The sequence below is a fragment of the Stenotrophomonas maltophilia genome, assembly GCF_002799245.1.
GTDB lineage: Bacteria > Pseudomonadota > Gammaproteobacteria > Xanthomonadales > Xanthomonadaceae > Stenotrophomonas > Stenotrophomonas maltophilia_S.
Map to the genome: position 1 here is coordinate 1 of NZ_NEQV01000004.1, position 450181 is coordinate 450181.

Here is a 450181-nt window from a genome sequence, read left to right on the forward strand (position 1 = left end):
TGGCAACGTATCGCTTGCTTTAAAACAATTAATAGTTGCTTGATCAAACGTCTGCAAGATGGACAATCATCCTTCCTGCAGGCGCCTTCACAAGATACCTGCGCATACTTTCAAAGATCAGGGGAAGTGGCCTCAGCGCCGTTCCCGTGTGCTGCGAAGCTTCCTTCGTAGCGAGCCGCCCATTATAGCCGGCTTTTCCGCTTCGTCAACACCTTTTTTCAAGGCCGTCTCACCGGAGTGGACGTTGTTGCCGATGCTGCTTCGTCGTTGGACCCGAAGGCCTTTCGTCGTTGCGAGCCGCCTATTATGCCGGACTTTTCGAGTCCGTCAACACCTTCGTTCGATCAACTCGTTCGTCGGTGGTGGCGTCGCTGTTCGCGTGTCGTTTCCGGAGAAGCGATGCGCTGCAGCAAGGGAGCGAATTCTAGAGATCCTGCAGATTTCGTCAAGGCTTTTTTTGCATGGTGATGACAGAAGCACCACGACATCACGCATGACGTACGCTCGAAGATCACTGCGGCGTTGCCCGCGCGTTGCGCGGTCAACGCCGCAACCCCTATCAATATAGGGATGCACAATGCATGGATGCACAGTGGAGACGGAGCAATGAGCATGCAGGTGCGGCGCGCGTGGTGGCGCGATCTTTCGATGCCGGCAATCGTCGCTGGCTTCATTACAGTACTGGTGGGCTTCGCCAGCTCGGCCGTGATCGTGTTCCAGGCTGCACAGGCCGTCGGTGCCGACCAGGCACAGATCGCCTCCTGGATGTGGGCGCTGGGGCTGGGCATGGGTGTGACCTGCATTGGCTTGTCGCTGCGCTATCGCGTGCCGGTAGTGACGGCGTGGTCGACCCCGGGTGCGGCGATGCTGGTGGTGGGCGCCGGCGGCGCCTCGCTCTCTGAAGCCACGGGAGCCTTCCTGCTGGCTGCCGTGCTGGGCCTGCTGGCGGGCTTCTCGGGCATCTTCGCCCGGCTGATGCAACGGGTGCCGATGGCACTGGCCGCCGGCATGCTGGCCGGCGTGCTGCTGCGCTTCGGGCTGGATGTGTTCGTGGCCATGAACACCCAGCTGGTGCTGGCACTGGCGATGTTCGCCACCTGGCTGGCCGGGCGCCGGCTGTTCCCGCGTTATGCGGTGATCGCCACCCTGCTGGTCGGCATCGCCGTCGCCGCGAGCCGTGGCCTGCTGCACGCCCAGCAGGTGCATCTGCAGCTGGCGATCCCCCAGTGGGTGACGCCCTCCCTGTCGTGGACCGCCGTGGCCGGCATTGCCCTGCCCCTGTTCGTGGTCACCATGGCCTCGCAGAACATTCCCGGTGTGGCGGTGATGCGTGCGTCCGGCTACAACGCCCCGGTGTCGCCGGTGATCGGCTGGATCGGCGTGGTCAACACCCTGCTGGCGCCCTTCGGTGCGTACGCGCTGAACCTGGCAGCGATCACCGCCGCCATCTGCATGGGCCGCGACGCGCACGAGGATCCGGCGCGCCGCTATACCGCGGCGATGGCGGCCGGCGCCTTCTACATTGTCGTCGGGCTGTTCGGCGCCACTGTGGCGGCACTGTTCGCAGCCTTTCCCAGGGAGCTGGTGGCCTGCGTGGCCGGTATCGCCCTGTTCGGCACCATCGGCAACAGCCTGGCCAGCGCCCTGGCGGTGGAGCGCGACCGCGAGGCGGCACTCGTCACCTTCCTGGTCACCGCCTCGGGGGTCTCCCTGGCCGGGATTGGTTCGGCGTTCTGGGGCCTGGTGGCCGGTGCGCTGTGCCTGCTGGTGTTGCGGGCACGGGCACCGGCCTGAGCAACCCTGTCAGACCGGCAGGATCAGGCCGCCAGGCGGGCGACGGTGTTGATCACCGCGCCGGCCGCCATGCCGATCACCACCGCCCACACGCTGGTGCCGCCACGACGCTGCAGTTCGGTACGGATGCGATGCTGCTGCCCGGCGTGGGCAGCCTTCACCTTGCCCAGCAACCGCGTGCAGTAGCGCAGGTACAGGTTGTTGGCGGTCACCGCGATGGCGAACCGTGGCACCGCCAGCAACGCCACCATAAGCAGCGGGCTGGCGCGGGCCGTCAGCACCGCGATGCCGAACAGGACCAGCTCGAAGAGGATGGCCGCCAGGTACATCTTCCGGTGCAGCAGCCAGTAGGTCGGCACCAGGAAAGCGGGCCAGTGCCACGGCCGCGGCGGCTTCGGCACCGGGCTGTCCAGGTGCCAGCGCTGGCGGTAGAGCGCCGCGTTGGGCCCCACCAGGAGGTTCAGGTAGTCCGCGTCGGCCGGAGCGGTCGTGCCGTCCACCTCTGCGGCAGGCGCGAGATAGGGATTGTCATCCGCAGGAGAAGCCGGCGGGGTATCCAGATGATTCATGTCGGCGATTCCTTGCCCGTAGTGAACCTGCGGTAGCGGCAGCCGCGGGTGAATCTGAAGCCGCCCCGGTCTCAGCCCGCCATCGCCTGTCCCACGAACATCACCGCAATGACGACGATGGCGACCATCGCCGCTGCCACGGCATTGGTATCCCCCCGCTCGGCCAGTTCACTGCGCAGGCGCGTCGCGTCGTCTCCCGCCAGCGCGCGGGCACGGGCAATCTCGCGCTGGCAGTGCGCCAGGTACCACCGGTTGGCATACACCGCGGCGGTGATGTTGATGACAAGGGTGATGACCATCGAAACAGCTTCCGGCACGTCCAGCAACGCCTCGGCGATGCTGAAGAACACCAGCATGCCGGCCCAGATCGCCGCCAGCCGGTACATCCTGCGGTACACCATCCAGATCACGCCGATCAGGAAGGCCGGCCAGTGCCAGGTGCCGTTGCCGTCGGCGACGCCCTGGTCCAGCCCCCAGCGCTGTCGATAGATCGGGAAGTTGCCGCCAACCACGGCGGCGTACAAGGCGATGTCGCCCTCCAGCTCCGGCGTGGTCGCGGCCACGGGCGAAGCCGCGGGCGCACGATAGGGGTCGGACGGATCCGCAGTCTGGGCGTCGCTGGCGATGGTGGCCGGCACGGGTTCAACCGGCGGCGGGGTCGGACCCATCGGCGTCACCGAAGGGTCCAGCTCGGCCAGCGGCCGCCACGATGCCATCCCTTCGCGCCACAGCAGCGTGCGTGCGGTTACGGTGCCGTCCTGCTGCAGGCGGCGCAACCCGGCCAGGTCCACCGGCCCTTCGCTCTGCTTGCTGTTGGCGTACCACCACTGTGCGTCCTGCATGCCATCCATTCCTGTCGATTCCATCGTTACTCTGAAGATCCCGTCACCGCCTGCAGCGGTTCACTGGCCAGCACCTGCACCAGCTGGTGGCGCGCGCCGGGTGCAAGGGTAATCTGCTCCGGCCCGGCATTGGCCACTTCCAGGCAAACGTAGTCGTGCCAGCCGTCGCCGACATCGGCCATCTTCGCCGCCGCCTCCCTGCCCGGATTCCAGGCCACCAGGGTGTGGCTGCCTTCGCTGCGGATCTCGATCCGCCGCTGCAGGACGGGATCGCGCAGTACGTAGTGGCCACCGGCACCGGTATAGATGCGGTCGCTACGCCCCGGATCACGCGGGTCACGCAACGACCAGGGCCCCTGCTGCTGGCGCAGCTGGGCGTCGTCCTCGTACTTGTCCAGATAGTGCAGGCCATCGAGACCATCGACCTCGACACGACGGGCATCGCCTACCTGGAAGTAGCTGTGCAGGGCCTGGGTGAAGGTCACCGGGGACGTGCTGGTGTTCTCGGTCGTCAGCTGCTGGTGCAGCTGGCGACCAATGCGCAGCTGCATCTGCAGGCGCAGGCCACATCCGGCCATCGACGGGGGTGCCAGCTGCAGTTCCACCTCGCCATCATCGTCCTGGCCGGCCTGCAGCAGCTGCCAGCGCGCGGTGCGCACCAGGCCGTGTGCCGGCACGTCATCACTCTGGCCCTGACGACCGAACCACGGCCAGCACACCGGAACCCCACCGCGGATCGGCGTGGGCAGCCCGGCGCGTTTCGGCGACAGCCACAGTACGTCCGGCTGCCCTTCCGGAATGAACGACAACAGTTGTCCACCGAACACGCTGACGACCGCGGTGGCGCTGGGGGTACGGATCTGCCAGGCCTCGAGCCCGTGGTACAGGCCGGTGCTGATGTCCGGGCTCGACTGCATGCGATGACGCTCCTTGAAGACCGCGACGATGATGTCGTGGCCAGCCTGCGAACGGCAAGGCCTAGCGGCTGGCGGGCGCCACTGCTGCGGCCTCCTGCTGCAGCGCGCGCAGGATGCGCTGGCCGGCGCGCCCATCGGCATTGGCCCAGCCCAGGCGCTGCTGCTCGGCCTGGATCGCGCGACGCGTGGCGGTGCCGATCATGCCGTCGGCGCTGCCGATGTCGTGGCCACGGGCCAGCAGCAGGGTCTGCAGCTGGCGGCGTTCATCACGGCCGATGCCGGGATCATCGGTCGGCCAGGCGGTGACCAGGCCGGTGCCGCCACGCAGCTGGTCGGCCAGCGTGGCAATCGCCAGTGCATAGCTTTCGGCCGCGTTGTAGCTGTAGATCGCATCGTAGTTGCGGAACACCAGCAGCGCCGGGCCCTTGATGCCGGCCGGCAGCAGCAGGGCGGCGCGTGCGTCGGCCGGCAGGCTGGCCGGGGCCAGCACGCTGCCATCGAGCGCGGTCACGCCTTGCGCGCGCCAATCGGCGAGCGCTCGACGCTGGGTGCGGCCCGCCTGGCTGGCGTTGAAGCCGGCCGGAACCCGTACCTCCATGCCCCACGGTTCGCCACTGCGCCAACCGGCTCGCTTGAGGTAGTTGGCGGTGGATGCCAGCGCATCGGGAATGCTACCGACCAGATCGCGGCGGCCATCGCCATCACCATCGACCGCGATACGTGCGTAGGTGCTGGGCATGAACTGGGTGTGCCCGAACGCGCCGGCCCAGGAACCGGTGAGCCCCTGGGCCTGCAGGTCACCGCGATCGATCAGCTTGAGCAGCGCCAGCAGTTCGCCACGGAAGAAGGCCTGGCGGCGGCCCGCACAGGACAGCGTGGCCAGCGACTGCAGCAGCGGGCGTTTGCCGAACACGCGGCCATAGTCGCTCTCCACCCCCCAGACCGCGACGATGGTGGCCGGATCGACGCCGTACTGCGCGGAGACGCGATCAAGCAGATCGCGATGCTGCTGCAGCATGGTGCGGCCATCATCGACGCGCTGGCGGTCGACCAGTGCAGCCAGGTAATCCCAGATCGGCGTGGTGAATTCCGGTTGTGCGTCGAGCAGCCCGAGCACGCTCGGGTCCGGCGTGAGTCCGGCGGTGATCTCGCTGAAACGATCGGCGCCGATGCCCTGGGTCGCGGCGGTGGCCTGCAGGCCCGCCAGGCAGCGGCTGAACGCCGGATCGATGCTGGCAGCGGGCGCTGCGGGCAGCGTCGGCGTCGACGCGAGGGCGGCCGCCAGGCCGAGTGTGGTCAGAATGGGCATGGCGTCCTCCGTGTTGCCGTTGCACGGCCATCTTAGGGGCAGCGGTGCGGCCGAACCTGAAGGGGCACCGGCTGGCCGCCCGCCCTAGACGTTGCGCAGCAGGCGCAGGCCATAGGCGGGGCTTTCGGCATCCCATCGCTGCGCGACCTGCAGGCCCGCCTGCTGCAACAGCGCGTCGAAGCTGTCATCGGTGTACTTGTGGCTGTACTCGACGCGGATGGGTTCACCGGCGGCGAAGTGGAAGGTGCGGCCATCCAGGTGGACGTCCTGCGCCCGCTGGCTGACCAGGTCGGTTTCGATGCGCAGCCGCGCGGTGCTGTAGCGGGCGCGGTGGCGGAATCCATCGAGGTCGAAATCGCTGCCGATCTCGCGATTGAGGCGGGCCAGCAGGTTGAGGGTGAATGCGGCGGTGACGCCCTGCGCATCGTTGTAGGCCGCCTCGATCAGCGCCGGGTCCTTGTGCAGGTCGATGCCAACCAGGGCCAGGCCGTCGCGGCCCATCGTCTGGCGCATCGCCCGCAGCAGGGCGACGGCATCGTCTTCGGCGAAATTACCCAAGGTGGAACCGGGGAAGAACAGCAGGCGGCGTGCCGGCGTGCGTTCGGGCGTGGGCACGGCGACGGCGCGGGTAAAGTCGGCGCAGACCGGCAGCATCTCGACCTCGGGCAGCGCCGGTGCCAGATGGTCGATGCTGGACAACAGGGCCGCCCGCGAGATCTCGATAGGGGTATAGGCCACCGGATCCTGCAGCGCGGCCAGCAGCAACGCAGTCTTGCGGCCACTGCCGCTACCCAGCTCCACCACATGCAGGCGCGGGCCGGCCACGCGCGCGATATCGGGCAGCACCCGGGCCAGCAGCGCCAGCTCGGTGCGCGTGGGGTAGTACTCGCGGGTCTGGGTGATCTGTTCGAACAGGCGCGAGCCGCGGGCATCGTAGAAGTACTTGGAGGGCAGCTGCCGTGGCGCGCGTGACAGGCCAGCCAGCGCATCGGCCAGGATCTGCTGGCGGCTGGGGGTCAGGTCGGTCAGCGCCTGCAGCGCGTCCTGCACCGTACTCATGCGGGATCCCGGGCCAGGCGCAGGCCTGAGAACTGCCACCGTGCCGGTGGCATGAAGAAGTTTCGGTAACTGGCGCGCACGTGGTCGCGTGGTGTGGCACAGCTGCCACCGCGCAGCACCCATTGGCCGCACATGAACTTGCCGTTGTATTCGCCGAGGTTGCCGTCAAAAGGACGGAAGCCCGGGTAGGCGCCATAGGCGCTGGCGGTCCATTCCCAGACATCGCCGAACAGCTGCCGCAGCCCGCTGCTCTGCCCCGCCCGCGGGTGCAGGTGATCGTCGTCGGCGAAATGGCCGCGAAGGGGCTGCGACGCGGCGGCGGCTTCCCACTCGAACTCGCTGGGCAGGCGCGCACCGGCCCAGCGGGCGCAGGCATCGGCCTCGTAGTAGCTGAGGTGGCAGACCGGCGCATGCGGATCCAGCTCGCGCCAGCCACCCAGGGTGTATTCGCGCTGCAGGGTATCGTCCCAGTACAGCGGGTGCTGCCAGCCCTCGGTTTCGCGCAGTGCCCAGCCTTCACTGAGCCACCAGCGCGGTTCGCGGTAACCACCGGCCTCGATGAAGGCGCGATATTCGGCATTGCTGACGGGACGCTCGGCCAGCGCATGCGCGGGCAGCAGCACGCGGTGCGGCGGCGATTCGTTGTCGTAGGCGAAGGCAGCGTGCCGTGGCCACGCCGCGGCACCGACGGTGACGATGCGCTCGGGCGATTCGATCCAGCCCTGTGCCGTGGCGGTGCTGACCGTGGGCTGCAGATCATCGCGGTAGGGCGGCTGCAGCGGATTGCACCAGAACGCATGCTTGATGTCGGTCAACAGCAGTTCCTGGTGCTGTTGTTCATGCTGCAGCCCCAGCTGCAGGTGGTGCAGCGCCTGCTCGTCGAGGTCACCCGCGGCCAGCCGTGACTGCACCTGTGCATCGATCTGCTGGCGGTAGTCACGCACCTGCTGCAGCGAGGGCCGCGACAGCAGCCCGCGCTGCGGCCGCGCATGTGCTGGGCCGACGCTCTTGTAGTAGCTGTTGAACAGATAGTCCCAGGCTGGATCATGCACCGAAGCAGTTGCGAAACCGGCCAGTACGAAGCGTTCGAAGAACCAGGTGGTATGGGCCAGGTGCCATTTGCTGGGGCTGGCGTCGGCCATGCTCTGCAGCATGGCGTCCTCGGCACTGAGCGGTGCAGCCAGCTGCATGCTGCGGGCACGCACCCGTGCGAAGCGGTGGGCGAGATCGTGCTGCGGGGCAGCGACGGCGGCGGATACGCTGTCCATGCGTGCAGCATCGGCGCTGTGTGGTGAGTGCGACGTCATGGCACCGCACTGCCCCGTTCACATGGTGGCGGGTGTACCTGTTCAAGAAGCGCGTGAGGACGCCGCTAACGGCAATGTTGCGGCCGCATCGTCACCGCACTGGACTTCCCGCGTGCCCCTGCATCCACTCCGCCAGCCTGCGCATTACCTGTTCGTGCTGCCCGCCGTGCTGGTCGTCCTGGTGCTGTGGATGGCACTGGGCACCGAGGATGTGGCCAGCCCGGCCCAGCGCATCCTGCCCTGGCTGCTGGCCTGCCTCGGCGCGGGCCTGGCCCTGCTCTACCACCAGATGCGCACGCTGTGCCTGCTGCTGCTGGTGGCGGTGGTGTTCGCCCTGCTGCATCGGGACGTTGGTGGCTACCTGCGCAATGGCCATGTCGAGGCCTTGACCCCGCTGCGCTTCCACGCGATCTCGGCGTGGGTGCCATTGCTGTTCGCCGGACTGGCACTGTGGCCGGAACGCGGGCGCCGGCACCAGGACCTGCTGCTGCGCGGCGTGGTCTGTGGCGTGGCGCTGGTGATCTTCCTGCTGCTGGCGGCTCAGCAGCCGCAGGGCATGCATGATCTGCTGTCGAACCGCCACTGGGCCTGGATTCCCGCCGACTGGAACGCGCTGGCGCAGCTGCCGGCACTGCTGTTCCTGCTGGCGACCGCAGCGCTGGGCTGGCAGGCGTGGCGGCAGCCGCGGCCCCTGCACACGGCGATGCTGCTGGCCCTGCTGTGCCTGTGGTGGATGCTGCCGCGGATCTTCCTGCAGCCGGTGATGCTGCCGGCACTGAGCAGCGCCGCCCTGCTGCTGATGCTGGGCGCGATGCTGCAGGAATCCTTCCACATGGCCTTCCGCGATGAACTGACCGGGCTGCCGGGGCGACGGGCGTTCAACGAGACCCTGCAGCGGGCCCGCGGCACCTACAGCATCGCGATGGTGGACGTGGACCACTTCAAATCGTTCAACGACACCCATGGCCACGACACCGGCGACGACGTGCTGCGCCTGGTGGCCTCGCGGCTGGCGCGGGTCGGCGACGGTGGCCGTGCGTTCCGCTATGGCGGCGAGGAGTTCGCGGTGGTGTTCCTGGACCGCCCGGCGGCAGCCTGTGCCGATGCCGTGGAAGCACTGCGGCAGAGCATCGAGGACACCCGCATGCAGCTGCGCGACCGCAGCACCCGCAGCCAGGACGACGAAGCCGGCCGCCAGCAGCGCGGACGTGGCGGCAACGGCCAGGTGGTACAGGTGACGGTGAGCATCGGGCTGGCCGACAGCCGCGTGGATCCGCGGCCGATGGCGGTGGTCAAGGCCGCCGACCAGGCCCTGTATGTGGCCAAGGACGGGGGCCGCAACCAGGTCCGCGCGCACGGCGGCCAGCGCGTGCTGGCCGCGTCCAGCGCGTAGGGCTCAGACCGCGTCGAGGTAGTACCAGCGGCCGTCGACGCGCAGGAAGCGGCTGTGCTCGGTCATCTTCACCGCGCTGCCGCCGCCCACCCGATAGCGCGCGGTGAACCTGACCTCGGCACTGTCGGTACCGGTGATCGCGTGGTCATGCACGGTCAGGCCCAGCCAATGCGTGCGCTGGCCGGGTGCATCGTCCAGCGACAGCTCGGCCGGACGCGTGTCCGGATGCCAGGTCTGGCGCAGGTAATCGGCCAGACCCCGCACATACGCGCTGTAGCGCGAACGCATCAGGTGCTCGGCATCAGGCGCGGCGTCACCGGCATGGAAACGGCCACAGCAGGCGGCATAGTCGGCGGGAAGGCCACACGGGCAGGGATCGGCGGGTTTTCGGCTCATACCGGCATTGTCGCCGGGTTGCACGGATTGATCCACGCGCGGCGGGAGTCACCTGCAGCAGGACAGGCGTATGCTGTCGCGCCCCCACATTGATTGATCGCCGTGCTGGAACTGGTTCCCCCTGAGTTGTGGTGGCTGGTGGTGATCGCCTTCATCGCCGGTCTTGTGGATGCCGCCGTTGGTGGCGGTGGTCTGGTGCAGCTGCCCGGCCTGTTCACGGTGCTGCCGCAGCAGACGCCGGCGATGCTGTTTGGTACCAACAAGTTCAGTTCGATGTTCGGTACCGGTGCGGCGGCCTGGCGCTATGCGCGCAATGTTCGCTTCCCGTGGAAGCCGGTGCTGTTCGCGGCCGGCACGGCCTTCATCTTCTCCTTCGCCGGGGCCACTGCGGTAAGCCTGCTGCCCAAGGACGCGGTGCGCCCGCTGGTGCTGGTGCTGCTGATCGCGATGCTGGCCTACACGCTGTGGAAGAAGGATTTCGGCGCGTTGCACCGGCCACAGGAGATCGGCCGCCGCGAACTCGCGATCGCGCTGGCGATCGGTGCGGCAATCGGCTTCTACGACGGCTTCTTCGGGCCGGGCACCGGCAGCTTCCTGATCTTCCTGTTCGTGCGCTTCTTCGGCCTGGATTTCCTGCGCGCCTCGGCGGCGTCGAAGGTGGTGAACCTGGCGACCAACGTGGCGGCGATCTCGTTCTTCGTGCCGACCGGCAACATCCTGTGGCTGTTCGCGCTGCCGATGGCGGCGGCCAACATCATCGGTTCGGTGGTGGGCACGCGGCTGGCACTGAAAGGCGGTACGCCGTTCATCCGCAAGCTGTTCGTGGGACTGGTGGTGGTGCTGATCGCGCGGATGGCGTGGGATACGTTCCGCGGCGCGTGAAAGCCATCATGACCCGGTAGGTGCCAACCTTGGTTGGCACATGGGTTCCGGCGCGAAGAGCAGCCGAGCATGGCTCGGCTCTACAGATGGCCTGGCGCATCATGACCCGGTAGGTGCCAACCTTGGTTGGCACATGGGTTCCGGCGCGAAGAGCAGCCGAGCATGGCTCGGCTCTACAGGTGGATTGCCCGAGGCCCTCAGGCCTCGGCTTCTTCCGGTTCGTTCGCCTGCTGGCGGCTGCGCTCGGGCAGCTTCAGGCGCTTGCCTTCTTCGTCGTACTCGATCAACAGCACACCAGAATCGTGGCGGCCGCTGATTTCGACGAAGCAGGCACCACCGATGAACGGTTCCAGCGTCATCACCGACTTCAGCGGGGTGGCGACCACCATCTGGAAGCCGAAGTTGTCGAAGATGTTCATCGCCAGTGCGGTGAACTCGTTGTCGGCCTTGTCGAAGGCTTCGTCGAGCACGACCGCGGCATAGCTGGGCAGCTGGCTGTCGGCACCGCCGAGCTGGTAGCGCAGCGCCGCGGCCAGGCAGGTGGTGGCCAGCTTCTGGCGCTGGCCGCCGGACTTGCCGGCGCCGCTGCGGTAGATCTCCACCTGCTGGCGCGTTTCGGCGTCCAGCTCGACGCCAATGAACTCCACGTGCATGCGCACGTCCAGCACCAGCTCACGCCAGCGCTTGTCCTCGCCTTCCTGCGAGCCGAGGCGGTTGACCAGCTGGCGCAGCACGGTGAACTGCGACTCGGCCAGCTCACGCTGCTCGGTCTGCTGCTGCGATAGCACTTCGCGCAGCTGCAGGTGGAACTCGCCGACTTCCGGCAGGCGGCGATCGCTCAGTTCGATGGTCAGCAACGTGCCACGGTTGAACGGCACCTGTTCCAGGCTGGCGTTCACTTCATCCAGGCGCTGGCCGATCGACTTGCGTGCCTCGGCGCTGTGGCGCTGCAGGGCCAGCAGGTTGTTCTTGCTCTGGTTCTGCAGCAGGTCGAAGAAGCGTTCCTCGTGCTGCGGCAGACCGTCGCGCTCCAGGCGTTCGAGGCGGGCAAGGAAATCCTCGGCCGAAGCCACCGACACGGTGAAGTCGCCCGATTCCTCCGGCCACTGCTGGACGAAGCGGCGGAAGCAGCCGATCAGCTGGTTCTCGATGCGGTTGAGGTCCTGCTGCGAGGACGACAGCTGCTCGTTCAGCGCGTTGCTGACCTGGCGCATGTGCGCTTCCAGCGTTTCCAGGCTGAGCGGGCCCTGCTCCTGCAGGCGCTCGGCCAGGCCGGCTTCCTGCTCCTGGGCCAGGCTCGGCAGCACCAGCGCACGACTCTGCTGACGTGCGCGGTCGAGGCGATCGCGCTCCTTGACCAGCTGGCCGCGCTCGACGCGGACATCTTCATAGGTGCGGCGGGACTGCTCGATGTCGGCGCGCACCGCGTCGATCTGCGTGGCCAGCTTGGCGAGGTCGGCATTGCCTTCGCGCAGGTCGCGCAGGGTGGCCTCGATATCGCTCAGGCGCTGCTGCGGGGCGGCGATGTCGATTTCATTCCAGCTGATGCTGACCAGCTCATGGCAGGCCAGGCGGCGCTCGTTGTCGCGGTCACGCTGGCCACGCAGGCGCGCGATGTCGGTCTCGCAGCTGGCGATGCGCTTGGCCAGTTCCTGTGCTTCGCGCTCGAAAGCGCCCACCTTGTCGTGGTTGTTGAAGCCGAGGATCCAGCGGCGACGGTCGCCCACCGCGCTACGGTCGTCCTTCTCGAAACGGTCGCCCGGATGCTTGACCTGGCCTTCGCGGGTGATGCCGCGGTCGACGTTGCGCAGCTGCTTGGCATCCACGCACTCGTAGTCGAAACGCTTGCCGAGCTCACGGCGCAGCCAGCTTTCGAACACGTGCTCGCGCAGTTCCAGCTTGTGCAGCAGCGACTTCGCCGACGGCTCACGGGCGAACGCATCGTCGTTGCGGCGCACGCGGTAGTAGGTGAAGCGCATGCCCAGGTGGGTACGGTTCACCCACTCGGCGACGTCGTTGTAGTGCTTGTCATCGACCAGCAACGACAGCGCGAAGCCACCCAGCACGCGCTCGATGGCGCCCTGCCAGCCCTGCTCTTCCGATCGGACCTGGATCAGCTCGCCGACGAACGGCAGTGCCGCTTCGGCGATGCCGGTTTCCTCGGCCAGGCGCGCGCGCAGCTTCTGCATCGGCGCCGGGATATTGGAGGGAGTGCGCTGCATCGCTTCCAGTTCGATGCGTACTTCGCCGAAACGGCGCTCGTCATCGCGCTTGCCGCCGAGGCGATCGCTGATCGCATCGTCCAGGGCCGAAGAGGCACGCTGGCGGTCCTGCAGCTCGTTCTGTGCGCGCTCGACCAGTTCGGCGAAGCCGTGTGCGTCGTCCGGCAGTTCGGCCTGCAGCTGCTGCGCGGCCTGGCTTGCCTGCTCGCGCTTGGCCTTGCGGCGGTCGCGCTCGGCTTCGGCGCGGCCCTGCTCGCGTTCCAGCTCCTCGATGCGCTCACCGCCCTGCTGACGGCGCTGCAGTTCCAGTTCGGCCAGGCGCTCGGTGTGGTTGTCGAGTGCGGCGCGACGCTGGGCTTCTTCGCCCAGCAGGCCACGGTCACGCACGTCCATCTCGCGCAGGCGCGCTTCGATCAGTGCCTGGCGGCGGCTTTCGCGGAAGCTGTCGACGCCGAGCTTCAGCGCTTCATCATCGCCGCGCTGGCGGTGCATTTCCTTCAGGTCGCCGTAGTAGGCGCGCGCCGGCAGCAGGGTTTCCACCTGGCGGCGGGCGGTGACCACCGCCTGGTGCGCGCCATCGAGCTCGGCAAAGTCGCTGACCAGGCGCTCGGCGGCGTCGAAGGTCTTCGGCGTGTCGAGCATGAAGTCGCGCAGGAAGACGTTGAGGTCGCCCAGGTTCTTCGCCGACTGCGTCTTGTGCAGCAGGCGCAGCGCCATCTCGTTGTCGATGCCGAGCAGGTCACGGAAGCGCTCGGCGTAGCCGGAGAAGGTGTCGAAGTGGTGCAGGTCGGGCAGCTTCTGCTTGAGCTTGCGCAGGTCCAGGTCGAAACCACCAAGATCCTTGGCGATGTCGAACGGGCGCTCGGCGATCATGTAGTGCTTGCGCACGTCGCCGGCCGACGTGCCGTTGCCGGAAATCCACAGCAGGCGCACCAGGCTGACCACGCGGCCATCACCGGCGCGGTACTCCAGCACCAGTGCGGTCCAGGTCGCGCCCTTGCGCAGGTACTGGGTGGCAATCTCACCGGTGCCGCTGTCCTGCTGGTCAGCCCATGCGCCACGCACATAGGACACCAGGTTGCGGTCGCGGCCACTGCGCTCGGCTTCACGCGCGGCGGCGTTGAAGTCGACGATGGCCGGCGGCGTCAGCAGCGCGGACATGGCATCGAGCAGGGTCGACTTGCCCGAGCCGGAGCGGCCGACGAACAGAAAGCCACGCTCGGCGATCGGTACTTCGGTCAGGCCGTTGAAGGTGCCCCAGTTGTGCACCTGCAGGCGGCGCATGCGGAACTGCTGCAGGCGCGGGTCCGGCAGGCCTTCGTTGAACAGGGCGGGAGTGTGCTTGGAGATAGCCATGCGATGTTCGGGTCTCTCAGGCCTCGGCGGCCGGGGTTTCACGCAGCTGGCGGTAGACCGCCGAGAGCTGGGACACGTCTTCGGCGGAGAACAGCAGCTTCAGCGCCGGCGAGACTTCGTGGCGGTCTTCCTGGCCGCTGAGGCGGGTCAGGATGTGGTTGTCCTTCATTTTCTGCACTGCCGAAGCGACGCGGCGGTTGAAGCCGGCGCGGTCGGTGGACAGGTTCTTCTCGTAGATGGCCAGCGCTTCGGCCATCTCGGCGTCGGCGACCACCGCGCGGTTGCCGCGCGCATCGGCCTCGGCCAGCTGCTGGCGCAGGAACAGCAGCAGCACCGAATCGATGAAGGTCAGCGGCGAGGTCCGCAGCAGCACCGGCGCATCAACGTCTTCGGTGTCGGCCTGGCGGGTGAAGGCGACGCCGCTGTCACGGTCGAGCACCAGTTCCAGGAACAGGTCGGCCAGCGCCGAACGGATCGCTGCTTCGCTGCGGATCAGCGCCGGCCACAGCTTGGCGTGGCGCAGCTGGTCGATGCTGGGGCCGATCAGCAGCTGGCACAGCGCGCGGCGCGCATCCAGCGGCAGCCGCCCGGTATCGCCGAGGTAGTACACGTCGTTGCCACGGCGGGGCTGCGCCACGGTCGCCACCGGTTCGGCCTCGTAGGCGTCTTCCGCCACGTCGGCCTGCGCTGCTTCGATGGGATCTTCATGCCAGCTCATGGCGTCTCTCCTGGGTGAACCAAACCAGCGGGATGCGGGCGCGACGGATCTGGCCGTCGCCACCACGCCATTCGGCAAGCTCCTGCTCGCCGGCGACCACATTGCCAAAGCGCGTGCCCAGCGACAGGTAGCCGATGACGCTGCCGAGACCCTGCGGCGCTTCGCGCTGCGACAGGGCCTGGGCGATGCTGAGCCGTGGCTGTGCATCGAGCAGGTCGTGCAGGTCGCGGCGCAGGGTACGGAAGTCGATTTCGGACGAGGCGACCAGATCGCCGACACTCTCCAGGCTGATCGCGGCCGCGTCGTTGTATTCGACATTGCCATCGACCTGGGCACTGCGCGGATCGTGCAGCTTCCACTGCGACCACGAGCGCAGGCGGCTGGTGGTCAGCTGCAGATCGCGGCCGATGCCGCGTTGTGCGGGGAACTCGTCGCGCAGGGCCAGCGCTTCGGACTGCGCCTGCTTGAGCAGCTGGTTGAGGCGACGCTGTTCCAGATAGCCACGGCTCTGCACGAACCCGCGCAGGCTGCGTGCGAAGTTCTGCAGCACGTCGTGCACCTGGCCACCGCGCTCAAGCATGGTGCTGGTGAAACCACGCAGGAAATTGCGCTCGTTGCGGTCCAGTCGGCGCGCAAAGCCACGCGCCAGCACGGCTTCCAGCGCGGCATCGAGCTGAGCGCTCTGCTCGGCGTCGTTGAGCAGGCGCCAGAACGCCTGGAAGCTGCGCCCGGCATCGCTCTCGCCGATCACGTCGACGCCTTCGAACAGCTGCGACAGCACATCGCCGCGCTCGCCCTCGTCATCGATGATGCGTTCGCGGAAATCGCGGTTGAGCTGCTCGAAGTCGTCGCGCACGCGGCGGAAGTCCTCGGTCAGCTCATCGGCCAGGCCGATGATCTGGCGTGCGCGCTCCAGCGCGCGCTTGCCATCCAGCGCGATCACGCGGCCGGCGCCGACACGGGCGATTTCCGCGTCGATGCGGTCACGCTCGTCGCGCAGCGCCGACAAGCGTGCATCCGGATCGGATTCGGTCTGCGCGGCCAGCTGCGAGAGCTGTTCGATGACCAGGGCCAGGCGGCTTTCGGTGGCCGCCACGCGAGCCTGCTCGAGGCCGTCGGCGAAGCGGATCGCCTGCAGCGCCGCGGTCGACAGCTCGTACTGCTCCTGGTCGGCGCCTTCGGGTAGACGACGCTCCAGCCAGCCCTGGGCCAGCCAGTGCGCGATGTAGGCCTGTGCGGTACGCGGCAGATCACGCGACAGTTCGTCGCCGTTGAGCTGGTCCAGCGCGCGTTGCAGGCGTTCGTTGAGCACCGACGAAGGCAGCGTGCGCTCGCCGTCCATCAGCAGCCCCTGCAGCAGGCCGATGATTTCCGGGGCGTGGTCGGCGGCAAGCAGCTTCCATTGGGGCTGTTCGCGCAGATGGCGGTAACGGGAGATGCGTTCGCGATGCTTCATGCAGCGAAAGGAGTCAGGAGGGCTGGCGGGGACGAGCAGCCACGCACGGCGGCCGCGCGGGCAGCCGTGGGCATGCCGGCCACGCGGGGCCGGCGGGGTGCGGGCAAGCGGCTCAGCGCTTGCCGCCCACTTCGATGAAGCGCAGGAACTCGGCGCGGGTACGCGCGTCGTCGCGGAAGCTGCCCAGCATCTTGGAGGTGACCATGCTGACGCCGCGCTTGTGGATGCCGCGGGTGGTCATGCATTCGTGGGCACCTTCGACGACCACGCCAACGCCGATCGGCTGCAGCACATCCTGGATGCACTGGGCGATCTGCGCGGTCATCTTTTCCTGCACCTGGAAGCGGCGGGCGTAGGCTTCGACGACACGGGCCAGCTTGCTGATGCCCACCACCTTGCCGGCCGGCAGGTAGCCGACGTGCACGCGGCCGATGATCGGCGCCATGTGGTGCTCGCAGTGGCTTTCGTACTCGATGTCACGCAGGACGATCAGTTCGTCATAGCCGGCCACTTCCTCGAAGGTCCGCTCCATGTAGGCGCGCGGATCGTCGCGGTAACCACTGAACCAGTCGCCATAGGCTTCGGCGACACGGCGGGGGGTATCCAGCAGGCCTTCACGGGACGGGTCCTCACCGGCCCAGCGCAGCAGGGTGCGCACGGCATCCTCGGCCTGGTCCTGGGTCACGTCGCCCTGCGGGGGGGCCTTTTCGTTGTTCTTGCTCATTGCGTACAGCGTCCCGAACGGGGGGCGAGCATCGTACCCGACCGGGGGGTGGGTCGTCCTGTGCGGACGGTTCATCGGGGGTGACGCGCGGCGCCGAACTGCTATCGATTTGGAGCGGGAGAGGCGCGCCGCTGCCCTGGTGGGTGCGGACCGTTGGTCCGCACTGCTTCTGCTCTTGCTTCCAAGAGCCAACCCTCTGCCACCCCAGCCGATAGCCAGCAGGCGCAACGCTTTCCTCAGCAGCCCCCCATTCAGCAAAAACCATTGATAGGAATGAAATTAGTAGTATCCTATCTATCTCTTATGGACCGACCCCTCGACGAGCGCACCGTGCTGCAGATGCAGCTCAGCTCCGGCCTGCTTTACGCAGGGCGGCAGTGGCAGCGCCTGGCCGACAGCCGGCTGGGCAGCTATGGCATCTCCACCGCCTGCACCATGCCCCTGTTGATGATCGGCCGCTCCGGCGGTGGCATCCGCCAGGTGGCGCTGGCCCAGCAGCTGGGCATGGAGGGCCCTTCCCTGGTACGCCTGCTGGACAAGCTGTGCGCCAGCGGCCTGGTCCGCCGCGAGAGCGACGCCAGCGACCGCCGCGCCAACCTGTTGTGGCTGACCGATGAGGGCCACGCGCTGGTCAGCGAGCTGGAAGACCAGTTGATCGGCCTGCGCCAGGACGTGTTCGGCGAGCTTTCCATGGACGAACTGCACGCCGTGCTGAAGGCATGGCGCCTGCTGGCCGAGGCCGCCGACCGCATCACGTAAGACCGTTGCCCCCGAACACCGCCGCTGCCGTGCATACGCCAGCGGCTTTTGCCCGTTGCCGTTGTTCTGTTGTCCCTCCCCCTCCCCCACATCGCCCCCGCCCCTACCGATGCCCGGTGAATTCAGTCTCCACGGAGTGTTCGTCCCGACCCTGCTCGGGTTGATGCTGCTGGCCTATCTGGTCAACAGCGGTCTGCACGCGCTGCTGCAGCGTGCCGGCGCCTATCGCCATGTATGGCACCCGGCGCTGTTCAACCTGGCTCTGTACGGGATCGTGCTTGGCCTGCTGTTCCACCTCCTGCGTTGGATGCAATCGTGAACAAGATCGTGAAGAAGACCCTGCCGGTGCTGCTCACCAGCGCAGCCGTGATCGTCGCCCTGCTGGTGCTGCGCCAGCTGTGGGTCTATTACATGGATGAGCCGTGGACCCGCGACGCGCACGTCGGTGCCGACGTGGTGCAGGTGGCGCCGGACGTGTCCGGGCTGGTGGAAACGGTGAACGTGGCCGACAACCAGGCGGTGAAGAAGGGCGAGCTGCTGTTCGTGGTCGACCGCGCTCGTTACCGCATCGCACTGGAGCAGGCCAGGGCCAGCCTGGCCGAGCGCCAGGCTTCGGTGGCACAGCTGCGCCGCGAGATCGGCCGTGACCGCAGCCTGCAGGACCTGGTCGCTGCCGAGGACGCCGAAGTGCGCCGCGCCAAGCTGCAGGCCGCTCAGGCCGCGCTGGCCACCGCACAGGCCGCGGTCGACCTGGCCGAGCTCAACCTGGGCCGCACCGAGGTGCGCGCACCGGCCGATGGCCGGGTCAACGACCGCACCATGCGCGTTGGCGATTACGTGGTGGCCGGCAAGCCGGTGCTGGCGCTGTTGGATACCGGCTCGTTCCGCATCGATGGCTACTTCGAGGAAACCCGCCTGCGCGGCGTGGCCCCGGGGCAGAGCGTGGACATCCGACTGATGGGCGAATCGGTGCCGCTGCGCGGCCACGTGGAGAGCATCGCCGCCGGCATCGAGGACCGCTACCGCAGCAACGGCAGCACCCTGCTGCCGAACGTGACCCCGGCCTTCGACTGGGTGCGGCTGGCCCAGCGCATCCCGGTGCGCATCGCCATCGATGAGGTGCCCAGGGGCGTGGAACTGATCGCCGGCCGCACCGCCACGGTCACCGTGGACACCGGCCGCCATCCGCACAACGACAAGGCCGGCACCGCGCCGACACAGGCGGGCCTGTGAACGCCGCCCTGCCCCGTCTCGGCCTGATCGTCGCGCTGGCCAGCCTGGCCGCGTGCAGGACCGTCGGCCCCGACTACGCACTGCCGGAAGGCTCGGCGTTCAAGCGCCCGCAGGCCAATGCGGCCTTCATCGATACGCAGAACCCGCAGGTGGCCGCCAACCAGGCGCTGCCCGACCGCTGGTGGTCGCTGTACAACGACCCGGTGCTGGACAGCCTGATTACCCAGGCGCTGCGTGACAACGTGGAATTGAAGGCCGCCGATGCGAACCTGCGCCGTGCTGCGGCGGTATACGAGCAGGCGCTGGACGCCGGTGGCTTCGAGTACGAGGCCGAGGCCGGCGTCAGCCGTGCGCAGCTGTCGGCCGAATCGTTCCTGCAGGAGCACGAACTGCCGGTGATCAACCTCGCCGATGGCAAGTTCGCGGTCAGCTACCAGTTCGACCTGTTCGGCAAGCTCAAGCGTGGCGCCGAAGCGGCGCGTGCCGACGAGCAGTCGGTCGCCGCGGCGCGCGATCTGGCCCAGGTCAGCGTGGTCGCGCAGGTGGCCGACAGCTACCTGGAAATCTGCCACGCCAACCACGAACTGCATGTGGCCGAGCATTCGCTGCAGCTGCAGCAGCGCAGCCGCACGGTCACCGAGCGCCTGATCGCGGCCGGCCGTGGCACCCCACCGGAACTGGCCCGCGCCAACGCCCAGGTGGCGCTGCTGGAAGCTGCACTGCCGCCGCTGCATGCGCAGCGGTCGGCGGCGGCCTATTCGCTCGCCGCCCTGCTCGGGCAGACCCCGGGGCAGCTGCCGGCCGGCGTGATCGACTGTGCACACGCCCCCAGCCTGGCGCAGCCGCTGCCGGTCGGTGATGGCCGCGCACTGCTGCAGCGCCGCCCGGACGTACGCCAGGCCGAGCGCAAGCTGGCCTCGGCCACTGCGCGGATTGGTGTCGCCACCGCAGAGCTGTATCCGGACATCCGCCTGGGTGCCTCACTCGGTGCCGCCGGCCTGCTGGAAGACTTCGGCACGCCGATGACCCAGCAATGGTCGATCGGCCCGCTGATCTCGTGGACGCTGCCGTCATCGGGTACCCACGCCCGCATCCACGCCGCCGAAGCCGGTGCCGACGCTGCCCTGGCCGAGTTCGACCACACCGTGCTGCAGGCACTGCGTGAGACCCAGACCGCGCTGGACCGCTATGCGCAGGACCTGCGCCGGCTGCAGTCGCTGCGCATCGCGCAGGAGCAGGCCACGCTGGCCGCCGAACAGAACCGCCGGCTGTACCAGGGCGGCCGCACGCCGTACCTGTCCAGCCTGGATGCCGACCGCAGCCTGGCCACCAGCGATGCCACCCTGGCCGCCGCCGAAGCGCAGGTCTCGCGTGACCAGATCCACCTGTTCCTGGTGCTGGGAGGTGGCTGGCAGGCCAGCGCCGCCGCGCCCAACACCACGACTGCCGCGAAGTAAGCCATGAACGCGCTGACCGACCGCCAGGCGTGGCTGTTCTCGATCAAGACCTACCTGGCTGCGGTGGCCGCGCTGTACATCGCCATGGCCGGCAACCTGTCGCGCCCGTACTGGGCGATGGGCACCGTGTACATCGTCAGCCAGCCGCTGCTGGGCCCGACCCGCGCCAAGGGGGTGTACCGCATCGTCGGCACCCTCGTGGCCGGCCTGGCCACCCTGCTGGTACTGCCGGCACTGGTGGAAACGCCGCTGGTGCTGAGCGCGGCGATGTCGATCTGGCTGGCCGGCTGCCTGTTCATGGCCCTGCTCAACCGCGGGCCGCGCGGCTATGCCTTCCTGCTGGCCGGCTACACCACCGCCTTCATCGGCTTCCCGGCGGTGACCTCGCCGGAAACCATCTTCGACACGGTGGTGGCACGCAGCGAGGAGATCATCCTCGGCACGGTGGTGGCGGTGCTGTTTGCTTCGCTGCTGTTCCCGGCCTCGGTACGCCCGATGCTGCGCGCACGTATCGGCAACTGGATGGAGGACGCCGCGCAGTGGTGCCGGCAGATCCTTGAACGTGGCCGCGCGCATGCGCCGCGCAACCGGCTCGCCGCCGACCTGGTGCAGTTCGAGGCACTGATCGAGTTCCTGCGCCGCGACGATCCCCGCCATGCCGGTTCGGCGGTGTCGATGGAACGGCTGCGCGAACGCATGCTGCTGTTGTTGCCGGTGCTGTCCTCGATCGCCGATCGCCTGAGCGCGCTGCGCAGCGACGGCCAGGCCCTGCCCGAAGGCCTGCCGGCACTCGTCGACGATATCCACGACTGGCTGGACGGGCCCACCAATGCGAGTGAATACGCCCGCCTGCGCGCGCGCATCAGCGCACTGAAGCCGCAGGTGGACCGCGACCTGCAGCACCTGCAGCTGGCCAGCCTGCTGCTGCGCCTGGAAGAGCTGGTGGACCTGTGGCAGGACTGCCGCACGCTGCAGCACGCGATCGACCACGGCACTGCGCCGCTGGACCGCGCGCACTACCGCATCCGCACCGAACGGGTAGCCGCCGACAAGCACGTCGACTACGGCATGGCACTGTTCTCCGCACTCAGTGCCGGCGTGGCATTGATGAGCTACTGCGTGCTGTGGATCGCGCTGGGTTGGGAAGGCGGTGGCAACGGCGCGATGATGGCCGCGGTGACCGCTGCGTTCTTCGCTGCACAGGACGATCCGGCACCGAGCATGGTGTCGTTCCTGGTGTGGGCGATGGTTGCCTCGGTGGTGGCCGGCGTGTACCTGTTCGGCGTGTTCCCGGCCGTGCACGACTTCGGTCTGCTGGCGCTGGTGCTGGCAGTGGTGTTCCTGCCGTTGGGGCTGATGCTGCACCACCCCAAGAGCGCCCTGTTCGCGTTGCCGCTGACGGTCAACCTGGCCGCACTGCTGAGCCTGCAGAACACCTACAGCGCCAACATCCAGACCTTCCTCAATTCGTCGATCGCAATGTTCATCGGGATTGGCTTCGCGGTGGTGATGACCCGCCTGTTCCGTTCGGTGGGTGCCGAGTGGACCGCGCGCCGGCTGGTGCGGCAGGGCTGGACCACGCTGGCCGAAGCCGCCGAAGGACGTGGCCAGCAGGACCGGCAGCGCTTCGCCGCACGCATGCTCGACCTGCTGGGCCTGCTCGCACCGCGCCTGGCGGCAACGCCGGAGGGCAGCGACATCGCCTCGGTGGACATGCTCAACGAGGCGCGCATCGGCCTGAACATCCTGCAGCTGCGCCGCGCCCGGCTGGAACTGCCCGAGCGCAGCCGCGAGGCGGTCGAGCACATCCTGGAAGAAGTCGCCGTGCACTATCGCCGGCAGATCGCCGCGCGCAAGCCGATCGCCGCCGATCAGGCGCTGCGCGAGCGGCTGGATACTTCGCTGGGACGGGTCGGCAGCGTGGGTGCGTGCAAGGCCCGCGACGAGGCGCTGATGGGCCTGATCGGGCTGCGCTTCGCGCTGTTCCCGGAGGCCAGGGCGCTGGCACCGGGCTGGGAAGGAGCCGCACAGGCCTAGCGCGCTACCCTGTGCAGCCACAGACCCCGCATGGGGTCAGAGCCCTCTCCTGCGGAGAGGGATCCGACCCCGGCGCTGCAACAGGACGGTTCAATGAGTTACGACATGATGGTGTTCGAGGCCAGCGCCGCCCCGCGCGAAGCAGCAGCCTTCATCGCCTGGTTCGAGAAGCAGACGCAGTGGAACGAACGTCACGAGTACGATGACCCGGCGGTCAGCAGCCCGGCGCTGCAGGCGTGGTTTGCGGAAATCGCGCAGGACTTCCCACCGATGAACGGGCCGCTGAGCAACGACGATGACGACCGTGCCGAAGTGACCGAATACAGCATCGGCCGCCAGGTGATCTACGGCGCGTTCGCCTACCCGGTGGCCGAGCGCGCGCATGGCCGCGTGCAGGACCTGGCCGAGAAGCACGGCGTGGGGTTCTTCGACGTGAGCGCTGATGAAGCGGCGATCGTGTTCCCGGATGGCCTGGTATTGATCGCAGAGTAGATCCACGCCATGCGTGGATGAACGCCGGAACGATCGAAGCGCGCTCTTGCAGAGTCGAGCCATGCTCGACTCCGTGGCCTGTCAGCCGCGCACGGCTCGGCTCTACAGGCAGGGCATCCCGCCCGCGTCAGAACAACGTGCCCTGCACCGTGGGTTGTTCGATGCGCGCCGGTGCCTGGGCCACGTCTTCCGCACCCAGTCTCCAGGCCAGGCCACCGAGGCGACTGGCGTGGCGCTTCAATGCGGCCTGCAGCACGTCGGCGCTGCCCGCCACATGCAGGACCTGGCGGGCACGGGTCAGGCCGGTGTAGACCAGTTCGCGCGACAGCACGCGGCTGTCCTGGCGCGGCAGCTGCAACCACACCTCATCGAACTCCGATCCCTGCGCCTTGTGCACGGTCATCGCGAATGCGCTTTCGTGGGCAGGCAACGCGGCCGGGTGGAAGGCGCGCGGCTGGTCGACGGTATCGCCCGGGAACCAGGCCACCATCGCGCCGCTGCCATCACGCAGGCAGATGCCGATATCGCCGTTGAACAGGCGGTGCCGATAGCTGTTCTCGGTGACCAGCAGCAGCCGGCCCTGGAAGTAGCCCGGTGTGTTGCCGGCCAGCAGCTGCTCGATGCGGCTGTTGAGCCCGCGCGCGCCCTGCGGGCCTTCGCGCAACGCGGTCAGCACGCGCAGGCGCCCGGCCTGCTGCAGGGCATGTACCGGATCGGCGGCGTCGGCCAGGGCCCGCCAGTGGCCCAGCAGGTGCTCGCGCTGGCCACGCAGCGGATCGGCTTCGCCTTCGTGGAAATGCACGCCAGCCAGTTCACCGTTGCGCAGCAGCTGCAATACGATGTTGCTGTCGCCCTCGCGCACCGCATGCGCCAGCGGTGCAAGGTCCAGCGCATCGCTCTGTCGATACCCGCGCTGAAGCTGCACACGGCGGCCGGCGAAGGTACGCGGTGTGGCCTGTGGCTGCAGCGTGGCCGGCGCCAGCAGGCCGTGCAGCGCCTGCGCGTCGTCGGCACGGGTGCCGATGCCATCGCCGCTGGCACGCAGGATCGCACTGAGCACGTCGCCGGCCTCCACCGACGGCAGCTGGTCGGGGTCGCCCAGCAGGATCAACCGGGTGCCGCTGGCGATCGCGTCGACCAGCTTGGCCATCATCGGCAGATCGATCATCGAGGCTTCGTCGACCACCACCACGTCCACCGGCAGCGGATTGTCGGCGTGGTGGCGGAAGCGCGGTGAATCGGGAATCACGCCAAGCAGGCGATGCAGGGTGGTGCCGGTACTGGGCAATGCCGCGCACAGCGCCGGATCCAGTCCTTGTTCCTGCAGGCGTTGCACCGCTACGCGCAGGCTCTCGGCCATGCGCTCGGCAGCGCGCCCGGTAGGCGCGGCCAACGCCACCTCGGGCAGCGGCTGGCCTGCGTGCCGGGCCTGCGCGGCCAGCAGCAGCAACAGGCGCGCGATGGTGGTGGTCTTGCCGGTGCCGGGGCCGCCGGTGACCAGCGCCAGTGGATGGCGCAGCGTCACGCCGGCCGCGCGCGCCTGGTGATCCTCGCTGCCCAGCGCCTGCGGGAACAGGCGCGCGAACAGGGGTGCCAACGCTGCCATGTCCGGCGCTGGCAACGGATGCCGGCCGATGCGTTGCAGGCCCGCCGCCAGCTGCCGCTCGTACTCGCGATAGCGGCGCAGGTACAGCAGCCCGTTCTCCAGCACCAGCGGTGCGTCCTCGGCGATGGCGTCGGCCCGCTCCGGTATCGCCACCCAGGGCGATGCGCGCAGCTGCGCGAGCCAGTCCTGCGCGGCAGGCCACTCGGGTACACCTTCCAGCAACCGCTGCGGCTGTGCCGGATCGAACGCGGCGTGGCCCTGAGACACCGCCAGCGAGGCCAGCGCGGCTGCCACCGCCACGCTGTCCGGGGTGTCATCGCGCAGCCGCTGCAGGCTGGTCGCCAACGCGTGATCGAGGGTCCGCAGCTGGCCATTGCGGTAAAGCTCCTGCAGCAGGCTCATGCGCTGGCTCCACGGGCACGCGCGGCCAGTTCGGCCTGGGCCTGTTCGCCACCGGCGAACAATGCATCCAGTGCATCCACCAGCGCCATCGGGAAGCGGTCCTCATGCACGCCGTTGCCGGCAGCATCCAGGCCGCGGCAGAACAGGTAGCGGATACCCCCCATGTCGCGCTCGTAGTCGTAGGCCGCGCCCAGGCGGAAGCGCAGCCAGCGATGCAGGGCCACGGTGTAGATCAGCGCCTGCAGGTCGTACTCGCTGTGGCGCATGGCAATGGCCAGCAAGTCCGGGCTGTAGCCGGGCAGGCGATTGGATTTGTAGTCAAGCACGTACCAGCACCCATCACGCACGTAGGTCAGGTCGATCATGCCGGTCATCAGCCCTTCCAGCCGGCGGCGCTGGCCGAAACCGCGGCGTGCGCTGGAAACGCCGTGCGCATGAAGGACCTGCAGCAGCGCTGGTACGGTGGTCGGTTCGATAGCGAAGTGGAAGTCGATTTCCGCGCGGCGCTCGCCTTCCCCCAGGCTGTGCAACGCACCGCCTTCGGGCAGCGGCACGGTTAGCGTCTGGCCCACCAGCGGCACCAGCACCGCCACGCCATCATCCAGATCGGCGTCGGCATAGCCCTCATCGTGCAGCGCCTTGCGCAGCACCTCGGCCTGGCCCTCGGGGGCTTCCAGGCCTGGCTGCCAGTCACCCCAGGCAGCGAAGTCGACGTTCTCCATTGCCTCGTGCAGCACATTGCCGAAGCGGCTGCCCATGAAGCGCGGATCGATCGGGGGACTGTCGCCGGCCGCTGCTGCGGGTTCCGGCAGCGCCGGTTCCAGCGGCAGCTCCGGGCCCGCCGGTTCGTCGGCGGCCGGTGCCGGCAGCTCGGTGGCCGCCGCTTCGATATCGCTGCCCGCGCCGGCATCGGCGTGGGCCAGCTGGGTGAAGCTGTACACCCACCAGTCGTGCGGCACGCGCCGGACCAGGGCACGCACCGCCGGAAGGTCACCTTCCACTTCGGCCGCCAGCTGCGGCAGCGCGGCCGGTGCTTCGCTGTCGTCGATATGCACATCGGTATGCGCACGCAGCGCCTGCAGGTCGCCCAGCAATGGCGCCAGGCGCGTCCTGCCGAGCCCGGCCAGATCACCCACGGCAATCCACAGCGCGTGCTCGGCACGGGTCAAGCCCACGTACAGCAGGCGCGCATCCTCGGCGCGCTGCTCGCGCTCGCGCTGGGTGCTGGCGGCTTCCCAGGCCTCGTCCCTGTCCAGCTTCCAGTGCAGCTGGCGCTGGCCACCAAGGTGCACGGTGCAGTGCGAGGCGGTGTTCGGTGCGCCGCCATCGATGCCGACGAAGGGCAGGAACACCAGCGGATACTCCAGGCCCTTGCTCTTGTGCAGGGTGATGATCTGTACGCGCCGCGCATCCGATTCCAGGCGCAGCAGCTGCTGCTCGTCATCCTGGTCGGCGCTGGCCATCTGGCCCTGCAGCCAGTCCAGCAGGCCGTGCATGCCCAGCGCCTGCGCCGAGGCCTCCTGCAACAGTTCGCCCAACTGCAGGTAGTTGGTCAGGCGGCGCTCGCCATCGATCAGCGCCAGCAGGCGTTCGCCCTGCGCGGCACAGACATCGGCGATCACCGCGAACGGGCCGCCGCGCTGCCAGCGCTCACGCCAGTGCAGCAGCTGCGCCTGGAATCCGCGTTGCAGGTCGCCCTCGCGTTCCATCGCAGCGATCGCACTGGCCCGCTGGCCGAGCAGCACGGTGGCCAGCACCGCACGCAGGCGGCCTTCATCGGCGGGCTGCAGCAGTGCCAACAGCAGCGCACGCAGATCGCGGGCTTCGCTGGTGGCAAACAGGCTCTGCTTGCCAGCCGCCACCGCGGGAATACCGACCGCGGCCAGCGACCGCTGCACCAGGGTGGCCTCACGATGCGAGCGCACCAGCACGGCGATGTCGCCCGGCTGTACCGGCCGCCCACGCAGCACGGCCTTGCCGGCGCGGGCGTCGACCAGGATCTGGTGGATCGCCGCCACACAGGCCTGGGTCGCCGCCTCACGTGAGGCATCGGCACTCATCGCCTTGTCGCCCCCACTGCGCAGCACGCGCAGGGTCAGCGCCACCGCAGCATCACCGTCGCGCAGGTAGTCCGCATCGATGCGCACACCGCCGGGACGCACCGGCTCGAACTGGATATCACGCTCGAGGAACGCGTCTTCGCCACCGTTGTCGTACAGCGCCTGCAGCGCTCGCAGCACGGCCGGCCGCGAGCGGAAGTTCTGGTCCAGCACTGGCGCCTGCTGCGCCACCTGCTTGGCCTTCAGATAGGTGTGGATGTCGCCGCCGCGGAACCCGTAGATCGCCTGCTTGGGGTCGCCGATCAGGAACAGCGCCGGTACCAGGCCCAGCTCGCGCACCTCCGGTGAATCGCCGAACACGCTGTGGAAGATGCCCCATTGGCGATCGTCGGTGTCCTGGAACTCATCAACCAGCGCGATCCGGTACTGCGCGCGCAGCTGCTTGACCAGCGCCAGCCGCTGCGGACCTTCCAGGGCCAGCGCCACGCCATCGATCAGGTCGTCATAGGTCTGCACCCGGCGCGTGCGCTTCAGCGCCTGCAGGCGCTGCCTGGCTTCATCGCGCAGGCGATGCAGGAAGTTCAGTGCAGTGCCACGCAGCCAGGCATCGCGTTCGGCCAGCAACGCAACGTAGCGCGCCAGCGGTGCCTGCAGCGGCGACGACGGCGTGCGATCAGGGAATTTCTTGTTGGTCTTGCCAGCCAGCACATCCGGCAACAGTGCCGGCAGGCGCTCGCTTGCCAGCAGCTCGCGCGGATCGCCACGCTCGGCCCAGGCCAGCAGCTGCCGGCCCAGCGGGTGCAGCCAGCCCAGCTTGTAGGACACGCCGTTGATCCACTTGTTGTCGACGGCATCGCAGAGGTCGATGAAGAACTGCTCGCCATGCTCGCGCACGCTTGCGGACAGTTCTTCGGCCGCGCTCTGCAGCGCCGGGTGTGGGTCGGCCAGCGTCATCGCCTGTGGCAACGGGTGCAGCGGCGGCGCACCCAGCAGCGCGCGCAGGTCAGCGGCCAGCGCGTCCGGGTTGGGCCACAGCCAGGTCAGCGGCTCCAGCGTGGCCGGGTCGTTGGCATGCACGCGCCACAGGTCGGCCGCGAGTTCCTCCAGCAACTCGCGGTCGCTGGCCAGCAGCTCCGGCGGATCGAAGGTATGGCCACTTTCCAGCGCATGCTCGCGCAGCACGCGGGTGCAGAAGCCATGGATGGTGAAGATCGCAGCCAGGTCGATCTCGTCGGCAGCCACCTGCAGGCGGCGCTTCAGTGCGGCGGCGCTCTCGGTGCCTCCCTGCAGGTGGCGCTGCAGCACCTCGCGGGTCAGGCACACGTCCGGCGCTTCGCCCTCGGCCGGTTCCAGATCGACCAGGCGCGCGGCCAGTGCCAGGCGCTCGCGGATGCGCTTGCGCAGTTCCTGGGTGGCGGCGTCGGTGAAGGTCACCGCCAGGATCTGGCCGATGCGCAGGCCCTGCTCCACCACCAGGCGGGTGAACAGCGTGGCCAGGGTGAAGGTCTTGCCGGTACCGGCGCTGGCTTCGATCAGGCGGATGCCGTCCAGCGGCAGGGCCAGATAGGGGTCGCGGCTGAGCGATGGGATGCGGTCTCCGGCGATGGCGGTGTTCATGCGCTGCCCTCCTGGCGCGCTTCGGCGCCCAGAGCGCGGCCTTCATGCACCGCGCTGAAGACCACCTGGCTGTTGCGCAGCAGGTCGGCATAGCCGGCATCGGTAGCGAACGGGTCGGCACCACGCAGCAGCAGCTGCCAGGCGTCGCTGCTGGATTCGCCCCAGCTGCGGTCGCTGCCATGCCACTGCTTCCAGCCTTCGCTGCGCTGTTTCTCGCCAGCCGTGGTGTAAAGCACCCAGCCGGTATATGGAGCAAAGCGCAGCGGTTCGCGCAGGCCACGCTGGCGCAGCTGCAGCAGCGCGCGCAGCGCCGCGCGTGCAGCCGGAGCGCTCAACGCCGGCAGCACATGCGGGCCAGGACCGGCATCGCCGCCATCGTGGAACTGCACCAGCGGCAGTGCATCGCCGGCAGCATTGGCCAGCAACCAGTCCAGGCCCTGGCGGATCACCGCATTGCCATTGAGGGTACCGGCGCGCAGGCGCACCAGTCCTTCAGGATGACGATCAGCCACGCGGCCATGCAGGCGCACGCCGTCGATCTCCACCTCGTAGCGACGGCTTTCCAGCGGCTCGCCCTGCATCCAGCCCAGCAATGCACTGGCATACGGGCGGGTCTTCAACTGCTCCACCTCGAACTGGCGCTCGCCCAATGGGCCGGACGGCAGCAGGCCGCGCGCGCGCAGCCGCGGGTACAAGGGCTCGGTATCGCCGCTGAGCGTGGCACGCACCACCGCCGCCTGCACGCTGCGCTTTTCCGGACCGCGCGAGGACAGCACCAGCGGTTCCAGGTCATCGACCTCCTCGACATCGTCGGCCAGGCGCAGGCCCAGCGACTGTGCCAGGAACTGCCCGGCCGGGTCGCACAGGAAACGACGCAGGGTATCGAGTGCGACGTCATCCTCCACCGCATCGTCGAGCGGCGGCGGCAGCGGCGCGTCGAACCACGGCTGCAGGCCCCCACGCTGGCCGGTGAGGCGACCCGCAGCCGGATGCCACTGCCGCCGATAGCTGAAGCGACGCGGATCGCCATCGCCGAATGCCGCCGGCGAGAACGGCTGCAGTGCGTGGCGCACGGTGAAGTCGCGGACCGCCGCAGGCGGATCGAGGTGATACGCGGCGGCGGCATCGATCAGTTCACTGACCAGCACCGACGGCTCACGCACGCTGCCATCGCGCGGATCAGCACCGAGGTAGCTGAGGTAGAACACCTCCTGCGCGGCGGCGAACAGCTGCAGGAACAGGAAACGGTCGTCTTCGCGGGTGGAGCGGTCGCCCGGCCGGCGACGTGGCGTGTCCAGCTCGGCGGTGAGCTGGTTGAGACCTGCAGCCGGGTCACGGCGCGGGAAATCGCCATCATTGAGGCCGAGCACGCAGATCACCCGGAATGGCAGCAGGCGCATCGGCACCATGCGGCCGAAACTGATGCCACCGGTCAGCAGCGGCGCGCGCGTATCGGCCTCGCCCAGCGCGCCGGCGAAGTGCGAACGCACCACCTCCGGCGGCACACCGTCTTCAAAGCCGGCCTTGGCGGCATCGTCGGCAAACTGGTTGAGCAGCTTGCGCAGGCGCTCCAGGGCACGCTGGCTGTTGGGCGAGCTGGGTGCGGTCGGCAGCAGCGCGTCCAGCAGCGACAGCAGGCGCTGCCGCCACTGCGCCGGGGTCAGCAGCTCGCCGAGGCGACGCTGATAGACCGCCAACACGCGCAGCAGGCGCAGCAGCCGGTCCAGCGCTTCCAGCGCGCCGCCCTCCAGCTCGATCCACGGTGCGACCCCGGCCAGGTCGGTCTCGCTGCCGGTGGCATGGCCCAGCACCAGGCGGTCCAGTGCGAACTGCCAGGTGTAGGCATCGTCGGCCGGTGCCTGGTGCTGGTTGCGGTGCTTCGCATCCAGGCCCCAGCGTGCGCCGGCCTGCTGCAGCCAGCCATGCAGGCGATCGAAGTCCACCGCTTCCAGCCCGGCCGCTTCGGCCAGTGGCGCGCTGGCCAGCAGGTCCAGCACTTCGTTCAGGCCAAAGCGCGAGACCGGCAGGCCCAGCAGGTGCACGAACACGTCGGCCAGCGGTTCGCCCGCCAGCGGACTGCTGTCGGCCAGCGCATAGGGGATGTGCTCGTCCTCACCGCCACGGCCGCCGAACACCGCTTCCAGATACGGCACATAGGGATCGATGTCCGGTGCAAGCACCGCGATCTCACGCGCCTGCAGCGGCGGGTCGAAGCGCGGGTCCTGCAGCAGGCTGCGCAGCTGATCGTGCAGCACCTGCAGCTCGCGCAGACGGGTATGGCAGGCATGCACCTGCAGGCTGGGGTCGTCGCTGCGCAGGCCCTCGCGCAGCTCGCCCGAGGGCAGGGCGCGGCGATGGAACAGATCGCGCTGCAGGCGATGCAGCAGGCTGTCGGACAGTCCACCTTCGGCCAGGGTCGGCCGGGTGTCTTCCTCCGGATCGGAATAGGCTGCGATCTCGCCGGCCGGATGCACCACCTCGTAGCTGCCCAGCACTGCCATGAAATCGCGCCCCGCCGCACCCCAGGCTTCCAGCAGCCGGTTCTCGCCCGCGGCTTCACCGAAGGGATCCGGTGCACCACTGCGCAGGCGCTCGGCCAGGGTCTGCAGGTCGCCCCAGTACGACTGCACGGGGGTGGGCATATAGAAATGCAGCTCGCCCACCCGCCCCTGGGTGGCCATCACCCGCAGCACGTCGGGCGAGATGTTGAGCGTCGCGAATGCGGAAATGCGCGGCGGCAGGCCCTGTGGCAACGGCTGGCCAGCCCCCTCGAAGCGGTCCAGGTAGGCCTGGATGCGGCGCGCACGGTAATCGTGGCCACCGGCGATGGTGCGCCAGAGGATGGCCTGCGGGTCGGCCGGGTCGGCGCCGGCCTCCCAGCGCAGCAGCCAGTCGCGGCGCCAGGCCTGGTACTTCTCGAACACCGAAGCCAGTTCACCGGCCAGTGCCCACGGCTTCAGCGCGTCGCCGCCGGCAAGATAGGACTGCAGCGCGCGCATCGGTGGCTGCGCCAGCAACGCCGGGTCGCGCAGTGCCTGGTACAGCTTCCAGTGCAGGCCGGCGGCGTCCAGATCGTCGCGTTCGCCCGGTACATTGGCGTTGAGCGCACGGGCAACGAACTCACCCGGGGTCAGGAACTCAAGGTTGGCGGCTACGCCATACTCAGCAGCGAGTGTCGCTTGCAGCCAACGCCGCATCGCCACCTGCGGAATCAACACCACCTCCGGCGCCAGCAACGGCTGGCCCGGAACCGGCGCACGCACGTTGCGCGCCAGCAGCGCAGCCAGCACGTCCAGGGAGTTGGAATGGTAGAGGCGGAAATCGCTGCCCGGGTCACTCATCATGCACAGTGTGCAGCACGGCAGGCAGTATTCAATGGTCAGCTCATCGCCGGTACGGATTGTTCCGGGTCGCCGGCCGATTGTCCCGGCCTGGCAAGGGTCCTGCCGTGCCACAATACTGGACCGTCCAGTCTGCTTATGTTCAGCCGACGGGCCCGATCCTTCGATGTCTAAAAAACGTTAATGGTGCCCATGTCGGCTTCCACCTCCAGTCTGGTGCAGTTATCCAACGTCCGCATCGACCGGAGCGGGCGCACGATCCTGCGTGACGTGTCGCTGCAGGTGCCCAAGGGCAGCATCACCGCCGTGCTGGGTCCGTCCGGCAGCGGCAAGTCGACCCTGTTGGCGGCACTGACCGGCGAACTGCGCCCGGTCGCTGGCGAGGTCACCCTGTTCGGCAAGCCGATCCCGCAGGACAGCAGCGCGCTGCTGGAAATGCGCAAGAGCGTGGGTGTGCTGCTGCAGGGCAACGGCCTGCTGACCGACCTCACCGTGGCCGAAAACGTCGCGCTGCCGCTGCGTACGCATACCCGCCTGCCGACCGCCGTGCTGCGCCGCCTGGTGGAGATGAAGCTGCATGCGGTGGGCCTGCTGGCCGCTGCCGATGCCTGGCCGCGCGAGCTGTCCGGTGGCATGGCGCGCCGCGTCGCGCTGGCCCGCGCGCTGGCGCTGGACCCGCCGCTGATGATCTACGACGAGCCCCTGACCGGGCTGGACCCGATCGCCTCGGGGGTGATCATGAGCCTGATCCAGCGCCTCAACCACAGCCTCGGCCTGACCAGCATCATCGTCAGCCATCACGTGCACGAGACCCTGCCGATCTGCGACCAGGTGATCGCCATTGCCAATGGCGGCATCGTGTTCCAGGGCACGCCCGAGGCGCTGCAGTCCAGCCAGGACCCGCTGCTGCGGCAGTTCCTGCACGGCCAGCCCGATGGCCCCATCCCGTTCGATGCCGCGCCGCGCGCGAGGGTCGCCTGATGCCGTTCGTTCAAGCCACCCGCTCGCTGGGCCGCGCCGGCCTGTTCTCGCTGACCGTGCTGCGCGGTTCGCTGCCGACCCGTGATTTCCTGGCCGAGCTGACCCGCGAGATCTACAAGATCGGCGCCCGCTCGCTGCCGATCATCGCCGTCGGTGGTGCCTTCGTCGGCCTGGTGCTGACCCTGCAGGGCTACCGCACACTGACCACCTTCGGTGCGGCCGACGCGCTGTCGACCCTGCTCGGCCTGTCGCTGTACCGCGAACTGGCGCCGGTGCTGACCGCGCTGCTGTTCATCGGCCGCGCCGGCAGCTCGATCGCCGCCGAACTGGGCCTGATGCGCGCCACCGACCAGATCAAGGCCCTGGAGCTGATGGCGATCGATCCAGTCGCCAAGGCCGTGGCGCCGCGCTTCTGGGCGGCGGTGCTGACCGTGCCCCTGCTGACCGGCATCTTCTGCTCGCTGGCGATCAGTGCCAGCTACTTCGAAGCAGTGCACGTGCTGGGCCTGGACAATGGCGTGTTCTGGTCGGCGCTGCGCAACAGCGTCGATTTCTGGGATGACTTCGGCGTGGCGATGCTGAAGTCGGCGATCTTCGGCGGCACCGCCGCGCTGGTCGCCGCCTACGTTGGTTTCCACGCCGAGCCGACCATCGAGGGCACCTCGGTGGCGACCACCCGTGCGGTGGTCAACGCCTCGCTGCTGGTGCTGATGTTCAACTTCGTGCTGTCGGCAATGTTGTTCACCTAACCCCTCCACCGGCGGTGCGCATGCGCGCGCGGCCACCACGACTCGATCAGGTAATCCACATGGCCATCCGCGGTCCCAGACTCGAATTCTCTGTCGGCGCATTCCTGCTGCTGGCCCTGGCCTCGCTGATGGTGCTGGCCGTGGCCTCGACCAACCAGCGCTGGAGCTGGGGCAGCCAGGGCTACGAGCTGAAGGCGCGCTTCTCCCAGGTCGGCCAGCTGCGCAAGCAGGCGCCGGTGAAGATCGGCGGCGTCACCGTCGGCCAGGTCGCCTCGATCGACCTGGATCCGGTGAAGTTCGAATCCATCGTGACCCTGCGCATGGACAGCAAGGTCAAGGACCTGCCGGCAGACACCTCGGCCGGTATCTTCACCAGTGGTTTGCTCGGCGAGAGCTATATCGGTCTGCAGCCGGGCGGTGACCCGGACGTGCTGAAGGCCGGCGACGAGATCGTCTTCACCCAGCCAGCGGTTGACCTGATCCAGCTGGTCGGCAAGTACATGTTCAGTGGCGGCGCCGGTGGTGGCGCAGGCCAGAAGCCCAACGATGGCGCGCAGGCGCCTGCAACGGAACCGCAACCATGAAGATGAAACTGATCCCGGCCCTGCTCGCCTCGACGCTGCTGCTGGCCACGCCGTTCCTCGCCCAGGCCCAGGCCGCCGCCCCCGCCGCAGCCGCGACGCAGGGCCAGGCCGGCAAGGTGGTGATCGATGCCAGCACGCGCATCCTCACCACCCTGCAGCAGCGCCGGAGCGAGTTCAGCAGCAACCCGGCCAGCCTGCGCAGCTACATCGACAGCGAACTGAACCGCACCTTCGACCGCGACTATGCCGCACGCCTGGTGCTGGGCCCGCACGCCCGTGGCGCCTCGGATGCCGACATCAAGCTGTTCGCCGATGCCATGGCCGACAGCCTGATGCAGCGCTACGGTTCGACCCTGCTCAACATCCAGGGCAAGCCGAGCTTCCGCCTGAAGGGTGAAAGCCCGCTGCCGGGCAACCGCGGCGTGCGCGTGAGCACCGAACTGGTGCGCGCCGGCAGCGAACCGACCCCGGTCGAATACTGGATGCGCAACGTGAACGGCCAGTGGAAGATCTTCGACGTCAACATCGAAGGCATTTCCTACGTGCAGACCTTCCGCAACCAGTTCGATACCCCGCTGCGCCAGAAGGGCATCAAGCAGGTGGCCAGCGAACTGCACAGCGGCAGCATGCAGGCCGGGCCCGCGGGCAATGGCAAGTAACGCACTGGCGCTGCTGGAAGGCGACACCCTGCGCCTGCGCGGGGTGCTCGACCGTGCCGCGGTGATTGCACTGTGGCCGCAACTGCAGGCGCTGCCGGCCAAGCTGGCGCGGCTGGAGCTGGGCGAGGTCGAACGCGTGGACAGCGCCGGCCTGGCCCTGCTGGCCGAACTGGCGGCCCGTGCACGCAAGGCAGGCCATGCGCTGGCCATTTCCGGCGCGCCGGCCGGGTACAACGAGCTGAGCGCAGCCTACCGGCTGTCGCCCGACCTGGACTTCAACGCTACTTCTGCTGCGAGCTGACATGAACGTCGTACGCACTTTCCCCCTGATCCTCCTGGCCACCGCCCTGACCGCCTGTGCCGGCAAGCCGGCGCGCAGCGATGTGCCGGTCGCCAGCACCGTGGTTGCCGCCAGCCCTGCTGCCGGGACCCCGGCGGCAACCGTCGATAGCGGCGGCGCCGATGCTGCTCCGGCCGCGTCAGTCGCCAATCCACCGGCGTCCTCCGCACCGACGCCGGCGGCTTCGGCACAGGCCGCGGAGGCCAGCGCACCGAAGACCGCAGCGTCCAACGCCGCCGGCGGCGACGATGATTTCGACGCCCTGTACGGCGGCACCGGCAACACCGGCAGTGCTGCGGCCTACGATCCGTGGGAACCGTTCAACCGCAAGGTGCACAAGTTCAACAATGCGGTCGACCGTGGTGTGGCCCGCCCGCTGGCCACCGCCTATACCCATGTGGTGCCACGCTTCGCGCGTACCGGCGTCAGCAACTTCTTCAGCAACCTGCGTGCGCCGGTGACCATCACCAACCAGCTGCTGCAGGGCCGCGGCGCCGATGCGTGGGACAGCCTCGGCCGCTTCCTGATGAACAGCACGCTGGGCATCGGTGGCCTGTTCGATCCGGCCAGCAAGGCGATGGTGCCGCGTCGCAATGAAGACTTCGGCCAGACCCTGGGGGCCTGGGGCTGGCGGCGTTCGCGCTACGTGGAACTGCCGTTCTTCGGCCCGCGCACCGTGCGCGATGTATTCGGCCTGGCCGGTGACATCCCCTTGTCGCCGATGCGCCGCATCGAGGAAGACAAGATCCGCATCGGCCTGCAGGGCCTGCAGCTGGTCGATACCCGCGCACAGCTGCTGGCGATCGACGATCTGCGCGACACCGCAGTGGACGAATACGCCCTGGTGCGCGATGCGTGGATGCAGCGCCGCAACTACCAGATCGAGAACGATCTGCGCAGCAAGCGCGACCGCGGTCACGACGATGCCAATTCGCCGATCCCGGTCGATGCGATGCCAATGCCGCAGTGGACCCATTGAGGTCACTCATCGGTGCATGAAAAACCCCGCCTCGGCGGGGTTTTTCTTTGGCGCTGTGTTGGGTCGGAGCCCTTTCCCGAGGAAAGGGATCCGACCCCCGGCCCGGTAGGTGCCAACCTTGGTTGGCACGCTGTGCTCAGGCTGCCAGCGCTGCCTCGATGGCCTCGCGCAGGCGTGCGTCGTCGGCGGCCACATCCGGGGCAAAGCGTGCGACAACCTTGCCGTCGCGGCCGACCAGGAACTTCTCGAAGTTCCACAGCACCGCCGGTGCCGGATGAATCGGGATGTCCTTGCTGGCCAGGCGCTCGCGCAGCGGGCCTTCACCGATCGACTGCGGCTGCGCGGCGGTCAGCTGCTGGTACAGCGGGTGGGTGTCCTCGCCAGCCACGCTGATCTTGGAGAACATCGGGAAACTGACATCGTAGGTGAGCTGGCAGAACTGCTGGATCTCGGCCTCGCTGCCCGGCTCCTGGCCAAGGAAGTTGTTGGCGGGGAAGCCCAGCACTTCCAGGCCCTGCGCATGCTTTTCCGCATACAGCGCCTGCAGGCCTTCGTACTGCGGGGTCAGGCCGCACTTGGAGGCGACGTTGACCAGCAGCAGCACCTTGCCCTGGTAGTCGGCAAGCGAGGACGGCTGGCCGTCGATGGTGGTGAGGGAGATATCCTGGATCGGGGTGCTCACGCGGGGGCTCCGGCTACGGTGGGGAATGGCCCACCAGCATAGCGCCGCGCGATGCCGGTGGTGCCGGCCGCTGGCCGGCACAACGATCAATCCACGCAGATCGTGCCCTGCGCCTTGCCATCGTCGATGCGTTGGCGGCAACCGAAGTTCTGGCTGGCATCACGCTGGCAGGTGCCGGACGCCACAACACCGGCCACCAGCTCGCCTTCGGCCAGGCACTGGCCCGTGCAGTCGCTCTTGCGGCTGCACGCCTTGCCGGCGTCGGCATAGGGAATCACGCACTGCTCGCGCTGCAGCCGGCCAAGCCGCTGCAGGGTGCCACCGGCGGCCTGGCAGTCGACGTCGCGTGCTTCGCGGTAGGCCTCGGTGGCTTCCGGTGTTGGAGTTGCCGTATCAGCAATCGGAGGCGCGCTGCTGCATGCACCCAGCAACGCGGCCAGCACAACAACGGCACAGGAGCGCAAGCGCATGTCGATACCCGCCACGGACACAGGGCGCCCAGCATAACCAGGCGCAGGTGCACGGCAAGTGTCAGCCCGCATTGCCGTCCTCGTCGTCCTCCGATGCGCCCAGCTGCTGCATCGGGTCGGGCGTCAACTCCGGCGGCAGCGCGCGCTTGGCCTTGCTGCCCAGCTCGGCAAGCCGGCGGGCGCGGCTGATGGCCGACTGCGGCGAGTCGATCAGGCGATTGCGCGCATCGGCGTAGGCCTTGGCGGCATCGTCCAGCTTGCTGCCCATGGCATTGAAGTCCTTCAGGAAACCGGTCAGCGCGTCCAGCACCAGACCGCCGGCCTCGCTGATCTTCAGCGCCTGCTTCTGCACCTTGTCGCGCGTCCACAGGCGCTCGGCCACGCGCAGCAGTGCCATCAAGGTATTGGGCGAGGCGAACACCACGCGGTTGTCGAAGGCGTACGCCTGCAGGCCGCCATCAGCGCCCAGTGCAGCCGACAACGCACCCTCGATGGGAACGAAGGCAATGGTGATGTCCAGAGTCTCGCTGCCCAGTGCCTTCGGATAGTTCTTCTCGCCCAGGTCCTTCACGTGCTGGCGCAGCGCAACCGCGTGCCGCCGCAGCGCATCTTCGGACTGCTCCGGGGTTGCGGCGTTCATTGCTTCCTGCCAGGCGATCAGGTTCACCTTGCTGTCGATCACCACGCTGCGTTCGTCGGGGAACCGCACCACCACGTCCGGTCGCAGGCGCGCACCTTCGTCATCCACGGCATGCTTCTGCCGCTGGTAGTGCACGCCCTCTTCCAGGCCGGACCCGCGCAGTACGTTGTCGAGCATCAGCTCGCCCCAATCGCCACGGACCTTGGCATTGCCCTTCAGCGCATTGGTCAGCGCCGATGCCTGCGCGGCCATGTCCTGGTTGAGCGTCTTCAGTTCGCCCACCGCTCCCAGCAGGCTGGCGCGCTGGCGTGCTTCCTCGCCATACAGGGTATCGACGCGGGTGCGGAAATCACCCAGCTTGTCGGCGAACGGCTTGAGCAACCCCTCGATATCCGCGCGCGACTGCACCGTGGCCTGCCGCACGTTCTTCTCGAACTGCTGTCCACGTTCGTCGAACACCTTGCCCGCCAGTTCGGCGAAGGCGCCGGACAGCTTTTCCTTGGCGGTATCGAGATAGCTGCGCAGTTCGGCACTGGCCCGTTCGGAATGCTGCAGATTGGCCACCGCGCGCGCATGTTCACCGTGCAACTGCTGGTAGCGCTGCTGCGCCTGCTGCAGTTCGCTGCGGGTATCGGCAACGGCAGCGCGCGCCTGCGCCAGGGCCGCTTCGCGTTCGGCCAGTTGTGCTTCGCGACTGGCCGACAGCGCCGCTTCGCGCTCCACCCGGGCGGTCAGCGTGGTGACCGCCTGTGCGTGCTGCTGGCTGCGGCCCCGTTCGTTCTCCAGTTCCGCGCCCAGCGCATCGAGGCGGCCACGCAGCTGGCCGGCATCGACCAGGGTGAGACGATGCTGTTCGCGTTCGCTGTCCAGCTGCCGCTGCACGTCGTCGGACGCTGCGTTACCGGGGCTCCGACGCCACAGCAGCAACAGCGCGACCAGGGTCGCCAGCAGCAGGACCACCGCCAGGATCATGAGGACTTCGATATTCATGCGATCAGTTTAGCCCCGCTGCGCTAGGCTGGGTCGGTCTGCCCCGGAAGCCCCCATGCTCGCTCTGTACGGAAAGCCCAGCTCCATCAACGTGCGCAAGGTGTTGTGGCTGTGTGCGGGGCTCGATCTGCCGCTGCAGCACGAGCCTGCGCCGCCAGCGGAGCTGCTGGGCACATTGAACCCGAACCGGCAGGTGCCGGTGCTGCGCGATGGCGACTTCGTGCTGTGGGAGTCCAACAGCATCTGCCGCTACCTGGCCATGCGCGCTGGCCGTGACGACCTGCTGCCCATCGCGGCGCAGGGCCGCGCCCGGGTCGAGCAGTGGATGGACTGGCAGGCCAGCGATCTCAACAGCGCCTGGCGGCATGTGTTCATGGCGCGCGTGCGCCAGCATCCGAACTACCCGGACGATGCCCGCGCCGAGGCCAGCCTGGCGCAGTGGAACCTCTTGATGGGCGTGCTCGACGCGCAGTTGGCCGGTGGTCATGCGCACGTGGCGGGCAACACCTTCACTCTCGCCGACATCGTGCTGGGGCTGTCGACCCAACGCTGGCGCAGCACGCCCGGCACCAAACCTGCACTGCCACACCTCGCGGCGTGGTTCGAACGCCTGCGCGGACAGCCCGGCTTCACCGAGTACGTCGACAACGGCGTCGCCTGAGGCAGGGGTCAGATCCCTTCCCCAAAGGGAAAGGGATCTGACCCCAGGAGCGGACCCCAACGGCGCAGGAAGGGCCTGGCCTTACCAGCCTTCCAGCACGATCTTGCCCCTGGCGCGGTGGCTCTCCAGCAGTGCGTGGGCGCGCCGCAGGTTGGCCGCGTCGATGCGGCCGAAGTGCTCGCCCAGCGTGGTCTGCAGCACGCCGGCGTCAATCAGCTCGGCCACCCGGTTCAGCAGGTCGTGCTGGCGCTGCATGTCGGCAGTGCGGTACAGCGGCCGGGTGAACATCGACTCCCAGTGCAGTGACAGCGCCTTGCGCTTGAGCGCCATCACATCCACCTGGCCCGGGTCGTCGATCAGGCCGAACTGGCCCTGCGGCGCCAGCAGTTCCACGATCTGCGCGTAGTACTGGTCGGAGTGGGTCAGGCTGGCCACGTGCTGCACTTCGCTGATGCCCAGCCGGGCCAGGCCCTCGGCCAGTGGCAGGTTGTGGTCGATCACATGATGGGCGCCCATCGCATACGCCCAGTCCTGGGTATCCGGGCGCGAAGCGGTGCCGATCACCGTCAGTTTCGTCAGCTTCCGCGCCAGCTGCACCAGGATCGAACCAACGCCGCCCGCAGCGCCGATCACCAGCAGGGTCTGGCCCTCACCACCGCCTTCGGGAATGCGCAGGCGGTCGAACAGCAGCTCCCAGGCGGTGATCGCGGTCAGTGGCAGTGCGGCGGCGGCGGCATCGTCAAGACTGGCAGGCTTGCGGCCGACGCTGCGCTCGTCCACCAGCTGGTACTCGGCGTTGCTGCCCGCGCGATCGATCACGCCGGCGTAGTAGACCGCGTCGCCGGGCTGGAACAGGGTCACCTCGCTGCCCACCGCATCGACGATGCCGACCGCATCCCAGCCCAGCACGCGCGGGCCATCGGTGGCCACGCCACGACGGACCTTGGTGTCGACCGGGTTCACCGCCACCGCGCGTACCGCCACCCGCAGGTCGCGCGGGCCGGGCTGCGGCAGGTCCAGTTCAATGTCGATCAGGGCCTGCGCATCATCGATCGGCAGGCCGGCTTGGGTATAGGCAATGGCGCGCATGGCAGCGGTCCAGTGGGGAAGGAGGTGACAGGTTGCGCCGCGCACGGTCGCTCGGAAAGGCGCAGAATCGGGCAGCACTTTCACTCCGGCAATGAAGATGATCCGCTTCGACGATCTGCAGCTGTTCGTCCGCACGGCCGCGCTGGGCAGCTTCTCGCAGGCGGCCCGCGAGGCCGATCTGCTGCCCGGACAGGTGGCCGCGGCGGTGGCGCGGCTGGAGCGCGAGCTGGACCTGCGCCTGTTCGTGCGTACCACCCGCAGCCTGCGCCTGACCGGCGAGGGCGCGCTGTACCTGCCGTACGCGCAGGAGGTACTGGCCACCCTGCGCGAAGGCCAGGCCCGCGTGCAGGGTGAGGACACCGAGCTGCACGGCACCCTGCAGCTGTCGGCACCGTCGGACTTCGGCCGCAACCTGCTGCTGCCATGGCTGACGGCCTTCCGCACCGCGCACCCTCGGTTGCGGCTGCACCTGCGCCTGTCAGACGAGGTCGCCGACGTGTTCCGCGACCCGGTCGACGTGGCCATCCGCATCGGTCACTTCGACGATGCCAACTACGTTGCCTTGCCCCTGCTGGAAGGCAACCGGCGTGTGCTGGCGGCCTCGCCCGACTATCTGCGCCGGCATGGCACGCCCACGCGCCTGGACGAGCTGCGCGAACATTCCTGCCTGGTCTACCAGCTCAGCGGCCGCGCCTACGATCGCTGGTCGTTCGAGGTCGACGGGCGCCGCAGCGTAGTTCCCGTGCGCGGCCCCCTGGTCTGCGACGACGCCGACGTGGTGCGGCGCTGGGCGGTGGCCGGCGAAGGCATCACCTACAAGTCCTGGCTGGATCTGCGCGAGGACGTGCTGGCCGGGCGCCTGCAGCTGCTGCTCGACGGGGTCGGCAGCCACATTCCGCTGCAGCTGGTGTGCCCGCACCGCAAGCAGTTCTCGCCAGCGGTACGGCAACTGCATGCGCAGCTGCGCCAGCACCTGCAACCGCTGCTGTCTGGCATGCCGGTGGGGCCCGCCAGCCCCCTGTCGCCCGCCGTGGCGCTGGCCGACAATGGCGGCCCCCCGTAACAAGAGAGCACCGCCATGCCGTGGATGGGCATCCAGGACCTGTGGACGTTTCTGGTCGCCGTGCTGGTGTTTCTCGCCCTGCCCGGCCCCGGCACCTTCACCCTGCTGACCGCCACCGGACGGGGAGGCGTGCGCGGCGGCTACACCGCGCTGGCCGGCCTGCTGGTCGGTGACCAGATCCTGATGTGGCTGGCGCTGGCCGGCGTGGCCGCACTGCTCAAGGCCAACCCGCTGGTGTTCCACGCCGTGCAGTATCTCGGTGCGGCCTACCTGGTATGGGTCGGCATCAGCCTGCTGCGCACGCCCAGGCATGAGGGCGGCGACGCTGGCCCGATCCGCATGCAGCCCGGCCGCTATTTCCAGCAGGCGATCCTGGTCAGCCTGCTCAACCCGAAGGCGATCCTGTTCTACATGGCCTTCCTGCCGTTGTTCATCGATCCCAAGGCGCACCAGGGCATCGCCACCTTCGCGGCGCTGGCCGGCATCATCCTGGTGGTCAGCATCGCCTACTGCTCGATGCTGATCGGCGTGGGCAACCTGGCCCGTCGCCGGTTGATCCAGCACCCGCGCATCAGCGACGCATTGCGCCGCGTGGCCGGCCTGTTCCTGGTGGGGTTCGGCATCCGCCTTGGGCTCAACGGCTGATACCGCCGTCGAGCAGGCTCTGGCGCTGCATCTGCCAACCAAGGTTGGCCTCTACCAGAGCGCGGGATCCGGTAGTCGCCAACCTTGGTTGGCGCTGGCCTGGTTGCTGCAGCGCCGCCGTGGCCGGGAGGGCGCGCTATGCTGGCCTTCCCTGCCGAATGGACGCGCGTGGATGGCCCGCTTGGCCCGCTGTACCCTGCCCTTGCTGCTGCTGGCCGGCACCGCCTCCGCCGGCACCGTGCAGGATCATCGCTGCCTGACCGGCGGCCGCAATGACAGCATCCATCTGGAGTGGCGCTGGCTGGAGGACGGCCAGTCCGACGTGCGCTACGCCGGCCAGCGCGAGCGCCTGCCGTTGCGCCGGGTTTCGCTGGAAACGACGGTGCTGGCGGAGGATCGCCCCTACCAGTTCGACAGCGTCTGGGAAGAGCACATCGACGGGCGCCTCAACGGCCGCTACCTGCTGAGCACGCAGGGCGCGCTGGTGCTGGATCTGCGCTACGAGCGTGCCCGTGACGGCCGCACCACCTCCTTCCACGACGACCCCGAAGCCTGGCAGGAAGACGGCTGCCACTGGCCCGGCACTCCCTGACGCGGGCGCGGTACCGGAGCCCCACCGCCTTTTATGCCGATTCCGGCGGCCTGCTCGCGGTGCAGCGCGCGACGTGGCGGGTATGACCCCCGTCAGTGGTAATGCTGCGCTGCGTTCGGTCACACTCGGGAACTTGTCGTTCTTAGTCACCCCTTCCGAGGCCTGCATGTCCCTGTTCCGGCGCAAGTCCCTAGATTCCGTCACCGTCCACGAAGCCGGCAGGCGCCTGATCCCGACGCTCAGCTGGCCGCACCTGATCGCGCTGGGCATCGGTGCCATCGTCGGTACCGGCATCTACACGCTGATCGGCGTGGGTGCCAACCTGGCCGGCCCGGCCGTGCTGATCTCCTTCGCCATCGCCGGCGCGGTCTGTGCCTGCGCGGCGCTGTCCTACGCCGAGCTGTCGACGATGATGCCGGCCGCCGGCAGTGCCTACACCTACAGCTACAGTGCGCTGGGCGAGGTGTTCGCCTGGGTGGTGGGCTGGAGCCTGATCCTGGAGTACTCGCTGGTGGTGAGTACGGTGGCGGTGGGCTGGTCCGGCTACTTCGTCGGCTTCCTCGAATGGGTGCACACCCAGTTCGGCTGGAACGTGCATCTGCCTGCCGCGCTGGCCGCCGGCCCGCACGTGGATGGCGGCGTGATCAACCTGCCGGCGATCATCATCACCTGGCTGGTGGCCGGCATGCTGATGGCCGGCACCAAGGAAAGCGCCACGCTCAATGCCATCCTGGTGGTGTTCAAGCTGATCGCGCTGGCGATCTTCGTGGCCGTGGCCCTGCCCGCGTTCGACAGCGCCAACCTGCAGCCGTTCATGCCCTACGGTTTCGCCAAGTCGATGGGCCCTGATGGCGTCGAGCACGGCGTGATGGCGGCCGCGGCGATCATCTTCTTTGCCTTCTACGGCTTCGATGCGATCTCCACCGCCGCGGAAGAAACCAAGAACCCGGGCCGCGACCTGTCGATCGGCATCATCGGTTCGATGATCGGCTGCACCATCGTCTACGTGCTGGTGGCGCTGGCCGCGGTGGGTGCGATGAGCTACGCGGTGTTCGGCCACAGTGCCGAACCGCTGGCCCTGATCATGCGCCAGCTGGGCCATCCGACCGCGGCGATGGTGATCGGCGTGATCGCGATCATCGCGCTGCCGACCGTACTGCTGGCATTCCTGTACGGCCAGAGCCGCATCTTCTTCGTCATGAGCCGCGACGGCCTGCTGCCGCGTGGCCTGTCCAAGGTCAATGCGCGTACCGGCACGCCGGTGGCGACCACGCTGTTCACGGCGGTGGTGGTGTCGGCCCTGGCCGGCGTGGCACGCCTGGACGAGATCGCCGCACTGGCCAACGCCGGTACCCTGGCCGCGTTCACTGCCGTGGGTGTCTGCCTGGTGGTGTTGCGCCTGCGCGAGCCGAACCGCGAGCGCAGCTTCCGCACCCCGGCCGCCTTCGTGGTGGGCCCGCTGGCTGCGCTGGGCTGCATCTACCTGTTCCTCAGCCTGCCGCACAGCACCCAGCTGTATTTCCTGCTGTGGAACGTGGCCGGCCTGGTGCTGTACTTCCTGTACAGCCGCCGCCATGCATTGATCGCGAAATAAACGGTTCACCGGTCGTGCCGGCCGCTGGCCGGCACGACCGCAGGGCGGTCAACCGCCCTGCTTTGCCGCGTAATCCTGCGCCTGGCGCATCACCCGCAGCAGGTTGCCGCCCCAGATGCCGGCAATCTGCTTCTCGGTATAGCCCTTGCGCAACAGCCAGGCGGTGATCTTCGGCAGCTGGCTCACGTCAGGCAGGTCACTCAGGCCACCGCCACCATCCCAGTCCAGGCCGATACCCACATGTTCGGGGCCGACCACCTTGAGGATGTGCTCGAAGTGGGCGAAGAAGTCGTCCAGGCTGGCGTGGCGCACCGGGTGCTCGTGATCGAGCGCCTGCTCGGCTTTCAGCAGCGCAACACCCTGCTCGATGCCCATGCCTTCCCAGCCGCCCAGCTGCTTGCTCAGCGCTTCTTCGGCCTGCTTGCGCTCGGGCGTCCTGGCGGTGTCGATCAGGTAACCACCATAGGCGTTCACCTGGATCACGCCACCGGCCTTGGCCAGCTTGCGCAGGCGCGCATCGTCGAGATTGCGCGGGTGGTCGTAGACCGCCTTGGCCGAGCTGTGTGACAGCACGAACGGCACCGGCATCATCGCCAGAAGGTCGTCGAACACCGCGTCCGAGGCATGCGACTGGTCAATCACGATGCCCAGCTTCACCGCTTGCCGCACCAGCTCCTTGCCCGCCGGGCTCAGGCCCTTCCACTCCGCGCCCTTGGGATCGGTGGCCGAATCGGCGAACTCGTTGTTGGCGAAGTGCACGGTGCTGAGCAGGCGCAGGCCGGCACGGTGGTAGAACGAAAGCAGGCTCGGGTCTTCCACCAGCGGGCTGGCGTTTTCCATGCTGATGTAGACCACGCGCTTGCCGGCAGCCTTGATCCGCGCCGCGTCATCGGCATTCAATGCCAGCGCGAAGCGCTCGGAATTGGCCGCCAGCATCTCGCGGATTTCCAGCAACCGCTGCAGGCCGTGGTCACGCTCGGCCAGATGGGCGGCGGCGGTGCGGTCGCCCTGATCGGTATAGATCGCCCAGAAGCCGCCATCGAGCGCGCCCTCGACCATGCGCGGGTAGTCCACCTGCGAAAGGGCGTTACGGTCGTGGCGTTGCTCGATGTCGAAGCCGCTGCGGCCGAAGTTGGCCGGCGTATCCAGATGGCTGTCGAGCGTGACCAGGCGCTGCTGCAGGGACTTGGCGCGGGCCAGTTCCTGCGCACTGAACTCGATGGCATGGGCGGACAACGGCGCACCCAGCGCCAGGGCAAGCACGAAAGACAGGTGGCGCAACGAAGGCATGGGCTCTCACCGCGAATGGGAAGAGCCCGACCATAGCGCTGCGGCCCGCCATTTAGTAGAGCCGCGCGCCCTCATCCATGGGCGCTATTCTCACCAACGCGTCGCAGTGCGCGCAAAGCTGGCCGCCGGGCAGTGGACATGGTCCGTGCCCGGCGAACGCAGAAGCCGACCGTCAGTCCACCACGCGGCAGAACACGGCCTTGAGGTAACGCGATTCCTGCACATGGGCCATGAACGGATGGTCCGGACCGGCGCCGGCCACCTTCAGGATCTGGATGGTGCGGCCGGAGAAATAGGCCGCGCGGCGCAGCATGTCGAGGAACTGATCCTCGGCCACCAGGCCGGTGCACGAGAAGGTGGCGAACAGGCCACCCGGCTTGACCACGCCCAGCGCCAGCTTGTTCATGTCCAGGTACTTCTTCAGCGCAGTGATGACCTGGTCGCGGTCGCGGGTCATCTTCGCCGGGTCCAGGATCACCACGTCGTACTGCTCACCGCGGTTGGCGGCATCACGCAGCCACGGGAAGATGTCGGACTGGATGAACTTCGGGCGCACATTGTTCAGGCGCGAATTGCCCTTGGCGATCTGGATGACGTCCTCATCGATGTCGATGCCGACCACCTCCGAGGCGCCACGCGCTGCTGCGTACACGGCGAAGCCGCCGGTATTGCAGCACAGGTCCAGTACGCTCTTGCCTTCCACCTGCTGGCTCAGCCACTCGCGGTTCTCGCGCTGATCGGCGAAGAAGCCGGTCTTGTGCGCACCGGCCGGGTCGGCGCGGAACTTGATGCCGTACTCGGTGATCACCGACGCTTCGGTGGTGGTGTTGCCGTGGAAGTCGAAGCTTTCCTGCTTCTGCACGTGCTCGTCGGCGAAGCTGTGGAAACGGCAGCCCGGGAACTGCTCGCGCAGCGCGTCGTAGATCCACTCGCGGTGGCGGAACATGCCGGCGGCGAAGAATTCGACCACCACCAGGTCGCCGTAGCGATCCACCACCAGGCCGGACAGGCCGTCGCCTTCGCTGTGCACCACGCGCCAGGCGTCGGACACCGCATCGAGCTTCAGCACCTCACGGCGCAGCGACACCGCCTGGGCGATCTTGCGCGAGAACCAGCCGGCATCCACCGGCACGTTCTGGTCGGTTTCAAGGATGCGCACGGCAATGCGCGAGTGCCCGTTGTAGAACCCGCGGCCAATGAACTCGCCATCGATGCCGACCACGTCGACGATGGAACCGGGCTTGGGCCGGACGGTCGGCTTCTCGACCAGTTTCTGGAAGATCCACGGGTGGCTGGAGCGCCACGCATTCTTGAGGCGGACAATCGGAAGGGGGGTATTCATCCACCTATTGTAAACCGGGCGCCGGGGTCGGATCCCTGCAGGGGCGCTGACCTCGGCCGGTATGCCAACCAGGGTTGGCATCTACCAGGGCGGGGTTGGCACGTACCGGAGCGGGATAGGCACGGGAACGGGGTCGGAGCCCCTGCGGGGATCCGACCCCTGCCCCGGGGTATTTGACGGCAGCCCGGCCAGGCCGCAGAATCGGCGCCAGAAGGGGAGTAGCTCCCAGACGTTGTCGCCGTCATTTCGAGCCCGCAGGCTCCGGTGCAACGGCAGTTCCAGCCGACTGGAACTGCGAGCGAGACCTTCGCCGTACTGGCGAAGCTCTGTCCCTGGATCCCCCTCCCGATCCTCCGTTGCAGATCCTCGCCGTCCGGCCTGGCATTCATCTTTCCAACGGACATTCCCAATGCAGACGATCGGTAACGTGTGGTTGTGGGGCGGCTTCGCAGCGGTGGTGGTCATCGCCCTGCTGGTCGACCTCGTGTTGATGCGCCATGGTGGACCGCACAAGGTCACCTTCAAGGAGGCCCTGTGGTGGTCCATCGGCTGGGTCGCGCTGGCCCTGCTGTTCAACGCCGGCCTCTGGTACTACCTGAATGAGACCGCCGGCCAGGTCGTGGCCAACAAGGTCGGCCTCGAATTCCTGACCGGCTACCTGGTCGAGAAGGCGCTGGCGGTCGACAACATCTTTGTCTTCCTGATGATCATGAGCTACTTCGCGGTGCCGGAGGAACAGCGCCAGAAGGTGCTGATCATCGGCATCCTGGGTGCGATCGTGCTGCGTACGATCATGATCTTCGCCGGTAGCGTGCTGATCAGCCAGTTCCATTGGCTGCTCTACGTGTTCGGCGCCTTCCTGCTGTTCACCGGCTGGAAGATGTGGTTCGCGGCCGGCCAGGAGCCGGACCTGGAGACCAACCCGGCGCTGCGCTGGATGCGCAAGCACCTGCGCCTGCTGCCGGACTACGCCGGCAACGCGTTGAGCGTGAAGCGCGACGGCGTGCGCTGGTTCACCCCGCTGTTCGCGGTGCTGATCCTGATCGCGGTCACCGACGTGATCTTTGCCGTGGACAGCATCCCGGCGATCTTCGCGATCACCACCGACCCGTTCATCGTGCTCACCTCCAACGTGTTCGCGGTGCTGGGCCTGCGCGCGATGTTCTTCCTGCTGGCCGGCATGGCCGACCGCTTCCACCTGCTGCCGTATGGCCTGGCGCTGGTGTTGGCCTTCATCGGCATCAAGATGATGATCATCGACCTGTTCAAGATTCCGACCCCGGTCTCGCTGGGCGTGGTGGCGGTGATCATCGCCGCCACCGTGGTGCTGAGCCTGAAGTACCCGCCGAAGGAAGGCGACGGCCAGGCCTGAGCCTGACCTGCCGGACGCTGCGGCCAGCGGGATTGTCCCGCCGGCCGCACCCCACTCTCCCGCAGCGGTGGCCTTGGTTTCGCGCCAGTCACCGCCATTGCTGAGGTATGGACAACAACGCGCCCCTGCCCGCCGGCGACGTGCCGGCCCCCCGCAATGACCGCTCGCGCATCCTGCGGGCGTTCAATGTCAGCCTGGCCGCCGTGCTGGTGCTGGTGGCCGTGTTCGCCCTGCAGGGCACGTTCGACTGGCGACCGTGGGCGGTCGCGCCGCTGGAACCCAAGGGCCTGCTCGGCCTGATCGGAGGCCCGATGCTGCATGCCTCGGTCGAGCACATCGCCGCCAACAGCATCGCCATCCTGATCCTCGGCACCCTCGCCGGCAGCGTCTATCCGAAAGCCACGGTACGCGCCCTGCCCCTGCTGTGGCTGGGTTCGGGCCTCGGCGCATGGATGCTGGGCAATCCGGGCAGCGTGCACCTGGGCGCCAGTGGCGTGACCCATGGCCTGATGTTCCTGCTGGCCAGCCTCGGCCTGCTGCGCCGCGACCGTGCTGCGATCGCCACCGGCCTGATCGGCATGCTGTTCTACGGCGGCATGCTGATGACCGTATTGCCGCACGCCGACGGCGTGTCCTGGCAATCGCACATGGGCGGCGCCTTCGCCGGCATCATCGCCGCGCTGCTGTTCCGCAATGCCGACCCCCTGCCGCCGCGCCAGCGCTACAGCTGGGAAGACGAAGAAGACGAAGCCGAGCCGCTGGCCGACGACGAACTGGAGCCGCCGTCACCGCAGCGCGTGCCGGTGCTGTGGCAGCCGCGCGAGGGGCAGGACTACGTGGTGATCCCGTTCCGCCGGCCGGACGAACCGCGCGGTTGATCGGAGGACGGGGTCGGATCCTCGAAGGGCTCCGACTCCATCCGCATGCCAACCACGGTTGGCATCTACCAGAGCACGCAACCCGGTAGCCGCCGACCCTGGTCGGCACTCATGCATCCGGCGCTCATGGCCCTGCGGATCCCCTGTGCCAACCAAGGTTGGCACCTACCAACAAGGTTGGCACCTACCACCGGCGCATCAGTTCGCCGCGTTCGCTGCCGCACCCATCCCATCCACCGCCTGCCGGCCCAACGCCGGATCGTCGGTGAAGAAGGCATCGATGCCGGTCGCCAGATAGGCGCGCATCTCGGCGATCGAGCCCTCGGCGTTGCGCGCGGTGTCGGCGCCCTTGCGCAGGTTGCTGGGCTGGAAGTGGTTTTCCGGGCGGAAGGTGTACGGAATCACCATCAGGCCGGCCGCATGCGCATCACGCACCAGCGACGTCGGCGTGCCCAGCGCGCCCTTGGCATCCAGTGGAATGATCGAACGCAGCTCGGGGCCGATGCCATCGGCATAGCCGGCGATGTCCTTCAGGCCGGCCGGGGTCATCATCTGTGCGTAGGTGAGCGTGCCGCCGGCCTTGGCGATGTCGGCCGGCTGGGTATCGCCCTTCCACAGCAGCTGCAGCAGGCGGATGTTGCTGCCGCGACCGATCTTGCCATGCAGGTAGCGCAGGTTGGCGGTCTCGAACGACTGGATGGTGACCGGGCCGACATTGGTGTACGCGTTGCCACGCAGCGCGGCCAGCAGCTTGTCCTCCATCGGCAGGCCGATGGACTGGAAGTAGGTCGGGTGCTTGATCTCCGGCACCAGGCCGATGCCGCGGTTGGCGCGCCCGGCCTGCTGCACCAGGAAGGCCAGGATCTCGTCCAGGCTGGCGATGCGGAACTGGCCGTCGTAGGCGGTGCTGCGCAGTTCCGGCAGGCGCTCACGGGCGTACAGGGTCTTCAGCTCGGCCAGGGTGAAGTCTTCGGTGAACCAGCCATCGACCTTCTGCCCGTCGATCACCTTGCTGGTACGGCGGCTGGCGAACTCCGGATGCGAGGCGACGTCGGTGGTGCCACCGATCTCGTTCTCGTGGCGGGCCACCATCACCCCGTCCTTGGTCATCACCAGGTCCGGTTCGATGTAGTCGGCGCCATCGGCAATCGCCTGCGCGTACGACGCCAGGGTGTGCTCGGGCAGCAGCGCGCTTGCCCCGCGATGGCCGTAGACCGACACCTTGGGTGCGGCCGGGGTGGAGGATTCAGCACTCATGGCCACCGATGGTGCCACGGCCAGCGACAACAGCAACGCACAACCCCACGACTTCACTGCGACTTCCCCAAGCGGTATGTGATGGGCGTCAGTATGCGGCGGCAATGTGACAGGTGGGGGAAGCACGGGGTCGGATCCCCGCAGGGGCTCCGACCCCGTGTATCCGGTAGTCGCCGACCTTGGTCGGCGCTCTGCCAGCGGGCGTCCGTGCCCCCGGACGCCCTGTGCCTGTGCCTGTGCCTGTGCCAACCAAGGTTGGCACCTACCAGAGCGTGAAAGGTTGGCACCTACCAGAGCGTGAAAGGTTTGCACCTACCAGAGCGTGAGCCGCGCGGTTGATCGGTGTCGGGGTCAGAGCTCCTTCGGGGATCTGACCCCGGCCTTATTTGCCGATGCAGAAGCTGGAGAAGATCCTTCCCAGCAGATCATCGGCACTCATCTGCCCGGTGATCTCGCCCAGCGCATCATGGGCCAGGCGCAGTTCCTCCGCCGCCAGCTCCAGGTGTTCGTGGACCAGCTCGCCATCGGCGCGCTGCGCATGTTCCTGCGCGCGTTCGATCGCATCCACATGGCGGGTACGCGCCGAGAATTCGCCATCCACCTGCTCGCCCGCCCCGGCGCTGGCGATGCTGCGCAGGCGCGCATGCAGGTCTTCCAGGCCGGCACCGGTGGCAGCCGAGACGAACACGCGGTCCGGATCGTCCAGCGCCGGCAACGCATCCAGCAGGTCCGACTTGTTGTGGATGTAGACCTTGTGCGGCACCGCCGCCACGGCCTCGCCCAGCGCCGCTTCACCGGCCGCCGGATCGCGTGCATCCAGCACGATCAGCGCCAGGTCGGTGCGCTCGATTTCCACATGGGCGCGGCGCATGCCTTCGCGTTCGATGGCGTCGCCACCATCGCGCAGGCCGGCGGTGTCGACCAGGGTCAGCTCCAGGCCATCCAGGCGGATGGTTTCGCGCAGCGTGTCGCGAGTGGTGCCAGCGATGTCGGTCACGATGGCGCGTTCGCTGCCGGCCAGGGCATTGAGCAACGAACTCTTGCCGGCGTTGGGCGGGCCGATCAGCACCGCATGCAGGCCGTCGCGCAGGCGGCGGCCGCGTTCGGCGTCGCGGCGCAGCAGGGCCAGATCACCGCGCGCCTGCTCCAGACCGCGCCGCACCTGCGCGCCACCGAGGGTATCCAGCGGTTCGTCGGCGAAATCGATGGCCGCTTCCACATGGATGCGCAGCAGTACCAGCTGCTCGACCACAGCGTCGATGCGGCGCGAGAACACGCCATCGAGCGAGCGGCGCGCAGCGCGTGCGGCGCGGTTGTCGCCGGCCGCGATCAGGTCGGCGATGGCCTCGGCCTGGGCCAGGTCCAGCTTGCCGTTGAGGAACGCGCGTTCGCTGAACTCACCCGGCCGCGCCTGGCGCGCACCGAGCGCGATGCAGCGCGCGACCAGGTGCTGCAGCAGCACCGGGCTGCCATGGCCCTGCAGCTCCACCACTTCTTCGCCGGTGAAGCTGTTCGGTGCCGGGAACCACAGCACGATGCCATCGTCGATGACCTCACCGTCGGCATCGCGCAAGCGCGCGTAGTGCGCGTGGCGCGGGCGCAGCGCAGGCGCACCCAGCGCATTGGCGATCGCCGCAGCGCGCGGGCCGGACAGGCGCAGCAGGCCGACACCACCGGCGCCTGGCGCGCTGGCGATGGCCACGATGGTGTCGGTACGGATCGCGTCGTTCATGGCTCAGAGCTTCTCCAGCTGCGCGCGCGCCTGCGCCGCACCGCTGCCCTGCGGCTGCAGCGCCAGGTAGGTGGTGTAGGCCTGCTTGGCCTTGGCCCTGTCGCCCGCGTTGAAGTAGGCGTCGCCCAGATTCAGATAGGCCACGGCACGCGAGGGGTCGATCTTCAGCGTGTTCTCCAGCCAGCGCGCCGCTTCTGCGTAGCGCTGCTGGCGGTAATAGACGAAGCCGAGGTTGTTGGCGGCCTGGGCGAAGTCCGGGCGCAGCTTCAGCGCCTCGGTGAACTGCGCTGCCGCCTCGTCGTACTGCTTTTCGCGGTACAGCTGCAGGCCACGGTCGTTGGCTTGCTGCGCGCGCTGGCGGTCAGAGGCCGGGCCGGCAGTGGGCACCACCAGCCTGGCCTTGCCGCCCTGCAGGTCGGCCACGGTCACCGGTGCCTGGCTGCCCTTGGCCTCGCTGGCAGCATCAACCTTGTTGTTCAACGCGATCGCATCGGCGGTCAGCTGGCGCGTATCGGCGTTGAGGAATTCCTGGCTGTCCGGCACCTGGAATACGAACTCGCCGCCCTGCGAACCGGGCAGGCTGCCGAAGGCTGGGGTCTGGTGCGAGACCGCCGACACCGCCGGCGCCACATAGGCGGCCAGCTCGGTACCGGTGATCAGGCCGTCGCCGTTGAGGTCGCCCTTGCCGGCCAGCGCCTGCAGCAGCACCCAGGTGAACACCGAGTGGCCGTTCGGGCCGGCATCGGCCACCTGCTGGTCGGCACCACCGGCGGTCAGCATCTGCCGCGCGCTGCGACGCGCGTTCTCGCGCAGGAACGACGACGACGATGGGCCACCACGGGTCAGGCCCAGGCCGCTGTAGCAGGCATCCATCACGAACATCACATGCTTGGCCTGCATGCTTTCGGCGATGTTCTGGATGTCGGTCATCGCAATCGCGTCGGTCGCGAATTCCTTCGGATCCGAATCGACCGGGATGATGTAGCCGAGGTCGCGCCCGGAGGCGAGCTGGCGGGTGGCGCCATGGCCGGCGAAGAACACGAACACGCGGTCGTTCTTTCCGGTGCGGTCATCGGCCAGGCGGTCGTGGAAGGCCGCGAGGATGTTGTTGCGGGTGGCCTGCTCGTTCTTCAGCACGATCACCTGCGAGGACGGGAAGCCGAACTGCCCGGTGAGGGTATCGGCCACTGCCTGTGCGTCATGGCTGGCGTACTCCAGCTTCGGCCACTTGGCGTAGTTGTCGATGCCGACCACGATCGCCCACGACTTCTCATAGCCGGTGGTCACCGTGGCAGCACCGGCATCGCCCTTGCGCGCACGGGCGACGGTGAAGTCGCGGCCGTTCCAGCCAGCGAACTGGTAACCATCGGCGATCAGCCGGTCGAGAATCTGCGGCAGCGCCTTCACCGCACGGTCGTGGATGTCGTGGAACAGGATGATGCCGCGCTGTTCCTTGTTCACCTGGTCGAGCACGCGCTGCACGATCGACTCCGGTACCGGGTCGGCCCAGTCCATCGAGTCGATGTTCCACATGATCGACTTCAGCCCGGCTTCGTTGAGCAGCTGCAGGCCTTCGGCATTGCGTGCGCCATACGGGAAGCGGAACAGTGGCGCGCGCTTGCTGTCGACATCCTTCAGCAGCGTGTCGGTGTCGAGCACCTGCTGGCGCAGCGCGTCGCCGGTGGTGCGCGACAGCTGGGCGTGGGTCAGGCTGTGGTTGCCGACCGCATAGCCCTCTTCCATCAGATTGCGGCTGATCTTCGCCATCGGGCCCAGGCTAACCTTGCCATCGGCCTCGACCTTGCCGAGGTTGCGGCCCACTTCGAAGAACACGCCGGGCACGTCGTAGCGCTTGAGGATGGCCACCACTTCATCGGTGTAGGCCTTGTGCGGGCCATCGTCGAAGGTGAGCACCACCGTCTTGGCCGGCAGGTCGCGGCCGAAGATCTCACGGTCGCTGTCCTTCATCGACATCGGGTATGGCTCGATCACGCCATAGTCGCGCAGGATCGCTTCGCGGCTGTAGTCCTTGTGCAGGTGGGCGATGTAGTCGTCCCACTTCTCGCGCTTCAGTTCGATGGCACGGGTGCGTTCGAAGCGGCTGAAGATGCGGGTCAGTTCCTGGTTGTAGTTGCGCTCGATCTCATCGAGCGCTTCCAGGTCCTCACCGATGCGCTGGTGCAGTTTCACCGCCGGCAGCGAGGAATCGGTGCCGACCCGCTCATGCAGGTCACGCAGCACTTCGCGGAAGGCCAGGCGGTCGGCATCGAACAGTTCCGGCGCGGACTCGATGTAGTCCAGCACGGTGCCCAGGGTGGCGAAGCGCTGTGGGCTGGAACCACGCAGCAGGGTGTCGAACTGCGCGGCAATGGCCGTGCGCTGTTCCAGGCCATCGTGGAACAGCTGCTGGCCGACGCGGGTGGAGGTGCCGCGGTCAGCGGCCGACTGCTGTTCCTCGTCGGCCAGCAGCACGATGATCCGGCGATAGCCGTCGAGCTGTTTCTGCAGCGCCGCCAGCAGCGGCGCTGCAGCGGGATCGGCGGCGGCCGCGGCCTGCGCGCTCGGCTGGGTGACGGTGGTCGCCGGTGCCTTCGCGTCCTTGTCGCCACAACCGGCAACAACCAGGGTCAACAACAGCGAGGGCAGGAACAGGCGGAACGACGACGCACGCGGCATGGCGGACTCGAAGGTGGGAGGAGCGGTGTGCAGGCGATTCTAACGCCGCATGCGAAAAGCCCGCCTTGCGGCGGGCTTCTCATCGGTCGGTTGACCGTGAAGAGCGGTCGACCAAGGTCGACCTCTACCTCTTACTTCTTCTTGACCGGGGCCGGAGCGGTGGTGGCCGGGACCGGGTCGCCGCCATGGCGCTTGGTCATCCACCACTGCTGCAGCAGGCCCAGGCCGCCGTTGACCACCCAGTACAGGACCAGGCCGGACGGCATGAAGGCCATCATGACGCCGAACACCAGCGGCATGAACTGCATCATCTTCTGCTGCATCGGGTCCATGCCCGGTGCCGGGGTCAGCTTCTGGGTGAACCACATCACCGCCACGTTGATCACCGGCAGGATGAAGTACGGGTCGCGCGCGGTCAGGTCCTGGATCCAGCCGAACCAGGGCGCCTGGCGCAGTTCGACCGATTCCACCAGCACCCAGTACAGGGCGAAGAAGATCGGCATCTGGATGAGGATCGGCAGGCAGCCGCCCATCGGATTGATCTTTTCCTTCTTGTACAGCTCCATCATCGCGGTCTGGAACTTCTGGCGGTCATCGCCATAGCGTTCCTTCAGCTGCGCGATGCGCGGCTGGAAGCGGCGCATCTTGGCACCGCTCTTGTACTGGGTCGCCGACAGCGGGTACAGCACCAGCTTCAGCAGCACCACCAGGCCGACGATCGCCCAGCCCCAGTTGCCGACCAGCTTGTGCACCTGGTTCAACACCCAGAACAGGCCCTGGCCGATCACCGCCATCATCGAGAAGCGGCTGTAGTCGACCACGCGGTCCAGGCCCGGCACGTCTTCCTTGGCAATCAGGTTGACCAGCTTCGGGCCGACCCACAGGCGGGCTTCGGTGCTGGTGGACTGGCCCGGGGCCACGGTGAAGGCCGGGCCACGCGCTTCGATCAGGTCACGACCGGCCACCTGCGACAGCACGTAGTGCGCGGTCTGGTCCTTCTGCGGGATCCAGGCGGTGAAGAAGTGGTGCTGCAGCATCGCCAGCCAGCCGCCGGTGATGTTCTGGTTCAGCGCGCCGTCGTCCAGGTAATCCTTGAACGCACGACGCTGGTACTTCTTGTCGTTGTCGTACCAGGTGGCGCCGTTGAAGCTGAACGAATCCGGGTTGGTCATGCTCCGCGACAGGATGGTCGGGGTGCGGTCCAGGGTGCGGTAGACGTAGCCGTTCCACGCTGCGGCGCCGGTATTGGTCACCTCGTCCTTGAAGCGCACGGCGTACTCGTTGCGCGAGACGGTCAGGGTGCGCTTGATGGTCACGCCGTTGTCGGCGGTCCACACGAACGGGATCTGCAGCTCGTTCTGGCCCTTGGCCAGCACGAAGTCCGTGGTGTCGCCGACCAGCTTGAAGCCGTCAGCGCCGGGGACCGGGGTGTTCTTGTCTTCGCTGGCCCAGCCACTGATCGCGCTGTACGGATGCGCGGGGTCTTCGGTCAGCAGGCGCACCGGCGGGCTGCCTTCGTCCTTGGTCTGCGGGAACTGCAGCAGCTCGGCGTCGAGCACACGGCCGCCGTCGAGAACCAGGCGCAGCACGTCAGTGGTGACGGTCACGCGCTGGCTGGCCGGGGTGGCACTGGCCTGGGCCTGCACAGCGGCCTGGCCCGGGGCGCCCGGGACCTGTGCGCTGGGAATGCTGCCCGGGGCGGCGCCCGGAACACTCTGTGCGGCAGCCTGGGCCGACGTGGTCGTCGGTGCCGGGGTCGGAGCAGCCTTTTCACGGCTCCACTCCATCCACAGCAGCACGGCCACCATCAGCCAGGCAAAAATGAGGAATACGCGGGTCTGGTTCATCAGCGGACAGGCTCGGCGGGGCCGGGACGCGATGCCGGCTCGGTCAAAGAAGGAGTTGCGATGCCATCAGGCGGCGGCATTGTGCCGTCCACGCCCGGCGCGGGCAATGCACGCAGGCGACGCAGCAGGCGCAGGAAGGCCTGGCGGATCTCGTCGTTGCTGGCGGAACGCGCGGCACTGCGAGCCACGACGACGAAGTCGCCTGGCTGGATTTCGGTACGTGTCTGACGCAGGATGTCGCGCAGGACGCGCTTGATCCGGTTACGCCCAACGGCGTTCGGATCAACCTTGCGGGAAACCGCCAGACCCAGCCTGGCCGGCCGGTCAGCCGGCAGCCAGTGCAGGGTCATCAGCGGATCGGACACACGGCGGGCGCCGTTGAAGACCGTTGAGTATTCGGCACGCGTGCGAACCCGCGCAGAGCGAGGGAATCGCTTGCGCGGGTCTGCAGTATTCACTGTCGAAGGGATTGCGTCTGCCGCGGGGTGCGGCATGGCAATCAGGCGCTCAGGACTTTGCGGCCCTTGGCGCGGCGACGCGACAGGATCTTGCGGCCGTCAGCGGTCTTCATACGGGCACGGAAGCCGTGGTCGCGCTTACGCTTGAGGTTGCTGGGCTGGTAGGTGCGCTTCGTGGCCATTGGGGGCCTCTCGTATGAATGGGACGGAAAGAACCGGAAATTCTAGAGAGGTACCCCGCCCCAAGTCAACCCCTGGCAGCTACGCGAATTCACTGGGCTGTGCAATAGCTGTGGATGTTTTTGTGAATAAGTAGGGGACAAGCATTCCGAAGGCGGACGCTCGGTGGTAGTCTGAGCCATCCATTTCCCCCCTTTCAGGCCTGTGTTTGGGCGCCTTGTCGCGTCCATGCCCCGGCCACCGGACAATTATTGCTGATGGATGCTTGGTCCCGTAGTCTCGAGCGCCTCGAAGCGGAGTTCCCGCCGGAAGACGTTCATACCTGGTTGAAGCCGTTGCAGGCCGATCTGCGCGCGGACAGCCTGGTGCTGTATGCACCGAATGCCTTCATCGTCGACCAGGTCCGCGAGCTGTATCTGGCCCGGATCCGCGAACTGCTGGCTCATTTCGCCGGTTTCAGCGACGTTTTTCTTGAAATCGGCTCGCGCCCGCGCCCTGTGGAGGCGCAGAACGCGCCGGTTTCCACGTCGTCGGCGCATGTGTCCAGCGAACCCCAGGTGCCTTTCGCCGGCAATCTGGACAATCACTACACGTTCGCCAACTTCGTCGAAGGCCGCAGCAACCAGCTGGGCCTGGCCGCCGCCTTCCAGGCAGCGCAGAAGCCGGGCGACCGGGCGCACAACCCGCTGCTGCTGTACGGAGGCACCGGCCTGGGCAAGACTCACCTGATGTTCGCCGCCGGCAACGCGATGCGCCAGGCCAATCCAGGTGCGAAGGTGCTGTACCTGCGTTCGGAACAGTTCTTCAGCGCGATGATCCGGGCCCTGCAGGAAAAGACCATGGATCAGTTCAAGCGCCAGTTCCAGCAGGTGGACGCGCTGCTGATCGATGACATCCAGTTCTTCGCCGGCAAGGACCGTACGCAGGAAGAGTTCTTCCACACCTTCAACGCGTTGTTCGATGGCAAGCAGCAGATCATCCTGACCTGCGACCGCTATCCGCGCGAAGTCGAAGGCCTGGAAGCGCGCCTGAAGTCGCGGCTTGCCTGGGGCCTGTCAGTCGCGATCGAACCGCCGGACTTCGAGACCCGCGCCGCGATCGTGCTGGCCAAGGCACGCGAACGCGGTGCCGAGATTCCCGATGATGTTGCGTTCCTGATCGCCAAGAAGATGCGCTCCAACGTGCGCGACCTCGAGGGCGCGCTGAATACCCTGACCGCCCGCGCCAACTTCACCGGCCGCGCGATCACCACCGAATTTGCCCAGGAAACCCTGCGCGACCTGCTGCGCGCCCAGCAGCAGGCGATCAGCATTCCCAACATCCAGAAAACCGTTGCCGACTACTACGGCCTGCAGATCAAGGATCTGCTGTCGAAGCGTCGGACCCGCTCGCTGGCCCGCCCCCGTCAGGTCGCCATGGCCCTGACCAAGGAACTGACCGAGCACAGCCTGCCCGAGATCGGCGACGCTTTTGCCGGTCGCGATCACACCACGGTGCTGCATGCCTGCCGCCAGATCCGGACCCTGATGGAAACCGACGGCAAGCTCCGCGAGGACTGGGACAAGTTGATCCGGAAGCTGAGCGAATGATGCACGGATGCCGATGAGGCGTCATCGCACAAAACGGTGCAGAATCCGGTAGCAAGCGCGGGACACGTTGTGGATAAAAATGGCGTCTGAAATCGCGCCGAATTTATCCACAGCTTTCCCCACCCCCTGGGGGTCGGTAATACAGAGGGTTTCGATGTCTGAAATCCCTTTATTTACAAAGACTTAGCGTTGTTTTCCAGCGATTCTGTCTCTACCAGCACCACCAAGCTTTTGATTTATTCCACATTTTTTAAAGCATAGGGGCACGGAACCACATGCGTTTCACACTGCAGCGCGAAGCCTTTCTCAAGCCGTTGGCACAGGTCGTCAACGTGGTCGAACGCCGCCAGACCCTTCCGGTTCTGGCCAATTTCCTGGTCCAGGTTCAGAACGGCCAGCTGTCGCTGACCGGAACCGACCTGGAAGTGGAGATGGTGTCGCGGATCGCGGTTGAAGATGCCCAGGACGGCGAAACCACCATTCCCGCCCGCAAGCTGTTCGAGATCATCCGCGCCCTGCCCGATGGCAGCCGGATCACCGTCTCGCAGACCGGTGACAAGATCACCGTGCAGGCCGGTCGCAGCCGCTTCACCCTGGCGACCCTGCCCTCCAATGACTTCCCTTCGGTTGACGAAGTGGAAGCCACCGAGCGCGTGGCCATCGGCGAAGCGACCCTGAAGGAGCTGATCGAGCGCACCGCGTTCGCGATGGCCCAGCAGGACGTGCGCTACTACCTCAATGGCCTGCTGTTCGACCTGCGCGGCGATGCCCTGCGTACCGTCGCCACCGACGGCCACCGCCTGGCGCTGTGTGAAACCGACCTGGCCAAGCCCAGCGGTTCCAAGCGCCAGATCATCGTGCCGCGCAAGGGCGTGACCGAGCTGCAGCGCCTGCTGGAAAGCGGCGATCGTGAGATCGAGCTGGAAGTCGGCCGCAGCCATGTCCGCGTCAAGCGCGACGATGTCACCTTCACCTCCAAGCTGATCGACGGTCGTTTCCCGGATTACGAAGCGGTGATTCCGATCGGTGCCGACCGCGAAGTGAAGGTCGATCGCGAAGCGCTGCGTGCCTCGCTGCAGCGTGCTGCGATTCTGTCCAACGAGAAGTACCGCGGCATCCGTGTGGAAGTCTCGCCGGGCAACCTGAAGATCAGCGCGCACAACCCGGAGCAGGAAGAAGCCCAGGAAGAGATCGAAGCCGATACCACGGTCAGCGATCTGGCCATTGGCTTCAACGTGAACTACCTGCTGGATGCCCTGTCCGCACTGCGCGATGAGGAAGTCATCATCCAGCTGCGCGATTCCAACTCCTCCGCGCTGGTGCGTGAATCCAGCAGCGAGAAGTCGCGTCATGTGGTGATGCCGCTGCGTCTCTGACAGCAGCGCTGTTCCACGTGGAACCGAACGACGCCCGGGAAAATCCCGGGCGTTTTTTTTTGGTTCCACGTGGAGCATCGTGAGGACGTTTTCACTTGGATGACATCACTCCATCGGCCGGTCCGTTGGACATCACTTGCCTTCCAGGAGCGTTCGTCTCGAGCGTTGACATCAGGATTGCTCGATCGGGGGCTGTCCTGCAGCGTCTGATCGAGAGCCTGGTTGCCGGATCTCCCACCGGTCCGCCTGCGGCCTGCTCTGGCCGGGCAGAGGCCGATGATCGCGAGTAGTTGCGCGATTGAGCCTGCCTCTGCAGACGCCTCTGTCCACAGGCCGGATCTGGGGCGAATAGGGGCAAGCCTAGCTTCTAAATCTGGGTATAAATCTAAAGCATGGTGGTGATGGTAGAGCCAGATTTGGTGGAAAAACACCTTATCTGCATGATTTAAAAGGAGTTTATGCACCTGAAACCCCCTGTATATGGGCCTCTCAGCCTGGGGGGGAACCTGTGGATAGTTTTGAGGACAGGGCAAAAGGGCTTTTTTATCCACAGATTGCCCATACCTTGTGTATAAGTCATACAGACCGGTTGTGGACTAACGTGAAACGATCGGTTTGAATTCTTTGAAATCTGTGGAACGGCGCAGGGCATGGGATCGCAGATTTCAAGGAATCTGCTGGATCATCCGCCGATCCTTGCCGGTGACGCGCAGGACGTTGCCCGTAGCACCCCCTGAAATCGGTGAAATCTGAAGGGCGACACCCAGCGACCCCGCGCAGAATTGAAGGATTTCCGGGTTCGGCCAGGCCTGCATCTACCGGGGCGAGGAAGCAGCACCACGTGGAACAGGCAGTCAGGGATCTGGCAGACCCGCAATACCCGATTCGACAGCTGAGCCGGCACGCCCGGCTTGACCGATGCAGTAAGCTGATGGATTCCCTGCCCTTCTACCGCCCCGTGCGGATGGTCTTTCGCGCCCCATGCTTATCCGCCGCCTCGCCTTGCATCAACTGCGTCGCTTCAGTGTGGTGGACCTGTCACCCCAGCCGGGCTTGAACCTGCTGACCGGCGACAACGGTGCCGGCAAGACCAGCGTGCTCGAAGCCCTGCATCTGATGGCTTACGGCCGCAGCTTCCGTGGCCGGGTCCGCGATGGCTTGGTGCGCCAGGGCCAGGAGGCGCTGGAAATCTTCGTGGAATGGGACGAACAGCGCGCCAATCACCCGCCGCACCGCCGAAAGGCCGGCCTGCGCCATAGTGGCCAGGACTGGAAGGGACGATTGGACGGCGAAGACGTGGCCCAGCTCGGCAATCTGTGCGCAGCGCTGGCGGTAGTAACGTTCGAGCCCGGCAGCCATGCATTGGTCAGCGGCGGCGGTGAACCTCGTCGCCGCTTCCTGGATTGGGGCTTGTTCCACGTGGAACCTGATTTCCTGTCCCTGTGGCGTCGCTACTCGAGGGCGCTGAAACAGCGAAATGCCCTGCTCAAGCAAGGCGGCCCATCGCGGATGCTGGATACCTGGGATCACGAGTTGGCCGAGGCAGGAGAGCCCCTCACCAGCCGTCGCCAGCACTACCTTGAGCGCCTGCAGCAGCGCACCGTGGCGCTGGCCGCCAGCCTGGCTCCGCAACTCGGCATCCAGGCACTGGAACTCAGCCCGGGGTGGCGCCGGCACGAGCTTCCGCTGGCCGATGCCCTGCTGCTGGCCCGGGAACGCGACCGCCAGGCCGGGTATACCTCGGTTGGCCCGCACCGGGCGGACTGGAGTGTGGATTTCCACAGCATTCCTGGTCGCGACGCGCTGTCACGTGGTCAGGCCAAGCTGACCGCATTGGCCTGCCTGCTGGCGCAGGCCGAGGACTATGCGGAACAGCGTGGCGAATGGCCGGTGATCGCGCTCGACGATCTGGCCTCCGAGCTGGATCGCACTCACCAGGCGCGGGTTCTGGAGCGCCTGCTCAGTGGGCCGGCGCAGATCTTCATCACCGCTACCGAAACCCCGGCGGCGCTGCTGGAGCTGACCCACATCGCCCGGTTCCACGTGGAACATGCACAGATCGTGGCTGTGCCATAGTGGGCACATCAGGGCCACTCGACCCCGGCTGGTATAATTCGGGTTGGAATCCTTTCATTCTCGGCACATCGCTCCAAGCGGTGGCCGACCTGCGGAGCCTACGGCAAGCGCAATGAGCGACGAACAGAACACCCCGGCAAACAACGGCAACTACGACGCCAACAGCATCACCGCCCTGGAAGGCCTCGAGGCTGTCCGCAAGCGTCCCGGCATGTACATCGGTGACGTGCATGACGGTACCGGTCTGCACCACATGGTGTTCGAGGTCGTCGACAACTCGATCGACGAAGCGCTGGCTGGCCACGCCGACCATGTTGCGGTGACGATCCACGCCGACGGCTCGGTCTCGGTGTCCGACAATGGTCGCGGCATCCCGACCGGCAAGCACGAGCAGATGAGCGCCAAGCTCGGTCGCGAGGTATCCGCTGCCGAAGTGGTGATGACCGTCCTGCATGCAGGCGGCAAGTTCGACGACAACAGCTACAAGGTTTCCGGCGGCCTGCACGGCGTCGGCGTCAGCGTGGTCAACGCGCTGTCGCAGAAGCTGCTGGTGGACGTGTTCCAGAACGGCTCCCACTACCAGCAGGAATTCAGCAACGGCGCAGCCGTGACCGCACTGGCCAAGCTGGAAGCCACCACCAAGCGTGGCACCACCGTGCGCTTCTGGCCGTCGACCGTCGCCTTCCACGACAACGTGGAATTCCACTACGACATCCTGGCCCGCCGCCTGCGCGAGCTGTCGTTCCTCAACTCCGGCGTCAAGATCGTCCTCGCCGACGAGCGTGGCGATGGCCGTCGCGACGACTTCCATTACGAAGGCGGCATCCGCAGCTTCGTGGAGCATCTGGCCCAGCTGAAGACCCCGCTGCACCCGAACGTCATCTCGGTCACCGGCGAGCACAACGGCATCGTCGTGGATGTGGCGTTGCAGTGGACCGACTCCTACCAGGAGACGATGTACTGCTTCACCAACAACATTCCGCAGAAGGACGGCGGCACCCACCTTGCTGGTTTCCGCGGTGCGCTGACCCGTGTGCTCAACAACTACATCGAGCAGAACGGCATCGCCAAGCAGGCCAAGATCAACCTGACCGGCGACGACATGCGCGAAGGCATGATCGCGGTGCTGTCGGTGAAGGTGCCGGACCCCAGCTTCTCCAGCCAGACCAAGGAAAAGCTGGTCAGCTCCGACGTGCGCCCGGCGGTGGAAAACGCCTTCGGTGCGCGCCTGGAGGAGTTCCTGCAGGAAAACCCGAACGAAGCCAAGGCCATCGCCGGCAAGATCGTCGATGCCGCGCGTGCACGTGAAGCCGCACGCAAGGCGCGCGACCTGACCCGCCGCAAGGGCGCGCTGGACATCGCCGGCCTGCCGGGCAAGCTGGCCGACTGCCAGGAAAAGGATCCGGCGCTGTCCGAACTGTTCATCGTCGAGGGTGACTCGGCAGGTGGCTCGGCCAAGCAGGGCCGCAACCGGAAGAACCAGGCCGTGCTGCCGCTGCGCGGCAAGATCCTCAACGTGGAACGCGCACGCTTCGACCGCATGCTGTCCTCCGACCAGGTCGGTACGCTGATCACCGCGCTGGGTACCGGCATCGGCCGTGACGAGTACAACCCGGACAAGCTGCGTTACCACAAGATCATCATCATGACCGACGCCGACGTCGACGGCGCCCACATCCGCACCCTGCTGCTGACGTTCTTCTACCGTCAGATGCCGGAGCTGATCGAGCGCGGTTACGTCTACATCGGCCTGCCGCCGCTGTACAAGATCAAGCAGGGCAAGCAGGAGCTGTACCTGAAGGACGACCCGGCGCTGGACAGCTACCTGGCCAGCAGTGCGGTGGAAAACGCCGCGCTGGTGCCGGCCACCGGCGAACCGGGCATCGAAGGCCTGGCGCTGGAGAAGCTGCTGCTGACCTACGCCGCCGCGCTGGATTCGATCGAGCGCAACGCGCACCGCTACGACCGCAACCTGCTCGAAGCGCTGGTTGATTTCGTGCCGATGGACATGGACAGCCTGCGCAGCGCCGGCGAGGGCGAAGGCCTGGACGCGCTGGCCAAGCGCCTCAACCAGGGCAGCCTGGGCAGTCCACGTTTCAGCCTGGAACTGCAGGAGGCCAACGATGAGCGCGCCGCAGCCGTGCTGGTGACGCGCCGGCACATGGGCGAGCAGCACATCCAGGTGCTGCCGCTATCGGCTTTCGAAAGCGGCGAGCTGCGCGCGATCCATCAGGCCTCCAAGCTGCTGCACGGCCTGGTGCGCGAAGGCGCGACGATTTCCCGCGGCGCCAAGTCGATCGAAGTCGACAGCTTTGCCAAGGCGCAGAACTGGCTGCTCGAGGAGGCCAAGCGCGGCCGCCAGATCCAGCGATTCAAGGGCCTGGGTGAAATGAATCCGGAGCAGTTGTGGGATACCACGGTGAACCCGGAGACCCGTCGCCTGCTGCAGGTACGTATCGAGGACGCGGTCGCTGCCGACCAGATCTTCAGCACCCTGATGGGCGATGTCGTTGAGCCGCGCCGTGACTTCATCGAAGACAATGCGCTGAAGGTCGCCAACCTGGATATCTGACACAATCGGGACCTGGCCGGTGCGCGGGGAGCTGCACCGGCCTTCGTCCCTTGAACGCAGGTACCTGATGTCCGCATCCGCCCCGGTCTCCGCCGCCCCGCCCCCGGTTCCGCCGGCGTCCACCCCGCCGCGCGCCGTGGCACCGTTGGCAGGTTTCTTCATCGACCTGGGCATCGCCGCGGTCACCCTGGTCGGCCTGAGCATGGTCACCGGTCTGTTCTGGGGCCTCTACCGTGCGATCGTGGTCAGCCGTGCCAACGCCGAGGCCAATGGCGGTGCACTGACACCGGACACCGTCGGCGCGGTGGTGGGGCAGCCCGGTGCCCTGGCGCAGATCCTGATGGCCTTGGTCGCCACTGGTGGCGCCGCGCTGCTGCTGTACTTCTGGCGACGCCCGGCAAGCGCCGGCGAACGCCTGGCTTCGCGACAGGCGCTGCAACGGCCTTCCACATGGGGCTGGACCCTGCTGGTGGCCACGCTGATCGTACTCGGCAGCAATGGCATCGCTTTCCTTTCCAAGCAGTTCGGCATCGAGCCGGTGCCCACCAACGTGGAACTGATGCAGAGCGCGATCGCGCGCTTCCCGCTTTTCCTGGTGCTGTTTGCGGTCGTCCTCGCTCCCGCCTACGAAGAGCTGCTGTTCCGCCGGGTCCTGTTCGGCCGCCTGTGGCAGGCCGGTCGCCCCTGGCTGGGTCTCATCCTCAGCAGCCTGGCATTCGCCCTCGTCCACGAAGTGCCCGGTGTGAGCAAGAATTCGCTGCTGGGCATGGCGCAGTTGTGGCTGGTCTACGGCGGCATGGGCGCCGCCTTCTGCTGGCTGTACCGCCGCACCGGCACGCTGTGGGCCGCAATCACCGCCCATGCCCTGAACAACGCTGTCGCCCTTGCCGCCATGGTGTTTCTTGGCGCAACGTAACGCCGTGTCCGCTTGACGAAAGATTAAGCAGCTACGTTACACACTGCACATATGAACACGGGGGTGGACCCATGAAACAACTGCTGCTGGCCCTTGTCATCACCACCCTGCTCAGCGCCTGCGCGACGACCACGTCGCCGACCGGGCGTCGGCAGATGGTCGGCGGCGTGTCGCAGGCACAGCTGGACCAACTGGGTGCGCAGGCGTTCGCCGAGACCAAGCAGAAGGAGAAGATCAGCACTGATGGCCGCCAGAACGGCTATGTGCAGTGCGTGGTCAACGCCCTGGTCGCACAGTTGCCACCTCAGTACCGTGGCGTACGGTGGGAGACCGCGGTATTTGTCGACAAGGAACCCAACGCCTTTGCCCTGCCAGGCGGCAAAGTGGGTGTGAACACCGGCATCTTCACCGTCGCCAAGAACCAGGACCAGTTGGCTGCCGTGATCGGCCATGAGATCGGTCATGTCATCGCGCGTCACCATGAAGAACGCATCACCCGGCAGATGGGCGCGCAGACCGGCCTGGCCGTGCTGGGCGCGCTGGCCGGTGCCGCCTATGGCGATGGTGCCGCCAGTACGGTCAACCAGCTGGGCGGCATGGGCGCGCAGACGGCCTTCCTGCTGCCGGGCTCGCGGACCCAGGAAAGCGAGGCCGACGTCATCGGCCAGCGACTGATGGCGCAGGCCGGATTCAATCCGGCCCAGGCCGTGGACCTGTGGCAGAACATGATGGCCGCCAGCGGCGGCCGCAGCCCGCAATGGCTGTCCACCCACCCCGATCCGGCCAACCGGATCCAGGAGCTGCGACGCGATGCACCGGGCCTGACGCCGGTCTATCAGCAGGCCCAGGCGGCCGGGCTGCGGCCAAAGTGCGGATGAGTGCGCAGTTCTATGCTGTATTGCAGCACATAAAACGATTTCTCACGCCATCTGTTTCTGATACGTTTGGCGGCTCAGATTTTTCTGACAGTCCGACTTTGCCGCTATCCGGCGGTTCGATCGAGGTGAACGATGATTTTCCGTAACCACAAAGCTGTGCTTTCCGTCCTCGTCGCGACCGCCCTGACCGGCGCCGTGGTCACCGATGCCTTCGCGCAGTCCTCGCGTTCCTCCGACCGTGGCAGCCGCGGTGGCAGCAGCAAGCAGGCCAAGGCCGAACCGCTGTACCCGAATGCGACCCGCCAGGAGCCGACCGCCAAGGCCTCGGCCAAGATGGGCAGCAAGCTGCAGAAAATGATTGACAGCTACAACAAGGAAAAGTTCCCGGAAACGCGCGAGCAGGCCGACGCGATCCTGGCCGACAGCGCTTCCAACGAGTACGACAAGTCGCTGGCCGCGCAGCTTGCCTCGCAGGCCGCCTACCAGACCGATGACGTGCCGGGCGCGATCGCGTACCTGAAGCAGGTGATCCAGTTCAACGGCCTGGACAACAACGGGCACTTCCAGTCGATGCTGATGCTGGGCCAGCTGCAGCTGCAGGAAGACAAGACCGCCGAAGGCCTGGCCACCCTGGACAAGTACTTCGCCGAGAGCAAGTCGACCAAGCCGGAAGAGCTGATCGCCAAGGGCCAGGCCCTGTACCAGCTGGAGCGCTACCAGGAAGCGATCCCGGTGCTGAAGCAGGCCATCGCCGGCGCCGCCGAGCCGAAGGACAACTGGAACCAGCTGCTGATGGCGGCCCTGTCCGAAGCCGGCCAGACCGGTGAGGCCGTGCAGGCCGCAGAAGCCCTGGCGGCCAAGAACCCGACGGACAAGAAGGCCCAGCTGAACCTGGCCAACATGTACATGCAGGCTGACCAGATGCCGAAGGCCGCCGCGGTGATGGACAAGCTGCGCAGCAGCGGCCAGCTCACCGAAGAGCGCGAGTACAAGCAGCTGTACTCGATCTATGCCAACACCGAGAACAAGGAAAAGGACGTCATCGCGGTCATCAACGAAGGGTTGCAGAAGGGCATCCTGAAGCCGGACTACCAGGTCTACCTGGCGCTGGCCCAGTCCTACTACTACTCCGACCAGGTGCCGCAGGCGATCGATGCGTGGCAGAAGGCCGCCCCGCTCTCCAAGGACGGTGAGACCTACCTGAACCTGGCACGCGTCCTGCATGCCGAAGGTCGCGTCCCCGAGGCCAAGCAGGCCGCCCAGCAGGCGCTGGCGAAGGGCGTGAAGAACCAGGCTGATGCCAAAAAAATCATCAACCTGAAGTAAGTAGGAATAACGCCTGAATGCCTGCTCAGTTGATGCGCAGGCGCTCAGGATTGGTATAAGCTTGGAGGTTCCTGCGGTGTCATGCACCGCTGATCAGGGATCCCGCCCCCGGGATTCCGGCCCCACTATTGAGCTCTTGGCGCATGACGGAACAACTAGTCGTTCACCGGTACGAACAACCCGATGACAAGGGGCTGAGCTGGCCTCGCATCGTCGGCATCGCGTTTGTAATCGCCCTGCATCTGGCCGCCTTCATGATGCTCCTGATCCCCGCCGTGGCCCCCAAGGCCGTGGCTGAGAAGGAGCGTAACGTCATGGTGACCATCGTCGACGCACCGCCGCCGCCGCCCCCGCCGCCGCCGCCGCCGCCGCCGACCGATACTCCGCCGCCGCCGGTGAAGAATCTGTCGCCGCCGAAGCCGTCGCCGGTCCCGCCGCCGCCGCAGGCGCCGGTCGTGGACGTGCCGGAACCGCGCCCGAACGATATCGTCACCCCGCCGTCGCCCCCGTCGCCGCCGGCTCCGCCGACCTCGATCGAGGCCAGCGTGGACATCTCGTCGAAGGCCATGAATCCGCCGCGCTACCCGCCGGCAGCCTTCCGCGCTGGTATCCAGGGCGAAGTGATCCTGATCATTGATGTCGATGCCAGCGGCAACGTCACCAATGTCACGGTGGAAAAGTCCAGCCGTAACCGCGACCTGGACCGTGCTGCGATGGAAGCGGCTCGCAAGTGGCGCTTCAACGCCGCTGAATCTGGCGGTAAGAAGGCGGCAGGTCGCGTTCGCGTCCCGGTCAACTTTGCGCTGAACTGATGCGCCCGGGTGGCCGCCTGGCCACCCCCGCTCCCAGTTCGATTGTTTAGCTTAGCTACACCCTTTATCACCACACACAACAAAGGTAAGCGTCATGCTGCAGGAAATTTTCATCGCCGCTGCTGCCGGGGGCAATCCGTCCAACGCCCTGTCGCAGATGGGCTTCGAGCACCTGATCCACGAAATGACCACCAAGCCGGGTGATTTCGCGGTTTCCTGGGTCGTGCTGCTGACCCTGATCGCCATGTCGGCCATGTCCTGGTACTGGACCGTCATCAACATCTTCCGTGCCACCCGCCTGAAGAGCGCCGCTGATCGCGTCGTCAGCCTGTTCTGGGACACCCCGAACGCGCAGGACGCCATCCGTGCGATGGAAGAACAGCCGGCTTCGGAGCCGTTCTCGAAGATCGCCCTGGACGCTGCCCAGGCAGCTGCCCACCACCAGCGCGCTGAAGGCGGTGCTACCGGCGGCGTCGGTGAGAACCTGAGCCGTTCGGAGTTCGTCGACCGCGCTCTGCGTCAGGCCGTCACCCGCGAAAGCAACAAGCTGCAGTCGGGCATGACCCTGCTGGCCACCGTCGGCGCGACCGCTCCGTTCGTCGGTCTGCTGGGTACCGTGTGGGGCATCTACGGCGCGCTGATCAAGATCGGTGCCACCGGCTCCGCTTCGATCGACGCCGTTGCCGGCCCGGTGGGTGAAGCGCTGATCATGACCGCGATCGGTCTGTTCGTCGCGATCCCGGCCGTGTTCGCCTTCAACTTCTTCAGCAAGATCAACAGCGCGACCATCAGCAAGTTCGATACCTTCGCGCACGACCTGCACGACTTCTTCGCCACCGGTTCGCGCGTCCGCTAATTGCGGCGCGCGTCACCCAGCGACGAAGTAAGTAGTCACCAAGATCTAGACGGAGCCCGTTATGGCTTTCAGTAGTGGTAACAGCGGCGGCCCCATGGCCGACATCAACGTTACGCCCCTCGTGGACGTGATGCTGGTGCTGCTGATCATCTTCATCATCACGGCGCCCCTGATGTCCCACAAGGTCAAGGTGGATCTGCCGGAAGCCAACCTGATCCAGAAGCCGGAAGATGCTGAAAAGCGTCCGAACCCGATCACGCTGGCAGTCAAGGAAGACGGCTCGATCTACTGGAACGACGAAGAAATCAACAAGCAGACTCTCGAGTCCCGCTTGGCGACCGCCGCACAGCAGACCCCGCAGCCGCCGCTGAACCTGCGTGGTGACCGCACCACCAAGATGCGCGTCATCAACGACCTGACCAAGGTCGCGCAGGAACAGGGCATGCTGGACGTCGGCTTCGTTGCGACCAAAGAAAAGGGGCAATAAGCCATGGCATTCAGTAGTGGTGGTGGCAAGGGCCCCATGGCAGACATCAACGTCACGCCCCTCGTGGACGTGATGCTGGTTCTGCTGATCATCTTCATCGTGACCGCGCCGATCATGACGTACCCGATCGCCGTGGACCTGCCGCAGCGCGTGCTCAACCCACCGCCGCAGCTGGTCGAACCGCCGCCGCCGATCGAACTGAAGATCGACGCCAGCAACCAGGTCTCGTGGAACAACAGCCCGATCAATACCAGCGAGCTGCAGCAGCGGATGGAGCAGGAGGTCCAGCGTGACCCGACCAACCAGCCGGAACTGCGCATCGACGCCAGCCCGGATTCCGAGTACGACGTGATGGCCAAGGTTCTGGCCGCCGCGAAGAATGCTCAGATGAAGAAGATCGGTTTTGTGCAGCAGTAAACGCGACACCGCAATACAACAGTCATGACGCGACTGCAGACGCCCCTGGAGACAGGGGCGTCTTTTTTTCGTCTGTGGAATGCAGTCGGGGTCAGATCCCTTTTCCTGCGGAAAAGGGATCTGACCCCAACAGGCAGCATGCGCCGCTATGATCGGCGGATGCTCGCCCTCTTCGACTCCCTGCGCCACTGGCTCGACGGCATCGCCCACCTCGGCACGATCCTGGCGGTGGCCTACCTGCTGTACCTGTTCGCGCTGGCGGGCTGGATCATGCTGCAGAAGCGCGAGCCGGTGGCCACGCTGAGCTGGATCCTTTCATTGGCGCTGCTCCCCTACCTCGGGCTCTTCATCTACTACCTGCTGGGCCCGCAGAAGGTGAAGCGGCAGCGTCTGCGCCGTGGCCGTGCACGCTCGGGCATGGAGCACTACAGCGATGTCTGCCCGCCGGATTCGGACTGCACCGAGCTGGCCAAGGTTGCCCAGGCCACCACCGGACTGGCGCCAAGCAGTGCCACCGAGGTGACCTGGCTGGTGGACGGCGCGGCCACCTATGCCGCGCTGCTCGACGCCATCGCGCAGGCGCGCGACCACGTGCACCTGGAGTACTACATCTTCAATCCCGACCATGCCGGTACCGCCCTGCGCGATGCGCTGGTCGAACGCGCGCAGGCCGGTGTGCAGGTGCGCCTGCTGCTGGATGCGGTCGGCTCTTCCGCCCTGCCCCGCCGCTTCCTGCAGCCGTTGCTGGACGCCGGCGGTGAGGCCATCTGGTTCCATCCGCGGCAGCTGCTGAAGCCGTTCAAGCGCCCGTGGTTGAACCTGCGCACCCACCGCAAGCTGGTGATCGTCGACGGTCGCCTCGCCTTTACCGGTGGCATCAACATCACCGACGAGGAAGACGAGAGCCGCCGGCCCGACGCCTACCGCGACCTGCACATGCGCATCCGCGGCCATGTGGTGCGCAGCCTGCAGCTGGTGTTCGCCGAGGACTGGCTCTACGCCAGTGGCCAGGACCACTCCCGTTTCGACATCGCCCGGCTGTGGCCGGCCGACATGCCGCTGCGCGCGGACGGACCGATCAGTGCGCAGGTGCTGGTGTCCGGCCCCGACTCGGGCTGGGAGACCATCCACCGGCTGCATGTGGCCGCGATCCAGGAAGCGCACGAGCGGGTATGGCTGGTCACGCCCTATTTCGTGCCGGGCGAAGCAGCGCGGATGGCGCTGACCTCGGCCGCACTGGGCGGCCTGGATGTGCGCCTGCTGGTACCGAAGATGAGCGATTCCTGGTTCGTCACCCAGGCCGCACGCTCCTACTTCGACGAGCTGCTGCATGCCGGCGTGAAGATCTACGAGTACGGCCCGCGCATGCTGCATACCAAGGCGTTCATCGCCGATGACGACGTCTGCATTGTCGGCAGTGCCAACTTCGACCACCGCAGCTTCCGCCTGAACTTCGAGCTGTCGATGATGATCAGCGACCGTGACCGCGTGGCGGCCCTGGCCGAGCTGCTGCAGGGCGAATTCGACCGCGCCACCCGGGTGCACGACCAGGCCGGGCGCTCGCTGTGGCTGCACCGCCTGCCCGAGGCCTTCGCCCGGCTGGCCTCGCCGCTGCTCTGAGGCAGCGCTACACTGCGGCGATCATCCGGGGAGCCCGACTATGTACTGGTTGTACCTGCTGCTGGCGCTGGGCTGCTTTGCCTTTGCGCTGAAGACCCCCAGCGCGGGGTTGATGACCCTGTGCCTGCTGGCTGCCCTCGCCTTCCTGCTGGCCTGGGTACGCGGCCGCTACGTGGCCCGTTTCGGTGACCTGCAGCGCGACCCGGCCACCCTGATCGATGCCGAGGAACTGCGCCGCCTGCGCGAACAGGCCCAGGCCCGCCGCGGTGACAACCATAACGACCACGACCCATCCCCTCTTTCCAAGTAGTTCCGTTCCATGACCCAGCTCAGCGTCAACGTCAACAAGATCGCCGTCCTGCGCAACTCGCGTGGCGGCGCCGAACCGGACGTGGTGCGTGCCGCCCAGGCCTGCCTGGATGCCGGTGCACATGGCATCACCGTGCATCCGCGGCCTGACCGCCGCCACATCACCGCCGAGGACGTGCTGGCCCTGTCCACGCTGACCCGCGCGCGTGGCGTTGAATTCAACATCGAAGGCAATCCGTTCGCGCCGCCGCGCGAGGGTTACCCGGGGCTGCTGCCGCTGTGCGAACAGACCCGTCCGGCGCAGGCCACCCTGGTGCCCGACGGCGACGGCCAGATCACCTCGGACCATGGATTCGACTTCGAGCGGGATGCCGAGCGCCTGCGTCCGCTGGTGGCAGCACTGAAGGCCATGGGGTGCCGGGTCAGCCTGTTCGTCGACGCGGGCAACCCGCTGCTGGAGCAGGCAGCCGAGGTCGGTGCCGACCGCATCGAGTTGTACACCGGCCCGTACGCGGAAGCGCATGCGGCTGGCGATGCCGAGGCGATGCTGGCGCTGTTCGCCACCGCCGCGCGGCGTGCGCAGGCGGTGGGCCTGGGCGTCAACGCGGGACACGACCTGTCGCAGGACAACCTGCGCGATTTCCTGGCCCACGTGCCGGAGGTGCTGGAGGTTTCGATCGGTCATGCGCTGATCGGCGAGGCGCTGTATGACGGGCTGGATGCCACGGTGCGGGGCTATCTGGCTCTGCTGTGACCGCTTGATACAGCCGAGCGTGGCCTCGGCTCCACAGTGGATACGGGGGCCTTGTAGAGCTGAGCCCATGCTCGGCTCAGCCTCGCCCTCAACCCTTCAGGTGGCCGTCGCAGCCATTGAGACGGCCGCGACGTACGCTGCCGCAATGGGTATTGCGATCAAGGGCCGAGGTTCCACGTCCCACCTTGCCGGGCGCTTTGAAAGCACCGTCAGCGAGGCGGTGGACGACGGCTGGGCGGTCGACGAGAGCGAAGAATTCCTCGCCCCGCGCCTGCGCACCGAGGTGCGCGCCGAAACCGCCCGCAGCATCATCACCCGCAACAATTCGCCGGACGTCGGCTTCAGCCAGTCGGTGAATCCGTATCGCGGTTGCGAGCATGGTATCAATACCCCCTGATTGTTCACCAGACAAATGGATATAGATCAATAGTTTAGCGGAGTATCAGTAAACACATCGGCTTGGCAGGAGCGCGCGCAGCAACGGCGAGCTCGCCCCTCTCGGACGAGCTGGCCCTCGCTTTTTAGCTGCGAAGAAAGTTAGAGACCTGCGGCGCGTAGCAAGGCTGACATCGACGTGCCCAGACCATCAGCCACGCGCTCCAAGGTAGCGAGAGTGACGTTCTTTTCGCCACGTTCGATCTTGCTGTAGTAGGCGCGGTGCATTTCGATGTGGTCAGCAAAGACTTCCTGGCTGACACCCAGAGCAATACGATGCGCGCGGATCACATCTGCAAGTTTCGCTTGATTCGTATGCTCGACCATACGAAGCAGCTTGTGGTCCCGGTACTTTAAAGACTACGCCTCTAAAGGTAGTCTACTTATAAGTACTAATTGCCCATCTCATGAACTTTTACCTCGTATGTCCGGAACTGGAGTTCACGCTTGAGGTTCCCTTCTCGCCCATGGGCAGGGAGCAAGTTGCAATGCAGGTGCGTCGGATGCAGGAGGAGGAAGGGCAAGCCAGGGGCTTCGAATGCCGCTTGGCAGAAGAGCTGTCAAAGCTCATCCCGCAACTCACAGATTGGGACATCAAGCCACCCACGGGTGCACAGATGGCGTACGCGACTTCGCTCTGCGCGCAGTTGGGTATTCAACTGCCTGCAGCAACACGTCGATCGCGTGCATTGATGCAAACCTTCTTGGCCGAAGCCAAAGCGCTCCACGGCCAACGTAGCTGACAAAGACTGCACAAGCCGAAGTTGTGGATAAGTTTGGGTAAAACTTTCTCGCCAGATTACCCAATGGCCTACAGCTAGCTGAATTCCAGGGTGTTGCGGTGGTTGTGGTTAGCAATAATACTAACAACCTAATCTTCCCAAGTTGTTGCCATGGAACAGGATGCTCGAAAGGCCCAAGTTCCCCTCAAAGGTAGAGGGGCAGCATCGCGTGTCGCGAGCCGTTTCGATACCACTGCAACAGTGGGAATCGACGATGGCTGGGAATCGGTCTACCAGGAGATGGAAGACGCGCCGCAGTTGAGAACTCAGGTACAGGAAGAGCGAGCGCGAACGGTGATCAGCCGCAACACATCCCCCGACGTTGGCTTCAGCGCGTCGGTAAATCCGTACCGCGGCTGCGAGCATGGGTGCGTTTACTGCTTTGCCCGCCCCTCCCATTCCTACTTGAGCCTTTCACCGGGCTTGGACTTCGAGACGCGCCTATTTGCAAAGACGAATGCCCCGGAGCGGCTCAGAGCGGAAATTAGCAAGTCGAACTACAAGTGCGCCCCAATTGCTCTGGGAATAAACACAGACGGCTATCAGCCGATTGAAAGGAACTACCAAATTACACGCCAATGCCTTGAGGTGCTTGCTGATGCCAAGCATCCGGTGAGCTTCGTCACCAAGAGCGCGCTGATCACCAAGGACATCGAACTGCTGGCGTCGATGGCCAAGGACAGGTTGGTTACGGTCTACTTCTCGGTCACTACGCTCGACAGGAAGCTATCGGCAAAGCTGGAACCGCGAGCTGCCGCTCCCCACGCCAGGCTGCGAGCAATGAATCAGCTGCACGATGCAGGGGTCCCGGTTGGGGTACTGATCGCGCCTGTCATACCCATGATCACGGACCATGACCTAGAAGCTATCCTTCAGGCCGCTCACGAACACGGTGCCCGGGCCGCTGGCTACGTGCTTCTCCGGTTACCTAACGAGATCAAAGAGATCTGGAGAGAATGGCTCGAGCTGCACTACCCTGATCGGGCCGCGCACGTGCTTAGCTTGATGCGACAGATGCATGGCGGGAAGGAGTACGACGCCAGCTTCGGCACCAGAATGTCCGGAACTGGACCGGTGGCGGACTTGATCCGTAAGCGATTTGAAAAAAAGTATCGTGAGCTCGGTTTCACAAGGCTGCCTGCACTAGCCACTCATCTGTTTCAACCTCCCCAGGAGAAGTCGCCACAAGGTCAACTTTTCTAACCAGACGGAAAGCGTGGTAGCAGCAGTTACGAGCGAAGGATCCAGTCGGAGCGGTGCTTACAGGGACAAGGAGTAACAGGCTCCCGAGTGCTGATACCATCTCCCCGAAACTGAACTAGCCCTTCCTGCGTAGTAAGCTCAGACGGCTCTCTAAACGTATTTGGTTATCCCGCTTCCTCATGACAAGGACTAGCGTATGCCCAAGCAAGTGAGAGGTTTATCAGTCTACCGAAGTACGATTGAGCGATTGCCACAATTTCGTCTCCTTAGCAGCCCACTCACAGAGGACCAGGCGGCGATGCTGGGATTTGACGGCGTTCCGCTAGCGGGTGCTTCCATTGTGCCAAGCGCCGAAGGACCCGCGACGTTCTTCAATGCCCGGGGCAAAGAGATCGTCAGAAAGGACCTTCCGATGATCACCAAGTCTCGATCGATCAACACGTCGTGGAAGGACTGGCACGGGCAAACCCACCACGGCACTCAGACGAGATCTTACGAAACCTATCCCCGGGAACACATTGCACCACCTGGTGAATTCCTCACCGCCGTGGAGACAGACGGTGGTATCGCAATGGCTACGAGGATCATTGATCGGACGGAGCCAGAAGAGAGCATTGCAAATCTCCTCAACCTCTACCTGGAATGCTTCCCACACTTTGAAATCGTTGACCCGAACCTTGCGGTGCCAGTCAGGGTCGAGAAGGTCACCTGGCGCATTCTTCCTCCTGGGAAGTTCCCGTTCGATCGAGCGATGCAGGTGCTGGATAACTATCTGGAGCAGCTTACCGAAAGCGATCGCGCAGCCGCTAGACAGCGCATCCGGACCATCACTCGTCACGAGCCAGACTTTATGGCAGTAGGACTAGGCGGTTTCAGTGAGTACATCGTCTTCGGGTTCACGCGAAAGAGTCGGTACGTGTTCGAGAGCCCGGAGACAGGCAACGCCACCTACATCTTCAGGAACGAATGGGAGGAGGTGTCTCAGCTCACCAAGCGCCAGATCCTCCAAGAGCAGCTACAGGAGGCCCGGATTATCCACACCTCTCGTTGGGCTATAGAAGTCTCAGAAGCAATCCAGCGGAAGTGAGTGGTCGCGGAATGCTCCAGGATGCGTAAACCGAACCAGCATAATTCGCTCTACGCAGTAGGCAGTCACCTAACGACACGATTACTCTGGGTCGAAAGATCCCAACAGGAACTCCTTATGAAGCCAACCATCCTGGCGTTGGACCTCGAAGGTACGCTCATCTCGAACGCAGTCAGTCAGATCCCTCGCCCAGGCCTATATAGGTTCCTTGAGGACGTCCGATCTCAGTTCGAGGAACTTGTGCTGTTCACCACGGTTCCCGAAGCACTCGCCCGAAGCATTGCGGGACTGCTGGCTACGGAAGGCAGTGTACCGGTATGGTTTTCCGGACTTCGCTACATCCATTGGTCTGGAAAGACAAAGGATCTCTCCTATGTCTCCCCCCACTTGGGCGACGCCCTTCTGCTGGATGACCACGGCCCATACGTGCATGACGGCCAAGAGAGCCTATGGGTTGAGATACCGTTGTTTGGCTCTCCGTACTCGGCGGACGACGACGGGTTGCAGATCGCAACTGCACGCCTGACTGATCGCATCATGCAACTGGAGAGTGCATTCAACCCGGCCCGCAGGACCGAAGGCTAGCTTCAATGACAGCGTCGTCTCGATGGCGCTTCGCAAGAGCACACATGTACGGATGGTTCTCTTCCAAAAATGGAACAGATACGGACCACCATGCGAACAAGCCTCAAGTAGGTCTTCCATAGGGTTCGTCTTGGAGACGCCGGAGACGGCAATCGAGAGGCCGCTCTCAGTGGAGGTGCTGCAGGCCTTCTACGGCACCCCTATCTGCGCCGTCAGAAACTAATGTGGAAGCGCCGCACGCACACGTCGTTCCAGCCGATACGATTCGCCGAAGGATGCGCAGTAGCAGGCGCGTCGTCTCCGATCTGCTCATGCCAACTCACTGCCAGCGCGCTTCGGTAGCCATAGACCGCGTGCTATCGACTGCAGGGTCAAGCGGACCCCCAAGTTGGTAGCGAAAGCGAAAATCTCGAGTACGCGATGACCGAATCCGCTGGGCTTTTGCGCACTTCGCCCCCGCTAAAGTTTGGGCTGTCCTTCACATCAAGCGTACCAGAAGGCTCACGATCAGGCGTAAACCACTGAATCAATGACAGTAAAAAACAGATCTGATTCTCATTCCATTTGTTAATGTACCGTAAGGCTCACGCGCCAGAAAATTTTTCGCGTACCTGATAGCTTTCGGCGCCATGGCCTACGACGTCGAAATCTGCACCGCGCATGCGATCACTTCACCAGCGACGGTGACAACGGGTGAGCAAGGCGTGCCCTTGCCCGAGGGCTTCTGCTTTCTAATCAGCAGGTCGGACGGATCACTCGTTCAGCCTGCTTTTGAGTTCTTTGCAGATTCTCATCTCACCATTGACCGGAATCCAAAGCTTGCATGCAGCAAGAATACGACGGCAGCAATAGCGGCTGACCTCACCGACTTCCATCACTTTTTGGACGCAAGGAAAAAGCGCGTCTCGGATGTAGACGAGCAGCTCCTCAAAGCCTACGCGGACACATTGACGGACCTGGACTCCGCGGTGACCCTCGAGAAATTTGCCGCCGCGACCATCCACCGAAGATGGTCGACCGTGACTAAGCTAGTCGCCTTCTGTGTGAAACGGGGCTATCTAAGGAAGCCGCCAGCGCTGCTGAGCAAGCAGACAAAGCGAGGAACTGTTCAAGTTCTCGATGTTGACGTGAATCTGCCCGGGCTGAACGACGCTGACGAGCTCATTACTGCGCTGCATCCCGAGACGGTCGTAGGCGTTCTCGACGAACTAGGCCCTAAACCCGTGGTCGAAAGAAACGGTCTCGTTGAACTGGCGCTCGCGACCACGGCGCAGCGATTGATGGCTGAGCTGTGCTACCACGCCGGGTTGAGGCGGTCTGAAGTGTGCGATCTGCATGCGATCACCGTCCTTAAGACGCGCACCGAAGGGCGCGATCCGCTTTCCGCAGTTGCCATCCCAGTGGTCGGAAAGGGCAACAAGAAGCGCAATGTTCCCGTACCAGTTTGGCTCCTAGAGGCGCTGAAATGCTATGCCAAGGGTACTCGGCAGGCCCTCATTGACCTCCGACTGCGGTACCGCAAGCTGGAGGATCACGGCGCACTATTCGTTCTCGACGTAAACGACCGCAGGCATGCGGGTAGTCCGATAACTCCCCAGACGTTCGATCGCCATTTCGCTCTCGCCAAAGACAGGTTGCTTAAGCGCCTTTCCAAAGAGCCCGACCTGGCGCGCTATGAATCAACGCAGCGAGAGCGGATAACCATCCACGCGCTTCGGCACACATTCGCCCTGTACACGTACATGGAGAAGCGCGCAAACGGCGACATGGATGCGATCAAGTATGTTCAGTCAGTACTAGGGCACAGCCTCAGGGAGACGACCGAGTCCATCTACCTGAGAAGCGCGAATGCCTTCGAGAGCGAAATCAGGGAGTCCATCAGGCTGCACATTGAAGGTCAATCGTTTATGCAACTAGGCGTAGCGGGCGGATCGGCTTGAGCGCAGAGTTCCCCCGTTAATGGACGAGCATGACCTCACACGCAAACGACCAACCCACGCAGAAAGAATCGAATACGGAGGAGAGCAAAACGTGGCAGGAAGAAGGACCGCTCAACTCCGGCACGCCTTGGGAGATGAGGACAAGGTCAGCGCAACGAAGAAATGGGATGTACGCGAGACCGCTGATCGCCTGGAAGCGGCGTTCAGACGCGCCGGCGACCAACGCGACAACATCGTCAACCTCAGCCGGTGGAAGAGCATAGGTGCAGCCGCACCGATCTTCGCCGAAGCGTTCTGCAGAGCCCACAAAAATAGCAGAGAGACAAGTAGATCCTCTTCAGCTAACAACATGGTGAGTGGCCTGGGGCAGTACCTAGCCGCAACAAGAGTGGAGATAAACGGTCCAGATGACGTTCCGATGGACCTGGGCGAATCGTTCCTAACCTATCTGAAAGGAAAGGATGCCACGCACCCGATCACGCTCGCGGTGCAGACACAGCGTCACTACTACGGGACCTTCAAGAAGGTCGTCCTTGCGCTGCACGAGATGGACCCATGCTGGCAGGTGATCCGTATTCCCACAAAGCCGTTCGCAGGCCTGCCACGTAAGAGCAATCCTAAAGAGCTTGACCGTGCGGCTTGGGCCAACGTCATGAAGGCCGCTGTTGAAGAATGCATCTCTACAATGGATGAAGTATGGCCGCTTCTGGACAGGGTACACAGTGCTATTGCTAAGAAGAGTAAGGGCGACGCTGTATCGCTAAGCGACCCGGCGGAGGCAATTGCGCAGATCCTGGCAAACTTTGACGGTCACTTTCCTCGCCAAGCGGAGGTTCGCCAGCTCCCTGGGGTAGGAAAGATCAGTGAAAGTGAGTACTTCCGCCTGAGGAGGCTTGCGCACCCCATCGGTGGTGATCTCATCCCATTCTTCCTGGTACTGGCCATGCACTCGGGGTTCAACGAGCAGCCACTTAGAACACTCACTCTGGATGGCATATCTGAGCACTACCCGCTTGGACGGAAACGTACGGTGATCAAGTCATCCAAGCACAGGGCTGGGGAGAGCGATCAGGGGGCACCACAGCGAGCGGCCTTCCCCGCCAGCGATCACCCGCTAGCCCCGGAAAGATTGATACGTTTCGTCATAGCTTGGACCAGACGAATCAGAGACTACGCTGATGGCGAGCTTGCCAATGACTTCTTCCTGCACGCAGTATCCGAAGGTGGGCGCCACAAGCGCCGAGGAATGCTCATCGATTCCTACTCATGCAGAACCGACGATGTAAACACGCGCGTGACCGGTTACATCACGCTGTTCTGCAAACGAAGGGGGCTCAAGTACTCCGGCTCACGCGCAAATAGGCTTGCGTTCTCTGAAGTGGTTGATGGACTGACCGACGGCGACGCCTTCGAGCTCCGAGCAATGCTGGGCCATCGGCTGCTGTCAACTGGTCAAGACAGCTATCAGACAACCACGATGCAGCGTCGGCAAAAGGAACAGATGGCAGGAGCCATGGCGGCCCAGGAGCGCTGGGTGACTTCAAATGGAAATATTGATACGCGCTCAACCCGGAGTGACCGTGAGCATACGGCAGCCACGCAGGGCTTCTGCTGCGCAGATCCATTCCAAAGTCCGCAACCGGGTCAGCGCCCGGGCAAACTCTGCACCAGCTATGGAGCTTGCCCTGCGTGCCCGCTCGCAGTAGCTGACTCAAACGAAGCCTACGCGCTCGCCCGCTTCCTTCAACTGCAGGAGCTATACGAAGAAGCTAGGGCAGAGCTTGGCAGCGAGATATGGCGGCGAAAGTTCGAGAACGCTTACCTAGCGATCCGCGACTCATGGATTCCCGCTGTGAGCACAAATGCGAATCGACAAGCAGCGGCGATGATCATGCTGACGTCGCTCCCCACACTTGAATAGTTCGGACCGCAGCGTTAGCAGAGCGTCCACTCTAGAGGTAAGGCTATGCCTGCAGTAAGAAAGATCAGATCAGCGCAGGCGGCAACCCTGCACCCTTCATTCCAGGTGGACTATGACAGTAATGTCTGGACGTTCGCTCAAACCACTGTCGGCCAACAGAGGGAGTTCGTCACCGTTGATTGGGCAATCCCGGTTGCGCGCGGGGAATTACTCACAGACTACAAACACAGGGGACTGCTGGATGAACTGAAGTGCTACCTCAAGACCTCCATCGTCGATGACACGGTACGCATGACGGTTGGATCTATTCCTTCTACCTACATGGGCGTGAGGGAGCTGGTGAAGTTCATGGGGGAGCGGGAAATCCGCACGCTTTTCGACATATCCACAGCTGTGAGTTGGGAGTATGTCGAAGGTCTCGAAGAGCAATACATCATGGCCGGAGGTGATGTCGGTCGAGATAGAGCGTGGACGCATTCCACTGCCTACAAGCTTATTCACCCACTTACACAGATCTACGAGCTCGCGGACAGCTTGCGCGCCAGAGGTGGACAAGCACCCTGCGAAGCACCGTTTGATGGAAGAAAAACCTATGACGTTGTGACCGGGCCGCTTGGGCTCGCTCGAACGGGTGGATTGCTGCCTATCCCGGACGAGATCTCGGTGCCAATCCTCACCTACGCATATGAATGGATCGAACACGGCTCGGAAGATGTGATCAGACTTCAGGCCGAGATCATCCCGATGCTCATCGACGCAAGGAGCGCGAAGGGACCAAGACGAATCATATGTCTTCGTGAGATCAAACGGCACATCGAGGAGTTCCAGATGAGTCCGATCCCTGGAACACTAACGCCTTGGCATGAGCCGCTGCTCGCAACGGATCGGATTGATGACGCTGGGGACGAGCGCGAAATTAGCGGAACTCAGGCCCTCAGACGCCTAATCCTGATGACTCAAAGCGCATGTAGTACGTTGCTGCAGGCATGCACTGGGATTCGAGCTCATGAGCTGATAGGCCTATCCTTGGACCACGATCCGACGCTGCAGCACGGTGTGATCAAGTCAGTGACTTCTCTAGACGGACTGATGGAGGTCTTCTCCATCTGCGGCATTTCAGCCAAAAGGGAAGCGACTCGCCATGAGTGGACAGCCGGACTGCGTCCGCTGGGTACAAAGCACATGCCGATTGTTCTGAAGTCCATCGAAGTGTTGGTTCGGCTAATGGAGCCTTGGAGAGCTCTTTCTGGCAGCAGCACGCTGATGCTCAGCTTCTCCCACGCCAAGTCCCTTCCATCCGGTGCTGATGGAGTTGGCCGAATGACAGCCAACCGAAACTCTCTCCTGCAGCGCGAGTTCGCCGTGGAGGCCCTCACTAAGAAGCGTGGAATCGAGATGACGCAAGCTATCTACGAGGTGAGATCCCTCCGCCCACAGCGATGGAGGATCACCTTTGCGCACTACGTCTTCCGATCCAAGCCGGAGCTTATGCCTGCACTTCGGACCCACTTCCGTCACATGAGCGAGCAGATCACGGATCAAGGGTACATCGGCAACGACGCAGCGCTGCTCGAGAATCTGGAAGGAGAGAGAGTCATGGAGACCTCCAGGTTCCTCGTTCAAATCACTCTTGGCAAGCCGATCGGGGGGGGACCGGCACAGCGGCTTCTCATGCAGCATGCCGAATCAATGGCCAAGGCACTGTCAGTGATGGACGGAGAAACACTGATTGATAAGGCCGTAGCATACGTGAAGCTCACCGACCTGCGGATATGGACAGGGACGTACGCGAGTTGTCTGATCGATATGGTGCCTGATCGCTCCAGCTGCAATCCACACGCAAGCCTGCTCACCGTCCGCGCCTCGCCAGACTTCGGCGTACGATCGCCCGGCCTGTGTGCGGGGTGCAAGTGCTGCATCATCCTCCCAGAGCATCGGGACTTCTGGGAGGATCGACTTCTGAAGAATCAGACCATTGTCCAAGCAGATCGGATCAACTCTAAAGACCAGCGATCAAAGATTGCCATGAGTCGTATCGTTCAGAGTCGAGCAGTTCTGAAGATGATATCTAAGGCTACCGGGGACGCCTCCGATCGTTCCGGCGGAAGTTGACGACATTGGCCGCTTCATCCCTGTTGGCACTTCTCTTCTGAAGCCGGGACACTGCGAGCTGAAGGGAAGCGTTGTGGATATTTGTCTTGTACACCAGAGCCTTCAACCTTGCATTCTCGGCTCTGAGCTTGGCGAGCTCTTCAGTCACTGAGCCGCGCTTCTCCTCCTCAGCTAGTTCTTGAATTTTGAGCCAGACATGCCCCAGTCGAGCGTGCCTTGATCCAAAGCTTCCTCTATTTACGCCCGCCTCCGCCGCGACCGAGGTTGGCGTGATGATCCGGTGACCTGCGGCCATCTTTGCTTTCAACAATTCATTGGTTGGGCGTCGCTTCACCAGACGGTCAAGAGCGGCCAACGCTTTGTCCTCTACTGAGTAGGGTCTGCTCATGCTGCTTTCCGATGATTCGTCGTAGCCAGTACATAGCCTACGCCACATGCGCCGCCGAATCAGCTGGGTGGAATCCGTCATCTCAGGGTCTGCTGAAAACAGCGACTACCAAACTCCAGAAGCTGATAAGGGTCGCGTTCGCTACTCTATCCTCGACGTTCTGTTTCGGCTTGTAGTAGGCATCCTCCAGGATCCTACGCAACTAGGTTCCCAATACACCATGTTCAGCACGTAGATGCTTTGATTGTCAGCTCTAACACAACAGGGAAGCGCTTACCGTGTCCATGAAGGTAAAGGTTGCATTAGTTACTGGCGGCCGCTCTGGCATTGGATTGACGATCGCACAAAGGTTCTCAGTAGACGGTGCTCGCGTCTTCACCGCCCTGCGTCGTGCAGACATCGTGTTTGAAGGCATTGAAGCGGATTTCTCGGATCCAGCCTCTGCGCAACGCGCCGTCTCAACCGTGACTGATTTGCTTCTCGCCCCTGAGGGCTATTGATTTTGGAGAGAGCAGGTGAGCAGGACAAGTATCTCCCATCCACTGCAGATTGCTACCTTGCCCGTCGGTACGAACGGCGGTGGGATCGGCGTCACCTTTGCACCAGGAAAGCATCAGGACGTTGCAATGACTGGGTCTTGGGCTCGGGACCTGGACGTCGATCTAGCTTCGATCGTCGCGTGGGGAGCACAGCATCTGATCACGTTGATTGAGCCGTGGGAGTTCGAGGAGCTGCAAATCACCTCTTTGGCGGAACGTGCCAGAGCGCACGGCTTGATGTGGCACGGCCTGCCAATTACGGATGGTGCGGTACCTGATGCGCGACTGCTTGAGCCATGGCGATCCCTAGGGCCACAGTTCGCGGCCAAGCTCTTGTCCGGAACCAGGATCGTGGTGCACTGCAAAGGCGGTTTGGGTCGGGCCGGCACAGTGGCGTCGATGCTCCTCATTGAAACAGGCTGCGCTTCAGACGGCATCGATGCAATTGCTAAAGTGCGCTCAGTGCGGCCCGGCGCGGTGGAGACAATGGAGCAGGAAGAATTCATCCTGAGCTGGTCTGGTCGCCCAGGCCAAAGCCTGAGCTAGCCGCAATGCACCGCGACCCGACACCAACTCCGCTTGGGAGGATATTCTGGCCAAGATGGCACCGTACCGATACATGATTGGCATGTGTCCCTGAAAGCATGCTTGCACCGAGCTGAGCCCAACCCGCGCTCTCAATACTGAGGAGCGGGAAGCCAGATAGGAACAAGATTGCTCGTCGCCAATCATCCAGCTTCGTCCCTAGAGTTTGCGAGACAGCCCGATCGCCCAATTTGATGTAACGCAGGGGATGCGCTATCCCTCGTGAAACCTGTGACGTTGCATAACGGCATTCAAGTCGTTGAACATCGCGTCGGTCACACCAAACTCACTGATATAGCGGCCGAGATGGCAGACATAGAAGGTATAGCTGCCCTTCTCGCTCAATGGTATGTACAGGATGCCCGCCCGCCTAATGTGCTTTGAGTACTCATCAAAGTGCGGATGTACGATCCTAAACTTTTTAGGATCACTGGGGTAATTCACCGGCACATAACCCTTGACCGGTGGGTCGACATGGACCTCCCTGTTTCTCTTGTACTCATTACAATCAGGGCAGCAGACGCACAGGTTGAGTGGCTCAAACATGTACCCTACGTACGTCGCCTTGGGAGCGATGTGCTCGACGGTAGAGCCCGCAGCCGACCTGACCGACAGGAGGTTCAGGCAATACGGACACACGAAGCGCTGTACGCGTCGGTAATGATCTCGCACATCGACACGAACCGGCTCAAGGCTGGCATCGGACCACTTCGTGTGATCGTACTGGGGGTGCGCACGTATGGCATCTATTCTATTGAGCGCATCCGCGCTAAAGACGACGGGTTCGTCAATCATGCCCGCTCCTCCTTGAGAAGCGCTGAGAGTGAGTCGATCAACGAGATAAGCTTGTCACTGGGGTCAAGCTTGTTGCGCACTTGGAAAAGCCATTCCATCTCCCCCTTCATTTCGCGGGTAAGCGGGCGACCAACGCGCACCTGGGCGATCAGGTTGAAGCACACCCTTGAGATGTACTCATTCATCATGCCAGGCGCGTCGAAGAGTTCCGCTAGCTGGAAGTCTGCAGAGCGGCGCTGGAACTGCGACGCAGGATAGAGCTTCCCCTTGCGCAGGTGATAGATGAAGGATCCGGGACCATTCAGCCTCGCGATGATTTGGGGGGAGTGCGTGGCGATCACAAACTGGCAGCCGCTATAAGGCGAAAAAGCAGACTGCAGGAGGGCCATGAAGCGCTCTTGCCATTCCGGATGGAGACTAATCTCGGGCTCGTCGATCAGAACCAGAGAGTTGTCTTGAATGTGCCCTGCGATACCTAGCATGAGTACAAGCAAGCACTGCTCGCCAGAACTTGCGCGCTTAAGGCTGAAAGGCGGGTGTCCAAGCTTCTCTACCTCAATATCCATCAATCGAAGCAAGTTATCGTCGAACAGCCGCAGATATGCCCCAAGGCGCTTACGCCCTAGCCGAGTGCCGCCAAGGGTCGCGACGTTGCTGCGAAAGTCCACCTCCAGACGCAATGCGCCAGGCGTATCCATCAAATCAGAAGCAATGTCGAGGTCTTTCAAGACTGCCGATAGACCATCGGTGGCCTCAATAATGGACGCGACGCGGCGATCGAAGCTGTACCTAAATTGCCCAGACCTGAAGGATGACTTTTCGACGCTATGACGGTTCGATGAACCGTCCACCCTTGAACGTTCAAACTGAGGCTTCAGTACAAAGGTGAACACTGGAGAGAAATTCAGCGATTTGATGGCGCCGAGGGGTTTGCATCACGAAACCGATAGATTCTGACCATCCCCGCCGATTGGTTGTGATCTGGTCAACGACGCGATGCAGTATCTTAAAAGGAGGAGCCTTTCGGCCTCCCTTTGACACGTATGCCGGCTAGCGGAGGAAGGAAGGCTTGCGGGTCAGCTTCCAGCGTCGCCAATCTGGATCGAACCTCCTCGATTGGGAACCGGCCAACCATGCCAGTCACATAAATCATGTTCCAGAAGATGCGCTGGAGACATCCGAACAACTCCTCCCATCGATAGCGAAGTGCAGGATTGCCATACAGCATGTAAGGAAAGATGTCGAACGCACACATGGCCGGCAGGTAGTGCTGAGGCGCGTTTTCAAGGTGCTCTCCCTTTCGGGCAAGAGCTAACAGCGCAATGAATGCATCGAGTGAGCGCAGGTTTCGTAACCCCAAAGCTCTCTGACGATCGGGAAGCTCATGGTGGTAACCGGATTCTGGGGCTTGCCGGTCCATGAAAAGTACGTGGCGGACGTTGGCAGAGTGCTCGATGATGCGATGGAGGCGTGGAATTGGTGGGCATTCAGCCGACAGCAACTCCCACAGCATCAGATCGCGCCAGTAATCGAGCCGCACAGCACCTGCGGACTTCCGAAAGACATGAGCCACTGTGCCGTCACTGGGTAGGGCCTGTCCCTGCCGCCAGCGCTTGTACTTGTTGGAGATTGCCTTCTCTCCGGCCTCATCGTAGGGCTGGCGCCCATCGACGCGCGCTTCCAGCAAGGCGGGTGATTTCGTTCCGAAGTGGGCAGCCAGAGCGCCATAGCAGGCAGCGCCACGCGCACGCTTGACCTCGCCCCTATGGACCTTTTCATCGAGTGGGGCACGGTGCGCCATAGACATGCGCGCATCGTCAGCTATGTGTCCACCCTTGTCACGTTCTGTCCGGGGGTACAACTTTATGCAAAGCCATACCCTTTGAGTGTCCGGTTGGCTAATGACATGCTGCACCCAACATGGGCTATCCGTGACGGCGCGCGACATGACTCAACAAACAATGGTGTTTTCGCCAGCAGGCGCCAGAACACCTCCGACATCCACGCAGTCCTTTGAGGGGTTTGAGCAATGCCTGATACGCGCATTGGGAGCGACGGTCGGCGGAGGCGAACTCACGCGCGCTCTCGGGTATCCATCTCAAGACGCGTTCAGAAAGGCGCATCAGCGTGGGCGCCTGCCGGTGAAAACCTTCGAGTTGGATGGCCGGCGCGGGCGTTTTGCGACGGCCACGGATATCGCAACTTGGCTTTGGCGCCAGAAGCATGCGAAGAGCGACAGGCAGCTGCAGGGAGACGCACTCTGACGAGCTGATCTGCAGCGGCCGTTTGGCTGTTTGTACCAGGCGCAGAAATGAAAACGCGCCGGGGGTCACGACCCCGGCGCGCTTCGGGCTATACGACAGATACCCTGATCGGAATCGTCCCTCAGCTACCCAGCTGCTGTCAAGCCTCTTGGGGCTCGCCTATTCCCAACCCACGATCCGCCGGAGTGGCAGCCGCTCCTGGGTGGCGAATCGTTGTGGGAGAGTTGCATGAAGCAAGACAAATTGGTGACGGCCGTGCGCCTGATCTTGACCACGTCCGCCAGTAATCGCCAGATCGGACGGGACGTGGATTTGGCCTACAACACGATCCGCCGCTATCGGATGCTTTTGATGGAGCATGCGTTAACGTTGGAGGACGTGGAGGGGTTGAGTGAGCCTGCACGTCAAACGCTGTTTAATCGGCGTGGAGCGGCCCTAGACGAAAAGCGCATCCCGGACTGGCCGCATATCCAGCGGGAGCTGCAACGCAAAGGCGTGACACGTACGCTGCTCTGGCTGGAGTATCGGGACGAAGATCCTGACACCGCCTACGAACTTAGTCGCTTCAACGACCTCTACCGTGCATGGGCAGGAACGCAGGCGTTGTCCATGCGGCAACAGTACGATCCCGGTGAACGTGGCTGGGTCGATTTCTCGGGCACGCTGATGGCCTGGGTGGACCCGGGCACCGGCGAACAGCACAAGGCCGAGATCTTCGTGGCGGCTGCCGGGGTTGCGGGGTTGCTGTTCGCCACGGCCGTGCCATCGCAACGTATCGAGCACTGGGTCGAGGCGCATTGCCGCTGGTATGCCTTCATCGGCGGCGTGCCACGGATCACCGTCCCCGACAATCTAAAGTCTGCTGTCACCAAAGCCGGATCCGAACCGGTTTTGAACGCATCGTACTTGGCAATGGCTGATCACTACGGGACGGTGATCCTGCCGGCCCGCAGTCGCCGCCCCAAAGACAAATCGCTTGCCGAAGGCGGTGTGTTGGTGTTCTTGCGTTGGGTCATCGCGCGCTTGCGCAACCGGGTCTTCCATTCACTGGATGAGCTCAATGTAGCGATCGCCGAGTGCCTTGAGCTGATCAACGATCGCACCATGCGCCGGTATCGCCAGAGCCGCCGAGAGCGCTTTGAGCAGATCGACCGTCCCGCACTTCTGCCGCTTCCGGCGCGCTACGAGTTTGGCGAGTGGATAGGGCCCGTTCGCGTTCCGCCGGATTATCACGTGCCTGTCCGAGGACACTATTACTCCGTGCCGTACCGCTTGGTCCAACAGCAGATTCATGCACGCTGCAGCCAAAGCGTTATCGAAATTTTCAACCAAAACAAAAGGGTCGCCTCGCATGCTCGGTCGGAGGTGACGGGAGGGAAGACGACGGATCGATCGCATCTGCCAGAGAACCACCTTGCTTGGGCCGACCACACTCCTGAGCGGTATCTCGGTTGGGCTAAAGGCGTAGGAGATGGCGCGTTGACCGTCGTGCAATCGCTGCTGGACGCGGCGCGCCAGCCCGCGGCAGCGCTCAATGCATGCGGGAACCTGCAAAAGGTTGCCTATAAGCACGGCGCAGAAAGGTTCGAGTTGGCGTGTAGTCGGGCGCTGGCGATCAAGTCGCCGACGGTCAAGAGTATCCGTTCCATCTTGCAGAACGGTCTGGAACGACATGAGGCGATCTCCGCCTTGGCGTCTCCGTTGCCCAGCCACGGCAACGTCCGCGGGCCGAACTACTACTCCACTTCGAAGGTGACCCGTGTTGACTAACCCCACGCGTGCTGCACTGGTCACGCTGCGACTGCCTGGCATGGCCCAAGCCTACGACGAGCAACTTGACAGTCCGTCATACCAGTCCATGTCCTTCGACGACCGGCTCGGCTTGATGGTAGATGCGGAGCTGGCTAGGCGCGAGAATAGCCGCGTTGCCCGCCTGTTGAAGTCCGCGAAACTCAAAGCAGCGAACGCGGTGCCGGAGGATATCGACTTCTCGGCAAAGCGCAGCATCGATAAGCGACAAGTCATGGATCTACTGACGTGCCAGTGGATCGAGCGCGGCCAGCATGTAGTCATCACCGGACCGACCGGTACCGGAAAGACTTGGTTGGGCTGTGCGCTGGGGCGTGAGGCCGCTCGTAAGGGCTTTTCTGTCAGCTACCAACGCATGCCGCGGCTGATGGAGGATATGGAGGTCGCCCATGCGGATGGGAGCTTGCCGGCGTTGCGTACCAAGCTTGCCAAAGCCAAGTTGTTGATTCTGGATGACTGGGGTGTTTCTCCCATCGACGCCCGCGGTCGACAGAACTTGCTGGAGGTGATCGACGACCGGGTTCCTGGCGGTTCGGTACTGGTCACGTCCCAGTTGCCGGTAGGGACGTGGCACGACTACCTGGGGGAGCCCACCGTGGCGGATGCCATCCTCGATCGTTTTTTGCACAACAAGCATGCCATTGAGTTGCGGGGTGACTCGATGCGCAAAAACGGGCCTCGTTGATCTGGTCATTTTCCCCGGCGAGCGCCGGGAACGATGATTCTGACCGGGCAACGACGGTCGCTTGGTGAACTGAATACCGGTCTATTGGGCCGCGGGCCAAGTGGTGTTTTAGACGCTCGGCCTTCGGTGTATGGCCCCGAAACCCTCTGCTCGTACGATGGTCAGGATCGGCAAACGATCCTGACCATCGACAGCACCACAGGTTGATCGAACATCGGCGCCAATTGGACTGGACAGCAGCACCAACGAATTGGACACCGTTCCTTCCATTGCGCCGGCTGCAATCGACCCAAAGCGGACATCGCTGGCTCCAAGTCTCCGTCGCGGTCGACTGATTCTCGTGATCAACGCTTCGACCGCATACCTAGAAGCGGTACAGGAGCCGACCCTGGAGCAGCTGGCCGGCGAGCCCCCCCTCAGTGACTGCCGACGAACTCCTATTGCGGAAGGCACCGAGATCGGTGTCCGGAGACCATCGCTGGGCACAGTCGATTCAGCCAGCGGCGTCTGCTGCTGGTTCACAGCGGAACCAGCGCATAGCCTTGCTGCTGCAGCGTGATGATGCTGGTCAACGCCGAAAGCGATATTGCGATGCTGGGTGCCAGCGAGTTGCTGTCCAGCTGCCGGGAGTGCAAGGCCTGGCCGCACACGAACATTTGCACTCCCGCCGCCGACAGTTGCGCGATCAGCCCGAGGTTCGGGTTAGCGACCCCATGGCGGACGCGGTACGCGGGATCAGCCAGCGCTGAATCCGTTGCTCCTTCGCTGAGCAGCACGACGAAGTCCAACTGCTTCTTCGTCACTCCGCTTGCCTTGAGGAGGTTGACGGCGCGCGCGACCCGCTCCAAGCCCGGATCCGTCGCAGCGGGTGAAGCCGGCGCCACGGTCAGGCTGAATACCGCCCGCCGGCGCATTTTCGGGTCGGGTTGGTGGGCGGCGTCCGGCAGGACGATCGCTTTGCCATGCATGGCGATAGTGTGGGCGGGAGACGTCGCCGGCGTCGCCGCCTGCGCGAAGTAGGTCATGCCCGCCAGCACCAGGCCCAATAGCAAGGATGTGCCCCGCATCAGCGCGGTCCGAGCACGGTGGCCAGGTCATCTGGTGCCGGCATGCCGGCTCGGCGCTGGACCGTGCCGTTGTCGTCGCGGAACAGGATGCCCGGCGTGCCTTGGAACCCTAGTTGGACCATCAGTCTTTGGTTCGCATCGAGGGTGGCGCGCACATTGGCGGGCACGGAGGCCGCCGGCTTGATGCCGCCTGAGCTGTAGCTGGTTTCATTGCGACGGAGCGCCTCCGACGGCGAGCTGGCGGTCATGATCGTGGCAACCTTGTTGGCGCTGTCCGGACGGATCACACCGACCATGATGTGCCGCAGTTGCACCTTGCCCGAATCCACCCACGGCCGCGCTGCACTCCAGAACTTGTTGCAGAACGGGCAGTTCGGGTCGCTGAACGTGTAGATCACGCGGGGCGCATCTGCCTTTCCGTCGGCGATCCATTCGCTCGCCTCCAGCAGTGCCCAGGTGCGGGCCGACATCGGACCGGCGACAAGTCGCTGCAGCGCCTCGGCGCCGATGTCCTCGCCCTTTGCATTGATCAGCGTCCCAACGACGGCATGTTCGCCTTCGTTGGTCGCGTATACCGCCACGGGCTGCTGGCCTGCGACGCCTGCAAAGCCGCGAAGACCCGATGGGGCGTCGAACTCGCCGAGCACTTCGAAACCCTGGGCTTCAATGGCTTCGATCACGGCGGGCCTTTCAGTCTCCGGGTTGCTGGTGGCGTTCGTTGGGACAGCCGGTGCGGTGGAAACCGACTTTTCCTCGGCGGCCTGACTGCAACCGGTGGCGAGCAGCAGGGCGGACGAAAGCAGTATTGCAGTGGGGTTCACTCGTGCCATCACGGCACCTCCTTGGTTGGAAGGGTTGGGGGACTCGATGAGGGCGCAGCACCGAAGCGCCGCAGCTTTACGGCAAGGCTCGCATTCGAGAGTTCGCCCATGTGGGTGTCCACAAGCCGGCCGTCGGCATCGAAGAACAGCGTCGTTGGCAGGCCGCGCGAGCCGGACTCCTGCATTACGGACGAGAATGGATCGAGCAGCACATTGCTCAGTTGCAGGTGACTCTCGCGCAGGTAGTCACGGATCTCCGATTCGGATTCCCCCTGATTGACGAAGACGAACGTCACGTCGCCGCGTTCTTCCTGCGCCTTGGCCAGGACCGGCATTTCGCGGCGACACGGCGGGCACCACGTCGCCCACAGGTTCACGACCATCGGCTCGCCGGTCATCGCCGAAAGCTTCGTGCTGCCGCCGTCGAGCGTGCTCAGTTCGGTCGCCGGCAGTTTCACCACCGACTGCTGCATCAACAGCAGCGCGCCACCGAGAACGGCCCAGGAAGCCAGCCCTGCGATCGCACCGAACAGCAGCGGACGTCGCAGCGCGGGAGCGTTTCGCGCTCGCCATGCGCCGAATGCGAGGCCCGCGAGCACGCCCGCCCAGATCGAGAAGCCGCCGTCGCCGATGCGGACAATTGACCACGGATCCGCGAGGTACTGCGGCCACCATGCGAGCACGAAGGCTAGCCGCGCCGCGAGCACGCCGACCATCAGCATGTCGAGGAACGTCGAAAGCGGCTTGATCGCGGGTTGCCCGGGCAAGGGCACAACGAACTGCCGGGCGACCAGTGCGGCAATCGCGAGTGCGACCAGCAGCACCACCAGGGACATGGGAAACGGGCCAAGACTGACCATCATTGCGCTCCTTGCTGGACGCGCTGCAGGCGGGCCAGGAATGCTTCGGGGGTGATCTCGCCCACCGTGCGCTCGGCGCGGTGTTCTTGGCCGTCGGGTCCGATGAGCAGCAACGTCGGCGGACCGGCCACCTGCCATGCCTTCATCAATGCCCGATCGGCCACATCGTTGGCGGTGACGTCGGGCCTCACGACCTGCATGCCGGCGAGCATCGATGCCACCTGCGGATCACCGAACACTTCCCGTTCGATGACATGGCAGGAAACGCACCAGTCGGCGTAGAAATCGACCAGCGTCCATTGGCCTCGCGCACCGGCTTCGGCGATGCGACGTGAAAGGTCGTCGGCCGTCTTGGCTTGGACGAAGGCGACCGTCGGCGCGGCTGTCTGCGCACTCGCATCGCCGGCACCGAGTCGTTCCAGGGGGCGCCACGGATCGCCGGAGCCGCTGGCACCGCCAATCATGAGTGCCAGTGCCCAGACCGCCGACGCGGCTGCAAAATAGCGCGGCAGCCACAGGCGCAGCGGGCCGCTTGCAGGCGGTGCGACCAGGGCCAGGAAACCCGCCGCCACGCCGAGCAGCCAGGCGCCCCATAGCACCAGCGCCGTCGCCGGTGCCAGCACCCGCGCCAGCACCGATATCGCCAACGCCAGCAGGACGTAGCCGAAGACCGCCTTGACGCGATCCATCCACGCGCCGGGGCGCGGCAGGATGCGTGCGCCGAACACCGCAATCGCGAGCAGGGGCAATCCCATGCCCAGCCCAAGCGCGAACAGCGCCAGGCCGCCGGTCAGCGCGCTGCCGGACTGGCTGATGTAGAGCAGCGCGCCGGCAAGTGGCGCAGTCATGCACGGTCCCACCAGCAGCGCGGACAGGAACCCGAGCGCGGCGGCGCCAGCGAGCGTGCCGCCGCGCTGCTGGCGACCGGCGCGATCCAGGCGGTTGCCGAGCCACGCCGGCAACTGCAGCTCGAACGCACCGAACATCGACAGCGCAAGCACCACGAACACCGCCGCGAAGGCGCCCAACAGCCACGGGTTCTGCAAGGCCGCCTGCAGGTTGGCACCGGCGATCCCGGCGGCCACGCCGAGCGCGGCGTAGGTCAACGCCATCGGCAGAACGTAGGCCACCGACAAGGCGAGCGCACGCCGCGTGGTCGGCTGTCCGCCAACGATCAGGCTGGAAACGATCGGGATCATCGGCAGCGTGCACGGCGTGAACGCGAGCAGCAGCCCCATGCCGAAGAACACCGCGACCGACGCGAACAGGCTGGCATCGGCGAGGCGGCTGGCGAAGCGCTGGTCCTCGCCGGCAACGGAAGGCGCCGGGGCGGCCTCCCTGATCGAGCCCGTGACGGATGATGCGCCGACGCCTGCCGAGTTTTGTGCGACGGAGGCCGCAGAGGGGGAGGTGGGCGGCTGCGGGGCGCTGTCGCTTGTCGCCTTTTCCGAGGGCGGCGTCGTCGCTGCGGTGTCCACAGCGGCATTGGTTGCCGGTGGCGTCTCGACCGATGGCAGATCGACCGGCATGGTCTGCGGCGGATAGCAGATGCCGGCATCTGCGCAGCCCTGCCAATGCAGCGTCGCCGAGCGTGCGTCGCCACCATTGACTATGATTTCGACAGTGTCGTAATAGACCTCGGTGCGGCCGAAGAACTCGTCGGTTTTCGCCCTGCCGTTCGACAACTGCAGCGGCAACGCCTTGCCGCCGTCGAGAACAACGCTCAGGCGGTGTCGATAGAGGTAGTAGCCCGGCGCGATAGTGCCGCTCAGCCGGGTCGCGCCATCCTTCACGGCCGTTGCCTCGACCCTGAACACCTCGCTGACCTCGAGGAACTCGGGCTGCTGCTGCCCGCTCGGTGGTGCGAGCCAGCCTTGCGCCATCGCGGGCACGGGAACCGCCAACATCGGCAACATCAACAGGCTTAGCAACAACCGGCGCAGCAACAGCATCATTCAGTACTCCGGAGATCCAGGCCGGCCACGATGAAGGCGCGCGATTAAGTCACGATTAAAGGCCCCCCAGGCTGGAGCCATGACCCGGCGGTGGCGACGCCGGGTACCCTGCGCTAGGATGCAGCGCGCATCTGGTTTCCGGAGTTGGCATCAATGAGGATCCTGGTCGTTGAGGACGACGAATTGATCGCCCGGGGCATAGTCTCCGGTCTTCGGGCTTTTGGAATGACAGCCGATCGCGTGGAGAGCGTCGCGCACGCCGAACTCGCGCGACAGACGACCCATTGCGACGCGATGGTGCTGGACCTTGGGCTGCCCGACGAGGACGGTATGCAGCTGCTGGTGCGCATGCGCCAGAGCGGTGATGAATTGCCGGTGCTGCTGCTGACCGCGCGCGATGCGGTGGAAGATCGCATCGCCGGCCTGCAAGGCGGCGCCGACGACTATCTGGTCAAACCGTTCGATCTCGGCGAGCTCGTGGCACGGCTGCACGCCTTGTCGAGGCGTGCCGCTGGCCGCAGCGTGAACCTAATCGAAGCCGGTTCACTGGCGCTGGATCCCGCCAGTGGGCAGGCTTGGCTCGACGGCATACCCGTCGACCTGTCGCGTCGCGAGACCGCACTGCTCGCCAGCCTGATGCAGGCAGGCGGGCGCTGCCTGTCCGGCGAACAGCTCAAGGACAGCCTGTACGGTTTCGAACAGGAGGTCGGCAGCAACGCAATCAACGTGCACATCCATCACCTGCGCCGGAAACTCGGTGCCGATGTCATTCAAACCGTGCGCGGACTCGGATATCGGTTCGGCAGGGCCGAGCCATGAGCCTGCGATTCCGCCTGGTGCTGACAATCGGCATCGCCTTGGCGGTGCTGTGGAGCGTGGCGGCGGCGTGGATGCTGCGTGACCTCGATCGCAACCTGCAGCATACCCTCGACGACCGGCTGGCGATGTCGGCACGCATGGTGTCCGGACTGCTGGCGCAGGGCGCGTTGGTGGGCGCCTCGCCGGTAGCGGCGGCTGATGCGGTGACCGTTGCCGGCAGTCGCGGGATGGCGTGCCAGATACGCTCGCTGCGTGGGGAGGTGATCGCCACCACCCAGGGCGCATCCAGCGCACTGATGGCGACCGACGCGCCGGGCTATCGCACGCGTGAGATCGAGGGTACGGCGTGGCGTACCTACACGCTGGAGGCGAACGGTTACAGCATTACCACTGCCGACAGTCTCGGTGAGCGTGCCGAACTGAGCCGCCAGATCGCGCTGGCGGCCGGGCTGCCGTTCCTGATTGCCGCGGTGGGTGGCTTGCTTGCGTTGTGGCTGGGCGCGGGCCGTGCGCTCGCGCCGCTCGATCGGCTGCGTCGCACGCTTGCGCAACGCCAGCCCGATGCCGACGAGCCCCTCGACGCGCAACCAATGCCGGGCGAACTCCGGCCATTGGTCGAATCCCTCAACCACCTGCTGCAGCGCGTTTCCGACGCGGTGTCACGAGAGCGCAGCTTCACCAACCATGCTGCGCACGAACTGCGCACACCCTTGACTGCGATCGACACTCACCTGCAGGTTGCGCGGCTGACTGGTGGCGAGGACTCACGACGTGCGCTGGCCGATGCCGGTGAAGGCGTGCAGCGTATGCGTGCGACGCTGGACCAGTTGCTGATGCTGGCGCGGGTCGAAGGACGGCTGCCGTTCGACGACGGACAGTGGATCACCGCCGCGCAGGTGGTGGAGCAGGCGGTGGCGGCCAGCAGTCCGGCGGCCAATGGCCGGGTCGTTGTCGTGGCTGGAAGCGGTAGTCAGGCGGTGCCGGCGGTGCCTCCCGCGCTGTCCGTGGCGGCGTTGCGCAACCTCGTCGACAACGCGTTGCGCTATTCGCCTCCGGGAAGTGCCGTAGACCTTGTTGCTGATGCCGATGCCACCACGGTACGGTTCCGTCTGACCGATCGTGGCGCTGGTCTCGAACCTGACGAGTACCGGCAGGCGACGCAACGGTTCTGGCGAGGACGCGCGACCGGCAGCGCAGGAGGCAGCGGGTTGGGGTTGACGATCGTCGAGGCAATCGCCGAGCGTCATGGCGGGTACGTGGTCTTGCGTCCCAGGGAGGGAGGTGGGACGGTCGCGGAGCTCGTCCTGCCGAGGCAGGACGGTTAGATTCGGCGGCCGTGGAATGCCTCCAACCCCCGACCCTCGCTAACCTTGGGGGCTTTCCGCCATTTCCTGACAGTACTGGCGAAGGTGCTCCGGCAGGTCCGGAGGACACTGCCCGCACGCCTTGTTACCCGGCACGGCATAGTCGATGAACTTCGGGTATGGCAGGTTCAGGTTTTCCATCAGCTCGATGAAATCCTCGAGCGTGCGTTCGGCGCCGAGCCGCGGGTTGCGCTGCTTCTCCTGCGCGATGCTCGATACCCACCGCCCCTGGTAGTCATGCGCCGGGTACACGAGCGTCTCGCCCGGGAGGCCGAACAGCCGACCGCGTACGCTCTCGTACAGTTCACGCGCGTCGCCGCTCTGGAAGTCCGTACGGCCGCAGCCGTCGATCAGCAGCGCGTCGCCGGTGAACACGCGGTCATTCATCACCAACGCGAAGTGGTTGTCGGTGTGGCCGGGCGTATGCATCGGGTCTATGCGCACGCCGCCGACCTGCAGGGGGACGCCGTCTTCCATCGGCACGTCGGTACAGGACAATGCATCGAGCGCGGGGGTAGCGATGCGGCTGCCTACCTCCCGCCGGAGCATCGACGCCGACGTGATGTGGTCCGCATGAATGTGCGTGTCGATCGTCATAACGAGATTCAGACCGAGCTCGTTGACTACCTGCAGGTCGCGCTGCCAGGCGGGCATCACCGGATCCACGAGGGCGGCTTCGCGCGTTTCGGGGCAGGCGATCAGATAGGTGTAGGTCGAAGACACCGGCTCGAAGAGCTGGCGGAAGATGGTGGCGGGACCGATCATGACCGGGCTCCTTCGTTTTCCGCGAGCGCGACCACCGCCGGCTCCAGCGTCGCCAGACCGGCCTCACGGCCGCGCTTGAGCGCCGCTTCCAGCGAGCAGCCGCGGTTGAGTGTCGCGTCAAGCGCGATCATTGCGCCCACGCGGTTGGAACTCGCGCAATGGATCAGGACCCCGCCTTCGCGGCGCGCATCGTCCAGCGTCTGGCCGAACTCGCGCACCCGGGCTCGGTCGAGATCGGCGGCGCCGGCGATCGGCAGCGATACGTAGTGCACGCCGAGCCGGGCGGCCTCGGCGGCTTCGTCGTACTCCGCCGGCTCTTCTGGGGCACGCAGATTGATAACCGTACGCACGCCCTCGCGCACGAGTTCGGCCAGATGCGCAGGCGTGGGCTGCCCACCGGCGTAGTGATCTTCAGCGAAGCGCCAGGGTGTGTTCATGGGAGCCTCCGGAACGTTTGCGGGGAAGAACGAAATTCAGATCCAGCCGAGTTCACTCGCGGTGCGGTACAGCATGTACACCGCGACGACGACGATCAGGCCGGCAAGCACCGTGTTGAGCACGCCCTTGCGGTCGCCCAGGCGTGTGGCGAGGCGGGCGCCAAACAGACTGCCGACCGCGCCGCCGCCGATGAACGCCACCGCAAGCGACCAGGCGACCAGTCCGGAGCTCGCGTAGCTCAATGCGGTGGTCAGTCCGAAGGCGGTAACGGCGAGCAGCGATGAACCGACCGCGAACAGGATCGGCATGCCGGTCGAGGCGATCAGGCCCGGTACTACCAGAAAGCCCCCTCCAATACCGAAGAAACCCGACAGGAGCCCGGTGACCGCGCCCGAACCCAGCAGCTTCGGCGCGTTGCCCCGATTGAGCACCACCGCCGGATCCCCTTCACTTCCGCGCGGGCGGAACATCATGCCGGCGACCACGAGCATCAGGAGCGCGAACAATGCAAGCAGCTGCTGCCCGTCCATGGCCTTGCCGAGCATCGCCCCGAACCACGCGCCCAGCACGCCGGCGATAGCGAACGCCGCGGCGCAACGCCACTTCACGTTGCGCTTGCGGGCATGGTTGGTCAGGCCGATAAGTGCGTTGGCCGCAACCGCAAGCGCGCTGGTGCCGATCGCCACATGCGGGTCGCGCACCCCGACGAGGTAGACCATGAGCGGGACCGCGAGAATGGAGCCGCCGCCACCGACCAGCCCGAGCGTGAAGCCGACGACGCCGCCGGAAATGACCCCCATCACTAACTGGAACGTGGTCATTGGACAGCCTCCTGGCTGCCACAGTAGGCGGCGTATAGCGTATCGAGCACGCTTGCAGCAGGGCCCTCGGCTAGCGCGTAGTAGATGGTCTGCGCCTCGCGACGCGTCGTGACGAGCTGCATCTCGCGCAGTACGGCCAGGTGCTGCGACAGGGCGGACATGCTGAGCCCGGTAATCGGCTGCAACTCTCCTACCGAAGCCTCGCCCTCGACCAGCTGGCACAGCACGAGCAGGCGTGCCGGATGGGCCAGTGCCTTCAACAGTGCGGCCGCTTCATTGGCATGCTGCGCCATCTGCTCGGTCGAGGGCATCGGACGTATCTTCTTTGATGAACGGGCCATGGCGGATGTAGTTTAGTAAGTTCTTGACAAGGACAGGTGACGAATGTAATGTAGCAGTACCTAAAGTACAGAGCAAGAAGCTGTCAAATGAATCCGCAGGTGCAGAGCTTTTACGACCCGGCCACGTTCACCTTCACCTACGTGGTCTACGATCGTGACGGTGGCCATGCCGCCATCGTCGACCCGGTGCTCGACTACGATCCCGCCTGTGCCCGAACCTCGACCGCCTCGGCCGACCGCGTGCTCGCGTTCGTGCGCGATCATTCGCTGATCGTGGACTGGATCCTTGAAACCCATGCGCATGCCGACCACCTGACGTCGGCGGCATACCTCAAACGCGAAACCGGCGCGAAGGTCGCGATCGGTCGCGGTATCACCCAGGTGCAGGAGCGCTTCAAGGCGCTGTTCGGGATGGAGCCGGAGTTCGCCACCGACGGCCGCCAGTTCGATCGGCTGTTCGCCGATGGAGACACGTTCGCCATCGGCGAGCTCGAAGCGCGTGCGATCGCGACGCCCGGTCACACCGACGATAGTCTGACCTATCTCGTTGGTGACGCCGCGTTCGTGGGCGATACGGTGTTTGCCCCTGAAACGGGCACCGCGAGAGTGGACTTCCCAGGGGGCGACGCGCGCAAGCTCTACCGATCGATCCGCACCTTGTTCGATCTGCCCGCCGACACCCGCCTGTTCCTGTGCCACGACTACCCGCCGGCCGAGCGCGAGGCGCATCCGCAGAGCTCGCTCGACGAGCAGAAGCAGCGCAATGTGCATGTGGGCGGCGAGGCAGATGAGGAGACGTTCGTGAAGTTGAGGACCGAACGGGATGCAAGACTGGCGGCGCCCAAGCTGATTCTGCCGGCGTTGCAGGTGAACATTCGCGCTGGCGAGCTGCCGCCGACGGACGCGAACGGCATCCGCTACCTGCGGCTGCCCCTGAACCAATTGGGAGGTGAGGCATGACCACGTGGATGATCGCCCTGGCAGGCGGGGTGCTGATTGGACTGTCCGCGACGTTGTTGCTGTGGCTCAACGGACGGGTCGCGGGCGTCAGCGGCATCCTCAACGGCGTTCTGTTCCCGAAGGCAGGTGATGTGTCGTGGCGCGCCATGTTTTTGCTGGGCTTGATCGTCGCCGCGGGCCTATACATGGCACTGGTGCCCGGTGCACCACTGCCGCGGACGGACTATTCGCGAGTCGGGCTGGTGGTCGCCGGGCTGCTGGTGGGCTTCGGCACGCGCATGGGCAACGGCTGCACGAGCGGCCACGGCGTGTGTGGGCTCGGCCGACTGTCCATGCGCTCGCTGGCGGCCGTCCTGACCTTCATGGCCACGGCCATTGCAACCACCTTCCTTGTGCGCCACGTCTGGAGTTGATGATGAAGTTCTCGATTGCCGCGCTGCTGTCGGGTGCGCTGTTTGGTCTGGGGCTGGCAATGTCGGGCATGACCGACCCCCGCATCGTGCTCGGCTTCCTCGACGTGTTCGGAGATTTCGATCCGACGCTGGCGTTCGTCCTCGGCGGCGCCGTCACCACCACCGGGCTGCTGTTCCGCTTGGTGCTGCGCCGTGGCAGCCCGGTGCTCGCCGATACGTTCCAGCTGTCGAACCTGAAGCAGGTCGACCGCAAGCTGCTCGGCGGTGCGGCACTGTTCGGAATCGGCTGGGGTATCGCCGGCTACTGTCCAGGTCCTGCACTCGCGGGCCTGGGGATCGGCTCGGTCGAAGCGCTGTGGTTCATCCCGGCCATGCTGGCTGGCATCCTGTTGCACCGTGTCGTCAACCGCGCCTGAGGTTATGCCATGAAGCCTATTCCATTGCTCTTCCTTGTCGTTGCGCTCGCAGGCCCCGGCTGCGCCTCCGCCACGTACCCGACTGCACTGCCGACCGTTGCGGATGCGGTGTCACCTGCGCCGGGCATCGTGTCGGCGGGGCGGCTGGATGCCGACGACATCTCACGCGTGCGTGATGCTGGCATCCGCCACGTCATCGACCTCACCTTGGATGCGGAGACGCCAGATTTCGACGAGGCGGCAGCCGTCCGCGCGGCCGGCCTTCTGTACTCCAACCTGCCATTACGCGGTGCAGTGGATCTCACCCGTGAGAACGTGATGGCGTTTGATGCCATTGTTCGAGACGCGAAACGTCCGGTGCTCGTGCACTGTGCCAGCGGCAACCGTGTCGGTGCGATGGCAGCGCTCCGGGCCGCATGGGTGGACGGAAAGGAGGCCGATGAAGCGATCGCGATCGGAAGAACCTGGGGGCTCAAGGGTCTTGAGGAAGAGGTGCGCCGCAGGATCGAGGCCGACGCTTCCCAGGCCAGGAGCAAGGTCCCGGGCTAACGACCGCTGCGTGCCGGGTCCGGTCAGTGCCGGACTGCGTCCATGATCCGGTAAGCGTTCGCGCCGGCGACCTGCCGTTCTTCGTACCCGGCACCGAGGGCGTGCTGATACATCCGAAGGTAGCCCCCCAAGACGACGAGCACGTCATCACAAAGAACTATCCGAACTCGTTCCACAAGACGGACCTCAAGGAGACACTCGATTCCGACGGCATCGAATAAGTCACGGTTATTGGCCGATGAGCCACATGTGCATCGACGCGACAACTTGCGCCGCGGCTATTTTGGTTACAAGACAACGGTCGTGCACGACGCCTGCGCAACCCGCGAGCTCGAGTTCGATGGGAAGAGCGTGCCCGCCGAGCAAGTGCATACGGCCCTGATGTCAACGCTCGCATTCGGGTATGCGGAAGTCATTTCAGCCGACACCTATCTGGCCAAATGACATCTGTTGGGGCGTGCAGCGCGATTTGCTTGGCGGTAAGTCATCGGCCGCTCTCTCATCCCGGGCGTTGCTACGTGATGTCCGCTCTTGGCCGAAAGGGGGCATCGGTGCCATGTCAGGTGTCCAACTGACTGGCGGCGGTGTCGAGTTCGTTTGGCGGCGCTGTCAGGGGTCGTTGATCTGATCAAAGTTATCGGCGACCTGTGGGAACGATGGTTCTGACCGAGCAACGATGCTGGTCACCAGGCTCGGTCGCGTGATCATCTTCTGCTGGTCCAGGTGATCAATCTCATCGGTACCCGCAGATTCCAGGACACCTAGTAGGTTCAAGCTAGGCGGGGTCTCAGCCAGCTTCGATAGCAATCCCCGAGCTGCGGAGGACAGCAGCGACACGGCTGATGATGAGCCGTACATGCCCTCTCCACGCATCCCAACGTAGCGGTAGTTCTTCTGCGCCTTTGCACTCCGCCTTGGCGGCGCTGGAAACTTGTCGAAGGGACTCGTTGAAGCCGCAACGACCACAGGATGTGGGGGATGACTAAATTGCCCAGTGCCGATTGGGCCGTAATACTCGCTAATCCGAAGCCGCGCAATATCCGACAACAGCCGGCTTTTTCCAACTCCGTTCTCTCCCACAACAACTGTATATGTGTTATCCCTTGGGCTGACTTTAGCCTCGTCTACCAGACGCACCAGCTGACCATCATGGTAGATATTGATCACTCGTTCCATTGGAGGCTCTCCCTGTCTATAGGAAGAATGTTGGCAGATACTGGTTAGCTATCCAAGGTCATGGTCCCTGCGGCCTAGGACGCTCCCATTCCGGCGATGGGAGATCTCGGCAGAGAAGTGCAGGGCCTTCCTGGCCCAGAGCTAGCGCCACCCATCGCCGCTCCTTGACCGATCTCCCCACGGAAGGCTGACAGGTAAGATCCGGGCTGACACCGAACGCTTGGGCCGTGCCCTTAGGCCCAAAAGCTCGTGCGCCCTACCTAAATGTGCCTTCGGGAAGGCATAATCTGGCGGGAGAGGTAAATATCAACCGCCTGCCAATCTAGTTGACCGGGGAGAAGGAAGTGTCTGCAAAAGGAGGACTGCTGAGATGGCTCGGAGCCTTCATAGCTTTCGATATGGCGCTGCTAACCTACGTCTTGATTCCCGATTGGCGTTGGGGTGCTGCCGACCCGAAGATGATCATAGGTGGGCTAACGACAGTACTTTCCCCTCCAATGCTCTACATGATGACCTCAATTCTCTCGCCAGACATGAAGGCTGCACTCGTCTTCTGGAGAACCAAGCATCACTTGCCTGGCTATTCGGCATTCTCCAGGCACCTAAGAGAAGACTCGAGAATAGACGGTGAAGCAGTTGCGGCGCGGCGGGGTCCTCTTCCGTCAGACCCGGATGAACAGCAGCGCCTGTGGTACAAAATTTACCGCGACCATCGCAATGACGAGGCAGTTCTTGATGCCAATCGTCGCTTTCTCACTTTTCGGGATCTGGCAGTAGTGTCACTCCCGGTTACCGTGGTGGCCCCCATCGCGCTCACGTTCTTCGATCTCGGCTTCGCACGAGGCCCCGTGGCCGCAATCTTCTGCCTGCAATACCTTGGCGCAAGTGTCGTCGCGCGCGTAGCGGGCGTACGTCTGGTTCGAACTGTTCTGGCGATAGAGGGCGCGCAGCCAGGTTCCGCTGCTCCCGGTTCGGCATGACTGGCCCTTTACTAGAAATCCGGCCGCACAATTGAGGGAAGGTAGGCAGCTAGTTCGGTGCGGTTTGCAAGGACAATCTGCTGCGATCTTGCCGCTTCGTTCTCTTGTTCTTTAAGACCCAAGCGTGCCAACAAGTAATAGCCCATTGCTTGTCTGCACTTCAGCTTCAATTTGCCTTCTGACATGCCGTAGTCAAGTTCAATCACTCGCCGCGCGCCCTCCGAGAGAGCAGGGTTTGGTGCTATCTCAATATCGATCACGCGGTTCCATTGTACGTCGCCACTGATCGTGGCTTGAGCGTCTCCAGATGGCTTCGCCAGCAAGATTCGCGCAAAGAGGAAGTCACGGTAGTCGTTGCGCAAGTGACAGTAGGCTCGGATGTGCCATCGGAATCCGTCGTAGGCCAATGCCAAGGGTGAGACGCACCTTACATCTGGCTCAGCACGTGCCATGGTCTGGTAGGTGATCTCCAGAGCTCTGCCGGACTGAATTGCAGACAAGGTCTCCCGTAGTAGCGAGACATCGACCCGGCGGCTAGGGAAGCTCACGATCTCTGAAGGCGGCGGGTTACCCAAGAAGCTCAAATCGGGACTCAGCAAGCCGGTAGTGATCGCATGCAGTTCCGCCAGATAGCGGGCGCTCGATCCTTCGGTGAAGATCGGCGCATATGTCGGCATCGCCACATAGGCACGCTCCTTGGCGTCGTACTTCGCATTCAGCGGGGCGCGTGCGGCGTATTCAGCAAAGTCCAGAGTCGCCTGAGGGGGTGAGATCTTGAAGAACTCCACTAGGTCAGAACGATTGACCTTACCTGCCCACAAGAGCCGAGAGTCAATGAATTCTAGCCGGCGTGCCTGACCCCAGCGCTCTTTGCGGGCGGACACATCCTTTAAGTCATTGAATTTGTTAGGCATGTGAGAATCTTCCAAAAATATCCACTACTTTTTATGACCTCATAGTTTTTCGTAGTATAGTGCGTCTGAAGGCCACGGGGTGGTCAACACGATGAGGCGCAACTCGAATGAGCAACATCACGTTCTTCCCGGTCGACTGCGGTGACATGACCCTGATCCGCCTCGCGGATGCTGCGGTCAGTTCTATCCTTATTGACGTTAACATCCGCGCGGCGGCGGACGATGCTGACGACACTTCTGTACGTGATGTGGCTTCGGACCTGCGGGGCAGGCTGCAGCGGGATGGATTTGGCCGGCCCTATGTCGACGTCTTCATGTTGAGTCACCCTGATCAAGACCATTGTCTCGGTCTGGCCCGTCACTTCTACCTGGGCCCAATCGAGAACTATCCTGATGACAACAAGGCGGACAACGACAAGCGGATAGTCATCCGGGAAATCTGGTCGTCTCCGTTGGTTTTCCGCCGTCGTTCAAAGGACCATGTTCTCTGCGACGACGCATTGGCTTTTAATCGCGAGGCTAAGCGGCGGGTAACGCAGTTCCGCCATGGTCTAGGGAACAAGGACGGCGAGCGCGTACTTCTGATGGGTGAGGACGTTGACGGCAAGACGGATGATCTCGCCCCGATCGTCATCCAGCCTGGTACTACCTTCAACCGTATCAATGGGGCTAGTAGCTCCTACTTTGAGGCAACGCTGCTCGCGCCAATCCTCTGCGATGACCCGGACATTGTTGAGGAGCTGAAGAAGAACAATTCCAGCATCGTCATCAACTTCGCCTTGGACTCTGTCGAGGCCGGACGGCCGCGCTGCAAATTCTTGTCTGGCGGTGATGCGGAAGTTTACGTATGGGAGCTTCTCTGGGCTGAGTATGGCAAGAGTGGAGAGCTGCAGTACGACCTTCTTCAGGCACCGCACCATTGCTCGTGGCATTCGCTGTCATGGGATAGCTGGTCCGAAAAGGGCGAAAAGGCCCAAGTGTCACCTGAAGCGCGAGCTGCCCTAGGTCAGGCGAAGACAGGTGCGGTGATTGTGGCTAGCTCAAAGCGGATCCTGGATGACAAGAATGATCCGCCGTGTATTCGCGCTAAGACGGAGTACGAGAGCATCCTGGCTACTGTGGGCGGAAAATTCATGTGCACCGGAGAGTATCCGCACCATTGGGAGCAGGCTCCGCTGGATCTCCAGGTTTCATTCGGAGGTGTCCGAGTCAGGAAGGCAGGCGCAGGCTCTTCTACGGTAGCGGCACTGGCTGCCGCGCCGCGCGCGGGCAGCCCTCAGTGACTTCAGATTTTCTCGACTGGGGGGTCAGCATCCCCAAAGATGAGCCTGATCCATTCCGCGATGGCCGCATGCGGGCCCTCCTCAGGGCCTGCAATGCACACGCGGATATCAATGTTGTGGAGCTGAGACGGCTTGAACACCCATTCGTTGCAGAGATCATAGTGGCCGATGTTGGTGATGGCGCCGTGTCCCCTGGGAACGACGCAGGGATTCACCGCATCGAACGAATTGCACTTCTCTACCGAACTGGTGCCCGATTCCCATTCGAAGCTCGACCTCTCAGGAAGAGCTTCCCGAGAGCGCTGCATCAGTACTCTACGGGTGACCAAGGACCGCCGTCGCTCTGCATTATGGAGGGAGACTGGGAGCTTGCGGAACATAGGTTCACGCCAGAAGCGCTACTCGAGACCCTTCTAGCTTGGCTGGAAAAGACGGCAGATGGGACGATTCATGGGGCCGACCGCGGCTTGGAACCCGTCTTCTACAGCCTTGGGCAGTGCCTAATGCTTCCGCCGGACTTTGCGGAGGCTTTGAGCGATCCGTCCAAGGAGCTCGCTTTTGTGGACGCGTGGGAGTGGGAACGCGGAGTGACATATCGCACGCGCATTGTCGCGTCTGCTTCTCCGGCACGGGCGCCGCATCGCATACTCATCATGGATGCCGCCCCAATCGCGCACCTGCCACTCTCCTCGCCGCCGTCATCGCTTGGCAGCCTTGAAGAGCTGCTTGTAGCTAAGGGAAGCTCGCTGATGCCGGGACTGGCCAAATCAGTTCAAGAGGCTTTCCGGCGATGCTGCAACGCCAACATCCAGCCGGGTCAGGGGCGAATCATCTTGATCGTTCGTCTTCCGCGGCTACGAGACGGTGAAGTGGTGAGCATCGACTCGATGGGCTTCAGAATCGACTGTGACCTGGTCGCGCTAGGATTAAAAATACAGGCACTTGGCCGGTACGGAGAGAACGATACAGTCCAGCCAGTCCTTATACTTGGAGAAGGACCGAGGTGGCCAGAGAAGGGTTGGCAAGATATCGAAGTGCTGCACATCGACGTCAGCCGCAGTCTGGATCGAGACGAGGCGAAGCGATGGTCGGGAATTGAAGACGGTGAGTTCCGCGGCGTAATTGCAGGAGTGGGCGCCCTGGGAAGTGCCCTTATCGATATATGGTCACGCTCCGCATGGGGTCACTGGGACTACATCGATCCCGACGTTCTAGCTCAGCACAACGTCGTCCGGCATGTCGGCACCCAAGATCAGGTTGGGTTGCCAAAAGTCGAAGTAGCCAAACGCCATGCGCGGCGGACGCTCGGGTTTGCCGACCCAGATGTGAAAGCGTTGCAGAACCGGGCCTCGGACCTTGATACAGAGGCGGTACATGCGTGCCTGAAGCGTGGCGATCTCCTCATCGATGCATCAACAACCATCCAGGTAACTAGGTCGTGGTCTGGAGCGGACCTACCTCGAGGTATGGCAACCTTCTTGACGCCGTCGGGAGATGGCTGCGTGCTTCTTGCTGAGGACAGCTCGCGGGAAATCAGAGGCGCATCGCTTGAGGCCCAGTACTACAGGGCGATCATCCAGCAAGATTGGGGAGCAGTGCACCTCGAAGCAAAGGGTCGCCCACTTCGAAGTGGGGCGGGCTGTCGCGATGTCTCTGTAGTCCTAGGCTACGACCAGGTGTTGCGAAGTGCATCATTACTTGCAGGGCAGATCAGGAATAGGTCAATGCTTTCCGGTGCAAGTATCGATGTATGGGAGTCTTCGAGCGACGGCAGCATTCGTCACATTGAGGTGGCAGCCAGACGAACCTTTTCGAAAAAGGTAGGAGACTGGGAGATTATCTGGGACGAAGGTCTCTGCGAACAACTCCTAGGGGAACGAGCCAACTCGCTTCCACTCGAAACCGGAGGAATCCTTCTGGGCGTCGTCGATTTCAAGCTCAACACAATCCATCTCGTGGACGGCCGTTCCGCACCAAAGGACAGTGTGTCAACTGAGGCGGACTTCCAGTGCGGTAGCTGCGGCGTGCAGGAAGACATTACTGAGGCCCAGCGTCGAACAGCCGGTATGGTGCTTTGGATAGGTGCTTGGCACTCGCATCCCCAGGGTGTGAAGGCAGTTCCAAGCATCCAGGATCAGGAACTTCTGTCACATCTCTGCACAAGGCTGGGTGCGCACGGACTACCAGCGGTGATGCTCATAGCGGGCGAGAACGGCATCGACGTTTTCCTGCAAGCGAAAGGGAGTTAGCTCGCTTAACACGCAGACGAGTTGCCGAGCGGTTTGATGGCGCAGGCGGGACTTGCTGGCTTCGCCTCTGCGCACATGGGGTGGCCGCTTGGCGTGAGCGGATACATCTCCAGTTCCGATATGACCTGGTGCTGGCGGCCTTCCGTCAGCGCCCCATCAGTGATCAGGGGAGCAGTTGGAGTCTGCACTGGGCATCTGAACTGGAGAGCCCGCTCTTCGTCTAAGGCCATCACCCCGGGGTGGTAATGATTGATCAAGCAGCTCTGGACGGCTGATATGCTCGGGTCCTGATAGATGTCGAATGGCAGCTTCTGGCCGGAAGCGGACATCAGGATCGCTGCTCCACTGGCTGTGCATAGCTCAGCCTTGAGGCGCTGCCGCGCTCTGGTCCTGCTCCACGCGCCGGCCAAGCTCGCCTTTGCCTTGCTGCCGCTTCTGGCCGAAAAGACTGTCGATTGATGCGCCCAGCCGCTAGGCGGCCTCCGCTACCAGGCGGCCGTACTCAACGATCTGCTGGATCGCCTCGATCTTGAACTCATGGTGCACCGATTCATGCCCACGACCACCTCTGCCTAAGCCATAGTTTATGGCTTCGATATTTCCGCAGAATCCGGCGGGATTGCAAATCGCTCAGAGGGATGCAGAAATCAGAATACTCCAGCGGGAGGTGCTTGACCTCGGCGTTAAGTGGAGGCGTTGCAGGACGATGGAAATGCTGTCGGTCGCCAGGCTGAATAATGGGACTTAGCGAGACGCAAGGCTCTCGCTAGAGTGGCCGGGATCGTTCTGTATTACCCGACCCCGGCCCAAAGGGGCGCTATTTCCGCAGGCGATCGAAATGCTCGTCACCTATCACAGGTGCGAACTGAGACTCCTGCTTCAATAGCATAACCGAGTGCTCGCAGTCAGAAAGGTTAATGTAGCTCTCCGAGCTCACCGCAATGATTCTTCCATTCTTTGCCGTGAACCGCCATCGCCACTGTCCCGCAACGTCCTTGTATACATAGAAGTAAGAAACCTCTGCCATTGCGTATTTATCCCCCTTCGTTCGCCAATGTATGGCCGACCGGCGTTAGGCTGGTCGGCCTCCCTGGAGGCAGACTGCGATCCTCGTGTCGGAAGACAGTGAGTCTGCGTCTCCTGTCTTCGATCTTAGGTTTGCCGAGTCTACTGAACAAGTGGTTAGGGGCTGGGATGCGGGCAAGCGATTGTCAAATTGGCCGGATCAGCTCGGAGTCGTGTGCCGCCTCTAGCCGGAGACGCTCGGCCACGCGCATAGGGCCCTTTTCTGGATCCTCGCATACGCGATCGATCTCGGGTTTGGTGGGAGCATGAGCGTGTGGTATCACGGAGAGGGTTAGGGCGTGCCGTAACGTCGGTGTGATACGACACAAAAGCACCAAAAGTAGCATCGACGCCGGATTGGGCCGCCAGAACTTGCCCAGCACGGCTGCTTTTCCGGGGACCAGCCTGTTGAATGGGTGTAGGATTTTTCCTATTCCAAGTTGAAACCGGATTGGCGACACTTCGCGCAATGCCGCTCTAAGCGGTCCATTCCTGGTTGGCCCATTCAGGGGAAAAACATGCCAGCTTTTGCGGTCGGAGATCGGGTATACGTTCCGTGCCTTCTTGTGCCCGACCTTGAGGATCAGGACACCGCGCTTTACAGGACAAAGATTTCATCCATCAACGCTAGGTCTGCAACTGTAGAGGTACCACGTGGTGCTGTTTCAGGGCCCATTGGAGTAGGCCGGCTCCACTCGGATGTGGGCATTCTCATCATCAATATCGGCGACTTCGTTAGCGAGGCCGCGTTACTTGACCCACTCGCGAAGTCAGTGCTTCAGTTTTGCCGCCTGCTCGTTCCAGACGACCAGGTTATCGCGGTGAAAGTCCGAAGCGTTGCTGAGTTGAAAGCGTTCTGGATCAAGAACCATAGAGCTTACACGCACGTTATCCTCATCGGGCATGGAAACAGGGACTGTATTGGCTTTGGCGTGGATGGTGACGTCAATCTTCCAACATAAGATGATGCCCTAAAGGATCGTGGTGCCAAGCCAAAATCATTTATCTCTCTCTGTTGCAAAACAGGTTATGCAGATTTCGGAAAGACCTTTTCGCGGTTCACCATCTGTAAAACCTTTGCAGCGCCGTTCCACTCGGTTCATGGCGCGACAGCCTCTCAGTTTTGCCAAACCATGCTCACTTGGATGCTAGTTGACGGGAGGACCACCAAAGCTGCCTTCAGGAGCGCGCGCAACTCGGTTCCGGGCGGCGTCAGCTTTCGCCTATGGCAGAATGGTGAGTTGTCGGCGGGCAGGTGATTCGCCCCAATGGCTGTAGACAGCAACTTCCAATCTGAATGTCCGCTTTTGGCCGATAGCGGACACAGGCCCCGCGGCGAATGTCCACCTCTTCTTTGGCGATTCGGTCAGAGCTCAATTCAATCTGATCAACTGCCTACCAGCTTGTCGACTTCGCCTGCGAAATGATCTTGGGATCTGGGAAGCTACCCTTGAGAGTGCACCGAGGCGACCGCGATGCCGGCCGGATTTCCCCTCAGGCGCTATGCCAGTCTACAATATACCGTCAAATACCCAACGGATCGGCTAGCGATGACTCCACCCTGACGCTTGATTGAAGAAGCGACCCAGACACTTAGGTCTGGAAGGGTGCCTGTTTCTTTCGTTTGGCGCGCACTGCTGTGCGCGGAGATCATTTTCTATGCCTGCAATTTATCCCCTGCGCCAGCAATGGCTCGGTAACATCCGTGGTGACCTGCTGTCGGGCATTGTCGTTGCGCTAGCCCTGATTCCTGAGGCAATCGCGTTTTCCATCATCGCCGGCGTCGACCCAAAGGTAGGTTTGTATGCCTCGTTCTGCATCGCCGTCATCACCGCCATCGCCGGTGGCCGCCCTGGCATGATCTCGGCTGCGACCGGCGCCATGGCGTTGGTGATGGTCACGCTGGTGCGCGAGCACGGCATTCAGTATCTGTTTGCCGCCACCATCCTGGCCGGCGTCCTGCAGATGCTGGCCGGCGCCCTGCGGTTGGGCTCGCTGATGCGCTTTGTGTCGCGCTCGGTGGTGACCGGATTTGTGAATGCACTGGCGATTCTCATTTTCATGGCGCAGCTTCCCGAGCTCATCGGCATGCCGTGGATGGTGTATGCGATCTGTGCTGTGGGTCTGGCAATCATCTACCTGCTGCCGCTGCTGACCAAAGCCGTTCCTTCGGCATTGGTGGCGATCGTGGTTCTCACGGCCGCTTCCATGTATTTCGGCTTCCAGGTACGGACCGTAGGCGACATGGGGGCGCTGCCTGACAGCCTGCCGTCGTTCCTGATTCCGGATGTGCCATTCACCTGGGAAACACTCCAGATCCTGCTGCCGGTTTCGGCGACTTTGGCGGTCGTTGGCTTGTTGGAATCGCTGATGACCGCGCAGATCGTCGAAGACATGACCGATACCCCGAGCCAGAAGAATCGCGAATGTGCTGGCCAAGGCTTGGCTAACACCGTAACGGGCTTCTTTGGGGGCATGGCAGGCTGTGCAATGATCGGCCAGTCGGTGATCAACATCACTTCCGGTGGCCGGGGCCGTCTCTCGTGCCTTGTGGCCGGCGTGGTTTTGCTCCTTCTGGTTGTTTATGGGTCAAACCTGGTGAGTCAGATTCCAATGGCCGCACTGGTCGCGGTGATGATCATGGTCAGCATCGGCACCTTCAGCTGGCGCTCGCTGCGCGAGCTGGCCATTCATCCCAAGAGCTCTTCGGTCGTGATGATTGGCACGGTCATCGTGACCGTGGCTACCCACGACCTCGCCAAAGGCGTGTTGACAGGCGTGATCCTGTCGGCGGTGTTCTTCACCCGCAAGGTCGGCAAGATGCTGATCATCGACGACACCCAGGTCGAGACCGACTCGCGCGTCTACGTTGTGAAGGGGCAGGTGTTCTTTGCGTCTGCCGGACAGTTCGTGAGTAGCTTCAACTATCTGGATGTCCCCAAGGAGGTCATCATCGATCTGAAGGACGCCCACTTCTGGGACCTGACCGCCGTTGATGCGCTCGACCGGGTAGTGATGAAGCTGCGCGAGCACGGCGCGACCGTTGAGGTGTTCGGTCTCAACGATGCAAGTGAGACCTTGGTAGACCGCTTGGGAAAGCATCGTACGCCAGGCGCCACACGGTCGTCGGGTCATTGAACAGATGAGCGAAGCGGGCACCGAGGGGTGCCCGCTTCCTTTTCGGCAGTCATCGAGTTGACATATGGCAAGGCAATACTTCGATTATTCTAGATAAATGGTTGCGATGACATGCGTCCCCTGAATGTTCTGTTCCTTTGCACAGGCAACTCGGCGCGCAGCATTCTTGCCGAAGCACTGGCCAGCCATTTAGGGCGTGAACGTATCCGCGCTTACAGTGCGGGCAGTCATCCCAAGGGCGTAGTTCATCCGGTGGCCCTGCAGGTGCTCTCGGAGATTGGCTTCGACGTTGCCGGGCTGTCGAGCAAGCCGTGGGATGCATTCGCAGGTCCGGAAGCACCGCAGATGGATCTCATCGTAACGGTGTGCGATCGTGCCGCGGGTGAAGCGTGTCCCGTGTGGCCAGGCCACCCGGCTACCGCCCACTGGGGCATCCCCGACCCGGCCGCAGTGCAGGGCAGTGCTGATCAGGTCCATAAGGCGTTCCTGAGCACGCTTCACCAGCTCCAGCACCGTCTCGGATTGCTGTTGGCGCTTAAGCCTGAAGCGCTGGACCGCATGGCCCTGCAATCGCAGGTGCGGGCGCTGGGCAATGGCGCCGAGGCTCACGCGCCAGATAACACCGGAGAAGCCTCCCCGATGTAGTCGCTGATCTGCCTAACTGCCTCGCGCGCGTATCGGGTCACCCCGATCAGCGTGGCCGATGCTGCGCCATTCCAGTCGCCATAGCCAAGCAGCCAAATCGATGGCGCTGCGACCGACCGAACCTGGGTGTCATCCACGTCGATCCGACCACGAGCGTTGACAATGCCCAGTCCTTCCAGGTGCGACAATACCGGCCGGAAGCCGGTGCACCATATCACCGCGTCGAAGTTGCGTTCGCTGCCATCTGCCCACTGCATGCCGGTGGCGGTGAAACGGACGGGTGGCGGCATGGAGACCAGTACGCCGCGGCGCCGTGCGTCCACCACCGGCGGCACCATCACGATGTCGCCAAAACCATCCCGCTGAATATCCGGCTCGCGTCCTTCCTGCTGAGCCCTCCACTTCTCGGTTGCGCGTGCGAACAGAATGCGCCCGTCGACATCGTCGGCCAGGAAGGCTGGCACCCGCTGGGTGATCCACGTGGTCTTGGCCACCTTGGAGACCTCGGCCAGAATCTGTGCGCCTGAGTTGCCGCTGCCGATGATGGCCACGCGCATTCCGGCGAAGGGTTCGGGATGGCTGTAGTGGGCCGAGTGCAGCTGCACGCCGCCGAAAGCGTTCAGACCTTCATATCCGGGCGTGCAGGGATGCCGCCACGTACCCGTGGCGCTGATCACTGCATGTGTCTGCCACTGCCGGCCGTCATCTGCTTCCACCCGCAGCCGGCTCCCCGAGCGGCTGATGCGTTTTACCTGCACGGGACGGATGACAGGCAGCGCATACTTATGCTCGTAGCGCGCGAGGTAGTCGAGCACTTCCGCCTGCGACGGGCACGGTTCCCGGGTAGCAGGCATCGGCCAACCGGGAATCGAGCTCCAGCCCGCCGGCGAGAACAGATGCAGGGATTTCCACGCATGCTGCCACGCCCCGCCAGGTGACGTTTCGGCATCAAGAATCACATAGGACAGCCCGCTGCGACGCAGGAAGTAGCCAGCCGAAAGACCCGCCTGGCCACCTCCGATCACCACGACATCGACGCTGTCCATCGGGACTTCCTCATGCTGCAGCACCTAGGCGGTTCAGCGGCTCCGTGCATCGGCAGGAAAGTAGCTTTTGCCCAGGCGCAGGGCGACGTGGACCAGCAGAATCAGCACGGGCACTTCCACCAGCGGGCCGATAACAGCCGCGAAGGCTACCGGGGAAGCCAGCCCGAACGCCGCGATCGCCACGGCGATGGCCAGTTCGAAGTTGTTGCCTGCTGCGGTGAACGCGATCGCGGTGGTGCGGGGGTAGTCTTTGGCGATCAGGTTGCCCATGAAGAAACTGATGACGAACTGGATGATGAAGTACAACGTCAGCGGGATCGCGATGCGTACCGCGTCCATCGGAATCCTCAGCACATCGCCTCCCTTCAGGCTGAACATCGCCACGATGGTAAACAGCAGTGCGGCGAGGGTTACCGGGCTGATGGCGGGCAGGAACGTCTCTTCATACCATTGCACGCCCTTGCGCGCCTTCAACCATCGGCGGGTGAGGAAGCCCGCCAGGAACGGGATACCAAGGTAGATCAGAACAGCCTCGGCGATGGTCCAGAAACTGACATCGATGACGCTGCCCTGCAGACCGAACACCGGCGGCAACCAGGACAGGAAGAACCACGCGTAGACGCTGAACAGCGCAATCTGGAAGATCGAGTTGAATGCCACCAGCCCAGCGACGTACTGGCCGTCACCGCGGGCAAGCTGATTCCAGACCAGCACCATGGCGATGCAGCGTGCCAGCCCGATCAGGATCAGGCCGGTCATGTACTCGGGGTAATCCCGCAGGAACAGCACGGCCAGGCCGAACATCAGGAACGGACCGACGATCCAGTTCTGCAGCAGCGAGAGCATCAGTACCCGTTTGTCGGCGAAGACCCGCGGCAGTTCCTCGTACTTCACCTTGGCCAGCGGCGGATACATCATCAGGATCAGACCAATCGCGATCGGGATGTTGGTCGACCCTATGGAGAGGCTGTTCAACGCGCTGGGCACACCCTCGAACAACGCCCCCATGCCGACGCCGAGCGCCATGGCGGCGAAGATCCAGAGCGTGAGATACCGGTCCAGGAAGGACAGGCGGGAGGTATCAGTGGTCATGGGGATTTCCGGAAGGACGGTCAGTTGATCTGTGCGATCGGGTCGAGCCGGGCCTTGAGGGCCTCGCTGTCATCCCAGACGCTGTCGGAGATCTCCAGGAAGGCCCTCAGGCGCGCCTTGATGATCTGGTGCGCGCGATCGAAGGCTTCGGCTTTCTCTCCGTCCGAGCCTTCAACGCCGGCCGGATCGAACAGGCCCCAGTGCACCCGTACAAAGTCGCCGAACACTACCGGGCATGCCTCGACCGCCGCGCTGTCGCAGACGGTGACGATCAGATCCATCGGCGCGGCATCCGCTTCGGCGAACTCGTCCCACGACTTGCTGCGAAGGCCGTCCACCGGGAAACCCTCGCGCTTCAACTGAGCAATGGCAAACGGGTTGACACGGCCGGCCGGCTGGCTGCCGGCGCTGAAGGACTCGTAGCGGCCTTGGCCCCACTTCTTCAGGGTCGATTCGGCCAACACGCTGCGAGCGGAATTACCGGTACACAAGAACAGGACGCGACGGGTCATCTGAGCGATCTCTAAGGTGGGTTGGTCAGCAGCCAACGGGTCGTTCGCAGGCCTGTTCGTCGGCACAACAGTTCTCCGTGAGATAGGCCACCAATGCGGTCATCGCCTCGAACTCGGCCCGGTAGCAGATCGTCCGACCACGTTGCTCGGCGCTGATCAGGCCCGCAGCCAACAGTTCCTTCAGGTGGAAGGAGAGCGTGGCGCCAGGCAAGCAGAGCGTCTGGGCAATGTCACCGGCCAGCTTGCCGCCGCTGCCGGCCTGTACAAGCAGGCGGAAGATCGACAGGCGGGTGGCGTGGCCCAAGGCAGCAAGAGCGTGGGTTGCAGTTTTATGTTCCATGATTCTAGAATAATAGAATCGATTCCGTAGGACAACCCCGTGCAGCAGATCCCCAACTTGGTCCCAGGTGCCTTGGACATTCCGACGGCCACCAAGCTCAACGACCCGGCCGCGCAGCCGCACCGCCCGCGCATCCTGATCCTGTACGGCTCGCTGCGGCCTCAGTCGTTCAGCCGCAAGCTGGCGCTGGAGGCGCAGCGGCTGCTGGAACAGCTCGGGGCGGAAACCCGCCTGTTCGATCCACACGAGCTGCCGATGCTTGACTCGGTGCCAGCCACCCACCCAAAGGTGCAGGAGCTGCGCCAGGCCTCGCTGTGGTCGGAGGGCCACGTGTGGGTCAGCCCGGAACGCCATGGCACCCTTACCGCGGTATTCAAGAACCAGATCGACTGGCTGCCACTGGAAGAGGGCAGCGTGCGCCCCACCCAAGGCCGCACGCTGGCCGTGATGCAGGTCTGCGGCGGTTCGCAGTCGTTCAACGTCGTCAACGCGCTGCGTGTGCTCGGCCGGTGGATGCGGATGGTGACGATCCCCAACCAGTCCTCGGTCGCCAAGGCCTGGCAGGAGTTCGACGACGAAGGTCGAATGAAGCCTTCGGCGTACTACGATCGCGTGGTGGACGTCATGGAGGAACTGGTCAAGTTCACCCTGCTGGTGCGTGGGCGCAGCGACTACCTGGTGGACCGTTACAGCGAGCGCAAGGGGGCCATCGAGGCGGCGGCGCTGGCGGCCGCTGCAGGGGTGGTGGAAACTGTTTTTAACGAGGAGGAAAGTGCGTGAACGCGGTCATCTACCACAACCCCAAGTGCGGCACCTCGCGCAACACTCTGGCGATGATCCGCTTCGCCGGGATCGAGCCGGAAGTGATCGACTACCTGGCCCACCCGCCCAGCCGCGCGCGCCTGGTCGACCTCATTAGGGCCGCGGGCTTGAGCGTGCGCGACGCCATCCGGCAGAAGGGCACTCCTTATGACGAGCTAGCACTGGGCGATGCGGCACTGAGCGACGACGCGTTGCTTGATGCCATGCTGGCGCACCCAATACTCATCAATCGTCCTTTCGTGCAAACCGATAATGGCACGCGCCTGTGCCGGCCTTCCGAACTGGTGCTGGATATCCTGCCGAAGCTTCCCGGACCATTCCGGAAGGAAGATGGAGAGTTGGTGGCCGAGCACAGGGGAGGCCCGGCGACCTAATCTGGGTGCTGGGCCGGGCTGGCCGCCTTTGAGAACAACAGGAGATCCTGCCCCATGCCGACGCTCCATCCCGCAAAAAGCGAAAGTGCGTGGCGTGACTTTCTGGTGTTCCTATGACTGGGACTGACCTCGTTCGGTGGCCCGATTGCCCATCTGAGCTACTTCCGCCTCGAGTTTGTCGAGCGCCGCCGGTGGCTGACGGACCGTAGCTACTCGGATCTGGTGGCCTTGTGCCAGTTGCTTCCAGGCCCAGCCAGCAGCCAGGTTGGGGTGTTGCTGGGCTTGGCCCGCGCCGGCTGGCTTGGCCTGCTGGCCGCCTGGGCAGGTAAATCGCATGGGTCAGGTCGCGTTGGCGCTGCACCAGTTCGGCTACGCGCGCCGCCATGCGGTTGGAATGTTCGATGATGACCCGGATCTGCGAGCGCGGCGAGACCGGGCAGCGTCGAATCCCCGCTAGGAAGCGGATCCTGCCAGATCGGAGGGCAGCTGTCGGCCAGAAGTGGATACTGCAATCATTGCTGCCTGAGCCCACTCTCCAAAGGCAAGGGGGAGCGCCTGCTGTTCGCCCGCTGTCACATCAACTGCGACTAGCTGAAATCTTTGATCGCCTACCTGGAAGGGCATTCCGCGCACCAGCATCCTGTTCGATCTGATGACTAATGATTCTCAGGACTTGCTGCGGTACCGGTGTGCGGCTACCTCCTGATGACTAATGATTCTCAGGACTTGCTGCGGTACCGGTGTGCGGCTACCTCGCTATCACTACTTGATCAGGAAGTCATTCAGTGATTTTCCACTTGCTACCAGCTCGGCTATCCATCGCGGTTGCCGCCCTCGACCGGACCACGTCTGGCCGCGCACTGCAGGATTGCGGTACTTGGGAGCGATCTTGGACCCTGTCGATTTGGCAGGCCTCCGATCACCTCGCTTCTTGGCGGTTTCGGAGGGCACGATCACTGAAGCGCCGTAGAGTTCCTCTATCGTGTATCCATGATCCTTGACGTACTTGTTGATCTTGGCGCGCATCGCTGTGGCCTTAGGGCGTGACAGCACCTTGGACTGCTGCTTCTCCGCCTGAGCAATCAGTGAGCGAAGTTCCTTGGCAGAAAGGCCGCTGATATCAATAGTCATGAATTCTTCCCCGATGTCGAGGCCCTAGCCTATTCTCAAATGACATTGCGTGTCACTCCATGTCCACTATGAGTCGCTCAATCTCAGGATCGACTACTAAAAAGTGGATCGTGTTAGCTACTCTCTCACTACACATGATTTTCACGTGGCATATGGACCTGAGGACTAAAGACGCGCCGTGAGTGATTGCTGTGGCGTCGCCAAGAGTTCTTTGAGATCGCCAGTTTGAGGCATTGGATGAATCGACGTTAGACTCAAGCGCTTTCCGTAGCAGATCAGGGAGGCAAGGCGCATAACCGTGAGATCAATTCCCTTCATTGTCGCTGCCGCGTTGGCGGGAACTTCGCTGGCTGCAGATGCTTCTGAGGATAACCTACATAGAGATCCTTACTTTGATCCAGGAGGCGCCGTCAGGTTCAACTATGGCTGGCTCGACTACGGGCCGTCCAGCCGCCTGCAGCTTGAACTGCTGCGTGCAGACCTTGACGCTGGAACCGGACCGTTTTCCTTCTCTGCCCAATACCGCTGGTACGATGGCTTCGACGCCGTGCATCACGCCTACGCGGGCTGGCAGTTCTCCGATGCTACCCAGCTCAAGGCAGGTATCCAGCAAGTCCCGTTCGGGCTGCTCCCCACCGTTTCGCAGAGTTTCTGGTTCGGCTCCGGCTACTACCTGGGCATCGAGGATGATTACGATCCGGGCCTTGTGGTGATTCACCGCAGCGGCAGCACAACTTGGCATCTTGGCTGGTTCTCCGGAGACGAATACGGGTCCGGGGCTCGCTACGATCGCTACTCCTTTGATGTCGCGCAGACCGAGGCATTGCCGTATCGCGAGCGGCAACGACTGCATGCACGCGTGGAGAGCGCGCACGACTGGGGCGGCGGCGAACTGTTGCTGGGCGCATCAGCGTTTGCTGGCAAAGTGCAGAACACTCAGACACGGCGTCAATACGGTCATCAGGGCGCGGCCCTCCACGCACAGTGGCAGCGCGATGGTTGGACCGCGCAGTTGCAGTGGGCGCGGTACCGGTATGACGTGCCCGGAGATCGCATCGCAATGTCGGCGTTCCAATCCCCCTTCCAGGTTGCAGCGCAGGCGGATGTGCCAAGCGCCAACATCGCCTATTCGTTCGGCCAGAAGGGCTGGCTGGATGACATCACCTGCTATAACAACCTCAGCATGACCCGCCCGGTCGGGCACCGCGCGGGCCTTCGTGATTCGTGGCAGAACGTGACCGGTTGCAGCCTGCAGAAAGGCATCATGCTCACCTATGTCGACTGGATCGCTGGCCGCAACATGTGGTTTGCCGGTGGTGATGGTATCGGCATCGACGAAGGAGGCCTTTCCAGCTGGCATTCGCGGCTGAACCTCAATATCGGCTTCTACTTCTGATCGGCCTCGCGCAAGCCGCAGATTTTTCCACCCAATAACACGGAGGTATCCATGCAGAGCACGGCTCCGCAACATCCCCCCGTTCGCCAGCGGATCCTTTCGCAGGTGTTCATTCCCACGGCAGCCATCGTCATCGCGCTGCTGGCGCTTGCCGCCTTCGCGCCCGAAATGGCCACGCGGTGGTTCACCGCGGCCAAGTCATGGGCCGCCAATGATGCAGGTTGGTTCACCATCCTTGCAGTAGCCGGCTTCCTGGTCTTCGTCGTCGGCGTCGCCATCAGCAGTTACGGCCGCATCAAGCTCGGCCCTGACCACAGTACGCCGGACTACAGCTACGGCTCCTGGTTCGCAATGTTGTTCGCTGCGGGCATGGGCATCGGTCTGATGTTCTTCGGCGTTGCCGAGCCCATCATGCACTACGCCACGCCGCCGGTTGGTTCGCCTGAGTCCGCCGCCGCTGCCCGCCAGGCAATGCGCATCACCTTCTTCCACTGGGGCATCCACGCATGGGCGATCTACGCGGTGGTAGCGCTGTCGCTGGCGTACTTTGCGTACCGACACAATCTCCCGCTGCGTGTCCGCTCCGCGCTGTATCCGCTCATCGGCGACCGTATCCACGGCCCGTTGGGACATGCCGTAGACACGTTTGCCGCACTGGGTACCATCTTCGGCCTGGCCACCTCGCTGGGACTGGGCGTCATGCAGATCAACGCCGGCCTGAACTACCTGTTCGGCCTGGAGGTCAGTACGCTCGCCCAGGTTGGCTTGATCACCGTCATCACACTGGTGGCCACCGGATCGGTCGTGGCTGGCCTGGACAGCGGCGTACGCAGGTTGTCCGAGCTCAACATGATCCTGGCGGCGGCGCTGCTGGCCTTCGTGCTGGTCTGTGGACCCACCGTTCACCTGATGCAGGCGCTGGTGCAGAACACCGGCATGTACGTTTCCCAACTGTTCTCGATGACCTTCAACCTTTATGCCTACGAACCCACGGGTTGGCTGGGTGGCTGGACGCTGTTCTACTGGGGCTGGTGGATTGCGTGGTCGCCCTTCGTTGGCATGTTCATCGCGCGCATCTCACGTGGACGCACCGTCCGTGAGTTCGTGGTAGGGGTGCTGCTCGTACCGCTTGGCTTCACATTCCTGTGGATGACCATCTACGGCAACACCGCGTTGCACATGGTGCGGACGGAGGGCATCCAGCAGTTGGTGCAGGCGGTCTCAACCGACAGCTCGATGGCGCTCTTCGAGTTCCTGGAGCACCTGCCGCTGACCATGCTGACCTCTTCGCTGGCGGTCATCCTGGTTGCGCTGTTCTTCGTAACCTCAGCGGACTCCGGTGCCCTGGTAATCGACATGCTTACCTCGAAGGGTGAGGAGGAATCGCCGGTCTGGCAGCGGATCTTCTGGGCGCTGCTGGTCGGCGGCCTTGCGATTGCCCTGCTGGTGGCCGGCGGCTTGGAATCATTGCAGGCGGCCACCATTGCCAGTGCGTTGCCATTTACGATCGTCATGATCCTGATGTGCTGGGGACTGCTGAAGGCCATGCATCTGGATGCAACCAAGCGCTCGATCCTGCGCGAGGCACGTATCTTGCCGGGTACCAGCGAGGATTGGCGGGCGCGCCTGCGCCTGCTGGCGCACAATCCGTTGAAGATCGAGGTGACCGGCTTCATCGAGCAGCGTGTCATCCCGGCATTGGAAGAGGTTGCGGCTGAGCTGCGCAAGCAGGATCTGCCGGTCCAAGTCTCCAAGGGGGAGGATGGTCGTGCGTGGCTGCAGGTTGGCCATGGCGAGGAGATGGACTTCTTCTACTCGGTACGGCCCCAGCCCTATGAGCCGCCGACGTTCGCCCTGCAGGATCCTCGTCGGCCGGTCAGCGAGGGTACCCGTCATTACCGTGCGGAGGTCTATCTGCGGGAGGGCGGGCAGGACTACGACGTCATGGGATGGACCAAGGTTCAACTCATCCACGATGTGCTCGATCAATACGAGCGCCACCGTCAGTTCCTGGACAAGGTGCGCTCGTAGAATCTGCACACAGATGCCGCCCGGAGTAGCGGCATCTGCCTTGGGTCGGGCATGACCCTGCGTTGACGTGGCCTCGGCGCCCGGCCGTGCTATTGATGGTCGAACTTCCCAGGAAGTAGCCCATGCTCACCAGATTGAGGCTTGCAGCCAGCAAAGTTACAAAGCGGATGTGGTTCCGCTCGACCCTGTATGGCGCCCTAGGCATCATCACGGCGTTGGCGGGCGCGTTCCTGAAGTTCCTCATTCCCGTCGGCCTTGCCGCACGGATCGGCGCAGATTCCGTCGGCAACATTCTTGGCATTCTTGCCGCGTCGATGCTGACGGTAACCACCTTCTCGCTGTCCACCATGGTCTCGGCATACGGGTCCGCGTCCAACAGCGCCACCCCGCGCGCGGCCCGCCTGCTGATCGAAGACACCCGGGCCCAAGGTGCGCTGGCCACCTTCATTGGTGCCTTCCTGTTCTCGATCGTGGGCCTCATCGCGCTCAGCACTGGCATCTACGGAGATAGCGGCCGGCTTGTACTGTTCGGGGCAACCATCGCGGTCATCATCGTCATCACAGTGACGTTGCTCCGGGCTATCGAGCAGTTCTCACGCTTTGGCCGCGTCGGCGAAACCATCGATCTGGTGGAGCGGGCGACCCAAGTGGCAATGAAGCGCCGCGCCGAGGAGCCTTCGCTCGGCGGAGCCAGTGCGGTTCGGGTAGGAGAGGGGGCGGTGCAGCTGGTCGGCGATCAGGTGGCCTACGTTGAACACGTGGATGTCGGGCGGATCAACGCCATTGCGCAGGAACATGATCTACGCGTTCATCTGCTCTGCCAGCCGGGTACGTTCGCAACCCCAACCCGTCCGTTGATAGCCATCGAGGGAAATCTACTTCCTGAAGTACAGAGTGAAGTGATCTCAGCCATTTCCTTTAGCGACGCGCGCTCCATCGAAAATGACCCACGGTTCGGGCTGGTCGTGCTTGCGGAAATTGCGCAGCGAGCCATGTCACCTGCGGTGAACGACCCTGGGACCTGCATCGACGTCATCGGGACATGTGTCAGGCTGCTCTGTGCATGGTCCAGCCACGCAGGGGACGCTGCGACAGGCGAGGTGCTGTATCCGCGCGTGCACGTGCAGTGTCTCGACGTACGCGACATGTTTGAGGACGCGTTCACTCCGATTGCCAGGGATGCCGCCGCGTCCCTGGAGGTCAGTATCCGGCTGCAGAAGGCCTTCGCAGCGTTGGCAGGGTCCTCGAATGAAGCGACAAGAGTCGCATCACAGGCGCATGCCCGCATCGCGTTGGAGCGCGGCCTATTGGCCATGGATTTCGAAGCTGATCGCGAGGCGCTTCGAGCCGTCGCATCTTATTTGACTCTGGAAGATGTGGACCACCGTTCGTAGTATCTTCCTATCAAAGCCTTTGAAGCGCTGCGCTGGCTATCAGTGCTCGGCTGTGGTCTGGAGCACATCCGGTCAGCTCACCTTCCACAGCATGTATGCGGCAGTAATGAAGATCAGTACTGCAAATACCGTGTTCAGAGCTCCACGATAGTTGGCCAGCTTCGTCGAAGTTGCTGCACCTGCAATACCGCCAGCCACGCCGGCAACGACGAAAACTGCCGCGAGCTTCCAGTTGACCAGACCTGTACGCGCGTAGTTCAGTGCGGTGGTCATGCCAAATGCGGCGACGGCGACGAGCGAGCTTCCGACTGCGGCGATCATCGGCATGCCCGTCGCGGCCACCAGTGCGGGCACGATGAGAAAGCCTCCGCCAATGCCAAAGAAGCCAGAAAGCCCGCCGGCGGTGGCGCCCAGCCCAATCAGCGCGGGCGCGTTGCCTCTGCCGAGCCGAGCGTCCGTGAGTCCAGGCGTGTTGCGCCTGCGAAGCATGGCGATGCCGACAACGATCATAGCCACAGCAAACAGCGCCAACAGGCTCCTGCCGTCGAACGCCTTGCCCAAGCTGGAACCCAGGTATGCGCCCGCGATCCCCGCCAGAGCGAAGACCGAGGCACAAGGCCAGCGAACGTTCCCTCTACGGGCATGTATCACCAGATTCGACACCGCATTGACCGCTACTGCCAGGGCGCTGGTGCCGATAGCCACATGCGGATCTCCCACTCCGACCACGTAGAGCATCAGTGGCACCGCCAGGATGGATCCGCCCCCACCGACCACGCCCAGGACGAAGCCGACCAGGACGCCAGACAGGCCGCCCAGAACCAACTGCAGCAGAGATAGCGCTTCCATATGTCAGTCGCCGGACGCCGGGCCTTGCTGCAGCCGTGTTGCGATGGAAGAAAGGTCATAGCCTGCATCCGAAGCAACAGACAGGACGTGGTCAAACGCCGCTCCATTGTGAACGACTTCCGACAGCGCCCAAAGCATCGCAGCACGGGTGCCGGTTCTGCAGTACGCGGCAACAGGGCTTGGCAGCGCTTCGATCAACTTGGCAAAGGTATGCACCTGATCATCGGTAATAACGCCAGGCAGCGCAGGAAGATAGGCAAACTGCATGCCCGCCTGGTGGCAGGCGGCCTGCAGCGCATGGTGACTGGGCTGCTCCGGCTGTTCATCGTCGGGGCGGTTGCAGATCACGCTCGCAAAGCCCTGCTCCTTCAGGGCTTCAATGTCCTTTGGCAGGAGCTGGCCGGACACCTTGAGGCTGGCGGAGAGTGGCTTGAGGTTCATGGTTCTCCCGTAGTTGCAGTGGGGCGGTGAATGAGGCCATGCAGGAGCACGCCAGCGATCATTGCCGTGGCGAAGATGATCGCGAAGGGCTGGCCGGTTCCCAGCAACGCGATGGCTGGGCCGGGACATAGTCCGGCCAGACCCCAACCCAGGCCGAATATCGCCGCACCGATCACCAGGCGCCGATCGATGATGCGATGGGTGGGAATGTGCAGCGATACGGCAAGCAGCGGCGTTCTGCGGGCGCGTATCCACAGGTAGGCTGCGCCGGAAGGGATCAGTGCGCCCAGCATGACCAGCGCCAGGGAGGGGTCCCAGGCGTCGCTCACATCAAGGAAAGCAAGCACGCGGGCTGGGTTGGCCATACCGGATACGACCAGTCCCAGTCCGAAGAGTGCGCCGCACAGGAACGCGGCGAGACGGATCATGCCGTGCCCCCCGCCACAATCCGTACCAGGGTCGCCGTGGCCATGCCCATGAGCATGAACACGCAGGTAGCCACCACCGACCGCGACGATCCCCTGCCCAGGCCGCAGACACCGTGCCCACTGGTACAGCCAGCGCCAAGGCGAGTTCCGTAACCCACCAGCAGTCCGGCAATCACCAATACCACTGCTCCGTTTGCGGAGAGCGCCGGCAATAGTATGGGCCTGGCCGCCAATGCCAAGCCTGACGCCAGGGCAAGTCCCGCCAGGAATAGGGCTGCACTCCCGCGTCCGCCGTCACCCGGCATGCCCAGTGTCTTGGCAAGTAGACCCGAGATGCCGGCAACGCGGCCGAGAAGGACCAGATAGGCACCGGCGGCTGTTCCAATCATGGCACCGCCAGCGAGTGGCCAGTACCAAGCCAAATGAGAGAGCGTCATAGCAGGTCCACCGGCAGCTTGAGGTAGCGCACGCCGTTGTCCTCGGGTTCGGGCAGATGGCCGGCGCACATGTTGACCTGCACTGAAGGCAGGATCAGTCGCGGCATCGGGAGCGTCGCGTCACGGGCTTCCCGCATTTCCACGAACATGGCTTCGGTCACGCCCTCGTGCACATGCAGGTTGGTTGTCCTTTCGGCACGGATGGTTGTCTCCCATACGAAATGGTTTCGACCGGTGGCCTTGTAGTCATGGCACAAGAAGACGCGGGTGGCGTCGGGCAGGGACATAAGGCGCTGGATCGAGCGATACAACTGGCGAGCGGAACCACCTGGAAAATCGCAGCGGGCGGTGCCGTAGTCCGGCATGAACAGCGTGTCTCCAGGAAATACGGCGTCGCCGATCACGTACGCCATACAAGCGGGGGTGTGGCCCGGCACGTGCAGCGACATCGCCTGGAGATTACCGATGCGGAAGGAGGCACCATCGGCGAACAGCCGATCAAACTGGCTGCCATCCCGCTTGAATGCAGTGCCGGCATTGAAGACTTTGCCGAAGGTTTCCTGGACAGTGGTGATGCGCTCGCCGATGGCCAGCGTACCTCCCACCTGGCCCTGCAGCCATGGTGCTGCTGAGAGGTGGTCGGCATGCGCGTGGGTTTCCAGCAACCATTGCACCTGTAGGCGCTCGGTCCGCACGTAGTCCACCAACGCCGATGCGGAGGCAGTGGAGGTGCGGGCTGCGGCCATGTCGAAGTCAAGGACGCTGTCGATGATGGCGCACGCTGAAGAAGATGGATCGCGTACGACGTGACTGGCAGTGAAAGTGGCAGGATCGAAGAAGGTCTTTACATGAGGCGAGGGGAGCAGGCCGGCACGGGCATCGTTGACGACGCGGACAGCCTGCTCCAAGGGGGCGTCTACCGCTACGGATTGGTTCACGACTGGCTCCGGGGGGATTGGTTGCTTAATACTTACATAGTTACATAAAGTGTGCAACTATAGAAGCATGCTAGACTGGGCGCCTTCCCCATGGTGTTTGCATCACATCACCCGGCCAAGTTGCCCTTACCCGTGACCAGCCCCCCATTCAGCCCGTCAGACCTAGCCACGATGAAGGAGCGCGTGCCCGAAGTGGCCGAGTTGCTGCGCTTCATGGCCACTCCCTCCCGCCTGTTGCTGCTGTGCCAGCTCGCCCAAGGTGAAATGACGGTGAGCGGACTGGAGGACGCCACCGGCATCCGACAGCCGGCGCTCTCCCAGCAACTGGCCGAACTCCGCCAACGAAAGCTTGTAGCGACCCGACGGGAATCGCGGTCGATCGTCTACCGCATGGCAGACCCGCGCGTTGCAGCACTGCTGGGCGCGATGCATGGGATCTTCTGTGCGGACGATACATCAACTTGAAGTGGCCTAAGGCGTCTAGAAGGGACGGGCTAGACTCACTGACCTAGGGGAATTTAGGCCATCGGCGTAGTCTGCCCCAAAACCAATTGACCGCAGCAGGCTCGAGGTCTGCTGCGGCCTAGGGATGTTTATCAGGGATGGGGTGGATGTCTGCTTATGGCCGAAAGCGGACATCGCCAAGGCAGTGGATTAAGGTTGTTTATCGTGGCATGGGCATGGCACCTTTCGATCCAGAGCGGACATCAGCGTGAGCGCACGCTCTGCACCCTGGTAGCTCTCACTACACATCGGACTGTTAAGTGAACCACAGCCGTCCTAAAATGAGGCCGTATCAAGGGTCTAGTCCTCAAATCACGGGCTGCGGGTACTTCGTATAGCCCGACTCGAGGAGCCGACCATTGTTCATTTAGCACGGCGCAATCATTCTGGGCAGCGGACGGGGACGTGATGAAGCAAGACATGAAGGAAAAGCTCAAAGAAGCCGTGTTTGATGTCGAGCACGCTTTAGGAATGTACGCTTCTGGCTACTGCACCATTCCAGCAGAAGCAATCTATGACAAAGATGCGTTGGCTTCAGTCATGAGCGTAGTCAAAGATTGCCATATCTACCTTATTGGGCTCGTACCCAGGATTGTCCTTGAGAATGCAAAACTAGAGAACGACAAGCTGAGCATTTTTATGAGTGCTCTAGGACAGACTTACGAGGTCAAGTACCCGTGCCCAGAAGGGTGTCGGTTGCAGCTGGTCGATGACATATATCACGTTGTTGATGCATCGGGACGCTTGGGATGGCCAAGTCCTCAGGACCTACAGGCACGACTAAGCTCCATATCGCAGGCGATAGATTTCGACGTGAAGTACATCGGGCAGGCCTACGGAAAAGATGGATCACGCAATGCCTTAGACAGACTGCTGAAGCACGAGACGCTTCAGAAAATTGCCTTGAAAGGCATTCCTGAGACGCACAAGCTAACCCTGCTGCTGTTGACAGTTGTTCCCAACAGTCAGCTCTTCACGTTCTTCAATCCATTCGCCAAGAACAAAGATAATGATGGGACGCGCATTCGCGCGGGGCTGGAGAAGCTATACGAGACTAGTGAGCAAGAACGAATCACTCTCTATGAGGCATCACTTATCCGGTACTTCTCTCCCGAGTACAACATTGAGTTCAAAAACAGCTTCCCGTCCACCAACCTGAAGGTCCTTCAAGCCTGCTACGAGAAGGATTTCAGTGCGCTTGTGGCAGAGATATGCATCGACGAGCTTCCGTTCAGATTAAGATCTGACTGTGTAGCACCGGCGCACTATCACATAGCTAAGCACAACTTGCATAAAGAGAGTGACCGGCGAATATTCTTTGGACTGTAGTTCGGTGAATTCTCTGTCTGCTGCTGGCGGGAAGCTGTCGTGGGCTCGACATGGCAGCAACTGACCCAAAGCGGACATCCATCAGTGCTTGTCCACTGCTCTTGAAATGCGGCCTGGTCTGCTTGCTGGGTCCGGCTATGCCTCGGCTTGTCAGCCGGACCCAGCAGCCCTAAGATCGAGCCGCTGTCAGCGGGGATAGCCCACCATATGGTGGTATGTGGATAAGTCGTGTAACCGGACCCAGGGATCCGGCTACAAGGTAGTTAGGCAGCAGGGGGAGATGGTGGACAGCCGAAGTATCTTTGAAAGACTGACACGATCCGTGCCAATCAATCTCGCAGACCTCCCAGAAGAGTTCGGTATCTACGCTCTTTGGGACCATGAACGACAAATCCGGTACATCGGTAGCACACCAAAAGCCACCGAGGGATTCCGCACCAGGATTTACAGCAAGCACGCCACTGGCAGCGAAGGTCGCAGCCACAAGTTCACGCAAGCGTATTGCACCGGCCGTATGTGGCGTTACTGCAAGAAGCTTGATCACCCAGCTGCCGCTCGCGAGCAGTCCGCCACAGATGCGGACGCAGCAAAGAAGCTGAGAAACGCCTTTATTCGTAAGCACTGTGGGGCGAGCTACGTATCCATACCTCGTAGCTATCTGCCAGAGCCATACTTCGCAAACCTCACTTCATTGGAGTTCCAGCTTCAGGCTATGGCACCTTCAAGCATGCGGGCGTGGGAGGGTATTGGGTTTCGGCCTCTACCAGAACCGGCACCTCTCGTGGATCGCTTGTTGGCTGAACTACCTCACTTTGCAGCAGGCGCTGAAAGGCAGCATGCCATCTATAAGGCGCATGTGCTTTGCACTGATGTCTAACAATTCATTGATACTCGCCTTCTCAACAAGCTGCGCAATCAATGCGCGCATGAGTGGGGAGATTTCCGCATTGCCCAACAGATAGTTGATACCTACATTGAGCCAATGACAATGAAACATGCGCTCAATGCTGAAAATGAGGTCCAACCGATCCTGTTCCCACCAAGCTGCGCGCCGAAGCAAGTGCTCGTCAGTACCCTTGCGGCGTTGATCACCTTTGCGAACCTGCTCAAGCCCCTTCTCAAAGCGGCCGTCACGGAGGGAACGGGTGACGGCATCTAACGATTCCAAGCCGAAGCCGCCTGATGGCTCGGCTTAGTTCAGGCGTTTGGCGGTGTCCGCTTTTGGCCGGAAGCGTACGCTGACCAAACGATGTTTTAGCCCGGCCACTCACGGGCCGTCGGGCGCTCAACGGGGCCAATACAGTGCCCCTGAGTCCTCGCCGCATTAGTCGGAACGCTAACCTCCCCTTCATTGCCATGGGCTAGGGGGGAATTTCTATCCTGAGCCGCGTTAGCCTTGACAGAGCACCAGTTCGATAGGGGTTGCGCTGAACACTTCCCCTCAAACACATATAGTGTTGGTGTTCCTACTGCTTCGCGCGCCCCTCGCACGCCTATCTGAACCTGTCGCCGGGGCTGGACTTCGAGACCAAGCTGTTCGCCAAGACCAATGCGCCGCATCTGCTGCGCAAGGAACTGTCGAAACCGGGTTACGTGCCGCAGCCGATTGCACTGGGCATCAACACCGATGCGTACCAGCCGATCGAACGCAAGTTCAAGCTGACCCGCCAGCTGATCGAGGTCATGCTGGAGACCAGGCATCCGTTCTCGCTGATCACCAAGAACGCACTGGTCGAGCGCGACATCGATCTGCTCGCGCCGCTGGCCGCGGAGAACCTGGTCAGCGTGCACTTCTCGGTGACCTCACTGGACCCGCATCTCTCCGCGAAGCTGGAACCGCGCGCATCAGCGCCACATGCACGGCTGCGTGCGATGAAGCGCCTGCATGAAGCCGGCATTCCGGTGGGTGTGATGGTGGCGCCGGTGATTCCGTGGATCAACGACAGCGAGCTGGAAGCCGTGCTGGAGGCCGCACACGATGCCGGCGCCAGCACCGCAGGCTACGTGCTGCTGCGCCTGCCGCTGGAAGTGGCGCCGCTGTTCCGCGACTGGCTGGATACGCATCATCCCGAGCGCGCCGCGCATGTGATGAGCACCATCCAGCAGCTGCGCGGCGGCAAGGACTACGACAGCCAGTTCGGCACGCGCATGCGCGGCCAGGGCGTGTATGCCGATCTGTTGAACAACCGCTTCAAGCTGGCGCGCAAGCGCCTCGGGTTCAATGCGCAGAACAGCCATTGGCCGAAGCTGGATTGCAGCCGGTTCCTGAAGCCGCTGCCGCCGAAGCAGGATTCGCCGCAGGGTAGTCTGTTCTGAGTCCGTCAGTCGAGCGTGGCTCGACGCTACATCCGAGGCCGTCGAGCAGCTCGGCGTCACCCCCCGAACAACTTCTGCGCACTCTGGAACAGGATCCAGCTGGTTGCGATGAACTTGTCGCCACCCTGCGGCCGGTTGCCACGATGGGTGTGGGTGAACGCCGTCGGGGCGATCAGCAGGCTGCCGGTGCGCGGTGCGATCTTGCGGCCCTGGAACAGGAACTCGGTTTCGCCTTCGTCGAAGTCGTCGTTGAGGTACAGCGTCCACAGCACGTGCCGGTGCAGCGTCTCGGCCTGGGCATCCTTCGGGTACAGCTCGCAGTGCCAGTACGGGTAGCCGCCCTCGCCCGCCGCATACCACTGCAGGTTGATCGCGCCCGGACGCAGGCAGGTGCGGGCCAGATCGGCCAGCTGCTGCTGAGGCATGTCAGGAAAGTCCTCGGCAGACAAGCGTCGCGGTTGGCCGTTGCTGTCCTGGATCTGCAACATCAGCGGGGCGATCAACGCCTGTGGATAACGGCGTAGATAAGTCAGCAGGCCATTGAACACTGCAATCTGCAGCTGCTGGTCGACATCCTGCCAGCCATCCAGGCCGCTGATGCGAAGATCCTTGCTGTGCTTGAGTTCCGGGAACACGCCACTGCCCACTGCACCGGGCAGCAGGCCACGCGTCGCACGCATGCGCTCGACGATCGCCGCGCAGACCTCGCTGGGGACGGCGTTGTGGATGACTTCGATGAAATCGACCGGGCCCTGCTCGTGCATGCGTGCATTCCTTAGGCGGCAACGGCTTGATGGTGCCGTTTGCCGCCCTCGGTGTCACCCCACGGTCATGTCATCGCTCTGCCATGACCGCTGTCAGGCAACGGGCCGTCAGCCCTGCGCGTCGTCGTGCGCGTGGTGGTAGCGCACCGCCTCGGCCACTTCCTCGCGCGAGCCGAGGAACACCGGCACGCGCTGGTGCAGCTGGTCGGGCTGGATGTTGAGGATGCGCTCGCGGCCGGTCCAGGCGGCGCCGCCGGCCTGTTCGACCAGCAAACCCATCGGGTTGGCTTCGTACATCAGGCGCAGCTTGCCGGCCTTGGACGGATCCTTCTTGTCCCACGGGTAGATGAAGATGCCGCCGCGGGTCAGGATGCGGTGCACGTCGGCCACCATGCTGGCGATCCAGCGCATGTTGAAGTTCTTGCCGCGCGCGCCTTCCTTGCCCGCCAGCAGGTCGCCGACGTAGGCCTGCATCGGCGCTTCCCAGTGACGCTGGTTGGACATGTTGATGGCGAATTCCTGGGTGGCCGCCGGAATCTGCATGTTCTCGGTGGTCAGCACGAACTCGCCCTTCTCGCGGTCCAGGGTGAAGGCGTGGGTGCCGTGGCCGACGGTCAGCACCAGCTGGGTGCTGGGCCCATAGATGCAGTAGCCGGCGGCGATCTGCTTGCTGCCCGGCTGCAGGAAGGCGTCATCGCCCGGCAGTTCGACGTTGGTCGGGCAGCGCAGCACCGAGAAGATGGTGCCGACGGAGACGTTGACGTCGATGTTGGAGCTGCCATCGAGGGGATCGAACAGCAGCAGGAAATCACCGCGCGGATAGATGTCCGGCACCGGCTGGCTGTGGTCCATTTCCTCCGAGGCGCAGGCGGCGAGGTGGCCACCCCAGGCATTGGCTTCGAGCAGGATCTCGTTGCTGATGACGTCCAGCTTCTTCTGCGCTTCACCTTGCACGTTGCCGGTACCGGCGTCGCCGAGCACGCCACCGAGGGCGCCCTTGCTGACGGCGATGGAGATGCTGGTGCAGGCGCGGGCGACGACCGCGATCAGCTGGCGCAGGTCGGCATTGATGCGGCCGGCGTGCTGTTCCTGGATCAGGAAGCGGGTCAACGAAGTACGGGACATGAGCGGGCAGGTCTCGGCAGCGGGAAAACGCCTATTGTCGCCCGTCTGGCGAGGGCGTGCGTGAGCGCGGGAAGGCGAAATCGTTTCCAGGTGCGCTGCGCTGGAGCAGCAGACCAACAGGCATTTGTAGAGCCGAGCCATGCTCGGCTCACGCGCGAAGCGCGGCCGGTCGTTGGCGGCGGAAAAGCAGCCGAGCGCGGGCTCGGCTCTACAGGGGGCGATCAGCCCTTGGCGACGTGTTCCAGACGCGTTGCGCTGGAGCAGCAGACCAACGGGCGTTTGTAGAGCCGAGCCATGCTCGGCTCACGCGCGACGCGCGGCCGGCCGTTGGCGGCGGAAAAGCAGCCGAGCGCGGGCTTGGCGACGTATTCCAGAGGCGTTGCGCTGAAGCAGCAGACCAACAGGCATTTGTAGAGCCGAGCCATGCTCGGCTCACGCGCGAAGCGCGGCCGGTCGTTGGCGGCGGAAAAGCAGCCGAGCGCGGGCTCGGCTCTACAGGGATCGATCAGCCCTTGGCGACGGTGGCCACGGCCTTGGCGACGTATTCCAGGTTGTTCTGGTTCAGCGCGGCCACGCAGATGCGGCCGGTGCCGACGGCGTAGATGCCGAACTCGTCGCGCAGGCGCTCGACCTGCTCACGGCTCAGGCCGGAGTAGGAGAACATGCCGGCCTGCTCGTTGATGAAGCCGAACTGCGGTGCACCCGCAGCGGCCAGCTTCTCGACCAGGCCCTGGCGCAGTGCATGGATGCGCTCGCGCATCTCGGTCAGCTCCTGCTCCCACATCGCGCGCAGTTCCGGGTTGGTCAGCACGCCGGCCACCAGTGCCGCACCGTGGGTGGACGGGCTGGAGTAGATGGTGCGGATCACGCGCTTGACCTGCGACTGCACGGCCTTGGCGTCAGCGGCGGTCGGCGCCACCATCGACAGCGCACCCACGCGCTCGCCGTACAGCGAGAACGACTTGGAGTACGAGTTGGCGACGATGAAGCTGTCGATACCGGCTTCGGCGATGATGCGCACGGCGGCGCCGTCCTGCTCGATGCCCTTGTCGAAGCCCTGGTAGGCCATGTCGATGAAGGGGAACAGCTGGCGGTCCTTCAGCAGCTGGGCGACCTGCTTCCACTGGGTGACCGTGAGGTCGGCACCGGTGGGGTTGTGGCAGCAGGCGTGCAGCAGCACCACGGTGCCGGCTTCCAGCTTGCCCAGGTCGGCCAGCAGGGCGTCGAAGTTGACGCCATGGGTGGTCGGGTCGAAGTAGGAATACTCCACCACCTCGAAGCCGGCCGCGCTGAACACGGCGCGGTGGTTTTCCCAGCTCGGGTTGCTCAGCGCAACGGTGGCGTGCGGCAGCAGCTTCTTCAGCACGTCGGCGCCGACGCGCAGCGCACCGCTGCCACCGACGGTCTGTGCCGTGGTGACGCGGCCGGCGGCCAGCAGCGGCGAGTCCTTGCCGAACACCAGCTCACGCGTGGCCTGCGTATAGGCCGGCAGGCCGTCGATCGGCAGGTAGCCGCGCGGTTTGGCTTCAGCGGCAAGCTGCTGCTCGATCTGCTTGACGGCGCGCAGCAGCGGAATGCGGCCGCTCTCGTCGTAGTAGATGCCCACACCCAGGTTGACCTTGGTCGGGCGGCTGTCGGCGTTGTACGCCTCGGTCAGGCCCAGGATCGGGTCGCCTGGGACCAGTTCCACGTTTGCAAAGAAGGACACGGCGGTACTCGTTCGGTAGACGGAAAGGGGGAGGAAGTGCGCTGCGCGGTCTGCGGCCTTTCAGCCGGAAACAGCCCATCGTAACAAAGCCTGCCGGGGCTGGCCGCCGCCATCGTCATCCGTGGCCCCGTACCATGGCGTGCGTTGCCGCCCGATCCATCAACCTGAATCATGAATCCTGCCGCACGCCACCGTTGCCTGCCGTTGTCCGTCCTGCTGCTGTCGCCCTGGGCGGCCGTGGCCGAGCCCGCACCGACCGCCCTGCCCAGCGTGCAGGTGCAGGCTGCGCGGGTGCCGGGTATCGACCCGTTCGCGCTGCCGGCCAGCCAGGACACGGTCTGGATCGACGCCAGTCGTGCAGGCACCGGCGTGCAGCTGTCCGAAGCGCTGGCCGGGGTGCCGGGCCTGGTCGCGCGCGACCGCCAGAACTTCGCCCAGGACACCCAGCTGTCGATCCGTGGCTTCGGTGCGCGCTCGACCTTTGGTGTGCGTGGCGTGCGGGTGTTGATCGACGGCGTGCCGGCGACCATGCCCGATGGCCAGGGCCAGCTGTCGCACGCCAGCCTGCTGGGCGCTGAGCGTATCGACGTGCTGCGCGGACCGTTCTCGGCGCTGTACGGCAATTCCTCCGGCGGCGTGCTGCAGGTGTGGAGCGCACAGGGCCAGGCCGGTGACCCGTGGCGGCTGCGGCTCAATGCCGGTGCTGACAACACGCTCAGCGTCGGCGCGCAATTGAAGGGTGCCGGCCACGGGCTGGACTACAACATCGCCGCCAATCACTTCCGCACCGATGGCTGGCGCGATCACAGCCGTGCGCGCCGCGAATCGCTCAATGCGCGTATCGGTGGCGATCTGGGGGGCGGGCGGCTGGAGCTGCTGCTCAATGCGCTGGATGCCCCTGACGCGCAGGACCCGCTGGGCCTGAGCCGTGCCCAGGTGGCGGCTGATCCGCGCCAGGCCACCGCAGTGGCGCACCAGTACAACACCCGCAAATCGGTGCGCCAGCAGCAGGCCGGCCTGCGCTGGACGCGGGAGACCGGGGCGCAGCGCTGGCAGCTGATGGGCTATGCCGGGCAGCGTGCGGTAACCCAGTACCTGCCGATCCCGCCGGCTGCGCAGGCCAACAGCCCGCTGCATGCCGGCGGGGTGATCGATCTGGAGGGCGGCTATGGCGGCCTCGACGCGCGCTGGGGCTGGCACGGTGAACTTGCCGGGCGGCCGCTGGACCTGGTGGCCGGGCTCAGTGCCGACCGCCAGCGCCAGCACCGCACCGGCTACGAGAACTTCGTCGGCAGCACGTTGGGCGTGCGCGGGCGCCTGCGCCGCGACCAGATCGACACCGTGCAGAACGTGGACCAGTTCGCCCAGGCCTGGTGGCAGTGGAGCCCGCGCTGGTCGTTGCTGGCCGGCGTGCGCCACAGCGCGGTGCGTTTCGAGTCCGATGACCGCTACATCGTCGGTGCCAACCCCGATGACAGTGGCCGCCGCCGTTACCAGGCCACCACGCCGGTGGCCGGGATCAGCTTCGAGGCCAGCCCGCAGTGGCGACTGCATGCCGCCGTGGGCCGCGGCTTCGAGACGCCCACCTTCAACGAGCTGGGGTATCGCGCCGATGGACAGGCGGGATTGGCGCTGGATCTGGCGGCGGCGCGCAGCCGCAGCCTGGAGGTAGGCAGCAAATGGCACGCACAGGACGGAACCCAGCTCGATATCAGCCTGTTCCGCGCAGATACCGACGATGAGCTGGCCGTTGCCAGCAACATCGGAGGGCGCAGCACCTATCGCAATATCGGCCGCACCCGCCGCCAGGGTGTGGAACTGCAGTATCGGCAGCCGTTGGCCGAGCAGCTGGAGCTGCAGCTGGCCTGGACCTGGCTGCAGGCGCAGGTGCGTACGCCGTACCTGACCTCGAACACCCCGGTTGCCGCCGGCAGCCGCCTGCCCGGGGTGCCGCGCCAGCAGGCCTTCGCCCGGCTGCAGTGGACCCCCGCCGACTGGCAGTGGGCGCTGGAGGCCGCCGCCAGCAGCGATACCGTGGTCAACGACCTGGCCACCGAGCGCGCGCCGGGCTACGCGCTACTGAACCTGGAAGCCGGCCGTCGCTGGACGCTGCCGGGGGGCGAGCTGCGCGCCTTCGCGCGCCTGGAGAACGTGCTGGACCAGGCCTATATCGGCTCGGTGATCGTCAACGACGGCAATGGGCGATTCTACGAGCCGGGACCGGGACGGCGGGCCAACGTCGGCCTGCAGTGGTCGTGGCGCTAGGACGGTAGTGCCGGCCGCTGGCCGGCATCGCGCCGTGCAGGACGTCAGGAGCCTGCCGGCCAGCGGCCGGCACTACCGGTCAATCGGGTGCCTTGGCTGGCACGAAGGGCGAGGTCGGGTCGCTGGCCGGGAAGGTTTCCTCCAGCGCCTCGTCCTGGTTGTCGCTGGCGCGCTGCTTGCGTTCGCGGCGCTTGAGCGGGCTTTCCTGCCCGCCGCGATGGCGGTCGCCGCCATCCTTGCGGTCCTGGGCCGCCTGTTCAGCCTCGTGCTTCACCGGCAGATGGTCGCCTCCGTGCTCCGCGTCGAAGAACGGCGCACCGGTGCCACGGTAGTCGGCATTGTCAGCATCGTGCTTGCCACGCTGTTCGCCGGGAATGGGCGGATGGTTCGCGCGCAGCGGGTCGCGGGAGGTCTCTCGGCTCATGGTCTGGCTACCTGCGCTCGGGGCCTCCACTACACCGCCCTGCAGGTAAAGCCGCCGCGAACCTGGCGTCATGAACATCTCGCTCACCCCCCGGTAACGGCCCCGCGCGTATTCCTGCCCACCCGCCCCCGCTGCAGGAGCCGGCCATGCCCCGTCTTGAGCGACCCGCACCGTCCGTGTTCAACGCCCTGCTCGATCCGCTCGGCCAGCGCACCGCGCAACGCCGAACGCGCCGCCATGAAGATCCGCAGGCGGTGGCGCAGGACTACCTGCAGTACATGCTCAGCGACTACGAGGAGCGTCGTGGCCAGAACCACCGCAACTGGCGCGATCTCTGCCCGGTGTACGCCTTCGCACTGACCACCCATGCCGCCGATTGGCCGCGCGGTGACGCCGCCGATACCTGCGAGGAACTGGCCGAGCACTGGGAACAGATGCGCGGGCAGTCGCGGCTGAGCTGGTCGCAGGCACGGCCGGTGGTGGAAGACGCCTGGCGCGCGCTGGACCATATTCCGACGGCGGCGGTGAGGCCTTTGCTGCAGTAGCCTCGGGCCCTGCCGGGGCACCTGAAGCAGCCGAGCATGGGCTCGGCTCTACAACGCCGGCCAGGATTCCGTAGCGCCCGAGCCGATGCTCGGGCGGCGGCGCGCAGCGCCGGGAAGAGCAGCCGAGCATGGGCTCGGCTCTACAACGTCGGCCACGATTCCGTAGCGCCCGAGCCGATGCTCGGGCGGCGGCGCGCAGCGCCGGGAAGAGCAGCCGAGCGTGGGCTCGGCTCTACAACGTCGGCCAGGATTCCGTAGCGCCCGAGCCGATGCTCGGGCGGCGGCGCGCAGCGCCGGGAAGAGCAGCCGCGCGTGGGCTCGGCTCTACAACGCCGGCCACGATTCCGTAGCGCCCGAGCCGATGCTCGGGCGGCGGCGCGCAGCGCCGGGAAGAGCAGCCGCGCGTGGGCTCGGCTCTACAACGCCGGCCAGGATTCCGTAGCGCCCGAGCCGATGCTCGGGCGGCGGCGCGCAGCGTCGGGAAGAGCAGCCGAGCATGGGCTCGGCTCTACAGGAAAAGGCGGCGCCTGCAGGCGCCGCCCCTGCATCAATCAGAAATCCGCGCGGATGCCGAAGGTGACGCGGCGCCCGGAGAACTCGTACTGGGTCGGGAACGCCTTGTCGATCGTGTAACCGCTGGTCTTTTCATCCAGCAGGTTGATCGCCTCCAGGTTCAGCTTCCAGGTGTCGTCCAGGCGGAAGCCGATCGAGGCATCCAGCTGGCCATACGCATCGCGGTAGACCGGGTACATGTTGAGGTGGATGTACTCGACGTACTTGTCCTTGTAGTTGTACGAGGCGCGCGCGCTGAAGCGGTCGTTCTCGTAGTACAGGGTGAAGTTGTACGCCTTCTCGGCCAGCCCCTCCGGCGGTGTCGGGATCGAGAGATCCGATGCGCCGGTCAGCGAGTTGTCCAGCTGCGTGTAGTTGGCATTGATGCCCCACCCTTCCAGCGCCGGGTGCAGCATCGACAGCGGCAGCTGGGCGACCAGCTCCACGCCGCTGACCTTGTACGAACCATCGGCATTCACCGGCTGGTACACCTCGAAGTCGTAGTAGCCATCCAGCGAACCGTTGGCGTTGAGCTTCTCGACGTTGGGCACGATGCCGGTCAGCGACTGCCGCACCACGCCGTCGATCTTCTTGGAGAAATATGACGCGGCCAGCAGGCCGCCGTTCTGCAGGTATTTCTCCAGGCCGATTTCCCACTGCCTGGCGGTGGTCGGCTTCAGCGCCGGGTTGCCATCCATGAAGCGGAAGCTGCTCCAGCTGACCGTACGACGGTAGGCGATGTCGGTCAGCGACGGACGCATCAGGGTCTCCGACGCCGCGCCGCGCAGCACCAGTCCGTCGGCGATCTCGGCGGTCATGTTGAAGCTGGGCAGCAGCTTGCTGTAGTCGCCGCTGCTGGAAATGGGGGTGGCGGTGAAGCCGCTGCTGCCATCAGGCTTCTGTACGGGATGGAAACCGGAGGAATCGACGTCGGTATCGATCGAACGCAGGCCGAGGTTCGCATATACCGGCACGTGACCGATGTCGAAGTAGAAATCGGCCATGGCATACAGCGCCAGCGTCTTCTCCTTCACCTCGTAGTACTGGCCGGGGTCCAGCGGCGTCGCATAGCCGGGATAGCGGAAGGTGGCACGCGCGTAGGCGTTGGAGATCTGCTGCCAGTCCAGGTCGCTCGGGCGATAGGCACCGCCCGGTGCCAGCTGGCTGATCCACACCGGGTTGCTGTCGGCCAGCGTACGCTTGTTCACCCACGCCGCACTACCGGCCGAGGGGCCCTGGATCTTGCCGCTGCCGAACTCGCGCTGCTTGGTCTTGTCGGTATAGCGCGCACCGAACTGCACCGCGCTCAGTGCCGGGAAGAACGCCAGGTTCATCTGCCGGCGCAGGTCGAGCTGCGCGGCGTACTTGTCGTCCTTCACGTTCTCCACTTCGGTTTCGTAGGCTTCGAACAGGTACTTGTCCGCCGCGTTGTACATGTCGAAACCGCCGGCGCTGCTGGGCACGGTTTCACCGCCGTTGCCGGTCCAGCGCGTACGCGACGGCGCATAGGCGACGTGCTTGAGGTTGGCGTAGTCCGAACGCCTGCGCGCACCGGAGTAGCCGACCAGCGCATCGATATCCCAGCCGCCCAGCTTCCAGTCCAGCTTGCTGCTGAACTGGCGATAGTCGGTGTTGGCATTGCGGTCCTTGCTCAGGATCTCGTGCTGGGTGGCGGTGTAGGCCACGTCCTTGAGCACAGTGATGCCGTAGTCACCCAGCGTGGTGCGGTCGTAGTCGTAGATGCGGTCCAGCGTGCTGCGGCTGGAGGCTGAGTAGGCCGCAGCATCGTACTCGTCTTCGTGCGTATCGTAGCCGCCGAGCATCGCATCGAAACTCAGCGAGAACGTTTCGCTGGGCTTGAACTGCAGCGACGCGGTGGCACCCCACTGGTCCTGCTCGTTGAGGTAGACGCGGTCACCGACCTTGTCCTGGAAGATGATGCGGCTGGTCTCGTCCTTGTCCATGCGGTTCTTCACCGCGATGCCGGCATCGCGCGCCAGCACCGCTGCGGCCTGCGCCGAACGCGTACCGGAGGCCTCCAGGAAGCGCCCCATCGGGCGGAAATTGATGCCGGAATTGGAATCGGTGCGGTTGCTGCGCCTGGCCTTGGAGAACGACACCAGGCCGCCCCAGTCGCCCCAGGTATCGCTGGCCAGGAACGAGATCTTCGGGTCGACCTTGCCGTTGATCGAGTTGTGCGAGGCCTCGGCCGAGGCGCTGAATTTCGGCTCGGCGTAGTCGAACGGCCTGGCGGTTTCGATGTAGACCGAACCGGCGATGCCGCCTTCTTCGTCCGCAGCGGTGGGCGACTTCTGTACGGTGACGGTCTGCACCACATCGGCGGCGAAGATGTCGAACTGGACGTCGCGACCGCCGCTGCCGGAGGCCGTGGCCAGGTTGTTGATCGAGACCAGGGTGAACTCGCTGGGCAGGCCACGCACGCTGACCTTGCTGCCCAGCCCCTTGTTGCGCTCGATGGTGACACCGGGCATGCGCTGCAGTGCTTCTGCCAGGTTCTGCTCGGGGAAATCGGCGACGTCGGTGGCGACGATCGAATCGGAGAAGCCGATGTTGGCGCGCTTGAGATCGACCGCGCGTTCCAGGCTCTTCGCATAGCTGCCATTGACGGTGACGGTGTCCAGCTGCTGCAGCTGTTCACGGGTATCGCCGTCGGCCTCTTCGACTTCGGCCATGGCATCGACGGGCAGCACGGCCAGGCCGCCGATCAGCACGGCGTGCACGGCACGGGACAAACGCTTCGCATGGGGGGCTGCGGTGGCAGCCTCCCGGATCTGGTGACGCATCGGATGGATTCCCCGGTTCCCTGTGGTGACGTGCGTCGCGCCTGCCCGATATCCATGGGACAGACCCCTGCGCCGCGTTGCCGACGTTCGGCCGGCACCGAGCCTAGGGAGAAATTATTAAGCCTGTGTTGCGCTGCGCGAGGCGCGGCGGCCAAACCACCAGCCGACCAGCAGCTGCAACGGCAGTGACGCCAGCAGCGAAATGACGAACCAGAACGGGAAATCCGCACCCACCGTCCACATTGCGTAGCCACAACCCAGTGCGATCAGCGACCAGATCGAGAAGCCATGCGAACGCGGCCAGCACGGCGCGTAATAGGTAGCAAAGGAAATGCCCGCGATGCCACCAAGCACGCTGAAGCTGAGATCCCAGCCCAGCTGCACGCTGTTGTTGTCCGGCGACATGCCCAGCAACGGGGGCAGCCAGCTGGCCACGCTGCTGACCAGCGCCAGCGACAGCACGCCGCCGATCAGGGCGACGATGGACAGGAACAGGGTTTTGAGCAGGCCGGGCATGCGCGCATTGTACGGCTGCTGCGGACAAGCTGGGGTTGCCGGCCCGATGGATCGGCATGGCCGCCGCGTCCGTGGGAGAGGGGGACGGAGCGACGGCGGCCATGCACAGGGGGTCAGGCGGCGAAGTCGAGCACCACGCGGCCTTCGATGGTGCCCGCACGCATGCGCGCGAACACGTCGTTGATGTTCTCCAGGCGGTCGGTGCTGACCGTGGCCGCAACCCTGCCCTCGGCGGCGAACTGCAGCGATTCCTGCAGGTCCAGCCGGGTGCCGACGATCGAACCGCGCACGGTGATGCCGTTGAGCACCATGCCGAAGATGTCCAGCGGGAAATTGCCGGGTGGCAGGCCGTTGAGCGAGACGGTGCCGCCACGGCGGACCATGCCCAGAGCCTGCTCGAACGCCTTCGGCGACACTGCGGTGACCAGGGCACCGTGGGCGCCACCGATCTCCTTCCTGAGGAAGGCGGCCGGGTCGGTGGTACGCGCGTTGACGGTGACCTGCGCGCCCAGCTGCCGCGCAAGCGCAAGCTTGGTGTCGTCCACGTCCACTGCGGCCACGTTCAGGCCCATCGCCCGTGCGTACTGCACCGCCATGTGGCCCAGGCCCCCGATACCGGAAATCGCCACCCAGTCCCCCGGTTTGGTGTCGGTAACCTTCAGGCCCTTGTAGACGGTCACGCCGGCGCACAGCACCGGCGCGATCTCGACGAAGCCCACTTCCTTTGGAAGCAGGCCGACATAGTTGGCATCGGCCAATGCGTACTCGGCGAAGCCGCCGTTGACCGAGTAGCCGGTGTTGCGCTGCGTTTCGCACAGCGTTTCCCAGCCCCCCAGGCAGTGTTCGCAATGGCCACACGCCGAGTACAACCAGGGGATGCCGACCCTGTCGCCTTCCTTGACGTGCCCTACCCCGCCTCCCACGGCCACGACGTGCCCCACGCCCTCGTGACCGGGGATGAACGGCGGGTTCGGTTTCACCGGCCAGTCGCCCTCGGCGGCGTGCAGGTCGGTGTGGCAGACGCCACAGGCCTCGATCCTGACCAGTACCTCGCCCGCCCCCGGGCGCGGTACCGAGACTTCCTCGATCACCAGTGGCTTGCCGAACTCGCGTACGACGGCGGCCTTCATGGTGGAATTCATGTTCGGATCTCCGTAGTGCGCTTGCCCACAGAATGACGCCGGCTCGAGGCCGGCGCTTTGATCACGATCAAACTATCCAGATTCCGTTGCGGCTGCAGGTCAGTTCTTGGCCGGGTTCAGGTCGAAGTTGTTGGCCTGGTACTGGAACAGCAGACAATCCTCGCCGGCCTTGCAACCACTTTCATGTACCAGGTTGGCCGGCAGGTTGTAGAACGATCCGGCCGGATACAGGGTTTCCACCCCATTGATGCGCGCGTAGAACGTTCCAGACAGGACCACCGTCGGCAGTGTCTGGGTATGTGTGTGCAGGCCATTGTCGATACCTGCCTTGAAGCGCACGAACGCCGAGTAGAACCCTTCGCCGTTGCTGAGGATGTCGCCCTGGGTGTTGGCGTAGCTGACCGCGCCCTGGGTACCGGGCATCTCCTTCCATTGCAGCTTGTCGGCCGACAGGGATACAGGGGCATTGTCCAGAACGACCTTCGCGGACGCACAGGCGGCGCAGGAAAGGGCCAGCAGGGAGGCCAGAAACACGCTGATGTTCTTCATGGGGAGTCTCCTCGGTTGATGAGGTGGCCAGCGTACGGCTGACTACGCGCACCGATAACCCTTTCAAGCCCACAGCATCTGTGTGCAAATCGAACAGATCTATCGCTCTGCGCCTACCCCGCCAGTACAGCGGCTTCACGGGCCAGGCGCTCGATGGCGTCCCAGTCACGGGTCTGCAGCAGCGCCGGGGTGGTCAGCCACGAACCGCCCACGCACAGCACGTTGGGCAGGTGCAGGAACTGCGGCGCGGTCTGCGTGCTGATGCCGCCGGTCGGGCAGAAACGCACATCGGCGAACGGGCCGTGCCACGCGGCCAGCAGCGCGGCACCGCCGGCCTGCACCGCGGGGAAGAACTTGAAGGTGTCCGCGCCGTGCTCCAGGCCCAGGATCAGGTCCGAGGCGGTGGCGGCACCGGGCAGGTACGGCAGGTCGGCATCGCGCGCGGCCGCGTACAGCGCCGGCGTGGCTCCGGGGGAAACGGCAAAACGTGCACCGGCCTGCTTCGCCGCCTGCATCTGCGCGGCATTGAGCACGGTGCCGGCACCGATCACCGCATCGGGCACGGCCTCGACCATGGCCTTGATCGCATCCAGTGCCTGCGCCGTACGCAGCGTCACTTCGATCACCGGCAGGCCGCCGCGGAACAGCGCCTGGGCCACTTCGACCGCTTCATTCACATCTTCGGGGGTATACACCGGGATCACCGGTGCCAGTTTCAACAGCGCGCGCAGGCGCGGATCAGCGCTGGACATCGTCTTGCTCCTTGCCCGCCAGGGCATCGCGGATGCTGCCGGGCCCGGCAGCGCAGCGGCGCATGATGCCATGCGGACCGCGGCGCTGCCCTGCCCCGCGCCGGATTCAGGCCGGGTCGGCCTGCAGGGCCTGGATGCGGCGCTGGTACCAGTCGCCGCCGAGCGGATCGAACACCGCCGAGCGCTCCATCTGCGCCTCGTACACATGGACCGAGATCGCCAGTGCGTCATCGCTGGCGTTGCGCAGGGTGTGGTACTCGTGCGGCGGGATCAGGCTGCCGGCACTGCCGCAGCCCCCGCGCAGCGCGGCGTGGCGGCGGAAGCGCCAGCGTTCGCCGGCGCACTCCAGCAGCTCGTAACGGGTGATCTCCAGTTCGCCCAACCACACTCCCTCCACACACCACATGGCATCGTGGTCGTGCAGCGGCGTGCCCTGCCCTGGGCCCCAGCTCATGGCAATCACGCTGTAGCCGTGTTCGCGGCTGTGGTACAGCGGGCGTCGCGCGTAATGATCACTGACCGGCCGATGCACGCATTCGGGCAATTCGATGCGGCTGTCGGCGATCGCTTCCTGCAGCGCCAGCTGCAGGTCGGCAGTGATGCGCTCGGCATCACCGGAGGTCATCGCCGCATCGACTGCGGCGATCAACCGGTCGCGGCCACGGAACGGCGGGAACGGAGAAGTCTGCAGGTCCATGCCCCGAATGTAGCGGAGCATGGTTAAGGGAATGTTGGCGTTCGCGCGCGTCGCGTCCGCATTCAGGGTGAACACGCGCGGAAGAACGGTTCAGATGCAGAGGAAGTAGAGCGATCACAATGGAACCTCACGCAGCAGAACGTGTCGAACACGACACGATTCAGATCCGCTGCGACATTCCGCAACTTCGCGCCCGACGGGCGCAAGGCTAGAATTCTCCGACTTACCTGGTTCTATACATGTCAGTGCGAAATATTAGCGATGCCGCGTTGCCGGCATCGAAGGGCAAGGCTGCCACGATCAACGACATCGCACGACTGTCGGGAGTTTCCAAGAAAACGGTTTCAAGAATCATCAACAACTCGCCGCTGGTGCGCAAAGACACCCGCGACAAGGTCGAGGCGTTGATGCGCGAGGTCGGTTACGTGCCCGACCCTCTGGCGCGCGGACTCGCGTTCCGCCGCTCCTTCCTGATCGGCCTGGTGTACGACGACCCCGGTGCCCAATGCATTGTCGACCTGCAGCACGGCGCGCTGGAAGCGCTGCGCGGCACCGGCTATGAGCTGGTGGTGCACCCGTGCAACAGCCAGGATCCGGACTGTGCGGACGGCGTGCGCCGCTTCGTGCAGCAGCAGAAACTGCATGGCGTGATCCTGGGCCCGCGCGCATCCGAATCGATGGCGCTGGCGCAGATGCTCGATGCGATCGACTGCCGCTACATCCGCATCAACGCGCATGCGTCGGAGGAGGACGTGCAGGCGGTGGTCACCCACGATCGCGATGGTGCCGCCGCGGCTGCGGGCTACCTGCTCTCGCTGGGCCACCGCGACATCGCGGTGATTGCCGGCCCTGGCGACCGTCGCGCCGCACGCGAACGTGCGCATGGTTTCCTTGATCGGCTGGCGCAGGTCGGCCTGACCCTGCCGGACGGGCGCGTGCTGGAAGCGGGCGACACCTTCGAGTCCGGCGTGCATGCCGCCGAACGGCTGCTGATGGGCGGGCAACGCCCCAGTGCGATCTTCGCCGGCAACGACGAAATGGCCGCTGGCGTGTACCAGGTGGCATTGCGTGCAGGCATCGCGGTGCCGCAGCAGTTGTCGATCGTCAGCTACGACGACAGCCCGCTGGCATCGCGGCTGTGGCCGCCGCTGACGTCGGTACGCCGCCATGTGAGCGACATCGGCCGCACCGCCGCCGCCATGCTGGTGCAGACCGACGTTCCGGACGCGCCCACCGCCGCCAGCGTGCATCCGCAGCTGATGGTGCGCGGTTCCTGCCGGGCCGTGGACGGCTGACTGCGCGGCCCTGGCCTGCATCGTTGCAACGAGGCAGGCCGTTGGAAGCGGAAACGGCGCACCCTGGTGCGCCGTTCCCGTGCGAAGCGGTGTGCGTTGCGCGCTTACACGTCGCCGCCGTCGGCCCAGCCTTCGCCGGTGCCGGCCTGGAACACGCGGTCATCGCCCTGTACTTCACCGGCCGGCAGGTGTGCCTGGTCGGCCAGCGCCGCATAGATCGGGGTGAAGTCCGGTGAGGTCGCCTGCATCAGCTGTTCGAAGCTGTCGATGACGAAGTAGGTCTTCTGGAAGGTGTCGATGCGGTACTTCGTGCGCATGATGCGCTGCAGGTCGAAGCCGATGCGGTTGGGTGCGGCCGATTCCAGCGAGTACAGCGATTCGCCCTTCGACGACACGATGCCGGCACCGTAGATGCGCAGGCCCTCGGGCGTATCGATCAGGCCGAACTCCACCGTGTACCAGTACAGGCGGGTCAGGTTCTGCAGCGCATCCGGACCGATCGCGTGGGCCTTGACGCCACCACGGCCGTACGCCTCCATGTAATCGGCGAACACCGGGTTCATCAGCAGCGGCACGTGGCCGAACAGATCGTGGAACAGGTCCGGTTCGGCGATGTAGTCGATCTGGTCCGGGCGGCGGATCCACCAGGTCACCGGGAAGCGCCGATTGGCCAGGTGGTCGAAGAAATCCAGTTCCGGCAGCAGGCCTTCAACGCCAACCAGGGTCCAGCCGGTGGCGGCGCCGAGCACTTCGTTGAGCTGGTCGAAGCGCGGAATCATGTGCGCGCTCATGCCCATTTCGTCCTGCGCATCCAGGAACTCCTGGCAGGCGCGGCCGACCAGCAGCTCGCGCTGGCGCTGGTACAGCGTGCTCCAGGTGGCGTGGTCGTCGGCGCTATAGGTGTCCCACGGCTGCTCGACGAGCGCGGTGGTATACACCGGCACGTAGCCCTTGTCGGTCTGCTGGTGTTCGACGCGGCGGGGCTGGGCGAGGTCCATGGGGCACTCCTGGATGGGATACCCACGATGCTAGGGCAGGGCGCGCGCAACAGGGTTGCAAAAGTTGCGTCGATTGGCCTTGTTGGCGCAATATCCTTGCGTACTCACCATGTTGCGGGGCAACAATGGCCGGAGAAGTCCAGTTCGATCGCACGGATATACGCTTGCTGGCTGAAATCCAGCGGGATGGGCGCGCCACCAACGCCGAGCTGGCGACGCGGGTGAACCTCTCACCGTCGGCCTGCCTGCGCCGCCTGCAGCGGCTGGAAAGCGAGGGCGTGATCGTCGGCTATGGCGCGCGGCTGGAGCCACGGCAGCTGCGGTTGGGCCTGCAGGCCTTCGTGCGCGTGCAGCTGGAGAAGCACGACCAGGCCGCCATCGGCCACTTCGTGGACAGCGTGCAGGGCTGGGATGAAGTGGTGGCCTGCCATGCGCTGACCGGCGACATGGACTACCTGCTGCACGTCTACGTGCGCGACCTGGAGCACTTCTCGCACTTCCTGCTGGACCGCCTGCTCAACGCCGGTGGCGTGGCCGATGCCAATTCCAGCTTCGTGCTGCGCACGGTGAAGGGCTTCCAGGCGTTGCCGTTGTCGCAGCTGGAAGCCTGAGCGACCACCGGGCCTGCCCGGTGGCCACGCATCAAGGGATCAGCACTTGTCCTTGCGGCCCATCAGCTTGCCCAGGCGCGAGGTTTCCTCGCACTTCGGGACGGCCACCGGTGCTGGTGCCGCAGCGGCGGCACGTGCGCGCTGCAGCTGCTGGATCTTCGCGCGGATCTGCGGCATCGCCGCCATCGCGGCCTTTTCGCCTTCCAGGATCGCGGTGCCACGCTGGCTGAAATCGGCGGCGCCGATGTCCAGTACCTTGGGGCGGATGACGATGTCGGCGCGCGCCAGTTCCTGCTCGCCCAGGCGCTGGCCCATGATCGAGATGGACTGGTTGACGATGCCCAGCATGTCCGTCGGCGCCTTGCCGCTGGCCTTGCTGGAGATGTCCACGGCAATCACGAAGTCGGCGCCGAGCTGGCGCGCCGCGTCCACCGGTACCGGACTGACCACGCCACCGTCGATGTAGTTGCGGCCACCGATCTTCACCGGTTCGAACACGCCCGGGATGCTGCTCGACGCACGCACGGCCTGGCCGACGTTGCCGCGCACGAAGATCGAGCGCTCGCCGGTTTCCAGCTGGGTGGCAACGGCGGCGAACGGTTTCTTCAGGCGCTCGGCAGGACGGTTGGCGACCTGCTCGTTGACGTAGTCCTGCAGCTTCTGGCCCTGCACCAGGCCACCGGAGAACAGGCGAACGTCGCGGATGCTGGCTTCGTCCAGCGCGACCGCCTTGCTCTGCATCTGGAAGGCGTCCATGCCGCTGGCATACAGCGCGCCGACCACGCTGCCGGCGCTGGTGCCGGAGACCACGGCCGGCTCGAAGCCGTTGGCCTCCAGCATCTTGATCACGCCGATGTGGGCAAAGCCCTTGGCCGCGCCACCGCCAAGGGCGATGCCGATCCTGATCGGCTTGGCCTGCGGCACCACGGTCGGCGCAGGCGGCGGCGTGGGACGGACCGGATCGCCACCGCATCCGGCCAGCAGGCCGATCAGGGCGACGGACAGCAGCATGCGGGGGCGGAACAGGCTCATCGGCAGTGCGCTCGCGGCGCCGGACTCGGGAAAGGGCGCCAGCATACCGAAGCGATGGCGGGGCGGGCAGGGTGGGGGAATTCCCTATTCAGGAAAAGCAACCCGGTAGCTGCCGACCTTGGTCGGCACACGCAGATTCCTGTGCCGACCAAGGTCGGCACCTACCGGGCGAGTGGCTCAGAACCGGTTGTCGCCGTCCAGCATCCGGCCCAGGCCACCCAGCACCGAGCCTTCGCCACGGCTCTGGCCGCCGCCCTGCGGCGCGGCCATCCACATGCGCCCGGCCAGGCGCGAGAACGGCAGCGACTGCAGCCAGACCTTGCCCGGGCCGGTCAGCGTGGCCAGGAACACGCCTTCGCCGCCGAACAGCATGCTCTTGATGCCGGCCACCCGGCGCACGTCCATGTCCACGCTGGAGTGGTAGGCCACCACGCAGCCGGTATCCACGTCCAGGCGTTCGCCCGCCGCCAGTTCGCGCTCGATCACGCAGCCGCCGGCATGGATGAACACCCAGCCGTCGCCTTCCAGCTTCTGCATGATGAAGCCCTCGCCGCCGAACAGGCCGGTCATGATCTTGCGCTGGAACTGCACGCCGATCTGCACGCCACGCGCACCGGCCAGGAAGCTGTCCTTCTGGCAGATCAGGCGGCCGCCATGCTGGTCCAGACGCATCGCCAGCACGGTGCCGGGGTAGGGCGCGGCGAAGGCGACCTTGCCCTTGCCGTGGCCGGTCTGGGTGTAGACGGTGGCGAACAGGCTCTCGCCGGTCAGCACACGCCTGCCTGCGGCCATCACCTTGCCCATGAGGCCGCCGCCCTGATCGCCGTTGGCGGCGCCGAACACCGTATCCATCTGCACGGTCGCGTCCTTGAACATCAAGGCGCCGGCCTCGGCAATGGCGCTCTCGCCGGGGTCGAGCTCGATTTCCACGAACTGCATTTCATGGCCAACGATGCGGAACTCGATGTCGTCGGCACGACCACTGGCGGTCGCCGGAACCGGCGGCGGGGTGTTCGGCATGCCCGGGGCCGGCGCCTGCAGTTCGGGCACCTCGGCAATCGACGTCCACCCGCTCATGCCCTGGCACCAGGCCAGGGCACGCGGGTTGGCCTGTGCATAGCGGCGCGCGGGCTCGTCATCGAGCGGTCCGACGCGGTCGGCCTGGGCGGAGGCATGGAAGTACCACTGGGTCATCGTGGCGGGTCCGCTGTGGTGTGAAGCCCCGAGTCTAGCGAGCCCCTCTGCCGGCTGCCGATCGGGATCATTGAGGGACATAAACGACGGATGTTTGCGGGATTGGTGCTGTATTGCAACAATTATCTGGTAGCGCCGTTTTACCACCCCTCCAAACACAGCCTACCGCCATGTCCCCGACCCGCACTTCCCGTGGCCGATTTCCGGTCGCGCGTCCCCTCGTTGCCGCTCTTTCCGCCCTGCTGCCGCTGGTAGCAGCTGCCCAGGAAACCCCCGCTGCCAAGGATCCGGTTGCCCTCGACACCCTGCAGGTGACCGCGCAGCGCCGCGTCGAGAACGCCAAGGACGTGCCGGTCGCGGTCACCGCGATCCAGGGCGAGAAGCTGGATGTGCTCGGCTCGGCCGGCGATGACATCCGCTTCCTGGCCGCACGCGTGCCCAGCCTCAACATCGAGTCGTCCTACGGTCGTGCCTTCCCGCGCTTCTACATCCGTGGCCTGGGCAACACCGACTTCGATCTCAATGCGTCGCAGCCGGTGTCGCTGGTGTACGACGACGTGGTGCAGGAAAGCCCGCTGCTGAAGGGCTTCCCGCTGTTCGACCTGGCCAACGTGGAAGTGCTGCGTGGCCCGCAGGGCACCCTGTTCGGCCGCAACACGCCGGCCGGCGTGGTCAAGTTCGATTCGGCGCGCCCGTCGCAGGATGCCGACGGCTACATCCGCGTCGGCTACGGCAGCTACAACAGCTGGAACGTGCAGGGCGCCTACGGCGGCCCGCTGACCGACCGCTGGTCGGCACGCGTCTCGGCGATCTACCAGCGTCGCGACGATTGGGTCGACAACACCCGTGTCGGCGCGCCCAACAGCGGCTTCGAAGGCTATGACGAAGCCGCCGGCCGCGTGCAGTTCCTGTACGAAGGTGATGATTTCGAAGCGCTGTTCAACCTGCACAAGCGCAAGCTCAACGGCACCGCCCGCCTGTTCCGCGCCAACATCATCCAGAAGGGTGGCAATTCGCTGGTCGAGAACTTCGATCGCGACAAGGTGGCCAACGATGGCGTCAACTTCTCCGACCTGACGACCTGGGGCGGCAGCGCGCGCCTGCAGTGGAACCTCGGCTCGGTGACGCTGCACTCGATCACCGGTTACGAAACCGCCGAATCGCTCAACCGCGGTGATATCGACGGCGGCTACGGTGCGGCCTTCCTCGGCGCCGGCAACTACGGCCCGGGCTTCATCCCGTTCTCGTCGGAGTCGGCTGACGGCCTGCCGCATCACCGCCAGTGGACGCAGGAATTCCGCATCGAGTCCAACGAGTGGGGCCGCTTCGACTGGCAGGCCGGCGTCTTCTACTTTGATGAAGACGTGACCATCAACAACTTCAACTACGACTCGCTGGCCCCGGGCAATCCGCAGACCGGCCACGTGGTGCAGAACCAGCGCAACAAGGCCTGGGCGGTGTTCGCCTCGGGCGACTTCGATGTCACCGACCGCTTCAAGCTGCGTGCCGGCGTGCGCTATACCCAGGACAAGAAGGACTTCAGCGCCAGCGTGCTGCAGGCCGTTCCGTTCGGCACCCCGGTCAGTGGCCCGTACCTGGCCAACACCGACGTCAACGACGTCAGCTGGGATCTCAGCGGCGTCTACAAGCTGACCGACGACATCAACGCCTACGCCCGCGTGGCCAAGGGCTTCCGCGCGCCGTCGATCCAGGGCCGCCTGGCCTTCGCACCGGGCCTGTCGCAGGCCGATTCGGAGAAGGTCATCTCGTACGAAGCCGGCATCAAGGCCGACCTGTTCGAGCGCCGCGCGCGCCTGGGCCTGAGCGTGTTCCGCTACAACGTCGATGGCCAGCAGCTGATCGCGGTGGGCGGCACCAACAACACCGCCACCCTGCTCAACGCTGACAAGACCATCGGACAGGGTGTCGAGCTGGACCTGGAGGCCTACCTGGCCGACAACGTCCTGCTGACCTTCGGCAGCAGCTACAACGACACCGAGATCAAGGACAAGAACCTGGCGGTGGCGATCTGCGGCGGCGGCTGCACCATCACCGACCCGACCACGGTGATCAACGGCCAGACCTATGCGCTGGTGAACGGCAACCCGCTGCCGCAGGCGCCGAAGTGGATCCACAATGCGACCCTGCGCGTGGGCTTCCCGCTCAGCGATGGCAGCGAGCTGTACGCCTACACCGACTGGGCCTACCGCAGTGCGGTGAACTTCTTCATCTACGAGTCGCCGGAATTCCGCGGCCGTAGTTCGCTGGAAGGCGGCCTGCGCCTGGGCTACAACTGGGATTACGGCCAGTACGACGTGGCCGTGTTCGGCCGCAACCTGACCAACCAGACCCGCGTGGTCGGCGCGATCGACTTCAACAACCTGACCGGCTTCCTCAACGAGCCGCGGACCTGGGGCGTGGAGTTCACCGCGAAGTTCTGATGCGGTTGCTGCGATGATGCAATGAAGAAGGGCCGGCGCAATGCCGGCCCTTCTGCTTGCTGCTTCCTGTAGAGCCGAGCCTGCGCTCGGCTGCCCTGAGCCGAGCATGGCTCGGCTCTACAGAGGCGTACTGCAGGACGGGGGTTCTTACAGCGCGCTCTGCGGGCGGATCTTCAGCACCGCGTTCTCGGTGGCGCAGTCGCGGCTGGAGTGCAGGCCGGCCTTGCGCGCCGCAGCGATTTCCTTGCGCGCAGCCAACAGATCCTTGTTGAACGCGGCGTTGTCGTGCAGGCGGGCCACGGCGGCGGCGCCCATGAAGCGGCCTTCGAGGATGTCGCTCTGCCAGTGCACGTTGCAGACCAGGCGGCTCTCGCCGTAGTTGCGGCCGCGGGCCTGGATGGCATCGGCGCGGTCCGGCGCGATCTCGGACAGGATCAGTGCCCAGGCCCAGCCGATCGAGGTGTGGCCGGACGGGTAGGAGCCGTTCCTGCGCAGGCCTTCCTCGTCCTTCGGCGCACAGGTCGGCTCACCGTTGACCATGAACGGGCGCGGGCGCTGGTAGTGGTTCTTGGCCGCCTTGGTGGCGGCGCTGGCGTCGATCCGGCTGCGCTCCAGCAGGCGATACAGCGCCGGGGTCTTCACCGCATCGACGTCGATGTCGGCGGCGCAGGAGAAGTGGTTGGCGCCTTCGGGGAAGCCGAGTTCCGCATCGACGCCGGCCTGGGCGAAGCGCGGGCTGCCACGCAGCGCGCGGGCTTCACGGCTGACCTGTTCGTCCAGGGCGAGGGCAGCCGACCCGGCGACCGGTGGTGCCGGCACCAGGTCCAGGCTGGCCGGTACCGCACTCTTGTCCAGATAGCCCACCGCCTTGGTGGTGATGTTGGCTTCGACGGCGGTCGGTTTGCTGGCGGTGGCAGCACAGCCGGCCAGGGCCACGGCTGCGGCGAGGCCGAGCAGCGGGCGGGCAGGGTGGGAAATCAGCGACATGGACGGGCTCCGGAAGAAAAACATCGCCTCATGATCGCAGCCCGCATGCGACACCGCAGTGGCCATCGGTCATACGGCCAGACCCGGCATGGTCATCGGAACAGATGAAAAGCGTCATCGAGTGTCGTCAATCTCCTGAATTCGGGCGCAGCGCACGGACTTTCACCTGCCTGCACCGCGAGCATCGGCACAACGGCGAGCGCCAGGGGCCGTCCAGTTCCAGCCGGGTCGGGGGGATCCGCTGACAGAGGGAGAGAAGCGATGCGCAGCACCGCAACAGGAAGTACCATCCTGGCCCTGCTCCTCGGGCTGGCAACCGCCCCGGCTCAGGCCGCCGACGTGATCGGCGTGGCCTTCGTGCATGGCACCGGCGCGCAGACCAATGCCACCCAGGACTACTGGCAACCGGCGATCATCGACACCGTGCGCCAGGGCCTGCCGAACAGCAGCAACTACGTGGTCATCAACTGTGATTTCACCCAGTACATGTGGAAGCCGGAAGCCGCCGGTTGCCTGGCCAACCAGCTGACCAGCTTCATCGACAGCCGCGGCATCACCCAGCTGGTGGTGATCACCCACTCCAACGGCGGCAACGTGGTGCGCTGGATCCTGTCCAACCCGACCTACGACAGCCGCTATCCGAAGATCATCCGTACGGTGCGCAAGGTCACCGCACTGGCGCCGTCCTCGGCGGGTACGCCGCTGGCCGATGCGGTGCTCAACGGCAACACCTTCGAAACGTCGCTGGGCTGGCTGCTGGGCTACAAGAACGACGCGGTACGCCAGCAGCAGGTGGCGAGCATGGCCACCTACAACGCACAGAACCTGTACGGCACCGCCGGTCGCCCGGCGCTGCCCAAGCCGTTCCGTGCGGTGGTCGGCAGCGACGTGGAATCGGCGGTGTGGGACAGCAACAGCTACTGCGGTGGCTACGCCGCCAATGTCGGCCTTGAGTTCACCCAGAACTGGCTGTCGTCCTGCTCCGATGGCTTCCTGGAGTGCAGCAGCCAGAAGGCTGCCGGCACCACCTGGTTCACCGACAAGCAGCGCACCAAGGATGCCGAGCCGCTCAGCCACAACCAGAGCCGCCGCGAGTGCTTCGGCCTCGGCACCCTGCTGCGCAACGACCTGACCCAGTGAGGGAGACGACCATGACCATCCATTCCACTCTGCTGGCCAGTGCCGTGCTGGCAGTGCTGTCCCTTTCCGCTGCGCAGGCCGCGCAGCCTCTGCAGGCCGCCCGCGCGGGCGATCAGGTGCCTGCCGCACTGGTAGCCGCACCGCTGCCCGCCGATGAAAGCGAGCACGCGCCGCTGTCCTTTGCCTGGGTGCTGGATCCGGCACAACCGCTGCAGGCCGCCACGCCGTATGCCTCGGTCAGCCGCAGCTACTGGCAGCAGGTCGATGGCACGCAGCTGCAACGCGGCCTGGATCTGCCCCTGACGGCGGCCGATGCGGTGATCCAGCTGAGCCCGGCCGAAGGTGCCCGCGTGCTGCCGGCCAGCACCCTGCAGGTGCGCGACCCGGCCGGCCGCAGCAGTGTCGCCCGCAGTGTCGATGCACGCGCGCTGCAGGATGCCGGCATGCCGGTGGGTGACGGCAGCAGCATGCTGCGCACCGGCGCGACCAGTGCGGCTGGTGCCTACACGCTGCAGAGCGCACAGGCGCAGGGCCGTTACGTGGTGCAGGTGCTGGAGCCGAACAGCCCGTTGCGGCTTGAGGTGCAGGCCAACCAGGCGCAGGTGCTGGCCGGCGGCAACGTGCAGCTGCAGGCACGCCTGCTGGAAGACGGCGCCACCACCGCGCAGCTGGCATCGCGTCGTGGCGGCCTGGGCGGTGAAGCCCTGCTGGTCGCACCGGATGGCCGCAGCTGGCCGCAGCGCCTGCTGCGCACCACCGATGGCAGCCTGCGCGCGCAGGTGCGCATCCCGGCCGATGTCGGCACTGTGCAGGGGCTGTGGGAACTGCAGGTGTTCGCCCAGGCCGATGGCGTGCTGCGCGATGGCAAGGTGGCCTTCGCGGTGGCACGGCCGACCGCGCGCTTCAGTGGCCAGGCGGCACCGGATCCGGCCAGCCGCCAGGTGGCGCTGCCGCTGCAGGTAGCCGCCGCTGGCCGCTACGAGGCACGGGGCACGCTGTATGCCACTGCCCGCGACGGCCAGCTGAAGCCGGTCGCGCAGGCACATGCAGCAGCGTGGTTCGATGGGCCGGGCGCGGGCCAGCTGGTGCTGCCGTTCGACCAGGCTGCGTTGCCAGCCGGTTTCGGTGCGCCGTACGAACTGCGCGACCTGCAGCTGCAGGACCAGAGCCGGATGGCACCGATCGAGTCGCGCGCGCTGGCGTTGAGGTTCTGAGCAAGGGTGTGGCGGGCCGGAACATCCGGCCTGCTGCACCGTTTTCTGTAGAGCCGAGCCTGTGCTCGGCTGCCGTTGCCCGCGGCCAGGAGCAGCCGAGTACAGGCTCGGCTCTACAGTGGCATGTCGATTACCCCGCGTATGCGGTCAGCCGGCCTTCCTGCTCGCAGACGGTGATCGCGCCGCCGAACACCGCCGACAACGGTTCGTTGCGCAGCAGTTCGGCGCGTGTGCCGTCGGCCAGTACGCGGCCGTCGCGCAGCAGCACCACCCGCTCGATCTCGGGAATGATCTCTTCGATGTGGTGGGTCACCAGCACCAGGGTGATGCCCTGCTGCGCCAGCACCCGCATGGTCGCCACCAGCTGTTCGCGGGCGACCAGGTCCAGCCCGGTGGAGGGTTCGTCCAGCAGCAGTGCCTGCGGCCGATTGACCAGCGCGCGGGCGATCAGCACGCGGCGGGTCTCGCCGGCGGACAGCTCCGCGTAGGCGCGGTCGCGCAGGGACAGGGCGCCGGTCATCGCCAGCGTTTCGCCGACCCGCGCACGCATGTCGGCGGTCACCTCGCGGAAGGCCGGCACCACGTAGCTGGCAAAGAAGCCGGACAGCACCGCCTGCTCCACGGTCAGCCCGGGCATGTCGGCCAGGTTGCTGCTGAGGTCGCCGGTGACGATGCCCAGCTGCGAGCGCAGCCGGTCCACCTGCCAGCGGTTCTGGCCCAGTACCTTCACCGCCACCGAGCCGTCGCCCTGGGCCAGCGGGTAAAGCTCGCGGGTGATCAGCTTGATGAAGGTCGATTTGCCGCAGCCGTTGGGGCCGAGCAGGGCGGTGTGCTGGCCCTGTGCGATGCGCAGGCTGAGCCCGTGCAGCACCTTCACCTGGCCGCGCACCACGGTGGCGCGGTCCAGTTCGATCAACGGGGGCTGCTCCGCAACGGGCGGGGCGGCGGTCATGGTGCTGGCGCGTGGATCAAGGCTCGACAACTCAGGTCCCCAACTGTGAACGGTGCCACGGATGGCGATGCGATACACCGCCGCAGGGATGCAGTTTGCAACGCAAGCGCCCATCATGTCTGCCATCGCCGCGTCGATCCGGAGAGCTGTCATGCCTGATGCCCTGATGTCCCTGTTGACCGGTGGTGTGCTCGGCCTGGGGTGGTGGGCCATGCTGGCGGTCTTGCTGGTCTTCACCCAGATCACCATCTTCTCGGTGACCCTGTACCTGCACCGCAGCCAGGCCCATCGCGGGGTCGATTTCCACCCGGCGCTGGCCCACGTGTTCCGCTTCTGGCTGTGGCTGACCACCTCGATGATCACCCGCGAGTGGGTGGCCATCCACCGCAAGCACCACGCCAAGGTGGAGACCAAGGACGACCCGCACAGCCCGGTCACCCGCGGCATCGGCAAGGTGTTCTGGCACGGCGTGGAGCTGTACCGGGAGGCACGCGGCATGCGCGCGGACATCGAGCAGTACGGGCGCGGTACCCCGGACGATGCGATCGAGCGCCACCTGTATACCCCGCACGCCACGCTGGGCCCGGTGCTGCTGCTGGCGATCAACAGCGTGCTGTTCGGCCTGCCCGGCGTGGCCCTGTGGGCGATCCAGATGGCCTGGATCCCGTTCTGGGCTGCGGGCGTGGTCAATGGCCTGGGCCACTGGTGGGGGTACCGCAACTACGAGTCGGCCGATACCTCCACCAACCTCACGCCCTGGGGGTTCTGGATCGGCGGCGAGGAGCTGCACAACAACCATCATGCCTTCCCCAGTTCGGCGCGCTTTGCGATGCGGCGCTGGGAGTTCGACATCGGCTGGAGTGCGATCCGCCTGCTGCAGGCGCTGCGCCTGGCCAGGGTACTGCGGGTGGCGCCGGCCATGGACGTGCGCCCGAACATCGCCGTGCCCGATGCCGAAACCCTGAAGGCGCTGCTGTCGCACCGCTTCCAGGCGATGACCGACTACCAGCGCAACGTGTTCATGCCGGCCCTGCGCGAGGAAGCCGCGCAGGCCGGGGCCAAACTGCGCCGCCTGCTGCCGCGCCGGTTGCGCCGTGGCCTGGTCAATGATGGTCGCTGGCTGAAACCGGACAGCCGCGCCCAGCTGAGCGCGTGGGTGGCACAGCGACCGCGCATCCGCACCCTGGTCGAATACCGGACGCGCTTGTCAGCGCTGCTGGAGGCCCGTGGCCACGATGCTGCCGAGCGCCTGCACCAGCTGCAGGCATGGTGCCGCGAGGCTGAGGAAAGCGGTATCGCGGCGCTGCAGGCCTACGCCGCGCGGTTGAAGGGCTACAGCCTGGTGGGCGCGTGAGGGCAGGGTACGCACTTGTGCTGGCGACGCTGCTGCCGAGTGCGGCGCTGGCCCAGGTCACCGATACCGCCAGCTACCTGCAGCGGATGGACAGCGATGGCGACGGCAAGGTCAGCGAGGCCGAGTATGTGCAATGGATGCTGTACGCCTTCGACCGCATGGACCGGAATGGTGATGGCGTGCTGACGGCCGATGAGCTGCCCGGTGGCAAGGGCAGGGCGATCGGCCGCGAGCAGCAGCGGCAGATGATCGTGCAGCGCTTCCACAAGCAGGATGCCAATGCTGATGGCTTCCTGGATGCGCGTGAGCTGGCGGCACCGCCGCGTTGAATCGGCAGGGTCGCCGGGCCATGCCCGGCGACCGTCGTGTGGTGGGGCGTAGAATCGCCCCATGCCTGAACTGCCCGAAGTCGAAACCACCCGCCGCGGCCTGGCGCCGCACCTGCAGGGCCGCCGCGTGCATGGGGTGATCCTGCGCCGCGCCGATCTGCGCTGGCCGATTCCACCGGAAGTGGCCGAGCTGCTGCCGGGGCAGCGCATCGAGGACATCCGCCGGCGCGCCAAGTACCTGCTGCTGGATACCGCCATCGGCAGCGCGGTGCTGCACCTGGGAATGTCCGGCAGCCTGCGCGTGCTGCCCGGTGATACCCCGCTGCGCACGCACGACCACGTCGACATCAGCCTGGACAACGGCCGCCTGCTGCGCTTCAACGACCCGCGCCGTTTCGGCAGCCTGCTCTGGCAGCCGGCCGGTGAGATCCACCCGCTGCTGCAGGGGCTGGGCCCGGAACCGCTGGACGAGACATTCGACGGCGACTACCTGTTCGCCCGCAGCCGGGGCCGCAGTGCGCCGGTGAAGACCTTCCTGATGGATCAGGCGGTGGTGGTGGGTGTGGGCAACATCTACGCGGCCGAGAGCCTGTTCAAGGCCGGCATCAGCCCGCTGCGCGAGGCCGGAAAGATCTCGCGCGAACGCTACCAGCGGCTGGCCGACGCGGTGAAGGAGATCCTGGGCTACGCCATCACCCGCGGCGGCACCACCCTGCGCGATTTCATCAGCCCCGATGGCGCGCCGGGCTACTTCGAACAGGAACTGCTGGTGTACGGCCGCGACGGGCTGCCCTGCCCGAACTGTGGCCGCGCGCTGAAGCACGCCACCATCGGCCAGCGCGCCAGCGTCTGGTGCAGCCACTGCCAACGCTGAGCCGGCAGCCAGCGGCAGCTGAACGGGCAGGGCGCGTCTCCGCTGCCCGTTAACGTTTGTCTGCCTATGATGGCCGACCTTCCTCCCTGTGCCTGACGCGCCTGCATGCAACGACGCGACTTCATCCGCAATGCCTCCCTCGCCCTGGCTGCATTCGGCCTGCCGTCCCTGCCCGCGTGTGCGGCCAGCAAGAGCGGCCAGATGGGCCTGCGCCGCCTGGGCCAGCCGCAGCCGTTCGACTTCGCCACCCTGAAGGGCCAGGCGCGCGCGCTGGCACAGGCGCCCTACAAGAGCCACAAGCGGGTGCTGCCGGGCCGCCTGGAAGGGCTGGACTGGGACCAGTACCAGTCGATCGGCTACCGCCAGGACCATGCCCTGTGGGCCGACCAGCCGGGCAAGTTCCAGGCCAAGTTCTTCCACCTGGGCCTGTACTTCCATTCCCCGGTGCGCATGTTCGACGTGGTCGACGGCAAGGCGCAGGAGCTGGCCTATGACGGCGCGGCGTTCAACTACGGCAAGAGCGGCATCAAGGATGGCGAGCTGCCGGCTGACCTGGGTTTCGCCGGTTTCCGCCTGAACACCCGCAAGGACACCGACCGCGACTTCGCCGCCTTCCTCGGCGCCAGCTACTTCCGCGCAGTCGGCAAGGAAGGCCAGTATGGCCAGTCGGCGCGTGGCCTTGCGATCGACACCGGCATGGGCAAGCCGGAGGAGTTCCCGGACTTCATCGCCTATTACCTGGAACAGCCGTCGGCCGATTCGGAGACGATCGTGGTCTACGGCCTGCTGGATTCGCCCAGCGTGGCCGGTGCCTATCGCTTCGCGATCACCAATGGCGACGTGCTGCTGATGGACATCGACAGTGCACTGTACCCGCGCAAGGCGATCGAGCGGTTGGGCATCGCCCCCTGCACCAGCATGTACCAGGTGGGCGAGAACGACCGCCGCATGGCATGGGACTGGCGCCCGGAGATCCACGACACCGATGGCCTGTCGCTGTGGACCGGTGCCGGCGAGTGGATCTGGCGCCCGCTGCTGAACCCGCGCAACCTGCGGTTCAACATGTTCGTGGATCGCAACCCGCGTGGCTTCGGCCTGCTGCAGCGTGACCGCAATTTCGACCATTACCAGGACGACGGCGTGTTCTACGAGAAGCGCCCGTGCCTGTGGGTGGAGCCGAAGGGCGAATGGGGCGAAGGTTCGGTGCAGCTGGTGGAGATTCCCACCGTGGACGAGACGTTCGACAACATCGTGGCGTTCTGGAACCCGAAGGAAAAGCCGCAGCCGGGCCAGGAGCTGCTGGTCGGCTACCGCCTGTACTGGGGCGCCGAGCCGCCGGCACGGCCGCCGCTGGCGCACTGCGTGGCCAGCCGTACCGGCCTGGGCGGCGTGGTTGGCAAGAAGCGCGAATACTTCAGCTGGCGCTTCGCGGTGGACTTCGAAGGTGGCGAGCTGGCCGGGCTGATCGACAAGGGCGAGGTCGAGGCGGTGGTGCAAGCCAGCCGTGGCCGGGTCGAGATCGTGTCGGCGCGCCCGCTGCGCGAGATCAACGGCTATCGCGCGATGTTCGACCTGGTGCCGCCGGAAGGCAGTACCGAGCAGATCGACATCCGCCTGTTCCTGCGCAGTGGTGGCAAGACCCTCACTGAGACCTGGCTGTACCAGTACACCCCGCCGCCGGCGGGGGCGCCGGAGCGCACGCTTTACTAAGAGGGGGTGTGGGTTCGCAGGGCTGCGCCCTGCACCTGCAGAGGTCAACGTCAACGTCAACGTCAAAAGCCGGCATTCCGTCTGTTGGAACAGCTCGTGGGGTCAGATCCGTTTTCCGAAGGAAAACGGATCTGACCCCGGAACTTCATTCGATATCTGACAGATGTGTCGACCAAGGTCGACACCTACCAACAGCTGCGGAAATCTGTCAGAGGTGGGGCGGTGTGGGCTTGCAGGACCGTTGGCGCCATGGATGGCGCCATCGAGCCCCCAGGGACGGGTTTACGGCGTGTCCTGCAAGCCCACACCGCCCCGCCATCCCACGGAATGCCAGCTTTCGCCGTTGCTGTTGCGTTGAGCAGGTGCAGGGCTGCAAGCCCTGCAAAAGAATACCCATTACAACGGCAGGGGCGCCTGCGCCGGATCGATGCGCCCTTCGCCGCGGGTGATCTTCTTGAACTCGGCACGGCTGACCGACACGTAGCGCTCGTTGCCACCGATCTCCACCTGCGGGCCGTCCTGCACGGCGTGGCCATGCTCGTCCACGCGCACGGTCATCGTCGCCTTCTTGCCGCTGTGGCAGATGGTCTTGATCTCCTGCATCTCGTCGGCCCAGGCCAGCAGGTACTGGCTGCCCTCGAACAGCTCGCCGCGGAAGTCGGTGCGCAGGCCGTAGCACAGCACCGGAATGCGCAGCTGGTCGACTACCTCGCTGAGCTGCCAGACCTGGGCGCGGGTCAGGAACTGCGCCTCGTCCACCAGCACGCAGCCCATCGGGCCGTTGGCTGCCAGGTCCTGCTCCACCCAGCGCTGCAGGTCGGTATCGCGGTCGAAGGCCATGCCATCGGCGCGCAGGCCGATCCGCGAGGCGACCACGCCGGCGCCGGCACGGTCGTCCAGGCGCGGGGTCAGGATCGCCACCCGCATGCCGCGCTCGCGGTAGTTGTGCGCGCTCTGCAGCAGGGTGGTGGTCTTGCCGGCGTTCATCGCCGAATAGTAGAAATAGAGCTTGGCCATCGGCCAATTCTAGTCGCCGCCCGGCCCGCCGTCGCGGATCTGCCGGGGAGCGCCGATCTCGATGCTGGGCCGCAGCCGGGTGTTCTGCCAGATCTGCTCCTGCAGGCACCAGTAGGCCGCCGGTTCCCAGAAGGCGTCGCGGTAATAGTCATCGCCGGTGACCGGCCGGTCGGCCTCCGGCCCTTCGCCCAGGGCCATGCGCAGGCCCGGGTTGACGAAGCCGGTGCGGCTGCCGGTCATCGCATTGCGGGCGGTCCTCAGCACGGTTTCCATGCGCGGCTTGGCCACGGCATCGCCGTACTGCGCGTAGAGCGCCGGGCCTTCGGCAAGCACCCGCTGGCGCTGCCCGGCATCCAGCCGTTGCCAGTAACGTTCGCGTTCAACCAGCAGGTCGCGGTAGCCGCGTTCGGCGGCCAGGTCCATCCAGATGTAGGCCAGCACCGGGTCGGCGTCGATGCCGATGCCTTCCTGGTACATGCGGGCAACCAGCGACTGCGAGACCTTGTCGGCATACAGGCTGGCGCGCTGGAACCGCACCCGCGCCTGTGCCGGCTTGCCGCGCCGCCACGACAGCTGGCCCAAGTCGCGCCAGTACAGGTCGGGATGGGCCTGCAGGAAACCCTCGGTCAGCAAAGCCGACGGGATCGACGCGGCCGGGTCCGGCGTACAGGCGCTGGCGGCCGCGTACCCCGGTGCCAGCAGCGCCAGCGCGAAGGCGGCGATGGCCTGGCAGGCGCGGGTCATCGTCCCGCCCTTGCCAGCTCCTCGTCCTGCCATTGCCGGTAGGCCACCGGGTCCCAGTAACGGGCCAGCTGATGCTTCTCCGGTTGCAGCACACGGGACCCCGCATCGCCGCGGCCCTGGCTGCGCATGGCGCCGTTCCAGCCGGCGCGGCTGCCGGTCTGCTGCATGCTGCCGGCCCGCAGTTCCCTTTCCAGCCGCGGCGTCGCCGCCGGGTCGCCAAACTCGGCGTACAGCGCGCGGCCCTCGCGCACCGCGCGCGCGCGTTCGTCGGCCGACAGCGCCTCCCAGAAGCGTTCGCGCTGCACCACCAGCCACTCGGTGCCGCGCTCGGCCGCCAGGTCCATCCACGCATAGCCCAGGGCGCGGTCGACCGGGCCGCCTTGCCCGTTCCAGAGCATGTCGGCCAGCGCTGCCTGTGACAGCTTGTCGCCGTAGCGCGCGGCATTGCGGAAGTCGTTGCGGGCTTCTTCGTGGCGGCCCCGTTCGCGGGCCTGCATGCCGAGCCCACGGAAGCGCAGGTCCGGATGGTAGACAAGAAACTCGTGCGACTGCAGCACGATCGATTCATAGGCGTCGGTGCGCGGTGCCGGGCTGGACGCGGTCGCAGGCATGGCCAGCAGGCCGAGCAGGGTGGCCACCAACGGGCGGGTGATGGCGTTCAAGGACATGGACCACGCTCCTGTGTTCCGGTGCCGATTCAATACCTTACGCCCGGGTTCCTTGCAAGTCAGGTGGGCCTGCCGGCACCCCGCTACAATCCTGTCCCCATGCACGGTCTCAATCCTCCCCAAGCTGCCGCGGTCCTGCACATCGAAGGCCCGTTGCTGGTGCTCGCCGGTGCCGGCAGCGGCAAGACGCGCGTGATCGTGGAGAAGATCGCCCACCTGATCGGCTGTGGCCGCTACCCGGCCCGCCGCATCGCCGCGATCACCTTCACCAACAAGTCGGCCAAGGAAATGCGCGAGCGCGTGGCCAAGCGCCTGCGCGAGCAGGACGCCGACGAGGTGACCATCTGCACCTTCCATGCGCTGGGCCTGAAGTTCCTGCAGATCGAACATGCCGCCGTGGGCCTGAAGCGCGGCTTCTCGATCTTCGATGCCGATGATGCCGCCGCGCAGATCAAGGACCTGATGTACGGCGCCAAGCCCGATGACATCGAGGACATGAAGAACCTGGTGTCGCGCGCGAAGAATGCCGGGCTGTCGCCCGAGCAGGCGATGGCTGCCGCGCGCAGCAACCGTGAAAAGGAAGCGGCCAGCGTCTACGAGCGCTACCAGCTGCGGTTGACCGCGTTCAATGCGGTCGACTTCGACGACCTGATCCGCCTGCCGGTGCAGATCCTGGAAGAGAACCCGGAGATCGCCCTGGCCTGGCGCGAGCGCATCGGCTACCTGCTGGTGGACGAATGCCAGGACACCAACGACGCACAGTACCGCCTGCTCAAGCAGCTGGCCGGTGAGAAGGGCAATTTCACCTGCGTGGGCGACGATGACCAGTCGATCTACGCCTGGCGCGGCGCCAACCCGGAAAACCTGCAGCAGATGGGGCGCGACTACCCCACGCTGGAGATCATCAAGCTGGAGCAGAACTACCGCTGTTCCAACCGCGTGCTGCGCGCGGCCAATGCGCTGATCGCCAACAACCCGCACGAGCACCTGAAGAAGCTGTGGAGCGACCAGGCCGACGGCGAGCGGATCCGCGTGTGGGAATGCCGCAACAGCGAGCATGAAGCGGAAAAGGTTGCGGCCGAGATCGCCTTCGTGGCGCAGTCGCGCAACGTGCCGTGGAGCGATTTCTGCATCCTGTTCCGCGGCAACTTCCAGTCGCGCCCGCTGGAAAAGGCGATGCAGCTGCTGCGCATCCCCTACCACCTGACCGGCGGCACGATGTTCCTGGAGCGCCAGGAAGTGAAGGACACGCTGGCGTGGCTGCGCCTGCTGGTGAACCCGGACGACGACACCGCGTTCATGCGTGCGGTGCAGTCGCCCAAGCGCGATGTCGGTGCCGGCACGCTGGCCAAGCTGGCCGAGCTGGCGCAGGAAAAGGACATGCCGATGGCGCAGGCCGCCGAGGCGATCGGCGCCCTGCAGCAGTTGCCGCCGCGCGCGGCCAACAGCCTGGCGCGCTTCACCGACATCCTGCGCGACCTGCGCGCGCAGACCCGCCAGATCAGTTCCGGCGACATGATCCGCAAGGTGGCCAAGGAGTCGGGCCTGCTCAGCGAACTTCGCCAGCAGGCCAAGGAAGAGGCCAGTTACCAGCGCCGTGCCAACAACATCGAGGAACTGGCGCAGTGGTTCGAGGGTGGCCCGCGTGGTGCCACCGCCGCCGACCTGGCCGGCCAGCTGGCGCTGCTGTCGCGCAGCGACAAGGACGAGGGCGGCAACCAGGTGCGCATGATGACCATGCATGCCTCCAAGGGCCTGGAATTCCCGTACGTGTTCATCGTTGGCTGCGAGGACGGCGTGCTGCCGCACCAGGTCAGCCTGGACGAAGGCAATCTCCAGGAAGAGCGGCGCCTGCTGTATGTGGGCATCACCCGCGCCAAGATCCAGCTGTGGATGAGCTACAGCAAGCTGACCCGCAAGTTCGGCGAACACGTACGGCTGAAGCCGAGCCGCTTCTTCGAGGAGATTCCGGCCGAGGAGATCCAGCGCGATGGTGCTGACCCGGTGGCCGATGCGGCGCGCAAGAAGGAGCGGGCGACGGCGGGGTTGGCGGCGATCGAGGCGTTGTTCGATTGATCGGCGAACGGCGCAGCCCCTCGTGGCTGACAGTGGGTAGAGTCGACTGTCAGTCGACTGCCGTTGTGTGTTGGCCGGGTAGATGGGCTGCGCAGGGGACGCTGCAAGTACGTCCCTGTAAGCTCGGTCGCCGCACCCATGCGGCTCACGCCCCTGCGCAACCCATCTATCCGGCCTTGGAAAGGTTCCGTGCGCGCCAGCCACGGAAAAGAAAAAGAAGATCAAAGGCCACGGCAACAGCCGGGGGTTGAGGCAGAATCGGGGTTTCGGCTGGAGGTCTGCACGTGCATCCGATTGAAAGTGAACGCCTGCGCCTGCGTGCGATCGAGCCCGACCGCGATGCGCTGCCGATGCTGGCGCTGTTGAACGATCCAGGCTTCGTGCGCTTCATCGGTGACCGCGAGGTGCGCAGCGAGGAGCAGGCGCGGGAGTACATCGCGCTGCGGGTGCTGCACAGCTATGCGCTGAACGGGTTCGGCATGTATGCGATCGAGCGCTTGTCCGATGGTGCCTGGCTGGGCAACGCCGGGCTGGTGCGGCGTGATGGCCTGCCGGGGCCGGATATCGGTTACGCGATGCTGTCGGAGTTTGCCGGGCAGGGCTATGCCGGTGAGGCGGCGCGGGCGGTGTTCGCGCATGCACGCGGAGCGCTGGGCCTGCACGATCTGTATGGCATCACCGACCTGGACAATGTGGTGTCCGGAAAGATCCTGCTGGGGCTGGGCATGCAGGAACGCGGGGTGATCCAGCTGCCAGGCATTGAAACACCCAGCAGGTTGTTCGCTACCTTGGGTGCGGCCGAGGTCTGATCCCGGGCGGCTCGCGGCCTGGGGAGTGCCGGCCGCTGGCCGGCAAGCCTGTGGATCATGGATGCCGACCAACGGTCGGCACCCACCGCCCTCAGTTGCCGCGCAGTTCGGCCAGCTGTGCCTGCAGCTCGGCCACCGCGGCTTCCAGCTGGGCCACGCGCTCGGCCAGGCCAGGGTCGGCCGCATCGCTGCTGCCACCACTGCTGGCGTACTTCGCCGCCAGCGCCGCGCCGTCCACTTCGCCGCACAGCAGGTGCATGTAGCGGTCTTCGCGCTGGCCGCTGGCGCGCGGCAGCACCACCAGCAGCGCGCGCTGCTGCAGGCGATCGATGGCATGGCGGGCCTCGTCGGTGTCGGCGAAGCGGTGCAGGCGCTCGCTGCGCGTGACCAGCTCGCCCAGCGTCTGCGGCCCGCGCAGCAGCAGCAACGCCAGCAGCACGGTCTGCTGCCGGGTCAGGTCCAGCGCGGCCTGCAGGCGGTGCTCGTAGCGGTCCGCGCGCGAGGAGAAGTGCTGGCGGGCCAGGCCCAATGCCTCCAGCTGGCGCAGCGCGTGCTGCACGCTGCCGGCGTCCACGTTCATCACAGGCTCGCGGGCAGTCTTCTGGTTGGCCGCCGATTGGGCGGCGTTGACCGTCAGCGGGTAGGTGTCCGGGGTGGTCGCCTCCTTCTCCACCAGGCAGCCCAGCAGGCGGGCCTGCACGGGGTCGAGCAGGGGGACGTCGGGGGTCTGGGTGGAATCGGTCATGGCGGCTTCCGGAAGGGCAACGGGTCAACCACCAAGCATAGCCGTCCCAGGGCCGGCTTTGCCGGTAAAATGCGCCGGTATATCTGATTGCCGGTGAACCCATGCGTCGTCCCGTTTCCCTGTCCTTGACCCTGCTCGCCACCGCGGCGCTGGGCCTGTCTGCCTGCAAGCGCGTGGATGCGCCTGCCGCTGAAGCCGCTGCCCCGGAGGCCCCGGCCGCCGCCGCCAAGGCCAGTGGCGCACTTGATGCCACCGCCAACGACAATCTCAACGCGGTGCTGTGGATGCAGCGCGCGCAGGAGTACAAGGCGATCACCGAGCAGACCTACCGTGCCGCCGCCGATCACCTGGATGCGGCGCTGAAGGAAGCCCACTGGGACGCACTGGTGCCGGAAGAGCGCGGCAACGACGCCAAGGGCCTGAAGCCGGCCGTGGTGCTGGACGTGGACGAGACCGTGCTGGACAACTCGCCCTACCAGGCGCGCCTGGTGCGCGATGGCAAGGAATACGACGAGCTGACCTGGGACCAGTGGGTGGCCGAAAAGAAGGCCAAGGCGATCCCGGGCGTGGTTGATTTCGCCAAGGCCGCCAACGCCAAGGGCGTGACCCTGCTGTACATCTCCAACCGCGCCGTGCACCTGAAGGACGCGACCCTGGCCAACCTGCGCGAGCAGGGCCTGCCGGTGGCCGATGACAGCGTGTTCCTCGGCCTGGGTACGGTGGTGCCGGGCTGCGAGCAGAACGGCAGCGAGAAGAACTGCCGCCGTCGCCTGGCCGGGCAGAAGTACCGGGTGCTGATGCAGTTCGGCGACCAGCTGGGTGACTTCGTCGAAGTGACCGCCAACACCAACGACGGCCGCGACGCGCTGCTGCAGCAGTACCACGACTGGTTCGGTGAACGCTGGTGGATGCTGCCGAACCCGACCTACGGCGGCTTCGAACCGGCGCAGTTCAACAACGACTACAGCCAGTCCCGCCAGGCCCGCCACGACGCCAAGCGCGCTGCGCTGGACTACGCACCGTGAGCCGCGCACCGCTGCCGCTGCGCGATGACGAGCGCCTGATCTTCGCACTGGACGTGCCTGACCGCGCGCAGGCGCTGGAGTGGGTCGATCGCCTCGGCGACAGCGTGGCGTTCTACAAGATCGGCATGGAACTGCTCGCCTCCGGCGAGTACTTCCAGGTGCTCGATGAGCTGGCCCGCCGCGACAAGCGCGTGTTCGTCGACCTGAAGTTCTTCGACATCCCGGCCACCGCTGCGGCGGTGATCAAGCGCCTGTCGCAGTGGCCGGTCAGCTACGCCACCATCCATGGCTGGCATCCGGCCATGATGGAGGCCTGCGCGGCCGCCAACAGCGGCGACATGCGCCTGCTGGCGGTGACCGTGCTGACCTCGATGGGCCGCCCCGACCTGGCGCAGATGGGCATCGACCGCGAGCCGGTGGACGTGGTGGTCGAGCGCGCGCTGGCCGCCCAGGCAGCCGGCGTCGATGGCGTGATCGCCTCTGGCCAGGAAGCCGGCCCGATCCGTGCCGCCACCGGCAGCGGGTTCTCGATCGTCTGCCCGGGCATCCGCCCCGGTGGCCCGGTCGGCGATGACCAGAAACGTACCGTTGGCGTGGCGCAGGCCTTTGCCGATGGCGCCGATGCCATCGTGGTCGGACGCCCGATCCGCCTGGCGGCCGATCCGCAGGCCGCGGCGCGGGCAATCCAGCAGGAAATCGCGTCGGCTCTGGCTGCACGCTGAGCCCACCGCTGTCGGCGGTCACGCCGGCACCACGAACGCCATCCCGATCCATGCGGGATGGCGTTCGCATTTGTGGCTCTGCGCCTGTCGCACGCAGCGCCAGTCCCCAGAACTGTGCGCGTGTTCGCGCTGTGGGCTTCTCCACTGCTCCCCAATCGATGCTCCGGCACGGACCGCGGCCGCGCCGGTTCCAACCATCGATAGAGGAGTACAGGGATATGTATCGCAACACCTCTTTGTTCATCGGCCTGCTGTTGGCCGCGTCTGCCGTATCCGCCATTGCTGCGCCGCAGGTGCACGACGTGCCGCGCATCATCGGTGGCGAAGCGGCACCTGCTGGCGAGTACCCGTTCATGCTCAGCATCCAGCGCCTGTCCCTGGGTGACAGCGACCATGGCCGTCACTGGTGTGGCGCGACGCTGATCTCCCCTTCCTGGGTGCTTACCGCCTCGCACTGCGTGGAAGGCGATCGCCCTGGCGACCTGGCCGTGCTGGCGGGCAGCACCACGCTGTCCACCGAACCTTTGGCGCGTGCCTCCAACATCAGGGCGATCCACATGCATCCGGCCTACAGCAGCGGCAACTCGCTGGAGCACGACCTCGCCCTGATCCATCTCGGCACGCCCCTGGCCGATACCCCGCCGGTGACCCTGCGGCTGCGGCCCGACGCCAGCCATCTCAAGCCGGGCCGCGAATTCACCGTGATCGGCTGGGGTGATACCGACATCGGCGATGGCCGGATCTACCCGACCCAACTGCAGACCGCGCAGGTGCCGTTCGTTGCCTTCGCCGAATGCCAGCAGGCCTATGCTGGTGAATTGTCACGCGGCAAGGTCATCTGCGCCGGCCGCGAGGGTATCGACAGCTGCCAGGGGGATTCCGGCGGGCCGCTGCTGCTGCGCCTGCGCGATGGTTGGACCCAGTTCGGCATCGTCAGCTGGGGTGAGGGCTGCGCGCTGGCCGGCTACCCGGGTGTTTATGCCCGAATCGCCGAAAAACATGCCGTAGATTTCATCGAGGCGGTCTGGCAACGCGATTGATTCAATAAAATCAAATAGATACGCGTCATTACGTGAAGTGTTGCCTTAACTTGAGCGGCAGCGTAGGATCGCCGCCATCCGGTCCTCGGACCGGACATGTGCCACAACACTGTCCTCCGGCCTCGCGCCGGCTTGAAGAGCCTGTGATCCCCGTGATCCGGGCTCTTTTTTTAGCCGGCGGCAGCCCCGGGGCCGGATCCGTTCTGCCTGGGGCAGCAGGAATCTGACCCCGCTTGGCCGGAAACCGTGACGTCCCGGCTTGCCGCTGTCACGTCGCAGGCCGCAAGATGCGGACCGGTCCGGGGAGTCCGATTGCATGAGCGTGGCGGTGCGAGGAAGGTCTGCGCGTGGATGGGGGCTGGCGGCCATGCTGCTGCTGGCCGTGGCGGCGTGCCGCGAGTCTGCCAACGATCCGGCCAGGCCGGCGGCCGAGCCGGTGGCTGCGGTACAGGCGATGGCGTTGCGCCTGGCCGAAGATGATCTGGTCAGCTACGCAAAGCTGTCGGTACCGCCGGGCCAGTACCAGCGCCTGCAGCAGGCCTGGGCTGAGGGCCACAGCCAGTGGCCGCTGACCGAACTGCCGCTGGGTGACCAGCTGCTGCCGATGCTGGCCGCGCTGCGCAAGCCTGATGCCAGCACCGAACTGCAGCGCAGCTTCGATCGCCAGCTGGCCGGCCAGGCCAGCGCCGTGCGCCAGGCCGCGCAGTCGATGGGCAACTTCGGTGTGCAGTACCTGCGCCACCAGAAGGGCTACACGCCGGGCCAGCAGGCCCACTACATCGCCCTGGTCGAGACCCTGGCGGTGTGGGCGCAGGGCGCACCGATCAGTGACCGTGCCCGTGCGCGCAGCACCATTGCCGCGCTGGTCGGCGCGGCCGGCAAGGTCGGCTTCGATGACGAAGCCGGCCTGCAGGCTGCCGGCATGGAAGGCAGCCTGCAGCAGCTGGCGCCGTTCATCCACACCCTCAAGGCGGTGCTCGGCAGTTACGGGCTGGGCGTGGACGACGCGCTGCGCAGCATGCGTGGCGAGCTGCTCTCGGTGGAGGGCGACAATGCGCTGGTGCGCCTGCACTACGACCTGGCCGGCCGCGAGATGACCCTGCAGCTGCCCCTGAGCCGGCGCGAGGGCCACTGGTACCTGACCCGTACCCTGGCCGATACCGACGCGCTGCTGCGCAGGGCCGACGCGGCCCGCGCTGCTGCATCGCCGGCACCGGCTGAAGCCCCCGCCGAGGGTGGGGAAGCGGCAACGCCGCCGCCTAAGCCATAATGGCGCCGATGTCGAAACAGAACCCGCTGCCGTTCCCCGGCGAAGAATCCCAGTCGACGCCCGCCGATACGGTGCCGGCGTCCCCCTCGACCGGTACCGGCCCGAATCCGGTACCGCCGCCCGCGCACGCGCGTCCGGCCGGACGCCGCCCGCTGTGGGCGCGCCTGCTCGGCCGCCTGGTCGAGCCGTGGCTGTCGCTGAAGATCGAACCGGAAGACCCGGGCCAGTACAACGATGGCCGCCCGGTCATGTACGTGCTGGAAGACTACGGCCTGTCCAACGCGCTGATCCTGGACAAGGCCTGCCGCCAGGCCGGCCTGCCGTCGCCGCTGGTGCCGCTGGCCGGTGACCCGACCGGCCGCAAGCGCGCTTACCTGGCGTTGTCGCGGCGCAGCTCCAGCAACTCGCTGATTCCCGAACAGCGCGGCGCCAAGACCCACTCCGATTCGCTGGCGAAGGTCCTGCAGGCCCACCGCGTGCGCGATGACCTGGACGTGCACCTGGTGCCGGTGTCGATCTTCGTCGGCCGCGCGCCGGACAAGCAGAGCGGCTGGTTCGCGGTGCTGTTCTCGGAAAACTGGGCGCTGGTCGGCCGCTTCCGCCGCCTGCTGGCGGTGCTGCTCAACGGCCGCAGCACCATCGTCCGCTTCGCCCCGCCGATCTCGCTGCGCAGCACCGTGGACGAAGGCCTGGAGCCGGAACGCACGGTGCGCAAGCTGCAGCGCGTGCTGCGCACCCATTTCCGCCGCATCCGTGAATCGGTGATCGGCCCGGACCTGTCGACCCGGCGCCTGCTGGTGGACCAGGTGCTGGCCGCCGAACCGGTCCGCGAAGCGATCGCCTCGCAGGCCAAACGCGACAACTCGAAGCCGGCCGATGCCTGGAAGAAGGCGCATGCCTACGCCTGGGAAATCGCTGCGGACTACTCCAGCCCGGTGGTGCGCTCGGCCAGCTTCATGCTCAGCCACGTGTGGAACCGCATCTATGCGGGCGTGCTGGTGCACCACCTGGACAAGTTCAAGGCCGCCGCGCCGGGCCATGAAGTGGTCTACGTGCCGAGCCACCGCAGCCACATGGACTACCTGCTGCTGTCCTACCTGTTGTACGACCGTGGCATCGTGCCGCCGCACATCGTGGCTGGCATCAACCTGAACCTGCCGGTGGTCGGCACCCTGCTGCGCAAGGGGGGGGCGTTCTTCATCCGCCGCTCGATCCGCGGCAACGCACTGTATTCGGCGGTGCTCAGTGAGTACGTCGCGCAGCTGGTGGCCGGTGGCTACTCGCTGGAGTACTTCGTCGAAGGCGGCCGCTCGCGCACCGGCCGGCTGCTGCAGCCCAAGGGCGGCATGATCTCGATGACGCTGCGTGCGTTCCTGCGCCAGCCGCGCAAGCCGGTGCTGTTCCAGCCCATCTACATCGGCTACGAGAAGCTGATGGAAGGCGGCAGCTACCTGGACGAACTGTCCGGCCGGCCGAAGGAAAAGGAATCGATCTGGTCGCTGCTGTGGGGCATCCCGAAGGTGCTCAAGCAGAACTACGGCCAGGTGGTGGTGAACTTCGGCGAGCCGATCGCGCTGAACGACGTGCTGGCCGAGAAGGCGCCGGAGTGGAAGGGCGAGGCGGTGTCCGAGGACGAGAAGCCGGCCTGGCTGTCGACCACGGTGGATACGCTGGCCGAACGCATCCAGGTGCGCATCAACGGTGCCGCCGACGTCAACCCGATCAACCTGCTGGCCCTGGCCCTGCTGTCCACGCCGAAGCACGCGATGGGCGAGGCCGACCTGATCGCGCAGATCGAGCTGTGCAAGACCCTGCTGGTCGAGATGCCGTATTCGGACCGGGTGACGGTGACCCCGCACTCGCCGGAGCGGATCATCGCGCACGCCGAGGAAATCAACGTCCTTACCCGCATCAGGCATCCGCTGGGCGATGTGCTCAGCGTCAGTGGCGACACTGCGGTGCTGCTCAGCTACTTCCGCAACAACGTGGTGCACCTGTTCACCGCCTCGTCGTGGGTGGCCTGCTGCTTCCAGAACAACCGCCGCATGAGCCGCACCGGACTGGTCCAGCTGGGCCGCACGGTCTACCCGTTCCTGCAGGCCGAGCTGTTCCTGCCGTGGAGCGAGGACGAGTTCGCGCAGCGTATCGACCGGACCATCGACGTGTTCGTGCGCGAAGGCCTGCTGCAGAACGTCAATGATGACGACGGCGGCATCCTGGCACGCAACACCGGGCAGACCGACGAGGTGTTCCGCCTGCGTGCGATCGGCCATTCGTTGCAGCAGGCGTTCGAGCGCTACTACATCGCCATCTCGGTGCTGGTGAAGAACGGCCCCGGCGTGCTCGGCGCCGCCGAGCTGGAAAGCCTGTGCCAGCAGGCCGCGCAGCGGCTGAGCCTGCTGTACGCACCGGCGGCGCCGGAGTTCTTCGACAAGGCCCTGTTCCGCGGCTTCATCCAGAAGTTGCGCGAACTGCGCCTGGTGTGGCCGGACGAAAACAGCAAGCTGCTGTTCGACGAGCGCCTGGATGCCTGGGCCAAGGATGCCAAGTTCATCCTGGGCCGGGAGCTGCGCCACACCATCGAGCGGGTCAGCCCGGAAGCGGCTCGCCCGGACGAGCCTGCGCCGCAGGATTGAAGGCGGCGCCGGGCCATGCACGGCCAATGGCATGCCAACCAGGGTTGGCATCTACCGAGGGCAGGATGCCAACCAAGGTTGGCACCCACCGGGACCGGCTTTACGCCGGCTCGTCGGGAATCTGCAGGCTTTCCAGCCTGGCGATGCAGTCCTTCAGCTGAAGCTTGCGTCGCTTCAGGCGCTTGGATTCCAGTTCGTCCTCGCCATTGGCGGCCATGCGGGTGATCTGTTCATCCAGCAGGCGGTGCTCGGCGCGCAGGGCGGCGAGGTGTTCGACGATCTCGGCGGGGCTGTAGGTGTCCACAGCCTCCGAGCATACACAGCGATGATGACTGCCGGGAGAGGGGAACCCCGACCCCCGGCCGGGGCGGCTCCGAGCCGTTAGAATGGAACCCATGAGTGCCGTGATTTCCCTTCCCGATCCCCCGCCGCGCGCCACCCGCGATCCGCGCGTGGCCGAGCGCGAGCAGCACAAGCTGGCCAAGCGCCTGCGCCGCCAGGTTGGCGAGGCGATTGCCGACTTCGGCATGATCGAGGCCGGCGACAAGGTGATGGTCTGCCTGTCCGGCGGCAAGGACAGCTACACCCTGCTGGACGTGCTGCTGCAGCTGCAGAAGAAGGCGCCGGTGCCGTTCGAGCTGGTGGCGGTGAACCTGGACCAGAAGCAGCCGGGTTTTCCCGAGCACATCCTGCCGGAGTACCTGGCCGGGCTGGGCGTGCCGTACCACATCATCGAGCAGGACACCTATTCGGTGGTCAGCCGGGTCATCCCGGAGGGCAAGACCATGTGCTCGCTGTGCTCGCGCCTGCGTCGTGGCGCGCTGTACAACTACGCCGAGACCCATGGCTTCACCAAGATCGCGCTGGGCCACCACCGCGACGACATGGTGGCCACGTTCTTCATGAACCTGTTCCACCACGCCAAGCTGTCGGGCATGCCGCCGAAGCTGCGCAGCGATGACGGCAGGCACGTGGTGATCCGGCCACTGGCCTACGTGCGCGAGAACGACATCGTCGAGTACGCGCAGGCACGCCAGTTCCCGATCATTCCCTGCAACCTGTGCGGCAGCCAGGAGAACCTGCAGCGCCGCCAGGTCGGCCTGATGCTCAAGCAGTGGGAAAAGGACCACCCGGGGCGCATCGAGCAGATCGCGCGCGCCATGGGTGAAGTCCGGCCCTCGCAGCTGGCCGACACCACCCTGTTCGACTTCATGGCGCTGGGCCGTCGCGACGACGCGCCGCTGCCTGACGCCCATGCCTGGCTGGCCGGTTCCCCGGCCGACGCCGATGCAGATCCCGAGACGCCCACCGTTTAAGGTCGGTCGCCCTTCCCCTTTGCCATCCGGAATTCCATGTTCTTTCGCAACCTGACGTTCTTCCGTTTCCCGACCACCACCGATTTTTCCGAAGTCGACACCCTGCTGCCGCACGCCCTGCTGAAGCCGGTCGGCGCGCTGGAAATGAACTCGCGCGGCTTCATCTCGCCGTTCGGCCGCGAGGAGAAGGAACTGCTGTCCCACCGTATCGCCGAGCACCTGTGGCTGACCGTGGGTGGCGAGGACAAGATCCTGCCGGCGGCGGTGGTCAACGACCTGCTTGAGCGCAAGCTGGAGGAGATCGAGGAGAAGGAAGGCCGCCGCCCGGGTGGCCGCGAGCGCAAGCGCATGAAGGACGACCTGCTGCATGAACTGCTGCCGCGCGCCTTCGTGAAGTCCTCGCGCAACGACGCCTTCATCGACCTGCAGCACGGCTACGTGGCGGTGGATACCTCCAGCCGCAAGACCGGCGAGTACTTCATGTCCGACATCCGCGGGCTGCTCGGCAGCTTCCCGGCGATGCCGCTGAACGCCGAAGTCGCGCCGCGCTCGATCCTGACCGGCTGGATCGCCGGCGAGCCGCTGCCGACCGGGCTGAGCCTGGGCGAAGAGTGCGAGATGAAGGATCCGGTGGAAGGCGGTGCGGTGGTCAAGTGCCAGCACCAGGAACTGCGCTGCGACGAGATCGACAAGCACCTGGACGCCGGCAAGCAGGTGACCAAGCTGGCGCTGATCTTCGAGGACAACCTGTCCTTCGTGATCGGCGACGACCTGATCGTGCGCAAGCTGAAGTTCCTCGACGGTGCCCTGGACCAGCTGGAGCATGCCGACGAAGACGGCCGCCGTGCCGAATTCGATGCCCGCTTCGCCCTGCAGAGCGCCGAGATCCGCCGCCTGTTCCTGTTGCTGGAAGAAGCCTTCAAGCTCAGCAAGGCTGACTGAACAGGCACACCGTGGGCCGCCGGTCATCCAGCGGCCCGAAGCGGCGCTATGCTTGCTGCATGAGCCGCCTGCTGCGCCGCCTGATCTCGCCGACCCCGCCCGCCACCGTGCAGCGCGACACCGTTCGCCTGCGCCTGGAGGATGCCGAGATCGAGGTACTGCGTGTGCGCGATCCGCGTGCACGCCGGATCAAGTTGAGCGTGGACGAGCGTGGTGCACGCTTGACCCTGCCGCTGCGGGCCAGCCTGGTGATGGGCGAGCGGTTCCTGGAACAGCACCGCGACTGGTTGGCGCTGCAGCTGCGCCAGTACCAGGGCCAGGGCCTGCCGGCCCCGCTGCAGCCCGGCGAAGACGGCGTGCTGCCACTGCGCGGCGAACTGTTGCCGCTGCGCTGGCAGCAAGGCCGCTACGCGCGGCTGGAGATCGACGAACACGGGGCCTGCGTGCAGTGGCCGACCCGGGGCGGCGATGCCACCCTGCGCCGCCTGCTGCGCGAGTTCTACGAAGCCCAGACCCGCGCCGATGTCGGCCGCTGGCTGCCGAAGTACCTGCCCACGCTGCCACGCGCACCCAGCCGCCTGCGGCTGAAGGTGATGTCCTCGCAGTGGGGTTCGCTGGCCCCCGATGGCAGCATGGCACTGGACCTGGCACTGGTGCTGGGCCGCTCCGAAGCGTTCGAGTACGTGCTGGTGCACGAGCTCTGCCATCTGATCCAGCCGAATCACTCGCCCGCGTTCTGGCATGAAGTGGAACAACGCTTCCCCGCCTGGCGCGAACAGCGCGACTACTTCCAACTGGAAGGGCGCAGGCTGAAGGCGATGCTGCACCAGCTCCTGTAGAGCCGAGCCCATGCTCGGCTGCCGCGCACAGTGCGGATATCGAGCCACCGCGACCAGGAGCAGCCGAGCATGGCTCGGCTCTACTGAAGCGCGCACTCCGTGGTGGGCCCATGTGGCCGGTCCGTTGTAGAGCCGAGCCCATGCTCGGCTGCCGCGCACAGCGCGGATATCGAGCCACCGCGACCAGGAGCAGCCGAGCATGGCTCGGCTCTACTGAAGCGCGTACTCCGTGGTGGGCCCATGTGGCCGGTCCGTTGTAGAGCCGAGCCCATGCTCGGCTGCCGCGCACAGTGCGGATATCGAGCCACCGCGACCAGGAGCAGCCGAGCATGGCTCGGCTCTACTGAAGCGCGCACTCCGTGGTGGGCCGATGTGGCCGGGCCGTTGTAGAGCCGAGCCCATGCTCGGCTGCCGCGCACAGTGCGGATATCGAGCCACCGCGACCAGGAGCAGCCGAGCATGGCTCGGCTCTACTGAAGCGCGCACTCCGTGGTGGGCCCACCACGAGGGGCTCGGTCGTTGGCCGAAACCCTCAACCCGCCCGCAACGCCGCCGCCGCCGCCCAGCGTGCCGCCACCCGCGGCGCCGTGATGCACACCGCCTGGTCGGTCACCGTTGTCACCGCGCGCTCCAGCAGCTGGATATCGGCCTCGTGCTGGCGTGCCACATGCGGGTCCTCGAAGAAGATCGCGCGCTGGCAGCGCCCCTCCAGCACCTGGTCGGCAATCTGTGCATCACCGCCCATCGGGCCGCTCTGGTAACGCGTCACCCACGGTGTATCGCTGGGCCAGCCACGGCTCCAGGCCAGCTCGTTCAAGCGTTGGCCGGTGGTGCCGGTAGCAACGCGTTGGCCAAACCGTGCCAATACGTCGAAGTGCTCATCGGCAAAGGCCAGCATCGCCGGCTTCATCGCATCATGCGCGATCAGCGCCAGCGTCTGTTCCTGGAAGGCATGCAGGTCGTCGGCACCGGTATCGGCAGCCAGTCCGGCGTGGATGCGCTCGACCTCGACCCAGTCACGCGCGGTGGCCACGGTTGAAATGAACGGCTTGCCGTGGATCACGCACTGCCGCTTGAGCGCGGTTGCCTCCGGAAACACCGAGGAAGGATCGACCGGGTCGATCAGGTAGATCGCACCGTCCAGTGTCCGCTCCGACCCCATGCCGACCACTTCGGCCACCAGCTTCATCAGGCCACCCTCGCGCCCGTAGGGATACCGGTGCAGGCCGCCGTAGCCGGCCAGGAATCCCTGCCGTTCGATCGCATCGTGGGTGCGCCCGACCGCATGCAGCGACACCCCCAGTTCACGCAGGCCCGCCTCGCTGGCACGCAGCCAACGGAACAGCGCGGCACGCGCATCGTGGTGATGGAGACGGTTGGCGGCCAGGCCGATACGCATCGAGCGCTCCAGTGGAACGGGTAGAAGCGGCAGTGTATGTCGGCATTCGCCGATGCGGATGTTTTTTCAATTTTTTTCGTTGTCGCAGAAGCCTGCCTCGCTAGCGTGACTGGCAGCGGTACCGCTGCGCGGCCGTGGTTCCTGCCCGCGAAATGAGGACGTCTACTGTGAATGTCGCCGGCCGCCGCGCCGTGGCCGCGGTCATGGCATCGCTGCTGTTGCCCGGCATCGCCGCTGCGTCCGGCTGCGCGAGCCCCCCGCAGGTGGCATGGCGCTCCGACCGGCCGCCGTTGTCATACAGCCTGCAGGGCGAGGTTGCGGGTCTGGCCGCCATCTATCTGCCGCTGTTGGGCACGCAGGCGGCGCAGAATGCAAAGCCGTTGCCCGCTGCGGTGCTCACTGATGGCTCGCTGCCGGCTGGCACCCAGGTGCTGCTGGGCTGGCCGCGCGCGCAGCTGCCGGCCGGCTGGGTGGCCAGCAGGGCCTACATGGAAGTGCCGCAGGTGATCGTGCGGCGCGAGGGCGCCGCTGCGGTGCTGGGGCTGGAGGACCTGCGTGGCCGCAGCGTGGCCAGCCCGGACCGGCTGCCGCTGGCTGCATTGCTGGCCGAGCAGGCCCCGGGAGCGCAGCTGCTGGCACCTGCGCCGCTGGACCACGCACTGTCACTGCTGCGCGCCGGGCTGGTCGATGCCGTGGTCGCCAATCTTGCCGAAGTCGAAGCCGCGCTCCGCGCGGAGCCGGGCGACGCTCTGGTGATCGCAGCGCCCGCTGGCTTCGGCGATGCACTGGTGCTGGCAGCCGTGCCGGGCTGTGCCGAGGTGGTCGCTGCGTTCGATCGGCAGCTCGTGCAGGAGGGCGATGCGCATCGCGCGTCGGACCGCAGCGCCTGGCTGCCGGACCTGCCACGTACGCGGTCCACCGGTTCGGTATTGCGCTGGCTGGTGCCGGTGTCGCTGATCCTGCTCGCGCTGGTGCTGCTGCATGCCTTGGGTTACTGGCGCGTGCATCGCGAGAGCGTGCGTCGACGGGTGCTGGAGCAGCGGTTGCACGAGGTCACCGCGAACCTGCCGGCGGTGGTCTACCAGGTGCGCCGCTCGGCAACCGGCCACTACAGCCTGGTGCAGATCGCCGGCGACGTGCAGGCATTGTTCGGGGTAGGGAAGGAGGCCACGCGGATCGACCATCTGCAGCTGTTGGCTGCGGTGCATGCCGATGATCGCAGCCGGGTGATGGCGAGCATCGAAGCGGCTGCGCTCGTGCGCGGTCCGATCGACGTCACCTTCCGCACCCGGTCAGCGCAGGGCTGGCGCTGGGTCCGTTCGCAGGGGCGACCTCTGCCCTGCGATGACAGCAGCATGGAGTGGAGCGGCTACTGGATGGATGTCAGCGAAGCACAGGCGCGTGCAACGGCGCTGGCCGAGGCGCGTCGTGGGGCGGAGCAGGCGGCGCTGGCCAAGAGCCATTTCCTGGCGACCATGAGCCACGAGATACGCACACCGATGAGCACCCTGCTGGGCATGCTGGAGCGGCTGGCTGGCAGTGACCTGGATGCGGGCCAGCGACAGGTGTTGACCACCGTCGGTGACGCAGCGCAGATGCTGCGGCAGATCCTCGACGATGTGCTGCACAGCCAGCGCCTGCAGCCAGCGCCACTGCAGCTGCGGCCGACCGACCTGGCGGCCCTGGTGTGCGCGGTGCAGCAGCTGTTGATGCCGGTTGCGGCCAGCCGCGGGCTGCACCTGCACAGCGAGATCGACCCGGCGTTGCAGGCCTGGTCGCTGGCCGATGGCCTGCGCCTGCGGCAGGTCCTGTTCAACCTGGCCGGCAATGCACTCAAATTCACCTTGCAGGGAAGCGTGGTGTTGCAGGTCCACGTGGTGCAGCAGCGCGATGGCGGCCAGCGGTTGCGCCTGCAGGTGACCGATACGGGCGTGGGCATCAGCATGGAGCGGCAGCAGGCGGTGTTCGCCGCCTACGAACAGGCCGAGACCTCGACCACGCGCCGCTTCGGTGGCAGCGGTCTGGGCCTTGCGATCTGCCGCGAGCTGGCGGCATCGATGGGCGGACACCTGCACCTGCGCAGCGCGCCGGGCGAGGGCACCACGGCATGGCTGGAGCTGGATCTGGCGGCCTGTGCCGCACCTGTGGCGGTACCGGCGCTCACGATGGCGACGCAACGAGCGCTGCCGCCAGCGCGGCTGCTGGTTGCCGAAGACCATCCGACCAACCTGCAGTTGCTGGAGCAACGCCTGTGCGAGCTGGGGCTGCAGGTGCACGTCTGTGGCGACGGGCTGCAGGCATGGGAGGCCTGGCAGGTGCAGCCGTTCGACCTGGTGATCACCGACTGCCATATGCCGCACATGGACGGCTTCGCGCTGGCACGCGCGATCCGTAGCGACACCTGCACTGCCCGTGCGCAGGTGCCGATCATCGCGCTGACCGCCAGCGTGCTGGAGCGCACGCGCGAGGCCTGCCGTGATGCGGGCATCGACCACTTCCTGGCCAAGCCGGTGGAGGCGCGCGAACTGCGCGCGCTGCTGGAAAAGCTGTTGCTGCCGGACTCAGTGCGCCAGTAGGCGGACGATGCTGGCCGCGGCATCGCGGCCTTCGGCCACGGCGGTCACCACCAGATCGGCACCGCGTACCGCGTCGCCACCGGCGAACAGGCGCGCATGCGCGGTCTGGAACGGCAGGCGGCCCTTGCCACCGGCGAGGATGCGGCCGTTGGACTGGCCCTCCACACCCAGTTCTGCCAGCCACGCCGGCACGCTCGGCGAGAAGCCGAAGGCGATGATCACCACGTCCGCCTCCAGCAGCGATTCGCTGCCTTCGATCGGCACGGCGTTCTGGCGGCCATTGGCATCGGGCTCACCCAGCCGGGTTTCGACCACGGTCACGCCGATCACTTCATCGTCGGCGCCGGCTTCGATCGACAGCGGCTGGCGGTTGAACAGGAAGCGCACGCCTTCCTCGCGCGCATTGGCCACTTCGCGCGCGCTGCCGGGCATGTTGGCTTCGTCGCGGCGGTAGGCACAGGTGACCTTGGCCGCGCCCAGGCGCACCGCGCTGCGCACGCAGTCCATGCCGGTGTCACCGCCACCGAGCACCACCACGCGCTTGCCGTTGAGGTCGGGCAGGGCGATGGTGTCCTCCCAGCCGGCAATCGGCCGGCCCTTCGGATCGTCGCCGCCGACGATGCGGCTGTTCTGCACCAGGAACGGCAGGGCCGGCAGCACGCCTTTCAGGTCCTGGCCATCGAGGCCACCATCGGTGTAGCGGTAGGCGCCGGTGCCGACGAACACCGCATCGTGGGTATCCAGCAGCTGCTGCACGCTGACGTCACGGCCGATCTCCACGCCGAGGCGGAACTGCACGCCCATGCCCTCCAGCACTTCGCGGCGGCGATGGATCACCTCCTTGTCCAGCTTGAAACTGGGAATGCCGAACTGCAGCAGGCCGCCGATCTGCTCGTAGCGGTCGTAGACCACGGCGGCAATGCCGGAGCGGGCCAGGCGGTCGGCGCAGGCCAGGCCGGCCGGACCGGCGCCGATCACCGCCACGCTGTGGCCGGTCGGCTGCACCGCGCCCAGGTCCGGGCGCCAGCCCGTGGCCAGAGCGGTATCGACGATGTACTTCTCCACTGCGCCGATGGTGACTGCACCGAATTCCTCCAGCGTGCAGCTGCCTTCGCACAGCCGATCCTGCGGGCAGACCCGGCCGCATACTTCCGGCAGCGGGTTGGTGCTGTGGCACAGCGTGGCCGCTTCGTGGATGCGGTTTTCCTGCACCAGCTGCAGCCACTGCGGGATGGCGTTGTGCACCGGGCATTTCCAGCTGCAGTACGGGTTGCCGCAGTCCAGACAGCGGCCGGCCTGGTACTGGGCGTCTTCCTTGCCGAACTTGCCATACAGCTCGCCCCAGTCGCCCGAGGTGCGCAGTTCCACCGGGATGCGCTGCGGCATGGTGCGGGGCAGGTCGAGGAACTGGAAGGCGTGCTTGCGGCTCATGGCGGGCTCTATGGTGTTTTCCGGGTGCCGGCCAGCGGCCGGCACGACAGCGGTGGGGAGGCCGGTGCGCCTTACGCGGCGCGGCGCAGGGTTTCGGTCAGCGACTCGATGCTGGCGGCCTTCGGTTTGACCAGCCAGAACTTGCCGATGTAATCGCGGAACTCGTCCAGGATCTGCTGTGCCCAGATGCTGCCGGTCAGTTCGCGATGGCGGCCGATCAGCCGGTGCAGGTGCTGGCGGTAGTTCTCGAAGCCTTCGGCGGACACGCGATGGATGTCGATCAGCTCATGGTTGTAGCGGTCGACGAAATCGCGATCCACGTCCAGTACGTAGGCCAGGCCGCCGGTGAAGCCGGCACCGAAGTTCAGGCCGACCTTGCCAAGCACCAGCACCACGCCATCGGTCATGTACTCGCAGCAGTGGTCACCGGCACCTTCCACCACCGCCAGCGCGCCGGAGTTGCGTACCGCGAAGCGCTCGCCCGCGCGGCCAGCGGCGAACAGCTCGCCGCCGGTGGCGCCGTACAGGCAGGTGTTGCCGATGATCGCGGTGCTGCGCGCCTCGAAGCGGGCACCACGCGGCGGGCGCACCACCAGGCGGCCGCCGGCCATGCCCTTGCCGACGTAATCGTTGGCTTCGCCTTCCACTTCCAGGTGCAGGCCACCGACATTGAAGGCGCCAAAGCTCTGCCCGGCGCTGCCGCGGAAGCGCAGTTCCAGCGGTGCCTCGGCCATGCCCTGGTTGCCGTGCGCGCGCGCCACCGCACCGGCAAGGCGGGTGCCGATGCTGCGGTCGGTGTTGTGGATCAGGAAGCGATGCTCGCCACCGTGCTTGTGCTCGATGGCCGGCGCCAGCAGGCCATCCATCTGCGTGGCCAGGCTGTCCGGCGATTCGTACAGGCGCTGCGCGGCGCAGTGGCTGCCCTCGTAGCGGCTGTCGGCCAGCAGCCGCGACAGGTCCACGCGCACGCCGTCGCGCGGCGCGGCCTCGATCTGCCGCAGCAGGTCGGTACGGCCGACGATCTCTTCCAGCGAGCGCGCGCCCAGCAAGGACAGCCAACCGCGCACTTCCTCGGCCAGCAGCCGGAAGAAGTTCTCCACGCGCTCGGGCTGGCCGGTGAAGTGGTTCTCGCGCAGGCGCTCGTCCTGGGTGGCCACGCCGGTGGCGCAGTTGTTGAGGTGGCAGATGCGCAGGTACTTGCAGCCCAGCACGATCATCGGCGCGGTGCCGAAGCCGAAACTGTCCGCCCCCAGCAGCGCCGCCTTGACCACGTCCAGGCCGGTCTTCAGGCCGCCATCGGTCTGCAGCAGGGTACGCCCGCGTAGATCGTTGGCCAGCAGCGCCTGGTGCGCTTCGGCCACGCCCAGTTCCCATGGCACGCCGGCATAGCGGATCGAGCTGACCGGCGAGGCACCGGTGCCGCCGTCATGGCCGGAGATGGTGATCAGGTCCGCGCCTGCCTTGACCACGCCCGCGGCAATCGTGCCGACGCCGGCATGGCTGACCAGCTTCACCGACACCAGCGCGGTCGGGTTGACCTGCTTGAGGTCGTAGATCAGCTGCGCCAGGTCCTCGATCGAATAGATGTCGTGGTGCGGCGGCGGCGAGATCAGGCCGATGCCCGGGCGCGCATAGCGCAGCCGTGCGATCAGTTCGTTGACCTTGTGGCCGGGCAGCTGGCCACCCTCGCCGGGCTTTGCACCCTGCGCGACCTTGATCTGCAGCACCTCGGCATTGACCAGGTACTCGGCGGTCACGCCGAAGCGGCCCGAGGCCACCTGCTTGATCTTGCTGCGCCGCTGCGTGCCATAGCGTGCCGGGTCTTCGCCGCCTTCGCCGGAATTGCTGCGGCCGCCGAGGCGGTTCATGGCAATCGCCAGCGCCTCGTGCGCTTCCGGTGACAGTGCGCCGAGGCTGATCGCCGCGGTATCGAAGCGAGGGAAAAGCGTACTGGCCGCTGCGACCTCCTCCAGTGGCGTCGGCGTGGCGGCCGGCACCAGTTCCAGCAGGTCGCGCAGCGCCGATGGCGGGCGTGCATGCACCGCATCGCAGTACTGCTGCCAGGCACGCGGGTCACCGCTGCGCGCGGCGCGCTGCAGTGTGGTCACCACGTCCGGGTTGTACATGTGGTACTCGCCGCCGTGCACATACTTCAGCAGGCCACCGACATCCACGTCCTGCTGTGCGTCCCAGGCCTGCGTGCACAGCTCGCGCGCGTCGGCATCCAGGCGTGCGAAGCCGGCGCCACCGATGCGCGAGGCGGTATCCGGGAAGCACAGGTCCACCACTTCCGGTTCCAGGCCGATGATCTCGAACAGCTGCGCACCGCGGTAGCTGGCCACGGTGCAGATGCCCATCTTCGAGATGATCTTCGACAGGCCCTTGTAGACGCCCTTGCGGTAGCGACGGCCGATCTGCGACTGCTCACCGCCCTTGCTGAGCTTGAGGATGCCGCGCCGGCCCAGATCGAACAGGGTCTGGTAGGCCAGGTACGGATACACCGCAGTGGCGCCGAAGCCGAGCAGGCAGGCCATGTGGTGCGGGTCGCGCGCGGTGCCGGTCTCGACGATCAGGTTGACGTCGCAGCGCAGGCCCAGCCGCGAGAGGTGGTGGTGGATGGCGCTGGTGGCGAGCAGGGCATGCACCATCGGCCGCCCGGCCACCGGGTAGCGGTCGGACAGCAGCAGCATCACCATGCCCTCGCGCGCGGCCTGTTCGGCCTCGGCGCAGATACGCTCGATGCCGGCACGCAGGCCCTCGTCCTCGCTGTAGGAAAGGTCGAGCAGGCGGTTGGCGTGCACGTACTGGTCCATCTTCAGCAGCTGGCGCAGCTTGCGCTGGCTGAGCACCGGCGAATTGAGGATGACGTGGTTCACCGTCTCCGGGCCGGCATGGAAGATGTTGGTCTCCCTGCCGAGCTGGGTGGACAGGGACATCGCGCAGTCTTCGCGCAGCGGATCGATCGGCGGGTTGGTGACCTGCGCGAAGGCCTGGCGGAAATAGTCGTACAGCGGACGGCTGCGCTGGCTCAGCACCGCCATCGGCGTGTCGTCGCCCATCGAGCCGGTGGCTTCCTGCTCGGTCTCGGCCAGCGGCCGCAGCACCTGTTCCACTTCCTCGCTGCTGAGCTGGTACAGCTTGTGATAGCTGCGCAGGGTGCCTTCGTCGAAGGGCTCTTCCACCAGTGAGGGGTCGATCAGTTCGGTCTGCAGGTAGGTTACGCCCTGCTGCAGCCACTGCTTGTACGGTGCGCGGCCGCGGTTGATGCGGTCCACCGCGTCGGAGTCGAGCAGGTCGCCGCGCTTGAGGTCGATGGCGATCATCTCGCCCGGGCCCAGCTTGCCCTTGCGCACCACGCGCTCGGTCGGCACTTCCCACACGCCCGCTTCGGAGGCGACCAGGAAGTGGCGGTCGGCGGTCAGCATCCAGCGCGCGGGGCGCAGGCCGTTGCGGTCGAGGGTACACACGGCGTAGCGGCTGTCGCAGGCGACGATGCCGGCCGGGCCGTCCCAGGGTTCGCTGTTGAGGCCATGGAATTCGTAGAACGCCGCCAGGTCGGGGTCCTTGAATTCCAGCGACTGGGTGGCCGGCGGCACCAGGATGCGCAGTGCCTGGATCAGTTCCATGCCACCGGACACCATCAGCTCCAGCATGTTGTCCAGGCTCTGCGAGTCCGAACCGTGCATGGAGATCACCGGGTCGAACTCGGCAATGTCGAAGCGCGGCGTCTTCCACACCTTGCTGCGTGCCTGCGCCCAGCGGCGATTGCCTTCGATGGTGTTGATCTCGCCGTTGTGGGCGAGCATCCGGAACGGGTGGGCCAGCGGCCAGCGCGGCAGCGTGTTGGTGGAGAAGCGCTGGTGGAACACGATCGCGCTGGAGGCCAGTTCGCGCCGCTGCAGGTCCGGATAGAAGCGGCTGAGTTTGTCCGGCAGCACCATGCCCTTGTAGCTGATCGCATCCGGGGTGAGGGTGGTGACGTAGAAGTCGGCGTGCGCGCGCAGCTGCTGTTCACTGCGGCGACGGGCCAGGAACAGTGCCAGCGCGAAGCCGGCGTCATCCTGGCCGACGCCGGCATCGACGAAGACCTGTTCGATGCGCGGCAGGGTATCGCGCGCCAGTTGGCCGCAGACGCTGTCGTCGGTGGGTACCTTGCGCCAGCCGGCGACCTTGCAGCCGACCGCTTCAACCTGCGCCTGCAGCTGGGTGCGGCAGGCGTGTGCGGCATCGGCGTCGTGCGGCAGGAACACCAGGCCGGCAGCGAACCGCGCAGCCGTGGTGATACCGGCTTCGCTGGCCAGCAGTTTCAGGAACGCATCGGGGCGGCGCAGCAGCAGGCCGCAGCCATCACCGGTCAGCCCATCGGCGGCGACGCCGCCACGGTGGGTCATGCGCGAAAGCGCGGCGATGGCGGTATCAACCAACAGGCGCGAAGGTTGATCGTCGAGCTGGGCGACCATGCCAAATCCGCAGGCATCGCGCTCGGAGCGCGGGTCGTAAAGCCCTTGGCGGTTGCGGGGGGCCATCTCTACCTCGATGCGTATAGGGTTGGCGGCGACACTCGTCCCCGCTCTGTAGAGCACGCCCTGTACGTCATGGTGGAGTGTGCCGCGCATGGCGCGGCCCTTCGGGAAGCCGCCTGGCGCACGCCCTTTCGGCGTTGCCCACCTTGCGCAGGCACTCGCCTGCGCGGCGGCGCGCGCCTTGCCTGGCCGCACGCCAAGTGTCTTCACATCCACCCTGACGCACACGCCGTGCTCTTCCTGGAGCGCATCGTGAGGCCACCGGATGCCTCGACTAGATCACAGGTTGCTGCAGCGCCGCAATACACGGTTGCAGGTGCAACAGAACGCGCCGGCAACCCCGTGCCGGCGCGGGGTCAGGCTTAGCCGCAGCGCACGCCGCTGACCAGGCCCTTGTCGTCCACTTCGATGTTCAGGCGGTCGCCCAGGAACTCCATCGTGGCCACGTCATTGGGCTTCATGACGCGCAGCTGGTGGGCACCGGCATCTTCCTGCGCCTGCTTGCCCAGCGCGTCGGCATAGGCCTGGCCGACCAGGCTCTGCACCTGGCTGGCGTCGCAGGCACCGACCGGCGGTGCCTCGGTGGCCTTGCCAGCCTCATCGGCCGGTGCCTTTGCAGCCTCGGCGGCCTGCTGTGCATGGGCCGTGGCCGAATCCTGCTCATCCAGCGCCGGTGCCTGGCAGGCGGTCAGCGCCAGCACGGCCGGCAGCAGCAGGGCGGAGAGCGAACGGGCGCGAATCGGGAACGACATCATGACTCCGGAAGGGATTGTGAAAACCCGAGCATAGCGGCGAACCGATCCTCACGTGTTTGTCTTGTGTTATCGACAGGTTCGCGGCATCGCGACAGCGACACTGCGGGCATGCCAACCCCCTCTACCCCCGAACGACAGGCCGCGCGTGCCGCGGGCCTGCGCTATGTCGATGACACCCAGCCGGGCATCAGCCGGCGCCGCGCCGGCAAGGGTTTCAGTTACCGCGATGCCGATGGCCATGCGGTCCGCGATGCCGCCACCCTGCAGCGCATCCGTGCGCTGGCGATTCCGCCGGCCTATACCGCTGTCTGGATCTGCGCCCACGCCAATGGGCACCTGCAGGCCACCGGCCGCGATGCGCGTGGACGCAAGCAGTACCGCTACCACGCTGACTGGGCCAGGGAGCGCGACGCCGGCAAGTTCGATCGCATCATCGCCTTTGGCGAGGCCCTGCCGACGTTGAGGCGGCGTGTGTCGCGGGATCTCAAACGGCCGGGGTTTCCACAGGACAAGGTGCTGGCCATGGTGGTCGCGCTGCTGGCCGATACGTTGGTGCGGGTCGGCAATGAGGCCTATGCGCAGCAGAACCGTTCGTTCGGGCTGACCACACTGCGCAACCGGCATCTGGAACTGCTGCGCGGCGGCCGCGTGCGCATGCGCTTCCGTGGCAAGTCCGGGCAGCTGCAGGAGGTGACCGTGGGCGATCGCCGGCTGGGGCTGCTGGTGCGGCGCCTGCAGCAGTTGCCCGGCCAGGCGCTGTTCCAGTACCGCGATGACGACGGTGCGCTGCAGCCGGTGGATTCCGGTGCGGTGAACGACTACCTGCGCGAGGTGATGGGCGAAGACTTCACCGCCAAGGATTTCCGCACCTGGGGCGGCACCGTGGCCGCGGTACAGGCGTTCGCGGCCACCGAACTGCCGGAGCCGGCCAGCCAGCGCGCGCTGGCGCAGGCGCAGCGTGCGGTGGTGTGCGAGGTGGCGTCGCTGCTGGGCAACACGCCGGCGGTGTGCCGCAAGGCCTACATCGACCCCTGCGTGTTCGCCGGCTGGGAGCGTGGCGAACTGGCGAAACTGGCCGGCCTGCGCGGGCCGCGCCAGTGGGAACAGGCGACCCTGCGCGTGCTGCGCAGGGCGCGCCGGCTCAGCCGCAGTAGATCGCGGTGATGTTGTTGGTGCGGCCCTTCTCGATGGTCAGGCGGTCGCCGCCTTCGCTGGCCGGTGGCACCCTCGGGCCGTCGTGACGCAGTACCCGCACATGCAGGCTGTCGCTGTCCACGCGTGCGCGGGCCACGGTGGCGTCCGAGGCAGCAAGGCCGAGTGCGCCGCGCACCATGTCACTGTGGCACTGGCCGGAAATCACGCCGTCGATCGGCTGCACCTGGGCTACCGGCGTGCTGCTGCAGGCGGCGAGGGCAACGCAGACGGCGGCGGTGGCGATGGCATGTTTCATGGACGCGTTCCTTGAATGGTTACGTGCAGCGTGCGACCACAGGCGTGGTGGCGGAATGAATACCGTGCACATCGTGGACACGGTGCATTCACTGCTGCCGACTGCGTGGGTGCAGACACTGCAGGAGCGGCATGCACCGCCTCCGGTAGTGCCGGCCGCTGGCCGGCAGGCCGCGCGGAGCCTGCTGAACGGGGCTTGGTGGGGGTGTGCGGCAGGTGTCAACGGCTCGACGCGCGCGCTGGAGTAGGCTGGGACCCCATGCCGATCACGTTCAAGGACCGATCATGCCCGAGATGGACATCAACGCAGCGGCCAATGAAGTCGTAGCCCTGTTGCGGCAGCACGACGCCTGTGGTGCGGCCGCGCGCCTGGAAGCCCTGCACAACGGCCAGAGTGCGGTGGTGCAGGAATCGCTGGATCGCTACATCGCGGCGCGTGGCGCCACCGAACTTGAAGCGTTGCGCCGAAGCAATGGCGTGGCCGCCGCAGACGCGGCCACGGTCAATCCGATGCTGGATCGCCTGCGTGAGGCGACGCGCCCACCGCGCATGCCCGATGCGGCAGAGACCGCAGGCCTGAGCCAGGCCCAGCAGTACGACGTGTACGGCAGCATCGTGGCCCAGCGCGGCAACAGCGCGGCCAATGACGCGATGGCAACGCGGGACCGCGTTGTTCTGGGGCTGCGCGACGAGAACCGCACCACCGAGGCACGCGGGCGTGGCGTCTATGACGACCGCATCGTGGTGCTGTGGAAGGATGCGCAGGGGCACGGCCATGTGCGCGAGTTCAACCAGGCCACGACCGAGCCGACCGCCCAGTACGACGGACATGCCAAGACCACGCCGCGCAGCCCGGGCTTCGGCAACGTGGCGCCGCGCACCAAGACCGAGGGTGAGGACGTCGACGGCGACCGGGTCAAGGACCTGGGGCGCCTGGGCGAGGGCACCACCGAGATGCGCGCAACGACCCATCCGCGCAATGGCCATCCCGCCGAGTTCGCGCTGCGTCCTTCGCAGGACGCGATCACCGCGGGCGCCGGCCGGGTGGAACGGGACAGCAATGGCGACGGCTGGTTCGATGCACGCGATACCCAGGGCGTGCAGGACCTCAACGACACCTTCAAGATCCACCGTGGCAGCCGGTCCAACACCGATTCGGCCGGCTGCCAGACCATCGGCGGTGGCGAGTACGACGACTTCGTGGCGACGGTGCGTGGCACGCCCGGGCAGAACCGTTGGCAGTACGTGCTGACCTCGGTCGCACCGGGGCAGGCGCGCGAGCTGGAGCAGGATGCACCGCTTGCAGCCAATGACGATCCTCGCCAACCCGGTCATCGCGATCATCCCCTGCAGCAGCAGATCAGTACGCACCTGCGGGGCTTGGGCGGACGCTACGCCGAACATGCCGATGCCTACAGCCTGGTGATGCTGCGCGAAGCGAAGGCCGCCGGCATCACCCAGGTCGACCAGATCGTGGCCAGCAACCCGAGTGCGGGCCGCGCGGCGGGCGAAACGCTGTTCCTGGTGCAGGGCAGTCCGGGCGATCCTGCGGCGCTGCGTGCAGGGGTCAATGCGGCGGAGGTGCGCGAGACCGCGGTGGAAACCAGCCTGCGCCAACTGCAGCAGCAATCGCGCGAACAGGGGGCACCCGTGCCCGCGCCGGCACAGCAGCACGAAGCACCCGCGATGGGAGGGCGTTGAACGATGATCCGGTCGCACCTGAAGCCAAGCGTTTCGTTGATGCTGCTGCTGGCCTGCAGCGCCTGTGCGCCCGCCGGGGAGCGCGCCGTGCCGGTCGCACCCATCGCGAAGGCGGAGGCGAAACCGTCGGCCTTGCCTGCGCAGGCAGGGCCCACTGAACGCGGATTGCCTGCATTGCCGGAAGCCTCCGGCAGCGCCCATCCCGGCGGCCGCTACGGCGCGTTGCCCGAACCTGCCAGACGGGTGCTGGCGCAGTTGAAGTGCAATGTGGAGGGCGCCAGCAACGTGCAGGTGCTTTCCATTCCCGCGCAGGGGGGCCAGCAGGATTTCATGGTCACCGACCGCGGCGGGCCCCATTTCCGCTACTGGATACGCTCGTTCTCCAGCAGTGGTGGTGCCACCGGGTATCTGGTGCAGTTGCGGGACTGCCCGGCAACCACCACGGGCATGCGCGCCTACATCGCACAGGGAGCCGCACCGCTCCAGGACGTCACCGCGTCGCTGCTGGCGCAGGCTGGCCTGCCCGATGGGGCGACGATGACGGCATACCAGGACAAGGGCGCAGGCGATCTGTTCGCCTTCATCGGCGTGCTGGACAAAGTACCGGTGCTGCGGTGGGTGGCCGAGGCCGATCCCGAACAGCCACTGGCCGCCGATGCGCGCAGCTTCGACCATGGCAATGCCATCCACGGCGGTTTCCTGCGCTGGAACCAGGATCACTTCGAGGTGGCCAGGACCGTTCCCGCCACGCTTTGGCCCTGCGATGACAGCCCGTTGCTGCCGTGCAGGGGCGACCCGTTCGTGATCGGCCGTTGAGGCGGTAGGTCGCCCCCTACCGTTCGTCGGCCCATGACTTCCGGGGGGTTGACTACAGTTGTCGTCACGCAGAAAGTGACGACACGTGTAGTCAAGGGAGTGGTGTCATGCGTGGCAAGACGATCGGGGACCAGGAACTGGCCCTGCTGCAGTACATCGATGAACATGCGCCGGCCACGGTCGGCGAGGTCGCCAGTGGCTATGGCGAGGCCCGCGGCCTGGCCCGTTCCACCGTGCTGACGATGATGGAGCGGCTGCGGGCGAAGGGGTATCTTCAGCGCCAGCAGCAGGACGGCGTCTATCGCTACCAGGCCACCCGTGGCCCGGAGAGCGTGCTGCAGGGAGCCGTGGCCCAGTTCGTCGACAACACCCTGCAGGGCTCGGTGTCGCCGTTCGTGGCCTATCTGTCGCAGCGCCAGCAGGTCAGCGACAACGAGCTGGCTGAGCTGGAAGCGCTGGTCGCCCAACTCCAATCGCGCCGCCACGAGGGCTGAGCCATGGACACCACGATGCTGATTCCGATGTTGGAACGCCTGGGCTGGACCAGCCTGCAGACCGTGCTGCTGGTGGCCCTGGTGTACGGCGTGTGCCGCGCACTGCCGTCGCTGTCGGCGGCCACCCGCTGCCGCCTGTGGTGGCTGGTGTCGCTGCAGGCCGTGCTCGGCCTGTTCTGGAGCCAGCCGTTGCAGTTGGCCTGGCTGCCGGCCCCGCAGGCGGTGGCGATGACTGCCACCGAAGTGATGACCGAGACGCTGCATCCGCTGGCTCCGGAAGCCTCGGCCCAGCTGCTGGCCGCAATGCCGGTGCCGGCTGCGGACGTGCCGGCGGTGGCGTGGTGGGCGGTTGCACTGGCCGCGCTGTGGATGTCCGGCGTGCTGCTGATGGCCCTGCGCACCTTCGGTGAGTGGCGCCGCTGCCGCGCGCTGCTGGCAGCGGCCTATCCCTGCGAGGACGAGGCGCTGGTGCAGGCCCTGCAGCTGGCCTCTGATGCGCACGGCGTGCGCCCTGCGCCGCGGTTGTGGATGAGTACGCAGGTGGACGCACCGCAGCTGGTCGGTCCGTTCCGTCCGGTGCTGCTGCTGCCGGCCGGTGACAACGCCCTGCAGGGCGACGCGCTGGACCTGGCCCTGACCCATGAACTGCAGCACCTGCAGCGGCGTGACCTGCAATGGGGCCTGTTGCCGGCGCTGGCGCAGCACCTGTTCTTCTTCCACCCGCTGCTGCGCCTGTCGGTGCGTGAATATGCACAGGCACGCGAAGAAGCCGTGGACGCAGCGGTGGTTGGCCAGCATGGTGCCAGCCGCCAGGCCTATGGCCGTCTGTTGCTGCAGCTGGGCGTGGCACCGCAGCCGCACCTGGGCGTGGCCAGCGCCGCACCGGATACCACCAGCCTCAAGCGTCGCCTGCTCTCGTTGCAGCCACGCCGGGCCTGCCCGCGCATCCTGGCGACGGCGCTGACGGCTGCCGTGGTGCTGGTGGGCGTGGCGCCGATGCGGCTGGTCGCTGCGCCGGTGCCGCCGGCACCGCCCGCGCCACCGGCGGCGCCGAAGGCCGTGGTGCCGCCCCCGCCGAAGGCACCGCAAGCGCCGCCCGCACCGCCCTCGGCCGCGCGCGTTCCGGCCGTGCCGGTGGCTCCCGCGCCGCCGGCCGAACCGGCTGACGTCGAGGCATTGTCAGGTCCGGACGATGCGGACGTGGCGGTCGACGTGGATGTCGATGTCGATGTCGATACCGGTATGCACAGTGGTCGCACGACCTCCCGCACCACCTCGATCACCACCTACGGCCGCTTGGACCTGGGTAAATCGCCGCCGCAGGCCTTCGTGCTGGTCGATGGCGATTCGACCTTCGCCAACGGCGGCATGGACGATGTGACGGTGGCCCGCAGGCAGCTCGGCAAGGGCCCGGCGTTGTGGTTCCGCCAGGGTGACAAGCGCTACGTGGTGCGTGACCCGATGATGATCCAGACCTTGCAGCGCGCCTACAGCAGCGCGGTGGATCTGGGTCGCCAGCAGAGCGAGCTGGGCCGTCAGCAGAGCGCGCTGGGCCGCCAGCAGAGCGACATTGGCAAGCAGTTCGGCGAGATGGGGCGACTGCAGGGTGAGGAAGCACGCCGCATGGCACGGGCCGCCGCCGAGGCTGCGCGCAGTGCGATGGCCGCGCATGACATCAACCGCGAAGCCGCGGCGGAAGCGGCGAAGGCGGCGCGGGGCGCGACCAACGATGCGGCCGTTGCACGTGAGGCCGCACGTGAGGCCGCCGCACAGGCACGTCGTGCGATGCAGGAAGTGGACAACGAAACCGCGCGGGCCAGCTACACCCGCGACATGCAGCGCCTGGCCAGCCAGCAGTCTGAACTGGCCAGCCGCCAGGCGGCGCTGGGCAGCCAGCAGGCCGCGTTGGGCGAGCGCCAGGCACGCGTGCATGCCGAGGCGTCGCAGCAGGCGCAGCAGGTGATCGCGCGCGCACTGGCCAGTGGCAAGGCCGAACGTCTCTGATCGGTAGTGCCGGCCGCAGGCCGGCACCCACTTGGAGCGATCAACCGCAGCTGGCGCGTTCGATCCGGTTCTGCGCGTCCACCTGCACGGTCACGCGGTCCTGGCGGAAGTCCATGGTTACCGCCATGCCCGGCTTGACCACCCGTGCATTGCGCGCGCCGCTGTCGGCGACCAGCTTTCTGATCGTGGCCTCGTCGGCGGTCTTGCCGGTGAAGGCTTCCAGCGCCTCCGGCCTGCATTCGTGCGCGGCATCGGCCACGGGTGCCGGTGCGGGATCACGGGCGGTGCTGCTGCCGGCGTGGCTGCAGGCGGCCAGCGGCAGGATGGCGAGCAGGGCAAGGGGATTGAGGCGCATCGTCGGGCTCCAGGCGTGGATGGTGGCGGCAGTGTCACCGCCACCCCCGTCAGGGCATGTCAACGCGGCCCCGCGCCGTTACTGCCCGACCAGCGCCAATGTCTCGCGCTCGCGCTGCTCCTCGTGCACCAGGCGCTGCAGCAGCAGGGCCAGGGTCACCACATCCTGGTGGTTGTGGTCGGCCACCCGGCGCAGGTTCACCGCATCGCCGCCGCGCAGGAAGCGAAGCCATGCACCGGGTGCTTCCGAGCCGGGCAGGTCGTCCTCGCGCACCACGCGCAGCAGCTGGCGTTCGATGGTGGACAGCTTGCAGTTCTCCCAGCTGCCGCGATAACGGCGGCGGGTGGGGTAGAGCAGGTCGACATGGTCCAGCGCGCTGATCGGGTCGCGTTGCCGGGCCAGCCGGTAACGCGCTTTCAGCAGCGGTGCGTCATAGCTGCGGCCGTTGTAGCTGCAGAACACGGTGGACGGTTGCAGCCAGCCGGCGAAGGTGGCGAGCATCGCGTCCTCGGCGGCCATCGTGGCCATCAGCAGCTGGCGGATACGCAGGCCCTCGCCGCGCTGCGGGCACACATGCCAGTCGGCGGCGCCGATCATGAAGGCGCGGGTGCCGGTGCCGCCGGCCAGGCCGGTGGTCTCGGTATCGAAGAACAGCAGGTCGCGTGCAGCCACCTGCTGGTCTTCGCGCCTGGCGAAGGCCAGCGACAGCGGGGCGGCCGGGATCGGCTGCGGTTGCAGCGATTCGATCAGGAACAGTCCCGGCGCGATTTCCTCGCCGGGCAGCTGGCGATCCTGCACGCTGGCGCGTGCCGGCGTGGCACCGCCGCGCGATCGCAGGCCGAGCAGGCGATGCAGGCTGCCCACTTCCGGCCGCCGCAGCGGTGCCGGCGCGGGTGCCGACGTGGCAGCCGCGGCGCCTGTGGGCTTGTGGCGGATCTCCTGCTCGACCCAGGCGAACACTGAACGCTCGGCCGGTGGTTGCCGTGCATCGTTGGCGGCCACCGGTGCCGGTGGCGCAGGGGGCACGTCCGGCGCGGCCGGCGTGCTCGCCTTCGGGTCGCCGGCCTGCTTTCGCAGCAGGCGCAGCTTGTCCAGGCTCAGGCTCACGGTGCCAGCAGCTCCATCGGGTCACGCGAGGTCGCGACCACATCCGGTACGTGCTGGCTGGCCTCGGCATCGAACAGGTCGAGCACGCGCAGCGCCAGCGCACGCGGTGAGGTGTCATCCTCTTCCTGTGCGGCCAGCACCGGCCCGACACAGGCCGGGCAGCCGGCCTTGCAGTCGCAGCGCTGCACCAGTTCGCGCGCGCGCTGCACCAGCTCGGCCTGGCGCTGCCACAGCGGCTCGCTGAGGCCAACGCCGCCGGGGAAGTTGTCGTACAGATAGACGGTGGGCACGAACTCCTGCAGCAGCTCCACCGCACCCGGGTCGCCGTTGCTGCCGCGCAGCTGGCCACGGCCGCTCTGGTCGGCGATCGCGAACCATGCACCATCGCCGTTGCCGACCGACTTCTGCAGGTCGCGCGCATCGGCCATCACTGCGACGGTGGCGACGATGTGCAGTGCATACGCGGCGCCGAGGAAACCATCGAGCGCATCCTGCTTGCTGGCGAATGCACGCAGCAGCAGTGCCTGCGGCAGCTGCCACCACACCGCGGTGGTGTGCAGTTCCTGGTCGGGCAGGTTCACCGGTCCATAGCCGATGTTCTCGTGCGTGTAGTAGCGGATCTTCTTGTAGCCGGCCACGCGCCGCACCACATGCACTTCGCCATGGTGCGAATCGCCACGGCCGGCCACACCGCCATCGAAGCGGTCCAGTACCTTGAGCCTGGTGAAGTCGATGCTGTCGGTGTAGTAATCCACATGCGTGCGGGTGACGTAGGCCTTGCGGCCGTCCCAGTCCAGCGTCTCCACCTGGTAGGGCGTGGACTGCACCATATGGATGGCGCCCTCGTACAGGGTGAGCGCGGCGGCCGAATAATCGACCTCGGCGATGATCTGCTGGCGGCCATCGCTGCGGTCGACCACCACGAAGTTGCCGTCGGCCACCGCACGCAGGCTGACCGCGTTGGCCGGGTAGCTGTCGGCGATCCATTCCCAGCGCTCGCCTTCGCGGTGGATCACCTCGGTTTCGGCCAGCGCTTCCAGGAACACCTCCGGGTCGATCGGGCCGAAGCCATCGCCGACCCGGAACGGCAGCTCGAACGCCGCGCAACGGATGTGGTCGAACAGGATCAGCGGCTGGTCCGGGGCGATGCGTGCATGTTCGGGCGAGGCCTCGGCGAAGAAGTCCGGATGGCGCACCACATACTGGTCCAGCGGTTGCGAGCTGGCCACCATCACTCCCAGCGCCGGTTGCTGGCGGCGGCCGGCGCGCCCGAAGCGCTGCCAGGTGGCGGCCACGCTGCCGGGGTAGCCGTTGAGGATGACCACATCCAGGCTGCCGATATCCACGCCCAGTTCCAGCGCCGAGGTGCTGACGATGCCGTCGATGTTGCCGGCGCGCATCGCACGCTCGGTCTCGCGGCGCTCGGTGGGCAGGTAACCGCCGCGGTAGGCGCGGATGCGTGGCGGCTTGCGCGGGTCGTGGTCGAAGATGTCCTTCAGGTACTTGGTCAGCACCTCGACCATCAACCGGGTCTGCGCGAACACCAGGGTCTTCAGCCCGGATTTGATCGCGATGCGCGCGATGCGGTTGCTCTGCGAGCGCGCCGAGGCGCGCAGGCCCAGGTCGGGGTTGATCACCGGCGGGTTCCACAGCAGGACCTGCTTCGGCCCGCTGGGTGCGCCGGATTCGGTGATGGCAGTGACCGGCGCCTCGATCAGCGCCTCGGCATGCGCCTGCGGATTGCCGATGGTGGCCGAGCACAGGATGAACTGCGGTTGCACGCCGTAGAACGCGCAGATGCGCTTGAGCCGGCGCAGCACGTTGGTGACGTGGCTGCCGAACACGCCGCGGTAGGTATGCACTTCGTCGATGACGATGTAGCGCAGGTTCTCGAAGAACTGCGCCCACTTGGTGTGATGCGGCAGGATCGCCTGGTGCAGCATGTCCGGGTTGGACACCACGATGTCGCCATGCAGGCGGATGGCTTGCCGCGCATCGCCGGGGGTGTCGCCATCGAAGGTGAAGGCCTTTACGCCCAGATCGCCGGCACGGTTGAGTTCCAGCAGTTCGGCCACCTGGTCCTGGGCCAGCGCCTTGGTCGGGAACAGGTACAGCGCCTTGGCCTTGTCCTGCATCGCTGCGCTGACTACCGGCAGGGTGTAGCACAGCGACTTGCCGCTGGCGGTGGGGGTGACGATGGCCACATGCTCGCCGCGCTGGCTGGCGTCCCAGGCCTCGGCCTGGTGGCTGTAGAGCTGCTCGATGCCACGTGCCTTCAGCGCCGCGGCCAGCGCCGGGGGCACCGCGTCGGGAATGGGGGCGTAGCGGCCCTCGCGGCCGGGAATGGCGAAGCTGCCGGTGATGCGGTCCTGGTAGCGGCGCTGCAGGCGCGCGCTGAGCAGGGCGCCGTCGCGGGAGGGCAGGCCATCGCGGGTGGCGAGCTTCTGCTCGGCATCGGCGGTGCGCTTGGCGAGTTCGTAGGCCATGGAAGAGGGAGCCGGGACGGATTGCGAGGGCTCACATGGCACCACACTCACGTCTCAGGATGTGAGACACCGGCAGGGGATGGAGTGAACCATTCAGTGCCCGGCAGTGCCCGTGCCCCGTGGCATCGCCGGGTCTCCCTTGGCTGAACAGCCGCCGGTGCAGCAACGAAATCTGAAGCCGGCATCCGTATCCTTGACCGCTGGACGCAACCAACAGGGTGGATGGCTGTGGCACGACGTGGAACGCAGGGAGCACTCCTGGCCAGCATGCTGCTGGCTGGCATCGCGCAGGCACAGCAGGCCGCGCCGGTGGCGGCGCCTGATCCAGTGCCCGCTCCGCCTGCAGATGCGCCGGCAGCAACCACCGCACCCGTCTCCACCGCCCTGCCGCAGGACAACGTCACCACCCTTGGCGAAGTGCGTGCGCTCAAGCCCGATGACGAACCGCTGGACCTGTACCGCTTCAAGAATCCGGTGAAGTTCGGCGACAACCGCTTCAGCCGTGACTGGAGCGAGCCGCCGTCACCGGAGCAGGTCAGCATGGGCGGCGGCTACATCATGATGGGCGTGGTCAAGGGCGTGCTGGCGGCGGGCCGGGGTCTGAACAAGCTCACCGGAGGCCCCGACCAGATCCAGTCCGCCATTGCCCGGCCACCGCCGGAGCTGAGCGCTGAGCAGCAGCGGCGCGCGTTGCAGTTCTGCCAGGAGCAGCAGGGCTGCGATGCACCGCCGGTGAAGTAGGCCGGTATATCCTGCCGGTCCCTCAACCGGTAGCGCTGCCATGTTCCTGCGTTCGTTCTGCCTGCTGGCCGCGTTGCTGCCGGCGTCTGCCTACGCTGCCGGCATCGCCGGTGATGGCGCCTGCCGCAACGGCGCGTTCCCCTCCGAACAGGGCCGGTTCGCGCTGGCGCGGGTGGTCGATGCGCCGCGCCTGTATCTGCTCGGCGACATGGACGGCTGCCCCGCCAAGGGCGAACCGGCCTGCCGCCAGCGCAGCTATGTGGTCAACGGCGATACGGTGGTGACCGGGCGCGACCTGGGCCGTTACCGCTGCGCGTTCTTCCCGAACAAGGTGGGAGGCAGCGCCGGCTGGGTCGACCGCAGCAAGCTGCAGCCGTTGCCGGTGGCTGTGCCATCGCTGCAGGAATGGGCGGGCGACTGGAAGGATGGCGACAACGGCCTGCGCATCACCGTGCGTGGCGGGCAACTGGATGTGGAAGGTGATGCCTACTGGCCTTCTGCCAACCCCACGCCGGAACAGCGCCCTTATGGCCCGAACCTGGGCCAGGTGGAAGCAAGCGCGACGCCGCACGGCGCCGACGTCGAGTTCGTCGAGGACACCTGCCGGGTGCACGTGCATTCGCTGGGCGAGGTCCTGATCGTGGCCGACAACAGCGAATGCGGTGGCATGAACGTGCGCTTCAATGGCGTGTACCGGCGCGCGGGCAAGCGTTGACCCCGTGGAAAGGCGCCCACCAGGATTGGCATCTACCCGGGCATCCGGCCAAGTAGATCCACGCCATGCGTGGATGCTGTCTGCGATCCAATCCGTGGGCTCAGCGCCGCCGCTCCAGCCACCACAGCAGGGATGCGCAGAGCACGAACGCCAGCCACCATGGCCAGCGTGAGCCCGGCACCGGTTGCATCGTCAATGTGCTGTCCGGCGTGCTGGCCGCCAGTGCACGCGTGGTCGCATCGATCAGTGCCTGCCGATGCAGTGCAGGCGCGTCCTTCGGGTCGAATGCATAGCGCCAGACGGTAGCGTCACCGTGCTGCAGGCGCTGCCAGCCCGCCTCACGCGGCCACCAGCCGGCGCAGCGCAGGGCCGATGCCGCGCCATCGACGATCAGCGGCGTGCCTTCGCCGCGCGCGTTGAAGACCTGCAGTGGCGCCTGCACGCCGCACAGCGCCTGCCGTTCGCCCGCCCAGGTGAGCGGCTGCGGCGACCACAGCGCGTCTCCGCTGCCCTGTGCCCGCGCCAGCGTGGCAACCACGCCGCTCCAGAGTTCACCGTGACGGTCACCGCGCCCGGCCAGCACCCAACGCCAGCTGTCGGTGATGGGCAGCAGGCCGATGCGGCCCTGACCGGCAGCGCGCCAGCCGCCGACAGCCTTGCCAGTGCGATCGTGCAGCAGGGCGTTGCTGCCCGGCGCCTGCAGCGCCAGTGCCTCCAGTGTGGGCAGCGTCGCGCTGTGCGAACTGCGGTCTGCCTCTTCGCCGTAGCCGGTCGGCAGCGTACCCGCCGCGAGCGGGCCGCGTCGTGCGGCGAGGATCGCGCTTTCGCCGTCGCCGCGAAGTTCGAGGGCGTGGCTGCTGCCATCGCCCTGCGCCGGCAGGCCCAGATCGTGCAGGCGTTGGCGCGCGCTGGCAGAAGGCGCGCCCGCGCTGCGTACCAGCACGCCCAGTCCCTCGCGCAGCGCCTGGCGCACGGCGACCAGCTGGCCTGCACTCAACGCCGCCAGGCTGCGCTCGTCCAGCAGCAGCAGATCGCTGCGCGCCAGCGATGCCGCATCCAGCGGCAAGGCGCCGTCGCCGATGCTCAGGCCAGCGCCGGTATCGGCCTGCACCTGCACGCGGATGCAGGCATCGGCTGCCCAGCGGCGCAGGTACTTCAGTTCGGGGCCCGGCGCACTGGCCCGCACCAGCAGGCGCAACGGTGCCGCCGGCAGGGTCTGCTGCGGTACCGGCGTGCTGTCCACCACATGACCTTCGGCATCGAGCAGGCGCAGCTGGAACACGCTACGGCCTTCGGCGCGGGCGATGCCACTGAGCTGCACGTGGCCGTCTTCGGCAACCTCCGTGCGATCAACCACGCTGTCGGCCGGGTCAAGCAGTTCCGCCGTCGCCTTGGCAACGCCGCGTGCCTGCGCCTGTACCTCGAAGCGTGCGCCGGGCGCGGCATCGGCGGGTGGCTGCAATGCGACCCAACCGCGCAGCGGTGCAGCCGGCTGCCAGCGCACGTCCCGCGGTAGTACAGCATCGCGATCGCGCGCGACCAGGCCGGCACCGACCAGGGTGAGCGTGGAAGCCGGATGCTGGCGCAGCGCGCTGGCAAGATCGGGTACGCGCTGGCCACCGGGCACATCGCCGGCTTCCGGCAGCAACAGCGGTGGGGTGTCGCTGGCCGGCAGCGGGCTGGCCCTGCTTGCGTCAGCCGCAAGTACGACCAGGCCGGAGGCGGGTTGCGGATGGTGGGGGGGAACCAGGCAGAAGTACAGCAACACTGCGGCAACGACCTGCAGCCCGATCACGATCCAGCGGCGGCCACGCTGCGTGGTGTTTCCACGCAGCTGGCGCACGCTGGCGATGGCCACTACCCCCGCGAGTGCCAGGGCGATCCACAGATTCAAGCCGGAGGTGCTCATGGCTGCGCCTCCAGCGCGTCGAGGTAGCGCTGGCCCATCGCATCGGCGGCACTGCGCCGCATCGCCTGCGGCAGCGGACGCTGCAGTGCCCGCCACAACTGTGCACGCAGGCGCTGGCGGCAGTCGCCGCAGCCCGGTTCAATACGCAGCTGCTCGATGGCGGCAGCCAGATCGAGTGCGTCGGGCAGGTAGGCGGCATTGCGCTGCTGCCAGGTGGCGAGTGCGTCGAGGTCGGGCACGCTGGCGTCATCGCCGAGGCGCTGCCAGGCTTCGACGATGGCCGGATCGGGCGCGGTGCGGGCGGCCAGTGGCAGTTCACGGCTGGCCAGCCCGGCGCGATCACCGCCCAGCCGGCGGCCTTCATCGATCGGCGGCAGCTCCGGTCCGACGCGGGCCAGGTAGATGCGTTCGGCCTGCTGTACCTGCTTGATGAAAGCCAATGCCTTGTAGGCGAACGGCAGCGCCTGCTCCGGGCGGCCCTGGCGCAGCTCGCCTTCGGCCGACCACATCTGGTCCAGCGCAGCCTTCAGCGTGGCACGGGTCTGCGGGTCGAGCAGGGTCGCCGCCTCGGCATGGTCGTGGGTGTGACCGTATTCGGAGAGCACGTCGGTGGCGCTGCCGAACACCGGCGGCGTATCGGCATTGGCCGCATTGCCGCCGTGATCGTGGCCATGCTCGTCGTGCGCACCGGCTTCGGCGCCATGGCTGTGGTCATGATCGTGTTCGTGCTCGTCGTCGTGGCCGTCTGCGGTTGGCGCGTCGCTGGTGGGCAGGTCGCTGGTCGGCGGTGGCTTCGGTGCGCCTTCGCTTTCTTCGCCCAGGAACTGGCCGTAGCGCAGGCGCAGGATGCGCTGGTCGACACCGATCGCATCACTGCGCTTTACGAAGTCGTCGGCGGCAAGGCCGTGTCGCTGCCGGATCAGCGCCTCGGCATCGATGATGATCTGCCGCTGGCTGCGGAAGTAGGCCGGCAGGGTCTTCTTGATCCGGCCTTCCAGTTCGGCACCGAGCGCGACTTCGGCGCTGGGCAGGCGCAGGATCACGCTGCTGCTGCGCCCGGTCTGCGGTGTCGGCGCGTGGTTGTCACGCACCTCCAGCTGAGCGATGACATCGCTGCCGGGTTGCGCGCCCAGCGTGGCCAGGTCGAGGGTATGCGCGAAACGCCGTGCGGTCGCTTCGCCGCTGCCGGTCAGGCCGATACTGCGGCGAACGAAGGTGATGTTCTCGCCGCTGCCCTGCGTGACGGTGATCGACAGCGTTGCCTGCGTGGCCACGGCGTAGTCATCGCTGGCTTCGAAGCGCAGCGACCACTGGCGCTGCCCGGGCGTGCCCAGCACCAGGGAAGCGGCCGGCTCCAGCACGCGTACGCTGGGCGCGCGGTCAGCGACCACATCCAGCCGATGCAGGCGGGTCTCGGCCAGTGCGGGTTCGCTCACCACGCGGTACAGCATCGGCGCGCGTGCCACATCCTGCGCCTGCCACTGCCCGTCCTGCTCGCTCAGCGGCAGCCGGCGGCCGTCGTGGAACTGCAGCCAGGCCTTGTCCGGAGCGCGATCGAAGCGCAACGACCACGACAGCCGGCTGTCAGCGGCGACCTTGGCATCCAGTGCGTTCTGGGTGAGCGTGGCCTGGCCGGTATAGGCCGGCGCGTCGATGCGCAGGCGGGTGGACTGCAGGTGCACGGGGCCAGCGGCAACTGTGCTGCCTGGCACCGATGTGCGGGCCGGCGTGGAGCCGGGGTTGGAGCGCGGCCAGCCCAATGCCAGCACAACGATGGCCAGGCCAGCGACCCAGCTCAGGGCCAACGCCTTGCGCGGCCAACGCGGACGCAGTTCCGGTGTCGCGCGCTGCAGCGTGGCCAGCACATGCGCGCGCTGGCGCTGCTGCAGCGGATTGAGCGTGGCGGCATCGGCGAACAGCAGGTCGGCGCTGTCCTCGCTTGCACCGCTGCCATCGAGCTGGCGCTGCAGCCACTGCGGGTCCAGCTGGCGGGCACGTGCGGTGGCGAGCGCTGCGCAGGCGAGCAGGCTGACCGTGCCGGCCACACAGGCGATGTCGAAACCCGCCAGGCGCAGCGCCAGCACCGTCGCGGCCAGCGCCCACGGCAGGCCCAGCAGCAGGGTGGTGAGCGCTCGGCGGCGGCGTGCGCGTTGCCAGGCGTGTTGCAGGGTGTTCATGCGGCCACCCTGCGGCGGCCACTGCTGGCCATCCAGCGCTCCAGCGCGAACAGCAGCACGATGGCCAGCAACAGCCAGGGCGTCGGTTCCCGCACCGGGGGTGTTGCCGCAGGCAGTGCAGACCGAAGTGGCGCCTGGTCCCGCGCATCGCCGAGGCGCGGCGAAGGGGGCGCCTGCAGGGCCAGCAGCAGTGCACGCGGCAACTGCGGATCGCGCAGCGCAGCGTTGCCTGAGGCATCCCAGTCACCGGGCAGGGACAGCAGGACACCGTGGCCGATGCGTTGCCGCCACAGCAGCGGGGTGCCTTCGGCGTTGCGCAGCAGGATGCTGGCCTCGTCAGCAGGCGTGCCGGCGGTCACTACACGACCGCCGTCACGCAGCCACGCCTGCCAGTTCGCCGGCAGTGCGTCGCTGCGGCTCCATACGCCGATCTCGCCGCGTCCGGGCAGGGCATCCGCCGACAGGGGAGCGAGCGGCGCCTGCATGCCCCACGCGCGCTGCAGTGCATTCAACCAGTGCTGGGCCGCGGCCGGCGCACCGCTGTGCATGCGCAGGCGCGGCGTCGCCGTGGCGCTGGGTTGCGAAGTGACCGGCATCGGCTGCGGGCGCCAGTGCACCTCGCGCGACAGCTGCAGGCGGGCGCCATCCAGGCCGGGCAGGGGATCGGGAACGTGCACGGTCAATGCGGTGCCAGCGGGCAGTTGTGCGTCCAGTTCGCGCAGCAGGCTGGGCAGCGGCGCGCTGGACACAGGGGGCGCTTGATCGATGGCAGGGAAGCCGGGTGCCAGCCAGTGCCAGTTGCCATCTTCGGCGGTGCCGCGCAGTGCGGTCGCGTCCAGCCCAGGAGCCACCACCGTCCACGCAGTGGGGACAGGGGCGGGGCCGGTCAACGCAGGTCGTGCCAGCAACAGCGCCAGCGCGGCCAGCAGCAGCAGGCGCACCAGCAGCAACGGCCAGTCATCGAAGCGGATGCGCTGGCGCGGGCGGATCTGTGCACGCAGCCAGCGCAGCGCAGCGAAGTCCAGCGGGGTGTACGGGTGGCGGCGTGCCAGGTGGATCAGCAGCGGCAGCAGCCCTGCGGCGAGCGCGGCCAGGCCCAGCGGGAACAACAGGATCATGCCGCGCCCCCGCGGCCGAACAGCGCCTGCAGGGGTTGGTCCAGCGGCTGGTCGAGCCAGCCGCTGGCACTGGCGATGCCGCTGGCCTGCAGGCGCGACTGCAGTGCACTGCGTGCGTCAGCGAAGCGCTGCAGGTAGTCGGTACGGATCGCCGCGCCATCGCCCAGCAGTTCCTCGCCGGTCTCCGGGTCGCGGAAGCGGTGGCCGGCATCGAACGGGAAGTCGCGCTCGTCAGCGGTGAGGATCTGCAGCAATGCCACTTCGCGGCGTGCACTGGCCAGCTGTTCCAGCAACACGATGCCGGCTTCGTCGAAGCCGTCGCCGATCGCCAGCAGCAGGTCGCCCGGGCGCACGCGCTCCCACAGCGGGCGCAGGCGATCGGCTGCAGGCCAGCCGCCGCGTGCCTGCAGGGCATGCAGCTGCAGATGCACGCGATCACGCTGGCGTGCGCCGTTCGCTGCGGGCACCAGGTGCAGCCCCTCGCCATTGATGGCCAGCAGGCCGAAACGATCGCCCTGCTGCAGGGCCAGTTCAACCACGCAGGCGGCCACGCCGCGCATATGGTCCAGGCGCGTGCACTGCGGTGCCGCGCGATCGGCCTGGCCGGCCGAGGCGGTGGCATCGAGCAGCAGCCAGACCGTGATCGGGCTTTCGCGCTCGGATTCGCGCACGAAGAAGCGGTCCGAGCGGGCATACAGCTTCCAGTCGATCTGGCGCAGTTCGTCACCGGGCTCGTAGGCACGGTACTGGGCGAATTCGAGGCCGGCACCGCGGCTGCGGCTGGCGTGCTGGCCGATGCCGCTGGCGCCACTGGCCAGGCGCGGCCGCAGCCGCAGCATGCGCAGGCGCGCACGCAGTTCCGGTGGCAACGTCAGCGGGGCACCAGCGTTCACGCGTGGCTCAACGCGGGAACGGCACGGCCTGCAGCAGGGCGGCGACTACGTCGTCGGCACGCTTCTGCTCGGCCTCGGCGGCGAACGACAGCAGCAGGCGATGGCGCATCACCGGCGCGGCCAGTGCCTGCACATCCTCGCGGGTGGCGGCGAAGCGGCCCCGCAGCAATGCGCGCGCCTTCGCCGCGAGCACCAGCGACTGCCCGGCGCGCGGGCCGGCGCCCCACTTCACCCACTGGTTGATCGCCGCCGGCGCGCCGTCACCGGGGCGGCTGGCGCGTACCAGGCGGGTGATCCAGGCCAGCACATCAGGGCTGACATGCACCTGGCGCACTGCGGCCTGCAGTGCGATCACCGCGTCGGCATCCATCACCTTCGGCACCGCGTCGGTGGCGCCGCCGGTAGTCTGTTCCAGGATCTGCCGCTCCTCGTCTTCGCTGGGGTAATCCACCAGCACGTGCAGCAGGAAGCGGTCCAGCTGTGCCTCCGGCAGCGGGTAGGTGCCGGCCTGCTCGATCGGGTTCTGCGTGGCCAGCACGAAGAACGGCGCGGGCAGCGCGTAGGTGGTACCGGCGTAGCTGACCGTGCGTTCCTGCATGGCTTCCAGTAGTGCGGCCTGGGTCTTGGGCGGGGTGCGGTTGAGCTCGTCGGCCAGCAGCAGGTGGGTGAAGATCGGGCCCTGCTGGAAGCGGAAATGGCGATGGCCGGTGCCGTGGTCTTCCTCCAGCAGCTCGGTGCCGAGGATGTCGCTGGGCATCAGGTCGGGGGTGAACTGCACGCGGCGGAACTGCAGCTCCAGCGCCTGGCCGAGCGAGCGCACCAGCAGGGTCTTGCCGAGCCCGGGTGCGCCTTCCAGCAGGCAGTGGCCGCCGGCCAGCAGGCCGATCAGCAGTTGTTCGACCACCGTGTGCTGGCCCACCACCGCGCGTGCGAGCGCAGCGCGCAGCTCATCCAGGCGCGGCAGCAGGGAATCGAGGTCGGGGGAGGTCATGGGCGTGCAGGTCCTATCAATTGTTCAACGCGTACATCACGATGTTGACGCCGAAGCGGGTGTTGTCTTCGGCCAGGAAACGCTTGTTGCGCCAGTCGTAGTCCCACTCGCAGCCGTAGTCCTTGTTGCTGTAGAGCACGCCCAGGCGGCCATCGACCTCGATGCCCTTCAGGTAGTCGTGAACCAGGTCGTCGCCCCAGCCGTTGAGCTCGAAGCTGGTGGCAGGCGGGCCATCCGGGAAGCGGAAGAAACTGCGGTACAGCGCGTGGCTGTTGGGCAGCTTCTGCAAGGCCTTCGGACCGAACAGGCGACCCATCTGCGCTTCGAACGAGGTGGCGAACAGGCCGTCGATGTCGTGGTTGCAGTCGTCGACGAAGACGAAGCCGCCATTGCGCACGTAGCGCACGAAGTTCTGCCGCTCGGCGGCATTGAACTCCACCAGCGTGTGCCCGGCCAGGTAGCAGAACGGCGCTTCCAGCATGCGTGGGTCGGCCAGCGCCACCACATGTTCCTGCGGGTCCACGCGCAACGAGGTGTAGTCGATCAGCGAGGTGATCAGGTTGGACGGCATGCGCGCGTCCACGTCCCAGTCACCGGAGTCGTACTGCAGGCGGGTGAACCAGAAGTCGTAGCGCGAACTGCGCGGGCCTGCCTGCGCCCAGGCTGGCAGCGCCGCCGCCGAAGCGGCAGCGGCCAACCAGCGCAGGCAGGCCCGGCGATCCATCAGACGGCGTCGGACAGCGAGGTGAAGGTGAAATCGCGCAGCTTCATCGGCGGGATCATCATCACGTAGCTGGATTCATCACCGGCCACGCGCACCGGCTTGCCCAGTTCTTCGATGTTGTTGAGCATGATCACCGGCGACTCGTTGAAGCGGAAGTTCTTCACCGGGTGCTTGATCTGGCCGTTCTCGATGTAGAACGTGCCGTCGCGGGTCAGCCCGGTCAGCAGCACGGTCTGCGGATCGACCATGCGGATGTACCAGGTGCGGGTGACCAGGATGCCCTTCTGGGTGCCGCGCACCAGCTCGGCCGTGCTCTTGTCGCCACCGCTCATCAACAGGTTGCCCGGCGAGGCCTTGGCGGTCTTGCCCTGCTTCTGCGCCCAGAAGCGCGAGTAGTCCAGGTTGGCGATCTTGCCGTTCTCGATGATGGCGATGCGCTCGCGCGGCATGCCTTCGTTGTCCCACGGCAGCACCGGCGCATCCGGGTGCCACGGGTCGGCGATCATGGTCACGCGCGGGTCGTAGACCTGCTCGCCCAGCTTGTTGCCGCCGCCCTTCTTCGACAGGAAGCTGCGCCCTTCATCGGCCGAGCGCGCGCTGAAGAAGTTCATCATGAAGCTGATCAGGCCTGCCGCCGCTGCCGGCTCCAGGATCACCGTGTATTTGCCCGGCTCCAGCGCCTTGGCTTCGGCCGATTCGGTGGCCTTGCGCATGGCGATGCGGATGTCCTGGTCGGCCTTGAAGTCGGCGGCGTCCTTCAGGTTGCGGCCGACCCAGCCCGAACCGCGGCCATCTTCAGTGCGCACGGTGCAGGTGTAGTCGAAGTTGGTGGTGCGCTGGTAGGCGAAGTTGCCGTTGCTGTTGGCGGTGGCCTGGAAACCCTGGCCGTCCTCGAGGAAGCCGGCGGCGATCAGGCCATGGCCACGGCACGGGGCGATCGAATCGGCGGCGACCTTGGCGCGGAAGGCCGGGTCGATCGCGGCGGTGGATTCGCTGAAGGTCGGGCTGGCGCGGTAGCTCTGCTTGCCGATGGCTGGCATGAACTCCGGGTTCTCCGGGGCCAGGCGGGCCAGGTCTTCGGCACGGCGCACCACGCGTTCCAGCGCGGCGTCGTCGAACTCGTTGATGGACGCCGTGCCGACGCGCTTGCCGAAGGCGACGGTGACCGCCAGCTCGGTGTTGTCGACGATGCCGCTGGTGGAGACATTGTTCAGCGCGAAACGGATGTTGCCGCTGATCGCGCCGGCCAGCACGGCGGTGCACTCGTCGGCCTTGGACAGGGCGATGACCTTGTCGAGGATGGCCTTGGCCTGGGCTTCGGTGAAGATACTCATGGTGTAAGGGCTCCTGACCGATCAGCCGAGGCTGCGTGCGGTGTTGATGACGTTGATGCCGTTGAAGCGCGCGGTGGACGAGCCGTGCGAGACCGCCGAGACCTGGCCGGGCTGGCCCTTGCCGTCGAAGAACGAACCGCCCAGGCGGTAGTCGCGCTCGTCGGCCACGGCGGTGCAGGCATTCCAGAACTCCGGCGTGCGGATCTGGTAGGCCACGTCTTCCAGCATGCGGGTGATCTGGCCGTTCTTGATCTCGTAGAACAGCTGGCCGCCGAACTGCGCGTTGTAGCGCTGCTGGTCGATCGAGAACGAGCCGTCACCGATGATGTAGATGCCGTTCTCCACGTCCTTGATCAGGTCGGGCACGCTCAGCGGCTTCCTGCCCGGCGCCATCGACACGTTGGCCATGCGCTGGAACTGCACGCTGGACCACGAGTCGGCATAGCAGCAGCCGTCGGACTCGGTCTTGCCGAGGATGTGGGCCTGGTCGCGGATGGTCTGATAGTCCACCAGCTTGCCGTTGCTGATCAGGTCCCAGCGCTTGCACTTCACGCCTTCATCGTCGTACGCCACTGCGCCGAGGCTGCCCGGCTGGGTCTTGTCGGCGAAGATGTTGACCAGCTCGCTGCCGTACTGGAAATGCTGTTCGCGCTTGTCCAGGGTGGCGAAGCTGGTGCCGGCGTAGTTGGCTTCGTAGCCGAGCACGCGATCCAGTTCCAACGGGTGGCCGATCGACTCGTGGATGGTCAGCCAGGTGTGCGACGGGTCGAGCACCAGATCGTACTTGCCCGGCTTCACCGACGGAGCCTTCAGCTTCTCCTGCGCCTGCCTGGCCGCGGCGATGGCGTCCTCCTTCATGTCGTAGGAAGAGCTGTAGTTGACCACGCCATTGGGGCTGACCACCTTGCCGGCGGCGGCGCCGTCCAGGTACTCGTAGCCCAGGCCCATCGGCGAGGACAGGCCGGAGCGGGTGCGGAACTTGCCGCTGGACTTGTCGATGGCGGTGACCGTCATCGGTGCCCAGATGCGGTGCACGTCCTGGTCGATGTAGGAACCATCGGTGGAGGCGAAGTACTTCTGCTCGTTGACCAGGAACAGCATCGAGTTGACGAAGCTGGCACCAGCGCCCATTGCTGCGGCGTTGACGTCCAGCAGCAGGCCGACCTTGTCCTTGATCGGCACCTCCATCGCGTTCTTGCGGATCGGTGTACGCCAGCTCACCTCGCCGACGCCCGGCGCCTTGGCCAGCTGCACCGGTGCGGTCTGCACGCCGGCGTTGGCCTTGGCGATCGCCGCAGCCTGCTGCGCGGCCCTGGCCACGTCGGCGGTGCCCAGCGCATTGGTGGCGGCGAAGCCCCAGGCACCGTTGACGATCACGCGGATGCCCACGCCGGTGGACTCGGTGTTGACCACGTTCTGCACCTTGTCCTCGCGGGTGATCACGAACTGCCGCAGGTAGCGGCCGATGCGCACGTCGCAGTAGGTGGCGCCGGCACTGCGTGCAGCCTGCAGGGCAGCGTCGGCCAGGCGTTTCTTCAACGCCGGATCGAGGCTGGACTGCAGCTGTTCGGCGGCGATCACCTTGCCGAAGAAGGAGGGCACGATCAGCCCGCCCGCGGTAAGCCCGGTCAGGGCCAGGAAGTCACGTCTTTGCAAGGCTGCTCTCCATGTCGAAGGATGGGTGGCTCAAGCGCCGAGACTGCGCGCGGTGTTGATGATGTTGATGCCGTTGAAGCGGGTGGTGGACGAGCCATGCGAGACCGCCGAGACCTGGCCGGGCTGGCCCTTGCCGTCGAAGAACGAACCGCCCAGGCGGAAGTCGCGCTCATCGCAGATGGCGGTGCAGGCGTTCCAGAATTCCGGCGTGCGGATCTGGTAGGCCGCGTCCTCGACCATGCCGGCGATCTTTCCGTCCTTGATCTGGTAGTACAACTGGCCACCGAACTGCGCGTTGTAGCGCTGCTGGTCGATCGAGTACGAACCCCGGCCGTGGATGTAGATGCCGTTCTCCACGTCCTTGATCATGTCCTCGACGCTGAGGGGCTTGCGGCCCGGTGCCAGCGAGACATTGGCCATGCGCTGGAACTGCACGCTGGACCAGGAATCGGCGTAGCTGCAACCATGCGACGCATCGCGGCCAAGGATATGGGCTTCATCGCGGGTAGCCTGGTAATCGACCAGGATGCCGTCGCGTACCAGATCCCAGCGCTGGGTCTTTACGCCTTCGTCGTCGTAGCCGACGGCACCGAGGCTGCCCGGCTGGGTCTTGTCGGCGAAGAAGGTGACGATGTCGCTGCCCCAGCGGAAGCCGGCATCGCGCTTGTCCAGCGTGGCGAAGCTGGTGCCGGCGTAGTTGGCTTCGTAGCCGAGCACGCGGTCCAGCTCCAGCGGGTGGCCGACATTCTCGTGGATGGTCAGGAACAGGTTGGACGGGTCCAGCACCAGGTCGTACTTGCCCGGCTTCACCGACGGCGCCTTCAGTTTCTCGCGTGCGTGGCGGGCGGCCGCAATGGCGTCCTCGACCGGGTCGTAGGAATCGCGGTAGGCGGTGATGCCACCGGGCAGGTGCACCTTGCCGCGCGCATCGCCATCGAGGAACTCATAGCCCATGCCCATCGGCGAGGACAGGCCGGCGCGGGTGCGGAACTTGCCGCTGGCCTTGTCGATGGCGGTGGCGGTGAACGGCAGCCAGATGCGATGGATGTCCTGGTCGATGAACGAGCCATCGCTGGAGGCGAAATATTTCTGTTCGTTGACCAGGAACAGGGTGGAATTGATGTAGTCGGCGCCCGCATTCAGCGCGGCAGCATTGAGTGCCAGCAGCAGCTCGACCTTGTCCTGGATCGGCACCGCCATCGCGTTCCTGCGGACCGGGGTCTGCCAGCGCACCTCACCGACCGATGGCGTCGGCGCCAGCTGCACCGGCCGGGTCTGGATGCCGGCGTTGGCGCGGGCGATGGCCGCAGCCTGCTCGACCGCAGCGCGCACGGCGGCTTCGGTCTGCTGATGGGTGGCGGCGAAGCCCCAGGCACCGTTGACGATCACCCGAACGCCCACGCCGGACGATTCGCGGTTGGTCACATTGCCGACCTGATGCTCGCGGGTGATGACCGACTGGTTGAGGTAGCGACCGATGCGCACATCGCAGTAACTGGCCTTGGCCGTGCGTGCGGTGGCCAGCGCCACGTCCGCCAGGCGCCTGCGCTGGAGGGTGTCGACCGGGGCGAGCAGTTGCTCGGCGGCGATGGCACGGGAATGCGGCAGCAGCAGGCCTGCCAGGCCCAGACCGGAAAAAGCCAGGAACTCACGTCGTTGCACAGCGTTTCTCTCTCTCGCTTGCGTGCGGCCGGCAACGGGCCGAGCCGATCACGTCAACTGCCTGACTTTCGCCAGCGCGGGGCGTCCGGGCAAGTGACTGCAGTCATGGTCGGGGAGGTTTCGGCAGGGCTGCGCCCTGCACCTGCTCAGAGCGGAAGCAACAGCAACTGCGGGCTGTCCGTGGGATGGCGGGGCGCTGTGGGTGGGCAGGACACGCCGTAAACCCCGCTCCGCGGTCCGGCCCAGCCGCTGGCGGCTGTGCGTTCGGGCGCTTGCGAAGCAGTGCTTCGCAAGCAAAGCGCCCTCACCCCTGGGGGCTCGATGGCGCCATCCATGGCGCCAACGGTCCTGCCCACCCACACCGCCCCACCTCTGACAGATTCCCGCAGCTGTTGGTAGGTGTCGACCTTGGTCGACACATCTGTCAGATATCGAAATGAATCAGGGGTCAGATCCGTTTTCCTGCGGAAAACGGATCTGACCCCAAGAGCCGTTCCAGCAGACCGCTGGAAACTGTCGAAGGCGGGGTGGGTCCGGTGGCAGGGGTGTGAGCGGCATGGATGCCGCGACCAAGCCCCCATGGATGGGTTTACGGCGTCCCCTGCCACCGGACCCATCCCGCCATCCCACAGGAAGTCAGCTTTTGACGTTGCTTCGGCCTTTGCCGTTGCTTCTGCAGGTGCAGGGCGCAGCCCTGCTCAGTAAAACCCCCCCTCGTGCACAATGGGGGCGACCCCGCCTGGATACCGTCCTGATGTCGAGCAAGCCGTATTCAGAAGCCTGCGAGCGCAACCGCGAACCGATCGCCACCGCACTCGATCCGTGGATGGGCGACCGTCACCGGCTGCTGGAGATCGGCAGTGGCACCGGCCAGCACGCGGCCTTCTTCGCCGAGCGCTGGCCTTGGCTGCGCTGGCAGCCCAGTGACCATCCGGACCATCTGCCCGGCATCGAGGCCTGGCGGGCGGAGGCTGCGCTGCTGAACCTGCTGCCGCCGGTGGCGCTGCAGGTGGAACTGCCACCGGCGCCCGGCCTGAGCCTGCCGCAGGGCAGCACGTTCGACGCCGCATTCAGCGCCAACACGCTGCACATCATGGGCTGGGAGCACGTGCAGGCGATGTTCGCCGCGCTGCCACCGGTGCTGCGCCATGGTGCGCTGCTGGCAGTGTACGGCCCGTTCAACTACGGCGGCCGCTACACCAGCGACAGCAATGCGCAGTTCGATGCCTGGCTGAAGGCGCGCGACCCGCGCAGTGGCATCCGCGACAGCGAAGCGGTGCAGGCGCTGGCCGCCGACAACGGATTCACGCGCCTCGGGGATGTGGCAATGCCGGCCAACAACCGCCTGCTGCTGTGGCGGCTGGGCTGAACCACCGGTAGTGCCGGCCAGCGGCCGGCATCACCGCAGGCGGCCTCAGGCCACCTGCACGATATGCAGCGCCTTGGGGTTGCGCCACTGCGCCAGCAGGGTGGCTTCCCGTGCCTTGGCCTGCTCGAAATGCGCTTCCTTGACGTGGCCGAAGCCGCGGATGTGCTCGGGCACGCTGGCGATCTCCACCGCCAGGGCCAGGCGGTCGTCATCCAGGCCGTCCAGCAGCACCTGCACGGTCGCCTCGTAATCGCCGATCAGCTTGCGTTCCATGCGGCGCTCTTCGGTGCGGCCGAACACATCGAAGCGGCCGCCACGCAGGAACTTCAGCTTCGCCAGCAGCCCGAACGCCTTGAACATCCACGGGCCGTATTCCTTCTTCAGCAACCGGCCCTGTTCGTCCTTCCGGGCGAACAGTGGCGGCGCCAGGTGGAAGCGCAGCTGGTAGTCGCCCTCGAACTGCTGCTGCAGGCGGCGCTGGAAGTCGCCGCTGGTGTACAGGCGGGCCACTTCGTACTCGTCCTTGTACGCCATCAGCTTGAACAGGTAGCGGGCCACGGTCTCGGTCAGTGCAGTGGAGCCGCCGATGCGCTCGGCTTCGGCGGCGCGCACGCGCTCGACCAGGCTGCGGTAGCGGTTGGCGTAGGCAGCGTCCTGGTACTCGACCAGGAACGCGGCACGGCGTTCGATCATTTCATCCAGCGAGCGCGACAGGCGCGCGTCGTCGAGCGGCAGGAACGCGACGTCGCCACCGTGCGAGGGCAGGCCACGCAGTTCGCGTTCGTCGCCGGTGTTGCGCGGTGCGGCGGTGGCGCCCCACTCGTTGCCTTCCCACTCGCCCGGCGGCAGCGGATGCAGCGGGCCCGGGGTGGATTCGGTATCGGTGTGGCGGTTGCGCACCAGGCCGGCGGCCTGCTGCACGGCCTGCGGGTCGACCACGGCCAGGCGGCCCCAGGCGAAGGCCTGCTGGTTCATCGCCACGGCGGCGCCGTTGAGCTCGATCGCGCGCATCAGCGCGTCGAACGACAGCGGCACCAGGCCCTGCTGCCATGCGTAGCCGAGGATGAACAGGTTGGCGGCGATGGCATCGCCCAGCAGCGCGGTAGCCAGCTGGGTGGCATCCAGCAGCAGCGGCTCCTGGCCGCCCAGCGCCACGCGCACACCGGCCACGATATCGGCGGCGGGGAACTGCATGTCCGGGCGCGTGGTGAAGGTGCCCGGCATCGCCTCATAGGTGTTCAGCACCACCTGCGAACGGCCGGCGCGCACCTTCGACAGGGCCCAGTAATCATTGACCACCACCATGTCGCAGCCCAGCACCAGGTCGGCCTCACCGGCGGCGATGCGCACGGCGTGGATGTCTTCGGGGCGACGGGCAATGCGGATGTGCGTGGTCACCGCGCCGCCCTTCTGCGCCAGGCCGGTCTGGTCGAGCACGGTCGCGCCCTTGCCTTCCAGGTGGCCGGCCATGCCCAGCAGCGCACCGATGGTCACCACGCCGGTACCGCCGACGCCGGTGATCAGGATGTTCCAGGGCTGCTCCAGGGTGCCGCGGAGGGTCGGTGCCGGCAGGTTGTCCAGCAGCGTGGACGCATCGCGCTTGCTGCCCTTGCGCGGCTGGCCACCGTGCACGGTGACGAAGCTCGGGCAGAAGCCGTTCACGCAGGAATAGTCCTTGTTGCAGTTGGACTGGTCGATCTCGCGCTTGCGCCCGAACTCGGTTTCCTTCGGCAGCACCGACACGCAGAAGCTCTTCTTGCCGCAGTCGCCACAGCCTTCGCAGACCAGCGAGTTGATCAGCACCCGCTTCTGCGGATCTTCCAGCTTGCCGCGCTTGCGGCGGCGGCGCTTCTCGGTGGCGCAGGTCTGCTCGTAGATCAGGATCGAAACACCCTTCACTTCGCGCAGGCGCTTCTGCACTTCATCCAGTTCGCTGCGGTCGTGGAACTCGACGTCGCTGGGGAAGTGCTCGCGCTGGCCGGTCCACTTGCCGATGTTGTCCGACAGCACCACGATGGTGTGGATGCCTTCGGCGCGCATCTGCCTTGCGATGTCCGGCACGCTCAGCGGGCCGTCCACCGGCTGGCCGCCGGTCATCGCCACCGCGTCGTTGTAGAGGATCTTGTAGGTGATGTTGACGCCGGCAGCGACCGCCTGGCGGATCGCCAGCGAGCCGCTGTGGAAGTAGGTACCGTCGCCGAGGTTCTGGAACACGTGCGGGGTATCGGTGAACGGCGCCTGCCCGGCCCAGGTCACGCCTTCACCGCCCATGTGGGTGAAGGTGTCGGTGCTGCGGTCCATCCAGGTCACCATGTAATGGCAACCGATGCCGGCCAGCGCACGCGAGCCTTCCGGTACGTTGGTGGACGTGTTGTGCGGGCAACCCGAGCAGTAATGCGGCACGCGCGGGAAGCTGGCGCGCGGCAACGCAAGCTCGGCTTCCTTTTCCTGCATCCACTGCAGGCGCTGCTCGATCGATTCGTTGTTGAAGAACTTCTGGATGCGGCGACCGATCACGCCGGCGATGGTGGCCGGAGTCAGTTCACCGGTGGACGGCAGGATCCACTCGCCGCTCTCGTCGTACTTGCCGACGATGGACGGCCGCTGGCCCCAGCTGGCCGGCCAGTTGAAGAACTGTTCCTTCATCTGGCGCTCGATGAAGGCACGCTTTTCCTCCACCACGATGATGTCTTCCAGGCCCTGCGCGAAGCGGGCGATGCCCTGCGGCTCCAGCGGCCAGGTCATGCCGACCTTGTACACGCGGATGCCGATGTCGGCGCACGCTGCTTCATCCAGGCCCAGGTATTCCAGCGCCTGCAGCACGTCCAGGTAGCTCTTGCCGGTGGTGACGATGCCCAGCCGCGCGCGCGGCGCGTCCATTACCACCTTGTCGATGCCGTTGGCGCGGGCGAACGCCTGTGCGGCCTTCACCGCATAGCGGTGCAGGCGCATTTCCTGGTCCAGCGGCGGGTCCGGCCAGCGGATGTTGAGACCGCCCGCCGGCATCTCGAAGTCTTCCGGCAGCACGATGCGGCGCGCCATCGGGTCGACCTCGACTGAGGCCGACGATTCGACCGTCTCGGCGATCGTCTTGAAGCCGACCCAGCGGCCGGTATAGCGGCTCATCGCCCAGCCCAGCAGGCCCATGTCGAGGATGTCCTGCACGCCGGCCGGATTCAGTACCGGCATCATCGCGCTGACGAATTCGTCCTCGCTGCCATGCGGCAAGGTTGAGCTGCGGCAGGCATGGTCATCGGCGGCCAGCGCCAGCACGCCGCCATGGCGCGAGGTGCCGGCGGCATTGGCGTGCTTGAACACGTCGCCGCAGCGGTCCACGCCCGGGCCCTTGCCGTACCACATGCCGAACACGCCCTGCACGTTGGCGCCGGGGAACAGGTTGGTCTGCTGGGTGCCCCACACCATGGTGGCGCCCAGGTCCTCGTTCAGGCCGGGGGTGAACTTCACCCTGGCCGCGTCCAGGTGCTTGCGCGCCCGCCACAGCTCCAGGTCGAAACCACCCAGCGGGCTGCCACGGTAGCCGCTGACAAAGCCCGCGCTGTCGATGCCTGCGTGCGCGTCGCGCAGCCGCTGCATCAGCGGCAGCTTCACCAGCGCCTGCACGCCACTCAGGTAGATCCGCCCCTCGTTGCGGGTGTACTTGTGGTCGAGCGTGTAGTCACGGTCGATCAGATCGGCGGAAGAGGGCGAAGTGAGTTGCGCGGTACTGGTCATGGCTGGCCCGGTCAGGATCGGCTGGCACCGGCCGCGTGCGGGCACGCGGCGGGAAAGGCGCGAATTGTAGCAGCGAGGCCCGGCCGCCCCGGCACTCGCGCCGGCGGCCTTGCTGCGGTTAGGATCGGGGAGAGAGAGGGAGGCTGCGGTTGCGGCCTGGGGAGAAGGGATGTCAGTTGCAGGAAAGATCCTGGGCAGCATGTTGCTGGTCTCGGGAACGGCCCCCGTGTGGGCCGCGCCGGCGGTGCCGGCACCACAGGAGTTCTACTTCGACAGCGATGCGGCCGCAGTGCCGATGGTCGTGGTCCAGTCCGAGGGCGATGCGCTGGTGGCGCAGCTGCTCAAACAGCGCGAGCGCGGCCGGCGGACCGTGGAGGCCACCGTGCAGCTGGCGTCGGTGGCCATTGCCCAGGGCCGTACCGAACTGGGTGAACAGCTGTATCGCGAAGCGCTGAAGGATGCGCCGGTGCAGGGCAGCCTGGGCCGCGGCGTGCGCTGGAATTACGGCTGGGACCTGCTGCGGCAGGGCCAGGCCGAGGCCGCCCTGGAGCAATGGCAGGCTGCCGCCGGTGGTTCGCTGAGCAAGCCGGGCTGGTTGCCGCCCACCTATGCGCTGGCGCTGTGGAGAGCTGGGCAGAAGCAGGAGGCGGTGCAGTGGTATGCCGCAGCGGTGCGGACCGAGCCGACGCAATGGAGCGACAGCAGCCGCTATGCGCAGTTGTTGCCGTTGTGGCGTGACGACGAGCGCGCCTCGCTGGCGGAAGTGCAGCAGGCCTGGGCGGCCGCCCCGCCGGCCTGGCCCTGAGGGAAGGGGGCAGGCCGGGTTGCACCCGGCGCCCGCAGAGGCAACGGCCGAAGCAACTGCAACAGCAACAGCAACAGCAGATTTACTGAAGGGGGCGGTGTGGGTGGGTGTCGACCTTGGTCGACACATCTGTCAGAGATCGAAATCAATCTGGGGTCAGATCCGTATTCCGCAGGAAAACGGATCTGACCCCGCCCGGCCAGCCGTGGCTGTTGCTTTCAGCGACCATCCACGAGAGTCCGCGCCGTTCGCAGGAACCTCAATCGTCCGCGGAAACCGTCCGCCCCGATGCCCACGTCCGCAGGGCCTCGACCTGCTCGGCCATCAGCACCGACAGCGGCCGCGTCGCACGGATCTCGTTCATCAGCAGCTCGGTATCCAGCGGCCTGCCTTCGGCGTGCGCCGCGTACAGCCCGGCCACGATCGCCTGCTCGATCTCCGCGCCGGAGAAACCATTCGCCGCCGCCGCCAGCGCCGGCAGCGCGAAGTCGTCACCATTGAGCTGGCGCCGTCCCAGGTGCAGCCGCAGCAGTTCCACGCGCACCTCCGGGCTGGGCAGGTCGACGAAGAAGATCTCGTCGAAACGGCCCTTGCGCAGCAGCTCGGCCGGCAGCTCGTGCACCTGATTGGCGGTGGCGACGATGAAGACCGGCGCCTTGCGCTCGGCCATCCAGGTCAGCAGGTAGCCGAGTACGCGGCGTGACACGCCACCGTCCTCGCCACCACTGGCCAGGCCTTTCTCGATCTCGTCCATCCACAGCACGCAGGGCGCCAGCTGCTCGGCCGAGGCCAGTGCCTGGCGCAGGTTGGCCTCGGTCTCGCCGTGGTACTTGTTGTACAGCGCGCCGACGTCCAGGCGCAGCAGTGGCACGCCGAAGCCGGCGGCGGTGGCCTTGGCCAGCATCGATTTGCCGCAGCCCTGCACGCCCAGCAGCAACATGCCGCGCGGCGGGTCCAGCCCGGCCGGTGCCGAGCCGGCGATGAAGGCCACCCGGCGCTGGCTGATCCAGCGCTTGAGCCGGTTGGCACCGGCCACGTCGCCGAAGCGCGCACTGTCATGCTCGAAGAACAGATGGCCGCTGCGGTTGAGCAGCTCGAACTTCAGCCGTGCCAGCTGCGGCAGGTCGTCGTCGCGCAGCGCGCCGTCGGCGTAGATCAGCTGGCGGGCGATGCGGCGGGCATCGACCAGGCTCAGGCCCTGCAGGTTCTTCAGGATCTTCTTCACCGCCTCGCTGTCGACCTCGACGCGGCGGCCGCCGTGCTCGCGCGCATAGGCGTCGGCCTCCTCGCGCAGCATCTTCAGCAGGGCATTGGCATCGGGCAGGCGCGGGTTGAAGCGCACCGCCAGTGCTTCCAGCTCGGCCGGCAACTCGACCTTGGCGCCGATCAGCACCAGCACATGGGGTTCGCTGTGGCGGCGCTGGATCAGGTCGCGCAGCGCGCGCTGGTGGCTGGCATAGCCCAGGTAGGGGTGGAAATCGAGCAGCAGGTAGACACCACGCTGATCGGCCTGGCGGATCATCTGCAGCGCGGCGCTGGCATCGGGCGGCCCGACCGGCGGGTCCTCGCGGTCCAGGTCGATGCGGCGCAGGCCCTCGGTGATGGACCAGCGGTGCAGGGCCCGCCACACATGCATCAGCGTCTGCCGGAACAGCTCGACGATGCGACCCTCATCCTGGGTCTCGATCACGATCAGGGGGGTATTGGCGCGGATCAGTGCGCTCAGGTCCTGCAGTTCGCTCATGCCGGTTCGATCCTTCGGGGGCGCCACGATAGCAAAGGCGATGGCCACTGGTTCAGCACGGCGCTACCTCCCGTCACCACCGCCGGTGTACGCTCGGGGCACGTACCCGGAAGCGAGGCTGGCATGAAGACGATCCTGGTGGCCGGTTCCAAGGGCGGGGTGGGCAAGACCACCGTCGCCACCCACCTGGCCGCGTACGCGGCATTGCAGGGCAAGGCCACGGTGATCGCCGATGCCGACCCGCAGGGCTCCAGCACCCGCTGGGCACAACGGCGTGCCGGGCTGGAAAGCGCGGTGCTCCCCATCGACGTGTATCGCAGGAAGCAGTGGGCGCAGAAGCTGCCGGACGGTACCGATACCGTCATCATCGATGCACCGGCCGGTGCGCTGGCCGACGATATCCCCCATTTCCTGGACGCGGCCGACGCCGTGGTGGTGCCGGTGCTGCCCTCGGCCCTGGATATCGAAGCCATCGTCGGCTTCCTCAACAGCCTGGCCCAGAACCCGCGCGTGCACAGCCGCAAGCTGCCGGTGGGGCTGGTCCTCAACCGCACCAAACCCTGGACCCAGACCTCGCAGCAGGCGCTGCAGATGCTGGCCGAATGGCCGTACCCGGTGGTCGCGCAGCTGCGTGACAGCCAGAGCTATGTGGTCATGACCGGCCTGGGCCGCAGCCTGTTCGACTACCGCTCGGCCCAGGTGCGCGAGCACCAGGCCGACTGGGAGCCGCTGCTGTCCTGGTTGAAGCTGTAACGCTGCACGTCTCCACCCTCTTTTCATGGAACCCCGCGATGCGTGAATTGATCCTGCTGCGCCATGCCCATGCCGAACCGGCCGTTTCCGGCCAGGCCGACCTCGACCGGCCGCTGTCGCCGGTAGGGCTGGCCGAAGCCGAAGCCGCCGGCAAGTGGTTGAAGGAAAACAACCTGTTGCCCGACTGCGTGATGTGCTCGCCGTCGCGACGTACCCGCGAGACCCTGGAAGCGGTGATGACGGCCATCGGCTATGTCGAAAAGCGCCTGGAAGACCGCATCTACGAAGCCACCCCGGGCACCCTGGCGGCGCTGGTGGACGAGCGTCGCGACCTGGACCGGGTGCTGATCGTCGGCCACAACCCGGGCCTGGAGCAGCTGGTGGCCCTGATGACCGACGGCACCAGCAGTGACTATCGCGGCATGCCGCCGGGCGGTGTGGCCGTCCTCGGCTTCCCGCGCGAGGCCGCGATCGAACCGGGCGTGGCCAGCCTGAACGCGTTCTGGTGGCCGTGATCCGATGAGCCTGGCGCGGCGCAGCCGCTTCCTGCTGCCCGCGTTGCTGGCGCTCGGCCCGGCCTGGGCCGCGGCGCCCCCACCGACCCCGTTGCCGCCCGTGTCCGCCGAAGCGCCACGGGTATTGCGCCTGGACACCCAGCGCTCGCAGATCGGCTTCGAGGTGCGTACCCGCTTCGGCCAGCGCATCGAAGGCGTGTTCCCGCACTTCGAGGGGCGCATCGAGATCCTGTCCGACGGCCGCCACCAGGTGCACCTGAAGATGTTCACCCGTTCGGTGGAGATCCCCGGCAAGGCGCGCTACACCGGCTGGATGCGCGGCGAAGAGTTCTTCGATGCCGGGCGCCATCCGGTGGTCGAGTTCGACTCGCTGCCGTATTGGCCGGAAACGGTGGAGCAGGGCGGCGACATCAATGGCCGGCTGACCCTGCGCGGCATCAGCCACCCCGAGTCGCTGCAGGTCGAGAAGGCGGAGTGCGCCCGACCCGGCTATGATTGCGATGTCGTCAGCCGCGGTACCGTGCAGCGAGGCCGGTATGGAATGGACAGCTGGCAGCTAGCCTTGAGTGACCGAGTGACCTTCGTATTGCGTGCGCGCCTGAGCGAGGCGCCGAAACCGTGAACCTCCTGCTGCGTGTACTGGCGCTGGCAACCGTGTTGCTGGGCAGTGGCTGCGCGTCGCTCTCGCATGCCGAGCGCGATCGCGCCGAAGCGATCGCCGTGCAGGCGCGCTCGACCGACGTCGACTGCCAGCGCGCCGACCGTTGCGCGCAGGACTCGCCGCTGCGTGCGCTGGCCGGCCGCGCGTTCACCGAATCCACCCCGGAACGGCCGCGCCATTACGCCACCCTGCTCGATGAGGGCGAAGGCGCCCTGGTGGCGCGCCTGAACCTGCTGCGCAGCGCCACCCGCAGCATCGACCTGCAGACCTACATCTTCGACAAGGACGACAGCGCCCGGCTGGTCATCGACGAGCTGCTGGCCGCATCGCGGCGCGGGGTGAAGGTGCGCGTGCTGATCGACCAGCTCTCGGCGATCTCCGACCTGCAGATCCTCGGTGCGCTGTCCGGCGCGCACCAGAATTTCCAGCTGCGGGTCTACAACCCGACCTTCGGCAAGGCCCGGCTGAACTACTTCGACTATGCCGGCAGCGTGCTGTGCTGCTTCCGCCGCTTCAACCAGCGCATGCACAACAAGCTGCTGGTGATCGACGATGCGATCGGCGTGGTCGGCGGCCGCAACTACCAGGACGACTATTACGACTGGGACCGCGAGTACAACTTCCGCGACCGCGACGTGCTGATCGCTGGGCCGGAGGCGCGGGCGATGGCCGCCAACTTCGATGCCTTCTGGCGTGCCAAGCGCAGCGTGCCGGCCGAGCGCCTGAATGATGTCGGCCGCACCCTGCTGCGCGAGGGCGTACCGACCCTGCCGCCGGCCAGCTTCCGCCGCCCCGAGCGGGTGCAGCGGGTCAGCGCCGAAGCCAGCGACACGGACTTCGTCACCCGTTCCTTCGTCGATACCGCATTGCCGGTGGCTTCGGTGCGCTATGTCGCCGACCTGCCACGCAAGCACCGGCGCGAGAAGGCCGATGCGCCGCTGGCAGGCCAGCACGTGACCGAGCCGCAGCTGGATGCGCTGATCGCCGGCGCGCAGAAGGAAGTGATCCTGCAGACGCCGTACCTGGTGTTGTCCAAGCCGGCGCAGAAGCTGTTCCGCGAGCTGCGCAAGCGCCCGCAGCCGCCGCGCGTGGTGGTGTCCAGCAACAGCCTGGCGGCCACCGACAACCCGATCGTGTATGCGCTGTCGTACAAGTACAAGCGGCGCAACATGCGCGAACTGGGCTTCAACATCTTCGAATACAAGCCGTTCCCGCTGGATGCCCCGGTCGATTACCGCAACCTGCTGCCCGACCCGATCGCCGCACCCGGGGGCGACGGGGACCGTGAGTGCAACCCGCTGATCGGCGGCAGCGCCGCCGGCAGCAATGCCGGCGACAGCCGCGACGAACACCCGGCACCCACCGGCAAGCAGGGCCCGGTGAACCATCCGCGCACCGGCAGTGCCTACCAGAACGCGCGCGAGCGCCGCCGCGCGGCCGGCAGCGCGGTCGAGACCCGCTTGTTGCGCACCGAGACCCGGCCTTCGTTCCTGGGCAGCAAGGCGGTCAACAAGCCGTTGCCGGTTACCCGCAAGGGCGCGCGCATGGGCCTGCATGCCAAGTCGCTGGTGGTCGATCGCCGCATCGGCGTGGTCGGCACCCACAACTTCGATCCGCGCAGCGAGAACTACAACACCGAAGGCGCGGTGATCATCGATGACCCGGCCTTCGCCGAGCAGCTGGCCGAGAGCATCCTGCGCGACACCCACCCGCAGAACTCGTGGACGGTGGCGCCGCGGGCCAAGCCGCCGGTGCTGTCCGGGCTCAATTACAGCGTCGGCAAGGCCTCCGAAGCACTGCCCATCCTCGACTTCTGGCCGTGGCGCTATGCCACCGACTACGAGTTCAAGCCCGGCCCGGACTGCCCGCAGCCGCTGCCCCGGCAGGACCCGGACTTCCACCGCTGCTATGTGGCCGTGGGCGATTTCCCCGAGGTCAATGTCGGCCCGAAGTGGCTGCTGGTACGCATGCTGACCGCATTCGGTGCCGGCCTCGTTCCCATCCTCTGAAGGTGCCCGCATGACCCAGGTGTTCCGCGAAGCCGTTTCCCTCGAGCAGCTCAACACGCTCAGCCGCAACACCGCGATCGAGTCGCTGGGCATCGTCTTCAGCGGGGCCGGTGAAGACTGGCTGCAGGCCACCATGCCGGTGGACGAGCGCACCCGCCAGCCCTACGGCATCCTGCACGGCGGCGCGTCGGTGGTGCTGGCCGAGACCCTGGGCAGCAGCGCCGGCAACCTGTGCGTGGATACGGCGAAGCAGATCTGCGTCGGGCTGGAAATCAACGCCAACCATGTACGCGCCGTGCGCTCGGGCACCGTGACCGGCACCGCCCGCGCGCTGCACGTGGGCCGCAGCACCCAGCTGTGGGAGATCCGCATCGAGGACGAGCAGGGCCGGCTGGTGTGCATCTCGCGGTTGACCCTGGCGGTGGTGGCGGCCGGCCACGGCTGAGCCCCGGACGGCCAGCCACGGCAGCGGAACCCAGCGTTCCCCGTCGATTGCCCCGGTCGATGGCGGTTATGGCCTAAATCGGCTGGCAGCGATGACGGCCCTCCGGTATCGTGCGCGGATGACTTCCCCCACTCCGGCCCCCCGTGGCGGCGTGGCGCGTGTGTGCCGTTACCTGTACCGCGTACCGCTGCTGTTGGTCCACATCATCGTGTTCCTGCCGCTCATCCTGATCGGCATGCTTCGGCCGTGGGGCGAACTGCGCGTGGGCGAGGCCACCTTCGGCGCCAAAGTGGTCAACTGGTGGCAGGGCGGGCTGATGTGGATCTTCGGCTTCCGCCTGGTGCAGATCGGCAGGCCGCTGCCCGGTGCCGTGCTGTTCGTCGCCAACCACGTCAGCTGGGTCGATATCTGCATCCTGCACAGCCAGCGCATGATGGGCTTCGTCGCCAAGCGCGAGATTGCCAGCTGGCCGCTGGTCGGGTGGCTGGCCGCGCGTGGCCAGACCATCTTCCACCAGCGCGGCAACACCGAATCGCTCGGTGGCGTGATGCAGGTGATGGCCGATCGCCTGCGCGAAGGCAAGGCAGTGGGCGTGTTCCCGGAAGGGCGTACCCGCGGTGGCCACGAAGTGGGCCCGTTCCATGCCCGCATCTTCCAGGCTGCGGTTGAAACCGGCGTGCCGGTGCAGCCGGTGGCACTGGTGTACGGGGTCAAGGGTGATGCGCAGACCATTGTCGCATTCGGCCCCGGCGAGAGTTTCTTCGCCAATTTCCTGCGCCTGCTCGGTGAGCCGGCGCGGCGTGCGGAAGTGCACTTCCTGGCACCGATCGGTGCGCAGGACCTGGAAGGCCGTCGGCGCATCGCGGAGACTTCGCGCGCGCGCATCGTGGCGGCCATGAGCACCGGGTGAGGCTGCGGTGGCCCTGATCCCGCCACCCGTCCTGGACGCCGGCACACCGACGCTGCACGCGGCTGACTACCAGCCACCGCGCTGGCTGCGCAATCCGCATCTGCAATCGATGCTCAGCTCCAGCCGCATGCGCCTGCAGCGCGGCCTGCTGCTGCTGGCAGCGACCGGCGCGATCAGCGAAGAACTGATCCTCGACGGCGGCGACGGCGTGCGCCTGCAGGGCTGGCACAGCCACATCGAAGGCCGCGAACCCAAGGGCATGGCCCTGCTGCTGCATGGCTGGGAAGGCAGCGCCGAATCCAGCTACATGCGCATGGCGGCCGCGCGCATGCTCGAACAGGGCTTCGACGTGGTGCGGCTGAATTTCCGCGACCACGGCAATACCCATCACCTCAACCCCGGCATCTTCCACTCCAACCTGATCGACGAAGTGGTGCATGCCGCGGGCGATATCGCCCAGCGCTGGCCGCAGTTGCCGCTGGTGGCCGCCGGTTACTCGCTAGGCGGCAACTTCGTGCTGCGCCTGGCGCTGCGTGCGCCGGCGGCCGGCGTGCCGCTGCTGCGCGTCGCCTCGGTATGCCCGGTGCTGGATCCGGCGCTGACCATGGAGAGCATCGAGAACGGCCCGGCGATGTACGACTGGTACTTCCGCCGCAAGTGGGCCGGGTCGTTGCGGCGCAAGCGCGACCTGTTCCCCGAACTGAGCGACTGCGACGACCGCGTGCTGAAGCTGGACATCCGCGCGTTGACCGCCTGGCTGGTCGAGCGCCACACCAGTTTCGGCTCGTTGCAGGCTTATTTCGATGGCTACTCGATTGCCGGCGATCGCCTGTCCACGCTGCAGGTGCCGGCCGACATCCTGATGGCGCAGGACGACCCGGTGATCCCGTACGCGACCTTCAGCGACTGGCAGCTGCCGCGCCAGGCGCACCTGGAAACCGCCTGCTGGGGCGGCCACTGTGGCTTCCTGGAAAACTGGCGCGGTGACGGCTTCTCCGAGCGCTGGGTGGCGCAGCGTCTGCAGCGCGTGCTGCAAGGCTGAACCGGCACGGGCGCGCAGGCCGCTACAATGCGGGTTTGCCCTTGAACCGGACCGCCATGCAAGACCAGATCATCCAAGCGTTGCGCCAGAACGAGGCCGACCAGGCCGTGCAGTTGGCCCAGGCGTGGACCCGTGATGAACCCGGCCAGGCCGAGGCCCACCGCTGGCTGGCGCTTGCGCTGCAGCAGCAGGGCAAGGCCGAGGACGCGATGGAGGCCCTGCAGCAGGCGCTGCAGCTGGCACCGGACAATGCCCAGCTGCACCTGCAGCACGCCGGCCTGCTGTTGGCCCTGCGCCAGTTCGAAGGCGCAGGCGAAGCACTGACGCGCACCACCGGGCTGGACCCGAACGCATTCGCCGCGTACCTGATGCAGGCCCATCTGGCGATCGGCCGCAACGATTTCGATGAAGCGCAGCGCCTGTCCACCCTGGCCTCGCGTGTCGAACCGGACCACCCGGAACTGCTGACCATCGACGGCATGATCGCGCTGCGCCGCGATGATGCCGACCGTGCACTGACGCTGCTGTCAGCCGCCAACCAGGCCCAGCCCAACGACATCCGCGTGCTCTACGCACTGGGCTTCGCCTACCTGGGCAAGAACATGCTGGCCTTCGCCGAACAGGCGTTCCGCCGCGTGCTGGAACTCAACCCCGGCATTGCCTCGCTGCATGGCCTGGTGGTGCAGCTGGCCATGCGCCAGGGCAACCTGGAAGCCGCCGCCGAAGCGATGCAGATCGCACTGCAGCAGCAGGGCCTGGATACGCCGTCGATGCGCCGCCTGGCCGGCGAACTGGCACTGCGCAGCGGCCAGCCGCTGCAGGCGCTGGAGCACCTGCTGCCGCTGCTGGAGTCGCTGCCTGACGACCGCGACGTGCTGCAGCTGCTGCTGATGTCCTGGCAGCGCCTGGGCCGCGAAGACGAGGCCCGCGCACGCCTGGATGCCACCCTGGAGCAGCACCCGCTGCTGCACGACCTGTGGCTGGCACGGCTGGCGGTGGAAGAGGTCGGCAGTGCCACCGCCGCCACCACGGTCGAGCGCTGGATGGACGCGATGCCGGGCCACCTGCCGGCGCTGGAAGCGCGCCTGCGCCTGCACGACATGGTGGGTGAACACGCGCAGGCCGAAGCGATCGCCGAGCGCATCGTCAGCCTTGAACCGGGTCGCGTCAGTGGCGAAACCCGCCTGGTCGAAGGCCTGCTGCAGCGCGATCCGGCCGCCGCGGTCGCCCGCGTGCAGGCGCTGATCGGCATGGCACCGGAAGGCCACCGCGCCGACCTGCGCACCTGGCTGGGTGAGATCCAGGATCGCGCCGGGCAGCACGAAGACGCGCTGCAGACCTGGCTGGCACTGCAGGCCGACCAGGCATCGCAGCGCTTGCCGCTGCCGCCGCAGGCCAAGGCGCCGCCGAGCTGGCCGGACAAGGGCGAGATCGACGGTGATGCCACCTCCGCGCCGATCTTCCTGTGGGGCGCGCCGGGTTCGGGCGTGGAGCGCGTGGCGACCGGCCTGGCCGCCGCCAGCCCGGTGCTGCGCAGCGACCGCTATACCTCCAACGCGCCCGACGATGCCTTCCAGAACTACCACACGCTGCAGGACCTCGCCTCCGGCGTGCTGACCCCGGAGCGGCTGGTGCAGCGCTGGCGCGAACAGCTGCCGTCGCGCGGCGTGCAGGACGACGCGGTCATCGACTGGCTGCTGTGGTGGGACAACGCGCTGCTGTGGGCGCTGCGCCCGCAGCTGCCGCAGGGCCGCCTGCTGGTGGTGCTGCGTGATCCGCGCGACATGCTGCTGGACTGGGTGGCCTACGGTGCCGCCGCACCGCTGGCGATGACCTCGCTGGCCGAAGCCAGCGAATGGCTGGCGCGCGCGCTGGCCCAGGTCGCCGCCCTGCACGAGGACGACCTGTACCCGCAGGTGCTGCTGCGCATCGACCAGATCGGCAATGACCCGCAGGCGATGGCCGATCTGCTGGGCCGCCTGTTCGAGCGGCCGATGCCGCCGGCCGCACAGCTGGGCGCGCCGCGCTTCCCGCCGGGCCACTGGCGCAACTACCGCGACGTGATGAGCGCCGCCTTCGCCAAGCTCACCCCGATCGCGGTGCGCCTGGGTTACCCGGAAGAGTGAGGACACGCCGATGCAACTGAGCAGCCACAGCCTGACCAACGGTGCACCGATCGACCGCGAATTCGCCGCCGGCGATGCTGGGGGCTTCGCACCGGACCGCAATCCGCACCTGGCCTGGAGCGGCGCGCCGGAAGGCACCCGTTCGTTCCTGCTGGTGTGCGTCGATCCGGACGTGCCGACCGTGCCGGAGACGGTCGGCCGCACCGACATGAGCGTGCCGCGCGACCAGCCACGCTGTGATTTCGTGCATTGGGTGATGGCCGATATCCCGGCCTCCGTGCACGAGATCGCCGCAGGCAGCTGCAGTGATGGTTTCGTGGTGAAGGGCCGCAGCACCCCGGCCGGGCCGGCCGGCAGCCGCCAGGGCCTGAACGACTTCACCGGCTGGTTCGCCGGCAATCCGGACATGGCCGGCGACTATCTGGGCTACGACGGCCCGTACCCGCCGTTCAACGACGAGCGCCTGCACCACTACTTCTTCCGCGTATTCGCGCTGGACGTGGCGTCGTTGCAGCTGCCGGCACGCTTCACCGCTGCCGACGCGTATCGGGCCATGCATGGCCATGTGTTGGCCGAAGCCGCACTGCACGGTACCTACACGTTGAACCCGGCGCTGGGCTGAGGCGGCAACGTGCTTCCGTAGAGCCGAGCCCATGCTCGGCTGCTCTTCCGGGCAGACAGCAGCCGAGCATGGGCTCGGCTCTACAACGCCAACGAAGAAGGGCGGCCTTGCGGCCGCCCTTCCATCGTTTTACTTCTTCTCGATGGCCGACTCGACCACCATGTCCAGCACGTACGCCTGCGACGGCGCATCGGCCGGCGGGTTCTTCACTTCGTAGCGCTTCACGCGCACCACGTTGCGCACGCCGTCTTCGTGGGTGTAGCCCTCGATGTTGCCGTAGAAGTTCTCGAACTTGCCCGGCTCACCCTGCTTCAGGCCCTTGTCGTCGAACTTCACTTCGCGCACCTGCAGGCACTGGTAGTCCGGGATCAGCGGGTGCGAGCACTTCTCGGTCTTGGCCGCCACTTCCAGGAACACGGTCTCGCCGGCACCGCCATAGCGGGTTTCAGCGGTCGGTTCCGGGTTGAACACCAGCACGTCGCCCTTGGCGTTGGTCAGGGTCAGCTTGCCGTCGGCGTCCTGCTCGGCCTTCAGCTCGCCCTGCAGGCGGCTCGACACGGCCTCGTCCAGCGCCATCAGCGCCTTGTCGGTGCAGGCCATCAGGGTCGAAGCCATCGCCGACACGCTCAGCTTGCCATCGGCCAGGGTGTAGCCGCCGCCCATGCGGTTGCAGGTGTTGCTGACCGACAGGCGGCCATCAGCGAAGTCCAGGGTGACCGGCTTGTCTTCGCGGGCGAACAGCGCGTCGATGCGCTTGCCGTCGGCGCCGGTGGCCTGCTGCAGCAGCCAGTGCTGGCTCTGCAGGCGCTGCGCATCCAGGTGCGCCAGCGTCTGCTGGTCTGCTGCCTTGGCCGCGGCCGGGGCCACGTCGTCGCCGCCATTGCCGGCCGGGGCCGGGGTCTGGCTGCAGGCGGCCATCAGGGCCAGCGGGAGGAGCAGAGTGAGCTTGCGGTTCATGGTGATTCTCCTTGGGGAACCGTGGGGGAAACGGGGTGGGGCCGGCAATGGGGTTACCGGGCCCCGGCGCTGTTCAGCTGCCGGACGGCAACCACAGCAGCAGCGCCGCGCCCAGCGCGATGCGGTAGATGGCGAAAGCGGTGAACCTGTGCGACTTGATGTAGCCCATCAGCCACTTCACTACGACGAAGCCGGTGATGGCCGCGGCAACGAAGGCCACGCCCACCTCGGTCCAGTTCTCGCTGCCCAGCTGCCCGGCCTTGGCCATTTCCAGGAAGGTGTAGGCGCTGGCGGCGAACATGGTGGGAATGCCGACCAGGAACACGAACTCGGCGGCGGCCGCGCGACGGCTCAGGCCCAGCAGCATGGCCAGGAAGATCGCCGAGGCCGAGCGCGAGGTGCCCGGGAACACGCCGGCCACGACCTGCGCCAGGCCGACACCGATCGCCACCGTCCAGGTCACCTGGTCGCGGTCGGGCAGGCGCGCGGTGTAGGCCTCCACCAGCAGCATCCAGACGCCACCGATGATCAGTGCCCAGGCCACCGGGCTGACCGTCTCCGGCAGCGACCAGCCGGCCTTGCGCACCACCAGCCCGACCACCGCGGTGACCAGGAAGGCGGCGCCCAGCTTGAACACGTATTCACGGTTCTCGCGCTGGTTGAAGCCGGTGGCCAGCTGCAGCAGGCGCTGGCGGAACACCAGCACCACGGCCACGATCGCGCCGGCCTGGATGACGATGTTGAAGAAGTCCGAGCGGGCGCCCAGCCAGTGCTGGGCGATGAGCAGGTGGCCGGTGCTGGAGATCGGCAGGAATTCGGTCAAGCCTTCGAGGATGCCCAGCAGCAGGGCGGAGAGCAGGTCGGACATGGACGGTGCGTGCACGCGCGGCGGAAGGAAGAAGGTCGAGAGGATAGACGATCCCTGCTGCACCAATCGGGTGCGTCTGGTGGTGGCTGCACCCGTTTGGTGCGCACCGTTCTGCACCGCCCCGGGGCGCTCTTTTTGAAATCAATGACTTGCGCCCAGCGAAAAGTTGGCACGGTCGTTGCTGTACCTCAGCAGGCATTCATCCCCATCCGAGGTCGTACCGATGTCCGTGGAAAACGTTGAGAAGCTGATCAAGGACAACCAGATCGAGTTCGTCGACCTGCGCTTTGTCGACATGCGTGGCGTCGAGCAGCATGTGACCTTCCCGGTCAGCATCGTCGAGCCGTCGCTGTTCGAAGAAGGCAAGATGTTCGATGGCAGCTCGATCGCCGGCTGGAAGGGCATCGCCGAATCGGACATGGTGCTGCTGCCGGATACCGCCAGCGCCTACGTCGACCCGTTCTATGCCGATCCGACCATCGTGATCAGCTGCGACATCCTCGACCCGGCCACCATGCAGCCGTATGGCCGCTGCCCGCGCGGCATCGCCAAGCGCGCCGAGGCCTACCTGAAGTCCTCCGGCATCGCCGAAACCGCATTCTTCGGCCCGGAGCCGGAATTCTTCATCTTCGACTCGGTCCGCTTCGCCAATGAAATGGGCCACACCTTCTTCCAGGTCGACTCGGAAGAAGCGGCGTGGAACAGCGGCGCCAAGTACGACGGCGCCAACAGCGGCTACCGTCCGGGCGTGAAGGGCGGCTACTTCCCGGTCCCGCCGACCGACACCCTGCACGACCTGCGCGCCGAGATGTGCAAGACCCTGGAACAGGTCGGCATCGAAGTGGAAGTGCAGCACCACGAAGTGGCCACCGCCGGCCAGTGCGAGATCGGCACCAAGTTCAGCACCCTGGTGCAGAAGGCCGACGAACTGCTGCGCATGAAGTACGTGATCAAGAACGTCGCGCACCGCAATGGCAAGACCGTCACCTTCATGCCCAAGCCGATCGTCGGCGACAACGGCAGTGGCATGCACGTGCACCAGTCGCTGTCCAAGGGTGGCACCAACCTGTTCTCCGGTGACGGCTACGGCGGCCTGAGCCAGCTGGCGCTGTGGTACATCGGCGGCATCTTCAAGCACGCCAAGGCCATCAATGCCTTCGCCAACTCGGGCACCAACAGCTACAAGCGCCTGGTGCCGGGCTATGAAGCACCGGTGATGCTGGCCTACTCGGCCCGCAACCGTTCGGCTTCGTGCCGCATTCCGTGGGTCTCCAACCCGAAGGCGCGCCGCATCGAAATGCGCTTCCCGGACCCGATCCAGTCCGGCTACCTGACCTTCACCGCGCTGATGATGGCCGGCCTGGACGGCATCAAGAACCAGATCGACCCGGGCGCACCGAGCGGCAAGGATCTGTACGACCTGCCGCCGGAAGAAGAGAAGCTGATCCCGCAGGTCTGCTCCTCGCTGGACCAGGCGCTGGAAGCACTGGACAAGGATCGCGAGTTCCTGAAGGCCGGTGGCGTGATGAGCGATGACTTCATCGATGGCTACATCGCGCTGAAGATGCAGGAAGTGACCAAGTTCCGCGCGGCCACCCACCCGCTGGAATACCAGCTGTACTACGCCAGCTGACCGGGGGCGATGGCGGTGGGCATCCCCCTCCCGCACACCGCCATCGCACCCGTTCTCGCGGCTGGGGAGCCGCGGTCAGATCGGGGTCGTTGCACGGGGTCGGATCCCTTTCATGCATGAAAGGGCTCTGACCCCACGCCAAGGACCCCTGATCCAGGGGCAAGAGAGAGACCGGATACGCGACCAGGGCTGCCCTCCCTCCCGCGTCGGTCGTGCAAGGAGAGAGGCACGGCCGTCCCGGCCCTGTACGTGTCCGGTGCAACAGCCACGGCCATCACCCTGATGGCCGGTGGTTGCCTGATGCCAACGCGCGCTGGCGCGCTGGCCCCATCCACCCTCGGGACATGCGCATGAAACTGATCTCCGCCATCATCCGGCCGTTCAAGCTCGACGAGGTCCGCGAGGCCCTGTCCGACGCAGGCGTGTCGGGCATCACCGTGACCGAAGTAAAAGGCTTCGGCCGCCAGAAGGGCCACACCGAGCTGTATCGCGGCGCCGAGTACGTCGTCGATTTCCTGCCCAAGATCAAGATCGAAACCGTGGTCACCGACGAGCGTGCCGACGCGGTGATCGAAGCGATCCAATCGTCTGCAGGCACCGGCAAGATCGGTGACGGCAAGATCTTCGTCACCGCCGTCGAACAGGTCATCCGCATCCGCACCGGCGAAATCGGTGCAGACGCGCTGTAACCCCCTTCCGGAGACTCCCCCATGAAGATGCGCCTTCTTACCGGGTGGCAAGCCCGGTTCCATCTGGTGTGCCTGTTGATGCTGCTCAGCGCGCTGGCTGCCGGCGCCTGGCCGGGCAGCGCCCACGCCCAGGCCCAGGTCTCGCCGCTGCCCAGCGAAAGCGTGGCGGTTGAACCGCTGCAGGACCCCGCCGCTGCAGCGGCTGCACCGGCCGTGGCCGAAGCGGCCGCCGCCTATGATCGTGGCGACGTGGCCTGGATGCTCACCTCCACCCTGCTGGTGCTGCTGATGGTGGTGCCGGGCCTGGCCCTGTTCTACGGCGGCCTGGTGCGTTCGAAGAACGTGTTGTCGGTGCTCAGCCAGATCCTGGTGGTGTTCTCGCTGGTGCTGCTGCTGTGGGTGTCCTACGGCTACAGCGCAGTGTTCAGCGCGGGCAATCCGTTCTTCGGGTCGTTCACCGAGTTCGCCTTCCTCAAGGGCTTCACCCCCGACTCGGTCGGCAACACGCCGATCAAGGGCCTGCCGGATTACCTGTTCGTTGCCTTCCAGTCGACCTTCGCTGGCATCACCACCGCACTGATCGTCGGCGCCTTTGCCGAGCGCATCAAGTTCCGTGCGGTGCTGCTGTTCTCGGCGCTGTGGTTCACCCTCAGCTACATCCCGATGGCGCACATCGTCTGGGGCGGCGGCTACCTGGGGGAAATGGGTGCGATCGATTTCGCCGGTGGAACCGTGGTCCACATCAACGCGGGCGTGGCCGGCCTGGTGGCCGCGTGGTTCGTCGGCAAGCGCCTGGGCTATGGGCAGACCGCGCTGAAGCCGCACAACGTGCCGTTCACCTACATCGGCGCGATGCTGCTGTGGGTCGGCTGGTTCGGCTTCAATGCCGGCTCGGCGGCGGCGGCCGATACCGTGGCCTCGCTGGCCTTCCTCAACACCGTGCTGGCCACCGCTGCTGCCGTGCTCGGCTGGACGCTGGTGGAAGCGATCGGCAAGGGCAAGCCGTCCGCGCTGGGCGCGGCCTCCGGTGCGGTGGCCGGCCTGGTCGGCATCACCCCGGCCTGCGGCACCGTCGGCCCGCTCGGTGCGATCGTCATTGGCTTCATCGCCGGCATCGTCTGCGTGTGGGGCGTGACCGGCCTGAAGCGCCTGCTGAAGGTGGATGACACCGCCGACGTGTTCGGTGTGCATGGTGTCGGCGGCATCGTCGGCGCGATTCTCACTGGCGTGTTCAGCGCCCAATCGCTGGGTGGCACCAAGGCCGATCTGGATATCGCCCACCAGGTGTGGGTGCAGGTGGTCAGCGTCGGCCTCACCGTGGTGTGGTCGGCGGTGGTGACCACGCTGATCCTGCTGGTGGTGCGCAGCGTGGTTGGCCTGCGGGTGACCGAGGAAGCCGAACGCACCGGCCTGGATGTGACCTCGCACGGCGAGTCCGCCTACGAGGCCTGAAGTAATGGCGGGGCTGCTGCATTGATGCTGTGGGTGCCGACCGTTGGTCGGCACTTCCCTGCTCTGGTAGGTGCCAGGCTTGCCTGGCACTGCCGGCAGCCCAGCCACGCATGGCGTGGCTCTACTGCATCCTCTTGGGTGAGTGCCAAGCTTGCTTGGCACTGTCGGCAGCCCAGCCACGCATGGCGTGGCTCTACCGCATCCTCTTGGGTGGGTGCCAGGCTTGCTTGGCACTGTCGGCGACCCAGCCACGCATGGCGTGGCTCTACCGCATCCTCTTGGGTGGGTGCCAAGCTTGCTTGGCATTGCCGGCGACCCAGCCACGCATGGCGTGGCTCTACCGTATCCTCTTGGGTGGGTGCCAAGCTTGCTTGGCACTGTCGGCGACTCAGCCACGCATGGCGTGGCTCTACCGCATCCTCTTGGGTGGGTGCCGACCGTTGGTCGGCACAGCGGCATGCATCATCGCGCCTGATCGCGCACAATCAGGCCATGCACCCGATCCGCACTGTCCTGATGCTCTCGGCCTGCCTGTTGCTGGCCGCCTGCGCTTCCACGCCGCGGGAAACGCACAACCCGCTCGCCACCTGGGTGCCGTCACCCAACCAGAACGCGCGCACGCCGGTCATCATCGTCATCCACCACACCGAGCAGAAATCGGTGCAGCAGAGCCTGCGTACACTGCGCACCGGCAACAGCGGTGGCCCGGTCAGTGCGCACTATCTGATCGGTGCCGATGGCCATCGCTACCAGCTGGTGGCCGATGAGCGCCGCGCCTGGCATGCAGGGGCCGGGCGCTGGGGCACCATCACCGATCTCAACTCCGCCTCGATCGGCATCGAGCTCGACAACGATGGCCGCAGCCCGTTCAGTGCGGCACAGATCGAATCGCTGATCGTGCTGCTGCGCGATCTCACCACCCGGTTGAACATCCCGCCGCGCCAGGTGATCGGCCATGCCGACCTGGCGCCGACGCGCAAGCAGGATCCGAGCCGCTTCTTCCCGTGGCAGCAGCTGGCCGAGGCCGGTTTCGGCGTGTGGCCGCGCGCGGCCGACGGTGCCGCACCGGAGGGCTTCGACGCGTGGAATGCGCTGGCCCGCTTCGGCTATCCACTGGACAACCGCGAAGCCACCGTTGCCGCCTTCCACCGCCGTTTCCGTGGCCGCGACGATCTGCCGAAGACGCTGGATGCCGAGGACGCCCGCATCCTGCACTCGCTGCTGCTGCAGACGCCGTGACCGCGTGCATGAATGCTTGACCGCGCGCTGGGTTGCCGCCCAGCGGCCGGCACTCCACCATGGCGGCATGATCGATTCCGCCACCTTCTTCAAGCACAAGCACTGGATCCTGCTGGCAGCGGCGGTGCTCGCCGGCTGCTCCACCACCGCTCCCCGCACCGGTTCCGAAGCGCCGACGCCAGCCACGCCGCCCGCGGCCACCTATGCCAAGGCCGCATGGAGTGCACTGCCACCGGTCTCCGACAGCGATCTGCAGGCCGGCTTCGTTGCCTGGCGCAGCAGTTGCACCCGGCTGAAGAACGATGCGGTCTGGGCCGGCCCCTGTGCCACCGCCGCGAAGGTGCCGGACAAGGATCCGGCCGCGATCCGCCAGTTCCTGCAGCGCGACCTCGATGTCTATGCGCTGCGTGCCGGCGGCCACCAGGCCGACGGGCTGATTACCGGTTACTACGAGCCGATCTACGCCGGCAGCCTCACCCGCACGGCGGCTGCCACGGTGCCGGTGTACGGCACGCCCGATGATCTGATCGTGGTGCAGCTGGACAGTCTCTACCCGGAGCTGAAAGGCAAGCGCCTGCGCGGCCGCCTCGACGGCAAGGTGCTCAAGCCCTATGACGACGCCGGCACCATCGCAGCCAAGGGTGCCAAGGCCCCGGTGCTGGCCTGGCTGACCGACCCGATGGACCTGCAGCTGCTGCAGATCCAGGGGTCGGGCCGGGTCCGCCTGGCTGACGGCACGCAGGTGCGGCTGGCCTACGCCGAGCAGAATGGCCATCCGTACCGCGCCATTGGTCGCTGGCTGGTGGACCAGGGCCAGCTGAAGAAGGAAGACGTCACTATGGACGCCATCCGCGCCTGGGCCCGGGCCAATCCCGCGCGCGTGCCGGAACTGCTGCGCAGCAACCCCAGCTACGTGTTCTTCGTGCGCAACCCGGACAGCCCGGAAGGCCCGCGCGGTTCGCTGAACGTGCCGCTCACCGCCGGTTACAGCGTGGCGGTGGATCGCACCGTGGTGCCGCTGGGCAGCCTGTTGTGGCTGTCCACCACGCGCCCGGACGGCAGCCCGGTGGTGCGCCCGGTGGCCGCGCAGGACACCGGCGGCGCCATCGCCGGTGAAGTGCGCGCGGACCTGTACTGGGGCAGCGGCGATGCTGCCGGCAAGCTGGCCGGCGACATGAAGCAGAAGGGCAATATCTGGATGCTGTGGCCGAAGGGCGTGGCGCTGCCGCGGTAGGTCGGCAGGGGTCAGATCCCTTTCCGCCGGAAAGGGATCTGAGCCCCGGATGCCCGATAATGGCGCCATTCCGAACTTTCCGGCCGCGCCTGCGGCCAGGACCTCTGCAATGACCTACGCAAAGCACAACGCAAAACCCGGCGCGAAGTCCGCCGCAAAGAAGTACTACAAGCACTGGGCCGAATCGGGCCTGGGCAAGGGCAACGTGCTGATGGAAGCGCGTGGCGAGAAGATCGTGCGCCAGGTGGAAATCTACGGCACCAAGATGGTCTGGGCAGACGAGCATGCCCACAGCGACGACCGTTTCCTGCTGGCCGACCAGCCGGTGTCGTTCCTGGATTTCGACGAAGACGACGAAATCTCCGCGCGTGAATTCGAAGCCGCCTGGAAGAAGGCCCGGGAAGCCACCGGCTACCCGGTGTAGCGCTGCGCGGCCGGGGTCAGAGCCCTTTCCTGACGGAAAGGGCTCTGACCCCGGATACGGGTTCACGCAGCTGCGTTGTGCGGTTGGATCCGGGCCAGCACATCGGCCAGCTTTTCCTTGGTCATCGCCGCGTCGAAGTCGGCCTGCAAGCCAATCCAGAATTTGTCGGAGACGCCGAAGTAGCGGGACAGGCGCAGTCCCGTGTCCGCAGTCACCGCGCGATGGCCCGAGACGATCTCGCCGATACGGCGCTGCGACACGCCGATGGATTTGGCCAGGCGGTACTGGGTGATGCCCAAGGGCTCCAGGAATTCGTGCAGCAGGACCTCGCCGGGGGCAGGGTAGGGAACGGTTCGCATGAGCGCGACTCCTTCAGTGGTAATCGACAATTTCAACCTCGGCGGGACCTTCCCTGGACCACATGAAGCACAAGCGGAACTGATCATTGATGCGGACGCTGTATTGGCCCAGCCGATTCCCAAGCAGCGACTCCAGCCTGTTCGCCGGCGGCAGGCGTAGATCCCGCAGATCGGCTGCCACATTGAGCATGGCCAGCTTGCGCAGCGCGGCGGCTTCAATGTGGCGCCATCTCGGCACGCGATGACCATCGAACAGTGCCTGCGTACGCTTGCAGGCAAACGATTGGATCGGCATATTGATAACGTGTGGCGATAGTATCGTAAGTCGTTAGTATCGGCTCCGCAAGTCGCGATGCGTAATTCCCCGGCACGACATTCAGCGACGCATTCAGTGCGATCCGGTGCTCGATGGTCTTTTGCACTACATTGGTGCAATGTCCGACCCCGCACCCCCGCCGTCCCTCGATGCCCTGGGCACGCCGCTGGCCTGGGCCGGGGCCGATGGCTGCATAGCCGGCTGCAATCCGGCCTTTGCCCGCTGGTTGGGCGTCAGCGTCCGGCGCCTGCTGGGTCGGCCGCTGGCCGCACTGGAAGTACAGGGCGAGGCGCTGGCCCATTTCCTGGCCCGCGATGAGCGCGACAGCCTGCGCCTGAACCGGCTGGCGCTGGCGGTGCCCGGCGAGGCCCCGCGCTTCGCCGAGGGCTGGATGAGCCGCCGCGACGATGGCGGCTGGCTGCTGGAGGCGCATCCGGTCGATGAATTCCCCGGGCTCGACCCGACCCAGGCCCTGCCCAGCGCGCTCAGTGCAGCGCTGAAGGGGCTGGCCCATGAGCTGCGCAACCCGCTGGCCGGGTTGAAGGGTGCCGCCCAGCTGCTGGCCCGCCGTGCCGCCCAGCGCGATGCCAGCGAACGCGAGCTGATCGAGCTGATCGGTTCGGAGATCGAACGCCTCAACGGCCTGCTCGACCAACTGCTGTCACCGGCCCCGGCCGCGCCGCATGCCGAACTGAACATCCATGCCGCGCTGGAACGCGTGCTGCGCCTGGCCGAGAACGAGGCGGGCTGGGCGGTACGGCTGCAGCGCGACTACGACCCCAGCATTCCCGAATTCCACGGCGACGCCGACCGCCTCACCCAGGCGGTGTGGAACCTGGTGCGCAACGCGATCCAGGCCGGCGCCGGCACCATCACCCTGCGCACCCGCGTCGAGCACGGTGTGCGCATCGCCGAGCAGCTGCACACGTTGGCGCTGCGCCTGGAGATCGCCGACGACGGCCGTGGTGTGCCCGAGGAGCTGGCCGAACACCTGTTCCTGCCGCTGGTCAGTGGCCGTGCCGAAGGCACCGGGCTGGGCCTGGCGCTGGCCCAGCAAGTAGCGCGCGAACATCGCGGCACGCTCACCTACCGCTCGCGCCCGGGCCATACCGTATTCACCCTGCTGCTGCCGATCGGCAACGGCGCCGCCCCGGCCGAGGAGGCCCCGCGCGATGTCTGAGTCCTCTTCCTCCCCGCAGCGCATCTGGGTGGTCGACGACGACCGTGCGGTGCGCTTCGTGCTGTGCACGGCGCTGCGCGAGGCGGGCTATCAGGTCGTCGATTTCGACAGTGCCGCCCCCGCCCTGCAGGCCCTGGGCGAGGGCCCGCCACCGGCGCTGCTGTTCACCGATGTGCGCATGCCCGGCGACGATGGCCTGGTGCTGCTCGACAAGCTCAAGGCCGCGCTGCCGCAGCTGCCGGTGGTGGTGATGTCGGCCTATACCGATGTGGCCAGCACTGCCGGCGCGTTCCGCGGTGGCGCGCATGAATTCCTGTCCAAGCCGTTCGACCTGGACGATGCCGTGGCGCTGGCACAGCGTGTGCTGCCAGCGGTGGCGCCCGCGCTGGCAGCTCCCAGTCCCGCAGCGGAAACCTCCAGCGACCAGCCGCCGCAACTGGTGGGTGATACCCCGCCGATGCGCGCGCTGTTCCGTGCCATCGGTCGCCTGGCGCAGGCGCCGCTGGCGGTGCTGATCACCGGCGAGACCGGTACCGGCAAGGAGCTGGTGGCCAATGCGCTGCATCGCGAATCGCCGCGCGCGCACGGTCCGTTCGTCGCGCTCAATACCGCCGCGATCCCCGCCGAGCTGCTGGAAAGCGAATTGTTCGGCCACGAGGCCGGCGCCTTCACCGGTGCGCAGCGCCGCCATATCGGCCGCTTCGAGCAGGCCAACAGCGGCACGCTGTTCCTCGATGAGATCGGCGACATGCCGCTGCCGCTGCAGACTCGCCTGCTGCGCGTGCTGGCGCAGGGCGAGTTCTTCCGCGTGGGGGGCCGTGAACTGATCCGCGTCGATGTGCGCGTGGTCGCCGCCACCCACCAGGATCTGGAAGGCCTGGTCGCGCAGGGGAAGTTCCGCGCCGATCTGCTGCACCGCCTGGACGTGGTGCGCCTGCAGCTGCCGCCGCTGCGCGAGCGCCGCGAGGACATCGCGCAACTGGCCAGTACCTTCCTGGCCGCCGCCGCACGCAGGCTGGACACGCCCCCGAAGCGTCTTACCGCCGCGGCCCTGCAGGCGCTGCGCGAGCACGACTGGCCGGGCAACGTGCGTGAACTGGAGAACGTGTGCTGGCGGATGGCGGCGCTGGCCGCCGCCGACACCATCGGCGTGGCCGACGTCGATACCGCGCTCAACCGCGCGCGAGGCCGCCGCGGCAGCGCCAGCAGTGCCGATCCCGGGCAATGGGAGGCGATGTTGTCGGAGTGGGCACGCCGGCAGCTCGGCGAGGGCGTGGAGGGGCTGCATGCGCAGGTGCGCGAGCGGGTCGACCATGCCCTGCTGGAAGCGGCGCTGCAGATCACCCATGGCCGTCGCGCCGAAGCCGCCGCTCGCCTGGGCCTTGGCCGCAATACCCTTACCCGCAAGCTGGGCGCCGGACGCCGCCGCGGGGGCCATTGAACGGCCCCTGCACGCGATCCTCGCGCCCGCTTGCCGAACCGTTGATCCGTCATGGACGATGCCGTCCTTAGTGTTATCTGCAAGGAGTCCTAGATGCGTCTGTCCTTTGCCATCCTGCCGTTGTCCGCCGCCGTGCTGCTGTCTGCCTGTGGCAGTGCGCCGAAGAAGGCCGAACCCACCCCGCCACCGCCGGTCGCGGTCAGTGCCGCCCGGCAGGCCGAGGCCAATCTGGCGCCAGCCTCGGCCAGCATCGTCAGTGGCCGCATCGCGCTGATGGTGGAGCCCGGCGGCATCCACATCACCGGCCTGGTCGGTGGCCTGCAGCCGATGCAGCAGGCCGGTTTCCACATCCACGAGCGTGGCGACTGCAGCGCGGTGGACGCCAGCAGTGCCGGCAATCACTTCAACCCCGGTGGCGCCGCGCATGGCCGTGCCGGCACCGGCAAGCATCACCTGGGCGACATGGACAATCTGCGTGCCGACGCCCAGGGCCGCGCCAACGTCGACATCCACCTCAAGGGCGTTACCCTTGGCGGAGGCGCCGCCACCGATATCGCCGGACGTGCACTGGTCGTGCATGCCAACGCCGACGACTATCGCAGCCAGCCCGCCGGCAATGCCGGCGTCCGCATCGCCTGTGGCGTGATCCGGGTCGTCCGCTGATCACTGCAGGCATCATCCAGGGAGAGAATCCAATGCGTCTGATCCACACTTCGCTGTTTGCGGCCATCGCCGCGCTGGGCCTGGCGGCCTGCGGCCAGCAGCCGGCCGCTCCGCAGGCTGAAACGCCGCCGGCAGCACCGGCTGACGGCGCCACCACCGAACCGGCCGCCGCGCCGGCACCGGCGGCTGCACCGGCGGGCGATGCCTCGGCCAGCGCCGAACTGGCACCGACCCAGGGCAACGAGGCCAAGGGCAGCGTCACCTTCAAGGTGGTCGACGGCAAGGTCCACGTCACTGGCCAGATCACCGGCCTGAAGCCGGGCAGCGAGCACGGCTTCCACATCCACGAAAAGGGCGACTGCAGCGCGCCGGACGGCATGAGTGCCGGCGGCCACTTCAACCCGGGCCACCAGGATCACGGCAACGTCGCCACCGATCCGCACCACGGCGGCGACATGCCCAACATCAAGGCCGACGACAAGGGCGTGGCCACCATCGACGGCCCGGTGTCGAGCAACGTCAACATCGGCAAGGGTGACGACTTCGACATCATCGGCCGCGGCCTGATCGTCCACGCCGATGCGGACGACTACAAGACCCAGCCGACCGGCAACGCCGGCGCGCGCCTGGCCTGTGCGGTGATCCAGAAGGCTCCGTAAGGGAGGTCCTGCTGGACATGGAAAACGCCGGCGCAGGCCGGCGTTTTTCCTTGCGTCGCTTCCTGTAGAGCCGAGCCCATGCTCGGCTGCGTTTCCGGCGCCCTGAGCCGAGCGTGGGCTCGGCTCTACAACACGCCGCGGCCCCCCTTCCCGTCAGCGTGCCAGCAGCTCGCGCGCGTCCTGGCCGGCCTCGCAGTGCACGAACAGCACCGGCACGCCGTGCGCTTCCAGCACCGCAGCCATCTGCCGCTGGCGCATCAGGAACTGCTCGTAGATGCCCTTCAGGCGGTCGCAGTCGTTCTTGCCGTGGTTGTAGTGCGCGCACCAGCCGGCCGGGTCGAACAGCGCCATGCGTGCCTCGCCATGGGTATAGCGCAGCAGCGGCTCGGGCGCGGCATTGAGCCACTCGTCCTCGCCCGGCGCCATGATCGCGGTCTCGATCAGCGGCCACAGCGCGGCCAGGCCCTGGTTGTCGTACTGCATCGACATCATCGCGGCCAGGTCGTTCACGGTGAAGTAGCGCGCATGCTCGACGCGGGCACCGAAGCTGTTCTGCGCCATCAGCGCAGTATCGGCATGCGCCATGCCGTTGGCCAGCAGCGTGTCTTCCAGCGCCTCGGACACGGCATGGGTGGTGGCCACATCACTCCCGGTCAGCAGGAATGGCACCACGCGCAGGCCGCCTCCCACCAGGGTCGCATCGGCCTGGAACGGCAGCGGCACATCACCTTCGGCATCGGTGCCGAACGCCAGCAGGCGCGGGCCCTGGTGGCGGCCCGGGGCACGCATCTGCAGTTCTTCCAGGCGGCGATGGATCGGCCAGCCCGGGCGCAGTACTTCGGCCGGGTCGAAATGCGCGGCGGCGAACACCAGGTCCAGCTCGGCCACCTGCGGCACCAGCTTGGACAGGTCGCGGCCGACGCGTTCGGCCAGTTCACCGGCTTGTTCAGCGCTGAGCACCGCCTGGCGGGGGATTTCACCGCCGGCCAGTTCCAGGGCCAGCACGCCAAGGGCATTCATCGCGGGGTCGGGTTTGCTCATGGTTCCACGGTTGGCCCATCACAGGGCGGCAGCTACACTTGCCTCCATTATGCCTGCTCCGTCGTGCAGGCCATGTTGCAGACACCCTCATCCATGCCAGGTATCTCCATGCCCAATGCTCGTCCCGTCGCCATCCTCGGTGGCGTCCGCATTCCGTTCTGCCGCCAGAACACCGCGTATTCGGATGTCGGCAACCTCGGCATGTCGGTCCGTACGCTGGGTGCGCTGGTCGAACGTTTCGGCCTGCACGGCCAGCAGCTGGGCGAAGTGGCGATGGGTGCGGTGATCAAGCACTCCAGCGACTGGAACCTGGGCCGTGAAGCCACGCTGTCCTCCGGCCTGTCGCCGCTGACCCCGGGCATCACCTTGCAGCGCGCCTGCGGCACGTCGCTGGACAGCATCATCACCGTTGCCAACAAGATCGCGCTGGGCCAGATCGAATCGGGCATCGGCGGCGGTTCGGACACCACCTCCGACGTGCCGATCGTCTATGGCAAGAAGCTGCGCGCGCGCCTGCTGGCCGCCAACCGTGCCAGGAGCACCGGCGACAAGATCCGCGCGCTCACTGCCGGCTTCAAGTTCTCCGAGCTCAAGCCCGAGTTCCCGGGCGTGGCCGAGCCGCGCACCGGCAAGAGCATGGGCGACCACTGCGAGGACATGGCCAAGGAGTGGAACATCTCGCGCGACTCGCAGGACGAGTGGGCGGTGTCGTCGCACAAGAAGCTGGCTGCAGCCTATGAGCGTGGCTTCTTCAACGACCTGATCGCACCGTTCCGTGGCGTCGAGCGTGACAACATCCTGCGCCCGGATACCTCGCTGGAGAAGCTGGCCACGCTGAAGCCGGCGTTCGACAAGGTCTCCGGCCGCGGCACGCTGACCGCCGCCAACTCCACCCCGCTGACCGACGGTGCTGCCGCGGTGCTGCTGGCCAGCGAGGAGTGGGCGCGTGCCCACGGCCACGAGCCGCAGGCCTATCTGCGTGATGCGCATGTCTCTGCGGTGGACTTCGTGCATGGCGAAGGCCTGCTGATGGCGCCGACCGTGGCTGTGCCGGAGATGCTCAAGCGCAATGGCCTGACCCTGCAGGACTTCGACATCTACGAGATCCACGAAGCCTTCGCTGCGCAGGTGCTGTGCACCCTGCGTGCGTGGGAGAGCGAGGATTACTGCCGCAACCGCCTGGGCCTGGATGCGCCGATGGGCCGCATCGACCCGGACAAGATCAACCTGCTGGGCTCGTCGCTGGCCACCGGGCACCCGTTCGCCGCCACCGGTGCACGCGTGATCGCCACCGCAGCCAAGCAGCTGGCCGAACGCGGCGGTGGCCGTGCGCTGGTGTCGATCTGCACCGCCGGCGGCATGGGCGTGGTAGCGATCGTCGAGCGCTGATCGCGCGGAATGCGCGCTGGACCTGCTTTGGTAGATGCCGACCTTGGTCGGCCGTGAAGCGGCATCGTTCGGACGATGCCCAGCGCCAACCGAGGTTGGCGACATTGCGCACATGAAAACGCCGCCCGATGGGCGGCGTTTTTGTTGTTGCTCCAGTGGGTGCCGACCGTTGGTCGGCACACTGCAGCAGCCATCACGGCAACCGCGGGTTGCCGAATTCGTCGCGCTCTTCGTTGGCGTCATATACCGGCGGCTGTGCGGCGGTGGGCTGCTCTTCCACCGTGGCACGCAGCGGCGCCTCGGTGCCCCGCACCAGTTCCCTGCTGTCCTCGCCGCGCTGCAGGCGCAGCGCATTGGCCAGGCACTGTGCCGCCAGCGCGTGTTCGCCACGCTGCGCGAACAGTTCGCCCAGTGCTTCCCACGCCGGTGCACCCGCGCCAGCGGCAATGGCCTCGTGCAGGAACGCATCGGCGGCATCCCATTGCTGCTGGCCCAGGGCCACGCGGCCCTGCGCCAGGCGCAGCGCGGTCGAGCCGTCGTGCACGTTGCGCCAGCGCGCCAGATTGGCCTGGCGCGTGGCCAGGCGCTCGGCCGGCAGGCGGCCATACAGCGCCACCAGTTCATCGTCCCAACGCTGGTCCAGTGCCTGCTCCAGTGCCAGCAGCGCCGGCTCATCCCAGTCCAGGGCCACGGCGCGGCTGGCGTAGGCGCCCACCACGTCCGGAGTGGGGCGCAGCGCCTTCGGCGTGGCTTCCCACTGCGCGGCCAGCGCGTTGACGTCGGCCGCTTCCAGCAGTGCCTGTGCGGCCAGGCGCGCTTCCAGTTCGCTGTTCGCGTCGGCCGGAAGCACCTTGCTCTGGCGCAGCGCACCCAGCTGGCCATACGCCTCGTGGGCGCGGCCGGCCTGTGCCAGCGCTTCGGTACGCAGCCACAGGCCGCGCGGCGGCAGCGGCTGGATTGCCGCTACGTCCAGTGCGTTGATCGCATCCACCGGCAGATCGCGCGCCAGCAGCTGTTCGGCGCGCAGCAGCGCCTGCAGGGTGGCATCACTTTCGCCCAGGCGCTGCAGCAGCGCCTCTCCGGCGGGGCCGTCGGCGCGTGCCTGCGCACTGCGCACGGCATTGGCCAGCGCCACCGCGCTCACTTCCGGGTCCTTGGCAGCACCGTCCAGCAGCTTCTCCGCACGCTGCCACTGCCCGTGCTCATAGGCCTGCAGGCCGTCGATCAGGCGCACCCGGCCCTGCTTGCGGCGGTAGCGGCCCCAGGCACGGAACGGCGCGGCGATCAGGCTCCACAGCAGCCACAGCACCAGCACCGTGATCACTGCCAGCAGCGCCACCTTCGGCAGATTGCTGTGGTAGTCGTAGCCGCCATAGCGCAGGGTCACCTCGCCAAAGCGGTTCAGGTCATCGGCGCCGAGCCATTGCGCGGCGACCACGCCGATGGCCACGGCCAGCAACAGCACGACCAGGGATTGCAGGGGTTTCATGCGGGTTTACCTCCGGTCGGTCTGGGTGCGCAGTTGTTGCAGGGTGCTGCCAAGAACAGCGTCGCTGGCCTGCAGCGGAAGTTCGCGCAAGGCCTTCAGTTCAGCACGTTGCGCGCGCAGGGCTGGTGAATCCGGCCAACGCCGCTGTGCCCAGTGCTCCACGCGGTCCAATGCGGTATTGCGGCCTGCGCGGTCGCCGCGCTCGATGGCGGCACGTGCCAATGTCAGTTCCAGCTGCAGCGCATCGTCGGCGTTGCGCTGTTCGGCGGCGGTCAGCGGGCCGTTCTGGCGGCTCGGGGTGATGTCCACGAACGGTGCCAGCGTGGCCTGCCACCAGGACTTGGCAGTGCTGCTGCCGGTCGCGCCGCTGACCTGCGAAGGCAGGCCCTGCAGTGCACGGGCCACAGCATCCAGGCGCTGCAGTGCCTGCACACGCGGGCCGCTGCCGAGCGCATCCAGTGCCTCGCGCTCCTGCACCAGCGCCTGGCGCAGGTTCAGGCCATCGGTATCGGGCAATTCAGCCAGTGCGGTGGCGGCCTGTGCATACAGACGGCGTGCGCCGTCCACATCGTCGGCGTAGTTCAAGCGCTGCGCGGCCTGGGTCAGCAGCAGCTCGGCCTCATCGCGCTGCACCGCCTGGCGGCCCTGGTTGGCGCTGTCGGCCAGCTTGGCCAGGTTTTCCTCCAGCAACGCGCTGCGCTGCGAGAGTCCCAGCATCTCGTCGCGCAGCACGCGGTTGGTGGTCGCTGCGTCCTGCAGGCGCTGGCTGGTCGCGCGCTGGTCACGGCGCAGCGCATCCAGCGTGGCCTCCAGCCCCTGCAGCTGTACGGCCGTGGTCTGTGCCTGGGCTTCCTGCTGGTGCTGTTGCTGCTGCCAGACGTACCAGCCGGCATAGCCGCCCGCGCCGAGCACGACCACAGCGGCCAGCGGCAGCAGCCAACGCACGGGTCGATGGGGTGGGGGAGCGGGCGGAGTGTCGTTCATCGGGCTTCCTTGTCGGCAGCGTCGCCGGTCGGGTGCCGGCAGGCCGCGTTGTGCACAGCATCACTGTTGCCGACCACAGCGGCAAGCGTGATCCACGTCCCTGTTCAGGTCGCTGCCGGGCCGGTGAGCGTGGCGTGTGCAGCGGCCACCAGCTGCACAGCGGTGGGGCCGGCGCTGCGCGTGATGCGCTGCAGGCCGAGCGCCTGCGCCTGTTCGCCGAGGCGGTCACTGGCGACCACCACGCGGGCGTGCGCCCGCAGGCGCTGCTGCCAGGCCGGCGCAAGCTGCTGCCAGAAATGCTGCAGTGCTTCGCCACTGCTCACCGCCAGCACCCACGGCTGCGCTGAATGCGCCAATCGAGCCAGCGCGCGCGGGGGCAGGCGCAGCAGGCGGCGCCGGTAGACGTCGGCACGCTCGATCGTGGCGCCCGCCACCTGCAGTTGCGCGGCGATCAGCCCGCGCCCGCCGGGCGCGGTCACCAGGCCGATGCGCAGGCCCTGCACGTCGGCCAGCGCCGGCAGCGCGAGCAGCCCCTCGCTGTCCATCCGCTGCGGCGCATGCACTTCGCCGGCGCCCAGCGCCTGCAGCGCACGCGCCGTGCCTTCGCCCACGGTCAGCCACGGGCTGCACTGCGCATCGGCCAGCGGCAGCAGTGCCGCCGCCGCGGCGACAGCAGCCGGGCTGGTGAACACCACCCGATCGCAGTTCAGCGCGCGTTGCAGCTGGCACACCACAGGCGTGCCATGCAGGCGCTGCAGGCGCCAGGGTGCCAAGGCCAGAACATCCCCGCCCAGCCCAGCAACGGCGCGGCGCAGCGCCGTATTCTGGCCCTGCGGGCGCAGCGAGATCAGGGTCCAGTGCGCGCCGGAACGGGTGGCGCCAGTGGGTATCGTATGGTCGACCATTGCCTGCATTATGCGGGCCCTTCGTTGTCGTGGTCGCTGCTCCGATGTCCGTTGATGCCCTGACTTCCTCGTTGGCCGCCCTGCAGGACGTGCTGGACTGCATGCCGGCGGTGCGCGCCATGCAGATCCGCCTCGATGGTTATGCCGACGGCGTGCTGCGCATCACCGCGCCGCTGGCCGCCAACGTCAACGACAAGGGCAACGCCTTCGGCGGCAGCCTGGCCTCGGTGCTGACCCTGTCCGGCTGGGCGCTGGTCAGCCTGCGCCTGCGCCTGGCCGGCCACGATGCCGAGGTCTATGTGGCCGACAGCAACCTGCGCTACCTGGCGCCGGTCTACGAAGACCTGCACGCCCACGCCGAAGCGGCCGAAGCCAGCGGCTGGGATGCCTTCCTGAATACCTTCCGGCAGCGCCGCAAGGCCCGCATCAGCATCATCGCCACCCAGCCCGGTGCCGATGGCAAGCCCGCCGCCGAGTTCAGCGGTCGCTTTGTTGCCTTCGCCAAAGGGTAGGATGGCAGGCTGACGTTCTGGGGAAACCACCGATGCGCCGCCTCATCCAGTTCCTGATGTGTTCCCTGCTGCTGGCCAGCGCCGTGGCCTCGGCCGACGACCTGAGCCGCAAGCAGCGCAAGCTGCTGGAAGAGACCCAGGTCGCCTATGGCGCCACCATCCGCTGGGGCAGCATGGACGATGCCATCGGCTACCTCGACCCCAAGCTGCGCAAGGAAAAGCCGCCGACCGAGTTCGAGCTCAACCGTTACGCGCAGCTGCGCGTGTCGTCCTACCGCGAGCGCAGCAGCGCCTCGCTGGACGGTGGCCTGGTCGAGCGCCGGGTCGAAATCGGGGTGATCAACCAGAACACCCAGGCCGAGCGCACCGTGGTCGTGGTCGAGCGCTGGCGCTGGGACCCCGGGGCCAAGCGCTGGTGGCAGACCGCCGGCCTGCCGGACCTGTGGAAGGGGCAGTGACGGGCCGCGTCCGGCTTGTGCGACAATCGGCGCCCGCTTAATCGACCCGTGACCTGAGTGAATTACGAAGAGTTGCTGGCCTTTGCAGGCCGAAACCCGATGCTGTCCGCGGCCCTGGTCGGCCTGACCGTGGCCATCATCGTCACCGAGATCCGCCGCCTGTTCCGGGGCTTCAAGGGCATCAAGCCCGCCGAACTGACCCAGCTGATCAACGCGGGCGGCACGGTGGTGGTCGACCTGTCGGCCAGCGGTGACTTCGAGAAGGGCCACATTGCCGGCAGCCGCAATGCCCAGGCCAGTGCCTTCGGCCCGGAAAACAAGCTGGTGGCCAATGCCAAACAGTCGCCGGTGGTGCTGGTGTGCCGCAGCGGCAACGCTTCGGAAACCGCCGCCAAGGCACTGAAGAAGGCCGGTTTCGAGAAGGTCTACGTGCTCGACGGCGGCATTCCCGCCTGGCAGCAGGCCGAACTGCCGCTGGTCAAGGGCCGCAACTGATTGTCGCAGGCGGCGGGTCCGGCCTTGTATGGGCCTGATCCCGCCCCCATCGCAGTAGTTCGACCATCGTTTTCATTGCATTCACCTGGAGTTACTGGAAATGTCCGAAGAGATCACCAACGGCGCCGCTGCGCCGGTCGATGCCGCTACCGGCCCCGCTTTCACCGTCGAGAAGATCTACGTCAAGGACGTCTCCTTCGAGTCGCCGAACGCCCCGACCATCTTCAACGACCAGGTGCAGCCGGAGCTGCAGCTGAACCTGAACCAGCAGGTGCAGCGCCTGGGTGAGAACGCCTTCGAAGTCGTGCTGGCCGTGACCCTGACCTGCCAGGCCGGTGAGCGCACCGCCTACGTGGCCGAAGTGAAGCAGGCCGGCGTGTTCGGCCTGGTCGGCCTGGACCCGCAGTCGATCGACGTGCTGCTCGGCACCCAGTGCCCGAACATCCTGTTCCCGTACGTGCGCCAGCTGATCAGCGACCTGATCCAGGCCGGCGGCTTCCCGCCGTTCTTCCTGCAGCCGATCAACTTCGAAGGCCTGTACGCAGAAACCCTGCGCCAGCGCCAGGAGCAGGGCGACGCACCGTCGCTGGCTGACTCCGAGCCGGCCGGCAACGCCTGATCCCTGCCGACGTCACGGATGAGCACTCCCGCTGACAAGATCGCCGTGCTCGGTGCCGGTTCCTGGGGAACCGCACTGGCCAGCCTGCTCGCACGGCACGGTCACCCGACCGTGCTGTGGGGGCGCGATGCCGCCGTGGTCGAGGCCATCGACCAGCGCCACGAGAACCCGCGTTACCTGCCGGGCATCCCGCTGCCGGACAGCCTGCGTGCCACCACCGACCTTGCGTCGGCCGTGGAAGGCGCCGCCTGGATCCTGGTGGTGACGCCGTCGCATGCATTCAGCGAAACCGTGCGTGCGCTGGCGCCGCTGCGTCCGGCCGGTGCCGGCGTGGCGTGGGCGACCAAGGGCTTTGAACCGGGTTCGGGCCGCTTCCTGCATGAAGTGGCGCGCGAAGTACTGGGTGAAGACGTGCCGCTGGCCGTCGTCACCGGGCCGTCGTTCGCCAAGGAAGTGACCCAGGGCCTGCCGACCGCGATCACCGTGCATGGCGACGTGCCCGAGTTCGCGCAGACGGTGGCTGAGGCGATGCATGGCCCGGCGTTCCGCGCCTACACCGGCGACGACATGGTCGGTGCCGAGCTGGGCGGTGCGATGAAGAACGTGCTGGCCGTGGCCACCGGCGTGGCCGACGGCATGCAGCTGGGCCTCAACGCCCGCGCTGGCCTGATCACCCGCGGCCTCAACGAGATGCTGCGCCTGGCCGCTGCGATCGGTGCCAAGCCGGAAACGCTGATGGGCCTGGCCGGCCTCGGCGATCTGGTGCTGACCTGCACCGGCGACCTGTCGCGCAACCGCCGCCTGGGCCTGGCCCTGGGCCGTGGCCAGACGCTGCAGGATGCCGTGCGCGAAATCGGCCAGGTGGTCGAGTCGGTGCAGACCGCCGACGAAGTGATGCGACAGGCGCGCCGTCATGGCATCGACCTGCCGATCTCCGACCGCGTGCGTGCCGTGCTGCATGGCGAGCAGACCCCGGAAGATGGCCTGCGCGCACTGCTGGCGCGGGAACAGAAACCGGAATATCCGGACACGCTGTTCAAGTAAACCGAAAACCCCGGCCCCGCGCCGGGGTTTTTTCATTTCACCATGACTCCAGCACCGAACTTTGCTGGACTACGCCGAAGCTCGATACAGCAGGTTTATCAATCACTTAGGTGAGTTCAACATATGCCGGTGCTTTCCGAAATCTGACCCAACTTCCCGGCTGGTGGCCCCTATAAGGCTCTTGGGAATCGGGTCTTTCCGAGGAGTCATCATGGCGAAGATCAAGCTCACCAAGTCCGCAGTCGATGCGGCACAACCCCAGGCGCAGGCCGTCGAACTCAGGGACACCCTGGTGCCCGGCTTCTTGTGCAAGATTACACCAGCGGGCCGCAAGGTGTTCATGCTCCAGTACCGGACGAACGCCGGGGAGCGCCGCAAGCCTGCCTTGGGCCTCTACGGGGAATTGACCGTTGAACAGGCCCGTTCGCTGGCGCAGGAATGGCTGGCCCAGGTGCGCCGGGGCGGCGACCCGGCCGCCGACAAGGCAGCGGCCCGATCTGCCCCTACCGTTGCGGAGTTGTGCAAGAAGTTCATGGAGGATCACTCCAAGCAGCGCAACAAGCCCAGCACGCAGGTCGGCTACCAGAAGTGCATCAATAACAACATCATCCCGATGCTGGGCCGCATGAAGGTGCAGGACGTGAAGCGCCCGGACGTGGCGACGATGATGAAAAAGATGGCCCACAAGCCGGCCGACGCAAACCGCACGTTCAGCGTGATGCGCAAGATGTTCAACCTGGCCGAAGTGTGGGGCTACCGGCCCGACGGCACCAACCCATGCCGCCACGTCCCGATGTACCCCAACGGCAAGGCCACCCACCTCATCAGCGACGAGGAAATGGGCAAGCTGTTCCGGTATCTCGAATATCTCGAAACCGATGGGCTGGGTCTGGATCATGCCGTCCTGCCACTGGCGATCCGGTTGCAATTCGAGTTCGCCGGTCGGCGCTCCGAGATTGTCTCGCTCCAATGGGATTGGGTCGATCTGGAGAACCGGCGCGTGGTCTGGCCGGACAGCAAGACCGGCGGCATGTCCAAGCCATTGAGCGAGGAAGCCTATCGGCTGCTGTCCACTGCGCCCCGCCAAGACGGATGCCCGTATGTGTTCCCGTCACCGAACCATCCGGGGCAGCACATGACCACGGGCGAGTATTACGGCGGCTGGACGCGCATCCTCAAGCGCGCCGGCGTGTCCCATGTGGGCACGCACGGCATCCGCCACCGCTCGGCGACCGACATTGCCAACTCGGGCATCCCCGTCAAGGTCGGCATGGCGCTGACGGCGCACAAGACCGTGGCGATGTTCATGCGCTACGTCCACACCGAGGACAAGCCGGTGCGCGAAGCGGCCGAACTGGTGGCGAGCCGGCGGCAGGCGATCACCGGCGCATCGCGTCCGGCAGAGGCGACGGCGTGACTGGCGATCATGTTCCTGCCTTGCACGCTCCGATTGTCGTGTCGCTGTCACGACAATCGGGCGTGCCGCCCCTTGTGGGGCGGCCTCACCATGCCATCTTGAAAAGTGTGCCCGTTACGGGTACAGTTTGGAGGTCGATATGACGCGCATCCTCAAGCGCAAGGACTTTGCGCGATGGCAGTTGGGCGAGAAGCTGCCCGATGCCGCCTTGTGCAAGGCGGTTCAAGAGATGGAAAGCGGTCTGATCGACGCGGACTTGGGCGGCTTCCTCTACAAGAAGCGGGTAGCCCGCCCTGGTGGTGGCAAGAGCGGCGGCTATCGCACGCTGGTGTCGGCCAAGATCGGCAGCCGCTATGTGTTCCTGCATGGGTTCCCCAAGAGCGACAAGGCGAACATCACGCAGGACGAGAAGAAGGCGCTGCAATTTGCCGGCAAGGTGTTCTTGGAACTGTCCGCCGAAGCCTTGTCGAAGGCGTTGCAGTCGGGTGTTTTACTGGAGGTGCATTGTGAGCAAGATCATTGAATCGCTGCGCGGCGACCTGGCGGCGCTCCAAGAAGTCGGAGCGATCAGCAAGGTGACGATGCGCGAGTTCGACGCGATTTGCCCGCCGCCGGTGCGGGAGTTCGGCGCTGCTGACATCAAGCGCCTGCGTGAAGGTTTGAAGTTCAGCCAGCCGGTGTTCGCGCTACACCTGCATACCTCGGCCTCGACCGTGCGCAAGTGGGAGCAAGGCGAGACTCGCCCGGCCGGCCCGGCGCTCAAGCTGCTCAACGTCATTGCCGACAAGGGCTTGCAGGCCATCATTTGATGCCTGCTATACGCCATCCAAGTGAGTCTTGCGCCCCTGCTCGACCTTATTGCTCAGGCCAATCTTCCGGGACAAGCGCAGGTGGCTTAGTCCACGGCTGTTCAATTAAGGCGGCCTGGAACCAGTCATCTCGAAGGTTCGCGTGTTCTGTGATGATCAGTTGGAAGCCCGGGACTTCTTCCTGAGTGAATTTCAGTAATAGCTCGAACAGCCGGCGGACTGCATTGAGATCTGCATCCGCTTCGGTCTTCTGCACCGATCCGTCGGCTTCCTTGTAGACCTGCTCAGAAGGAAAATAGACTTGAGTCGGCTGGTCGATCAGCAGGAACTGCGGAATTGGGCGATTGTTCTTGGCGGCAAACCGATGCAAAGCCAACAAAGCTGACAGGTGATATGCCAAATGGTTTTCACCGCCGCCTGTCCGGCTCATCGGAACCGGGCGATCTGGCCGATCAAAGATGATCGTCATCTGGCTGAGATCTAGTCGTGCAGGATACGGGCCGAACTCGGCGTTGAATGCCTGAGTGTATTGGCTCAACTGCGCAGAGATGTTGTTCAGTATTGATGCCAAGCGCTCGTTGCTGTCATCGGCCCCGATTTGACCCTCAAGTTGCTCCACTTTGAACTTAAGACGGCGATTTTCTGCTTCTAGCCGAACAAGATCTTCGTTCGGGAGCAGAGTTTCCAAGAAAAGACTGATCCGCCCAACGACACGCGCGGCTGCATTATTGCGAGTACCCATCTGGGCAATGACTTCATTCGCAGAGATCGCGGCCGAAAGCTCTGCTTCCTTCTGTCTGACGGCACTCGCAATTTCATCCACTTTGCCAGTCAGTTCAGCCAGATAGGCTTCGAGCTTTGGGCGCTGGCCTGTGGCAATGCGCAACTCCTTATCGAGCGACGACAACTCGCCAAGCAGAACAGCGGCAATTGGGGATTCAAGCGCAAGATTTTGTTCGCTGAACGGCCATTGCCATTCGCCCGTTTCTGGGTTCTTTGGCAGTGCCTTGATTGACGCAAGTCGATCAAGCTGTTCAACGGCCTCGCTTTCGTAGCCACCAGCTCTCTTGGCGAATTGTCGCGCTGAGTCGATCCGAGTTTGAACATCGCGGCGATCTTTGCGCAACTGACTAAGTTCGTCTTCGAGTCGAGAAATCCTGCTCCCGTCGTCGTCGTCAGGAAGGGATTCTGGCTTCCACAACAGAGACAACCTCAACTCTTCTATGATTCCGTCCGCACTGGGGTTCCTCTCAGTTTTGCCGATAATGCCGACTGTCTTGGCTTCGGAGTAGAGGCCGACGGCTTTCTCGTGAGACGTGTCAACCGCCACACGTGCTTGTTCTAGCTGCTTCGTATTGATCCGCAATTCCCGCTGCGCCACGCGCAGCTTGGATTCCAACTCGTAGCGATCATGAGAGGAAACGCCAAGCAGAATAGGGAGAGTGTCTCGGATAGCCTGAGGTTGGAACTGCTCGTTCTGTCGATAGAAAAGCTGATCCTTGTTGGCGACAAGTCCTTGCTTCTGGAAAAGATAATAAAACGTGTGCTTGACGTTCGCATCGAAACTTTCCCTGCTATGTTCGAGAGCGACATCAGTTCGGTTTTCAGGGATTCCGAGCAGCCGAGACAACAACTCGACGATGGCATCATCGTCGGTGTTGACCGCCAGTTCATTGAATTCCGGCACTTGCAACTGTCCTCCACGACGGAGCATCACAGTGCTGCAACTGGCGGCCCCGGCGGCTGGCGTCGGCTTCGCTACAAGAACCTGTTCGTTTGCGAACTGGTAGATCACGGCGAACCAAGCCACTTTGTCGCGGATGATTCCTTCGGGGACGTTGAACGAGGATCGTCCCATGCAGTACTCAATGATTTCGGAGAGCGCGGACTTGCCAGTTGAAGATCGGCCGGTAATGACGTTGAGTCCGTCCACTCTGAATTGAAGGTCCCGGCGTTGGCCGTCGTGGCTGTAGATATGAATGGAACTGATCTTCATGGGCGAATTCCGAAAGTCGTGTAAACAGTCACTCGGTCAGCGATGCGTGCAAATTCTCTCCCGACGATACGCGCCACTCGTTGGCAGGAGACGGTCTCGTCAGTTCCTTTGATGGTCTTACGCACTTTGTCGGGTACAGTCTGAATGCGCCCATCCTCAGCGACAATGAGGCAACCTCGTTCCATCAACAGGCCGAACCCTTCGAGGGCGTAGGGCAACATCTGGGCTGCTCGATCAGGGAAACCAACCATAATTTGCTGATTTTTTTCCGCAGTCTTCAGCAGATAGCTGCGCGAACTGCCGGCGATGACCTCGCGTGAATCCTTGTGAAGACACAGAGGAAGCACTAGCAACGACAGCGAGAATGGCATTCCTCTCGTATCTTCTTCTTCATAACCCTGCAAGGCGCGAAACAGGACAAGGCCGCAAAAGGCCGGATTAAAAAGATTTCGTATTTCAATAGGGCGTCGATCCCAGCGTTTCACTTGGCTACCTCCAACAACGTGCCGAGGCGTTCAATGAATCGCGGGTGCCAATAGACCTTTGGCTCTGGCCTTGAATCCGCCAGTATGTGGAAACTGCCACGCACTACGTAGGACTCGGTCACACGCGCACGAATGCGGAGAGATTCGATTTTTCCGGTCTCGAATTCTGCCCAGTTGTAGAGTGTTTTTCCAGCTTGCAGCAGTGCATCCTCGGCGCTGTCATCGTCCAATGCCTCGAAGGCAACGTCGCGGTAGCGACCCCACTCGTCGGCAAGGCGATCTTCATACTCCTCGACTTCGCCAGATATCAGCAGGTTCTCACGTGCCCAGGCGGATCGCTGCTCAAATGCCCTGTAGTAGTCCAAAATCGCACTTCTGATCCGATTCGAGGAGATGCCGATCTCACGTAGCTGCGCCACGAACAATCGCGGATCGTTATCGGTGTCGATGTCGCCAGCAGGTACTTTCCCGCGGAAGGTAATGGGGAGGTTGTCCGACTTGTATTCCTCTGTAAAAGCAGACAACTTGTCCGAAACCTCATATCCGAAGATTCCTTCCTCTTTGCTGCCAATTAATTGTTTGATGACTGCGTCGTTCCACCAACCTTCAAGTCGCTCAAAAACAAAATCTCGATGCTCGCGTCGGACGCTTCGCATGTGCTTGTCCTTGATGGACGCTGGAATGTCCTCAATGCGCGGACTGCCATCAAGGATCAAAATGCGCTCAAGGAAATCTTGCTTCTCGGCGTCGTTCAGTTCGTGAAATTCCTTGGCGATTTCGCCAATGAGGGCGGATTTTGACTTGCCAATGGCTACTTCTGCCAACTCGGACAATGAAGTCGGATCAGCCACTGCACCGGATTGGGTCGGCTGGAATCTCTTGAGAAACGAGTCGTCCGAAACCGTGCCTGTTGTGAACAGGAAGAATCGGAGGTTGGACACACTACGACCGTCACGCTTATACCGTGCGAGCCAGATACGAACTGACTTCCAGAAGTCCGTGGAGAGATCAGTGAGGCGATCACCGATGGCTTTGTGCTTGAGAGAGGCCAACGACTTGCCCCCTTCGCCGTTCAGGAAGTCTAGGTCGTCATCCTTCTCGAAGAAGACGGCAGTGTCCTCGGGTAGCTGCAACAAGTGAAGCAGGGCAAGGCGCGCTTGGTAGATGTATCCCAAGCCCTGCTCTCCGGCGGAGTACTTGTCTGTAGTGGCCTTCGCCATGCCCAGCTCCTTTTATAGATCTATTGGCGGGGCTCCGAACGGTAAGACACCGGATGGTGAGCAGTTCTCGACGCCCAATATGGAGTCGAGATGTCTCCTCCCGGTGGCTGTGACCATAGATCCGAGGTGCCCCTGCCTCTGAAAAAAGATAGTAACAAATAAAAACTGTGACTCACTCGATTGATAGGGCTCTTGAGGCTATGTAAGTGCCGTAGTAGTGCTTCAAAAGAATGACTTCATAGCGTCCCGGCGTGCCGCCGTCGGGTTCTCGGGCTGCGCCCCACGCTTCATGCCGAATCGCGGTCGTCCGGCTTTGACCCCTGACGCCTTCGGCCCATGTGGGCCTGCGCGCTTCGCTTGCCAAAAGCGGGTGTGTGCAGTGGGTAGGGTGTGGGCGGTCTTGCTGTTCCCTTCACCGTATCACGGCGTTCTCGCCGTCAATGACTTCGCGTGCTCGCACGCTTGCGGCCTGTCGGCCGTCTTCGATCCCTGACTGCTTGCGCTGCGCCGTGCTGGCCACGGTTCCGGGCAATTCCGCCCGTGCAACCGGAGCATGGTCATGTCGCAACTTTCTCTCTCTTCCTTCGATTCCGTTCTGATGGTGCGTAGCGCGCGTGGGTGCTACCAGCCGGCCTCTGCCGATCAGATCCTTGAAGCCGCACGCCTGGTCATCGACCAGAAAATGCCGCGCGGCGAATCCTTTACATCACCGATGGCGGTAAAGGAGTATCTGGGCACCAAGCTGGCGTGCCTGGAACATGAAGTCTTCGCGGTGCTGTTCCTCGATACGCAGCATCGGCTGATCGAGTACAGCGAGCTGTTCCGGGGCACCATCGACATTGCATCGGTGTACCCGCGTGAAGTCCTCAAAGAAGCGCTGCGGCTCAATGCAGCGGCGGTCATCATCTCCCACAACCATCCAAGCGGGAATCCCGAGCCAAGCGCAGCCGACGAGTCGCTGACGAAGCGGCTTCGGGAGGCGTTGTCGATGGTGGATGTGCGCGTACTGGATCACATCATCGTCGGCGGCACGAGAACGACATCATTTGCCGAACGTGGTCTGATCTGATCCTGGGGGCTTCGGCCCCTTTTTGCTGCGTCCACTGGCCGCTCAGGCCATTGCCCGCAACCATGCCAGCAAGTCCGCCTGCGGGCCGTCGGGCTGCAAGGGCTGCGGCGACAGCAGGCAGTAGCGCGAACCGTCCTCGACAAAGCCCAGCGGCGCTGTCAGCACACCGCTGTCAAGGTCGTCGCGCACCAAGTGCCAAGGGCCGATCGCCACGCCCAGACCGGCCACCGCCGCCTGCAGGCTGAAATAGAAGTGCTCGAAGGTTTGCTCCGGCGCGTCCGGCACGGGCTGGCCTGCGGCTGCGGCCCATTCCGGCCACGCGCCCGGCCGCGTGCGCGTGTGCAGGCGCGGTGCGCCGGCGTTGAGCGCGGCGCCGGGCTTCTTCGTGTTGAACCACGCCGCCACCTTGTCGGGGCGGCAGACCGCGCCGACCTTTTCCGCGAACAGGGGTTCGGCGTGGTAGCCCTCGGGCCAGGGGAAGTCGTCGCGGCGGATGGCCAGGTCGATGCCGCTGGCGAAGGAGAACGGCCCGCCGCCGGCGACCAGATGCACGTCGATCCCCGAATGCCGGGCCTGGAAATCCGGCCAGCGCGGGATCAGCCAGCGCATCAGCAAGGTCGGCTCGCACGACAGCACCCAGCGCCGCCCCTGGCGGGCGCTGGCGCGCAGTTCGCCGACGGCCTGGCGCATCAGATCCAGCCCATTGCCCACGGCCCGCGCCAGCGTGCGGCCGGCATCGGTCAGAAACACGCGGCGGCTGCGCCGCTCGAACAGGGCAACGCCCAGCTCGTCTTCGAGCAGGCGCACGGCGCGGCTGACCGCGCCGTGGGTCAGGTGCAGTTCGTCGGCCGCGCGGCTGAAGTTCTCCAGCTGGGCCGCCGCCTCGAAGCAGCGCAGCGCGAGCAGCGAAGGCAGGCGCGCATCGTTCGATGGTGAATCAGGATCACCATTAATGTCATAAATCATCGTTATTCACTGGGCCTTATTGTCGATATGATCGCCTTGATACGTTGCTTTTCGACAGGATACGCCATGACCGAACTGATAGCTGTCATCACAATCACCTTGCTGGCCGTCATCAGCCCTGGGCCGGACTTTGCGATGGTCACGCGCAACAGCCTGATGCTGTCGCGCCGCGCCGGTGTGCTAACGGCCCTGGGCATCGGCCTGGGCGTGCTCGTCCACGTCACCTATACGCTGGTCGGCGTGGGCCTGCTGATCCAGCAGTCGTTGTGGCTGTTCAACGCCATCAAGCTGGTCGGTGCCGTCTATCTGATCTATCTCGGCGTGAAGATGCTGCGGGCCAAGCCTGCTGGCGCGCTGGCTGACAGCACCGTGGCACCTCTGTCGGACGCGGCGGCGCTACGCACCGGCTTCCTGACCAATGCGCTGAATCCGAAGACCACGGTGTTCATCGTCAGCCTGTTCATGCAGGTGGTGCGGCCGGACACGCCGCTGGCGGTGCAGATCGGCTACGGCGCCTTCATCTCGGTGGCGCACATGGCCTGGTTCAGCCTGGTGGCCTTGTGCTTCTCCGCTGGCGCCGTGCGTGACCGGCTGCTGGCCGTGCGCCACTGGATCGACCGCGCCTTCGGTGGGCTGCTGGTCGGCTTTGGCGTTCTGCTGGCGGTGGCGCGCGGATCGCGCTAACCGCCTGGGATTTCCGAGACAGTGTTTCGGAAATTCAGCATGCCAAGGTTTGTGCATGACGTGGGGCGGTCTTGCTGTCCCCTTCACCGTATCACGTCGTTCTCGCCGTCAAGGGCTGCGCGTGCGAGCACGCTTGCGGCCCGTGGCCGTCCTTGACCCCTGACGGCTGCGCTGCGTCGTGCTGGCGACGGTTCCGGGCAATTCCGCCCGTGCAACCGGAGATCGTCATGAACGACAAATCACACGTTTCCCTCGAACAACACGTTTGCCTGGTCTGCGGCGCTCGCTTCGACACCGGCGCCATCCTGCTGGACAAGCGCCTGCGCGCAAGCATGGAGCGCCACACGGCGACAGGCTGGGGCTTGTGCCCTGAACATCAGAAGCTGTCCGACGATGGCTTTGTCGCGCTGGTCGAATGCGATCCGCAGCGCAGCGGTGCTGCGGCGGGCGCCGCTCGCATGAAGCCCGATCAGGCGCATCGGACTGGTCGCCTGGCGCACCTGAAACGCGAGGTGTTCGCCGATGTGTTCAATGTGCCGATCGAGGACAAGCAGCCATGCGTGTTCGTTGAACCCGGTGTGATCGAGCAGTTGCAGGCGATGACCGCGCACTGATCGCGCGGCATTGATCCGGCGCGTTGTCCTTCGGGATGACGCGCTATTTTTTTCACGATGACTTCAGAAGATCACCGCGGCGAAACCTTCCGCGCGGTCTATACCGTGCGGATCGGCGACGCGGTGCATGTTCTCCATGCCTTCCAGAAGAAATCCAAATCCGGTATCGCCACGCCGCAGCCGGACTTGGAATTGATCGAACAGCGGCTGAAAGCAGTGCTCGCCCGCTACGGGGCGAGCGGGAGAACTCAATGACCCGTATCGACCATCCCGAAAGCACCGACAACGTATTGCTCGACCTCGTTTCGAGGACGCCGAAGAACTGTCGGCGAAGACCGCGCTCACGCTCAAGCTCAACGAGCTGCTCGACCAGCGCAAGCTCAGCCAGACCGAAGCGGCGGCGATCACCGGCATGACCCAGCCGAAGGTGTCGCAGGTGCGTCGCTACAAGCTCCAGAGCATTTCGCTGGAACGGCTGATACAGGCGCTGGTGTCGCTGGATCAGCACGTCGAAATCGTGGTGCATCCTGCGCGCAATACCCATACGCACGGAATCACCGTCACAGCTTGAACTCAGTCTCGTACTCGCCGCGCTTTTTTCCTTGCTTATTACCCGAAGATGGATAAGTGTGCTCTGAGCGCGTTATGAATAAATATTTCATGCTCGAAGAGAATTTCATCGTCGCCACGGAATGAAAATCTCATTTTCTCTCGGCGATGATCTATATTTCCAATAATCCCAACTCGAAACAGATCTTTTAGTACCTCCCGAATTTTAATTCGATCAAGGAGGTTCTTCGTTTCATCGTGCTCAGAGGCGACCTTGTCCGCTCTCGTGGACAGCTCGGCGAGTGTTGAAATCTGCTTGTAACCATAGAAGATATATTTTATCCCATCCACGTCAGTCGGCTTGTATTTTGCCTTTAACTCCTCAGTAAGTTCTATCCAAGAGGCCGTGGAGTATGCTTTCCTTACGGCCTCAAGTCCTTGCAGGATAAACCGTTCCTCATCAGGGTATTGGTCCTGTACCGAAATGAGTAAGCGAACCACATCTCTGGGGCGATACCAGGAATTGTGAAGAATATAGACTTGCGGCTTTTTATCGTCGATCTTGCCGGGAAAATACTGCGACCAAACCTCCGGCGAGGCTAATTTCTCTAATCCAGCTTCGGATCTGGCATTATTAATTCTTTGTTCGACAACATCGAGCAGCGGTTGCTGTGCTGCATCAAGTCCAGGGCGATTCCACAAGATAACAGTTCCGAAGTCCGTGATCGGTTTGTTGATTTCCTTTCCGAGCGCATCCACCGCACTGAGGACTTCAGATCGAATGGCTGCATACAGGCAAATTGGGTAGCTATTTTTCTTAAAAACAGCATTCAGACGCTCGACGGAAACGACCAAATCTCGAACTAGGCGTGCATCGCGTTGATATTGCTTAGAGCTGGCGTAGTTGAGCTCAAGCTCGTCGAAGAAAATATTCAACCTATCTGTCGCAGGATCTAGCTCTTGGAAAGCATGATCTGCCTTGCGAACCAGGTCGTTGAAATTTACCTTGGCACGCCCCTTTTCATCCCAGTCAAATTCGAGGCCAAGCTTTGGTGATTGGCTGATCTCGATGGTTCCTTTGCGAATATTTGGAACGAGACGCATCACGCCTGTTCTTTCGGGCTTGGTAAGCGCCTCAGAACTGACTAGCGCGATGAATGAAGACAAGTTTGCATTATCTTGAAATGGCTTGGTGCGACCATCTTGGAGCAGGGCGGCAATTTTCCGATAGATGAACCATCGCCAGACTGTTTCATAGTCATCACCATCGTATGCATCACTATTCTCATCAACCAGTTGGACTCGCGCAGCGCGTGCAAAGTCCCTCCGAAGATCTTCATCAACATCGGACTTGAAGAGTATGAAGCTTGAGGAAGATTCCTCGTCGTTTTCAAGCTTGAGGGAAATATATCTGAGCAGCGCAGTCTTGCCGGTTCCCTTTAGGCCAACGACATAGTATTTCTGCCGAGAGAAAAATTTCTCGATAGTTAGAGCTGGCGGGATAACAAAAGAAGCAAGAAAACGACTTATCTCCTCTGGCGTGTTGCTCAAGACTTCGTTTTTTGCATCTATGCTTCCGAATGAGATGTCTTTTAGCTTGAGCACGCAATCACCTTTTTGTCAGAGGATGCAAGAGGGTTGAACTGCTTTCCATTGTACCTACGGACGTAGGCAACTGGGGTGCCCGATTGCAGGTATATGGATTAATATGGATGACCTGCCTGAGCGTCTCTGCTCCATCGCATCGAGCTAGTAGAATGTGGCGGTCTTGCTATTTCCTTCACCGTATCACGTCGTTCTCGCCGTCAAGGGCTGCGCGTGCGAGCATGCTTGCGGCCCGTGGCCGTCCTTGACCCCTGACGGCTGCGCTGCGTCGTGCTGGCGACGGTTCCGGGCAATTCCGCCCGTGCAACCGGAGATCGCCATAAGCGCACTCATCACTTACGAACAACGCTTCCTGCTGCTGGCCAACGGCCGCGAATCACTTCAGAACCCGGACTTCGATCCGGCTCCCGTGGCCAAACTGTTCACGCCGGATGCCGGTGCGATCTGGCTGCTGACCGAGATTGATCCCGATGACCACGACCACGCTTTCGGCTTGTGCGACCTCGGCCTGGGCGAACCCGAACTTGGCTGGGTCAGCTTGCGGGAGCTGGCGACCGTGCTCGGGCGGCTCAGCCTGCCGATCGAATGCGACCTATCTTTTTGCGCCAAGAAGCGGTTGAACGCTTATGCACGTGAAGCGCGGCGGGAGTTGCCTGACTTCGCCCTGGGGCGTGCCAGACGCCCCTAGAGACCGATGCACGGCAGCACGCTATCAGAACTCCGGCAGGTTCCCCAAGTTGTCCCGCTTGATGCTGTTCCTGTCAGTCGTCAGGTATTCGTCATCAATGAGATGGACGTCAGCCCCGACCTTCCACTTGTCATCGGCCGTCTTCGTCCTCGTTTGGAATGCCGCGTTGCCTCGACGAATGAGATCAGCCACGAAGGCACGCGGAACGGCTCGCGCTGCTCCGATTTTGATCTGTCCTTCCCGCTTAATTTCCTCTCGTACTTGCACATACTCGATGTGGCTCTGATCCTTGTTGTAACGGACGGCCGTGATGCAGAAATCTGCCATATTTCTCTCCTCCAAGTTGATGGCGGTATGCCAACAACGAATATGGCGGCGTAGGCGTCCATTTCAAGTGGTTCCCATCACACCTTAAAACCTGAGCGTCCCCGGCCAGGAAACATGGCCGGTCGCGCTGTCGTGCTGCGCATCGAGCCTCGCTGCGCGAGTCTCGCCCCTGACGGGCTTCCATCGTTCCCTCGCTCCGCTCGGCTGACGCCTTCGGCCCGGCTTCCAGCTTCGGGCCTGCGCGCTTCGCTTGCCGTGCGGTTCGGCACACAAGGGCGGCCGTTGCCATGTTCAGCCGTCTCTCCTGACTCCATCACCTTGTCCGCGACCGTAGCCCGCTCCCGTGTGCCGTCAAGGCGCGCAGGGCCGTGTCCTCGGCTGCGCCTGCGGGCCGCACCAACCCTGCGCTTGTCTCCTTGACGGCCCCCGTCCGCGCGCTCCTTTGGCCGCGGGCGATGAACTCAGGAAAGACGGTGGCAACAGGGCCAACCGGGTTTCTCGTGCCAACCGCACCGAACAGCCGAAAGGCTGGGCTCCGAATCTAGGAATCCGGTATGCGGTTTGAACAGCAAACCCTTTTCGTCAGGAGAAAGACCATGCAACTCGCATCCCGTTTCGCTTCCCGTTCCCCCTCGCTGCGCAGCGATTACCCGCTGTCCGATGACCAGATTCACCGCGTGGCCCCGTCCATCTTCGCCGATGCCCCGCATGAGAGCCGTTCGCAGCGCTACACCTATATCCCCACCGCCGCCGTGCTGGCCGAGCTTCGCAAAGAAGGGTTCCAGCCCTTCATGGTTTGCCAGACCCGCGTGCGCGATGAAGGCAAGCGCGAACACACCAAACACATGCTGCGCCTGCGCCACGCCAGCCAGATCAACGGCGCGGAAGCCAATGAGATCGTGTTGTTGAACTCGCACGATGGCACCAGCAGCTATCAGATGCTGGCCGGCATGTTCCGGTTCGTGTGCAGCAATGGCCTTGTGTGCGGCGACACGGTAGCCGATGTGCGCGTTCCCCACAAAGGCGACGTTTCCGGGCACGTCATCGAAGGCGCTTACGAAGTCTTGCGCGGCTTCGACCGGGTGAAGGAATCCCGCGATGCCATGCGCGCGATCACGCTGGACGAAGGCGAAGCCGAAGTGTTCGCCCGTTCCGCGCTGGCCCTCAAGTACGACCCCACCGACAACAAGCCCGCGCCCATCACCGAATCGCAAATCCTGATGCCGCGCCGCTTCGACGACCGCCGCCCGGACTTGTGGAGCGTGTTCAACCGCACCCAGGAAAACCTGACCAAAGGCGGATTGCATGGCCGCAGCGCCAACGGTCGCCGCCAGCAAACCCGCCCGGTGCAGGGCATTGATTCCGACGTGCGCCTCAATCGCGCCCTCTGGCTGCTGGCCGATGGCATGCGCCAGTTGAAAGCCTGAATCCCCACGCGGCAGGGGCAGGCAGCAGCCCTTGCCGCTTTCTTCGCTGCTGCATCCCTGAACCGATAGGAGTTGTCACCATGAACGCCGTTACCCAAACCGAAGCCCGCGCCATCCAAGCCCCTGCGCTGGAAGCAGCCGACCCGACCAAGAACCTGATTCTTGTTTCGCTGTCGCGGCTGGTGTCGCGCCCGACCGGGCGCAACGTGCGCAAGACCCCGCGCATGTCCATTCCCGAACTCGCCGCCAGCATCCAGCGTGTCGGCCTGCTGCAAAACTTGATCGTCATTGCCGCCGCCGATGGCGAGCATTACGAAGTCGTGGCCGGTGGCCGCGTTGAAGCTGCTGGCGAAGAAGCACCGCATCAGCAAGGAATGGGAGGTGCCTTGCCTGCTGGTAGCCTATGGCACCGCCCGCACGGCCAGCCTCACCGAGAACGTGCAGCGCGAGCAGATGCACCCTGCAGACCAGTTTGAAGCCTTCGCCGCGCTGGTGGCCGAAGGCCGACCCATCGAGGACATTGCAGCGGATTTTTCCGTCACGCCGCTGGTGGTGCAACGCCGCCTGAAACTCGCCAACGTATCGCCGCGCCTGCTGGCCGACTACCGCGCCGAAGCCGTCACGCTCGATCAGTTGATGGCCCTTGCCATCACCGACGACCACGCCGCGCAGGAAAGCGCCTTCTACGACGCGCTGACATGGCAGCGCAACCCGCACAACCTGCGCGACCGCCTGACAGAACGCGAAATCGACGCCTACCGGCATCCGCTGGTGCGCTTTGTCGGGCTGGACACCTACGAGCAGGAAGGCGGCGGCATCCGCCGCGACCTGTTCGCGGAAGGCGACAAGGGCGTGTATCTGACCGATGCCGCGCTGCTGGAACGGCTGGCGCAAGACAAGCTGGAAGGCATCGCCGCCGAGGTGCAGGCCGAAGGCTGGGCGTGGGTGGATGCCACGCCGGGCATGACCCATGCCGACCTGCAAGCCTTTCAGCGTGCGCCGAGGGAACGCCGCAGCCCGAACAAGCGCGACGCACAGCGCATCGAGAAGCTGCAAACCAAGATGCACGAACTGGCCGAAGCCGTGGATGCCGCGCTGGACGACGAGGACGAAGAAAAGGCCGATGCCTTGCAGGAGGAAGGCGAACGCCTGGGCGAGCAGTTGCAGGCGCTGGAAGATGGCTTGCTGGACTATGCGGCCAACGTGAAGGCCGCAGCCGGTGCCATCGTCAGCATCGACCGCGACGGGCAGGCCGTGATTCATCGCGGACTGCTGCGCGAAGCCGAGGCCAAGGCACTGCGCACGCTGGAACGGCTGCGGCAGGGTTTCAGCAGCGAAGGCGAAGCCGACAACGACGACGAAGGCGAGGAAGCGGACAACGCACCCAAGACCGCCGCCATGTCCGACCGACTGGCGCAGCGGTTGAGCGCCCACCGCACCGCCGCGCTGCAAATCGAAGTCGCCCGGCATCCGCAGGTGGCGTTGGCCGCGCTGGTGCATGGCATGGTGCAGACCGTCTTGCAGGAAAGCTACTACGGCCACGATCTGCCGCTGGGTGTGAGCCTGAAACTGCAAGACCGGCTGGAAAGCCTTGCCCCGGACGTGTCGGAATCGCCTGCCGCCGTGGCGCTGCGCACCTTGCAGGAAGTCGCCGGTGAAGCCTTGCCGGAGGACCGCGCCGAACTGTTCGCCTTGCTGCTGGCGAAGTCGCAGGATGAACTGGTGCGGCTGCTGGCCGTGTGCGTGGCTTCCACGGTGGACGTGGTGACACCTCGCACCACGGCGCAGCAACCCGGCGCGGAACTGGCGCAGGCCGTGGGGCTGGACATGGCCGCATGGTGGAGGCCGACCGCCGAAGGTTATTTCCGCCACATCGCCAAGCCCGCGATTCTGGAAGCCGTGGAGCAGTATGCCCCGGCGCACGTCACCCGGCTGGCGAAGTTGAAGAAGGCCGACATTGCCAGCGAAGCCGAACGGCTGGCCGATGGCACCGGCTGGATGCCCGCCATCTTCGCCGCTGAAGCCACGCAGCAGAACGCGCAGGAGGTGATGACGGACGAGGCAGCAGAAGCACCGGAGGAAGCCGCCGCCGTGGCGGATGAACAGCCGCAGGCCGAGGCACTGGCCGCGTGACCTTGCACCACAGATAGCGCCCCGGTTCCGGCCGGGGCGCTTCATGCCGAGGATTCCCCCCATGAGCCACGACACCACGAACCGCCCCCGCATGGCCGCAACCTATGCTCCCGGCACGGTACGCGCCCGCCGCTGGCAAGGCGATGGCGACGTGCGCGGCTACCGTCCGCCTCGCGGCTGGACTGCCCGCGCCGACCTGACAGACCTGCATCCCATCACCGGCCGCGCCTTGCCGCGTGCCGTGTGGTGGATCATCGAAACCAAGGAATAGCGATCAGCACCGGCCCCAAGCCGTTCCGCCTTGGGGCCGGTGGTCAAAAATCCGGGCGCGGCGGTGGCCGCGCCCGGTTCCAACGTCCAAAGCAAAATCGCCCCTTCACCGCCTTCGGTCAGGCAGCGAAGGGGCCGCGCACAAGTGGCCTTGTGCGCGAGGAACGGCCAAGGCTCGCAATGCGGCTGCGCTACGCGCCGCGATGTGCCAGATAACGCCCCGCCACAACGGCGGGGCTTGTGGAGCTATGCGATCACACGGATGTTCTCAATCCCGTCGGTCATTCAGACCCACACATCGTTTTGTGCCGTCCGCGCTCCTGTTGTGTCTCCTGTATTGAGCACGCCGCGCGGCTCGATCAGCATCAGCTTCACCTCATGCTCCGCATAAGGTTTGTGCTCCACCCCTTTGGGGACGACATACAACTCGCCCTGCCGAAGCAAGACACTGCCATCGCGGAAGTCGATGCGCAGTTCACCATCGAGCACGAGAAAGGCTTCGTCAGTGTCGGCATGAACGTGCCAGATGAAATCACCTTCCAAGCGAACGATCTTGAACTGGTAGTCGTTCATCTCGGCCACGACCTTGGGTGTCCACTGCTCACTGAACAGGGTGAATTTATGCGCGAAGTTGATGGCGTTGTAACGGCCTTTGCTGTGTGCCTGCGTCATGCTGGAATCCTGATGGAAACTCGAAATCAGCATGCTAAAGATGCCCCCTTGAAGGGTCTTGTGCGATCGTGCAGGTGATGGCCTGGAGCTATCTGGGCTGTTTGATGCGTTTCAGCCATCTCGCCGGTGGAACGCCATAGGCAGACGTGAACTGGCGTGCCATGTGGCTTTGGTCGAAGAAACCTGCCATCAGCGCCGCATCGGCGATGGACTGCCCCGACAGCATCAACCGCCGGGCGCAATCCAGGCGGCGCATGCTCAGGTAGCGATAGGGACTGGTGCCATAGAGCGCCCGGAAATCCCGGCATAGTTGCCAGCGATCCAATCCGCTGGCCTCGGCCAATACATCCAGCGTGATGGTTTGTTCCATCGCTTCATGGATAAAGGCACGAGCGCGTTCCACCGCTATGAAATCAGGATGGCGCCGGATGCGGCGCTGCCCTGCAACAGCAACCAAGGCATGTGCCAGATCGTACAGCGCATCGGTTTCTTCCATCGGGTCAATGCCGCTGTCCATGTCCTGCAATAACGGTTCGATCGCCGCTTGAAGTCGTGGGTCGCTGGACAAGCCACCTTCAATAAACGGTAGCGGCTTGCCGCCGAGAATCTGCTGGATCAAGGAAGGCTCGATATACGCCATCCGGTAATGAAATCCTGCTTCAGTGCCGGCTTCTCCATCATGGATTTCATCGGGGTGAAGCACCAGAATGGTTCCGGGCAGGCTATGGCGCTGGGCACGGCGATATTGAAAACTCTGCACACCCGCCAAGGTGCGGCCGATGGCATACGTGTCGTGCCGGTGCGGGGTATAGCCATGACCACCGAAGTAGGCTTCGATGCGCTCGATCTTTCCTGGTCGAGTGGCGTGTTGAACCCAGTCGTGAGGTGTTGTTGTTTTGGCCATTTTCCCAGCATAGAAACGCTGCATGACAGCAGGTCGGCATACAGAATCTCAATCGTACTTCTCCGCAAGTGCTTGCGGGTAGAAAAACTCACACATTGACTGCCACTTGGCTTGATCGTGTCGGCGTTTCCGCCGCCGGGCTTTCGGGCTTCGCCCCATGTCGCCAATGGCGTCATGGCCATCCGGCTTCAATCCCTCACGCCTTCGCGCCTGTGGCGCTGCGCGCTCCGCTTGCGGGGAAAGCGGCGCCCCGCCGCAATGAGGGGCTTGTGGGGCTACGCCCCGGCTTGCTGCGGCAGGTTGCACGAAAGCGTGCCGTCCTCGACGCTGGCGGTTCGTTATCCACACGTCACGAAGCACGGTTCACCGACACGCCGCCCGGCCTCGCTATGGAGCTTCCACGCCACGCCTCAAGCACGTTGCCGCCTGCGGCGGCAAGGGGCGTTCTCGCCTTGTCGTTGGTGGTCGGCCTTGCCCGCGTCAGGGAACGAGCCAGTAAAGCCGTCACGCGGGGATGCCGAGTCGGCCATGTCTCCATGCGGGACAGGGCGGCCTTTGCGTCCTTGTCTTGTTGTGAATCCTGGCGAGGGCGCGGCTGCGCCTTGGGCGTCATGGCCGCAACCTTCCAGCGAAAACAATTTCCCCTGCGCTGCGCGCATTCCTCGCGGGACAAATTCTTTTCGCTTCCAGGTTCTCCACTACGTTTCGACCGCAAGCGGTGCGGCCCGCCCATCCCCCGCCGGCCGGATCACAACAAGGACGCAATGGCGCGACCTTGTTCAACCCGAAATGAGAAATCATCATGGCTAACATCGGCACCTTCACCGCTCAGAACGACGGCTTCACCGGCACGCTCCGCACCCTGACGCTCAACGTCAAGGTCAAGCTGGTTCCCAACGACAAGGGCGACAGCGAGAACGCCCCCGACTTCCGCGTACAGGCAGCGGGCCACGACATCGGCGCGGCGTGGAAGAAGACCAGCGAAGCCCAGCGAGATTACTTGTCCGTGACCCTGGACGATCCTTCGTTCCCGGCAACGGTCTATGCCCGCCTGATCGAAGGCGAGGACGGCACGCACGACCTGATCTGGTCGCGCAGCAAGCCCAAGGCGGCCTGACGGCCGCCCACCACGCCCCGCCCATTGCGGCGGGGCGCGGTGCTGCTGACGCAGCACGTCACGCACGCGCCTACGGCGCGTCGCGTTCCTTCAAGACAGCCTCAAGCTCCCGGCGCACCTGCGCCAGAAGCTGCTCGGTCTTGCGCGTGCTGTCGCCGGCGTAGGCCAGCGTCAGCAACGTGAGCGGATGCACTTCCATGACCTCGCACAGCTCGGTCAGCTTGTGCATGGTCGGGCTTTTCTGGTCGCGCTCCAGCGAACTCAAATAGGTGCGACTGGACACGTCGGAGAACGCTTCCTGGCTCAAGCCGCGCGCTTTCCTGACCGTCCGTATCGCCTTCGCCAATGAGTTCTTCGCTGCCACCAATGGTTTTCCCTGAAAAACCAAGATGACAGCCGATTGCACCCTATAGGGCTACAATCTATAGTGTTCATTTGGTGGTGTTTATTTCCGCATTCGTGCCTTTACGGGAATCCGTATCTACGGATTCCAACAGAACCGGGGAATCGCATCCGTGTCTTTCCGGCTTCCTACAATTCCGCTTTTGCGCTTGCGTTCTTCCAAGGATGCGATGGCTTGCGCATCCGTGCTTGCGCACGAAAGCACGGAGACGGTTTGGCGGTTCCGTGCTTCGACGCACAAGCGCATCCGCGCATCCTCGGTTTCGTGGAGGTTCCGGCCATGACCCTGCCACTTGTCACCGCTGACGAACACACCCGGCTGCTCGCCCACGGAGCGGCGCTCGCCGCTGGCCAGCACCTCGACCCGCTGCCCGTGGTGCGGCTGTTCACCCCCGACGCGCATGTGACCTGGCTGCTGGTGTCACTCGACCCTGCGGATGACGACACGGCCTACGGGCTGATCGACCTCGGTATCGGGATGCCCTCGCTGGGCACGGTCAAGCTTTCCGACCTGGCCGGCATCGTCGGCCCGCACAAGCTGCCGGTGCGGCGGGATCGGTATTTCCAGGCGCTGCGCCCGCTGTCGGAGTACGTCCGGCTGGCGCAGGAGAACGGCGCGATCACGGACTGATAAAGGCCAGCGCAGCCCGGCCAGCCGGGGCGCATTGTGACTATTTCGGTCTTACCCAAGACCGTACAGGTCTGAATCCGCATGCTTGCACCGAAGCGGTGCATTCGAGATGCAAACAGTCATGATGCCGGCCGCCGGCTGCGGCACGGTGTCCAATGCCGCGCGCCATTTGCAGGCGGCGCAGCCGTCGCATTCAGACGATTTCAGTCATGCACCGGAGCGAATCCGTCTTGGCACCAGCAGTTACAGCGTACCCCGATTCGATGACGACCTGATGGCGTTTCGATAGCTCCCGCACGGCGGAATCCGTGGCGACGCATCCCAAGAACAGGGAGGTCTTGCCATGACTGATCGTAGCGCCGAACACTGGTATCCGACAGCGGCCTATCTCTACGTCCTGCACCTGGATGGCCCCGCGCTGGCTTGGGAATACCTGCGCCGAAACCCCGGCTACCGCCGCGACTGGCTGCGCCGTCGCCGGCGGCCGGACGCGGCGCAGGCTTGGGGCCTGCGCCTGCTGGAAGATCCCGCCCTGGATGCGCGCGACGCGCATCCAGCCTGGTTCCCCGACCATGAGGCCGTGGTGGTGCTCTACCCGGATGACGACCCACCGCCCGAAGCCTACGCCTTCGAGTTCTGGCGCGTGCCTGGCCGCAAGCACTTAATCCACGACGGCAAGCGCCTGGTGCTCGTCTCGCACTGGCCCGGCTGCTGCATGCGGCTCGCGCTCGCGCCCGGCCTGGAAGACGGCATGGCCTACCTGTACGCCACCCGTGCCTGCGCCGCGCCCTGCGCGCGCTATCGCACGCTGGCGGCCGAGCTGGATGCACTGTCGGCCGCGACCGTCGCCGCACCTATGGCGACGGCCCGCTCACGGCCCACACCGGCCGCGGTGCTGGAACTGCACACCTTGCAGGCGCTCGACGCGACCCTGGCGGGTGCATCCTTGCGCGAAGTCGCCGAAGGGCTGTTCGGCGCGGATGCAGTCGTGACCGACTGGCACAAGGACAGCGCCTTGCGTGCCCGCGTGCGGCGGCTGGTACGGCGTGGCGAGGCGCTGATGCGCGGCGGCTATCGCAGTCTGGCGCAGCTCCCGCCAGTTGCATCGCAGTAAGGGGGGACGTTTTGCAGTCCCTGCAATTCGTCCCTTAGCAAGAAGCCTCGCTTTCTTGAAAGTGCCTCTATCCGGCCGCGTGGTGTGGCCGGGCTTGATGGAGGTACTTCCCATGCGACCCGCTCCCTTGCGGCCTGCCGCCGCCGCTGTCGCTGCGCCCGCGCAGCCCCAACGCTACCTGACCAACGACGAAGCCGCCGACTACCTGCGCCTGTCGCCGCGCACGCTGGAGAAGCAGCGCGTGATCGGCGGCGGCCCGAAGTTCCGCAAGTTCGGCCGCCGCGTCATGTACGCGGTGTCCGACCTGGACGCCTGGGCCGATGCGCGCAGTTTTGATGCGACTTCCGACCCGGAGTACGCCGAGCGCCATGCGGGCGACTACCGTGATGGCCGCTGACCGTCGGCGCGTGGGTGGCCGTCGCCATGTCCAGCCCGCCAGGGCAAGCCTTGCAGCAGCGCGAACAGCTCGACCTGTTCCGCGCCCTGCCGGGCGACATGGCGCCGCGCGACAGCCAGGACTTGATGGCCTTTCCGTTCTTCTCGCTGGCGAAGTCGCGTCGCACCGCGCCGATCGACTTCCGGGCGGGCGGCATCACCATCCGCGTGGAAGGCACGCAGGAGCACGGCATCGCCACGATATGGGATGCCGACATCCTGATCTGGGCCGCCAGCCAGATCGTGGAAGCCCGCGATGCGGGCATACCGACCTCGCGGCTGATGCAGGTGCGCCCCTACGAGATCTTGCGCTTCATCGGGCGCGGTACGTCGCTGCGCGACTACCAGCGCCTGAAAGCCGCGCTCGACCGGCTGCAATCGACCACAGTGGCCACGTCCATCCGCGAAACCACGGGAAGGCGATTGCATCGCTTCTCGTGGATCAACGAGTGGAAGGAACTGGCCGATGCCAGCGGCACACCGCTGGGCATCGAGCTGATCCTGCCGGACTGGTTCTACGCGGGCGTGGTGGACGCGGCCCTGGTGCTGACCATCGACCCGACGTACTTCCGGCTCACGGGCGGCATCGAGCGGTGGCTGTACCGGCTGGTGCGCAAGCACGGCGGACGGCAGGAACACGGCTGGCAATTCGACTTCCAGCACCTGTACCGCAAGTCGGGCAGCGTGGCGCGCTTCTACGACTTCGCCGCCGACCTGCGCGCGCTGGTGGCACGGCAGTCGCTGCCCGGCTACGTCCTGGGCATCGAGCGGATGCCCGGCGAGAAAACCGAACTGCTGACCTTCCGGCCCGTGCCGCCCACGGCACGGGGATAACTGCGGGACAACCTGTTAATTCACTCGTGCTATCAGGCAACAGGAGGCTCGTGCTATCAGGCAACAAATCCTCGTGCTATCAGGCACAAAAATCGGCTGCAAACCCGCGCCGTTGCTGGGTTTGCGCGCCCCTTAACTTCCCTAACAGTAAATACATAACTTTTAGTAGAAGCGCGCCGTTTCGGTGGACAACCGCCAAACGGCACGAAAAGCAGGAGCGAAAGACCGGCTTTCCAGTACGGAGGGCCGCGCCATGATCCTCGCTCTTCTCAACCAGAAAGGCGGTGTCGGCAAGACCACGCTCGCCACCCATATCGCGGGCGAACTGGCGATGCGCGGTCTGCACGTCATCCTGCTGGACGCCGATCCGCAGGGTTCCTCGCTCGACTGGACGCAGCGCAGAAGCCAGCAAGGCTTGCCACGGTTGTTCAGCGCCGTGGGCCTTGCCCGCGAAACGCTGCATCAGGAAGCACCAGAACTCGCCAGGCGGGCCGATCACGTCATCATCGACGGCCCGCCACGCATCGCCGCCTTGGCGCGCTCCGCGCTGCTGGCGGCCGAGCGCGTGCTGATTCCCGTACAGCCCAGTCCCTATGACGTGTGGGCCAGCGCCGAGATGGTTTCGCTGATCCGCGAGGCGCAGGTGTTCCGGCCTGCGCTGCGCGCGGCCTTCGTCATCAATCGGCGCGTCAGCACCACCATCATCGGCCGCGAGGCGCGGCAATCGCTGGCCGAACAGCCGCTGCCCGCGCTGCGCTCGGAGGTGCATCAGCGCATCGTGTTCGCCGACAGCGTGGCCGCTGGCCGGCTCGCCCGCGAGACAACGCCCGACAGCGCCGCTGCCCGCGAAATCACCGCCCTGGTGGACGAACTGCTGCGGTGGCCGACATGACGGCGAAGCCACCACCACGCGGCAAGCGCGTCGGCATCGGCGCACGTCCGCCCGCGAATCCACACGCAGAAGCGTGGATTCGCCAGGGCGATGCCGATGCGCTGGGCAAATGCGACCTCTACACCGCGCGCCTGACGCTCGACATCACACCCGCCATGCGGGCGCGCATCAAGGTGTCGGCCTTCACGCAAGGCGTGACCGTGGCCGACCTGCTGCGCGCCCTGCTGGAGCGGGAGTTTCCCGAGCACCACAGGGAGAACGCACCATGACCGCATCCGCTTCCCCTGCCGCTGGCGCGGCACCGGCTACGCCGTTGCCTGCGCTTTCGGCACTCGCCGGACAGGCCGGCAACGTGCCGCTGACCCGCGTTTCGCTGGCCTACATCGAGGCCCGTTTCAAACTCTACCTGCGCTTCGGAGAGCCGGCGCGCACACTCCAGCTCGACCGTTGGCGGCGCTGCGCAGTGTTCCTGCCGGGCGCGATGTTCTGCCGCATCCGCTGGGAGGCAAACGACTACGGCACGATCCGCTGGCAGCTCATGGTGATGCAGACCGCCACACCGCTCGATGCCGTGCAGCGCATACCAGGCGTGCAGCCGGGTGCGCGCCTGCTGCTGCACGCCGAAGGTGACGCCAATGTGCGCGCCGTGCTGGAACGCATCGACGGCATCGAGGCGTTGGGCATCGCTGCCATTGACGTGTCGCCCGCGTACTGGCGCACGCTGGGCAACCGTCTGGCGGCTCGCCTTGCGCTGCCCGAATACACCGCCGAGCGGCACGCCGCCTGGCTGGCCGGGAAGGTGCTGCCATGACGGCCCCGACCAACACGGGCGGCGCGTCGGCCGTCGCGCCGCGTCCTCGCTTGCACCCACCTTCACGTTTGCGCGCTCGCGTCATCGTGGCGACACTGGCCGCCATCGGCCTCGCTGCGCTGGCCTGGGCGGCTTTCGTGTCGCCGCTGCCGCGTCTGACCTACAACCCGTCCGACAGCGTGGCGGTTGGCTGGTATCGCATCGAACCGTTCGACCCGCGCACCGCCTCGCTGCCACGTCCGCTGTCCGTGGACAGCATCGTGCTGGTGCCGCTGCCCGACAGGGCCGCCGTGCTGGCTGCGCAGCGCGGCTACCTGCCGACGCACGTTTCGCTGCTCAAACGTGTGGGCGCGGTCGCGCCACAACACGTCTGCATCGTCTCCGGTCAGGTACGCATCGACGGCGTGCCTGCGGCCGCCGTTCTGCCGACCGACCGGCTGGGTCGGCCGCTGCCATCCTTGCAGCTTTGCCGCCGCCTCGAACCGGGCGAGCTGTTCCTGTTGAGCGTGACCAATCCGGCGTCGTTCGACAGCCGCTACTTCGGCCCGGTCAGCGCATCCACCGTGATCGGCGTCGCGCATCCGGTGTGGCTGGAGACACGTCCATGATGGCCGCCGATTCGCTGCACGTTGCCGTGCATCTCATCGTGCCATCGGGCGTGTCGTTCTGCTGGCCGTCGCCGTGTCGTCGCGCGTGCAGTGCGGGTGCATTCGCACCGCACTTCGCGCTGCCTTCGGCGCAGCCGTCCAACGTGCAGGCGTCTTGCCTCGAACGCGCCCGGTCTATGGCCGTCGCCGCGTTTGCCGGCGGGCTGGCTGCTTGCGCAGCAGCGCCGCCGGGCCGCCGACGCCCGGAGCGACAGCGAGGGGCAAAGGCGGAAGGCAAGACAAAAGGGGGCGGCACCTGTCGGCCCGTAAAGCCAGTCTGCACATGGGGTTGGTGCGGCACGGAGCGGCTTCGCCGCCGTGCCGCGTATGGCGCGAGGCCCGCGCCAATGCAGGCATGTCCGCGTGCTTCGCACGACAGGACACGCCAGAGCTTGCAGGGAGCACAGCCATGAGCGACCGCCGCGATGACGATTTTCGCGTGCGCCCCAGCGCCCCGAAGAACCGGGGCAAGGGCCAAGGGCAGAGCTTCGTTTCCAAGGTGCTCAAGCAGACGGGCAAGGCCAGCAGCGGCAAGTCCACAGTGCGCCGTCCTGGCTCGGCGGGCGGCACCGGCCAACGGCCCGGATCGCGCCTGGGGCGCGGCCATACGGCGGCGCGCTTTGCGGGCGCGAAGCTGACGCCGATGTCCCGGCGCGTGACCATCAAGACGCTGCTGGTGAATCACCAGCGGGCCAGCCCGCAGTCGCTTGCCAAGCACCTGCGCTACATCGAGCGCGATGGCGTGGGTCGCGACGGCGAGCCGGGCCAAGCCTATGGGCCGCAGACAGACATGGCCGACCTCGACGCCTTCAAGGAACGCTGCGCCGACGACCGGCACCATTTCCGCTTCATCCTCTCGCCCGAGGATTGCGTGGAGCTGGAAGACCTGCGCACCTACACGCGGCACCTCATGGGCCGCATGGAGGCCGACTTGGGCACGGGCCTCGACTGGGTGGCCGTGAACCACTGGAACACCGACAACCCGCACACGCACATCGTCGTGCGCGGGCGCGACGACACGGGCAAAGACCTCATCATCGCGGGCGACTACATCGCCGATGGCTTCCGCCACCGCGCCGCCGAGCTGGCGACCGAATGGCTGGGGCCGCGCACCGAGCTGGAGATCCAGCAGACCTTGCAGCGCGAGGTGGAGCAAGAGCGGTGGACGAGCCTGGATCGCACCCTCAAACGAGAAATGGGCGAGGCCGGCGGCGATGGCCTGGTGCATACCGAACGGCTTAACGCCCCCCCCTTGCAGCGCCGGCGCCTGCTGCTGATCGGCCGCCTGCAACGCTTGCAGCGCCTGGGCCTGGCCGACGAGACGCGGCCGGGCACCTGGGCCGTCCATGCCGATGCAGAGAAGACCCTGTGCGCCCTGGGCGAGCGCGGCGACATCATCCGCACGATGCAGCGGGCCATGCGCGGCGAGCCGCGCGAGATGGCGGTGTTCGAGCCAGGCGACGATGGCCGAACCATCCTCGGGCGCGTGGCTGCGAAGGGACTGGCCGACGAACTGCACGACCGGGGCTATCTGGTCATCGACGGCGTGGACGGCAAGGCCCACTACGTCGCGCTCAACGCCCGCGACGAGCTGGCGAACTATCCGACCGGGGCCGTAGTGGAGGTGAAGGGTTCGGCCGACGTGCGCGCGGCCGACAGGAACATCGCCGCGCTGGCGAGCGATGGCTTGTACCGCACCGACCACCACCTCGCCATCGCGCAGGGCCAGGCCGTACCGGGCCGCGACCCGCAGGAAGTTGTGGCGGCCCATGTCCGCCGCCTGGAAGCCCTGCGCCGGGCGGGCATCGTGGAGCGTGTGGCGGAAGGGCTATGGAAGGTGCCGGGCGACCTGCCCGAGCAGGGCCGCCGCTACGACGCGCAACGCCTGGGCGGCGTGGCCGTGGAGCTGAAATCGCATTTGCCCATCGAGTGGCAGGCACGCGTGATCGGGGCCACCTGGCTCGACCAGCAGTTGATCGGCGGCGGCTCGGGCCTGGGCGACCTGGGCTTTGGCGCGGAGGCCAAGCAGGCGATGCAGCAGCGCGCCGACTTCCTGGCCGAACAGGGTCTGGCCGAGCGGCGCGGGCAGCGTGTGATCCTGGCGCGCAACCTGCTGGGCACGCTGCGCAACCGGGAACTGGCGCAGGCCGCGAAGGACATTGCCGGCGAAACCGGCCTGGAGCATCGCCCGGTGGCCGACGGGCAGCGCGTGGCCGGCATCTACCGCCGCAGCGTCATGCTCGCCAGTGGGCGCTACGCGATGCTGGACGATGGCATGGGATTCAGCCTGGTGCCCTGGAAACCGGTAATTGAACAGCGCCTGGGGCAGCCGCTTGCGGCCATAGTGCGCGGTAGCGGGGTATGTTGGGAGATCGGGCGTAAACGCGGGCCTGCTATCGTTTGAGACGATGGACAAAACGTTTTTTCCATTCGATACCGAAGGCCTGCAATGTTCCGATCAAGAAAGCATCGAGCGCGCACGGAGGTCATCCGCTCGTTCTGCACTTGACTAAATTATTCGATTAAATATAGTTCGATCGTACGAACATGTTTAGAATCTGACATGACCAAGACTTCGAGGCACCCATGAATCGCTTGACTACCTATGCGCTCGGCCGCCATGGCCATGTGCCGTCGGTCTGGGAGGCTGGCACGCAGAGCACAGGCAGGGGCACGCAGGCGTGCAGGGTGGCTGTGCTGTCTAGCTGCATATTTCTGCTCGCTGCCTGCACGGATGGCTCAAGCTCGCCTCGATCCGCATCCAAGCCGATGCCTGCGGATGTTGTCGTGGTACGGCAGGCACGATGGCCTGTTACCAACGATGTGACTGGCAGCGTCGTCTCTGATGGACGCATCGACGTGGCTTCGCGCGTGACCGGATTCATTCGCCAACTCGATGTTCGCGAGGGCCAGGCGGTCAGGCGCGGCGACCTGCTGTTGCGCATCGACGCCTCTGACATCGACGCGGCCATCGCGCAGGCACGCGCCGGCGTGCAGGCCGCCCAGGAGGCTTGGCGGGATGCGCAGCACGACGTGAACCAGAACGCGCAACTGGTGCCGGCTGGCGCGATCTCGGCCGATGCGCTGCGCAAGTCCAGGGTGCGGGAGGAAACCACCCGCGCGGCGCTGGAACAAGCGCAGTCGGCGTTGGCGGCGGCACAGGCGCAACGCAACTACGTGACCATCACCAGTCCGGTGGATGGCGTGGTCGTCTCGGTGGCCCGGCGCAGCGGCGAGATGGCCGCTCCCGGCGCGCCGCTGATGACGGTGGAGTCGCGTGAGGTCTTGCTGTTCAAGGCGTTCGTGCCCGAGCGCAGCCTGGCGGCAGTCAAGGCCGGCGACTCGATTCCCGTGCGCATCGACGCGCTGGGCGATGAGCGGCTCAAGGGACGGGTCCGGGGTGTTGTGCCGTCGGGTGATGGCGTGACCCGCCGCTACGAGGTGGACATCGTGCTGCCGCGGGACGCGCGCCTGCTGCCGGGAATGTTCGGCCGCCTCGAAATCCTACTGGACGAGAAACGGGCCGTCACGGTGCCGCGTGCGGCCCTCGTTCGGCGCGGTGGCTTGGACGGCGTGTTCGTGCTGCAGGACGGTGTGGCGCGTTTTCGCTGGCTGCGCACCGGCCAGCGCCTGGGCGATGTGGTGGAGGTGAGCGCCGGCCTGTCGGACGGAGAAACCATTCTCGCCAGCGTCGCCGACACCGTCCATGACGGCATGCCGGTCCAGGCCGCCGGGGGCGCGCGATGACGCAGCAGCGCCTGAACTTCGCGGGTTTTCTCGCGAAGCACTTCATCACCTCCAAGCTCACGCTGGTTTTCATCATCGCCGTGGCGCTGATGGGCGTCGTGGCGGTGCTGCAGACCCCGCGCGAGGAAAACCCGCAGATCATCGTGCCCGCTGCCGCCGTGATGGTCGGCCTGCCGGGCGCCTCTGCCAGTGAGGTCGAGGCGCTGGTGGTCACGCCCCTCGAAGGCGTTCTGAGCGAACTGTCCGGCGTCGATCACATCGAGAGCACTTCCCGCAACTCGCAGGGAATCGTTCAGGTGCAATTCAAGGTCGGCGAATCGAAGGAGCAGTCACTGGTCAAGCTTTATGACCGCGTGATGGCCAGCCGCGCCTGGCTGCCTGCCGACGCCACGACGCCACTGGTGCAAAGCATCGACGCGGACGACGTGCCGATCGTCACTTTCACGCTGGCTTCGTCGAAATACGATGACTACGCGCTCAACCGCATGGCCGAACGCATGGCCGAGCGCCTGCGCAGTACCGAAAATGTCTCGGTGGTTTCCTTGCGCGGCGGGCAGCACCGCGAAATCACCATCGAACTGGACCCCGATCGCCTGCAGGCTTACGGCGTGACCCTGGGCCAAGCCCGAGCGGCCTTCCCAGCCAGCAACCTGACCTTGCCACTGCATCCCACCGTACGTGACGGTCAGGTACAAGCCATCAAGCTGGTTGCGGCCTACACTTCAGCCGAGGATGTGCGCAACCAGCTCGTCGCCGTGCGCGACAAGCGGCCGGTTTACGTGCGCGACGTGGCCACCGTTACCGACGGCCCGCCGTCGGAGCCGGCCACGGCCAGCCGCCTCTCTTTCGGCCCCGGCGATCCACGCTTTGGCACGGCCGATGCCACAGACCTGCCCGCCGTCACCATCGCTGTGGCCAAAAAGAAGGGCACCAATGCCGTGCTGGTCGCCAACGCAGTGATCGACCGCATGCAGCGCATGCAGGCCAGCTTCGTGCCCCAGGACATCCAGGTCGTGGTGACGCGCAACGACGGCCAGAAGGCCGACGACGCGGTCAACCTGCTGCTGGAACACCTGGCGATCGCCCTCGTCACCGTGGGCCTGGTGCTGATCCTCTTCCTAGGCTGGCGCGAGGCCTTGATCGTGATGATCACGGTGCCGTTGATCATGGGCATCACGCTGACGGCCAACCTGCTCGGCGGCGTCACCATCAACCGCGTCACGCTGTTCGCCCTGATCCTGGCACTGGGGCTGCTGGTGGACGCCGCCATCGTGGTCATCGAGAACATCCACCGCCACTACGCCAGCCGCAAACCGAAGGCAGACAAGCAGGCGGAAACCGTGCTGGCGACCAACGAGATCGGCAACGCCACCAATCTGGCCACCTTTGCGGTGATGCTGGTCTTCATCACCCTGCTGCTGGCCCTGACCGGCATGCCGCGCCAGTATTTTTTCCCGATAGCGGTCACCGTGCCTGTCGCCATGGCCGCCTCCATCGTGGTGGCCTACATCGTCGTGCCGTGGGCGTCCAATCGCTGGCTTCATCGCCACGAAGTCCTGCGGGAAGAATCATCATGGCCGGAAACCGAACACGGACAGCTTGTCCATGGTCACGGCACGCCGGGACGGATCGAGCGCCTCTACCTGCGCCTGTTCGGCCCTCTGCAGCAGCGCAGAAACGTGCGCATCGGCTTCGCTCTGGCGGTTCTGCTGCTGATGGCGGTTTCGCTGATGCAAGGCGGCTGGCAGTTCGTCCGCCCGGCGGGCGTGGGCGGGGCAGTGTCCGCGCTGGGCGTGCCGATCGGCTTTCTGCCCAAGGATGACCAGAACACCTTCAACGTGGTGGTTTCGATGCCGGAAACCACACCGGTGGAAGACACCGATCGCCTGGTGCGCCAAGTGACCGCGGTGCTGGCGCGGGAACCACACGTGCTCAACTACCAGACTTGGGTCGGCCAGGCAGGTGTGGCCGACTTCAGCGGTCTGTTCAAGGGTACCGCCGCGCGTGCCGGCAGCCACGTCGCGGAAATCCGCGTCAACCTCACCGACAAGCGTCACCGCAAGGAAAGCTCCATCGACGTCGTGCGCGAACTGCGCCCTCGAGTGGAAGCGGTCCGCGCTGCTTGGCCCGGTGCCGAGGTCGCGCTGGTGGAGCAGCCGCCGGGTCCGCCGCTGCGCTCGACCGTTTTGGCGGAAGTCTACGGCCCCGACGCCGAGGGGCTGCGCACGTTGTCGGCCCAGGTGCGCGAGGCCTTCGCACAAACCTACGACACCGTCGACATCACCGACACCGAACCGGAAGAGGTGCGGGAACACCGCATCGTGCCGGACAAGGACAAGGCCGCGCTCTCCGGCGTCTCGACTGCGCAGATTGCCGAGGCGCTGGCGCTGGTCTATGGCGGCACCACGCTCGGCCGCGCCCACGTACCGGACGAGAAACTGCCGGTATCGGTCAGGGCCTTCGTGCCGCGCCGCTTCGAGGTCGATCCCGCCCGGCTCGACCGGGTGTTCGTGGACAACGCCGCCGGCCGACCCGTGCCGCTGGCGGAGTTGGTCAAAGTGGTCCCCGCATCGGTCGATCGCCCCATCCTGCACCGCGACAACGAGAAGGTTACCTTCGTCGGCGCGGAGCTGTCGGACTCGGTGCCGCTGTACGCAGTGCTCGACCTGCAGCGGCGCCTGCATGGCATCACCGCGCCGGACGGACGCCCGCTGCGCACCGGCAACCTGCGCTTCAAGGAGGACGTGCCCGACACCATCGACGGCTACCAGTTGCTTTGGGGCGGCGAGATGCGCATGACGCTGGATGTGTACCGGGATCTCTCCCTCTCCCTCGGCGGCGCCTTGCTCATCATCTATTTCGCGCTGGTCGCCTACTACCGCTCGTTCATCGTTCCGCTGGTGGCCATGTCGGCCGTGCCGCTCGGCATCATCGGCATTTTTCCGGGGCATTGGCTGGTCGGCGTGGATTTCTCCGCCACATCCATGGTCGGCATCATCGCGCTGGCAGGCGTGGTGATCCGCAACTCGCTGCTGATCATCGACTTCATCCAGGACAACATCCGACGCGGCATGCCGCTGAGGGAGGCCGTGCGCGAGGCCGGCGCGGTGCGTCTGCGGCCGATCCTGCTGACCATGCTGGCGATCATCTTCGGCTCGGCCGTCATGGTGACCGACCCGGTCTTCGGGGGGCTGGCCGTCTCGCTGATCTTCGGCACGCTGGTCTCGACCGCGCTGACCGTGTTCGTCGTGCCGCTGCTCTATGAGCTGCATGCGAAGCGCCATACAGCCCCGGCGGCCACAGGAGCAGACCATGCATGAGAATGACCGCGGCACATCGTCCCCCCGCCGCCGCCAAGCCCGCGCAGGCCATGAGACCGGCCCATCGGCCCGCCATCGGCTCGTCGGCACGCTGGTGGTGCTGGCGGTGCTGAGCGGCTGCGCCTCGCTGGCGCCCGCGCTCGATCCCATCGCGCTCCCCGTCGCATCGAACTGGCGGACGCAGCCCGACACGCCGGGCGTTGCGGCAGCGGCCGACCTGGCGTGGCGCGCGTACTTCACCGACCCGGCCTTGCAGGCGCTGATCGAGACCGCGCTGGAAAACAACCGCGATCTGCGCGTGGCGCTGCTGCGCACCGAGGAGGCGAGCGCCGCCTTCCGCATCCAGCGTGCGCAGCAGGCGCCAATGGTTGGCGTGGGGGTGCAGCAGATACGCGCCGGCCTGCCCGATGGGCTACAGCCGCTGGCGGGCCGCTCGGTCCTGGAGGTCAACGCAGCCTCCGTGGGCATCAGCAGCTGGGAGCTGGACCTGTGGGGCCGCGTACGCAGCATGAAAACCGCCGCATTCGAGCAATGGCTGGCCACCGGTCAGGGCCACCGCGCCGTGGAATTGGCGCTGATCGCCCAGGTCGCCGATGCCTACCTGGGCCTGCGCGAACTCGACGAGCGCATCGCGCTGGCAAGGCGCACGGTGGAAAACCAGCAGTCGCTGGCGCAAATCTTCCAGAAACGCTTCGAGCTGGGCCATGGCTCCCGGCTGGAGCTGACCCAGGTGCGCACCCTGCTCAGCCAGGGCAAAGCCCTGCAGGTGCAGCTCGAATTGCAGCGCGAGCAGCAGCGCAATGCCCTGGCGCTGCTGCTCGGCAGCGAACCCCAATTGCCGCCGCCATCGGCCCCGATGGATGAAGCCCTGGTCATGCCCGAACTGGTGCACGGGCTGCCGTCGGACCTGCTGCTCAACCGCCCGGACATCCTGGCCGCCGAGCATGCACTGCGGGCGCGCCAGGCCAACATCGGTGCGGCGCGCGCCGCGTTCTTCCCACGCATCGCACTGACCGGCGGCGCCGGCACGGTCAGCACCAGCCTGAGCGACCTGTTCTCGTCGGGCACCCGGGCATGGTTGTTCCAGCCGACGATCGAACTGCCGATCTTCGATGCCGGCATGCGACAGGCCAATCTCGACGTCAGCGTCGTGCGGCGCGACATCGCCATTGCCGAATACGAGCGCGCCATCCAGGCAGCGTTTCGCGACGTTTCCGACGCCCTGGCCGCAAGGCAGAAGCTCGCCGAGCAACTCGCCGTGGCGCGCCAGGCCCACGCCGCGCAGACCGAGCGTTTGAAACTGGCGCGGATGCTGTTCGATGCCGGTTCGGCGGCGCACCTGGAGGTACTGGACGCCGAGCGCGACCTGCTTGCCTTCGCGCAGCAGCTGGTGCAGGTCCGCAAGGCGGCCTTGTCAAGCCAAATCGGGCTGTACGCGGCGCTGGGCGGCGGCACCAAGCAAGCCCCGAAAAGATGAGGAGGCGCCATGTTCTGGCAGGCACTGAGCGCGATGCGTGATCTACGGCGTTTGCACGAAATCGCCTCGATCCTGGTCCGTTACGGCTTTGGCGACATGGTGCGCCGGATAGGGCTGTCCAAAGCCCTGGAGCGGGCGGGGACGGCACTGCACTGGAGCGAAGCGGCAGACTTCGCCCACATGACGCCCCCCGAACGAGTGCGGCGGGCACTGGAGGAGATGGGGCCGACTTTCGTCAAACTCGGCCAGGTGCTCGCTACCCGGGTCGATCTGCTCGAACCCGAGTGGACCGCCGAATTCGGGAAATTGCAGGACAGTGCGCCGCCCGCCCCCTGGGCAGCCGTATACCAGCAGCTTAGCGAAGACCTCGGCGCGCCCCCCGAGGAAATCTTCGCGGCCTTTGATCCCGAGCCCTTGGCGGCCGCTTCCATTGCGCAGGTGCATCGGGCGCGTCTCGACGACGGCGGCGAAGTCGTGGTCAAGGTGCGCAGGCCCGGCATTCGGCACATTCTGGAAGCCGATCTGCGCTGGCTTGCACGCCTGGCCGAACTCGCCGAGACGGAGAGCGCGGAATGGCGCGTCCTGCATCCGCGCGAGATGGTGCGCCAGTTCGCACAGTCGCTGCGCAACGAACTCGATTTCGCTGACGAATGCCGCAACGCCGAACGCATCGCCGGGAACTTCACCGGCTATGCCGATCAGGATGCTCCCCCTGTCGTCCCGGGCAAGGTAAAGCCGGACGCGGATGGCGCACCTCCCATCATCGTCATTCCCCGCGTGTATTGGCAGTGGACCGGCGAGCGGGTCTGCGTACAGGAATTCATCGGTGGTATTTCCGGGCGCAGGCTTCAGGCCGTTGACCAGGCCGGCCTGGACCGCAAGGTGCTCGCACGGCGTGGTGCCAGTGCGGTATTGAAGATGATCGTCGAGGACGGGCTGTTTCACGCCGATCCCCATCCGGGCAACGTGTTCTATTTGCCGGGCAACCGTATCGCCTTCATCGACTTCGGCATGGTCGGCCGGCTGGCGGAGGAACGCCGCGACCAGTTGATCCGCCTGCTGCTGGGGCTGGTGAGGAACGACGCCGGCGGCGTCGCCGACGTCATGCTCGAATGGACGAGCGACGGCGTGGCAAATGAGCAGGATCTGTTGTTGGAAGTCCGGTCTTTCATCGATCGCTACCACGGCGTGCCGCTGAAGCAACTGCGCTTGAGCGCCATGTTGTCCGACCTCGTGGCGATCCCGCGCCAGCATCACCTCGTCCTGCCCAACGATCTGTCCCTGCTGATCAAAGCCTTCGTCACACTGGAAGGCTTGGGTCGTGAACTCGATCCCGGCTTTGACATGGCCAACCATGCACTGCCGCTGCTGGAGCGTGCCATGTACGCGCGCTACTCCCCCGCAGCGCTGCTCAGACGGGGGCGGCGGGCGGCCGGTGACATCTTCTCGTTGCTGGCAGGCTTGCCCCAGGACCTCTCCCGGCTGCTGCGAGCCGCCCGCCGTGGCCGGCTGGAAGTGCACATCGACGTCACCCATCTGAGGCGGGTCGGCGATCAGCTAGATCGCGCCGTCAGCCGCCTGGCGATAAGCATCGTCACCGCCGCTCTGATCGTCGGCTCGGCCATCGTCATGACCGTCGAGCGCGAACCCTCCCTGCCGGGCCTGCCCTCTTTCGGACTGCTCGGTTTCATCGCTGCCGTCATTGGTGGCATCTGGGTGCTGGTCTCCATCTGGCGTGGTGGCAAGGGCGGAACATGATGCAGTTCGCTGATGGCAAAGATTCAAAGGGGTTCGTGCCAAAAATTGGTTTGGCGCTGGGCAGCGGCTCCGCGCGGGGGCTCGCGCACATCGGCGTGCTGCGGGCCGTCGAGGAAGCCGGCATCGAGATCGACTTCATCGCCGGCACCAGCATGGGCGCGCTGGTTGGCGCTGTTTACGCCGCTGGCAAGCTGGATGAACTCGAAGCGGTATTTCAGTCCTTCGACTGGAAGAAAACCGTTGCCTTTTTCGATGTTGTGCTGCCCAAGTCCGGGCTGCTGGACGGTGCCAAGGTCAGCGATCTGGTGCGTGAGTACGTGCAATCCGCGCGCATAGAGGAGCTGCCAAAACGGTTTGCCGCCGTGGCCACCGACATTGTTAGCGGCGAGGAACTCACCATAGCCAGCGGCGATGTCATTGATGCCGTGCGTGCCAGCATTTCCGTACCCGGTGTCTTCACACCAATACGAAGTAACGGCCGGATCTTGGTTGATGGAGGCCTTGTCAACCCGGTGCCGGTTGGCGTGGCGCGCGCTATGGGAGCCGACGTTGTCATCGCGGTTGATCTCAACCATGAGATCGTTTCCGGGAAGAACTTCAAGCCCGTATTGCCGCCAGGCCGACTGACGGAAAGGGGCGACTGGGTTGAGGGTTATCGGCAGGCAATTCAGTGGATCAAGGAGCGCATGCTTGCTCATGAAATTCCGGGTTCTGCCCAATTGGCCCGCTGGGCTTCGGTCGAAGAGCCGGCCCCCAACATCTTCGAAGTGCTGCTCGCGTCGATCAATGTGATGGAGACCCGCATCACGCAGGCCCGCCTCGAACTGGAAAAACCCGACATCCTCATCCAGCCGCCCCTGGGTCACATCCGCTTCCTCCAATTCGCCCGCGCCGAGGAAATCGTCGAGATCGGCTATCGCTGCGCAGCCGAGCAGTTGGCTCGCTGGGCAGAAACGTCAACCCATGGCTGACTCGCATCTCATGAGCTTTACCGAGACTGTAATGACCGGCGTCCGCGCCGCCGTGACGGGTACCCTGACCTGTGAGGCTGCGCCCGTGCAGCTTGCCGTGCGCCTGTTGCTGTCGGACCAGCAGATACCGATCCGGGCACTGGTGACTTGCAGCATCCATTCCGGGCAGCAGGGCATCAACGCCGGTACCGCGCTGGACCTGATCTACATCAGCTTGCAGCAATTGCATGCCCACGTCCATGCGGCGCGCGGCTCATCTGCGCTGCTCGGCAATGCGGCCACCGTGCTGGCGGGGGATTACCTGACCACAGGTGCCTTCCGCTTGCTGGTGCGTTGCGATGACCTTCAAGTCCTGGCCCTGGTTGCCGATGCGGTCAACCGGGCGGCTGAGTTGGAGGCCACCAACCTGAAGCATGTGCAGATCACAGGCGACGATCCAGCACAATGGTTGCGGACTCGTCAAAGATTGGCCGTGCCGCTGGGTGAGGCGGCTGGCGCCACAGGGGCCACTCTCGCAGGCTACTCTGATTCTCTAGCCAAAGTAGCGCGGCGCTACGGAGAAACCCTCGTTGCAAGTTGCGTGTTGTTGCAGGAAGCCGATGTCATGGACGACTTCGTGGCGCGCACGACCGTCCAACGTTCAGCACTCGACCTGTGCCGCCAAGCAATGCAGGGAGCACGGACCATCGCGACGGCCACAGGGAACGGCCATCCACTCGAACTCGCTGAACTGATCGCGGCAAGAATCAATGCGACGGGGCACCCCCCCGGGAACCACATGCCGGCATCCTGACCAATACCAAGTGAAACAAGAGAGTCCCATTTCATGAGAAAAGATCCCATTCACATGCTTGGCACCGCCGGTGCTGTCCATGTCCTTATCTGCTCACGGGCTACATGATCGGCAGCCTATGGCTCCTGCTTTTCATTCTGCGCAGCGGGAGAGGGCGATGAGCACCACCGGGAAGGTCGTCATCTTCTATTCCTCTATCGGATACGGACACATCTGTGCCGCACAATCCATTCGGGACGAGATAATGCGGCAATCTCCGGCGACCCCGGTACTGCTGCAGGATATCCGCGCCTTCATGCATCCTGTGTGGCGACGGGTCGATGAGCGCCTGTACTGGTTCGTCGCCAACCATCTGCCGGAGTGCTTCGAGAGCCTGTTCCGTGCGATGCAGACGCGCGGCAGCCGTGCGCCCTCGCTGTCGATGCTGCCCAACGATTATCCGGAAGAAAGCGTATTGGCCTACTTGACCGCACAGCGGCCGGATGCAGTTCTCGCCACCCATTACGGGGCCGCCCAGGTGTTGGGAACCTTGCGGGAGAAAGGGCTGCTGTCCGACACGAGAATCGGCTGGCTGCACACGGATTTTTTCGAGGGCTATTTCCCGCGCATCTCCAAGCGGATCGACCGTACCTTTCTTGCCCACCCGGAGTTGGAAACGCGCTGGCTGGCAGCAGGCGTTCCGGCCGACAAGGTCGTTACCAGCGGCATGCCGGTGCGGATTCCTGCGACATCCGCCGACGCCCGCCGCGCCACGCTCCAGGGCCTTGGGCTGTCGGCGGACGTGCCGACACTGCTGCTGACCGGCGGCAAGGAAGGGGTGGGCGACTATCCCGGGGTCATCGGCAGTGTCGTTCGCCACGGCCCGGGTCGTTTGCAGATCATCGCGGTGTGCGGCACGAATTCGGGGCAGCACGAAGTGCTCGCCGATCTGCAGGGAAAGCTGCCGGAGAGGGCGACACTGAAGCTTCTGGGGCTGCTGTCGCGCAGTGACATGGCGTCCTGCATGGCCGCCGCCGACATCCTGGTCACCAAGGCCGGCGGGATGACGCCGGCAGAGGCTTTTGCACTCGGGGTGCCGACCGTGCTGCTCGACGTGATCAGCGGCCACGAGCGCGAGAATGCAGCCCTGTTCCAGCGCCAGGGCCTGGCCAGGTTTGCGGCCAGCGCCGACGATGCGGGGAAGTTCGCGATGGAACTGCTGTGCGACCCCGCCCAGCGCGAGGCGATGCTGCGCGCCCAACGGGAGTTCCGGCAGAGCATCGACATCGCGAGCATCGTCCGGTTTGCGCTCGACGAAGGCTTCAGGCCGGCCCGCCCACTGCCCGACTTCGGCGTCGAGAACGGCGCGCCCGTCCAGGGCATCGGCCAGGCACTGGCGAAACTGGATGCCGAAGCGCCGGCAGAGGTCGAACTGCTGCTGTCCTATGCCACCTCGCAAACGCCGCAACGGGTCGTGCTCGAAAACCCGTTCGGGCATCTGGCCATCCGCATCAGCGGCATCGTCTACAGCGCGAACTACATCGCAGACCCGTCCGTCGATCCGAACTTCCTGCAGCACGTGAGCCTGCCGGATTACCTGTACGGCATCGATCGCCCGTCCCGTTCGCAAGTCCACACCAACACCTACGGCATGGCTTATGGCCGTGAGACGCTCGGGTTGCGGGTCCAGGGCATTCCCGCCGGGTGTCGTGCGGCGATGGTGGCCGAGGCGCACCGCATCGAAACCGGATTCCGCGACGCCAGCCTGCGCTGGAGCAGGAGCGATCTCAATTGCGCCGACGTGGTGGCGCGAATTCTCGCTGCCGGCGGCTACGACGACCGTTCCCTGTACGACCGGGCGGGCTTGCCGAGCATGCCGCTGGACCTGTTCGAGCGCATGCGGGCACGCTTCGAGGAAGACCCTGCTTTGCGGAAAGAACTGGTCGCCTACCGATTGCTGCCTGGAACGCAGGCAAGCTACCGTTTCTCCCGTTTCCCGCTGTCGATGGGACAGCCGCTGCGCTCGATGGCGCGCGTCCTGGGCGATGCGCAGCCAGACGCGCTCGAACAGGCGGTGGCCCGGCAGGTCACCAGTTACTTCGGCGACCGGCAGCTCTACGTGGAGGACCTGCGGGCATGCTGGCCCGCTTCGCCCGCCGCGGGCCGTCCCCACTTGGCGCTGGAACGGGCCATCCTCGCCGATCTGCGGCGCCTGCTCGCGGCCTACGTGAAGCTGCCGCTCACGCGGATCGAACGCCTGGGGAACCTTCCCGCCGCAGCGGCGTTCTACCGCCTCGTCGATCGCGGGATCGAACTTGCCCGACTCGCCACCGAGCATGCCGAGGATGATCCGCGCCCTCGCACCTATCGCCTGCGTGCGCTGTTCACCCAGCTCGTGGAAGCCTACGGGCGGATCAACCCGCAGCGCTTGGAGGCACGCCATGTGCAGGCCTACCTTGCGCGGCTTTGGGCGTTCGAGTCGGCGCTGGGGCGTGACGTGCCCCCGGGCACTTCGTCGGCGCTGCTGCATGTCTGGTGGCACAGAATGGCGGCGCTTGCTCGCCCCAGTGCGCGGTCGCACCCTCGCAGCAGGGAGACAAGTGGGTTCAGCGGCATGCGGGTTGATCCGGGCGAAGTCGAGCCCAGCGGCGATGCGCAAGAGCAAGACGCGCATGGTCTCGAAGCAGAACCGGCCACGCGCTTGACGCTTGGTGACATGGAAGAGCCCGTTCAGGGCTTCCACGAGGCCGCCAGCCCGGTGGGTCTGGGTCCAGGCGACGATGCCATCGAAGGAGTTTCGGATCAGCCAGGCGAAGTTCCTCATCGGCTTGATGACCCCTATGACCGTTGCCACCGATCACGGGGCTCCTGATTTTTCGCAGTTTCATTGCCATTGAAAAGCTCGTTCGTATGAACTATGTTCTTATCGGAACAATCGGAGGATGTATGTCAAGTCATGCCGAATCAACCAGCGGCCACGAGGCGCGCAGTGCCAAGACCCGATCGCAGTTGATTGAAGCGACGGTTGACGTTGTCGCCGCCGTTGGCTACGAGGGGGCAACCACGCGCGCTCTGGCCCAGGCGGCCAAAACCACGCTGTCGGCCATTCCCTACCATTTCGGCAGCAAGAAGGAGCTCTATCTGGCTGCAGCGGACATGATCGCCGAGTATGCGGCCCATCGCTTCGCGGAGGCCGCAACTTTGCTTGACGATACCTCGGACGTCGAGCTTTCCGTTCGCTTCGAACGCACACTGATCCAACTGCTCCACACCATGCTGGAGGAAGCCGAGCCGCACGCCTGGACGGCATTCGTGGCCCGCTGCGCTTACGACAACGACGACGCCTTCGCCCTGATTCATGAACGCGCGATCGCTCCGCTGCAAAAGCGTCTGGTACATGCCGCCAGCCAGTTTAGCGGCCGGTCTTCCGATGACGAGGCGCTGCGGCTGCGCGTCATCGCAATTGTGACGGCAGTTTTCAGTTTCAGGTTTCTGCGCGGCGTGATGCTCCGTGGCATGGACTGGAAAAGCATTCAGAACGAAGCCATCAGGCAAATCACGGACATGGTCCGCGATCTCTGCCGAAGCGGCTTTCTTGCCGTTCGGTCGCCTGATGATGGCGCTGACCGAAAAACAGGCCCCGCTTGATTCCATCAACCCCTCTCCCATTGAAAGGAAATGCACCATGACGCTCCAATCCTACGTACACCAGACCATCGCATGGGCGAAGCACCGTCTCGATGAGACCGATGCCATTCTCTCCCAGGTCGAGAAATCGGCCGCCGATATCAAGGAGGATGCCCGCAAGCAAGCCGATGCAGCTCGCGCACGCCTCGCGGCATCCCGCGCGAAGCTGCAGCAGTACTACGATGATCTGCGCGCTCAGGCGGACACCGCAAAGCAGGAAGCGAGCGAGATTCAGGACAAGCTCGAAGCCGAATGGATCGAGGTCGAGTCCGCCCTCCAGCAGTTTGTCAGCACGACCGGCGACGAGGTGAGAACCGTGCGCAACATCGTCATCGTCCGTGCGCGCGCACAGCGGCAAGCGTGGCAAAACTCCCTGAAGGATTTGGGTGACCAGGCGGCCGATGCCGTCGAGAAGGCCCGCGGCGAACTCGATGCCGCGTTCGATCGCCTCTCCATCGAGGCCGAGAAGTTCCAGGCGCGTATCGGTGAGGTCAAGGATGCTGGCGATGAATCCTGGCGTGCCGTCAAGCAGGGGTTTGCCGATGCCAAGGCCGCTCACGCCGTCACGGTCCAGAAGATCAAGGATGCCTTTTTCAAGGTTCGCTGAACCTAGGCGCCACGTTGCTTTTGTTTTGACTCATCAGGAGAAATCACCATGAAACTTCGCTTTTCCACAATCGCCTTGGCGCTGCTTGCTCAGACAGCGTTGCTGTCGGCTCCTCCCGCCCTGGCACAGAATGCAGAAGCACAGGCCGATTCAGCCGCTCCACAGAAGGAGCCCTCAAAGGTTCACCAAGCACTGGCGTGGTCGCAGGACCGGCTGGCCCAGCTTGATGCCAACATCACTGCCCTGGAAAAAGATGCCAGCAAGCTTCGGGGCGAGGCGCGCACCAAGGCTGATGCGGCGTTGGCGGACCTGCGCAAGCAGCGGGACGCCTATCGCCGCCGGGCTCAAGATGCCGCAGCCAACGCAAAGAACTGGAGCGATGCCCAAGTCGCCGAAGTACGTCAGGCACTCGACAATGATTGGGCCGCCTTCCAGGCCGCCCGAGACAAGTACCTTGAAGAAAGCAAGGCCAGTATCGCTACGCAGCGTGCCGTACTGGAGGCTGAACTGAATGCGCAGCAGAAAGCGCTCGCTGGATTGCGTGCCGACGCGGCCAAGCTCGCGGGGGATCAGCGCACAGCCATTGAAGGGCGTATTGCCGCACTGAATGCAAATGTGGAGGAAACCAAGGCCCGGGTCTCAAAAGCCTCGGCCGAGGTATGGGAGACCACGAAAAAGAGCTATGGGGAAGCCCAACGGCTTTTCTCCGAGACCTATGCGTCTATCCGCCAGTCCATCGACGAGGCCAAAAAGTAATTTGTAAGCGTCCGGCCATCCCACCCTTGAGGGCGACGGCGTAAGCGGCAACGATGGTGTCCACCCAACGAGATAGGTGGACACCATGACCGAAGCCAAGACCAAGACCCGTCGGCGGCACAGCGCCCAGCTCAAGCAGCAGATCCTGGCCGAGTGCGCCAGGCCCGGCGCCTCGGTGGCCAGCGTAGCGCTCTCGCATGGCATCAATGCCAACGTCGTGCACAACTGGCGCCGCTTGGCACATGCCCCCAGCACAGATGTGCAAGTCCCGACCTTCGTGCCGGTGGCGCTGCCTGCACCCAACTGCGTACCGGCCCCAGACATCCGCATCGAGTTGCGCCGTGGCGCCACCAGCGTGACGCTGACCTGGCCAGTCTCGGCGGCTGAGCACTGTGCAGCCTGGATGGGAGACTTGCTCAAGTGATCCGCATCGACGCCCTGTGGCTGGCCACCGAGCCACTGGACATGCGCGCCGGCACGGAGTCGGCGCTGGCCCGCGTGGTGGCCGTCTTCGGCGCCGCACGACCGCACCACGCGTACCTGTTTGCCAACCGCATGAAGGTGCTGGTGCACGACGGCATCGGGGTGTGGCTGGCTGCGCGGCGCCTGAACAGCGGCAAATTCGTCTGGCCGCGTGAGGGGGTATCGACCATCACGCTCAGTCGCCCACAGTTCGATGCCCTGGTGCTGGGCCTGCCTTGGCAACGCCTGGGCGATGGTGGTGTCATCACCGTGCTCTGAATCTGACCGATGTTCTGGTGCTTGCCCATCGGTGCATGCGCCAATGGCGCAGCGTTGCCCGCGCTGGCACAGTCACGCCCATGGTGGTGGAACCTCAATCGCTGGACAGTCTGAGTGCAGAACAACTGCGCGAGCTGACCGCTCGGCTGATGGTTCAGGTTCGCCACCAGAGTGCGCTGCTGGAGAAACTCACCCACGAGAACGCACTGCTCAAGCGCATGAAGTTCGCAGCCCAGTCCGAGCGCTTCAACCCTGAGCAGAAGAGCCTGCTTGAAGACGAGATCGAAGCGGACCTGGCGGCTGTGGCCAGCGAGATCGATGCGCTGACGCAGACACAAGCACCTGCCACCCCCGATAAGAAACAAGCCAAACGGCTACCGCTGCCGGCGCACCTGCCGCGCCGCGAGGTTCGCCACGAACCTGCGTCCACCACCTGCGCCTGTGGCTGCCAGATGAAACGCGTGGGTGAGGACGTGGCCGAGAAGCTGGACTACATGCCCGGCGTCTTCAGCGTCGAGCGCCATATCCGCGGCAAGTGGGCCTGCGCCCGGTGCGAGAGCATCACTCAGGCGCCGGTTGAGGCGCACGTCATCGACAAAGGCATCCCCACCACCGGCCTGCTGGCCCAGGTGCTGGTGGGCAAGTACGCCGATCACCTGCCCTTGTACCGGCAGGAAGCGATCTTCGGACGCGCCGGCCTGGCCATCCCGCGCTCGACCCTGGCGCAGTGGGTAGGCACCTGCGGGGTGCGGCTGCAACCGCTGGTCGATGCGCTCAAGACCGAGATCCTGGGCCACCGGGTGCTGCATGCCGATGAGACACCGGTGGCCATGCTCAAGCCCGGCGATGGCAAGACGCACCGCGCCTACCTCTGGGCCTACGCGCCCGGGGCCTTCGAGAGCATCAAAGCCGTGGTCTACGACTTCTGCGAGTCTCGCTCGGGCGAGCACGCCCGGCACTTCCTGGGCCACGGCACCGACAAGGCCTGGAAGGGCAGCCTGACCTGCGACGACTTCAGTGGCTACAAGGCCCTGATCGCCAGCGGCGTGACCGAGGTGGGGTGTCTGGCCCATGCGCGGCGCAAGTTCTTCGATCTGCATGCGGCCAACCAGAGCCAGATCGCCGAGTTTGCCCTCCAACAGTTCGCCCGGGTCTATGAGATCGAGCGCGAAGTCAAAGAACTGGGGTCCGAGCAGCGGCAAGCCGTTCGGCAGCAGCAGACACGGCCGATCCTGGATGCCCTGCACGAGTGGATGACGCTGCAACGGCGCCAGGTGCCCGACGGATCAGCAACCGCCAAAGCGCTGGACTACAGCCTGCGGCGCTGGGATGCACTGACCCGGTTTGCAGATGACGGGCAGCTGCCAGTGGACAACAACTGGATCGAGAACCAGATCCGGCCCATTGCCATTGGCCGAAACAACTGGCTGTTTGCCGGTAGCCTGCGCGCGGGGCAGCGGGCGGCCGCTGTCATGAGCCTGATCCAGTCGGCGCGCATGAACGAGCACGACCCGTATGCCTACCTCAAGGATGTACTCACGCGGCTGCCCACGCACAAGGCCAGCCGAATCGACGAGCTCTTGCCCCATCGCTGGCAACCCACTGGCCTCTGATCGTCAGACACGAGCGACTGCAGCGGTCAACATGGGTTCGCCGGACGCTTACAGTAATTTCCCCAAGGATGGCCTGCATAATCCTCGCGAGTCGGTGGTAGTGCGGACCGGGATGGGCCACAAAGCGTCTTTTTGCGGCCAATAGCTCGGCTATTGGCAAGAAAGGAAAGGCAGTGGACCGCCCGAGGCCGCGCCATCACGGGCCGCAGGGAGTTAGTCGTCCCTGATTTATTCAAAAGCAAGCGCCGACAGGGCGCTGGACTGAGCCGGCGAGTGCGCGAGTGAGCAAAGTACCCAACGCGTTTTGCCAGTTCGGCGACACGCCCGCCACCGTGCACAGGCGCAAATAAAGTCGCCGCAAGAAGGCCAACCCCTTCTTGGCGATCATGCGCAGCAACCAGCTGATGTTGTAGCCCGCCGCGCACAGCACCGCATGCAGCCGGTCACCCTGCGCGCCCTTGAGGTGACAACGATCCATGCGGTGATCAGCCTTGAGGTGGCCGATGATCGGTTCGATCGCCTGGCGCCGCCTCAGTTGCTTTCTCTCCTGCTCGCTGATCCGCTTGGCCTTGCCTCGGTGCACGATGTGCACATCCGGGTTCTGTGCATCCACGCCCCGGTAGCCCAGATCCACAAACGCCGTCGCTGGCTTGACCGCACTGTCCTGCATCAGGATCGTCGCCTGCTCCAGTTGCTCGTTCAGGGTGTGGCCGTCGTACGGGTTGCCGTGGAAGGCTCGTGAGCCCACGATCAGGTTGCCGCTCAGCGTGCTGGCAATGCCCACCTTCACGCCGAACTCGTAGGGCGTTCGGGCCTTGCCCTTGCTGATGCAGTCCACCTCGCTCGCATGCCAGGCGTAGAGCTTGGGCTGTCCGTCGGTGGCCTTGCGCTGGCCGCTCTGGGCCACGATGCGCCGGGCTTTGCTCAAGGTCTCACCCAGCGCCTGCCGCACGGCCGCCCCGATGGCGCTGGCCTTGCGGTCCACCTCGCGCTGCAGGCGGCCGACGATGGTGCGCTGGCGCTTGATGGCGCGGCGCATGCGCTTGAACTGGCGGGCATGGGCATAGCGCCCGGCCTTGCGGGTGAGGTCCTTGCCCTCCTTGGCAAACGTCTGCTTCAGGTCGATACCGACATCCTTGGCCGCTTCCACCAGCTTGGTGCGAGCAGTCTCCAGCAAACGGCTGTCGGTGGGGTGGGCAATGGCCTTGTGCTGCACCGTGCTGTCCACGATCACGCGGGTCAGCTCCTGCGGCTTGATCAGCTTGAGCTCGACGGCCACATTGATGCTCTGCGCCAGCAACTCCTCCACGCCTTCCTCGCCCAGCAGCTGGCGGAACTTGACCAGGGTGGTGGCGTCGCAGGGCTGGCGGTCTTCGTAGTACGCACAGCCCGAGAAGAACTGCCAGCGCGGGGTGTCGGCCCAGCGGGCCACCACGCCCTCGTCGGACTCGTTGAACGCGTGCTTGAGGTACAGCAGCGCGATCATTGCGTATTCCACGCGATGGCGGACACGGTTCCATGCTGATGGCGGACAGTGTTCCAGCGTGATGGCGGACACCGTTCCACGCTGAAGGCGGACAGCATTCCAAACTGATGTCGGACACCTGCGGGGTGTTTTGAGTGACCCGAACGCGGGATACGCTGCCCGGTTTTTTGACCGGAACCAGCGATGCCCACACCCAGGGTCACCATGAGCAAACTACGACACACACTTCAACTGCTGCACGGCGGGGCCTTGAGCACCCGCCAAATCGGTGCCGCCCTCGGCATCTCCAAATCCACTGTCAGCGAGATTGCCAGCTACGCGCGCGTGGCCGGTGTGGACTGGGCGCTGGCCCAGAGCCTGAGCGATGAAGAACTGCAAGCGCGGCTGTACCGGCCGCCGGTGGCGCGCGAATCCCGTCACCTTGAACCCGACCACGCCCACATCCACCGCGAGCTGCGCCGACCCGGCGTGACGCTGCAACTGCTGTGGGAGGAATATCAGCAGCAGCACGGCGGTCAGGCGTACAAGTACAGCGCCTTCTGCGAGAAGTACAAGGCCTGGGCCCGGCGCCTGCAGCGCTCCATGCGCCAGACCCACACGGGAGGTGACAAGCTCTTCGTGGACTACGCCGGCCAGACGGTGCCTGTCGTGGATGCCGACACTGGCGAGATACGCCAGGCCCAAGTCTTCGTGGCCGTGCTGGGCGCATCGAACTACACCTATGCCTGCGCCACCGCCAGCCAGAAGGCCACCGACTGGGTGGCCAGCATCATTGCCGCACTGGAGTTCATCGGTGGCGTGCCCCGTCTGCTGGTGCCCGACCAGCCGCGCGCCCTCATGGCCCGCCCCGACCGCTACGAGCCCACTGCGCACCGCCTGCTCGAAGAGCTATCGGCGCACTACAGCCTGGCCGTGATGCCCGCGCGCCCGGCCAAGCCGCGCGACAAACCCAAGGTCGAAGTGGGGGTGCAGGTGGTCGAGCGCTGGATTCTCGCCAGGCTGCGCCACCAGACCTTCTTCAGTCTGGCCGAGCTCAACCGTTCAATAGCCGCCTTGCTGGTGGACTTGAACCAGCGCGCGTTCAAGAAGTTGCCGGGCAACCGCGCCAGCGCCTTCGCCGAGCTCGACCGGCCAGCCCTGCGCCCGCTGCCGGCGCAGCGCATGCCCATCGCCCGCTTCAAGCCCGCCCGCGTCAACATCGATTACCACGTCGAGCTCGATGGCCACTACTACTCGGTGCCCCATGCCCTGGTGGGCGAGCCGGTCGAGTTGCGCATCACGGCCGGCACGCTCGAAGTCCTGCACGGCAGCAAACGGGTGGCTGCCCACGCCCTCAATCCCCGCCGGGGGGCGCACACCACCACGCCCGAGCACATGCCGGCCTCGCACCGCGCGCACCTGCAGTGGACGCCGGCCAAGCTCATCGCCTGGGGCGAGCGCGTGGGCGCGGCCACCGCCGCTGTTGTGCGCTGGCAGATGGAGCACCGCCAGCACCCCGAGCAGGGCTACCGCTCCTGTCTGGGCCTGATGCGACTGGGCCGTGAGTATGGTGCCGAGCGTCTGGAGGCGGCTTGCGCGCGGGCGCAGTCGATTCGCTCACCGTCCTACAAGAGCATCGCTTCCATCCTCGGCTGCGGCCTGGACCAGCGGCCGCTGGACGCGCCGATGGCCGCACAGGCGAGCCTGCCGCTGCACGAGAACGTGCGCGGGCCGGGCTACTACCACTGACACCCCCATACAGACAAAGAAAGCACCAACGACCATGCTCAACGAACAGACCCTCAATCAGCTGCGCGTCCTGCGCCTGGACGGCATGGTGGCCGCCCTCAGCGACGCGGTCACCCACATCACAGCCAGCGAGCTCACCTTCGAACAACGCCTGGCGCTGCTGGTGCAGCGCGAGGTGGACTGGCGTGACAGCAAGCGCCTGGAGCGCCTGCTCAAGGCCGCGCGCCTGAAGGTCTCCAGTGCCTGCCTGGAGGACATCGACTGGCGCGCCAGCCGGAGCCTGAGCCGGGAGGTCATCACCAGCCTGGCCGGCGGGGACTGGCTGCGCCACGGCCACAACGTGCTACTCACCGGGGCCACCGGTTGCGGCAAGACGTGGTTGGCCTGTGCGCTGGGGCAGCAGGCCGCGCGCCTAGGCTTCTCGGTGTTCTACACCCGCGCGCCACGGTTGCTGCAGGAGTTGCACGTGGCCCACGGAGATGGCAGCCTGGGCAAACGGCTGGCGCAACTGGCGCGGCTGGACCTGCTCATCCTGGACGACTTCGGTATCGCGCCGATTGCCGCGCACGAGCGAAACGACCTGCTGGAGTTGCTCGACGACCGGGTGGGCGCGCGCTCAACGCTCATCACCAGCCAGTTGCCGGTAACAGCCTGGCACGCCTGGCTGGACGAGCCCACGCTGGCCGATGCCATCCTGGACCGCATCGTGCATGGTTCGCACAAGATTGCCCTCAAGGGCGAATCGATGCGAAAGCTCGCCAAGGCCGCCTGAGCCGGCCGCGCCGACCGCGCCGACCGCCGTTCCACGCTGATGGCGGACACTTCGGCTACGATTTGAGCGTCACTCAGGACACCCGCGCAGCGTGTCCGCCATCGCCTGGAACGCTGTCCGCGATGGAAATGGAATCACTGTCCGCCATCAGTGGAATGCGCAATCATGATGCGCAGCGGCACGCGGGGCCGTCCGGCGTTGCTGGCAACAGCCACACGCTGCGCCTGTTCACCGAAAAGGTCCAGGTCGGGCATGGCCACACCGGCGCGGCCTTTGCGGCAGAAGACCTGGGCCACCCGTGCCTCGATCTCCTGCCAGGGCATGCGCGAGGCCAGCACGGCCAACGGGTGGCGCAGATCGATCATGTGGTCGATGCGCGAGCGAAAGAAATCGTCGGTGGCGGGGCAGGCAAACATCACGACAGAACTCCCAGAAAACAGCTCCTATTGGAAATCAAACTGGGAGTTCTGCGCCCCCGCGATCACCCCAACGCGCCAGTGTTCATGCGGGCTCCGGGGATTCTTCAGGGACGACGAGTTATGCAGGCCATCCCCAACGCCGGAGACGCAGACGAATGTCCCCTGCGCATTCGCATTCTAGGAGCCCTCGATTACCTGGACTCACCCGCCGGCTCTTGCACTCTTGTAGTCCAATCCGACGGCGCCATACCTTCCCAGCGCCGGAATGCGCGCCTGAAACTGGCGATGTCCGCATAGCCCAAGAAATAGGTCACTTCTTTGATGGAAGACCCTTTTCTGAGCAGTTTCAACGCCATGCGATGCCTAATTGATTCCACTATTTCACGGTAAGAGGTTCCTTCTTCGATCAAGCGCCGATGAAGTGTCCGAGGCGTCGTGCTCAGCAGCCGTGCACATACGGTGAGATGAGGAATTGGCGGAAGCCGTTCTAGAACAATTTTCTCCAATTTCGAGCCTGCGCTCCTGTTATCTCCAGTTTCATTTAACTCTTCGACGCAGAAGCGTACTGCCTCTGTTAGAACCAATGGATCGTATTTCTGGGTGACTTCTTCGGCAGCAGAAATATCAAAAGATAAACCTGACCATTTCTGATTGTATCGAACTGCGCAGCCGTAAACGCCGCGTGCCAGTGCCGCATGAGGCGGCTCAGGAAATTGAAAGTAAACCATATTGCAGGCACTGCGACTCAGAAATATGTCGTCGGCGATATTTTTGACTGCAACCATCGCGATTTCCGTCACCGTGTTGCTTGCAGAACCCAGACCGATCGCCGGTTCAAACCAGACCTCCAGACTTCCATTTACCTCGCGGGTATGAATACTGATAGCCTCCGTTCGGATGCAGACAAAACGCTCGACGATTTGCATGGCTTCACGGATGCTGCGGCTTGCCGCAGCCGCCATGCCGAGGACACCATGGGTTGCTGTAAGCAAACGACGCCCAGCCAATACCCCGAAGCCCGTCTCACGCGACAGACTGACGGCGCGGGTGATCAGCTCTCCAAACTTTTCGACGGCAACTACCGCCGACGCATCGGCAAGATCATCTTGCTTGAGGTCGGAAATGGCCAGCCACGCCACGGTATCCACGCCCAGTTCAGCCGCTTGATCTGCAATTTGCCGCAGGTAGGTGACTCGAACAGTTTTTGGGTTCACGGTTGTCTCGCTCCATGTTCTTGTGCCGGCCGGTGGCCTCCCTGAGGAGTCCGACAGGCTCCTCAGCCTTCTTCCTCTGATGACTATCAAAACGATCCTACACGTAGCGACAGGTGCTTGGCAAGAAATGCACCATGTTTGTCAGTTTATGCGCTTGCGACAGAAAGTGGTGGCGAAGTCTAATAAAAAAGCAAAAAAACATTCATTAGGAGACAACTGCGATGAATTTTCTTCACGGAAGAAGCTTGCACCAGGCGGAGATAAACGGGCAGACCATCACCGTCGAGCCCGATGAGACTTTGCTGGAGGCAGCGCAACGCCAGAACATCAACATTCCCTCCATCTGTCGCGTCGGCGGCTGCGGGACTTGCAAGTGCAAGCTCAAGAGCGGCAAGGTTGACGAACTGACCGAGACGGCGTACCTGCTGACGGAGAAGGAAATCTCCGACGGGTTCATACTGGCCTGCCAGAGCCGCCTGCGCAGCGATGTGAAAATCGAGCTGGATCGGGAGGGCGCGATCGATGGCCCTCCGGTCAAGGGCGTGATCGTCGGCAAGCAAATGCTGACTCACGACATCGCGAGAATCGACCTTCGACTGGACACGCCAATCCGCTATCGCGCCGGCCAGTTTGCAGAGGTCACGCTGTCCTCGATGGCGGATGCCCCTCGCAGCTATTCGTTCTCGACCGCGCCTGGCAATGATCGCCAAGTGAGTTTCACGGTGCGCCGTGTGCCGGGGGGGCGGGTGTCCGGGCATCTCGTGGACCAGGCGCAGGTGGGCGAGTCGGTCACCGTGCGCGGTCCCGGCGGTCACTTCTACATGCGCCCGGGCCGGGAGCCAGTCCTTATGGTGGCCGGTGGCAGCGGCTTGGCACCCATCCTCGCGATGCTTCAAGACATGAAGCGCTCGGGCGACATGCGGCCGGTGACGGTACTGTTTGGCGCTCGGAGCCAGAAGGATTTGTACGCGCTCGACGAGATGGCAGCCTACGAAAAAGCTTGGCCGAACTTCCGGTTCGTGCCGGTGCTGTCCGCGGCTGACCCTTCGTCGCCCTGGGACGGGCGCACTGGCTTGGTGACGGAGCACATTCCAGAACTGCTTGGGGGTGCCACGTCGGCCTATCTGTGTGGCCCACCAGCCATGATCGACTCGGCCATCGCCGCCCTGCGCCAGCGTGGTATTGCAGACACGAATTTGCACGCGGACCGCTTCGTCGATCAGGCCCCCAAGCTCCACACCGGGTTCTACGGCGCTGTCGGCTTGCCCACTGTTGAGCGTGTGCCAGCCAATATCTTGGACTATCTGAAGTTCTTTCTTTTGCATGGGGTGGGGATCGGTGCTGTGGCGTCCATTCTGGCGGGCGGCGTCTACACCAGTTTGGGGCTGCTCGGCTTTCTCATCTTCTACATTGGCGGCGATGCGCTGTTGGGCCACGACACCCGAACGCCCAAATACAAATCACCGTGGATTCTGACGGTGCAACTGTGGTTCATCCTGCCCCTGGTGGCGCTGATCGTATTCGCCTACGTCTGGACGCTTTCTTCCGGTGATCCATTGGGATTCGGCGCGTGGGTGACCCATCTCACCCAATACGACATACTGGCCGCCCGGGAGGCAACGGGCTTTTGGCACCACCTCGCCGGCGGCGTATTTACCGGCTTCATGATCGGTGTCCTGGGAACGATCACGGCGCACGAGTTGACGCATCGCACTTGGGAACCGGTCTCGATGTTCATTGGTCGTTGGTTGTTGTCTTTCAGCTACGACGTGGGATTCGCCATCGAGCATGTCTACGGGCATCACCGCTATGTATCCACCGAGCATGACCCGGCCACGGCCCCGCGAGGCCGCAATGTGTATCTACACATCGTGATGTCCACCATTCGCGGCAACGTCAGCGCCTGGCGCATCGAAGCTGAACGCCTCAAGCGCAAGCATCTTCCGGTGATCTCCATCCACAACGCCTATATCCGCGGCTTGCTCATGAGTGCGGTGCTCGTGGCCATCGCCTACTGGATGGCGGGATGGATCGGCGTGCTTGGATTTACCGGCAGTGCGCTGTTCGGAAAATCGCTGCTGGAAATCGTGAACTACATGGAGCATTACGGCATGGTGCGCGCTCCCGATCAGGCTGTACAACTACGGCACTCATGGAATACCAATGCCAGAATGAGTTCCTGGGCCATGTTCAATCTCAGTCGGCATTCGCACCACCATGCCCAAGGCGAGGTGCCTTACCAGAACTTGATGCCGTTGCCGGAGGCCCCGACGATGGTCGCTGGCTACCTCAGCACGATACTGCTGACGCTGCTCCCGCCGCTTTGGCAGCGAATCATGGTCCCCAAGATCGTGGAGTGGGATCGGCATTACGCCACGCCAGAGGAGAGGGTGTTGGCGCTGCGTGCAAACCAGAAAAGCGGCCTGAAGGCATTGCGGCGCTACGACCCACGCCAATGGAACAAGGAATTGGCGGCTGACTGAACACGGCCGCTACCCCTCCACCCCCTTCTTTCTATGCGGAGCCACCTCGGCTCCGCAGTGGGATTTTATGAATTTCGATTACATCATCGTAGGCGGCGGCTCTGCCGGCGCCACCCTGGCCTCGCGGCTGAGTGAAGATTCCAGCATCAGTGTTTGCCTGCTTGAAGCGGGCGGACAAGGCGACTCATTGGTCGTCCGCATGCCGGCAGGAACGGCGGCCATGATGCCTGGCAAGGGCAAGATCAATAACTGGGCATTGAACACGGTACCTCAGCCGCACCTCAATGGTCGGCTGGGCTATCAACCGCGGGGCCGCGCCCTTGGCGGATCTTCGGCCATCAACGCCATGCTCTACGTCCGGGGCCAGCGCCAGGACTACGATCAATGGGCCGATCTGGGGTGTGATGGGTGGGACTGGGACTCGGTGCTGCCGTATTTCCTGAAGGCAGAGAACAACGAGCGTGGAGCGAGCAAACTCCATGGCGGGAGCGGACCTTTGCAAGTGTCCGAGCAACGTAGCCCCAGGCCGATCACGCTTGCGTTCATTGAGGCAGCCAAGCAGCGCGGCATTCCGTTTCGTGCCGATTTCAATGATGGGGACAACGAAGGCGTTGGCTTGTATCAGGTCACGCAATTCCACGATGCCGCCCGCCGAGGCGAGCGTTGCTCCGCGGCAGCCGCATACTTGCATCCTCTGCGGGGGCAACGGCCGAATCTCACGATCAAGACAAATACCCGCGCCAGCCGGATCCTCTTCGAGGGCAAGCGCGCCGTGGGCGTGGCCTACCATGCCAGCGGTGCCGAACACGAGGTCAGAGCCGGGCGGGAGGTCATTCTGGCTGCCGGCGCCTTTGGTTCACCGCAGATTCTTCAACTGTCCGGCGTCGGGCGCCCGGAAGACATCACCCATCACGGCATCCGCATGGTGCATGAGTTGCCCGGTGTGGGCCAGAACTTGCAGGATCACCTGGATTTCATTCTGGCCTACACCTCCCAGGACACTGACAACTTCGGCATCGGACTCAAAGGGTCAGTGGACATGCTGGGCCACATTGCAAGTTGGCGCAAGGATGGCAGCGGCATGCTTGCCACCCCATTTGCCGAGGGTGGCGCATTCTTCAAGAGCGCCCCTGACGTGGATCGGCCGGATTTGCAACTGCACTTCGTGATCTCGATCGTGGACGACCACGCGCGCAAACTGCATATCGGGTATGGTTACTCGTGCCACGTCTGCAATCTGCGCCCTTACTCGCGTGGCGAGGTATTCTTGCAATCACCCAACCCGCTGGACGACCCTGGAATCGATCCACGCTTCCTGTCTGACGAGCGTGACGTGAAGCTCCTGGTCCAAGGGGCCAAGGCCATGCGAGAGATCATGCTGGCATCCCCCTTGGCCAAGTACCGTGGGCGCGAATTGTTCGGCGTTACCGATGGCATGAGTGATGCGCAATGGGCCCAGCTCATTCGAGACCGCTCCGACACCATTTACCACCCGGTCGGCACCTGCAAGATGGGCGTGGACCCAATGGCCGTGGTCGATGCGGAGCTGAAGGTACATGGTATTCAAGGGCTGCGCGTCGTCGATGCCTCCATCATGCCGACTTTGATCAGCGGCAACACCAACGCGCCAACCATCATGATCGCCGAGAGGACTGCGGACCTCATTAAACGAGCACATGGACACCCAGCCCAGACTTCCCGAAAGAACGAACGCCAAGCATACGAGAGCGCACTCCTCAGGTAAATCTGGTGTATTACTTCTTGCATACCAATAGAAAAACCTCTTAAAGGCCGCTGGCACGTTGCCTGCGCTTGGTGGACCGTCTACTTCAGTCTCCATTCGCCTCAATCCTCTTGTTGTCGACGTCGGCCTCAAACACCAATTCTGAAAGAAAGTAGAAAAATGCTCGGAAAAATGATGCGCGAGCCTTTGCTCGTCTCCAGTCTCATCGCCCATGCTGCGCGTTACCATGCCGATACGCCAGTCGTTTCCGTCAACACCACGGGCGGGATCGAACACACGACTTGGGGTCAAGTCGAGATCAATGCGCGACGCCTGTCGTCAGCGCTGGCCAAGCTGGGCGTGCAATCGGGCGAGCGCTGCGCGACCATTGCATGGAACAATCGGCGACATTTGGAAATTTACTATGGCGTTTCCGGCGCGGGCATGGTGTGCCACACGGTCAATCCGCGCCTGTCCGCCGAAACCCTGATCTACATCGTCAACCACGCCGATGATCAGGTGCTGTTCATCGACCGGACCTTTCTGCCCATTGTCGCCAAGCTTCGGTCGGCATTGAGCACCGTCAAACATGTCATTCTCATGGGGCCACGCGATGAGGAGGCATCGGGCATGTTGGATGGCTTGCGGTTCTACGACGAGGTGGTCGCATCGGGCGACGCCGACTACCCGTGGCCGAGCATTGACGAGGATCTACCTTCGTCGTTGTGTTACACCTCCGGCACTACGGGACATCCGAAGGGTGTGCTTTACAGCCACCGCTCCACGGTGCTGCATGCGTTGGCGGGCAACAGCCCGGACGGCATTGGCGTTTCGGCCCGCGATGCTGTCATGCCGGTTGTTCCCATGTTTCACGTCAACGCCTGGGGAGTGCCCTACATTGCGGCGGCGCAGGGAGCGAAACTGGTATTGCCTGGCCCGAACCTTGACGGCCCAAGTCTCGCCACCCTGATCGACGACGAGGAAGTCGGTCTGGCACTTGGCGTTCCCACGATCTGGATGGGACTGCTGGCGGCGTTGAGGGCGCGCGGCACCAAGCCCAAAAGCTTGAAACGCACCATCGTTGGCGGCGCGGCACTGCCGCCGTCGATGTTCGCCGCGTTCCGGGACGAGTTCGGTGTCGAACTGATCCATGCCTGGGGCATGACCGAAACGAGCCCGCTGGGCACCCTGAATCAACCACTGGCTCGCCACATTCATCTTGATCCTCAGCGGCAGAGCGAAGTGCGACTGGGGCAGGGACGACCACCCTACGGCGTTCAGCTGCGCGTGGTCGATGACGGCGGCGCAGTCTTGCCGAACGACGGCAAATCCCCGGGCAAACTACAGATCAGGGGGCACTGGATCGTCAGCAGCTACTTCGGCGCCGAATCCAGTGCGCTGACCAGTGATGGCTGGTTCGACACCGGTGATATAGCAACGCTTGATGCCAACGGCTATATGGTCATCCGCGACCGCGCCAAGGACATCATCAAGTCTGGTGGAGAGTGGATTTCATCGGTCGATATCGAGAACATCGCTATCGGACATCCTGCCATCGCCAATGCGGCGGCAATCGGCGTGCCCCACCCGAAGTGGGACGAACGACCGGTTCTGGTCGCCGTGAAAAAGGAAGGCGCGAATGTGTCCGAAGCGGACCTTCTGGCCTTCTTCAAAGGACGTTTGCCGGACTGGCAGATCCCCGACAAAGCCGTCTTCATTGACGCGTTGCCACTCAGTGGCACTGGGAAGGTGTTCAAGAACAGGCTCCGCGAAGCCTATGGCGGCCTCCTGGCCGGAAGTACCAGGGAGAGCACGCAGTGACGGGTACCGCTCTCCCAAATTTCGATATTCAGGCCCTGTTGGATCAGGACTTGCAGGCACTGGATGGGGCCAAGCACCACTGGGCAAAAACCTCGGTCGCGGATCGGATTGCTATCCTCGGCCGCATCAAGCCGGCGCTGATGCAGGTTGCGCAGGGGTGGGCGGAGACAGCTGCCCGGAAGAAGCGCATTCCGCATGCATCGCCGCTGGCCGGGGAGGAATGGCTCTCCGGCCCCTACGCCCTCATGGGCGCCTGCAACGGGTTGATGCAGACACTCGGTGCCATTGATAGAAAGGAATACCTCAATCACCTGCCCTTGCGCCACCTCAAGAATGGGCTATTGGCGGTTAGAGTTCTGCCCCATTCGATCTGGGATCGGTTGCTCCTATCCGGGGTCTCAGCTGAAGTCTGGATGCAAAAGGGAATCTCCGAGGCCAGTCTCGCTCAACATGCTGCGGTCGCCTATGACATCGCTCCCGAACAGCGGCGCGGTAAGGTGGCCCTAGTCTTGGGGGCAGGAAACATCGCGGCCATCTCGCCTCTCGATGCATTTCAGAAGCTGTTTATCGAAAACCAGGTGGTTCTGCTGAAGATGAATCCGGTCAACGACTACCTGACCGACTATCTCAATGCAGCCCTGCGGCCCCTGATCGAATGCAACGCACTACGCATCGTTCGCGGCGATGGCGCTGTGGGGGCCTACTTGTGCGAGCATCCGCTGGTGGAGGAAATTCACATCACCGGCGCCAAGGCCACCCACGATGCCATCGTTTGGGGCATCGGAGAAGAAGGCGCACGCAATAAGGCCGCGAATACACCGAAGAACCACCGAAAGATCACGTCCGAACTAGGCGCAGTTTGCCCCACCATTGTGGTGCCCGGGCCGTGGTCGACCGCCGACATCCGCTTTCAAGCCGAACAGATAGCAACTCACAAGTTGCACAACTCCGGCTTTAACTGCGTGGCATGCCAAACCCTAATAGTACCTCGTGGCTGGCAACATACGGACAAACTTTTGTCTGCTATATCCAATGTCATGTCGCGCTACGGCCAGCGGGAGGCCTACTACCCTGGCAACCAGCAGCGCATTGAGGAATTTGCTGCCCACGCTGGGGGTTCGGATGCGATCGACCGTGGGCTTCGTGCACCCGCGTGCGTTCTTGCGAACATGGATCGGGGCGATGAGTCCTGGCTGGCGCAGCACGAAATCTTCGGCACGGCGTTAGCAATGAAATCCTTCGAATATGAAGATGCGGGGTCATACCTTGAATCAGCCGTTGTGTACGCTAATGACCGCTTGTACGGCAGTCTGGGGGCAAATATTCTGATTCACCCCAAGACTGTGCGAGAGATCGGTCGTCAACGCTTCGAAGAACTGCTTCAAAAGCTGCGCTACGGCACCATCGCCGTTAATGCTTGGACCGGATTGGGATTTCTGCTTGCACCCTGCCCCTGGGGAGGATTTCCCGGAGGGTCGTCGCGCGATCCGCAATCTGGTATTGGGACGGTACATAACTCGTTCATGCTTGAAGGAACGGAGCGTACCGTCATATCCGCCCCATGGCGACCATTCCCTCGCAGTCTGCTCTCACTGCATCCAACGCTCCTTCCTCGGCCACCTTGGTTCATCACGAACCGGCGGCAAGATGTGATTGGCCGTCTCTTGACCGACTTCCAGTTCAAACCCAGCTGGACCAAGCTGCCGAGGATTTTCGTCAACGCCCTGCGTGGGTGACGGCGAGAAATTCATACCAATTTGAAAGGATTTTCAGTTTACCCAAGCAAGTCTGGAGGTGAATCAAGGGCTCTTTCGCTACAGACTCTTTCCGACTTTGCGTGGGTTAAGCAGTTGCGGGCCTATCTGAACGAAGTTGGGCTTGCCTGTGCTCAGGAAGAATACGGTTCACCTGGTGGCGAAGCGGGTAGACGCGCGCCTTGCGCTTAGCCGCATGGAAGAAGCCGTTGGTCTGACGGACTTACGTCTAGGCAACGATGTCCTCGAAATGTTTGCGGATCAGACAAGCGCCCCTCCTCGGCTCAACCCCGGAGCGCATGAAGGTCGTGTACCACTGGGTGCGCATCTCGCACGCGACGATGGTCTGCTTCCGAACGGGGAACTCGTGCAGCCGCTTTCGGTAAAGGCTCGCGCGCCGTGCGCTTGGTCGCAACTTGGGTGATGAGGCTGCTCAGATCGGCCCGTAGGAAGGCGGACAGGCGGATGCGGTCTCTGATCAACGCCCAGCATGAGCCCTCGAGATCCGGTTGGATCTTCTGTCCAAGGTGAGGCGTCTAGTCAACATCGCTTGTGACGTGGGCAACGAAGTAGAACTTATCGAAGGCAATGCACGCGTTGGGGCAGGTCACTCGGCCATGCATCACCACAAGGCTTTGCCAGTCACCTAGTGAGGAACGGGATATGGAACTTCGTCATTTGCGCTGCTTTCTGGCTGTGGCCGAAGAACTCCACTTCGCCCGCGCCGCCGAGCGATTGTATATCGAGCAGTCGCCGCTATCGCGCGCCATCAAGGAACTGGAAGAAGAACTAGGCGTGATTTTGTTTGCTCGTACCACACGCAGCACGCGGCTAACCCGAGCCGGGAATCTGTTCCTTGAGCACGTGCGTCGCGTGTTTGCTGCCTTGGAACAAGCGCGTGACAGCGTGAAAGCGGCAGCCAATGGCTTTCACAGGCAACTGCGCGTGGCTCTGTCCGACGGTATCACGCTGTCGCGCCTATCCGCTTTGCTTGTACTTTGTCGCCAAGAAGAACCTGAGGTCGAGATTCGCCTCTTCGAGGTGCCGCTGTCGCAGCAGATCAAAGGGCTGCATGACGATCTCTATGACGTAGGGTTCGCCCAGTCCAACGAAGTTGGCAATGGCATCGTTTCCGTGCCCGCTTGGAGCGATGCGCTGATAGTGGCAGTGCCCGCTCGGCACCCCCTACTGGCACATAAGCGCATTCCTTTAGACGAACTTTTGCGCTATCCGTTGGTCTTGTGCGATCCACAGGCATGTGAAGGCCATGCCAAGCACGTTGAGCGGGTGCTACGCCGCGCGGATATGGAGCCACTGATTGCAGAGCGGGTGGCATCCACTGACCTGATGATGGCCCTGGTATCAGCCGGCTTCGCGCTGGGACTGGTCGGTGCCGCACGCATTGCTGCCAATCGCGAGCCTGGCGTCGTGGCCCGGCCGTTGGCATCGCGCGTGCCGCCTTTGACAACTTACCTGCTGCGTCTCGAAGGCAACTCGTCCGATGTGCTGGCGCGGTTCATTGAGCGCGTGCAGGCCGTCGAGTCACCGGAGTCGCCCGGGCCCATACCGGACCTCCATCCCGATCCACCGGAGGAACCGAGGCCGTGAAGAAGATCATCCCCTTCCTGTTCGTGGCAGCCCTGACAGCCTGCGGCCAGTCCGAGACGCCTCAAAAGGCCGCCGTCTCAGAGGTCAGCATTCCAACGGTGAAAGAACTGGCAGCCAACCCCGAACGGCTCAAGGAGCTGCGGCGGCAATGCAAAGCCGGCCGCCCCAAGTTGGGTGACCTTCTGTGCAACCGGGTCGCCGAAGCCACGCGCAAGCGGTTCTATGGCGACGGCGAAACCCCGTACGCGCCACCGAAAGAATCGCCGAAGTTCTGACTGTTGGCGGTTAGCCGCATCACCTCATTATTTTCTCAACACGCTGCAATGCGCCAGTGCTTGTGGCGTTTTTCTTTGACTCGCCGCTTCACGAATTCTTTCCTTTTGCTCGATCTTTCTGCCTGAAACGGTCTTTGACCGGCACTGACCTGACACCGATCCTGACGGTTGCGGCACGCCCTTGTGCCGCTTTTCCCATGAGGAATCAGCGCAGGAGAAATCGGAGGCAAGGTCATGCAAGGGACGAACGTACTGTTCGGTCAGATCGCCGTGGTATTCGGCATCGTGATCGCTGGCGTCTGGAGCGCCACGCAATGGACAGCCGCCGCTCTGGGCTATCAGCTACGCCTTGGCTCGCCCTGGTTTGATTTCCTGGGTACGCCGATCTACCACCCGTGGCGGTTGTTCGAGTGGTGGTTCTTCTTCGACGCCTACGCGCCCCGTGTTTTCGACATCGGCGGTGCGTTTGCCGGCGGCAGCGGCCTTGTCGCTGTGCTGGTCGCCATCGGCATGTCGATCTGGCGCTCGCGCCAATCACGCCTCGTCACCACCTACGGCTCGGCCCGCTGGGCCAACGCGGAGGACATTCGCAAGGCGGGCCTCACGCAGCCGGCCGGCGTGTTCCTCGGCCAGCACGACCGCCAGTACCTGCGCCACGAAGGCCCGGAACACGTCCTGACCTTCGCGCCGACGCGCAGCGGCAAGGGTGTCGGCCTGGTGGTGCCAACGCTGCTTTCCTGGCCCGCGTCCGCCGTCGTCCATGACATCAAGGGCGAGAACTGGCAGATCACCGCCGGCTGGCGCTCGCGCTTCTCGCATTGCCTGCTGTTCAACCCCACGGATGCGAAGTCGGCGGCCTACAACCCGCTGCTGGAGGTGCGGCGCGGCGCGCATGAGGTGCGCGACGTGCAGAACATCGCGGACATTCTGGTCGATCCCGAAGGCGCGCTGGAGAAGCGCAACCATTGGGAGAAGACTTCGCACGCGCTGCTGGTGGGCGCCATCCTGCATGTTCTGTATGCGGGCGAAGACAAGACGCTGCGCGGCGTCGCCAACTTCCTCTCCGATCCGGCCAGTCCCTTCGAGCTGACCCTGCACCGGATGATGACCACGCCCCACCTGATGAACGGGAACGGTGGAAGCCCGCATCCGGTGGTGGCCTCTGCGGCGCGCGAAGTGCTCAACAAGAGCGACAACGAGCGCTCGGGCGTGCTGTCCACCGCCATGTCGTTCCTCGGCCTGTACCGAGACCCTACGGTGGCCGAAGTCACGTCGCGCTGCGACTGGCGCATTGCAGACCTCATTTCCGCCGAGCACCCGGTATCGCTGTACCTCGTAGTGCCGCCTTCGGACATTTCGCGCACGAAGCCGCTGATCCGCTTGATCCTCAACCAGATCGGGCGGCGGCTCACCGAATCACTCGACGGCAGCGATGGCATCGAGCGCCGCCACAAGCTGCTGCTGATGCTCGATGAGTTTCCGGCGCTCGGGCGCCTGGACTTCTTCGAGACGGCCTTGGCCTTCATGGCGGGCTACGGCATCCGCAGCTTCCTCATCGCGCAGTCGCTCAACCAGATCGACAAGGCGTATGGGCAGAACCATTCGATCCTCGACAACTGCCATGTGCGCGTGACGTTCGCCACCAACGACGAACGCACGGCCAAGCGCATTTCCGAGACGCTGGGCACCGCGACCGAGCTGCGCGCGCAGCGCAACTACGCGGGCCATCGCCTCGCGCCGTGGCTGGGGCACCTCATGGTGTCGCGGCAGGAAACGGCCCGCCCGCTGCTCACGCCGGGCGAAGTCATGCAGCTACCACCCGACGAAGCCGTGGTGATGGTGTCGAGCGTGGCGCCGATCAGGGCCAAGAAGCTGCGCTACTACGCCGACGCCAACTTCAAGCGGCGCGTTCTGTCGCCGCCTGCGCTCGCCACAGCGTCCAGTCCAGGGCGCTATGCCGATGTTCCTCCGGTACGCGCTGACGACTGGAGTGGCCTGGCGATTCCGCCGACGCCTGCCGCACCGGCCACGGCATCCGCCGATGGCCTGGAGCACCTGGGAACGGCCGACGACGGCGGCCCGCGCCGCCAGCCCGAGCTAACTGAGGCAGTCGCCTACGACCCCGAGCAAGCCGCACCCGCGGCCGACCTCGGGCTGCTCGATGACGACGACGACCTGCCGCTTCCCCTTCCTCGCCAGCTCGATACGGCCATGCAGCGCACGGCCCGGCTGGCATCCCTCGACCCCAACGATGGAATCGAACTATGAGCCCACATCGTTCAAGTTATCGCCTGAATCTCTTTATCCAGCCCGAGCACGCCCAGCGGCTCGACGAACTGGCCGCCAAGAAAGGCGTGTCCAAATCCAGCATCGTCGCTGCCGCCTTGGCGTCCTGGCTGTCGCCCGATGCCGCCGACCAGCGCGAGGCGGCCATCGCCAAGCGGCTGGATCGCCTGTCGCGCCAGGCCGAGCGTATGGAGCGCGACCAGAACATCGCCATCGAAACGCTGGCGCTGTTCATCCGCTACTACCTCACGGTCAGCACGCCGGTTCCCGAGGCGCACCAAGAGGCAGCGCGCGCCCAGGGCAAAGCGCGCTTCGAGCAGTTCGTGGAGCAGCTTGGTCGCCACCTGCTGCGCGGGCGAAGCCTCGTGCGTGACGTAGTGGAAGAACTGCATCCTGATCCGGTACGGATGGAGGACGCGGCGGCAGCCACAGAAGCGCAGGAGCGTGCGTCATGAGCGCAGTTCCCCAATCCATGAGCGCCACGTCGCTCGACCGGCGCATCCAGATGCTGCGCACGGCAATGGGGCCGCTGATCGCCACCGCGCTCGAAGACCCCGACGTGGTGGAAATCATGCTCAACCCGGATCGCACCCTTTGGGTGGATCGCCTGTCCTCGGGCCGCGCGCCGATGGGCGTGGAAATGCCCGAAGCGGATGGCGAGCGAATCATTCGCCTGGTCGCTGCCCATGTCGGCGCGGAGGTGCATCGCGGCCAGCCGCTGCTGTCCGCCGAGCTGCCCGAAACCGGCGAACGCTTCGAGGGCATCTTGCCGCCCGCTGCACCGGGGCCGGCCTTTGCGCTGCGCAAGCGTGCCATCGGCGTGATTCCGCTGGAGCGGTACGTCGTGGAGGGAATGATGACCGCCGCCCAGGCGGGCTTTCTGGTGCGGGCCGTGCGCGAGCGCCAGAACGTGCTGATCGCCGGGGCGACGAGCAGCGGCAAGACGACCTTGGCGAACGCGCTGCTGGCCGAGATAGCCGCCACGGGCGACCGCGTGCTGGTGCTCGAAGACACGATCGAGCTGCAATGTGCGGCCCGCGACCACGTGCCGTTGCGCACGCGCTCCGGCGTGGTGTCCATGACCCAGCTGGTGCGTTCGTCCATGCGCCTGCGGCCTGATCGCGTCGTCGTCGGCGAGGTGCGCGGCGCCGAGGCGCTGGATCTCATCAAGGTGTGGGGCACCGGCCATCCCGGCGGCATCGCCACGATCCACGCGGGTTCCGCGCTGGGCGCGCTGCTGCGCATGGAGCAACTGATTCTCGAAGTGGCGGTGAACCCGCCGCGTGCGCTGATCGCCGAGGCGGTCAATGTGGTGATCCACATTGCCGGACGCGGACGCAAGCGCCGCATCGAGAGCATCGCCCGCGTCGTCGGCTTCGATGGCGTGGGCTACCGACTGGTGGATTGGGGGGCGGACGCGCTGGAGACGCCGTTTCCCGAGCTGCCGCCACTTCCCGATGCCGCACCCGCTGCGGCGCCATCCCTATCCCTCGACCTTTCTGGAGAACTTCCATGATGACGCACGCCCATGCTTTCCGTGTTTCCGTAAATCCGCATTTCAACCTGTCCGGCCTCGCGCGGCTGCGCAGCTTGGCCCGCCCTACGGCGCAAGGACTGCTGCTGGCCGCACTGCTGTTGTTCCTGGCCGGAACCGCTCAGGCCGCCGGTTCCTCGATGCCGTGGGAAGGCCCCCTGCAATCCATCCTCGAATCCATCCAGGGGCCGGTGGCGCGCATCGTCGCAGTCATCATCATCATCGCCACGGGCCTTGCGCTCGCGTTCGGTGACACGTCGGGCGGCTTCCGCAAGCTGATCCAGATCGTGTTCGGCTTGAGCATCGCATTCGCCGCGTCCTCGTTCTTCCTGTCGTTCTTCAGCTTCTCGGGCGGGGCGGTCGTATGAACGCGCCCGATACCTTCGCGGCTGGGTTCGAGGTTCCGCTGCATCGCTCGCTCACGGAGCCGATCCTGCTGGGCGGCGCACCGCGCACCGTGGCGATTACCAACGGCACGCTGGCCGCCGCCGTCGGGCTGGGCCTGCAACTGTGGATTCCTGGCTTCGCGCTCTGGATCGTCGGCCATTCGCTGGCGGTATGGGGTGCGCGTGTCGATCCGCAGTTCATGGCCGTGTTCGCCCGGCACATCAAGCACCGCCCACTGCTGGACGTGTGAGGGGACGCCGCCATGCTGAACCTTGCCGAATACCGCCAGCGGCCCGCGCTGCTGGCCGACTGGCTGCCCTGGGCCGGGCTGGTCGCGTCGGGTGTCGTCTTGAACAAGGACGGCAGTTTCCAGCGCACGGTGCGGTTTCGCGGGCCTGACCTCGACAGCGCCACGCAAGGCGAGCTGATCGCCACGTCGGCACGCTTGAACAACGCACTGCGCCGGCTGGATTCGGGCTGGGCGCTGTTCATCGAAGCCGAGCGCCGCGCCGCCGCCGACTACCCGCACTCCGAGTTTCCCGAGGCGCTGTCGTGGCTGGTGAACGAGGAACGCCGTGCAGCGTTCGAGGAATCGGGCAACCATTTCGAGAGCGGCTACCATCTGACGCTGGTGTACCAGCCGCCCGAGGAATCCCGCGCCCGCGCGGCGGGCATGTTGTATGAGAACCGTCCCACCGAAGGCGTGGACTGGCGCGAGCGCCTGACCGCCTTCATGGCGGAGACCGAACGGGTCTTAGACCTGCTCGATGGCGTGATGCCGGAGATCGCCTGGCTGGATGACAGCCAGACACTGACCTATCTGCATTCGACCATTTCGACGCGGCGCTATCGCGTGGCCGTGCCCGAGGTGCCGTTCCACATCGACGCACTGCTGGCGGATTCTGCCCTTGTTGGCGGGCTGGCCCCGATGCTGGGCGACCAGCACCTGCGCGTGGCGACGGTGCGGGGCTTCCCGACCTCGACCTGGCCGGGGATTCTGGACGACCTCAACCGCCTGGGATTTGCGTATCGCTGGAGTACGCGCTTCCTGTGCCTGGACAAATCCGAGGCGGAAAAAGAACTCGCTCGCCTGCGCCGCCAGTGGTTTGCCAAGCGCAAAAACGTCATCGCGCTGCTACGCGAAACGATCTTTCAACAAGAAAGCCCGCTGGTCGATACCGACGCCAGCAACAAGGCTGCCGACGCGGATGCGGCCTTGCAAGAGCTGGGCAGCGATCAAGTCGCCTTCGGCTATCTGACGGCGACCGTCACCGTCATGGACGCGGACGCCGGCGCAGCCGACGAGAAGCTGCGCATGGTGGAGCGTGTCATCCAAGGGCGCGGCTTCGTCACGATCCCCGAAACGCTCAATGCCGTGGATGCGTGGCTGTCGTCCATTCCGGGCAACGCCTACGCCAATGTTCGCCAGCCCATCGTCTCGACGCTGAACCTGGCGCACCTGATGCCGGTGTCGGCGGTATGGGCCGGGCCGGAGAAGAACGACCACCTCGAAGGCCCGCCGCTGATCGTCACGCGCACCGATGGCGCGACGCCGTTCCGGCTGGTGACGCACATCGGCGACGTGGGCCACACGCTGGTCGCCGGCCCGACCGGCATGGGCAAGTCGGTGTTGCTTGCCACGCTGGCGATGCAGTTCCGCCGCTATCGCGGCTCGCGCATCTTCGCCTTCGACATGGGGCGCTCGATGCGCGCCACGATCCTCGGGCTGGGAGGCGAGCACTACGACCTGGGCACGGATGGCGAAATCGCCTTCCAGCCGCTTGCCCGTATCGACCGCGAAGGCTACCGCACCTGGGCGGCCGAATGGATCGAAGGCCGCTTACTACACGAAGGCGTAGCAGTTGGCCCCGACGAGAAGGCCGCCATCTGGTCGGCACTCGGCAGCCTCGCCGGTGCGCCGGTGGAGCAGCGCACGATGACCGGGCTGTCCGTCCTCTTGCAGTCCAACGCGTTGCGCCAGGCGCTCGCGCCCTATGTGCTCGGCGGTGCTCACGGCAAGCTGCTGGACGCCGACCACGACCGGCTGGGCATGGCCGACGTGCAGTGCTTCGAGATGGAGGAACTGATGCACAGCAAGGCCGCCGTCATGGCCGTGCTGCATTACCTCTTTGCGCGTTTCGATGAACGCTTTGACGGTGCGCCCATGCTACTGATCCTCGATGAAGCCTGGCTGTTCCTCGATGACCCGGTGTTTGCCGCGCGCATCCGCCAGTGGCTCAAGACGCTGCGCAAGAAGAACGTCAGCGTCATCTTCGCCACGCAGTCGCTGGCCGACATCAAGGATTCGAGCATCGCGCCCGCGATCATCGAAAGCTGCGCGAGCCGCATCTTCCTGCCGAACCCGCAGGCGACCGAGCCGCAGATTCGCACGATCTACCAGGGCTTCGGCCTCAACAGCCGCCAGATCGAAATCGTCGCCACCGCGCAGCCCAAGCGCGACTACTACTACCAATCCCGCCTCGGCAACCGCCTGTTCGACCTCGACCTGGGGCCGGCGACGCTGGCCTTCGCGGGCGCATCCACGCCGCAAGACCAGCGCGACATGGATGCGGTGCTCGCCGTAGTCGATGCCAGCTCCGCAGCGTCTTCCCCGTTCGCAGCCGCTTGGCTGCGCCATCGCGGCCTCGATTGGGCGGCCGATCTGTTGCCCTCGTTCCCCGGCCTCGCGCCGGGCTCCCTCCGTACCGCCAACCACCCACAGGAGAACCAGCCATGAAACTGCATACCCCAAAGCTCGCCGCACTGACCGTCGTTTGCTTGCTCGCCTTCGGCATCGCGCAGCCCGCGCACGCGCTGTTCGGCGTCGGCGACATCGTGCTCGACCCGACCAATCTGGTGCAGAACACGCTGACCGCCGTTCGCACGCTGGAGCAGATCAACAACCAGATCCGCCAGCTCCAGAACGAAGTGCAGATGCTCATCAACCAGGCGCGCAACCTGGCCAGCCTGCCGTCCAGCGTGGTGGGCCAGTTGCGCGCGAACCTGGCGACCACCCAGCGGCTGATCGCGCAAGCCAAGGGCTTGGCCTACGACGTGACGAGCATCGACCGCGAGTTCGCCCGCCTGTATCCCGAGAAGTACGCCGCCACGGTGAGCGGCAATCAGATGTACCTCGATGCGCAGGAGCGTTGGAAGAACACGCTCAACGGCTTGCAGACCACCATGCAGATGCAAGCCCAGGCGTCGCAGAACCTGAGCGACGACGAAAGCGTGCTGGCCGACCTCGTGGGCAAGAGCCAGTCGGCCGAGGGCGCGTTGCAGGCAATGCAGGCCATGAACCAGTTGCTCGCCTTACAGGCCAAGCAGTCGATCCAGTCGCAGCGGCTACAGATCACGCAAGACCGCGCGGCCTCGCTGGAGCTGGCGCGGCAGGCGGCGGCGGCCGAGCGCTCCCGCGAAGTGCGGCGGCGCTTTCTCGGGGAAGGCACGCCGTACACGCCGCAGTCCGTCAACTTCTACCGCGACTGACGGGAGGCCGACATGCGATGCGTCCTCGTCCTTGGTGCCGTGCTGCTGGCCGCCTGCGGCGAGCAGCCGGCCGACAACCTCGCCAATGCCCTGGCCGCCGATCCCGCGCGGCTCAAGGCATTGCGCGTGCAATGCGCGGCCGACCGGCTGGCCACGGGCGAGGACGCTTGCCGCGCCGCCGCCGAAGCCTTCCGGCGGCGCTTCTTTTCCGGCGAGGCCGGGCCGGATGAATACCGGACGCTGGCCGACCTGCCGCCGATCCCGCCCAGCTTCGAGGAACCGGAGGGCGCGCGATGAATGACGTGACCATCATTGACCAGTTCCTCAACACCTTCGCTACCTACATCGACTCGGGTTTCGGTCTGCTGCGCGGCGAAGTGGCATTCCTCTCGGCCACGCTGATCGTGATCGACATGACGATCGCCGGCCTGTATTGGGCCATGAGCCACGCCACCGGCCAGGGCGATGACGTGATCGCCAAGCTGCTGCGCAAGGTGCTCTACGTCGGTGCCTTCGCCTACATCCTCAACAACTTCAACTGGCTGGCCAGCATCGTGTTCCGCTCGTTCGCGGGGCTGGGCATCACCGCCACCGGCTCGGCCATCACGATGGAGAACTTCTTGCAGCCGGGCCGGCTCGCCAAGACCGGCATAGACGCCGGGGCACCGATTCTGGAACAGATCGGCGAGATGGCCGGCTTCCCCGAGGTGTTCGTGAACCTCGACCCCATCGTGGTGATGTTCCTCGCCTGGCTGATCGTCCTGCTGTGCTTCTTCGTGCTGGCGATCCAGCTTTTCATCACGCTGATCGAGTTCAAACTGACCACGCTCGCCGGGTTCGTGCTGGTGCCGTTCGCGCTGTGGAACAAGACCTCATTCCTCGCCGAGAAGGTGCTGGGCAACGTGGTGTCCGCCGGCGTCAAGGTGCTGGTGCTGGCCGTGATCGTCGGCATAGGCTCGGGCCTGTTCGCGCAGTTCCAAGTCCATTCCGCCGAGCCGTCCATCGACCACGCGCTGGTCATCATGCTGGCCTCGCTCACCTTGCTGGCGCTGGGGATCTTCGGCCCCGGCATCGCCACGGGCCTCGTGTCCGGTGCGCCCCAGCTCGGCGCGGGCGCGATGGCCGGCGCCGCCGTCGGCGCAGCCGGAACGGCGGTGGCCGTCGGTGCTGCCGCGACGGGCGTGGGCGGTGCGGTGGCCGCTGGTGCCCGCATGGCCCCGGCCGCCGCCAAGCTGGCCGGCAGCGGCGCGCGTGCCGCCACGTCGGCGGCTGGCAGCGCGAAGTCGGCGTTCCAGGCCGGTTCCACCGCCGCTGGCGGCGGCGCCAAGGGTGCGATGGCGGGCCTGGGCAACGTCGCCAAGACCGGCGCGCAGTCTGCCGGACGCGCTGCCGCATCCCGCGCTTCCGCTGCCGGGCAGCGCATGGCCGCGCCGTTCCGCGAGGGCTGGAATGGTGACGCTGGCACGTCGGCCGGCCAGGCCGCCACAGGTGCCGCCCCCGCCGGTGCCGCCGGTGCCGCCGCTGCGCAGCCGCCCGAGCAACCCGCTTGGGCCAACCGGCTGCAACGCCGCCAGCAACTCACCCATGCCGCGACCACCGCCGCCCACACGCTGCGCGGTGGCGATGGCGGCGGCTCCGGCCAAGGGCCGAGCCTGCGCGATTCCGATTCATAAGGAGAACTGACCATGCGATTCAAGAGACCGCAGGTGCGCTACGCCGAAACGCCGCAGCCTGCCACGCCGTACCAAGCTGCCGGCCAGGTGTGGGACGACCGTATCGGCTCGCCGCGCGTGCAGGCGAAGAACTGGCGCTTGATGGCGTTCGGGTGCCTGACGCTCGCGCTGCTGATGGCCGGCGGCCTGGTGTGGCGCTCGGCGCAGTCCATCGTGACGCCCTACGTCGTGGAGGTGGACAACGCGGGCCAGGTGCGCGCCGTGGGTGAAGCCGCCACGCCGTACCGGCCGGGCGATGCGCAGACGGCGCACCACATCGCGCGCTTCGTAACGCTGGTGCGTTCGCTGTCCATCGACCCCATCGTCGTCCGCCAGAACTGGCTGGACGCCTACGACTACACGACCGACAAGGGCGCGGCCGTGCTCAACGACTACGCGCGGGTCAACGACCCGTTCGCACGCATCGGCAAGGAATCGGTGACGGTGCAGATCACCAGCGTCGTGCGTGCCAGCGACACGTCTTTCAACGTGCGCTGGACGGAACGCCGCTACGTCAATGGCGCTGCGGCGGGCCTGGAGCGGTGGACGGCCGTGGTGTCCATCGTGCTCCAGCCGCCGCGCACCGAAGAACGCCTGCGCAAGAACCCGCTTGGCATCTACGTCAACGGCCTGTCGTGGAGCCGCGAACTGGATTCTTCCGAAGGAGCAAAGCCATGAATGATGTTTTCCGTAAAACCGCATTGCCGTTGACCCTGCTTGCCTTGGCTGTCCTGTTCTCGGGCTGCGCCACGCAGGGCAAGCCACCGCCGACCATCTTGCTCGATGAGCCGGTGCAGGCCCAGCCGCTACCCGAGCCGCCCGCGCCGGTGGAGGTGGTGGCCGTGCCAGAGGTACTGCCGATGCCGGCGCAGTTGATGCCGGTTCCCGAGGACGCCAAGCCCGCGCCCGAACCAGCAGACGAGAAGGTGCGCGTCTTGCGCGCCAATGCCGAGGCCCGCGTCGCGCCCACGCGCGAGGGCTACGTCAATGCGATTCAGGTGTGGCCCTTCACCGATGGCGCGCTCTATCAGGTCTATGCGGCCGTGGGCCGCGTGACCGTGGTGTCGCTCCAGCCCGGCGAAGAACTGGTGACGGTGGCCGCCGGGGATACGGTGCGCTGGATCGTGGGTGACACGTCCAGCGGCAACGGTGCCGACCTGCGCGTGAACGTGCTGGTGAAGCCCATCCGCTCGGGCCTGAAAACCAATCTGGTCATCACCACCAGCCGCAGGACGTACTTGCTGGAGCTGACTTCCACGGACAAGACGTGGATGGCGTCAGTCTCGTGGGAGTACCCGCGCGACCGGATGCTGGCCTTGCAGCGCCAGGCGCAGGCGGCCAGTGCCGCCGCGCCGGTCGATAGCGGCCTGTCGCTGGAGAGCCTGCGCTTTCGCTACGCGATCAGCGGCAGCAATACGCCGTGGAAGCCGCTGCGCGCCTTCGACGATGGCGCGAAGGTCTATATCCAGTTCCCCGCCGGCATTGCGCAGGGCGATCTGCCGCCGCTGTTCGTGATCGGGGCCGAAGGCGACGGCCAACTGGTGAACTATCGCTTCCGCTCGCCTTACTACATCGTGGATCGCCTCTTTGGCGCGGCCGAGCTGCGCCTGGGAGGTGACAAGGGCGACGTGGTGCGGATCGAGCGCACGGATGGCGTGGCACGGAGGAACTGACCATGAGCCAGGACGACACTCCCGACCTCGCCACGCCGCAGGCGGGCAAGGTCGCGCCCGAAGCGGTGGCGCTGCGCGCCCAGCCGCGCCCGGTCACCCGCCTGAACCGGCGCACGCTGGCGATGCTCGTGGGCGGCCTCTCGGTCGCCGTGCTCGGGGCCACGATCTGGTCGCTGCAACCGCAGCAGCGCGGCGCGGGCGAGCAGACCGAGCTTTACAACGTCGATCGCGTCTCGAAGTCCGAAGGGCTGGACGGCCTGCCGACCGACTACTCCAAGCTGCCGCCGAAGACGCCCGAGTTGGGGCCGCCGCTGCCGGGCGATCTTGGCCCGGCCATCGTGGCTTCGCAGCAGCCAGTGACGCCGACCTATGCGCCGCCTGGGCATGACCCGGCGGACGCTTTGCGTAAAGAGGCCGAAGCGGCGGCAGCCTCGGCGGTGTTCTTCCGCTCGGGCCAGGGCAAGGGCACAGCGCCGGCCGCAGTCCAGGTCGCTGCGGCTGCGCCGGGTAGCGCCTTGGCGGGCTTCGACCCGCTGGCGACCGGCCCGGCCTCGATGGCGGCCCAGCCTGCCGATCCGACCGCCATCCAGAACCGGCAAGACCAGAAAGAGGCGTTCCTGAAAGGTGGTTCTACGGGAACCCGCAATTCCGGCCATCTGGCGCTGCCCGCGTCGCCGTATCAGGTCATGGCGAGCACGGTCATTGCCGGGGCGCTGGTGACGGGCATCAAGTCGGACTTGCCGGGCGATGTGATCGCCACCGTGACGGAGCCGGTCTATGACACGGCCACGGGCAAGTTCCTGCTGATCCCGCAGGGTTCGCGCATCCTCGGGCGCTACAACAGCCAGGTCAGCTACGGACAGAGCCGCGTGCAGGTGGTGTGGAACCGCATCATCCTGCCGGACACGTCCTCGCTCACGCTCGACAACCTGGTCGGCACCGACCCGGCCGGCTATGCCGGGCAGGAAGATAGTGTGGACTACCACTGGGGCCGCATCTTCGCCGGGGCGGCACTGACGACGCTGCTGGGCGTCGGCGCCGAGCTGGCCGCGCCAGAGAACCGGCAGGACGGCAACCGCATCGTCATCGCAGGGCGCGACAGCGCCCAGGACAGCATCAATCAAGTCGGCCAGGAGATGACCCGGCGCAACATGAACATCCAGCCGACCTTGACCGAGCGACCGGGCCTGCCGGTGCGGATCATCGTCAACCGCGATTTGGTTCTGCGACCGTACCAGCCCTCGTTCTACCAGCGCGGAGGCCAGCGATGAGCGCACGAAAACTACGCCTTGGGCCGTTGCCGTCCACCACCAGCGTCAAGCTGACCTTTGCGTGTCCGGCCAGCCTGAAAGCCGACCTCGACCGCTACGCCGCGCTGCACGCGCAGACCTATGGCGAAGTGGTCGATGCGGCGACGTTGATCCCGCACATGCTAGAGGCGTTCATGGCGGGGGATCGTGGGTTCAAGAAGGGAGGCCCAGGCACCAAGGCCGGCCCGCAGAAGCCCGCCTAGCGGCGCGTGACAGGCCGCAAGCAAAAGCGCAGCCGATGGGCTGCGCTTTTGCTTTGGAGGACGGTCGGATAAGGTGACGCTGTGGTGACGACCTCACCGTGCCCTCTGCGGTGCTCTCTGGCTTTCCACGGCGATGCGCCTATGCGACACCTAGCTCGAAGCGAGGCAAGATCGCGCGGCGACCGAAAAATAGCCTAACCTATTGCCCCGTATGACCTTTCGTGTCGCTGTCTGCCTTCACAAAGGACTTGACAGCGGACATTTTTCATGTGCGCGCCGGAGTTTTTTTCGGTAGCGCCGGGCCATGCCCGGCGGCATCCATCACCGCGCCCGCGGTGGCGCGTTGCCATTGTCCATATCGGAAAAGATCATCCAGGGCCCATCTCCCTCACGCTTCAGCGTCAGCGTGAATTTGCCGGTATCGCCCACGTTGTTGCCGTAGCGGTACGCACCGATGATGTAGCCCGTGTTGCCTGCCACCGAGTACGCCAGGGCACGCAGCCGCAGTGGGCTGCCACCCTGGCCGTCATACGCGGCCTCGATCGCACTGCGCCCGCGCACCGGTGGTCGGTTGCTCTGCAGGATGAACCCCTCCTCGGCGAACAACCCGGCCAGCGCCCTGGCGTCACCCGTGCGCCACGCCTGCTCGTAGTCACGCAGCACGCGATCCAATGCAGGGGGCAGTGGTACATCCGGCAGGGGAACGGCAGCCGGTGCCGGTGGCGGGCCATCGGCGGCCAGCAGCGGTCCGGACAGGGCGAGAAGCAGCAGGCAGATACGCATCGGCTCAGACCTTGGGCGCGCCGGTGAGCGCAGTGGCGAGTATCCCCCATCCGCAGCCGGCAGGTCCTGGCGCAGGCCCCATTGAAAGCACGCGGACGCTTCGGCATGCTCGACGGCAATCGCGGGAGGGGACGCATGCACTTTTTCCAGCTGGACCAGTTCGCAGGTCATCTCAACGAAACGTTCAGTGCCGACATCGAGAACACCGGTGTCCCCTTTGTACTGGTGGAAGCCGCGCCGATGCCCGATCGGCAGATCGCAGGCCAGATGCGTGCGCCGTTCTCGCTGCTGTTCCGCAATGAATCGGCGGTGCTGTTCCCGCAGCGCACCTACACCATGCGCCACCACGGGCTCGGCGAGTTCGGCATTTTCCTGGTACCGATCGCGCGCGATCGGACCGGCTTCATCTACCAGGCGCTGTTCAACTGACGGCCGTCGCCACCCAGCGCATGCGCAGGTGGCTGCCGGTATCGCTTTCGGTGTGGAACGCGAGCCGTTCGTAGAGCTTGCGCGCGGCCAGGTTTTCCCAGGCGACATGCAGGACGACGCTGTGCAGCGGCACGGCGTGCGCCGCGCGTTGTACCCAGCGCACCAGGGCCGAGCCGATGCCACGGCCACGCACGGCGTCCAGCAGGGCGATATCGATGAGGGTCGCTTCGTGTTCGTCGCAATGCAGGTAGAGGCGACCGATCGGCTGTCCGGCCTGCTCGACCAGCAGATAGTGTGCGGGCTGGTAATGCCGGGTGTAGTGCAGGTGCTGCAGCGCGAACTGGTTGTCGAGGAACGCCTGCCGCAAGGCGTCGGGCCACGGCACGCTGGCCAGCTCGGCCGCACGCGATTCGGCATAGAGCCGCTGCAGGAAGGGCAGGTCGCCATCCTGCGCTTCACGCACGCTCACGCCTGCGGGAAGACCGTCCCTCGTTGCGGGCAGCCAGGCCGCCCGCAACGAAGGAAAGGCCAGTGCCACGTTCACAGTCACGGCCGCTGCGGGAAGTTGCCGTACAGGCAGATGCAGAAGTTCACGGTGAGATAGGGCTGCTGATTCGGGTGCGGTGCGGTGCCCCCCGTCATTCCGACCGTGTTGGGCGGGAAGACGCTGTTGGCGGTGGTGGTGGGGGCGAGGATCGACACCTTCTCCGGCGTGACCAGCGCATCGTTGGCCGCGGGAACGCCGCTACGATGGGCCTTGTTGGGCTGGTTGTAGATGCGGGCACCGTGCGAGTGCGCCGGCATATGGGGAGAGAGCAACGTGACCGTGTCCAACCCGAAGAGCTCTCCCATGACGCGTGGCGTCAGGCCGGGCCCGTTGCCCTGCCCGCAGGCGGCATTGCCGGAGAAATCAGGCAGCTGGAAGTTGCTGGATCCGTTGCCTCCGAACGTTACGCCAAGCAGCGAGAACAGCGCTGTATTCTGCTGGATGGGAATCAGCTGGCCCTGGCACATGGCCCAGTTGTTGGGAGCGAAATTGAAGCCGAACATCTGGATTTCGCCGGTAAAGGGATCGCTCATGATGGAATCCTTGTAGCCGAACGGAGTGGGTCAGCCCTGCGAGGGGAACACGCCGGCCCACGCGATGCAGTAGCGCGCGACCAGCGATGGCATGGTGTTGTCGTGCGGCTGGGTGCCGCCCGCATTGCCCACCGCCGCAGGCGCGAGCAGGCCGCCTGCGATTCCGGTGACACTGTCGGTGTACAGCGTCTCGCCACTGACCGCTCCCAACTGCAGGTTGGAAGCCGGTGTTGGTGAACTGGCTACCGTATCGACGGCATTGAAGGCGTGCGTATGAGCGGGAAGGTGGGCGCTGGTCAACGTCACCGATTCACTGCCTGCGGCCTGCCCCATCACGTAGGTTCCCAACCCTGGACCGGTGCCCTGGTGGATCGGTACGCGGCCTGAAAGGTTGGGCAGCATGAACGTGACCGCGCCATCGCCGCCGTAGGTGGTGCCGATCAAGGCGTACAGTGTTTCGTACTCTGAAATCTGCAATGTCTGGCCATTGCAGTCGAGCCATCCCAACGGCGCGAAGTTGTAGGGAAACAAGCGGATCTCGCCAACAAAGGGTTGTGACATGGCAGTGGCTCCGGTCAGCCGCGCGAGGGGAATACGCCTTGCAGCGCAATGCAGAAATTGATCGCCAGGTAGGGCTGCATATTGGAATGCGCCGTCGATTGGCCTGCAGGGTCGAGAGGCGTGAGTGCAACCTGATTACCGCCGGAAGCGCCATAGACATTCTGCGTGCCGGTTGCTCCCAGCAGTACGTTGCCGGCCGGAATCCGGGTACTGGCAGGGCTGGTCGTGCCGTTGAAGCTGTGGTTGTGCGCAGGCATCTGGGAAATATTCAACACCACGCTTTCCACGCCCCCGGAATGGCCGATATCGCTGCCAGCGTTGCTGCCGACAGGTGTACGGCTACGCAGGTCGGGTAACTGGAAATTGGTCGTGCCGTTACCACCGTAGAACGTGCCAAGCAGCGAAAACAGTGCCTGGTTCTGCGTGATGGGCATCAGCTGCCCATTGCAGAAGGCAAAGCTTCTTGGCGCGAACGCGAACGCCAAGGGCATTATCTGCCCGAGAAAGGGTTGCGACATACGTTTTCCCCTTGAGATTTAGTGCCGGCACGTGGCCCCCTGCCGGTCGCGGCACTCTTGCGCATTTACCGGGGTCTTGACAAGTGTCTTGTCATTTGTAAGAGAATATCCCGCAGCCGCCCGGGGGGGAGTACCCGGGGGACGCGGTCGCCAGGCGCGGCAAGGGATTATCTGGCGGTGAAAACCGGAACCGCGGCCGCTCGTTCGCGAGCCACGGCAGCTTTCTCATCCGCGCCGGCAGGCGCATCGCCCATCGGGAAGATGGGCACCAGGGGGCAGGTCATGTGGCATGCGGAGTCGATGCATCGCGACGCGATGCGCCATGGGCTCGGCCGTGGTGTTTCCGGCCGTCTGGGAGCGTTCCTCCTGCTGTGCCTGGTGCTGGCAATGCCTGGCGTCGTATACGCGGCGTGCCCCGGCCTCACGCCGAGCAACGCCAGCCCGGGAACGCCGATGGCCTCCGGCGGAACGATCGTGATCGATGCAAGCTCCTGTGAAGGCGCGCCGGGGTTCGGCATCGGCAATGTGGTCGGGGCCGCCAGCCACGGCGTGGCCACCACCACCAACAACGGCGCGTCGGAGATCACGTACAGCAACAATGGCGATGGTGCGACGACCGACACCTTCACGTTCGATGACGGCACGGGCTCCCACAACGTCATCGTCACCGTGCATATCCAGCCCGCCACCTCGCCGATCCTGATTTCCCCGGCGAGCGTTCCCGGCGGAACGGTGGGCGTGGCTTATGCCAGCACCAGCTTCAGCGCCAGCGGCGGTACCGCACCCTACGCATTCGCGGTCTCGGCCGGCGCATTGCCCAGCGGCTTGACGCTGGTGGGGGGCGTCCTGTCCGGCACACCCACCACGCAAGGTACGTTTGCGTTCTCGATCACCGCCACCGACAGTGCGGGCACGCCGTTGACCGGTACCGCCAGCTACTCGATCACGGTGGCAGCGCCGACCATCAGCGTGACGAATACGCCCCCGGCGGCGGTCATCAACACGCCGTATTCCTTCACCCTGACCGCCAGCGGCGGTAATGGGCCGTATACCTACACGATGGACGGCGGCACGCTGCTGCCGACCGGCCTGTCGCTGGCCAGCAATGGCACGATCAGTGGTACGCCGACCGTGCTGGGCAACAAGAACTTCAGCGTGCGCGTCACCGACAGCAGCACGCCCACGCATTTCTTCGCAGCGGCCAACCTGTCGATCAACGTGCAGAACGTGATGCCGCCGGTTGCCAACCCCCTCAGCGCGACGGTTGCCTACGGCAGTACCAGCAATCCCATCACCCTGAACATCACCGGCGGCGCCCCGGCATCGGTTGCGGTCGGTACGCAGGCCGCGCATGGCACGGCAACCGCCTCGGGAACCTCGATCACCTACACCCCCACGCCGGGCTATGCAGGGCCGGACAGCTTCACCTATACCGCCACCAATACCGGCGGTACGTCCAGCCCGGCGACCGTGACCCTCACTGTCTCGCCGACGACCATCACCTACGCGCCGTCCAGCCCTGCCGCAGGCACGGTCGGGCTGGCCTACAGCCAGTCATTGATCGGGGCCAGCGGCGGCGCCACCCCATACAGCTACGCGATCGCTACAGGCAGCCTGCCGCCTGGGCTGACGCTGGCCAGCAACGGCCTCCTGTCCGGCACTCCGACCGCCAATGGCAGCTTCAGCTTCACCGTACGCGCCACTGACAGCAGCACCGGCAGCGGGCCGTTCAGCGCCACCAGCGGCACGCTGACGCTGACCATTGCCGCCGCGACCCTCAGCTACGCCCCGGGCAATCCGAACGCCGCAACGGTCGGCACTGCGTACAGTGGCTCGCTGGCAAGCGCAGGTGGCGGCACCGCTCCCTACAGCTATGCGATCGCCTCGGGCAGCCTGCCGGCGGGCATCTCGCTGGCCAGCGACGGCAGCCTGACAGGCACGCCGACGGCGGGCGGTACCTTCAACTTCACGGTTACCGCCACCGACAGCAGCGGTGGCACCGGACCCTTCAGTACGACCAGCACTTCGCTGGCGCTGACCGTGAATGCGCCGACGATCTCGATCGCGCCGAGCACCCTGCCCAGTGCCACCGTGGCCGCGGCCTATTCGCAGACCGTGACCGCTTCCGGCGGCACCGGCAGCTACAGTTTCGCGACCACTGCCGGGTCACTGCCGCCGGGCCTGACTCTGTCAGCCGGCGGTGTGATCAGCGGTACGCCCACTGCAGGCGGTACCTACAACTTCACGCTTACCAGCACCGACAGCAGCACGGGGGCTGGCCCGTACACCGGCAGCCGCGCCTACGCGCTCACCGTGAACGCACCCACGCTGACACTGACGCCGACATCGGGCAGCGTGCTCAACGCAACGGTAGGCGCAGCCGTGACTGGATTGGGCTTCACCGCCGCCAATGGCACCGCACCGTACAGTTACGCGCTCACCGCGGGCGCATTGCCGCCCGGCGTCACCCTGGCCTCCAGCGGCAGCTTGTCGGGTACGCCGACTGCCACCGGCAACTTCAACTTCACCGTCACCGCCACCGATGGCTCCAGTGGTCCGGGCGCTCCCTTCAGCGTGCCGGGCAGCTACACGCTGTCGGTCGCCGCACCCACCATCACCGTGTCACCGGCCACGTTGCCCGCACCAACGGTAGGCGTCGCGTACAGCCAGACCTTCGTGGCTTCGGAAGGTCATCCGGCCACGTTCACCTATGCCGTCAGCTCGGGTGTGCTCCCCGCAGGCCTCTCGTTGAACGTCACCGCCGGGACGCTGAGTGGAACGCCGACCCAGGCCGGCGCCTTCAGCTTCACCATCACCGCCACCGATGGCGGTGGATTCACCGGCAGCCGGGCCTATTCGGGCACCACCAACCCGGGGATCGTGATACTGCCGGCAGCCACGTTGAGCAATGCGGCCGTGGGCGCAGCCTACAGCCACGTGTTCACCGCCAGTGGCGGTACACCCGGTTACACGTACACGCTGATCGGTGCACTTCCCGCCGGTTTGTCGTTGTCCAGTGCGGGCGTGTTGTCCGGCACACCGACTGCGGTGGGCAGCTTCAACTTCACCGTGCGGGCGACCGACAGCAGTAGTGGCACCGGCGCACCGTTCACCGGCAACCAGAGCTACACGCTGACCGTGTCGGCGCCCACGATCACGCTGGCGCCCTCGTCGTTGTCGGCGGCGACCGGCGGTCAGGCCTATTCGCAGGCGGTCAGTGCCACGGGAGGCTCCGGCAGCTACACCTACAGCCTGAGCAGCGGCGCGTTGCCGCCGGGCATCGCCTTGAGCAGCGGCGGCACCGTGTCCGGTACACCCACCACCGCAGGCAGCTACATCTTCACGATCACCGCCACCGACAGTCTCTTCTTCACTGGCAGCCAGTCCTACAGCTTCACCGTCAACGCGCCTGCAATCACCATCACGCCGGCCACGCTGCCTGCCGCGGCGGGCAGCACCCCCTACAACCAGGCACTGACTGCCAGCGGCGGCAATGGCGGCTACACCTTCAGCCTGGCCGCCGGTACGCTGCCACCGGGCATCGCGCTGAGCAGTGCCGGCGTGATCAGTGGCACGCCGACCACCACCGGCAGCTTCAGCTTCACCGTGCGCGCCACCGATGGCTTCGGCTTCACCGGCAGCCAGGGCTACACCGTGACCGTGAACGCGCCGGCCATCGTGTTCGTGCTGACCACCCTGCCCGGTGGTCAGGTCGCCGCGGCCTACAGCCAGACGCTCAGTGCCGGCGGTGGCAGCGGCAGCTTCACCTATAGCCTGACATCGGGTGCGCTGCCGCCGGGCATCGCCCTCAGCAGCGCCGGTGCGCTCAGCGGCACGCCCACCGCCGCCGGCAGCTACAGCTTCACCGTCACCGCCACCGACACGTTCGGCTTCAGCGGCAGCCAGCCGTTCACCGTGGGCATCAACCAGCCGCAACCGGTGGTGGTGAACGATGCGGCGACCACGCCGGCCAATGCAGCCGCCGACATCGACGTCACCGCCAACGACACAGGCCCGATCACCAGCATCGCCATTGCGCAGGCACCGTCGCACGGCACGGCCACGGTCAACGGGCTCAACGTGGCATACACGCCGGCCAGCAACTTCTTCGGCAACGACAGCTTCACCTACACCGCCACCGGTCCGGGTGGTACTTCGGCGGCGGCTACGGTCAGCGTCAGCGTCACGCCGCTGGCGGTGCCGGTGGCGGCTGCGCAGAACGCGACGGTGCTGGCTGGGCAGTCGGTGACCGTGCAGGCCGAGGCCGGGGCAATCAATGGCCCGTTCACCGCGGTGACCATCAGCCGTGCGCCGTCGTCCGGTACGGCGGTGGTGCAGGGCGCCAGCATCGTCTACACCGCTGCGCCCGATGCATCCGGCGTGGTGGATTTCGACTACACGCTCAGCAACCCGTTCGGTGCATCGGCACCGGCGCGGATCAGCGTGACCGTCAATCCGCGGCCGGTGGCGCCGGCGCTGACGGCGACGGCGATCGCCGGGCGCGTGGTCAACGTGGATCTCACCTCGACCGCGCGTGGTGGTCCGTTCACCGCCGCCAACCTGGTCTCGATATCGCCCGCCGACGCCGGTACCGCCACCATCACTGCCAGCGGCGCCGGCTACACCCTCGCCTTCACCTCGGCGGCGACCTTCGGTGGCGCGGTACGCATCACCTACACGCTGAGCAACGCGTACGCGACCTCGGCGCCGGCTACGGTCGATGTGATGGTCAAGCCGCGCAGCGATCCCTCGCGCGATGCTGAAGTGCTGGGCGTGCTGGAGGCGCAGGTGGAAGGTGCGCGGCGCATGGCGATTGGCCAGATCAACAACTTCCAGCGCCGCCTGGAAAGCCTGCGCGCAGGGGGCGCTGGTGCCGGCTTCAGCAACGGCATCACCTTCAGTTCGGCCAGCAGCCAGCGTCGTGCGCAGCAGACCGAGTGGCTGAAGAAGGGCATTGGCGCCAGCGGCGAGGCGCTGGCGATCGTCGAGGAACCGGCGCTGCAGGGCGATACCGTGCCGGCGGCCATGTCGGCCGACGGCTTCGCCTTCTGGACCGGCGGTGCAGTGAACTTCGGCACGCTGAAGCCGGGAGCAGGCAGCAATGGTATCGACTTCACCACCTCCGGCGTCAGCCTGGGCGCGGACCGTCAGCTGGGTCCGTCATTGAGCCTGGGCGCGGGCATCGGCTATGGCCATGACGCATCGGATATCGGTCGCAATGGCAGCCGCAGCACGGTGGATGGCTACAGCATCGCCGGCTATGCCAGCTTCCATCCGGAAGGCGGGTTCTATGTGGATGGCCTGCTCGGCTACCAGTGGCTGACCTTCGATGCACGCCGCTTCATCGCCGACAACGGCAATACCGCCTACGGGAGCCGTGACGGTACGCAGTGGTTCGCTTCGTTCTCCACCGGCTTCCAGCATCGCCTGGACAACCTGCTGCTGACCCCGTACGGGCGCCTGGACCTGGCCCGGGCAACGCTGGATGGCTATCGCGAGCGTGGCGATGCGGTGTACGTGCTCGATTACGAGAAGCAGACAGTGAACACCAGCACCGCTACCGCAGGTGTGCTGGCGCAGTGGCTGGTGAAGCGCGATTACGGCATGTGGACGCCGCAGCTGCGCGCCGAGTTCGGCCATGACATGCAGGGCTCCAGCGAGGCCTTCATGCGCTACGCCGACCTGATGTCCGGGCCGGTCTACCGCGCCACGCTCGACCGTCAGTCGCGCAACCACACGCTGCTGGGCGCGGGTATCGGCCTGCAGACGCTGAAGGGCTGGTCGCTGCGCGCCGAGTACCAGAGCCAGTTCGACAGCAGCAGCCGCGACAACCAGGGCATCCAGATCAGCGTGCAGAAAACCCTGCCGCCGTAACGGTGCCGGCGGTGGCGGCTGTTGCGCCGCCACCGCGCGCTGCAGCGCAAACCTGTACCCGTACAATCAGAGACCCGGCAGGTGCGCTGACCGCACCTGCCGTGGATCTCGAATGGATGGAACAGGACAGGGAATGAAGATTCGAATCACAGGGATGGCGGTGATGGCCGTGCTGCTGGCCGCCTGCGGGCAGGCACCGGAGAAGGCTGTCGAGACCGCGCCCGCGGCGGCACCGGCGCCGACCACCGAAGCACCGGCCGCCACGGCCACGGTGGTCGAGAAGGAACCGTCCATCGAAGACGGCGTGGATCCCTCGGTGTGGGACAACGAAGGCGAGCCGGAAGACCAGAGCGCCGGCGGGGAACTCACCTGCGCGGACAACCCGCTGGCAACGCATTTCTTCACCCTTGTCGGTGGCAACACCGTGGACGACTGCGGCCGCAAGGACCCGAAGGTGCTGGCCGCGTTCAATGCCCTGATGAAGAACACGGTGGCGGCCGAGTCCGCCGACAAGGAAATTCCCTCGCTGCGCGAACGCCTGTTGAGCGGACCCAGTGGGCCTGGCGAGCTGCTGGTGCTGCAGGGCGAGCCGTGGTGGTTCTACACCGCCTGCCAGGCCCACGACTGCCCCGGCACCGCATTGGCGATGCTGTACTCGCCCGATCAGGCGAAGATGGTCGGCCGCCTTACCGCGCGCTGCCGGGTGTGGTGGCTGGGCGAGCCGACGGCGGAACAGCGAGCGCAGATCGAACAGCGCAAGCCACTGGATGATGCCGCATTGAAGGAAGGCAGCGCGCTCTGCGAGTGATGGGGTGCGCGCGGTAACGCTGGGCCATGCCCGGCGTTACCGCAGGTGTTGTTCTCCGCGTCATCCTTTGCGGCCGCATGCGCGCGCTGTCCTGTGCGATGCTGATCAGGCACGCCATGATCATCGCTTCCATCACCCGGTCGGCTACGTACCCGGCCTCCGCGCCGTTCTGGCGAACGCGCTCGGCGGCCAGCAGCAGTTCCAGCGTCACGCGCTGGCTTGCCAGTGCGAAGTCCGCATCGGCCAGTGCCATGCAGCGGCCCGGCGTCGCCGATGACGACCTGATGGGGCAGAGCACATGGCCCGACATCCGTGCACTCTGATCTGTCAGCGCTCTTCGCGCCTCTCATACCAGGCTTGAGAGAGGTTCACGATCCGCACCACAGACAGCATCACCGGAACCTCGATCAGCACGCCAACCACGGTCGCCAGCGCCGCTCCCGAATGCACGCCGAACAGCCCCACGGCTGTCGCCACGGCCAACTCGAAGAAATTGCTGGCGCCAATCAACGCCGAGGGGCCGGCCACGCAATGCGCCACGCCCAGGCGACGATTGAGCAGGTAGGCCAGGCCCGAGGTGAAATAGACCTGGATCAGGATCGGTACCGCAATCAGCGCGATGACCAGCGGTTGCTTCACGATCTGCTGGCCCTGGAAGCCGAACAGCAGCACCAGCGTCAGCAGCAGGGCGGACAGGGACAGCGGCCCGAGCCGTCGAAGTGCACGCTGCAGGCCTGCTTCACCACGGCGCAGCAGAACCCAGCGCCGCAACAACGCGGCCACCAGCACCGGCACCACGATGTAGAGGCCAACTGACAGCAGCAGGGTATCCCACGGCACGGTGATCGCGGACATGCCGAGCAACAGCGCAACCACCGGCGCGTATGCGACCACCATGATCGCGTCGTTCAATGCCACCTGGCTCAGCGTGAAGTTCGCATCGCCGCGGCACAGGTTGCTCCAGACGAACACCATGGCGGTGCAGGGTGCAGCCGCCAGCAGGATCAGCCCGGCGATGTAGCTGTCGATCTGCCCCGGCGGCAACCAGTCCGCGAACGCATGGCGCAGGAACAGCCAGCCCAGCAGTGCCATCGAGAACGGCTTTACGGCCCAGTTGATGAACAGCGTTACCCCGATGCCCTTCCAGTGCTGCTGCAACTGGCGCATCGCACTGAAGTCGACCTTCAGCAGCATCGGGATGATCATCAACCAGATCAGCATCGCAACCGGCAGGTTGACCTTGGCCACTTCGGCGGAGGCCAGCTCTGCGAAGGCACCCGGCAGGAAGTGGCCCAGCAGGGTACCGGCCGCAATGCACAACGCGACCCACAGGGTCAGGTGGCGCTCGAACAGGTTCATGGCCGTGACGCCGTCACGGCGTGCCGTCGGCCGGCAACAGCTGTCCGATCCGGTCCAGCGCCTGTTGCAGTGCCGGGCGGTCGGACCACAGGGATTCGGGCAGCGCGAGCAATGCACGCAGGCGCAGCTTCACGATGGCATGGGCCTGCGCGAAGGCGGTGGCCTTGTCGGCATCGACGCCCGCAATGGCTGCTGGATCGGGCAGGCCCCAGTGACTGCGGATGAAGTCACCGAACACCACGGGGCAGGCCTCGGCAGCGGCTGCATCGCATACGGTGATCACCAGATCCATCGGCGCCGCATCCACGAACTCATCCCACGACTTGCTGCGCAATCCATCGATGGGCATTCCTTCGGCCTGCAACTGGGCTAGCGCGAATGGGTTGATCTGGCCGGTGGGCTGGCTGCCTGCACTGAATGCCGTGAACTGATCGCCGCCCCAGGCGCGCAGGGTGGCTTCGGCAAGCACGCTGCGGGCGCTGTTGCCGGTACAGAGGAACAGGACAGTGCGGGTCATGGAGCAATGGCCTTGAGGGAAAGGGACTTGTGCGGGTTCAGCACTTGCAGGCGGGCGCAGCGGGCAGGCAGTGCCCGGCCGGCGAGCCGGCGCAGCAGTTGTGCGTCAGGTACTCGATCAGGCTGTTCATGGCATCAAAGTTGGCCCGGTAGCAGACGTTGCGGCCCTGGCTCTCGCTCTCCACCAACCCGGCCTGCACCAGCTCCTTCAGGTGGAAGCTGAGCGTGGCCGGCGGCACCTGCAGGGCCGTGGCGATGTCGCCCGCCATGCGTCCTGCCGGACCGGCTTCCACCAGCAGGCGGAAGGCGGCCAGGCGGGTGGCGTGGCCCAGGGCGGTCAGGGCGGTGATTGCATTCGATGTTTCCATATTTCTAGAATAGTCGAATGAATAAGCCGATCACAAGTACCCCTCTGCCAAACCTGGTGGGCACCGCGCTGCCCCAGCCCGATCACCACCAGCTCGCCGCCGCCGATCCGGGGCCACCGCGCATCCTGCTGCTTTACGGCTCGCTCCGGCCGCAGTCGTTCAGCCGCAAGCTGGCGCTGGAAGCCGAACGGCTGCTGCGTCACCTGGGGTGCGAGACCCGCGTGTTCGATCCGCATGCGCTGCCCATGCTGGACAGCGTGGACACGAGCCACCCCGAAGTGCAGCGGCTGCGCGCCTGGTCGCAGTGGTCGGAAGGCCAGGTCTGGGTCAGTCCCGAACGGCATGGGACGGTTACCGGCGTATTCAAGAACCAGATCGACTGGTTGCCGTTGGAGGATGGCAGCGTACGGCCGACGCAGGGCAGGACGCTGGCAGTAATGCAGGTGAGCGGCGGTTCGCAGTCGTTCAACACGGTCAACACGTTGCGCGTGCTCGGCCGGTGGATGCGCATGCTGACCATCCCCAACCAGTCGTCGGTGGCCAAGGCCTGGCAGGAATTCGATGACGACGGGCGAATGAAGCCTTCGCCGTACTACGACCGGGTGGTAGACGTGATGGAGGAACTGGTGAAGTTCACGCTGCTGACGCGAGGCCGGTCGGATTATCTGGTGGACCGCTACAGCGAGCGGAAAGGCGATGCGCACGCCGCTGCATTGGCGCGGGCAGCGGGGGCCACATCTTCCTGAGTTCCAATACGTCGACGCGTGTTCTATTTGCTCGCGCGCCGCGCACCCTTCTCGTCTTCGTCCTTGGCATCCCCACGGCTCTGCGCGAACTCCGGGAAGGTCTTCGCGATCGAATCCTTATCCGGCAGGATGTAGAACACGCCGCCCTTCTCGAACGTGGACTGCACGATCTGCTCATAGAACGCGGGCGAGACATTGATGCAGCCATGGGTGACACGGTTGTCGTCCGGCGTCGGCGTTGCCAGTCGTTCGGCGCGCTTTTCCTTCGGGCTGCCCGGCGGCAGCGGGTGCAGCGAGACAGCGGAATCGTAGTCCACCCACAGCACGCGCCCGGCATCATCCGAGGGGCCATAGCCCCCAATGAAGCGGCCGGCGGGCGTGGTGCGGTCATGGCCCGGAATCGCGCTCAGTGCGAGCTTGGCGACGCCGGGCGCGGAATGGTCGCCGATGGCCGAACCAAACAAGGCCGGTGCGGCGCCACGCAGCTTGCCGTCGCCGCTGAAGATCAGAACCTGCGCCGCCGCCTTGTCCATGATTGCGAACGGATAGCCCTGGTTGTCCTTGCTTGCGACCACCCAGCCGGCCAGCTCGATCACGGTTTCGGAAACGCTCTGGTCGGGCGGAAGTTCATCGATGGCAGCCGCCGGTGGTGCAGGTGCGTCCTTGTCCCTGGCGTTGGCTACGCCGCTGCACGCAACGACCAGTGCCATGACCAGTGCGGCATGGAGGGCGCGGCGTGCGGGGGAGGAGGAAGTGCGAATGGGACGGCTCCTTGCAATGCAATCTTGGGTGGAAGGACGCCAGTGGCCGGCGAAGGCCACTGGTTCCCGATACAGAGATGGATCAATTCAAATAGTGAGGGAGCGATTACCCGCGCGGCTTGCGGCCGGCAGGTGCCCTTTCAAGCTGCTGCACACGGCCTTCGATCTGGTCCAGACGCTGGTTGGCCTGCTGCGCGGACTGGTTGGCGGACTCCGCACTCTGCGCAGCACCCTGCACCTTGACATCGAGCTGATCGAGACGCGAGTTGATGGTTGCAAACTCGTTCTTGTAAGAGGCGCAAGCGCCAAGGCTCACGGTGGCGATGAGCGCTACAGCAAGCGCGCGGGCCGTCTTCATGTGTTGCGGGTTCAGGTTCATTGCACTCCCTCCTTCGTCTGGGGAAGCTGGAATATAGCGGCGTTTGTTCCCGAAGCCGTCAAGGGCTTTCAGCTGCAGTTGGAAGAGGTCGATGAGCTGTGAAGTCCGCTGATCAACAATCCTTAACAAGCGGGATCAAGCGAGCTGATCTGCGTCGCAGGCGCGTCGGAAATGCGTGACAGGCAGCCCATTCATCAACGCAAGACGCGCTCACGGCGGGAAGCGCCGCAGCGCTCGCTTTGATGTGCTGTTCACCCTTCAATGGGAGACTCCAGCCACTTGGCTCTTCTCTGGTGCGAAATCCCTTGCCCCCGTGTCCAGCCCCGGACGGCACGGCATATGCACCCTCCCAAGGCCTTCAGGATCCACGCGATCCAACCTGTTTTCCTGCGCAATGGCGTGATCGACCGGCTGGATCTGCTGGATGTCACCTGCGCATCCTGCACAACGCGATCGACGCTGGGCAACAACGCCGGCTTTGCGGTCAACGCGATGGCCACGGTATTGACCTGTCCGTCCTGCGCCGCCATTGCGATACTGGACGAACTGGAGATATGGGGGCACTGGCTGGAGCAACGACGGCGCGAGCGCCTGCTCGCGCAGTTCGATCCTTCCACGCACTAGCCGGAATGCCTCGCCCTGAAGACTTCAGCTGCCACCATCGTGCGTGGCCGGGCAGTGCGGCCCCACCAGGCAACTGCAATCTCCCGGCATCAGGTATCACCGGGCCGGCGACCGGCCAAGGCTCCCATGGTGAAAGAGTACCCTGCCTCCTCCAGCAGAACTCTCATGCGAAGCTCTGCACGACGCGGCATGCACAGTCCGTTGGGTGCGTAGAGAGCGTACACATAGCCGGCGCCTTCGATCTCCTCGCGACGCACCGAGCAGTCATCCGTCTCGGTCGCATCGGACCAGGCTGCCTTCAGCCTGGTCGGGCTGATGGATTGCCCTGGCTTGAGACGGAAGAAGAGCCAGCGGACTCCTGCCGGCGGGCTTTGTACTAACTTAGCCATTGCGCACCATCAATACTTCGATGAAGTCCCCGAAGTATTTCAGGATCAAGCTGTGGATGCGCGTTGCTTGCCGTGCAGGGAAGATCGATGCGGACGGCTCCGTTGACCAGGGCCGGCACATTGGCTTCCAGGTCAATCCACCAGCCCTCGGGCAGCCGGAGGCCAAGCCCGGTCCGATCGTAAATGCGAATCTGCAAAGACATGGGCAGGCTCCTGTTGAGGCCTGAGCATACGCCCGAGGTGTGTCAGCCTTGATTGCGACGGTGGCTATGCCGAAGCGTCCACGCGGTGAGCGCAGCGAAACACCTGCTGCTCGTCCTGCTGGACCTTCAGGAATGAATCCAGCCAACGCAACGCAGCACCACGATTGCCGATGGCGCCTCCGAGTTCTTCGGTGAGGCAGCGTGCACATTCCATTCCCCCCGGGCTTGGAGCCCGGCACGCACGGCATTGCGCCATGGTGGTGGTGGCCTCAGGCCTGCATTGATACATGATCTTCTTCATCAGGCTGATGGCACGCGCATGCGATGACATGATCGATTCCAGAGCGGAGGTAGCCGCGCATCACGCGGCGTCCCCGTCATACCTTAGCGGCGCAGATTGCTGGCCGCGTCGCCCTTCTGCTCCTGCCCGGGCTTGGGAGGCTCACGATCCTTGTTGTCCTGCTGCTGTTGCTGGCCCGGCGCGTCGACGTTGCCACCGGGCTCGTCTCCATCCACCTGTCCCTGCGGAGGGGTCTGCTTGGCGTCGGCTGCAGTGTTGGAGCGATTGTTCTGGTTCTGCTGCGGTGTGTTGTTCATCTCGTTGCTCCAGTGCAGCGGATCTGCTGCGAATCCACAGTGGCCCTGCCGCTGTTACGTGGTCGTGCCAGGAAAGGAGCAGCATGAACGGATGCCATGAATGCGGTGCACGATCGAAAGGGTATAGGGTGGGGTTCCCAAAGGAATACGAACATGGACCGCAGCAGGAACAAGGATTTCGTCGACGTCGATCGTGAACTTGCACATTGGGAGACCGCCTTCAAGGCAGGATCGCTGCCGGCGATCAACTTCCGCCATGAGGTGGCACCGGTTGCTCGATTGGCCTGTGACATCTACGTCAGGGATCCACATGGCAGCCAGCTGGCCTGGCTGCAGGTACTCAAGCAGCGGCTGGCGATGCGCTCAAGCCTGCGCGGAAACCCGGGCGCTGAAGTGATCGCGACGGGTTGCTGGGCACTTCTCGCCCAGCACTGAAGGTTGAAGCATCAGTCGCTGTGCTGGCTGGCGTTGTCGTTCCCCTCTCTCATCAGTTGGTCGTTCAATACATTGACCAGGGAGATCACCGCATCTGCCAACGCACGGGCATCGTTGATCGACCCGTAGAAGAAGATCCGTGATCCTTCGACCCGGACTTCCGCGAGAGAAGGCTGCGAAGCCAGCGACTCGCACTTCATGACGAAAAGCTCAGCCCAGCGCGGACCCGGAGCGAGATCGAGCAGCGCGGTGATCGCTTCATCCGCAGACGCGTCGACGCGCTCGCGAAGGGGTGGAACGTCGAACCCGACAATTTTCGGAAGCATGGAAATGCGCAAGGGTCTGCCTCCAGGTGGCTGATGCCCGAGTATCGGCGTGATGCTGGGAGCGGCATAGCGCTTTCCAGTGAATGCTTCAGGATGAAGCTGCAATCGGGCTTCGCGCCGACCGCCTCTCTTCGCAGAGTTCCCTGAACGCCAGCCTTATTTATACACCAGTCAGTTCAATATTCAGGGTTGATTAGACCCCCTAACGGATAATTCACACCTGTCGACCGCCTCTTCTCTCTCCCCCTCCCGGGAGGCGGCCGACGAAACCAAAATAATTAAAGGTGTGTCCCGATGAACAAGAATTCGCTGCTTGCCCTGGGTCTTCTGGCTGCTCTGCCGTTCGCTGCATCGGCAACCGATGGCCTGTCGTACAACTACGTTGAAGGCGGCTACGTGAACACCGATGCCAAGGGCGGCGACGCCGATGGCTGGAAGGTGAAGGGTTCCGTGGCGGTGCACCCGAACTTCCACATCTTCGGCGACTACAGCGCGCAGGAGACCGACAAGTTCAAGAATGACGTCGACCAGTGGCGCATCGGTGCCGGCTACAACTACGGCATCGCACCGAACACCGACCTGGTGGCCCGCGTCGCGTACCAGAAGTTCGACATGAAGCACGGCCTGGACTTCAACGGCTACTCGACCGAAGTCGGCGTGCGCACCGCGTTCAACCCGTACGTGGAAGGCTACGTGATGGCCGGCTACGAGGACTACACCAAGAAGCACGGTATCAACCCGGACGGCGAGTTCTACGGCCGCGTCGGCGCCACCGCCAAGTTCAACCAGAACTGGGGCCTGAGCGGCGAAGTGAAGCTGGCCAAGGCCGGTGACCGCGAGTGGTTCGTGGGCCCGCGCTTCACCTGGTAACAAACGCCTGTCGTTAGTGCGTGTTGTGCTGGCGTGTGACTCTCTCTCTCTCCCACACGCCAACCGAAGCCCGGCCTCGCGCCGGGCTTCACTTTTTGGGGCGGCGTGGCGCCACAATGCGGCATGGGCGACTCTTCCTCTCTCGCAGGTACCGGCACGGCCTACCAGGAGCATCTGGCACCGGACCCACTGCGTGGCCACTTCGGCCAGCTGTGGCAGAGCCAGCTCCCTGACGATGCAGCTGGGCACATCACCGTATTGCCCGATGGCTGCGTGGATATCCTCTGGCGCGACGGCGCGCTGTTCGTGGTCGGCCCCGACCGGGTAGCGGCGCATCCGGCGCTGGCACCGCGCGCGCAGGTGCTGGGCGCGCGTTTCCGGCCTGGGCAGGCGTTGGCCGCGCTGGGCCTGCCGTTGGCCGGGATCATCGGCCAGGCCGTGCCGCTGGCTGATCTGAAGGGCGCATGGGCACAGCGGGCTGCGGCGTCCATCGGCGACACCGCACCTGCACACCGCCTGCAGCGGATGGCGCAATGCCTGCAGCCGCACTTCGCAGGCGCGGCCCTCGACACCCGGTCACAGCGGGCGCATGCCCTGTTCCAGGCGCTTGCCAAGGGTCATGCCTCGTTGGATGAGCTTGCGGCACGCCTGGGCCTGAGCCCGCGCAGCCTGCGCCGCTTCAGCCAGTCGCAGTTCGGCTATGGAGCCAAGACGCTGGAGCGGATCCTGCGCCTGCAACGCTTCCTGCGCCAGAGCCGTGACTTGCCGCAGCATTCCCTGGCGATGCTGGCTGCCGGTGCCGGCTATGCCGACCAGGCCCATCTCAGCCGCGAGGCCCGCGAGCTGGCCGGCATGACCGCGCGTGAGCTGCGCCTGGAATGGGGGTGATGGTGGCCGTTTCGTTCAAGACCTCTGGGCGGCGCTGACCGAAGCTGCAGGCTCCATCCACGGAGCTGTGCCATGAGCCAAGCAAATCCCGGCGCCGAACGCCGCATCGACAACATCGAATTCAACGTCGCCGACATCGCCCGCAGCAAACGTTTCTATGGCGAGGTGTTCGGCTGGCATTTCACCGACTACGGCGCGGCCTATACCGAGTTCGACGACGGCCGGTTGAAGGGCGGCTTCGTGTCCAATGCGCCGGTACGTGCCCAAGGTGGCCCGCTGGTGATCCTCTACTGCACGGACCTTGCCGATGCACAGCATCGCGTGATTGCCGCGGGCGGTGAGGTGGTGCAGGCGGTGTTCGCGTTCCCTGGTGGCCGGCGTTTCCACTTCCGCGATCTGGATGGCTATGAACTGGCGGTCTGGTGCGATGTGGAGTGAGTCCTCGCAGCATTGCCGCGGGACGGAACGAGAACCGCTCCGTCCCCGGCCAGGCGGTTCGGCTATGATCGCCGGCACATCGCCACCGGCGATGCACCCGCCTCAAGCCAGCAGGAACCGCCGTGAACTCCCAGCCCGCACCGATCACCGCCCTCAACCACACGCTCGACAACGAGCCGCAGCAGATCACCGCGCCGCTCACCCATTCGGCGGCGTTCCTGGTGCTGAAGGTGAAGGATGACGCGGCGTCGATCGCCAGGGCACGCGAGGTGCTGGGCAGCACCGATGATCTGATCAAGAACACCGCCATCCGCGAAATCGAGCGCACCTTCACCTGCAACGTGGCCATCGGCCATCGCGTGTGGCAGCCGCTGGTGGGTACCACGCCGCCGCGCGAGCTGGCACCGTTCCGCGAGATCAAGGGCGCGACCCACACGGCCGTGTCCACGCCCGGTGACCTGCTGTACCACATCCGCGCACGCACCATGGACCTGATCGTGGCGTTCGAGCGCAATCTGCTGATGGCCTTCGGCGATGCGGTGGAGGCGATCGATGACGTGGCCGGTTTCCGCTATTTCGATGGCCGCGACCTGCTCGACTTCGTTGATGGCACCGCCAACCCGGAAGGGCTGTCGCTGCCGGAAGCCACCATCGTGGGCGAGGAAGACCCGGAGCATGCCGGTGGCAGCTACGTGGTGGTGCAGAAGTACCTGCACAACCTCGATGCCTGGCGCGCGCAGAAGACCGAGGCGCAGGAAGCGATCATCGGCCGCACCAAGCACGACAACATCGAGCTGGATGATGCGCCGGCCGATGCGCAGAAATCGCACAAGACGCTGTGCACCATCGAAGACGCCGACGGCGAGCACGAGATCCTGCGCGACAACATGCCGTTCGCCAATCCGGGCCGTGGCGAGTACGGCACCTACTTCATCGGTTACACCCGCCGCCTGTGGGTGATCGAGAAGATGCTCGAGCGCATGTTCATCGGCAATCCTGCGCCGCTGCACGACCGCATCCTCGATTTCTCCACCGCCACCACCGGCGTGACCTTCTTCGCGCCCTCGCGCAAGGTGCTGGCCGACCTGGGCGAGTGATCAACGCATGCATATGCATCTGGAGGACGTATGACTGTCTTGAGAGGTCCCTTCCTGGCGGCATTGTTCATGGGCATCGCTGGATGCTCGACAGCACCTGGCTTGCTTGAACAGACACCTGAGTCATTTGATTCTTCGAAATCGGTGCAGCAGGTCACCGTGTGCCTTTCCCAGACGTGGACCCAGCGCAACAAGGTTGTGCGCGTGCTGCCCACCGAATCCGGGCAGCGCATTGTCATCGACAACCCCGTGAACTATGGGGTGATTGCCATTGTCGAGCTTGCCTCTACCCCGGCTGGTACGTCTGCACGCTACTGGAAGGGCGCAGGCCTCACCGGCTGGACGCGCGATGATCTGAAGGCCTGCCTGGACTGATCGAAGGCAATCCCTCTCAGTCGGGCGAGCTCGACGCGCCGCGCCATCACGGCCCGCCATCTGCCTGTCATCCAAGGCGTCGACCATGGCGCGCTGGATGGGAGCGCAGGAGGCAGGCGATGGCGATGGCAGGGAACAGGACCGGCGTACGCCGCTGGTGGCGGCCTCTGGCCGCAGTGATCGGTGCGTTGGCACTGGGGAGTACCGCGGTATCCGCACAGGAAGCCCCTGCGCACTGGATGGCCTACGCCGCCGCCGTGGGCGGCCAGCTGCAGCAGCGCCTGCAGCAGGAGCAGGACCCGCAGGCGCAGCGTGTACTGGCATGGCTGCAGGCACACCCGGACACGCCGACGCCTTTGCCGGTGAGCGTATGGATCGCGGCGGATGGCCGCATTTCGAAACTGGAGTTCGACAGCCTGGGTGACGCCCAGGTCGACGCCGACCTGCGCGCGACGCTGCAGGCCGCGCCGTTGCAGGCGGCACCGCCGGCCGACATGCGCCAGCCGATGCGATTGGGCCTGGTGCTGGAACCGAAGTAGATCCACGCCATGCGTGGATGGACCTGGTAGAAGCCGACCTTGGTCGGCCGGGGCGTGCCAACCAGGGTTGGCGGCTACCGGTAAACCCCAGCCACGCATGGCGTGGCTCTACTGCGCTGCCACCTGCGGTTCGCGCGCGGCTGCGCTCCACGCGCGCAGGCCGAGGAAGAACACGTACAGCGCGGCAGTGTGCTGGAACCGAAGTAGATCCACGCCATGCGTGGATGGACCTGGTGGAAGCCGACCTTGGTCGGCAGGGGCGCGCCAACCAGGGTTGGCGACTACCGGTAAACCCCAGCCACGCATGGCGTGGCTCTACTGCGTTGCCACCTGAGGTTCGCGCGCGGCTGCGCTCCACGCGCGCAGGCCGAGGAAGAACACGTACAGCGCGGCAGTGTGCTGGAACCGAAGTAGATCCACGCCATGCGTGGATGGACCTGGTGGAAGCCGACCTTGGTCGGCCGGGGCGTGCCAACCAGGGTTGGCGGCTACCGGTAAACCCCAGCCACGCATGGCGTGGCTCTACTGCGTTGCCACCTGAGGTTCGCGCGCGGCTGCGCTCCACGCGCGCAGGCCGAGGAAGAACACGTACAGCGCGGCAGTGTGCTGGAACCGAAGTAGATCCACGCCATGCGCGGATGGACCTGGTAGAAGCCGACCTTGGTCGGCCGGGGCGTGCCAACCAGGGTTGGCGGCTACCGGTAAACCCCAGCCACGCATGGCGTGGCTCTACTGCGTTGCCACCTGAGGTTCGCGCGCGGCTGCGCTCCACGCGCGCAGGCCGAACACGGCCAGGCCGAGGAAGAACACGTACAGCGCGGCAGTCACGTGCAGCGACTTGAACAGGTACGCGCCCACGTAAACCACGTCCACCACGATCCACACCCACCAGCAGGCGACGTGGCGGCGTGCCTGCCACCATTGGCCGACCAGGCTCAGCGCGGTCAGCATGGCGTCCAGCCATGGCAGTGCCGCATCGGTGAAGGTATGCATGGCCGCACCCAGCGCCGCGCCACCGCACAGGCCGATGGCCAGGTCGCGCAGCAGCTTGCCGCGCGCCAGTGGCACGATGCGGATGTTGCCCTCATCGGCGGCGTGCTGCCGCCAGTTGAGCCAGCCGTAGACCAGGAAGCCACCAAAGGCGACCTGCAGCAGGGTGTCCGAGTACAGCTTGGCCTCGGCGAACACCAGGCCATACAGCGCCACCGACAGCAGGCCTACCGGCCACGCTGCCAACCGGCGCCGGGCCATCAGCCAGACGCCGAGGATGCTGCACAGCGCGGCGGTCCACTCGAGCATCACGCCGTTCACAGCGCGAACGTCACCGACAGGCGGGCCTGTCGCGGTGCGCCGGGGAACAGGTAGTAGTCACCGCCGCTGCTGCCGGTATCGCGCCAGTAGAAGCGGTTGAACACGTTGTCTACCGACAGGTTCCAGGTCACCGCACGCTCGTGCAGGCGATGCTGGAACCGCAGGCCGGCATCGAACACCGAGTAGTCCGGTGCGCGCACGCCACCGTCGGCGCGTGCCACGTTGGCACCGGCATAGCGCCAGCCGCCAGTGACATGCAGGCCCTGCACGAACGGCAACGCGTAGGCCAGGTGCACGCTGGCGCGCACCTTCGGCACGTTCACCAGCTGATGGCCTTCATAGGCCGGTGTGCCGGTATCGCGCGCGCGCGCCTGCAGCACGCTGGCGCTGGCCACGATCTGCAGCGCATCGGTCAGCTGGCCGTTGGCGGTCAGCTCCAGGCCGGTGTGGGTCTGTGTGCCTTCCTCGACGAAGGTGTAGCCGACGTCGCTGCTGTCGGGCCTGGCGTACTGGTACGGCTGCGAAATGCGGAACACCGCTGCACCCAGCGTCAGCGCCTCGACCGGCACGTACTTCACGCCCACTTCCAATTGCCGCGACTGCACCGACGGCAGGAAGGTGTCGGCATTGCTGGTCCAGAACGGCGCTTCCTGGCCCAGCGAAATGCCGCGCACATAGCTGGCATAGGCGTTGAGCTGATCGGTGGCCTTCCACACCAGCGCGGTCTGCGGCAGGAAGCGCGACAGGCGGCTGTGTCGCTGCGGGATGCCTCGCTTGTCGTAGGCACGCTCGTCCAGGCGCACGAAGCGGCCGCCGGCCAGCCACTGCCAGTCATCACCGAAGTTCATCCGGTCCAGCGCGAAGAATGCGGTCTGGCGGCTGTCCAGGCGCCGTGCGGACGGCCCCGGCATCTTCGGCGACGGCTCGAACACCGGCACCTGCGCGTCGTGGATGTTGGTGGTGCCGACGTACTCGTTGACGCTCGGGCGCTTGTCCACGGTGCGGCGGAAGTAGTCGGCACCGACGGTCAGCTGGTGGCCGACGCTGCCGGTCTCGAAGCGGCCGCGCAGCTCGGCACGGGCCTGCTGGTTGCGGCGGGTATCGTCCGGGCTGCGATAGTCGTAGACATCGTAGTCGCCGTTGGGCGCGAAGTAGTTGCCCGGCACGCTGCCATCGGCGCATTGCACGGCGTAGTAGCAGCCGTAGGCGAAGGCGACGTTGTCATCGATCACCGAGCGGCTGTGGCCGACCGAGACGCGCGACTGCCAGGCGTCATTGAAATCGTAGGTATGCAGGGCGGTGATATTGGTGCTGGCGATATCCACCGGGCGCTGCCACGGCTGGTAACCCAGCAGGTGCTCGCGGTCGACGCCGCGCGGCAGTTCGCGTGCGCCCAGCAGCTGGTAGCCGGACACCGAACGCTGCGAGCTGGTCTGGTAGTTGGCATCCACTTCCAGCTTGCCGCGCTCGCCGATCAGCCAATCGGCGGCCAGCGAGTAGAAATTGCGGCGACCGTCGGCGTGCTCGACATAGGAGTTGCTGGAATCCCATGCGGCATTCAGGCGCAGGCCGAAGCGCGGGGTGATCCAGTGGCCGACATCGACAGCGACGTAGCGCGAGCCTTCCGAATCGGTGCCGAGCGTGGCGGTGCGTACTTCGGCCGGCCGCTTGCCGATGTAGTTGATGATCCCGCCCGGTGCCATCACGCCTGCCGCCAGGCCGGCTTCACCCTTGAGGATCTCCACCGACTGCACGTTCTCCAGTGCCAGGCGTTGTTCGCCGGCGATGGACAGCCCGTTGAAGCGGTAGCCGGTGGCGGCGTCCAGTGCGAAGCCGCGGATGGCGATGTTCTGGTAGTAGCCCACCGGCGCATAGGCATCGCCCAGCGACGCATCGTTGCTGGCCAGCTCGGACAGCGAACGCACCTGGCGGCGGTCGAGGTAATCGCGCTCGAGCACGTTCACCGACGCCGGCGTGTCCTTCCAGCTTCCACCACCGAAGGCGTTCACGCGCGAGGTATCGGCCTTCGGTTTGCCGGCCTCCACGCGCACTGCCGCCAGTTCGGTCGGCGAGCGTTCGGCGCCGGTAGCGGCCGCATCGGTGGCAACGTCGGCCGCGCTGGCATGCAGCGGCAACGCGGCGCAGAGTGCGAGGGAGAGCAGGGTAGGGCGCAGGCAGCGGTTCATTCGGTTCGTCTTCGGACAACAAGGGAGACGAAGCGACGGCGCGCAGGTGCACCGGCCCATGACGGGGGTGTGGCTGCGGCTCAAAGCTCCCTACGCCGGTGCAAACCGGATCAGGTTCCAAGGGACTCTCTCAGCCTGGCAGATCCAGGCACCCCCGCTTCAGGTGACCATTTCACTACAAATGGTACGGATTTGCGAGCGCCACCCGGGGTCGGATCCCTTTCCCCAGGAAAGGGCTCTGACCCCCAACCGGCCATCTCATCGACGCATGGCGTCGATCTACCGGGGAGGTGCGCGGTCCCGGGGGCCAGGGCTCACGCCGCGGCGTGCAATGCCTGCAGCAGGGCCTGCCCCGGCGCGCTGCGGAACCACGCCGGATGCCCCAGCATGAACGGCTGCCAGGCCACATCCGCATTTGCGGTCGAACCGGTGACACCTTCGAAGTACTCCACTTCGGACAGTGCGAAGTCGAAATGCACCATCGGCAGCAGGTCGGCCAGCAGGTGCACGCGCGCCGGCGACAGTGGCAGCACCTCGCGGTAGCCGTCGAGCAGTGCCAGCGCGATATCGATGCGCACCGCCTCCATGCCGCGCTCCAGTTCCAGCCAGGCCACGGCATTGCGCTCGATCGCGGTGGCGAGGTCGAACAGGGCGCTGGTGGGCGAGGCCAGGCCGAAATCCAGCACGGTGCTGACCTGCCCGTCGCGCCACAGCAGGTTGGAGACATGCCAGTCGTTGTGCGCCCACAGCCGGGGCTCGGCGCGCAGCCGCTGGGCCAGCCCGGCGTGCCACGGCAGCACGTCGCGCTGCAGCTGCGCTTCCCATGGAATGCGCGCGAGATAGCGGGCCAGGCCGGGGCGTTCGTGCAGTTCCGCCTTGATGGCTGCGATCGGATCGTCGGCGCGGATCAGATCATCGCGCGCGACCAGCAGATGGGTGCTGCGCTGGGGCGCGTGGTAGCTGGCTGCGGCACGGTGCAGCTGCGCGAGTGCGCGCCCGGCGTTGCGGGCCTGCGCGGCATCGGTCAGCAGCGACCACGACACCGCGTCGCGGTACAGGTCGTCGCCCACGCCGATGTCGTGCAGTTCAAACGTCCATTCGCCGTGCTCGACGGCGCTACGGCCATCGGCGGCTGCCAGCACCTGCACCACCGGCACGCCGGCGGCGGCGAGATGGGCAATGAAGTGGTGTTCTTCCTCCAGGCACGCCGCGCTGCGCACACTGTGGTGGTGGCGCTTGATGAACACCGCGCCGCGCGTGCCGTCGACGATGGCGGCGGCCGACAGCGGCCGCGGGCTGTGCCAGCGCGGTTGGCTGGCGCTGTGCAGCTGCGGGTAGCGCTGGCGCAGCCAGGCGATGTCCGCCGCGCTGATCGCTGGCCAGTCGGCAGCGACCTCGTCGTTGTTGAGGCCCTGCACCCGGTGGGAGGAAGACGTCATGCCGCAGCCCGAGAGGGGAAAGTCATATCCAAGGCTGCGCATTCAACGCCATGAGCGCGGCCAACGCAAACGGGCGGGTCATCGACCCGCCCGTCTCCACATCGGCATCGGTCATGCCGTCGTGCCGCTTACCAGCCGCGATGGCGACCGCGGTCGTTGTAGTAGCGGTTGTCGTAGTAACGATCGCGCTGCCAGCGGCGGTCGTCGCCACGGTTGTAGTAGCCACTGCGGTAGTAGCCACGATCGTAGCGGCGGTCGTAGCGGTTGTCGTAGTAGCGATTGTCGTAATAGCGACGGTCGCGGCGGTCTGACGTGGTCAGGTTGCCGATCGCGCCGCCGGCCACGGCACCACCGACGGTGGCCGCAGGGTCGCCGTTGGACAGAAGGTTGCCGGCCACGCCACCGACCACGGCGCCGACCAGGGTGCGCTTGTCCTTCCTCGACATCGCGCTGGCATCGCTGACCACGGCGACACCGGCAACCAGTGCCAGGGCCATCGCCAGACCACGGAAGCTGAGTGTGGAAGTACTGAGCATGTTCGGTTCTCCTGTGAGGTGCATGCCACGCTGGGCAGGGAGGGCGCGGGCGCCCCGGCTGCCGTGGAGACCACGCTGGCGTTCCAACATTGCCGGAACATTGCCTGGCCTACCGGGCGGCTTGCGCATTCATCTAGCGGCAGGTGGCATGAAGCAAGGCTGAAAGCGACCGCGGCCGCTCAGCTGGCAGAAAGGGAAAGGGCCGCGCATGGCGCGGCCCTTCCCCGGTCTGCAAGGCGCTGCGGGCTTAGACGCCCATCGCCTTCTGCGCCTGGCGGGTCTGCTCCTGCTGGGCGTCCTGCTGCTGGTGCAGCACGTTCGGCGCGCCCTGCACGGCACCACTGCTGAGCGCCAGGCTTTGTTCACTGGCGGCACGGGTCTCCACCGCGACACGGCTGGCCGCCGGGTCACCGATCGTGCCCTGTACGGCGAACAGGCGCTCACCGTTCGGGCTGGGCACCACCGAGTCGATGCGCTGCAGGCCGGCGGCGTGGGCTTCCCGGGTCAGGGCCGCTGCGGCGCTTTCCAGCGCGTGGCGATCCTTGAAGGTGCCCGCCGGCATCCGCTCCAGGCCTTCGGTGGCCTGCAGGTACATCGGATTGCGCGGGTGCCGCTCGTCGTTCAGCAGCGGGCGCTCGCGGGCCTCCCTGATCGCCTCCAGGGTCTTCGCGCCGACGATGCCGTCGGCGACCAGCCCGTTGTCCTTCTGCAGCTGGCGCACCGCCGCCTCGGTGTTGCGGCCGAAGCGACCGTCCTCGACCAGTGGTTTGCCGTCGGTGCCGACGTAGCCCAGGTGGCCCAGCTGTTCCTGCACCGTGCGCACGCCGTCGCTGTGCGCGCCCTGCCTGTACGTCTCGGCATGCGGGGTGGTGGTGGCCTTGTGCCCGGTGGCCGCCTTGTCCTGGGTCTGCTCGTGCGACGGGGTACGGTTCTCCAGCAGGTCGCGGGCCTTGGACAACGGGTCCGACGCGAACAACTTCCAGTTCGGGTGGTCCTTCACCTGCTTGAGGTAGTCCTCCACCGGCATGGTGTGCACGCCCTTGCTGCCGGTGGACTGGCTGATCAGCAGTTTGTCGGTGTTCGGGTCGCGCACCACCATCACGATGTGGTCGATGCCGTTCCAGTGCTCGTGGCGGGTCCTGGCCGTATCCAGGCCGATGACCATGCCTTCCTTCAGCGCACCGGGCTTGAGGATGGCGTCGCGGTCAAGCAGCACGCCGGACTGGTCGAACGCCTTGCGCACGATGCCGCCGGAACCCAGGTTGCCCAGATCGATGCGATCGGCCTTGCTGAACACCGCATGCCCGGCCTTCTGGTTGATCTCGTCCATGGTCCGGTTCTGCAGGGTGCCGACCCAGCCGGAACAATCGATGTAGCCCTGCTCCACGTTCTTGCCGGTCTTGCCCGGCACGTACAGCGCGTGGCCTGGAATGTTGATGGCGTACTTCACATCGTCGTACTTCACGCCCGCCTCGTAGGCGGCCTGCAGCTCGATGCCCGGCTTCGGCGTGGCCGCGGTCGTCGCGGTTGCCGCCAGCGTGGCCGCGCCGGCCGCCACGGCGGCGCTGGCCGGTGCCGGTGCCACCGGGCTCGGGCTCTGGCCCGACGTCAGCGTCTGCGGCGCGATGTTCTTTTCCGGAATGCTGATCGCCGCGTACTTGTGGATGTAGTAGCTGGAGAAGGTGCGCGCCAGGTCGCCATCGTTCATGCCGCGCATCTCGGCCAGGGTGTGGCCGGTCAGCGCCTTGGCATCGGAGCCGATCTGGTTGAGCACGTTGCGGCGCATGTTGATCTCTTCGCCATGGCCGTTGCGCACCACGCCGAAGGTGCCGGTGGCGATCGCGGTCTGCACCGAGCCATAGCCGGCGCTGCCCTGCTGGTGGGCCAGGTACAGGTCCAGGCCGGTCGGGCTGGCGCCGCCGGACAGGTAGGGGTTGCCGGTGCGTTCGTTGCGGCGCGCCATCGAGTCCAGGTTGTCCTGGTACATCTGTGCGGCCGCTTCGGTGTTGCGGGTCGGGTCGAACTCATGGCCGGTCAAGTGGTACTGGCGTGCCGACCCGGGCACGAACTGGAACAGGCCCTTGGCACCGGACGAGGTGTTGTGGGCACGCTCGTTGAAGGTACCGCCGGTCTCGATGTACGCGAAGCGCATGAAGTCATCGACGGGAATGCCTTTGTGGCGGGCGACCTGCTCGACGATGTCCAGGACGTCCTTTCTGCTGTAGTCATGCTGTGCCATGACGTTTTCCTCGGGGTTGATGGAGCGGCCGATGCCGCGAATCGCCAACCGGACTCATCCATGAGTCAAGAACATGTCGGTCAACAGGTCACCCGCGTGTGGCGGGTTGGAATCAGGGTGTGACGTACTGCTGGGCCGTGCGGTCGAAGGTGTAGTGCACGGCATCTCCGGCACCCAGCGCTCGGGTCCTGCCCGGGGCGTCGATGGTGGTGCCCTTGAAGCTGACGGTCAGCCGCGGCAGGCCGTTGCCATCGGCCACGAACGCCAGTTCGCCATCGCTGTCGGTGCAGGGCATCACGTTGCCTTCGTCGCAGGCGGCGCTGTTGTCTTCACCCGTGCGCACCGAGCCGACGTAGCGCCAGGTCTTGCCGTCCACGTCGTCTTCGCTGCGCTTGGGATTGAACAGCAGCAGCGCATAGCCGGTGCTGCTGATGCCACGGTCGAAGCTGCTGGTGGGTACGGCCAGCAGCAGGCGGCCGTCGGCGGTGCGATGTTCAATCGGCTTGCGACGGGTATCGACGTCGTCGGCCTTGTCGTAGGCGCCGATGGCGCCGATGGTCCATTCCTGGCCGCGGAACTTCCACGGCTTCTTCGCGTCACTGCCGGCCAGTACGAACGTGGCCTCGGCGAGGTTGGCGCGGTCATCCGGGCCGGCCGGCTGCTGTTCGCCCGGCTTGCCGTAGTGCTCGCGGGTATCCCACGAGAAACCCGTGTAGTACGTGATTCCATCGAGGGTGAAGGTGTGGCCGAACCAGAAGGTCGCCACGCTGCCGTTCTGGACCTCGTAGGAGACCGCGCCATCACCGTCCACCTGGTAGGTGAAATACATCACGGTCGGCGCGTCGGGCGGGGTAACGGCGGTGTCGGGAGAGGTGTTCTGCATCGGGGCAACATCCTGTCGGAGCGCATCGGCAGCCTGCGCAGGGGCGCCAGGCTGGGAGGACGAGGGGGCCGGGTCGGCGGCGCTGCAGGCTGCAGCGGAAAGAGAGACGAGCAGGCACGCCGCGAATGCGCGCAGGGGCCGCAACGGCAGGGTCCAACGTAGCTCGGGGGGGTGGTGCATGCGCCTCTCCATGGTCAGCGTTGCCGGGCCAGACGGCCGGCAGGAAGCCGCACCCCATCCACTGCGGACAGGAGCGAGGACATGAGCCGGTCGATTCCTTCGACCTCGCATTGAGAACCCATGCCCGACCATCTTTGCACAGAACCGCGGCCGGTCAAAGAGGCCGGGCAGCGGTTCTGGCGTTATGTGAACTGCTTCTCAGATATTGCCATCACGCAGATAGTCGAAGAGCTCGGCGTCGCCCTTCAGGCCCAGCTTGATCATCGCGTCGCCTTTCTGCCGGCTGATGGTGCTGACGCTCTTGTGCAGCTGCAGCGAGATCTCCTTCACCGTCATGCCGGTGCCCAGCAGCCGCAGCACCTCCACCTCGCGCGGCGACAGGGGCTTGCCGTCGCCCTCGCGCATGCGCCAGCTGCCGGCGGCGTCGACCCGCTCGCGCAGGCTGCGGCTGATGTAGGGCTGGCCGCGGTAGACCGACTGGATGGCCTGTGGCAGTTCGTCCATCGACGAGCTCTTGTCGACCAGGCCGAGCACGCCGCTGTCGAGCACCATGCGCAGGATCGCCAGGTTGTTGGAGACGCTGAGCATCAGCACCGGCAGGTCCGGGTGGCGGCGCCGGATCATGCCGATCATGGCGAAGCCATCGGCCTGCGGGCTGCCGGGCATGGAGTAGTCGGTCACCAGCAGGTCGCAGGGCTGGCTGCCGAGCAGGGCCATCAGCGCCTGCGCACTGTCGGCTTCGCCGACCACGCGTCCCACCCCGCTCGATTCGATGACGGCGCGGGTGCCGATACGGACCACCGGGTGGTCGTCTGCGATGATGATGCGCAAGCTCATGCTCTAGTATGACCACCGGGCAGGCCGGACCGCGACCATCGCGGACCTTGGCAGGATTCTAGGAGATAGACGCCGATGCGTAGCTGGGCTGTTCGCGGGCTGGTCCTGCTGCTGGCTGCACTGGTGCTGCCGGCGGCCCTGGCGCAGGCAGCACCAGGGCCGCTGCCGCTCAGTCCCCTGCAACGCGAGTACCTTGCTGCCCATCCGAGCATCGTCGTGGGCCAGTATGACAGCGGTTGGCCACCGTTTGAGTCCCTGCGCGATGGCCGGCAGGTCGGGCTGGGGCCGGATTACCTGTCCATGCTGGCACGGCAGTTGGGCCTGAAGGTCGAGACCCGCCGCTACCCCGATTGGACATCCGTGCTGGACGCGGCATGCCGTGGCGAGATCGACGTGGTGATGAACGTCGGGCTGAGCGCCGACCGCACCCGTTGCATGGTCTATACCGCCGCCTATGGCGAGTCGCCGCTGGCGCTGGTGGGGCGACCGCAGGACCTGCGTGCCTCCGAGAACCCCGATCTGGACGGCCTGCGGGTGGTGATCGAGCAGGATTTCCTCACCGGTCCGCAGGTGCGGGCGCGTTTTCCCCGCGCCCGGCAGCTTGTCGCAGGCAGCTCGCTTGCGGCACTGCAGATGGTCAGAGACGACAAGGCTGACGTCTACATCGGCAATGCCTATGTTGCCACCGAGCTGATTACCCGCGAGCGGCTGCAGGGCGTGGCGCTGCTGCGGCCCAGCGATCTGCCTCCCGAGCGCCTGTACCTGGGAGTTCCGAACAGCAAGCAGCCGCTGGCCGAAGCGCTGGACCTGGCCCTGGCCGCGACCAGCCAGGCCGAGCGTGATGCGTTGGCACAACGCTGGCTGTCTCCGCCACAGTGGTCGGCATCGGCTCAGCTGGCGTTGAGCCAGGCCGAACAGCGGGTGCTGGAGCAGCCGCTGAAGATCGGTTTCGCGCCGAATGCGGCGCCCTTGTCCTTCGCCGACGAGGACGGCAAGCCCAGTGGCCTGGCCAGCGAGTACCTGCGGCGCCTGCTGCAGGCCGGCGCCAACCTGAAGGTGGAAAACAGCCACGACTGGTACGACGTACGCGAGAAGGCGCGCCGTGGCGAACTGCAGGCGGTGATGGGCATTCCCGTCGATTCGCGCTACCTGGGCCCGGACTGGGTATTCAGCCAGCCGTTCATCACCGTGCCCAACGTGATCGTCAGCCGCGGTGACGCACCGGCGCTGCTGGGCCTGTCGGACCTGCAGGGCAAGCGCGTGCTGCTGTCCGATCCGGAGCGTGTACGCGGCTACGTGCTGCAGCAGGCACCGCAGGCCAGGATCATTGCCGCGCGCAGCGCCGAGCAGGCCCTGCAGCGCGTGATCGATGGCGATGCCGACGTCTACGTGGGCAACCTGGCCCTGGTCGACCACCTGTTGCGCACACGCTTCCCCGGTCGCCTGCAGGTGGCCGCGCCGGCAGGGTTCAACGACCAGCTGGCCCTGGCCGTGGAGCGTCGCCATGCGGCCCTGGCCACCACCTTCGACCGCCTGCTGCTGCAGATGACCCCGCGCAAGCGCGAGGCGCTGCGTGGCGACTGGCTGGCGGTCGAGTACCGCAACGGCGTCGACTGGAACAGCGTGCTGCGCTGGGGCGTGCCGTTGCTGCTGGTGCTGCTGACCGCGCTGCTGGTGCATGGCATCGGCTACTGGCGCCTGCGTCGCGAGGTCGACGGACGGCGGCAACTGGAGCAGCGCCTGGCCGAAGTGACCGACAACCTGCCTGCGGTGGTCTACCAGGCCCGGCGCGAGGCCGATGGCACGCTCGGATTCCCGTTCATCGCCGGTGACCTGCAGGCGCTGTTCGGCATCACCCGGCAGCAGGCCGAGCAGGATGCCAGGACGTTGCTGGAACGGATCGAAGAGGAGGATCGCGCCCGCATCCTGCAGGCCGTCGAACAGGCCGCGCACCAGTTCGCGCCGCTGATCCTCGAGTTCCGCCTGCGTAGCGACGGCACGGGCGCACGCTGGGTGCGCAGCCAGGCGCAACCTTACGCGGCAGAGGCCGGTGTGGTGACCTGGAGCGGCTACTGGGTGGATGCCAGCGAGGCCCGCGCCCAGGCTGACGACCTCACCGCAGCCAAAGCGGAGGCCGAACAGGCCGCCGAGACGAAGTCCCGCTTCCTGGCCACCATGAGCCATGAGATCCGCACCCCGATGAGTGGCGTGCTGGGCATGCTGGAAGTGCTGGCGCATTCGCCGCTGGATGGCGAGCAGCAGCGCATCCTGGGGGTGATCGAGGATTCGGCGCAGATGCTGCGGCAGATCCTCGACGACATCCTCGACTACTCGCGGCTGGAGGCCGGCGCGATGCGCCTGGAGCCGGTGCCGCAGCCGCTGCGGCCGTTGCTGGAAAGCGTGTGCCGCCTGCTTTCCGCGCAGGCCAGTGCGCGTGGCCTGGCGCTGCAGGTACAGATCGACCCGCAGCTGGCGCCGGCACACGAAGTGGACGGCGTGCGCCTGCGCCAGATCGTGTTCAACCTGCTCAGCAATGCCATCAAGTTCACCGCACAGGGCGAGGTGCGCCTGCAGCTGGAGGTATTGGGCCCGACCGCCGAAGATGGCAGCCAGCCGCTGTGCCTGAGCGTCACCGACACCGGCATCGGCATTGCGCCGGAACAGCTGCAGCATCTGTTCGCGCCCTTCACCCAGGCCGGCGCCTACATCCAGCGCGACCACGGTGGCACCGGCCTGGGCCTGAGCATCTGCCAGCGCCTGGTGCAGATGATGGACGGCACGCTGGAGCTGCACAGCACGCTCGGCGAAGGCACCCGCGCCGAGGTGCGGCTGGCACTGGTGGAAGCGGGCAGTGGTGACGTGGAGGCATTGGCGGCCGAACAGGAACAGGTTGCGCTGCTGCCAGCGGCCCTGCGCCAGGCGCGCGTGCTGGTGATCGAGGACCACCCGACCAACCAGGCGATGATGGCCTGGCGGCTGCAGCAGCTGGGCGTGCCACATGTACTGGTCAGTGACGGCCAGCAGGGACTGGACCGGCTGTCATCGGAGCATTTCGACCTGGTCATCACCGATTGCCGGATGCCGGTGCTGGATGGCTTTGCCTTCACCCGCCTGCTGCGCGAGCGCGAGGGGCGCAGCGGGCAACCGCGCCTGACCGTGCTGGCGCTGACTGCCAGCGTGCTGGATGACGATGCGCGCCGCTGCCGTGAAGCGGGGATGGACGAGGTGCTGGCCAAACCGCTGACCCTGGCGACGTTGCGCGCGGCGCTGCTGCGCTGGTTGCCGCAGGCACAGGGGCAGTTGTTCGACGCACCATCGGCGGAAGTGGCAGCCGACGACGCTGATGCGGTGCCCGATCTGGCAACCCTGCAACAGCGCTTCGGCTCGCGTGCCGTGGCCGAGCAGCTCCGCGACAGCCTGCTGCGGGCCAGCGAGGACGACCTGGCGGCCGTACAGCGCGCGCTGCAGGCCGGTGACCGTGAGACTGCAGCACTTCACCTGCATCGCCAGGCGGGCGGACTGGGTGCGGTGGGCGCCAAGGCATTGGCCGCGCAGGCCAACACGCTGGTCGAGCGCCTGCAGGACGCAACCGGAGCCGATACGGCACCGTTGTTCGTCGAGGTGGCGGAGTTCGTGGCGCAGCTGCAGCACCAGCTGCAGCGCCTGGCTCACTGAGGCGACTGCTGCTGCAGGTAGGCGATCACCAGCGCGCGGCGTTCCGCGCTGGGGAAGGCGTTGTACATGCGCGTGCCCGGCACCAGGTGGGTGGGTGACTGCAGGAAGGCATCCAGCGTCTGCGCGGTCCAGGTGATGTCGGCGCGGCGCATGCCGTCGGAATAGCCGTAGTCAGGCAGGCTGCCGGCGCGGCGGCCGATCACGCCGTGCAGGTTTGGACCGAAGCGGTGGATGCCACCGGGCTGCACGGTGTGGCAGCCGGCGCACAGTTCGAACGCGCGCTGCATGGCCTGCTGGTGTGCCTGTTCCGGCGTGACCGGTGCTGCCGGCGGGCGCTGGCAGGCGGTGGCAAGCAGGGCCACGGCAACGGCGAAGAGCAGACGGGAGGCACGCATGGGCGGGCAGGATAGCGGTGCGCGCGAACCGATGGGCTGCGACACGCGGTCGCAGCCCGTGGCCATCACATGCCGGAGTAGTTCGGGCCGCCGCCGCCCTGCGGGGTCACCCAGACGATGTTCTGGGTCGGGTCCTTGATGTCGCAGGTCTTGCAGTGCACGCAGTTCTGCGCGTTGATCTGCAGCCGCGCATTGTCGGCTTCGCCGACGAACTCGTACACGCCGGCCGGGCAGTAGCGTGCTTCCGGGCCGGCATACTCGGCCAGGTTCACCTTCACCGGGATGCTCGGGTCCTTCAGCGTCAGGTGGCTGGGCTGGTTCTCGTCGTGGTTGGTGCTGCTCAGGAACACCGAGCTGAGACGGTCGAAGGTCAGCACGCCATCCGGCTTCGGGTAGGCGATGCGGGTGTGCTTGGACGCCGGTTCCAGGCAGACGTGGTCGGGCTGGGTCCGGTGCAGTGTCCACGGTGGGTTGCGCACGCCCAGCTTCGGCAGCAGCCACTGCTCCACGCCGGTCATCAGCGTGGCCACGGTCTGGCCCTTCTTGAACCACTGCTTGAAGTTCTTGGCCTGCTGCAGTTCGGTGAACAGCCAGCTGGCTTCGAAGGCCTTCGGGTAGGCGCTCAGCTCATCGTGCTGGCGGTCGGCGGCCAGTGCATCGAACGCGGCGTCGGCGCACAGCATGCCGGTCTTGATCGCAGCGTGGCTGCCCTTGATGCGGCTGGCGTTGAGATAGCCGGCCTCACAGCCCACCAGTGCGCCACCCGGGAACACGGTCTTCGGCAGCGACAGCAGGCCGCCGGCGGTGATCGCGCGCGCGCCGTAGCCGATGCGGGTACCACCTTCCAGGTGCTTGCGGATGTCCGGATGGGTCTTGAAGCGCTGGAACTCCTCGAACGGGCTCAGCCACGGGTTCTTGTAGTCCAGGCCCACGACGTAGCCGATGGCGACCTTGCCGCCGTCGGCGTGGTACAGGAACGCACCGCCGTAGGTGTCGCTGTCCAGCGGCCAGCCGGCGGCGTGCACTACCAGGCCCGGCTCATGCCTGGCCGGGTCGATCTGCCACAGCTCCTTGATGCCGATGCCGTAGGCCTGCGGATCCTTGCCTGCGTCGAGCTTGTAGCGGGCGATCAGCTGGCGGCCGAGGTGGCCACGCGCGCCTTCGGCGAAGATCGTGTACCTGGCCTGCAGCGCCATGCCGCGCTCGAATGCCGGGCCGATGCTGCCGTCCTTCTCGATGCCCATGTCGCCGGTGGCCACGCCGATCACTTCGCCGTTGTCGCCGTACAGCACCTCGGCGGCGGCGAAGCCCGGGAAGATCGCCACCTCCAGCGCCTCGGCCTGCTGCGCCAGCCAACGGGTCACTTCACCCAGGCTGATGATGTAGTTGCCTTCGTTGTGGAAGCACTCCGGCAGCAGCGCGTTGGGCGTGCTGCGTGCGCCGGTTTCGCTGAGGAACAGGAATTCGTCGCGGGTGACCTTCTGCTTCAGCGGTGCGCCACGCTCGGCCCAGTCCGGGAACAGTTCGGTCAGCGCGCGCGGGTCCATCACTGCGCCGGACAGCACATGTGCACCCGGCTCGGAGCCCTTCTCCAGCACGCATACCGACAGTTCGCGGCCGGCTTCGATCGCGCGCTGGCGCAGGCGGATCGCGGTGGCCAGGCCGGCGGGGCCGGCGCCGACGATCACCACGTCGAACTCCATTACTTCACGCGGGGGCAGGGCGTTGGCTTCAGCGCTCATCGATTGCATGACTCGTGGGTAGGGCCGGCATCGGGGCCACCGGCGGTGCCTGGGAATCGCGCGTGCGGCCACGAGCGAAACGGTTGTTTGAATGTGTCAGGGTACCGGTCCACGCGTGATCGAGCTAGATCGGCGATGTTCACACCCGGATTGCTGCAGTGCAGCGTAGTGCCGCAGCTCTGGTGGGTGCCGACCTTGGTCGGCACGCTCTGCCCGGATGACCGACAATGGCCGGGTCCTGACTGCGTGTGAGTGCCATGGCTTTGCATCCGTACGATCTGTTCGATGTCCGTTCCCTGCTCAACGAGGAAGAGCGCGCGGTGCAGGAAAGCGTGGCCCGCTTCACCAACGAACGCGTGCTGCCGATCATCGGGGACGCCTTCGACCAGGCGCGGTTTCCGGCGGAACTGGTGCCCGAGATCGCTTCGCTGGGCCTGCTCGGCGCGACCCTGCCGGCCCAGTACGGCGGTGGTGACCTCGGAGCGGTCAGTTACGGGCTGATCTGCCAGGAGTTGGAACGCGGCGACTCCGGCCTGCGCAGCTTCGTGTCGGTGCAGAGCTCGCTGTGCATGTACCCGATCTTCGCCTATGGCAGCGAGGAACAGCGCCAGCAGTGGTTGCCGGCGATGGCACGCGGCGAGCTGATCGGCTGCTTCGGCTTGACCGAGGCGCATGGTGGTTCCGATCCGGCCAGCATGAAGACCCGCGCGGTGCGCGATGGCGGCGACTGGCGCATCAGTGGCAGCAAGATGTGGATCACCAGCGGCCCGGTGGCCGATCTGGCCATCGTCTGGGCGCAGACCGAGGACGGCATCCAGGGCTTCGTGCTGGAAAAGGGCATGGCCGGCTTCACCACGCAGGAAATCAAGCACAAGATGAGCCTGCGCGCGTCGCTGACCGGTGCGTTGTTCTTTGACGACGTGCGTGTGCCCGACAGCCATCGCCTGCCCAACGTGAAGGGCCTGAAGGGCCCGCTGGGCTGCCTGACCCAGGCCCGTTATGGCATCAGCTGGGGGCCGATCGGTGCGGCGATTGCCTGCCTGGATGAAGCACTGGGCTATGCCAAGGAGCGTGTGCTGTTCGGTCGCCCGCTGGCGGCCACCCAGAGCGCGCAGATCAAGCTGGCCGAAATGGCCCGCCGGATCACGACCGCGCAGCTGCTGGCGCTGCAGCTGGGCCGCTTGAAGGAAGCTGGCCAGTTGCAGCCGCAGCAGGTGAGCCTGGCCAAGTGGAACAACTGCCGCATGGCCATCGACATCGCGCGCGAATGCCGCGATCTGCTGGGCGGCGCCGGCATCACCACCGAACACGTGGCGATCCGGCATGCGCTGAACCTGGAATCGGTAATCACCTATGAAGGCACCGAGACCGTGCACCAGCTGGTGATCGGCCGCGAACTGACCGGCATCAACGCGTTCTGACAGCCATCCACGCACGGCGTGGATCCACCGGGATGGCGGTAGTCGCCAACCTTGGTTGGCGCTCCCGGCGCCGACCAAGGTCGGCATCTACCAGACGATCGTCCGCGATGGCGCGTATCTACTGGCCGCCGGCAAACCCATGCTGCCGCCACGCCTCGTACATCACCACGGCGACGGTGTTGGAAAGATTGAGGCTGCGGTTGTCCGGCCGCATCGGCAGGCGCAGGCGGTGGCCATCGGGCAGGGCATCGAGCACGTCCTGCGGCAGGCCGCGGCTTTCCGGGCCGAACAGGAATGCATCGCCATCTTCAAAGGCCACGCTGTCGTAGCGCACGCTGGCCCGGGTACTGAGTGCGAACAACCGTTTCGCAGCGATCCGCGCCAGCGCGGTGTCCAGGTCGGGATGCACCTGCAGGCGCGAGTACTCGTGGTAGTCCAGCCCGGCGCGCTTGAGCTGCTTGTCTTCCAGTGCGAAGCCGAGCGGCTCGACCAGGTGCAGCTGCGCGCCGGTGTTGGCGCAGAGCCGGATCACATTGCCCGTGTTGGGCGGGATTTCCGGTTGGAACAGGATCACGTGGAACTGGGGCGCGGCATTCATCGGCGCAGTGTACCTGCGACGGCGGCCGCCTTTACGGCGCACGCCCTGCACGCGGCAGGGCGGCACCGCTTACGGGCGCAGCAGGACCTGGGCGGTTTCGGTGGCCAGGGCCTGCAGGTCGGCGGCGCTCGGACGCACCTGCAGGGTCGGCAGGTTGACGATGACCGAGTGGGCGACGTTGGTGGCGGCGGCGGCCAGGGTGGCGGCGTAGCGCTGGGCTTCCAGTTCGGCGGCCAGGGCGACGCGCTGCTCCAGGCTCGGGCGCACTTCCACCGAAGCCAGGGTGGTGATCGGCAGGGCGGCGGCAATCGGGGCGGCGACGTAGTCGTTGCGCTCGGCCAGCTGGTCGGCGCTCGGGCGCACTTCCACGGTGGCCAGGGTCGGGATGCCGCTGGCCTGTTCCCAGGCCTGCTGGGCCAGCTGGTCGGCGGCCGGGCGGACCTGCACGGTGGCCAGGGTCTTGAGGGATTCGGAGGCCTGCACCGACGAAACAACCGCGGTGCCGGCGATCAGGGCGATGGCGATGGCAATGGTCTTGGCGTTCATGACGGGGCCTGTTTAGTGTTGGTGATCAGTGGTGTGGTAGTAAGGTAGTACACCGATTCTGGGGATGCAAGGAGAATTTTCGATTTCCTGCATTTGTTCAGTCTTCAGTCAGCTTTCGTCTGAAGCCCTTCCTGGCGCAGTAAGTACCAAGCAAACCCCGTGCCAACTTTTAATCATTGATTTGCAAGGATTTTCTGTCGGGCAAAAAGTGTCCGGTGGGCGGACACCTGTCCATTCGATGGGCCGCGGACACTGTCCGGACGTCTTCAGCCGGCGCATGTGACGGCATAGGACAGGCGATGGGCCGGGCCGGATGGCCCTCGAGGCAAACACCCCCAGTGACTGGCGACCGATTCCTGCCGCCGCGCGCGCAGGCTAGGATCGGGGTTCACCTATGTGACCAAGGATCCGGATATGTCTCTCGCCCTTCGCCCGCGCGCTGCACTGCTGGCCGTCGCCCTCAGCACCGCCCTGGGTACGCTTGCGCCCACCTCCGCGCTCGCCGCCAAGCCGGCGGCACCGGCCAAGGTCGATATCCCGTACGAGCAGTTCACCCTGCCCAACGGCCTGCGCGTGATCGTGCATACCGATCGCAAGGCGCCGATCGTCGCGGTCAATGTCTGGTACCACGTGGGCAGCAAGGACGAGCCGGCCGGCCGTACCGGCTTCGCGCACCTGTTTGAACACCTGATGTTCCAGGGCAGCGAAAACCACGACGGCGAATTCTTCGAACCGTTCAAGCAGGTCGGTGCCACCAACCAGAACGGCACCACCAACACCGATCGCACCAACTATTTCGAGAACGTGCCGACCACCGCGCTGGACATGGCGCTGTGGATGGAGTCGGACCGCATGGGCCATCTGGTCGGTGCGATCGACCAGGCCGCGCTGGATGAACAGCGCGGCGTGGTGCAGAACGAGAAGCGCCAGGGCGAGAACCAGCCCTACGGCCAGGCTTGGGAACAGCTCAACAAGGCGCTGTATCCGGCCGGACACCCGTACCACCACAGCGTGATCGGCTCGATGAACGATCTCAACGCTGCTTCGCTGGATGACGTGAAGACCTGGTTCCGCACCTGGTACGGCCCGAACAATGCGGTGCTGGTGCTGGCCGGTGACATTGATCTGGCCACCGCCAAGGAGAAGGTGGCGAGGTATTTCGGCAGCATCCCGGCCGGCCCGACCATGGCGCAGCCGGCAGTGAACGTGGCCAAGCGCAGCGCCGACACCCGCGAGACGATGACCGACAAGGTGCCGCAGGCGCGCATCTACCGCGCCTGGAACGTGCCGCAGGTCGGCACCACCGAGGTCGATCAGCTGCAGCTGTTCGCGCAGGTGCTGGGCGGTGCCAAATCCTCGCGCCTGAGCCAGCGCCTGCAGCATCAGGACAAGCTGGTGGACAGCATCGCTTCGGGCCTGTCGACCTCGCAGCTGGGGTCCAACTTCGTGATCATGGCGACGGTCAAGCAGGGCCAGGACCCGGCCAAGGTCGAGAAGATCATCGATGAGGAACTGGATCGCCTGATCAAGCAGGGCCCGACCGCGGCCGAGCTGGAGCGCGCCAAGACCGGTGCCCGCGCCGGCTTCATCCGTGGCATCGAGCGCATCGGTGGCTTCGGCGGCAAGGCCGACGCACTGGCCGAGTGCGCCGTGTTCACCGGTGACCCGGGCTGCTTCCGCACTTCGCTGGCCAACATCGAGAAGGCCAGCGCCGCCGATCTGAGCCGGCTCGGCGCACAGTGGCTGGACAAGGGCAGCCACACCCTGGTGATCGCACCGGGTGAACGCGTGGCACTGAAGGAAGACCCCAGCCAGGCGCCGAAGCCGTTCAATGTGCCGGCGGTGGACCCGAAGTACAGCACCCTGCCGGAGCAGGTCGACCGCAAGGCCGGCGTGCCGCAGACCCGCGAGTTCCCGCAGCTGAAGTTCCCGGCGCTGCAGCGCGCCACGCTGAAGAACGGCACCCAGCTGATCCTGGCCGAACGCCATGAGATTCCGGTGGTGCAGTTCAGCTACCAGTTCCCGGGCGGCTTCAGTGCCGACCAGGGCCGCAAGCCGGGCACCGCCAACTTCACCATGAGCCTGATGACCGAAGGCGCCGGCAAGCTGGGTTCGCTGGCCTTCGCCGACGCCGCCGACGCACTAGGCGCCAGCCTGGATGCCTCGGCCGGTCTGGATTCGATGAGCGTGGACCTGTCGGCGTTGAAGGAAAACCTGGCACCGTCGCTGGCGCTGTACAGCAGCCTGCTGCGCGAGCCGCGTTTCGAGCAGGGCGAGATCGACCGGGTCAAGGCGACCTGGATCGCCGGCATCCAGCAGGAGAAGGTCAACCCGGGTGCGGTGGCGATGCGCGTGCTGCCGCCGCTGCTGTACGGCAAGGGCCACCCGTATGCCATTCCGTTCACCGGCAGTGGTGACGAGGCGGCGATCAACGGCCTGACCCGCGAAGACCTGGTCGACTTCCACCACGACTGGCTGCGCCCGCAGAACGGCACCCTGATCGTGGTCGGTGACACCACGCTGGCCGAGATCGTGCCGCTGCTGGACAAGCAGCTGGCCGACTGGAAGGCCGGTGGTGATGCCCCGCAGGTGAAGGCGGCCACCGATGTCGCGTTGCCGAAGGGCCCGCGCGTGTTCCTGATCGACCAGCCGGGCGCGGTGCAGGCCAACCTGTTCGCTGGCCAGGTGGTGCCGCCGTCCAGTGCGTCCAGCTCGATCCGCTTCGACATCGCCAACGGGGTGATCGGTGGTGATTTCACCTCACGCCTGAACATGAACCTGCGTGAGGACAAGCACTGGTCGTACGGTGCGCGCAGCAGCGCGGTCAATTCGGTGGGCCAGCGCCCGTGGATGGCCAGCGCGCCGGTGCAGATCGACAAGACCGGCCCGGCGCTGGCGGAGATGCGCAAGGAAATCGCCGCGTTCGCCGATGGCAGCAAGCCGGCCACTGCCGCCGAGGTCAACCGCATCCGCAACATCCAGACCCTGAGCCTGCCCGGTGCCTACGAGACCGCCAGTGCGGTGGCCGCCACCATCGGTTCGATCGTGCAGTTCAAGCGCCCGGACGACTACGTGCTGCGTCGCAAGGCCGAGATCGAGGCGATGACCCCGGCGCAGGTGCAGCAGGCCGCCGCCGAGATCAAGCCGCAGGCCCTGACCTGGGTGGTGGTGGGTGACCTCAAGCAGACCGAAGCGGCCGTGCGTGCGCTGAACCTGGGCGAGGTGACGGTGATCGACGCCGAAGGCAACCCGGTCAAGAAGTAAGGCAATACGTCGGCCAGGGGTCGGACCCCTCCCCTCGGGAGGGCTCCGACCCCCACCGTGCATTCGGGGTCAGCGCCCCCTGCGGGGGATCCGACTCCTCTGCCGACCTGGGGTCGGATCCCCCGCAGGGGGCTCTGACCCCGGCCCCGGCTACCCCCGATTCAGGCTGTTCAGGCAGAATCCCCCCATACCCTTCCAGGATCTGCCCATGCGCGTTCTGCTGCTTTCCTCCCTGCTGCTCACCGTCACCGCCTGCACCTGGGTGCCGATCGAACCGGCGGGCAAGGCGACCCGCGTGCTGCCGGCAGGGCCGGTTCCGGCTGGCTGCATCGCCAAGGGCGAGGTGGTGGTCACCGTGAAGAGCAAGGTTGGCTTCTACAACCGCAACCCGCTGCGGGTGCAGGAAGAGCTGGAAACCCTGGCCCGCAACGAGGCTCCGAGCGCCGGCGCCAATGCCGTGCAGGCCGCTGCGGCCCCCGCCGATGGCAGCCAGCGCTTCGCCGCCTTCCAGTGCCCGCCGCGCTGAACCCTTCACCATACGGCCGAGGCTGAATTCGTAAAGATGCGGTGAAGGCCCCGGGGGTTATAGAATAGCGCCCCCTTTTGCCTGAGCCTTGGCGCTAACCTCGATGCTCTTCAAGAATGTCTCGATCGCCGGCCTGGCACACGTCGACGCGCCGCACACGCTGACGACCAAGGAAATCAACGAGCGGCTGCAGCCGACGTTGGACCGCCTGGGTATCCGCACCGATGTGCTCGGCGACATCGCCGGCATCCACGCCCGCCGCCTGTGGGATAACGGCGTGCTGGCCTCCGATGCCGCCACCATGGCCGGCCGCAAGGCACTGGAAGACGCAGGCATCAATGCGACGCAGGTTGGCCTGCTGGTCAACACTTCGGTCAGCCGCGATTACCTGGAGCCGTCCACGGCATCGATCGTCTCGGGCAACCTCGGCGTCAGCGACGAATGCATGACCTTCGACGTCGCCAATGCCTGCCTGGCCTTCATCAACGGCATGGATATCGCGGCGCGCATGATCGAGCGCGGTGATATCGACTACGCGCTGGTGGTGGACGGCGAGACCGCCAACCTGGTGTACGAGAAGACCCTGGAGCGCATGACCGCCCCGGATGTCACCGCCGACGACTTCCGCAATGAGCTGGCCGCCCTGACCACCGGTTCGGGCGCCGCCGCGATGGTGATGGCGCGCTCGGAACTGGTGCCGGACGCCCCGCGCTACAAGGGCGGCGTGACCCGCTCGGCCACCGAGTGGAACCAGCTGTGCCTGGGCAACCTGGACCGCATGGTCACCGACACCCGCCTGCTGCTGATCGAAGGCATCAAGCTGGCGCAGAAGACCTTCAGCGCCGCCAAGATCGCACTCGGCTGGGCCGTGGAAGAACTGGACCAGTTCGTGATCCACCAGGTCAGCCAGCCGCACACTGCCGCGTTCATCAAGAACTTCGGCATCGACCCGAAGAAGGTCATGACCATCTTCGGCGAGCACGGCAACATCGGTCCGGCCTCGGTGCCGATCGTGCTGAGCAAGCTCAAGCAGCTGGGCAAGCTGAAGAAGGGCGATCGCATCGCGCTTCTGGGCATCGGCTCGGGCCTGAACTGCTCGATGGCTGAAGTGGTCTGGTAAGCAGCCCGCTGACCGACCTTCTGTAGAGCCGAGCCATGCTCGGCTCACGCGCGCAGCGCGGCTCTTCCGCAGCGGACCGGAGAGCAGCCGAGCATCGGCTCGGCTCTACACCGCGCCGCGATTCTCCCTAGGTGCTCCGCATGCGCGATCTTCCCGGTTACCCCGCCCACCCGCAGCGCTTCGAGGTACGCCCTGGCCTGTCGATGAACTATCTCGACGAGGGCCCGCGCGACGGCGAGGTGGTGGTGATGGTGCACGGCAATCCGTCGTGGAGCTATTACTGGCGCACGCTGGTCGCCGGCCTGTCGGACAAGTACCGCTGCATCGTGCCGGACCACATCGGCATGGGCCTGTCGGACAAGCCGGACGACAGCCGCTACGAATACACGCTGCAGTCGCGCGTGGACGACCTCGATGCGCTGCTCAGGCACCTAGGCATCACCGGCCCGGTGACCCTGGCCGTGCACGACTGGGGCGGCATGATCGGTTTCGGCTGGGCGCTGTCGCACCACGACCAGGTGAAGCGCCTGGTGGTGCTCAACACCGCCGCGTTCCCGATGCCGGCGGCGAAGAAGATGCCGTGGCAGATCGCGCTGGGCCGCCACTGGAAGATCGGCGAGTGGATCATCCGCACCTTCAACGCGTTCTCGTCCGGTGCCTCGTGGCTGGGCGTGGAGCGCAGGATGCCGGCCGACGTGCGCCGCGCCTACGTGTCGCCGTACAACAACTGGGCCAACCGCATCAGCACCATCCGCTTCATGCAGGACATCCCGCTGTCGCCGGCCGACAAGGCCTGGTCGCTGCTGGAGCGTGCCGGCAAGGCGCTGCCATCGTTCGCCGACCGCCCGGCCTTCCTCGGCTGGGGCCTGCGCGACTTCGTGTTCGACCATCACTTCCTGAAGGGCTTCCAGGCCGCGCTGCCGAAGGCGCAGGTACATGCCTTCGAGGATGCCGGCCACTACGTGCTGGAAGACAAGCACGAAGTGCTGGTGCCGGAGATCCGCGCGTTCCTGGACAGGAATCCGATCTGAGGGGGCGTGCCGACCAACGGTCGGCACCCACAGGCCAACGGTCGGCACCCAGCGGGAAAAGGAATGGGTGGGTGCCGACCGTTGGTCGGCACGCGCCTCAGGCGGCAGCCGGGCTGTTGCCGTTGTCGTCGGGGTGATCGTCGTCATTGTCGGCGTCATCGCGCCAACGCCAGTCGGCCAGGGTCAGCGGATCCAGGCCATAGGCAATGCGCGCCTTGTCGCACTGCGGGCTGGCCTTGCCGTACTCCCACGATGCATCCACCTCACGGCACACGCTGGGCCGGTTGGGGTGGATGGTGCAGCGTGAATACACGCCGATCTGCGCGTCCAGCGCCACGCAGCGCACCGGCTTGGAATGGGTGCCGCGCATGCACAGGCGATGCGGGTCCAGCACCTCGGTGAGCTGGTGCGGCACGCCGCCGGGGGTGACCTCGTCTGACTCCATCCAGTGGAAGGCCACGCGGTATTGGGTGCAGCAGGCGCCGCAGGTCATGCAGGGATGTTGCATGGGCAAGCCGCCTCGGGCGGCAGTCGGAATCAGGAACGAGGGTGCGGATTTTCCACGAAGTGGGCCGCCGCGCAAGAAATTCCGTAAGCGGCGACAATGAACGGATGAACCGACCCTGCAACATTGCCGCGCGCCTGCCTGAACTGGCGCGTGAACGCCCTGATCAGATCGCCATCCGCTGCCCGGGCCGGCGTGGCGCCGGCAACGGCATGGCCGCCTACGACGTCACCCTGGATTACCGCCAGCTGGACGCCCGCAGTGATGCCATGGCCGCCGGCCTGGCCGGCTATGGGATCGGCCGCGGGGTGCGCACGGTGGTGATGGTGCGGCCATCGCCGGAGTTCTTCCTGCTGATGTTCGCGCTGTTCAAGCTGGGCGCGGTGCCGGTGCTGGTCGATCCGGGTATCGACAGGCGCGCGCTGAAGCAGTGCCTGGACGAGGCGCAGCCGCAGGCTTTCATCGGCATTCCGCTGGCGCACGTGGCGCGGCTGGTGCTGCGCTGGGCGCCGTCGGCGACCCGCCTGGTGACCGTCGGCCGCCGCCTCGGCTGGGGCGGTACCAGCCTGGCCGCGCTGGAGCGCGCCGGCGCCAGGGGGGGGCCGATGCTGGCCGACACCGACGGCGAGGACATGGCGGCGATCCTGTTCACCAGCGGCTCCACCGGCGTACCCAAGGGCGTGGTCTACCGCCACCGCCACTTCGTCGGCCAGATCCAGCTGCTGGGCAGTGCCTTCGGCATGGAAGCGGGTGGGGTGGACCTGCCGACCTTCCCGCCGTTCGCGCTGTTCGATCCGGCGCTGGGCCTGACCTCGGTGATTCCGGACATGGACCCGACGCGGCCGGCGCAGGCCGACCCGGCCCGCCTGCACGATGCCATCCAGCGCTTCGGCGTGACCCAGCTGTTCGGCTCGCCAGCGCTGATGCGGGTGCTGGCCCGGCACGGCCGGCCATTGCCGTCGGTGACCCGGGTGACCTCGGCCGGTGCGCCAGTGCCCCCGGACGTGGTCGCCACCATCCGCAGCCTGCTGCCGGCCGATGCGCAGTTCTGGACGCCGTACGGCGCCACCGAGTGCCTGCCGGTGGCGGTGGTCGAGGGCCGCGAACTGGAGCGTACCCGCGCGGCGACCGAGGCCGGCGCCGGCACCTGCGTGGGCAGCGTGGTGGCCCCCAACGAGGTGCGCATCATCGCCATCGACGACGCACCGCTGCCGGACTGGTCGCAGGCGCGCGTGCTGGCCACCGGCGAGGTGGGCGAGATCACCGTGGCGGGGCCGACTGCCACCGACAGCTACTTCAACCGCCCGCAGGCCACGGCCGCGGCGAAGATCAGCGAGACGCTGGCCGATGGCAGCACCCGCGTAGTGCATCGCATGGGCGACGTCGGCTACTTCGATGCGCAGGGCCGCCTGTGGTTCTGCGGGCGCAAGACGCAGCGCGTGGAAACCGCGCGCGGGCCGCTGTACACCGAGCAGGTCGAGCCGGTGTTCAACACCGTGGCCGGCGTGGCGCGCACGGCACTGGTCGGTGTCGGTGCTGCGGGTGCGCAGGTGCCGGTGCTGTGCGTGGAACTGCTGCGTGGCCAGGCCGACAGCCCGGCGCTGCAGGACGCGCTGCGCACCAAGGCAGCCGCGTGCCTGGCCGAGGCCGGCCTGCAGCATTTCCTGGTGCACCCGGCGTTCCCCGTCGATATCCGTCACAACGCCAAGATCGGCCGCGAGAAGCTCGCCGTCTGGGCCAGCGCCGAACTGGAGAAGCGCGCATGAAGATCCTGGTCACCGGTGGTGGTGGTTTCCTTGGCCAGGCGCTGTGCCGCGGGCTGGTTGAGCGTGGCCACCAGGTGCTGGCGTTCAACCGCAGTCACTACCCGGAACTGCAGGCGATGGGAGTGGGCCAGATCCGCGGCGATCTTGCCGATGCGCAGGCAGTGCTGCATGCGGTGGCCGGCGTCGATGCAGTGTTCCACAACGGCGCCAAGGCCGGCGCGTGGGGCAGTTATGACAGCTACCACCAGGCCAACGTGGTCGGCACCGACAACGTCATCGCGGCCTGCCGTGCGCATGGCATCAACCGGTTGGTCTACACCTCCACGCCCAGCGTGACCCATCGCGCCACGCATCCGGTCGAAGGCCTGGGCGCTGACGAGGTGCCGTACGGCGAAGATTTCCAGGCGCCGTATGCGGCCACCAAGGCGATCGCCGAACAACGCGTGCTGGCCGCCAACGATGCCGCGTTGGCAACGGTGGCGCTGCGCCCGCGCCTGATCTGGGGCCCGGGCGACCAGCAGCTGGTACCGAGGCTGGCCGAGCGTGCGCGGCAGGGGCGCCTGCGCCTGGTCGGTGATGGCAACAACAAGGTGGACACCACCTACATCGACAACGCCGCGCTCGCCCACTTCCTCGCCTTCGAGGCCTTGGCACCGGGTGCCGCGTGTGCGGGCAAGGCCTACTTCATCTCCAATGGCGAACCGCTGCCGATGCGCGAGCTGGTCAACAAGCTGCTGCAGGCCGTGGGTGCGCCCACCGTGGACAAAGCGATCAGCTTCAAGACCGCCTATCGCATCGGCGCGGTCTGCGAGCGGCTCTGGCCGCTGCTGCGCCTGCGCGGCGAGCCGCCGTTGACCCGCTTCCTGGCCGAGCAGCTGTGCACGCCGCACTGGTACAGCATGGAGCCGGCCCGCCGCGACTTCGGCTATGTGCCGCAGGTCAGCATCGAAGAAGGGCTGCGCAGGCTGAAGGCTTCATCTGCTGCATAGCTCGCCATCACTGGTTGCACACCGCAGGATCGGGAGGATGGACCCACGCCATCCATTGGCCCGGACATCTGCGAGGAGCACCATGCTGCATTACGCCGTCATCTTTTTCGTCATCGCCATCATTGCCGCCGTGCTCGGCTTCTCCGGCATCGCCGGTGCCGCCAGCAACATCGCCTGGATCCTGTTCGTGATCTTCCTGGTACTGGCGGTGGTGTCGATGTTCCGCAAGCGCGGATAGAAGACCGCAGGGCAGTGCCGGCCGCTGGCCGGCACCGTTCTTCCCGGCAGGTGCCGGCCGTTGGCCGGCACGCCCCTTCTGCAGGGTCGAGCGTGGCTCGGCTCTACACGGCGCTGTGCAATCGGCGATCGGCTTCGTGGCGCTCCTGCGCCAGCTCGATCAGGCGGGTGATCAGCGTGGTGTAGTCGACGCCGCTGGCCCCCCAGAGCTTCGGGTACATGCTGATGCGGGTGAAGCCCGGTAGTGTGTTGACCTCGTTGATGACGATTTCACCGTCCCCGGTGAGGAACACGTCCACGCGCGCCATGCCCGCGCACTCCAGCGCCTGATAGGCCTGCAATGCGACCTGCTGGATGCGTGCCTGGGTATGGCCATCGATATCCGCCGGCACCACCACCTCGGCGCCGTCTTCGTTGATGTACTTGGTGTCGTAGGCGTAGAACTCGTCGTGCACCACCACTTCACCGCACAGGCTGGCCTGCGGATGCGCGTTGCCCAGCACCGCACATTCGATCTCGCGGCCGACCACGGCCGATTCCACCAGCACCTTGTGGTCGTAGCGCAGCGCCAACGCCAGCGCTTCGGCAAAGCCCGCCGCATCCTTGACCTTGCTTACGCCCACCGACGAACCCTGGTTGGCCGGCTTCACGAACAGCGGCAGGCCGAGCTGGGCGATCACCGCATCGACATCCACTTCCGCCGCCTGGTGGCGGCGGATGCACAACCACGGTGCCACCTGCAGGCCAGCGTCGCGCAGCAGGCGCTTGGTCACGTCCTTGTCCATCGCCACCGCCGATCCCAGCACGGGCGAGCCAACGAACGGCAGGTTGGCCATGCGCAGCAGGCCCTGCAGCGCACCGTCCTCGCCCAGCGGCCCGTGCACGATCGGCAGCACCACGTCGATCTGGCCCAGCGCACTGGCCGCATCGGAGGGCTGCAGCTGTGACTGTTCGGCACCCGGGCGCACCGCCAGCGACTGGCCGGACCGATGCAGCGCGATGCGCGACGGATCATCGGCATTGATCAGGAAGGTGTCCGGCTGGCTCAGATGCCACTGGCCCTGCTTGTCGATGCCGACCAGCACCGGCTCGAAGCGCTCCCGATCAAGGGCGTCGAGGATGTTCTTCGCCGACTGCAGTGAAACTTCGTGCTCGGAGGATCTGCCCCCGAAGATGATGCCGACCCGGGTCCGTGCCATGGGGAATGCGGTGTCCTGTGCGCTGCGTGGCCGTACAGCATGAACCTTCCATTGCCCCTCGGATGAGGCACAGATGAATCACCGGGACAACCGGCGCCGACCAAGGTCGGCATCTACCAGGACACGATTCGACAGCCGGGGTCAGAGCCCGTTGCATGGCAACGGGATCCGACCCCACCCACGCGGGTAGAATGCGCACATGGCTCTTTCCCTGCTCAAGTCCCTCAAGCCGGTCGCTGGCCGCGCCCTGCAGATTGCCCTGAACCGCGCGCTGGCGCTGGATCCGGATACCCGCCATGCGCTGGCCAGCCTCGATGGCCGGCATATCGACCTGACCCTGGAAGCACCGTCGCTGGCGATGCGTATCAGCGTCGACGGCGACCAGCTGCGGGTCGGCCCGGTGGATGCGCAGGAAGCCGACCTCGCCGTGCGCAGCAGCCTGGCCGGCGTGCTGGCGCAGCTGCCGCTGCTGGCCAACGCACGGCGCGGCGACACCAGCAGCAAGGGCCGCGTGCGCGTGGCCGGTGACGCCGAACTGGCGCGCCGCCTGCAGCAGCTGGCCAAGGGCTTCGATCCGGACTGGCAGCAGCCGTTCGTCAGCGTGTTCGGCGACGTGCTGGGGGTGCAGGTTGCCAACACCCTGCGCAGCGCCCTGCAGCATGCGCGCCAGGGTGCGATCGATCTGGCCCACAGCGCCGCCGAATTCATCACCGAGGAGTCGCGCGACGTGGTGCCACGCGCCGAACTGGACGCCTTCCACGATGACGTGGACGTGCTGCGTGATGACGTCGAGCGTCTCGGCGCGCGCGTGCAGCGCCTGCGGGGTGCCGCATGAAGGCCGTGCTGCGGGCCAGCCGCATCGGCCGGGTGATCCTGCGTTACCGCCTCGACGACCTGCTGCAGGGCACGCCGGCCGAGCGCTGGCTGCGCCTGGCCAAGCCGTTCGTGCCGCGTGCGTCGGCCGACATCGCCGCACAGTCGCGCGGTGCGCGCCTGCGCCTGGCGCTGCAGGATCTCGGCCCGATCTTCGTCAAGTTCGGCCAGATCCTCTCCACCCGCCGCGACCTGGTGCCGCCGGACGTGGCCAATGAGCTGACCCTGCTGCAGGACCGGGTCAAGCCGTTCGACGGCGATACCGCGCGCCGCATCGTCGAGCAGGCGCTCGGCCTGCCGGTCAGCGAGGCGTTTGCCAGCTTCGATACCGAACCGCTGGCCTCGGCCTCGATCGCGCAGGTGCATGCGGCCACGCTGGCCGATGGCCGCCAGGTGGTGGTCAAGGTGCTGCGCCCCGGCATCGAGAAGCAGATCGACGCCGACATCGCCCTGCTCAACTCGCTGGCCACCCTGGTCGAGCGTACCCATCCCCGTGCCGACAAGATCCGCCCGCGTGAAGTGGTGGCCGAAGTCGAGAACACCCTGGCCGCCGAGCTGGACCTGCAGCGCGAAGGCGCCAATGCCAGCGTGCTGCGCCGCTTCTGGGATAACAGCGACGACCTGTACGTGCCGGAAGTGATCTGGAGCCATACCGCCGAGCGCGCGCTGACCCTGGAGCGGGTGTGGGGCATTCCGTCCGACGACATCGCCGCGCTGGACAAGGCGGGCATCGACCGCAAGGCACTGGCCGCCAAGGGCGTGCGGGTGTTCTACACCCAGGTGTTCCGCGACAACTTCTTCCATGCCGATGCGCACGCCGGCAACATCTGGGTCGACACCGATCCGTCGCGCCGCGCCAATCCACGCTTCATCGCGCTGGATTTCGGCATCATGGGCCAGCTCTCGCAGGAAGATCAGTACTACCTGGCCGAGAATTTCATGGCCATCTTCAACCGCGATTACCGCCGCATCGCCGAACTGCATGTGCAGGCGCGCTGGATGCCGGACAACGTGCGCATCGATGATCTGGAAGCGGCCGTGCGTTCGGTGTGCGAGCCGTACTTCACCCGTCCGCTGTCGCAGATCTCGCTGGCCGAAGTGTTGATGAAGCTGTTCCGCGTGGCGCAGCGCTATCAGTTGACCCTGCAGCCGCAGCTGATCCTGCTGCAGAAGACCCTGCTGAACATCGAAGGTGTCGGCCGCCAGCTGGATCCGCAGATCGACATCTGGGCGGTGGCCAAGCCGGTGCTGGCGAAGATCCTGCGCGAGCGCTACAGCCCGCGGCGGGTGGTACGCGAGATCGGCAAGCGCCTGCCGGAGATCATGACCCATGCGCCGGACATGCCGCGCCTGGTACACGCTTGGCTGACCCAGCAGGTGGAGGGTCGCCATGAGCTGGCGATGCGCTCGCGCGACCTGGTCGCGCTCGATGCCAGCGTGCAGCGCCTGCAGAAGCGCGCGGTCGGCGCGATCACCGGCGTCGGCCTGCTGGCCATCGCCGCGCTGATGTACGTGCTGCAGCCGCCGGGTTGGTACTGGGGCGACCTGCCGATGTGGAGCTGGCTGTCCGGTGCCGTCGGCGCACTGGTGCTGGCGCGCGCGTGGTGGAAGTAGGCCCCATGCTGCAGGCGCTGAAGGATGAGCTGGTGCGCTTCGGCGCCGGGAACGACGCGCATGAGACCGAGCGCGCCCGGCGCATGCTCAACATCACCCCGGACACCGGTGAATTCCTGTCGGTGCTGGTGCGTTTCGGCAATGCGCGCCGGGTGCTGGAGATCGGCACCTCCAACGGCTATTCCACGCTGTGGCTGGCCGAAGCCGCTGCCGCCATCGATGGCCACGTGACCACGCTGGAATACGCGCAGGACAAGGTGGCGATGGCGCGTGCTACGTTCGCGCGCAGCGGGCTGACTGAGCGCATCACGCTGCTGCACGCCGATGCCGGGCAGTGGCTGGCACAGGCCGGCGCGGACAGCATCGATCTGCTGTTCCTCGATTCGGACCGTGGGCAGTACGCCGGCTGGTGGCCGCAGCTGCGCCGTGTGCTGCGGCCAGGTGGCCTGCTGGTGGTGGACAACGCAACCTCGCACGCGGACGAGATGGAACCGCTGCGGGCGCTGCTGGAGGCCGACGGGAGCTTCAGCAGCAGCTTGGTGCCGGTGGGCAACGGCGAGCTGCTGGCCGTGCGCAACGCCTGACCGCCGCGCCACAAACCCCGGGGTCAGATCCCTTTTCCCGAGGAAAAGGGATCTGACCCCATACGGCGCACCCTTATACTCCTGCGGTGAGTACCGAACCTGACACCCTCGCCGCGGTCGAGCCCGAAACCGCGCCCCTGCAGCTGCTGCACCTGGATGAGCGCCTGGCCGTGGTCAACAAGCCCGCCGGGCTGATGGTCCACGACAGCAAGCTGGCCCGTGGCGAAGATGATTTCCTGGCCGATCGCCTGCGCGAGCAGCTGGGGCGGCCGATCTTCCTGGTCCACCGGCTGGACCGCGCCACCAGCGGCTGCCTGCTGCTGGCCTTCGACCGTGACACCGCCAGCGCGCTGGGCAAGGCCCTGATGGGCGGCGAAGTGCTCAAGGACTACCTGACCGTCTGCCGTGGCTGGCCGGCCGAGCTGTCCTGGCGGGTCGATCATGATCTGGATGGCGGCCCGGGCAAGCCGGTGAAGAAGCCGGCGGTCACCGACTTCCAGCGCTTGGCCACCGGCGAGCTGTCGGTGCCGATCGGCGAGTTCACCAGCTCGCGTTACGCGCTGCTGCGCTGCCAGCCGCAGACCGGGCGCTTCCGGCAGATCCGCCGGCACCTCAAGCACCTGTCGCATCACATGATCGGCGACACCAGCCACGGTGATGGCCGCCATAACCGCATCTTCCGCATGCAGGGCGTGCACCGCATGCTGCTGCACGCCGAGCGCCTGCGTTTTCCGCATCCGGACGGCGGCACGGTGGATGTCCGCGCGCCGCTGGACCGTGAGTTCCAGAAGGCGCTGGACCTGTTCGGCTGGAGCCAGGAACTGTAGCGCCGCGCCCTCGCTCGGCTGCACTTGCCGGCGCTGCGCGCCGCCGCCCGAGCGTCGGCTCGGGCGCTACGGATATTCCGGTTGCCGCTGCCACCTGTAGCGCCGCGCCCACGCTCGGCTGCACTTGCCGGCGCTGCGCGCCGCCGCCCGAGCGTCGGCTCGGGCGCTACGGATATCCCGGTTGCCGCTGCCACCTGTAGCGCCGCGCCCACGCTCGGCTGCGCTTGCCGGCGCTGCGCGCCGCCGCCCGAGCGTCGGCTCGGGCGCTACGGATGTTCCGGTTGCCGCTGCCAGCTGTAGAGCCGCGCCCACGCTCGGCTGCGCTTGCCGGCGCTGCGCGCCGCCGCCCGAGCGTCGGCTCGGGCGCTACGGATGTTCCGGTTGCCGCTGCCAGCTGTAGAGCCGAGCCCACGCTCGGCTGCGCTTGCCGGCGCTGCGCGCCGCCGCCCGAGCGTCGGCTCGGGCGCTACGGATGTTCCGGTTGCCGCTGCCAGCTGTAGAGCCGAGCCCACGCTCGGCTGCGCTTGCCGGCGCTGCGCGCCGCCGCCCGAGCGTCGGCTCGGGCGCTACGGATGTTCCGGTTGCCGCTGCCAGCTGTAGAGCCGAGCCCACGCTCGGCTGCGCTTGCCGGCGCTGCGCGCCGCCGCCCGAGCGTCGGCTCGGGCGCTACGGAAATTCCGGTTACTTCTTTTCCGGCTCGTTGACGATCGCTTCCAGGTCCTTCTGCAGGTCCGCGAACAGCGGCTGCATGCGCGCCTGGATCGCCACCACCACGTTCTGCATCAGCGCCGGGGTCTTGTCCAGCAGGCTCTGGCCGGCCGGGCTCTCGTAAAACTCGGCCATCGCCAGCACGTCTTCCTTGCTGAAGGTCTTCTTGTACAGGTCCACGTACATCGGCCGCAGCTGCTGCCACGACATGGCCTGGCGCAGGGTCTGGCTGGTCCGTGCCTGGATCCGCTTCAGCTGTTCCTGCTGCTGGGCATTGAGCTGGCGTTGCGCGGCCACCTGCTGGAACTGCTGCTGCTGCATCGCTTCGATCTGCGGCACCATGGTGTCGATCATGCTCTGCGCGCGCGAGGCCGACAGCAGGCGGTTGATGTCGCCGTCGGTCGGCGGGGCGGCCAGGGCCGGGACGCTGGCGAGGGCCAGTGCCAGCAGCAGGGCACCGCGGCGCAGCAGGGACGGCAGGGCGGGTGCGAAGCGGGTCATGCGGGGCTTCCTGCGGTACATGGGATGGCCAGCATACCCGCAGCCAAGGCGAAGGCGGCGTGTTCGGTGCCTGATCGGCGGCATACGGGGCGCGATGCCGCACTCCGCCGCGTGCCTGCCGCTACAATGCGCGGATGGGCAGTGGACCGGTCACCATCAGCGCGCAGCTTGAAATCCCCGACGGCGAGATCGTCGAGCGGTTCGTGCGTGCCAGTGGCGCCGGTGGCCAGAACGTCAACAAGGTCTCCACCGCGGTGGAACTGCGTTTCGATGTGGCCAACTCGCCCTCGTTGCCCGAACCGTTGCGCACGCGCCTGCTGGCGCGGCGTGACCGGCGCATGACCGGCGAAGGCGTGCTGGTCATCGACGCGCAACGTTTCCGCACCCAGGATCGCAATCGCGAGGATGCGCGCGAGCGGCTGGCGGCCTTCATCCAGGCCGGGCTGAGCGTGCCCAAACCGCGCAAGGCCACCAAGCCGACCCTCGGGTCGAAACTGCGTCGTCTGGACGCCAAACGCGGGCGCGCGCAGATCAAGCGCGGGCGCTCATCACGTGACTGGGAGTGATTGCTTGAACAACCCGACTTCGTTGCTGCCGGCCGTGCCGCCACAGATGCCACAGGTCAAACCCAACGCTTTCCTGCGCTGGCTGGCGCGCTGCACCCTGCGCATGGGGGGCTGGAAGGTGACCGGCACCCTGCCCGACATCCCCAGGCTGGTCTTCATCATCGCCCCGCATTCGTCCAACTGGGATGGCCTGTGGGGCATGGCGGCGAAGATCGCGCTGGGCATGAAGGTGAAGGTGCTGGGCAAGGCATCGCTGTTCTGGTGGCCGCTGGGCCCGCTGCTGCACAAGCTGGGCGTGATCCCGCTCGATCGCAGCTCGCCGCAGGGCACGGTGGGCCAGGCGGTGGACCTGCTGCGCAACAACGAGAAGATGTGGTTCGCCATCACGCCCGAGGGCACCCGCAAGGCCGTGAAGGACTGGAAGGCCGGCTTCCTGAAGATCGCCCGGATGGCCGACGTGCCGATCCTGGCCGCGTATTTCCACTACCCGGAAAAGACCATCGGCATCGGCCCGCTGTTCACGCCGACCGGCGATGACGCCGCCGACATGGCCGCCATCCGCGAGTTCTACCGGCCGTGGATCGGCAAGACCCGCGGCACGGTCTGAGCCGGCCGCAGGCCACCATATAGACGCCACGTCCGGCACATGCCGGGCGAGCGCGACAGGAGTAGGGTGGAGGGCTGGTATTCCGTACCGTCTGCCCAAGGAGCGTTTCATATGTCGCGTACCGTAGTCCTGGCCGCCGCCATCAGCCTGGCGCTGGCGGCCTGTTCCGGCAAGGAGTCCACCCCCGTGTCCGAAGCCCAGAAGACCCCGGCCCAGCAGCCGGCCGAAGCCTCCACCAATCCGCTGCTGAGCGCGAGCACGCTGCCGTTCCAGGCACCGCAGTTCGACAAGATCAAGGACAGCGACTACCTGCCGGCCTTCGAAGAAGGCATGCGCCAGCACCTGGCCGACGTGCGCAAGATCGCCGACAGCAGCGAGCCGGCCACCTTCGACAACACCATCGTGGCGATGGAGCGCAGCGGCGAGACCCTCACCCGCGTGTCGCGCATCTTCTTCGGCCTGGTCCAGGCCGATACCAACGATGCGCGCCAGAAGATCCAGGAAGAAGTGGCGCCGAAGCTGGCCGCGCACCAGGACGAGATCAACCTCGATCCGAAGCTGTTCGCCCGCGTGAAGTCGCTGTACGACCAGCGTGACACGCTGGAGCTGGACCCGGTGCAGAAGCGCCTGGTCGAGCACTACTACGACGGCCTGGTGCGCGCGGGCGCACAGCTTTCCGACGCCGACAAGGCGACCCTGCGCAAGCTCAACGTGGAAGAGACCACGCTCTCCACCCAGTTCCACACCCGCCTGGTGGCCGCGACCGCTGCTGCTGCCGTTGTCGTCGACGACAAGGCCAAGCTGGCCGGCCTGGACGAGGACGCGATCAACAACGCTGCGGCCGCCGCCAAGGACCGCAAGCTGGATGGCAAGTTCCTGCTGCCGCTGCAGAACACCACCCAGCAGCCGGTGCTCGGCTCGCTGAGCGACCGCGACCAGCGTGCCGCCGTGCTGAAGGCCTCGGAAACCCGCGCCGAGCGTGGCGATGCCAACGACACCCGGCAGACCGTGCAGCGCCTGGCCCAGCTGCGTGCGCAGAAGGCCAAGCTGCTCGGCTTTGAGACCTTCGCCGACTATCAGCTGGGCGACCAGATGGCCAAGACCCCGGCCGCCGCGCTCAAGCTGCTGACCGACACCGTGCCGGCCGCCACCGCCAAGGCACGCGCCGAAGCCGGCGAGATCCAGAAGGTGATCGACGCGCAGAAGGGTGGCTTCCAGGTGGCCGCTTCGGACTGGGACTTCTACGCCGAGCAGGTGCGCAAGGCCAAGTACGATCTGGACGAGTCGCAGATCAAGCCGTACTTCGAACTGGACAACGTGCTGCAGAACGGCGTCTTCTACGCCGCCACCCAGCTGTACGGCATCACCTTCAAGCCGCGCACCGACATTCCGACCTACAACCCGGACATGAAGGTGTACGAAGTGTTCGACAAGGACGGCACCTCGCTGGCCCTGTTCTACACCGACTACTTCAAGCGTGACAGCAAGTCCGGTGGCGCCTGGATGGACGTGTTCGTCGAACAGGACGGCCTGACCGGTGCCAAGCCGGTGGTCTACAACGTCTGCAACTTCACCAAGCCGGCTGCCGGCCAGCCCGCGCTGATCAGCTTCGACGACGTCACCACGATGTTCCATGAGTTCGGCCATGCGCTGCACGGCATGTTCTCGAACGTGAAGTACCCGTCGATCGCTGGCACCGCCACCTCGCGCGACTTTGTCGAGTTCCCGTCGCAGTTCAACGAGCACTGGGCGCTGGACCCGAAGGTGTTCGCGCACTACGCCAAGCACTACAAGACCGGCGAGGCGATGCCGCAGGAGCTGGTCGACAAGATCCTCAAGGCACGCAGCTTCAACCAGGGCTATGCGACCACCGAGTACCTGTCGGCCGCACTGCTGGACCTGGCCTGGCACACGCAGAAGGCCGATGCGCCGCTGCAGGATGTCGGCGCCTTTGAAGCCAGCGCGCTGAAGAAGTTCAAGGTCGACCTGCCGCAGGTGCCGCCGCGCTACCGCACCACCTACTTCGACCACATCTGGGGTGGCGGCTACTCGGCCGGTTACTACGCCTACTTCTGGGCCGAAGTGCTCGACCATGACGCCTACCAGTGGTTCACCGAGCACGGTGGCCTGACCGCGGCCAACGGCCAGGAGTTCCGCGACAAGATCCTCTCGCGCGGCAACAGCGTGGAGCTGTCGACCCTGTACCGCGATTTCCGTGGCAAGGACCCGTCGGTGGAACCGCTGCTGAAGTTCCGCGGGCTGAAATAAGAAAACGAAAACGGCGGGGGCAACCCCGCCGTTTTTCGTTGCGTCGATGCCATCGACGGATTCCGCAGTTTGCCGCTCATCCACGCATGGCGTGGATCTGCTGCAGATCGTGGAAAACTGTCGAAGGTGGGGTGGGTCCGGTTGCGGGGGCGTGAGCGCCATGGATGGCGCGACCGAGCTTACAGGGACGTACTTGCAGCGTCCCCCGCAACCGGACCCACCCCGCCATCCCACGGAAATCCAGCTTCTGCTGTTGCTGTTGAGGTTGCCGGCCAGCGGCCGGCACTACCGGGTGCCGGGCACAGCCCGGCCATCACGTCCCCACATGCACCCGGTTGGCCTGCTCGGCCAGGCCCAGGTGATCCAGCGCGATATCCAGTGCAAGCACGTAGCTCTGCGCGCCATAGCCGGCCGCGATGCCCAGGCGCTGGCCGACGCCGGCCGGCAGGCACGGTTCGGCCACCGCGCCGTCGTCATGCACTTCCACGTAGGCATTGTGCAGGTAGGGCAGCAGGCGCTGCAGGCGCAGGCTGCCGGCACACGCACCCGGGTCAAGCAGGGTGACCTCGCCGCGGCTGTGGTCGGCCACGCGCAGGGCATCCAGCAGTTCCTGCTCCGAGCCACAGGCACGGATCGCCACGCTGGTCCCGGCGTCGATCGCGCGATGCACCAGCGACTTCAGTACCGGCGCCGGCAGTGGCATCGCCGTGCGGATCAACGCGCCGGCCGCTTCCGGGCCGCGGATGATGAAGATCGACATGGCTCAGCCCTCCTGCGCCAGGCGACGGCCAACGATGGCCAGTGACAGCGGGTAACCGGCCTGCTGGCTGCGCTGGTCGATGACCACGGCGGCCGGACCATGCTGCAGGCGCAGGCGCGCGTCCAGGCCGGGTTCGCTGGGGGCCTGCAGCTCGATGTACTGCGCCGGCAGCCGTTCCAGCGCCGCCTGCAACGCACCGCCTTCGGCCTGCCATTGCGCTTCGTCGGCCACGCCGACATCCAGCAGTACCCAGTCGGCCGAACGCGCCTGCGGCTGGCACAGGCACTGGCGTACTTCGGACAGGCTGGCGCAGTCGCTGCACAGCACGCGATGGCCGGCCAACTGCGCCGGCAGCTGCGGGCGCGGCGCCGACGAAGACGCGTGGCGGATCACCAGGAGGGTCATACAACACCTTGCGGAATGCGCCCTGCGGCGCGGTGGGCACACGATGCGCGTGCCGCCCGTAAAGGTGCGATGCCTGCTGCCGGGCCGGCGCGTAAAACCTGCGTAACCCTTCCTGTAGCGCCGGGCCCATGCTCGGCTGCCACTCAGGCAAGCCGGATCCCTGCCCCGGGTGCAGCCGAGTGTGGGCCCGGCGCTACAGGATTCCGGCGCGGGAACCTATGCCGCGCGGTTGTGGTCCAATGCCGATACCACCTACCCGGAGCCTGACATGGATGCTGTTGCCCGCCCTCCCTTTTCCGAACGCGCGCTGGCCTGGTTGAAGAAGGAAGCATTGCCGCTGCTGGTGATGCTCGGCCTGCTCGCTGCCGCCCGCGATACCCTCGCCAACCACTACGTAGTGCCCAGTGGCTCGATGCAGCCGACCCTGCAGCCCGGCGACCGGGTGGTGGTGGACATGCGTGCCTATGGCCTGCGCCTGCCGTTCACCGGCAAGGAACTGATGTCCACCGGCGTTCCGCAGCGCGGTGAAGTGGCGGTGTTCGATTCACCGGCCGACGGCACCCGCCTGATCAAGCGCGTGGCGGCAGTGGCCGGTGACCACGTGCAGATGCGCGAGGGCCACCTGAGCATCAACGGCCAGCCGCTGCAGATCGCCGACCTGCAGGACGTGGAAGCCTTCGGCGCGCGCCGTGCCCGCCTCGACCTGGACATGGGCGGCGGTCCGGACATCGCCGATCTGGTGGTGCCGGCCGGCAAGGTGCTGGTGCTGGGTGACCACCGCGGCAACAGCTTCGACGGCCGTTTCTTCGGCTTCGTCGACGCCGACAAGCTCTACGGCCGTGCGGTGGCGGTGTACTACCGCTCCGGCGACGGCTTCGAGTGGCAGCGGCTGTAAGCTGAATCGATACGTCAGGAGTATCAATCCTGACTTATCAGGTTATGGATCGACTGGATGGACGGGCCTAGTCTGAGGCCCGTTCCCTCCCACGCCCGGCCGCCCCACCGGCCCATCGATCCCATGACTGGCGAAACCGCGGCGGCCCTCGAGCGCCGCCCCCACACTGTCGATTCCAGCGCCGAGACCCGCATCCAGCAGGGCACGCCGGCCTTCCGCCGCACCGCGCTGGCACTGTTCCTGGCCGGCTTCTCCACCTTCGGCCTGCTGTATACCGTGCAGCCGCTGCTGCCCGAATTCAGCCGCCATTTCGGCGTGTCCGCCGCCGGCAGCGCGATGTCGCTGTCGTTGACGACCGGAACCCTGGCCGTGGCGATGCTGCTGGCCGGCCTGCTGTCCGATGCGATCGGCCGCCGCCCGTTGATGATCGTCGCGCTGTTGGCCTCGGCCGTGCTGTCGCTGGGCACGGCGCTGGTGGATGACTGGACCACGCTGCTGGTGCTGCGCACCCTGCTCGGCCTGGCGCTGAGCGGCGTGCCGGCGGTGGCGATGACCTACCTGGTCGAGGAAATGGACAGCCGCGCACTGGGCCTGGCGATGGGCCTGTACATCGGCGGCAACGCCATCGGTGGCATGAGCGGGCGCCTGCTGGCCGGCATCATCGCCGACCACTGGGGCTGGCGCTGGGGTATCGGCGTGGTCTCGATCATCGCAGTGGCCAGTACCGTGCTGCTGTGGCTGCAGCTGCCGCCGTCGCGCCACTTCCATCCTCGTCGTGACGGGCTGCGCCAGTTGCCGTCGCGCTGGCGCGCGCTGTTCGCCGACCCGGGCCTGCCGTGGCTGTTCGCCACCTCGTTCGTGCTGATGGGTGTATTCGTCACCCTCTACAACTACCTGGGTTATCACCTGCTGGCGCCGCCGTACCACCTCAGCCAGACCGTGGTCGGCCTGATCTTCAGTGTCTACCTGGTCGGCACCTTCAGTTCGGCGTGGATGGGCCAGCAGGCCACGCGATACGGGCGCGGCCGCATCCTGTCGATCTCGTTCGCGCTGATCGGCGCCGGCATCGCGCTGCTGGCGATGCCATGGCTGAGCACGATGGCGCTGGGCATCGCGCTGGTGACCTTCGGCTTCTTCGGCGGCCACTCGGTGGCCAGCAGCTGGGTCGGCAGCCGTGCCGGTGCGATGCGTGCCGAAGCCTCGGCGCTGTATCTGTTCGCCTACTACCTCGGGTCCAGCGTGCTGGGCGGGGTGGGTGGCCTGGCCTATGCGGCGTGGGATTGGCGTGGTGTCTGCGTATTCGCCGCAGTGCTGACCCTGATCGGTGGTGGCATCGTCTGGGCGCTGCAGCAGCGCGCGCCGCAGCCGGTCACGGCGTGATCCCATCCGTAAGGTAGTGCCGGCCGCTGGCCGGCACCCCTCCGCAAACGCTTCGCACAGCGTCTGGTAGCGGCCGACCTTGGTCGGCGCTGTGGCTTTGGGCCAACCAGGGTTGGCCGCTACCGGATTGCATTCGGCTCAGCCCTCCGCGAACGCTTCGCGCAGCAACCCGGCGAAGTTGCGGATCAGCGGTGTCACGCCTTCGCGATGCCACGCCAGCTGCACCTCCGAATGCGCGCCGGCATCGGCCAGTGCCACGAAGCGCGCGCCTTCCACCCGGATGTGGTCGCACGACGACGGCAGGATTGCTGCGCCCAGGCCGGCAGCAGCAAGACTGATCAGGGTCGAGGCTTCGCCTGCCTCCTGCACGATGCGCGGGGTGAAGCCCGCGGCCGCGCACAACGCGATCATGTGGTCGTGGATGCCCGCACCGGCGCTGCGGCGGAACGCCACGAACGGCTCCTGCGCGAAGTCGCGCAGCGACAGCGTGCCCTGTTTCGAAAGCCTGCGCAGGGCAGGGTGGTCGGCATGCACGATCAGCGCCAGCGGGTCGACAAACAGGCTGTGCGCCACCAGTTCCGGCGGCAATGCACGCTTGCGGATGATGCCCACATCCAGGCTCCCGTCGAGCAGTGCATCGATCTGCTGCAGTGTGTTCATCTCGCTCAGCTGCAGCCGCACCTGTGGGTACTGCTGGCGGTAGCGCAGGATCGAACGCGGAATCTGCGGTGACAGCGGCGTGGCCCGGGTCAGGCCGATACGCAGCTCACCCTGTTCGCCGCGCTGCGCGCGCTGCACCTCGTCCACCGCGGTTTCCACGTGCTGCACGATGGCGCGTGCACGTTCCTGCAGCAGCTCGCCCGCAGGCGTCAGCTGCACGCGGCGGTGGCTGCGCACGAACAGGCGCGCGCCGATCAGGTCCTCCAACTGGCGGATCTGCTGGCTGAGCGGCGGCTGCGACATGCCCAGCCGCTCCGCCGCCTGGCCGAAGTGCAGCGTATCGGCAACGGCCAGGAAGTAGCGCAGGTGGCGGAGTTCGATGGACATGGGTGCAGTCTAGCCAGCCTGACGCAGGGCTTGTCGTCTTCTTCGATCGTTTTCCCGCCAGCCGGACATGGCTCGACTCTGCAGAAGCATCCATGCATGGCGTGGATCTACCTGTCGACCAAGGTCGACACCTACCAACAGCGGCGGGAAGCTGTCGAAGACCGAGCCGCCCCGCCATCCCACGGAATGCCCGCGTTTGAGGCCGGCGTTGCCCTGGCTTGAAGCAGGTGCAGGGCGCAGCCCCGCCGGACACCCCTCACCGCTCCGAATGCCCGCTCTGGTCGTAGTCGCGCGGACTGAACAGCTCCGGCTGGATCAGCTCGATGAACGCCCGCGCCTGCGCCGACAACGCCTTGCCCCGGCGCACGATCACCCCGTAACTGCGCTCAGGGAACCAGCGCTTCATCGACCGCGCCGCCAGCCGCTCGCGGTCGGCCTCGTTCAGGCACAGCGCCGGCACGATCGAAATGCCCATGCCCATCGCCACGTACTGCTTGATCACCTCCCAGCCGCCCACTTCCAGTGCCACGGTGTAGGCGATGCGGTGACGCTGGAACACCTGGTCGACCAGGCGATACGTGATCTGCCGCTTCGGCGGCAGCACCAGCGGATAGCGTGCGATATCGGCCAGTTCCAGCTCGCCACCGCCGGCCAGCGGATGGTCGTGCGGTGCGATCAGCACCTGCTCGAAGCGATACGCCGGTGCGTAGCTGAGGTCGGCCGGCACATCGGTCATCGAACCGATCGCCAGGTCGGCGGCATCCTCGCGCAGCAGGTCGGTGCCGTCGGCGCTGATCGCGTTGTGCAGGGTCAGGCGCACATCCGGGTGGTGCAGGCGGAAACGTTCGACGATCTTCGGCAGCAGGTACAGGATGGTCGAGCTGTTGGCGGCGATGTTCAGCTCGCCCGCGTCCAGGCCGCGCACCTTGTCGCGGAAGCGCGCCTCCAGCCCGTCCAGGTTCTCCACCAGCGGCTGCGCCATCTCGTACAGCAGCTGGCCCTCGCGGCTGGGCACCAGGCGCCGCCCGCTGCGCTCGAACAGCGGTACCCCCAGCTCCCGTTCCAGCGCCTGCAGCTGCAGGCTGATGGCCGGCTGGCTGACGAACAGCGCCTCAGCCGCCCGTGAGACCGAGCCCAGGCGCACGGTCTGGCAGAACGCGCGCAGCGGTTTCAGCCGGTCGGATTTGTAGGAAAAACGCGGGCTTGGCGGGGGGCGCGTGGTCATCGTGTTACGAGTATTAGCACAACTTATGTAGAACATTGCAAAAACTGTTTTGCCAAATACTCAGGCGCGGCGGCACCGTGGAGTCGTTCCCCCACTGCTGGAGTCGTCCCATGTCCGCCGTCGCTTCCGCTGTTTCCACCCCCGCCACCAAGGCGACCCCCGGCATCGCACTGGCGACCCGGGTGGCCGGCCAGGACACCCTGCTGCCGGCGCCGCTGCTGGCCCTGCTGGTGTCCCTGCACCGTGCGGTGGAACCGGGCCGGCAGGCGCGGCTGCAGGCCCGCCGTGAGCGCCAGGCGTTCTTCGACCAGGGCGGCCTGCCGGATTTCCGCGAAGACACCACCGCGATCCGTAGCGGAGACTGGACCGTCGCACCGCTGCCGGCCGCGCTGCAGGACCGTCGCGTCGAGATCACCGGCCCGACCGACCCGAAGATGGTCATCAACGCGCTGAACTCCGGCGCCCGGGTGTTCATGGCCGACTTCGAGGATTCGACCTCGCCGACCTGGCGCAACCTGCTGGCGGGCCAGCAGTCGCTGGCCGCCGCGGTGCGTGGTGAGCTGGAATACACCGCACCCAATGGCAAGCACTACACCCTGCGCCCGCACGACGAGCAGGCGGTGCTGATCGTGCGCCCGCGTGGCTGGCACCTGAACGAGAAGCACGTGCGCATCGATGGCCAGTTCATTGCCGGTGGCCTGTTCGACGCGGCGGTGTTCGCCTTCCACAACGCCCGCACCCTGCAGGCCAAGGATCGCGGCCCGTACTTCTACCTGCCCAAGCTGCAGAGCATGGAAGAGGCGGCGCTGTGGGAGACCGCGCTGTCGCACATCGAGGGCATGCTCGGCCTGCCGCACGGCCAGATCAAGGTGACCGTGCTGATCGAAACGCTGCCGGCGGTGTTCGAGATGGATGAGATCCTGCACGCGCTGCGTGACCGCATCGTCGGCCTGAACTGCGGGCGCTGGGATTACATCTTCTCGTACCTGAAGACGTTCCGCCGCCACGCCGACCGCGTGCTGCCCGAACGCGGCCAGGTGACCATGACCCAGCCGTTCCTGAAGGCGTATTCGGAACTGCTGATCCGGACCTGCCATCACCGTGGTGCACATGCAATGGGCGGCATGGCCGCGCAGATTCCGATCAACAACGATGCCGCCGCCAACGAACAGGCAATGGCCCGCGTGCGCGCCGACAAGCTGCGCGAAGTCAGCGCCGGCCACGACGGTACCTGGGTCGCGCACCCGGCACTGATTCCGGTGGCGATGGCGATCTTCGACGAGCACATGCCGGGTGCGAACCAGCACAGCGTGCTGCGCCAGGATGTGCGCGTCAGCCGCGACGAACTGATCGCGCGGCCGCCGGGCACCATCACCCGCGCCGGTTTCGAAGGCAACGTGGAAGTCTGCGTGCGCTATCTGGCCGCGTGGCTGGATGGCAACGGCTGCGTGCCGATCCATCACCTGATGGAGGACGCGGCCACCGCCGAGATCAGCCGCAGCCAGCTGTGGCAGTGGCTGCATACGCCGGGCCAGCAGCTGGACGATGGCACCGCGATCGACCTGGCCCTGCTGGATTCCACCCTGGCGCAGCTGCCGGCACGGCTGGGCGATACCGCCGCGCTGCCCGGTGGCGCACGCATCAGCGAAGCCATCACCCTGCTCGGCGAATTGAGCCGTAGCGAAGAACTGACCGATTTCCTGACCCTGCCGGCCTACGCGCGCATCGACTGACTGCCGCCCGCGTTTTCCGTCGCTTTCCTCCCCGCTGCACGCACGAACCGAACTGGAGAAAGACATGAGCAAGCTGCCCACTGCCGAACAGATCCAGCACGACTGGGATACCAACCCGCGTTGGGAAGGCATCCAGCGCAACTACAGCGCCGCCGACGTGGTGCGCCTGCGCGGCACCGTCCACATCGAGCATTCGCTGGCCCGACTGGGTGCGGAGAAGCTGTGGGCGTCGCTGCATGAGCGCGAGTTCGTCAACGCGCTGGGTGCACTGACCGGCAACCAGGCCATGCAGCAGGTCAAGGCCGGCCTGAAGGCGATCTACCTGTCCGGCTGGCAGGTCGCGGCCGACGCCAACCTGGCCGGCCAGATGTATCCGGACCAGTCGCTGTACCCGGCCGATTCGGTGCCGGCGGTGGTCAAGCGCATCAACAACACGCTGCTGCGCGCCGACCAGCTGCACCACGCCGAAGGCAAGGATGACATCGACTTCCTGCAGCCGATCGTGGCCGATGCCGAGGCCGGCTTCGGCGGCGTGCTCAACGCGTTCGAACTGATGAAGGCGATGATCGAGGCCGGTGCCGCCGGCGTGCACTTCGAGGACCAGCTGGCCTCGGTGAAGAAGTGCGGGCACATGGGCGGCAAGGTGCTGGTGCCGACCCGCGAGGCGATCGAGAAGCTCAACGCCGCGCGCCTGGCCGCCGATGTGCTGGGCGTGCCGACCCTGCTGGTGGCGCGCACCGATGCGGAAGCCGCCGACCTGCTGACCAGCGACATCGATGGCAACGACAAGCCCTTTGCCACCGGCGAGCGCACCGTCGAGGGCTTCTACAAGACCCGGAATGGTCTGGACCAGGCGATCAGCCGCGGCCTGGCCTATGCGCCGTATGCCGATCTGGTGTGGTGCGAAACCGGCAAGCCGGACCTGGAGTTCGCACGGAAGTTCGCCGAGGCGATCCATGCGAAGTTCCCGGGCAAGCTGCTGGCCTACAACTGCTCGCCCAGCTTCAACTGGAAGAAGAACCTGGACGACGCCACCATCGCCAGGTTCCAGCGCGAACTGGGCAGCTACGGTTACAAGTTCCAGTTCATCACCCTGGCCGGTTTCCACGCGCTGAACTACGGCATGTTCAACCTGGCCCACGGCTACGCGCGCCGCCAGATGAGCGCGTTCGTGGAACTGCAGGAAGCCGAGTTCGAAGCGGCCGAGCGCGGCTTCACCGCAGTCAAGCACCAGCGTGAGGTCGGTACCGGTTACTTCGACGCGGTGACCCAGGCGATCCAGCAGGGCCAGTCGTCGACCACCGCGCTGACCGGTTCGACCGAGGAAGAGCAGTTCCATGGCGGGCGCAGCGAGCGCGCGGCGTGACCCGGTAGTGCCGGCCGTCGGCCGGCACTACCGAAGCCTCGAAATCTGATCAGGGTGGCCAGGGAAGGGCCAGACAACGCCGGCCGGTCGGGGGACCTGCCGGCGTTGTTGTATCGATGCAAAGGTGCTGGCAGCGGGCAGCGTCAATCAGGCGCACCCCGGGTCCCGGCAACTTGGCCGAAACCCTGTGAAACCCGGCATCGGATTGATCCAGCAGGAGTTTTGCCCGGACACCCGTGACCAGAACGGGCCACCACCGATCTTCACATCAATCAAGATCGGCGGAAGGGTCAAAATGGGATAGGGCGCACACTTTAAAGCGGTGCTATGCTCCGCGGCTCACCAGGGGACGCTGGCGGCGGGTGCAGGGAATGACCGGCAGGGGTGCGGCCGAGAACAGTGATATGACGACAGGTATCGCCCGGGTGGCGATGGCCGAGATCGTGCACGCTCTGTTGTCAGATGCCGAGGTGGCATTGTTCGCCAGATTCGCCCGCGCATGCAAGCTCCGTGCCGGACAGTGGCTGTTCCAGCGTGGCCACCGCGGCGAGCGCATGTATGTGATCCTCGAAGGCCAGATCGAACTGGACTTCGGCGAGGACCTGGTGATCAAGACGCTCGGGCAGCATGAGTTCTTCGGAGAACTGGGCCTGCTGGTCGGCGACCACCTGCGCAGCGCCAGTGCGCGCGCGCTGGTCGACTGCGATGTGCTGGAGCTGGGCCCGGCCGATTTCCACCGGCTGGTCGAATCCGATCCCGGCCTGGTGGCCTACTTCCTGCGCCGCACGATCATGCGCGTGCTGACCAACGAACAGGCACTGATCAGCCAGCTGCGCCGGCGCAACCACGATCTGGAAACCGCGCTGGACAACCTTTACATCACCACCCACCAGCTGACCCACACCCGTGAGCTGGTGCGTACCGATGAACTGACCGGGCTGCACAACCGCCGTGGCCTCACCCTGTACCTGCAGGAGTGCCACGAGCATGGCGAGGGGCCGCCGCAGGCGCTGCTGCTGATCGACTGCGACCGTTTCAAGCAGATCAACGACCGCCACGGCCACCAGGCCGGCGATCGCGTGCTGCAGAGCATGGGCAACATCCTGCGCTCGATGGCCGGCGAACAGGACCTGGCCTGCCGCCTTGGCGGCGATGAGTTCTGCCTGATCCTGCGCCGAGGCAACCACGAGATCGTGCAGCACGCTGCCGAGTTCATCCTCAGTGCGGTACATGGCCTGCTCGAGCGCAGCCACGGCACGCCGCATGTAAGCCTGGTCAGCATCGGAGCCAGCCTGCTGGCCGCCGACGCGGACTGGAGCGAGTGGTATGCCAGCGCCGATCGGGCGCTGTACCGCGCCAAGCGCGACGGCGGCAACTGCCTGCGCTGGGTAGATGATCCGGACGATCAATAGGGAGATGCAGGCGATGAATGGCGACAACGGAACGTCGGCCCCGCATAGCCCACAGCTACGCGTCCTGCTGTTCACCGATCTGTGTGATTCGCTGCAGCTGGTCGAGCGGATCGGCGATGTGGCGGCGGCGAGCCTGTTCCAGGAACACGACCGCCTGGTGCTGGTGCTGCAGCACCGCTGGAATGGCCAGCTGATCGATCGCTCCGACGGCCTGTTCATGCTGTTCGAGCGCGCCATCGATGCATTGGGCTTCGCCCTGGACTACCAGCGCGAACTGCATGCGCTGGGCCAGCAGCGCGCGATTGAACTGCGCGCGCGTGCCGGCCTGCATGTGGGTGACGTGCTGACCTGGGAAAACAGTGCCGAGGCAGTCCGCGCCGGCGCCAAATCGATGGAAGTGGAAGGCCTGGCCAAGCCGATGGCGGCGCGCCTGATGATGCTGGCCCGGCCCGGCCAGATCCTGTTGTCGGCGGTGGCTGAATCGCTGACCCGCCGTGCCACCGATGCATTGGGAGAGCGCGGTGCGCGCCTGCTGTGGAAGTCGCACGGGCGCTGGCGCTTCAAGGGCGTGCCGGTGGTGCAGGAAGTGATCGAAGTGGGCGAGATCGGTTCGGCACCGTTGCGCATGCCGCGCGCCAATGCCAAGGCGCGCCGTGACCTGCCGCTGTGGCGGCAGCCGCTGGTGCTGGCTGCTGAAGGCCTGGTGCTGGCGGTGGCCCTGCTGGGCGGCTGGCTGTTGCTGCGGCCGGAACCGGCGATCGCGTTCGCCGAGCGTGACTGGGTGGTGCTGGGGGATGTCGACAACCTGACCGGTGACCCGATCTTCGACGACTCGATGCGGCACGCGATCCGGATTGCGCTGGAACAGTCGCGCTACGTGAACGTGCTCTCGGAGGGCAAGATCCGCGAAAGCCTGGAAATGGCGCGGCTCTCGGGCGACACCCGGTTGAACCGCGATACCGCTGTCGACGTGGCGGTGCGTGAAGGTGCGCGCGCCGTGCTGTTGCCGACCGTGCGGCAGAAGATCGATGGCTATGAACTGGCCATCGATGTCGCTGCGCCGGGCAGCGGCCAGGTGATCCAGACATTCACCGCCACTGCGGATCGCTCCGATCAGATGGTGTTCGCGGTGGACGACGTGGTCGGGCGACTACGGCGCGGACTGGGCGAGTCGGTGGCAAGCCTGGAACAGTCGTTGCCGCTGCCGCGGGCGTCGACCCAGGACCTGCGCGCGCTGCGTGCATTCGCGCTGGCCGAGAGTGCACTGGGCCAGCGTCGCTTCGAGGAAGCACGCAACCTCTACCAGGCTGCGATCGATATCGACCCTGGTTTCGCCCTGGCCTACATGGGCGTGGCCAAGCTGCATGCGCGTGTCGAGGAAGGGCGGCGTGCGCGCGAAGCCATGCAGCATGCGCTGGACCTGCAGGACCGGCTGCCGCCACGCGAGCGGCTGTACCTGAAGGCCTGGATGGCCGAGCTGGAGCCGGGCGGCTGGGCACTGGAGCAATGGCGCACCCTGGCCAAGGTCTATCCGGACTCGTTCGCGGGGCTGTCCAACACGTCCTGGTACCTGCTGCAGGCCAACCAGTTCGCCGAGGCCGAACCCTATGCGCGTGCGGCCGCGGTGCCGCAGGACCCCCTGCGGCTGTATCCGCTGGTCCATCTGGTGCGGATACAGATCGCTGCCAACCAACCGCAGCTCGCCGCCGAAACACTGGCCCAGGCGCAGGTGCTGCGCGGTCGTGATGACGCCGATGAGACCGGTGTGGATGTGCTCGTGGCGCAGGGACAGTACGCCAAGGCAGCGAAGCTGTTGCCGCAGATCCATGCCAGCGATGCGCTGCAGCAGCGGATGAAGCTGCGTGCGCAGCTGCTGCTGGCGGCCGCGCAGCGTGACTGCACGGCGATGCAGCAGGCGATTCGTGAAGACGCACCGGCGCCGGCGCTGATCGACCTCCAGGTGCAGCAGCGCCTGCAGCACGCCAGCGTGGCGGCATTGTGCCCGGGCGCTGACCGTGCCGAGCTGCAGGCCATTGCAGCGCTGCTGCAGCCGATGCTGCAGGAGCGCGATGATCCCATGCTGCATGCCCGTGGCCTGCAGTGGCTGGCGCTGGTCCACCTGGCACAGCGGCAGGGCCAGTTCGAGCTGGCCAGGCGCTGGCTGGACGATCAGCAGTCCCTGCTGCGCGGCTTGCGGAGTCCGGTCGCGGACCGCTGGCTGCGCATTGTCAGTGCCATGGATGAGCTGCAGATGCAGCGGCCCGAGGCTGCCCGCACCCTGATCGAGCCGATGCTCGACGGCAACGAGCCGGTACAGGCACACGTAGTGCTGCTGCTCGCGCTGCGCGCGCAGGGCGATGAAGCCGCCGTACGCCGCCAGCAGGCCTGGCTGGCCCAGCATCGCGGCCGGGCGATTGCCGAAGTCACCGCCCTGCAGGTGTGGCAACCGCTGAACGTGTATGACGTCTCTACGTGGGCAACGCCGGCCACGGCCGGCGCGCCCTGATGGCGCGTCAGCCGTCGATGCGCTCGCCGACCTTGCCGGCTTCGAAGCAGAACACCACGGTCATGGCCGCCACCGACCCGGACAGGTGGGCCTGCAGCCCGTCACGCACCTGGCTCAGCTCCTCGACCGAGGCCAGGGTGCCGATCTTCATGCAGTCGTTTTCGCCGACCGCACCGTCCAGGCCGATCGAGGCCAGGGCCTTGGCCGGCGAAGCGGTGAAGTGGCTGCGGAATTCGTCATTGCCGATCAGGTGGTCCAGCAGGGTGCTGGCATCTGCGGCGGAAAGGCGGGGATGGGTGCTCATGGGGATCGTCCGTAGGTGGAGTTTCTCGTATCGGCCGCAACAGCCTGCCATTGAGGGCCGCGCTGTGCACGTCGCTAAAGTTGGCCGCGCCGCGGTCGTTGCTGCTATGCCGGTTGTGCGGCAGAAGGAAGGAAACCCATGCGCCTGCGCCGCTGCGCCAGCCTGATGTTCGAGCCCCGCGAGGCGGTCACCCTGGACCTGCGCGCGATGCTGGCCGGCCACGCCGAGATGGACAGCCAGATCAGCTGGGTGGCCCTGGCCGCCCATCTGGACCAGCCACTGCCGGTGGATGCCGAGGAGCGCCAGCTGCTGGGCGAGCTCAGCGCGCACCGCTGGAGCGAACCGCCCGCCGATGCCTCCCCGGCCATGCTGGCCCGCCTGGTCGAGCAGGGCCTGCTGCTGACCGACCCGCCGAGCGAGGTGGGGCACCAGATGCGCGACGAGGCGCTGCGGCGCAGCCAGTGGTGGCCGCTGGCCGCGCTGGCCCATCGCCATGCGCGCTGGCAGGCCGTGGACAGCGTGGAGGACATGCGCCGGCAGGGGTTGGATACCGCTGCCGGCCTGCGCCAGCGCCTCGGGCCGCCACCGCCGGTGGTGCAGTCCATTCAGGGCGACTACCAGCCACTGCCGCGCAGCGAAGAGGCCGTGTTCGACGCGCTGCTGGCGCGCCGCACCACCTGCCGCAATTTCGACCCGCAGCGCGCGCTGCCGCTGCCATTGCTGGCCCAGGTGCTGCAGCGCACGCTGATGGCCCACGCGGTGCAGAAAGTCGAGCGCGATACCGAGTTCCTGAAGAAGAACGTGCCTTCCGGTGGCGGCCTGCATCCCACCGAAGGCTTCCTGCTGGTGCAGAACGTGGACGGGCTGGTACCGGGCCTGTACCACTACCACCCGGTGCAGCACGCCGTGCTGCCGCTGCCCTCGCCACCGCCGCAGGCGTTGCCGGCGCTGGCACGGCGGATGCTGTCCGGGCAGGAGTGGTTCGCCGATGCGCCGGCGCTGCTGGTGCTGGCGCCGCGCTATGACCGCTGTTTCTGGAAGTACCGCAACCACGCCAAGGCGCACCGTGCGGTGACGCTGGATGTCGGCCACATCTCGCAGTTGCTGTATCTGTGCGCCACCGAGCGTGGGCTGGCGGCGTTCGTGACGGCGGCCATCAACGATGCTGATGTCGATCGTGCCTTCGGGTTCGATGGCATCGGCCAGAGCGCGATGGCCATCTGTGGCCTGGGCTGGCGAAGCGCCACGCTGGACACGGCGGAATTCGATCCCGCCGGGCGGGTGGCGACGGGCGACGACCGCTGAGCGGCCGCCGCCCCGGCATTCATGCCGCCTCGAAATCGACCAGCACCGCGCCGTCGCCGACCTGGTCACCGGCCTTGGCGCGGTAGCCCTTCACCGTGCCATCGGCCGGTGCCTGCAGGGTGTGCTCCATCTTCATCGCTTCCAGCACCACCAGCGGCGTGCCGCGCTTGACCTCGGTGCCCGCTGCGACCAGCGTGGCGACGATCCTGCCCGGCATCGGTGCCAACAGGCTGCCGGCGTCGGCTGCGGCGTGGTCCGATTCACCCACCGGATCGTGCAGGGTGAAGCGGTGCTGGCCGTCGGCGCCGAACAGGTACAGCTGGTCGCCCTCGCGCAGCGGCTGCAGCGTCCAGCGGCGCTCGCCGAGCTGCACCGTCAGGCCCTGCACATCGGCCGTGCCGATCGCCTGCACCGGCGCTGCGTCATCGCACTGCACACGCCAGCCATCGGCCTGCGCCCACACCTTCAGCGTGTGCCGGCGTTCGCCCTGCTGCAGCGGCAGCACGCGCGGCGCGGGCGCGCCAAGGCGCCAGCCGTCCTGCGCCTGCCACGGCGAATGCGGGTCGCGCGCATCGCTGCCGGCGCGCGCGGTAGTGGCCACGGCGGCAACCGCCGCCAGCAGCCACAGGGCATCGTCGCTGTCGCCGACCACGCTCAATGCCGCCTGTTCGCGTTCGATCAGCGCGGTGTCCAGCTTGGCGTGTGCGAACGAATCGGTGTTCACCAGGCGGCGCAGGAAGCCGGCATTGGTGGTCACGCCCACCACCTGGCAGTCAGCCAGCGCCTGGCTCATGCGGCGCAGCGCGGCGTCGCGGTCGACGTCCCAGACGATCAGCTTGGCGATCATCGGGTCGTAGTACGGGGTGATGCTGTCGCCTTCCTCGACGCCGGTATCCACGCGAACATGGGCGGACGGCGCCGGCAGGCGCAGGCGGCGCAGGGTGCCGGTGGAGGGCAGGAAGCCACGGTCGGCGTCCTCCGCATACAGGCGTGCTTCGATCGCATGGCCGTGGATGGCCAGCTGATCCTGGCGCAGCGGCAGCGGCTGGCCCGAGGCCACGCGCAGCTGCCATTCCACCAGGTCGGTGCCGGTGATGTACTCGGTGACCGGATGCTCGACCTGCAGGCGGGTGTTCATTTCCATGAAGTAGAAATCGCCATCCGGGCCGGCGATGAATTCCACGGTGCCGGCACCCTCATAGCCCACTGCGCGCGCGGCATCGACCGCAGCCTGGCCCATCGCGGCGCGGCGCTCGGCGCTCATGCCCGGCGCGGGTGCTTCTTCCAGCACCTTCTGGTGGCGGCGCTGCACCGAGCAGTCGCGCTCGAACAGATAGACCGCATCACCGTGGCTGTCGCCGAACACCTGTATCTCGATATGGCGCGGGCGCTCGACGTACTTCTCGACCAGCACGTGGTCGTTGCCGAACGCCGAGGCCGCCTCGCGCTGGCAGCTGGCCAGTGCATCGACGAAGTCCTCGCTGCGTTCGACCTTGCGCATGCCCTTGCCACCGCCACCGGCGCTGGCCTTGATCAGTACCGGGTAGCCGATGCCATCGGCCTGCGTGTGCAGGAACTCCGGCGCCTGCTGGTCGCCGTGGTAGCCCGGCGTCAGCGGTACACCGGCCTTGGCCATCAGTGCCTTGGCCGCGCTCTTGTCGCCCATCGCGCGGATGGCGCTGGCCGGCGGCCCGATGAAGGTGATGCCGGCGGCGGCGCAGGCCTCGGCGAAGTCGGCATTCTCGGACAGGAAGCCGTAACCGGGGTGGATCGCCTGCGCGCCGGTCAGGCGTGCGGCATCGAGCAGGGCATCGCCGCGCAGGTAGCTCTCACGCGCGGCGGCCGGGCCGATGTGGATGGCTTCGTCGGCCAGGCGTACGTGGCGCGCCGTGCGGTCGGCATCGGAATACACCGCTACGGTGGCGATGCCGAGGCGGCGGCAGGTGGCGATGACGCGGCAGGCGATTTCGCCGCGGTTGGCGATCAGGACTTTGGTGAACATGGCAACAGGCTCGGTCATGGCACGGGTTACATGCGGAACACGCCGAAGCGCGTCTGCTGCGGGGCGGCGTTGAGGCTGGCCGACAGCGCCAGGGCCAGCACCCGGCGGGTATCGGCCGGATCGATCACGCCGTCATCCCACAGGCGCGCGCTGGCGTAGTACGGGTGGCCCTGCTGCTCGAACTGGTCGCGGATCGGTGCCTTGAACGCGTCTTCCTCCGCCGCCGGCCACTGGCCGCCCTTGGCTTCGATGCCATCGCGCTTGACCGTGGCCAGCACGCTGGCGGCCTGCTCGCCGCCCATCACGCCGATGCGCGCATTCGGCCACATCCACAGGAAGTTCGGCGAGTACGCCCGGCCGCACATGCCATAGTTGCCGGCACCGAACGAGCCCCCGATCACCACGGTGAACTTGGGCACTTTGGCGCAGGCCACCGCCATCACCAGCTTGGCGCCGTCCTTGGCGATGCCGCCCTGTTCGTACTTGCGGCCGACCATGAAGCCGGTGATGTTCTGCAGGAACACCAGCGGGATGTTGCGCTGGGTGCACAGCTCGATGAAGTGCGCGCCCTTCAGCGCCGACTCGGAGAACAGGATGCCGTTGTTGGCGATGATGCCGATCGGGTAGCCGTTCAGATGGGCAAAGCCGGTCACCAGCGTTGCACCGTAGCGCGGCTTGAATTCATCGAATCGCGAGCCATCCACCAGCCGCGCGATCACTTCGCGCACGTCGTAGGGCTTGCGCGTATCGGCCGGGATCACTCCGTACAGTTCGTGTGCCGGCAGCAGCGGTTCTTCCGTTGCCTGCACCGCCATCGCCGGTTCCGGCTTGCGCCAGTTCAACTGCGCGATGATCGCGCGCACCCGCGCCAACGCCTGCAGATCGTTGTCGGCCATGTGGTCGGCCACGCCGGAGATGCGGGTGTGCACGTCGGCACCACCCAGTTCCTCGGCGGTGACAACTTCACCGGTGGCCGCCTTCACCAGCGGCGGGCCGCCGAGGAAGATCGTGCCCTGTTCGCGCACGATCACCGTCTCGTCGCTCATCGCCGGCACATAGGCACCACCGGCGGTGCAGCTGCCCATCACGCAGGCGATCTGCGGAATGCCCTGCGCAGACAGGTTGGCCTGGTTGTAGAAGATGCGGCCGAAATGGTCGCGGTCGGGGAAGACTTCGTCCTGAAGCGGCAGGAACGCGCCACCGGAATCGACCAGGTAGATGCAGGGCAGATGGTTCTGCTCGGCGATCTCCTGTGCGCGCAGGTGCTTCTTCACCGTCATCGGGTAGTAGGTGCCGCCCTTCACCGTGGCATCGTTGGCCACGATCACGCACTCCACGCCGCTCACCCGGCCGATGCCGGCCACCACGCCGGCGGCAGGCACTGCATCGTCGTACATGCCATGCGCGGCCAGGGGCGCGATTTCCAGGAAGGCGCTGCCGGGGTCGAGCAGGGCGTCGATGCGGTCGCGCACCAGCAGCTTGCCGCGCGCGGTGTGCTTGGCGCGCGCCGCCTCGCTGCCACCCAGTGCGGTGCGGGCGAGGGTGGCGTGCAGGTCGTCGACCACGGCCTGCATGGCCGCGCGGTTGCTTTCAAACGTTTCGCTGCCCGGTTGCAGCTGGCTGTTCAGGACGGTCATCGCGTTGGCCTTACAGGGTGCGCTGGAACAGTTCGCGGCCGATCAGCATGCGGCGGATCTCCGAGGTGCCGGCGCCGATTTCATACAGCTTGGCGTCGCGCCACAAGCGGCCGGTCGGATATTCGTTGATGTAGCCGTTGCCACCGAGGATCTGGATCGCCTGGCCGGTCAGCCAGGTGGCCTTCTCGGCGGCGTACAGGATGGCACCGGCGGCGTCCTGGCGGGTGGTGCGGCCCTGGTCGCAGGCGCGCGCCACGGCATAGACATACGCGCGGCAGGCACCCAGGCCCACGTACATGTCGGCGATCTTGGCCTGGATCAGCTGGAAGCTGCCGATCGCTTCACCGAACTGGTGGCGCTCGTGCACGTACGGCATCACCACGTCCATGGCCGCGGCCATCAGGCCCAGCGGGCCACCGGACAGCACCACGCGCTCGTAGTCCAGGCCGGACATCAGCACCCGCACGCCGCCGCCGACCTGGCCCAGCACGTTCTCTTCCGGCACTTCGCAATCCTGGAACACCAGCTCGCAGGTGGGCGAGGAGCGCATGCCCAGCTTGTCCAGCTTCTGCGCGGTGGAGAAACCCTTCATGCCCTTCTCGACCAGGAACGCGGTGATGCCCTTGGCACCAGCTTCCATGTCGGTCTTGGCGTAGACCACCAGCACGTCGGCGTCCGGGCCGTTGGTGATCCACATCTTGTTGCCGTTGAGCACGTAGCGGTCGCCGCGCTTGTCGGCGCGCAGCTTCATCGACACTACGTCCGAACCGGCACCCGGTTCGCTCATCGCCAGTGCACCGACCAGGCTGCCGTTGCACAGGCCGGGCAGGAAGCGCTGCTTCTGTTCTTCGTTGCCGTTCTTGCGCAGCTGGTTCACGCACAGGTTGGAGTGCGCGCCATAGGACAGGCCGATGCCGCCGGATGCGCGCGAGATTTCTTCCATCGCCACCACGTGGGCCAGGTAGCCCATGCCGGTACCACCGTATTCTTCCTCCACGGTGAGGCCAAGCAGGCCCTGTTCGCCCAGCTTCGGCCACAGTGCCAGCGGGAACTGGTTGGTGGCATCGGCCTCGGCGGCCAGCGGTGCGACCTCGGCGGCGGCAAAATGGGCCACGCTCTGGCGCAGCAGGTCGATGTCTTCGCCAAGATCGAAGTTCAGGGATGGCACGTGCATTGTGGTGGCTCCACGACGGGATGGCAGGAAATGGACGCACCCGGCGGGGGAGCGGGCGGCGGTCGGCAGGACCGCCACCCACACGGGCGATGGCCCCAGCGTAGCGGGGTTCGGGTAAGAAGTGAATACGAATTCAAAAATTGAAAATAGAATCAGAACATGGCCTATAAACGCTCTGCATTGATGGAAGAACGCCTGGCGGGCGCCCGTGAACGGATCCTGCTGGCCACCCGCGAGCTGGTCGCCACCGGCGGCTGGCGCAACGCCCCGGTGACCGCCGTGGCGACCCAGGCCGGGGTGTCCACCGGCCTGATCTATCGCCACTTCCCGTCCAAGGCCGAACTGTTCGTGGAAGTCCTCAATGCCGCCGTGGCCCATGAGGTCGCGATCATGGAGCGCATCGCCAGTGGCCCGGAGGTGGCCAGCGAGCGCCTGCGGCTGGCGATCACCGCCTTCGTCCGCCGCGCCCTGGCCGGGCCGGGGCTGGCGCACGCCTTCATCGTCGAACCGGTCGATCCGGACGTGGAAGCCGAGCGCATGCGCGGCCGTCGCGCGTTCGGCGACGTGTTCCTGCGGCTGGTGGAGGAGGGCGTGGCGGCCGGTGAACTGCCGGCGCAGGACGCGCATGTGGCCGCCGCCTGCCTGGTCGGTGCCTTCACCGAGGCGATGGTCGGCCCGACCGCACCCAGCCGCGAAGCGCACCGCGATGAAGATGCGCTGGTCGATGCGATCTGCAGCTTCTGCCTGCGCGCGATCGGTGCCCCCGCAAAACGGTAGCGCCGGCCGCTGGCCGGCTTCTGTTGCCGGGGTCAGATCCCTTTTGCACGGCAAAAGGGATCTGACCCCAGCCCCGGCATGCTGCGTCGCACCAGCAGTGACGCCTGTTGTCGCACGCAAAGCGCGTTCTATACTCGGTCCATCACGCAGTCGCTCAGCCGTGGTCCAACGACTATCAGCCAGGGGTAACGAAGAGTGCGGAATTACGATCTGGAGTTCCTGAAACGTTTCTCCATGGTGATCGCGCTGCTGGCGACCATCACCCTCGGCCTCATCCTCCTTGCCGCCTACATCCACACCCGGATTCCGCCCGAGGTGTCGCCGACCGCGGCCAAGCGTACCCAGCAGCGCATCTCGCCCACCGGCGCGGTCTATGCCGGCAGTACCGGCGCCGCCGCGCAGGCCGCTGCCAAGGCCGCCGCGCTGGCCAAGGCCGCGTCGCAGGTGGCCTACGGTGGCACCAAGGATGGCAAGGTGATCTTCGACAACCTGTGCACTGCCTGCCACACCACCGGCGTGGGCATGGCGCCGACGCTGGACCATTCGCACTGGGACAAGCGCATCGCGCAGGGCAAGGACACCCTCTACAAGCACGCCATCGAGGGCTATACCGGCCCCGACGGCGGCATCATGCCGCCCAAGGGCGGCAACCCCGCCCTGACCGAAGAGCAGATCCACGCCACCGTGGACTGGATGCTGGGCAACCTGAAGTAAGCGGCGCAACGCGCCGCATTCTGTAGAGCCGAGCCCACGCTCGGTTGCTGTCTGCGGCAACCGTGCCGAGGCAGCCGAGCGTGGGCTCGGCTCTACAATCGCCAGGGTTTGCCCGCCAAGGCCAAAACCTCGCCTGCAGGCGGGGTTTCGCATTTCAGGGTTAGTCTGTGCGCCCTCTTCCAAGGAATCGCCCGTCGATGCGCCGCCGCTCCCTCGCCCTTGCCCTGTCCCTGCTGCTGCCGGCCGGCGCCTTCGCCCAGGCCCTGCCACAGGCCGCACCGGTCGCGACGCCCTCCGCCGCGCGCAGCAGCGCCACCGTGGTGCTGACCGCCGCGCGGGCCGACTGGCGTGCGCTGGATGGCCAGCGCGTGCGCATCGCCGCACCGCTCACCCTGGCCGGTACCGATGGCCTGGAGCGCTTCGGCCAGCTCACCGTGGCCTTCGATGGCCGCCTCTGGCAGCCGACCGAAGTGGCCGCGCCAGGTACTGCCGGCTATGAGCAGGTGATGGCCGACAACCAGCGTCGTCGCCTGCTGCTTGACGACGGCAGCGATGCCCGCGATCCGGCCAGCGTGGCCTACCTGCCGGGCAACCCGGTGCTGCGCACCGGCATGCAGCTGCGCAACGTGGAGGGCATCGTGCGCGTGGACGCACAGGGCCGCCCGCGCCTGCAGGTCGAGGGTGTGCTGAAACTGCCGGAACTCAAGCGCCCAGCCGTGCCGGTGGTACCGGGCAGCCTGCATGTGGCCGCCTTCAACCTGGAGAACTTCTTCAACGGTGATGGCCAGGGCGGTGGCTTCCCGACCCTGCGTGGCGCGCGCACCCTGGACGAGCACAAGGCGCAGGTGGCCAAGCTGGTCACCACGGTCAACGCGCTGGGCGCGGATGTCGCGGCGCTGATGGAGCTGGAGAACGATGGCTATGGTCCGCAGTCGGCCATCGCCGAACTGGTCGGTGCGCTCAACCGTGACCGCGGCGCGCAGGGTGACTGGCGCTTCGTCGACGCCGGCACGGGCCCGGGCGACAACCCGATCCGGGTCGGCATCATCTACCGCAGCTCGCGCCTGCAGCCGGTCGGCACGCCGGCCACGCTGACCGGCGGCCCGTTCGTCGAGCACAGCCGCGTACCGCTGGCGCAGGCCTTCCAGGGCAAGCACGGCGCGCCGTTCGTGGTGGTCGCCAACCACTTCAAGTCGAAGGGCTGCCGTGACGCGTCCGGTGCCGATGCCGACCGCAACGACAACCAGGGCTGCTGGAACGCCACCCGCGTGACCTCGGCGCAGCAGCTGCACGCCTGGCTGCAGACCGATCCGACGGGTACCGGTGCCAAGGACGCGGTACTGCTGGGCGATTTCAATGCCTACGCGATGGAGGACCCGATCCGCACCCTGCATGACCTGGGCTGGCAGGACGCGTTCAAGGTGGCCAAGGTCGAGCATCCCTACAGCTACGTCTACAACGGCTACACCGGCCGCCTCGACCACGCGCTGCTGAACCCGGGCATGGCCAAGCGCCTGCGCGGTGCCGCCGAATGGCACAGCAACGCGGATGAGCAGGACGCCAGCGGCTACCAGGGCCGCAACGTGCAGGGCCCGTGGCGCAGCTCCGACCACGACCCGCTGCTGCTGGGTTTCGATAAATAACCCCCCCAAACGCCGGGGTCGGATCCCATTCCAACGGAATGGGCTCTGACCCCAATGCATCGCGGGGTCTGAAACGCAGGGGCCAGAGCCCATTCCGTTGGAATGGGATCCGATCCCAGGCCACGCTCAGCCCCAGGCGATCAACCCGATCGCCAGCACTGCCAGCGCCAGGCCGGCACGGTTCCACTTCGTGGTGACCTCGCCGAAGGCGAACACGCCCACCAGCGCGCCCAGCACCACCACGCCGATGTTCATCCCGGCGAACACGGTGGCCGGGCTCTCTGGCATCGCCTGGTGCGCGTGCACATAGAAAAGAATGTTGCCGCCGTTGAGCAGGCCCAGCAGCGCGCCTGCGCCGAGGTTGCGCCAGGCCAGCCGGTTGCGGCCACTGAAATGTCGCCACAGCTGCAATGCCAGCATCAGCACGAAGGCCACGCTGAAGCTGGCCAGCACCGCCGCCATCGACGGTGTGCCGGACAGCGCCACCTGCTTGAGCAGCACGTCCACCACCGCGAATCCGGCCCATACGCCCAGCAGCCAGCCCCAGCCGCCGGCCGCGGGGGCCACCGCCGGGCCGCGTGGGCGCAGGCTGATCGCCACCATCGCCAGCAGGCCCAGGCCGAGCCCGGCCAGCTTCCACGGTGTGGCGGTCTGGCCGAAGAACAGGAACGCGGCGGTCAATGACAGCAGCAACGACAACCGCTGTGCCACATCGCTGCGGACGATGCCGGCCACCGCCACCGCACGGCCCAGCACCAGGAAGATCGACGGCAGCACCACCGCCAGGGCCAGCAATGACAGCCACGGCGCATGCGGTGCGCGCAGTGCATCCAGCGGCGGCTGCAGCACCACGGCCGTGAGCGTTGCCGCCACCAGATAGTTCCAGGTGACCATCTGCGCGACATCCAGCTGGCGGCGTCCGGCCACCTTCAACAACACCGAAACCAGCACGCTGCAGATCACGGCCAAAGACAGGTAGAGCATGGGGCGGGCACAGGGCAGGGGCGGGGGACGGTATCATGGTGCCATGCACAAGCCCTCGTTCCCCGTCGCCCCCGGCGAAACCGCCTGCCTCGAACTGGACGGCCCGGCCGGCCCGCTGGAAGTGGTCGTCGACCTGCCCAAGGCCGATGTGCCGCTGCAGCCGATCGTGGCCATCGTCTGCCATCCGCTGTCCACCGAGGGCGGCACCCTGCACAACAAGGTGGTCACCATGACCGCCACTACCCTGCGCGAGCTGGGCGTCACCACGGTGCGCTTCAACTTCCGCAGCGTGGGGGGTTCGGCCGGCAGCTTCGATGGCGGCGTGGGCGAGCAGGATGACCTGAAGGCGGTCGCCGCCTGGGTGCGCAGCCAGCGTCCCGACGACCGGCTGTGGCTGGCCGGTTTCAGCTTCGGCTCGTTCGTGTCGCTGAAGGCAGCCGCCGAGCTGCAGCCGGAAGCGCTGATCTCGATCGCGCCGCCGGCCGGCCGCTGGGATTTCGATGGCATCGCGCCGCCGGCCCGCTGGCTGGTGATCCAGGGCGAGCAGGACGAGATCGTCGACCCGCAGGCCGTGTACCAGTGGCTGGACACGCTGGCCTTCCCGCACGAGCTGGTGCGCATGCCCGAGACCAGCCACTTCTTCCACCGCAAGCTGATCGATCTGCGTGGCGCGCTGACCCACGGCGTGAAGCATTGGCTGGGCGCGGCGGCATGAGTGCAACCGAGTTGACCCCGTCGCAGCGGTACGCGGAAGGGGTCGCCCGTGGCGACTGGCAGAACGACCCGGCCCAGCACGCGGCGCTGGCCGAGCTGGACCGCATCCATCTGGGCCTGCTGGACAGCGCCGAGGACGGTTGGCTGGACCGCCTGTCCTCGTTCTGGAAGAAGCCCGAGCCGGTGAAGGGCCTGTACTTCTGGGGCGGCGTCGGCCGCGGCAAGACCTTCCTGGTCGACCTGTTCTACGACGGCCTGCCGATCAAGCAGAAGTACCGCACGCATTTCCACCGTTTCATGCGCAGCGTCCACGAGCGCCTGCGCGAGCACCAGGGCCAGAGCGACCCGCTGGCGAAGATCGCCCAGGAATGGCGCAGCAACCTGCGCGTGCTGGTGCTGGACGAGTTCTTCGTCACCGACATCGGCGATGCGATGCTGCTGGCGCGGCTGCTGGAGCGCCTGTTCGCCGAGGGCGTGACCCTGGTCACCACCTCCAACACCGCGGTGGAGAACCTGTACCTCAACGGCCTGCAGCGCGAGAGCTTCCTGCCGGCCATCGGCCTGCTGCAACGCTTCTGCGTGGAGCTGTATGCGGAAGGTACCGAGGATTACCGGATGCGCGCGCTGACCCGCTCGCCGGTGTACCGCGCGCCATTGGCGGCGGACAGCGATGACTGGCTGGCCACGCGCTGGAACGAGCTGAGCGGGGGCCAGCCGGCCAAGGCCGGCAACATCGAGATCGAAGGCCGCAAGATCCCGGTGCGTGGCCGTGGCAAGAGCATCGCCTGGTTCGATTTCGCCGCGTTGTGCGAAGGCCCACGCGGTCCGTCGGACTACATCGAGATCGCGCACGAGTTCAACACGGTGCTGCTGGGCGGCATTCCCGCTTTCGACCGCTTGAATGAGGATGCGGCACGCCGTTTCGTCAACCTCATCGACGAGCTGTACGACCGCCACGTCAACCTGGTGTGCACCGCCAGCACCTCGCCGATCGAGCTGTATACCGGCCAGCGCCTGCAGGGTGCGTTCGAGCGCACCGCCTCGCGCCTGATCGAAATGCAGAGCGCCGAGTACCTGGGTACCCCGCACCGGGCGTGAGGGCGGTTTACTGTAGAGCCGAGCCCATGCTCGGCTGCTTCTGGATGATGTGCCGGAAAGCAGCCGAGCATGGGCTCGGCTCTACAACAGCACAACGTGGTTACCGCGACGGCGCCACTGCATTCCCACGCGGCTGCTCATCCGGCCCGGCCGACACATGCAGCCCCGAGCCGCTGCCGTGTTCCACCCGCACGCTTTCGCCGCGCTCCAGCAGCCGCAGTGGCTGGCCCTGGTAACGGACCTCCAGCGCGTCATGCGCCGCTGCCAGCGACTGCACCAGCGGGCACAGCGCCATCGCCCTGGCCTCCAGCTGCTGGCTGCGCGCTTCCATGCGGCGGTCGACTTCCGCATCGAGGCGGTCGGCACGGCGCTCCATGGCCCCGGCGCGGCCGGTGAACACCTGCCACAGCACGCTGCGGGTCATCGACGCGGCCATCGTCTCGGCCATCTGGTCGATGTGCGCGTCGAAGCCGTCGCCGAAGGCCTCCTGCTCCCAGTAGCCGCGGCCCAGGCTGTCGTCGATCCAATCCTGCATCTCGCCGCGCATGGCACGCATCTGGCGGTTGCGGGACTTGCCGGTGATGGCTTCGAAGGCGGCGTCCAGCGCATCGAAGGTGGCCCCGGAGACTTCGTGGGCCAGCGCAGTGGCGGCCGGCATCAGCTGGCGCGCACCGGCCTCCATCTGCCGCAGGCGCGCCGCGTCGGCGGTACTGACCGTGACCATCCTGCCGTCCAGGCTCAGCTCGCCGTCGTGGAACACCACTTCATGCGGCGCCTGCGGGCCATGCCGCAGCCAGATGCCGCCACTGTCCACCAGCACGTCATAGTCGGTGTGGATGCCGCACTGGTCCGAACGCAGGTCCGGCCCCTCGGCGGCCAGCACCGGGGGGATGAACAGGGCGGGCAGCAGGGCCAGAGCGGGCAACCGCAGGTGCATCGGACCATCCTTTCCGGAAGCGAACGGCCAGCATCCGCCGCCAGCGCGCGGGCGTCACCGGCCGGAAGTCACCCGTCCACCGGATTCCCACCGGCTGCCCACCACCTATCCACAGGGTTGTCCCTAGCCAGTTTCATCGCTGTCATGTGAAGCTGTCATTGTTCCGTTTCCGCGGTGCGTTGTACCACCGCAAAGACGCCTTTCGGGCTTGACTGCGCAGCCCGATCCGGCAGGTCCGGAGCGTCTGATCAGGGCGCCGATGGCACGATCCTTGCGGCGCAAGGGATTGCCGAATTTCACTACATTTGGCGTTGACGGACCCCATTACCCCCACTATCTTGTGGCTGTCGGTCGCAGCAACCCCAAGTCTAGGGGTTGGCCGCAGTACCCATCCGCGATCGTCAACGGCAGTGGCAGGCGCAGGGTCTCATCCCCTGCGACGCCGTCCTGCCATCCTGGGCTGTCATGTCCCGGGCTGCGTCACCCGATGCATCGAGCACCCCCAATCACGCCAAGAGGACACACGCCGTGAGCACCGAATCCAGCGCCACCATCGAGAAGGAAAGCGAATTCCTGTTGACGTCGCCGCCGACGGCCAACGCGATGAGTGTGACCAAGCGCAATGGGACCACCGAACTGGTGGACCTGAACAAGATCGTGCGTGCGGTGCAGCGTTCCTCCGAAGGCCTGCACGCCGTCGATCCGATGCGCGTGGCCACCCGCACCATTTCCGGCCTGTACAACGGTGCCACCACCCGCGAGCTGGACGAACTGTCCATCCGCACCGCCGCCCTGCTGATCGGTGAAGAGCCCGAGTACGGCCGCCTGGCCGCGCGCCTGCTGGCCAACTACATCGCCAAGGAAGTCTCGGGCCAGGAAATCTACGCCTTCTCGCAGTCGGTCAGCCGTGGCCATGAAGTCGGCCTGATCAACGACCGCCTGCTGAACTTCGTGCAGACCAATGCACGCAAGCTCAACGACGCCATCGACGGCGCGCTGGACCTGAACTTCGATTACTTCGGCCTGCGCACCCTGTACGACCGTTACCTGCTGCGCCACCCGCACACCCGCAAGGTGATCGAGACCCCGCAGCAGTTCTTCCTGCGCATCGCCAGCGCGCTGAGCGAGGACGTGTCCGAGACCCTGGCGCTGTACAAGCGCATGGGCAACCTGGACTACCTGCCGTCCAGCCCGACCCTGTTCAATTCCGGCACCACCCACGAGCAGCTGTCCTCGTGCTTCCTGCTGGACTCGCCGCAGGACTCGCTGGAGTCGATCTATTCCAAGTACGGCGACATTGCCCAGCTGTCGAAGTTCTCCGGCGGCATCGGCGTCAGCTACACCCGCGTGCGTTCGCGTGGTTCGCTGATCAAGTCGACCAACGGCCACTCCAACGGCATCGTGCCGTGGCTGAAGACCATGGATTCGTCCGTGGCCGCGGTGAACCAGGGTGGCAAGCGCAAGGGCGCGGCCTGCGTGTACCTGGAGACCTGGCACGCCGATATCGAGGACTTCCTCGAACTGCGTGACAACACCGGTGACGAAGCCCGTCGTGCGCACAACCTGAATCTGGCCAACTGGGTGCCGGACCTGTTCATGAAGCGTGTCGAGGCCGACCAGGAATGGTCGCTGTTCGATCCGCGCGTCGTGCCGGAGTTCACCGACCTGTTCGGCGAAGCCTTCGAGCAGGCCTACCTGCAGGCCGAAGCCCAGGGCAAGGCCAACCGCACCATCTCCGCGCGCAAGCTGTATGCCCGCATGATGCGTACGCTGGCCGAGACCGGCAATGGCTGGATGACCTTCAAGGACAAGTGCAACCGCGCCAGCAACCAGACCCTGCGCGCCGGCAACGTGATCCACCTGTCCAACCTGTGCACGGAAATCCTGGAAGTCACCTCCAACGATGAAACCGCGGTGTGCAACCTGGGTTCGATCAACCTGGGCAACCACTTCGACGAGCACAACGAGTTCGACTTCGAGAAGCTGGCCGAGACCGTGCGCCTGGCCGTGCGCCAGCTCGACCGCGTCATCGACCTGAACTTCTACCCGATCGAAACCGCCCGCCGCGCCAACCTGCGCTGGCGTCCGGTCGGCCTGGGCTGCATGGGCCTGCAGGACGTGTTCTTCCGCAAGCGCCTGCCGTTCGACAGCGCCGAAGCCCGCGCGCTGTCGAAGAAGATTGCCGAAGCGATCTACTTCCACGCGCTGGAAACCTCCTGCGAGCTGGCCCAGGAACGCGGCAAGCACCCGTCGTTCAACGACACCCGCGCCGCCGGTGGCGAACTGCAGTTCGACGCCTGGAACGTGGTGCCGGAAGACACCGCACGCTGGGATGCCCTGCGCGCCCGCATCAAGGAACACGGCCTGCGCAACTCGCTGATGATCGCGATCGCGCCGACCGCGACCATCGCCTCGATCGCCGGTTGCTACGAGTGCGTCGAGCCGCAGGTGTCCAACCTGTTCAAGCGCGAGACCCTGTCCGGTGACTTCCTGCAGGTCAACCGCTACCTGGTGAATGAACTGAAGAAGCTGGGCCTGTGGACCGCCGACATGCGCGATGCCATCAAGCTCGCCGAAGGCTCCATCGCCGGTGTGGCACAGATTCCGGAAGCGCTGCGCGAGGTCTACCGCACCGCGTGGGAACTGCCGATGCGTTCGCTGATCGACATGGCCGCCGAGCGTGGTGCCTTCATCGACCAGTCGGCCTCGCTCAACCTGTTCATGGAAAGCCCGAACATCGGCGCGATGTCCTCCATGTACATGTATGCCTGGAAGCAGGGCATCAAGACCACCTACTACCTGCGTTCGCGCCCGGCCACCAAGATCGCCAAGACCACGGTCAGCGCTGCGGCCCCGGCCAAGGTGTTCAGCCCGGACGAAGCCATCGCCTGCTCGCTGGAAAACCCGGAAGCCTGCGAAGCCTGCCAGTAACACCGCGCGGTGGGTGCCGGCCGTTGGTCGGCACTCGAAGACCTCGCACCTGTAGAGCCGAGCCATGCTCGGCTGCAGCATGGAAACACCCAGGTAGCGCCGGGCCACGCCCGGCGTTTTGACCCGAGAAGACAAGGAAACACCCATGGCCGACAAGCCCAAGCAGATGCTGCTCGATCCCGGTTTTGAACTGACCCTGCGCCCGATGCGCTACCCGCAGTTCTATGACATGTACCGGAACGCGATCAAGAACACCTGGACGGTGGAAGAGATCAACTTCCAGATCGACATCACCGACCTGCACAGCAAGATGTCGCCGGGTGAGCGTCACCTGATCCACCGCCTTGTCGCGTTCTTCGCCACCGGCGACTCGATCGTGTCCAACAACCTGGTGCTGAACCTGTACCAGCACTTGAATGCGCCCGAAGCGCGCATGTACCTGTCGCGCCAGCTGTACGAAGAAGCGCTGCACGTGCAGTTCTACCTGACCCTGCTCGACAACTACCTGCCGGATCCGGAAGAGCGCGTCAAAGCCTTCGCCGCGGTGGAGAACATCGACTCGATCAAGAAGAAGGCCGACTTCTGCTTCAAGTGGATCGACTCGATCCAGGACCTGAAGCGCATCGAGACCCGTGCCGAGCGCCGCCAGTTCCTGCTCAACCAGATCTGCTTCGCCGCGTGCATCGAAGGCCTGTTCTTCTTCGCCGCGTTTGCCTACGTGTACTACTTCCGTTCGCGCGGCCTGCTGCCGGGCCTGGCCTCGGGCACCAACTGGGTGTTCCGCGACGAGAGCGCGCACATGGAGTTCGCGTTCGAGTCGGTGCGCGTGGTGCGTGAGGAAGAGCCGGACCTGTTCGATGACGAGATGAAGCAGCAGGTCTACGACATGCTGGCCGAAGCCATCGAATGCGAAGTGCAGTTCGCCGAGGACGTGCTGTCCGGCGGCGTTGCCGGCATCTCGACCCGCGACATGCGCCAGTACCTGCAGCATTGTGCCGACCAGCACTTCGCCAAGCTGGGCATGGAAAAGAAGTACAACGTGCGCAACCCGCTGCCGTTCATGGAACTGCAGGATGTGCAGGAGCTGACCAACTTCTTCGAACGCCGCGTTTCGGCCTACCAGGTCGGTGTGCAGGGCGAAGTCGCCTTCGACATGAACTTCTGATCGAAGCGGCCAGGCCTGTCGCAACAGAAAACCCCGGCCAATGCCGGGGTTTTTTGTTGCGCGCGTGGCTTGCGTAGAGTCGAGCGGTTACCGCCGCCCTTCCACCGCCATGCGCACCGCCAGCCCGGCCAGCACCGTGCCCATCAGCCAGCGCTGCACCACCTGCCAGGTGGGGCGTGCGGCCAGGAAGCCGGCGATGCTGCCGGCGGTCAGCGCGATCACGCCGTTCACGCTGACACTGACCAGGATCTGGGTGGAGCCCAGCACGATCGACTGCATCAGCACGCTGCCTTCGCCGTCGGGATGCAGGAACTGCGGCAGCAGCGACAGGTACATCACCGCCACTTTGGGGTTCAGCAGATTGGTCAGGAAGCCCATCGTGAACAACCTGCGCGGGCTGTCCTGCGGCAGGTCGCGCACTGCAAACGGTGAACGGCCGCCGGGCTTCAGCGCCTGCCAGGCCAGGTACAGCAGGTACAGCGCGCCACCGATGCGCAGCGCATCGTAGGCAAACGGCACGGTCATCAGCAGGGCGGTGATGCCCAGCGCCGCGCACAGCATGTAGAACACGAAGCCCAGCGCCACCCCGCCCAGCGAGATCAGCCCCGCGACCGGTCCTTGGCAGATCGAGCGCGAAATGACGTAGATCATGTTCGGCCCAGGGGTGAGCACCATGGCCAGCGAGACCAGTGCAAAGGCCAGGAGGTCGGGAAGTGCAGGCATGGGCGGTCCGGGCAGTGGGCGTGGCGCAGTGTAGCGCCGCCTGCACGGGGCCTGGCTTAAAATTGCCGGACCCCACACCGAAGCACCCCCATGACCCCGATCCCCGAGACCGTGCCGCCCACCGAAGTGCGCATGGCCGAAATCGTCTTCCCCAACCACACCAACCACCTGGGCACCCTGTTCGGTGGCCAGGCATTGGCCTGGATGGACAAGGCCGCCTTCCTGGCCGCCGCTCGCTACTCGCGCCGCACGGTGGTGACCGCGCGCAGCGACCAGGTCGACTTCAAGCTGCCGATCCGCATCGGCCAGATGGTGGAAACCATCGGCCGCATCGTCGAAGTCGGCCGCAGCTCGATGAAAGTCGAGGTGGAACTGGTCGCCGAAGACCTGCACAGCGGCGAGCGCAAGCTGTGCACCCGCGGCCACTTCGTGATGATCGCGCTGGACGAGGAAGGCCACCCGATCGCGGTGCCGCCGCTGCCGGCCGCCTGAGTACGCTGGCTGAACCGGTGCTTGCGGGGGTGCCTTGGCGCCCCCATCTGGCAGCCATGACCCCGCCACTGACCGACTTCATCGACCGCGCCCAGCGCCTGTTCGTGCTGACCGGCGCCGGTTGCAGTACCGCCTCGGGCATTCCCGATTACCGCGATAGCGACGGCCAGTGGAAACGCACCCCACCGGTGACCTACCAGGCGTTCATGGGCGAGGTGGCCACCCGCCAGCGCTACTGGGCGCGCAGCCTGCTGGGCTGGCCGCGCTTCGGCCTGGCCCGGCCCAACGCTACCCACCAGGCCCTGGCCGCACTGGAAAGCCGCGGCAAGCTGCAGCTGCTGCTGACCCAGAATGTGGATGGCCTGCACCAGGGTGCCGGCAGCCACAAGGTGATCGACCTGCATGGCCGCCTGGACCTGGTGCGTTGCATGGGCTGCGAGCGCCGCAGTGGCCGCGAGGATTTCCAGCAGCGCCTGCTGGACGCCAATCCCGGCTGGGATGCGCTGGAGGCTGGCATCGCCCCCGATGGTGATGCCGACCTGGAGACCGATTTCTCCGCCTTCGTGGTGCCCGATTGCCCGTACTGCGGTGGACTGCTGAAGCCGGATGTGGTGTTCTTCGGCGAAAACGTGCCGCGTGAACGCGTGGCGGCGGTGCATGACCACCTGCATCAGGCCGATGCCGTGCTGGTGGTGGGCTCGTCGCTGATGGTCTATTCGGGCTTCCGCTTCGTGCAGGCAGCGGCCCGGGCAGGCTTGCCGGTGGCGGCACTGAACCGTGGCCGCACCCGTGCCGATGACCTGCTGCAGTTCAAGGACGAGCGCGATTGTGCCGAAGCACTGGCCGGTTGGGCTTCGCGCTGAGCCGAGCGTGGGCTCGGCGCTACAAGGGCTGTCGGCTTCTGTAGGGCCGAGCCCACGCTCGGCTGCATGATCGGCTGCGAAACAGCGATCCATCCAGACGGTTGATTCGCAGGCCGTGCGGCGGTGCAATACGTCCCCTCCATCCGCCTGTCCCCTGCATCGCCGTGACCCAGCTGTTTTCGCCGATCTCGTTCGGCCCCCTGACCCTGTCCAACCGCATCGTGATCGCGCCGATGTGCCAGTACTCCGCCGAAGACGGCCGCGCCAGCGACTGGCACGCCATGCACCTGGGCAACCTGGCGCAGTCCGGCGCCGGCCTGCTGATCCTGGAAGCCACCGCGGTCGAGCCGCGCGGCCGCATCAGCTGGGCCGACCTGGGCCTGTGGGATGACGGCACCGAGGCCGCACTGGCGCAGGTGCTGGCCAGCGTCCGCCGCTGGTCGCCGATGCCGCTGGGCATCCAGCTGGGCCATGCCGGCCGCAAGGCTTCGGTGAACCGTCCGTGGGACGGTGGTGGTCAGCTGCCGGCCGATGATGCGCGTGGCTGGGCCACCGTGGCGCCGTCGCCGCTGCCGTTCCATGCTGCCGATCCGGCGCCGCAGGAACTGGACGAGGCCGGCATCGCCGAGGTCATCGCTGCTTTCGCCGCCAGTGCGGTGCGTGCCGAGCGCCTGGGTTTCGAGCTGATCGAGCTGCATGCCGCGCACGGTTACCTGCTGCACCAGTTCCTGTCGCCGCTGAGCAACCGCCGCACCGACGGCTATGGCGGGTCGCTGCCGAACCGCCTGCGCCTGCTGGTGGAGGTGTTCGACGCAGTGCGTGCGGCGGTGTCCGCCAGGATCGCTGTGGGCGTGCGCATTTCTGCCAGCGACTGGGTCGAGGGTGGCTGGGACCTGGTGCAGAGCGAAGCGCTGGCCCAGGTGCTGGATGCGCGCGGCTGCAATTTCCTGCATGTCTCCAGCGGTGGCCTGGACGAGCGCCAGAAGATCACCGTCGGCCCCGGTTACCAGGTGCCGTTCGCCGCGGCGATCAAGGCCAAGGTGCGCATGCCGGTGATCGCGGTGGGCATGATCACCGAACCGGAACAGGCCGAGTCGATCCTGCGCCACCGCCACGCCGATGCCGTGGCCCTGGCGCGCGGCATCCTCTACGACCCGCGCTGGCCGTGGCACGCCGCCGCGGCATTGCGCGACAGCGTGGAAGCGGCGCCGCAGTACCTGCGCTGCGAGCCGCGCGATGCGCGCGGCGTGTTCAAGGCGCGCTGACGCAATCTGTGGGCGCAATGTGACGCTTCAGGATGCAGGTGATCTGCAGGGAGGTTAGGTGCGGCATGAAATGCCACGATGAGCTGGCAATGATCATGGATATCCGCTTATGTGAATGACTTCTCATCGCGCGATGCGCGAGCGCTGCAACGTTGGGCCGCACACAGGAGTGTGCGGCCAATGGAGAAGCATGATGAAGTCCACGATGTTGATGGTTCTGATTTCGGCGATCATTCCGGGGTTGCGGCAGGATTCGGAAGCGGAACGTGTGCTTGTGCGGTCGCTCAATCCAAATCCGGTCGTTGAAGATTATCCGGGATACGCCTGTTCGGGGCGTGCGACCTGCTCAGAGTCCATGCACAGCATCTGCATGTCGAGCTGCTGACCGCATGCTGGCGTGCAGGCTGCTTCTTTGGTGCATGATGCTGCCCACCGGTGCATGGGCAGCATCTGCAATAGACGCCCAGCTGCGAGAGCTCGATCAAGCGATGCTGGCTTCAGGCGCATCGGATCGAGTCGCCAGGCTCGCGAAAGCCTACGCTTCATGGGAGTCCTCGGCGTCGCGGGGTGGCGGCTGCGACAAGCTGAGCGATCCGGACCTTGAGGCTGCGTTTCGCGCCAGCTTCCACGTCTCGATGTACGTTGGAGACGAGGAATGGCTTGGCAAGGTCCGATGCATTCATGCAGAGCTGGGGCGGAGAGGTATTGCCACAGAGGCAACGCACAGGAAGATGCACTCGCTTCTGGTGCAGGTCAGGCATTTTGCCGAGGCCAACAGGCTGCGTGAAGCGGCGGCGCTACGTGTAGACGAACTTCCCGAGATAGAGCGGAACGCGCCCGATCAGCAGGGAACTCTCCACCCTCTTGCGAGTGGAAAGCTGGAATGGCGGCGGTGGAAGTACAAGGAGGGATTGGAAGTGGTCGTCTATGTCAGTCCGGCATGCGCTCCCTCCCGGCGGGCGATGCAGGTGATCTTGAACGAGCCGGAATGGAGATGGATTCGATCCAGCGTGCGCTTTGTCGTGCGCCGATCCCCCGCATGGCCTCAGCTTGGTGTCAGCGAGTGGAACGCACGCAATCCCTCTCATCCCATGTTGCTCCAGGCCGGAACCGAAGGCTGGAAATACCTGGATGTATATGAAACTCCGGTGTTTCATGTTTTCAGTAATGGGCTATGCCAGCGCACCCTGACAGGATGGGCAGACGCCAGCGCTCACCTGATGCGCCTGAAGGGGGACTTCTGACCGGGGAAGGAAACGCCACTCTTCTCAGTGCGTGCCCATGTCGCGACTGATATCCGTCTGTCACACCCGCCAGGCCGGCGCGATGCCGGCCTGCAGGTGCTCGAACAGCGCGCGGATCTTGGCGGTGAAGTCGCGGCGGTCGCTGACGCAGAAATAGACCTCCATCGGTTCCGGGCGCCACCTGCTGTCGGCGCCGAACACCGCCTGCAGGCGCCCATCGTGCAGGTACGGCTCGGCCACGAAGGCGGCCAGCCGGGTGATGCCGGCGCCGGCCGCCGCCAGCGACGCCAGCGCATCGATGTCATCGCAGACCATGCTCGGCGGCAGCGCAGCGTCCACGCGCTGGCCGTCCTTCAGCAGGCCCCAGCGCAGCGGCCGGCCATCGGTGGGGAAGCGGTGCAGCAGCCCGCGATGGCCGCCCAGTTCGGACGGCTCCTGCGGCGTGCCATGGGCTTCCAGGTAGGCAGGCGAGGCGCAGAATACAAACGGAACGCGCGCCAGCTGCCGTGCGACCACGCCGTCTTCCAGCTGCGCGCCGATGCGGATGCTGGCATCCACCGCTTCCGGCCCATGTTGCACGGCACGGTCGGTCAGGCGCAGCTCCAGCTGCAGCTGCGGGTAGCGCTGCTGCAGCGAAGGCAGCAGCGGTGCCAGCACGTGGCGGCCGAAGGCGCTGCTGCTGGCGATGCGCAGCGGCCCGGCCGGCTCGATGTCACCGGAGGTGACCATCGCCTGCGCGCGCGCCAGGTCGGCTTCGATGTGGCGCACCTGCGCCAGGTACAGCGCGCCGGCCTCGCTGAGGGCCAGTTGGCGCGTGCTCCGGTTCAGCAGCCGTACGCCCAGATGCGCCTCCAGCCGGTTGATGTTCTGGCCGACTGCGGTGGCGCTGATGCCAAGGATGCGGGCCGCGGCGGCAATGCTGCCGGTCTCTGCGGTGCGGGTGAAGCTGCGGATCAGTTGCAACAGGTTCATGACCAACCAGCTTGCCACGGGAGGGCCCAAGTATCGCTTGGGACTGAACCAAGCCGTTCGGTTGCATCGGTGACCATCGGTCCATCGCGCACGGCGCTGCCCTACACTCGGGCGATGCGCCCCGATTCCATTCTTACCCTGTCCTGCCCCGACCGCACCGGCATCGTCTACCGCGTGTCCGGCCTGCTGTTCGACCACGGCTGCAACATCCTCGACGCCCAGCAGTTCGGCGACGAGGAGAGCGGCCGTTTCTTCCTGCGTGTCCATTTCGATCGCGATGCCGGCCTGCCGCTGGAGACCGTGCACGCCGCCATGGCCACGCTTGCCGAAGCCTTCGGCATGGACTGGCAGCTGCACGATGGCCGCCGCCGCGCGCGCCTGCTGGTGCTGGTCAGCAAGCAGGGCCATTGCCTCAACGACCTGCTGTTCCGCGCCCACAGCGGCCAACTGAAGGTCGACATCGCAGCGGTGGCCTCCAACCACGCCGACTTCGCGCCGCTGGCCGCGTCCTACCAGGTGCCGTTCCACCACCTGCCGGTGAGCGCCGATACGCGTGCGGTGCAGGAGCAGCAGATCATCGACCTGGTCGAGCGCGAGCGCATCGATCTGGTGGTGCTGGCGCGTTACATGCAGATCCTGTCACCCACGCTGTGCCGCGCGCTGGCCGGCCGTGCGATCAATATCCACCACAGCTTCCTGCCCAGCTTCAAGGGCGCGCAGCCATACCACCAGGCGCACGCGCGCGGGGTCAAGATCATCGGTGCCACTGCGCACTACGTCACCGAGGATCTGGACGAAGGCCCGATCATCGAACAGGACGTGGCCCGCGTGGACCACGCGATGGCCCCGCGCGAGCTGGTGCGGCTGGGCAGCGATACCGAATCGCTGGTGCTGGCGCGCGCCGTTCGCCGCCATGTGGAGCACCGCATCCTGCTCAACGGGCACCGCACGGTGGTGTTCCGCTAGGATCGGGTTGCATCCACCGTCGCACGCCCGATCATCGTCTTTCCCACGCTCCTGTTCGCGGGCCTGGGGCAGGTGGAGCGGACACCGTCGATATGCTCCAGAAGGCCCTGGGGGGTGGGCGACCACATCGGATCCAGGACGAAGTCCACGCCTTCGCGTCGAGCGAGCTTGGCAGCGGGGATGAAGTCGGCATCACCGGCTACCAGGACAATCTGGCGGACTTGTCGTTTGAGAGAAAGTGAAGAGATATCCAGGCCGATGCGCATATCGACGCCCTTCTGTCTGATCTCTGGATGAAGCTCATCGGGCAGAAGCGTGGAAAACGCGCGCTTGCCTTTCAGAAGTGCATCGAGCGTTCGGGAATCGATTGTCCACGAACTGGAGTCCGCGAGATGACCAAGGCGCAGTGCCACCTTTCGCTTCTGCTTCAGGGCCTCGTGCAGGCTGATTCTGAAGCGCGCCTCCGGTGAGCGTGCATAGTCGATGCAGGTTCCCGAGATGGGGTTGTGCATCCGCTTCTGCAGCGGAGGGCAGTCGTAGAAGAAGATCCGGTAGAGATCCCGTCGCTCACCCCCCGACGAGGTCAGGTGCGCGAGCGCCCATCGATGCGCTACTTCTGCGGCACGTTCAGCGTTGCTGGCGTTGTGAGGTTCAATCCGGCGGAATCGCTTAACGAAGTAACCGCCATCGATGAGGATCGCTGTTGGCATGCCCTTGCCCTTTCGATTCCACCCGGTAAAAAGCCCTCGGTTCGGCCGTCCCGCGATCTGTAGGGGGGCGTACTTGGAGGGCTGGATGGGTCCATTGTGTTGCCGTCCGCAGGGGCCTGCAAGCGGCAGAGGCGACAATTTCCGCGTTGGTACCCTGCACCCAGCGACGCAGCGTCCGCCGAGCGGCGGTCGCCCGTCAGGCGATCGCGATCCCCGCCTTGCCCAGTGCTTCGCGCACCATCGTGTCATTGGCTTCGGTTACCGGCCTGGTCAGGTCCCACAGGAACTTCACCCGGAAGCCGGACTTCACCGCGTCCTGTGCGCTCCACAGCACGCAGTAGTCGCGGGCCAGCCCGCACACGTGCACTTCGCGGATGCGGCGCTCATGCAGCCAGCCGGCCAGGCCGGTGGCCGGGCGCTCGCCATCCGGGCCGTGGTTCTCGCGGAAGGCGCTGTACGAATCCACCTGCTGGCGCGTGCCCTTGCGCAGGATCAGGTCGGCCGCGGTCCAGTCCACGCCCGGATGCAGGGCGGCCCCTGCGCTGCCCTGCACGCAGTGGTCGGGCCACAGGGTCTGCGGCTGCGCATGCAGCAGGATGGTCTCGAACGGACGCTGGCCGGCGTGCTGGCTGGCAAACGAGGCATGGTCGGCCGGGTGCCAGTCCTGGGTCGCCACCACGGTGCGGTAGTGGTGCTGCGCCAGCAGTTCGGCAATCGGCGCCACCAGTGCATCACCCTGGTCGCAGGCCAAGGCGCCACCGGGCATGAAGTCCGGCTGCAGGTCGATCACCAGCAGGGCGACATCGGCGGGCAGGGCAGTCATGGCAGTTCCGCTACAACAGAAGGGGCGACCAGCGTGGCCGCCCCATGTTCACACGTCAATCGCCCTGCGGCGTCTCAGCGTCCTGCCCGTAGTACAGCAGGCCGATCCTGATCCGCTCGCGGCCATTCTCGCGGCGATGGCGGTTGGCATCGCGCAGCGAGTACACGCAGCCGCAGTACTCCTGCTGGTAGAACTGCTCGCGCTTGCTGATCTCGATCATGCGGCTGGCACCGCCGCCCTTGCGCCAGTTGTAGTCCCAGTACTGCAGGCCTTCATAGCGCAACGCGGCGCGGATGCCGCAGTCGTTGATCTGCGCCATGTTCTTCCAGCGCGAGATGCCCAGCGAAGAACTGATGGTGTCGTAACCGTGTTCGTGTGCGTACAGCGCCGTGCGCTCGAAGCGCATGTCAAAGCACATGGTGCAGCGGATGCCGCGTTCGGGTTCGTTCTCCATGCCGCGCGCACGGCTGAACCAGTTGTCGGTGTCGTAGTCGCAGTCGATGAACGGAATGCCGTGCTGCTCGGCGAAGCGGATGTTCTCCTGCTTGCGCAATTCGTATTCCTTCACCGGGTGGATGTTGGGGTTGTAGAAGAAGATCGCGTAGTCGATTCCGGAGGCGGTGATCGCCTCCATCACTTCGCCGGAGCAGGGCGCGCAGCACGAATGCAGCAGCAGGCGCTTGCCGTCGGCAGGCAGGGTCAGGGCAGGGCGTTGGAACTCGGTCATCGTCAGGTACCGCATGGACCGCCGGCAACGGCGGTGGCCCATGCATCAGCGCGTGGGAACAGGCCTGGCCGGCTACCGTGAAAAGGACGCGCGCGGCCGTGCTGCCTGCACGCGCAGGACAACGACGGCCCCGGCAACCTCCCCTCGGAGATTCCAGGTCGGATCAGGGGACGGTCGTGTCCCCTGGCCGGGGCCGGTATTCGGGCTGATGGACACGGGCCGCAGCCCACCTACTACCTGCCGCTTCCCAGGCGCGAGCCCAGTGCTGTTGGCAGATTCGTTTCCATTCACCGCTGCGGGGCAGCTCCGGAATGGGCGCGCGAGGCGCCTTCACCGGATTCCCGTTTAAATCCCTGCCGCCATCCAGCCACGGCAGGGATACCTTCGGCGTGTGCAAAGTGGACCTGTTGGCGGCGCGGGTCAAGAGCGCAGGGGTCAGAGCCCGTTGTGGGGCGTCAGGATCCGACCCCAGCGGAAGGAAGGGGTCGGATCCTGACGCCACGCAGCGGGCTCTGACCCCGGTCGGGATGCACCTTCAGCGCCCCGTAGCGGCCCGGGCCCGGATGTCATCCATCCGCTGATCGTGCAGCAGGCGGCCGTTCTCCCACACGGTCACCATCGCGTCCTCGAAGCCGGCCGGCAGCGTTTCGTCACCGCCGGGAGGCAGCGCCACCGTATGCAGGCTGCCGTCATCCAGGCGCCGCAGCAGGCGCATGCGGCCGCGCTTGCTGGTCTTGCCGGCATCGGTGACCGGATCCTTGTAGACGTCGATCCACTCACCGTCGATCCTCGCCGCCGAACACTTCAGTGCGAACTTCTGCGTATCGCGGTCCAGCCGCTGCAGCAGGGCGCCGCCCATGCCGAAGGCCACATTGTCGGCGGCATAGCCGTCGTTGGTGATGCGCTGCAGGATGGCGCGGATCGTATCCGGGTTGATGCCATCGCCCTGGATCACCCGCACGTGGTTGAGCACGCGGTAGCCCTTGCCGTTGATCGTGTGGCCGAAGGCTTCATCCAGCCGGCGCAGGCTTTCGGCCACCACCTCCACCGGGTCGCCCGAGTCGGGGCGGATGACCAGGGTGGCGCCCGAGGCGATCACTTCATCGCGCAGGGTGGTACCCCAGTGCTCGCTGATGGCCCGGTAGATGTCATAGCTGTCCGACACCACCGCTACGATCGCACCGGGCCTGCCGAACTGGCGCAGCATGTTGCGGTAGGCATCCACCTCGCGCTCGCGGCCCCAGCTGGTGATGGTGCTGTGCTCGGCGGCGGGAATCGAATAGCCGGCCATCGGTGCGTGATAGTGCGCGCGGGCCAGGCACAGGGCCGATACGGTATCGGTGCCGAGGAAGTTGACCAGGTGCGCGGCACCGCCCAGCGCGGCCGATTCCAGGCTCGATACACCGCGCGCGCCGAAGTCGTGCAGCTTGAACGGCAGCTGCCCCTGCGGATCGTCGCTGGTCTGCTGCAGGAACGCTGCAATGGTCTGCCGTGCATGCCAGCTGATGGTGGCCACGGTGACCGGGTACCACACGCGCAGCAGCAGCGTCTCCAGGTACGACGGTACCCAGAACGCGGCCAGATCGGTCGATTCAATGGTCATCAGTGCCTGCTGGGTGGGCACCACGCTGCCCTCGGGCACGGCACGGACGCGCACCGGCAGATGGCCGCCAAGCCGGTCGACGATATCGCGCCAGCCGGCCTCGTTGAACGGTTCGCCATGGGCGGCGAACAGCGCGGCGGCGTCGTCGATGTCGGCGTGGGTGACCGGCCTTGCCAGGGCGTCCTTGAGGATCGCCTGCAGGCCGAAGAACACCGTGCGATCGTGCAGGCCGCCACGTGATTCCACGTAGAAGAACGTGGCATCGGTACCCGGTGGGTACTGCAGCCAATGGCTGGCCTTGTAGCTGTCGGTGTTGAGGAGAAGATTATCGAGGTAGTGCATGACGGAAGCTCCTTCGCGTCGAGTGGCACCGGCGGTCTATCCGCCGGTGGGAAAGCCGGGCCTGTCAGCCGCGGCCGAGGAAATACTCCAGGATGTGCAGGTGGTCTTCGAACAGCTGCGGGCCCATGTCCAACGCTTCACTCACCGGTATCCAGCGCGCCTTGTCGGCGTCGTCGCCGCCGCGCACCGGCGGCAGTTCGCCGGCCGGGAATTCGAAGTGGAAACCGTGGGTGATGGTGCGGCCGCGCTGGCTGCGGTCGGGGTGGTCGAAGACCTGCTGGCCCTTCAGCGAACCCTTCAACACCGGAAGCGGAATCTTCAGCCGGGTTTCCTCGCGCAGTTCGCGCAGGCAGCTGTCGAGCAGGCTCTGCTCCTGGCCGACGAAGCCGCCGGGCAGCGCCCACAGCCCCTTGCCGGGTTCCGAACGGCGCCGCACCAGCAGCACGTGGCCCGAATGCACCACCACCGCATCGGTGGTGACGAAGGTAGGCGCGTAGGGCGCGTCCTTCCAGGCTGCCTTGTACTGTTCGATGAAGCGGTACTCGGCCACCAGCTGGCCATACGCCGGCGCGCTCCTGCGGAACGCTTCGAGCATGTCGTACACCGGCGCCGGCACGTTGCCACGCAGCATCAACAGCGCGCCGTGGAAATCGACGTCGCCGGCCTCGAACAGGTAGCGCCGCAGCTCGGTGGCCGACAGGGTGGCGGTGTGTTGCACGTCCACCAGCGGCCACTGCGGGAATTCACGCAGGTAGTAGCTGGACGCGTCCTTGTCCATGCCGATCAGGCCCACCTTCGCATCGGCGGCGGCGCCGTCGTTGCGCAGCGCTTCGGCCACCTGGCGCTGCACGTTGGCGATCCACTGCGCTTCGTTGTACAGGTGGTCACGCAGCGGCCGGATCAGCAGGCGGTCGGTGTGGCCATCGAGGGCAGCCTGGATCATCACGGCGCGTTCGGCCACGGTCCAGGGATTGCGGAGGCTGCGGGGAGTATCGGCAGAACCGACCAGGAAGATCAGCTTGCGGGCCCGGCTCAGGGCCAGGCGGGCAACGGCGGCGTGGCCGTTGTGGAAGGGCTCGAATCGCCCGATGAAGACGAGATAGTCGAATTCCATGAGAATCCCTCATGTCGTTGTGGCAGCCGCGGGTCTGTCCCTTGGCTTGCTGCAGATGCTACGCCGATGGCGGGGCCGGTCAAGCCTGCAGGCATGCCATCGGCTGAACGCCGTAGCTTCCTGCCGGGACTGCGCTGTTGTTCTCAGGCCCTGAGAAGCCTCTGCGCCATACTGGCACCCACGCGGCGGACGGCATGCTCGGGGGCAAGACAATGGCGGACAAGTACTGCGATCTGGTCATGAAAGGCGGCATCACCAGCGGCATCGTGTACCCCAATGCGGTACTGGCGCTGGCGCGCGAGTATCGGTTCAAGAGCATCGGTGGCACCTCGGCCGGCGCCATCGCCGCCGCCGTGGCGGCTGCGGCGGCCTGCGGTGATCGCCGCCAGCAGGCCGGCGCGCACCTGCCTGGCGATGCCGGCTATGGCGGGTTGTCGGCGGTATCGGCGCAGCTGTCGCGGCGCGGCTTCATCTACAGCCTGTTCCAACCGGCGCGGGGCGCGCGCGCCGCCTATCGGCTGCTGGTAGTGCTGACCGGCAATGCCAGCCTGCCGCACAAGCTGCTGTGCCTGGCCGTTGCCGTGTTCGAGATCGCGCCGCTGGAAGTGCTGGTGTCGCTGGCGCTGCTGCTCGGCCTGGGCTGGTGGGGCGGTGGCTGGAGCGGTGTGGCCGCCACGCTGCTGCCATCACTGCTGTGCGCGTACGGTGCCGGCGTAGCCGGTGCTGCGCTGCGCGTGGCGCGGGTGGCGCGGCGCAACCTGCTGGGCCTGTGCAGCGGCCTGGGCCACGATGCACGCACACCGGCACTGACCGAGTGGTTGCATGAATGCCTGCAGCAGCTGTCCGGCAAGCCACTGGATGCACCGCTGACCTTCGCCGACCTGCACGATGCGCCGCGCTATGCCGGAGAGCCGGACAGCCCGCATGCGATCAGCCTGCAGATGATCACCACCTGCGTGTCGCACAACGAGCCACGCACCCTGCCGCTTGGCGGCGCGCAGTTCTGGTTCCTGCGCGAGGAGTTCGAGCAGCTGTTCCCCGCCAGCGTGGTGCAGTGGCTGGTGAAGCAGGCCGGCCCGCCGCTGGAGGTGGAAGGGCGGCAGTACTACCACCTGCCGCAGGGCCCGAAGCTGCCAGTGCTGGTGGCCACGCGCATGAGCCTGAGCTTCCCGCTGCTGATCAGCGCGGTGCCACTGCATGAGCCCTCGCGGCGCGAGCGTCGCTGCGAACCCACCGCGCCCGCAGCCGACCAGGAGCACAACGTCGCCGACAGCATGGAAGGGCTGACCAGTGCCGGGCAGGCCTGCGGCCCGGTGATCACCGCGTTCCGCATCTGCTGGTTCTCCGACGGCGGCATCAGCAGCAACTTCCCGATCCACCTGTTCGACGCCGCGCTGCCGCGCTGGCCGACCTTCGCCATCAATCTGGTCTATCCGCAGCACGCCGAAGATGTCAGCCACGGCAGCAGTGGCCGCCAGGCGCTGGAACATGCCGTATTCCTGCCCACCGAGAACCGCCACGGCTGGCAGCGGACCTACCAGTCGATCGCCACACCGTTGGCGGCCGCCGAGCTGGGCCGCTTCCTGTTCGCGGTGGTGGCGACCATGCAGAACTGGCGCGATCTGCTGCAGGCGCGCGCGCCGGGTTACCGCGACCGCATCGTGCACGTCAGCCTGCAGGGCGACGAAGGTGGCATGAACCTGGACATGCCGCAGGAGGTGCTGACCCGCATCGCCGACAAGGGCAGCCTGGCCGGTGCGCGCTTCTGTTCGTTCTCGTTCGAGAACCACTACTGGATCCGCTGGCGCAACCTGGCCTCGGCCTACCAGCGCTACACGCTGGAAGTAGCGCGTACCGACGACCCGGCGCAGCAGGTGCTGGCCTACCGCGCGGCGTACTCGATGGTTGCCCGCGGTGAACCGGCACCGCCGTCGTACAAGCTGGGCTCGGAAGACAAGCGGCTCGCCTCGCAGCAGCTGTGGGGCTTGATGGTCGAGCAGGGACGCACCTGGGAGGACCTCGGCCCGGACCTTACCGACGGTGCACCGCGCCCGCTACCGCAGATGAAGGTGACGCCGATCTACTGATCGCCGTACGGCAACGCCTCGCCCTGTCCGTCCTGGTGGGTGCCGACCCTGGTCGGCACGATGTTTCCGGACATCACCGCCAGGGCGCTACCACCGCGTCACCCTGCAATGGCGCATACAACGGCAGCGCCAGCTCCTGCTTCACCCAGCCGGGATTGAGTGCACGCAACCCCGCCAGGTACTCGCGGGCCAGTGCGGCATCGCCCTGGCGCATGGCCAGGCGCGCGGCGCGTGCCCAGGTGCGGTCCCAGCCATGGGCCAGCGACAGCGACGTCGCCAATGCAGCGCGCGCACCTGCCACATCGCCGTTCTCCCAACGCTGCTCGGCGTCGATGATCGCGGCATTGGACAGGCGCATGTCGTACAACTGGCGCAGGCGTGCAACCGCATGCGGATCGGCATCCACGCGCAGGTCGGTGTCCTGCCAGTCGCCGCCGGGCGTGCGCACCAGCAACGCCGCCGACCATTGCCCACTGCGCTGCCCGCCCGCCGCCTGCCCGGCTTCCAGCGCGGCCAGCAGGCGGGCGGCCAGTTCGCCGCGGGTAGTGGCGAAAGTCCGCTGCATGGCGGCCAGCACCTCCGGCCCGGCCAGGCCGTTGCCCTGCACGCTCACCTTGCCCTCGCCCTGCGCACCGGCCCAGTCGGCCTGCTGTGCGGTGGCGCCGGTGTACTGCGCATTGCCGCCACGTGCGCTGACCAGCCCGACCTGGCGTTCGGCGATCGTGGTGCCGTCGAAGTCGCCGTCCTCATCCAGCAACTGCTTGAGCACCTGGGCAGGAGTGCGTCCCTTGGCCATCAGCTCCAGGCCCTTCGACCCATAGGTCGGGTTGGTCTCGAACTGGCTGGCGACCGCGCCCACCTTCGCCTGCGCCCACGGTACGCCCACGCCCCCGACCGCCAGATTGTGCGTGGCCACCGCCACCCCGCAGTCGCCGGCCTCGTTGCAGGCGGCGATGGAAAACGTTGCCCATGCCGGCGTAGCGACGGCAGCGAGCAGTAGAGCCAGGCAGGGACGCAGCAGGGACATGGCCATCTCCAGGGCGGGCATTGCAATGGGATGCAGCCTACGCGCGAAAGGTTTAGTAGATCCACGCCACGCGTGGATGAATCTCCATCGGAATCGAATATCTCGGCGATTCAACGAAGAGCAGCCGAGCATGGGCTCGGCTCTACACCAGACCGCGATGGAACGTTGCCGATGCCGGCGTAGCGACGGCAGCGAGCAGTAGAGCCAGGCAGGGACGCAACAGGGACATGGCCATCTCCAGGGCGGGCATTGCAATGGGATGCAGCCTACGCGCGAAAGGTTTAGTAGATCCACGCCACGCGTGGATGAATCTCCATCGGAATCGAATATCTCGGCGATTCAACGAAGAGCAGCCGAGCATGGGCTCGGCTCTACACCAGACCGCGATGGAACGTTGCCGATGCCGGCGTAGCGACGGCAGCGAGCAGTAGAGCCAGGCAGGGACGCAACAGGGACATGGCCATCTCCAGGGCGGGCATTGCAATGGGATGCAGCCTACGCGCGAAAGGTTTAGTAGATCCACGCCACGCGTGGATGAATCTCCATCGGAATCGAATATCTCGGCGATTCAACGAAGAGCAGCCGAGCATGGGCTCGGCTCTACACCAGACCGCGAGGGGAGGTGCAGGGCGCAGCCCTGCCGCCCCCCCTTACCGCCCCGGCAACTGCGCGAACGCGCGCTGCATGCAGTCCTCGCGCGGGCACACCCGGCAACCCGGGCCGATCGACACCGAATTGCCCGGGCTCTGCACATCCAGCCCTAGCGAATACACCAGCCGTTCGGCATGCTGCAGATCGCAGCCCAGTGCCACCGCGAAGGTCTTGCGTGGCTGGCCATGGCCGACCGGACCACTGCTGACCTGCCGCGCCAGCCAGAAATGGCGGCGCCCGTCGGGCATGCGCGCCGTCTGCGTAAGGATGCGCCCGGGCTGGTTGAACGCCTCGTAGACGATCCACAGCGGGCACGACCCGCCCACCTGCGAGAAGTGGAAATCGGTGGCCGAATGGCGCTTGGATACATTGCCGGCACGGTCCACGCGGATGAAGAAGAACGGCAGGCCAGGCGCGCTGCGCCGTGCCAGCGTGCTCAGCCGGTGGCAGACCGCCTCGAAGCCGACGCCGAACTGATGCGCCAGCAGCTCGATGTCATAGTTGCTGGCCTCGGCCGCACGCAGGAAACGCATGTACGGCATCACCAGCGCCCCGGCAAAGTAATTCGACAGGCCGATGCGGGCCTGCGCGATGCGCGCGTCATCGGTGAACCCGGCGCGCGCCACCACTGCATCGATCTGCGCCAGGTACCCGTGCAGGGCCAGTTCGGCGGCCATCTGGAACGCCTGCTGGCCCGGTTCCAGATAATCGGGCAGCCATAGCCGACGTGTGCCGGCGTCGAACTGGCGTTTCTCGCGCCCGGCCTGCAACGCGGCCACTTCCACCAGCACGCCGTGGCGGTCGGCCAGCAGCTGGCGCAGGCGCGGTGCCACATGCCCGGGCGACAGCCCCCACTCGGCGAACAGGTGCTCGGCCAGCTCGTCCAGCTCGGGAATGTGGTTGTGCATGCGGTTGAAGAACTCACGCACCTGGTCACCGGCCGGCAGGGTGCTGCCAGCGCCGGGTTCGCCCAGCTGGAATTCCAGTGCGGCGGCATGCTCGCGCAGCGCCAGGTGGCGGCGGTGCAGGTCCAGCAGCGCGCGGCTGACCTGCGGCAGGTTGCCCGCCAGGGCACGCAGTTCGGTCGCGCTGACCTCGGCCAGGCCCAGGTCGCGCAGGGTTTCGCCCAGCGCTTCCTGCAGCGCGGCGGGCTCATCTTCGTCGAACAGCGCAGAAACATCGCCGAGCACCTGGCCCAGCTTTTTCTGCACCGCAGGGGTCAGGGGGCGCTTGTTGCGCTCGATCTGGTTCAGGTAGCTGGCCGACAGCCCCAGCGCCCGCGCCAGGTCCGCCTGGCTGTAGCCGCGCTGTTCGCGCAGCCGCAGCAGGCGCAGGCCGAGTTGCCGCTGGGGAGCTGAATAATTCACAAAATTAACAGGAATCGTGGGGCGCGTTGGCCAGATTAAGCGGATTCAGCGCGGAAATCGAGGTGGGTGCTGTGAATAATGCCAAGCATCTTTCGCACCCTGTGGGATTGTCGTCATGACTGTTGCAGCGCCCCGTATCCGCATGCTGATCGATGGCCAGTTCGTTGAATCGGCTACTTCCCATTGGCAGGACGTGATCAATCCGGCCACCCAGGACGTGCTGGCCAAGGTGCCGTTCGCCACCACCGGCGAAGTGGACGCCGCCGTCGCCGCCGCCAAGGAAGCCTTCAAGACCTGGCGCAAGACCCCGATCGGCACCCGCGCGCGCATCTTCCTGAAGTACCAGCAGTTGATCCGCGAGAACATGAGCGAGCTGGCCCACATCCTGACCGCCGAACAGGGCAAGACCCTGCCGGATGCGGAAGGCGATGTGTTCCGCGGGCTGGAAGTGGTCGAGCATGCGGCCGCCATCGGCAACCTGCAGCTGGGCGAGCTGGCCAACAACGTGGCCACGGGCGTGGACACCTACTCGATCATGCAGCCGCTGGGCGTGTGCGCCGGCATCACCCCGTTCAACTTCCCGGCGATGATCCCGCTGTGGATGTTCCCGATGGCGATTGCCACGGGCAACACCTTCATCCTCAAGCCGTCCGAGCAGGACCCGATGGTCACCATGCGCCTGGTCGAGCTGGCCCTGGAAGCGGGCATTCCGAAGGGCGTGCTGAACGTTGTCCACGGTGGCGAAGAAGTGGTCAACGCCATCTGCGACCACCCGGACATCAAGGCCGTGTCGTTCGTCGGTTCCACCCGCGTCGGCACCCACGTCTACAACCGCGCCTCGCTGGCCGGCAAGCGCGTGCAGTGCATGATGGGCGCCAAGAACCACGCCGTGGTGCTGCCGGACGCCAACAAGGAACAGACCCTCAACGCGATGGTCGGTGCCGCCTTCGGTGCCGCGGGCCAGCGCTGCATGGCCGCTTCCACGCTGGTGCTGGTCGGTGAAGCGCGCAACTGGGTGCCGGACCTGGTGGCCAAGGCCCAGACCCTGAAGGTCAGCGCCGGCACCGTGTCCGGCACCGACGTCGGGCCGGTCATTTCCTGCAGTGCCCGCGAGCGCGTGGAAGGCCTGATCGCCTCGGGCGTGGAGCAGGGCGCCAGGCTGGTGCTCGATGGCCGCAAGCCGCAGGTGGATGGTTTCGAGAAGGGCAACTTCGTCGGCCCGACCATCTTTGCCGGTGTCACCACCGACATGCGCATCTACCAGGAAGAAATCTTCGGGCCGGTGCTGGTCATCCTCGAAGCAGAAACGCTGGAAGACGCCATCGCGATGGTCAACAGCAACCCGAACGGCAACGGCACCGCACTGTTCACCCAGTCCGGCGCCGCCGCGCGCAAGTTCCAGGAAGACATCGACGTCGGCCAGGTCGGCATCAACGTGCCGATCCCGGTGCCGGTGCCGCTGTTCTCGTTCACCGGTTCGCGCGCCTCCAAGCTGGGCGACCTGGGCCCGTACGGCAAGCAGGTGGTGCTGTTCTACACCCAGACCAAGACCGTCACCGCACGCTGGTTCGATGACGAAACGCTGAGCCACGGCGTCAACACCACGATCAGCCTGAAGTAACGGCAGGAGCAGCCATGAGCCACTCGATGACGACGGAACTGGAAGAAGCGCAGCAGGCGTACCGCGAGGCTGCGCGCGACTTCGCACAGGCCGAACTGGCGCCGCACGCCGCGCGATGGGATGCGGAGGGCATCTTTCCGCGCGAGGCGATCGCCAAGGCCGGTGAACTGGGCTTCTGCGGTCTGTACATGGACCCGGAAGTGGGCGGCAGCGGCTTGAGCCGACTGGACGCCGCCGTCGTCATCGAGGAGCTCGCCAATGTCGATCCATCGACCGCGGCCTACATCAGCATCCACAACATGGCCTCGTGGATGGTATCCAAGTGGGGCCAGCCGGCATTGCGCGATGCGTGGGGCCAGGACCTGGCCGCCGGCCTCAAACTGGCCTCGTACTGCCTGACCGAGCCGGGTGCCGGTTCCGATGCGGCCTCGCTGAAGACCACCGCCGTGCGCGATGGTGACTTCTACGTGCTGAACGGCTCCAAGGCCTTCATTTCCGGCGCCGGTGCCACCGAGCTGCTGGTGGTGATGGCGCGTACCGGCGGTGCCGGTGCAGGTGGCGTCAGCGCCATTGCAGTGCCGTCAGACCTGCCGGGCATCAGCTTCGGCCGCAAGGAAGAGAAGATGGGCTGGAACAGCCAGCCCACCCGCGGCATCACCTTCGAGAACGTCCGCGTGCCGGTCAGCCACCTTCTGGGAGAGGAAGGCGGCGGCTTCAAGCTGGCGATGAAGGGCCTGGATGGCGGCCGCATCAACATCGCCGCCTGCTCGCTGGGTGCCGCGCAGGGTGCGCTGGATGCTGCACGCCGCTACATGGGCGAGCGCCGCCAGTTCGGCAAGGCGCTGGCCGAGTTCCAGGCGCTGCAGTTCAAGCTGGCCGACATGGTTACCCAGCTGGTGGCCGCACGGCAGATGGTGCACACCGCCGCACGCAAGCTCGATGCCGGTGCCAGTGATGCCAACGTGTGGTGCGCGATGGCCAAGCGCTTCGCCACCGATGCTGGCTTCAACGTCTGCAATGAAGCGCTGCAGATCCATGGTGGCTACGGCTACATCCGCGAGTACCCGATCGAGCGCCTGCTGCGTGACTGCCGCGTGCACCAGATCCTGGAAGGCACCAACGAGATCATGCGGGTGATCGTTGCCCGTCACCTGCTCAACACCGAAGAGGAACTGCGATGAAGGATTGGCGTACCCAGGAGCACGTGGGCCTGAAGGTCGAGGTTGATGGCCACACCGCCGTGGTCACCCTGAACAACCCGCCGGCGCATACCTGGACCGTGCACAGCCTGTCGGCGCTGCGCGACCTGGTCGGTGCGCTCAACGCGGACCGCGACATCTACGCGCTGGTGATCACCGGTGACGGCGAGAAGTTCTTCTCCGCCGGTGCCGATCTCAATCAGTTCGCCTCCGGCGACAAGGCTGCCGCACGCGAAGCCGCGCGCCGCTTCGGTGAAGCCTTCGAAGCGCTGTCGGCATTCCGTGGCGTGTCGATCGCCGCGATCAATGGCTACGCCATGGGCGGTGGCCTGGAATGCGCGTTGGCCTGTGACCTGCGCATCATCGAAGACCACGCCCAGGTCGCGCTGCCGGAGGCCACTGTCGGCCTGCTGCCGTGCGCCGGTGGTACCCAGAACCTGCCGCGCCTGGTCGGCGAGGGCTGGGCCAAGCGCATGATCCTGCTGGGTGAGCGCATCAACGCCGAGACCGCACTGCGCATCGGCCTGGCCGAGGAAAAGGTCGGCAAGGGCGAAGCCAAGGCACTGGCACTTGAGTGGGCGAAGAAGGCCGGCAAGCAGAGCCCGACCAGCATCGCCGCCTGCAAGACCCTGGTGCAGTCCACCCGCACCGGTACCCACGCGTCGGCGCTGGTGGCTGAACGCGAAGCGTTTGTCGACCTGTTCGACACCGCCGACCAGGTTGAGGGTGTGACTGCCTTCCTGGAAAAGCGCGCCGCGCAGTGGAAGAACGCATGAGCACCGACACCGTTGCCGACGACGCACCGGTGCTGTTTGAAGAGCGCGCAGCCGGCAATGGCGCGCGCATCGGCATCGCCACGCTCAATGCGCCGCGTACGCTCAACGGCTTCTCGCTGCCGATGGCGCACCTGCTGCTGAAACAGTTGAATGCCTGGGCCGACGACGACGGCATCGCCATGGTGGTGCTGCAGGGTGCTGGCGAAAAGGCGTTCTGCGCCGGTGGCGATCTGCACAGCCTGTACCAGAGCATGGTCGCCTTCCGCGAGGCCGGCCGCAGTGACATCCGCGAGAACGACTACGCGGCCGAGTTCTTCGACGTCGAGTACCGCGTCGACTACCTCATCCACACCTACGCCAAGCCGATCCTGTGCTGGGGCCATGGCATCGTGATGGGCGGCGGCATCGGCCTGATGTCCGGCGCCAGCCATCGCGTGGTCAGCGAGCGCTCCAAGCTGGCCTTCCCGGAGATCACCGTCGGCCTGTTCCCCGATGTCGGTGGCAGCTGGCTGCTGCCGCGCGTGCCGGGCAAAGGTGGCCTGTTCCTGGCCCTGACCGGCGCGCTGCTCAATCCGGGCGACGCGATCTACGCCGGTCTGGCTGATGTGCACGTGGCCGAGGAACGCCGCAGCGCGGTGTTCGATGCGCTGCTGCAGGTGGCCTGGTCGCGCGATCCTGCACACAACCACGAACGCCTGACCCATCTGCTGCAGTCGCATGCCAGCGACGCCGCCACCGGCCCGCTGCTGGCCAATGCGGCGCAGGTTGATGCGTTGTGCGAAGGCGATGACCTGCAGGCCATCGTTGCGCGCATTGCCGGTCTGCAGACCGACGATGCCTGGTTGCAGGCGGCACAGAAGACCCTCGCCGCCGGTGCACCGGGTTCGGCACGATTGTCGTACGAACTGCAGCGTCGCAGTGCCGGGCAGGACCTGGCTGCGATCTATCGCCTGGAGTACATCGTCGCCCTGCATTGCGCCGCCCACGGTGATTTCACCGAAGGCATCCGCGCGCTGCTGATCGACAAGGACCGCAATCCGCAGTGGAAGCCGGCCACCCTGGCCGACGCCACCGGCGCGTGGGCCGACACTTTCTTCGCTTCCCCCTGGGCCGATGCCGCGCACCCGCTGGCCGACCTGGGCACTCCCCTTGTTGAAAGGAGCCTTGCATGAGCCGCATTGCATTCATCGGGTTGGGCAACATGGGTGGCCCGATGGCCGCCAATCTGGTCAAGAACGGCCACACCGTGCGCGTGTTCGATCTGGTCCCGGCCGCGGTGCAGGCCGCCGTCGATGCCGGTGCCAGCGCGGCCGCATCGGCGCGCGAAACCCTCGCCGATGCCGAGGTCGTGATCTCGATGCTGCCGGCCAGCCGCCACGTCGAAGGCGTGTACCTGGGCGACGACGGCATCCTCGCCGCGATCCCGGCCGGTGCGCTGGTCATCGACTGCAGCACGATCGCGCCGGCCAGCGCCCGCAAGGTCTCGGAAGCGGCCGCCGCGCGTGGCCTGCAGATGATCGACGCGCCGGTATCCGGCGGTACCGCCGGTGCCCAGGCCGGCACCCTGACCTTCATCGTCGGTGGCGAAGAGGATGCGCTGGAACGCGCACGTCCGGTGCTGCAGGCGATGGGCAGGAACATCTTCCACGTCGGCGCCAGCGGTGCCGGCCAGGTTGCCAAGCTGTGCAACAACATGGCGCTGGGCGTGATCATGGCGGTGACCGGCGAAGCCATCGCCCTCGGCGTGGCGCACGGGCTGGACCCGAAGGTGCTGTCGCAGATGATGGCGGTCAGTACCGGCCGCAGCTGGGCCACCGAAGTGTGCAACCCGTGGCCGGGCGTGCTGGAAAACGCGCCGGCCTCGCGCGGCTACAGTGGTGGCTTCGGCAGCGATCTGATGCTGAAGGACATGGGCCTGGCCGTGGAAGCGGCGATGAGTGTCGGCGCCTCGATTCCGCTGGGCGAAGTGGCCCGCAACCTGTACTCGATGAACCACCAGGCCGGCCGCGGCAAGCTGGACTTCTCCAGCGTCGTGCAGCTCATCACGAGCGAGAAGTGACCTGGTAGTGCCGGCCGCTGGCCGGCAACCTCATGCCCCCGTGCGGGACAACGAAGGTGGGATGGGCGGATGTTCGGTTTCGACCGGCATCCGCCCATTTTTTTGGGGTCGGATCCCTTTCGCATCGCGAAAGGGCTCTGACCCCGAAGACGCCGCGGTTGGGGTCAGAGCCCTTTGCCATTGGCCAAGGGATCCGACCCCGGAGCCGCATCAGGCAACGATCAGGGTCACGTCGATGTTGCCGCGGGTGGCGTTGGAGTACGGGCACACGATGTGTGCCTTCTGCACCAGTTCTTCCACCTGCTCGCGCGGCACGCCCGGCACGTTGATGGTCAGCTCGGCTTCGATGCCGAAACCGGTCGGGATCTGGCCGATGCCGACCTTGCCGGTGACGGTGGTGTCGGCCGGCAGTGCGACCTTGGCCTGGCCGGCCACGAACTTCAGCGCGCCCAGGAAGCAGGCCGAGTAGCCAGCGGCGAACAGCTGTTCCGGGTTGGTGCCCGGGCCACCGGCACCGCCCAGCTCGCGCGGGGTCGACAGCTGGATGTCCAGCACGTTGTCGGACGAGACGGAACGGCCTTCACGGCCGCCGGTGGAGGTGGCCTGGGCGGTATACAGAACCTTTTCGATGGACATCGGGATGCTCCTGGTCAGTGGGTGGGTGTTGCGTTGGAGCCTACTTTGCCCGGTTTCTGCGTACGTTGGGTTGCAGTTCGTACGAAAAACTTGATTGATCGTCCCGTCAGCCTAGATCGTCCATTCGCGGTCGGTGGTGAACATGATGGTCAGCCAGCGGTCCGGCGAGGCCTCGCCCAGCGCATCGCCGATTTCGTCGCGCAGCTGATCCCATTCCACCAACGGCCGCGGCGGGTCGTCCTCACGCACCACGAAGAACAGCTCGATCTGCTCGCCACGTCCCACCTGGGCGACGTAGCTGCGATGCTCGACGAAGCCGTGCCTGGCGACGATCGCGCGTGCCACCGCGTCCACGTGCGCCTGCAGTTCCGGCGGAGTGACCAGCAGGATGCCGGCCAGCGCCCGGCGCACGGTGCCGAGCGGGGCAATCATCACCAGCACGCAGACGAAGGCGAGGATGGCCGGGTCGATGTACGGCCCGACCCAGGCCAGCGAGGTGCCCCGCACCAGCACGCCACCGAGGAAGGCCAGCAGATAGCAGGCTGACATGCTGGCGGCGATCACCCAGTTCTTGGCGTCCAGTGCGATGAACTCCGAACCAATGCGGCGGTTGGCGCGCAGCACGAACCCGGCCAGCGCACCTTCTCCGATGATCGACAACCCGGCGAAGGCGATGGCCGGACCCAGCGCGATGTGGCGGCCGCCGGACATCAGCGCGTCCACTGCATTGACCAGCGCATACAGCGCCGCGCCGATCATCAGCGTGCCGCTCACCCCCAGCACGATCGGCTCCAGGTGCCAGAAGCCCATGGTGAAGCGCTGGTTGAGCCGCGACTGCAGCGCGTCGGTGCTGGTCGACAGCGCGATCAGCCGCGCCACCAGCAGCGACAGCCAGGTCATCACCACGTCGATCAGGCCGTAGATGCCGTCGAAGATGATCAGCGAGGAGTTGGCCAGCAGGCCGAACACCACTGCCGCCGCGGCCAGCAGCAATGAGCCTGCGATGGACAGGCGCAGCACGCCCTGTTCGGTACGCGTATCGAAGAAGCGTTCGGTGGTGGCAGGCATGCGGAAATCCAGCGGGAAATGGGCTGCGGAAGCAGCGCGCTGCCATTCTATCCAGCCTGCAGCAGGGCGCCGTGACCGCACCCGCACAGCGTCTGGAAAAGTCACCAGACTGGTAACGGTTTGCGGATTGACGGGTGCACACCCGAAGCGTATCGTTTGTACCACGATGACATAGAAGCCTCCGGTGACCCCGGGGGCTTCTTTCGTTTGCGCCATCGCGCGCTGCGAGGTCATCGCCACCGGCGCTGACGTTGCTGTAGCGGCCGTTCTGTTTTCCGCCCCGATCCTGCTTTTCCCGCGCCGTCCTGGTGACCGCGTGGGGCGCCGCCGTGCGCGCAGGGTCGGGGCACTCCACATCCATCAACGAAGGAGGATTCGATGCCCCTGCTGACCCTTGAGCAGTGCCGTGCGCACTGCCGTATCGACGGCGACTTTGACGACGCCATCCTGGGTGACCTGCTGGCTGCAGCCAGCGACGCAGCCGCGGCCTACCTGGGCCGCGAACTGTACGCCGACCAGGCCGCGCTGGACCAGGCGCTGGACCAGCTGCCGCAGGACATGGCGGCGGCGGTGACCGGGCATGAAGCCGCGGTTGCCGCCGCCAATGCCGAGACCAACGCGGCCAAGGCCAAGGCCATGCGTGATGTGGCCGACCGCCGCCTGGCCGTGGCCACCGCGCGCAGCGCCCGCCTGCTGCTGGGCATGCCGGCCAACGACAGCATCCGTGCAGCGGTGCGCCTGCTGCTGGGCCACCTGTATGCCCACCGCGAAGCCGTGGTCGTCTCTGCGCAGACGCTCGACGCCCCGGCAGGCGCCACCGCCATCGCAATGGAGCTGCCGTTCGGCGTGGCCGCGCTGCTTGATCCGTACCGACCGGCCGCAACGCCATGAACGCCGGCCACTTCAATCGCCGCATCCGCATCGAGCGCCAGGACGGCCGGCTCGATGCCTGGGGGCAGCCACTGGAGGCCTGGCAACCGGTGGCCGAACTGTGGACCGCCATCACCGCCGATGCCACCGACAGCGGCCAGCGGCTGACGCTGGAAAGCCGACTGCCTGCAACCATCCGGCGCCAGCGCTTCCATGTCCGGCTGGCGGCCGCACGACAGGCCGGCATCCACGTCGGCATGCGCATCGTGCATGACGGTCGTGTTTTCAACATCACCGGCGTTGCTCCCGACTTCAGCCGGCGCCAGACCACGGTGCTGTTCACCGAACACTCTTCAGGCATTGCCTGAGCGACGCCAACCAGGACACCGCGATGAGTTACGAAGCACAGCTGCACGCGCTGCTGGCCCCGCTGCTGCAGGGCCGGCTGTATCCCGACGTCCCGCCGGAACCGGTCATCTACCCGTGCGCCGTCTACCAGCAGATGGGTGGACAGTCCGTGTGGTTCAACGAAGGTTCCACTCCCGAACAGAAGCACGCCCGCGTGCAGCTGACCGTCTGGGCAGACAGCCGCGCCCAGGCCAACACCCTGATCCGCGAGATCGAGGACCAGGTCTGCGCGGGATTGCCGACCGCCGAGTCGTTCGGCGCTGCAATCGCCGTGCATGAGCCGCTGCTGCACAAGTACGGTGCGCGGCTCGATTTCGGCCTGTGGTACGTCGACCCGTAAACCGCATCACCCGTGCAACACCCCAGCCCGGCAACCGCCGGGCTTTTTTTCATCCAACGAGGAAATACACCATGGCACTCAAGCTTCCCAAGGGCACCCAGTTCGGTTTCGCACCGGTCGTCTCCACCGCCATCGCCACCAGCGCGATCTCCAAGGCCGCGCCGGCACTGGCCAGCGTCGCCGCCAACAGCGTCGACACCGGCGATGTGGTGGTCATTGAACTGCCGGGCTGGCCGGCCCTGAACAACCGCGCCACCCGCGCCGGTGCCGAAGCCACCGGCAGTGTTGAACTGCTGGGCATCGACACCACCGACACCGTGCTGTTCCCGGGCACCAGCGGTGCCGGCGTGCTGCGCAAGGCCGGCGCCTTCGTCGACCTGGACCAGCAGGGCGACCCGACCACCGCCGGTGGCGAGCAGCAGTACTGGAGCGGCACCCTGCTGGAGGACCCGACCGGCCGCCAGGTCCAGCTGCCGACCTTCAAGAACGCCAAGACCATCACCCTGCCGCTGTTCTACGACCCGAAGAAGCCGTGGTACGCAGCGCTGAAGAACGCCGACGCCAAGGGCGAGCCGGTGATCCTGCGCGCAAAGCTGATCGGTGGTGACGTGCTGTACTGGTACGGCTACCTGAGCTACAACGGCGACCCGACCATGGCCGCCAACACCCCGATGGGCACCACCGCAACCTTCACTGCGCTGGCTGATTCCATCCTGGTCGAGGGCGCCTGATGTTCCAGGTAAAGGCGCCGGAGAGCTTCAAGAGCACCCTGACCATCGTCGGTCACGGCCGCGAGCAGAAGCTCAACCTGACCTATCGGCATCTGCCGGTGGCCGACTATGCCAGCCTGCTGGAGCGGCTGGGCGATGACACGTTGAGTGTGGCCCAGGCGATCCTGGACATCGTCGTCGACTGGGATGCGGACGTCACGCTGGATACCGCAGGTGTCGAACTGGCCCTGCAGCAGCAGGCCGGCCTGGATGGCGCCATCATCGGTGGCTACACCCAGGCCCTGCAGGTCGCACGCAAGGGAAACTGATCGAGGCGGTGGGGGCCCTGTACTGGCGGGCCCCCACCGAGTCCGAGCTGCTGCAGCTCGGATTGAAGGCAAAGCACTTTCCGCCGCCACAGGTTGAGCTGTGGCCGGAGTGCGTACTTCCCATCGAACTTTTCTCGCGGGTTGCCACCCAGTGGCGCGTCGGCGCAGGTGGCCCGATCGGGCTGGACTACAACGTGGTCTACCACGAGCTGCAGCGCGAAGCGCTCGACAGCGAACAGTACGACGAGGTGATGGCGGGCATCCGCATCATCGAGCGTGCGGCACTGGAGCACATGCAACAGGAATGAGCCGGCCATCGCGGCAACGCCGATGGCCGGTCCCGACTCCGCCGATGCGGAGCCGACTCTCCCGAGGAACACTCAATGAGCACTACATCGCCTGGCAGCACACGGGCCGCCGTGGAGGCCAGCAACGCATTGGAAACGGCCATGCAGGCAGCAAGGCGCAGCATGACCGAGATGACCGGCACCACACAGGAGTTCCAGCGGCAGCTGGAAAAGATCAATACGGTGCAGCAGGCATTCAATGCCGTGCTGACCACCAGCGCATCGCTGGTCACCGCACTGTCCACGCAGCTGACTGCCCTGAACACGCAGCTGCAGGCGGCGGCGAAGGCGGGCGCAACCGCAGCGGGCGCGGACGCCGGCAAGGCTGAAAAGAAGCAGGAGAAGGCGCAGCAGGATGACATGGGCCGAGCGGGCATCCGCAAGGGCCTGGGTGGCGCGCTCGGCGACTACATCGGCAAGACCGAAAACACCGCGACGGCTGCCAAGAAGGCGTTCGACAAGGCATTCACCGGCGCTGACGAAGCCCTGCGGAGCTTCGTGACCACCGGCAAGTCCAAGTACAAGGAACTGGCCCAGTCCATCCTGGCCGACCTGAAGATGATTGCCGCACAGCAGGCGCTGGTCTGGGGGGCGAGGAAGATCGCCGACCTGATGGGGATCGACCTGACCCCCAAGGATGCAGAGAAGGACGAGGCGGCAACTGCGGCAGGCCTGCCGGCTTCCAAGGATGCCAAGGCCGGCGAAGCCAAGGCGGGAGGTACCAAGGACGCCAAGGACACCAAGGATGCCAAGGCCGCCACAGGTCTTTCGGGGTTCCGCAAAGGCTTCGGCAGTGCGCTCGGCGAATACATGGAAAAGACCGAGAACTCCGCCAAGTCCACCCAGGATGCATTCTCCAAGGCATTCACCGGAGCCGAGGCGGCGCTGCAGAGCTTCGTGAAGACGGGCAAGTCCAATTACAAGGACCTGGCCAAGTCGATCATCGCCGACCTCAAGATGATCGCCATCCAGCAGGCAATCGTCTGGGGCGTCAAGAAGATCACCACACTGCTCGGTTATGGCCCGGGGGCGGAGGCCAACGCCAACGGTGGCGTCTACCAGTCGCCCAGCCTGTCGGCCTACTCCGGAGGCGTCTACAACACCCCGCATCTGTTCGCCTTCGCCAAGGGCGCCGGCGTATTCGGTGAAGCGGGACCGGAAGCGATCATGCCGCTGCGGCGCGGGCCGGACGGTCGTCTCGGTGTGGCCGCGCACGGCGGCGGCGGTGGTGGAGTGGGTGTAAGCATCCGCATCGACAACAACGGTGGCAAGGAAGTCACCACCAACGAAGGTATGCTGCAGCAGTTCGGCAACGAGATCGGCCAGTTCGTGGAACGCAAGTACCGCGAACTGCAGAGTCGTGACCTGAAGGCGGGTGGTGTGCTCAGCAGGAGTGCCATGCAATGACCGATACCTTCACCTGGCCGGCAACCAGCCAGAGCACCGGAACCACCACCGCCGCCGTGAAGCGCGCGAAGTTCGGTGATGGTTATGCGCAGGCCGCCGCCGATGGCCTGAATGCCACCTCGCGCAGCTACCAGCTGCAGTTCGTCGGCAACCGCAGCACGATCAACGAGATCGTGGCCTTCCTGGATGGTCATGCCGGCCGCAGCTTCCTGTGGAAGGGGCCACTGGGGCAGGGGCTGTACATGTGTGATTCCTACACCGACAGCCATCTCGGCGGGCAGGTATCGACCATCACCGCCACGTTCGAGCAGACCTTCCAGGCGTAGCCATGAGCATGGATCTTGAACGGATCGACCTGGATACCATCCAGCCCAACGGAAAGCGCGGAGAGACCCAGCGGCCCGCCTTCACCAAGATCAACCAGAACTTCCAGCAGGTTGGCCAGGCGGTCAATGACATACCTGGGCAGCTGGCGGACGCCATGGTCCGCACGCCAGCGCGGCGCAATCGCCTGATCAACGGCAACTTCGACATCTGGCAGCGCGGCAGCAGTTTCAGTATCTCCGGGAACTACACGGCCGACCGCTGGTTCCTGCAGAAGGGAAGCGTCGAAGATGCCGTGTTCAGGCGAAACCCGGTTGCTGCAGGTGACAACAACTTCCCGCTCAGCACCTACACGCTGTCAGTCAGCTCGAGTGGCAACACGGATGGGGCAAATCACTTCTTTGTCTTCGAGCAACGTGTGGAGGGTGTCCGCAGCCTCACCGGTGTGGAAAGTACCGTCTCGTTCCTGGTGTTCAACGCGGGAGCGGCTGGGCGAAAGATCGCTCTTGAATTTGCCCAGACGTTTGGCGCAGGTGGAAGCACCCCCGTTCTGGGAATCGCGCCAGAAGTCTTCGAGCTGGCTCCGGGCCTGAACCGCATCCGTAAAACGGTGACATTGCCCACCATTTCAGGGAAAACCCTGGCGGGTGAGGGTGCGGCCGTGGTCGGCATATGGGTGACAGCGGGCACGAACTTTTCCGCTCGCACTGCTGGACTTGGCGCGCAGCAGGGCCAGCTCTACTTCGGAGAATTCCAATGGGAGGCGGGCACGCTCGCAACGCCTTTCGAGTGGAGACCGAGGAGTGAAGAGCTATGGCAGTGCCAGCGCTACTACCAGGTAGATGCCCTTGGCGCGGACTTCGACGGGGGACTGCGCTTCAATGCCGGCGTGGGTCTGATCCGGGGAGACAACGCGGTGTATCTCACCTATCGATTCAATCAGCGAATGCGGGTAGCGCCCACAGTCAGCTTCTCGAACCTGTCGCAATGGCGATTGCTTACCGGCAACGGCGCGACTGGCCTGACGGCGCTCAGCGCGGCCGAAGTCTCGTTGACCCGGATGACCATCATCGGCGCATTGAGCGGTGCTACGGCCGGCCAGGCCGGCATCCTGCAGAGCGGAGATTCGGCTGCAGAGGGGACCGGGTTGACCCTGGATGCCGAAATCTGAGGTCCACGGGCCGGCTGGAGAGCATCCCGTCACACCTGAAACCATAAGGAAACAGCAAAAATGCCACGACAGACAATCGACCTCGATTCCGTTCAACCGAACGGAAAGCGGGGTGAAACACAGCGCCCGGCGTTCACCAAGATCAACGAAAACTTCGCGGAGGTCTACGATGCCTTGGCGGATGTAGCGAAGATCCCGGAGACGGTCGGAAATGCGATCACCGAGCGCGTCCCAGGCAGGAATCTGCTCATCAATGGTGGTCTGCAATTCTGGCAGCGCCGGACTTCCGGCCGTGTCGGCAGCGGGGCGGGTACCCTGGGGGCGGAGACGTTCTTTGCCGATCGCTTCACCAACTCGGCATTGAGCTGCAACCAGGACGTCCAGCGCGTGGCTTACGAGGGGCAGACTGGCTACCCGGAGGACACGCGGTCGATCCTGGTATGCACCGTGTCCGGTGCCGCTGCCAGCAGTGGTGCGTGGATGGGGCAGAAGATCGAGGGCGTGCGCAGCGCGAGCGGCGATATCACCATCTCTGTGTGGGCAAACAGCGATGCACCGAACCGCAAGGTCGGCGTGCGCGTCATCCAGAACTTCGGCACGGGCGGCTCGCCCGCGCGGGAAGTGGTGATCGAAGCGGGTGTGCTCACACTGGGCACCTCGGCCACGCACCAGAGCGTCACTGTCACTTTGCCGAGCACCAGGGGCAAGGTGCTCGGCGTCCATGGCAACGACCATCTCTACGTGGTGTTCGACCTGTGCGGTACCGGCCAGAAGGGCGAGTTGGTGGCGCAGAACGGCTCGTTTGGCTTCACACAGTTCCAGGTCGAGGCGGGACGCGTGGCCACGCGCTTTGATTGGCGCCCGCCGGGCGTGGAATTCGCGTTGTGCCAACGGTATTACGAGAAGAGCTACAACCTCGACATCCTGCCCAACACAGCGCACAACGAAGGGCGAGAGGCGTTCTCGGTCAACTCGCCGGGAATGGCGCATTACCAGAGCGTGCGATTCCAGACGGCAAAACGTGCCCATCCCTACGTGATGATCATCTCGGCCGACACCACCCAGCAGAACGGGCACATCGCCGAGGATGACGTGTCCCGGGTTCCCTGCCTTGTCAACTATGCATCGCCTTCCTGCTACGAGGTGAGCTGGACCAACAATCCAGGACGCTGGGGTGGGTGGTGGCACTGGTGGGCCGACGCTGAGCTCTGATCTCCAACCGCTTCCCGTTCGAACTCCAGGAACCCACAATGACGAGAAAGATCATCGACCTCGATTCCGTTCAACCGAACGGAAAGCGGGGTGAGACGCAGCGCCCGGCATTCACCAAGATCAACGACAACTTCGCCGAGATCTATAGGGCGCTGGATGGCGTGACCATGATCGGACAGCGTGTGGATTCACTGGAGCGCGCTCTTCAGACTGCAATTCCAGGCAGGAACCGCCTGATCAACGGCAACTTCGATTTCTGGCAGCGGGCCACCACCGGCACCATCCAGGGCGGCGAGATCTATGTAGCCGATCGCTGGACCGTGGCAGCACTGGGCTGCACGCATACCGCAAATCGAGGGGCCAATCTGCCTGCCGGCGGTGCCGCGCCGGAATCGCGCCGTTTCCTCAACAGCGTTGTCTCCAAAACCAGTGCAGGTAGCAGCGCCTACGTCGCACAGAAGGTCGAGAGCGCGGTGACACTGTCCGACGGCGAAGTGACGGTTTCCGGCTTCGCCTATGGCCCGCCAGGAAAACGCATCGGTGTTCGTCTCATCCAGCACTTTGGCACCGGTGGTTCGCCGTCCGCCGCGGTCAGTGTGGAGCTGGGAACCGTAGCGGTCACCGCCGCGTCCTGGACCTATTTCCAGCTCAGTGCGCGACTGCCCTCGGTGAAGGGAAAGACGCTGGGCAGCAATGCCGACAGCGACTTCCTGTGGCTGGTGGTGGACCTGTGCGCGGATGCCTATGGCGGTGTCATCTCAGGCCAGAGCGGAGAGTTCGGCATCGCGATGATGCAGCTGGAGCGCGGCAATCGGGCGACGGCATTCGACCTGCGCCCCCTGGCCCACGAGCTGCAGCTTTGCCAGCGCTACTACGAGAAGAGCTACAACCTGGATGTACCGCCAGGCACGGCCGATGGTATCGGCCGCGACAACCAGTTCTACGACCGCAGCGTCGGCGTTGGCAGTACCTCGCATATCCGGTGCCGCGTCCCCAAGCGCGTCATTCCTGCCTACACCGTCTACAGCGATGTGAACGGGCAGGCCGGGCGCGTATCCGGCGCAAGCGGCGGCATCGGCACGGTGACGTCCATCGTGTATGCCGGCCAGTCCGGTGCACAGGTCAACTATCAATCCGCCGCAGGCAACTGGGGTTCCTCCTTCCACTGGACCGCTGACGCGGAGCTATGACATGTATCAACTGACTGAAGAGATCGACACCATCAGGTGCCTGCAGACCGGCGCCTTCATTCCACGCGGCCACCGTCTGTGGAACGACTACGAGGCCTGGTGCACCGCAGGCAATGAACCAGAGCCGGTACCTCCGCCGTTCGCGCCCGGCTCGACGCAGTTCCATCGCTTCATCCGTGGCAGGGCGTGGGAGTGGATGGCCCAGTGCGCCCGCGATCGCGGCTATGACAGCATCGAGAGCTGCTGCAGCTACGCTGGCAGTGCGGTGCCGCGCTATGCGCAGGACGCCATCGCCATGATCGCCTGGCGCGACGGGGTCAATCTCGCATTGGAAGCCATTGAGTCCACCACCGGGGTGACCGCGCCGGACTGGCAGCAGGTTCAGGCGCAACTGCCGCAGCCGGCTGCATTCGGCTGGCCTGCCGAGCAGGCCCTGGAAATCATCGGCGGCTGAGGAGGAGGACGCATGGCACGACGCACAATCGACCTCGATACCGTGCAGCCGAACGGCAAGCGGGGTGAGACGCAACGACCGGCCTTCACCAAGGTCAACGAGAACTTCACCGACCTCTACACGGATCTGGATGCACTCGAAACCATCGTGCAGGATCTCCGGCGCAGACAGAACGGCCGGAACCGGCTGATCAACGGCGACTTCAGATTCTGGCAGCGCGGCAGCCGCCGCACCGTGGTGGCGCCTCTTGCGGTATATGTTCCTGATCGCTTCCAGGTGGTATGTACCGGGGCCGGGCAGGTCGCGGTGTCACGCCGCAGCTTCGATACCCCGGCCTTCGGGGTCACGGGGTTCATGAACTGCGATCTCACCGGATCGACGGCGGCCACCGAGGCATTCGTCACCCAGCCGGTGGAAGGAGTGCAGACGCTGGCAGGAAGTACGGTGACGCTGAGCATGCAGGCATGGGCCGCGACGCCGGGCTGTCGCATCGGTGTCCGCTTCATCCAGACGTTTGGTACCAATGGGTCTCCGGATGTGACGGTCCGGGCGGGCGTCCAGGAAATCGGCACCGCGGCTGCGCTCAGGTACTTCACCGCCGAGTTGCCGTCCATCGCTGGCAAGACCGTCGGGGCCAACAGCAAGCTGCACGTCATCGTCGACTTCGCGACGCCCGGTGGCTACGGCGGACAGCTTGTGGGCCAGTCCGGCTCGTTCTCGCTGACCTGCATGCAGCTGGAGCGCGGGGCGACACCTACCGACTACGACATGCGTGATGACGCGACCGAGTTGATGCTGTGCCAGCGATACTACGAGAAGAGCTTCCCGCTGGAGCAGGCGCCCGAAAACGGCCTGCCGTCGCCGCAGGGCGTCGCCGCCGCATTCCAGGCAGGCCTGGCGCGCAGTGAGCAGATCTCCTTCAAGGTCACCAAACGCACGGTGCCTGCGCTCACGCTTTACTCCAACAGTGAAGTGGCACCGGCCCTCGGGTACTGGTCGTTGTTCAACGGCAACGGATGGTCACGCGGGATGGCTGTCCCGCTGTTCCTTCGTCCCGATGGATTCACCCTCCAGCTTGATTTCGGCTCTGGCCTGACGCCGTTCTATGCCTATCTGGTGGGCGGCAACTGGGCGGCTGACGCCGAGATCTGATCCTGGCCGTCAACACCGGCCTGAGCAGCAAGGACTGCACATGACACGAAGAATCATCGACCTGGACACCGTACAGCCCAACGGCAGACGAGGTGAAACCCAGCGTCCCGCGTTCACCAAGATCAACGAAAACTTCGCCGAAGTGTACGGCGCGCTGGGCAGCGTGGCGACCATCGTAGAAGACGTTGAACAACTGAAGACGGAAATCGAGAAGGAAGCAGAGCAGGCCAAAGCCGAAGTTCGTAGCGCCATCGCCACGCTTCCTGCAGCGGTGGACAGCGCCATTCACGGGCGAATTCCTGGAAAGAACCGCCTCATCAATGGCAACTTCGATTTCTGGACGAGAGGAACACCGATTGGACAGACCGGGTACGGCCCGGATCGGTGGTTCGTCCAGATCGGACTCATGACCGACGCCAGCATCTTCGCCAGAAACAACGTACCGGGAGACGGTGTCTTTGACGATGCCCGCCTTTCGATGGGTACAAACTCGACCGGCAATCAGGACGCGTTCGGACACTATTTCGTGTTCGAACAGCGGGTTGAGAATGTGCGGACCTTTGCTGGAGTGGTCAGCACCGTTTCTTTCACCGTCTACAACCCAGGGGCGGCTGGACGAAAGATCGCAGTTGAGTTCCTGCAGAACTTCGGTACCGGGGGCTCGGAGACGATTCTGGGAGTGGACGCTGAGGTTTTCAGCCTGGCGCAAGGGGTAAACCACATTAGAAAGACGGTCACCCTGCCGTCGGTCTCTGGGAAAACAGTAGCGAGCACGAACCACTACGCAGCCGTCGCAGTGTGGTTGTCATCCGGCAATGGATTCGATGTCCGCAACGCCAGGCTGGGTGCCCAGTCGGGGCAGCTGTTCTTCGGCGGATTCCAGTGGGAGCAGGGAGGCACGGCCACAGGCTATGACGCCCGGCCACTGTCCCACGAGGCTGCGCTGTGTGGCTGGTATGCGCAACGCATTGATATCAGTGCGGGTGATGCGTTCTCGGTTTGCACGGCTCTCGGTCAGTTCGACTGCGTGGGCCAGCTGTCGTTCCAGCCGATGCGCAGCAAGCCCACGGCACGGACGCTAGGGGGCGGTGTCAACATGACAGGCTTCGGTATCGCCGGGGGCAATGCTCCTGGCTCGTCCTTCAACATCATTCCGGTTTCGGTATCGGGTGCGGCGATCACCGCGGGAGTGGCTACAGGCGGCATGTCCCCGGGGGCATCGGGCTATGTCGCGCCCAAAGCCGGGGGAATCAGCATCATCCTTGAAGCTGAGATCTGATCCATCGATTCCTTTTCGCATCGGCGAAGAGGACAACGCGCTGTTGCGGCACCAGCGACCTGGAATCAGGAAAACAACAATGGTAATGAAAATCATCGACCTCGATACCGTTCAGGCGAACGGCAAGCGGGGTGAAACACAGCGCCCGGCATTCACCAAGGTCAACGAGAACTTCGCCGAAGTGTATGGCGGGTTGGATGCCGTCCAGACTGCAGTGGATGGGCTGGATGGCCGAATGGCAGGCCGCAATCTCCTCATTAATGGCGACTTCCGGCTCTGGCAGCGAGGTGCGGCGTTCCCTGCATCCACGGGCCCGCGCTACATCGCCGACCGTTGGCTGGCCAATGCCACCGGCACAAAGGTGACCGCCACGCGGGAGGAGGTGCCCGCAGGCGGCGGCCAGGCAGGGCGCCTGCTGGCCGGATCACGCCACCTGCTCCGGCTGGACGTGCAGAGCGTGGCCGGTGCCGGCAACATGGCACTGGTCCAACAGCGTATCGAGGACGTCCGGACCCTGGCCGGACGCACCGTTACCATCAGCTTCAAGGCACGGGCCTCGGTGGACGACTTCCGCATCGGCGTGGAGCTGCAGCAGTCCCATGGCGCCGGCGGGTCCACCGCGCGTGACAGCATCGGCGCATCGGTCGTACTCGATACCCTGTGGCGATGGCACCAGGTCACCGTGGACGTTCCCGGCCTTTCCGGCAAGACACTGGCCCCGGACAGCTATCTGCAGCTGAGCTTCTGGCTGGATGCCGGTGCCGACTTCAGTGGCCGTTCGTTTGCCGCCGGGCAGAAGAGCGGCAGCGTGCAGCTGGCCGAAGTGCAGATCGAGGAGGGCGATACCGCCACCGACTTCGATCGCCGGCCTGAGGCACTGGAACTGCTGCTATGCCAGCGCTACTACGAGACGGTGGATGTGAACCGGATCATCGGTATCACCTACACCGCCAACGGTGATTCGCGTGCCTGCATTCCGTTCAAGGTGCGCAAGCGTGCGGCACCCAGAATCTCGTCCCCCTCCACGGCACTGAACCTGGTGGGCTTCGGCAATGGTGGCAACCTGGTCAACTTCGACGGGGGTACCCCGGGTTGGGAGTCCACCGTGGACGCGGCGGTGCTTTCCTCGATGCCCAACAACATGCAGCTCTGGGGCGCGGTCGTGGTGTGGTCGACCACCTCGCAGGTGCTGGTGCAGGCCGACGCGGAGCTCTGAGCCATGACAGCCACCCCTCCGCAGGCGTCAACGCACGCCTGCTTCACCACCACTACGTCACTGCGCCCAGGCCACCACGTCATCGTGCCATGCGGCCAGGAACCGTATCCCGCACCGCCCTTTCTTCCCATTGCCGCACAGGAGCACACCCCATGATCACCGCCGATGCCCAGCAGCTTGAGCCGGGTGGCCGCATCACCGTCTACGAACTGGACGCCAGCAGTTTCGGCGCCGACAAGCTGTTCTTCCACGCACACCTGCAGAGTGGTGTCATCTGGTGGCAGGGCCAGGAATATGGCCCCTGGCCGATCGAGGCCAGCGGCTTCGAGCGCACCAGCGACCAGCCACCCAACCCGCGCCTGCGCGTGAGCAACATCGACGGCCGCATCACCGCCATGTGCCTGCTGTTCGATGATCTGGTGGGTGCTCGCATCGTCCGCCGGCAGACGCTGGCCAAGTACCTGGATGCCACCAACTTCGAGGAGGGCAATCCCAGCGCGGACCCCGCCGAGCACTTCCCCGACGAAGTCTGGTTCATCGAGCGCAAGATCGGCGAAGACAAGCAGATGGTCGAGTTCGAGCTGACCACCGCGATCGATCTCAATGGCCAGCAATTGCCCGGCAGGCAGATCATCGCCGGCATGTGTGGCTGGCTGGTGCGTGGCGGCTATCGCGGCGCGTACTGCGGCTACAACGGTCCAGCGGTGGCCGACAGCGACGACGTCGCCACCGACGATCCGGCACGTGACCAGTGCGGCGGCCGGGTGCGCAGCTGCAAGCTGCGCTTCGGCCAGGACAAGCCGCTGCCCTATGGCGGCTTCCCCGCCGCGGGCCTGCTGCGCTCCTGATCGGCCCCTTCCCGATTCCACTTTCCAGGCCCGCCCGCGCGGGCCTTTTTCATGGGTGAAACATGCAACCGACAACCCTGCAGGCCATCCAGGCACACGCCGTGGCCGAGTACCCGCGCGAATGCTGCGGGCTGATCGTGGCCATTGAAGGCCACGAACGCTATCTTCCCTGCCGCAACGTGGCCGCCACGCCCAGCGAGCATTTCCGCTTGCCGGCTGAAGACTATGCCGTGGCCGAGGACAAGGGCGAGGTGCTGGCCCTGGTGCACAGCCATCCCGATGCCGCCGCGACGCCCTCCGACGCCGACCGGGTCATGTGCGAGCGCAGCGGGTTGACCTGGCACATTGTCAGCGTCGGCCAGGTGGCCGGCGAGGCGCCGCTGTGCGGTGATCTGCAGACGCTGCATCCCTCTGGCTACGTGGCACCGCTGGTCGGTCGCCAGTTCGCCCACGGCGTGCTGGACTGCTACAGCCTGGTCCGCGATTTCCATGCACGCGAACTGGGCGTCGCGCTGTCCGAGTACGAACGCCAGGACGACTGGTGGAGCCACGGCCAGGACCTGTACAGCCTTGAACGGCTGCACGCCGAGGGCTTCGACCTGATCGAGGGCGAGCCGCAGCGGGGCGACATGATCCTGATGCAGATCCGCTCGCCGGTCACCAACCACGCGGGCATCTACCTCGGCGACGGGCAGATGCTGCATCACCTGCATGGCCGCCTGTCCGAGACCGTGCCCTATGGCGGCATGTGGGCCGAGCGCACCCGTTGCATTGTCCGCCATCGCGAGGTGCGCCATGACTGACCGTCTTCGTACGATCCGCCTGTACGGCAAGCTGGGTGCGCGCTTCGGGCGCAGGTTCCGGCTGGCGGTGAACAGCCCGGCCGAGGCCGTGCATGCGCTGTGCACGATGCTGCCGGGATTCCAGCAGTACCTGATGGGTGCCAAGGCCAAGGGCATGGAGTTTGCCGTGTTCAACGGCCGGCAGAACCTGTCCCGCGATCAGCTGCACGACCCGCCGGGGCAGGATGACATCCGCATCGCGCCGGTGATGGTGGGCAGCAAGCGGGGAGGCGTGCTGCAGACGATTGCGGGTGTCGTCATGGTCGTGGTCGGCGTCATCATGCTTTACACGCCGCTTGCGGCATACGGTCCGAATGTCATCGTCGCCGGTGCCAGCATGATCGCTGGCGGTGTCGTGCAGATGCTATCGCCTCAGCCCAAGGGCCTGGGCGCCAAAGACACACCGGACAACGCCCCCAGCTACAGCATGAACGGCACTGTCAACACACAGGCGCAAGGCAATCCCGTACCGGTCGCCTATGGCGGCCATGACAGCAAGGGCATGTTCATCGGCTCGGCCGTGATCAGCGGCGGCATCCTGGCGGAGGACCAGTTTTGAACCAGATCACTCATTCCACGCCGCGTACGCGCGGTGC

416 protein-coding genes, 10 pseudogenes and 2 riboswitches (1 of these 428 cut by a window edge) are annotated in these 450181 nt (G+C 65.9%); of the genes and pseudogenes, 259 read left to right on the forward strand and 167 right to left on the reverse strand.

Translation table 11 applies throughout. The features are described from left to right. Window positions 1–606 precede the first annotated feature (606 nt). Window positions 607–1794: a benzoate/H(+) symporter BenE family transporter gene (locus tag B9Y64_RS12295; RefSeq protein WP_100440962.1), complete on the forward strand. Its 1188-nt coding sequence runs from the start codon at window positions 607–609 to the stop codon at window positions 1792–1794. 23 nt (window positions 1795–1817) lie between these two features. Here B9Y64_RS12295 and B9Y64_RS12300 read toward each other — a convergent pair whose 3' ends face one another. From B9Y64_RS12300 to egtB, 6 genes are all read right to left on the reverse strand, one after another. Then, entirely contained in the window at window positions 1818–2363 is a 546-nt protein-coding gene (locus B9Y64_RS12300; RefSeq protein ID WP_100440963.1) for a DUF2628 domain-containing protein, read from the reverse strand. Between the two features lie 71 nt (window positions 2364–2434). Next, window positions 2435–3205, reverse strand: coding sequence for a GYF domain-containing protein (locus B9Y64_RS12305; protein ID WP_100441349.1), 771 nt, complete (start codon window positions 3203–3205; stop codon window positions 2435–2437). A 26-nt stretch (window positions 3206–3231) separates the two neighbouring features. Further along, complete coding sequence (locus B9Y64_RS12310) at window positions 3232–4122, reverse strand: D-hexose-6-phosphate mutarotase (protein WP_100440964.1); 891 nt, start codon at window positions 4120–4122, stop codon at window positions 3232–3234. 61 nt (window positions 4123–4183) lie between these two features. After that, entirely contained in the window at window positions 4184–5431 is a 1248-nt protein-coding gene (locus B9Y64_RS12315) for a lytic murein transglycosylase (protein ID WP_100440965.1), read from the reverse strand. An 84-nt stretch (window positions 5432–5515) separates the two neighbouring features. Next, complete coding sequence (gene egtD / locus B9Y64_RS12320) at window positions 5516–6490, reverse strand: L-histidine N(alpha)-methyltransferase (RefSeq protein WP_100440966.1); 975 nt, start codon at window positions 6488–6490, stop codon at window positions 5516–5518. After that, window positions 6487–7758, reverse strand: a complete 1272-nt coding sequence (gene egtB / locus B9Y64_RS12325) for an ergothioneine biosynthesis protein EgtB (RefSeq protein ID WP_100440967.1) — start codon at window positions 7756–7758, stop codon at window positions 6487–6489. Before egtB ends, egtD begins: the two co-directional genes overlap by 4 nt. A 151-nt stretch (window positions 7759–7909) precedes the next feature. Here egtB and B9Y64_RS12330 point away from each other — a divergent pair, with 151 nt between their 5' ends. Continuing rightward, the gene (locus B9Y64_RS12330; RefSeq protein WP_100440968.1) at window positions 7910–9190 is read left to right on the forward strand and encodes a GGDEF domain-containing protein; all 1281 of its coding nucleotides are present in this window, start codon (window positions 7910–7912) and stop codon (window positions 9188–9190) included. A gap of 3 nt (window positions 9191–9193) precedes the next feature. Here B9Y64_RS12330 and B9Y64_RS12335 read toward each other — a convergent pair whose 3' ends face one another. Next, a complete protein-coding gene (locus B9Y64_RS12335; RefSeq protein WP_100440969.1) occupies window positions 9194–9586 on the reverse strand; it encodes a YchJ family protein in 393 nt (130 codons plus the stop codon). A 102-nt stretch (window positions 9587–9688) separates the two neighbouring features. Between B9Y64_RS12335 and B9Y64_RS12340 the strand changes: the two genes are divergently transcribed. Continuing rightward, entirely contained in the window at window positions 9689–10468 is a 780-nt protein-coding gene (locus B9Y64_RS12340; RefSeq protein WP_032960169.1) for a sulfite exporter TauE/SafE family protein, read from the forward strand. A 197-nt stretch (window positions 10469–10665) separates the two neighbouring features. Here the strand turns inward: B9Y64_RS12340 and B9Y64_RS12345 are convergent, their stop codons facing one another. The 4 genes from B9Y64_RS12345 to folE all read right to left on the reverse strand — a co-directional run bounded on the left by B9Y64_RS12345 (window position 10666) and on the right by folE (window position 16944). After that, window positions 10666–14046 carry an ATP-binding protein gene (locus tag B9Y64_RS12345; RefSeq protein WP_100440970.1) on the reverse strand — a complete coding sequence of 1127 codons (3381 nt, stop codon included), beginning with the start codon at window positions 14044–14046 and terminating at the stop codon, window positions 10666–10668. A 16-nt stretch (window positions 14047–14062) separates the two neighbouring features. Further along, window positions 14063–14764 (reverse strand): DUF4194 domain-containing protein, encoded by a 702-nt coding sequence (locus B9Y64_RS12350; RefSeq protein ID WP_100440971.1) that lies wholly within the window; start codon window positions 14762–14764, stop codon window positions 14063–14065. Next, complete coding sequence (locus B9Y64_RS12355) at window positions 14751–16220, reverse strand: DUF3375 domain-containing protein (RefSeq protein WP_100440972.1); 1470 nt, start codon at window positions 16218–16220, stop codon at window positions 14751–14753. Before B9Y64_RS12355 ends, B9Y64_RS12350 begins: the two co-directional genes overlap by 14 nt. Before the next feature lie 112 nt (window positions 16221–16332). Then, window positions 16333–16944 carry a GTP cyclohydrolase I FolE gene (gene folE / locus B9Y64_RS12360; protein ID WP_100440973.1) on the reverse strand — a complete coding sequence of 204 codons (612 nt, stop codon included), beginning with the start codon at window positions 16942–16944 and terminating at the stop codon, window positions 16333–16335. Between the two features lie 303 nt (window positions 16945–17247). On the opposite strand from folE, the gene B9Y64_RS12365 reads away from it, so the two are divergent. The 6 genes from B9Y64_RS12365 to B9Y64_RS12390 all read left to right on the forward strand — a co-directional run bounded on the left by B9Y64_RS12365 (window position 17248) and on the right by B9Y64_RS12390 (window position 22922). Then, window positions 17248–17703 (forward strand): MarR family winged helix-turn-helix transcriptional regulator, encoded by a 456-nt coding sequence (locus B9Y64_RS12365; protein ID WP_005421298.1) that lies wholly within the window; start codon window positions 17248–17250, stop codon window positions 17701–17703. A gap of 109 nt (window positions 17704–17812) precedes the next feature. After that, window positions 17813–18022, forward strand: coding sequence for a DUF1656 domain-containing protein (locus tag B9Y64_RS12370; protein ID WP_010487502.1), 210 nt, complete (start codon window positions 17813–17815; stop codon window positions 18020–18022). Continuing rightward, window positions 18019–18936: an efflux RND transporter periplasmic adaptor subunit gene (locus B9Y64_RS12375; protein ID WP_162292374.1), complete on the forward strand. Its 918-nt coding sequence runs from the start codon at window positions 18019–18021 to the stop codon at window positions 18934–18936. The genes B9Y64_RS12370 and B9Y64_RS12375 overlap by 4 nt, the downstream gene beginning before the upstream one ends. Continuing rightward, window positions 18933–20393, forward strand: a complete 1461-nt coding sequence (locus tag B9Y64_RS12380; protein WP_100440975.1) for an efflux transporter outer membrane subunit — start codon at window positions 18933–18935, stop codon at window positions 20391–20393. Before B9Y64_RS12375 ends, B9Y64_RS12380 begins: the two co-directional genes overlap by 4 nt. Window positions 20394–20396: 3 nt before the next feature. After that, window positions 20397–22430, forward strand: coding sequence for an FUSC family protein (locus B9Y64_RS12385; RefSeq protein WP_100440976.1), 2034 nt, complete (start codon window positions 20397–20399; stop codon window positions 22428–22430). Window positions 22431–22523: 93 nt separating this feature from the next. After that, window positions 22524–22922 carry a hypothetical protein gene (locus tag B9Y64_RS12390; protein WP_100440977.1) on the forward strand — a complete coding sequence of 133 codons (399 nt, stop codon included), beginning with the start codon at window positions 22524–22526 and terminating at the stop codon, window positions 22920–22922. A 127-nt stretch (window positions 22923–23049) separates the two neighbouring features. Here the strand turns inward: B9Y64_RS12390 and recD are convergent, their stop codons facing one another. From recD to recC, 3 genes are read right to left on the reverse strand one after another with little or no spacing between them, the layout of a single operon-like run. Then, window positions 23050–24930: an exodeoxyribonuclease V subunit alpha gene (gene recD / locus B9Y64_RS12395; protein WP_100440978.1), complete on the reverse strand. Its 1881-nt coding sequence runs from the start codon at window positions 24928–24930 to the stop codon at window positions 23050–23052. Next, window positions 24927–28607: an exodeoxyribonuclease V subunit beta gene (gene recB, locus B9Y64_RS12400; RefSeq protein ID WP_100440979.1), complete on the reverse strand. Its 3681-nt coding sequence runs from the start codon at window positions 28605–28607 to the stop codon at window positions 24927–24929. The genes recD and recB overlap by 4 nt, the downstream gene beginning before the upstream one ends. Next, window positions 28604–31951 carry an exodeoxyribonuclease V subunit gamma gene (recC, locus tag B9Y64_RS12405; protein WP_100440980.1) on the reverse strand — a complete coding sequence of 1116 codons (3348 nt, stop codon included), beginning with the start codon at window positions 31949–31951 and terminating at the stop codon, window positions 28604–28606. The genes recB and recC overlap by 4 nt, the downstream gene beginning before the upstream one ends. A 189-nt stretch (window positions 31952–32140) precedes the next feature. Between recC and B9Y64_RS12410 the strand changes: the two genes are divergently transcribed. The 6 genes from B9Y64_RS12410 to B9Y64_RS12435 are packed head-to-tail and all read left to right on the forward strand — an operon-like array spanning window position 32141 to window position 36240. Continuing rightward, window positions 32141–32929: an ABC transporter ATP-binding protein gene (locus B9Y64_RS12410; protein ID WP_100440981.1), complete on the forward strand. Its 789-nt coding sequence runs from the start codon at window positions 32141–32143 to the stop codon at window positions 32927–32929. Continuing rightward, window positions 32929–33678 (forward strand): MlaE family lipid ABC transporter permease subunit, encoded by a 750-nt coding sequence (locus B9Y64_RS12415; protein ID WP_005414955.1) that lies wholly within the window; start codon window positions 32929–32931, stop codon window positions 33676–33678. The genes B9Y64_RS12410 and B9Y64_RS12415 overlap by 1 nt, the downstream gene beginning before the upstream one ends. A gap of 59 nt (window positions 33679–33737) precedes the next feature. Continuing rightward, a complete protein-coding gene (gene mlaD / locus B9Y64_RS12420) occupies window positions 33738–34262 on the forward strand; it encodes an outer membrane lipid asymmetry maintenance protein MlaD (RefSeq protein ID WP_014039020.1) in 525 nt (174 codons plus the stop codon). Further along, entirely contained in the window at window positions 34259–34921 is a 663-nt protein-coding gene (locus B9Y64_RS12425) for an MlaC/ttg2D family ABC transporter substrate-binding protein (protein ID WP_014039021.1), read from the forward strand. The genes mlaD and B9Y64_RS12425 overlap by 4 nt, the downstream gene beginning before the upstream one ends. Next, a complete protein-coding gene (locus B9Y64_RS12430; RefSeq protein ID WP_014039022.1) occupies window positions 34911–35222 on the forward strand; it encodes an STAS domain-containing protein in 312 nt (103 codons plus the stop codon). The genes B9Y64_RS12425 and B9Y64_RS12430 overlap by 11 nt, the downstream gene beginning before the upstream one ends. Before the next feature lies 1 nt (window position 35223). Further along, on the forward strand, window positions 35224–36240 hold the full coding sequence (locus tag B9Y64_RS12435) for an MlaA family lipoprotein (RefSeq protein ID WP_100440982.1): 1017 nt from the start codon (window positions 35224–35226) through the stop codon (window positions 36238–36240). Window positions 36241–36376: 136 nt separating this feature from the next. Here the strand turns inward: B9Y64_RS12435 and B9Y64_RS12440 are convergent, their stop codons facing one another. From B9Y64_RS12440 to B9Y64_RS12450, 3 genes are all read right to left on the reverse strand, one after another. Further along, entirely contained in the window at window positions 36377–36922 is a 546-nt protein-coding gene (locus tag B9Y64_RS12440) for a glutathione peroxidase (RefSeq protein WP_100440983.1), read from the reverse strand. A gap of 86 nt (window positions 36923–37008) precedes the next feature. Beyond that, window positions 37009–37392, reverse strand: a complete 384-nt coding sequence (locus B9Y64_RS12445; protein WP_100440984.1) for a hypothetical protein — start codon at window positions 37390–37392, stop codon at window positions 37009–37011. Window positions 37393–37453: 61 nt separating this feature from the next. Further along, window positions 37454–39022: a DNA recombination protein RmuC gene (locus B9Y64_RS12450; protein WP_100440985.1), complete on the reverse strand. Its 1569-nt coding sequence runs from the start codon at window positions 39020–39022 to the stop codon at window positions 37454–37456. 55 nt (window positions 39023–39077) lie between these two features. Between B9Y64_RS12450 and B9Y64_RS12455 the strand changes: the two genes are divergently transcribed. After that, on the forward strand, window positions 39078–39683 hold the full coding sequence (locus tag B9Y64_RS12455) for a glutathione S-transferase family protein (protein WP_100440986.1): 606 nt from the start codon (window positions 39078–39080) through the stop codon (window positions 39681–39683). Between the two features lie 81 nt (window positions 39684–39764). Here B9Y64_RS12455 and B9Y64_RS12460 read toward each other — a convergent pair whose 3' ends face one another. Then, window positions 39765–40772, reverse strand: coding sequence for a zinc-binding alcohol dehydrogenase family protein (locus tag B9Y64_RS12460; RefSeq protein WP_100440987.1), 1008 nt, complete (start codon window positions 40770–40772; stop codon window positions 39765–39767). Between the two features lie 91 nt (window positions 40773–40863). On the opposite strand from B9Y64_RS12460, the gene B9Y64_RS12465 reads away from it, so the two are divergent. From B9Y64_RS12465 to B9Y64_RS12480, 4 genes are all read left to right on the forward strand, one after another. Beyond that, window positions 40864–41835 (forward strand): LysR family transcriptional regulator, encoded by a 972-nt coding sequence (locus B9Y64_RS12465; RefSeq protein WP_100440988.1) that lies wholly within the window; start codon window positions 40864–40866, stop codon window positions 41833–41835. A gap of 15 nt (window positions 41836–41850) precedes the next feature. Continuing rightward, entirely contained in the window at window positions 41851–42480 is a 630-nt protein-coding gene (leuE, locus tag B9Y64_RS12470) for a leucine efflux protein LeuE (protein WP_049429196.1), read from the forward strand. A gap of 181 nt (window positions 42481–42661) precedes the next feature. After that, window positions 42662–43072, forward strand: coding sequence for a hypothetical protein (locus tag B9Y64_RS12475; protein WP_238379893.1), 411 nt, complete (start codon window positions 42662–42664; stop codon window positions 43070–43072). A gap of 166 nt (window positions 43073–43238) precedes the next feature. Beyond that, window positions 43239–44666, forward strand: coding sequence for an amino acid permease (locus tag B9Y64_RS12480; protein ID WP_100440990.1), 1428 nt, complete (start codon window positions 43239–43241; stop codon window positions 44664–44666). Window positions 44667–44714: 48 nt separating this feature from the next. Here the strand turns inward: B9Y64_RS12480 and B9Y64_RS12485 are convergent, their stop codons facing one another. Both B9Y64_RS12485 and B9Y64_RS12490 read right to left on the reverse strand, forming a co-directional pair. Beyond that, window positions 44715–45956, reverse strand: a complete 1242-nt coding sequence (locus B9Y64_RS12485) for a dipeptidase (protein ID WP_100440991.1) — start codon at window positions 45954–45956, stop codon at window positions 44715–44717. 172 nt (window positions 45957–46128) lie between these two features. Further along, on the reverse strand, window positions 46129–47298 hold the full coding sequence (locus B9Y64_RS12490; protein ID WP_005411721.1) for a class I SAM-dependent rRNA methyltransferase: 1170 nt from the start codon (window positions 47296–47298) through the stop codon (window positions 46129–46131). 409 nt (window positions 47299–47707) lie between these two features. Between B9Y64_RS12490 and B9Y64_RS12495 the strand changes: the two genes are divergently transcribed. After that, the gene (locus tag B9Y64_RS12495) at window positions 47708–48670 is read left to right on the forward strand and encodes a TerC family protein (protein ID WP_100440992.1); all 963 of its coding nucleotides are present in this window, start codon (window positions 47708–47710) and stop codon (window positions 48668–48670) included. Window positions 48671–48777: 107 nt separating this feature from the next. Next, on the forward strand, window positions 48778–49548 hold the full coding sequence (locus tag B9Y64_RS12500; protein WP_100440993.1) for a rhomboid family intramembrane serine protease: 771 nt from the start codon (window positions 48778–48780) through the stop codon (window positions 49546–49548). Between the two features lie 198 nt (window positions 49549–49746). On the opposite strand, the gene B9Y64_RS12505 is transcribed toward B9Y64_RS12500, so the two are convergent. The 6 genes from B9Y64_RS12505 to rpmH form a co-directional block, all read right to left on the reverse strand. Further along, window positions 49747–50862 carry a glycerophosphodiester phosphodiesterase gene (locus B9Y64_RS12505; RefSeq protein ID WP_100440994.1) on the reverse strand — a complete coding sequence of 372 codons (1116 nt, stop codon included), beginning with the start codon at window positions 50860–50862 and terminating at the stop codon, window positions 49747–49749. 325 nt (window positions 50863–51187) lie between these two features. Then, window positions 51188–52537, reverse strand: coding sequence for a tRNA uridine-5-carboxymethylaminomethyl(34) synthesis GTPase MnmE (gene mnmE / locus B9Y64_RS12510; protein WP_100440995.1), 1350 nt, complete (start codon window positions 52535–52537; stop codon window positions 51188–51190). A gap of 3 nt (window positions 52538–52540) precedes the next feature. Then, the gene (locus B9Y64_RS12515; protein WP_100440996.1) at window positions 52541–55213 is read right to left on the reverse strand and encodes a polysaccharide deacetylase family protein; all 2673 of its coding nucleotides are present in this window, start codon (window positions 55211–55213) and stop codon (window positions 52541–52543) included. Between the two features lie 131 nt (window positions 55214–55344). Then, window positions 55345–57060 carry a membrane protein insertase YidC gene (gene yidC, locus B9Y64_RS12520; RefSeq protein ID WP_100440997.1) on the reverse strand — a complete coding sequence of 572 codons (1716 nt, stop codon included), beginning with the start codon at window positions 57058–57060 and terminating at the stop codon, window positions 55345–55347. Next, entirely contained in the window at window positions 57060–57554 is a 495-nt protein-coding gene (rnpA, locus tag B9Y64_RS12525) for a ribonuclease P protein component (protein ID WP_080053031.1), read from the reverse strand. Before rnpA ends, yidC begins: the two co-directional genes overlap by 1 nt. 5 nt (window positions 57555–57559) lie before the next feature. Next, a complete protein-coding gene (rpmH, locus tag B9Y64_RS12530) occupies window positions 57560–57700 on the reverse strand; it encodes a 50S ribosomal protein L34 (RefSeq protein ID WP_005411729.1) in 141 nt (46 codons plus the stop codon). Between the two features lie 255 nt (window positions 57701–57955). Between rpmH and dnaA the strand changes: the two genes are divergently transcribed. From dnaA to B9Y64_RS12605, 15 genes and pseudogenes are all read left to right on the forward strand, one after another. Beyond that, complete coding sequence (dnaA, locus tag B9Y64_RS12535; RefSeq protein ID WP_100440998.1) at window positions 57956–59287, forward strand: chromosomal replication initiator protein DnaA; 1332 nt, start codon at window positions 57956–57958, stop codon at window positions 59285–59287. A 275-nt stretch (window positions 59288–59562) separates the two neighbouring features. After that, window positions 59563–60663 carry a DNA polymerase III subunit beta gene (gene dnaN / locus B9Y64_RS12540; protein WP_005411731.1) on the forward strand — a complete coding sequence of 367 codons (1101 nt, stop codon included), beginning with the start codon at window positions 59563–59565 and terminating at the stop codon, window positions 60661–60663. Window positions 60664–61644: 981 nt separating this feature from the next. Continuing rightward, window positions 61645–62739 (forward strand): DNA replication/repair protein RecF, encoded by a 1095-nt coding sequence (recF, locus tag B9Y64_RS12545; protein WP_100440999.1) that lies wholly within the window; start codon window positions 61645–61647, stop codon window positions 62737–62739. A 112-nt stretch (window positions 62740–62851) separates the two neighbouring features. After that, the gene (gyrB, locus tag B9Y64_RS12550) at window positions 62852–65311 is read left to right on the forward strand and encodes a DNA topoisomerase (ATP-hydrolyzing) subunit B (RefSeq protein WP_100441000.1); all 2460 of its coding nucleotides are present in this window, start codon (window positions 62852–62854) and stop codon (window positions 65309–65311) included. A 67-nt stretch (window positions 65312–65378) separates the two neighbouring features. Then, window positions 65379–66227, forward strand: coding sequence for a CPBP family intramembrane glutamic endopeptidase (locus B9Y64_RS12555; RefSeq protein ID WP_100441001.1), 849 nt, complete (start codon window positions 65379–65381; stop codon window positions 66225–66227). Between the two features lie 71 nt (window positions 66228–66298). After that, window positions 66299–67105 (forward strand): M48 family metallopeptidase, encoded by an 807-nt coding sequence (locus B9Y64_RS12560; RefSeq protein ID WP_100441002.1) that lies wholly within the window; start codon window positions 66299–66301, stop codon window positions 67103–67105. Window positions 67106–67237: 132 nt separating this feature from the next. Further along, window positions 67238–68431: a tetratricopeptide repeat protein gene (locus B9Y64_RS12565; protein ID WP_014035419.1), complete on the forward strand. Its 1194-nt coding sequence runs from the start codon at window positions 67238–67240 to the stop codon at window positions 68429–68431. A gap of 143 nt (window positions 68432–68574) precedes the next feature. After that, the gene (locus B9Y64_RS12570; RefSeq protein ID WP_008265902.1) at window positions 68575–69243 is read left to right on the forward strand and encodes an energy transducer TonB; all 669 of its coding nucleotides are present in this window, start codon (window positions 68575–68577) and stop codon (window positions 69241–69243) included. Between the two features lie 94 nt (window positions 69244–69337). Then, the gene (gene exbB / locus B9Y64_RS12575) at window positions 69338–70099 is read left to right on the forward strand and encodes a TonB-system energizer ExbB (protein ID WP_005411738.1); all 762 of its coding nucleotides are present in this window, start codon (window positions 69338–69340) and stop codon (window positions 70097–70099) included. Between the two features lie 61 nt (window positions 70100–70160). Continuing rightward, on the forward strand, window positions 70161–70586 hold the full coding sequence (locus tag B9Y64_RS12580) for an ExbD/TolR family protein (RefSeq protein WP_005421196.1): 426 nt from the start codon (window positions 70161–70163) through the stop codon (window positions 70584–70586). A 3-nt stretch (window positions 70587–70589) separates the two neighbouring features. Continuing rightward, entirely contained in the window at window positions 70590–71003 is a 414-nt protein-coding gene (locus tag B9Y64_RS12585) for an ExbD/TolR family protein (protein ID WP_005411740.1), read from the forward strand. A 159-nt stretch (window positions 71004–71162) separates the two neighbouring features. Then, on the forward strand, window positions 71163–72623 hold the full coding sequence (gene cls, locus B9Y64_RS12590) for a cardiolipin synthase (protein ID WP_042358375.1): 1461 nt from the start codon (window positions 71163–71165) through the stop codon (window positions 72621–72623). Between the two features lie 40 nt (window positions 72624–72663). Further along, window positions 72664–72933, forward strand: coding sequence for a hypothetical protein (locus B9Y64_RS12595; protein WP_100441003.1), 270 nt, complete (start codon window positions 72664–72666; stop codon window positions 72931–72933). 9 nt (window positions 72934–72942) lie between these two features. Beyond that, complete coding sequence (locus B9Y64_RS12600) at window positions 72943–73686, forward strand: pyridoxine 5'-phosphate synthase (protein WP_100441004.1); 744 nt, start codon at window positions 72943–72945, stop codon at window positions 73684–73686. A 145-nt stretch (window positions 73687–73831) separates the two neighbouring features. After that, window positions 73832–74068, forward strand: a pseudogene (locus B9Y64_RS12605) (PA0069 family radical SAM protein); the annotation flags it as partial. A 155-nt stretch (window positions 74069–74223) separates the two neighbouring features. Here B9Y64_RS12605 and B9Y64_RS12610 read toward each other — a convergent pair. Further along, window positions 74224–74448 (reverse strand): helix-turn-helix domain-containing protein, encoded by a 225-nt coding sequence (locus tag B9Y64_RS12610; protein WP_049412847.1) that lies wholly within the window; start codon window positions 74446–74448, stop codon window positions 74224–74226. Window positions 74449–74528: 80 nt separating this feature from the next. On the opposite strand from B9Y64_RS12610, the gene B9Y64_RS12615 reads away from it, so the two are divergent. The 7 genes from B9Y64_RS12615 (at window position 74529) to B9Y64_RS12645 (ending at window position 83751) form a co-directional block, all read left to right on the forward strand. Beyond that, window positions 74529–74864, forward strand: a complete 336-nt coding sequence (locus B9Y64_RS12615) for a hypothetical protein (RefSeq protein WP_049412845.1) — start codon at window positions 74529–74531, stop codon at window positions 74862–74864. Between the two features lie 150 nt (window positions 74865–75014). Further along, window positions 75015–76106 carry a PA0069 family radical SAM protein gene (locus tag B9Y64_RS12620; protein WP_100441006.1) on the forward strand — a complete coding sequence of 364 codons (1092 nt, stop codon included), beginning with the start codon at window positions 75015–75017 and terminating at the stop codon, window positions 76104–76106. A gap of 298 nt (window positions 76107–76404) precedes the next feature. Then, entirely contained in the window at window positions 76405–77193 is a 789-nt protein-coding gene (locus B9Y64_RS12625; RefSeq protein ID WP_224119313.1) for a hypothetical protein, read from the forward strand. Between the two features lie 117 nt (window positions 77194–77310). Continuing rightward, window positions 77311–77778, forward strand: coding sequence for an NIF family HAD-type phosphatase (locus tag B9Y64_RS12630; protein WP_100441008.1), 468 nt, complete (start codon window positions 77311–77313; stop codon window positions 77776–77778). Window positions 77779–78407: 629 nt separating this feature from the next. Then, on the forward strand, window positions 78408–79718 hold the full coding sequence (locus B9Y64_RS12635) for a tyrosine-type recombinase/integrase (RefSeq protein ID WP_100441009.1): 1311 nt from the start codon (window positions 78408–78410) through the stop codon (window positions 79716–79718). A 19-nt stretch (window positions 79719–79737) separates the two neighbouring features. Continuing rightward, window positions 79738–81639, forward strand: coding sequence for a hypothetical protein (locus tag B9Y64_RS12640; RefSeq protein ID WP_224119314.1), 1902 nt, complete (start codon window positions 79738–79740; stop codon window positions 81637–81639). Between the two features lie 45 nt (window positions 81640–81684). Beyond that, complete coding sequence (locus B9Y64_RS12645) at window positions 81685–83751, forward strand: integrase (RefSeq protein WP_100441010.1); 2067 nt, start codon at window positions 81685–81687, stop codon at window positions 83749–83751. Here the strand turns inward: B9Y64_RS12645 and B9Y64_RS21940 are convergent. After that, on the reverse strand, window positions 83714–84139 hold the full coding sequence (locus tag B9Y64_RS21940; protein WP_157804509.1) for a hypothetical protein: 426 nt from the start codon (window positions 84137–84139) through the stop codon (window positions 83714–83716). The two genes, B9Y64_RS12645 and B9Y64_RS21940, sit on opposite strands and share 38 nt — an antisense overlap. A 284-nt stretch (window positions 84140–84423) precedes the next feature. On the opposite strand from B9Y64_RS21940, the gene B9Y64_RS12650 reads away from it, so the two are divergent. Continuing rightward, complete coding sequence (locus B9Y64_RS12650) at window positions 84424–84639, forward strand: SDR family NAD(P)-dependent oxidoreductase (RefSeq protein ID WP_100441011.1); 216 nt, start codon at window positions 84424–84426, stop codon at window positions 84637–84639. A 15-nt stretch (window positions 84640–84654) separates the two neighbouring features. After that, complete coding sequence (locus B9Y64_RS12655) at window positions 84655–85224, forward strand: cyclin-dependent kinase inhibitor 3 family protein (RefSeq protein WP_100441012.1); 570 nt, start codon at window positions 84655–84657, stop codon at window positions 85222–85224. A 252-nt stretch (window positions 85225–85476) separates the two neighbouring features. On the opposite strand, the gene B9Y64_RS12660 is transcribed toward B9Y64_RS12655, so the two are convergent. From B9Y64_RS12660 to B9Y64_RS12670, 3 genes are all read right to left on the reverse strand, one after another. After that, window positions 85477–86058 (reverse strand): HNH endonuclease, encoded by a 582-nt coding sequence (locus B9Y64_RS12660; RefSeq protein ID WP_100441013.1) that lies wholly within the window; start codon window positions 86056–86058, stop codon window positions 85477–85479. Then, a complete protein-coding gene (locus tag B9Y64_RS12665; RefSeq protein WP_202909065.1) occupies window positions 86055–86951 on the reverse strand; it encodes an AAA family ATPase in 897 nt (298 codons plus the stop codon). The genes B9Y64_RS12660 and B9Y64_RS12665 overlap by 4 nt, the downstream gene beginning before the upstream one ends. Window positions 86952–87064: 113 nt before the next feature. Then, window positions 87065–87865 carry a hypothetical protein gene (locus B9Y64_RS12670; protein ID WP_157804510.1) on the reverse strand — a complete coding sequence of 267 codons (801 nt, stop codon included), beginning with the start codon at window positions 87863–87865 and terminating at the stop codon, window positions 87065–87067. A gap of 685 nt (window positions 87866–88550) precedes the next feature. Between B9Y64_RS12670 and istA (B9Y64_RS12675) the strand changes: the two genes are divergently transcribed. Both istA (B9Y64_RS12675) and istB (B9Y64_RS12680) read left to right on the forward strand, forming a co-directional pair. Further along, on the forward strand, window positions 88551–90092 hold the full coding sequence (istA, locus tag B9Y64_RS12675; protein WP_157804511.1) for an IS21 family transposase: 1542 nt from the start codon (window positions 88551–88553) through the stop codon (window positions 90090–90092). Next, window positions 90082–90816 (forward strand): IS21-like element helper ATPase IstB, encoded by a 735-nt coding sequence (gene istB / locus B9Y64_RS12680; protein WP_100441017.1) that lies wholly within the window; start codon window positions 90082–90084, stop codon window positions 90814–90816. The genes istA (B9Y64_RS12675) and istB (B9Y64_RS12680) overlap by 11 nt, the downstream gene beginning before the upstream one ends. Window positions 90817–91334: 518 nt before the next feature. Here istB (B9Y64_RS12680) and B9Y64_RS12685 read toward each other — a convergent pair. The 4 genes from B9Y64_RS12685 to dsbD are packed head-to-tail and all read right to left on the reverse strand — an operon-like array spanning window position 91335 to window position 95519. Then, window positions 91335–91841 (reverse strand): DsrE family protein, encoded by a 507-nt coding sequence (locus tag B9Y64_RS12685; protein ID WP_157804512.1) that lies wholly within the window; start codon window positions 91839–91841, stop codon window positions 91335–91337. Between the two features lie 41 nt (window positions 91842–91882). Continuing rightward, entirely contained in the window at window positions 91883–92713 is an 831-nt protein-coding gene (gene dsbG / locus B9Y64_RS12690; protein WP_100441019.1) for a thiol:disulfide interchange protein DsbG, read from the reverse strand. Then, window positions 92713–93564 (reverse strand): TlpA disulfide reductase family protein, encoded by an 852-nt coding sequence (locus tag B9Y64_RS12695; protein ID WP_100441020.1) that lies wholly within the window; start codon window positions 93562–93564, stop codon window positions 92713–92715. Before B9Y64_RS12695 ends, dsbG begins: the two co-directional genes overlap by 1 nt. Continuing rightward, the gene (dsbD, locus tag B9Y64_RS12700) at window positions 93564–95519 is read right to left on the reverse strand and encodes a protein-disulfide reductase DsbD (RefSeq protein ID WP_238379895.1); all 1956 of its coding nucleotides are present in this window, start codon (window positions 95517–95519) and stop codon (window positions 93564–93566) included. The genes B9Y64_RS12695 and dsbD overlap by 1 nt, the downstream gene beginning before the upstream one ends. 153 nt (window positions 95520–95672) lie before the next feature. On the opposite strand from dsbD, the gene B9Y64_RS12705 reads away from it, so the two are divergent. Beyond that, on the forward strand, window positions 95673–96338 hold the full coding sequence (locus tag B9Y64_RS12705) for a response regulator (protein ID WP_100441021.1): 666 nt from the start codon (window positions 95673–95675) through the stop codon (window positions 96336–96338). Beyond that, complete coding sequence (locus tag B9Y64_RS12710; RefSeq protein ID WP_100441022.1) at window positions 96335–97663, forward strand: ATP-binding protein; 1329 nt, start codon at window positions 96335–96337, stop codon at window positions 97661–97663. The genes B9Y64_RS12705 and B9Y64_RS12710 overlap by 4 nt, the downstream gene beginning before the upstream one ends. 39 nt (window positions 97664–97702) lie before the next feature. Here the strand turns inward: B9Y64_RS12710 and B9Y64_RS12715 are convergent, their stop codons facing one another. From B9Y64_RS12715 to B9Y64_RS12730, 4 genes are read right to left on the reverse strand one after another with little or no spacing between them, the layout of a single operon-like run. After that, entirely contained in the window at window positions 97703–98467 is a 765-nt protein-coding gene (locus tag B9Y64_RS12715; RefSeq protein ID WP_100441023.1) for an MBL fold metallo-hydrolase, read from the reverse strand. Beyond that, the gene (locus B9Y64_RS12720) at window positions 98464–98904 is read right to left on the reverse strand and encodes a fused DSP-PTPase phosphatase/NAD kinase-like protein (protein WP_100441024.1); all 441 of its coding nucleotides are present in this window, start codon (window positions 98902–98904) and stop codon (window positions 98464–98466) included. The genes B9Y64_RS12715 and B9Y64_RS12720 overlap by 4 nt, the downstream gene beginning before the upstream one ends. Before the next feature lie 36 nt (window positions 98905–98940). Next, a complete protein-coding gene (locus tag B9Y64_RS12725) occupies window positions 98941–99726 on the reverse strand; it encodes a sulfite exporter TauE/SafE family protein (protein WP_100441025.1) in 786 nt (261 codons plus the stop codon). After that, entirely contained in the window at window positions 99723–100037 is a 315-nt protein-coding gene (locus tag B9Y64_RS12730; RefSeq protein WP_043689608.1) for an ArsR/SmtB family transcription factor, read from the reverse strand. Before B9Y64_RS12730 ends, B9Y64_RS12725 begins: the two co-directional genes overlap by 4 nt. Before the next feature lie 117 nt (window positions 100038–100154). Between B9Y64_RS12730 and B9Y64_RS12735 the strand changes: the two genes are divergently transcribed. Genes B9Y64_RS12735 through B9Y64_RS22155 form a run of 6 tightly spaced genes read left to right on the forward strand, consistent with a single transcriptional unit; the run spans window position 100155 to window position 102849 of the window. After that, window positions 100155–101027 (forward strand): MBL fold metallo-hydrolase, encoded by an 873-nt coding sequence (locus B9Y64_RS12735; RefSeq protein ID WP_100441026.1) that lies wholly within the window; start codon window positions 100155–100157, stop codon window positions 101025–101027. Then, window positions 101024–101440, forward strand: coding sequence for a YeeE/YedE family protein (locus tag B9Y64_RS12740; protein WP_024890248.1), 417 nt, complete (start codon window positions 101024–101026; stop codon window positions 101438–101440). The genes B9Y64_RS12735 and B9Y64_RS12740 overlap by 4 nt, the downstream gene beginning before the upstream one ends. After that, on the forward strand, window positions 101440–101856 hold the full coding sequence (locus B9Y64_RS12745; RefSeq protein ID WP_024890249.1) for a DUF6691 family protein: 417 nt from the start codon (window positions 101440–101442) through the stop codon (window positions 101854–101856). The genes B9Y64_RS12740 and B9Y64_RS12745 overlap by 1 nt, the downstream gene beginning before the upstream one ends. 9 nt (window positions 101857–101865) lie before the next feature. Continuing rightward, window positions 101866–102405, forward strand: coding sequence for a beta-lactamase hydrolase domain-containing protein (locus tag B9Y64_RS12750; protein WP_100441027.1), 540 nt, complete (start codon window positions 101866–101868; stop codon window positions 102403–102405). Between the two features lie 26 nt (window positions 102406–102431). Beyond that, window positions 102432–102626 (forward strand): isochorismatase family protein, encoded by a 195-nt coding sequence (locus tag B9Y64_RS22560; protein ID WP_052338391.1) that lies wholly within the window; start codon window positions 102432–102434, stop codon window positions 102624–102626. Between the two features lie 28 nt (window positions 102627–102654). Then, a complete protein-coding gene (locus B9Y64_RS22155) occupies window positions 102655–102849 on the forward strand; it encodes a hypothetical protein (RefSeq protein ID WP_198551474.1) in 195 nt (64 codons plus the stop codon). A gap of 165 nt (window positions 102850–103014) precedes the next feature. On the opposite strand, the gene B9Y64_RS21945 is transcribed toward B9Y64_RS22155, so the two are convergent. After that, entirely contained in the window at window positions 103015–103581 is a 567-nt protein-coding gene (locus B9Y64_RS21945) for a hypothetical protein (RefSeq protein ID WP_157804513.1), read from the reverse strand. Between the two features lie 344 nt (window positions 103582–103925). Here B9Y64_RS21945 and B9Y64_RS21950 point away from each other — a divergent pair, with 344 nt between their 5' ends. Further along, the gene (locus B9Y64_RS21950; RefSeq protein ID WP_154329108.1) at window positions 103926–104561 is read left to right on the forward strand and encodes a hypothetical protein; all 636 of its coding nucleotides are present in this window, start codon (window positions 103926–103928) and stop codon (window positions 104559–104561) included. 11 nt (window positions 104562–104572) lie between these two features. On the opposite strand, the gene B9Y64_RS12760 is transcribed toward B9Y64_RS21950, so the two are convergent. Next, window positions 104573–105475 (reverse strand): helix-turn-helix transcriptional regulator, encoded by a 903-nt coding sequence (locus B9Y64_RS12760; protein WP_100441028.1) that lies wholly within the window; start codon window positions 105473–105475, stop codon window positions 104573–104575. Between the two features lie 107 nt (window positions 105476–105582). Between B9Y64_RS12760 and B9Y64_RS12765 the strand changes: the two genes are divergently transcribed. Both B9Y64_RS12765 and B9Y64_RS12770 read left to right on the forward strand, forming a co-directional pair. Next, window positions 105583–106758 (forward strand): metallohydrolase, encoded by a 1176-nt coding sequence (locus B9Y64_RS12765; RefSeq protein ID WP_180895277.1) that lies wholly within the window; start codon window positions 105583–105585, stop codon window positions 106756–106758. A 68-nt stretch (window positions 106759–106826) separates the two neighbouring features. Continuing rightward, a complete protein-coding gene (locus B9Y64_RS12770; protein ID WP_100441029.1) occupies window positions 106827–109007 on the forward strand; it encodes a ThiF family adenylyltransferase in 2181 nt (726 codons plus the stop codon). A 378-nt stretch (window positions 109008–109385) separates the two neighbouring features. On the opposite strand, the pseudogene B9Y64_RS22275 reads toward B9Y64_RS12770, so the two are convergent. Together B9Y64_RS22275 and B9Y64_RS12780 are read right to left on the reverse strand one after the other, a co-directional pair. Further along, a pseudogene (locus B9Y64_RS22275) lies at window positions 109386–109553 on the reverse strand (transposase); the annotation flags it as partial. A gap of 271 nt (window positions 109554–109824) precedes the next feature. Beyond that, window positions 109825–110034: a YegP family protein gene (locus B9Y64_RS12780; RefSeq protein WP_100441031.1), complete on the reverse strand. Its 210-nt coding sequence runs from the start codon at window positions 110032–110034 to the stop codon at window positions 109825–109827. A 556-nt stretch (window positions 110035–110590) separates the two neighbouring features. On the opposite strand from B9Y64_RS12780, the gene B9Y64_RS21955 reads away from it, so the two are divergent. From B9Y64_RS21955 to B9Y64_RS12795, 3 genes are all read left to right on the forward strand, one after another. Beyond that, window positions 110591–111034 carry a hypothetical protein gene (locus B9Y64_RS21955; protein ID WP_157804514.1) on the forward strand — a complete coding sequence of 148 codons (444 nt, stop codon included), beginning with the start codon at window positions 110591–110593 and terminating at the stop codon, window positions 111032–111034. 697 nt (window positions 111035–111731) lie between these two features. Continuing rightward, window positions 111732–113210: a SulP family inorganic anion transporter gene (locus B9Y64_RS12790; protein WP_100441033.1), complete on the forward strand. Its 1479-nt coding sequence runs from the start codon at window positions 111732–111734 to the stop codon at window positions 113208–113210. 111 nt (window positions 113211–113321) lie between these two features. Further along, the gene (locus B9Y64_RS12795) at window positions 113322–113855 is read left to right on the forward strand and encodes an arsenate reductase ArsC (RefSeq protein WP_072167338.1); all 534 of its coding nucleotides are present in this window, start codon (window positions 113322–113324) and stop codon (window positions 113853–113855) included. Here B9Y64_RS12795 and B9Y64_RS12800 read toward each other — a convergent pair. Genes B9Y64_RS12800 through B9Y64_RS12815 form a run of 4 tightly spaced genes read right to left on the reverse strand, consistent with a single transcriptional unit; the run spans window position 113816 to window position 116845 of the window. Then, complete coding sequence (locus tag B9Y64_RS12800) at window positions 113816–114901, reverse strand: ArsO family NAD(P)H-dependent flavin-containing monooxygenase (protein ID WP_100441034.1); 1086 nt, start codon at window positions 114899–114901, stop codon at window positions 113816–113818. The genes B9Y64_RS12795 and B9Y64_RS12800 overlap by 40 nt on opposite strands. A gap of 33 nt (window positions 114902–114934) precedes the next feature. Beyond that, window positions 114935–115993 (reverse strand): ACR3 family arsenite efflux transporter, encoded by a 1059-nt coding sequence (gene arsB, locus B9Y64_RS12805; RefSeq protein WP_100441035.1) that lies wholly within the window; start codon window positions 115991–115993, stop codon window positions 114935–114937. A gap of 20 nt (window positions 115994–116013) precedes the next feature. Further along, window positions 116014–116505 (reverse strand): arsenate reductase ArsC, encoded by a 492-nt coding sequence (locus B9Y64_RS12810; protein WP_100441036.1) that lies wholly within the window; start codon window positions 116503–116505, stop codon window positions 116014–116016. 25 nt (window positions 116506–116530) lie between these two features. Continuing rightward, window positions 116531–116845 carry an ArsR/SmtB family transcription factor gene (locus tag B9Y64_RS12815; protein ID WP_100441037.1) on the reverse strand — a complete coding sequence of 105 codons (315 nt, stop codon included), beginning with the start codon at window positions 116843–116845 and terminating at the stop codon, window positions 116531–116533. Between the two features lie 39 nt (window positions 116846–116884). Here B9Y64_RS12815 and arsH (B9Y64_RS12820) point away from each other — a divergent pair, with 39 nt between their 5' ends. The 3 genes and pseudogenes from arsH (B9Y64_RS12820) to B9Y64_RS22565 form a co-directional block, all read left to right on the forward strand. Further along, a complete protein-coding gene (arsH, locus tag B9Y64_RS12820; RefSeq protein ID WP_065178722.1) occupies window positions 116885–117625 on the forward strand; it encodes an arsenical resistance protein ArsH in 741 nt (246 codons plus the stop codon). Then, window positions 117622–118041: an arsenate reductase (glutaredoxin) gene (gene arsC / locus B9Y64_RS12825; RefSeq protein ID WP_065178723.1), complete on the forward strand. Its 420-nt coding sequence runs from the start codon at window positions 117622–117624 to the stop codon at window positions 118039–118041. Before arsH (B9Y64_RS12820) ends, arsC begins: the two co-directional genes overlap by 4 nt. Window positions 118042–118194: 153 nt before the next feature. Further along, window positions 118195–118308: pseudogene (locus B9Y64_RS22565) on the forward strand (chromate transporter); the annotation flags it as partial. 495 nt (window positions 118309–118803) lie between these two features. Here the strand turns inward: B9Y64_RS22565 and B9Y64_RS12835 are convergent. Then, window positions 118804–119172 (reverse strand): H-NS family nucleoid-associated regulatory protein, encoded by a 369-nt coding sequence (locus tag B9Y64_RS12835; RefSeq protein WP_100441038.1) that lies wholly within the window; start codon window positions 119170–119172, stop codon window positions 118804–118806. Between the two features lie 298 nt (window positions 119173–119470). Here B9Y64_RS12835 and B9Y64_RS12840 point away from each other — a divergent pair, with 298 nt between their 5' ends. The 3 genes from B9Y64_RS12840 to B9Y64_RS12850 all read left to right on the forward strand — a co-directional run bounded on the left by B9Y64_RS12840 (window position 119471) and on the right by B9Y64_RS12850 (window position 123993). After that, window positions 119471–120568: a hypothetical protein gene (locus tag B9Y64_RS12840; protein WP_100441039.1), complete on the forward strand. Its 1098-nt coding sequence runs from the start codon at window positions 119471–119473 to the stop codon at window positions 120566–120568. Between the two features lie 51 nt (window positions 120569–120619). Then, entirely contained in the window at window positions 120620–122599 is a 1980-nt protein-coding gene (locus B9Y64_RS12845) for a BCCT family transporter (RefSeq protein WP_100441040.1), read from the forward strand. 122 nt (window positions 122600–122721) lie between these two features. Further along, entirely contained in the window at window positions 122722–123993 is a 1272-nt protein-coding gene (locus B9Y64_RS12850; protein WP_005420848.1) for a DUF2254 domain-containing protein, read from the forward strand. A 72-nt stretch (window positions 123994–124065) separates the two neighbouring features. On the opposite strand, the gene B9Y64_RS12855 is transcribed toward B9Y64_RS12850, so the two are convergent. The 5 genes from B9Y64_RS12855 to B9Y64_RS12875 are packed head-to-tail and all read right to left on the reverse strand — an operon-like array spanning window position 124066 to window position 127014. Then, window positions 124066–124827, reverse strand: a complete 762-nt coding sequence (locus tag B9Y64_RS12855; RefSeq protein WP_080353444.1) for a sulfite exporter TauE/SafE family protein — start codon at window positions 124825–124827, stop codon at window positions 124066–124068. An 18-nt stretch (window positions 124828–124845) separates the two neighbouring features. Further along, entirely contained in the window at window positions 124846–125283 is a 438-nt protein-coding gene (locus B9Y64_RS12860; protein ID WP_065178729.1) for a TIGR01244 family sulfur transferase, read from the reverse strand. Then, entirely contained in the window at window positions 125280–125711 is a 432-nt protein-coding gene (locus B9Y64_RS12865) for a YeeE/YedE family protein (RefSeq protein WP_100441041.1), read from the reverse strand. The genes B9Y64_RS12860 and B9Y64_RS12865 overlap by 4 nt, the downstream gene beginning before the upstream one ends. Continuing rightward, window positions 125708–126148 (reverse strand): YeeE/YedE family protein, encoded by a 441-nt coding sequence (locus B9Y64_RS12870; protein WP_100441042.1) that lies wholly within the window; start codon window positions 126146–126148, stop codon window positions 125708–125710. The genes B9Y64_RS12865 and B9Y64_RS12870 overlap by 4 nt, the downstream gene beginning before the upstream one ends. Beyond that, the gene (locus B9Y64_RS12875) at window positions 126145–127014 is read right to left on the reverse strand and encodes an MBL fold metallo-hydrolase (protein WP_199849323.1); all 870 of its coding nucleotides are present in this window, start codon (window positions 127012–127014) and stop codon (window positions 126145–126147) included. The genes B9Y64_RS12870 and B9Y64_RS12875 overlap by 4 nt, the downstream gene beginning before the upstream one ends. A gap of 243 nt (window positions 127015–127257) precedes the next feature. Between B9Y64_RS12875 and B9Y64_RS12880 the strand changes: the two genes are divergently transcribed. After that, window positions 127258–127551, forward strand: coding sequence for an ArsR/SmtB family transcription factor (locus B9Y64_RS12880; protein ID WP_021202108.1), 294 nt, complete (start codon window positions 127258–127260; stop codon window positions 127549–127551). A gap of 459 nt (window positions 127552–128010) precedes the next feature. Beyond that, window positions 128011–128919 (forward strand): hypothetical protein, encoded by a 909-nt coding sequence (locus tag B9Y64_RS12885; protein ID WP_224119317.1) that lies wholly within the window; start codon window positions 128011–128013, stop codon window positions 128917–128919. Between the two features lie 802 nt (window positions 128920–129721). Here the strand turns inward: B9Y64_RS12885 and B9Y64_RS12890 are convergent. Continuing rightward, on the reverse strand, window positions 129722–130087 hold the full coding sequence (locus tag B9Y64_RS12890; RefSeq protein ID WP_100441045.1) for a hypothetical protein: 366 nt from the start codon (window positions 130085–130087) through the stop codon (window positions 129722–129724). A 293-nt stretch (window positions 130088–130380) separates the two neighbouring features. Between B9Y64_RS12890 and B9Y64_RS12895 the strand changes: the two are divergent. Continuing rightward, window positions 130381–131235 (forward strand): annotated as a pseudogene (locus B9Y64_RS12895) (PA0069 family radical SAM protein); the annotation flags it as partial. Window positions 131236–131291: 56 nt separating this feature from the next. On the opposite strand, the gene B9Y64_RS12900 reads toward B9Y64_RS12895, so the two are convergent. The 4 genes from B9Y64_RS12900 to B9Y64_RS12910 all read right to left on the reverse strand — a co-directional run bounded on the left by B9Y64_RS12900 (window position 131292) and on the right by B9Y64_RS12910 (window position 134832). Beyond that, window positions 131292–131999 (reverse strand): 2OG-Fe(II) oxygenase, encoded by a 708-nt coding sequence (locus B9Y64_RS12900; protein WP_032957940.1) that lies wholly within the window; start codon window positions 131997–131999, stop codon window positions 131292–131294. Window positions 132000–132107: 108 nt separating this feature from the next. Then, a complete protein-coding gene (locus tag B9Y64_RS12905; protein WP_100441047.1) occupies window positions 132108–133124 on the reverse strand; it encodes a class 1 fructose-bisphosphatase in 1017 nt (338 codons plus the stop codon). A gap of 221 nt (window positions 133125–133345) precedes the next feature. Further along, a complete protein-coding gene (locus B9Y64_RS21960) occupies window positions 133346–133549 on the reverse strand; it encodes a hypothetical protein (protein ID WP_157804515.1) in 204 nt (67 codons plus the stop codon). 80 nt (window positions 133550–133629) lie between these two features. Next, a complete protein-coding gene (locus B9Y64_RS12910) occupies window positions 133630–134832 on the reverse strand; it encodes an aromatic amino acid transaminase (RefSeq protein WP_100441048.1) in 1203 nt (400 codons plus the stop codon). A gap of 171 nt (window positions 134833–135003) precedes the next feature. Here B9Y64_RS12910 and B9Y64_RS12915 point away from each other — a divergent pair, with 171 nt between their 5' ends. Continuing rightward, window positions 135004–137097, forward strand: coding sequence for a TonB-dependent receptor family protein (locus B9Y64_RS12915; protein ID WP_100441049.1), 2094 nt, complete (start codon window positions 135004–135006; stop codon window positions 137095–137097). 79 nt (window positions 137098–137176) lie between these two features. On the opposite strand, the gene B9Y64_RS12920 is transcribed toward B9Y64_RS12915, so the two are convergent. Beyond that, window positions 137177–137521: a hypothetical protein gene (locus B9Y64_RS12920; RefSeq protein ID WP_100441050.1), complete on the reverse strand. Its 345-nt coding sequence runs from the start codon at window positions 137519–137521 to the stop codon at window positions 137177–137179. 146 nt (window positions 137522–137667) lie between these two features. Here B9Y64_RS12920 and B9Y64_RS12925 point away from each other — a divergent pair, with 146 nt between their 5' ends. After that, window positions 137668–138066 carry a hypothetical protein gene (locus tag B9Y64_RS12925; protein ID WP_100441051.1) on the forward strand — a complete coding sequence of 133 codons (399 nt, stop codon included), beginning with the start codon at window positions 137668–137670 and terminating at the stop codon, window positions 138064–138066. Window positions 138067–138617: 551 nt separating this feature from the next. Here B9Y64_RS12925 and B9Y64_RS12930 read toward each other — a convergent pair. From B9Y64_RS12930 to B9Y64_RS12955, 6 genes are all read right to left on the reverse strand, one after another. Next, on the reverse strand, window positions 138618–141422 hold the full coding sequence (locus tag B9Y64_RS12930; RefSeq protein ID WP_100441052.1) for a TonB-dependent receptor: 2805 nt from the start codon (window positions 141420–141422) through the stop codon (window positions 138618–138620). Window positions 141423–141539: 117 nt separating this feature from the next. After that, window positions 141540–141938, reverse strand: coding sequence for a hypothetical protein (locus tag B9Y64_RS12935; protein ID WP_100441053.1), 399 nt, complete (start codon window positions 141936–141938; stop codon window positions 141540–141542). Window positions 141939–142051: 113 nt separating this feature from the next. Then, window positions 142052–143080: an alcohol dehydrogenase AdhP gene (adhP, locus tag B9Y64_RS12940; RefSeq protein WP_100441054.1), complete on the reverse strand. Its 1029-nt coding sequence runs from the start codon at window positions 143078–143080 to the stop codon at window positions 142052–142054. 99 nt (window positions 143081–143179) lie between these two features. Then, window positions 143180–143629, reverse strand: coding sequence for a cupin (locus tag B9Y64_RS12945; protein ID WP_100441055.1), 450 nt, complete (start codon window positions 143627–143629; stop codon window positions 143180–143182). A gap of 113 nt (window positions 143630–143742) precedes the next feature. Then, window positions 143743–144381: a bifunctional 4-hydroxy-2-oxoglutarate aldolase/2-dehydro-3-deoxy-phosphogluconate aldolase gene (gene eda / locus B9Y64_RS12950; RefSeq protein WP_100441056.1), complete on the reverse strand. Its 639-nt coding sequence runs from the start codon at window positions 144379–144381 to the stop codon at window positions 143743–143745. A gap of 106 nt (window positions 144382–144487) precedes the next feature. After that, window positions 144488–145078 (reverse strand): cysteine dioxygenase family protein, encoded by a 591-nt coding sequence (locus tag B9Y64_RS12955; protein ID WP_100441057.1) that lies wholly within the window; start codon window positions 145076–145078, stop codon window positions 144488–144490. A gap of 239 nt (window positions 145079–145317) precedes the next feature. On the opposite strand from B9Y64_RS12955, the gene B9Y64_RS12960 reads away from it, so the two are divergent. After that, window positions 145318–146373 carry a LacI family DNA-binding transcriptional regulator gene (locus B9Y64_RS12960; RefSeq protein ID WP_100441058.1) on the forward strand — a complete coding sequence of 352 codons (1056 nt, stop codon included), beginning with the start codon at window positions 145318–145320 and terminating at the stop codon, window positions 146371–146373. Window positions 146374–146477: 104 nt separating this feature from the next. On the opposite strand, the gene phhA is transcribed toward B9Y64_RS12960, so the two are convergent. Further along, complete coding sequence (phhA, locus tag B9Y64_RS12965) at window positions 146478–147371, reverse strand: phenylalanine 4-monooxygenase (RefSeq protein WP_100441059.1); 894 nt, start codon at window positions 147369–147371, stop codon at window positions 146478–146480. Between the two features lie 125 nt (window positions 147372–147496). On the opposite strand from phhA, the gene B9Y64_RS12970 reads away from it, so the two are divergent. Further along, window positions 147497–147982: an Lrp/AsnC family transcriptional regulator gene (locus B9Y64_RS12970; protein WP_100441060.1), complete on the forward strand. Its 486-nt coding sequence runs from the start codon at window positions 147497–147499 to the stop codon at window positions 147980–147982. 39 nt (window positions 147983–148021) lie between these two features. Here B9Y64_RS12970 and B9Y64_RS12975 read toward each other — a convergent pair whose 3' ends face one another. Further along, window positions 148022–149014 carry a patatin-like phospholipase family protein gene (locus B9Y64_RS12975; protein ID WP_100441353.1) on the reverse strand — a complete coding sequence of 331 codons (993 nt, stop codon included), beginning with the start codon at window positions 149012–149014 and terminating at the stop codon, window positions 148022–148024. Window positions 149015–149191: 177 nt separating this feature from the next. After that, on the reverse strand, window positions 149192–150208 hold the full coding sequence (locus tag B9Y64_RS12980) for a TIGR00266 family protein (protein ID WP_100441061.1): 1017 nt from the start codon (window positions 150206–150208) through the stop codon (window positions 149192–149194). Between the two features lie 170 nt (window positions 150209–150378). Here B9Y64_RS12980 and B9Y64_RS12985 point away from each other — a divergent pair, with 170 nt between their 5' ends. Further along, window positions 150379–152649 carry a TonB-dependent receptor gene (locus B9Y64_RS12985; RefSeq protein ID WP_100441062.1) on the forward strand — a complete coding sequence of 757 codons (2271 nt, stop codon included), beginning with the start codon at window positions 150379–150381 and terminating at the stop codon, window positions 152647–152649. A gap of 147 nt (window positions 152650–152796) precedes the next feature. Here B9Y64_RS12985 and B9Y64_RS12990 read toward each other — a convergent pair whose 3' ends face one another. Continuing rightward, window positions 152797–153636, reverse strand: a complete 840-nt coding sequence (locus B9Y64_RS12990) for an acid phosphatase (protein ID WP_100441063.1) — start codon at window positions 153634–153636, stop codon at window positions 152797–152799. Window positions 153637–153897: 261 nt separating this feature from the next. On the opposite strand from B9Y64_RS12990, the gene B9Y64_RS12995 reads away from it, so the two are divergent. Together B9Y64_RS12995 and B9Y64_RS13000 are read left to right on the forward strand one after the other, a co-directional pair. Next, window positions 153898–154776 carry a hypothetical protein gene (locus tag B9Y64_RS12995; RefSeq protein WP_100441064.1) on the forward strand — a complete coding sequence of 293 codons (879 nt, stop codon included), beginning with the start codon at window positions 153898–153900 and terminating at the stop codon, window positions 154774–154776. A gap of 11 nt (window positions 154777–154787) precedes the next feature. Further along, window positions 154788–155990 (forward strand): DUF4785 domain-containing protein, encoded by a 1203-nt coding sequence (locus B9Y64_RS13000; RefSeq protein WP_100441065.1) that lies wholly within the window; start codon window positions 154788–154790, stop codon window positions 155988–155990. 130 nt (window positions 155991–156120) lie between these two features. Here the strand turns inward: B9Y64_RS13000 and B9Y64_RS13005 are convergent, their stop codons facing one another. Continuing rightward, window positions 156121–156942, reverse strand: a complete 822-nt coding sequence (locus tag B9Y64_RS13005; RefSeq protein WP_100441066.1) for an ABC transporter ATP-binding protein — start codon at window positions 156940–156942, stop codon at window positions 156121–156123. Between the two features lie 151 nt (window positions 156943–157093). Here B9Y64_RS13005 and B9Y64_RS13010 point away from each other — a divergent pair, with 151 nt between their 5' ends. From B9Y64_RS13010 to B9Y64_RS13025, 4 genes are all read left to right on the forward strand, one after another. Next, a complete protein-coding gene (locus tag B9Y64_RS13010; RefSeq protein WP_100441067.1) occupies window positions 157094–158296 on the forward strand; it encodes a DesA family fatty acid desaturase in 1203 nt (400 codons plus the stop codon). Beyond that, complete coding sequence (locus B9Y64_RS13015; protein ID WP_100441068.1) at window positions 158293–158625, forward strand: hypothetical protein; 333 nt, start codon at window positions 158293–158295, stop codon at window positions 158623–158625. The genes B9Y64_RS13010 and B9Y64_RS13015 overlap by 4 nt, the downstream gene beginning before the upstream one ends. Before the next feature lie 61 nt (window positions 158626–158686). Next, a complete protein-coding gene (gene mutM / locus B9Y64_RS13020) occupies window positions 158687–159499 on the forward strand; it encodes a bifunctional DNA-formamidopyrimidine glycosylase/DNA-(apurinic or apyrimidinic site) lyase (RefSeq protein ID WP_100441069.1) in 813 nt (270 codons plus the stop codon). Between the two features lie 105 nt (window positions 159500–159604). Continuing rightward, on the forward strand, window positions 159605–161209 hold the full coding sequence (locus B9Y64_RS13025; RefSeq protein WP_100441070.1) for a glucan biosynthesis protein: 1605 nt from the start codon (window positions 159605–159607) through the stop codon (window positions 161207–161209). Window positions 161210–161605: 396 nt separating this feature from the next. On the opposite strand, the gene B9Y64_RS13030 is transcribed toward B9Y64_RS13025, so the two are convergent. From B9Y64_RS13030 to B9Y64_RS13040, 3 genes are read right to left on the reverse strand one after another with little or no spacing between them, the layout of a single operon-like run. Then, complete coding sequence (locus tag B9Y64_RS13030; RefSeq protein ID WP_005421101.1) at window positions 161606–162226, reverse strand: thymidine kinase; 621 nt, start codon at window positions 162224–162226, stop codon at window positions 161606–161608. Window positions 162227–162235: 9 nt separating this feature from the next. After that, window positions 162236–162970, reverse strand: coding sequence for an SEL1-like repeat protein (locus tag B9Y64_RS13035; RefSeq protein WP_238379896.1), 735 nt, complete (start codon window positions 162968–162970; stop codon window positions 162236–162238). Next, on the reverse strand, window positions 162967–163638 hold the full coding sequence (locus B9Y64_RS13040; protein WP_100441071.1) for an SEL1-like repeat protein: 672 nt from the start codon (window positions 163636–163638) through the stop codon (window positions 162967–162969). The genes B9Y64_RS13035 and B9Y64_RS13040 overlap by 4 nt, the downstream gene beginning before the upstream one ends. 99 nt (window positions 163639–163737) lie before the next feature. On the opposite strand from B9Y64_RS13040, the gene B9Y64_RS13045 reads away from it, so the two are divergent. Together B9Y64_RS13045 and B9Y64_RS13050 are read left to right on the forward strand one after the other, a co-directional pair. Beyond that, a complete protein-coding gene (locus B9Y64_RS13045; protein ID WP_100441072.1) occupies window positions 163738–165714 on the forward strand; it encodes a UvrD-helicase domain-containing protein in 1977 nt (658 codons plus the stop codon). Between the two features lie 284 nt (window positions 165715–165998). Next, window positions 165999–166523, forward strand: a complete 525-nt coding sequence (locus B9Y64_RS13050; protein ID WP_100441073.1) for a GNAT family N-acetyltransferase — start codon at window positions 165999–166001, stop codon at window positions 166521–166523. Between the two features lie 91 nt (window positions 166524–166614). Here the strand turns inward: B9Y64_RS13050 and B9Y64_RS13055 are convergent, their stop codons facing one another. Then, window positions 166615–167268, reverse strand: a complete 654-nt coding sequence (locus B9Y64_RS13055) for a YceH family protein (protein ID WP_100441074.1) — start codon at window positions 167266–167268, stop codon at window positions 166615–166617. A gap of 101 nt (window positions 167269–167369) precedes the next feature. On the opposite strand from B9Y64_RS13055, the gene B9Y64_RS13060 reads away from it, so the two are divergent. The 5 genes from B9Y64_RS13060 to plsB all read left to right on the forward strand — a co-directional run bounded on the left by B9Y64_RS13060 (window position 167370) and on the right by plsB (window position 173961). After that, window positions 167370–168293: a 5'-nucleotidase, lipoprotein e(P4) family gene (locus tag B9Y64_RS13060; protein ID WP_100441075.1), complete on the forward strand. Its 924-nt coding sequence runs from the start codon at window positions 167370–167372 to the stop codon at window positions 168291–168293. After that, window positions 168290–169015, forward strand: coding sequence for an orotidine-5'-phosphate decarboxylase (gene pyrF, locus B9Y64_RS13065; protein ID WP_100441076.1), 726 nt, complete (start codon window positions 168290–168292; stop codon window positions 169013–169015). Before B9Y64_RS13060 ends, pyrF begins: the two co-directional genes overlap by 4 nt. Window positions 169016–169233: 218 nt before the next feature. Then, window positions 169234–170055 carry a S1 family peptidase gene (locus tag B9Y64_RS13070; protein WP_100441077.1) on the forward strand — a complete coding sequence of 274 codons (822 nt, stop codon included), beginning with the start codon at window positions 169234–169236 and terminating at the stop codon, window positions 170053–170055. Window positions 170056–170371: 316 nt separating this feature from the next. Next, window positions 170372–171325: a hypothetical protein gene (locus tag B9Y64_RS13075; protein WP_100441078.1), complete on the forward strand. Its 954-nt coding sequence runs from the start codon at window positions 170372–170374 to the stop codon at window positions 171323–171325. Next, window positions 171325–173961: a glycerol-3-phosphate 1-O-acyltransferase PlsB gene (gene plsB, locus B9Y64_RS13080; RefSeq protein ID WP_100441079.1), complete on the forward strand. Its 2637-nt coding sequence runs from the start codon at window positions 171325–171327 to the stop codon at window positions 173959–173961. Before B9Y64_RS13075 ends, plsB begins: the two co-directional genes overlap by 1 nt. A 100-nt stretch (window positions 173962–174061) precedes the next feature. Here the strand turns inward: plsB and B9Y64_RS13085 are convergent, their stop codons facing one another. Then, complete coding sequence (locus B9Y64_RS13085; protein WP_004153435.1) at window positions 174062–174265, reverse strand: YdcH family protein; 204 nt, start codon at window positions 174263–174265, stop codon at window positions 174062–174064. Between the two features lie 91 nt (window positions 174266–174356). On the opposite strand from B9Y64_RS13085, the gene ttcA reads away from it, so the two are divergent. The 3 genes from ttcA to B9Y64_RS13100 are packed head-to-tail and all read left to right on the forward strand — an operon-like array spanning window position 174357 to window position 177058. After that, window positions 174357–175277 carry a tRNA 2-thiocytidine(32) synthetase TtcA gene (gene ttcA, locus B9Y64_RS13090; protein WP_202909066.1) on the forward strand — a complete coding sequence of 307 codons (921 nt, stop codon included), beginning with the start codon at window positions 174357–174359 and terminating at the stop codon, window positions 175275–175277. 36 nt (window positions 175278–175313) lie between these two features. Beyond that, entirely contained in the window at window positions 175314–176219 is a 906-nt protein-coding gene (locus B9Y64_RS13095) for a recombination-associated protein RdgC (RefSeq protein WP_005411825.1), read from the forward strand. A gap of 59 nt (window positions 176220–176278) precedes the next feature. Next, window positions 176279–177058 (forward strand): M48 family metallopeptidase, encoded by a 780-nt coding sequence (locus tag B9Y64_RS13100; protein ID WP_100441081.1) that lies wholly within the window; start codon window positions 176279–176281, stop codon window positions 177056–177058. Window positions 177059–177590: 532 nt separating this feature from the next. Here the strand turns inward: B9Y64_RS13100 and B9Y64_RS13105 are convergent. Then, on the reverse strand, window positions 177591–178457 hold the full coding sequence (locus B9Y64_RS13105) for a methylglyoxal synthase (RefSeq protein ID WP_100441082.1): 867 nt from the start codon (window positions 178455–178457) through the stop codon (window positions 177591–177593). 167 nt (window positions 178458–178624) lie between these two features. On the opposite strand from B9Y64_RS13105, the gene B9Y64_RS13110 reads away from it, so the two are divergent. Next, window positions 178625–181033, forward strand: coding sequence for an ATP-binding protein (locus tag B9Y64_RS13110; protein WP_100441083.1), 2409 nt, complete (start codon window positions 178625–178627; stop codon window positions 181031–181033). On the opposite strand, the gene B9Y64_RS13115 is transcribed toward B9Y64_RS13110, so the two are convergent. The 3 genes from B9Y64_RS13115 to B9Y64_RS13125 form a co-directional block, all read right to left on the reverse strand. Further along, entirely contained in the window at window positions 181019–182464 is a 1446-nt protein-coding gene (locus B9Y64_RS13115) for an FAD-dependent oxidoreductase (protein WP_100441084.1), read from the reverse strand. The genes B9Y64_RS13110 and B9Y64_RS13115 overlap by 15 nt on opposite strands. Window positions 182465–182535: 71 nt before the next feature. Next, window positions 182536–186990, reverse strand: coding sequence for a glutamate synthase large subunit (gene gltB / locus B9Y64_RS13120; RefSeq protein ID WP_100441085.1), 4455 nt, complete (start codon window positions 186988–186990; stop codon window positions 182536–182538). 359 nt (window positions 186991–187349) lie between these two features. Beyond that, entirely contained in the window at window positions 187350–187739 is a 390-nt protein-coding gene (locus B9Y64_RS13125) for an I78 family peptidase inhibitor (protein ID WP_100441086.1), read from the reverse strand. 111 nt (window positions 187740–187850) lie between these two features. On the opposite strand from B9Y64_RS13125, the gene B9Y64_RS13130 reads away from it, so the two are divergent. Continuing rightward, complete coding sequence (locus tag B9Y64_RS13130; RefSeq protein WP_100441087.1) at window positions 187851–188906, forward strand: DNA topoisomerase IB; 1056 nt, start codon at window positions 187851–187853, stop codon at window positions 188904–188906. Here the strand turns inward: B9Y64_RS13130 and B9Y64_RS13135 are convergent. Next, entirely contained in the window at window positions 188884–189192 is a 309-nt protein-coding gene (locus B9Y64_RS13135) for a hypothetical protein (protein ID WP_100441088.1), read from the reverse strand. The two genes, B9Y64_RS13130 and B9Y64_RS13135, sit on opposite strands and share 23 nt — an antisense overlap. A gap of 284 nt (window positions 189193–189476) precedes the next feature. On the opposite strand from B9Y64_RS13135, the gene B9Y64_RS13145 reads away from it, so the two are divergent. From B9Y64_RS13145 to B9Y64_RS13160, 4 genes are all read left to right on the forward strand, one after another. Then, window positions 189477–190892 (forward strand): XVIPCD domain-containing protein, encoded by a 1416-nt coding sequence (locus B9Y64_RS13145; RefSeq protein WP_100441090.1) that lies wholly within the window; start codon window positions 189477–189479, stop codon window positions 190890–190892. A 3-nt stretch (window positions 190893–190895) separates the two neighbouring features. Then, window positions 190896–191708, forward strand: coding sequence for an SPOR domain-containing protein (locus tag B9Y64_RS13150; protein WP_100441091.1), 813 nt, complete (start codon window positions 190896–190898; stop codon window positions 191706–191708). 107 nt (window positions 191709–191815) lie between these two features. Then, the gene (locus tag B9Y64_RS13155; protein WP_014035478.1) at window positions 191816–192202 is read left to right on the forward strand and encodes a BlaI/MecI/CopY family transcriptional regulator; all 387 of its coding nucleotides are present in this window, start codon (window positions 191816–191818) and stop codon (window positions 192200–192202) included. Between the two features lie 3 nt (window positions 192203–192205). Further along, window positions 192206–194206 (forward strand): M56 family metallopeptidase, encoded by a 2001-nt coding sequence (locus B9Y64_RS13160; RefSeq protein ID WP_100441092.1) that lies wholly within the window; start codon window positions 192206–192208, stop codon window positions 194204–194206. A 40-nt stretch (window positions 194207–194246) separates the two neighbouring features. On the opposite strand, the gene B9Y64_RS13165 is transcribed toward B9Y64_RS13160, so the two are convergent. The 3 genes from B9Y64_RS13165 to B9Y64_RS13175 form a co-directional block, all read right to left on the reverse strand. After that, window positions 194247–194561: an I78 family peptidase inhibitor gene (locus tag B9Y64_RS13165; protein WP_100441093.1), complete on the reverse strand. Its 315-nt coding sequence runs from the start codon at window positions 194559–194561 to the stop codon at window positions 194247–194249. Between the two features lie 78 nt (window positions 194562–194639). Beyond that, window positions 194640–195668 (reverse strand): ribonuclease H-like domain-containing protein, encoded by a 1029-nt coding sequence (locus B9Y64_RS13170; protein ID WP_100441094.1) that lies wholly within the window; start codon window positions 195666–195668, stop codon window positions 194640–194642. After that, window positions 195665–198154, reverse strand: a complete 2490-nt coding sequence (locus B9Y64_RS13175) for a DEAD/DEAH box helicase (protein ID WP_100441095.1) — start codon at window positions 198152–198154, stop codon at window positions 195665–195667. The genes B9Y64_RS13170 and B9Y64_RS13175 overlap by 4 nt, the downstream gene beginning before the upstream one ends. Window positions 198155–198376: 222 nt before the next feature. Between B9Y64_RS13175 and B9Y64_RS13180 the strand changes: the two genes are divergently transcribed. Then, a complete protein-coding gene (locus B9Y64_RS13180; RefSeq protein WP_100441096.1) occupies window positions 198377–198895 on the forward strand; it encodes a hypothetical protein in 519 nt (172 codons plus the stop codon). Window positions 198896–198935: 40 nt separating this feature from the next. Further along, a complete protein-coding gene (locus B9Y64_RS13185; RefSeq protein WP_100441097.1) occupies window positions 198936–199610 on the forward strand; it encodes a hypothetical protein in 675 nt (224 codons plus the stop codon). A 100-nt stretch (window positions 199611–199710) separates the two neighbouring features. Here B9Y64_RS13185 and B9Y64_RS13190 read toward each other — a convergent pair whose 3' ends face one another. From B9Y64_RS13190 to B9Y64_RS13230, 9 genes are read right to left on the reverse strand one after another with little or no spacing between them, the layout of a single operon-like run. After that, a complete protein-coding gene (locus B9Y64_RS13190; RefSeq protein WP_100441098.1) occupies window positions 199711–201519 on the reverse strand; it encodes a hypothetical protein in 1809 nt (602 codons plus the stop codon). Continuing rightward, complete coding sequence (locus B9Y64_RS13195) at window positions 201516–203696, reverse strand: hypothetical protein (protein ID WP_100441099.1); 2181 nt, start codon at window positions 203694–203696, stop codon at window positions 201516–201518. Before B9Y64_RS13195 ends, B9Y64_RS13190 begins: the two co-directional genes overlap by 4 nt. Beyond that, window positions 203693–204814, reverse strand: coding sequence for a BatA domain-containing protein (locus tag B9Y64_RS13200; protein WP_100441100.1), 1122 nt, complete (start codon window positions 204812–204814; stop codon window positions 203693–203695). The genes B9Y64_RS13195 and B9Y64_RS13200 overlap by 4 nt, the downstream gene beginning before the upstream one ends. Next, window positions 204811–205707, reverse strand: coding sequence for a DUF58 domain-containing protein (locus tag B9Y64_RS13205; protein WP_100441101.1), 897 nt, complete (start codon window positions 205705–205707; stop codon window positions 204811–204813). The genes B9Y64_RS13200 and B9Y64_RS13205 overlap by 4 nt, the downstream gene beginning before the upstream one ends. Before the next feature lie 7 nt (window positions 205708–205714). Next, a complete protein-coding gene (locus tag B9Y64_RS13210; RefSeq protein WP_100441102.1) occupies window positions 205715–206698 on the reverse strand; it encodes an AAA family ATPase in 984 nt (327 codons plus the stop codon). A gap of 16 nt (window positions 206699–206714) precedes the next feature. Beyond that, window positions 206715–207422 (reverse strand): DUF4159 domain-containing protein, encoded by a 708-nt coding sequence (locus tag B9Y64_RS13215; RefSeq protein ID WP_100441103.1) that lies wholly within the window; start codon window positions 207420–207422, stop codon window positions 206715–206717. Further along, the gene (locus tag B9Y64_RS13220; RefSeq protein WP_100441104.1) at window positions 207422–208756 is read right to left on the reverse strand and encodes a TldD/PmbA family protein; all 1335 of its coding nucleotides are present in this window, start codon (window positions 208754–208756) and stop codon (window positions 207422–207424) included. Before B9Y64_RS13220 ends, B9Y64_RS13215 begins: the two co-directional genes overlap by 1 nt. Window positions 208757–208777: 21 nt before the next feature. Then, a complete protein-coding gene (locus B9Y64_RS13225) occupies window positions 208778–210412 on the reverse strand; it encodes a TldD/PmbA family protein (protein WP_100441105.1) in 1635 nt (544 codons plus the stop codon). A gap of 30 nt (window positions 210413–210442) precedes the next feature. Continuing rightward, the gene (locus tag B9Y64_RS13230; RefSeq protein WP_162292375.1) at window positions 210443–212074 is read right to left on the reverse strand and encodes a TldD/PmbA family protein; all 1632 of its coding nucleotides are present in this window, start codon (window positions 212072–212074) and stop codon (window positions 210443–210445) included. Between the two features lie 754 nt (window positions 212075–212828). Here B9Y64_RS13230 and B9Y64_RS13235 point away from each other — a divergent pair. Further along, a complete protein-coding gene (locus B9Y64_RS13235; protein WP_100441106.1) occupies window positions 212829–213443 on the forward strand; it encodes a DUF938 domain-containing protein in 615 nt (204 codons plus the stop codon). Between the two features lie 45 nt (window positions 213444–213488). Here the strand turns inward: B9Y64_RS13235 and B9Y64_RS13240 are convergent, their stop codons facing one another. Continuing rightward, window positions 213489–217175, reverse strand: a complete 3687-nt coding sequence (locus tag B9Y64_RS13240; RefSeq protein ID WP_100441107.1) for an indolepyruvate ferredoxin oxidoreductase family protein — start codon at window positions 217173–217175, stop codon at window positions 213489–213491. 169 nt (window positions 217176–217344) lie between these two features. On the opposite strand from B9Y64_RS13240, the gene B9Y64_RS13245 reads away from it, so the two are divergent. Then, entirely contained in the window at window positions 217345–217980 is a 636-nt protein-coding gene (locus B9Y64_RS13245) for a tetratricopeptide repeat protein (protein ID WP_100441108.1), read from the forward strand. Window positions 217981–218239: 259 nt separating this feature from the next. Here the strand turns inward: B9Y64_RS13245 and B9Y64_RS13250 are convergent, their stop codons facing one another. Beyond that, entirely contained in the window at window positions 218240–219724 is a 1485-nt protein-coding gene (locus B9Y64_RS13250) for an AAA family ATPase (RefSeq protein WP_100441109.1), read from the reverse strand. Between the two features lie 123 nt (window positions 219725–219847). On the opposite strand from B9Y64_RS13250, the gene B9Y64_RS13255 reads away from it, so the two are divergent. The 9 genes from B9Y64_RS13255 (at window position 219848) to B9Y64_RS13295 (ending at window position 228807) form a co-directional block, all read left to right on the forward strand. Beyond that, window positions 219848–220477 (forward strand): ParA family protein, encoded by a 630-nt coding sequence (locus B9Y64_RS13255; protein ID WP_100441110.1) that lies wholly within the window; start codon window positions 219848–219850, stop codon window positions 220475–220477. Window positions 220478–220515: 38 nt separating this feature from the next. After that, a complete protein-coding gene (locus tag B9Y64_RS13260; protein ID WP_100441111.1) occupies window positions 220516–220992 on the forward strand; it encodes a SixA phosphatase family protein in 477 nt (158 codons plus the stop codon). Between the two features lie 4 nt (window positions 220993–220996). Then, entirely contained in the window at window positions 220997–221614 is a 618-nt protein-coding gene (locus B9Y64_RS13265; RefSeq protein ID WP_100441112.1) for a YceI family protein, read from the forward strand. Further along, window positions 221611–223662, forward strand: coding sequence for a phospholipase D family protein (locus B9Y64_RS13270; protein WP_100441113.1), 2052 nt, complete (start codon window positions 221611–221613; stop codon window positions 223660–223662). Before B9Y64_RS13265 ends, B9Y64_RS13270 begins: the two co-directional genes overlap by 4 nt. A 10-nt stretch (window positions 223663–223672) precedes the next feature. Further along, window positions 223673–224107, forward strand: coding sequence for a hotdog fold thioesterase (locus B9Y64_RS13275; protein WP_100441114.1), 435 nt, complete (start codon window positions 223673–223675; stop codon window positions 224105–224107). A 118-nt stretch (window positions 224108–224225) separates the two neighbouring features. Beyond that, a complete protein-coding gene (locus tag B9Y64_RS13280) occupies window positions 224226–225017 on the forward strand; it encodes a lysophospholipid acyltransferase family protein (RefSeq protein WP_100441115.1) in 792 nt (263 codons plus the stop codon). Between the two features lie 52 nt (window positions 225018–225069). Next, a complete protein-coding gene (locus B9Y64_RS13285; protein WP_202909072.1) occupies window positions 225070–226059 on the forward strand; it encodes a YheT family hydrolase in 990 nt (329 codons plus the stop codon). 56 nt (window positions 226060–226115) lie between these two features. After that, on the forward strand, window positions 226116–228185 hold the full coding sequence (locus B9Y64_RS13290) for a tetratricopeptide repeat protein (RefSeq protein WP_100441117.1): 2070 nt from the start codon (window positions 226116–226118) through the stop codon (window positions 228183–228185). Window positions 228186–228195: 10 nt separating this feature from the next. Further along, window positions 228196–228807: a YbhB/YbcL family Raf kinase inhibitor-like protein gene (locus B9Y64_RS13295; RefSeq protein ID WP_100441118.1), complete on the forward strand. Its 612-nt coding sequence runs from the start codon at window positions 228196–228198 to the stop codon at window positions 228805–228807. A gap of 129 nt (window positions 228808–228936) precedes the next feature. Here B9Y64_RS13295 and B9Y64_RS13300 read toward each other — a convergent pair whose 3' ends face one another. Both B9Y64_RS13300 and B9Y64_RS13305 read right to left on the reverse strand, forming a co-directional pair. Beyond that, a complete protein-coding gene (locus tag B9Y64_RS13300) occupies window positions 228937–229764 on the reverse strand; it encodes an META and DUF4377 domain-containing protein (RefSeq protein ID WP_100441119.1) in 828 nt (275 codons plus the stop codon). A gap of 73 nt (window positions 229765–229837) precedes the next feature. Continuing rightward, the gene (locus B9Y64_RS13305; protein WP_100441120.1) at window positions 229838–230632 is read right to left on the reverse strand and encodes an undecaprenyl-diphosphate phosphatase; all 795 of its coding nucleotides are present in this window, start codon (window positions 230630–230632) and stop codon (window positions 229838–229840) included. 223 nt (window positions 230633–230855) lie between these two features. Here B9Y64_RS13305 and glnA point away from each other — a divergent pair, with 223 nt between their 5' ends. The 6 genes from glnA (at window position 230856) to B9Y64_RS13335 (ending at window position 237303) form a co-directional block, all read left to right on the forward strand. Beyond that, complete coding sequence (gene glnA / locus B9Y64_RS13310) at window positions 230856–232265, forward strand: type I glutamate--ammonia ligase (RefSeq protein ID WP_100441121.1); 1410 nt, start codon at window positions 230856–230858, stop codon at window positions 232263–232265. A gap of 350 nt (window positions 232266–232615) precedes the next feature. After that, complete coding sequence (locus B9Y64_RS13315; RefSeq protein ID WP_004134334.1) at window positions 232616–232954, forward strand: P-II family nitrogen regulator; 339 nt, start codon at window positions 232616–232618, stop codon at window positions 232952–232954. 21 nt (window positions 232955–232975) lie between these two features. After that, window positions 232976–234406, forward strand: a complete 1431-nt coding sequence (locus B9Y64_RS13320; protein WP_100441122.1) for an ammonium transporter — start codon at window positions 232976–232978, stop codon at window positions 234404–234406. A gap of 492 nt (window positions 234407–234898) precedes the next feature. Continuing rightward, window positions 234899–235645, forward strand: a complete 747-nt coding sequence (locus B9Y64_RS13325; RefSeq protein WP_100441356.1) for an N-acetylmuramoyl-L-alanine amidase — start codon at window positions 234899–234901, stop codon at window positions 235643–235645. Window positions 235646–235712: 67 nt separating this feature from the next. Then, the gene (mltA, locus tag B9Y64_RS13330; RefSeq protein ID WP_100441357.1) at window positions 235713–236879 is read left to right on the forward strand and encodes a murein transglycosylase A; all 1167 of its coding nucleotides are present in this window, start codon (window positions 235713–235715) and stop codon (window positions 236877–236879) included. A 109-nt stretch (window positions 236880–236988) separates the two neighbouring features. Continuing rightward, complete coding sequence (locus tag B9Y64_RS13335; RefSeq protein ID WP_005407555.1) at window positions 236989–237303, forward strand: hypothetical protein; 315 nt, start codon at window positions 236989–236991, stop codon at window positions 237301–237303. 62 nt (window positions 237304–237365) lie between these two features. On the opposite strand, the gene B9Y64_RS13340 is transcribed toward B9Y64_RS13335, so the two are convergent. Both B9Y64_RS13340 and B9Y64_RS13345 read right to left on the reverse strand, forming a co-directional pair. Continuing rightward, window positions 237366–237662 carry a HigA family addiction module antitoxin gene (locus B9Y64_RS13340; protein WP_100441123.1) on the reverse strand — a complete coding sequence of 99 codons (297 nt, stop codon included), beginning with the start codon at window positions 237660–237662 and terminating at the stop codon, window positions 237366–237368. A 13-nt stretch (window positions 237663–237675) separates the two neighbouring features. Beyond that, complete coding sequence (locus B9Y64_RS13345; RefSeq protein WP_100441124.1) at window positions 237676–237957, reverse strand: type II toxin-antitoxin system RelE/ParE family toxin; 282 nt, start codon at window positions 237955–237957, stop codon at window positions 237676–237678. A 139-nt stretch (window positions 237958–238096) separates the two neighbouring features. Here B9Y64_RS13345 and B9Y64_RS13350 point away from each other — a divergent pair, with 139 nt between their 5' ends. The 4 genes from B9Y64_RS13350 (at window position 238097) to B9Y64_RS13365 (ending at window position 241921) form a co-directional block, all read left to right on the forward strand. After that, on the forward strand, window positions 238097–239158 hold the full coding sequence (locus B9Y64_RS13350) for a two-component system sensor histidine kinase NtrB (RefSeq protein ID WP_100441125.1): 1062 nt from the start codon (window positions 238097–238099) through the stop codon (window positions 239156–239158). Next, window positions 239151–240599 (forward strand): nitrogen regulation protein NR(I), encoded by a 1449-nt coding sequence (ntrC, locus tag B9Y64_RS13355; protein ID WP_100441126.1) that lies wholly within the window; start codon window positions 239151–239153, stop codon window positions 240597–240599. The genes B9Y64_RS13350 and ntrC overlap by 8 nt, the downstream gene beginning before the upstream one ends. A gap of 93 nt (window positions 240600–240692) precedes the next feature. Further along, window positions 240693–241262, forward strand: a complete 570-nt coding sequence (locus tag B9Y64_RS13360) for a superoxide dismutase family protein (protein WP_100441127.1) — start codon at window positions 240693–240695, stop codon at window positions 241260–241262. A gap of 32 nt (window positions 241263–241294) precedes the next feature. Beyond that, window positions 241295–241921 carry a superoxide dismutase family protein gene (locus B9Y64_RS13365; RefSeq protein WP_100441128.1) on the forward strand — a complete coding sequence of 209 codons (627 nt, stop codon included), beginning with the start codon at window positions 241295–241297 and terminating at the stop codon, window positions 241919–241921. A gap of 153 nt (window positions 241922–242074) precedes the next feature. On the opposite strand, the gene B9Y64_RS13370 is transcribed toward B9Y64_RS13365, so the two are convergent. Continuing rightward, a complete protein-coding gene (locus B9Y64_RS13370) occupies window positions 242075–242962 on the reverse strand; it encodes a hypothetical protein (RefSeq protein WP_100441129.1) in 888 nt (295 codons plus the stop codon). 93 nt (window positions 242963–243055) lie between these two features. Here B9Y64_RS13370 and B9Y64_RS13375 point away from each other — a divergent pair, with 93 nt between their 5' ends. Then, window positions 243056–244351, forward strand: coding sequence for an acetyl-CoA C-acetyltransferase (locus B9Y64_RS13375; RefSeq protein ID WP_087944214.1), 1296 nt, complete (start codon window positions 243056–243058; stop codon window positions 244349–244351). A 193-nt stretch (window positions 244352–244544) separates the two neighbouring features. Here B9Y64_RS13375 and B9Y64_RS13380 read toward each other — a convergent pair whose 3' ends face one another. The 3 genes from B9Y64_RS13380 to B9Y64_RS13390 all read right to left on the reverse strand — a co-directional run bounded on the left by B9Y64_RS13380 (window position 244545) and on the right by B9Y64_RS13390 (window position 247738). Further along, a complete protein-coding gene (locus tag B9Y64_RS13380) occupies window positions 244545–245840 on the reverse strand; it encodes a heme biosynthesis HemY N-terminal domain-containing protein (protein ID WP_100441130.1) in 1296 nt (431 codons plus the stop codon). A 6-nt stretch (window positions 245841–245846) separates the two neighbouring features. After that, the gene (locus B9Y64_RS13385) at window positions 245847–246824 is read right to left on the reverse strand and encodes a uroporphyrinogen-III C-methyltransferase (protein ID WP_100441131.1); all 978 of its coding nucleotides are present in this window, start codon (window positions 246822–246824) and stop codon (window positions 245847–245849) included. Window positions 246825–246928: 104 nt separating this feature from the next. Next, window positions 246929–247738 (reverse strand): uroporphyrinogen-III synthase, encoded by an 810-nt coding sequence (locus B9Y64_RS13390; RefSeq protein WP_100441132.1) that lies wholly within the window; start codon window positions 247736–247738, stop codon window positions 246929–246931. 35 nt (window positions 247739–247773) lie between these two features. Here B9Y64_RS13390 and B9Y64_RS13395 point away from each other — a divergent pair, with 35 nt between their 5' ends. The 8 genes from B9Y64_RS13395 to B9Y64_RS13430 all read left to right on the forward strand — a co-directional run bounded on the left by B9Y64_RS13395 (window position 247774) and on the right by B9Y64_RS13430 (window position 253083). After that, entirely contained in the window at window positions 247774–248241 is a 468-nt protein-coding gene (locus B9Y64_RS13395; protein ID WP_100441133.1) for a YiiD C-terminal domain-containing protein, read from the forward strand. A gap of 32 nt (window positions 248242–248273) precedes the next feature. Continuing rightward, window positions 248274–248699: a hypothetical protein gene (locus tag B9Y64_RS13400; protein ID WP_100441134.1), complete on the forward strand. Its 426-nt coding sequence runs from the start codon at window positions 248274–248276 to the stop codon at window positions 248697–248699. Between the two features lie 57 nt (window positions 248700–248756). After that, window positions 248757–249194 (forward strand): rhodanese-like domain-containing protein, encoded by a 438-nt coding sequence (locus B9Y64_RS13405; protein ID WP_049416566.1) that lies wholly within the window; start codon window positions 248757–248759, stop codon window positions 249192–249194. A gap of 100 nt (window positions 249195–249294) precedes the next feature. Beyond that, entirely contained in the window at window positions 249295–249813 is a 519-nt protein-coding gene (gene secB, locus B9Y64_RS13410) for a protein-export chaperone SecB (protein WP_005407596.1), read from the forward strand. Between the two features lie 18 nt (window positions 249814–249831). Further along, on the forward strand, window positions 249832–250857 hold the full coding sequence (locus B9Y64_RS13415; protein WP_100441135.1) for an NAD(P)H-dependent glycerol-3-phosphate dehydrogenase: 1026 nt from the start codon (window positions 249832–249834) through the stop codon (window positions 250855–250857). Window positions 250858–251068: 211 nt separating this feature from the next. Continuing rightward, window positions 251069–252274, forward strand: coding sequence for a tyrosine-type recombinase/integrase (locus B9Y64_RS13420; protein ID WP_100441136.1), 1206 nt, complete (start codon window positions 251069–251071; stop codon window positions 252272–252274). A gap of 139 nt (window positions 252275–252413) precedes the next feature. Next, window positions 252414–252797 (forward strand): type II toxin-antitoxin system RelE/ParE family toxin, encoded by a 384-nt coding sequence (locus B9Y64_RS13425; RefSeq protein ID WP_100441137.1) that lies wholly within the window; start codon window positions 252414–252416, stop codon window positions 252795–252797. Then, window positions 252781–253083 carry a helix-turn-helix domain-containing protein gene (locus B9Y64_RS13430; RefSeq protein WP_100441138.1) on the forward strand — a complete coding sequence of 101 codons (303 nt, stop codon included), beginning with the start codon at window positions 252781–252783 and terminating at the stop codon, window positions 253081–253083. Before B9Y64_RS13425 ends, B9Y64_RS13430 begins: the two co-directional genes overlap by 17 nt. 46 nt (window positions 253084–253129) lie before the next feature. On the opposite strand, the gene B9Y64_RS13435 is transcribed toward B9Y64_RS13430, so the two are convergent. The 3 genes from B9Y64_RS13435 to B9Y64_RS13445 are packed head-to-tail and all read right to left on the reverse strand — an operon-like array spanning window position 253130 to window position 256784. Beyond that, window positions 253130–255079: a DUF3732 domain-containing protein gene (locus tag B9Y64_RS13435; RefSeq protein WP_100441139.1), complete on the reverse strand. Its 1950-nt coding sequence runs from the start codon at window positions 255077–255079 to the stop codon at window positions 253130–253132. Beyond that, complete coding sequence (locus tag B9Y64_RS13440) at window positions 255076–255564, reverse strand: three component ABC system middle component (RefSeq protein WP_100441140.1); 489 nt, start codon at window positions 255562–255564, stop codon at window positions 255076–255078. The genes B9Y64_RS13435 and B9Y64_RS13440 overlap by 4 nt, the downstream gene beginning before the upstream one ends. After that, entirely contained in the window at window positions 255561–256784 is a 1224-nt protein-coding gene (locus B9Y64_RS13445; RefSeq protein WP_100441141.1) for an ABC-three component system protein, read from the reverse strand. Before B9Y64_RS13445 ends, B9Y64_RS13440 begins: the two co-directional genes overlap by 4 nt. A 559-nt stretch (window positions 256785–257343) precedes the next feature. Between B9Y64_RS13445 and radC the strand changes: the two genes are divergently transcribed. After that, window positions 257344–257853 (forward strand): RadC family protein, encoded by a 510-nt coding sequence (gene radC / locus B9Y64_RS13450; RefSeq protein WP_100441142.1) that lies wholly within the window; start codon window positions 257344–257346, stop codon window positions 257851–257853. A 42-nt stretch (window positions 257854–257895) separates the two neighbouring features. On the opposite strand, the gene B9Y64_RS13455 is transcribed toward radC, so the two are convergent. Next, window positions 257896–258819, reverse strand: a complete 924-nt coding sequence (locus tag B9Y64_RS13455; protein ID WP_100441143.1) for a LysR family transcriptional regulator — start codon at window positions 258817–258819, stop codon at window positions 257896–257898. Window positions 258820–258885: 66 nt separating this feature from the next. On the opposite strand from B9Y64_RS13455, the gene B9Y64_RS13460 reads away from it, so the two are divergent. From B9Y64_RS13460 to B9Y64_RS13475, 4 genes are all read left to right on the forward strand, one after another. Continuing rightward, window positions 258886–259503 (forward strand): LysE family transporter, encoded by a 618-nt coding sequence (locus B9Y64_RS13460; RefSeq protein ID WP_100441144.1) that lies wholly within the window; start codon window positions 258886–258888, stop codon window positions 259501–259503. 227 nt (window positions 259504–259730) lie between these two features. Continuing rightward, window positions 259731–260117, forward strand: a complete 387-nt coding sequence (locus tag B9Y64_RS13465; protein WP_100441145.1) for an ATPase — start codon at window positions 259731–259733, stop codon at window positions 260115–260117. A 57-nt stretch (window positions 260118–260174) separates the two neighbouring features. Further along, window positions 260175–260372: a type II toxin-antitoxin system RelE/ParE family toxin gene (locus B9Y64_RS13470; protein WP_196496722.1), complete on the forward strand. Its 198-nt coding sequence runs from the start codon at window positions 260175–260177 to the stop codon at window positions 260370–260372. A gap of 106 nt (window positions 260373–260478) precedes the next feature. After that, the gene (locus B9Y64_RS13475; RefSeq protein ID WP_230965741.1) at window positions 260479–260688 is read left to right on the forward strand and encodes a helix-turn-helix domain-containing protein; all 210 of its coding nucleotides are present in this window, start codon (window positions 260479–260481) and stop codon (window positions 260686–260688) included. 38 nt (window positions 260689–260726) lie between these two features. On the opposite strand, the gene B9Y64_RS21965 is transcribed toward B9Y64_RS13475, so the two are convergent. Continuing rightward, window positions 260727–262271: a P-loop ATPase, Sll1717 family gene (locus B9Y64_RS21965; protein ID WP_155684792.1), complete on the reverse strand. Its 1545-nt coding sequence runs from the start codon at window positions 262269–262271 to the stop codon at window positions 260727–260729. Window positions 262272–262572: 301 nt separating this feature from the next. On the opposite strand from B9Y64_RS21965, the gene B9Y64_RS13485 reads away from it, so the two are divergent. Next, window positions 262573–262959 carry a DUF2958 domain-containing protein gene (locus B9Y64_RS13485; RefSeq protein ID WP_330999877.1) on the forward strand — a complete coding sequence of 129 codons (387 nt, stop codon included), beginning with the start codon at window positions 262573–262575 and terminating at the stop codon, window positions 262957–262959. A gap of 24 nt (window positions 262960–262983) precedes the next feature. Here the strand turns inward: B9Y64_RS13485 and B9Y64_RS13490 are convergent, their stop codons facing one another. Then, complete coding sequence (locus tag B9Y64_RS13490; protein ID WP_100441147.1) at window positions 262984–263286, reverse strand: DUF3892 domain-containing protein; 303 nt, start codon at window positions 263284–263286, stop codon at window positions 262984–262986. 596 nt (window positions 263287–263882) lie between these two features. Here B9Y64_RS13490 and B9Y64_RS13495 point away from each other — a divergent pair. The 4 genes from B9Y64_RS13495 to B9Y64_RS13505 all read left to right on the forward strand — a co-directional run bounded on the left by B9Y64_RS13495 (window position 263883) and on the right by B9Y64_RS13505 (window position 267117). Beyond that, complete coding sequence (locus B9Y64_RS13495) at window positions 263883–264713, forward strand: DUF932 domain-containing protein (protein WP_100441148.1); 831 nt, start codon at window positions 263883–263885, stop codon at window positions 264711–264713. Between the two features lie 80 nt (window positions 264714–264793). After that, window positions 264794–265189 (forward strand): ParB N-terminal domain-containing protein, encoded by a 396-nt coding sequence (locus B9Y64_RS22570; RefSeq protein WP_428993244.1) that lies wholly within the window; start codon window positions 264794–264796, stop codon window positions 265187–265189. Next, window positions 265095–266846: a ParB/RepB/Spo0J family partition protein gene (locus tag B9Y64_RS13500; protein ID WP_428993245.1), complete on the forward strand. Its 1752-nt coding sequence runs from the start codon at window positions 265095–265097 to the stop codon at window positions 266844–266846. The genes B9Y64_RS22570 and B9Y64_RS13500 overlap by 95 nt, the downstream gene beginning before the upstream one ends. 61 nt (window positions 266847–266907) lie before the next feature. Next, the gene (locus B9Y64_RS13505; RefSeq protein WP_100441149.1) at window positions 266908–267117 is read left to right on the forward strand and encodes a hypothetical protein; all 210 of its coding nucleotides are present in this window, start codon (window positions 266908–266910) and stop codon (window positions 267115–267117) included. Between the two features lie 284 nt (window positions 267118–267401). On the opposite strand, the gene B9Y64_RS13510 is transcribed toward B9Y64_RS13505, so the two are convergent. Further along, window positions 267402–267788, reverse strand: coding sequence for a cupin domain-containing protein (locus B9Y64_RS13510; protein WP_100441150.1), 387 nt, complete (start codon window positions 267786–267788; stop codon window positions 267402–267404). A gap of 88 nt (window positions 267789–267876) precedes the next feature. After that, on the reverse strand, window positions 267877–268716 hold the full coding sequence (locus B9Y64_RS13515; protein ID WP_202909067.1) for an AraC family transcriptional regulator: 840 nt from the start codon (window positions 268714–268716) through the stop codon (window positions 267877–267879). Window positions 268717–269494: 778 nt separating this feature from the next. Here B9Y64_RS13515 and B9Y64_RS13525 point away from each other — a divergent pair. Next, window positions 269495–269809, forward strand: coding sequence for a DUF736 domain-containing protein (locus B9Y64_RS13525; protein ID WP_100441152.1), 315 nt, complete (start codon window positions 269495–269497; stop codon window positions 269807–269809). Window positions 269810–269879: 70 nt separating this feature from the next. Here the strand turns inward: B9Y64_RS13525 and B9Y64_RS13530 are convergent, their stop codons facing one another. After that, window positions 269880–270173 carry a helix-turn-helix domain-containing protein gene (locus B9Y64_RS13530; protein ID WP_100441360.1) on the reverse strand — a complete coding sequence of 98 codons (294 nt, stop codon included), beginning with the start codon at window positions 270171–270173 and terminating at the stop codon, window positions 269880–269882. A gap of 318 nt (window positions 270174–270491) precedes the next feature. Between B9Y64_RS13530 and B9Y64_RS13535 the strand changes: the two genes are divergently transcribed. The 17 genes and pseudogenes from B9Y64_RS13535 to B9Y64_RS22575 all read left to right on the forward strand — a co-directional run. Then, window positions 270492–270842, forward strand: a complete 351-nt coding sequence (locus B9Y64_RS13535) for a DUF2958 domain-containing protein (RefSeq protein WP_196496721.1) — start codon at window positions 270492–270494, stop codon at window positions 270840–270842. A 121-nt stretch (window positions 270843–270963) separates the two neighbouring features. Further along, window positions 270964–271131, forward strand: coding sequence for a hypothetical protein (locus B9Y64_RS22160; protein ID WP_202909068.1), 168 nt, complete (start codon window positions 270964–270966; stop codon window positions 271129–271131). A gap of 54 nt (window positions 271132–271185) precedes the next feature. Beyond that, window positions 271186–271956 (forward strand): DUF2285 domain-containing protein, encoded by a 771-nt coding sequence (locus B9Y64_RS13540; protein ID WP_100441154.1) that lies wholly within the window; start codon window positions 271186–271188, stop codon window positions 271954–271956. A 112-nt stretch (window positions 271957–272068) separates the two neighbouring features. Next, entirely contained in the window at window positions 272069–272353 is a 285-nt protein-coding gene (locus tag B9Y64_RS13545) for a helix-turn-helix transcriptional regulator (protein ID WP_014859391.1), read from the forward strand. A 14-nt stretch (window positions 272354–272367) separates the two neighbouring features. Then, window positions 272368–273225 carry a replication initiator protein A gene (locus B9Y64_RS13550; RefSeq protein WP_428993246.1) on the forward strand — a complete coding sequence of 286 codons (858 nt, stop codon included), beginning with the start codon at window positions 272368–272370 and terminating at the stop codon, window positions 273223–273225. 253 nt (window positions 273226–273478) lie between these two features. Further along, window positions 273479–274117 carry a ParA family partition ATPase gene (gene parA, locus B9Y64_RS13560; protein WP_100441156.1) on the forward strand — a complete coding sequence of 213 codons (639 nt, stop codon included), beginning with the start codon at window positions 273479–273481 and terminating at the stop codon, window positions 274115–274117. Further along, complete coding sequence (locus tag B9Y64_RS13565; RefSeq protein WP_100441361.1) at window positions 274114–274386, forward strand: chromosome partitioning protein ParB; 273 nt, start codon at window positions 274114–274116, stop codon at window positions 274384–274386. The genes parA and B9Y64_RS13565 overlap by 4 nt, the downstream gene beginning before the upstream one ends. Next, entirely contained in the window at window positions 274383–274928 is a 546-nt protein-coding gene (locus tag B9Y64_RS13570; RefSeq protein ID WP_100441157.1) for a DUF2840 domain-containing protein, read from the forward strand. The genes B9Y64_RS13565 and B9Y64_RS13570 overlap by 4 nt, the downstream gene beginning before the upstream one ends. Then, the gene (locus B9Y64_RS13575) at window positions 274925–275536 is read left to right on the forward strand and encodes a S26 family signal peptidase (RefSeq protein ID WP_100441158.1); all 612 of its coding nucleotides are present in this window, start codon (window positions 274925–274927) and stop codon (window positions 275534–275536) included. Before B9Y64_RS13570 ends, B9Y64_RS13575 begins: the two co-directional genes overlap by 4 nt. Before the next feature lie 448 nt (window positions 275537–275984). Further along, window positions 275985–277979, forward strand: coding sequence for a relaxase/mobilization nuclease domain-containing protein (locus B9Y64_RS13585; RefSeq protein ID WP_100441160.1), 1995 nt, complete (start codon window positions 275985–275987; stop codon window positions 277977–277979). A gap of 365 nt (window positions 277980–278344) precedes the next feature. Continuing rightward, entirely contained in the window at window positions 278345–279322 is a 978-nt protein-coding gene (locus tag B9Y64_RS13590) for an efflux RND transporter periplasmic adaptor subunit (protein WP_237680520.1), read from the forward strand. Then, window positions 279319–282642: an efflux RND transporter permease subunit gene (locus B9Y64_RS13595; protein ID WP_100441162.1), complete on the forward strand. Its 3324-nt coding sequence runs from the start codon at window positions 279319–279321 to the stop codon at window positions 282640–282642. Before B9Y64_RS13590 ends, B9Y64_RS13595 begins: the two co-directional genes overlap by 4 nt. A gap of 97 nt (window positions 282643–282739) precedes the next feature. Then, on the forward strand, window positions 282740–284119 hold the full coding sequence (locus B9Y64_RS13600) for an efflux transporter outer membrane subunit (protein WP_238379898.1): 1380 nt from the start codon (window positions 282740–282742) through the stop codon (window positions 284117–284119). Between the two features lie 9 nt (window positions 284120–284128). Further along, window positions 284129–285877, forward strand: a complete 1749-nt coding sequence (locus tag B9Y64_RS13605) for an ABC1 kinase family protein (RefSeq protein WP_100441164.1) — start codon at window positions 284129–284131, stop codon at window positions 285875–285877. Next, complete coding sequence (locus tag B9Y64_RS13610; RefSeq protein ID WP_100441165.1) at window positions 285874–286848, forward strand: patatin-like phospholipase family protein; 975 nt, start codon at window positions 285874–285876, stop codon at window positions 286846–286848. Before B9Y64_RS13605 ends, B9Y64_RS13610 begins: the two co-directional genes overlap by 4 nt. Then, window positions 286841–287641: a polyprenyl synthetase family protein gene (locus B9Y64_RS13615; RefSeq protein ID WP_100441166.1), complete on the forward strand. Its 801-nt coding sequence runs from the start codon at window positions 286841–286843 to the stop codon at window positions 287639–287641. Before B9Y64_RS13610 ends, B9Y64_RS13615 begins: the two co-directional genes overlap by 8 nt. A gap of 157 nt (window positions 287642–287798) precedes the next feature. Next, window positions 287799–288785, forward strand: a pseudogene (locus B9Y64_RS22575) (MGDG synthase family glycosyltransferase); the annotation flags it as partial. A 1560-nt stretch (window positions 288786–290345) separates the two neighbouring features. Here the strand turns inward: B9Y64_RS22575 and B9Y64_RS22580 are convergent. Beyond that, window positions 290346–290444 (reverse strand): annotated as a pseudogene (locus B9Y64_RS22580) (hypothetical protein); the annotation flags it as partial. A gap of 122 nt (window positions 290445–290566) precedes the next feature. Here B9Y64_RS22580 and B9Y64_RS13625 point away from each other — a divergent pair. The 6 genes from B9Y64_RS13625 (at window position 290567) to tnpC (ending at window position 295024) form a co-directional block, all read left to right on the forward strand. Next, window positions 290567–291268 (forward strand): CerR family C-terminal domain-containing protein, encoded by a 702-nt coding sequence (locus B9Y64_RS13625; protein WP_100441167.1) that lies wholly within the window; start codon window positions 290567–290569, stop codon window positions 291266–291268. Between the two features lie 37 nt (window positions 291269–291305). After that, entirely contained in the window at window positions 291306–291914 is a 609-nt protein-coding gene (locus tag B9Y64_RS13630; protein ID WP_100441168.1) for a hypothetical protein, read from the forward strand. 48 nt (window positions 291915–291962) lie between these two features. Beyond that, complete coding sequence (locus B9Y64_RS13635) at window positions 291963–292670, forward strand: hypothetical protein (RefSeq protein WP_100441169.1); 708 nt, start codon at window positions 291963–291965, stop codon at window positions 292668–292670. A gap of 85 nt (window positions 292671–292755) precedes the next feature. Further along, window positions 292756–293094: an IS66-like element accessory protein TnpA gene (gene tnpA / locus B9Y64_RS13640; RefSeq protein WP_100441170.1), complete on the forward strand. Its 339-nt coding sequence runs from the start codon at window positions 292756–292758 to the stop codon at window positions 293092–293094. Beyond that, on the forward strand, window positions 293091–293411 hold the full coding sequence (gene tnpB, locus B9Y64_RS13645; RefSeq protein ID WP_157804516.1) for an IS66 family insertion sequence element accessory protein TnpB: 321 nt from the start codon (window positions 293091–293093) through the stop codon (window positions 293409–293411). Before tnpA ends, tnpB begins: the two co-directional genes overlap by 4 nt. Before the next feature lie 80 nt (window positions 293412–293491). Beyond that, window positions 293492–295024: an IS66 family transposase gene (gene tnpC / locus B9Y64_RS13650; RefSeq protein WP_100441171.1), complete on the forward strand. Its 1533-nt coding sequence runs from the start codon at window positions 293492–293494 to the stop codon at window positions 295022–295024. 367 nt (window positions 295025–295391) lie between these two features. Here tnpC and B9Y64_RS13655 read toward each other — a convergent pair. Further along, window positions 295392–296510, reverse strand: a pseudogene (locus B9Y64_RS13655) (IS5 family transposase); the annotation flags it as partial. A gap of 183 nt (window positions 296511–296693) precedes the next feature. Here B9Y64_RS13655 and istA (B9Y64_RS13660) point away from each other — a divergent pair. Together istA (B9Y64_RS13660) and istB (B9Y64_RS13665) are read left to right on the forward strand one after the other, a co-directional pair. Then, entirely contained in the window at window positions 296694–298238 is a 1545-nt protein-coding gene (gene istA / locus B9Y64_RS13660) for an IS21 family transposase (protein WP_046196322.1), read from the forward strand. A gap of 34 nt (window positions 298239–298272) precedes the next feature. Further along, window positions 298273–299010, forward strand: a complete 738-nt coding sequence (gene istB / locus B9Y64_RS13665; protein WP_046196323.1) for an IS21-like element helper ATPase IstB — start codon at window positions 298273–298275, stop codon at window positions 299008–299010. A gap of 164 nt (window positions 299011–299174) precedes the next feature. Here istB (B9Y64_RS13665) and B9Y64_RS13670 read toward each other — a convergent pair. Beyond that, a pseudogene (locus B9Y64_RS13670) lies at window positions 299175–299426 on the reverse strand (IS5/IS1182 family transposase); the annotation flags it as partial. Window positions 299427–299620: 194 nt separating this feature from the next. Next, window positions 299621–300643, reverse strand: a complete 1023-nt coding sequence (locus B9Y64_RS13675) for an AraC family transcriptional regulator (protein ID WP_100441172.1) — start codon at window positions 300641–300643, stop codon at window positions 299621–299623. A gap of 221 nt (window positions 300644–300864) precedes the next feature. Between B9Y64_RS13675 and B9Y64_RS13680 the strand changes: the two genes are divergently transcribed. The 19 genes from B9Y64_RS13680 to B9Y64_RS13770 all read left to right on the forward strand — a co-directional run bounded on the left by B9Y64_RS13680 (window position 300865) and on the right by B9Y64_RS13770 (window position 322901). Beyond that, window positions 300865–303126 carry a fatty acid desaturase gene (locus B9Y64_RS13680; protein ID WP_100441173.1) on the forward strand — a complete coding sequence of 754 codons (2262 nt, stop codon included), beginning with the start codon at window positions 300865–300867 and terminating at the stop codon, window positions 303124–303126. A 67-nt stretch (window positions 303127–303193) separates the two neighbouring features. Then, window positions 303194–304870: a GMC family oxidoreductase gene (locus B9Y64_RS13685; RefSeq protein WP_100441174.1), complete on the forward strand. Its 1677-nt coding sequence runs from the start codon at window positions 303194–303196 to the stop codon at window positions 304868–304870. A gap of 159 nt (window positions 304871–305029) precedes the next feature. Beyond that, on the forward strand, window positions 305030–306670 hold the full coding sequence (locus B9Y64_RS13690) for a long-chain fatty acid--CoA ligase (RefSeq protein ID WP_057055114.1): 1641 nt from the start codon (window positions 305030–305032) through the stop codon (window positions 306668–306670). Then, window positions 306667–308406, forward strand: coding sequence for an aldehyde dehydrogenase family protein (locus B9Y64_RS13695; RefSeq protein ID WP_080381188.1), 1740 nt, complete (start codon window positions 306667–306669; stop codon window positions 308404–308406). Before B9Y64_RS13690 ends, B9Y64_RS13695 begins: the two co-directional genes overlap by 4 nt. A 681-nt stretch (window positions 308407–309087) precedes the next feature. Next, window positions 309088–310032, forward strand: coding sequence for a LysR family transcriptional regulator (locus B9Y64_RS13700; protein WP_024100072.1), 945 nt, complete (start codon window positions 309088–309090; stop codon window positions 310030–310032). Continuing rightward, window positions 310029–310307: an EexN family lipoprotein gene (locus B9Y64_RS13705; RefSeq protein ID WP_057055113.1), complete on the forward strand. Its 279-nt coding sequence runs from the start codon at window positions 310029–310031 to the stop codon at window positions 310305–310307. Before B9Y64_RS13700 ends, B9Y64_RS13705 begins: the two co-directional genes overlap by 4 nt. 234 nt (window positions 310308–310541) lie before the next feature. After that, window positions 310542–312575 (forward strand): conjugal transfer protein TraG, encoded by a 2034-nt coding sequence (locus tag B9Y64_RS13710; protein ID WP_100441175.1) that lies wholly within the window; start codon window positions 310542–310544, stop codon window positions 312573–312575. After that, a complete protein-coding gene (locus B9Y64_RS13715) occupies window positions 312572–313048 on the forward strand; it encodes a CopG family transcriptional regulator (protein ID WP_100441176.1) in 477 nt (158 codons plus the stop codon). The genes B9Y64_RS13710 and B9Y64_RS13715 overlap by 4 nt, the downstream gene beginning before the upstream one ends. Beyond that, on the forward strand, window positions 313045–314109 hold the full coding sequence (gene trbB / locus B9Y64_RS13720; protein ID WP_100441177.1) for a P-type conjugative transfer ATPase TrbB: 1065 nt from the start codon (window positions 313045–313047) through the stop codon (window positions 314107–314109). Before B9Y64_RS13715 ends, trbB begins: the two co-directional genes overlap by 4 nt. Next, entirely contained in the window at window positions 314109–314495 is a 387-nt protein-coding gene (locus B9Y64_RS13725) for a TrbC/VirB2 family protein (protein WP_100441363.1), read from the forward strand. The genes trbB and B9Y64_RS13725 overlap by 1 nt, the downstream gene beginning before the upstream one ends. Further along, complete coding sequence (locus B9Y64_RS13730; RefSeq protein WP_100441178.1) at window positions 314492–314764, forward strand: VirB3 family type IV secretion system protein; 273 nt, start codon at window positions 314492–314494, stop codon at window positions 314762–314764. The genes B9Y64_RS13725 and B9Y64_RS13730 overlap by 4 nt, the downstream gene beginning before the upstream one ends. 12 nt (window positions 314765–314776) lie before the next feature. Beyond that, window positions 314777–317251, forward strand: coding sequence for a conjugal transfer protein TrbE (gene trbE, locus B9Y64_RS13735; RefSeq protein WP_100441179.1), 2475 nt, complete (start codon window positions 314777–314779; stop codon window positions 317249–317251). Then, a complete protein-coding gene (trbJ, locus tag B9Y64_RS13740) occupies window positions 317248–318003 on the forward strand; it encodes a P-type conjugative transfer protein TrbJ (RefSeq protein ID WP_100441180.1) in 756 nt (251 codons plus the stop codon). Before trbE ends, trbJ begins: the two co-directional genes overlap by 4 nt. A gap of 12 nt (window positions 318004–318015) precedes the next feature. Next, window positions 318016–318300, forward strand: a complete 285-nt coding sequence (locus B9Y64_RS13745) for a hypothetical protein (protein ID WP_100441181.1) — start codon at window positions 318016–318018, stop codon at window positions 318298–318300. Beyond that, a complete protein-coding gene (gene trbL, locus B9Y64_RS13750; protein ID WP_100441182.1) occupies window positions 318297–319676 on the forward strand; it encodes a P-type conjugative transfer protein TrbL in 1380 nt (459 codons plus the stop codon). The genes B9Y64_RS13745 and trbL overlap by 4 nt, the downstream gene beginning before the upstream one ends. Window positions 319677–319688: 12 nt before the next feature. Next, entirely contained in the window at window positions 319689–320393 is a 705-nt protein-coding gene (gene trbF / locus B9Y64_RS13755; protein ID WP_100441183.1) for a conjugal transfer protein TrbF, read from the forward strand. After that, window positions 320390–321388 carry a P-type conjugative transfer protein TrbG gene (gene trbG, locus B9Y64_RS13760; protein WP_100441184.1) on the forward strand — a complete coding sequence of 333 codons (999 nt, stop codon included), beginning with the start codon at window positions 320390–320392 and terminating at the stop codon, window positions 321386–321388. Before trbF ends, trbG begins: the two co-directional genes overlap by 4 nt. A 2-nt stretch (window positions 321389–321390) precedes the next feature. Further along, window positions 321391–322659, forward strand: a complete 1269-nt coding sequence (locus tag B9Y64_RS13765) for a TrbI/VirB10 family protein (protein ID WP_100441185.1) — start codon at window positions 321391–321393, stop codon at window positions 322657–322659. Next, complete coding sequence (locus B9Y64_RS13770) at window positions 322656–322901, forward strand: DUF2274 domain-containing protein (RefSeq protein ID WP_100441186.1); 246 nt, start codon at window positions 322656–322658, stop codon at window positions 322899–322901. The genes B9Y64_RS13765 and B9Y64_RS13770 overlap by 4 nt, the downstream gene beginning before the upstream one ends. Window positions 322902–323222: 321 nt before the next feature. On the opposite strand, the gene B9Y64_RS13775 is transcribed toward B9Y64_RS13770, so the two are convergent. Continuing rightward, entirely contained in the window at window positions 323223–323684 is a 462-nt protein-coding gene (locus B9Y64_RS13775; protein WP_100441187.1) for a YybH family protein, read from the reverse strand. 135 nt (window positions 323685–323819) lie between these two features. On the opposite strand from B9Y64_RS13775, the gene B9Y64_RS13780 reads away from it, so the two are divergent. Next, window positions 323820–324113 carry a DUF6916 family protein gene (locus tag B9Y64_RS13780; protein WP_049470820.1) on the forward strand — a complete coding sequence of 98 codons (294 nt, stop codon included), beginning with the start codon at window positions 323820–323822 and terminating at the stop codon, window positions 324111–324113. Here the strand turns inward: B9Y64_RS13780 and B9Y64_RS13785 are convergent. The 4 genes from B9Y64_RS13785 to B9Y64_RS13800 form a co-directional block, all read right to left on the reverse strand. Continuing rightward, window positions 324106–324576, reverse strand: a complete 471-nt coding sequence (locus B9Y64_RS13785) for a GNAT family N-acetyltransferase (RefSeq protein WP_238379900.1) — start codon at window positions 324574–324576, stop codon at window positions 324106–324108. The two genes, B9Y64_RS13780 and B9Y64_RS13785, sit on opposite strands and share 8 nt — an antisense overlap. Window positions 324577–324659: 83 nt before the next feature. After that, window positions 324660–325193 carry a phage tail protein gene (locus tag B9Y64_RS13790; RefSeq protein WP_100441188.1) on the reverse strand — a complete coding sequence of 178 codons (534 nt, stop codon included), beginning with the start codon at window positions 325191–325193 and terminating at the stop codon, window positions 324660–324662. A 30-nt stretch (window positions 325194–325223) separates the two neighbouring features. Continuing rightward, complete coding sequence (locus B9Y64_RS13795) at window positions 325224–325754, reverse strand: phage tail protein (RefSeq protein ID WP_100441189.1); 531 nt, start codon at window positions 325752–325754, stop codon at window positions 325224–325226. Window positions 325755–325768: 14 nt separating this feature from the next. Continuing rightward, on the reverse strand, window positions 325769–326272 hold the full coding sequence (locus tag B9Y64_RS13800; protein WP_100441190.1) for a phage tail protein: 504 nt from the start codon (window positions 326270–326272) through the stop codon (window positions 325769–325771). A gap of 387 nt (window positions 326273–326659) precedes the next feature. Between B9Y64_RS13800 and B9Y64_RS13805 the strand changes: the two genes are divergently transcribed. Next, window positions 326660–332146: a putative Ig domain-containing protein gene (locus tag B9Y64_RS13805; protein WP_238379901.1), complete on the forward strand. Its 5487-nt coding sequence runs from the start codon at window positions 326660–326662 to the stop codon at window positions 332144–332146. Window positions 332147–332279: 133 nt separating this feature from the next. After that, on the forward strand, window positions 332280–332954 hold the full coding sequence (locus B9Y64_RS13810; RefSeq protein WP_100441192.1) for an Ivy family c-type lysozyme inhibitor: 675 nt from the start codon (window positions 332280–332282) through the stop codon (window positions 332952–332954). 67 nt (window positions 332955–333021) lie between these two features. Here B9Y64_RS13810 and B9Y64_RS22280 read toward each other — a convergent pair. From B9Y64_RS22280 to B9Y64_RS13830, 4 genes and pseudogenes are all read right to left on the reverse strand, one after another. Next, a pseudogene (locus B9Y64_RS22280) lies at window positions 333022–333219 on the reverse strand (hypothetical protein); the annotation flags it as partial. Between the two features lie 62 nt (window positions 333220–333281). Then, the gene (gene arsB, locus B9Y64_RS13820) at window positions 333282–334313 is read right to left on the reverse strand and encodes an ACR3 family arsenite efflux transporter (protein ID WP_100441193.1); all 1032 of its coding nucleotides are present in this window, start codon (window positions 334311–334313) and stop codon (window positions 333282–333284) included. A gap of 13 nt (window positions 334314–334326) precedes the next feature. Then, entirely contained in the window at window positions 334327–334830 is a 504-nt protein-coding gene (locus tag B9Y64_RS13825; RefSeq protein ID WP_100441194.1) for an arsenate reductase ArsC, read from the reverse strand. 37 nt (window positions 334831–334867) lie between these two features. After that, window positions 334868–335197, reverse strand: a complete 330-nt coding sequence (locus B9Y64_RS13830; RefSeq protein ID WP_100441195.1) for an ArsR/SmtB family transcription factor — start codon at window positions 335195–335197, stop codon at window positions 334868–334870. Window positions 335198–335214: 17 nt separating this feature from the next. Here B9Y64_RS13830 and arsH (B9Y64_RS13835) point away from each other — a divergent pair, with 17 nt between their 5' ends. Next, window positions 335215–335943: an arsenical resistance protein ArsH gene (gene arsH / locus B9Y64_RS13835; RefSeq protein ID WP_100441196.1), complete on the forward strand. Its 729-nt coding sequence runs from the start codon at window positions 335215–335217 to the stop codon at window positions 335941–335943. A gap of 23 nt (window positions 335944–335966) precedes the next feature. Here arsH (B9Y64_RS13835) and B9Y64_RS13840 read toward each other — a convergent pair whose 3' ends face one another. Both B9Y64_RS13840 and B9Y64_RS13845 read right to left on the reverse strand, forming a co-directional pair. Further along, entirely contained in the window at window positions 335967–336653 is a 687-nt protein-coding gene (locus tag B9Y64_RS13840) for a L,D-transpeptidase (RefSeq protein WP_100441197.1), read from the reverse strand. A 157-nt stretch (window positions 336654–336810) separates the two neighbouring features. Beyond that, on the reverse strand, window positions 336811–337083 hold the full coding sequence (locus B9Y64_RS13845) for a hypothetical protein (RefSeq protein ID WP_010487149.1): 273 nt from the start codon (window positions 337081–337083) through the stop codon (window positions 336811–336813). Between the two features lie 339 nt (window positions 337084–337422). Between B9Y64_RS13845 and B9Y64_RS13850 the strand changes: the two genes are divergently transcribed. Next, on the forward strand, window positions 337423–337707 hold the full coding sequence (locus tag B9Y64_RS13850) for a hypothetical protein (protein WP_100441198.1): 285 nt from the start codon (window positions 337423–337425) through the stop codon (window positions 337705–337707). Window positions 337708–337796: 89 nt separating this feature from the next. On the opposite strand, the gene B9Y64_RS22285 is transcribed toward B9Y64_RS13850, so the two are convergent. The 4 genes from B9Y64_RS22285 to B9Y64_RS13870 form a co-directional block, all read right to left on the reverse strand. Then, window positions 337797–338096, reverse strand: a complete 300-nt coding sequence (locus B9Y64_RS22285) for a hypothetical protein (RefSeq protein ID WP_100441199.1) — start codon at window positions 338094–338096, stop codon at window positions 337797–337799. Next, window positions 338084–338299 (reverse strand): hypothetical protein, encoded by a 216-nt coding sequence (locus B9Y64_RS13860; protein WP_100441200.1) that lies wholly within the window; start codon window positions 338297–338299, stop codon window positions 338084–338086. The genes B9Y64_RS22285 and B9Y64_RS13860 overlap by 13 nt, the downstream gene beginning before the upstream one ends. Window positions 338300–338363: 64 nt before the next feature. Beyond that, window positions 338364–338630: a hypothetical protein gene (locus B9Y64_RS13865; RefSeq protein ID WP_100441201.1), complete on the reverse strand. Its 267-nt coding sequence runs from the start codon at window positions 338628–338630 to the stop codon at window positions 338364–338366. Window positions 338631–338683: 53 nt separating this feature from the next. After that, on the reverse strand, window positions 338684–338896 hold the full coding sequence (locus B9Y64_RS13870) for a hypothetical protein (protein WP_100441202.1): 213 nt from the start codon (window positions 338894–338896) through the stop codon (window positions 338684–338686). 153 nt (window positions 338897–339049) lie between these two features. On the opposite strand from B9Y64_RS13870, the gene B9Y64_RS13875 reads away from it, so the two are divergent. After that, window positions 339050–339331, forward strand: a complete 282-nt coding sequence (locus B9Y64_RS13875) for a hypothetical protein (protein WP_100441203.1) — start codon at window positions 339050–339052, stop codon at window positions 339329–339331. Window positions 339332–339342: 11 nt separating this feature from the next. On the opposite strand, the gene B9Y64_RS13880 is transcribed toward B9Y64_RS13875, so the two are convergent. Then, window positions 339343–339669: a hypothetical protein gene (locus B9Y64_RS13880; protein WP_238379902.1), complete on the reverse strand. Its 327-nt coding sequence runs from the start codon at window positions 339667–339669 to the stop codon at window positions 339343–339345. A 282-nt stretch (window positions 339670–339951) separates the two neighbouring features. Here B9Y64_RS13880 and B9Y64_RS13885 point away from each other — a divergent pair, with 282 nt between their 5' ends. The 6 genes from B9Y64_RS13885 (at window position 339952) to B9Y64_RS13910 (ending at window position 343864) form a co-directional block, all read left to right on the forward strand. Next, complete coding sequence (locus B9Y64_RS13885; RefSeq protein WP_005411880.1) at window positions 339952–340527, forward strand: Ax21 family protein; 576 nt, start codon at window positions 339952–339954, stop codon at window positions 340525–340527. Between the two features lie 123 nt (window positions 340528–340650). Then, window positions 340651–341415: a helix-turn-helix transcriptional regulator gene (locus B9Y64_RS13890; RefSeq protein ID WP_100441205.1), complete on the forward strand. Its 765-nt coding sequence runs from the start codon at window positions 340651–340653 to the stop codon at window positions 341413–341415. A gap of 72 nt (window positions 341416–341487) precedes the next feature. Further along, window positions 341488–341853: a VOC family protein gene (locus B9Y64_RS13895; RefSeq protein ID WP_100441206.1), complete on the forward strand. Its 366-nt coding sequence runs from the start codon at window positions 341488–341490 to the stop codon at window positions 341851–341853. A gap of 122 nt (window positions 341854–341975) precedes the next feature. After that, complete coding sequence (locus tag B9Y64_RS13900; protein WP_100441207.1) at window positions 341976–342950, forward strand: Dyp-type peroxidase; 975 nt, start codon at window positions 341976–341978, stop codon at window positions 342948–342950. A gap of 30 nt (window positions 342951–342980) precedes the next feature. Beyond that, window positions 342981–343325: a hypothetical protein gene (locus tag B9Y64_RS13905; protein WP_157804518.1), complete on the forward strand. Its 345-nt coding sequence runs from the start codon at window positions 342981–342983 to the stop codon at window positions 343323–343325. Window positions 343326–343444: 119 nt separating this feature from the next. Further along, window positions 343445–343864 (forward strand): hypothetical protein, encoded by a 420-nt coding sequence (locus B9Y64_RS13910; protein ID WP_100441209.1) that lies wholly within the window; start codon window positions 343445–343447, stop codon window positions 343862–343864. A gap of 522 nt (window positions 343865–344386) precedes the next feature. Here B9Y64_RS13910 and B9Y64_RS22480 read toward each other — a convergent pair. The 8 genes and pseudogenes from B9Y64_RS22480 to B9Y64_RS13960 form a co-directional block, all read right to left on the reverse strand. After that, window positions 344387–344470 (reverse strand): annotated as a pseudogene (locus B9Y64_RS22480) (nicotinamide riboside transporter PnuC); the annotation flags it as partial. A 123-nt stretch (window positions 344471–344593) separates the two neighbouring features. Continuing rightward, a complete protein-coding gene (gene pnuC, locus B9Y64_RS13930) occupies window positions 344594–345163 on the reverse strand; it encodes a nicotinamide riboside transporter PnuC (protein ID WP_100441365.1) in 570 nt (189 codons plus the stop codon). Window positions 345164–345171: 8 nt separating this feature from the next. Beyond that, window positions 345172–347361, reverse strand: coding sequence for a TonB-dependent receptor (locus B9Y64_RS13935; RefSeq protein ID WP_100441210.1), 2190 nt, complete (start codon window positions 347359–347361; stop codon window positions 345172–345174). Window positions 347362–347431: 70 nt separating this feature from the next. Then, window positions 347432–347527, reverse strand: a riboswitch (TPP riboswitch). A 148-nt stretch (window positions 347528–347675) separates the two neighbouring features. After that, on the reverse strand, window positions 347676–348800 hold the full coding sequence (locus B9Y64_RS13940; protein WP_100441211.1) for a phosphotransferase enzyme family protein: 1125 nt from the start codon (window positions 348798–348800) through the stop codon (window positions 347676–347678). A 128-nt stretch (window positions 348801–348928) separates the two neighbouring features. Continuing rightward, entirely contained in the window at window positions 348929–349336 is a 408-nt protein-coding gene (locus B9Y64_RS13945) for a glycine zipper 2TM domain-containing protein (protein ID WP_100441212.1), read from the reverse strand. Between the two features lie 247 nt (window positions 349337–349583). Next, window positions 349584–351575, reverse strand: a complete 1992-nt coding sequence (locus B9Y64_RS13950; RefSeq protein WP_100441366.1) for a peptidoglycan-binding protein — start codon at window positions 351573–351575, stop codon at window positions 349584–349586. A 112-nt stretch (window positions 351576–351687) separates the two neighbouring features. After that, complete coding sequence (locus B9Y64_RS13955; protein WP_100441213.1) at window positions 351688–352458, reverse strand: hypothetical protein; 771 nt, start codon at window positions 352456–352458, stop codon at window positions 351688–351690. A 378-nt stretch (window positions 352459–352836) separates the two neighbouring features. Continuing rightward, the gene (locus B9Y64_RS13960) at window positions 352837–353475 is read right to left on the reverse strand and encodes a response regulator transcription factor (RefSeq protein ID WP_100441214.1); all 639 of its coding nucleotides are present in this window, start codon (window positions 353473–353475) and stop codon (window positions 352837–352839) included. Window positions 353476–353550: 75 nt separating this feature from the next. On the opposite strand from B9Y64_RS13960, the gene B9Y64_RS13965 reads away from it, so the two are divergent. Continuing rightward, complete coding sequence (locus B9Y64_RS13965; protein WP_100441215.1) at window positions 353551–357150, forward strand: ATP-binding protein; 3600 nt, start codon at window positions 353551–353553, stop codon at window positions 357148–357150. Here the strand turns inward: B9Y64_RS13965 and B9Y64_RS13970 are convergent. Next, window positions 357144–357545, reverse strand: a complete 402-nt coding sequence (locus tag B9Y64_RS13970) for a c-type cytochrome (protein ID WP_100441367.1) — start codon at window positions 357543–357545, stop codon at window positions 357144–357146. The genes B9Y64_RS13965 and B9Y64_RS13970 overlap by 7 nt on opposite strands. A 65-nt stretch (window positions 357546–357610) precedes the next feature. Beyond that, window positions 357611–359287, reverse strand: a complete 1677-nt coding sequence (locus B9Y64_RS13975) for an electron transfer flavoprotein-ubiquinone oxidoreductase (RefSeq protein WP_100441216.1) — start codon at window positions 359285–359287, stop codon at window positions 357611–357613. A 257-nt stretch (window positions 359288–359544) separates the two neighbouring features. Between B9Y64_RS13975 and B9Y64_RS13980 the strand changes: the two genes are divergently transcribed. Next, entirely contained in the window at window positions 359545–360708 is a 1164-nt protein-coding gene (locus B9Y64_RS13980) for an acyl-CoA dehydrogenase family protein (RefSeq protein ID WP_100441217.1), read from the forward strand. Window positions 360709–360826: 118 nt separating this feature from the next. On the opposite strand, the gene B9Y64_RS13985 is transcribed toward B9Y64_RS13980, so the two are convergent. After that, window positions 360827–361306, reverse strand: coding sequence for a tRNA (cytidine(34)-2'-O)-methyltransferase (locus B9Y64_RS13985; RefSeq protein WP_100441218.1), 480 nt, complete (start codon window positions 361304–361306; stop codon window positions 360827–360829). Window positions 361307–361375: 69 nt separating this feature from the next. Further along, entirely contained in the window at window positions 361376–361852 is a 477-nt protein-coding gene (locus B9Y64_RS13990; protein WP_100441219.1) for a hypothetical protein, read from the reverse strand. Window positions 361853–362266: 414 nt separating this feature from the next. Here B9Y64_RS13990 and B9Y64_RS13995 point away from each other — a divergent pair, with 414 nt between their 5' ends. From B9Y64_RS13995 to B9Y64_RS14010, 4 genes are all read left to right on the forward strand, one after another. Continuing rightward, window positions 362267–365116 (forward strand): M16 family metallopeptidase, encoded by a 2850-nt coding sequence (locus tag B9Y64_RS13995; RefSeq protein WP_100441220.1) that lies wholly within the window; start codon window positions 362267–362269, stop codon window positions 365114–365116. Between the two features lie 208 nt (window positions 365117–365324). Then, the gene (locus B9Y64_RS14000; protein ID WP_005407628.1) at window positions 365325–365642 is read left to right on the forward strand and encodes a DUF4156 domain-containing protein; all 318 of its coding nucleotides are present in this window, start codon (window positions 365325–365327) and stop codon (window positions 365640–365642) included. Window positions 365643–365745: 103 nt separating this feature from the next. Beyond that, a complete protein-coding gene (locus B9Y64_RS14005; RefSeq protein ID WP_049429808.1) occupies window positions 365746–366762 on the forward strand; it encodes a 3-oxoacyl-ACP synthase III in 1017 nt (338 codons plus the stop codon). Between the two features lie 140 nt (window positions 366763–366902). Further along, window positions 366903–367793 (forward strand): alpha/beta fold hydrolase, encoded by an 891-nt coding sequence (locus B9Y64_RS14010; RefSeq protein WP_100441221.1) that lies wholly within the window; start codon window positions 366903–366905, stop codon window positions 367791–367793. 97 nt (window positions 367794–367890) lie between these two features. Here B9Y64_RS14010 and B9Y64_RS14015 read toward each other — a convergent pair whose 3' ends face one another. Then, a complete protein-coding gene (locus B9Y64_RS14015; protein ID WP_100441222.1) occupies window positions 367891–368301 on the reverse strand; it encodes a YkgJ family cysteine cluster protein in 411 nt (136 codons plus the stop codon). Window positions 368302–368405: 104 nt separating this feature from the next. Here B9Y64_RS14015 and oleC point away from each other — a divergent pair, with 104 nt between their 5' ends. The 3 genes from oleC to B9Y64_RS14030 all read left to right on the forward strand — a co-directional run bounded on the left by oleC (window position 368406) and on the right by B9Y64_RS14030 (window position 371291). Continuing rightward, window positions 368406–370064, forward strand: coding sequence for an olefin beta-lactone synthetase (gene oleC / locus B9Y64_RS14020; protein WP_100441223.1), 1659 nt, complete (start codon window positions 368406–368408; stop codon window positions 370062–370064). Next, window positions 370061–371053 (forward strand): 2-alkyl-3-oxoalkanoate reductase, encoded by a 993-nt coding sequence (gene oleD / locus B9Y64_RS14025; protein ID WP_100441224.1) that lies wholly within the window; start codon window positions 370061–370063, stop codon window positions 371051–371053. Before oleC ends, oleD begins: the two co-directional genes overlap by 4 nt. Window positions 371054–371135: 82 nt before the next feature. Next, the gene (locus B9Y64_RS14030; protein WP_100441225.1) at window positions 371136–371291 is read left to right on the forward strand and encodes a DUF1328 domain-containing protein; all 156 of its coding nucleotides are present in this window, start codon (window positions 371136–371138) and stop codon (window positions 371289–371291) included. Between the two features lie 103 nt (window positions 371292–371394). On the opposite strand, the gene ddlA is transcribed toward B9Y64_RS14030, so the two are convergent. Next, window positions 371395–372489 (reverse strand): D-alanine--D-alanine ligase, encoded by a 1095-nt coding sequence (ddlA, locus tag B9Y64_RS14035; RefSeq protein ID WP_100441226.1) that lies wholly within the window; start codon window positions 372487–372489, stop codon window positions 371395–371397. 199 nt (window positions 372490–372688) lie between these two features. Between ddlA and B9Y64_RS14040 the strand changes: the two genes are divergently transcribed. The 4 genes from B9Y64_RS14040 (at window position 372689) to B9Y64_RS14055 (ending at window position 376387) form a co-directional block, all read left to right on the forward strand. Next, a complete protein-coding gene (locus B9Y64_RS14040) occupies window positions 372689–373324 on the forward strand; it encodes a ubiquinone biosynthesis accessory factor UbiJ (RefSeq protein ID WP_100441227.1) in 636 nt (211 codons plus the stop codon). Then, complete coding sequence (ubiB, locus tag B9Y64_RS14045; protein WP_100441228.1) at window positions 373321–374976, forward strand: ubiquinone biosynthesis regulatory protein kinase UbiB; 1656 nt, start codon at window positions 373321–373323, stop codon at window positions 374974–374976. Before B9Y64_RS14040 ends, ubiB begins: the two co-directional genes overlap by 4 nt. A 5-nt stretch (window positions 374977–374981) precedes the next feature. Further along, the gene (locus B9Y64_RS14050) at window positions 374982–375560 is read left to right on the forward strand and encodes an O-methyltransferase (RefSeq protein WP_100441229.1); all 579 of its coding nucleotides are present in this window, start codon (window positions 374982–374984) and stop codon (window positions 375558–375560) included. A gap of 86 nt (window positions 375561–375646) precedes the next feature. Further along, window positions 375647–376387, forward strand: a complete 741-nt coding sequence (locus B9Y64_RS14055) for a pseudouridine synthase (RefSeq protein ID WP_100441230.1) — start codon at window positions 375647–375649, stop codon at window positions 376385–376387. A gap of 681 nt (window positions 376388–377068) precedes the next feature. On the opposite strand, the gene B9Y64_RS14060 is transcribed toward B9Y64_RS14055, so the two are convergent. Then, the gene (locus B9Y64_RS14060; protein ID WP_406754360.1) at window positions 377069–377617 is read right to left on the reverse strand and encodes a DUF2059 domain-containing protein; all 549 of its coding nucleotides are present in this window, start codon (window positions 377615–377617) and stop codon (window positions 377069–377071) included. Between the two features lie 113 nt (window positions 377618–377730). On the opposite strand from B9Y64_RS14060, the gene arfB reads away from it, so the two are divergent. The 3 genes from arfB (at window position 377731) to dcp (ending at window position 381037) form a co-directional block, all read left to right on the forward strand. Continuing rightward, entirely contained in the window at window positions 377731–378162 is a 432-nt protein-coding gene (arfB, locus tag B9Y64_RS14065) for an alternative ribosome rescue aminoacyl-tRNA hydrolase ArfB (RefSeq protein ID WP_032962216.1), read from the forward strand. 46 nt (window positions 378163–378208) lie between these two features. After that, window positions 378209–378769 (forward strand): lysophospholipid acyltransferase family protein, encoded by a 561-nt coding sequence (locus B9Y64_RS14070; protein WP_223276957.1) that lies wholly within the window; start codon window positions 378209–378211, stop codon window positions 378767–378769. Window positions 378770–378880: 111 nt separating this feature from the next. Continuing rightward, window positions 378881–381037 carry a peptidyl-dipeptidase Dcp gene (dcp, locus tag B9Y64_RS14075; protein ID WP_100441232.1) on the forward strand — a complete coding sequence of 719 codons (2157 nt, stop codon included), beginning with the start codon at window positions 378881–378883 and terminating at the stop codon, window positions 381035–381037. Between the two features lie 313 nt (window positions 381038–381350). Here the strand turns inward: dcp and B9Y64_RS14080 are convergent, their stop codons facing one another. Then, window positions 381351–381797, reverse strand: coding sequence for a 3-dehydroquinate dehydratase (locus B9Y64_RS14080; protein ID WP_100441233.1), 447 nt, complete (start codon window positions 381795–381797; stop codon window positions 381351–381353). A 3-nt stretch (window positions 381798–381800) separates the two neighbouring features. Beyond that, window positions 381801–382202, reverse strand: a complete 402-nt coding sequence (locus tag B9Y64_RS14085; protein WP_100441234.1) for a hypothetical protein — start codon at window positions 382200–382202, stop codon at window positions 381801–381803. Between the two features lie 268 nt (window positions 382203–382470). On the opposite strand from B9Y64_RS14085, the gene lepB reads away from it, so the two are divergent. Then, window positions 382471–383097 carry a signal peptidase I gene (gene lepB, locus B9Y64_RS14090; RefSeq protein WP_100441368.1) on the forward strand — a complete coding sequence of 209 codons (627 nt, stop codon included), beginning with the start codon at window positions 382471–382473 and terminating at the stop codon, window positions 383095–383097. Between the two features lie 123 nt (window positions 383098–383220). Beyond that, on the forward strand, window positions 383221–384477 hold the full coding sequence (locus B9Y64_RS14095) for an MFS transporter (protein ID WP_100441235.1): 1257 nt from the start codon (window positions 383221–383223) through the stop codon (window positions 384475–384477). Between the two features lie 138 nt (window positions 384478–384615). Here the strand turns inward: B9Y64_RS14095 and B9Y64_RS14100 are convergent, their stop codons facing one another. Next, window positions 384616–385524, reverse strand: a complete 909-nt coding sequence (locus tag B9Y64_RS14100) for a LysR family transcriptional regulator (protein WP_100441236.1) — start codon at window positions 385522–385524, stop codon at window positions 384616–384618. 96 nt (window positions 385525–385620) lie between these two features. Between B9Y64_RS14100 and B9Y64_RS22415 the strand changes: the two genes are divergently transcribed. Further along, window positions 385621–385746, forward strand: coding sequence for a hypothetical protein (locus B9Y64_RS22415; RefSeq protein WP_265350057.1), 126 nt, complete (start codon window positions 385621–385623; stop codon window positions 385744–385746). A 34-nt stretch (window positions 385747–385780) separates the two neighbouring features. Here B9Y64_RS22415 and B9Y64_RS14105 read toward each other — a convergent pair whose 3' ends face one another. Beyond that, entirely contained in the window at window positions 385781–386749 is a 969-nt protein-coding gene (locus tag B9Y64_RS14105; protein WP_100441237.1) for a LysR family transcriptional regulator, read from the reverse strand. Between the two features lie 110 nt (window positions 386750–386859). Here B9Y64_RS14105 and aceB point away from each other — a divergent pair, with 110 nt between their 5' ends. The 4 genes from aceB (at window position 386860) to B9Y64_RS14125 (ending at window position 393766) form a co-directional block, all read left to right on the forward strand. Next, window positions 386860–388482, forward strand: a complete 1623-nt coding sequence (aceB, locus tag B9Y64_RS14110; RefSeq protein ID WP_100441238.1) for a malate synthase A — start codon at window positions 386860–386862, stop codon at window positions 388480–388482. Between the two features lie 64 nt (window positions 388483–388546). After that, window positions 388547–389848, forward strand: coding sequence for an isocitrate lyase (gene aceA, locus B9Y64_RS14115; protein ID WP_069118153.1), 1302 nt, complete (start codon window positions 388547–388549; stop codon window positions 389846–389848). A 371-nt stretch (window positions 389849–390219) separates the two neighbouring features. Further along, window positions 390220–391260, forward strand: a complete 1041-nt coding sequence (locus B9Y64_RS14120; RefSeq protein WP_100441239.1) for a GGDEF domain-containing protein — start codon at window positions 390220–390222, stop codon at window positions 391258–391260. A 13-nt stretch (window positions 391261–391273) separates the two neighbouring features. Further along, the gene (locus B9Y64_RS14125) at window positions 391274–393766 is read left to right on the forward strand and encodes a putative peptide modification system cyclase (RefSeq protein WP_238379903.1); all 2493 of its coding nucleotides are present in this window, start codon (window positions 391274–391276) and stop codon (window positions 393764–393766) included. Between the two features lie 7 nt (window positions 393767–393773). On the opposite strand, the gene B9Y64_RS14130 is transcribed toward B9Y64_RS14125, so the two are convergent. Then, the gene (locus B9Y64_RS14130; protein WP_100441241.1) at window positions 393774–394070 is read right to left on the reverse strand and encodes an NHLP-related RiPP peptide; all 297 of its coding nucleotides are present in this window, start codon (window positions 394068–394070) and stop codon (window positions 393774–393776) included. A 138-nt stretch (window positions 394071–394208) separates the two neighbouring features. On the opposite strand from B9Y64_RS14130, the gene B9Y64_RS14135 reads away from it, so the two are divergent. Continuing rightward, window positions 394209–395375, forward strand: a complete 1167-nt coding sequence (locus B9Y64_RS14135; protein WP_100441242.1) for a putative peptide maturation dehydrogenase — start codon at window positions 394209–394211, stop codon at window positions 395373–395375. 19 nt (window positions 395376–395394) lie between these two features. Here B9Y64_RS14135 and B9Y64_RS14140 read toward each other — a convergent pair whose 3' ends face one another. Genes B9Y64_RS14140 through B9Y64_RS14150 form a run of 3 tightly spaced genes read right to left on the reverse strand, consistent with a single transcriptional unit; the run spans window position 395395 to window position 400188 of the window. Then, window positions 395395–397395 carry an acetyl-CoA carboxylase biotin carboxylase subunit gene (locus B9Y64_RS14140; RefSeq protein ID WP_413482577.1) on the reverse strand — a complete coding sequence of 667 codons (2001 nt, stop codon included), beginning with the start codon at window positions 397393–397395 and terminating at the stop codon, window positions 395395–395397. 8 nt (window positions 397396–397403) lie between these two features. After that, window positions 397404–399014, reverse strand: a complete 1611-nt coding sequence (locus tag B9Y64_RS14145) for a carboxyl transferase domain-containing protein (RefSeq protein WP_100441243.1) — start codon at window positions 399012–399014, stop codon at window positions 397404–397406. A 10-nt stretch (window positions 399015–399024) separates the two neighbouring features. Next, the gene (locus tag B9Y64_RS14150; protein ID WP_057500055.1) at window positions 399025–400188 is read right to left on the reverse strand and encodes an isovaleryl-CoA dehydrogenase; all 1164 of its coding nucleotides are present in this window, start codon (window positions 400186–400188) and stop codon (window positions 399025–399027) included. 159 nt (window positions 400189–400347) lie between these two features. On the opposite strand from B9Y64_RS14150, the gene B9Y64_RS14155 reads away from it, so the two are divergent. The 3 genes from B9Y64_RS14155 to B9Y64_RS14165 all read left to right on the forward strand — a co-directional run bounded on the left by B9Y64_RS14155 (window position 400348) and on the right by B9Y64_RS14165 (window position 403322). After that, window positions 400348–400965, forward strand: a complete 618-nt coding sequence (locus B9Y64_RS14155) for a TetR/AcrR family transcriptional regulator (protein WP_019337660.1) — start codon at window positions 400348–400350, stop codon at window positions 400963–400965. A gap of 195 nt (window positions 400966–401160) precedes the next feature. Continuing rightward, window positions 401161–401679: a c-type cytochrome gene (locus B9Y64_RS14160; protein WP_100441244.1), complete on the forward strand. Its 519-nt coding sequence runs from the start codon at window positions 401161–401163 to the stop codon at window positions 401677–401679. Window positions 401680–401876: 197 nt separating this feature from the next. Continuing rightward, window positions 401877–403322: an ExeM/NucH family extracellular endonuclease gene (locus tag B9Y64_RS14165; RefSeq protein ID WP_100441245.1), complete on the forward strand. Its 1446-nt coding sequence runs from the start codon at window positions 401877–401879 to the stop codon at window positions 403320–403322. A gap of 126 nt (window positions 403323–403448) precedes the next feature. On the opposite strand, the gene B9Y64_RS14170 is transcribed toward B9Y64_RS14165, so the two are convergent. Beyond that, entirely contained in the window at window positions 403449–404306 is an 858-nt protein-coding gene (locus B9Y64_RS14170) for a hypothetical protein (RefSeq protein ID WP_100441246.1), read from the reverse strand. A gap of 43 nt (window positions 404307–404349) precedes the next feature. Here B9Y64_RS14170 and B9Y64_RS14175 point away from each other — a divergent pair, with 43 nt between their 5' ends. Next, complete coding sequence (locus B9Y64_RS14175) at window positions 404350–405021, forward strand: alpha/beta hydrolase (RefSeq protein ID WP_100441247.1); 672 nt, start codon at window positions 404350–404352, stop codon at window positions 405019–405021. Then, window positions 405018–406118, forward strand: coding sequence for a cell division protein ZapE (gene zapE, locus B9Y64_RS14180; RefSeq protein WP_100441248.1), 1101 nt, complete (start codon window positions 405018–405020; stop codon window positions 406116–406118). The genes B9Y64_RS14175 and zapE overlap by 4 nt, the downstream gene beginning before the upstream one ends. 100 nt (window positions 406119–406218) lie before the next feature. Here zapE and B9Y64_RS14185 read toward each other — a convergent pair whose 3' ends face one another. Then, entirely contained in the window at window positions 406219–407055 is an 837-nt protein-coding gene (locus B9Y64_RS14185) for a DUF2884 family protein (RefSeq protein ID WP_100441249.1), read from the reverse strand. Between the two features lie 528 nt (window positions 407056–407583). On the opposite strand from B9Y64_RS14185, the gene B9Y64_RS14190 reads away from it, so the two are divergent. Further along, window positions 407584–409986: a ribonucleoside-diphosphate reductase subunit alpha gene (locus B9Y64_RS14190; RefSeq protein WP_100441250.1), complete on the forward strand. Its 2403-nt coding sequence runs from the start codon at window positions 407584–407586 to the stop codon at window positions 409984–409986. A gap of 145 nt (window positions 409987–410131) precedes the next feature. Next, entirely contained in the window at window positions 410132–411151 is a 1020-nt protein-coding gene (locus B9Y64_RS14195; RefSeq protein WP_008264781.1) for a ribonucleotide-diphosphate reductase subunit beta, read from the forward strand. Between the two features lie 87 nt (window positions 411152–411238). Here B9Y64_RS14195 and B9Y64_RS14200 read toward each other — a convergent pair whose 3' ends face one another. Next, the gene (locus tag B9Y64_RS14200) at window positions 411239–411874 is read right to left on the reverse strand and encodes a LysE family translocator (RefSeq protein WP_100441251.1); all 636 of its coding nucleotides are present in this window, start codon (window positions 411872–411874) and stop codon (window positions 411239–411241) included. A 90-nt stretch (window positions 411875–411964) separates the two neighbouring features. Between B9Y64_RS14200 and B9Y64_RS14205 the strand changes: the two genes are divergently transcribed. The 5 genes from B9Y64_RS14205 (at window position 411965) to B9Y64_RS14220 (ending at window position 415738) form a co-directional block, all read left to right on the forward strand. Further along, window positions 411965–412366 (forward strand): acyl-CoA thioesterase, encoded by a 402-nt coding sequence (locus B9Y64_RS14205; protein WP_004153688.1) that lies wholly within the window; start codon window positions 411965–411967, stop codon window positions 412364–412366. A gap of 56 nt (window positions 412367–412422) precedes the next feature. After that, entirely contained in the window at window positions 412423–413229 is an 807-nt protein-coding gene (locus B9Y64_RS14210; RefSeq protein WP_100441252.1) for an NAD-dependent protein deacetylase, read from the forward strand. A 164-nt stretch (window positions 413230–413393) separates the two neighbouring features. Further along, window positions 413394–414494 carry an NADH:flavin oxidoreductase/NADH oxidase gene (locus B9Y64_RS14215; protein WP_100441253.1) on the forward strand — a complete coding sequence of 367 codons (1101 nt, stop codon included), beginning with the start codon at window positions 413394–413396 and terminating at the stop codon, window positions 414492–414494. Between the two features lie 193 nt (window positions 414495–414687). Next, window positions 414688–414879, forward strand: coding sequence for a hypothetical protein (locus B9Y64_RS21975; RefSeq protein ID WP_157804519.1), 192 nt, complete (start codon window positions 414688–414690; stop codon window positions 414877–414879). A 34-nt stretch (window positions 414880–414913) separates the two neighbouring features. After that, a complete protein-coding gene (locus B9Y64_RS14220) occupies window positions 414914–415738 on the forward strand; it encodes a hypothetical protein (RefSeq protein WP_157804520.1) in 825 nt (274 codons plus the stop codon). 60 nt (window positions 415739–415798) lie between these two features. On the opposite strand, the gene B9Y64_RS14225 is transcribed toward B9Y64_RS14220, so the two are convergent. Next, window positions 415799–416710 carry a LysR family transcriptional regulator gene (locus tag B9Y64_RS14225; protein ID WP_100441255.1) on the reverse strand — a complete coding sequence of 304 codons (912 nt, stop codon included), beginning with the start codon at window positions 416708–416710 and terminating at the stop codon, window positions 415799–415801. A 114-nt stretch (window positions 416711–416824) separates the two neighbouring features. Between B9Y64_RS14225 and purU the strand changes: the two genes are divergently transcribed. Next, entirely contained in the window at window positions 416825–417676 is an 852-nt protein-coding gene (gene purU / locus B9Y64_RS14230) for a formyltetrahydrofolate deformylase (protein ID WP_100441256.1), read from the forward strand. Here purU and B9Y64_RS14235 read toward each other — a convergent pair. The 5 genes from B9Y64_RS14235 to B9Y64_RS14255 all read right to left on the reverse strand — a co-directional run bounded on the left by B9Y64_RS14235 (window position 417673) and on the right by B9Y64_RS14255 (window position 422995). Continuing rightward, window positions 417673–418386, reverse strand: coding sequence for an NYN domain-containing protein (locus tag B9Y64_RS14235; RefSeq protein WP_100441257.1), 714 nt, complete (start codon window positions 418384–418386; stop codon window positions 417673–417675). The genes purU and B9Y64_RS14235 overlap by 4 nt on opposite strands. A 196-nt stretch (window positions 418387–418582) precedes the next feature. Beyond that, window positions 418583–419209 (reverse strand): bifunctional nicotinamidase/pyrazinamidase, encoded by a 627-nt coding sequence (gene pncA / locus B9Y64_RS14240; RefSeq protein ID WP_100441258.1) that lies wholly within the window; start codon window positions 419207–419209, stop codon window positions 418583–418585. 55 nt (window positions 419210–419264) lie between these two features. Continuing rightward, window positions 419265–419951 (reverse strand): epoxyqueuosine reductase QueH, encoded by a 687-nt coding sequence (locus B9Y64_RS14245; RefSeq protein WP_413482568.1) that lies wholly within the window; start codon window positions 419949–419951, stop codon window positions 419265–419267. A gap of 159 nt (window positions 419952–420110) precedes the next feature. Further along, window positions 420111–420338: riboswitch (cobalamin riboswitch) on the reverse strand. Between the two features lie 133 nt (window positions 420339–420471). Then, on the reverse strand, window positions 420472–421881 hold the full coding sequence (locus B9Y64_RS14250) for a nicotinate phosphoribosyltransferase (RefSeq protein WP_100441260.1): 1410 nt from the start codon (window positions 421879–421881) through the stop codon (window positions 420472–420474). 64 nt (window positions 421882–421945) lie between these two features. Continuing rightward, the gene (locus B9Y64_RS14255) at window positions 421946–422995 is read right to left on the reverse strand and encodes a bifunctional nicotinamide-nucleotide adenylyltransferase/Nudix hydroxylase (protein ID WP_413482566.1); all 1050 of its coding nucleotides are present in this window, start codon (window positions 422993–422995) and stop codon (window positions 421946–421948) included. A gap of 194 nt (window positions 422996–423189) precedes the next feature. Between B9Y64_RS14255 and B9Y64_RS14260 the strand changes: the two genes are divergently transcribed. Beyond that, entirely contained in the window at window positions 423190–425082 is a 1893-nt protein-coding gene (locus tag B9Y64_RS14260) for a patatin-like phospholipase family protein (protein WP_100441262.1), read from the forward strand. A gap of 73 nt (window positions 425083–425155) precedes the next feature. On the opposite strand, the gene B9Y64_RS14265 is transcribed toward B9Y64_RS14260, so the two are convergent. Together B9Y64_RS14265 and B9Y64_RS14270 are read right to left on the reverse strand one after the other, a co-directional pair. Further along, window positions 425156–426109 carry a DUF1028 domain-containing protein gene (locus tag B9Y64_RS14265; protein ID WP_100441263.1) on the reverse strand — a complete coding sequence of 318 codons (954 nt, stop codon included), beginning with the start codon at window positions 426107–426109 and terminating at the stop codon, window positions 425156–425158. Window positions 426110–426759: 650 nt separating this feature from the next. Continuing rightward, on the reverse strand, window positions 426760–428127 hold the full coding sequence (locus B9Y64_RS14270) for a helix-turn-helix domain-containing protein (protein WP_100441264.1): 1368 nt from the start codon (window positions 428125–428127) through the stop codon (window positions 426760–426762). A 115-nt stretch (window positions 428128–428242) separates the two neighbouring features. Between B9Y64_RS14270 and B9Y64_RS14275 the strand changes: the two genes are divergently transcribed. From B9Y64_RS14275 to mmsB, 5 genes are read left to right on the forward strand one after another with little or no spacing between them, the layout of a single operon-like run. Next, the gene (locus B9Y64_RS14275; RefSeq protein ID WP_100441265.1) at window positions 428243–429748 is read left to right on the forward strand and encodes a CoA-acylating methylmalonate-semialdehyde dehydrogenase; all 1506 of its coding nucleotides are present in this window, start codon (window positions 428243–428245) and stop codon (window positions 429746–429748) included. A 14-nt stretch (window positions 429749–429762) separates the two neighbouring features. Further along, window positions 429763–430929, forward strand: a complete 1167-nt coding sequence (locus B9Y64_RS14280) for an acyl-CoA dehydrogenase family protein (RefSeq protein WP_100441266.1) — start codon at window positions 429763–429765, stop codon at window positions 430927–430929. Further along, the gene (locus tag B9Y64_RS14285; protein WP_100441267.1) at window positions 430926–431723 is read left to right on the forward strand and encodes an enoyl-CoA hydratase; all 798 of its coding nucleotides are present in this window, start codon (window positions 430926–430928) and stop codon (window positions 431721–431723) included. The genes B9Y64_RS14280 and B9Y64_RS14285 overlap by 4 nt, the downstream gene beginning before the upstream one ends. Beyond that, entirely contained in the window at window positions 431720–432895 is a 1176-nt protein-coding gene (locus B9Y64_RS14290; protein WP_100441268.1) for an enoyl-CoA hydratase/isomerase family protein, read from the forward strand. Before B9Y64_RS14285 ends, B9Y64_RS14290 begins: the two co-directional genes overlap by 4 nt. After that, window positions 432892–433782 (forward strand): 3-hydroxyisobutyrate dehydrogenase, encoded by an 891-nt coding sequence (mmsB, locus tag B9Y64_RS14295; RefSeq protein WP_100441269.1) that lies wholly within the window; start codon window positions 432892–432894, stop codon window positions 433780–433782. Before B9Y64_RS14290 ends, mmsB begins: the two co-directional genes overlap by 4 nt. 210 nt (window positions 433783–433992) lie before the next feature. On the opposite strand, the gene B9Y64_RS14300 is transcribed toward mmsB, so the two are convergent. After that, window positions 433993–434418, reverse strand: coding sequence for an organic hydroperoxide resistance protein (locus B9Y64_RS14300; protein ID WP_004153735.1), 426 nt, complete (start codon window positions 434416–434418; stop codon window positions 433993–433995). A 111-nt stretch (window positions 434419–434529) separates the two neighbouring features. Then, the gene (locus B9Y64_RS14305) at window positions 434530–435486 is read right to left on the reverse strand and encodes a cation diffusion facilitator family transporter (protein ID WP_100441270.1); all 957 of its coding nucleotides are present in this window, start codon (window positions 435484–435486) and stop codon (window positions 434530–434532) included. A gap of 378 nt (window positions 435487–435864) precedes the next feature. Between B9Y64_RS14305 and B9Y64_RS14310 the strand changes: the two genes are divergently transcribed. From B9Y64_RS14310 to B9Y64_RS14400, 19 genes are all read left to right on the forward strand, one after another. Continuing rightward, window positions 435865–436377 (forward strand): head-tail connector protein, encoded by a 513-nt coding sequence (locus B9Y64_RS14310; RefSeq protein ID WP_069138078.1) that lies wholly within the window; start codon window positions 435865–435867, stop codon window positions 436375–436377. Beyond that, window positions 436374–436724 carry a head-tail adaptor protein gene (locus tag B9Y64_RS14315; protein ID WP_100441271.1) on the forward strand — a complete coding sequence of 117 codons (351 nt, stop codon included), beginning with the start codon at window positions 436374–436376 and terminating at the stop codon, window positions 436722–436724. Before B9Y64_RS14310 ends, B9Y64_RS14315 begins: the two co-directional genes overlap by 4 nt. Window positions 436725–436747: 23 nt before the next feature. Continuing rightward, window positions 436748–437104: a tail completion protein gp17 gene (gene gp17 / locus B9Y64_RS14320; RefSeq protein ID WP_100441272.1), complete on the forward strand. Its 357-nt coding sequence runs from the start codon at window positions 436748–436750 to the stop codon at window positions 437102–437104. A gap of 71 nt (window positions 437105–437175) precedes the next feature. Then, a complete protein-coding gene (locus B9Y64_RS14325) occupies window positions 437176–437835 on the forward strand; it encodes a phage tail protein (RefSeq protein ID WP_100441273.1) in 660 nt (219 codons plus the stop codon). Then, window positions 437835–438143: a phage tail assembly chaperone gene (locus B9Y64_RS14330; protein WP_100441274.1), complete on the forward strand. Its 309-nt coding sequence runs from the start codon at window positions 437835–437837 to the stop codon at window positions 438141–438143. Before B9Y64_RS14325 ends, B9Y64_RS14330 begins: the two co-directional genes overlap by 1 nt. 8 nt (window positions 438144–438151) lie before the next feature. After that, on the forward strand, window positions 438152–438451 hold the full coding sequence (locus B9Y64_RS14335) for a DUF1799 domain-containing protein (protein ID WP_238379904.1): 300 nt from the start codon (window positions 438152–438154) through the stop codon (window positions 438449–438451). A gap of 162 nt (window positions 438452–438613) precedes the next feature. Further along, window positions 438614–439897, forward strand: a complete 1284-nt coding sequence (locus tag B9Y64_RS14340; protein WP_238379905.1) for a phage tail tape measure C-terminal domain-containing protein — start codon at window positions 438614–438616, stop codon at window positions 439895–439897. Next, window positions 439894–440223 (forward strand): phage tail protein, encoded by a 330-nt coding sequence (locus B9Y64_RS14345; protein ID WP_100441276.1) that lies wholly within the window; start codon window positions 439894–439896, stop codon window positions 440221–440223. Before B9Y64_RS14340 ends, B9Y64_RS14345 begins: the two co-directional genes overlap by 4 nt. Window positions 440224–440225: 2 nt before the next feature. After that, window positions 440226–441392 (forward strand): hypothetical protein, encoded by a 1167-nt coding sequence (locus B9Y64_RS14350; protein ID WP_100441277.1) that lies wholly within the window; start codon window positions 440226–440228, stop codon window positions 441390–441392. A gap of 60 nt (window positions 441393–441452) precedes the next feature. Further along, a complete protein-coding gene (locus B9Y64_RS14355) occupies window positions 441453–442604 on the forward strand; it encodes a hypothetical protein (RefSeq protein ID WP_100441278.1) in 1152 nt (383 codons plus the stop codon). Between the two features lie 38 nt (window positions 442605–442642). Continuing rightward, a complete protein-coding gene (locus B9Y64_RS14360) occupies window positions 442643–443794 on the forward strand; it encodes a hypothetical protein (RefSeq protein WP_100441279.1) in 1152 nt (383 codons plus the stop codon). 1 nt (window position 443795) lies between these two features. Next, window positions 443796–444248 (forward strand): hypothetical protein, encoded by a 453-nt coding sequence (locus B9Y64_RS14365; protein WP_100441280.1) that lies wholly within the window; start codon window positions 443796–443798, stop codon window positions 444246–444248. Between the two features lie 12 nt (window positions 444249–444260). Further along, entirely contained in the window at window positions 444261–445400 is a 1140-nt protein-coding gene (locus tag B9Y64_RS14370) for a hypothetical protein (protein ID WP_100441281.1), read from the forward strand. Between the two features lie 40 nt (window positions 445401–445440). Continuing rightward, a complete protein-coding gene (locus B9Y64_RS14375; RefSeq protein ID WP_100441282.1) occupies window positions 445441–446679 on the forward strand; it encodes a hypothetical protein in 1239 nt (412 codons plus the stop codon). An 85-nt stretch (window positions 446680–446764) separates the two neighbouring features. Beyond that, on the forward strand, window positions 446765–447895 hold the full coding sequence (locus B9Y64_RS14380) for a hypothetical protein (protein ID WP_100441283.1): 1131 nt from the start codon (window positions 446765–446767) through the stop codon (window positions 447893–447895). A 152-nt stretch (window positions 447896–448047) separates the two neighbouring features. Further along, window positions 448048–448743: a phage minor tail protein L gene (locus B9Y64_RS14385; protein ID WP_100441284.1), complete on the forward strand. Its 696-nt coding sequence runs from the start codon at window positions 448048–448050 to the stop codon at window positions 448741–448743. Window positions 448744–448805: 62 nt separating this feature from the next. Then, entirely contained in the window at window positions 448806–449546 is a 741-nt protein-coding gene (locus tag B9Y64_RS14390; RefSeq protein WP_100441285.1) for a C40 family peptidase, read from the forward strand. Beyond that, window positions 449539–450144 carry a tail assembly protein gene (locus B9Y64_RS14395; RefSeq protein WP_100441286.1) on the forward strand — a complete coding sequence of 202 codons (606 nt, stop codon included), beginning with the start codon at window positions 449539–449541 and terminating at the stop codon, window positions 450142–450144. Before B9Y64_RS14390 ends, B9Y64_RS14395 begins: the two co-directional genes overlap by 8 nt. Beyond that, window positions 450141–450181 carry the 5' end (the start) of a host specificity protein J gene (locus tag B9Y64_RS14400; protein ID WP_100441287.1) on the forward strand. 3448 nt of this gene lie beyond the right edge of the window, so only the first 41 of its 3489 coding nucleotides appear in the window; its start codon is at window positions 450141–450143; its stop codon lies off the right edge, out of view. Before B9Y64_RS14395 ends, B9Y64_RS14400 begins: the two co-directional genes overlap by 4 nt.

Excerpts from the sequence above, each read along its gene's own strand:
- B9Y64_RS12495 (WP_100440992.1), top strand. The coding sequence starts at position 47,708 with ATGCAGACGATCGGTAACGTGTGGTTGTGGGGCGGCTTCGCAGCGGTG.
- trbG (WP_100441184.1), top strand. The coding sequence starts at position 320,390 with ATGAATGATGTTTTCCGTAAAACCGCATTGCCGTTGACCCTGCTTGCC.
- B9Y64_RS12870 (WP_100441042.1), bottom strand. The coding sequence starts at position 126,148 with ATGACGCTCTCTCATTTGGCTTGGTACTGGCCACTCGCTGGCGGTGCC.
- B9Y64_RS13425 (WP_100441137.1), top strand. The coding sequence starts at position 252,414 with ATGACGCGCATCCTCAAGCGCAAGGACTTTGCGCGATGGCAGTTGGGC.
- B9Y64_RS14365 (WP_100441280.1), top strand. The coding sequence starts at position 443,796 with ATGTATCAACTGACTGAAGAGATCGACACCATCAGGTGCCTGCAGACC.
- secB (WP_005407596.1), top strand. The coding sequence starts at position 249,295 with ATGTCCGAAGAGATCACCAACGGCGCCGCTGCGCCGGTCGATGCCGCT.
- B9Y64_RS12880 (WP_021202108.1), top strand. The coding sequence starts at position 127,258 with ATGAAGGAGCGCGTGCCCGAAGTGGCCGAGTTGCTGCGCTTCATGGCC.
- B9Y64_RS14380 (WP_100441283.1), top strand. The coding sequence starts at position 446,765 with ATGAAAATCATCGACCTCGATACCGTTCAGGCGAACGGCAAGCGGGGT.
- B9Y64_RS13685 (WP_100441174.1), top strand. The coding sequence starts at position 303,194 with ATGAATTTCGATTACATCATCGTAGGCGGCGGCTCTGCCGGCGCCACC.
- B9Y64_RS21945 (WP_157804513.1), bottom strand. The coding sequence starts at position 103,581 with ATGGAACGAGTGATCAATATCTACCATGATGGTCAGCTGGTGCGTCTG.
- dsbG (WP_100441019.1), bottom strand. The coding sequence starts at position 92,713 with ATGGCACGAGTGAACCCCACTGCAATACTGCTTTCGTCCGCCCTGCTG.
- B9Y64_RS12300 (WP_100440963.1), bottom strand. The coding sequence starts at position 2,363 with ATGAATCATCTGGATACCCCGCCGGCTTCTCCTGCGGATGACAATCCC.
- B9Y64_RS22415 (WP_265350057.1), top strand. The coding sequence starts at position 385,621 with ATGGCGTGGATCTACCTGTCGACCAAGGTCGACACCTACCAACAGCGG.
- B9Y64_RS14070 (WP_223276957.1), top strand. The coding sequence starts at position 378,209 with ATGCCACAGGTCAAACCCAACGCTTTCCTGCGCTGGCTGGCGCGCTGC.
- gyrB (WP_100441000.1), top strand. The coding sequence starts at position 62,852 with ATGAGCGACGAACAGAACACCCCGGCAAACAACGGCAACTACGACGCC.
- B9Y64_RS14135 (WP_100441242.1), top strand. The coding sequence starts at position 394,209 with ATGCGCCTGCGCCGCTGCGCCAGCCTGATGTTCGAGCCCCGCGAGGCG.
- B9Y64_RS12905 (WP_100441047.1), bottom strand. The coding sequence starts at position 133,124 with ATGTCCCGTACTTCGTTGACCCGCTTCCTGATCCAGGAACAGCACGCC.
- B9Y64_RS12925 (WP_100441051.1), top strand. The coding sequence starts at position 137,668 with ATGCCCCGTCTTGAGCGACCCGCACCGTCCGTGTTCAACGCCCTGCTC.
- B9Y64_RS13630 (WP_100441168.1), top strand. The coding sequence starts at position 291,306 with ATGACGCTCCAATCCTACGTACACCAGACCATCGCATGGGCGAAGCAC.
- B9Y64_RS12670 (WP_157804510.1), bottom strand. The coding sequence starts at position 87,865 with ATGTCTATGGCGCACCGTGCCCCACTCGATGAAAAGGTCCATAGGGGC.
- B9Y64_RS13725 (WP_100441363.1), top strand. The coding sequence starts at position 314,109 with ATGACGCACGCCCATGCTTTCCGTGTTTCCGTAAATCCGCATTTCAAC.
- dsbD (WP_238379895.1), bottom strand. The coding sequence starts at position 95,519 with ATGATGCTGTTGCTGCGCCGGTTGTTGCTAAGCCTGTTGATGTTGCCG.
- B9Y64_RS21955 (WP_157804514.1), top strand. The coding sequence starts at position 110,591 with ATGCCAGCTTTTGCGGTCGGAGATCGGGTATACGTTCCGTGCCTTCTT.
- B9Y64_RS12455 (WP_100440986.1), top strand. The coding sequence starts at position 39,078 with ATGCTCGCTCTGTACGGAAAGCCCAGCTCCATCAACGTGCGCAAGGTG.
- B9Y64_RS14170 (WP_100441246.1), bottom strand. The coding sequence starts at position 404,306 with ATGCTCTACCTGTCTTTGGCCGTGATCTGCAGCGTGCTGGTTTCGGTG.
- B9Y64_RS12695 (WP_100441020.1), bottom strand. The coding sequence starts at position 93,564 with ATGGTCAGTCTTGGCCCGTTTCCCATGTCCCTGGTGGTGCTGCTGGTC.
- arfB (WP_032962216.1), top strand. The coding sequence starts at position 377,731 with ATGGGCAGTGGACCGGTCACCATCAGCGCGCAGCTTGAAATCCCCGAC.
- B9Y64_RS13790 (WP_100441188.1), bottom strand. The coding sequence starts at position 325,193 with ATGAGCGATCCCTTTACCGGCGAAATCCAGATGTTCGGCTTCAATTTC.
- B9Y64_RS13775 (WP_100441187.1), bottom strand. The coding sequence starts at position 323,684 with ATGCGTATCTGCCTGCTGCTTCTCGCCCTGTCCGGACCGCTGCTGGCC.
- B9Y64_RS12845 (WP_100441040.1), top strand. The coding sequence starts at position 120,620 with ATGCAGAGCACGGCTCCGCAACATCCCCCCGTTCGCCAGCGGATCCTT.
- B9Y64_RS22160 (WP_202909068.1), top strand. The coding sequence starts at position 270,964 with ATGATGCCGGCCGCCGGCTGCGGCACGGTGTCCAATGCCGCGCGCCAT.
- B9Y64_RS13340 (WP_100441123.1), bottom strand. The coding sequence starts at position 237,662 with ATGCGAACCGTTCCCTACCCTGCCCCCGGCGAGGTCCTGCTGCACGAA.
- B9Y64_RS12350 (WP_100440971.1), bottom strand. The coding sequence starts at position 14,764 with ATGAGCTGGCATGAAGATCCCATCGAAGCAGCGCAGGCCGACGTGGCG.
- B9Y64_RS14155 (WP_019337660.1), top strand. The coding sequence starts at position 400,348 with ATGGCCTATAAACGCTCTGCATTGATGGAAGAACGCCTGGCGGGCGCC.
- B9Y64_RS13180 (WP_100441096.1), top strand. The coding sequence starts at position 198,377 with ATGGCTGTGGCACGACGTGGAACGCAGGGAGCACTCCTGGCCAGCATG.
- B9Y64_RS13490 (WP_100441147.1), bottom strand. The coding sequence starts at position 263,286 with ATGGCAGATTTCTGCATCACGGCCGTCCGTTACAACAAGGATCAGAGC.
- B9Y64_RS12310 (WP_100440964.1), bottom strand. The coding sequence starts at position 4,122 with ATGCAGTCGAGCCCGGACATCAGCACCGGCCTGTACCACGGGCTCGAG.
- B9Y64_RS14310 (WP_069138078.1), top strand. The coding sequence starts at position 435,865 with ATGCCCCTGCTGACCCTTGAGCAGTGCCGTGCGCACTGCCGTATCGAC.
- B9Y64_RS12445 (WP_100440984.1), bottom strand. The coding sequence starts at position 37,392 with ATGCGCTTGCGCTCCTGTGCCGTTGTTGTGCTGGCCGCGTTGCTGGGT.
- B9Y64_RS13845 (WP_010487149.1), bottom strand. The coding sequence starts at position 337,083 with ATGAACCTGAACCCGCAACACATGAAGACGGCCCGCGCGCTTGCTGTA.
- phhA (WP_100441059.1), bottom strand. The coding sequence starts at position 147,371 with ATGGACCTCGCCCAGCCCCGCCGCGTCGAACACCAGCAGACCGACAAG.
- oleD (WP_100441224.1), top strand. The coding sequence starts at position 370,061 with ATGAAGATCCTGGTCACCGGTGGTGGTGGTTTCCTTGGCCAGGCGCTG.
- aceB (WP_100441238.1), top strand. The coding sequence starts at position 386,860 with ATGTCCGCCGTCGCTTCCGCTGTTTCCACCCCCGCCACCAAGGCGACC.
- B9Y64_RS12630 (WP_100441008.1), top strand. The coding sequence starts at position 77,311 with ATGAAGCCAACCATCCTGGCGTTGGACCTCGAAGGTACGCTCATCTCG.
- egtB (WP_100440967.1), bottom strand. The coding sequence starts at position 7,758 with ATGGACAGCGTATCCGCCGCCGTCGCTGCCCCGCAGCACGATCTCGCC.
- B9Y64_RS14010 (WP_100441221.1), top strand. The coding sequence starts at position 366,903 with ATGCGCGATCTTCCCGGTTACCCCGCCCACCCGCAGCGCTTCGAGGTA.
- B9Y64_RS13345 (WP_100441124.1), bottom strand. The coding sequence starts at position 237,957 with ATGCCGATCCAATCGTTTGCCTGCAAGCGTACGCAGGCACTGTTCGAT.
- mnmE (WP_100440995.1), bottom strand. The coding sequence starts at position 52,537 with ATGAACGACGCGATCCGTACCGACACCATCGTGGCCATCGCCAGCGCG.
- B9Y64_RS13570 (WP_100441157.1), top strand. The coding sequence starts at position 274,383 with ATGACCGCATCCGCTTCCCCTGCCGCTGGCGCGGCACCGGCTACGCCG.
- B9Y64_RS12850 (WP_005420848.1), top strand. The coding sequence starts at position 122,722 with ATGCTCACCAGATTGAGGCTTGCAGCCAGCAAAGTTACAAAGCGGATG.
- B9Y64_RS13095 (WP_005411825.1), top strand. The coding sequence starts at position 175,314 with ATGTTCTTTCGCAACCTGACGTTCTTCCGTTTCCCGACCACCACCGAT.
- recB (WP_100440979.1), bottom strand. The coding sequence starts at position 28,607 with ATGAACACCGCCATCGCCGGAGACCGCATCCCATCGCTCAGCCGCGAC.
- B9Y64_RS13360 (WP_100441127.1), top strand. The coding sequence starts at position 240,693 with ATGCGTCTGTCCTTTGCCATCCTGCCGTTGTCCGCCGCCGTGCTGCTG.
- B9Y64_RS13965 (WP_100441215.1), top strand. The coding sequence starts at position 353,551 with ATGCGTAGCTGGGCTGTTCGCGGGCTGGTCCTGCTGCTGGCTGCACTG.
- B9Y64_RS13800 (WP_100441190.1), bottom strand. The coding sequence starts at position 326,272 with ATGTCGCAACCCTTTCTCGGGCAGATAATGCCCTTGGCGTTCGCGTTC.
- B9Y64_RS12315 (WP_100440965.1), bottom strand. The coding sequence starts at position 5,431 with ATGCCCATTCTGACCACACTCGGCCTGGCGGCCGCCCTCGCGTCGACG.
- B9Y64_RS13040 (WP_100441071.1), bottom strand. The coding sequence starts at position 163,638 with ATGTCCTTGAACGCCATCACCCGCCCGTTGGTGGCCACCCTGCTCGGC.
- B9Y64_RS12480 (WP_100440990.1), top strand. The coding sequence starts at position 43,239 with ATGTCCCTGTTCCGGCGCAAGTCCCTAGATTCCGTCACCGTCCACGAA.
- leuE (WP_049429196.1), top strand. The coding sequence starts at position 41,851 with ATGCCGTGGATGGGCATCCAGGACCTGTGGACGTTTCTGGTCGCCGTG.
- B9Y64_RS13545 (WP_014859391.1), top strand. The coding sequence starts at position 272,069 with ATGCGACCCGCTCCCTTGCGGCCTGCCGCCGCCGCTGTCGCTGCGCCC.
- B9Y64_RS13195 (WP_100441099.1), bottom strand. The coding sequence starts at position 203,696 with ATGAACACCCTGCAACACGCCTGGCAACGCGCACGCCGCCGCCGAGCG.
- pncA (WP_100441258.1), bottom strand. The coding sequence starts at position 419,209 with ATGACTGCCCTGCCCGCCGATGTCGCCCTGCTGGTGATCGACCTGCAG.
- mlaD (WP_014039020.1), top strand. The coding sequence starts at position 33,738 with ATGGCCATCCGCGGTCCCAGACTCGAATTCTCTGTCGGCGCATTCCTG.
- B9Y64_RS12600 (WP_100441004.1), top strand. The coding sequence starts at position 72,943 with ATGACCCAGCTCAGCGTCAACGTCAACAAGATCGCCGTCCTGCGCAAC.
- B9Y64_RS12490 (WP_005411721.1), bottom strand. The coding sequence starts at position 47,298 with ATGAATACCCCCCTTCCGATTGTCCGCCTCAAGAATGCGTGGCGCTCC.
- B9Y64_RS13540 (WP_100441154.1), top strand. The coding sequence starts at position 271,186 with ATGACTGATCGTAGCGCCGAACACTGGTATCCGACAGCGGCCTATCTC.
- B9Y64_RS13945 (WP_100441212.1), bottom strand. The coding sequence starts at position 349,336 with ATGCTCAGTACTTCCACACTCAGCTTCCGTGGTCTGGCGATGGCCCTG.
- B9Y64_RS12920 (WP_100441050.1), bottom strand. The coding sequence starts at position 137,521 with ATGAGCCGAGAGACCTCCCGCGACCCGCTGCGCGCGAACCATCCGCCC.
- B9Y64_RS13605 (WP_100441164.1), top strand. The coding sequence starts at position 284,129 with ATGTTCTGGCAGGCACTGAGCGCGATGCGTGATCTACGGCGTTTGCAC.
- B9Y64_RS12635 (WP_100441009.1), top strand. The coding sequence starts at position 78,408 with ATGGCCTACGACGTCGAAATCTGCACCGCGCATGCGATCACTTCACCA.
- mltA (WP_100441357.1), top strand. The coding sequence starts at position 235,713 with ATGATCGATTCCGCCACCTTCTTCAAGCACAAGCACTGGATCCTGCTG.
- B9Y64_RS14275 (WP_100441265.1), top strand. The coding sequence starts at position 428,243 with ATGACTGTTGCAGCGCCCCGTATCCGCATGCTGATCGATGGCCAGTTC.
- B9Y64_RS13700 (WP_024100072.1), top strand. The coding sequence starts at position 309,088 with ATGGAACTTCGTCATTTGCGCTGCTTTCTGGCTGTGGCCGAAGAACTC.
- B9Y64_RS13840 (WP_100441197.1), bottom strand. The coding sequence starts at position 336,653 with ATGGCACTGGTCGTTGCGTGCAGCGGCGTAGCCAACGCCAGGGACAAG.
- B9Y64_RS12305 (WP_100441349.1), bottom strand. The coding sequence starts at position 3,205 with ATGCAGGACGCACAGTGGTGGTACGCCAACAGCAAGCAGAGCGAAGGG.
- B9Y64_RS13975 (WP_100441216.1), bottom strand. The coding sequence starts at position 359,287 with ATGAGCGCTGAAGCCAACGCCCTGCCCCCGCGTGAAGTAATGGAGTTC.
- B9Y64_RS12795 (WP_072167338.1), top strand. The coding sequence starts at position 113,322 with ATGCGTCCCCTGAATGTTCTGTTCCTTTGCACAGGCAACTCGGCGCGC.
- B9Y64_RS14350 (WP_100441277.1), top strand. The coding sequence starts at position 440,226 with ATGAGCATGGATCTTGAACGGATCGACCTGGATACCATCCAGCCCAAC.
- trbL (WP_100441182.1), top strand. The coding sequence starts at position 318,297 with ATGAATGACGTGACCATCATTGACCAGTTCCTCAACACCTTCGCTACC.
- B9Y64_RS14265 (WP_100441263.1), bottom strand. The coding sequence starts at position 426,109 with ATGTCCCTGCTGCGTCCCTGCCTGGCTCTACTGCTCGCTGCCGTCGCT.
- B9Y64_RS12595 (WP_100441003.1), top strand. The coding sequence starts at position 72,664 with ATGTACTGGTTGTACCTGCTGCTGGCGCTGGGCTGCTTTGCCTTTGCG.
- B9Y64_RS13565 (WP_100441361.1), top strand. The coding sequence starts at position 274,114 with ATGACGGCGAAGCCACCACCACGCGGCAAGCGCGTCGGCATCGGCGCA.
- B9Y64_RS12765 (WP_180895277.1), top strand. The coding sequence starts at position 105,583 with ATGAGCAACATCACGTTCTTCCCGGTCGACTGCGGTGACATGACCCTG.
- B9Y64_RS13895 (WP_100441206.1), top strand. The coding sequence starts at position 341,488 with ATGAGCCAAGCAAATCCCGGCGCCGAACGCCGCATCGACAACATCGAA.
- B9Y64_RS13985 (WP_100441218.1), bottom strand. The coding sequence starts at position 361,306 with ATGAATGCCGCGCCCCAGTTCCACGTGATCCTGTTCCAACCGGAAATC.
- trbB (WP_100441177.1), top strand. The coding sequence starts at position 313,045 with ATGAGCGCAGTTCCCCAATCCATGAGCGCCACGTCGCTCGACCGGCGC.
- B9Y64_RS13400 (WP_100441134.1), top strand. The coding sequence starts at position 248,274 with ATGCGCCGCCTCATCCAGTTCCTGATGTGTTCCCTGCTGCTGGCCAGC.
- B9Y64_RS12450 (WP_100440985.1), bottom strand. The coding sequence starts at position 39,022 with ATGAATATCGAAGTCCTCATGATCCTGGCGGTGGTCCTGCTGCTGGCG.
- B9Y64_RS14120 (WP_100441239.1), top strand. The coding sequence starts at position 390,220 with ATGACCGGCAGGGGTGCGGCCGAGAACAGTGATATGACGACAGGTATC.
- B9Y64_RS14245 (WP_413482568.1), bottom strand. The coding sequence starts at position 419,951 with ATGCGGTACCTGACGATGACCGAGTTCCAACGCCCTGCCCTGACCCTG.
- B9Y64_RS14300 (WP_004153735.1), bottom strand. The coding sequence starts at position 434,418 with ATGTCCATCGAAAAGGTTCTGTATACCGCCCAGGCCACCTCCACCGGC.
- B9Y64_RS13940 (WP_100441211.1), bottom strand. The coding sequence starts at position 348,800 with ATGACGTCTTCCTCCCACCGGGTGCAGGGCCTCAACAACGACGAGGTC.
- dcp (WP_100441232.1), top strand. The coding sequence starts at position 378,881 with ATGTCGCGTACCGTAGTCCTGGCCGCCGCCATCAGCCTGGCGCTGGCG.
- B9Y64_RS13905 (WP_157804518.1), top strand. The coding sequence starts at position 342,981 with ATGACTGTCTTGAGAGGTCCCTTCCTGGCGGCATTGTTCATGGGCATC.
- plsB (WP_100441079.1), top strand. The coding sequence starts at position 171,325 with ATGGCGCCGATGTCGAAACAGAACCCGCTGCCGTTCCCCGGCGAAGAA.
- B9Y64_RS12710 (WP_100441022.1), top strand. The coding sequence starts at position 96,335 with ATGAGCCTGCGATTCCGCCTGGTGCTGACAATCGGCATCGCCTTGGCG.
- B9Y64_RS13070 (WP_100441077.1), top strand. The coding sequence starts at position 169,234 with ATGTATCGCAACACCTCTTTGTTCATCGGCCTGCTGTTGGCCGCGTCT.
- B9Y64_RS13255 (WP_100441110.1), top strand. The coding sequence starts at position 219,848 with ATGAAGACGATCCTGGTGGCCGGTTCCAAGGGCGGGGTGGGCAAGACC.
- B9Y64_RS13995 (WP_100441220.1), top strand. The coding sequence starts at position 362,267 with ATGTCTCTCGCCCTTCGCCCGCGCGCTGCACTGCTGGCCGTCGCCCTC.
- B9Y64_RS13190 (WP_100441098.1), bottom strand. The coding sequence starts at position 201,519 with ATGAGCACCTCCGGCTTGAATCTGTGGATCGCCCTGGCACTCGCGGGG.
- B9Y64_RS12740 (WP_024890248.1), top strand. The coding sequence starts at position 101,024 with ATGACCACGTGGATGATCGCCCTGGCAGGCGGGGTGCTGATTGGACTG.
- B9Y64_RS13055 (WP_100441074.1), bottom strand. The coding sequence starts at position 167,268 with ATGACCGATTCCACCCAGACCCCCGACGTCCCCCTGCTCGACCCCGTG.
- yidC (WP_100440997.1), bottom strand. The coding sequence starts at position 57,060 with ATGAACCAGACCCGCGTATTCCTCATTTTTGCCTGGCTGATGGTGGCC.
- B9Y64_RS13830 (WP_100441195.1), bottom strand. The coding sequence starts at position 335,197 with ATGGAAACATCGAATGCAATCACCGCCCTGACCGCCCTGGGCCACGCC.
- B9Y64_RS13025 (WP_100441070.1), top strand. The coding sequence starts at position 159,605 with ATGCAACGACGCGACTTCATCCGCAATGCCTCCCTCGCCCTGGCTGCA.
- B9Y64_RS13635 (WP_100441169.1), top strand. The coding sequence starts at position 291,963 with ATGAAACTTCGCTTTTCCACAATCGCCTTGGCGCTGCTTGCTCAGACA.
- B9Y64_RS12930 (WP_100441052.1), bottom strand. The coding sequence starts at position 141,422 with ATGCGTCACCAGATCCGGGAGGCTGCCACCGCAGCCCCCCATGCGAAG.
- B9Y64_RS14205 (WP_004153688.1), top strand. The coding sequence starts at position 411,965 with ATGACCCCGATCCCCGAGACCGTGCCGCCCACCGAAGTGCGCATGGCC.
- B9Y64_RS12985 (WP_100441062.1), top strand. The coding sequence starts at position 150,379 with ATGTCCCCGACCCGCACTTCCCGTGGCCGATTTCCGGTCGCGCGTCCC.
- B9Y64_RS14060 (WP_406754360.1), bottom strand. The coding sequence starts at position 377,617 with ATGTACCGCAGGAAGCCCCGCATGACCCGCTTCGCACCCGCCCTGCCG.
- B9Y64_RS12770 (WP_100441029.1), top strand. The coding sequence starts at position 106,827 with ATGCGGGCCCTCCTCAGGGCCTGCAATGCACACGCGGATATCAATGTT.
- B9Y64_RS13950 (WP_100441366.1), bottom strand. The coding sequence starts at position 351,575 with ATGGCACAGCATGACTACAGCAGAAAGGACGTCCTGGACATCGTCGAG.
- B9Y64_RS13280 (WP_100441115.1), top strand. The coding sequence starts at position 224,226 with ATGACTTCCCCCACTCCGGCCCCCCGTGGCGGCGTGGCGCGTGTGTGC.
- B9Y64_RS13470 (WP_196496722.1), top strand. The coding sequence starts at position 260,175 with ATGACTTCAGAAGATCACCGCGGCGAAACCTTCCGCGCGGTCTATACC.
- B9Y64_RS13150 (WP_100441091.1), top strand. The coding sequence starts at position 190,896 with ATGATCCGGTCGCACCTGAAGCCAAGCGTTTCGTTGATGCTGCTGCTG.
- B9Y64_RS12815 (WP_100441037.1), bottom strand. The coding sequence starts at position 116,845 with ATGGAACATAAAACTGCAACCCACGCTCTTGCTGCCTTGGGCCACGCC.
- B9Y64_RS13365 (WP_100441128.1), top strand. The coding sequence starts at position 241,295 with ATGCGTCTGATCCACACTTCGCTGTTTGCGGCCATCGCCGCGCTGGGC.
- B9Y64_RS12650 (WP_100441011.1), top strand. The coding sequence starts at position 84,424 with ATGAAGGTAAAGGTTGCATTAGTTACTGGCGGCCGCTCTGGCATTGGA.
- trbE (WP_100441179.1), top strand. The coding sequence starts at position 314,777 with ATGCTGAACCTTGCCGAATACCGCCAGCGGCCCGCGCTGCTGGCCGAC.
- B9Y64_RS14315 (WP_100441271.1), top strand. The coding sequence starts at position 436,374 with ATGAACGCCGGCCACTTCAATCGCCGCATCCGCATCGAGCGCCAGGAC.
- B9Y64_RS12955 (WP_100441057.1), bottom strand. The coding sequence starts at position 145,078 with ATGGACCTGCAGACTTCTCCGTTCCCGCCGTTCCGTGGCCGCGACCGG.
- B9Y64_RS13870 (WP_100441202.1), bottom strand. The coding sequence starts at position 338,896 with ATGAACAACACACCGCAGCAGAACCAGAACAATCGCTCCAACACTGCA.
- B9Y64_RS14005 (WP_049429808.1), top strand. The coding sequence starts at position 365,746 with ATGCTCTTCAAGAATGTCTCGATCGCCGGCCTGGCACACGTCGACGCG.
- B9Y64_RS13595 (WP_100441162.1), top strand. The coding sequence starts at position 279,319 with ATGACGCAGCAGCGCCTGAACTTCGCGGGTTTTCTCGCGAAGCACTTC.
- B9Y64_RS14085 (WP_100441234.1), bottom strand. The coding sequence starts at position 382,202 with ATGACCCTCCTGGTGATCCGCCACGCGTCTTCGTCGGCGCCGCGCCCG.
- B9Y64_RS12645 (WP_100441010.1), top strand. The coding sequence starts at position 81,685 with ATGCCTGCAGTAAGAAAGATCAGATCAGCGCAGGCGGCAACCCTGCAC.
- B9Y64_RS13305 (WP_100441120.1), bottom strand. The coding sequence starts at position 230,632 with ATGTCCGACCTGCTCTCCGCCCTGCTGCTGGGCATCCTCGAAGGCTTG.
- B9Y64_RS13885 (WP_005411880.1), top strand. The coding sequence starts at position 339,952 with ATGAACAAGAATTCGCTGCTTGCCCTGGGTCTTCTGGCTGCTCTGCCG.
- B9Y64_RS13795 (WP_100441189.1), bottom strand. The coding sequence starts at position 325,754 with ATGTCACAACCCTTTGTTGGCGAGATCCGCTTGTTTCCCTACAACTTC.
- radC (WP_100441142.1), top strand. The coding sequence starts at position 257,344 with ATGTCGCAACTTTCTCTCTCTTCCTTCGATTCCGTTCTGATGGTGCGT.
- B9Y64_RS13865 (WP_100441201.1), bottom strand. The coding sequence starts at position 338,630 with ATGTCATCGCATGCGCGTGCCATCAGCCTGATGAAGAAGATCATGTAT.
- B9Y64_RS13155 (WP_014035478.1), top strand. The coding sequence starts at position 191,816 with ATGCGTGGCAAGACGATCGGGGACCAGGAACTGGCCCTGCTGCAGTAC.
- B9Y64_RS13325 (WP_100441356.1), top strand. The coding sequence starts at position 234,899 with ATGCACCCGATCCGCACTGTCCTGATGCTCTCGGCCTGCCTGTTGCTG.
- B9Y64_RS14100 (WP_100441236.1), bottom strand. The coding sequence starts at position 385,524 with ATGTCCATCGAACTCCGCCACCTGCGCTACTTCCTGGCCGTTGCCGAT.
- B9Y64_RS14195 (WP_008264781.1), top strand. The coding sequence starts at position 410,132 with ATGGCCGACAAGCCCAAGCAGATGCTGCTCGATCCCGGTTTTGAACTG.
- B9Y64_RS12295 (WP_100440962.1), top strand. The coding sequence starts at position 607 with ATGAGCATGCAGGTGCGGCGCGCGTGGTGGCGCGATCTTTCGATGCCG.
- B9Y64_RS13035 (WP_238379896.1), bottom strand. The coding sequence starts at position 162,970 with ATGACCCGCGCCTGCCAGGCCATCGCCGCCTTCGCGCTGGCGCTGCTG.
- B9Y64_RS13860 (WP_100441200.1), bottom strand. The coding sequence starts at position 338,299 with ATGTCTTTGCAGATTCGCATTTACGATCGGACCGGGCTTGGCCTCCGG.
- B9Y64_RS13350 (WP_100441125.1), top strand. The coding sequence starts at position 238,097 with ATGTCCGACCCCGCACCCCCGCCGTCCCTCGATGCCCTGGGCACGCCG.
- B9Y64_RS14290 (WP_100441268.1), top strand. The coding sequence starts at position 431,720 with ATGAGCACCGACACCGTTGCCGACGACGCACCGGTGCTGTTTGAAGAG.
- parA (WP_100441156.1), top strand. The coding sequence starts at position 273,479 with ATGATCCTCGCTCTTCTCAACCAGAAAGGCGGTGTCGGCAAGACCACG.
- B9Y64_RS13395 (WP_100441133.1), top strand. The coding sequence starts at position 247,774 with ATGTCCGTTGATGCCCTGACTTCCTCGTTGGCCGCCCTGCAGGACGTG.
- recF (WP_100440999.1), top strand. The coding sequence starts at position 61,645 with ATGCTTATCCGCCGCCTCGCCTTGCATCAACTGCGTCGCTTCAGTGTG.
- B9Y64_RS13125 (WP_100441086.1), bottom strand. The coding sequence starts at position 187,739 with ATGTCGTTCCCGATTCGCGCCCGTTCGCTCTCCGCCCTGCTGCTGCCG.
- B9Y64_RS12960 (WP_100441058.1), top strand. The coding sequence starts at position 145,318 with ATGTCAGTGCGAAATATTAGCGATGCCGCGTTGCCGGCATCGAAGGGC.
- B9Y64_RS12560 (WP_100441002.1), top strand. The coding sequence starts at position 66,299 with ATGAAACAACTGCTGCTGGCCCTTGTCATCACCACCCTGCTCAGCGCC.
- B9Y64_RS12335 (WP_100440969.1), bottom strand. The coding sequence starts at position 9,586 with ATGAGCCGAAAACCCGCCGATCCCTGCCCGTGTGGCCTTCCCGCCGAC.
- B9Y64_RS14370 (WP_100441281.1), top strand. The coding sequence starts at position 444,261 with ATGGCACGACGCACAATCGACCTCGATACCGTGCAGCCGAACGGCAAG.
- B9Y64_RS14305 (WP_100441270.1), bottom strand. The coding sequence starts at position 435,486 with ATGCCTGCCACCACCGAACGCTTCTTCGATACGCGTACCGAACAGGGC.
- B9Y64_RS12435 (WP_100440982.1), top strand. The coding sequence starts at position 35,224 with ATGAACGTCGTACGCACTTTCCCCCTGATCCTCCTGGCCACCGCCCTG.
- B9Y64_RS13175 (WP_100441095.1), bottom strand. The coding sequence starts at position 198,154 with ATGGCCTACGAACTCGCCAAGCGCACCGCCGATGCCGAGCAGAAGCTC.
- B9Y64_RS12835 (WP_100441038.1), bottom strand. The coding sequence starts at position 119,172 with ATGACTATTGATATCAGCGGCCTTTCTGCCAAGGAACTTCGCTCACTG.
- B9Y64_RS13525 (WP_100441152.1), top strand. The coding sequence starts at position 269,495 with ATGGCTAACATCGGCACCTTCACCGCTCAGAACGACGGCTTCACCGGC.
- B9Y64_RS14030 (WP_100441225.1), top strand. The coding sequence starts at position 371,136 with ATGCTGCATTACGCCGTCATCTTTTTCGTCATCGCCATCATTGCCGCC.
- B9Y64_RS13610 (WP_100441165.1), top strand. The coding sequence starts at position 285,874 with ATGATGCAGTTCGCTGATGGCAAAGATTCAAAGGGGTTCGTGCCAAAA.
- B9Y64_RS13585 (WP_100441160.1), top strand. The coding sequence starts at position 275,985 with ATGAGCGACCGCCGCGATGACGATTTTCGCGTGCGCCCCAGCGCCCCG.
- B9Y64_RS12780 (WP_100441031.1), bottom strand. The coding sequence starts at position 110,034 with ATGGCAGAGGTTTCTTACTTCTATGTATACAAGGACGTTGCGGGACAG.
- B9Y64_RS14330 (WP_100441274.1), top strand. The coding sequence starts at position 437,835 with ATGTTCCAGGTAAAGGCGCCGGAGAGCTTCAAGAGCACCCTGACCATC.
- B9Y64_RS14150 (WP_057500055.1), bottom strand. The coding sequence starts at position 400,188 with ATGCACGTGCCATCCCTGAACTTCGATCTTGGCGAAGACATCGACCTG.
- B9Y64_RS13990 (WP_100441219.1), bottom strand. The coding sequence starts at position 361,852 with ATGAACGCCAAGACCATTGCCATCGCCATCGCCCTGATCGCCGGCACC.
- ubiB (WP_100441228.1), top strand. The coding sequence starts at position 373,321 with ATGAAGGCCGTGCTGCGGGCCAGCCGCATCGGCCGGGTGATCCTGCGT.
- egtD (WP_100440966.1), bottom strand. The coding sequence starts at position 6,490 with ATGAGTACGGTGCAGGACGCGCTGCAGGCGCTGACCGACCTGACCCCC.
- B9Y64_RS13235 (WP_100441106.1), top strand. The coding sequence starts at position 212,829 with ATGTCGAGCAAGCCGTATTCAGAAGCCTGCGAGCGCAACCGCGAACCG.
- recC (WP_100440980.1), bottom strand. The coding sequence starts at position 31,951 with ATGATGAGTGACCCGGGCAGCGATTTCCGCCTCTACCATTCCAACTCC.
- B9Y64_RS14250 (WP_100441260.1), bottom strand. The coding sequence starts at position 421,881 with ATGCACTACCTCGATAATCTTCTCCTCAACACCGACAGCTACAAGGCC.
- rpmH (WP_005411729.1), bottom strand. The coding sequence starts at position 57,700 with ATGGCCACGAAGCGCACCTACCAGCCCAGCAACCTCAAGCGTAAGCGC.
- ntrC (WP_100441126.1), top strand. The coding sequence starts at position 239,151 with ATGTCTGAGTCCTCTTCCTCCCCGCAGCGCATCTGGGTGGTCGACGAC.
- B9Y64_RS12390 (WP_100440977.1), top strand. The coding sequence starts at position 22,524 with ATGAGTTACGACATGATGGTGTTCGAGGCCAGCGCCGCCCCGCGCGAA.
- B9Y64_RS14220 (WP_157804520.1), top strand. The coding sequence starts at position 414,914 with ATGATGCTGCCCACCGGTGCATGGGCAGCATCTGCAATAGACGCCCAG.
- B9Y64_RS21940 (WP_157804509.1), bottom strand. The coding sequence starts at position 84,139 with ATGAGCAGACCCTACTCAGTAGAGGACAAAGCGTTGGCCGCTCTTGAC.
- B9Y64_RS14375 (WP_100441282.1), top strand. The coding sequence starts at position 445,441 with ATGACACGAAGAATCATCGACCTGGACACCGTACAGCCCAACGGCAGA.
- B9Y64_RS13510 (WP_100441150.1), bottom strand. The coding sequence starts at position 267,788 with ATGACGCAGGCACACAGCAAAGGCCGTTACAACGCCATCAACTTCGCG.
- B9Y64_RS12580 (WP_005421196.1), top strand. The coding sequence starts at position 70,161 with ATGGCTTTCAGTAGTGGTAACAGCGGCGGCCCCATGGCCGACATCAAC.
- B9Y64_RS12610 (WP_049412847.1), bottom strand. The coding sequence starts at position 74,448 with ATGGTCGAGCATACGAATCAAGCGAAACTTGCAGATGTGATCCGCGCG.
- folE (WP_100440973.1), bottom strand. The coding sequence starts at position 16,944 with ATGAGCAAGAACAACGAAAAGGCCCCCCCGCAGGGCGACGTGACCCAG.
- eda (WP_100441056.1), bottom strand. The coding sequence starts at position 144,381 with ATGTCCAGCGCTGATCCGCGCCTGCGCGCGCTGTTGAAACTGGCACCG.
- B9Y64_RS13135 (WP_100441088.1), bottom strand. The coding sequence starts at position 189,192 with ATGAAACATGCCATCGCCACCGCCGCCGTCTGCGTTGCCCTCGCCGCC.
- mmsB (WP_100441269.1), top strand. The coding sequence starts at position 432,892 with ATGAGCCGCATTGCATTCATCGGGTTGGGCAACATGGGTGGCCCGATG.
- B9Y64_RS13030 (WP_005421101.1), bottom strand. The coding sequence starts at position 162,226 with ATGGCCAAGCTCTATTTCTACTATTCGGCGATGAACGCCGGCAAGACC.
- B9Y64_RS14140 (WP_413482577.1), bottom strand. The coding sequence starts at position 397,395 with ATGACCGAGCCTGTTGCCATGTTCACCAAAGTCCTGATCGCCAACCGC.
- B9Y64_RS13130 (WP_100441087.1), top strand. The coding sequence starts at position 187,851 with ATGCCAACCCCCTCTACCCCCGAACGACAGGCCGCGCGTGCCGCGGGC.
- mutM (WP_100441069.1), top strand. The coding sequence starts at position 158,687 with ATGCCTGAACTGCCCGAAGTCGAAACCACCCGCCGCGGCCTGGCGCCG.
- arsH (WP_100441196.1), top strand. The coding sequence starts at position 335,215 with ATGAATAAGCCGATCACAAGTACCCCTCTGCCAAACCTGGTGGGCACC.
- exbB (WP_005411738.1), top strand. The coding sequence starts at position 69,338 with ATGCTGCAGGAAATTTTCATCGCCGCTGCTGCCGGGGGCAATCCGTCC.
- B9Y64_RS13980 (WP_100441217.1), top strand. The coding sequence starts at position 359,545 with ATGGCTTTGCATCCGTACGATCTGTTCGATGTCCGTTCCCTGCTCAAC.
- B9Y64_RS13240 (WP_100441107.1), bottom strand. The coding sequence starts at position 217,175 with ATGACCAGTACCGCGCAACTCACTTCGCCCTCTTCCGCCGATCTGATC.
- B9Y64_RS13515 (WP_202909067.1), bottom strand. The coding sequence starts at position 268,716 with ATGCAGCGTTTCTATGCTGGGAAAATGGCCAAAACAACAACACCTCAC.
- B9Y64_RS13910 (WP_100441209.1), top strand. The coding sequence starts at position 343,445 with ATGGCGATGGCAGGGAACAGGACCGGCGTACGCCGCTGGTGGCGGCCT.
- B9Y64_RS13300 (WP_100441119.1), bottom strand. The coding sequence starts at position 229,764 with ATGAACCGCAAGCTCACTCTGCTCCTCCCGCTGGCCCTGATGGCCGCC.
- B9Y64_RS13455 (WP_100441143.1), bottom strand. The coding sequence starts at position 258,819 with ATGATTTATGACATTAATGGTGATCCTGATTCACCATCGAACGATGCG.
- B9Y64_RS13010 (WP_100441067.1), top strand. The coding sequence starts at position 157,094 with ATGCCTGATGCCCTGATGTCCCTGTTGACCGGTGGTGTGCTCGGCCTG.
- arsB (WP_100441193.1), bottom strand. The coding sequence starts at position 334,313 with ATGAACCTGTTCGAGCGCCACCTGACCCTGTGGGTCGCGTTGTGCATT.
- B9Y64_RS12410 (WP_100440981.1), top strand. The coding sequence starts at position 32,141 with ATGTCGGCTTCCACCTCCAGTCTGGTGCAGTTATCCAACGTCCGCATC.
- trbJ (WP_100441180.1), top strand. The coding sequence starts at position 317,248 with ATGAAACTGCATACCCCAAAGCTCGCCGCACTGACCGTCGTTTGCTTG.
- tnpA (WP_100441170.1), top strand. The coding sequence starts at position 292,756 with ATGACCGAAGCCAAGACCAAGACCCGTCGGCGGCACAGCGCCCAGCTC.
- B9Y64_RS12750 (WP_100441027.1), top strand. The coding sequence starts at position 101,866 with ATGAAGCCTATTCCATTGCTCTTCCTTGTCGTTGCGCTCGCAGGCCCC.
- B9Y64_RS12515 (WP_100440996.1), bottom strand. The coding sequence starts at position 55,213 with ATGCCGCGTGCGTCGTCGTTCCGCCTGTTCCTGCCCTCGCTGTTGTTG.
- ddlA (WP_100441226.1), bottom strand. The coding sequence starts at position 372,489 with ATGGCACGGACCCGGGTCGGCATCATCTTCGGGGGCAGATCCTCCGAG.
- B9Y64_RS12640 (WP_224119314.1), top strand. The coding sequence starts at position 79,738 with ATGGACGAGCATGACCTCACACGCAAACGACCAACCCACGCAGAAAGA.
- B9Y64_RS14200 (WP_100441251.1), bottom strand. The coding sequence starts at position 411,874 with ATGCCTGCACTTCCCGACCTCCTGGCCTTTGCACTGGTCTCGCTGGCC.
- B9Y64_RS14165 (WP_100441245.1), top strand. The coding sequence starts at position 401,877 with ATGCGCCGCCGCTCCCTCGCCCTTGCCCTGTCCCTGCTGCTGCCGGCC.
- B9Y64_RS13370 (WP_100441129.1), bottom strand. The coding sequence starts at position 242,962 with ATGAGCAAACCCGACCCCGCGATGAATGCCCTTGGCGTGCTGGCCCTG.
- B9Y64_RS13460 (WP_100441144.1), top strand. The coding sequence starts at position 258,886 with ATGACCGAACTGATAGCTGTCATCACAATCACCTTGCTGGCCGTCATC.
- B9Y64_RS14080 (WP_100441233.1), bottom strand. The coding sequence starts at position 381,797 with ATGTCGATCTTCATCATCCGCGGCCCGGAAGCGGCCGGCGCGTTGATC.
- rnpA (WP_080053031.1), bottom strand. The coding sequence starts at position 57,554 with ATGCCGCACCCCGCGGCAGACGCAATCCCTTCGACAGTGAATACTGCA.
- B9Y64_RS22570 (WP_428993244.1), top strand. The coding sequence starts at position 264,794 with ATGAACGCCGTTACCCAAACCGAAGCCCGCGCCATCCAAGCCCCTGCG.
- B9Y64_RS13810 (WP_100441192.1), top strand. The coding sequence starts at position 332,280 with ATGAAGATTCGAATCACAGGGATGGCGGTGATGGCCGTGCTGCTGGCC.
- B9Y64_RS13690 (WP_057055114.1), top strand. The coding sequence starts at position 305,030 with ATGCTCGGAAAAATGATGCGCGAGCCTTTGCTCGTCTCCAGTCTCATC.
- B9Y64_RS21960 (WP_157804515.1), bottom strand. The coding sequence starts at position 133,549 with ATGGCTCGGCTCTACAAATGCCTGTTGGTCTGCTGCTTCAGCGCAACG.
- B9Y64_RS14390 (WP_100441285.1), top strand. The coding sequence starts at position 448,806 with ATGCAACCGACAACCCTGCAGGCCATCCAGGCACACGCCGTGGCCGAG.
- B9Y64_RS12460 (WP_100440987.1), bottom strand. The coding sequence starts at position 40,772 with ATGCGCGCCATTGCCTATACCCAAGCCGGCCTGCCGATCGATGATGCG.
- dnaN (WP_005411731.1), top strand. The coding sequence starts at position 59,563 with ATGCGTTTCACACTGCAGCGCGAAGCCTTTCTCAAGCCGTTGGCACAG.
- B9Y64_RS13805 (WP_238379901.1), top strand. The coding sequence starts at position 326,660 with ATGCCTGGCGTCGTATACGCGGCGTGCCCCGGCCTCACGCCGAGCAAC.
- istA (WP_046196322.1), top strand. The coding sequence starts at position 296,694 with ATGCCCACACCCAGGGTCACCATGAGCAAACTACGACACACACTTCAA.
- B9Y64_RS13320 (WP_100441122.1), top strand. The coding sequence starts at position 232,976 with ATGAAGATGCGCCTTCTTACCGGGTGGCAAGCCCGGTTCCATCTGGTG.
- B9Y64_RS13075 (WP_100441078.1), top strand. The coding sequence starts at position 170,372 with ATGAGCGTGGCGGTGCGAGGAAGGTCTGCGCGTGGATGGGGGCTGGCG.
- aceA (WP_069118153.1), top strand. The coding sequence starts at position 388,547 with ATGAGCAAGCTGCCCACTGCCGAACAGATCCAGCACGACTGGGATACC.
- tnpC (WP_100441171.1), top strand. The coding sequence starts at position 293,492 with ATGGTGGTGGAACCTCAATCGCTGGACAGTCTGAGTGCAGAACAACTG.
- B9Y64_RS14340 (WP_238379905.1), top strand. The coding sequence starts at position 438,614 with ATGACCGAGATGACCGGCACCACACAGGAGTTCCAGCGGCAGCTGGAA.
- B9Y64_RS12885 (WP_224119317.1), top strand. The coding sequence starts at position 128,011 with ATGAAGGAAAAGCTCAAAGAAGCCGTGTTTGATGTCGAGCACGCTTTA.
- B9Y64_RS14225 (WP_100441255.1), bottom strand. The coding sequence starts at position 416,710 with ATGAACCTGTTGCAACTGATCCGCAGCTTCACCCGCACCGCAGAGACC.
- B9Y64_RS14360 (WP_100441279.1), top strand. The coding sequence starts at position 442,643 with ATGACGAGAAAGATCATCGACCTCGATTCCGTTCAACCGAACGGAAAG.
- B9Y64_RS14210 (WP_100441252.1), top strand. The coding sequence starts at position 412,423 with ATGACCCCGCCACTGACCGACTTCATCGACCGCGCCCAGCGCCTGTTC.
- recD (WP_100440978.1), bottom strand. The coding sequence starts at position 24,930 with ATGAGCCTGCTGCAGGAGCTTTACCGCAATGGCCAGCTGCGGACCCTC.
- B9Y64_RS13005 (WP_100441066.1), bottom strand. The coding sequence starts at position 156,942 with ATGACCGCCGCCCCGCCCGTTGCGGAGCAGCCCCCGTTGATCGAACTG.
- B9Y64_RS13165 (WP_100441093.1), bottom strand. The coding sequence starts at position 194,561 with ATGCGCCTCAATCCCCTTGCCCTGCTCGCCATCCTGCCGCTGGCCGCC.
- arsB (WP_100441035.1), bottom strand. The coding sequence starts at position 115,993 with ATGACCACTGATACCTCCCGCCTGTCCTTCCTGGACCGGTATCTCACG.
- B9Y64_RS14050 (WP_100441229.1), top strand. The coding sequence starts at position 374,982 with ATGCTGCAGGCGCTGAAGGATGAGCTGGTGCGCTTCGGCGCCGGGAAC.
- B9Y64_RS12865 (WP_100441041.1), bottom strand. The coding sequence starts at position 125,711 with ATGATCCGTCTCGCCGCGTTCCTGTGCGGCGCACTCTTCGGACTGGGA.
- B9Y64_RS13715 (WP_100441176.1), top strand. The coding sequence starts at position 312,572 with ATGAGCCCACATCGTTCAAGTTATCGCCTGAATCTCTTTATCCAGCCC.
- B9Y64_RS13000 (WP_100441065.1), top strand. The coding sequence starts at position 154,788 with ATGACCATCCATTCCACTCTGCTGGCCAGTGCCGTGCTGGCAGTGCTG.
- B9Y64_RS12725 (WP_100441025.1), bottom strand. The coding sequence starts at position 99,726 with ATGACCACGTTCCAGTTAGTGATGGGGGTCATTTCCGGCGGCGTCGTC.
- B9Y64_RS13260 (WP_100441111.1), top strand. The coding sequence starts at position 220,516 with ATGCGTGAATTGATCCTGCTGCGCCATGCCCATGCCGAACCGGCCGTT.
- B9Y64_RS14185 (WP_100441249.1), bottom strand. The coding sequence starts at position 407,055 with ATGCACCTGCGGTTGCCCGCTCTGGCCCTGCTGCCCGCCCTGTTCATC.
- cls (WP_042358375.1), top strand. The coding sequence starts at position 71,163 with ATGCTCGCCCTCTTCGACTCCCTGCGCCACTGGCTCGACGGCATCGCC.
- B9Y64_RS12760 (WP_100441028.1), bottom strand. The coding sequence starts at position 105,475 with ATGCCTAACAAATTCAATGACTTAAAGGATGTGTCCGCCCGCAAAGAG.
- B9Y64_RS22285 (WP_100441199.1), bottom strand. The coding sequence starts at position 338,096 with ATGGCTAAGTTAGTACAAAGCCCGCCGGCAGGAGTCCGCTGGCTCTTC.
- B9Y64_RS13420 (WP_100441136.1), top strand. The coding sequence starts at position 251,069 with ATGGCGAAGATCAAGCTCACCAAGTCCGCAGTCGATGCGGCACAACCC.
- B9Y64_RS12900 (WP_032957940.1), bottom strand. The coding sequence starts at position 131,999 with ATGCACGAGCAGGGCCCGGTCGATTTCATCGAAGTCATCCACAACGCC.
- B9Y64_RS13265 (WP_100441112.1), top strand. The coding sequence starts at position 220,997 with ATGAGCCTGGCGCGGCGCAGCCGCTTCCTGCTGCCCGCGTTGCTGGCG.
- B9Y64_RS14015 (WP_100441222.1), bottom strand. The coding sequence starts at position 368,301 with ATGCAACATCCCTGCATGACCTGCGGCGCCTGCTGCACCCAATACCGC.
- B9Y64_RS14130 (WP_100441241.1), bottom strand. The coding sequence starts at position 394,070 with ATGAGCACCCATCCCCGCCTTTCCGCCGCAGATGCCAGCACCCTGCTG.
- B9Y64_RS13385 (WP_100441131.1), bottom strand. The coding sequence starts at position 246,824 with ATGAACGACACTCCGCCCGCTCCCCCACCCCATCGACCCGTGCGTTGG.
- B9Y64_RS14285 (WP_100441267.1), top strand. The coding sequence starts at position 430,926 with ATGAAGGATTGGCGTACCCAGGAGCACGTGGGCCTGAAGGTCGAGGTT.
- B9Y64_RS14255 (WP_413482566.1), bottom strand. The coding sequence starts at position 422,995 with ATGGAATTCGACTATCTCGTCTTCATCGGGCGATTCGAGCCCTTCCAC.
- B9Y64_RS13680 (WP_100441173.1), top strand. The coding sequence starts at position 300,865 with ATGAATTTTCTTCACGGAAGAAGCTTGCACCAGGCGGAGATAAACGGG.
- B9Y64_RS12415 (WP_005414955.1), top strand. The coding sequence starts at position 32,929 with ATGCCGTTCGTTCAAGCCACCCGCTCGCTGGGCCGCGCCGGCCTGTTC.
- B9Y64_RS12500 (WP_100440993.1), top strand. The coding sequence starts at position 48,778 with ATGGACAACAACGCGCCCCTGCCCGCCGGCGACGTGCCGGCCCCCCGC.
- istA (WP_157804511.1), top strand. The coding sequence starts at position 88,551 with ATGAAGCAAGACAAATTGGTGACGGCCGTGCGCCTGATCTTGACCACG.
- B9Y64_RS13100 (WP_100441081.1), top strand. The coding sequence starts at position 176,279 with ATGAGCCGCCTGCTGCGCCGCCTGATCTCGCCGACCCCGCCCGCCACC.
- B9Y64_RS13575 (WP_100441158.1), top strand. The coding sequence starts at position 274,925 with ATGACGGCCCCGACCAACACGGGCGGCGCGTCGGCCGTCGCGCCGCGT.
- B9Y64_RS13710 (WP_100441175.1), top strand. The coding sequence starts at position 310,542 with ATGCAAGGGACGAACGTACTGTTCGGTCAGATCGCCGTGGTATTCGGC.
- B9Y64_RS13210 (WP_100441102.1), bottom strand. The coding sequence starts at position 206,698 with ATGACCTCCCCCGACCTCGATTCCCTGCTGCCGCGCCTGGATGAGCTG.
- B9Y64_RS13335 (WP_005407555.1), top strand. The coding sequence starts at position 236,989 with ATGACCTACGCAAAGCACAACGCAAAACCCGGCGCGAAGTCCGCCGCA.
- pnuC (WP_100441365.1), bottom strand. The coding sequence starts at position 345,163 with ATGCTCGAGTGGACCGCCGCGCTGTGCAGCATCCTCGGCGTCTGGCTG.
- B9Y64_RS14355 (WP_100441278.1), top strand. The coding sequence starts at position 441,453 with ATGCCACGACAGACAATCGACCTCGATTCCGTTCAACCGAACGGAAAG.
- B9Y64_RS12465 (WP_100440988.1), top strand. The coding sequence starts at position 40,864 with ATGAAGATGATCCGCTTCGACGATCTGCAGCTGTTCGTCCGCACGGCC.
- B9Y64_RS12735 (WP_100441026.1), top strand. The coding sequence starts at position 100,155 with ATGAATCCGCAGGTGCAGAGCTTTTACGACCCGGCCACGTTCACCTTC.
- B9Y64_RS13105 (WP_100441082.1), bottom strand. The coding sequence starts at position 178,457 with ATGCGTATCGGCCTGGCCGCCAACCGTCTCCATCACCACGATGCGCGT.
- purU (WP_100441256.1), top strand. The coding sequence starts at position 416,825 with ATGCGCCCCGATTCCATTCTTACCCTGTCCTGCCCCGACCGCACCGGC.
- B9Y64_RS13315 (WP_004134334.1), top strand. The coding sequence starts at position 232,616 with ATGAAACTGATCTCCGCCATCATCCGGCCGTTCAAGCTCGACGAGGTC.
- B9Y64_RS12570 (WP_008265902.1), top strand. The coding sequence starts at position 68,575 with ATGACGGAACAACTAGTCGTTCACCGGTACGAACAACCCGATGACAAG.
- B9Y64_RS12980 (WP_100441061.1), bottom strand. The coding sequence starts at position 150,208 with ATGACCCAGTGGTACTTCCATGCCTCCGCCCAGGCCGACCGCGTCGGA.
- B9Y64_RS12355 (WP_100440972.1), bottom strand. The coding sequence starts at position 16,220 with ATGAAGCATCGCGAACGCATCTCCCGTTACCGCCATCTGCGCGAACAG.
- B9Y64_RS14385 (WP_100441284.1), top strand. The coding sequence starts at position 448,048 with ATGATCACCGCCGATGCCCAGCAGCTTGAGCCGGGTGGCCGCATCACC.
- B9Y64_RS14040 (WP_100441227.1), top strand. The coding sequence starts at position 372,689 with ATGGCTCTTTCCCTGCTCAAGTCCCTCAAGCCGGTCGCTGGCCGCGCC.
- B9Y64_RS12385 (WP_100440976.1), top strand. The coding sequence starts at position 20,397 with ATGAACGCGCTGACCGACCGCCAGGCGTGGCTGTTCTCGATCAAGACC.
- B9Y64_RS12975 (WP_100441353.1), bottom strand. The coding sequence starts at position 149,014 with ATGAGCCTGTTCCGCCCCCGCATGCTGCTGTCCGTCGCCCTGATCGGC.
- B9Y64_RS12715 (WP_100441023.1), bottom strand. The coding sequence starts at position 98,467 with ATGATCGGTCCCGCCACCATCTTCCGCCAGCTCTTCGAGCCGGTGTCT.
- B9Y64_RS14000 (WP_005407628.1), top strand. The coding sequence starts at position 365,325 with ATGCGCGTTCTGCTGCTTTCCTCCCTGCTGCTCACCGTCACCGCCTGC.
- B9Y64_RS13245 (WP_100441108.1), top strand. The coding sequence starts at position 217,345 with ATGTCAGTTGCAGGAAAGATCCTGGGCAGCATGTTGCTGGTCTCGGGA.
- B9Y64_RS13375 (WP_087944214.1), top strand. The coding sequence starts at position 243,056 with ATGCCAGGTATCTCCATGCCCAATGCTCGTCCCGTCGCCATCCTCGGT.
- B9Y64_RS13780 (WP_049470820.1), top strand. The coding sequence starts at position 323,820 with ATGCACTTTTTCCAGCTGGACCAGTTCGCAGGTCATCTCAACGAAACG.
- B9Y64_RS13045 (WP_100441072.1), top strand. The coding sequence starts at position 163,738 with ATGCACGGTCTCAATCCTCCCCAAGCTGCCGCGGTCCTGCACATCGAA.
- B9Y64_RS12485 (WP_100440991.1), bottom strand. The coding sequence starts at position 45,956 with ATGCCTTCGTTGCGCCACCTGTCTTTCGTGCTTGCCCTGGCGCTGGGT.
- B9Y64_RS13380 (WP_100441130.1), bottom strand. The coding sequence starts at position 245,840 with ATGAAACCCCTGCAATCCCTGGTCGTGCTGTTGCTGGCCGTGGCCATC.
- B9Y64_RS13145 (WP_100441090.1), top strand. The coding sequence starts at position 189,477 with ATGCCCGAGATGGACATCAACGCAGCGGCCAATGAAGTCGTAGCCCTG.
- B9Y64_RS13505 (WP_100441149.1), top strand. The coding sequence starts at position 266,908 with ATGAGCCACGACACCACGAACCGCCCCCGCATGGCCGCAACCTATGCT.
- B9Y64_RS12555 (WP_100441001.1), top strand. The coding sequence starts at position 65,379 with ATGTCCGCATCCGCCCCGGTCTCCGCCGCCCCGCCCCCGGTTCCGCCG.
- B9Y64_RS12430 (WP_014039022.1), top strand. The coding sequence starts at position 34,911 with ATGGCAAGTAACGCACTGGCGCTGCTGGAAGGCGACACCCTGCGCCTG.
- B9Y64_RS13495 (WP_100441148.1), top strand. The coding sequence starts at position 263,883 with ATGCAACTCGCATCCCGTTTCGCTTCCCGTTCCCCCTCGCTGCGCAGC.
- B9Y64_RS13890 (WP_100441205.1), top strand. The coding sequence starts at position 340,651 with ATGGGCGACTCTTCCTCTCTCGCAGGTACCGGCACGGCCTACCAGGAG.
- B9Y64_RS13200 (WP_100441100.1), bottom strand. The coding sequence starts at position 204,814 with ATGATCCTGTTGTTCCCGCTGGGCCTGGCCGCGCTCGCCGCAGGGCTG.
- oleC (WP_100441223.1), top strand. The coding sequence starts at position 368,406 with ATGAACCGACCCTGCAACATTGCCGCGCGCCTGCCTGAACTGGCGCGT.
- B9Y64_RS12370 (WP_010487502.1), top strand. The coding sequence starts at position 17,813 with ATGCCCGGTGAATTCAGTCTCCACGGAGTGTTCGTCCCGACCCTGCTC.
- B9Y64_RS12970 (WP_100441060.1), top strand. The coding sequence starts at position 147,497 with ATGGCCGGAGAAGTCCAGTTCGATCGCACGGATATACGCTTGCTGGCT.
- B9Y64_RS13390 (WP_100441132.1), bottom strand. The coding sequence starts at position 247,738 with ATGCAGGCAATGGTCGACCATACGATACCCACTGGCGCCACCCGTTCC.
- B9Y64_RS14175 (WP_100441247.1), top strand. The coding sequence starts at position 404,350 with ATGCACAAGCCCTCGTTCCCCGTCGCCCCCGGCGAAACCGCCTGCCTC.
- B9Y64_RS13435 (WP_100441139.1), bottom strand. The coding sequence starts at position 255,079 with ATGAAGATCAGTTCCATTCATATCTACAGCCACGACGGCCAACGCCGG.
- B9Y64_RS12365 (WP_005421298.1), top strand. The coding sequence starts at position 17,248 with ATGGACCGACCCCTCGACGAGCGCACCGTGCTGCAGATGCAGCTCAGC.
- B9Y64_RS13295 (WP_100441118.1), top strand. The coding sequence starts at position 228,196 with ATGCAACTGAGCAGCCACAGCCTGACCAACGGTGCACCGATCGACCGC.
- B9Y64_RS12990 (WP_100441063.1), bottom strand. The coding sequence starts at position 153,636 with ATGTCGCTGATTTCCCACCCTGCCCGCCCGCTGCTCGGCCTCGCCGCA.
- B9Y64_RS13765 (WP_100441185.1), top strand. The coding sequence starts at position 321,391 with ATGAGCCAGGACGACACTCCCGACCTCGCCACGCCGCAGGCGGGCAAG.
- B9Y64_RS12915 (WP_100441049.1), top strand. The coding sequence starts at position 135,004 with ATGAATCCTGCCGCACGCCACCGTTGCCTGCCGTTGTCCGTCCTGCTG.
- ttcA (WP_202909066.1), top strand. The coding sequence starts at position 174,357 with ATGAGTGCCGTGATTTCCCTTCCCGATCCCCCGCCGCGCGCCACCCGC.
- B9Y64_RS13415 (WP_100441135.1), top strand. The coding sequence starts at position 249,832 with ATGAGCACTCCCGCTGACAAGATCGCCGTGCTCGGTGCCGGTTCCTGG.
- B9Y64_RS12745 (WP_024890249.1), top strand. The coding sequence starts at position 101,440 with ATGATGAAGTTCTCGATTGCCGCGCTGCTGTCGGGTGCGCTGTTTGGT.
- B9Y64_RS12860 (WP_065178729.1), bottom strand. The coding sequence starts at position 125,283 with ATGAACCTCAAGCCACTCTCCGCCAGCCTCAAGGTGTCCGGCCAGCTC.
- B9Y64_RS12800 (WP_100441034.1), bottom strand. The coding sequence starts at position 114,901 with ATGGACAGCGTCGATGTCGTGGTGATCGGAGGTGGCCAGGCGGGTCTT.
- B9Y64_RS13935 (WP_100441210.1), bottom strand. The coding sequence starts at position 347,361 with ATGAACCGCTGCCTGCGCCCTACCCTGCTCTCCCTCGCACTCTGCGCC.
- B9Y64_RS13115 (WP_100441084.1), bottom strand. The coding sequence starts at position 182,464 with ATGAGCCGCAAGCACGCCTTCCAGTTCCTCGACCTGCCCCGCACCATG.
- B9Y64_RS14145 (WP_100441243.1), bottom strand. The coding sequence starts at position 399,014 with ATGACCGTCCTGAACAGCCAGCTGCAACCGGGCAGCGAAACGTTTGAA.
- B9Y64_RS12620 (WP_100441006.1), top strand. The coding sequence starts at position 75,015 with ATGGAACAGGATGCTCGAAAGGCCCAAGTTCCCCTCAAAGGTAGAGGG.
- B9Y64_RS12720 (WP_100441024.1), bottom strand. The coding sequence starts at position 98,904 with ATGAACACACCCTGGCGCTTCGCTGAAGATCACTACGCCGGTGGGCAG.
- B9Y64_RS13955 (WP_100441213.1), bottom strand. The coding sequence starts at position 352,458 with ATGCAGAACACCTCTCCCGACACCGCCGTTACCCCGCCCGACGCGCCG.
- B9Y64_RS12995 (WP_100441064.1), top strand. The coding sequence starts at position 153,898 with ATGCGCAGCACCGCAACAGGAAGTACCATCCTGGCCCTGCTCCTCGGG.
- B9Y64_RS14260 (WP_100441262.1), top strand. The coding sequence starts at position 423,190 with ATGCTCGGGGGCAAGACAATGGCGGACAAGTACTGCGATCTGGTCATG.
- B9Y64_RS13220 (WP_100441104.1), bottom strand. The coding sequence starts at position 208,756 with ATGAGTATCTTCACCGAAGCCCAGGCCAAGGCCATCCTCGACAAGGTC.
- B9Y64_RS14095 (WP_100441235.1), top strand. The coding sequence starts at position 383,221 with ATGACTGGCGAAACCGCGGCGGCCCTCGAGCGCCGCCCCCACACTGTC.
- trbF (WP_100441183.1), top strand. The coding sequence starts at position 319,689 with ATGCGATTCAAGAGACCGCAGGTGCGCTACGCCGAAACGCCGCAGCCT.
- B9Y64_RS13850 (WP_100441198.1), top strand. The coding sequence starts at position 337,423 with ATGCACCCTCCCAAGGCCTTCAGGATCCACGCGATCCAACCTGTTTTC.
- B9Y64_RS13215 (WP_100441103.1), bottom strand. The coding sequence starts at position 207,422 with ATGGATCGCCGGGCCTGCCTGCGCTGGTTGGCCGCTGCCGCTTCGGCG.
- B9Y64_RS13590 (WP_237680520.1), top strand. The coding sequence starts at position 278,345 with ATGCCTGCGGATGTTGTCGTGGTACGGCAGGCACGATGGCCTGTTACC.
- B9Y64_RS12585 (WP_005411740.1), top strand. The coding sequence starts at position 70,590 with ATGGCATTCAGTAGTGGTGGTGGCAAGGGCCCCATGGCAGACATCAAC.
- B9Y64_RS12565 (WP_014035419.1), top strand. The coding sequence starts at position 67,238 with ATGATTTTCCGTAACCACAAAGCTGTGCTTTCCGTCCTCGTCGCGACC.
- B9Y64_RS12730 (WP_043689608.1), bottom strand. The coding sequence starts at position 100,037 with ATGCCCTCGACCGAGCAGATGGCGCAGCATGCCAATGAAGCGGCCGCA.
- glnA (WP_100441121.1), top strand. The coding sequence starts at position 230,856 with ATGTCCGTGGAAAACGTTGAGAAGCTGATCAAGGACAACCAGATCGAG.
- B9Y64_RS12790 (WP_100441033.1), top strand. The coding sequence starts at position 111,732 with ATGCCTGCAATTTATCCCCTGCGCCAGCAATGGCTCGGTAACATCCGT.
- B9Y64_RS13825 (WP_100441194.1), bottom strand. The coding sequence starts at position 334,830 with ATGACCCGCACTGTCCTGTTCCTCTGTACCGGCAACAGCGCCCGCAGC.
- B9Y64_RS14235 (WP_100441257.1), bottom strand. The coding sequence starts at position 418,386 with ATGCCAACAGCGATCCTCATCGATGGCGGTTACTTCGTTAAGCGATTC.
- B9Y64_RS12945 (WP_100441055.1), bottom strand. The coding sequence starts at position 143,629 with ATGAAGAACATCAGCGTGTTTCTGGCCTCCCTGCTGGCCCTTTCCTGC.
- B9Y64_RS14105 (WP_100441237.1), bottom strand. The coding sequence starts at position 386,749 with ATGACCACGCGCCCCCCGCCAAGCCCGCGTTTTTCCTACAAATCCGAC.
- B9Y64_RS13730 (WP_100441178.1), top strand. The coding sequence starts at position 314,492 with ATGAACGCGCCCGATACCTTCGCGGCTGGGTTCGAGGTTCCGCTGCAT.
- B9Y64_RS12425 (WP_014039021.1), top strand. The coding sequence starts at position 34,259 with ATGAAGATGAAACTGATCCCGGCCCTGCTCGCCTCGACGCTGCTGCTG.
- B9Y64_RS13465 (WP_100441145.1), top strand. The coding sequence starts at position 259,731 with ATGAACGACAAATCACACGTTTCCCTCGAACAACACGTTTGCCTGGTC.
- zapE (WP_100441248.1), top strand. The coding sequence starts at position 405,018 with ATGAGTGCAACCGAGTTGACCCCGTCGCAGCGGTACGCGGAAGGGGTC.
- gltB (WP_100441085.1), bottom strand. The coding sequence starts at position 186,990 with ATGGCCCCCCGCAACCGCCAAGGGCTTTACGACCCGCGCTCCGAGCGC.
- adhP (WP_100441054.1), bottom strand. The coding sequence starts at position 143,080 with ATGAATTCCACCATGAAGGCCGCCGTCGTACGCGAGTTCGGCAAGCCA.
- B9Y64_RS13535 (WP_196496721.1), top strand. The coding sequence starts at position 270,492 with ATGACCCTGCCACTTGTCACCGCTGACGAACACACCCGGCTGCTCGCC.
- B9Y64_RS13160 (WP_100441092.1), top strand. The coding sequence starts at position 192,206 with ATGGACACCACGATGCTGATTCCGATGTTGGAACGCCTGGGCTGGACC.
- B9Y64_RS12660 (WP_100441013.1), bottom strand. The coding sequence starts at position 86,058 with ATGATTGACGAACCCGTCGTCTTTAGCGCGGATGCGCTCAATAGAATA.
- B9Y64_RS13745 (WP_100441181.1), top strand. The coding sequence starts at position 318,016 with ATGCGATGCGTCCTCGTCCTTGGTGCCGTGCTGCTGGCCGCCTGCGGC.
- B9Y64_RS14395 (WP_100441286.1), top strand. The coding sequence starts at position 449,539 with ATGACTGACCGTCTTCGTACGATCCGCCTGTACGGCAAGCTGGGTGCG.
- B9Y64_RS13770 (WP_100441186.1), top strand. The coding sequence starts at position 322,656 with ATGAGCGCACGAAAACTACGCCTTGGGCCGTTGCCGTCCACCACCAGC.
- lepB (WP_100441368.1), top strand. The coding sequence starts at position 382,471 with ATGGATGCTGTTGCCCGCCCTCCCTTTTCCGAACGCGCGCTGGCCTGG.
- gp17 (WP_100441272.1), top strand. The coding sequence starts at position 436,748 with ATGAGTTACGAAGCACAGCTGCACGCGCTGCTGGCCCCGCTGCTGCAG.
- B9Y64_RS13275 (WP_100441114.1), top strand. The coding sequence starts at position 223,673 with ATGACCCAGGTGTTCCGCGAAGCCGTTTCCCTCGAGCAGCTCAACACG.
- istB (WP_046196323.1), top strand. The coding sequence starts at position 298,273 with ATGCTCAACGAACAGACCCTCAATCAGCTGCGCGTCCTGCGCCTGGAC.
- B9Y64_RS13445 (WP_100441141.1), bottom strand. The coding sequence starts at position 256,784 with ATGGCGAAGGCCACTACAGACAAGTACTCCGCCGGAGAGCAGGGCTTG.
- B9Y64_RS13185 (WP_100441097.1), top strand. The coding sequence starts at position 198,936 with ATGTTCCTGCGTTCGTTCTGCCTGCTGGCCGCGTTGCTGCCGGCGTCT.
- B9Y64_RS21975 (WP_157804519.1), top strand. The coding sequence starts at position 414,688 with ATGAAGTCCACGATGTTGATGGTTCTGATTTCGGCGATCATTCCGGGG.
- B9Y64_RS12810 (WP_100441036.1), bottom strand. The coding sequence starts at position 116,505 with ATGACCCGTCGCGTCCTGTTCTTGTGTACCGGTAATTCCGCTCGCAGC.
- B9Y64_RS14345 (WP_100441276.1), top strand. The coding sequence starts at position 439,894 with ATGACCGATACCTTCACCTGGCCGGCAACCAGCCAGAGCACCGGAACC.
- B9Y64_RS13615 (WP_100441166.1), top strand. The coding sequence starts at position 286,841 with ATGGCTGACTCGCATCTCATGAGCTTTACCGAGACTGTAATGACCGGC.
- B9Y64_RS13290 (WP_100441117.1), top strand. The coding sequence starts at position 226,116 with ATGCAAGACCAGATCATCCAAGCGTTGCGCCAGAACGAGGCCGACCAG.
- B9Y64_RS12615 (WP_049412845.1), top strand. The coding sequence starts at position 74,529 with ATGAACTTTTACCTCGTATGTCCGGAACTGGAGTTCACGCTTGAGGTT.
- B9Y64_RS14125 (WP_238379903.1), top strand. The coding sequence starts at position 391,274 with ATGAATGGCGACAACGGAACGTCGGCCCCGCATAGCCCACAGCTACGC.
- dnaA (WP_100440998.1), top strand. The coding sequence starts at position 57,956 with ATGGATGCTTGGTCCCGTAGTCTCGAGCGCCTCGAAGCGGAGTTCCCG.
- B9Y64_RS13060 (WP_100441075.1), top strand. The coding sequence starts at position 167,370 with ATGCGTCGTCCCGTTTCCCTGTCCTTGACCCTGCTCGCCACCGCGGCG.
- B9Y64_RS13960 (WP_100441214.1), bottom strand. The coding sequence starts at position 353,475 with ATGAGCTTGCGCATCATCATCGCAGACGACCACCCGGTGGTCCGTATC.
- B9Y64_RS12685 (WP_157804512.1), bottom strand. The coding sequence starts at position 91,841 with ATGACCTACTTCGCGCAGGCGGCGACGCCGGCGACGTCTCCCGCCCAC.
- B9Y64_RS12935 (WP_100441053.1), bottom strand. The coding sequence starts at position 141,938 with ATGCCCGGCCTGCTCAAAACCCTGTTCCTGTCCATCGTCGCCCTGATC.
- B9Y64_RS12625 (WP_224119313.1), top strand. The coding sequence starts at position 76,405 with ATGCTGGGATTTGACGGCGTTCCGCTAGCGGGTGCTTCCATTGTGCCA.
- B9Y64_RS13625 (WP_100441167.1), top strand. The coding sequence starts at position 290,567 with ATGTCAAGTCATGCCGAATCAACCAGCGGCCACGAGGCGCGCAGTGCC.
- B9Y64_RS13250 (WP_100441109.1), bottom strand. The coding sequence starts at position 219,724 with ATGAGCGAACTGCAGGACCTGAGCGCACTGATCCGCGCCAATACCCCC.
- B9Y64_RS14280 (WP_100441266.1), top strand. The coding sequence starts at position 429,763 with ATGAGCCACTCGATGACGACGGAACTGGAAGAAGCGCAGCAGGCGTAC.
- B9Y64_RS13970 (WP_100441367.1), bottom strand. The coding sequence starts at position 357,545 with ATGCGTGCCTCCCGTCTGCTCTTCGCCGTTGCCGTGGCCCTGCTTGCC.
- B9Y64_RS14325 (WP_100441273.1), top strand. The coding sequence starts at position 437,176 with ATGGCACTCAAGCTTCCCAAGGGCACCCAGTTCGGTTTCGCACCGGTC.
- B9Y64_RS13875 (WP_100441203.1), top strand. The coding sequence starts at position 339,050 with ATGGACCGCAGCAGGAACAAGGATTTCGTCGACGTCGATCGTGAACTT.
- B9Y64_RS12345 (WP_100440970.1), bottom strand. The coding sequence starts at position 14,046 with ATGGCTATCTCCAAGCACACTCCCGCCCTGTTCAACGAAGGCCTGCCG.
- B9Y64_RS12705 (WP_100441021.1), top strand. The coding sequence starts at position 95,673 with ATGAGGATCCTGGTCGTTGAGGACGACGAATTGATCGCCCGGGGCATA.